This window comes from Paraflavitalea devenefica (assembly GCF_011759375.1).
In the GTDB taxonomy this organism is placed as follows: Bacteria; Bacteroidota; Bacteroidia; order Chitinophagales; family Chitinophagaceae; genus Paraflavitalea; species Paraflavitalea devenefica.
Genome location: NZ_JAARML010000001.1, coordinates 1384113 through 1845485, shown reverse-complemented (window position 1 = coordinate 1845485; position 461373 = coordinate 1384113). Strand labels below are relative to the sequence as shown.

384 protein-coding genes, 3 tRNA genes and 1 riboswitch (2 of these 388 running past the window's edge) are annotated in these 461373 nt (G+C 46.6%); of the genes, 164 read left to right on the top strand and 223 right to left on the bottom strand.

What is annotated here, in order from left to right:
• The 6 genes from HB364_RS07560 to rsfS all read right to left on the bottom strand — a co-directional run.
• Positions 1-817, bottom strand: the 5' portion of a protein-coding gene (locus HB364_RS07560) for a hypothetical protein (RefSeq protein WP_167287250.1). Its footprint begins 29 nt before the window's first position; only the first 817 of its 846 coding nucleotides appear in the window; its start codon is at positions 815-817; its stop codon lies off the left edge, out of view.
• A gap of 1 nt (position 818) precedes the next feature.
• Positions 819-1616, bottom strand: coding sequence for a UDP-2,3-diacylglucosamine diphosphatase (locus HB364_RS07555; RefSeq protein WP_167287249.1), 798 nt, complete (start codon positions 1614-1616; stop codon positions 819-821).
• Between the two features lie 23 nt (positions 1617-1639).
• Positions 1640-2077 (bottom strand): gamma-glutamylcyclotransferase family protein, encoded by a 438-nt coding sequence (locus HB364_RS07550; protein ID WP_167287248.1) that lies wholly within the window; start codon positions 2075-2077, stop codon positions 1640-1642.
• Positions 2078-2180: 103 nt separating this feature from the next.
• Entirely contained in the window at positions 2181-2816 is a 636-nt protein-coding gene (locus HB364_RS07545) for a LutC/YkgG family protein (protein WP_167287247.1), read from the bottom strand.
• 9 nt (positions 2817-2825) lie between these two features.
• Positions 2826-4898, bottom strand: coding sequence for an ATP-dependent zinc metalloprotease FtsH (gene ftsH / locus HB364_RS07540; protein WP_167287246.1), 2073 nt, complete (start codon positions 4896-4898; stop codon positions 2826-2828).
• Positions 4899-5030: 132 nt separating this feature from the next.
• Positions 5031-5420: a ribosome silencing factor gene (gene rsfS / locus HB364_RS07535; protein WP_246228353.1), complete on the bottom strand. Its 390-nt coding sequence runs from the start codon at positions 5418-5420 to the stop codon at positions 5031-5033.
• A 196-nt stretch (positions 5421-5616) separates the two neighbouring features.
• Here rsfS and HB364_RS07530 point away from each other — a divergent pair, with 196 nt between their 5' ends.
• Positions 5617-6363 carry a biotin--[acetyl-CoA-carboxylase] ligase gene (locus HB364_RS07530; RefSeq protein ID WP_246228351.1) on the top strand — a complete coding sequence of 249 codons (747 nt, stop codon included), beginning with the start codon at positions 5617-5619 and terminating at the stop codon, positions 6361-6363.
• Here HB364_RS07530 and HB364_RS07525 read toward each other — a convergent pair.
• The 12 genes from HB364_RS07525 to HB364_RS07470 form a co-directional block, all read right to left on the bottom strand.
• Positions 6360-7253 (bottom strand): DUF5777 family beta-barrel protein, encoded by an 894-nt coding sequence (locus tag HB364_RS07525; RefSeq protein ID WP_167287244.1) that lies wholly within the window; start codon positions 7251-7253, stop codon positions 6360-6362. The genes HB364_RS07530 and HB364_RS07525 overlap by 4 nt on opposite strands.
• A 24-nt stretch (positions 7254-7277) precedes the next feature.
• A complete protein-coding gene (locus HB364_RS07520; protein WP_167287243.1) occupies positions 7278-7838 on the bottom strand; it encodes a YceI family protein in 561 nt (186 codons plus the stop codon).
• Positions 7839-7874: 36 nt separating this feature from the next.
• On the bottom strand, positions 7875-8324 hold the full coding sequence (locus HB364_RS07515; protein WP_167287242.1) for an OB-fold protein: 450 nt from the start codon (positions 8322-8324) through the stop codon (positions 7875-7877).
• Between the two features lie 3 nt (positions 8325-8327).
• Entirely contained in the window at positions 8328-8678 is a 351-nt protein-coding gene (locus HB364_RS07510) for a c-type cytochrome (RefSeq protein WP_167287241.1), read from the bottom strand.
• Between the two features lie 243 nt (positions 8679-8921).
• Positions 8922-10643, bottom strand: coding sequence for a tetratricopeptide repeat protein (locus HB364_RS07505; protein ID WP_167287240.1), 1722 nt, complete (start codon positions 10641-10643; stop codon positions 8922-8924).
• Positions 10633-11544 carry an alpha/beta fold hydrolase gene (locus tag HB364_RS07500; RefSeq protein WP_167287239.1) on the bottom strand — a complete coding sequence of 304 codons (912 nt, stop codon included), beginning with the start codon at positions 11542-11544 and terminating at the stop codon, positions 10633-10635. The genes HB364_RS07505 and HB364_RS07500 overlap by 11 nt, the downstream gene beginning before the upstream one ends.
• 116 nt (positions 11545-11660) lie before the next feature.
• Positions 11661-12308 carry a response regulator gene (locus HB364_RS07495; RefSeq protein WP_167287238.1) on the bottom strand — a complete coding sequence of 216 codons (648 nt, stop codon included), beginning with the start codon at positions 12306-12308 and terminating at the stop codon, positions 11661-11663.
• 67 nt (positions 12309-12375) lie between these two features.
• Positions 12376-15468, bottom strand: coding sequence for a ligand-binding sensor domain-containing protein (locus tag HB364_RS07490; RefSeq protein ID WP_167287237.1), 3093 nt, complete (start codon positions 15466-15468; stop codon positions 12376-12378).
• A gap of 199 nt (positions 15469-15667) precedes the next feature.
• Positions 15668-16450 (bottom strand): hypothetical protein, encoded by a 783-nt coding sequence (locus HB364_RS07485; RefSeq protein WP_167287236.1) that lies wholly within the window; start codon positions 16448-16450, stop codon positions 15668-15670.
• Between the two features lie 206 nt (positions 16451-16656).
• Positions 16657-17454 (bottom strand): hypothetical protein, encoded by a 798-nt coding sequence (locus tag HB364_RS07480; RefSeq protein WP_167287235.1) that lies wholly within the window; start codon positions 17452-17454, stop codon positions 16657-16659.
• 199 nt (positions 17455-17653) lie between these two features.
• Entirely contained in the window at positions 17654-18118 is a 465-nt protein-coding gene (gene bcp / locus HB364_RS07475) for a thioredoxin-dependent thiol peroxidase (protein WP_167287234.1), read from the bottom strand.
• A gap of 13 nt (positions 18119-18131) precedes the next feature.
• Positions 18132-19835: a M23 family metallopeptidase gene (locus HB364_RS07470; RefSeq protein ID WP_167287233.1), complete on the bottom strand. Its 1704-nt coding sequence runs from the start codon at positions 19833-19835 to the stop codon at positions 18132-18134.
• Positions 19836-20244: 409 nt separating this feature from the next.
• On the opposite strand from HB364_RS07470, the gene HB364_RS07465 reads away from it, so the two are divergent.
• From HB364_RS07465 to HB364_RS07455, 3 genes are all read left to right on the top strand, one after another.
• A complete protein-coding gene (locus HB364_RS07465; RefSeq protein WP_167287232.1) occupies positions 20245-20460 on the top strand; it encodes a hypothetical protein in 216 nt (71 codons plus the stop codon).
• Between the two features lie 462 nt (positions 20461-20922).
• Entirely contained in the window at positions 20923-23745 is a 2823-nt protein-coding gene (gene carB, locus HB364_RS07460; RefSeq protein ID WP_167287231.1) for a carbamoyl-phosphate synthase large subunit, read from the top strand.
• A gap of 108 nt (positions 23746-23853) precedes the next feature.
• On the top strand, positions 23854-24324 hold the full coding sequence (locus tag HB364_RS07455) for a DinB family protein (protein WP_167287230.1): 471 nt from the start codon (positions 23854-23856) through the stop codon (positions 24322-24324).
• A 9-nt stretch (positions 24325-24333) separates the two neighbouring features.
• Here the strand turns inward: HB364_RS07455 and HB364_RS07450 are convergent, their stop codons facing one another.
• The 4 genes from HB364_RS07450 to HB364_RS07435 form a co-directional block, all read right to left on the bottom strand.
• On the bottom strand, positions 24334-24990 hold the full coding sequence (locus tag HB364_RS07450) for a response regulator transcription factor (protein WP_167287229.1): 657 nt from the start codon (positions 24988-24990) through the stop codon (positions 24334-24336).
• Positions 24991-25002: 12 nt separating this feature from the next.
• Complete coding sequence (locus tag HB364_RS07445) at positions 25003-25812, bottom strand: sensor histidine kinase (protein WP_167287228.1); 810 nt, start codon at positions 25810-25812, stop codon at positions 25003-25005.
• A 118-nt stretch (positions 25813-25930) separates the two neighbouring features.
• Entirely contained in the window at positions 25931-26572 is a 642-nt protein-coding gene (locus HB364_RS07440; RefSeq protein ID WP_167287227.1) for a hypothetical protein, read from the bottom strand.
• A gap of 84 nt (positions 26573-26656) precedes the next feature.
• Positions 26657-27163 (bottom strand): hypothetical protein, encoded by a 507-nt coding sequence (locus HB364_RS07435; protein WP_167287226.1) that lies wholly within the window; start codon positions 27161-27163, stop codon positions 26657-26659.
• Positions 27164-27770: 607 nt separating this feature from the next.
• On the opposite strand from HB364_RS07435, the gene HB364_RS07430 reads away from it, so the two are divergent.
• The 3 genes from HB364_RS07430 to HB364_RS07420 are packed head-to-tail and all read left to right on the top strand — an operon-like array spanning position 27771 to position 32390.
• Positions 27771-29855 carry a ComEC/Rec2 family competence protein gene (locus HB364_RS07430; protein ID WP_167287225.1) on the top strand — a complete coding sequence of 695 codons (2085 nt, stop codon included), beginning with the start codon at positions 27771-27773 and terminating at the stop codon, positions 29853-29855.
• Between the two features lie 32 nt (positions 29856-29887).
• On the top strand, positions 29888-31411 hold the full coding sequence (purH, locus tag HB364_RS07425; protein WP_167287224.1) for a bifunctional phosphoribosylaminoimidazolecarboxamide formyltransferase/IMP cyclohydrolase: 1524 nt from the start codon (positions 29888-29890) through the stop codon (positions 31409-31411).
• Between the two features lie 13 nt (positions 31412-31424).
• Entirely contained in the window at positions 31425-32390 is a 966-nt protein-coding gene (locus HB364_RS07420) for a DMT family transporter (protein ID WP_167287223.1), read from the top strand.
• On the opposite strand, the gene HB364_RS07415 is transcribed toward HB364_RS07420, so the two are convergent.
• From HB364_RS07415 to mutY, 8 genes are all read right to left on the bottom strand, one after another.
• A complete protein-coding gene (locus tag HB364_RS07415) occupies positions 32350-33669 on the bottom strand; it encodes a DUF7033 domain-containing protein (protein ID WP_167287222.1) in 1320 nt (439 codons plus the stop codon). The two genes, HB364_RS07420 and HB364_RS07415, sit on opposite strands and share 41 nt — an antisense overlap.
• A 69-nt stretch (positions 33670-33738) precedes the next feature.
• Positions 33739-35127 (bottom strand): LutB/LldF family L-lactate oxidation iron-sulfur protein, encoded by a 1389-nt coding sequence (locus tag HB364_RS07410; RefSeq protein WP_167287221.1) that lies wholly within the window; start codon positions 35125-35127, stop codon positions 33739-33741.
• Positions 35128-35155: 28 nt separating this feature from the next.
• Positions 35156-35755 (bottom strand): DUF3109 family protein, encoded by a 600-nt coding sequence (locus HB364_RS07405; RefSeq protein WP_167287220.1) that lies wholly within the window; start codon positions 35753-35755, stop codon positions 35156-35158.
• 119 nt (positions 35756-35874) lie between these two features.
• Positions 35875-37659: a tetratricopeptide repeat protein gene (locus HB364_RS07400; RefSeq protein ID WP_167287219.1), complete on the bottom strand. Its 1785-nt coding sequence runs from the start codon at positions 37657-37659 to the stop codon at positions 35875-35877.
• A 67-nt stretch (positions 37660-37726) separates the two neighbouring features.
• Positions 37727-38311 carry a gliding motility lipoprotein GldD gene (gene gldD / locus HB364_RS07395; protein WP_167287218.1) on the bottom strand — a complete coding sequence of 195 codons (585 nt, stop codon included), beginning with the start codon at positions 38309-38311 and terminating at the stop codon, positions 37727-37729.
• A 21-nt stretch (positions 38312-38332) separates the two neighbouring features.
• A complete protein-coding gene (gene gldE / locus HB364_RS07390; protein WP_167287217.1) occupies positions 38333-39676 on the bottom strand; it encodes a gliding motility-associated protein GldE in 1344 nt (447 codons plus the stop codon).
• A 216-nt stretch (positions 39677-39892) separates the two neighbouring features.
• The gene (locus HB364_RS07385) at positions 39893-40336 is read right to left on the bottom strand and encodes a single-stranded DNA-binding protein (protein WP_167287216.1); all 444 of its coding nucleotides are present in this window, start codon (positions 40334-40336) and stop codon (positions 39893-39895) included.
• A gap of 134 nt (positions 40337-40470) precedes the next feature.
• Positions 40471-41541, bottom strand: a complete 1071-nt coding sequence (mutY, locus tag HB364_RS07380) for an A/G-specific adenine glycosylase (RefSeq protein WP_167287215.1) — start codon at positions 41539-41541, stop codon at positions 40471-40473.
• 203 nt (positions 41542-41744) lie between these two features.
• Here mutY and HB364_RS07375 point away from each other — a divergent pair, with 203 nt between their 5' ends.
• The 3 genes from HB364_RS07375 to HB364_RS07365 all read left to right on the top strand — a co-directional run bounded on the left by HB364_RS07375 (position 41745) and on the right by HB364_RS07365 (position 44900).
• On the top strand, positions 41745-42065 hold the full coding sequence (locus tag HB364_RS07375; RefSeq protein ID WP_014221934.1) for an HU family DNA-binding protein: 321 nt from the start codon (positions 41745-41747) through the stop codon (positions 42063-42065).
• A 30-nt stretch (positions 42066-42095) separates the two neighbouring features.
• Positions 42096-42935, top strand: a complete 840-nt coding sequence (locus tag HB364_RS07370; protein WP_167287214.1) for a tetratricopeptide repeat protein — start codon at positions 42096-42098, stop codon at positions 42933-42935.
• Positions 42936-43343: 408 nt separating this feature from the next.
• The gene (locus HB364_RS07365) at positions 43344-44900 is read left to right on the top strand and encodes an Rne/Rng family ribonuclease (protein WP_167287213.1); all 1557 of its coding nucleotides are present in this window, start codon (positions 43344-43346) and stop codon (positions 44898-44900) included.
• Between the two features lie 628 nt (positions 44901-45528).
• Here HB364_RS07365 and HB364_RS07360 read toward each other — a convergent pair.
• Positions 45529-46221: a zinc metallopeptidase gene (locus tag HB364_RS07360; RefSeq protein WP_167287212.1), complete on the bottom strand. Its 693-nt coding sequence runs from the start codon at positions 46219-46221 to the stop codon at positions 45529-45531.
• Between the two features lie 621 nt (positions 46222-46842).
• Between HB364_RS07360 and radA the strand changes: the two genes are divergently transcribed.
• The 13 genes from radA to HB364_RS07295 all read left to right on the top strand — a co-directional run bounded on the left by radA (position 46843) and on the right by HB364_RS07295 (position 66674).
• A complete protein-coding gene (gene radA / locus HB364_RS07355) occupies positions 46843-48216 on the top strand; it encodes a DNA repair protein RadA (protein ID WP_167287211.1) in 1374 nt (457 codons plus the stop codon).
• Positions 48217-48258: 42 nt separating this feature from the next.
• The gene (locus HB364_RS33480) at positions 48259-48957 is read left to right on the top strand and encodes a ComF family protein (RefSeq protein ID WP_317170686.1); all 699 of its coding nucleotides are present in this window, start codon (positions 48259-48261) and stop codon (positions 48955-48957) included.
• 63 nt (positions 48958-49020) lie between these two features.
• Positions 49021-50415, top strand: a complete 1395-nt coding sequence (locus tag HB364_RS07345) for a choice-of-anchor Q domain-containing protein (RefSeq protein WP_167287210.1) — start codon at positions 49021-49023, stop codon at positions 50413-50415.
• 217 nt (positions 50416-50632) lie between these two features.
• The gene (locus HB364_RS07340; protein ID WP_167287209.1) at positions 50633-51148 is read left to right on the top strand and encodes a glutathione peroxidase; all 516 of its coding nucleotides are present in this window, start codon (positions 50633-50635) and stop codon (positions 51146-51148) included.
• Between the two features lie 707 nt (positions 51149-51855).
• Positions 51856-53067, top strand: coding sequence for a DNA polymerase III subunit (locus HB364_RS07335; protein ID WP_167287208.1), 1212 nt, complete (start codon positions 51856-51858; stop codon positions 53065-53067).
• A 355-nt stretch (positions 53068-53422) separates the two neighbouring features.
• Positions 53423-54805 (top strand): PSP1 domain-containing protein, encoded by a 1383-nt coding sequence (locus HB364_RS07330; protein ID WP_317170685.1) that lies wholly within the window; start codon positions 53423-53425, stop codon positions 54803-54805.
• Between the two features lie 348 nt (positions 54806-55153).
• On the top strand, positions 55154-59905 hold the full coding sequence (locus tag HB364_RS07325) for a PKD domain-containing protein (protein WP_167287206.1): 4752 nt from the start codon (positions 55154-55156) through the stop codon (positions 59903-59905).
• Positions 59906-60041: 136 nt separating this feature from the next.
• A complete protein-coding gene (locus tag HB364_RS07320) occupies positions 60042-60797 on the top strand; it encodes a Bax inhibitor-1/YccA family protein (protein WP_167287205.1) in 756 nt (251 codons plus the stop codon).
• Positions 60798-60979: 182 nt separating this feature from the next.
• The gene (locus HB364_RS07315) at positions 60980-63094 is read left to right on the top strand and encodes a tetratricopeptide repeat-containing sensor histidine kinase (RefSeq protein WP_167287204.1); all 2115 of its coding nucleotides are present in this window, start codon (positions 60980-60982) and stop codon (positions 63092-63094) included.
• 6 nt (positions 63095-63100) lie between these two features.
• Positions 63101-63853: a LytR/AlgR family response regulator transcription factor gene (locus tag HB364_RS07310; protein WP_167287203.1), complete on the top strand. Its 753-nt coding sequence runs from the start codon at positions 63101-63103 to the stop codon at positions 63851-63853.
• A 115-nt stretch (positions 63854-63968) separates the two neighbouring features.
• The gene (locus tag HB364_RS07305; RefSeq protein WP_167287202.1) at positions 63969-64739 is read left to right on the top strand and encodes a DeoR/GlpR family DNA-binding transcription regulator; all 771 of its coding nucleotides are present in this window, start codon (positions 63969-63971) and stop codon (positions 64737-64739) included.
• 27 nt (positions 64740-64766) lie between these two features.
• Entirely contained in the window at positions 64767-65717 is a 951-nt protein-coding gene (locus tag HB364_RS07300) for a GlxA family transcriptional regulator (protein ID WP_167287201.1), read from the top strand.
• A gap of 159 nt (positions 65718-65876) precedes the next feature.
• A complete protein-coding gene (locus tag HB364_RS07295; RefSeq protein ID WP_167287200.1) occupies positions 65877-66674 on the top strand; it encodes a DJ-1/PfpI family protein in 798 nt (265 codons plus the stop codon).
• Between the two features lie 2 nt (positions 66675-66676).
• Here HB364_RS07295 and HB364_RS07290 read toward each other — a convergent pair whose 3' ends face one another.
• The 11 genes from HB364_RS07290 to add all read right to left on the bottom strand — a co-directional run bounded on the left by HB364_RS07290 (position 66677) and on the right by add (position 77394).
• Positions 66677-67525 carry an ATP-binding cassette domain-containing protein gene (locus HB364_RS07290; protein WP_167287199.1) on the bottom strand — a complete coding sequence of 283 codons (849 nt, stop codon included), beginning with the start codon at positions 67523-67525 and terminating at the stop codon, positions 66677-66679.
• 6 nt (positions 67526-67531) lie between these two features.
• Positions 67532-68308 (bottom strand): ABC transporter permease, encoded by a 777-nt coding sequence (locus tag HB364_RS07285; RefSeq protein ID WP_167287198.1) that lies wholly within the window; start codon positions 68306-68308, stop codon positions 67532-67534.
• Between the two features lie 8 nt (positions 68309-68316).
• Positions 68317-70113, bottom strand: a complete 1797-nt coding sequence (locus HB364_RS07280; protein ID WP_167287197.1) for an OmpA family protein — start codon at positions 70111-70113, stop codon at positions 68317-68319.
• A gap of 20 nt (positions 70114-70133) precedes the next feature.
• Positions 70134-71243, bottom strand: coding sequence for a hypothetical protein (locus HB364_RS07275; RefSeq protein ID WP_167287196.1), 1110 nt, complete (start codon positions 71241-71243; stop codon positions 70134-70136).
• Positions 71244-71263: 20 nt separating this feature from the next.
• Positions 71264-71959, bottom strand: coding sequence for a hypothetical protein (locus HB364_RS07270; protein WP_167287195.1), 696 nt, complete (start codon positions 71957-71959; stop codon positions 71264-71266).
• 304 nt (positions 71960-72263) lie between these two features.
• Positions 72264-72758 (bottom strand): YeeE/YedE family protein, encoded by a 495-nt coding sequence (locus tag HB364_RS07265; RefSeq protein WP_167287194.1) that lies wholly within the window; start codon positions 72756-72758, stop codon positions 72264-72266.
• Positions 72759-72761: 3 nt separating this feature from the next.
• Positions 72762-73325: a YeeE/YedE family protein gene (locus tag HB364_RS07260; protein WP_167287767.1), complete on the bottom strand. Its 564-nt coding sequence runs from the start codon at positions 73323-73325 to the stop codon at positions 72762-72764.
• 24 nt (positions 73326-73349) lie between these two features.
• Entirely contained in the window at positions 73350-74762 is a 1413-nt protein-coding gene (locus tag HB364_RS07255) for an MBL fold metallo-hydrolase (protein WP_167287193.1), read from the bottom strand.
• Between the two features lie 72 nt (positions 74763-74834).
• Positions 74835-75629 (bottom strand): sulfite exporter TauE/SafE family protein, encoded by a 795-nt coding sequence (locus HB364_RS07250; RefSeq protein ID WP_167287192.1) that lies wholly within the window; start codon positions 75627-75629, stop codon positions 74835-74837.
• 70 nt (positions 75630-75699) lie between these two features.
• Positions 75700-76350, bottom strand: a complete 651-nt coding sequence (locus HB364_RS07245; protein WP_246228348.1) for a Crp/Fnr family transcriptional regulator — start codon at positions 76348-76350, stop codon at positions 75700-75702.
• Between the two features lie 30 nt (positions 76351-76380).
• Complete coding sequence (gene add / locus HB364_RS07240; protein WP_167287191.1) at positions 76381-77394, bottom strand: adenosine deaminase; 1014 nt, start codon at positions 77392-77394, stop codon at positions 76381-76383.
• 90 nt (positions 77395-77484) lie between these two features.
• Between add and HB364_RS07235 the strand changes: the two genes are divergently transcribed.
• Positions 77485-78141 (top strand): Crp/Fnr family transcriptional regulator, encoded by a 657-nt coding sequence (locus HB364_RS07235; protein ID WP_167287190.1) that lies wholly within the window; start codon positions 77485-77487, stop codon positions 78139-78141.
• A gap of 60 nt (positions 78142-78201) precedes the next feature.
• Here HB364_RS07235 and HB364_RS07230 read toward each other — a convergent pair whose 3' ends face one another.
• Entirely contained in the window at positions 78202-78930 is a 729-nt protein-coding gene (locus tag HB364_RS07230) for a uracil-DNA glycosylase family protein (RefSeq protein ID WP_246228346.1), read from the bottom strand.
• A 229-nt stretch (positions 78931-79159) separates the two neighbouring features.
• On the opposite strand from HB364_RS07230, the gene HB364_RS07225 reads away from it, so the two are divergent.
• Positions 79160-81223: a family 10 glycosylhydrolase gene (locus HB364_RS07225; RefSeq protein ID WP_167287189.1), complete on the top strand. Its 2064-nt coding sequence runs from the start codon at positions 79160-79162 to the stop codon at positions 81221-81223.
• Here HB364_RS07225 and HB364_RS07220 read toward each other — a convergent pair.
• Together HB364_RS07220 and HB364_RS07215 are read right to left on the bottom strand one after the other, a co-directional pair.
• Positions 81220-81936 (bottom strand): hypothetical protein, encoded by a 717-nt coding sequence (locus tag HB364_RS07220; RefSeq protein WP_167287188.1) that lies wholly within the window; start codon positions 81934-81936, stop codon positions 81220-81222. The two genes, HB364_RS07225 and HB364_RS07220, sit on opposite strands and share 4 nt — an antisense overlap.
• Positions 81937-82199: 263 nt before the next feature.
• Entirely contained in the window at positions 82200-84056 is a 1857-nt protein-coding gene (locus HB364_RS07215; RefSeq protein WP_167287187.1) for a serine hydrolase domain-containing protein, read from the bottom strand.
• Between the two features lie 246 nt (positions 84057-84302).
• On the opposite strand from HB364_RS07215, the gene HB364_RS07210 reads away from it, so the two are divergent.
• The 4 genes from HB364_RS07210 to HB364_RS07195 all read left to right on the top strand — a co-directional run bounded on the left by HB364_RS07210 (position 84303) and on the right by HB364_RS07195 (position 97250).
• Positions 84303-87323: a SusC/RagA family TonB-linked outer membrane protein gene (locus HB364_RS07210; protein ID WP_167287186.1), complete on the top strand. Its 3021-nt coding sequence runs from the start codon at positions 84303-84305 to the stop codon at positions 87321-87323.
• A gap of 12 nt (positions 87324-87335) precedes the next feature.
• Positions 87336-89027 carry a RagB/SusD family nutrient uptake outer membrane protein gene (locus tag HB364_RS07205; protein ID WP_167287185.1) on the top strand — a complete coding sequence of 564 codons (1692 nt, stop codon included), beginning with the start codon at positions 87336-87338 and terminating at the stop codon, positions 89025-89027.
• Between the two features lie 121 nt (positions 89028-89148).
• Positions 89149-93501 (top strand): gliding motility-associated C-terminal domain-containing protein, encoded by a 4353-nt coding sequence (locus HB364_RS07200; protein WP_167287184.1) that lies wholly within the window; start codon positions 89149-89151, stop codon positions 93499-93501.
• A 125-nt stretch (positions 93502-93626) separates the two neighbouring features.
• Complete coding sequence (locus tag HB364_RS07195) at positions 93627-97250, top strand: MBG domain-containing protein (RefSeq protein WP_167287183.1); 3624 nt, start codon at positions 93627-93629, stop codon at positions 97248-97250.
• Positions 97251-97338: 88 nt separating this feature from the next.
• On the opposite strand, the gene HB364_RS07190 is transcribed toward HB364_RS07195, so the two are convergent.
• The gene (locus HB364_RS07190; protein ID WP_167287182.1) at positions 97339-97896 is read right to left on the bottom strand and encodes a dihydrofolate reductase family protein; all 558 of its coding nucleotides are present in this window, start codon (positions 97894-97896) and stop codon (positions 97339-97341) included.
• A gap of 141 nt (positions 97897-98037) precedes the next feature.
• Positions 98038-98883 carry a hypothetical protein gene (locus HB364_RS07185; protein ID WP_167287181.1) on the bottom strand — a complete coding sequence of 282 codons (846 nt, stop codon included), beginning with the start codon at positions 98881-98883 and terminating at the stop codon, positions 98038-98040.
• 121 nt (positions 98884-99004) lie between these two features.
• Between HB364_RS07185 and HB364_RS07180 the strand changes: the two genes are divergently transcribed.
• Both HB364_RS07180 and HB364_RS07175 read left to right on the top strand, forming a co-directional pair.
• Complete coding sequence (locus HB364_RS07180) at positions 99005-99631, top strand: hypothetical protein (RefSeq protein WP_208419866.1); 627 nt, start codon at positions 99005-99007, stop codon at positions 99629-99631.
• A gap of 48 nt (positions 99632-99679) precedes the next feature.
• Positions 99680-100633, top strand: a complete 954-nt coding sequence (locus HB364_RS07175) for a PD40 domain-containing protein (protein WP_167287180.1) — start codon at positions 99680-99682, stop codon at positions 100631-100633.
• Here the strand turns inward: HB364_RS07175 and HB364_RS07170 are convergent.
• On the bottom strand, positions 100628-101308 hold the full coding sequence (locus HB364_RS07170) for a hypothetical protein (RefSeq protein ID WP_167287179.1): 681 nt from the start codon (positions 101306-101308) through the stop codon (positions 100628-100630). The two genes, HB364_RS07175 and HB364_RS07170, sit on opposite strands and share 6 nt — an antisense overlap.
• A 71-nt stretch (positions 101309-101379) precedes the next feature.
• Here HB364_RS07170 and HB364_RS07165 point away from each other — a divergent pair, with 71 nt between their 5' ends.
• On the top strand, positions 101380-102333 hold the full coding sequence (locus HB364_RS07165; protein ID WP_167287178.1) for a helix-turn-helix transcriptional regulator: 954 nt from the start codon (positions 101380-101382) through the stop codon (positions 102331-102333).
• Positions 102334-102335: 2 nt separating this feature from the next.
• Here HB364_RS07165 and HB364_RS07160 read toward each other — a convergent pair whose 3' ends face one another.
• The gene (locus tag HB364_RS07160) at positions 102336-103979 is read right to left on the bottom strand and encodes a S41 family peptidase (protein ID WP_167287177.1); all 1644 of its coding nucleotides are present in this window, start codon (positions 103977-103979) and stop codon (positions 102336-102338) included.
• A 167-nt stretch (positions 103980-104146) separates the two neighbouring features.
• Between HB364_RS07160 and HB364_RS07155 the strand changes: the two genes are divergently transcribed.
• Together HB364_RS07155 and HB364_RS07150 are read left to right on the top strand one after the other, a co-directional pair.
• Positions 104147-105223: a sensor histidine kinase gene (locus tag HB364_RS07155; RefSeq protein ID WP_167287176.1), complete on the top strand. Its 1077-nt coding sequence runs from the start codon at positions 104147-104149 to the stop codon at positions 105221-105223.
• Entirely contained in the window at positions 105220-105915 is a 696-nt protein-coding gene (locus HB364_RS07150; RefSeq protein ID WP_167287175.1) for a LytR/AlgR family response regulator transcription factor, read from the top strand. The genes HB364_RS07155 and HB364_RS07150 overlap by 4 nt, the downstream gene beginning before the upstream one ends.
• 18 nt (positions 105916-105933) lie before the next feature.
• Here HB364_RS07150 and HB364_RS07145 read toward each other — a convergent pair whose 3' ends face one another.
• Positions 105934-106482, bottom strand: a complete 549-nt coding sequence (locus HB364_RS07145; protein WP_167287174.1) for a hypothetical protein — start codon at positions 106480-106482, stop codon at positions 105934-105936.
• Positions 106483-106717: 235 nt separating this feature from the next.
• Here HB364_RS07145 and HB364_RS07140 point away from each other — a divergent pair, with 235 nt between their 5' ends.
• Positions 106718-107242, top strand: a complete 525-nt coding sequence (locus HB364_RS07140; RefSeq protein ID WP_167287173.1) for a hypothetical protein — start codon at positions 106718-106720, stop codon at positions 107240-107242.
• A 144-nt stretch (positions 107243-107386) separates the two neighbouring features.
• Here the strand turns inward: HB364_RS07140 and HB364_RS07135 are convergent, their stop codons facing one another.
• Together HB364_RS07135 and HB364_RS07130 are read right to left on the bottom strand one after the other, a co-directional pair.
• The gene (locus HB364_RS07135; protein ID WP_167287172.1) at positions 107387-108082 is read right to left on the bottom strand and encodes a hypothetical protein; all 696 of its coding nucleotides are present in this window, start codon (positions 108080-108082) and stop codon (positions 107387-107389) included.
• 337 nt (positions 108083-108419) lie between these two features.
• The gene (locus HB364_RS07130; RefSeq protein WP_167287171.1) at positions 108420-109172 is read right to left on the bottom strand and encodes a hypothetical protein; all 753 of its coding nucleotides are present in this window, start codon (positions 109170-109172) and stop codon (positions 108420-108422) included.
• Positions 109173-109624: 452 nt separating this feature from the next.
• On the opposite strand from HB364_RS07130, the gene HB364_RS07125 reads away from it, so the two are divergent.
• Together HB364_RS07125 and HB364_RS07120 are read left to right on the top strand one after the other, a co-directional pair.
• Complete coding sequence (locus HB364_RS07125) at positions 109625-110554, top strand: hypothetical protein (protein ID WP_167287170.1); 930 nt, start codon at positions 109625-109627, stop codon at positions 110552-110554.
• A 231-nt stretch (positions 110555-110785) separates the two neighbouring features.
• Positions 110786-111127, top strand: a complete 342-nt coding sequence (locus HB364_RS07120) for a hypothetical protein (protein WP_167287169.1) — start codon at positions 110786-110788, stop codon at positions 111125-111127.
• Between the two features lie 89 nt (positions 111128-111216).
• On the opposite strand, the gene HB364_RS07115 is transcribed toward HB364_RS07120, so the two are convergent.
• Positions 111217-111288: transfer RNA gene (locus HB364_RS07115), tRNA-Arg, on the bottom strand.
• 257 nt (positions 111289-111545) lie between these two features.
• On the opposite strand from HB364_RS07115, the gene HB364_RS07110 reads away from it, so the two are divergent.
• Positions 111546-112196 (top strand): tetratricopeptide repeat protein, encoded by a 651-nt coding sequence (locus HB364_RS07110; protein ID WP_167287168.1) that lies wholly within the window; start codon positions 111546-111548, stop codon positions 112194-112196.
• Positions 112197-112382: 186 nt separating this feature from the next.
• Here HB364_RS07110 and HB364_RS07105 read toward each other — a convergent pair whose 3' ends face one another.
• Both HB364_RS07105 and HB364_RS07100 read right to left on the bottom strand, forming a co-directional pair.
• Positions 112383-113183 carry a response regulator gene (locus tag HB364_RS07105; RefSeq protein ID WP_167287167.1) on the bottom strand — a complete coding sequence of 267 codons (801 nt, stop codon included), beginning with the start codon at positions 113181-113183 and terminating at the stop codon, positions 112383-112385.
• Positions 113184-113191: 8 nt separating this feature from the next.
• Positions 113192-114553 carry a sigma-54-dependent transcriptional regulator gene (locus tag HB364_RS07100; RefSeq protein WP_167287166.1) on the bottom strand — a complete coding sequence of 454 codons (1362 nt, stop codon included), beginning with the start codon at positions 114551-114553 and terminating at the stop codon, positions 113192-113194.
• Positions 114554-114758: 205 nt separating this feature from the next.
• Here HB364_RS07100 and HB364_RS07095 point away from each other — a divergent pair, with 205 nt between their 5' ends.
• Both HB364_RS07095 and HB364_RS07090 read left to right on the top strand, forming a co-directional pair.
• Positions 114759-116621: a RecB family exonuclease gene (locus tag HB364_RS07095; protein WP_167287165.1), complete on the top strand. Its 1863-nt coding sequence runs from the start codon at positions 114759-114761 to the stop codon at positions 116619-116621.
• A gap of 49 nt (positions 116622-116670) precedes the next feature.
• Positions 116671-118107, top strand: coding sequence for an Ig-like domain-containing domain (locus tag HB364_RS07090; protein WP_167287164.1), 1437 nt, complete (start codon positions 116671-116673; stop codon positions 118105-118107).
• A 6-nt stretch (positions 118108-118113) separates the two neighbouring features.
• Here the strand turns inward: HB364_RS07090 and HB364_RS07085 are convergent, their stop codons facing one another.
• The gene (locus HB364_RS07085) at positions 118114-119358 is read right to left on the bottom strand and encodes an outer membrane beta-barrel protein (RefSeq protein ID WP_167287163.1); all 1245 of its coding nucleotides are present in this window, start codon (positions 119356-119358) and stop codon (positions 118114-118116) included.
• A gap of 105 nt (positions 119359-119463) precedes the next feature.
• Here HB364_RS07085 and recR point away from each other — a divergent pair, with 105 nt between their 5' ends.
• The 3 genes from recR to metH all read left to right on the top strand — a co-directional run bounded on the left by recR (position 119464) and on the right by metH (position 124158).
• Positions 119464-120084 carry a recombination mediator RecR gene (gene recR / locus HB364_RS07080; protein ID WP_167287162.1) on the top strand — a complete coding sequence of 207 codons (621 nt, stop codon included), beginning with the start codon at positions 119464-119466 and terminating at the stop codon, positions 120082-120084.
• A 298-nt stretch (positions 120085-120382) separates the two neighbouring features.
• The gene (locus HB364_RS07075; RefSeq protein ID WP_167287161.1) at positions 120383-121393 is read left to right on the top strand and encodes a homocysteine S-methyltransferase family protein; all 1011 of its coding nucleotides are present in this window, start codon (positions 120383-120385) and stop codon (positions 121391-121393) included.
• A gap of 74 nt (positions 121394-121467) precedes the next feature.
• Positions 121468-124158, top strand: coding sequence for a methionine synthase (metH, locus tag HB364_RS07070; protein ID WP_167287160.1), 2691 nt, complete (start codon positions 121468-121470; stop codon positions 124156-124158).
• Positions 124159-124220: 62 nt separating this feature from the next.
• Here the strand turns inward: metH and HB364_RS07065 are convergent, their stop codons facing one another.
• Positions 124221-125126, bottom strand: coding sequence for a DUF5694 domain-containing protein (locus HB364_RS07065; RefSeq protein ID WP_167287159.1), 906 nt, complete (start codon positions 125124-125126; stop codon positions 124221-124223).
• Between the two features lie 195 nt (positions 125127-125321).
• On the opposite strand from HB364_RS07065, the gene HB364_RS07060 reads away from it, so the two are divergent.
• The gene (locus HB364_RS07060) at positions 125322-126356 is read left to right on the top strand and encodes a sensor histidine kinase (RefSeq protein WP_167287158.1); all 1035 of its coding nucleotides are present in this window, start codon (positions 125322-125324) and stop codon (positions 126354-126356) included.
• Positions 126343-127074: a LytR/AlgR family response regulator transcription factor gene (locus HB364_RS07055; RefSeq protein WP_167287157.1), complete on the top strand. Its 732-nt coding sequence runs from the start codon at positions 126343-126345 to the stop codon at positions 127072-127074. The genes HB364_RS07060 and HB364_RS07055 overlap by 14 nt, the downstream gene beginning before the upstream one ends.
• A 5-nt stretch (positions 127075-127079) precedes the next feature.
• On the opposite strand, the gene HB364_RS07050 is transcribed toward HB364_RS07055, so the two are convergent.
• Positions 127080-127838, bottom strand: coding sequence for an LOG family protein (locus tag HB364_RS07050; RefSeq protein ID WP_167287156.1), 759 nt, complete (start codon positions 127836-127838; stop codon positions 127080-127082).
• Between the two features lie 42 nt (positions 127839-127880).
• On the opposite strand from HB364_RS07050, the gene HB364_RS07045 reads away from it, so the two are divergent.
• From HB364_RS07045 to HB364_RS33640, 4 genes are all read left to right on the top strand, one after another.
• Entirely contained in the window at positions 127881-128648 is a 768-nt protein-coding gene (locus HB364_RS07045) for an exodeoxyribonuclease III (RefSeq protein WP_167287155.1), read from the top strand.
• Between the two features lie 10 nt (positions 128649-128658).
• The gene (locus tag HB364_RS07040; protein ID WP_167287154.1) at positions 128659-128964 is read left to right on the top strand and encodes a DUF4286 family protein; all 306 of its coding nucleotides are present in this window, start codon (positions 128659-128661) and stop codon (positions 128962-128964) included.
• Positions 128965-129255: 291 nt separating this feature from the next.
• Positions 129256-129525, top strand: a complete 270-nt coding sequence (locus HB364_RS07035) for an HU family DNA-binding protein (protein ID WP_167287153.1) — start codon at positions 129256-129258, stop codon at positions 129523-129525.
• A 140-nt stretch (positions 129526-129665) separates the two neighbouring features.
• The gene (locus HB364_RS33640; protein ID WP_167287152.1) at positions 129666-129776 is read left to right on the top strand and encodes a 30S ribosomal protein THX; all 111 of its coding nucleotides are present in this window, start codon (positions 129666-129668) and stop codon (positions 129774-129776) included.
• 124 nt (positions 129777-129900) lie between these two features.
• Here HB364_RS33640 and pdxH read toward each other — a convergent pair whose 3' ends face one another.
• The 14 genes from pdxH to rplM all read right to left on the bottom strand — a co-directional run bounded on the left by pdxH (position 129901) and on the right by rplM (position 147688).
• Positions 129901-130542 (bottom strand): pyridoxamine 5'-phosphate oxidase, encoded by a 642-nt coding sequence (pdxH, locus tag HB364_RS07025; protein WP_167287151.1) that lies wholly within the window; start codon positions 130540-130542, stop codon positions 129901-129903.
• Positions 130543-130655: 113 nt separating this feature from the next.
• Complete coding sequence (locus HB364_RS07020) at positions 130656-131687, bottom strand: coiled-coil domain-containing protein (RefSeq protein ID WP_167287150.1); 1032 nt, start codon at positions 131685-131687, stop codon at positions 130656-130658.
• Positions 131688-131885: 198 nt separating this feature from the next.
• Positions 131886-132599, bottom strand: a complete 714-nt coding sequence (gene pyrH, locus HB364_RS07015; RefSeq protein ID WP_167287149.1) for a UMP kinase — start codon at positions 132597-132599, stop codon at positions 131886-131888.
• Between the two features lie 281 nt (positions 132600-132880).
• Positions 132881-133828: a hypothetical protein gene (locus tag HB364_RS07010; protein ID WP_167287148.1), complete on the bottom strand. Its 948-nt coding sequence runs from the start codon at positions 133826-133828 to the stop codon at positions 132881-132883.
• Positions 133829-133929: 101 nt separating this feature from the next.
• Positions 133930-134832, bottom strand: coding sequence for a PorP/SprF family type IX secretion system membrane protein (locus tag HB364_RS07005; RefSeq protein WP_167287147.1), 903 nt, complete (start codon positions 134830-134832; stop codon positions 133930-133932).
• Between the two features lie 8 nt (positions 134833-134840).
• The gene (locus tag HB364_RS07000) at positions 134841-137477 is read right to left on the bottom strand and encodes a fibronectin type III domain-containing protein (RefSeq protein ID WP_167287146.1); all 2637 of its coding nucleotides are present in this window, start codon (positions 137475-137477) and stop codon (positions 134841-134843) included.
• A gap of 54 nt (positions 137478-137531) precedes the next feature.
• A complete protein-coding gene (locus HB364_RS06995) occupies positions 137532-139367 on the bottom strand; it encodes a RagB/SusD family nutrient uptake outer membrane protein (protein ID WP_167287145.1) in 1836 nt (611 codons plus the stop codon).
• A 13-nt stretch (positions 139368-139380) separates the two neighbouring features.
• Positions 139381-142782, bottom strand: a complete 3402-nt coding sequence (locus tag HB364_RS06990; RefSeq protein WP_167287144.1) for a SusC/RagA family TonB-linked outer membrane protein — start codon at positions 142780-142782, stop codon at positions 139381-139383.
• Between the two features lie 66 nt (positions 142783-142848).
• On the bottom strand, positions 142849-143826 hold the full coding sequence (locus HB364_RS06985; protein WP_167287143.1) for a FecR family protein: 978 nt from the start codon (positions 143824-143826) through the stop codon (positions 142849-142851).
• 36 nt (positions 143827-143862) lie between these two features.
• A complete protein-coding gene (locus HB364_RS06980) occupies positions 143863-144420 on the bottom strand; it encodes an RNA polymerase sigma factor (protein ID WP_167287142.1) in 558 nt (185 codons plus the stop codon).
• A 209-nt stretch (positions 144421-144629) separates the two neighbouring features.
• The gene (gene tsf, locus HB364_RS06975) at positions 144630-145472 is read right to left on the bottom strand and encodes a translation elongation factor Ts (RefSeq protein WP_167287141.1); all 843 of its coding nucleotides are present in this window, start codon (positions 145470-145472) and stop codon (positions 144630-144632) included.
• A 184-nt stretch (positions 145473-145656) separates the two neighbouring features.
• Positions 145657-146550 (bottom strand): 30S ribosomal protein S2, encoded by an 894-nt coding sequence (gene rpsB, locus HB364_RS06970; RefSeq protein ID WP_167287140.1) that lies wholly within the window; start codon positions 146548-146550, stop codon positions 145657-145659.
• Positions 146551-146664: 114 nt separating this feature from the next.
• Positions 146665-147054, bottom strand: coding sequence for a 30S ribosomal protein S9 (rpsI, locus tag HB364_RS06965; protein WP_167287139.1), 390 nt, complete (start codon positions 147052-147054; stop codon positions 146665-146667).
• A 13-nt stretch (positions 147055-147067) separates the two neighbouring features.
• Positions 147068-147688 carry a 50S ribosomal protein L13 gene (rplM, locus tag HB364_RS06960; RefSeq protein WP_449406428.1) on the bottom strand — a complete coding sequence of 207 codons (621 nt, stop codon included), beginning with the start codon at positions 147686-147688 and terminating at the stop codon, positions 147068-147070.
• A gap of 633 nt (positions 147689-148321) precedes the next feature.
• Here rplM and HB364_RS06955 point away from each other — a divergent pair.
• The 5 genes from HB364_RS06955 (at position 148322) to HB364_RS06935 (ending at position 151972) form a co-directional block, all read left to right on the top strand.
• Positions 148322-149191, top strand: coding sequence for a hypothetical protein (locus HB364_RS06955; RefSeq protein WP_167287138.1), 870 nt, complete (start codon positions 148322-148324; stop codon positions 149189-149191).
• A gap of 189 nt (positions 149192-149380) precedes the next feature.
• Positions 149381-149821, top strand: coding sequence for a DUF6932 family protein (locus HB364_RS06950; protein WP_167287137.1), 441 nt, complete (start codon positions 149381-149383; stop codon positions 149819-149821).
• Positions 149811-150278, top strand: a complete 468-nt coding sequence (locus HB364_RS06945; RefSeq protein WP_167287136.1) for a helix-turn-helix domain-containing protein — start codon at positions 149811-149813, stop codon at positions 150276-150278. The genes HB364_RS06950 and HB364_RS06945 overlap by 11 nt, the downstream gene beginning before the upstream one ends.
• A gap of 66 nt (positions 150279-150344) precedes the next feature.
• Complete coding sequence (locus HB364_RS06940) at positions 150345-150947, top strand: hydrolase (RefSeq protein ID WP_167287135.1); 603 nt, start codon at positions 150345-150347, stop codon at positions 150945-150947.
• 83 nt (positions 150948-151030) lie between these two features.
• Positions 151031-151972, top strand: coding sequence for a GyrI-like domain-containing protein (locus tag HB364_RS06935; RefSeq protein ID WP_167287134.1), 942 nt, complete (start codon positions 151031-151033; stop codon positions 151970-151972).
• Between the two features lie 123 nt (positions 151973-152095).
• Here the strand turns inward: HB364_RS06935 and HB364_RS06930 are convergent, their stop codons facing one another.
• Complete coding sequence (locus HB364_RS06930) at positions 152096-155443, bottom strand: VCBS repeat-containing protein (RefSeq protein ID WP_246228344.1); 3348 nt, start codon at positions 155441-155443, stop codon at positions 152096-152098.
• A 203-nt stretch (positions 155444-155646) separates the two neighbouring features.
• On the opposite strand from HB364_RS06930, the gene HB364_RS06925 reads away from it, so the two are divergent.
• On the top strand, positions 155647-155979 hold the full coding sequence (locus HB364_RS06925) for a PadR family transcriptional regulator (RefSeq protein ID WP_167287133.1): 333 nt from the start codon (positions 155647-155649) through the stop codon (positions 155977-155979).
• A complete protein-coding gene (locus HB364_RS06920) occupies positions 155979-156977 on the top strand; it encodes a permease prefix domain 2-containing transporter (protein WP_167285854.1) in 999 nt (332 codons plus the stop codon). The genes HB364_RS06925 and HB364_RS06920 overlap by 1 nt, the downstream gene beginning before the upstream one ends.
• A gap of 83 nt (positions 156978-157060) precedes the next feature.
• Here the strand turns inward: HB364_RS06920 and HB364_RS06915 are convergent, their stop codons facing one another.
• From HB364_RS06915 to HB364_RS06900, 4 genes are read right to left on the bottom strand one after another with little or no spacing between them, the layout of a single operon-like run.
• Positions 157061-158290, bottom strand: coding sequence for a DUF1015 domain-containing protein (locus HB364_RS06915; RefSeq protein WP_167287132.1), 1230 nt, complete (start codon positions 158288-158290; stop codon positions 157061-157063).
• A 17-nt stretch (positions 158291-158307) separates the two neighbouring features.
• Entirely contained in the window at positions 158308-159393 is a 1086-nt protein-coding gene (gene serC / locus HB364_RS06910; protein WP_317170684.1) for a 3-phosphoserine/phosphohydroxythreonine transaminase, read from the bottom strand.
• A 49-nt stretch (positions 159394-159442) separates the two neighbouring features.
• Positions 159443-160408, bottom strand: coding sequence for a zinc dependent phospholipase C family protein (locus tag HB364_RS06905; RefSeq protein ID WP_167287131.1), 966 nt, complete (start codon positions 160406-160408; stop codon positions 159443-159445).
• Positions 160409-160424: 16 nt separating this feature from the next.
• Positions 160425-161069, bottom strand: coding sequence for a DUF502 domain-containing protein (locus HB364_RS06900; RefSeq protein WP_167287130.1), 645 nt, complete (start codon positions 161067-161069; stop codon positions 160425-160427).
• Between the two features lie 249 nt (positions 161070-161318).
• On the opposite strand from HB364_RS06900, the gene HB364_RS06895 reads away from it, so the two are divergent.
• The 9 genes from HB364_RS06895 to HB364_RS06855 all read left to right on the top strand — a co-directional run bounded on the left by HB364_RS06895 (position 161319) and on the right by HB364_RS06855 (position 177346).
• On the top strand, positions 161319-161978 hold the full coding sequence (locus HB364_RS06895) for a TetR/AcrR family transcriptional regulator (RefSeq protein ID WP_167287129.1): 660 nt from the start codon (positions 161319-161321) through the stop codon (positions 161976-161978).
• Positions 161950-163368, top strand: a complete 1419-nt coding sequence (locus HB364_RS06890; protein ID WP_246228343.1) for a TolC family protein — start codon at positions 161950-161952, stop codon at positions 163366-163368. The genes HB364_RS06895 and HB364_RS06890 overlap by 29 nt, the downstream gene beginning before the upstream one ends.
• Positions 163369-163404: 36 nt before the next feature.
• Complete coding sequence (locus tag HB364_RS06885) at positions 163405-164568, top strand: efflux RND transporter periplasmic adaptor subunit (RefSeq protein WP_167287128.1); 1164 nt, start codon at positions 163405-163407, stop codon at positions 164566-164568.
• A 50-nt stretch (positions 164569-164618) separates the two neighbouring features.
• On the top strand, positions 164619-168203 hold the full coding sequence (locus HB364_RS06880) for an efflux RND transporter permease subunit (protein WP_167287127.1): 3585 nt from the start codon (positions 164619-164621) through the stop codon (positions 168201-168203).
• A gap of 158 nt (positions 168204-168361) precedes the next feature.
• On the top strand, positions 168362-169156 hold the full coding sequence (locus HB364_RS06875) for a TIGR00266 family protein (RefSeq protein ID WP_167287126.1): 795 nt from the start codon (positions 168362-168364) through the stop codon (positions 169154-169156).
• A gap of 277 nt (positions 169157-169433) precedes the next feature.
• On the top strand, positions 169434-170330 hold the full coding sequence (locus HB364_RS06870; RefSeq protein ID WP_167287125.1) for a hypothetical protein: 897 nt from the start codon (positions 169434-169436) through the stop codon (positions 170328-170330).
• 19 nt (positions 170331-170349) lie between these two features.
• Positions 170350-171798 carry a CHAT domain-containing protein gene (locus tag HB364_RS06865; RefSeq protein ID WP_167287124.1) on the top strand — a complete coding sequence of 483 codons (1449 nt, stop codon included), beginning with the start codon at positions 170350-170352 and terminating at the stop codon, positions 171796-171798.
• A 35-nt stretch (positions 171799-171833) separates the two neighbouring features.
• Positions 171834-175862 (top strand): FHIPEP family type III secretion protein, encoded by a 4029-nt coding sequence (locus tag HB364_RS06860; RefSeq protein WP_167287123.1) that lies wholly within the window; start codon positions 171834-171836, stop codon positions 175860-175862.
• 2 nt (positions 175863-175864) lie between these two features.
• Positions 175865-177346: an FHIPEP family type III secretion protein gene (locus HB364_RS06855; protein ID WP_167287122.1), complete on the top strand. Its 1482-nt coding sequence runs from the start codon at positions 175865-175867 to the stop codon at positions 177344-177346.
• Positions 177347-177357: 11 nt separating this feature from the next.
• Here HB364_RS06855 and dacB read toward each other — a convergent pair whose 3' ends face one another.
• Both dacB and HB364_RS06845 read right to left on the bottom strand, forming a co-directional pair.
• The gene (gene dacB, locus HB364_RS06850) at positions 177358-178722 is read right to left on the bottom strand and encodes a D-alanyl-D-alanine carboxypeptidase/D-alanyl-D-alanine endopeptidase (protein WP_167287121.1); all 1365 of its coding nucleotides are present in this window, start codon (positions 178720-178722) and stop codon (positions 177358-177360) included.
• 13 nt (positions 178723-178735) lie between these two features.
• Positions 178736-179872: an arginase family protein gene (locus tag HB364_RS06845; protein ID WP_167287120.1), complete on the bottom strand. Its 1137-nt coding sequence runs from the start codon at positions 179870-179872 to the stop codon at positions 178736-178738.
• Positions 179873-180024: 152 nt separating this feature from the next.
• Here HB364_RS06845 and pheS point away from each other — a divergent pair, with 152 nt between their 5' ends.
• The 6 genes from pheS to HB364_RS06815 all read left to right on the top strand — a co-directional run bounded on the left by pheS (position 180025) and on the right by HB364_RS06815 (position 188079).
• Positions 180025-181056, top strand: coding sequence for a phenylalanine--tRNA ligase subunit alpha (gene pheS, locus HB364_RS06840; RefSeq protein WP_167287119.1), 1032 nt, complete (start codon positions 180025-180027; stop codon positions 181054-181056).
• Between the two features lie 130 nt (positions 181057-181186).
• Positions 181187-182044 carry a 3-hydroxyacyl-CoA dehydrogenase NAD-binding domain-containing protein gene (locus HB364_RS06835; RefSeq protein WP_246228342.1) on the top strand — a complete coding sequence of 286 codons (858 nt, stop codon included), beginning with the start codon at positions 181187-181189 and terminating at the stop codon, positions 182042-182044.
• Positions 182045-182089: 45 nt separating this feature from the next.
• A complete protein-coding gene (locus HB364_RS06830) occupies positions 182090-183088 on the top strand; it encodes an SDR family NAD(P)-dependent oxidoreductase (protein ID WP_167287118.1) in 999 nt (332 codons plus the stop codon).
• 72 nt (positions 183089-183160) lie between these two features.
• Positions 183161-184243 carry a carboxypeptidase-like regulatory domain-containing protein gene (locus HB364_RS06825; protein WP_167287117.1) on the top strand — a complete coding sequence of 361 codons (1083 nt, stop codon included), beginning with the start codon at positions 183161-183163 and terminating at the stop codon, positions 184241-184243.
• Positions 184244-184478: 235 nt separating this feature from the next.
• On the top strand, positions 184479-187334 hold the full coding sequence (locus tag HB364_RS06820) for a sensor histidine kinase (RefSeq protein ID WP_246228341.1): 2856 nt from the start codon (positions 184479-184481) through the stop codon (positions 187332-187334).
• A gap of 1 nt (position 187335) precedes the next feature.
• Complete coding sequence (locus HB364_RS06815) at positions 187336-188079, top strand: LytR/AlgR family response regulator transcription factor (protein ID WP_167287115.1); 744 nt, start codon at positions 187336-187338, stop codon at positions 188077-188079.
• A gap of 16 nt (positions 188080-188095) precedes the next feature.
• On the opposite strand, the gene HB364_RS06810 is transcribed toward HB364_RS06815, so the two are convergent.
• Positions 188096-189043, bottom strand: a complete 948-nt coding sequence (locus HB364_RS06810; RefSeq protein ID WP_167287114.1) for a UDP-3-O-(3-hydroxymyristoyl)glucosamine N-acyltransferase — start codon at positions 189041-189043, stop codon at positions 188096-188098.
• A gap of 312 nt (positions 189044-189355) precedes the next feature.
• On the opposite strand from HB364_RS06810, the gene HB364_RS06805 reads away from it, so the two are divergent.
• From HB364_RS06805 to HB364_RS06785, 5 genes are all read left to right on the top strand, one after another.
• Positions 189356-189940 carry a pseudouridine synthase gene (locus tag HB364_RS06805; protein ID WP_167287113.1) on the top strand — a complete coding sequence of 195 codons (585 nt, stop codon included), beginning with the start codon at positions 189356-189358 and terminating at the stop codon, positions 189938-189940.
• A gap of 53 nt (positions 189941-189993) precedes the next feature.
• On the top strand, positions 189994-190869 hold the full coding sequence (locus HB364_RS06800; protein ID WP_167287112.1) for a YicC/YloC family endoribonuclease: 876 nt from the start codon (positions 189994-189996) through the stop codon (positions 190867-190869).
• 173 nt (positions 190870-191042) lie between these two features.
• Positions 191043-191534 carry a gliding motility lipoprotein GldH gene (locus HB364_RS06795; protein WP_167287111.1) on the top strand — a complete coding sequence of 164 codons (492 nt, stop codon included), beginning with the start codon at positions 191043-191045 and terminating at the stop codon, positions 191532-191534.
• 5 nt (positions 191535-191539) lie between these two features.
• A complete protein-coding gene (locus HB364_RS06790) occupies positions 191540-192505 on the top strand; it encodes a sensor histidine kinase (RefSeq protein WP_167287110.1) in 966 nt (321 codons plus the stop codon).
• A 9-nt stretch (positions 192506-192514) separates the two neighbouring features.
• The gene (locus HB364_RS06785; protein ID WP_167287109.1) at positions 192515-193216 is read left to right on the top strand and encodes a response regulator transcription factor; all 702 of its coding nucleotides are present in this window, start codon (positions 192515-192517) and stop codon (positions 193214-193216) included.
• Position 193217: 1 nt separating this feature from the next.
• Here the strand turns inward: HB364_RS06785 and HB364_RS06780 are convergent, their stop codons facing one another.
• Together HB364_RS06780 and HB364_RS06775 are read right to left on the bottom strand one after the other, a co-directional pair.
• Positions 193218-194963, bottom strand: a complete 1746-nt coding sequence (locus HB364_RS06780; RefSeq protein WP_167287108.1) for a BatD family protein — start codon at positions 194961-194963, stop codon at positions 193218-193220.
• Between the two features lie 144 nt (positions 194964-195107).
• Positions 195108-195809 carry an SDR family oxidoreductase gene (locus HB364_RS06775; RefSeq protein ID WP_167287107.1) on the bottom strand — a complete coding sequence of 234 codons (702 nt, stop codon included), beginning with the start codon at positions 195807-195809 and terminating at the stop codon, positions 195108-195110.
• 29 nt (positions 195810-195838) lie between these two features.
• Here HB364_RS06775 and HB364_RS06770 point away from each other — a divergent pair, with 29 nt between their 5' ends.
• The 3 genes from HB364_RS06770 to HB364_RS06760 all read left to right on the top strand — a co-directional run bounded on the left by HB364_RS06770 (position 195839) and on the right by HB364_RS06760 (position 201553).
• Entirely contained in the window at positions 195839-196534 is a 696-nt protein-coding gene (locus HB364_RS06770) for a YjjG family noncanonical pyrimidine nucleotidase (protein ID WP_167287106.1), read from the top strand.
• A 299-nt stretch (positions 196535-196833) separates the two neighbouring features.
• Complete coding sequence (locus tag HB364_RS06765) at positions 196834-200052, top strand: SusC/RagA family TonB-linked outer membrane protein (RefSeq protein ID WP_167287105.1); 3219 nt, start codon at positions 196834-196836, stop codon at positions 200050-200052.
• A 10-nt stretch (positions 200053-200062) separates the two neighbouring features.
• Positions 200063-201553, top strand: a complete 1491-nt coding sequence (locus HB364_RS06760) for a RagB/SusD family nutrient uptake outer membrane protein (RefSeq protein ID WP_167287104.1) — start codon at positions 200063-200065, stop codon at positions 201551-201553.
• A gap of 101 nt (positions 201554-201654) precedes the next feature.
• On the opposite strand, the gene HB364_RS06755 is transcribed toward HB364_RS06760, so the two are convergent.
• From HB364_RS06755 to HB364_RS06745, 3 genes are read right to left on the bottom strand one after another with little or no spacing between them, the layout of a single operon-like run.
• A complete protein-coding gene (locus HB364_RS06755; protein WP_167287103.1) occupies positions 201655-202311 on the bottom strand; it encodes a phosphatidylserine decarboxylase family protein in 657 nt (218 codons plus the stop codon).
• Positions 202312-202368: 57 nt separating this feature from the next.
• Positions 202369-203250 carry a phosphatidate cytidylyltransferase gene (locus HB364_RS06750; RefSeq protein ID WP_167287102.1) on the bottom strand — a complete coding sequence of 294 codons (882 nt, stop codon included), beginning with the start codon at positions 203248-203250 and terminating at the stop codon, positions 202369-202371.
• Between the two features lie 14 nt (positions 203251-203264).
• Positions 203265-204152 carry a type II CAAX endopeptidase family protein gene (locus HB364_RS06745; protein WP_167287101.1) on the bottom strand — a complete coding sequence of 296 codons (888 nt, stop codon included), beginning with the start codon at positions 204150-204152 and terminating at the stop codon, positions 203265-203267.
• A 118-nt stretch (positions 204153-204270) separates the two neighbouring features.
• On the opposite strand from HB364_RS06745, the gene dusB reads away from it, so the two are divergent.
• A complete protein-coding gene (gene dusB / locus HB364_RS06740; RefSeq protein WP_167287100.1) occupies positions 204271-205311 on the top strand; it encodes a tRNA dihydrouridine synthase DusB in 1041 nt (346 codons plus the stop codon).
• A gap of 75 nt (positions 205312-205386) precedes the next feature.
• Positions 205387-206349, top strand: a complete 963-nt coding sequence (locus HB364_RS06735; protein WP_167287099.1) for a M28 family peptidase — start codon at positions 205387-205389, stop codon at positions 206347-206349.
• A 35-nt stretch (positions 206350-206384) separates the two neighbouring features.
• On the opposite strand, the gene HB364_RS06730 is transcribed toward HB364_RS06735, so the two are convergent.
• The 4 genes from HB364_RS06730 to HB364_RS06715 form a co-directional block, all read right to left on the bottom strand.
• Positions 206385-206894: a hypothetical protein gene (locus HB364_RS06730; protein WP_167287098.1), complete on the bottom strand. Its 510-nt coding sequence runs from the start codon at positions 206892-206894 to the stop codon at positions 206385-206387.
• 21 nt (positions 206895-206915) lie between these two features.
• Entirely contained in the window at positions 206916-207506 is a 591-nt protein-coding gene (locus HB364_RS06725; protein WP_167287097.1) for a glutathione peroxidase, read from the bottom strand.
• A gap of 113 nt (positions 207507-207619) precedes the next feature.
• A complete protein-coding gene (locus HB364_RS06720) occupies positions 207620-209002 on the bottom strand; it encodes an aldehyde dehydrogenase (protein ID WP_167287096.1) in 1383 nt (460 codons plus the stop codon).
• Between the two features lie 99 nt (positions 209003-209101).
• Positions 209102-210988: a serine hydrolase gene (locus HB364_RS06715; RefSeq protein WP_167287095.1), complete on the bottom strand. Its 1887-nt coding sequence runs from the start codon at positions 210986-210988 to the stop codon at positions 209102-209104.
• Positions 210989-211413: 425 nt separating this feature from the next.
• Here HB364_RS06715 and HB364_RS06710 point away from each other — a divergent pair, with 425 nt between their 5' ends.
• Complete coding sequence (locus HB364_RS06710) at positions 211414-211740, top strand: hypothetical protein (RefSeq protein ID WP_167287094.1); 327 nt, start codon at positions 211414-211416, stop codon at positions 211738-211740.
• A 44-nt stretch (positions 211741-211784) separates the two neighbouring features.
• Here HB364_RS06710 and HB364_RS06705 read toward each other — a convergent pair whose 3' ends face one another.
• Both HB364_RS06705 and pdxR read right to left on the bottom strand, forming a co-directional pair.
• A complete protein-coding gene (locus HB364_RS06705) occupies positions 211785-213827 on the bottom strand; it encodes a DUF3857 domain-containing transglutaminase family protein (protein WP_167287093.1) in 2043 nt (680 codons plus the stop codon).
• A gap of 391 nt (positions 213828-214218) precedes the next feature.
• The gene (gene pdxR / locus HB364_RS06700) at positions 214219-215691 is read right to left on the bottom strand and encodes a MocR-like pyridoxine biosynthesis transcription factor PdxR (protein WP_167287092.1); all 1473 of its coding nucleotides are present in this window, start codon (positions 215689-215691) and stop codon (positions 214219-214221) included.
• Between the two features lie 82 nt (positions 215692-215773).
• On the opposite strand from pdxR, the gene HB364_RS06695 reads away from it, so the two are divergent.
• The gene (locus HB364_RS06695; RefSeq protein WP_167287091.1) at positions 215774-216208 is read left to right on the top strand and encodes a GNAT family N-acetyltransferase; all 435 of its coding nucleotides are present in this window, start codon (positions 215774-215776) and stop codon (positions 216206-216208) included.
• Between the two features lie 70 nt (positions 216209-216278).
• Here the strand turns inward: HB364_RS06695 and HB364_RS06690 are convergent, their stop codons facing one another.
• Both HB364_RS06690 and HB364_RS06685 read right to left on the bottom strand, forming a co-directional pair.
• Positions 216279-216587: a hypothetical protein gene (locus HB364_RS06690; RefSeq protein ID WP_167287090.1), complete on the bottom strand. Its 309-nt coding sequence runs from the start codon at positions 216585-216587 to the stop codon at positions 216279-216281.
• Between the two features lie 654 nt (positions 216588-217241).
• Positions 217242-218714, bottom strand: coding sequence for a hypothetical protein (locus HB364_RS06685; protein WP_167287089.1), 1473 nt, complete (start codon positions 218712-218714; stop codon positions 217242-217244).
• Positions 218715-218826: 112 nt separating this feature from the next.
• Here HB364_RS06685 and HB364_RS06680 point away from each other — a divergent pair, with 112 nt between their 5' ends.
• From HB364_RS06680 to HB364_RS06670, 3 genes are all read left to right on the top strand, one after another.
• Positions 218827-220074 (top strand): serine hydrolase, encoded by a 1248-nt coding sequence (locus HB364_RS06680; RefSeq protein WP_167287088.1) that lies wholly within the window; start codon positions 218827-218829, stop codon positions 220072-220074.
• A gap of 9 nt (positions 220075-220083) precedes the next feature.
• Positions 220084-222735 (top strand): glycoside hydrolase family 9 protein, encoded by a 2652-nt coding sequence (locus tag HB364_RS06675; RefSeq protein WP_167287087.1) that lies wholly within the window; start codon positions 220084-220086, stop codon positions 222733-222735.
• A gap of 153 nt (positions 222736-222888) precedes the next feature.
• Positions 222889-223986 carry a fatty acid desaturase family protein gene (locus HB364_RS06670; RefSeq protein WP_167287086.1) on the top strand — a complete coding sequence of 366 codons (1098 nt, stop codon included), beginning with the start codon at positions 222889-222891 and terminating at the stop codon, positions 223984-223986.
• A 57-nt stretch (positions 223987-224043) separates the two neighbouring features.
• On the opposite strand, the gene HB364_RS06665 is transcribed toward HB364_RS06670, so the two are convergent.
• Together HB364_RS06665 and HB364_RS06660 are read right to left on the bottom strand one after the other, a co-directional pair.
• Positions 224044-225165, bottom strand: a complete 1122-nt coding sequence (locus tag HB364_RS06665; protein WP_167287085.1) for a GNAT family N-acetyltransferase — start codon at positions 225163-225165, stop codon at positions 224044-224046.
• Between the two features lie 20 nt (positions 225166-225185).
• Positions 225186-225512, bottom strand: coding sequence for a hypothetical protein (locus tag HB364_RS06660; protein WP_167287084.1), 327 nt, complete (start codon positions 225510-225512; stop codon positions 225186-225188).
• A 59-nt stretch (positions 225513-225571) separates the two neighbouring features.
• On the opposite strand from HB364_RS06660, the gene HB364_RS06655 reads away from it, so the two are divergent.
• Both HB364_RS06655 and HB364_RS06650 read left to right on the top strand, forming a co-directional pair.
• A complete protein-coding gene (locus HB364_RS06655) occupies positions 225572-228274 on the top strand; it encodes a TonB-dependent receptor domain-containing protein (RefSeq protein WP_167287083.1) in 2703 nt (900 codons plus the stop codon).
• Positions 228275-228412: 138 nt separating this feature from the next.
• Positions 228413-231202 (top strand): outer membrane beta-barrel protein, encoded by a 2790-nt coding sequence (locus tag HB364_RS06650; protein WP_167287082.1) that lies wholly within the window; start codon positions 228413-228415, stop codon positions 231200-231202.
• Between the two features lie 71 nt (positions 231203-231273).
• Here HB364_RS06650 and HB364_RS06645 read toward each other — a convergent pair whose 3' ends face one another.
• Genes HB364_RS06645 through HB364_RS06630 form a run of 4 tightly spaced genes read right to left on the bottom strand, consistent with a single transcriptional unit; the run spans position 231274 to position 234342 of the window.
• A complete protein-coding gene (locus HB364_RS06645; RefSeq protein ID WP_167287081.1) occupies positions 231274-231729 on the bottom strand; it encodes a RidA family protein in 456 nt (151 codons plus the stop codon).
• Positions 231730-231741: 12 nt separating this feature from the next.
• A complete protein-coding gene (locus HB364_RS06640) occupies positions 231742-232521 on the bottom strand; it encodes a TIGR02757 family protein (RefSeq protein WP_167287080.1) in 780 nt (259 codons plus the stop codon).
• 32 nt (positions 232522-232553) lie between these two features.
• Positions 232554-233189 carry a LysE family translocator gene (locus HB364_RS06635; RefSeq protein WP_167287079.1) on the bottom strand — a complete coding sequence of 212 codons (636 nt, stop codon included), beginning with the start codon at positions 233187-233189 and terminating at the stop codon, positions 232554-232556.
• A gap of 10 nt (positions 233190-233199) precedes the next feature.
• Positions 233200-234342 carry a cystathionine gamma-synthase gene (locus tag HB364_RS06630; protein ID WP_167287078.1) on the bottom strand — a complete coding sequence of 381 codons (1143 nt, stop codon included), beginning with the start codon at positions 234340-234342 and terminating at the stop codon, positions 233200-233202.
• A gap of 364 nt (positions 234343-234706) precedes the next feature.
• On the opposite strand from HB364_RS06630, the gene HB364_RS06625 reads away from it, so the two are divergent.
• Entirely contained in the window at positions 234707-235138 is a 432-nt protein-coding gene (locus HB364_RS06625) for a hypothetical protein (protein ID WP_167287077.1), read from the top strand.
• A 32-nt stretch (positions 235139-235170) separates the two neighbouring features.
• On the opposite strand, the gene asnB is transcribed toward HB364_RS06625, so the two are convergent.
• The 4 genes from asnB to HB364_RS06605 form a co-directional block, all read right to left on the bottom strand.
• Positions 235171-237018 carry an asparagine synthase (glutamine-hydrolyzing) gene (gene asnB / locus HB364_RS06620; protein WP_167287076.1) on the bottom strand — a complete coding sequence of 616 codons (1848 nt, stop codon included), beginning with the start codon at positions 237016-237018 and terminating at the stop codon, positions 235171-235173.
• 106 nt (positions 237019-237124) lie between these two features.
• A complete protein-coding gene (locus HB364_RS06615; RefSeq protein WP_167287075.1) occupies positions 237125-237760 on the bottom strand; it encodes a DUF2911 domain-containing protein in 636 nt (211 codons plus the stop codon).
• Between the two features lie 26 nt (positions 237761-237786).
• Positions 237787-238359: a DUF2911 domain-containing protein gene (locus tag HB364_RS06610; protein WP_167287074.1), complete on the bottom strand. Its 573-nt coding sequence runs from the start codon at positions 238357-238359 to the stop codon at positions 237787-237789.
• 193 nt (positions 238360-238552) lie between these two features.
• Positions 238553-239149 (bottom strand): acyl carrier protein phosphodiesterase, encoded by a 597-nt coding sequence (locus HB364_RS06605; RefSeq protein ID WP_167287073.1) that lies wholly within the window; start codon positions 239147-239149, stop codon positions 238553-238555.
• 255 nt (positions 239150-239404) lie between these two features.
• Here HB364_RS06605 and HB364_RS06600 point away from each other — a divergent pair, with 255 nt between their 5' ends.
• Both HB364_RS06600 and HB364_RS06595 read left to right on the top strand, forming a co-directional pair.
• The gene (locus HB364_RS06600) at positions 239405-239857 is read left to right on the top strand and encodes a hypothetical protein (RefSeq protein WP_167287072.1); all 453 of its coding nucleotides are present in this window, start codon (positions 239405-239407) and stop codon (positions 239855-239857) included.
• A 109-nt stretch (positions 239858-239966) separates the two neighbouring features.
• Positions 239967-240941 carry a deoxyhypusine synthase family protein gene (locus HB364_RS06595; RefSeq protein ID WP_167287071.1) on the top strand — a complete coding sequence of 325 codons (975 nt, stop codon included), beginning with the start codon at positions 239967-239969 and terminating at the stop codon, positions 240939-240941.
• 98 nt (positions 240942-241039) lie between these two features.
• On the opposite strand, the gene rpiB is transcribed toward HB364_RS06595, so the two are convergent.
• The 11 genes from rpiB to HB364_RS06540 all read right to left on the bottom strand — a co-directional run bounded on the left by rpiB (position 241040) and on the right by HB364_RS06540 (position 250329).
• Positions 241040-241495 carry a ribose 5-phosphate isomerase B gene (gene rpiB / locus HB364_RS06590; protein WP_167287070.1) on the bottom strand — a complete coding sequence of 152 codons (456 nt, stop codon included), beginning with the start codon at positions 241493-241495 and terminating at the stop codon, positions 241040-241042.
• A gap of 15 nt (positions 241496-241510) precedes the next feature.
• Complete coding sequence (tatC, locus tag HB364_RS06585) at positions 241511-242365, bottom strand: twin-arginine translocase subunit TatC (RefSeq protein WP_167287069.1); 855 nt, start codon at positions 242363-242365, stop codon at positions 241511-241513.
• A gap of 119 nt (positions 242366-242484) precedes the next feature.
• A complete protein-coding gene (locus HB364_RS06580) occupies positions 242485-243762 on the bottom strand; it encodes a hemolysin family protein (protein ID WP_167287068.1) in 1278 nt (425 codons plus the stop codon).
• A 63-nt stretch (positions 243763-243825) separates the two neighbouring features.
• Positions 243826-244404, bottom strand: coding sequence for a guanylate kinase (gene gmk, locus HB364_RS06575; RefSeq protein ID WP_167287067.1), 579 nt, complete (start codon positions 244402-244404; stop codon positions 243826-243828).
• Between the two features lie 62 nt (positions 244405-244466).
• Positions 244467-245165 carry a LytR/AlgR family response regulator transcription factor gene (locus tag HB364_RS06570; RefSeq protein ID WP_167287066.1) on the bottom strand — a complete coding sequence of 233 codons (699 nt, stop codon included), beginning with the start codon at positions 245163-245165 and terminating at the stop codon, positions 244467-244469.
• Entirely contained in the window at positions 245162-246208 is a 1047-nt protein-coding gene (locus tag HB364_RS06565) for a sensor histidine kinase (protein ID WP_167287065.1), read from the bottom strand. The genes HB364_RS06570 and HB364_RS06565 overlap by 4 nt, the downstream gene beginning before the upstream one ends.
• A 3-nt stretch (positions 246209-246211) precedes the next feature.
• Positions 246212-246880, bottom strand: a complete 669-nt coding sequence (locus HB364_RS06560) for a hypothetical protein (RefSeq protein WP_167287064.1) — start codon at positions 246878-246880, stop codon at positions 246212-246214.
• A 19-nt stretch (positions 246881-246899) separates the two neighbouring features.
• Positions 246900-247526 carry a hypothetical protein gene (locus tag HB364_RS06555; RefSeq protein WP_167287063.1) on the bottom strand — a complete coding sequence of 209 codons (627 nt, stop codon included), beginning with the start codon at positions 247524-247526 and terminating at the stop codon, positions 246900-246902.
• A 229-nt stretch (positions 247527-247755) separates the two neighbouring features.
• Positions 247756-248442, bottom strand: coding sequence for a class I SAM-dependent methyltransferase (locus tag HB364_RS06550; protein WP_167287062.1), 687 nt, complete (start codon positions 248440-248442; stop codon positions 247756-247758).
• A 52-nt stretch (positions 248443-248494) separates the two neighbouring features.
• Entirely contained in the window at positions 248495-249394 is a 900-nt protein-coding gene (gene meaB / locus HB364_RS06545; protein ID WP_167287061.1) for a methylmalonyl Co-A mutase-associated GTPase MeaB, read from the bottom strand.
• A gap of 35 nt (positions 249395-249429) precedes the next feature.
• A complete protein-coding gene (locus tag HB364_RS06540; protein ID WP_167287060.1) occupies positions 249430-250329 on the bottom strand; it encodes a glycosyltransferase in 900 nt (299 codons plus the stop codon).
• A gap of 103 nt (positions 250330-250432) precedes the next feature.
• Between HB364_RS06540 and HB364_RS06535 the strand changes: the two genes are divergently transcribed.
• Entirely contained in the window at positions 250433-251323 is an 891-nt protein-coding gene (locus HB364_RS06535) for a glycosyltransferase family 2 protein (protein ID WP_167287059.1), read from the top strand.
• Here HB364_RS06535 and HB364_RS06530 read toward each other — a convergent pair.
• The gene (locus tag HB364_RS06530; protein WP_167287058.1) at positions 251298-252575 is read right to left on the bottom strand and encodes an O-antigen ligase family protein; all 1278 of its coding nucleotides are present in this window, start codon (positions 252573-252575) and stop codon (positions 251298-251300) included. The genes HB364_RS06535 and HB364_RS06530 overlap by 26 nt on opposite strands.
• 179 nt (positions 252576-252754) lie before the next feature.
• On the opposite strand from HB364_RS06530, the gene HB364_RS06525 reads away from it, so the two are divergent.
• From HB364_RS06525 to HB364_RS06485, 9 genes are all read left to right on the top strand, one after another.
• The gene (locus HB364_RS06525; protein WP_167287057.1) at positions 252755-253405 is read left to right on the top strand and encodes an LON peptidase substrate-binding domain-containing protein; all 651 of its coding nucleotides are present in this window, start codon (positions 252755-252757) and stop codon (positions 253403-253405) included.
• A 63-nt stretch (positions 253406-253468) separates the two neighbouring features.
• Positions 253469-254200, top strand: coding sequence for a type III pantothenate kinase (locus tag HB364_RS06520; RefSeq protein ID WP_167287056.1), 732 nt, complete (start codon positions 253469-253471; stop codon positions 254198-254200).
• Positions 254193-255494: a hypothetical protein gene (locus HB364_RS06515; RefSeq protein ID WP_167287055.1), complete on the top strand. Its 1302-nt coding sequence runs from the start codon at positions 254193-254195 to the stop codon at positions 255492-255494. Before HB364_RS06520 ends, HB364_RS06515 begins: the two co-directional genes overlap by 8 nt.
• A gap of 2 nt (positions 255495-255496) precedes the next feature.
• Positions 255497-256075, top strand: coding sequence for an LPS export ABC transporter periplasmic protein LptC (lptC, locus tag HB364_RS06510; RefSeq protein WP_167287054.1), 579 nt, complete (start codon positions 255497-255499; stop codon positions 256073-256075).
• Between the two features lie 267 nt (positions 256076-256342).
• Positions 256343-256861, top strand: a complete 519-nt coding sequence (locus tag HB364_RS06505) for an RNA polymerase sigma factor (protein WP_167287053.1) — start codon at positions 256343-256345, stop codon at positions 256859-256861.
• A complete protein-coding gene (locus HB364_RS06500; RefSeq protein WP_167287052.1) occupies positions 256854-257606 on the top strand; it encodes a hypothetical protein in 753 nt (250 codons plus the stop codon). Before HB364_RS06505 ends, HB364_RS06500 begins: the two co-directional genes overlap by 8 nt.
• 11 nt (positions 257607-257617) lie before the next feature.
• Positions 257618-258901 carry a DUF4097 family beta strand repeat-containing protein gene (locus HB364_RS06495; RefSeq protein ID WP_167287051.1) on the top strand — a complete coding sequence of 428 codons (1284 nt, stop codon included), beginning with the start codon at positions 257618-257620 and terminating at the stop codon, positions 258899-258901.
• A gap of 97 nt (positions 258902-258998) precedes the next feature.
• Positions 258999-259604 (top strand): DUF3471 domain-containing protein, encoded by a 606-nt coding sequence (locus HB364_RS06490; RefSeq protein WP_167287050.1) that lies wholly within the window; start codon positions 258999-259001, stop codon positions 259602-259604.
• 162 nt (positions 259605-259766) lie between these two features.
• Entirely contained in the window at positions 259767-262211 is a 2445-nt protein-coding gene (locus HB364_RS06485) for an outer membrane beta-barrel protein (protein WP_167287049.1), read from the top strand.
• Positions 262212-262333: 122 nt separating this feature from the next.
• Here HB364_RS06485 and HB364_RS06480 read toward each other — a convergent pair whose 3' ends face one another.
• Positions 262334-262894, bottom strand: coding sequence for a porin family protein (locus HB364_RS06480; RefSeq protein ID WP_167287048.1), 561 nt, complete (start codon positions 262892-262894; stop codon positions 262334-262336).
• 283 nt (positions 262895-263177) lie between these two features.
• On the bottom strand, positions 263178-264806 hold the full coding sequence (locus HB364_RS06475; RefSeq protein ID WP_167287047.1) for a hypothetical protein: 1629 nt from the start codon (positions 264804-264806) through the stop codon (positions 263178-263180).
• A gap of 210 nt (positions 264807-265016) precedes the next feature.
• On the opposite strand from HB364_RS06475, the gene HB364_RS06470 reads away from it, so the two are divergent.
• From HB364_RS06470 to HB364_RS06450, 5 genes are all read left to right on the top strand, one after another.
• On the top strand, positions 265017-265649 hold the full coding sequence (locus HB364_RS06470) for a TetR/AcrR family transcriptional regulator (protein WP_167287046.1): 633 nt from the start codon (positions 265017-265019) through the stop codon (positions 265647-265649).
• A gap of 20 nt (positions 265650-265669) precedes the next feature.
• Entirely contained in the window at positions 265670-266725 is a 1056-nt protein-coding gene (locus tag HB364_RS06465) for an HlyD family secretion protein (RefSeq protein WP_167287045.1), read from the top strand.
• 124 nt (positions 266726-266849) lie between these two features.
• Positions 266850-268436 (top strand): DHA2 family efflux MFS transporter permease subunit, encoded by a 1587-nt coding sequence (locus HB364_RS06460; RefSeq protein ID WP_167287044.1) that lies wholly within the window; start codon positions 266850-266852, stop codon positions 268434-268436.
• 45 nt (positions 268437-268481) lie between these two features.
• Positions 268482-269792 carry a TolC family protein gene (locus HB364_RS06455; RefSeq protein ID WP_167287043.1) on the top strand — a complete coding sequence of 437 codons (1311 nt, stop codon included), beginning with the start codon at positions 268482-268484 and terminating at the stop codon, positions 269790-269792.
• A gap of 776 nt (positions 269793-270568) precedes the next feature.
• A complete protein-coding gene (locus HB364_RS06450) occupies positions 270569-271390 on the top strand; it encodes an SDR family oxidoreductase (RefSeq protein WP_167287042.1) in 822 nt (273 codons plus the stop codon).
• Here the strand turns inward: HB364_RS06450 and lysS are convergent.
• Complete coding sequence (gene lysS, locus HB364_RS06445) at positions 271387-272907, bottom strand: lysine--tRNA ligase (protein WP_167287041.1); 1521 nt, start codon at positions 272905-272907, stop codon at positions 271387-271389. The two genes, HB364_RS06450 and lysS, sit on opposite strands and share 4 nt — an antisense overlap.
• Positions 272908-273065: 158 nt before the next feature.
• Here lysS and HB364_RS06440 point away from each other — a divergent pair, with 158 nt between their 5' ends.
• Together HB364_RS06440 and HB364_RS06435 are read left to right on the top strand one after the other, a co-directional pair.
• On the top strand, positions 273066-273599 hold the full coding sequence (locus HB364_RS06440) for a PH domain-containing protein (RefSeq protein WP_167287040.1): 534 nt from the start codon (positions 273066-273068) through the stop codon (positions 273597-273599).
• Positions 273574-275064 carry a PH domain-containing protein gene (locus tag HB364_RS06435; protein WP_167287039.1) on the top strand — a complete coding sequence of 497 codons (1491 nt, stop codon included), beginning with the start codon at positions 273574-273576 and terminating at the stop codon, positions 275062-275064. Before HB364_RS06440 ends, HB364_RS06435 begins: the two co-directional genes overlap by 26 nt.
• 3 nt (positions 275065-275067) lie before the next feature.
• On the opposite strand, the gene HB364_RS06430 is transcribed toward HB364_RS06435, so the two are convergent.
• From HB364_RS06430 to HB364_RS06420, 3 genes are all read right to left on the bottom strand, one after another.
• The gene (locus HB364_RS06430; RefSeq protein WP_167287038.1) at positions 275068-275949 is read right to left on the bottom strand and encodes a flavin reductase family protein; all 882 of its coding nucleotides are present in this window, start codon (positions 275947-275949) and stop codon (positions 275068-275070) included.
• 48 nt (positions 275950-275997) lie between these two features.
• A complete protein-coding gene (locus HB364_RS06425; RefSeq protein ID WP_167287037.1) occupies positions 275998-277014 on the bottom strand; it encodes a fumarylacetoacetate hydrolase family protein in 1017 nt (338 codons plus the stop codon).
• Between the two features lie 155 nt (positions 277015-277169).
• Positions 277170-277463 (bottom strand): hypothetical protein, encoded by a 294-nt coding sequence (locus HB364_RS06420; protein WP_167287036.1) that lies wholly within the window; start codon positions 277461-277463, stop codon positions 277170-277172.
• 301 nt (positions 277464-277764) lie between these two features.
• On the opposite strand from HB364_RS06420, the gene HB364_RS06415 reads away from it, so the two are divergent.
• Both HB364_RS06415 and HB364_RS06410 read left to right on the top strand, forming a co-directional pair.
• The gene (locus HB364_RS06415; protein WP_262889751.1) at positions 277765-278142 is read left to right on the top strand and encodes a helix-turn-helix domain-containing protein; all 378 of its coding nucleotides are present in this window, start codon (positions 277765-277767) and stop codon (positions 278140-278142) included.
• An 80-nt stretch (positions 278143-278222) separates the two neighbouring features.
• Entirely contained in the window at positions 278223-278660 is a 438-nt protein-coding gene (locus tag HB364_RS06410) for a nucleoside deaminase (protein ID WP_167287034.1), read from the top strand.
• 14 nt (positions 278661-278674) lie between these two features.
• On the opposite strand, the gene HB364_RS06405 is transcribed toward HB364_RS06410, so the two are convergent.
• Positions 278675-279400, bottom strand: a complete 726-nt coding sequence (locus HB364_RS06405) for a 3-keto-disaccharide hydrolase (RefSeq protein WP_246228340.1) — start codon at positions 279398-279400, stop codon at positions 278675-278677.
• Positions 279401-279609: 209 nt separating this feature from the next.
• Between HB364_RS06405 and HB364_RS06400 the strand changes: the two genes are divergently transcribed.
• Together HB364_RS06400 and HB364_RS06395 are read left to right on the top strand one after the other, a co-directional pair.
• Entirely contained in the window at positions 279610-280218 is a 609-nt protein-coding gene (locus tag HB364_RS06400; RefSeq protein WP_167287033.1) for a superoxide dismutase, read from the top strand.
• 87 nt (positions 280219-280305) lie between these two features.
• On the top strand, positions 280306-280923 hold the full coding sequence (locus HB364_RS06395; protein ID WP_167287032.1) for a hypothetical protein: 618 nt from the start codon (positions 280306-280308) through the stop codon (positions 280921-280923).
• A 60-nt stretch (positions 280924-280983) separates the two neighbouring features.
• On the opposite strand, the gene yidD is transcribed toward HB364_RS06395, so the two are convergent.
• From yidD to gldC, 17 genes are all read right to left on the bottom strand, one after another.
• Positions 280984-281217: a membrane protein insertion efficiency factor YidD gene (yidD, locus tag HB364_RS06390; RefSeq protein WP_167287031.1), complete on the bottom strand. Its 234-nt coding sequence runs from the start codon at positions 281215-281217 to the stop codon at positions 280984-280986.
• On the bottom strand, positions 281192-281611 hold the full coding sequence (rnpA, locus tag HB364_RS06385; RefSeq protein ID WP_167287030.1) for a ribonuclease P protein component: 420 nt from the start codon (positions 281609-281611) through the stop codon (positions 281192-281194). The genes yidD and rnpA overlap by 26 nt, the downstream gene beginning before the upstream one ends.
• A gap of 118 nt (positions 281612-281729) precedes the next feature.
• Positions 281730-281885, bottom strand: a complete 156-nt coding sequence (gene rpmH, locus HB364_RS06380; RefSeq protein ID WP_026309617.1) for a 50S ribosomal protein L34 — start codon at positions 281883-281885, stop codon at positions 281730-281732.
• Between the two features lie 205 nt (positions 281886-282090).
• Positions 282091-283014, bottom strand: a complete 924-nt coding sequence (locus tag HB364_RS06375; RefSeq protein WP_167287029.1) for a DUF6252 family protein — start codon at positions 283012-283014, stop codon at positions 282091-282093.
• Between the two features lie 112 nt (positions 283015-283126).
• On the bottom strand, positions 283127-283951 hold the full coding sequence (gene murI, locus HB364_RS06370) for a glutamate racemase (RefSeq protein ID WP_167287028.1): 825 nt from the start codon (positions 283949-283951) through the stop codon (positions 283127-283129).
• Positions 283952-284053: 102 nt separating this feature from the next.
• Entirely contained in the window at positions 284054-284614 is a 561-nt protein-coding gene (locus HB364_RS06365) for an OmpH family outer membrane protein (protein WP_167287027.1), read from the bottom strand.
• A 127-nt stretch (positions 284615-284741) separates the two neighbouring features.
• Entirely contained in the window at positions 284742-285254 is a 513-nt protein-coding gene (locus HB364_RS06360; RefSeq protein ID WP_167287026.1) for an OmpH family outer membrane protein, read from the bottom strand.
• A gap of 23 nt (positions 285255-285277) precedes the next feature.
• A complete protein-coding gene (locus HB364_RS06355; protein ID WP_167287025.1) occupies positions 285278-288007 on the bottom strand; it encodes a BamA/OMP85 family outer membrane protein in 2730 nt (909 codons plus the stop codon).
• Positions 288008-288117: 110 nt separating this feature from the next.
• Complete coding sequence (locus HB364_RS06350) at positions 288118-288879, bottom strand: isoprenyl transferase (protein WP_167287024.1); 762 nt, start codon at positions 288877-288879, stop codon at positions 288118-288120.
• A 148-nt stretch (positions 288880-289027) separates the two neighbouring features.
• Positions 289028-289888, bottom strand: coding sequence for a type IX secretion system protein PorG (gene porG, locus HB364_RS06345; protein ID WP_167287023.1), 861 nt, complete (start codon positions 289886-289888; stop codon positions 289028-289030).
• 70 nt (positions 289889-289958) lie between these two features.
• Positions 289959-290837, bottom strand: coding sequence for an NAD kinase (locus tag HB364_RS06340; RefSeq protein ID WP_167287022.1), 879 nt, complete (start codon positions 290835-290837; stop codon positions 289959-289961).
• Positions 290838-290930: 93 nt separating this feature from the next.
• A complete protein-coding gene (locus tag HB364_RS06335; protein ID WP_167287021.1) occupies positions 290931-292367 on the bottom strand; it encodes a POTRA domain-containing protein in 1437 nt (478 codons plus the stop codon).
• Between the two features lie 76 nt (positions 292368-292443).
• Positions 292444-293103 (bottom strand): CBS domain-containing protein, encoded by a 660-nt coding sequence (locus HB364_RS06330; protein ID WP_317170683.1) that lies wholly within the window; start codon positions 293101-293103, stop codon positions 292444-292446.
• A 170-nt stretch (positions 293104-293273) separates the two neighbouring features.
• Positions 293274-294050: an alpha/beta fold hydrolase gene (locus HB364_RS06325; RefSeq protein WP_167287020.1), complete on the bottom strand. Its 777-nt coding sequence runs from the start codon at positions 294048-294050 to the stop codon at positions 293274-293276.
• Positions 294051-294203: 153 nt separating this feature from the next.
• On the bottom strand, positions 294204-294743 hold the full coding sequence (locus HB364_RS06320) for a CvpA family protein (protein ID WP_167287019.1): 540 nt from the start codon (positions 294741-294743) through the stop codon (positions 294204-294206).
• The gene (locus HB364_RS06315; RefSeq protein ID WP_167287018.1) at positions 294743-295195 is read right to left on the bottom strand and encodes a GatB/YqeY domain-containing protein; all 453 of its coding nucleotides are present in this window, start codon (positions 295193-295195) and stop codon (positions 294743-294745) included. The genes HB364_RS06320 and HB364_RS06315 overlap by 1 nt, the downstream gene beginning before the upstream one ends.
• A 9-nt stretch (positions 295196-295204) precedes the next feature.
• Positions 295205-295552: a gliding motility protein GldC gene (gene gldC, locus HB364_RS06310; RefSeq protein WP_167287017.1), complete on the bottom strand. Its 348-nt coding sequence runs from the start codon at positions 295550-295552 to the stop codon at positions 295205-295207.
• A gap of 292 nt (positions 295553-295844) precedes the next feature.
• Here gldC and HB364_RS06305 point away from each other — a divergent pair, with 292 nt between their 5' ends.
• The 3 genes from HB364_RS06305 (at position 295845) to murA (ending at position 299287) form a co-directional block, all read left to right on the top strand.
• Positions 295845-297026, top strand: coding sequence for a choice-of-anchor E domain-containing protein (locus tag HB364_RS06305; protein ID WP_167287016.1), 1182 nt, complete (start codon positions 295845-295847; stop codon positions 297024-297026).
• Positions 297027-297120: 94 nt separating this feature from the next.
• Positions 297121-297873 (top strand): DUF4290 domain-containing protein, encoded by a 753-nt coding sequence (locus HB364_RS06300; RefSeq protein WP_246228339.1) that lies wholly within the window; start codon positions 297121-297123, stop codon positions 297871-297873.
• A 109-nt stretch (positions 297874-297982) separates the two neighbouring features.
• A complete protein-coding gene (gene murA, locus HB364_RS06295; RefSeq protein ID WP_167287015.1) occupies positions 297983-299287 on the top strand; it encodes a UDP-N-acetylglucosamine 1-carboxyvinyltransferase in 1305 nt (434 codons plus the stop codon).
• Between the two features lie 12 nt (positions 299288-299299).
• On the opposite strand, the gene HB364_RS06290 is transcribed toward murA, so the two are convergent.
• The 5 genes from HB364_RS06290 to HB364_RS06270 all read right to left on the bottom strand — a co-directional run bounded on the left by HB364_RS06290 (position 299300) and on the right by HB364_RS06270 (position 305354).
• Positions 299300-299518, bottom strand: a complete 219-nt coding sequence (locus HB364_RS06290) for a hypothetical protein (RefSeq protein ID WP_167287014.1) — start codon at positions 299516-299518, stop codon at positions 299300-299302.
• 317 nt (positions 299519-299835) lie between these two features.
• Positions 299836-300279 carry a hypothetical protein gene (locus HB364_RS06285; protein WP_167287013.1) on the bottom strand — a complete coding sequence of 148 codons (444 nt, stop codon included), beginning with the start codon at positions 300277-300279 and terminating at the stop codon, positions 299836-299838.
• A 566-nt stretch (positions 300280-300845) separates the two neighbouring features.
• Positions 300846-301328 carry a GIN domain-containing protein gene (locus tag HB364_RS06280; RefSeq protein WP_167287012.1) on the bottom strand — a complete coding sequence of 161 codons (483 nt, stop codon included), beginning with the start codon at positions 301326-301328 and terminating at the stop codon, positions 300846-300848.
• Between the two features lie 177 nt (positions 301329-301505).
• On the bottom strand, positions 301506-302255 hold the full coding sequence (locus tag HB364_RS06275; protein WP_167287011.1) for a LytR/AlgR family response regulator transcription factor: 750 nt from the start codon (positions 302253-302255) through the stop codon (positions 301506-301508).
• Between the two features lie 45 nt (positions 302256-302300).
• Positions 302301-305354: a sensor histidine kinase gene (locus HB364_RS06270; RefSeq protein ID WP_167287010.1), complete on the bottom strand. Its 3054-nt coding sequence runs from the start codon at positions 305352-305354 to the stop codon at positions 302301-302303.
• A 287-nt stretch (positions 305355-305641) separates the two neighbouring features.
• On the opposite strand from HB364_RS06270, the gene HB364_RS06265 reads away from it, so the two are divergent.
• Complete coding sequence (locus HB364_RS06265) at positions 305642-306928, top strand: histidine kinase (RefSeq protein WP_208419864.1); 1287 nt, start codon at positions 305642-305644, stop codon at positions 306926-306928.
• Between the two features lie 21 nt (positions 306929-306949).
• Here HB364_RS06265 and HB364_RS06260 read toward each other — a convergent pair whose 3' ends face one another.
• The 3 genes from HB364_RS06260 to HB364_RS06250 all read right to left on the bottom strand — a co-directional run bounded on the left by HB364_RS06260 (position 306950) and on the right by HB364_RS06250 (position 310155).
• Positions 306950-307819 (bottom strand): RDD family protein, encoded by an 870-nt coding sequence (locus tag HB364_RS06260; protein ID WP_167287009.1) that lies wholly within the window; start codon positions 307817-307819, stop codon positions 306950-306952.
• Between the two features lie 108 nt (positions 307820-307927).
• Entirely contained in the window at positions 307928-309742 is a 1815-nt protein-coding gene (typA, locus tag HB364_RS06255; RefSeq protein WP_208419863.1) for a translational GTPase TypA, read from the bottom strand.
• A 188-nt stretch (positions 309743-309930) separates the two neighbouring features.
• Positions 309931-310155, bottom strand: coding sequence for a DUF2905 domain-containing protein (locus HB364_RS06250; RefSeq protein WP_167287008.1), 225 nt, complete (start codon positions 310153-310155; stop codon positions 309931-309933).
• Between the two features lie 59 nt (positions 310156-310214).
• Between HB364_RS06250 and HB364_RS06245 the strand changes: the two genes are divergently transcribed.
• Both HB364_RS06245 and HB364_RS06240 read left to right on the top strand, forming a co-directional pair.
• Positions 310215-311219 (top strand): alpha/beta hydrolase, encoded by a 1005-nt coding sequence (locus HB364_RS06245; protein WP_167287007.1) that lies wholly within the window; start codon positions 310215-310217, stop codon positions 311217-311219.
• Positions 311220-311639: 420 nt separating this feature from the next.
• Positions 311640-312689 (top strand): 3-oxoacyl-ACP synthase III family protein, encoded by a 1050-nt coding sequence (locus tag HB364_RS06240; RefSeq protein WP_208419862.1) that lies wholly within the window; start codon positions 311640-311642, stop codon positions 312687-312689.
• Here HB364_RS06240 and HB364_RS06235 read toward each other — a convergent pair.
• Entirely contained in the window at positions 312675-313103 is a 429-nt protein-coding gene (locus HB364_RS06235; protein WP_167287005.1) for a ketosteroid isomerase, read from the bottom strand. The genes HB364_RS06240 and HB364_RS06235 overlap by 15 nt on opposite strands.
• A 186-nt stretch (positions 313104-313289) precedes the next feature.
• On the opposite strand from HB364_RS06235, the gene HB364_RS06230 reads away from it, so the two are divergent.
• Positions 313290-314186, top strand: coding sequence for a diacylglycerol/lipid kinase family protein (locus HB364_RS06230; protein ID WP_167287004.1), 897 nt, complete (start codon positions 313290-313292; stop codon positions 314184-314186).
• A gap of 5 nt (positions 314187-314191) precedes the next feature.
• Here the strand turns inward: HB364_RS06230 and HB364_RS06225 are convergent, their stop codons facing one another.
• The 6 genes from HB364_RS06225 to HB364_RS06200 all read right to left on the bottom strand — a co-directional run bounded on the left by HB364_RS06225 (position 314192) and on the right by HB364_RS06200 (position 320949).
• Positions 314192-316435 (bottom strand): patatin-like phospholipase family protein, encoded by a 2244-nt coding sequence (locus tag HB364_RS06225; RefSeq protein ID WP_167287003.1) that lies wholly within the window; start codon positions 316433-316435, stop codon positions 314192-314194.
• Between the two features lie 61 nt (positions 316436-316496).
• The gene (locus HB364_RS06220; RefSeq protein WP_167287002.1) at positions 316497-317621 is read right to left on the bottom strand and encodes a COX15/CtaA family protein; all 1125 of its coding nucleotides are present in this window, start codon (positions 317619-317621) and stop codon (positions 316497-316499) included.
• A gap of 30 nt (positions 317622-317651) precedes the next feature.
• Positions 317652-318059, bottom strand: a complete 408-nt coding sequence (locus tag HB364_RS06215) for a DsrE family protein (RefSeq protein WP_167287001.1) — start codon at positions 318057-318059, stop codon at positions 317652-317654.
• 22 nt (positions 318060-318081) lie between these two features.
• Positions 318082-319068, bottom strand: coding sequence for a c-type cytochrome (locus HB364_RS06210; protein WP_246228338.1), 987 nt, complete (start codon positions 319066-319068; stop codon positions 318082-318084).
• A 25-nt stretch (positions 319069-319093) separates the two neighbouring features.
• On the bottom strand, positions 319094-319792 hold the full coding sequence (locus HB364_RS06205; RefSeq protein ID WP_167287000.1) for a twin-arginine translocation signal domain-containing protein: 699 nt from the start codon (positions 319790-319792) through the stop codon (positions 319094-319096).
• Positions 319793-320145: 353 nt separating this feature from the next.
• Positions 320146-320949: a sulfite exporter TauE/SafE family protein gene (locus HB364_RS06200; RefSeq protein ID WP_167286999.1), complete on the bottom strand. Its 804-nt coding sequence runs from the start codon at positions 320947-320949 to the stop codon at positions 320146-320148.
• A 136-nt stretch (positions 320950-321085) separates the two neighbouring features.
• Here HB364_RS06200 and HB364_RS06195 point away from each other — a divergent pair, with 136 nt between their 5' ends.
• Positions 321086-321685, top strand: a complete 600-nt coding sequence (locus HB364_RS06195; protein ID WP_317170682.1) for a ribonuclease HII — start codon at positions 321086-321088, stop codon at positions 321683-321685.
• Positions 321686-321689: 4 nt separating this feature from the next.
• On the opposite strand, the gene HB364_RS06190 is transcribed toward HB364_RS06195, so the two are convergent.
• Together HB364_RS06190 and HB364_RS06185 are read right to left on the bottom strand one after the other, a co-directional pair.
• Positions 321690-322301 (bottom strand): GNAT family N-acetyltransferase, encoded by a 612-nt coding sequence (locus HB364_RS06190; protein WP_167286997.1) that lies wholly within the window; start codon positions 322299-322301, stop codon positions 321690-321692.
• A 35-nt stretch (positions 322302-322336) separates the two neighbouring features.
• Entirely contained in the window at positions 322337-322948 is a 612-nt protein-coding gene (locus HB364_RS06185; RefSeq protein ID WP_167286996.1) for an L-threonylcarbamoyladenylate synthase, read from the bottom strand.
• Between the two features lie 162 nt (positions 322949-323110).
• On the opposite strand from HB364_RS06185, the gene HB364_RS06180 reads away from it, so the two are divergent.
• Entirely contained in the window at positions 323111-324013 is a 903-nt protein-coding gene (locus HB364_RS06180; protein ID WP_167286995.1) for a cupin-like domain-containing protein, read from the top strand.
• Between the two features lie 688 nt (positions 324014-324701).
• Here the strand turns inward: HB364_RS06180 and HB364_RS06175 are convergent.
• The gene (locus HB364_RS06175) at positions 324702-325733 is read right to left on the bottom strand and encodes a 2-oxoacid:ferredoxin oxidoreductase subunit beta (protein ID WP_167286994.1); all 1032 of its coding nucleotides are present in this window, start codon (positions 325731-325733) and stop codon (positions 324702-324704) included.
• A gap of 115 nt (positions 325734-325848) precedes the next feature.
• Here HB364_RS06175 and HB364_RS06170 point away from each other — a divergent pair, with 115 nt between their 5' ends.
• Positions 325849-327999: a S9 family peptidase gene (locus HB364_RS06170; protein WP_167286993.1), complete on the top strand. Its 2151-nt coding sequence runs from the start codon at positions 325849-325851 to the stop codon at positions 327997-327999.
• Between the two features lie 11 nt (positions 328000-328010).
• On the opposite strand, the gene HB364_RS06165 is transcribed toward HB364_RS06170, so the two are convergent.
• The 3 genes from HB364_RS06165 to HB364_RS06155 all read right to left on the bottom strand — a co-directional run bounded on the left by HB364_RS06165 (position 328011) and on the right by HB364_RS06155 (position 330229).
• A complete protein-coding gene (locus HB364_RS06165) occupies positions 328011-329279 on the bottom strand; it encodes a M23 family metallopeptidase (RefSeq protein ID WP_246228337.1) in 1269 nt (422 codons plus the stop codon).
• A 193-nt stretch (positions 329280-329472) separates the two neighbouring features.
• A complete protein-coding gene (locus HB364_RS06160) occupies positions 329473-329844 on the bottom strand; it encodes a YccF domain-containing protein (RefSeq protein ID WP_167286992.1) in 372 nt (123 codons plus the stop codon).
• Between the two features lie 85 nt (positions 329845-329929).
• A complete protein-coding gene (locus tag HB364_RS06155) occupies positions 329930-330229 on the bottom strand; it encodes an RNA recognition motif domain-containing protein (RefSeq protein WP_167286991.1) in 300 nt (99 codons plus the stop codon).
• A gap of 273 nt (positions 330230-330502) precedes the next feature.
• On the opposite strand from HB364_RS06155, the gene HB364_RS06150 reads away from it, so the two are divergent.
• The 4 genes from HB364_RS06150 to pgl all read left to right on the top strand — a co-directional run bounded on the left by HB364_RS06150 (position 330503) and on the right by pgl (position 334822).
• Positions 330503-330913 (top strand): c-type cytochrome, encoded by a 411-nt coding sequence (locus HB364_RS06150; RefSeq protein ID WP_167286990.1) that lies wholly within the window; start codon positions 330503-330505, stop codon positions 330911-330913.
• A 163-nt stretch (positions 330914-331076) separates the two neighbouring features.
• A complete protein-coding gene (gndA, locus tag HB364_RS06145; protein WP_167286989.1) occupies positions 331077-332492 on the top strand; it encodes an NADP-dependent phosphogluconate dehydrogenase in 1416 nt (471 codons plus the stop codon).
• A 20-nt stretch (positions 332493-332512) separates the two neighbouring features.
• Positions 332513-334054 (top strand): glucose-6-phosphate dehydrogenase, encoded by a 1542-nt coding sequence (gene zwf, locus HB364_RS06140; protein ID WP_167286988.1) that lies wholly within the window; start codon positions 332513-332515, stop codon positions 334052-334054.
• A gap of 42 nt (positions 334055-334096) precedes the next feature.
• A complete protein-coding gene (pgl, locus tag HB364_RS06135) occupies positions 334097-334822 on the top strand; it encodes a 6-phosphogluconolactonase (RefSeq protein WP_167286987.1) in 726 nt (241 codons plus the stop codon).
• 60 nt (positions 334823-334882) lie between these two features.
• On the opposite strand, the gene HB364_RS06130 is transcribed toward pgl, so the two are convergent.
• Genes HB364_RS06130 through HB364_RS06115 form a run of 4 tightly spaced genes read right to left on the bottom strand, consistent with a single transcriptional unit; the run spans position 334883 to position 337981 of the window.
• Positions 334883-335293, bottom strand: coding sequence for a DUF2251 domain-containing protein (locus HB364_RS06130; protein WP_167286986.1), 411 nt, complete (start codon positions 335291-335293; stop codon positions 334883-334885).
• On the bottom strand, positions 335290-335700 hold the full coding sequence (locus HB364_RS06125) for a Dabb family protein (protein ID WP_167286985.1): 411 nt from the start codon (positions 335698-335700) through the stop codon (positions 335290-335292). Before HB364_RS06125 ends, HB364_RS06130 begins: the two co-directional genes overlap by 4 nt.
• A 1-nt stretch (position 335701) precedes the next feature.
• A complete protein-coding gene (locus tag HB364_RS06120; protein ID WP_167286984.1) occupies positions 335702-337495 on the bottom strand; it encodes an acyl-CoA dehydrogenase family protein in 1794 nt (597 codons plus the stop codon).
• A 45-nt stretch (positions 337496-337540) separates the two neighbouring features.
• A complete protein-coding gene (locus tag HB364_RS06115) occupies positions 337541-337981 on the bottom strand; it encodes a MarR family winged helix-turn-helix transcriptional regulator (protein ID WP_167286983.1) in 441 nt (146 codons plus the stop codon).
• 215 nt (positions 337982-338196) lie between these two features.
• Here HB364_RS06115 and HB364_RS06110 point away from each other — a divergent pair, with 215 nt between their 5' ends.
• The 4 genes from HB364_RS06110 (at position 338197) to HB364_RS06095 (ending at position 342624) form a co-directional block, all read left to right on the top strand.
• Positions 338197-339447 (top strand): T9SS type A sorting domain-containing protein, encoded by a 1251-nt coding sequence (locus tag HB364_RS06110; RefSeq protein WP_167286982.1) that lies wholly within the window; start codon positions 338197-338199, stop codon positions 339445-339447.
• A 65-nt stretch (positions 339448-339512) separates the two neighbouring features.
• On the top strand, positions 339513-340325 hold the full coding sequence (locus HB364_RS06105) for an alpha/beta fold hydrolase (protein ID WP_167286981.1): 813 nt from the start codon (positions 339513-339515) through the stop codon (positions 340323-340325).
• A 23-nt stretch (positions 340326-340348) separates the two neighbouring features.
• On the top strand, positions 340349-341497 hold the full coding sequence (locus HB364_RS06100; RefSeq protein ID WP_167286980.1) for a glycosyltransferase: 1149 nt from the start codon (positions 340349-340351) through the stop codon (positions 341495-341497).
• A gap of 29 nt (positions 341498-341526) precedes the next feature.
• The gene (locus HB364_RS06095; RefSeq protein ID WP_167286979.1) at positions 341527-342624 is read left to right on the top strand and encodes an ABC transporter permease; all 1098 of its coding nucleotides are present in this window, start codon (positions 341527-341529) and stop codon (positions 342622-342624) included.
• 72 nt (positions 342625-342696) lie between these two features.
• On the opposite strand, the gene HB364_RS06090 is transcribed toward HB364_RS06095, so the two are convergent.
• On the bottom strand, positions 342697-343107 hold the full coding sequence (locus HB364_RS06090) for a hypothetical protein (protein ID WP_167286978.1): 411 nt from the start codon (positions 343105-343107) through the stop codon (positions 342697-342699).
• A 91-nt stretch (positions 343108-343198) separates the two neighbouring features.
• Positions 343199-343666 (bottom strand): Lrp/AsnC ligand binding domain-containing protein, encoded by a 468-nt coding sequence (locus HB364_RS06085; RefSeq protein WP_167286977.1) that lies wholly within the window; start codon positions 343664-343666, stop codon positions 343199-343201.
• Between the two features lie 639 nt (positions 343667-344305).
• Between HB364_RS06085 and HB364_RS06080 the strand changes: the two genes are divergently transcribed.
• The 4 genes from HB364_RS06080 (at position 344306) to HB364_RS06065 (ending at position 346434) form a co-directional block, all read left to right on the top strand.
• On the top strand, positions 344306-345064 hold the full coding sequence (locus tag HB364_RS06080; RefSeq protein ID WP_167286976.1) for a hypothetical protein: 759 nt from the start codon (positions 344306-344308) through the stop codon (positions 345062-345064).
• 99 nt (positions 345065-345163) lie between these two features.
• Positions 345164-345877, top strand: a complete 714-nt coding sequence (gene trmB / locus HB364_RS06075; RefSeq protein WP_167286975.1) for a tRNA (guanosine(46)-N7)-methyltransferase TrmB — start codon at positions 345164-345166, stop codon at positions 345875-345877.
• On the top strand, positions 345849-346067 hold the full coding sequence (locus tag HB364_RS06070) for a DUF5522 domain-containing protein (RefSeq protein ID WP_167286974.1): 219 nt from the start codon (positions 345849-345851) through the stop codon (positions 346065-346067). Before trmB ends, HB364_RS06070 begins: the two co-directional genes overlap by 29 nt.
• Entirely contained in the window at positions 346033-346434 is a 402-nt protein-coding gene (locus tag HB364_RS06065; protein WP_167286973.1) for an MGMT family protein, read from the top strand. Before HB364_RS06070 ends, HB364_RS06065 begins: the two co-directional genes overlap by 35 nt.
• Before the next feature lie 11 nt (positions 346435-346445).
• Here the strand turns inward: HB364_RS06065 and HB364_RS06060 are convergent, their stop codons facing one another.
• From HB364_RS06060 to HB364_RS05990, 15 genes are all read right to left on the bottom strand, one after another.
• Positions 346446-346916, bottom strand: coding sequence for a hypothetical protein (locus HB364_RS06060; RefSeq protein WP_167286972.1), 471 nt, complete (start codon positions 346914-346916; stop codon positions 346446-346448).
• Between the two features lie 23 nt (positions 346917-346939).
• A complete protein-coding gene (locus HB364_RS06055; RefSeq protein WP_167286971.1) occupies positions 346940-347521 on the bottom strand; it encodes a DUF420 domain-containing protein in 582 nt (193 codons plus the stop codon).
• A gap of 8 nt (positions 347522-347529) precedes the next feature.
• On the bottom strand, positions 347530-348339 hold the full coding sequence (locus HB364_RS06050) for an SCO family protein (protein WP_167286970.1): 810 nt from the start codon (positions 348337-348339) through the stop codon (positions 347530-347532).
• A 139-nt stretch (positions 348340-348478) separates the two neighbouring features.
• Positions 348479-348934 (bottom strand): cytochrome C oxidase subunit IV family protein, encoded by a 456-nt coding sequence (locus tag HB364_RS06045; RefSeq protein ID WP_167286969.1) that lies wholly within the window; start codon positions 348932-348934, stop codon positions 348479-348481.
• Between the two features lie 39 nt (positions 348935-348973).
• Complete coding sequence (locus HB364_RS06040; RefSeq protein WP_167286968.1) at positions 348974-349648, bottom strand: cytochrome c oxidase subunit 3; 675 nt, start codon at positions 349646-349648, stop codon at positions 348974-348976.
• Between the two features lie 58 nt (positions 349649-349706).
• Complete coding sequence (locus HB364_RS06035; protein ID WP_167286967.1) at positions 349707-350273, bottom strand: cytochrome c oxidase subunit 3; 567 nt, start codon at positions 350271-350273, stop codon at positions 349707-349709.
• Positions 350274-350343: 70 nt separating this feature from the next.
• Positions 350344-351246: a heme o synthase gene (gene cyoE, locus HB364_RS06030; RefSeq protein ID WP_167286966.1), complete on the bottom strand. Its 903-nt coding sequence runs from the start codon at positions 351244-351246 to the stop codon at positions 350344-350346.
• Between the two features lie 55 nt (positions 351247-351301).
• Positions 351302-353122 carry a cytochrome c oxidase subunit I gene (locus tag HB364_RS06025; RefSeq protein WP_167286965.1) on the bottom strand — a complete coding sequence of 607 codons (1821 nt, stop codon included), beginning with the start codon at positions 353120-353122 and terminating at the stop codon, positions 351302-351304.
• 57 nt (positions 353123-353179) lie between these two features.
• Positions 353180-354316: a cytochrome c oxidase subunit II gene (locus tag HB364_RS06020; protein WP_167286964.1), complete on the bottom strand. Its 1137-nt coding sequence runs from the start codon at positions 354314-354316 to the stop codon at positions 353180-353182.
• Between the two features lie 72 nt (positions 354317-354388).
• Positions 354389-355624, bottom strand: coding sequence for a quinol:cytochrome C oxidoreductase (locus HB364_RS06015; RefSeq protein ID WP_167286963.1), 1236 nt, complete (start codon positions 355622-355624; stop codon positions 354389-354391).
• A 35-nt stretch (positions 355625-355659) separates the two neighbouring features.
• Positions 355660-356301: a c-type cytochrome gene (locus HB364_RS06010; protein WP_167286962.1), complete on the bottom strand. Its 642-nt coding sequence runs from the start codon at positions 356299-356301 to the stop codon at positions 355660-355662.
• 17 nt (positions 356302-356318) lie between these two features.
• Positions 356319-356912 (bottom strand): DUF3341 domain-containing protein, encoded by a 594-nt coding sequence (locus tag HB364_RS06005; RefSeq protein ID WP_167286961.1) that lies wholly within the window; start codon positions 356910-356912, stop codon positions 356319-356321.
• Between the two features lie 64 nt (positions 356913-356976).
• Positions 356977-358425 (bottom strand): NrfD/PsrC family molybdoenzyme membrane anchor subunit, encoded by a 1449-nt coding sequence (nrfD, locus tag HB364_RS06000; RefSeq protein WP_167286960.1) that lies wholly within the window; start codon positions 358423-358425, stop codon positions 356977-356979.
• Between the two features lie 91 nt (positions 358426-358516).
• Complete coding sequence (locus HB364_RS05995; RefSeq protein ID WP_167286959.1) at positions 358517-361699, bottom strand: TAT-variant-translocated molybdopterin oxidoreductase; 3183 nt, start codon at positions 361697-361699, stop codon at positions 358517-358519.
• Between the two features lie 159 nt (positions 361700-361858).
• Positions 361859-363121 carry a c-type cytochrome gene (locus HB364_RS05990; RefSeq protein ID WP_167286958.1) on the bottom strand — a complete coding sequence of 421 codons (1263 nt, stop codon included), beginning with the start codon at positions 363119-363121 and terminating at the stop codon, positions 361859-361861.
• A 609-nt stretch (positions 363122-363730) separates the two neighbouring features.
• Between HB364_RS05990 and HB364_RS05985 the strand changes: the two genes are divergently transcribed.
• From HB364_RS05985 to HB364_RS05960, 6 genes are all read left to right on the top strand, one after another.
• Positions 363731-364726 carry a phosphoribosylglycinamide formyltransferase gene (locus tag HB364_RS05985; protein ID WP_246228336.1) on the top strand — a complete coding sequence of 332 codons (996 nt, stop codon included), beginning with the start codon at positions 363731-363733 and terminating at the stop codon, positions 364724-364726.
• Positions 364727-364820: 94 nt separating this feature from the next.
• Entirely contained in the window at positions 364821-365555 is a 735-nt protein-coding gene (locus HB364_RS05980) for a carboxypeptidase-like regulatory domain-containing protein (protein ID WP_167286957.1), read from the top strand.
• 47 nt (positions 365556-365602) lie between these two features.
• The gene (locus HB364_RS05975) at positions 365603-366898 is read left to right on the top strand and encodes a serine hydrolase domain-containing protein (RefSeq protein ID WP_167286956.1); all 1296 of its coding nucleotides are present in this window, start codon (positions 365603-365605) and stop codon (positions 366896-366898) included.
• Between the two features lie 30 nt (positions 366899-366928).
• Positions 366929-368449: a serine hydrolase gene (locus HB364_RS05970; RefSeq protein WP_167286955.1), complete on the top strand. Its 1521-nt coding sequence runs from the start codon at positions 366929-366931 to the stop codon at positions 368447-368449.
• An 8-nt stretch (positions 368450-368457) separates the two neighbouring features.
• Positions 368458-369003: a hypothetical protein gene (locus HB364_RS05965; protein ID WP_167286954.1), complete on the top strand. Its 546-nt coding sequence runs from the start codon at positions 368458-368460 to the stop codon at positions 369001-369003.
• 343 nt (positions 369004-369346) lie between these two features.
• Positions 369347-371536 (top strand): penicillin acylase family protein, encoded by a 2190-nt coding sequence (locus tag HB364_RS05960; protein ID WP_167286953.1) that lies wholly within the window; start codon positions 369347-369349, stop codon positions 371534-371536.
• A gap of 13 nt (positions 371537-371549) precedes the next feature.
• Here the strand turns inward: HB364_RS05960 and HB364_RS05955 are convergent, their stop codons facing one another.
• Both HB364_RS05955 and HB364_RS05950 read right to left on the bottom strand, forming a co-directional pair.
• The gene (locus HB364_RS05955; protein WP_167286952.1) at positions 371550-372947 is read right to left on the bottom strand and encodes a S41 family peptidase; all 1398 of its coding nucleotides are present in this window, start codon (positions 372945-372947) and stop codon (positions 371550-371552) included.
• 66 nt (positions 372948-373013) lie between these two features.
• A complete protein-coding gene (locus HB364_RS05950) occupies positions 373014-373502 on the bottom strand; it encodes a GNAT family N-acetyltransferase (protein ID WP_167286951.1) in 489 nt (162 codons plus the stop codon).
• Positions 373503-373549: 47 nt separating this feature from the next.
• Between HB364_RS05950 and HB364_RS05945 the strand changes: the two genes are divergently transcribed.
• The 3 genes from HB364_RS05945 to HB364_RS05935 all read left to right on the top strand — a co-directional run bounded on the left by HB364_RS05945 (position 373550) and on the right by HB364_RS05935 (position 378681).
• Entirely contained in the window at positions 373550-374767 is a 1218-nt protein-coding gene (locus HB364_RS05945; RefSeq protein ID WP_167286950.1) for a dipeptidase, read from the top strand.
• A 9-nt stretch (positions 374768-374776) separates the two neighbouring features.
• Entirely contained in the window at positions 374777-376945 is a 2169-nt protein-coding gene (locus HB364_RS05940) for a penicillin acylase family protein (protein ID WP_167286949.1), read from the top strand.
• Between the two features lie 161 nt (positions 376946-377106).
• Entirely contained in the window at positions 377107-378681 is a 1575-nt protein-coding gene (locus HB364_RS05935) for an N-acyl-D-amino-acid deacylase family protein (RefSeq protein ID WP_167286948.1), read from the top strand.
• A 138-nt stretch (positions 378682-378819) separates the two neighbouring features.
• Here HB364_RS05935 and HB364_RS05930 read toward each other — a convergent pair whose 3' ends face one another.
• A complete protein-coding gene (locus HB364_RS05930; protein ID WP_167286947.1) occupies positions 378820-384672 on the bottom strand; it encodes a carboxypeptidase-like regulatory domain-containing protein in 5853 nt (1950 codons plus the stop codon).
• Between the two features lie 60 nt (positions 384673-384732).
• On the bottom strand, positions 384733-386748 hold the full coding sequence (locus HB364_RS05925; protein WP_167286946.1) for an alpha-ketoacid dehydrogenase subunit alpha/beta: 2016 nt from the start codon (positions 386746-386748) through the stop codon (positions 384733-384735).
• A 57-nt stretch (positions 386749-386805) separates the two neighbouring features.
• On the opposite strand from HB364_RS05925, the gene HB364_RS05920 reads away from it, so the two are divergent.
• Positions 386806-387567 (top strand): hypothetical protein, encoded by a 762-nt coding sequence (locus HB364_RS05920; RefSeq protein ID WP_167286945.1) that lies wholly within the window; start codon positions 386806-386808, stop codon positions 387565-387567.
• An 81-nt stretch (positions 387568-387648) separates the two neighbouring features.
• Here HB364_RS05920 and HB364_RS05915 read toward each other — a convergent pair whose 3' ends face one another.
• The 6 genes from HB364_RS05915 to HB364_RS05890 form a co-directional block, all read right to left on the bottom strand.
• On the bottom strand, positions 387649-389199 hold the full coding sequence (locus HB364_RS05915; protein ID WP_167286944.1) for a RagB/SusD family nutrient uptake outer membrane protein: 1551 nt from the start codon (positions 389197-389199) through the stop codon (positions 387649-387651).
• Between the two features lie 32 nt (positions 389200-389231).
• Positions 389232-392267, bottom strand: coding sequence for a SusC/RagA family TonB-linked outer membrane protein (locus HB364_RS05910; protein WP_167286943.1), 3036 nt, complete (start codon positions 392265-392267; stop codon positions 389232-389234).
• Between the two features lie 557 nt (positions 392268-392824).
• Positions 392825-393181 carry a phage holin family protein gene (locus HB364_RS05905; protein WP_167286942.1) on the bottom strand — a complete coding sequence of 119 codons (357 nt, stop codon included), beginning with the start codon at positions 393179-393181 and terminating at the stop codon, positions 392825-392827.
• Between the two features lie 76 nt (positions 393182-393257).
• A complete protein-coding gene (locus HB364_RS05900) occupies positions 393258-394544 on the bottom strand; it encodes a M16 family metallopeptidase (protein WP_167286941.1) in 1287 nt (428 codons plus the stop codon).
• Between the two features lie 13 nt (positions 394545-394557).
• Positions 394558-395841, bottom strand: coding sequence for a M16 family metallopeptidase (locus HB364_RS05895; protein WP_167286940.1), 1284 nt, complete (start codon positions 395839-395841; stop codon positions 394558-394560).
• 111 nt (positions 395842-395952) lie between these two features.
• Entirely contained in the window at positions 395953-397152 is a 1200-nt protein-coding gene (locus HB364_RS05890; protein ID WP_167286939.1) for an aspartyl protease family protein, read from the bottom strand.
• Between the two features lie 195 nt (positions 397153-397347).
• Here HB364_RS05890 and mqnC point away from each other — a divergent pair, with 195 nt between their 5' ends.
• The 4 genes from mqnC to HB364_RS05870 all read left to right on the top strand — a co-directional run bounded on the left by mqnC (position 397348) and on the right by HB364_RS05870 (position 404194).
• Positions 397348-398472, top strand: a complete 1125-nt coding sequence (mqnC, locus tag HB364_RS05885; protein ID WP_167286938.1) for a cyclic dehypoxanthinyl futalosine synthase — start codon at positions 397348-397350, stop codon at positions 398470-398472.
• 115 nt (positions 398473-398587) lie between these two features.
• Positions 398588-399727, top strand: a complete 1140-nt coding sequence (locus tag HB364_RS05880; RefSeq protein ID WP_167286937.1) for a hypothetical protein — start codon at positions 398588-398590, stop codon at positions 399725-399727.
• Between the two features lie 212 nt (positions 399728-399939).
• Positions 399940-403854, top strand: a complete 3915-nt coding sequence (locus HB364_RS05875; RefSeq protein WP_167286936.1) for a response regulator — start codon at positions 399940-399942, stop codon at positions 403852-403854.
• 58 nt (positions 403855-403912) lie between these two features.
• Entirely contained in the window at positions 403913-404194 is a 282-nt protein-coding gene (locus tag HB364_RS05870; protein WP_167286935.1) for a hypothetical protein, read from the top strand.
• Here the strand turns inward: HB364_RS05870 and HB364_RS05865 are convergent.
• The gene (locus HB364_RS05865) at positions 404184-404876 is read right to left on the bottom strand and encodes a response regulator transcription factor (RefSeq protein ID WP_167286934.1); all 693 of its coding nucleotides are present in this window, start codon (positions 404874-404876) and stop codon (positions 404184-404186) included. The two genes, HB364_RS05870 and HB364_RS05865, sit on opposite strands and share 11 nt — an antisense overlap.
• Positions 404873-406348, bottom strand: a complete 1476-nt coding sequence (locus tag HB364_RS05860; RefSeq protein WP_167286933.1) for a sensor histidine kinase — start codon at positions 406346-406348, stop codon at positions 404873-404875. The genes HB364_RS05865 and HB364_RS05860 overlap by 4 nt, the downstream gene beginning before the upstream one ends.
• A 129-nt stretch (positions 406349-406477) precedes the next feature.
• Here HB364_RS05860 and HB364_RS05855 point away from each other — a divergent pair, with 129 nt between their 5' ends.
• On the top strand, positions 406478-407290 hold the full coding sequence (locus HB364_RS05855; protein WP_167286932.1) for a GLPGLI family protein: 813 nt from the start codon (positions 406478-406480) through the stop codon (positions 407288-407290).
• Positions 407291-407321: 31 nt separating this feature from the next.
• On the opposite strand, the gene HB364_RS05850 is transcribed toward HB364_RS05855, so the two are convergent.
• The 6 genes from HB364_RS05850 to HB364_RS05825 all read right to left on the bottom strand — a co-directional run bounded on the left by HB364_RS05850 (position 407322) and on the right by HB364_RS05825 (position 413727).
• Entirely contained in the window at positions 407322-407558 is a 237-nt protein-coding gene (locus tag HB364_RS05850) for a Trm112 family protein (RefSeq protein ID WP_167286931.1), read from the bottom strand.
• Positions 407555-408208, bottom strand: coding sequence for a thiamine phosphate synthase (locus HB364_RS05845; RefSeq protein WP_167286930.1), 654 nt, complete (start codon positions 408206-408208; stop codon positions 407555-407557). The genes HB364_RS05850 and HB364_RS05845 overlap by 4 nt, the downstream gene beginning before the upstream one ends.
• 4 nt (positions 408209-408212) lie before the next feature.
• Positions 408213-409271 (bottom strand): AIR synthase family protein, encoded by a 1059-nt coding sequence (locus tag HB364_RS05840; protein ID WP_167286929.1) that lies wholly within the window; start codon positions 409269-409271, stop codon positions 408213-408215.
• Positions 409268-409975 carry a class I SAM-dependent methyltransferase gene (locus HB364_RS05835; RefSeq protein WP_167286928.1) on the bottom strand — a complete coding sequence of 236 codons (708 nt, stop codon included), beginning with the start codon at positions 409973-409975 and terminating at the stop codon, positions 409268-409270. The genes HB364_RS05840 and HB364_RS05835 overlap by 4 nt, the downstream gene beginning before the upstream one ends.
• A gap of 78 nt (positions 409976-410053) precedes the next feature.
• A riboswitch (TPP riboswitch) is annotated at positions 410054-410155 on the bottom strand.
• Positions 410156-410240: 85 nt separating this feature from the next.
• Positions 410241-413057, bottom strand: coding sequence for an outer membrane beta-barrel family protein (locus HB364_RS05830; RefSeq protein ID WP_167286927.1), 2817 nt, complete (start codon positions 413055-413057; stop codon positions 410241-410243).
• Between the two features lie 112 nt (positions 413058-413169).
• A complete protein-coding gene (locus HB364_RS05825) occupies positions 413170-413727 on the bottom strand; it encodes a hypothetical protein (RefSeq protein ID WP_167286926.1) in 558 nt (185 codons plus the stop codon).
• Positions 413728-413872: 145 nt separating this feature from the next.
• On the opposite strand from HB364_RS05825, the gene HB364_RS05820 reads away from it, so the two are divergent.
• A complete protein-coding gene (locus tag HB364_RS05820) occupies positions 413873-414043 on the top strand; it encodes a hypothetical protein (protein ID WP_167286925.1) in 171 nt (56 codons plus the stop codon).
• Positions 414044-414242: 199 nt separating this feature from the next.
• Here HB364_RS05820 and HB364_RS05815 read toward each other — a convergent pair whose 3' ends face one another.
• Both HB364_RS05815 and HB364_RS05810 read right to left on the bottom strand, forming a co-directional pair.
• Positions 414243-417206 carry a TonB-dependent receptor gene (locus HB364_RS05815; RefSeq protein WP_167286924.1) on the bottom strand — a complete coding sequence of 988 codons (2964 nt, stop codon included), beginning with the start codon at positions 417204-417206 and terminating at the stop codon, positions 414243-414245.
• A gap of 206 nt (positions 417207-417412) precedes the next feature.
• Positions 417413-421192, bottom strand: a complete 3780-nt coding sequence (locus HB364_RS05810; RefSeq protein WP_167286923.1) for a DEAD/DEAH box helicase — start codon at positions 421190-421192, stop codon at positions 417413-417415.
• A gap of 377 nt (positions 421193-421569) precedes the next feature.
• On the opposite strand from HB364_RS05810, the gene HB364_RS05805 reads away from it, so the two are divergent.
• From HB364_RS05805 to HB364_RS05790, 4 genes are all read left to right on the top strand, one after another.
• Positions 421570-423231, top strand: coding sequence for a M20/M25/M40 family metallo-hydrolase (locus HB364_RS05805; RefSeq protein WP_167286922.1), 1662 nt, complete (start codon positions 421570-421572; stop codon positions 423229-423231).
• A gap of 14 nt (positions 423232-423245) precedes the next feature.
• Complete coding sequence (locus HB364_RS05800; protein WP_167286921.1) at positions 423246-423680, top strand: IPExxxVDY family protein; 435 nt, start codon at positions 423246-423248, stop codon at positions 423678-423680.
• A gap of 16 nt (positions 423681-423696) precedes the next feature.
• On the top strand, positions 423697-423936 hold the full coding sequence (locus HB364_RS05795; protein WP_167286920.1) for a 4a-hydroxytetrahydrobiopterin dehydratase: 240 nt from the start codon (positions 423697-423699) through the stop codon (positions 423934-423936).
• Positions 423937-424202: 266 nt separating this feature from the next.
• Positions 424203-424898 carry a hypothetical protein gene (locus HB364_RS05790; protein WP_167286919.1) on the top strand — a complete coding sequence of 232 codons (696 nt, stop codon included), beginning with the start codon at positions 424203-424205 and terminating at the stop codon, positions 424896-424898.
• A gap of 90 nt (positions 424899-424988) precedes the next feature.
• Here HB364_RS05790 and rho read toward each other — a convergent pair whose 3' ends face one another.
• The 12 genes from rho to asnS form a co-directional block, all read right to left on the bottom strand.
• Positions 424989-426674 carry a transcription termination factor Rho gene (gene rho, locus HB364_RS05785; protein WP_167286918.1) on the bottom strand — a complete coding sequence of 562 codons (1686 nt, stop codon included), beginning with the start codon at positions 426672-426674 and terminating at the stop codon, positions 424989-424991.
• Between the two features lie 240 nt (positions 426675-426914).
• Complete coding sequence (locus HB364_RS05780; RefSeq protein ID WP_246228335.1) at positions 426915-427658, bottom strand: 2-phosphosulfolactate phosphatase; 744 nt, start codon at positions 427656-427658, stop codon at positions 426915-426917.
• 133 nt (positions 427659-427791) lie between these two features.
• Complete coding sequence (locus tag HB364_RS05775) at positions 427792-428265, bottom strand: SRPBCC family protein (protein ID WP_167286917.1); 474 nt, start codon at positions 428263-428265, stop codon at positions 427792-427794.
• A 56-nt stretch (positions 428266-428321) separates the two neighbouring features.
• Positions 428322-429407: a glycine cleavage system aminomethyltransferase GcvT gene (gene gcvT, locus HB364_RS05770; RefSeq protein ID WP_167286916.1), complete on the bottom strand. Its 1086-nt coding sequence runs from the start codon at positions 429405-429407 to the stop codon at positions 428322-428324.
• Between the two features lie 237 nt (positions 429408-429644).
• Positions 429645-431894 carry a PspC domain-containing protein gene (locus tag HB364_RS05765; protein ID WP_167286915.1) on the bottom strand — a complete coding sequence of 750 codons (2250 nt, stop codon included), beginning with the start codon at positions 431892-431894 and terminating at the stop codon, positions 429645-429647.
• Positions 431891-432313: a PadR family transcriptional regulator gene (locus HB364_RS05760; protein WP_167286914.1), complete on the bottom strand. Its 423-nt coding sequence runs from the start codon at positions 432311-432313 to the stop codon at positions 431891-431893. Before HB364_RS05760 ends, HB364_RS05765 begins: the two co-directional genes overlap by 4 nt.
• A gap of 518 nt (positions 432314-432831) precedes the next feature.
• On the bottom strand, positions 432832-434226 hold the full coding sequence (locus HB364_RS05755) for a COG3014 family protein (RefSeq protein ID WP_246228334.1): 1395 nt from the start codon (positions 434224-434226) through the stop codon (positions 432832-432834).
• Positions 434227-434290: 64 nt separating this feature from the next.
• Entirely contained in the window at positions 434291-434881 is a 591-nt protein-coding gene (locus HB364_RS05750; protein ID WP_167286913.1) for a penicillin-binding protein activator LpoB, read from the bottom strand.
• 54 nt (positions 434882-434935) lie between these two features.
• The gene (locus HB364_RS05745) at positions 434936-435367 is read right to left on the bottom strand and encodes a hypothetical protein (RefSeq protein WP_167286912.1); all 432 of its coding nucleotides are present in this window, start codon (positions 435365-435367) and stop codon (positions 434936-434938) included.
• 158 nt (positions 435368-435525) lie between these two features.
• Positions 435526-436470 (bottom strand): isopenicillin N synthase family dioxygenase, encoded by a 945-nt coding sequence (locus HB364_RS05740; RefSeq protein WP_167286911.1) that lies wholly within the window; start codon positions 436468-436470, stop codon positions 435526-435528.
• A gap of 172 nt (positions 436471-436642) precedes the next feature.
• Positions 436643-437200: a biopolymer transporter ExbD gene (locus tag HB364_RS05735; protein WP_167286910.1), complete on the bottom strand. Its 558-nt coding sequence runs from the start codon at positions 437198-437200 to the stop codon at positions 436643-436645.
• Positions 437201-437314: 114 nt separating this feature from the next.
• Positions 437315-438751 carry an asparagine--tRNA ligase gene (gene asnS / locus HB364_RS05730; RefSeq protein ID WP_167286909.1) on the bottom strand — a complete coding sequence of 479 codons (1437 nt, stop codon included), beginning with the start codon at positions 438749-438751 and terminating at the stop codon, positions 437315-437317.
• 57 nt (positions 438752-438808) lie between these two features.
• Here asnS and HB364_RS05725 point away from each other — a divergent pair, with 57 nt between their 5' ends.
• From HB364_RS05725 to HB364_RS05715, 3 genes are all read left to right on the top strand, one after another.
• A complete protein-coding gene (locus tag HB364_RS05725) occupies positions 438809-439789 on the top strand; it encodes a 2-hydroxyacid dehydrogenase (RefSeq protein WP_167286908.1) in 981 nt (326 codons plus the stop codon).
• Between the two features lie 134 nt (positions 439790-439923).
• Entirely contained in the window at positions 439924-442041 is a 2118-nt protein-coding gene (feoB, locus tag HB364_RS05720) for a ferrous iron transport protein B (RefSeq protein ID WP_167286907.1), read from the top strand.
• Positions 442042-442229: 188 nt separating this feature from the next.
• A complete protein-coding gene (locus HB364_RS05715) occupies positions 442230-442838 on the top strand; it encodes a hypothetical protein (protein WP_167286906.1) in 609 nt (202 codons plus the stop codon).
• 129 nt (positions 442839-442967) lie between these two features.
• On the opposite strand, the gene HB364_RS05710 is transcribed toward HB364_RS05715, so the two are convergent.
• From HB364_RS05710 to HB364_RS05700, 3 genes are all read right to left on the bottom strand, one after another.
• Positions 442968-444110, bottom strand: a complete 1143-nt coding sequence (locus HB364_RS05710) for a hypothetical protein (protein ID WP_167286905.1) — start codon at positions 444108-444110, stop codon at positions 442968-442970.
• 252 nt (positions 444111-444362) lie between these two features.
• The gene (locus HB364_RS05705; RefSeq protein WP_167286904.1) at positions 444363-444977 is read right to left on the bottom strand and encodes an HAD family hydrolase; all 615 of its coding nucleotides are present in this window, start codon (positions 444975-444977) and stop codon (positions 444363-444365) included.
• A gap of 30 nt (positions 444978-445007) precedes the next feature.
• Complete coding sequence (locus HB364_RS05700; RefSeq protein ID WP_167286903.1) at positions 445008-445499, bottom strand: GNAT family N-acetyltransferase; 492 nt, start codon at positions 445497-445499, stop codon at positions 445008-445010.
• Between the two features lie 494 nt (positions 445500-445993).
• On the opposite strand from HB364_RS05700, the gene HB364_RS05695 reads away from it, so the two are divergent.
• Positions 445994-447577, top strand: coding sequence for a hypothetical protein (locus HB364_RS05695; protein WP_167286902.1), 1584 nt, complete (start codon positions 445994-445996; stop codon positions 447575-447577).
• Here HB364_RS05695 and HB364_RS05690 read toward each other — a convergent pair.
• The 5 genes from HB364_RS05690 to HB364_RS05670 all read right to left on the bottom strand — a co-directional run bounded on the left by HB364_RS05690 (position 447574) and on the right by HB364_RS05670 (position 452046).
• Positions 447574-448716, bottom strand: a complete 1143-nt coding sequence (locus HB364_RS05690) for a methionine aminotransferase (RefSeq protein WP_167286901.1) — start codon at positions 448714-448716, stop codon at positions 447574-447576. The two genes, HB364_RS05695 and HB364_RS05690, sit on opposite strands and share 4 nt — an antisense overlap.
• A gap of 12 nt (positions 448717-448728) precedes the next feature.
• Positions 448729-449121: a RidA family protein gene (locus HB364_RS05685; RefSeq protein WP_167286900.1), complete on the bottom strand. Its 393-nt coding sequence runs from the start codon at positions 449119-449121 to the stop codon at positions 448729-448731.
• Positions 449122-449138: 17 nt separating this feature from the next.
• A complete protein-coding gene (locus HB364_RS05680; protein ID WP_167286899.1) occupies positions 449139-449855 on the bottom strand; it encodes a 3'-5' exonuclease in 717 nt (238 codons plus the stop codon).
• An 88-nt stretch (positions 449856-449943) separates the two neighbouring features.
• On the bottom strand, positions 449944-451056 hold the full coding sequence (locus HB364_RS05675) for a mannose-1-phosphate guanylyltransferase (RefSeq protein ID WP_246228333.1): 1113 nt from the start codon (positions 451054-451056) through the stop codon (positions 449944-449946).
• A gap of 9 nt (positions 451057-451065) precedes the next feature.
• A complete protein-coding gene (locus tag HB364_RS05670; protein WP_167286898.1) occupies positions 451066-452046 on the bottom strand; it encodes a KpsF/GutQ family sugar-phosphate isomerase in 981 nt (326 codons plus the stop codon).
• 471 nt (positions 452047-452517) lie between these two features.
• Between HB364_RS05670 and recQ the strand changes: the two genes are divergently transcribed.
• The 4 genes from recQ (at position 452518) to HB364_RS05650 (ending at position 456440) form a co-directional block, all read left to right on the top strand.
• The gene (recQ, locus tag HB364_RS05665; RefSeq protein WP_167286897.1) at positions 452518-454815 is read left to right on the top strand and encodes a DNA helicase RecQ; all 2298 of its coding nucleotides are present in this window, start codon (positions 452518-452520) and stop codon (positions 454813-454815) included.
• A gap of 175 nt (positions 454816-454990) precedes the next feature.
• Positions 454991-455063, top strand: a tRNA-Phe gene (locus HB364_RS05660).
• A 181-nt stretch (positions 455064-455244) separates the two neighbouring features.
• Positions 455245-456402: an acyltransferase family protein gene (locus tag HB364_RS05655; RefSeq protein ID WP_167286896.1), complete on the top strand. Its 1158-nt coding sequence runs from the start codon at positions 455245-455247 to the stop codon at positions 456400-456402.
• Positions 456376-456440: transfer RNA gene (locus HB364_RS05650), tRNA-Phe, on the top strand. Before HB364_RS05655 ends, HB364_RS05650 begins: the two co-directional genes overlap by 27 nt.
• Positions 456441-456480: 40 nt before the next feature.
• Here HB364_RS05650 and HB364_RS05645 read toward each other — a convergent pair.
• Complete coding sequence (locus HB364_RS05645) at positions 456481-457161, bottom strand: TylF/MycF/NovP-related O-methyltransferase (protein WP_167287748.1); 681 nt, start codon at positions 457159-457161, stop codon at positions 456481-456483.
• A gap of 285 nt (positions 457162-457446) precedes the next feature.
• On the opposite strand from HB364_RS05645, the gene HB364_RS05640 reads away from it, so the two are divergent.
• Positions 457447-458847: an aminopeptidase P family protein gene (locus tag HB364_RS05640; protein ID WP_167286895.1), complete on the top strand. Its 1401-nt coding sequence runs from the start codon at positions 457447-457449 to the stop codon at positions 458845-458847.
• 105 nt (positions 458848-458952) lie between these two features.
• Here HB364_RS05640 and HB364_RS05635 read toward each other — a convergent pair whose 3' ends face one another.
• Positions 458953-459729 carry a hypothetical protein gene (locus HB364_RS05635; RefSeq protein ID WP_167286894.1) on the bottom strand — a complete coding sequence of 259 codons (777 nt, stop codon included), beginning with the start codon at positions 459727-459729 and terminating at the stop codon, positions 458953-458955.
• Between the two features lie 514 nt (positions 459730-460243).
• On the opposite strand from HB364_RS05635, the gene HB364_RS05630 reads away from it, so the two are divergent.
• A protein-coding gene (locus HB364_RS05630) for a DUF3300 domain-containing protein (RefSeq protein WP_167286893.1) crosses the window boundary here: on the top strand, positions 460244-461373 show its start. It continues 1423 nt past the right edge of the window; only the first 1130 of its 2553 coding nucleotides appear in the window; its start codon is at positions 460244-460246; its stop codon lies beyond the right edge, outside the window.

Here is a 461373-nt window from a genome sequence, read left to right as displayed (position 1 = left end):
GATCGCGCAGCAGGTATAAGTTACCGGGAATGATCTTTATCTTCCGGGCTTGCTGCATAGTTGCCGGTATGCGGTATTGCTGCAGGTTCAACGTGCCGGGTTCATACCGGTATAACATACCAGCATCCCTTCCAAAAATAGTATTATTAATAACGGAGAAATCGGTCCAGCCGGTAAACCGGATGCGGTTCTTAAAGGCACCATAATAATCAAACAGGTATACACCTTTGGAGGAATCGTAGAGGTATAACTGTTTGTTCTGATCTACTATAAAAGACGGTGAAGGAACAGAGTCAAAGAGCAGGCGGAAGTCGGTAGACTGATCAATAATACGTCCATCTTCTCCTACCCTTTTCAGCTTGCTTTCCAGTTCATCAAATGCCCAGATATTGTTGTCATACGCCTGGCCGATGGATTTCACCTGGAACAATTGCAGCTTGCGCAAATCCAGTGTAGACCTGGTATTCAGGAACCTGTCAAGCGTTACTACCGTACCAAAATCCTTGAAGTACAGCAATACCTTTAAAGGGTTGGTAACATCTATAAAATGCACCTTCCCATATTGCCGTACGTTATTAAATACAGCAATGGAATCACCGGCAGGGCTCATCTTTTTCAATTGGCCTGCCTGACTAAGTACATATATATTGCCCAGATTGTCTACCGTGAAGTCTGTAAACTCACCGGCAATCTTTCGCTGGAGAATAAAAAAAGTATCGCCCTGGTTCGTGTCCCCACGAACCAGGGCGCTTTGCGCAACACCCGTAAGGTATCCGCCTCCCAACAGGCACAGTAATATGGTAATGCGTAAGAACATTTTATTTGGCAGCCTGGCCCCTGATGATCTTATTTTCCCCTTCGGGGTATCTTGACTGCATCGTTAACTGCGCTCCATCAAATACCGCATAGGTATAATAACGTATCCAGTCGCCCAGGTTGATATACCGGCTATCATTGTTTAGTGTAAAGTCAATAGGCAGGTGCCGGTGTCCGAAAATAAGGTATTTATAATGTTTCTTTTGCAATACCTCCTTGCAGTAAATAATGAGCCACTCCCCTTCTTCGCCAAAGAACTTTTCATCGGTTTGCCCGGTCATCGCTCTGCTGCGGCGGCTCAGGTAATTGGCCAGTCCCATTCCCATATAGGGCGGCAGGATACCAAACAGCCAACGGCATACCGGGTTCCTGAATACTTTCTTGATGAACTTATAACCATGGTCGCCGGGCCCGAGGCCATCACCATGCCCTACCAGGAATGATTGCCCGTTGAACTCAAATTCCTTCGGCTCAAAATAGACCGGGATGTTCAGTTCCTGCTGGAAATAATCGGTCATCCACATATCATGGTTACCCACAAAGAAATGCACCGGTATACCGGCATCCGTGATCTCGGCCAGCTTACCCAGCAGGCGTACATAGCCTTTGGGTACCACCATCCGGTATTCGTACCAGAAATCGAACATATCCCCTACGATAAAAACAACAGCAGCATCCTGCTTTATTTCTTCGAGAAAAGTTACAATACGTTTTTCCCGTATTAAGCTGGCAGCCGCATCCGGCGCACCAAGATGAAAATCGGAGAGAAAATATACTTTTTTACCAGCGGGTATATTCATTAGCTAAACCTGTAAGGTTGTAATTAAAAGAAGCCTGACGATCTTTTCTCATCACGGTACTGCAGTACACTGCCGGAGGCAATAAATGGCTTGCCCGCCACATCCTGGTTGTACCAATAGATCCAGGCAAGGGTATCTCTGTCATTCACCACTACGTTTACTGGTTCCCTTCTGTACAAAGACGTTTCACCGGCTTCGGGAAAGATACCTTCATAATCGTCCAGTTGACAAAAAGCCCAGTCAAACTCTTCTTTATTGTTCAACTGGTACAATTCACCGCTGATCCAGGCATCCTCATTCACGGGAACGGCTGCCGGGTATTCACCCATGTCAAACAGTTTGCCTTTTACTTTGGCAGGCCCGATCAGTGTAAAATAACGGCTTATATAAGCGTAGGCAGGATGGTGAAACCCGCTGAGCAGGGAGCCGTATACAAAGAGTTGATATATTTCAGTGGACATTTGTGTTTCAGTTATCTGTAAAGATACGGAAGACAGCTTCGACAAAGTTTATCCCGTTTCACGGGACTCAGGGACTCAGCCTGACACTACTTACTGATATTGATTACTGATCCACCAGGAATACGTACACTTCTTTGGGACCATGCACGCCTACCACCAGCGTTTTTTCAATATCGGCTGTGCGGCTGGGACCAGTAGCAAAAGTGATCAGGGAAGGAAGATTGGCGCCATACTTTTCTTTTGCCTGTTGCAGGCCATCTTTAAGTTCATACACCAACTGACTGGCATAAGCAATGCAGATATGTACAGGTGCATAAACGCTTACTGTACGACCGCTTTGTTGCCCGGCGCTCATGACAATAGAGCCTGTTCTGGCGATCAGCCATTCACAGGAAGTAATGGCGGCATCACAACTGGCTACATCAGGATGGGTAAACTGGTTAAAGCCGCTGGCTGCCAGGTCTGTTCTCAATACATCTTCCCGGCAATAGATCTTATCCCATTTATTGTGGGCAATTACCTGTTGCAACTGTGCAGCCAGCTCCTGCCGGTTGAGGCAGAAAACAAACTTACCCTGAAGTTTGGAGAACTGTTCGGCAAACTGTACTTCCAGTTCCTGTTGGGAGGGCTGGAATACAGAACTGTTGCCTTCACTTTGCGGAAAAGGAAGAGGCGTTGATTGTGTCAACGCCTTCCGTATTTTCTTAAGAATACTTTCTCTTGCAGGAGAAATGTTCATTAGTTATAATTATGAAGTAGCAGGATGATTGGTCACATTGCTGTCGTAGGGCGGCACGCCTTCACTGATCGTACCTCCTTCTGCTCCGTGACCCGGATTACCGTCCACATCCAGCAATTTCTTTTCACCATAAGGACGTTTGCCGATCAATGCTTCCACATCGCTCTGGAACAATACTTCTTTGTCCAGTAATGCTTCTGCCAGTTTCTCTACCTGTCCTTTCTTTTCTACCAGCAGTTCTTTGGTCTTTATGTAAGCATCTTCAATCAGCTTTCTCACTTCATCATCTATCAGACGTGAAGTTTCTTCTGAATAAGGCTTCGTGAAAGAGTTCTCTGCCGCGGGGTCGTAAAAGCTTACGTTACCTACTTTTTCATTCATACCGTATACGGTAATCATGGAATAAGCAATGCGGGTAACCTGTTGCAGATCATTCTGAGCACCGGTAGATATCTTGCCAAAGAAGATATCTTCGCTGGCGCGACCACCCAGTGTCATACAGATCTGGTCGGTCAACTGGTCTGTATTGTACAGGTATTGTTCTTTCGGTGTGTATTGTGCATAACCCAGCGCTGCTACTCCTCTCGGTACGATCGTCACTTTCAGCAGGGGATACGCATGTTCCAGGTACCATCCGCAAATAGCGTGGCCGGCTTCGTGGTAGGCAATGATCCTTTTCTCATCGGGAGAAATGATCTTGTTCTTCTTTTCCAGGCCACCGATCACCCTGTCTACCGCATCCTGGAAATCTTCCATTTCCACAGATTGTTTGCCTTTACGGGCAGCGATCAGGGCAGCTTCATTACAGATGTTGGCAATATCAGCGCCCGCGAATCCGGGGGTCTGTTCTGCCAGTTTATGAATATCTACTTTTTCAGATATTTTGATTGGCTTCAGGTGCACTTTAAAAATGTGCTCACGGCCTTTCAGATCGGGCTTGTCAATAGAGATCTGGCGGTCGAAACGGCCGGGACGTAACAGCGCAGAGTCCAATACATCCGGACGATTGGTGGCAGCCAGTACAATGATGCCGCTCTCGCCGCTAAAACCATCCATTTCCACCAGCAACTGGTTGAGGGTGCTCTCGCGCTCGTCATTGCTCATGATGGCATTTTTACCACGGGCGCGGCCAATGGCGTCAATTTCATCAATGAAAATGATACAGGGCGCTTTTTCACGGGCCTGCTTGAAGAGGTCTCTTACCCGGCTGGCGCCTACCCCTACAAAGAGCTCCACGAAATCGGAACCACTCATAGAGAAGAAAGGAACCTGCGCTTCACCGGCCATGGCTTTGGCCAGCAGGGTTTTACCGGTACCCGGAGGGCCTACCAGCAGGGCGCCCTTGGGTATTTTACCACCCAGCGCGGTATATTTCTTGGGATTCTTTAAGAAGTCTACGATCTCCATCACCTCTACCTTGGCTTCATCGAGGCCGGCCACATCGGAGAAAGTGATGTTCACCTTGGTGCCTTTATCGAACAAAGTAGCTCTTGACTTACCGATGTTGAAGATGCCGCCGGGGCCACTGCCGCCGCCTGCACCACCACCCATCTTGCGCATGAGCATTACCCAGATGAGGATAATTACTACCAGCGGGAGCAGGAACTGGATAATGGAAGTGAACCATTCTCCTTCCTGGGCGGGCTTATTGGGCACTTCTTTTACTTCCGGATGGGCTTTATACCATTCATTCAGCTCTTTCTTGAATTCTTCGGCCTTGATAACACGGAACTCAAAGTGGGGGCCTTTTTCAGATACACCCGGCCATTTTTTAGATAGCTGGTCTTTGTATTTCTGATAACCTCCCTTGGTGAGGGTGATCCGGATAAGGTTCTTATTAGTGATCGTGGTAAGCTTATCGATATCTCCTTTTTCCAGCATCTGGTAAAACTCCAGTTCATCAATTTCCTTGGCATCAGGGGCAAAAGAACCGAATAACTGAAAGGCTACCAGAACGGCAAAGATGATCGCCCATACCCAGTAGATATTGAATTTTGGGCCTTTACGCTGGCCATTGTCATCCCCCCGTGGGCGCAGGCGGGGAAAACCGCGTTCGTTCTGTCTTGACTCGTCCTGTGACATATTGTACTTACTTCAGCTTGTTTTTCTAATTAAGGATTATAGCAATGAAATTGTTCGAAAAAACCTGTTGAAATGGCAGATTTGGAACAGTTCCCGGTACACAATATCAAACATCCGGCCTTAAGAATCAAATTATTTATGTTCTTCGGCTTCGGCGTCGCTCCACATTTCCTCCAGTTTATAGAATTTGCGGGTTTCCGGCAGCATGACATGCACCACGACATTAACGTAATCCACCAGTACCCATTGCGCACCCTGGTGACCTTCATGGTGATACGGTGTTTCTTTGGTAGCATCCTGCACGTGTTGCTCCACAAAATCGGCAATGGCCTTTACCTGGGTAGTGCTGCCCGCTTCACAGACAATGAAAAAATCAGCAATAGCTTCGGGAATTTTCCGGAGATCAAGCGATGTGATATGACTACCTTTTTTCTCCTGGATAGCGTGGATGATAGCTTTGAAAATCTTTGAGTTTTTGGTTAACCTGGCTACACTATTTCGTTTACGACGGGTAGCTAACATTGACAATTGTTCCAATAATCAAAACGTTTTAAATGGTCAAATTGATATGCCCAACAGCGGATAGCGCTTGCTTATCAGGACCCTGTATATACCGTCCATTTCGCCTGCTATGCTCATCTCCCATATATAACAGCATAGATAGCTTAAACGTTCAACAGGAATATCTATTTTCGTACAATCCAAAAATAGTAATCTTTTGCCATATCCCGCTATCGGCCAACGGCTTATTATATTACCGACAATAGACAGCACCAACAACTATGCCATGGGGCAGGCCACTGCCGGTAAGGCTGAACACGGTACCGTGTATTTTGCCCTGGAACAGACGGCTGGCCGCGGTCAGCGCGGAAAAAGCTGGCTTACCACCCCGGGTGAAAACATCATGATAAGCGTGGTAATCCGGCCGCAACCCCTGAAAACCAGTCAGCAGTTCCTCCTTTCAGCAGCTATCGCCCTCGCTTGTTATGATTTCTTTAAAAATTATGCCGGGGAGGAAACCTGCATCAAATGGCCCAATGATATCTATTGGCGTGACAGAAAGGCAGGAGGGATATTGATTGAATCGAGGATCGGAAGTCAGCAGTCAGACTGGCTCTTCGCCATCGCCGGTATGGGCATCAACATTAATCAGACAGAGTTTGCGCCCGGGGCGCTCAGACCCGTTTCCCTCAAGCAGATCACCGGTAAAACATACAATATCAATACATTGGCCCAGGAACTGTGCGAATGCCTCGAAAACCGTTACCAGGCCATTCACAATCCCGCCCAGCTATTGACAGATTACCACCAGGCGCTGTACAAGCTGGACCAGTCTGTAAAGCTCAAAAAAGGTAATAGCGTTTTTGAAACCACCATCAAAGGGGTGACCCCCGATGGAAGGCTTATAACCCGGGATACCCTGGAGCGTTATTTCGAAGTAGGAGAAGTGGAATGGGTTATTTAATCTTTCTTCTTTTTAATGGTAAACACCCTCGACAGGTTGAACCCGAACCTGATCTCACCTTTCCAGAAATCATCCGTAGTGGTAGTCAGGAAAGCTTTTTCATTCATGCCGGAGGCATTGGTGAAATGCAACTGGAATACGTGACCGCCGGTCTCTATATCAAAGCCCATGGCCAGCGGATCTTTGGTACCCGGCTGCCGGCCAGACAGAACAGGCGTATAATCCACTACAAAGGCTGTCCGTTTGGATAGCTTTATCCTGCCGCCCAGGCCCAATGCCCAGGTATTATTCTCATCATCGGTGTCCGGCACCAGATTACGATGCAGGAAAATAGGGTTTACCTGTAAGCTCAATGCTTCACTGAACTTGCGGCCTATAATGATCTCCTGGTAAAAAGCAAGGCGGTGCTTGAAACCATACACCTCTTTGGGTTCGGGAAAATCCTGCGTCTTCAATGACATACCGGATATCAATACCACTGAGAAAGGAACACCGCCGGGGCCTTTGGATTGCCATACAGGACGGTATTTGATAAACCCGTCCAGTTCCTTGTTCAGGTTACTCCGGCCAACACCAATAGTAAGGCTTTTACCCAATCCATAATCAAAGCCAAAACGCATATTGGCCTGGTCAAGACCAAAGAGGTCTTTCAATCCGTTTTTCACCGTTCCAAAGCGGTGCAGGATGCGCACATCCAATACACCCTTACCAATAAATTCCATGGAATGGGAATGGATCACCCGGGATGACTTAAAAGCATTCTTTACATATTCTTTCTTCGCGGAATCAGGACCCACCTCTTTCAGTAAGTCCTGATCCTGGGCATGGATTGTTTTAGCAGAGAGCAATACAGCAAGCCCCATTAAACAACCACTTATTATTTTTTTCATAAACAGTATTGTTAAAAAGAGAAATCAATTTTTTAAAGGTTCCAGCGCACAGTCAACTGTTATGGTAACTGTATTAGAAATATTTTCCTTTACTACGGCTGGTATTTTGATATTATAATCCGATAGCAGGATATTAAAATCAGCATTCAGTTGCGGCTTGCCGCTCTTCACCGTGATCTTTCCCGGCACTTCTACTTCCTTACTTACGCCATGTATGGTAAGGGTTCCCTTTACTTTGGCATTATATGACCCATCCTGGGCATAATTCACCTCACTGTTATTTGTTACCTGCCCTTTAAAATCTGCCTTGGGATACTTATCACTTTCCACATAATTCTCATTGAAATGTTCCTGCATCAGGGCTTTGGCAAACTCAAACCCTTTCATCAGCACGGCAAACTGTACAGCCCCGCTTTTGGAGTCCACTACAGCAGTAATGCCTTTGTGCTTTGCGGTGATGGTTTCAATATTCCCTTTTGATACAAAAGATATCTTACCATTCTTGGTAAAAAATTTATCCTGTGCAGTAACCAGTACAGATAATAATACCCATACACTGGTCAGTCCAATAACCCGCTTTTTCATTCCTGTGCTATTTTGTAATATGTTGAAATTGACTTACTACTCTCCTCCTATCACACACCTGTTCAGTTCCACATCAGAGCCCAGCAGGCCGGTATCATCTTTTTTAAACCCGGTGATAGCGCCTTTAATAGTAACCTGGTTGCCACGTTTAAAACCGGCGCCGGTAGCAGCGTGCGCACTATCCAGCAGGCACCTCACAGAAGACGACAGCTCCATGGTATCACCCAACACTACCGTACAATCGCCATCCACATTATCCACGGCTTTCACCATCCCCTGTACAGCCAGTATTTTATTGCGGTACTTATTATAAGCCACTGAATCATTGGCCAAAAACTCATTCACCAATGCAGTGGCCTGCACCGTATAATCAGGCGCTACAGTAGCCAGGTCCTTATTGGTACGGTTGTATTCACGGTATACATAAATAGCTACCGCAGCAAGCACCAGCAGGATGCTGATAATAATTGCCTGTTTCTTTGACATGTATTAATTATTGGGTGTTCCTGAATCTACCCAGCACCTGATCTTCCTGATGTCTGCGGCAGGGAGGGGCGCGGCATTCCTCGGCATAAAGCCGCTGACAACAGCATTTTTTATCCGTGTGCCGGCATTTGAAATCTCGTTATAAGTGGTTAACTGCCCCGGGCCGTTGGTAGAGCCTACTCCATGACATCCCTGGCAATTGGCCTGGATGATGGGCAATACATCATTAACAAAACTGGCATTAACACCTGTACAATCACCTCCTGCGGGATTTAACAGTTCATCCTTATCATTGGTACAACCAATGAACACCGCCAGGCATACTGATAAGGTGAAAAAAACTTTTTTCATCATATTACAACTTATTTCCTGTGACTATTCTTACGGATAATTATCAGGGAGGGTTGCCTCCCATAAAAAATCCCTGTCCTGGAAAGGACAGGGAACCAAACCCTTAGAACTAATGATAACCCACAGGAGAAATTCCTTTCTGCAAGGATTCAGATACCTGATTCTCCCGGGTCTATGTATTATTACGTTGATTCCCCATTACAGGTTTCTTTAACGCTGAAAGAGTCCGGATAGCGCCCTGGCGGTTTAATATTTTCTGGAAGAAGTGATCGTTATATCGGCCCATTGCCAGGCCTTGTCAAACCGCTGTTTAACAGCCGCCGCTTCGTCCGGTTTATTTTGTCCTGTCAGGCTATTGAACAATCCCATCAAAGCCCAGCCATTCTCCGGCAGGTTAACCAGGTCTTCCCGGTACACCCTTTCAGCCTCCGCAAATTGCCTGGCCTGCAGCAACACATTGCCCAAAGTATGACGCACGGGGAAGAACCAATCCGGCGGCTCCTGGTAGTTGAGTTTATCTTCTATTACAATCGCCTTCTTCAATACGGCCACGGCCTTATCATATTGTTGTACATAACCCAATATTTCCCCTTCCAGCGTGAAAGCAGCGATCGTGATCAGGTCCAGTGCGCTGTTCGTTTCCCATATCAAATGAGGCCGCAGGGATTCATCTGCTGCATACGCCTGCAAAGTTTTCAGCTCCTGTTGCGCTGCTGCCAGGTTACCCTTTGCGGTCAATGCCATGCCACGTGCATAATGCCAGATGGCGCGCGGATATTTCAGGGATTCACCGGGAACAGGCAGCGCCAGTATATCATCCCATTTACCCAGGTGCACCAATACATAGTAAGGAATAATATAATAGTGTTGCACGGTACCAGACTGGGCAAGGTATTTTCTGTCGGCATTACGCGATACGCCCCAGGCAGCTTCTATCGCTTTCTTACTATTGCCTTCCAGGAAGGCGCAGGCAGCCAGGAAATGTATATTATGCGGGTACAACAACAAAGGGTAGGCGCCTTCCGCCTTGCATTGATTAATGTAACTGCTGTCTGACAGTCGTGCTTTTTCAGTAGCTATCACCCCATCATGGTAATTCCCTGTGCGGATATAAATATGCGCCGGCATATGTACCAGGTGGCCGGCGGCGGGCAGCATATTCAGCAACTTACGGGCCGCAGGGATGCCTCTGCTGGCCGTGCGCGAAGCTTCCACAGCATGGATATAAAGATGAAGCGCTCCTGCATGATTGGGAAATGCGGTCATTGTCTTTTCCAGTAACTGCTCAATAGCAGGTGTCCAGGGTTGTGGGGTACCGTCTTTCTGGTACAAATTCCAGGGATGCTCATTCATCAGCGCATCCGCATACAGCACAGCAATCTCTGCATCACCCGGGAACTGTTCATAGGCCTGCTTCATGGCGGCAGCATAAGCAGCATTATAAGGCGCCATATCTGTTACCGGTTCCGTTGGAAAACGTTTTACCAGCGCGGCAATCAATGCCTGCTCCCTGGCAGTGGTGTTTACACTATACTTCCTGGCGTTGGTCATCGCTTTATTAATATCCCCCAGGCTGGCAGGGTTCAGGGCTGCATTATAGTTAGGGCCCAATACCATGCCCATCCCCCACCAGGCCATCGCACAGTCGGCGTCCAGTTGGATGGCCTGCATAAAGGAACGTCCTGCTTCACCATGATTGAAGGCATAGAGCAAAGTAAGCCCCTGGTTAAAATATTGCTGCGCCAGCTTTGAGCGGGTAGTAATGCGATAATGCAGATTGCCCAGGCCCTTGATCAAAGGCGCTTTGCCTCCCTTCAGTTTCTCCGGATCAAAAGAGGGGGAGCAAAAAATTACACGGCTCCCCTTATCCCATCCCGGGGTGGGGGATGGCGCTGTATCAAATGCTACCAATATAATCACTACCGATAATACGCTGATGGCAATGCCAACGATAAAATTACTTTTCATAACGGTTTCTACTTTGATGGTTAAGTTGCCTGGCAAAGATTACCAGGTCTGCTGTAAATCTTGCCGGCGCTTCCCAGTGCACAGCATGGCCAATGCCTGTATACACCACTAATTGCGACCTGCTCAGTGCGTTGGCTAGTACATCCTGGTCCTGCCGGGGTGAGAACAGGTCCTTATCACCCCATACGATCAGGACCGGCTTGGTATACGCTTTCAGCAGCGGCACATAATTCACTTTGAACAGCGGGTCTGCTACCGATTTCCAAACACGGGCCGGCACCTTCAGGCTTTCCTGTATCATCGTTTGCAGAAAGGCAGGCGGGATGGGATTGCCCAGGGTGCTTTGCTGGAATTCGGCGGCAAACTTCTCCTCAATAGGATCATTCAGCGTATCCAGCACCTGACCAAAACCCTGTATCGTTTCATTGCTGTTGAAATCGGCAAACGTGCCTATCAATACAATACCCATTGTTTTGGAAGGATGATCAATAGCAAAACGTTGCGCAACTATGGAACCCATGGAATGTCCCACAACAAGAGCGGCTTTGATCTTTTTCGCTTCGAGGAAAGCGGCTACATCCGCTGCAAAATCCTTTGGATCATAACCGGCCAGCGGTTTCTCCGCGTCTCCATGCCCTCTTTGCGATAAAGCAAAGGCATGCAAAGTAGCCGGCAGGTGGGGCAATACCAGTTCATACGAATGCCAGGAATCCGTAAATCCGTGCAGGAAAATAACGGGGGTGCCCGATGGGTTGCCCTGCTCTACATATTGCAGGTTTACACCGGTAGATAATTGAATAGACTGAACAGCAGGTGTGGCAATATCATTTTGTGCAGGCTGTGCGAATAGGCCGGCCCCTGTCAGCAATAATCCTATGAAGGATAACACTTGTTTACTCATGGCTTATAAAATTGTGATTGAAACGATGCGGATTGAAGACACAAAATTGCTTCGTCCGCGTGAACTGTACAATCACCAAAATGAGTAGGATAACCAACCGGATATGGGGAGAAGGTTTAAACGATCCTTTGATTGATCGCTTTGGCCACTGCTTCGGTAAGAGAAGCTACATGCAGTTTCTCATAGATCTTTTTTACGTGGCTGCGTACCGTTTCATAGCTGATGCTTAACCGGTCGGCAATCATCTTATAACTGAGCCCTTCCACAATGCAGGCCAGTACTTCTTTTTCACGGGGCGTAAGGTGATAGTCCGGCGCTTCTTCCGGCTTAATATGCTGCGGGATCTGTTGCAGTTTTCCCAGCACCTTACGGGCAATGGAGGGCGACATGGGCGAACCGCCATACTGCAATTCCATGATCGCTTCCACCAGCTTCGTGTTCAGGTGATTCTTAAGAATATAACCTGAAGCACCGGCGCAGATAGAATCAAATACACGGTCATCATCTTCAAAAACCGTTTGCATCAATACCTGGATATGGGGAAACGCTTTCCGGATAGCTGTAACGGCCTCAATGCCCGTCATGCCGGGCATCTCTATATCCATCAGCACGATATCAGGCTTACAGTCCCGCACATCTTCCACACAGTCCAGGACATGCGAGAAAGAGCCTACTACTTCAAAGGAAGGCACTGTTTTCAACAACATGGTAATGCTTTCACGGATATTCTTATTATCGTCAAATATTGCGATGCGCAGGTTCATATAAATGTATTACTCAAATTTCGCACTTTTGCCGTTACCCCGCAATCCCCACATTCGGTGATGGAACCTATCCTGCAGGAAACCGCAAATGGACCTTAGTCCCTTCACCGGGTTTGCTGCTGATCGTCCATACCCCCTTCATCTCCGCAGCGCGCATCTCCATATTGCGCAAGCCATTGCCCGACAGCGACTGGGAAGCATAGATCTGCACCTTCTCCAGGTCAAAACCCGCGCCGTCATCCTTCACTTCCAGGTCTATATGGTGGTGTCGCAGGCTGATCTTTACCCACAGGTTCTTACATTGCGCATATTTTAATGCGTTATTTACCGCCTCTTTAAAGATCAGGTAAAAATTCTTACGACGGGTCATTTCCAGGTTCACCTGCTTAATGCCAGGATCTACTTCAAAATGAAAAGTGATCTCTTTGGAGGCCAGCAGGGGTCTGGCAAAAGATTCCATCCGCTGCAGGATGGTCTCCATATTATCATGCCGGGGATTAATGGCCCACACAATATCATTCATTTCCGAGATCATCTCGCCCGAAGTATCGCTGATCTTCTCCAGTGTTTGCTGCAGATCGCCCTGCCGCTCCTGCTCATGGTAGATCCTGGCCACCTGGCTATACACGGAAATACTACTCAGGGTAGACCCTACATTGTCATGCAGGTCCTGCGCTATCTTATTGCGGATGGCCTGTTGCTTCAACAACTGATCAATGCGGTAACGGTAAATGGCATAAATAATAAGACCGGTTACCAGGGCGCAAAGTCCATAAAACCACCAACGTTGCCAGAAGGGAGGCACAATCGTAATATGGATGGTAGCCACTTTTTCATGCCATAGGCCGGCATTATTGGTAGCCCTCACCTTCAGTACATAGTCCTTTGCTTCCAGGTTCGAGAACTCCTGCGCAACATTGGTACCGATATCTATCCAGGCCTTGTCCCTTCCCTCCAGGATATAGGAATAACGGATATAATGTCCGGCAGAAAAATAAGGCGCCGCAAAAGCTACTGTAAAATAGTTCTGGTCATATTGCAGTACGATCCTGTCTTTCAGCAACAGATCACTGAACGACTCGTTGAATATCTTAAAATCAGTGAAGAATACCTGTGGCAGGTCATGCGCCTCCTTCACAGCAGGCGGATTAAAAGCGATAAAATAATTGGTGCCTGCCACATACAAATTGCCCTTGCTGTCTTTAAAAATAGCGCCTTTCACTCCACCCACCTTCTCAATATCCGGCAATTCAAAGGAAGTATAAGACTTCCGCAGCGGGTCATACTTATGCAGGTTGCCATTGCTGATCATCCACACATTACCACGCGCATCCACGGCTATTCCTTCCAGCAGGTTATTGGACGTGGGAATATGGGTAAACTGCCGGTTGGTCCTGTTATAATAATTCAATCCGCCGCCATAAGTACTTACCCACAAATTGCCGGCAGCATCTTCCAGCATATCATACACATTATTATTGCTGATGCTGCCAGTCGTGGCCGGGTCATTATTAAAAAACTGCAGCGCCGCTTCGTCTTTCCTGGGCCGCGTACCCAGCCCCCTGGTAACGGAAGTAGTCCAGAACTGGCCATCCCGCGTTTTGTACACCTTCCGTATCAGGTTATTATTATCCCCCAGCTTAAGATGGTTGATCACATCCTTTACAGGATCATGCCGGCTTATCCATCGTTGTTCCACCAGGTCATAATAAGCAAGAAAATGCCCATAGGGGGCCGTCATCAATACGGGATGCCCATCTACTGTATCCCTGACAATAGACACAACCCTCGATTCTATGATCTTATTCATCACCCGGTCCTGCTCTGTATTGGGCAGCAGGCTTACCTGCAAAGTATTGGGGTTACACCGGAATAAGGAATAATCGGTTCCCAGGTACAACGTGCCGTCCACATCTTCAAAGAACCTGGTCACCCGCAGGCGGTTACCCTTATATAGTACCGGGTGAAAAGTAAGATCATGACTACCCGCCTGTCTCTTATAAATACCCTCACTGGTGCCAATCCATAACTGACCATCACGCTCATAAAAATCATAGATCGTAATATTGGTCGTATTAACCCCTTTAACAGGCGGCAGGAAAGTTTGCTCAAACTGCTGCAGCATGGGATGATGTATACAGATCCCATTATTGGTAGCCACCCATACTACGCCATTCTTATCGGTATACAGACTATTGATCCGGTTATCGGAAATAGTGCCTTCGCGGGCAGGGTCGTACTTATAATTATAAAAGCGACCGGTTTTCTTATCATAAATATGCAAACCGCCATACCGGCCGCCCATCCATATACGGCCACGGGCATCCGCAGTAAAGCAACTGATCTCATCATTCTTAAAAGAATACGGATCGTCTGTCTGCCGGAATACCTTTTCTTCCCCGGTTACAGTCGAACGGCAGTACAATACCTTATCCCAGGAGCCAAACCATAGCTGCTGTTCATTATCTGCAAACAGGGAAGTGATCACTGCATGCGGCAGCTTGGCATACAGGTCCTTATAGGCCGGTTCTGTTTCATATTGCAGGTTGCGTGGGTTCATCTTCAGCATGCCGCCGCCAACCCTGCCCACCCACAATATCCCGGCATGGTCCAGCTCCACATCCAGCGCCGTCATCGTACCATGCTTCACAGGCTCTATGAACTGTTCTCGCACACGGTCAAAACGCAGCAGGGCCACCCCGCTGGTGGCTATCCATAAATAGCCCTGCCGGTCGAGCTGCAGCTTATTCAGCATATTGACGGGAATAGAATTACTGTCTCCCGGCGAATGCCGGTATTGTTTGAACTGCAGCCGCCTGGATTGCCTGTAATCATACCGGCTCAGTCCGCCATCTGCGGTAGCGATCCACAATACGCCCTGTTCGTCCTCCAGGATATCATTGATAATATTGCCGGAAATAGTGGTGCTGTCGCCGGGCTTATGCTGGAATACCACGAAATTATGGCCGTCATAGCGGTTCAGCCCGTCATTGGTGCCAAACCACATAAAACCACGCTGATCACGGATAATACAATTCACCTTACTGTGAGAAAGGCCATTCTGTATGGTCAGCCTGTCAAAATACAGGGAGGATACCTGCGCCGGCACGGAAAACCAGCATAGTATAATAAAGAGCGGTAACAACAACTTTTGACACATAGACTGCATGAATTGAGCCAGCGGGCCAACACCTTAAAAGTACTGAAAGACGGTCAAACTGGTCGGCCCGGCATAAAAGCAAAATACCGCCGGATGCAGTTTACATGCCGGCGGCTCGATAAAAACCCCTACCTGAAAAGCCTTTATTTCGTTGGATTAGTTTACACACTGCGATTTACCCTGCCTGGTTTTCACCCTCCTACTTCTTCACGGGCTCATCATAAATGAAATCATCGAGGATCACCAGGTCGGCAGTACCCCCGTCGCTCACATCTTTACCGCCGGCTGCCAGTGTTCCCTGGTGGCCTACCCGTATAGATGTCACCTTTGCTTCTTTGAAATACACACCCAGGAAAGAAAAACTGCTTCCGCCACTGCGGGCAGGAGCGAAGAATTTACCCAGGCTCTTGTCCTCATTGAAAAATTCCATGAAAGTGGAGTTGGCCGCGTCTACATCCGAAAACACGATACCAAACCCTCTCACCGTGGCAGCAAGGGGCTGGCCCGGCACTTCAGGCTTTATAGGCCAGAGACCATTGCTGATATTGGCAAAGGTTTTATTGCCGCTGAAAGCAGCAAACTCCCCGCCGGTAGTATTATTCACCTCAATAAAATTGGTAGCGCTCACCCTGAACTCACCGGTCCCCGGCTCATACGTGAGGCCGCGCTGAAGGCTCGCAGGTACATTATTGCCCGGTGTATTGAAGAAATTATTGGACATGGACTTGCCTACCAGGCTATCCGGCACCGCATCCCAGTTTATTTCCCGGTAACCGCCTACAGCGCCGGGCGTAGTATTCAACGTACCTCCCAGCAGGGTGCGGAACTTATCCAGGTCGTCCTGGATATTGCCTGAGCCGCTCACCACTACCAGCTTCTCCTCGTCTTTATCTTTCTTACAGGCTGTCAGCAGCAGGCTGACTGCTACTACAGCAGCCAATAACCGGCTCCAATGGCCGGATGAATGTTTCTTGTGTTTCATGCTATACTTAACTTTTGCGGCTACAAATGTCCTTCCAATAACTTCCCTTAAAAATCCCCATACATGGGAAATGGTATCCCCACTTGTGGGGATATAAAAAATCCCCCCCGGCAAACGGGAGGGAGCACTCACTGGGAATTAATCACCCAAAACCTACGCTAAACTGTTTTATGTCAGGCTGAGCCTGTCGAAGCCTTTAATTTTAATTAATTCTGGGCCAGGGGTTCTGAATAGAAAAAGTCATCCATCACCACCAGGTCCTTTGTACCACCGGCGCTCACATCCTTGGTACCGGCAGCCAGTACGCCATTACCCATAATAATCCTTACGGCAGTCACCTTTTCATTCGGGAAAAATACCCCCAGGAAAGAATGGCCATTGGCATCGGTGCGGGCAGGCGCTTTGAACTTGCCCAGGCTTTTATTGCCGCTGTAAAACTCGAGGGAAGTACTGTTGGCATCATCCACATCAGAAAACACAACGCCAAATCCTTTTACAAAAGCATTGGTATTGGTGCCCGGCACTTTGAAAAAGACTTCATTGGTAGTGCCATTGGCATGGGCAAAAAGCCTTTTGCCACTGAATGCCTTGAACTCATTGGCATAGGATGCATCTATTTCCGAATAGCTGGTACTGTCTATGCGAAATACAATACCGGTATTGGCATATTCCAATCCTCTCTTACGGCCGGCAGGACCTGCAGCATCCTTATTATTAAAGAAATCAAAAGGAAAAGTATTGTTGTGATTATTGGCAGGAGGAACGCCTTCCCAATTGATCTCCCGGCGGCCGGAAGTTTTGCCCGGTGTGGTATTGAGCGAATCGCCCAGCAGACCCCTGAACTGCGCAAGGGCATCGGTGAGGTTGCCGGAAGCGCTTACTACTGTAGACTGGGGCGTGTTGGGTGGTGGCGGTGTGTTATAATCATCGTCATCATCCTTGCTGCAGCTCACTACCAGTGTAGCCGCCAATAATAGTGCGGGGAATAATTTAAACTGTTTCATTGCTTAATAAGATTTACGTGGTTTGATAATGTGATTGTTTTGGGCCCTGGTTCGTGTCCCTGGTTCGTGTCCTCACGAACCAGTCATTCACGAGCCAATGACGATGCAAAAATGCATTGTACACGAAGCCTGTACAATCGCCGAAGGTGGGAGTGCAGTAACTGAAAGTGGGGAGGGGCTAATACCTAAAAGCTAACAGCTATTTCTTCCAGGCAGCAATGATCTCTTCTGCATGTTGCTTATTCGTTGGGCGCAGGAATATCTTGCGGATGATGCCTTTCTCGTCTAATACGAAAGTAGTGCGCAGGATGCCCATATACTTACGGCCATACAATTGCTTTTCATCCCACACACCATACTTATCAATAATCTTGTGTCCGGGATCGGCCAGTAAGGTAAAAGGTAAATTATATTTGGCTTCAAACTTCTTGTGCTTCTTTTCCTCATCCGGACTAACACCCAACACTTCAAACCCTTCTTTTTTCAACAGTCCGTAATTATCGCGCAGGTTACAGGCCTGAACCGTACAGGTAGGGGTATCATCTTCGGGATAGAAATACAACACCACTTTCTTTCCTTTATAATCGGCCAATGAAACGGTATTACCATTCTGGTCTATGCCTTTAAATGCCGGCGCTTTATCGCCTTCCTGTAGTGTAACCATTATAAGTTGAGCGTTATCTTGTAAACTTAAAAATCTTTTCTGTCCTGTTGCCTGCTTCATCCTCCGCACTGATCACCAGCTCATGCTCACCGGCCAGGCATTTCTCATCAAACCGGTAAATGAAAGTACGTCCTTTATCATTTGTAAACCGCAGCCACTTGCCATCCAGCAGGGTACGTACATTTTTAAACCGCTTCATATTATCCGTAACCGTAAATACAATGCGGCTGGCCCTGCTCAGGTCGGCCCCATCGGTCAGGCCGGTAGCCACGATCTGGGGAGGCTCCTCATCGGTGATCAAACGGTACGACCCGAAATCACGGAAGCGGGCCGAGGCCCAGCCATTTTGCCATTCTACCTTTTGCACATCACTCCGGCTGCCACTGTACCACTGCATCACCGTATGCTGCCGTTCATTAACAGTCAACGGGCGGTTTGGTTGGATGCGTACAAGGAATGCTTCCTGCAGGGGAATGGCAGAACTACCGATGGTATGTACATCCGATACACCCTGCGGGTGGGTATTTGCCGACTGGCTATGCCGTATATGCACGGAATCGTACAAGCAACGCTCTCCGATATAGAACTCACAATGGGGCGTTTCAAAGCCATCCAGCATAAAAGGGTAAAACATTTTATCCGCATTCGTTACCGGCGCTACAGCCGCTCCGTTATACTGAACAGTATAGTGGAGGGTTGCGGTATTATTATACCCGTCCTTTATCACAATACGAACGGCATGAGCCGCTCCGTCGCTGATGTCAATAACACCATCTCCTTTTACCTTCTTATAAATGGAATTGATATACCCCGGCGGGTCCGACAAATGCTGCAACCAGGCGCCGCCTGCCGCCTTCGTACGGTAATCTATATGGGCATTCAGGTAGCGGGTATCATTATAGCTGATATCGTCCATCCGGAAGCCGGTGATCAGTTCCTCATCCACATACAGTGAGGCTTCATAAATACCATTCAGGTTGGAAGAGCCGGTATGGGTATCAAAGGCGGTAATGGCAAAACTTACTCTGGGAGAAGCTGCCGTAACCAGGGGTGGTGCAGTGGTATAGTTGCTGCCGGTTCCCTTTATGGGAATAATCCGGGGCGATTGCTCATACAGGCTCCTGGTCCTGTCATACACGGCCAGCCGTAAAATGCGCGGAGTCGTATTATCGGCCAGCGGAAATCCAAACAACATCGGATTTACATTCACATCATCGGCCGTACGCCTGACCTCAAAATGCAGGTGCGGCGCCTGGGAGCCGCCGGTATTGCCGCTATAGGCCAGGAAATCGCCTTTCTTTACCGGGAACTGACCAGGCACAGGTTCGAGCGTAACAGCCCACGATTCGCGGGCATACTGCTGCTGCTTTACCCAGTATTCCAGTTTTGAATTAAAATCATTGAGGTGCGCATAGAGCGTAGTAAACCCATTGGGATGATTAATATAGATGGCGCGGCCAAAACCACCGGGCTCAATCTTGATCCGGGCTATATACCCGTCGGCCGCCGCATACACAGGCTGGTTCTCGCGGGCCTTCGTTTTCAGGTCAAGCCCCATATGGTAATGGTTGGGACGTAGCTCACCAAAATTGCCGCTCAGGTCCATCGGGATCTCCAGCGGGTTGCGGAAATACCCCTGCGGGTAATCAGCAGGCTGAAAAAGCTGCGCCTGCAGGTGTTGGGCACAACCTAACAATACAAAAACCAATACACGCATCCGATCAAATCAATTTATGGGTTAGTAGTGTGCAAAACTACGGGAATCCGCCATCCTGCATCCACCTCCTGATTCTGGAATTCCTCCATCCACTGGAAATAGACTACCAATCACTCGTTTTGTTTACTGCAAATGAAAAAAAAGCGACTAATTACATGAACGATTTGGCTAATAAAATACCGGATTTGACAAGCCAATATTAAACTAATATTAAAAATCCGGCGGTTGGGTTACCCGGCACGGCAATGGGTATAAAGAGAAAGGACAGATGGATTCGCTATTAGTATGTTAAGTTTTAAAAATACCCACTTAGTTGTATGTTTTTTTATGAACTATGGAACAGCTTTTGGCGTATATAAATTGTCTAAGATTATATGAAATGAAAGAATAAATCTACAACCTGTGTTTTATGAGTATGATACGTAACAGGACGGTTTTACTACTGGCATTAACGGTAGGGTCCATAGTCGGGATGTTCAAAGGAACAGAAGCTAAGCAGAAATGGGTATTTCGTATCAAGAGCCGTTTTGAGGAAAAGCGCCATCTGGCAGAAGAGAAGAAATTCATTCGCCAGGGCGGTGTGCCGTTGGATGATATCGAGATCGCTGCTTTTCACAACAACTGAACACATCAATTTTTTTCTACCAGCAAATAATAGCCTCTGCCGGTGGGAGAGGCTTTTTTATTTCCCCTTCTTTACTGCTATCCTTATAGCAACCTTACAACGATCTTACAGCGACCTTACAGCGATGTTATAGCGACCTTATAGCGACTTTACTCCCACCTAACCCCTGCCTAACTCCCGATCAACTCCCACCCAACTCCCTATCAGGCCCCTATCAAACAGCCTATCACTGTCAGCCCTGGTTCGTGTCCCAGTCAAGCCTTGGTTTGTGTCCCAGTCAGCCTTGGTTCGTGTCCTCCGAACCAACCCTAACCCCCTCTAAATGACCCCCTTCCCGTCATCTTTGCCATGAGCCAAAAAATAATCCGCATTATTCCCCCCATCACCTTACTTTTGCGCAATTTATCCCGCCGGTAAGACCGGGAATTTTTTAAAAAAAGCAAAAAAACAGCGTAAAAGAAGATGCCCAAAGACACCTCGATCAAGTCAGTACTTATCATCGGTTCAGGACCCATTATCATCGGACAAGCTTGTGAATTTGACTACTCCGGCACCCAGGCTGCCCGCAGTCTGCGCGAAGAAGGGATCAAAGTGATCCTTATCAACAGTAACCCCGCCACCATCATGACCGATCCTATGATGGCCGATAAAGTGTACCTGCTGCCCTTAACAGTAGAGAGTATTGAACAGATCCTGGACGAAAACCAGATTGATGCCGTACTGCCTACAATGGGCGGACAAACGGCCCTCAACCTGGCCAAAGAAGCCGCAGAACTGGGCGTTTGGGAAAAATACCATGTCCGTATGATCGGCGTGGATATTGAAGCCATTGATACCGCAGAGGACCGCGAGAAATTCCGCCAGCTCATGGTAAAGATTAATGTGCCGGTAGCACCTTCCAGAGTGGCCAACTCTCTGCTGGAAGGAAAAGAATTTGCCCAGGCCATTGGCTTCCCCCTCGTAATCCGCCCTTCCTTTACCCTCGGTGGTACAGGCGGCGGCTTTGTACACGACAAATCTGAACTGGAAGCAGCTCTCGACAGAGGTCTTAAAGCCTCCCCCATCCACGAAGTATTGGTAGAAAAGGCCGTACTGGGATGGAAAGAATATGAGCTGGAGCTGCTGCGCGATAAAAACGACAACGTTGCCATCATTTGTACGGTAGAGAACGTGGACCCCATGGGCGTACATACAGGCGATTCCATTACCGTGGCGCCTGCCATGACCCTGAGCGATACCGCCTTCCAGGATATGCGCAACAAAGCCATCCTCATGATGCGCAGCCTTGGCAACTTTGCCGGCGGCTGTAACGTACAGTTTGCCCTGAATCCCGAAACAGAAGAACTCATCTCCGTAGAGATCAACCCGCGGGTAAGCCGATCTTCGGCCCTCGCCTCCAAAGCCACCGGATACCCCATCGCCAAAATAGCGGCCAAACTGGCCATCGGTTATAACCTCGATGAGCTGAAAAACCAGATCACCCAAACCACTTCCGCCTATTTTGAACCGGCGCTGGATTACGTGATCGTTAAAATGCCCCGCTGGAACTTCGACAAATTCAAAGGCGCCAATGATACCCTCGGCTTGCAAATGAAGAGCGTGGGTGAGGTAATGGCCATCGGAAGAAGCTTTACAGAAGCCATCCAGAAAGCCTGCCAAAGCCTGGAGAACAATGCCATCGGACTTGGCTACTACGGCCATAGCCGCATGCACGCCGAAGAGCTCATCGAATACATCAAAACCCCGAAATGGGACCGCATCTTCCGTATCAAGGACGCTCTCACACTGGGCGTATCTGTAGGCACCATCTCCAAAGCCACGGGCATTGACCGCTGGTTTGTGAATGAGGTCCAGAAGATCGTGAACCTGGAGAAGGAGATAGCCAAATACAAACTGGCTACTCTGCCCGAAGATGTGCTGAAACAGGCGAAATTCCTCGGCTTCAGCGATCAGCAGATCTCTACCATCATGCAGGACGGTAATGACGAAGCCGTCTATGAGAAAAGGAAGGCAGCCGGCATCACCCGCGTATACAAAATGGTAGATACCTGCAGTGCAGAATTTGAAGCGAAGACTCCCTACTTCTACTCCACTTTTGAATCCGGCAACAATAGCGAAAGCAAAGCCAGCAAAAAGAAAAAAGTCATCGTACTGGGCTCAGGCCCCAACCGCATCGGTCAGGGTATTGAATTCGATTATTGCTGTGTACATGGTCTGCTGGCCCTCAAAGAGTGCGGTTATGAAGCCATCATGCTGAACTGTAATCCTGAGACCGTTTCCACAGACTTCGATATGGCCGATAAATTATACTTCGAGCCGGTATTCTGGGAACACCTCTGGGAGATCATTGAACTGGAGAAACCGGAAGGGGTGATTGTTCAGTTGGGCGGACAAACAGCCTTGAAACTGGCCGAGCGCCTCCATGAAAAAGGCATCAAGATCATTGGAACTTCTTACGACAGCATGGACATCGCGGAAGACCGTGGCCGCTTCAGTGACCTGCTGAAAGAATTAAATATACCTTACCCCGACTATGGCACTGCTTTTACAGTAGATGAAGCTGTTGAAGTGGCCAATAAAGTAGGTTATCCCGTACTGGTTCGTCCCAGCTATGTACTGGGCGGACAAAGGATGCGTATCGTGATCAATGACGAGGAAGTAGAAAAAGCAGTAGTAAGTCTGCTGAAGCATATCCCCGGCAATAAGATCCTTATTGACCACTTCCTGGACCGTTGCCAGGAGGCGGAAATAGACGCCATCTGCGATGGGGAAACCGTTCATATCATGGGTCTTATGGAGCACATTGAGCCGGCAGGCATCCATAGCGGCGACAGTAACGCCGTATTGCCGCAGTTCAACCTCTCGCCCCTGATCGTGGAAACCATGGAAGAATACGCCAGGAAGATTGCCTTCAAACTCAATATCAAAGGGCTTATCAACATCCAGTTTGCCATCAAGGATGGTAAAGTGTATGTGATAGAGGCCAACCCGCGCGCTTCCCGTACCACGCCATTCATCGCCAAAGCTTACCAGATACCTTACCTCAACATTGCTACCAAAGTAATGCTGGGCGAGCAAAGGCTCCGCGACCTGAAAGTGGTGAAGCGCCTGAAAGGATATGCGATCAAGGAACCGGTATTCAGCTTTGAGAAATTCCCGGGCGTGAACAAGGAACTGGGCCCTGAAATGAAATCGACCGGCGAAGCGATCCGCTTTATCAAAGACCTGCGCGATCCTTACTTCCGCCAGTTGTACAAAGACAGGAGCATGTACCTGAGCAAATAATCCCGTTTAAAAGACAATAGTCTGACAATAAAAAATCCCGGTTCATGCAACCGGGATTTTTTATTGGTATGGTTTTTTAGCCGTGGTACCTTTATACAAACAATTGCCATGAACAAGGAAGTACAGTACATCATTACCACGCTGCAGGGATCCCTCGATGGCGATCCCTGGTATGGCCGCTCCCTCTATGCGATCCTGAAAGAAGTAGAGCCTGCCAGCGTCTTCATCAACCCTGATGAAAAAGGCCATGCACTGATTGAAATACTGTACCACATGATTGCCTGGGCAGAGGCGGTGCAAAGCACCCTGGAAGGAGATACCCAAAAACAAATAAGTTATTATGAAGCGCTCGACTGGCGGGAAATAGACCCTACCATCCATACCTGGAAAAACGGGGTCAATGAGTTAAAGGCAACTCACCGGCGTATCCTTGAACTGCTGCAATCTAAAAACGACGATTTCCTGGCATCACCGGTCAGTCAGCGTACCTATACCATCGGCTATATGCTGCACGGGCTGATACAGCACAATATTTACCACCAGGGGCAAATAGCCTACGTAAAAAAATTACTGGATTAATAGTGCGTCCTAAGCTTCTACCATGCCGTGGCGGATGGCATATAATACCAGCCCCACCCTTGTTTTTACTTTGAGCTTTTCAAAGAGGGAGTTACGGTAGTCATCTACCGTCCGTGGACTTACAAACATTTTAGCGGCAATATCCTTATAAGTAAGCTCTGAGCATACCCATTGCAGGAATTCCTTTTCTTTCTCTGTCAGGGAAATCGGCTCATCAGGCTGGTCAATATCCTTGTGCAGGCCGCTGATGATCTTGCCGGAGATATATTCTGAGAGGTAAAAATTCTTTTCCATCACCGAATCCAATGCCAGCTTCAGCTCTTCAGGCTCTGTATTCTTCATAATATAGCCTTTGGCGCCCAGCCGCAGCATGCGGATAATGGTACTTTCATCACTGGACATAGACAAAGCCAGTACCTTGATATGAGGGTGATTCTTGAATAACCATTTCACGGTTTCATATCCATCCATGCCGGGCATACTTACATCCAGCAGGAGAATATCCGGAATAATATGCTTGCTGATCTTGTCCTTTACATCTGAGCCATTGTCGGCCTCAAATAAAATAGTGTAATTCGCAAACGTGCTGATCAACCTGGCCAATGCCTTGCGCATCAGGGTATGATCATCAGCAACCGCTACCTGTATTTGTTTACCAACTGTCATTTCGGAGAGTGCTTAGCTTTCTTGTGGCAAAGATAATTGAATGGTCACCGTAGTTCCCTTCCCCGGAACACTTTTCATATCTAAATCAGCACCAATCAGTTTTGCCCTGTTGAAGATACTCTTTAATCCAACACCAGAGGAAGAAGAAACAGAATTTCTCTTGGCCTCCACGTCAAATCCGACGCCATTATCGGCCAGGGTAAGGACAAACCGGTTATCTTCCGAAAAAAGCAGGCTCACAGCAACTTTAGCAGCCTGGGAATGCTTCAGAATATTATTCAGCATTTCCTGGAACATCCGGAACAGGAACGTGGCTTTCTGGCCATCAAAATCATACTCCGAACCTGTTACCTCATACTCCACGTCCATCAGACCGCTCTTACGCACGTTCTCCATCTCAAACCGGATGGCCTCTACCAGGCCTATCTGGGCGATACGGTCACTATGCAGACTTTTGGTAAGATCAGAAAGGTCCAGGGCTGCTTTATTCAGTATTTGCCGGGAAGTAAGGATAGGTTCATACGCTTCATGGTCCTTATCAATGGGCAATATGGCCAGTGATAACTTCACTACCGATAAAACCTGCCCGATATTATCATGTAATTCCTGCCCGATCATCTTGAAAGTCGCTTCCTGGATCTCCAGTTGCGAGCGCAATACCTCCTGCTCATACAGATCCTTCATCCGGGCCAGTTCACTGGCATGCCGGTGCTGCCTGCGCTGGTACAAAAACAGGGTGGCTACGATAAAACCTACCAGTAAAAGGGCTATCACCCCTCCAATGATCACGATAGAATAAATCTCTTGTCCCTGGTCTTGCATAAAGAATAGTACATAATATGAATAGTAAAACAGCAGCCGGGCCGTAAATTATAAATAAATTTTGATCGGCCGCTGATCTAAATAACAGGAAGACCGGACTTTAGGGTAGTTATATACTTTATAAAGCAGGCTTATGGAACCTCAACCTGCATAAAAAGCCAATGGTGAACAACGAGTAGAGCAGTACGTTAAGAAAGCTTAAAATAAAAGTCAGGTTCTCCAGCAGCAATGGCGAAAGCCGGTATAAATAATTGGCCAGCCCCAACAGCGGAAAGCTGCAACAGTAAAAAAACAACAGGCCGCAGCATATCCAGAAAGCAGGTTCCCGGGCAAGGTTGATCGCCTGCTTCAACTGGAACAATTCAAAGAAATAATAGATACCAATAATAATGATCGCCAAACTGCCTATGGTATAAACAGTACTGCTAAAAGTATCTGTGCTTTGCGTGGAAATGATCAGGATACCCAGTATGGGGAACAGGACTGCAATACCCAGCAGTATTCTTTTTATTTTCCGGTTCTGAACGATCCGTTGCAGCACATACAAATAATAAGTAAAAGAATAAACAGAAAACAGGTTATACAGGTAAACATTTTGCTGTCCGGTGGAATGAAGGTACCTGCCATAGATGTCAGTAAACAAACAACCCAGTAAAAAAACCGGGAAAGTTTTAAGATAAAACGGGGTTCTGGGCGTAAAATAGACCGTAATACCGGCTATCAGGCTGATCAGAATAATTATAATGCTGATATATTGCATATCCCCTTAAAAATAGCCAGTATTTCTTAAAAAAGAAAACCTCCCGCCAGGCGGGAGGTCGAATTAAGTAAAAAGGGACTGCTGTTAAACGATAACCACACCCTTGTCGCCACGGTCAACGATGGTTACGCCAATACCACCCCATTCATCACCGGCGGGTTCTGCAGGCTTGATAGGACCGCCATTGGAACAGTTGGGAGGGCACATCTGGCCATAATTGTAAGCCAGGATGGAATTGCCCTTTCCGGTGTTGACGTAAATGTCTTTGTTGGCCACGCCTGCTGCGGTAGTATTTGCCTTAGTACCTACCAGCACCAGCGTTTGCCTGTCGGCATAAGCAGGATTCTCTGCAAAATCGGATGAATAAGCACCAAAATAGATCTTAACACCATCTGCGCCGTACATCTTTATCTTTTCAATGAATTGTTCCAGTTCTTCTACGCTATACCAAACACTCAACGAATCTTCCTTGCCAATGCGCTCTGAATTCTGCGCCCATCTTTCCTGTTTGTAATTGCGGATTAAGGTGTCTACGTAAGTAGTGTCTACGAATTTTCCAACCTTTACGGTTTTTTTTTCAATAGTTGTCATTGCTTGGGGGATTTAAACATGAATGATTTAATTACCGGTGTAAAATTAATCAGGGTAAACGTACATCTTCGGCTACAATAGAGTGTTAGCCATGTAATTACAAATTAGTATTATTCGTAAAGCGAAGTAACTCAAGGACTCGTGTGAAAAACATCGGAAAAAAACCGCTAAACAGCCGGCTTTAAAACCGTAAAACCATGGGGCGCCTACCCCGTAAAAAAACGGGGCATATCACCCCCGTCATTCAACTGAAAAAAATCCCGTCATTAATAAATAGCACTTTGTATGGGTAGGTTAGTTTTTTGTCTGAAATTAGATACTGGAGAGTTGCTATCATCCCGTTTTTCAAAATCCAATACTCCTGTGAAAGCCAGCCGACAGATTTCCTCAAGGCCTTTGTTCACGCAAATAACTTGAGGAAATTTTATTCTGATCCTTCCAAATTCACTAATAGCACCGCAACTACCTGATTTCCCATTGCCATTATGACCTTATCCTATTTTTTCATCTTTCAGGGTGGAAGTGGTGCTTTTTCTTCTCTAATTCAATACTGACGCGACTTGTAGCCCTTTTTGTTAACTGAGTTTTCCCCTCTTTTAGTATGTATTTGCCCGGATTATTTGCCTGGAAAGAGGCCCCTTTCCTACGCTTTATTATCCCCTTTATAGCAGGTATTATAGCCCAATCCTGCAGCAGCCTGCCTGTACAAAGCGCCTGGCTGATTGCCGGCTGTTGCAGCGCCTATATGGGGTTATTTTCACAGATTCCGCTTTCCCTGCAATTCAGGTACCGCTCCATCAATGGCATTGCACTCAACGGCCTGCTTTTTATAGCCGGGGTATTATTGGTACACTATAAGGACATAAGGCGCTCCCCGCAATGGTTTGACCTTATTTATACCAGCGGCGATGCACTCCTGGTGACCATAGAAGAACCGTTAACAGAGAAAGCAAAATCTTACAGAACAGTAGTGTCTGTTGAGGCAATCATAAAAGGAACACAGGTACAACCGGCAACAGGAAAGCTCCTGTTGCATTTTCAAAAAGACAGCGCCCCGCCCCAACTACATTATGGAGATCAGTTGTTATTTGCCAAAACACCCGAACACATTAACAATACGGCGAACCCAAATGCTTTCAATTATGCCCGGTATTGTGCCCTTAAAAGTATCTGGCACCAGGTATACCTCAGACAACAAGAATACACAGTTGCAGAAAAAAAACAGGTTAACCCCGTAAAAAAAGTACTGTTTTATACCCGTAAAAAAGTGCTGAATATCATCCGGGAAAACATTCCTGACAAAAAGCAAGCCGGATTAGCAGAAGCTTTGTTAATTGGTTATAAAGATGAGCTCGACAAACACCTGCTACAATCATATATCAACACCGGTGTGGTACATATCATTGCTATTTCAGGGTTACATCTTGGTTTAATTTACGGGTTACTGATCCTGGTGTGCACACCTTTGCGCGGACAATGGACACGGTGGGCCACACCCCTAATTATACTTGCAGGGTTATGGTTATTTACCCTCCTGGCCGGAGCCACCCCTTCCGTGTTGCGTTCAGCAGTCATGTTTACCTGTCTTATTATTGGCAATTCTTTAACACGCCCGGTTACTGTTTACAATTCACTGGCTGCATCAGCCTTCCTGCTGCTCTGCTATGACCCCTGGTTATGCCTGGATATAGGTTTCCAGTTGTCCTATGCTGCCGTGCTCAGCATCGCACTTTTTATGAAACCTGTTTACCAGTGCCTGTTCATACAAAACAAATACCTGCACTATTGCTGGAAATTAGCAGCCGTTACCCTCGCCGCACAAATACTCACCCTCCCCATCAGCATTTACCACTTTCATCAGGTCCCTAACCTTTTTCTCATCGCCAACCTCATAGCCGTTCCCTTATCAGGTATCATACTAATAGGCGAACTTGTATTATGCGCCCTGTCCTTCATCCCTGTTGCAGCAAAAACTACCGGTTGGTTATTGGATAAACTCATCCGATTGTTAAATGAGATTATTGAGCTCATAAACCAGGTTCCCTTCAATACTACCGGCGATATATCCATAAGCCTGGTGCAGTTGATACTGCTATACACTATCATCGGCTGCCTCGCCGCCTGGTTATTACAAAAAAAGAAAGCTGGCCTGCTGATGGGTTTAGGAGCTGTATGGTTATTCTGTATAGTGGGTCTACAATCCTGGTGGTCATCGGCCAGGCAACAAAAAATAATCGTATACAACATTCCAAAGCACCAGGCCATTGACTTCATTGATGGCCGGCATTACCTGTTTACAGGCGATTCATTACTCCTGGAAGACCCTTCCCTGCAAGACCGCTATCTAAAGCCCTGCCGCATCGCCCACCACACCAGGCCTGCCGATAGCATCCATCACCTGTTCCGTGCTGACTCCCTTTTCCGGTTGGGCAATACCTCCCTGCTCATCATTGATGAAACCTTCTCTCCCGGAAAATCAGCCGCCGGTATCCCTATAGACCTTATTGTACTCTCCCGCAATGCGAGGGTCACCATACAGGAATTGGCAACTCTTTTCAAGGGTAGCACAATCATCATTGATGGCACCAATTCACGCTGGAAAACAAGCAGTTGGCAGCAGGATTGCCATAAGTTGGGCATTGCCTGCCATGCGGTGGCCAACCAGGGCGCTTTTGTTTTCACCCTGCATTAAGTTACCTTTGCGCCTCATTTTACAGTTTTACTATGACAAAAAGGATCCAATCTGCACTCATTTCCGTTTTTTATAAAGATGGCCTGGAACCAGTGGTACAACAACTGCATCAACTGGGCATTACGATCTATTCTACCGGCGGCACCCAAAGCTTTATTGAAAAGCTCGGTATTCCGGTGGTTCCTGTAGAGAACCTGACCACCTACCCCTCTATCCTGGGCGGACGGGTTAAAACCCTTCATCCTTCCGTATTCGGCGGCATCCTCGGACGCAGGGATAATGAAACAGACCTGCAGGAAATGAAGCAGTACAAGATCCCGGAAATAGACCTGGTGATTGTAGACCTCTATCCTTTTGAGGAAACAGTAGCGAGCACCAGCGAAGAAAAACTGATCATTGAAAAAATAGACATTGGCGGGCCTTCCATGATCCGTGGCGCCGCCAAGAACTTCAGGGACCTGGTGGTCATTGCCGCCAAAACTGAATATGCACACCTGGAGCAATTATTGAAAGATCAGCAGGGTACTACCAACCTCGAACAGCGCAGGGCCTTTGCCGCCAAAGCATTCGAAATAGTAGCGCACTATGATGTGGCCATTGCCAAATACTTCAACCCCGGGAATGCCCTGTACTTCCTGGAATCCATTCCGCATCCCAAAACCATGCGCTATGGCGAAAACCCGCACCAGACAGGCGTGTTTTATGGCAACCTGGAACAACTGTTTAACCAGCTCAACGGAAAAGAGCTTTCCTATAATAACCTCGTAGATGTAGATGCAGCCGTACAGCTCATTGGTGAATTTGGGGGTGATGCCGCCAATCCCGTGTTTGCTATTATCAAGCACACCAATGTATGTGGTATCGCTTCCCGCTCCTCGGTAAAAGAAGCCTGGGATGCTGCCCTGGCCGGCGACCCGGAAAGCGCTTTTGGTGGCGTGCTCGTTTGCAATGGCACGATAGACAAAGCCACTGCTGAAGCCATCAATGAGATCTTCTTTGAAGTATTGATTGCACCTGCTTTTAATGAAGATGCTTTGACCATCCTGAAGTCGAAGAAGAATCGTATCTTATTACAACAGAAAGCCCCTTTCAAAAAAGCGGAAGAATACAAAGCCGTGCTCAATGGCGTATTGATACAGGGAGCTGATGAAGGCAACTACCTAGAATGGAAAGAAGTGGGTGGCCGTGATACCACAGCAGCAGAAAAAGATGACCTCAGCTTTGCCAACCTGGTATGTAAACACCTGAAGTCAAATGCCATTGCACTGGTAAAGAACAAACAACTCATCGGCAAAGGTTGCGGACAGACCAGCCGTATTGATTCATTACGCCAGGCTATTGAAAAAGCCGGCCAGTTTAAATTCGATCTGAATGGGGCAGTATTGGCCAGTGATGCCTTCTTCCCGTTCAATGATTGCGTACAAATGAGTCATGCAGCCGGTATTACCGCCTTTATCCAGCCCGGTGGCTCTGTGCGGGATAAGGATTCCATCGAATATTGCCAGCAAAACAAACTGGCGATGGTAATGACCGGCATGCGCCACTTTAAGCATTGATCGTACAACAACAATGGCCGCCCCAACTTATATAAAACCTTTCCTTCAGCAACGGGGCACTCGTTTCAAAGCCCTGTTTGCCCTGGGCATGGTATGCTTTTTCTGGGGCACCACCTGGATCGCTTCGCGGCAGGGAGTTAAATACATGCCTGCCCTGCAACTGGCAGGCATCCGTCAATCTATTGGCGGATTGCTCTATGTCATTTTCTTTCTGAGTAAAGGAATAGCCTGGCCGCGGGGAAAAGAATGGGGCCCCATCATTGTGCTGAGCCTGCTCAACTTTGCGTTAAGCAATGGTTTATCTACCTGGGGCGTGAAATATATTTCAGCAGGTCTGGGCGCTATCATTGCCGCCACCTTCCCTTTATGGATCGTTATCATCAACCTCTTTGTGGCCAAATCGAAAATACCGGTCAAAGCGGTCATAGGCTTATTGCTGGGCTTTGCAGGTGTATGTGTCATATTCTATGAGCACCTGGCCGACTTCCTCGAAGCAGAGTTCCGCTTTGGTATCCTGCTTTCACTGGCTGCTTCGTGGACATGGGCCTTTGGCACCCTGTATACCAAGCAACAGGCGGCTGCCTTCAACCCCTACTTCAGCCTCGGTCTGCAAATGCTTATATCCGGCATCCTCACCACCATCATTACTTACGCCTTTGGAGAGCCCATCCCCATCAGTGATATACCCTGGCAATCATGGACTGCCATCGCTTACCTCGCAACCTTTGGCTCCGTCATCTCTTTTATTGCTTATCTGTATGCATTGCAAAACCTGCCCACCGAGCAGGCATCTATCTACGCCTACATCAATCCGGTGGTAGCAGTGCTCCTGGGATCATTATTGTTCAATGAAAAGCTCACCCTGTTCATTGCAGCGGGCGGCACCATCACCCTGCTGGGTGTGCACCTCATCAACCAGGCTTTCAGGAAAAAAATAGCTAATCCGAGTAAGCATCCCAATACACCGTCTCGCGCATAAACAACTCAAACATCTCCCGCCAGCCGGCGAAGTTAGCATCGGTACCCAGTATGGAATTATGCCAGATGGAGATCATCATACCATTCACCTTTTGTACCTGCTCATGATACAATATCAGCTCTGCATAAGCTTGTTGCGGGGAATCTCTTTGCTCGTACAATGAATTGGCATCCATAAAGCAAAAAGGATAAATAAGCAGGGGAGTAGTAACTTCTTTTTCCAGGTCGTACCAGGCAAAGGAAGAGCATACAGAGGCCCTGAACCCATTGATACTGCCATATCCCATCGAATAATCCTTTTCGATACCCGCCTTCATCAGGCGATGGTAGGTATCAGGCAACGTAAAACGGATATAATGCTGGCGGCTGCGAATGATCTCCGTACCGGCCACTACTTCCAGCCATTCCTTTTCTTCCAACAACAGGTCGGTATCATCACCGCTCTGCCACGAGGGATGTATCCCCGTTTTATAAGTATTGGCATAATACTCGATCAGCTCGCGAAAGGGCTTTATATGGGTAGGCGTATTCTTGTCATAACCCACCTGCTTCTGGGCTACCAGAAAAAAATAATAGGGCCTGGAACGGCAATACAGGTGCAGGGCATCCAGCCACTCAAAGCAATCATACGGGTCCCTCTTCTTACCCCGCAGCACAGCCCACCTGTCTTTTACCTGCGACCATTGCCCTTTCAGCACAGACCTGGCAAAGCCTCCGGCCGTACGGACAAATCCTTTATGCAGATATGACCACGCAATATCAATATCATAAGAGAGGATACATTTGAAATTCTTCTTCCTGAACAGCAGGCCCGGAAACCTTTGTGTAAGGGTCTGCTTCAAATGCAGCAGCCAGTAATTCACCAGCGGCTGATCTAAAAACCCTTCCCGGAATGCCAGTGAGTTCGTATGTGCATACCGGCCATATTCGTCCTTTTCATGCGGCAGGTATTCTTCATAACGGCTCAGCAGGTAAAAAGAAGCCGCCAGGATATCAAATGGAAAATCGCCGGTAGTGGGGAAAAAAGCCCGGTGCCCCTGGACATTAAAGCAATGTATAGATTGGGGGGTGATGCCCTTTTCCCAAAGCAATCCAACAGGGTGGATCGTAAATACAGCGCCAGGAAAAACCTCAGACGAATAATTCAGCCTGGGGCCATCATTATGCTGAAAAACGTTGCTATCCGAAGTAATCAAAATAGGCGCATCGAACAATTCTTTGCTGAAAAAATCAACAACATATTGCAGTCGGGGAGTAATGGTATTACAATAAAGCAGCATCCGTCACACAAAATAGAAAAGTCAACTGATAAAGTTGACTATTGAGCAATAATATTGGTATTTTTTGACTTAGGAGGTGCCGCGTGGGGCATGACGTTCGCGCCACTGTTCATTAAACGTCTTACCGGCAAAATCCAGGTCGCCACGATGGGCTGTCCAGCCTTTAAACACCTTATTTACCATCCAGTTCTTCGTTTTCTGGTTACCGCGGTTCATCCATTTGCGGTTCAGGCTGGCTATTTTCCAGGCCTTCCAGGCCATCTTCTCTGTCCAGCCGGCCGCCCCTGCTTCTACTGCTTCATGCCGGTTTTCCAGCAACAACTCATGCAGGTTGATCTTAACCGCACAAACCTCGGTACAATTGCCACACAGGGACGAAGCATAACTGAGATGCTTCCACTCATCCAGCTCTTTTAAATGTGGGGTGATCACCGAACCAATAGGACCACTATAAGTGGTTCCATAAGCATGACCACCAATATTCTTATACACCGGGCAGGCGTTCAGGCAGGCTCCGCAACGGATGCAATACAGGCTCTCCCGCGTTTTTTCATTGGCCAGGATATTCGTGCGCCCGTTATCCAGCAAAATAACATACATCTCTTCGGGGCCGTCTGTTTCGCCGGGTTGCCGGGGTCCGGATACAATCGTATTATACACCGTAACCTGCTGCCCCGTGCCATACGTAGCCAGCAGGGGCCAGAACAATCCCAGGTCATTCATGGAAGGGATGACCTTCTCAATCCCAACGATCGCTATATGTGTTTTGGGAAAGGCACAACTCAGCCGGGCATTGCCCTCATTCTCAGTAACAGCAATGCCGCCTATATCTGCGATAATAAAATTGGCGCCGGTAATACCGATCTCAGCCTCTACATACTTTGTCCGTAACTTTTCCCGGGCCACCAGGGTCAACTGGCTGGGTGTAAGATTGGGAGCTGTATGCAGCTTATTATAAAAAAGCTTGGCCACATCTTCTTTGCTCTTGTGCATGGCCGGCGTAACAATGTGATAGGGAGGCTCGCCATCCAACTGTTGTATATACTCCCCCAGGTCGGTTTCCACACTTTCAATCCCCTTCTTTTCCAGGAAATCATTCAGGTGGATCTCTTCCGTCACCATGCTCTTGCTCTTCACGATCGTCTTACAATTCTTCTCTTCACAGATCTTGGCGATCTCGTCCAGCGCCTGTTGGGCAGTCTCGGCCCAGATCACCTTACCGCCCCGCTTCATCAGGTTCGACTCAAACTCTTCCAGGTATACATCCAGCATTTCAATGGCCCGCCACTTTACATTCTTGGCGCGCTCCCTGGCCAGGTGTACATTGGTGAACTGCTCTTTGCCCAGCGGCACTGTCGCATTATACTTGCTGATGTTGAAATTCACCTTCCGCCGGTGTTCCAGGTCTGCCGCTTTAACGGTGCTCTTGGCTATGAAAGTTGAAACAATATCGCTCATGCATCCTGTTGTGGAGTGAAATACAAGGTTAATCTTCCTGCTTTGAGGCAAGGTACTTTTGGGCTGCTGTATCCAGCGCCTGGTAAAAATCCTCACCGTACTTACGGATAATGGGCTCCTTTAAAAACTGGTAGGCAGGAACTTTTAGCTTTTTGCCCAATCCGCAGGCAGGCTTACATAAAACTTCCCGGGGTTCATAATTCATCCGGTCAAAATCGCCGTTGCGGCCATTCTTCTGTATAATGGGGAAAAAATGACAACTGATAGGCTTCTTCCAGCCAATAACACCCTCATTATAGGCTTGTTCAAAAGCGCATTTAATAATCCCTTTGGAATCACGGATGCCATACACACAGATCTCATTATCATTACCCAGTGTAGGCGTTACCCAGCCAAACTCCCGGTGGTATACATACTTCCCTTTCCGCTCTATTTCTGCAATAGATTCTTTGGTAAGGTATGGCTTCACCTTGTCGTACAGCTCCACCATCAGGTCCAGCTCTGCGTCTTCCAGCGGTGCGCCGGCATCTCCTTCTTCACAGCATCCGCCTTTACACTTCACGAGATCGCACACAAACTGCGCTTCCACTACATCATTACTGATTAATACATTATCAACTGCTATCAAGGGTATTATATTTTTACCTAGCAAATTTACGATTAATACCCGAAGTCGAAGGGCAGAAGTCGGAAAACAGGGTTTGCGACCTCTACGGCATCAGACATCCCGGCTGCAGACTTCCGGTCTCATACATTCTCCAGCGAAGTCTGCACCTTTTTCTTCCTGAACCATTTGTCATACAGGTTCCTGCCTTTGGCCAGCAGCAGGTGCTGGGAGGTGAGGTAATGGATTACCTTCTCTTCCAGCCAATGGTGCAATGGCAATAACAGCGCGATCAGCAATATCTTAATCGCCATTACCTTCCAGGGCTCTCCATGCGTCCAGTCATGGATCTTATGATCGGCCAGCAGGATAATAAACTCAAAAAAGAAAATGAAGGCAAAGAAGCCAAGTATCTTAATAGTCGTTTTGGATACCCGGAAAATGCCCGCCATCACCAACAAAATAAAAATAGCAGCAATCGCTATTACAATACCCATATACTGGATATTATGACTGCGCGTCAGCTCAGCTTCTTTTTGCCTCGCTTCTCTTTCCTTGCGGCGATTCTCATTATCAATCTCAAGAGATAACAGGTCCTTTTCTTTGGCCAGTTTTTGCAGGCTGTCCTTGTACTGGTAATACAAGGAAGAGTACAAATGGGCCTTTTTGAAATCACCTTTAAATTGATAAAGAGAGTCCAGGTTCTGCGCCGCAATTTGCAGGTAATCCAGGCTGCCAATATCAGTGCTTAATTGTTTAGCCTTCAACAAGTAGGCGATAGCATTGTCATAATCGCCCCGCTTACGGAAATAATAAGCATAGCTGCTATAAAACCAATATTTATTGGTCTTGGTAACACGGGCTTCAATGCCAGGCTCAGCCAGTTTGAAATAATAAAGGGCTGAATCCAGTTTGTTTACAAAAGTGTACATAGCCCCGTAACTCTGGTACAGGAAATAATCAAGCCCTGCCTTCCTGATAAACTCTTCCATCTCCTTATGCGACTTAAAGTAAGCCAATCCCTTTTCAAACTGATTATTTATGAGGTATAGATTCACCAGGTGCCCATAAGTATTCAGTTTGAACACATCAAATTTCAAGGTATCGGCCAGGGCAATGGAATTCTCATAAAACTTTTCCGCCAGGTCAAATTGTTTGGCGCTCCTGTATATCGTGCCAATACTATTATACGTTTCCAACAGATCGTACAACTTATTATTGGCCCGCTGCAGGTGTACTTTTTTAAACTCAAAATCTTTAGCCTTTTCATAATCATTAAGTGTGTGGTAGAAGCCAGATAGGTTGGAGTACACACTGCGCAATAAGGCATACCGTTTATCCTGCTCCGCTACATCCAGCGCCAACAGATAATTACGGAACGCCAGTAACTTCTCATTCTTAGCCATATAGGTAGTGCCCAGTGATAACCAGGACATCACCTTTACAGAATCATTCTTGCTATTGGCAGCCAGCGCTACTGCGAGATTACTGAAATTAAGCGCTTTGTCTACCTCGCCAATGGCCCGGTTCCCCCTGGAAAGATATACATAAGCCAGTGCAGCATAATCATCAAGGCCATTGTTTTTAGCCAGTTCAAGCGCCTTATTGGAAAAATCAAGCCCTTTCACCACAGCATCCTGTGAACCGGAAAATTCATAAAAGCGCCGGGCATTACTAAGATAGGCCCTCACCATCAACTCCCGGTTACGGCTCATTTCGGCAATTTCAAGCATTTGATTGCCATACCTATCGGCCAGGGCATTATCAAGGCCCATATAATACTGAGACAGATCAGCTAACAATTTAATTTTATCGGCATCATTAGCAGCCTTTCCGAGTTCTCTTTTTAAACTATCTTCCAGATGAGTTTGAGCAGTAAGCAGGTAGCTTACGCCAAGTGTACACAGCAGCAGGAACACCCTTTTCATGTGTATGGTTTTGGTTGATTCAGGTAACCGAAAAATAAAGTAAGTTGGCGGGAATGCCAAATCACCATTATTTCCATTGCAACGTATTGATCAGGTGCCGCATATCCTCCTGCAGAAAATCATATACAATCCCGAGGGAATCCTCATTGGGGGTGGTATCAAAATACAGGGCGCCACGCAGAAAATGCTTTACGGAGTCGGTCACAAAAAACTGCTTGGCAGTAGCGGCATTGCCGCCTACATTAAAAAATACGCCGCTGATTCCTTTGTCGGTCCTTATGGCAGAATCGGTTATTTCGGTAGCTTTTGAAGTATGCTTATACGTCATTTGAAAAGCATCATTCACCAGCTTATTCAGGTCATTCTTACCGATCTCCTTATAACTGATATATATCTTGCCATTGAACCGGGGGAAATCCACATTGATCCAGTAATCATTTTCCGGTCTACCTTCAAAAAAAGTAGTATCCTTGATTACCTTGGCATATACGGGATATTCAAAAGTGTAGGGATAACCGGGCTGGTCAAATAATTGATATTGATGGGGCGGAAAGTCTATCTTAAAAAACCCTCTCTTCTTAATGGTATATTCACTTTTACAGGCTGCCAGCAGGCAAACGATCAGCACACCCAAAAAAAATCTTGTCTTCATACTATATTTTAATCAGTGACCTTACACAGTGCCCGGCTTAATGGTCACCTTTACTTTCTTAATACGGTTACGGTCAATTTCAAGGATGGTAAATTCAAAATCGCCAATAACAATAACGTCTTCGGCCTTGGGGATCTCCCCGGAAAACTCCAGTATCAATCCCGCCAGGGAATCGCTGTCGCCTTTTACCTGTTCAAACGTATCTGCAGGCAGGTTCATAATACGGCAAACATCATGGATCATTGTGCGACCTTCAAAAATATACGTGGCGTCATCAATCTTCTTATTGCCGCTTTCTTCTTCATCAAATTCATCCCTGATCTCACCAATAATCTCTTCCAGGATATCTTCCAGGGTAATAATGCCGCTCGTGCCGCCAAACTCATCCACTACCACCGCAAAGTGGATCCGCTTGCCCTGAAACTCAGTCAGCAGGTCCTCTATATACTTTTGTTCATGTACAAAATAAGGCGGCCGCAACAGGGTTTGCCATTCAAAATCATCCGGTTCATTCAGGTGCGTGATCAGGTCTTTGGTATGGACAATCCCTTCAATAGTATCCAGGTTGCCTTTATATACCGGCAGGCGTGAATAATGCAGCTCTTCCACCACCTTCTTCAGCGCCTTAAAGCTAATGCCATGCTCCACGCCGCTTACATCCAGCCGGGTGCGCATGACCTGCTTTACCGTGATATTGGCAAACTTGTGAATACCTGCCAGTATGCGTTGTTCTTCTTCTTCATGGATGGTGGACCGTATCTCTTCTTCCAGTTGTTTCTGTACATAAGCGCGGGAAGCCCTGCCGCCAAATACCTTCTCTACCCGGTCTGACAAATGTACCAGCCAGCCGGCCATCCGTTTGAAAAGGTAATAGATCACTTCTACCAGGAAAGAGGATTCATAGGCCGAGCGGAGGTTATTCTGGTTGGCCCTTACCTTGGGCAATATTTCCCCGAATAAAACAAGCACCGCAGTGATCACCACCACCTTAATGGCATATACCAGGAACTGTACAAACCAGCCATCCTGTTTAAAAGTGAAAATGGGGTCTATCAGGAAGCTGGCCAGGATAATAATGGCAATATTGATCAGGGTATTGGCGATCACCAGGGATGCCTGTAATACCCTTGGCTCTTCCAGCAGGTTGGCAATGCGTTTCCAGCCGGAATCCTGCTTCGTTTTAAGCATATTCACATCCCGGTAGGTAAGGGAAAAAAAGGCCACCTTGGCCCCTGAAATAAAAAAAGAGATCAGTAACAGGAATAATACCACTGCAGACAATATGGTAGTGGCTTGTACGTTCACCGCCAATAATACGGGCTGCCATACATTGCCAGACAATAAACACGGGAAAGGATTATCCAAAGCAATTGGTTTTTGTTAACAATGATCGATCAACAAAGGTCGGCCACATTCCTGGGTGCCGAATCAGAAAGGCAGGTCAATGGGCCTGCCTGTAATAAACTGATTTTGTGCAAAAATATTATCATGGGCTGGAATGATCAAAATGGATTTGGGGGGTATCGCTGTTCTTAGCCCGCGTTTAATCAGCAAGATCAGCGTTAATCCATGAATCAGCGCTTAAAAAGGCAGGTCCTGTGAAGGTTCGCCCAGGGGAGGAACATCGGCATTAAATCCTTCTATATTCTCGCCATGTGTATTTGGATGTTGTCCATGGTGGCCGGCGCCATCCGTTCTCTTGTCCAGCATAATCAGGTTATCGCCCACCACCTCAGTAGCAAACTTCTTATTGCCTTCCTTATCTTCCCAGCTACGTGTGCGGAGGCGGCCTTCTATATACACTAAACTCCCTTTGTGCAGGTATTTCTGGGCCAGCTCTGCCAATCCCCTCCACAACACAACCGTATGCCATTCGGTCTGGGAAATCAGCTTGCCTGCCCTGTCCTTGAATGTTTCTGTGGTAGCCAATGGAAACTTAGCCACTGCAATATTACCTTCCAGGTACTGTACATCCGGGTCTCTTCCTAAATTGCCAATGAGCATAACCCTGTTAACGCCTCTCATAAATGGTAAGTTTATTGTTAGAAATCGTCTACCGGTTTTATTTACTCTTAAAGTTAATTTTTTTTGCAGATATTATTCCATTTTTTTAGCCCCCTAAGTGTTAATATGGGGGCATTCCGGCACAGTTAAAAAACTTAAAATAATTGTGCCAGCGACGACTTCTCCTCCAGGAAAGTATTGATCATGCGTGGGAAAGCATACTGTTTTAATTGTTTTTTATCAATCAATACATAATCCTTTAATGCAGCTACAGGCTTCTGCGTCGTAACAGTGATAAACTGTCCATGAATAAGCTGGTGGGTAAGCTGCTGATGATAAACTTTACTAATATGACTGACCGAATATGATTGCTTGCCTAATAACTTCTTTAAGAACGTCAGGTCCTGGAAAGTCTCCTGCACAGCAGCAGTGGCTTCATACAAAACAAACTCATGCAGGTCTTGCCAGATATCTTTATCTGCCCGTTGCCGGATATAGAACCGGTCTTCATACCGGATGATAAAATAATAGAACCAGCGCTCTTTCTTCGACAGGCTCTTTTCCTTAACTGGTAATTGCTTTACAAGATCGTGTTTAAACGCTTCACAATCGGTTTGTTGGGGGCAGACCGTGCACAAAGGGTTTTGCGGCTTGCAGATCACAGCGCCAAAATCCATGATCGCCTGGTTATAAATGCCTGGCATCTCCATATCCAATAAGGCCGTTGCCAGCTCCTGGTACAGCTTCTTTCCTGCTGTAGTATCAATAGGTGTGGAAATACCAAAATAACGGGCTATCACACGCTGTACATTACCATCTACAACAGCTTTGGGTTCATTAAAAGCAAAAGAGGCAATGGCAGCAGCCGTGTAGGGCCCAATACCTTTCAACTCTTTAATGGCATCATACGTAGAAGGAAATTTTCCTTTATACTCCTTCACTACTTTCTGTGCAGTAGCGATAAGATTTCTGCAACGTGTATAATAACCCAATCCTTCCCACAACTTAAATACTTTTTTCTCAGGTGCTTTGGCAAGATCTTCTATCGTAGGAAATGCAACGATAAATCTTTCATAATAGGCCAGTCCCTGTTCTACTCTTGTTTGCTGTAAAATGATCTCGCTCAGCCATATTTTGTAAGGATCCTTTTCTCCTTTCCAGGGCATAGAGCGGGTATTTTGGCTTTTATTCCAGTCTAGAAGCTTTTCAGTGAATATTGGTTTCATGGTAAATATTGAATATATAACATTCTGATAATGAGACAGGTTATATACAACCCGGCATGAAAATTGATACTCCTCAATATCAATTATTTAGACCTTTTCTTGCAAATGTGCGAATTAACATTTAATTTGAGTAATGAATTGATTTTGTGCCGTTTGCCGTTTAAAGTAAAAAAAATTTGAAAACCCGTTAAAAATTCAACGACATGAGAAAGGCAGACCTCGTTAACCAAATATCTGAAAAAACAGGTATTCCCAAGGTTGATGTTTTGGTTACGCTCGAGACCATGTTCAAGGAAGTGAAAGATACCTTATCCCAAGGAGAAAACATCTACATTCGTGGATTTGGCAGCTTTATTACGAAAAAGCGGGCTGCTAAAATCGGCCGCAACATTAAGAAAAACATTGCGGTACACATCCCTGAACATTACATTCCTGCATTCAAACCTGCTAAAGAATTTGTAGCAGAAGTTAAAAAATTGCAGTCCGTCAAAGAAGATCAACCAAACCCCGATGATGAAATGTAAATTTGCTGCTCAATAAATTTACACTGATACGTGAAAAAGCAGCAGATGATCCTGATAGGCAGCGGAGTTATACTCTTCTGTCTGGTATACTTCTTTGGCAGAACCATACCCCCGAAAAATAACACTTCACCTGCAGCAGCCCCGGCTGCAGGGCAATTGAACATTGAAACGATCCTGGCCGCTTCCCGCCAGAAGCTGACTCCATCACAGCAGGCCCATGTGAGCAAGCTGGAATCAGCCGTTGTGCGCGGTGACGTAAAAGAACAGCAGATCAAGGTATACAGGCAACTGGCAGACTTCTGGAAAGACTCTGCCCATTTGCTGCTTCCTTTTGCCTGGTATACCGGTCAGGCGGCTAAATTGGAAAATTCTCAAAAAAACCTCACCTTTGCTGCCCAATTCTATTTAGACGGGGTCCGCCGGCAGGAAGACCCCGCCCTGAAAAGATGGATGGCGCTTGAAGCCAAAGAGTTGTTTGAGAAGGCTTTACAATTGGATCCGGCCAATGATTCACTGAAGATCGGACTGGGAAGTTGCTACCTTTTTGGAGGGATCAGCGACAATCCGATGGAAGGAATTCAAAAAATCCGCGAAGTAGCCGACCGCGACCCGCATAATACCTATGCACAATTCATGCTGGGCATGGGCGCCTTGATGTCGGGACAACTGGATAAAGCCGTTGAACGTTTAACCCATGTGGTTGAACACGAACCGGCAAACCTGGAAGCCTTATTAATGCTGGCCGACGCCTGCGAACGTAAAGGAGACAAAACCAATGCCATTAAATGGTATACAGAAGGTAAAAAACTCCTGAAAGACCCAGGCTTCATCAAGGACATTGACGATCGTATTAACTTATTAAAGAAATAAACCTTTCCTGAGCTGCGCTGAATTAAATCCCCCGGGATTGATGAAGAACGGCATCGCTGCAGAAGCGCTGAAAGGAAAAACTGTATTAAAAATTATTATCTAACTAAACTCATTGGTATTTTATGCCTTGTGGTAAAAAAAGAAAGCGTCATAAAATTGCGACGCATAAACGTAAGAAGAGACTGAGAAAGAACCGTCATAAGAAGAAAAATCGTTAAGTTTTATCTTCTTGCAACGGGTCCCGCCAAAACGGGGCCCCTTTCCTTCTTTGGCTGAATTTATTATTTGTCATTTATTTACAGACGACCTGCTGCTTGCAATCCCTGAACGAATGGATATTTGACAACTAATTCCGCTTCAGCACCTTCCTTGTAGTGATGATTGGTAAGACGGTAAAAGATGTTACGCTTGAATAAGGAACTAATTATAAATGCTGCACCTCAGGGGGTAGAAATCGCCCTTTTAGAGGATAAAAAACTGGTAGAACTGCATCACGAAAAAGCGGATGCCAGTTTTGCTGTGGGCGACCTTTACCTGGGTAAAGTAAAGAAACTCATTCCCGGCCTTAATGCGGCATTTGTGGATGTAGGCTTTGAAAAAGACGCCTTTCTCCACTATACCGACCTTAGCCCCTACGCACGCTCCTTATTGAAATTCACCCAGCAGGCTATCAACGATCATAGCGGAAAAGAATTTGATTTCGGCGCCTTCCAGGTAGAACCCGAGATCATCAAAACCGGTAAGATCAATGAAGTACTGAGCGGCAAACCCAACATACTGGTGCAGATCCTCAAAGAACCCATCGCTGCCAAAGGCCCCCGCCTGAGCTGCGAAATATCTTTGCCGGGTCGCTTTGTCGTTATTACCCCTTTCAATGATATTGTGGCTGTTTCCCGTAAGATCCATTCTGCCGACGAACGCAAACGGCTGCAGAAGATCGTGGAAGCCATCAAGCCAAAGAACTTTGGCGTCATTGTACGTACGGCTGCCGAAGGGAAAAATACCGCCGAACTGCATGAGGACCTCTCCATGCTGGTGGAAACCTGGAAAGCCATTCAAAGCAACCTCAAGGGTGCAGTAGCGCCAGCCAAAATACTCAGTGAGCAAACCAAGACCACCAGCATCCTGCGCGACCTGCTCAATGAGGATTTCAACAAGATCGTCATCAATGACCGGAATATCTACAATGATACCCGGAGCTATATACAACGTATCGCCCCTGAAAAGGCCGATATCGTAGCTTTTTACCACAATGGCCTGCCCATCTTCGATCAGTTTGGCATTACCAAACAGGTTAAAGCTGCTTTTGGCAAAACCGTCAACCTGCCCAGCGGCGCTTACCTGATCATAGAACATACAGAGGCCCTGCACGTAATAGATGTGAACAGTGGTTACAAAAGTGTTGGCAATAACCAGGAATTAAATGCACTGGAAACCAACCTGGAAGCCGCTGCCGAAATATCACGCCAGCTCCGCCTGCGCGACCTGGGAGGCATCATCGTAGTAGACTTCATTGATATGAAGCTGCCCGACAACAAGCGGAAGCTGTTGGAGGCGATGGAGGAATTCATGAAGCCCGACAGGGCCAAGCATGCCGTACTACCCATCTCCAAATTCGGCATCATGCAGATCACCCGGCAACGGATGAAGCCGGAGATGAACATCAATACACAGGAAGTTTGCCCCACTTGCGCCGGTACCGGCAAAATATCTTCTACCCTGCTGCTGGAAGATGAGATTGAAAAGAACATGAGTTACCTCATTACCCACCAGCATAAAGACCTTACCCTCGTTGTACATCCCATCATGCACGCCTACCTCACCAAGGGTGGCTGGCTCTTCCGTTCAAAACAATGGAAGTGGCGGATGAAATACGGACAGAAGATCAAAGTCAGTGAAAACACCAACTACCACCTCACCGAGTTCCACTTCTTCGACAAGCATGAAGAAGAGATAAAACTCTAATCACAAACATATTTTTACAACGCCTTGGTTCGTGTCCCCCACGAACCAACTCAACTTCTCCTCCAATCTAATAAATCTCAAAATCCCGGTTCAGACAAAAAAAATCGGGTACCGTAGGGAGTACCCGATAGACTATAGAAAGGCGAACCAGAACTCTCGTGGGATCAGATAGTAAACGTAAAAATAAATACCCGCCACCATTACTCCTACCACAAACGAATAAGTGTGCAGTTTTGGGCGGTAAGTGTGCAGTTTTAGGCCATAACTGCGCAATCCGGTACACTGTTTTCAGGCTATAGACAAAAAAAACTCCGGCGTGAAGGCCGGAGCTTGCGTCACAGTTAGCATTGGTTATTGATAGCCGGGTCTCGTAGCAGTAAAAAACACCCCGGCGCAGTTAGATATGGTGACCAGAACGGGCTCACAGAAGCCCGGAGGCCGGAAAAGTTCTTTCTTATGGGATTTCTGCAGGTAGGCGCCTCATGGCTGTAAGGCGCAAGCACGATAGGAAGACAAAAAAGCTGTACAGGTTGCTGCACAGCTTTTGACCAAATTGCTAAATGTTTCAGAAAAAATTTTCAGCCCCCGCCGGAATACGCTCCGGTAGGGGAAACTCACTTTCGGAGGGTTATTCCCGGTCCCGGCTACCGCCCAGGAAAATAAGGACATACTGGACCAGGGTAGCAATAGAAGCCACCGCCGCGACCACATAAGTAAGGGCCGCCCATTTCAGCGCATCCTTGGCCTTGGGATATTCCCGCTGATTCGTAATATTAGTACGGTTCAGCCAGGCCAGGGCCCGGTTACTGGCGTCAAACTCAACGGGTAACGTGATGAGCGAGAACAGGGTCGTAAGTCCAAAAAGGATAATACCAGCCAGCAGCAGGGTAGGGAAAGCATTGATTAACAATACCCCCGCCAGCAAAATCCACTGCACAATACCGGAACTGAACTGGACTACCGGCACCAGTTTGCTGCGCATGGTAAGCCATTGATAAGCAGTAGCATGCTGTACCGCGTGGCCGCATTCATGGGCCGCTACAGCAGCCGCTGCAATGGAGCTGCCATTATACACATCGGGGCTGAGGTTCACCGTTTTAGTAGCGGGGTTATAGTGGTCGCTTAAAAAGCCATCAACCGACACGACTTTCACGTCATATATGCCGTTATCACGCAGCATTTTCTGCGCTACCTGGCTACCGGTTAAACCGGCCGACAAAGGTACCCGGCTATAGGCTGTAAACTTGCTCTTCAGCACCCCCGAAACCAGCATACTGATGCCTAAAAAGATCAGCGAAATAATCAGAATGGAAGGTGTCATTTTTCGTGTTATTTTATATTATATAACACTTATCCATCAAAACAGTTACCAGCCTTTTTGGGGTGTTTTTTTGTCCGGTACAGCGCAAAAAAAGGGGTCGTTTTGTCATCGCATAACTTGATAAAAGATAATAGCTGACATTTTATCACAAAGACTTACCCATAATTAATAATATGTTTTTAACTATATAATTATCAATAAGTTATAGGCATTTTTAGCACCGTTATCGCATACCTGAAAAGGGGGTTAAAATTTATTCACAACCCTAAAAAATAATTTTGTTATGTGGCGCTTATTTGTAATTTAGTGCAAGAATTTAATGGGTTAGTAAGTAAGGGGTCAACAGCAATGTTGGCCCTTTTACTTTTAAAAAAACAGGGGTTCTTAATCACCATTTTTGCTGCATTTTTTCAGCCTCCTTTTGTCAAAAAAATTATAGCTCCGCTGATCAGTCATCAACAATCTTTTCCGGCAACTTTTTTCACATAAACAGGCCCAAAAAATATCCTTATCAGGTCATGTTGTTAAAAACAGGTCTTTATTTTTTTAATCCCGCATGTTATAAGCCTTCCTCTTTCATTTCTTCTTACTTCAATACGCTTATACCACTAACTTTATCGCATGAGTAAAGTGAAAACAGCATTTTTTTGTACCAACTGTGGTTATGAAAGCGCCAAGTGGCTCGGTAAATGTCCTTCCTGTGGTACCTGGAATACTTTTGTGCAGGAAGTCATACACAAAGAGACTTCCCAAAAAGAGAACAACTGGAAAAACTTTAATGAAGACAGGAAAGATATTAAAACTATAGCACTGCATGCTGTCACAACACCCGAACAGAAACGCATCATAACACCGGATATAGAACTAAACAGGGTACTCGGCGGCGGTATAGTGCCCGGCAGTATCACTTTAATAGCCGGCGAACCCGGCATTGGTAAATCAACTTTATTCCTGCAGATCGGATTACTGTTGAAAGATATCACCATCCTGTACATCAGCGGAGAAGAAAGTGATCAGCAGATCAAAATGCGCGCAGATCGTTTGAAAATACAGAACGATCAGTTCTACCTGCTTACAGAAACTTCTACACAAACCATCTTCCAGGAAATAAAAAAACTAAGACCGCAACTGGTCATCGTTGATTCCATCCAGACCATTCAATCACCTTACATAGATTCATCGCCGGGTAGCATCTCACAGATCCGTGAATCGGCCGCCGAGTTCCAGCGGTTTGCCAAAGAAAGCAACATACCTGTATTCCTCATTGGCCACATTACCAAAGATGGCGCCATTGCTGGTCCCAAAATACTGGAACACATGGTGGATACAGTATTACAGTTTGAAGGCGACCGCCACTATGCTTACCGTATCCTGCGTACCATTAAAAACCGTTTTGGCGGAACAGCCGAACTGGGCATCTATGAAATGTCGGGCGAAGGCATGCGCGCTGTCAGCAATCCCAGTGAAATACTCATCACGCAAAAAGAAGACCGGCTCAGTGGTATCGCCATTGCCGCCTCTATCGAAGGCATGCGGCCTTTACTCATAGAAGTGCAGGCACTCGTAACACAATCTGTATACGGAACGCCACAACGTACTGTATCAGGCTTCGATCTGCGGCGCCTGCAACTGCTATTGGCGGTACTGGAAAAAAGAGGCGGCTTTCATTTTGGCGTAAAAGATGTATTCCTCAACATTGCCGGCGGCCTTAAAGTAGAAGACCCTTCCATTGACCTCGCAGTACTATGCTCCCTCCTAAGTTCTTATGAAGATGTACCCCTGCCCCACCTTACCTGCTTTGCCGGAGAAGTAGGACTAAGCGGAGAGATCAGGGCCGTGCACCGCATTGAACAACGTATTGCAGAAGCAGAAAAACTGGGCTTCGAAAAAATACTCGTATCACGCTATAACCAGAAAGGGCTCAACCTCAAAAAATTCAACATAGAAGTAATAAGTATGGGCAGGGTGGATGAAGTGTATCAATACCTGTTTTAAATACGGGCAATCTTTACACCAGCTTATACCGTATATATCCTGGTGAACTTAATCGAAGCCGCCCGCTCATTTGTACACATCTTCTTTCCCCATTGCTGCGCAGGATGTGGCGATGACATACTAAGCCATGAGCAACTGCTGTGCCTGTCGTGCATGGGCCGGTTGCCGCTCACCAACTTCCACCACTATGCCGATAATCCCATACAGCATATCTTCCGGGGAAGGCTGCCACTCATCCATGCTACCAGCTATGTCTACTTTACCAAAGACTCCCTGCTGCAACACCTCATGCACCAGTTCAAATACAATAACCGGCAACAGATTGGTAGTTGGTTCGGCAGGCGCATAGGTGAGGCGCTTACAGCATCACCGGGCTTTACCATGCCCGATGCGCTCATACCTGTACCACTCTTTGCTGCCCGGGAAAGAAAAAGAGGCTATAACCAGGCGCATATCTTATGTACCGGCATGGCGGAAAGCATGGGCATTCCAATTTGGAACAACATCGTTATCCGAGCTACCTCTACAGCAACACAAACACATAAGAACAGGATACAACGCTGGCAAAACATGGAAGGCAGGTTTCACCTGCAGGATGCGGCCGCTATCCGGGGCAGGCACCTCTTATTGGTGGATGATGTAATCACTACCGGCGCTACCCTCGAAGCCTGCGGGCAGGCATTACTGTCTGCCGGCAACGTTCAACTGAGCATCGCCACCATGGGATTTGCTTCCAGGTAACCATTAACAATTAATCATCCGGTTATACGTTAAACCATAAGAAGTATTACTTTAGCACTCTACATGAAGCAAGTACTGGTTTTAATATTGATCGCCGCCTTTGCCGCTACCGCCTGCCGAAAGGATTCTTTCATCACCGGCAATGCCAACCTGAGTACTTCGGCCGATACCCTGCATTTTGATACCGTTTTTACTACCGTTGGCTCCGTTACCCACTACTTCCGCATTTTTAACGACAACAACCAGAAATTAAGGCTCAGCAACGTGTCTGTAAGTGGTGGCGCAAGCTCTTTCTTCAAGATCAATGTAGATGGCACACCCGGCCCTGCAGTAAGCAACATTGAAATAGAGGCCAATGACAGCGTGTACGTCTTTGTATCGGTAAAAATAGATCCCAATGCCGAAGACCTGCCCTTTGTTATCCGGGACAGTATTCATATTCAATACAACAACCAGGAGAAATGGGTGCAACTGGAAGCCTGGGGACAAAATGCCCACTTCCTGCGCTCAAGGATTATTGCGGCGAATGAAACCTGGACTAACGATAAACCCTATGTTATATTGGGCGGCCTACAGGTAGATACCAATGCCACCCTTACCATTCAGCAAGGCTGCCGCATCTACCTGCATGCCGATGCGCCACTCATTGTAGATGGCACCTTGCGTGTAACCGGTGAAAAATACGACAGTACAAGGGTTATCTTCCGGGGCGACCGTCTCGATGATCCCTACCGTGATTATCCTGCCGCCTGGCCCGGCATCTATTTCCGGGGCGAAAGCAAAGACAACTACCTGCAATATGCCATCGTTAAAAATGCCTACCAGGGTATTGCAGTAAGCGGGCCTTCCGTTAATGGCAATCCAAAAATAACCCTGAGCGAATGCATCATTGATAACTGCTACGATGCTGGTATACTGGCCCTGCAGGCTGATATCAAAGCGCAGAATTGCCTCATCAGTAATTGCGGCAAGAACATGCTGCTGGCGATGGGAGGCAACTATGATTTTAATCACTGCACCTCAGTAGCGTATTCCAACTCATTGTTACAGCATAAAGAGCCCGTATTACAGGTAACAGACTTTGTGAAAGAAGGCAATACTGTATTAACGGCCCCGCTGAATGCCAGCTTTACCAATTGCATCTTCTGGGCCGATAACAGCATCGTGGAAGATGAAGTCATAAGCAGCAGGCAGGGAAGCAGTCCCTTCAACCTGAACTTTCAGAATTGTTTATGGAAGCTCAAGAACAATCCTGCCAATGCTACTATCGCCAACATTATTGCCAACACATCACCGGCTTTCGATAGTGTAGACACCCAAAAGAAATTCTACAACTTCCGGCTGAAAGAAGAATCTCCCGCTCTCAATAAAGGAACTGCTACATCGGTCACTATAGACCTCGACGGAAATCCCCGTCCCGTTGGCCTCCCCGACCTCGGATGTTATGAAAAACAATAATCTGTTAGGCTGAGCCATGTCACCCTGAGCTTGTCGAAGGGCTTTCCCTTACCGCCTTTCCACCTTCCCGTCCAAAGCTTTTCTCGTTGCCTTTATGCCTCAATGCCTTGTTACCTCATTAGTTAATGAGTCGTTATCTACCCTGCCATCCATAAATTTTTCAGCAGCAGCAACCAATTAAGCACCATCTTTGTATTATCATTTAAAACTTACATCTATGATACGCCTGCTCATTTGCTCCCTGTTACTCATTGCGGCTCCTACTATTTATGACTTTAAAGTACCTGCCCTCGAAGGTGGCGATGCTATCAACTTTGCCCAATACAAAGGCAAAAAAATACTCATCGTTAATACCGCTTCCAAATGTGGGTACACACCACAGTATACCGAACTGCAACAGCTATATGACAAATACAAGGACAAGCTGGTTATTGTAGGATTCCCTGCCAACAACTTTGGCGGTCAGGAACCTGGCACCAGTGCCGATATCCAGGAAGTTTGCCGTAAGAACTTTGGCGTAACATTCCCGATGGCAGAAAAAGTATCTGTGAAAGGGGAAGACATTCACCCCCTCTTCAAATACCTTACAGAAGAGGCTAAAAAGATGGGCGTGGAAGATCCGATCAAATGGAACTTTACCAAATTCCTGGTAGATGAAAAAGGTAAACTCGTAGCTGTATTCCCCAGCAAGGTAAAACCGCTGAGTGAGGACATTACCAAATACCTGAACTAAGATCACAACACCTACAAATAAAGCGGGAGGCGGGCATTTGTGTCCGCCTCCCGCTTTTTATGCCTGCATCATTAGTTGACGACTGCTCCGAAGGGGTCCTTTCTGACCGGTTGCCAGCTACGGGCTATTAAATTGACACATATCTGCTTTCTTGACTATTGTCAAGTGTTTGAAAATGAAAGAAATGCCCACCTTATCTCAACAAAATCGGCCCTATTTGGCCAAAAAACGTAGAAATGCATCCAGTCACCGAATAGATTTAGTGTTTTAGAGATAATTTAACAACTTTAAGAACTGAGAGCGATCCAATACCTGTTGAAAGACGCGTCCGATAACTATAAAGAACCCCAAAAATCCACTGCCTGCGAAAAGGACCAGGTCCGATAGCTGAGAAAACCATCCAATTCCTGCGAAGACCACGCCATCAAATCCTTTGAAGAGTCCCTGATCCAATCATCCATTGAAAGAGACCTTTCAGTAAAGAAAATATCCTGAGAAAACCACCCCTGAATCCCAATATCCATTGAACGAAATCTATCCTGGAGCGAAGACCCTCAAAGAAACGAAAGCTCAAGAACACGATACAATAGAAGAGTCCGGGATATCCTTGTATTAAAGACCTCGTTAGAATCGTTTCCACTTGGAAAGATTTTGAAACCGTTCGCCTCACCAGCGAACGGTTTCTTTTTTACGCCTATCTTCGCCGCATGTCTTTCAAGGATATCATTGGGCAGCAGGAGGCCAAAGAACACCTGGCGGGAATGGTACAGCAAAACCGCCTTAGCCATGCCTTACTTTTCCTGGGAAAAGAGGGAAATGGCGCCCTGCCCCTGGCCATCGCTTTCGCACAATACGTTGTTTGTGAAAGAGTAAATGGCAAAAAAGAGACTGCTGCCGCCGGTCCCTCTCTCTTCGGCGAAGAACCAGTAACCAGCAACCAACCACCACCACTCGCCGACGCCTGCGGCATCTGTGCTTCCTGCCAGAAAGCACAACAGCTCGTTCACCCCGATATCCATTTCTCTTATCCCGTTATCCCCCGTAAGGCAGGAGATAAACCAGTAAGTACGGATTACATTACCGAATGGCGCGAATTCATTACCGAAACACCCTACGGCAATGCTTATGACTGGCTGCAGTTCATAGGAGCCGAAAACAAACAGGGCAATATTACCGCCTATGAGTGCAATGAGATCATCCGTAAGCTGAACCTCAAAAGCTTTGAAAGCGGGTTTAAAATACTCATTCTCTGGATGCCCGAATACCTGGGCAATGAGGGTAATAAACTATTGAAACTCATTGAAGAACCGCCTGCCGATACCTTATTTATCCTGGTGGCGGAAAATGAATCCCAGATACTGGCTACCATCCTCTCCAGGACCCAGCTTGTTAAAATACCCGCTTTAACCACCGAAGCCATTACCGAAGCGCTCATTACCAAAGCCCAATGCACCCCGGAACAGGCAAGACCGGTAGCCTTTATCGCCGCCGGCAACTACCGGGAAGCCCTTCAGCTCATACGCCATGCCGAAGAAGACTGGCAATCTCACCTGCGCGACTGGCTCAACGCCATCCTCAAAAACGGCCCCATAGCCCAGGTGAAGTGGATTGATGAGATCAGTAAGCTCGGCCGGGAAAAGCAAAAACAGTTCCTGCTCTACTTTAACCACCTCCTGGAACAGGCCATCCGGTTACAGGCAATGGGAACAGATAAAGTATATCTCCCTGATAATGAACGGGATTTCGCCTTGCGGCTCAATAAGATCGCCGGTTTTGAGCAGCAGGAAGCCATCATTGAAGAACTGGACCGGGCAGCTTACTACATTGAGCGCAATGCCAATGCTAAAATGCTCTTCCATGCGCTCACCATCAAACTCTACCACATCATTGCCCACAAGCAGGTAGCACGGCTCATGTAATGTTTTACACTTAATAACCTATATTTGTAAATCGGCCTGAGTAGTAAGGTTTTGAAGGGAGTGGCTGTAGCGGGTGGATTTGTGTAACAGGAGCGTTTTACAGGGTTATCTTACTTCGCTATATTTTTTGTGTTGCATTTGCTTAACTGCTTCTTACCTGCTGGGTATTAATTACCTGTATAAAGCAGGAGACTTAATATTTACATACTGTTTTGCGTCAGACAGTATAGGCTTCTTTATAAGCACCTGCAACCAAAATACCTCCCTCCGGTGACTGTCAGTAGCCGTCAACAATTTTTTTCATTGTCAATTACTTCATAAAATGGGATGTAGTTCATGTGGAACCACAGGAAAAGTGGCTGGCTGTAAAAGCAATGGCGGTTGCAGTACGGGAAGTTGCAACAGGATGAATGCCTTCGATTGGCTCATGAATCTGCCCGTGAGCGATCAGGATTCAACATGCAAAGTAGTGGAAGTGAGTTTTAACCAGGGCAGTCGCAAAGACTTCTTCCGGAACGCTACCATCCAGAACTTCGAAAAAGGCGACCTCATTGCGGTAGAAGGCATCAGCGGTTTTGATATAGGAGAAATCTCCCTCACCGGCGAAGTGGTGCGCGTGCAGATGAAAAAACGGGGCATTAGCGAATACGACTCCGACCTCAAAAAAGTACTCCGCCGCGCCTCCGATAAAGACATAGAGATCTGGCGCCAGAACAAGGCCCGCGAAAAAGATGCCCTCATACAAAGCCGGGCAATTACCAAACAGCTCAACCTGGAGATGAAAATGAGTGAAGTGGAAATACAGGCCGATGGCCGTAAAGCCACCTTCTTCTACATTGCCGATGACCGGGTAGACTTCCGGGAGCTCATCAAGATCCTTGCCCGGGAATTCAAAGTAAAAGTGGAAATGCGCCAGATAGGCGCCCGCCAGGAAGCCGCCAAAGTGGGCGGTATCGGCAGTTGTGGCCGTGAACTGTGCTGCGCCACCTGGCTCACCGATTTTAAATCGGTCAATACCACGGCCGCCCGGTACCAGAACCTCTCTATCAACCAAAGTAAGCTCAGCGGCCAGTGTGGCAGGTTAAAATGCTGCCTCAACTATGAGCTCGATACTTACCTCGATGCCCTCCAGCATTTTCCCGACAATGCGGATATGATACAGGTGGGCAAGGGCAACGCTACGCTGATCAAAAAAGACATCTTCAAGAACCTGATGTGGTATGTATTGCCGGATAGCAACAAACAATACCCGGTAACCATTGAAAGGGTACGCAAAATAAAACAGCTCAATGCACAGGGCGTCATTCCCGATCAATTAGAGGCGGTAGAAGTTACCAGCAGCAAGCCAAGGGAAGTAGAACCCGAATTTGTAGACGTGGTAGGCCAGATCAGCCTGCGCAGCCTGGAAAGAGCAGAGAAGAAAAAGAAGCACCAGCATAAGGACAACCGCCAGCAGCAACAACCACGTCAACAACAACGTCCCCAGCAACAGGGAAATCAACAGCAGGGCAAACAACAAGGCGGCGGACAACAACAGGGCGGCAGCCAGCAGCAGAAACCACAACAGGGTACTCAGCAGCAGGGCGGTCAACAACAAAAGCCGCAGCAGGGTGGACAACAGCAAGGTGGCGGTGGACAGCACAACAAGCAACACCACCAGCAACGAAGGGACCAACGGCAGCAACCTCCTAAAAAAGACGATCGCCGTCCACCCAACCCGCCACAGAAAAAGAACTAACGCTATAGTCTTCAGTCGCCAGCCTCTGGCTGGTGACGGCTATTTCAAAGCCTCTGGCTTTGTCCCATTACTCTGCGAGGGCTTGCAGCCTCGCAGTTTTATTTTATTGCTTTTAGCAATTCCTACAACCAAACTCACCACTCACCCGGATACTTCAATAAATTAACCGGTCCCTCTTCCATGTAGCAGAAAACTTATATATCTTCGTCACCCTGAATTCACACTAACGGTTCTTGCCGCACGACTTTTACCCCTCATACCCATTCCCAATCCATTCATCCGTCTTATGAAGCCTCCTTTAAAATGCTGTCCTCCGCATGCCGGGGTCTGTGAAAACCGTTATGCTCCATGGGAAATAAAGCTACACCATACAACATTCGTAAAACACTCATGCGTATCACAGCATGCATAAGTCTTTTATTAATGGGGGCAACCGCCCTTTCCCAAACCACCGCCGACTTCACCATCAACAAAAAAGAAGGCTGTATACCCCTCAGTGGCGTCAACTTTACCGATGCCTCTACAGGCGGTACAGTTACCCGCCGCGATTGGAACCTCGGTAATGGCACCATCATCAACAACGGAGCGGCAACCGTAGGCACCAACTACCTCACAGACGGGACCTTTACCGTTATCCTTACTGTAACATTTGCCAATGGTGATATCCGCACCAAACAAGACATTATCACTGTACACCCCAAACCGGTAGCACAGTTTACCGCCATTGAAACAGAAGGTTGCTCACCACATGCCGTACAATTTACGCACCAGGCTACCACCAAAACCGGTACCATCACCAACTGGTTATGGGACTTTGGAGCAGGCGGAAGCAGCCAGCCCAACCCTTCCTTTACCTACAACGTAAATGGCAACTACAACGTTTCCCTCATCGTTACCAACAACTGGGGATGCGAAAGCGAAGCAGCGATCAAACAACAATACATCAAAGTATATTCAAAAGTCAATGCCTCCTTCACCATCCCCAGCAACAGCCCTTGCAATATTCCTTTTACAACCACCTTTGTAAATACCACCACCGGCGGAGGCAATATCACCTATGAATGGGATTTTGGCGATGGGCAAACTTCCACCGACCCCAATCCCACCCATACCTACACCGTTACCGGCGCTTATACCGTAACACTTACTGCCAGGAACGGTACCAACTGCGTAAGCACCTATACCAGGTCGGGTAACAATGGTGTACTGGCCGGTACACCCACGCCAACCATTACAGCACCCACCAATGTTTGCGCCAACACAGCAACGAATTTTACAGCAGGTGTTACACCGGCCGCTTTTCTATACACCGTCAAGTGGCTCTTTCCCGATAACGGCGCCATTCAATACGGACAAAACACCACCCATACCTTTGCCAATCCAGGCACCTATGAAATACAAGTAGTGGCTTTAAACTATGCAGGTTGTAATGACACAGCCCGGTACAGCATTACTGTAAGGCCCGGCCCTCAACCCAACTTCACAGTCGACAGGGCCATTGGTTGTGATACACCTTTCCTTGTTCAGTTTACCAATACCTCCCTGCCATTAACTGATCTTACCTACGACTGGAACTTTGGCGATGGCTCGCCGCATGCTTCCGTATCCAGCCCTGCATATACCTACCGGCGTCCCGGCTACTATACCGTTACCCTTACCGTTACCGATACACTTACCGGCTGTACGGCCGTCATGCAAAAAAGAGATACCATCCGCATCGTCAAACCCATCGTGGATTTCACCTACACACCTCCTGACGGTTGCAAACCCTTACCTGTAAGAACAACGGCGCGGCTCAGCAACATGGTGGATCCCGTTGTTAGCTATATATGGGATTTTGGTGATGGGCCGCCTGTTATTACTACCGTTGGCAATGCCATACATACCTACACAGCAGCTGGTAATTACAACATCCGGCTGAAGATCATCACCCAGCAGGGATGTACAGACAGCTCTATTCTCAAGCCTGTGAGCGTTGCCAATCTCTGCGATGACGATGGCTCCGGCGGAGGAGGGGGCGGCGGTGGTGGTGGCGCCGGCTTCACCCTGGGCAAAACCTGCCAGGATAAATACACCGTTGTTTTTACCGATACGGTAACCAACTCAAAGCCACTAAGCTGGGACTTTGGTGATGGATCGCCCCTGTACACAACACCACCCTTAAACCCGGTAACACATACCTTCCCCACCACTGACAAAAAATATGTCGTGACCATTACCCGGCTCGACACAATGACCAATGTCACCACTACGGCACAGGTACGCGCCATCATCATTGATGAAAAGGCCAACTTCACGCCTTCCATCACAGATATCTGCCGCAACAAGACAGTTGACTTCAGCACTATTGGCATCGACTCTTCCAACATCAACAAATACATCTACGATTTTGGCGATGGCACGCCCCGCTACACCATCAACAACAGGAACTACTTCCTCAACTATGGCAGGTACCTCAACGGCAATACTTCCCATACTTATACCGACACCGGAACATTCTATATAAAGCTCATCATTGAAGACAAGCTGGGCTGTCTCGATTCACTCCTGTATCCTGTTCCTGTCAGGGTAAAAGGACCATTGCCCGGCCTCATGGCAACCCCCCTCACTACCTGTGAAAGCAACTTCACTACCGTATTCACTGATACCTCAGTTCAGAATGGAACTACCCCTATTATTGAATGGACCTGGAACTTTGGCGATGGTACGCCCGCTTACACCACTACACAGGATACTGCCATACAACACATCTATTCCAATAACAGCTATTACCGCACCTGGCATGTAACCCTCAACATAAAAGATGCTGCCGGCTGCGAAGCCCAGACCATTGTCTACAACTACATCAAAAGTTACAGGCCCAAGGCTGCCTTCTTCAGCTATGATACCCTTAAATGTGGTAGTACTAATGTATTCCTGTACAATCAATCGGCCGCTTATAATGCCACCTATACCTGGTATTTCGGAGATGGTACGTCCACCAATACCCACAACGCCTCCCATACCTACAGCACCAATGGCGAATATGATATCAAGCTCGTGGTAAAAGATGAGAACGGTTGTGCCGATAGCACCACCACTTCCGCCTACATCAAACTGGTAAAACCCAAAGCAGATTTTATCACCGGCGACACCAGTAAATGTGCCCCCATTGCCATCAGCTTTTACGACAGTTCCACCTATGCCAAACAATATGTATGGGATTTCGGGGATGGCGGCACAGGTTCTACCGATAAAGACCCCGCACCTCATATCTATGCGGCGCCTGGTTTCTATTCCGTAAAGCTCATCATTACAGGTGTCAGTGGTTGCGTGGATTCTATTACCAAAGTCATCCGCGTGAAAGGACCAATTGGTCAATTAAGCGTAGGCCCTGTTATTGGCTGTGCGCCTTACACCTTATCCATGCGGGTTACCGGCAGCAACATCAGCTCCTATGCCTGGGATTACGGCGATGGCACGCCGGTACAGGCTTCGCAGGACGACATAGTAAACCACATCTATCCGCTGGCAGGTAAGTTCCTGCCCAATGTGGTTCTGACAAGCCCTGAAGGCTGCCCCTATACACTTAAAGCAACAGATTCCGTCATTGTTGATTCTGCACACGCCCGCTTTACAATAGACAGGCCATTGCGTTGCCTCACCGACAGGACCATTCAATTCACCAACCTCTCTGAAGCGGCCTTTGGAGCAGTATCCTGGAAATGGCTCTTTGGCGATAACCAAACCTCCACCGCTGAGCATCCTTCCCACACCTATGCCACCGATGGTGACTATGAAGTATCACTCATCGTACAAAGCCGCTATGGCTGTATAGATACCCTCACACAGCCCAAAGCTGTAAAGATCTTTGCCCAACCCGTTGTAAACATCGTAGGTCAAATGGAGAAATGCGCGCAAACAGCCATTGACTATACCGCTAACATCCGGTCGGAAGACAGCGTCATCAGCTATACCTGGAAGCTCAACAACAACATCATCAGCCACAATGATAGCGTAAGCCATTACTTTGCCAATGCAGGAAATTACGACCTGGCATTTACCGTTAATACCAGGTACGGATGCGAAGAAACAGCAGACACTACCATCACCATCCGTCCGCTGCCTGAGCCGGCAGCATCTCCAAAGGATACAACGGTTTGTATAGGAAGCCTGGTGCCCTTACAGGCGCACGACGGCACGCAGTATACCTGGTGGCCGCAAACCAACCTGCAAAATGCCGGCTCAGCCAATCCCGTGGCAACAGCCCTTGTCAATGCTCGCTACTACGTACAGGTCACCAATAACTTTGGCTGCGTACAACAGGATAGTATCATGATCCATATAGACAACAAAGTAAACCTGCAGCACAGCAATGATGCCATCATTTGCCGCGGCGAACGTACACGCCTCTCAGCCGGTGGCAACACACAACAATTTGCCTGGACGCCTGCCACCGGTCTCGATAACAGTTTAATCGCATCACCCTGGGCATCGCCACAGCAAACCACCACCTACCAGGTAGTTGGTTACAGCAACAATACCTGTCCCAATGATACCGGCAGGGTTATGGTAACAGTAGGCAGCATCCCCACTGTTGACCTCGGGCCCGACCTTACGGCAGATGCAGGCCAGCCTATAGACTTCAAACCTGTTACCAGCAGTGATGTCATCAGTTATCGCTGGCAGCCGGCCATCGGCCTCAGTTGCAACACCTGCAGCAGTCCCCGGCTCATTGCCGATAAAGATGCCAATTACAGGCTCACCGTAAGCACGCAATACAATTGTATAGCTACTGATGAGATCAGGATCACCGTTACCTGCGGTAAGGGGGCTGTGTACATTCCCAATGCCTTTACCCCGAATGGCGATAACAACAATGATCTCTTCTTCATCAAAGGATACGGCATACAAAAAATAAAAAGCCTGCGCATCTTCAATCGCTGGGGACAAATCGTGTTCAGCAGGGACAACTTTGCCCCCAATGATAAAAATGCCGCCTGGGATGGTAGGGTCAAAGGACAAATACCCGCCTCCGGCGCCTTTATATACATAGCAGAAGTCATTTGTAACGAAGGAAAAATACTTCCCCTCAAAGGCACCCTCCTATTATTGAAATAAACACATCTACAATTCACAAAACATTTGTTAAATCCTGGCAATCAACCACTCCGGATCGCATTAGGACCTTTCAAAACTTGCTTCTTCCCTTGTTTTAACTAATTTTGTATCTTGATCAAACAAAACAGAACAAACTATGGCCCTTTTTAAATCCGGTAATCCGGCATTAAGTGAAAAAATCTTCGATCGCACCATCAGCACGCCCCATACAGATGTAATGACCGTGCGCGGCACCCTCAACAAATTTGGCATCCTCTTCTTACTCGTGATGGCCACTGCTGGTCTCGCCTGGAAAATGGCTTATTCCGGCGTAAACATCGTTCCCTATATGTGGGCAGCCGTAATTGGTGCGCTGGTACTTGCTTTCATCACCATCTTTAGACCACAATGGGGCGCTTATACAGCTCCTATATATGCAATATTGGAAGGTTTTGCGTTAGGTTGTATCTCCGCTTATTACAACTTCGCATTTGCCAAAATTGCCCCCAACATCATTACGCAGGCGGTAGGCCTCACCTTCGGTGTGGTATTAGCCATGTATGGACTTTATCGTTTCCGCATCATTCGCGCCACAGAAAGATTTAAATCAATAGTAATAACAGCTACCGTTGGTATTGGTATATTCTACCTCATATCAATGGTATTGCGCCTGTTTGGTGTTAACATCCCTTTCATTCATGAAGGCAGCACCATCGGTATCATCTTCTCCCTCGTGGTAGTAGGTATCGCAGCGCTCAACCTTATCCTCGACTTCGACATGATCGAGCAGGGAGCACAACGCCAGGCCCCCAAATACATGGAATGGTACGGCGCATTTGGCTTACTCGTAACCATCGTTTGGTTATACCTCGAGATCCTGCGCCTGCTGGCCAAGCTCTCCGACAGAAGATAATAAAGCATACTGCTTATAAAAAAAGCGTCCCGCCATATGGCGGGACGCTTTTTTTATTGCTTGCTCACCCAACCCCGTCAACTGTCACCTTCCCCCGTTAACGGCTCATTCTGTACCCTCTTTTCCGCAATAAATAGTTAGCTTTAAAAAGCCGGCACATAAATGCGGGGTAGCGTATAACAATGACGAATACTTTTATACGGAATAGCTTACTTACTGCTTTACTCGTTCCATTGCTTGCCATACATGCCCCCGCACAGCAGATGGAAAGCAATAGCATAACCAGGCTGAAAGCAGAGCTGCCTTTTACCACCGGGACCGATAGGGTCGATTGCCTCACCAGGATCGCTTACCGGTACGCTTATTCTGCCACCGTAAAATCCGATTCAGGATTTGTGTATGCCAGGCAGGCTGTGGAAGAAGCAGAAAAGTTGGGATACGAATTGGGGTTATGCAAAGCTGCCAACCTGTATGCCCATGTATTATTACAACTATCAAGACCCAATGAAGGGATCACCTGGTACCGCCGCTCTACCCGGCTGGCGGTTGATCTCAACAATGATTCCTTGCTGGCAAAAGGTCTTCGCGGCATTGGTCAGGCCCTTTGGTACCAGTGTAACTTTCAACAGGCTATTGATACCATCACGCTGTCTATTCAACATTTTAAACAACTCGGCTGGAAAAAGGATATCTCAGATGCTACCATGACCATGAGCAATATATATGGCAACCAGGGTAACTATGAAAAGTCGTTTGAAGTAGCCCAGCAATCCCTTGCATTGAGCCAGGACCTTCACGATATAGGTAATATTGTATTATCACTCACAGAAATAGGTAAGTCATACAGGAATATTGGTGATCATACCAGTGCATTGGAATATTACAAAAAAGGCTATGCATACAATTCCTCGGGAATGCATTGGGCTTACAGATATCTTTCGCAATGCATGGGCGAGCTGTATTGCGATCTGCAGCAATTCGATTCTGCCTGGTACTTTTATCAACAAAGCTTTAACGGCAATCCGGGCAGCAAGTCGTCCAGATTACGCGTAGCAGAATACTACCTGCTCCGGAAGGAATACGATTCCGCCCAGGCACAGTTTGCTTACTTATACAATGTGCTAAAGCCGGGCGGCGAAAAACACCTTTACATGTATTCCATGCTGGGGTTGGGCAAAATATACTTCGCAAAAAAAGACTACACCAGGGCCAGACAATTTGCTTACGAAGCATGGACGCTGGCCCGGCAAAAAAATGCCAAATTAAACCTCCGCGATGCCTGCCAGCTACTTTATTCCATCCATGAGGAAATGAAACAACCCGGCCAGGCCTTCTACTATTACAAACAATACGTGCAGGTGAAAGAGGCCGTACTGAACGATCAGTTGAAAGGAAAACTCTATGAATTCCGGCGCATTGCAGAAGATGAAAAAAAAGTGGCGCAGATAAAACTGCTCGAACAGGAAAAACTCATCAGTGAACAAAAACTCAAAAGCAATCAACTATTAAGGAATATCCTCACAGGAGGCCTGGTATTACTGGCATTCCTCAGCCTGATGGTACTGGGGAACATATCCCTGAAACGTAAAAATGAAAAACTACGGAACGAAAAAATACAGAAAGACCTGGAGCACCGCGCCACAGAATTGGAAATGCAGGCCCTGCGCGCGCAGATGAACCCCCATTTCATCTTCAACTGCCTTAGTTCCATCAACCGCTTCATCCTGAAAAATGAACCCGATAAAGCATCAGATTACCTTACCCGCTTTTCCAGGCTCATCCGGCTCGTACTCATCAACTCCCAAAAACCATACATCGTACTGGAAGATGAAATAGAAATGTTGCGCCTCTACCTTGAAATGGAACAGCTTCGTTTCAAAAACACATTCGATTATAGCATCATCTATAACAATGATATTGAACCGTCCAACATCATGCTGCCTCCTTTATTGCTGCAGCCCTTTTGTGAAAATGCCATCTGGCACGGCTTAATGCATAAAGAAGGACATGGCCAACTGTCCGTTGCATTTAGTATGCGCAATAATATTCTAAATTGCACCATTACCGACAATGGCATAGGCCGCGCCCGCGCTGCTGAAATACAAACCAAATCAGCAGAAAAAATAAAATCATTGGGTATCAAACTAACGGCGGAGCGCCTCGCCTTGTTTAATGAAGACAGGTCTATACAAACTTATTATAATATTGAAGACATAAAAGATGAGCAATGCAACATTATCGGCACCAAAGTGACTATAGAGATCAGATACAAAGAATTGACCGAAACCGTTCGATAAAATAGCATGATCAGAGCCATCATTGTAGACGATGAACCCTACTGCTGTGAAGTACTCAGCACCTTGCTGGAAAAATACTGCCCGGAGGTAACCATAGAAGCCATTTGCTCTTCTGCCAAAGAAGCCATCACGGCCATCAGCACCCATTCTCCGCAATTGGTTTTCCTGGACATTGAAATGCCCCACATGAATGGCTTCCAGCTATTGGAGCGGCTTCCCCATATTGATTTTGATCTTATATTTACCACCAGTTACGACCAATATGCCATCAAGGCCATTAAATTCAGCGCCCTTGACTACCTCTTAAAGCCCATTGACCGGAGCGAACTGCAAATAGCAGTGAGAAAAGCGGTAGACCGCTTGCAACATCCCCTTCCCCAGCAGTTACAGATCCTGCTGCAAAAACTATATCAGCCACCCCCGCAAGTCAGCAGGGTAGCCCTGCCCACCATGGAAGGATTGCAATTGGTACCACTGGACACCATCATCAGTTGCGCTTCCAGCAGCAACTACACAATTATTTCATTAAAAGACAAACAGAAGATCATTGTTTCACGTACACTTAAAGAAATAGAAGAAATGCTGGAAGACTATCTGTTCATGCGGGTACACCATTCGTACCTCGTCAATTTAAACGAAATTCGTAAATACATTAAAGGCGAAGGAGGGAATCTTATCATGAGCGATGGATCGTCGGTAGACGTCTCCCGGAGTAAAAAAGAGCAGCTATTAAAAAAATTACAACCCGGGAAGAGCTGATCGTCACCTGGTAACCCGGATTACTCATTCCAGCCCGCAAATGGCTCAATCTGGCTGGTTTTTACAATAAAGGCCCTCTAGCTTCAGTTATAATAACACGCACAAATCAGGCAGTATGTTCAAAAAAGAAAGACAAGCGTACATTCTGAAACAGATCACCGAACACCAGAAGGTGGTCTCTGCCGATATTTCCCAGCAGATGAACGTGTCAGAAGATACCATACGCCGCGACTTGCAGGAGCTGGCCAACAAAGGCAAGCTCATAAAAGTACACGGCGGTGCTTTGTCCCTTGCCTATACCAAAGAAGATCCCCCGCTTCCTGAATATGAAAAAGCACCGCCTGAGCAGGAAAAATCACTGCCCGAGAAGATCATTGCTCAAAAAGCAGCCCGCCTCATTCGCAGCGGCATGTTTGTAATGACCAGTGGTGGCAGCACCACAGCTCAACTGGCGCGGATGCTGCCGGAAGACCTGAAAGCCACCTTTATCTCGGGAAGCATCCAGGCCATCGTGGAATTTACCCGCCATCCTTCCATAGAAGTCATCATCATTGGTGATAAAGTCTCCAAAAACGGTAAGCTCACCGTAGGCAGTGAGGCCATTGCAAAGATCAGGCAAATAAAAGCCGATGTATGCCTGGTCGAGGTGCAGGCCATTGACATTCAGAACGGCATCAGTGAAATTGACTGGGAAATAGCCCAGATCAAAAAAGCAATGATTGAAAGCTCACAGAAAGTCATTGGTTTATGCAAATCGGATAAAATAAATACGGTAAGACCCGTACAACTTTGTCCGGTGCATAACCTGCACAGCATCATCACCGAACTGGATGCCAGCCACGAACTGCTGTCCCCCTACCGGGCCGCCGGCATAGAGATCATATAAATATCTTCTATACCTTTAGGGCCTACTATGCAACAGGCCAATAAAGCTGCCGTACAGATCGTATTCATCATTCCTCCCAAAGTTCACCTGCTGGATATCACCGGCCCCGCTCATGTCTTTTATGAAGCCCTGAGCTATGGCGCCCCTGTTACCTTACATTTCAGCAACATCCATGCAGCCGAAAACGCCATAGAAAGCAGCAGCCAGCTATGGCTTTCCCGCCTTACAGACTTTAACGCCCTCCACTTAAATAAGGACGACATTATATTCGTGCCCGGTCTGGAATCATCCCTCCTGCTGGATGAGCACTTCCTCACCGTTTCCTCCAAACCTTTCCAGCTTTGGATGGAACAACAGCACCGCAACGGTATTACCGTCTGTTCTGTATGTACCGGCGCTTTCCTGCTGGCACAGGCCGGCATGCTCGACCACAAAGCCTGTACAACTCACTGGAAATACATAGACCGTTTGGCGCAACATTATCCGCAGGCGCAGGTACAGCAGAACCGGTTGTTTGTGCAGACTGGGGCCCTGTACACCAGTGCAGGTGTCGCCGCTGGTATAGACCTCTCCTTATATCTCCTGGAACAGCTCTTCGGTTCCCGCTTTGCCACACAGATCGCCAAAGAGGTAGTTGTATACGTCCGCAGGACCGAGTCTGATCCGCAGCTCAGCGTTTTCATGCAGTACCGCAATCACATGGAAGAACGTATTCATAAGGCGCAGGACATACTGTCTCAGTCGCTGGAAAAGAGGCTCAACATAGAACAACTGGCCACGCAGGTGCACATGAGTGGCCGTAACCTCACCCGGCTCTTCCGGAAAACAACCAACATCTCCATCAGTCAATACGTTGACCAGCTCCGTATCGAACGTGCCCGGCAATTACTAAAGGAAGGACATACCATGCAATCAACAGCCGGCCTCTGCGGCCTCAAAAGCACCAATCAACTCCGCCAGCTCCTGAAGAAAAAATAAGGTAAGGTGGGTCGCCCTGCAGCATAGCCATCTGTTTGGCGGGGCGGCTCGCCTTTCGCTCCGGCTTCAGACTCCCGACTTCCAAATGTCCCAATACTGCGCTATCCTGTCCCGGTTCATATAGCCTACCTGCAATACTTTTACAAAAAAGTAATAGCCATGAAAGACATTATCCTCCATGTTCTCATCTTCCTGGTGCTGCTGTTGGGAACAGCACAGCTACAGGCGCAGCAACCACAGAAAGCCTGGTACTGCCCACCCTGCAACAGCGCCTGTGACAGCCTCGTTTTTAAAACTGCCGGTAAATGTCCGCATTGCGGTATGTCGCTCCTACAGCAAACACCGGAAGAACACCATAAAATCATGAATGAAAAAAAACTAACCGTAGCCTTCTACCTGCAGAATGGCGTTGAAGTATTGGACTTTGCCGGTCCTATGGAAGTATTCTCCTACGCGCAGTTTAAAATATTCACCGTATCCAAAACCAAAGACCCCATCATCTCGCAGGGCATACTAAAAATAATCCCTGATTACAGCATTGAGGATGCACCACCCGCCGACATTATTGCTTTCTTCGGTGGTAATGCCGGCAATGCCTCCAATGACCCTAAAGTCATTGAGTGGTTAAAGCGCCAGCCCACACCCGACTATTATTTCTCCGTTTGTACCGGCGCTTTCATCTTAGGGAAAGCCGATATACTCAATAACCTTACGGTCACCACCTTTCACGAAAGCATTGCCAACCTGCAGAAAGCGGTACCTACCGCGAAAGTACTATCCAATGTACGCTTTGTTGACAATGGTAAAGTCATCACCACAGCAGGTATCTCCGCAGGTATTGATGGCGCCTTGCACCTCGTGGCCAAAATACGCGGCCAGGAAGCCGCCCGCAACGTAGCCACCTACATGGAATACGACAAATGGATACCAGAACAGGGACTCATCATTAAGAAATAAAATCACGACCTCAACATAATCTCCTTAATCATCTGCACGCATTCAAAATGCGGGGCAGCCAATCCATCATGCCAGGCCAGGCCCATCTGCTTCAGGTCAAAATGCTTTAATACGGTACCCGTATGTATTGCATTCCCCTGCTCATCCTGCGGATAACCGATAATATAAATAGAATCAGCCAGCTCCACCGCCAGCTCAATATCATGGGTACTGAAAATGATCGTATTCAGGTCATGACGCAGGCTGATCAATTCAAAGGCCTTTTTAACGCTCATAATATTACCAATATCCAGCCCGGAGAAAGGTTCATCCAGTACCATATAATAACCAGAGCTTAATAACTGCTCAAGGATCGCTGTACGCTGGCGCTGTCCGCCCGAGAGGAAATTGGGGTACTGGTCCTTATTCTTCTCCAGCCCCCACTCTCTCAGGTAATGCATAATCTCTTCTTCTTTTTCCGCTTTCGTCATACCACTCTTGCGTAGGGCAAACCACAATGCCTCGTACACCGTTTTATGACGGAACAGCGTATACTTCTGGTTCACGAAGCCTACATCGCCTTCCTGTACCAGCTTTGCCGGTTGCTTTCCGTTGCTGGCTGGTTTGGAATAGTCCGGGATCAACACCCGCCCGGAGGTGGGATTTTCCAGCCCTGTCAGGGCACGGAACAACGTTGATTTTCCCCGTCCCGATCTTCCCAGCACAGCAATCACCTGCCCCTGCGACTTTCCCTCACGTATCGTATCCCTTTCAAGCAGGTTCACATCCCGTAAAATCACCTTATCACCATAGGCCACACAAAGGTTCTCTACATGAAGGATCGTATCTTTCTGTTCATAAGGAATAGCCATAGCGTATTAGAAACTTGAATATTTAAAAAATGATTTCCTTGCCACCTGCAGCACCCGGTCCAGCAATAAGCCCACCAGCAGGATCACCAGCTGGAGTGCTACAATGCGGCCGTGATTCATAAACTTATCACTGTTCTTGATCAATACACCCAGTCCGCCCGCTGCTACCAGTATGGACTCCACCGTTACCAGCATCATCCAGGTAATAGACAGGTTTTGCCGCAATACATCAATCACATAATCTATACGTCCTTTGATCACCACCTCCCACAATACTTCCCAGCGGCTACACTTCAGCGAGCGGGCATGATCAATTTCCTCCTGCGGAATGTCCTTCAATACTGCCAGCAGCGAAGTGATAAAATAAAGGCTCATGAAAACGAACAATACACTGATCTGCATAGTCCGCGCATCTTTTACCAGGATAGCCAGGTAAAAAGTAATACCCGTCAGCGGCAGGTACCGCAGCTTGCTGAAAATAGTGGCGATAGGTTTTAAAGCCGGCAGTGGCGATAGATATACAATTACCAGGGATATGATAATGGACAGTAACGTAGCCTGCAGGCACAGTCCCAATGAGCTCACTACATGCACTACCAGCCCTTCATTGTATAGCGACTGAAATCCTTCCCAAACCTGGCCGGGTGTAGGGAACAAATGTTTGGTGCCTGCTGAAGCAATAAACCAATATCCCAACACCAGCACCAGCCAGATACCACCAATAAGCATTCCTTGCCTTTGATTAACGGTCTCAAAAGGCCTGAACCACTTCTTTATTTCCATGCATTATGTTATTTAAGAAGACTAATCACTACCCGCCTGTTCTGCGCTTTACCGGCAGCCGTGTTATTATCTGCTGTCGGTTCATCCTGGCCCTTGCCATCAATCTTCTGGAAACGGGTAGCAGGAATACCTTTTTGAATCAAATAATTCTTTACAGATTCCGCACGGGCGGTGCTCAATGCGTAGTTGCCTTCCTGTGTACCGGTATTGTCAGTGTGACCTACCAGCTCCAGTTTGGAATCTTCTGCCTGCACCAGCAGGTTATAGATCTGTTCCAGTACATCCTTTCCTTCCGGACGGATAGTAGCACGACCCGGATCAAAATTGATACGCCACTCACCGGAGGCCATTACACTCGTTGCCTTTTTAGAATAGTCAGTGGCATACGTAGCACCGGCATCAATATCCTTCACATCTTTCAGGAATGATAAATTCACCGCTTCTTCATAAGGTACAATACGCTTAACATTCTGGTTAAATCCTGCCGGGTTCAATGTCTTCAGGTAACGCGATACCTGGTCATACACTGCCTTATAACGGTTCGTGCCATCGGTAATACCATAATACTGGTTGGCATCGGCCAGGTTAAACACCCGGGAGCCACCCATATTATAAGAAATACCGTTCTTTTCCCCCTGCTGACCTTTGAACATCGCATACCAATACTCAGGCGTCTCCATATTAAAAGACTTTTGAGTAGTTTCAGAGGCCCTCTTTCTCCAGGTATCATATTGCTTCATCTGGTTAGAAGCCGCATAGGCCGACTTAAGAATATTACTAACCGCCTCTTTATTACGATCCGCCCATTGACGCAGGAAAATAATCGTAGTTGCCATCTGGTTATTGAACTCTTTCGTGGAAACAACATCTGTGAATCCGGTCAGTGCATCAAAAACCATCTTGTCGCCAGGCGTCCATGTAGCGCAACCATCCACCTTCTTATTAATACTCTTACCGGTCAGCTTACCCGCTTTCACTTCTTTCAGGGGAACAGTCCATCCTTGTGTTTGAGACTTGATCAGCTCTTTGGCAGATTCAATATAATCATCATTGGCAGAAGCCAGGAAATTCACCGCTTCAGCATCATACGTAGCAGGATCAGGGTTGATCTTAAGGCCATTGGCAGAAGCGTAGTTAACCGCAGTAACCCAGTCGCCATCGCCAATAACAGCCGATACCAGCGCCCCCTTCATAGACTGTGGGTTCATCTTCCAGCTTGGCGGCCCGATCAGCTTATCCTCACCATAACTTAAACCAACTGCACCTACCACCTGCAACTGATACTTACCAGCGCCATACTTATCATCCAGCGCCTGCTGAGCAGAGCTGAGATAGAAAGGAACGCCATCACCCATAATAATAATACCAGCGGTGCCTTCTTTGGGAGCAGCATTACCTTTATCGAATTCTTCTACAAACTTCATCTGCAGGTTACGCAACTCAGTCAGCCAGTCCTGGCGGATGATCTCCAGGTTCACACCATTCTTTTCCATAAGGGAGCCTTTGGTCGTTTTAGGTCCGCCATTGGCTACAATCAGCCCCGACTGCGCATTCCAGGCATATCCTGCCACACGTACCAGGGGCTTGGAGGCTACATCGCCGGATGCTTCCGCACCAGGTAAAGGCAATTCTGCAGAAGTAGTTACATTATTTACATCTTTATCAGATACATCCAGCTTCTCCACCGTTTTCGACTCATCCACCCGCAGGCCGGGGGAGAGATAATAAACAGCGCCACCAACACCACCGGCTAATGCCAGTACAATAAGTGACTTAGAGAATAAAGTAAGACTTGTCCATTTCATTGCTTTAGTATTTAAAGGTTTTAGTTGAAAATGTCTCCAAATCCTTTGCTTTCCTGCCTGTCTTCAGACGACAGCTTATAATTTGGATTAGCATATTTTTTTGATTCAGGTATCTCATAACTGTCTGTCCGGATCTGGTCGGCCAGCTTATCCAGCTTCGTGTACAGCTCATCGCTATCCATTGAATACTGGCTGGTAAGCGAATCCAGGTCCAGCAGGTTCTCCTGCGTAGTAGCCAGGTCAATGGCAATGGTATTCGTCACCACATCCAGGGCGTATTCCAGTTCCCAGCCTTTGGTAAACAGCATGGCCGATTTCGCCTGTTCAGTAGCACTGCGGGCAGCTTCGGCAAAAGCATACTCCTTCTTCAGCATATCAATACTCACTTCAAAGTCGGCTACCTTGATCTCCATCGCCGTATCTACCATATTCAGCTTCCGGTCCAGTTTACCGATTACGTGGGCCCGGCTGCCATACTTGCGCACAAGGCCCGTACTCTGGTTCAGCATATGGCTTACCCGCTGCGCTTCACTCAACGTTTTCATCATATTCGTTTGCAGGTCTACATACTCATCCGATTCTTTGGCAGCCTCTCCTTTCTTCTGCTCCATTTCCTGCATCCTTTGTTTGGTAGTAGCCGCCTTCGATTGCAGGGTCACTACCTTATCCTGGTAATCCTTGGCTTCCTTCTCGGCCTTGATAGACTCCGCTTCCATATTATTCTTAATCGCCTTGATCTTTGCCTTGGCTTCCTTAAACTGGATCCGGTTCTGCACCATCTTTTCCTTTTGCTCTTCCAGCTCGCCAAAGGGATCATGACGGATCAACGTCTTATGCATCGCCCGCGCCAGCTTCTTCATTGCTTTAACAATCACAGGCAGCATAATAAAGAAGGCGATCACCAGTACGGCTGCAGCAATGGCGCCCAGTACCTGGCCTATCCAGGTAAACACAATGGGCAAAATGAATTGATATAAACCCCAGGCGATAGTGCCTAATAATACAAGACCTATCACCCAGGCAATACCCTTTTCTCCTTTTCTCCAATTCTTTGGATGAAAAGTGATCTGGCTTTTTTCGAAGTGCTTAAGGATAGGCAGTTCAAGCACCTTGTTGGTTTCTGCTGACATTTTTATTTGATTGTAATTGGTTACTGTTTAATAAACCTGGATATACCTTCCCGGATCGCCTGCAGCTTTTCAATGCTCACCTTTCTTGCCGTATCGTTGGCTGCCAGCTTTTCCCGGATAGCTTTCTCCTGTGGCTGAAACCCTTCATCAATCTTCGACAGCAATGCTTTCTTCTGATTCACGGCCGCCTCTAACTGCTGTAATTCAGCACGCAATTGTGATATCCGCATAGCTCCCTGGTCAATCTCACCCTGCAACTGACCTTTATCAGCATTCTTCTTTTCTTCCAGGGAGCGCAGCTTCACCTGTCCCTGACTTACATACTGTCCGTGTACCTCGTTGATCTTACTGATATAGAACTCAGCATCCGTCATCAGCTTCTGCACCGTAACAGTCTTATCCATCGTCCTGGCCATCTGGAAAGCCAACTGGTAAGTATGCTCGCCCGACAGGCCGGTGCTGCTGATCGCTTTATAAAACTCATAGAAGTCATAACCGGGCATATTGATGGACTCTAATCCCGACTCATACACTGCTGTTACCTCATCCACTACCGTATCATTCACCGGCGGAGGTATAAAGCTGCCTTTATCATTTTTATCAGCAGCAGGAACAATAGTTTCACTGGCCGGGAAAGAAAAAGCTGGTTCAGCCTCTTCTTTTCCAGCTTTAGGGTCATCTGTTTTCACAAACAGATGCTTCCAACTTTTAAGCATGGAACAAAGGGTTTATGTAATAATTATGATAGCATCTTAAGCGAAGTATTCATACTGTACTAATAAAACATCAGTCGTAGTGTTACAGAAATATTACAGCCGTTACAAACGGAATATTTAAATATATTTTTGCAAATACATGCAACCGGTAAGCGTGTAGTGGCTGTTGCTGAAATATTACAGCTTAGCTAAAAAATATTTTTAGCACAAAAGAAAAGGCTGCCTGATAATTCAGACAGCCTTTCTATAATACTGTTTTTCAAATCGCTAATAGCTAATACCTAAAAGCTAACGCCTTATATTTTTAATGCGGCAGCTTATCCCTAAACCGCCCATATACCCAGGTGCCCGCAATAGCGCTTAGCAATACAACAACGATCACTGTAGCGCCCGTTCCGATCAGGGCAAACAAAGGTCCGGGACAGGCGCCCGTCATCGCCCAGCCGAAGCCAAACAGCAAGCCACCAATCACCTGCCCTTTATTGAACTTCTTGGGATGGAACTGTACCGGCTCTCCATAAATCGTTTTCACATTAAATCGCTTGATCAGGAATACGGAGATCATACCCACCACAACGGCAGAGCCAATAACACCATACATATGAAAACTCTGGAAGCGGAACATCTCCTGGATCCGGAACCAACTGATCACTTCCGCCTTTACAAAAACGATCCCAAACAATACACCCACCACCAGGTACTTTATATTATGGTACCACTTATGGGTGAGCTGTGATTCATTCACACAGATCGTATCCTGTGTGCGCATTTCAAAATCTGTATCAATGGTTGGCTGCATAAACTATAAGGATAAAATAACAGGTAAAATAAAATTCGCCATCAGTAATCCGCCCACCATAAAACAAATGGTAGCTACCAGCGATGGCCATTGTAAATTGCTCAATCCCGTAATGGCATGACCACTGGTGCATCCGCCCGCATACCGGGTGCCAAACCCTACAAGGAAACCGCCGCCCACCATCATCAACAGGCCACGTACAGTAAAAAGCTGTTGCCAGCTAAATACATCAACAGGCACAAGACCGTCATAATTGGTAATGCCATGCTGCGATAGCGTTGTAGCCAAAGCCTCATTTACCTCCACCGGTGCAGGGTTACGTAACAGCCAGGCAGCGATAATACCACCCAGCAATATCCCCCCTGCAAAAAACAGGTTCCACAATTCCTTCTTCCAGTTATAGGTAAAAAAGGGAATATTGGCCGGCAGGCACATCGCGCAGATATGCCGCAGGTTGGCAGAGATGCCAAAATGCTTGTTGCCCAGCAGCAGCAGGGCCGGCACCGTTAAACCGATCAGCGGCCCAGCCACATACCATGGCCAGGGCTGCCGGATAAAGTCAATAATATTAGTCATACAATCATTTACACATTAAAGGGTGGTGGAAATGGAAGAGCTGATACTAAACCGGCCGGAATCTTTAAGCTCCTTAAAACCTCCTTTCACATCAATCAGCTTATCAAAGCCCCGCGCACGCAGAATAGAATTAAAGATCATAGAGCGGTACCCGCCGGCACAATGTACATACCAAGTTTGGTGCTTATCCAGCTTTTGTACCTGCTCATTAATATAGTCCAGCGGCATATTCTCCGCTCCTGCAATATGCCCGGCCGCATACTCACTCTCTTTGCGTACATCGACTATAGACAGCGCGGGATCTTTTTCCATCCTGGCCGCCAGTTCTGTTGCAGGGATAGATTCAATCTGGTCCAGCTCCTTACCGGCTTCCTGCCAGGCATTGATACCGCCCTTCAAATAACCAATCGAATGATCATAACCCACCCTGGCCAACCGGGTCACCACTTCTTCTTCCCTTCCTTCCTCTGCAACAATAAGAATGGGTTGATAAATATCTGTTATCAGGGCGCCCACCCACGGAGCAAAACTGCCATCAATGCCAATATTCACCGAATTGGGAACAAACCCTTGCGCAAAAATCTCCGGCGCACGCGTATCCAGCAGAAGGGCGCCTGTTTCATTGGCGGCCGCTTCAAAAGCTTCCGCGCTGAGCGGCTGGGTGCCATGCTTCAATACCTGCTCAATATTCTCATAGCCTTCCTTGTTCATCTTTACATTCTGCGGGAAATAAGCCGGTGGTGGCAGCAGTCCTGCTGTTACTTCTGCTATGAATTCGTCCCTGGTCATAGCCGCCCGCAAAGCATAATTATATTGCTTTTGGTGGCCCAGCGTATCGGAAGTTTCCTTGGCCATATTCTTTCCACAGGCAGAACCGGCCCCATGCGCGGGATAAACAATCACATCATCGGGCAGTAGCATAATCTTATTACGCAGGGAATCAAACAGGGTCCCTGCCAGATCCTCCTGCGTCATATTGGCTGCTTTCTGCGCCAGGTCGGGCCTGCCCACATCGCCTATAAAAAGAGTATCGCCGGAGAACAAAGCAACGGCCTTCCCCGCTTCATCATGCAACAGGTAACAGGCGGATTCCATCGTATGGCCCGGCGTATGCAGTACCTGGATACTTACCTGACCAATCCTGAACACCTCATTATCCGAAGCAATATGTGCTGCAAAAGCCGGTGTGGCCAGTGGACCATATACGATCGTTGCGCCGGTGGCTTTGGCAAGGTCTACATGCCCCGATACAAAATCGGCATGAAAGTGCGTCTCAAAAATATACTTGATCGTAGCGCCATTGGCCGCCGCCTTTGTAATATAAGGCTGCACCTCCCGCAGCGGATCAATAACAGCCGCCTCATTGCCCGATTGGATATAATAAGCGCCCTGCGCTAAACATCCGGTATATATCTGTTCAATTTTCATACAGTCCTTTTTATTTTATAATGTTTCAGATACAAAATTGTTTATTTCCCGGCCGGGAAACCATGACTTTTATCATGCCTTAAAAAATAACTCCTTTATAATGATGTAAATACCCATCGCCAGCACAAACCAACCAGATCCCTTTTTCAAATGAACGGCGGAAACATGCTGCTGCAGACTATTGCCAATAAAAATGCCGGCTATAGCTATACCGGTTACCGGTAACACCAGTGGCCATTCAATACTATAATTCATTACATCGCCCACGAATCCCGCCAATGAATTAATGGCAATGATCAGCAAGGAACTGCCGATGGCTGTTTTAACAGGCAGCCGCAGCATCCACATCAAAGCGGGTACGATCAGGAACCCTCCGCCTGCACCCACCAGCCCGGTAACCAACCCCGTAATCATTCCTTGCACGCCTATACGCAGCGGATGTATACGGGCAGTATCATCCGCCATAGCTATCTCTTGGTCGCGGATCATTGATACGCCTGCCATCAGCATCAGTACGCTGAACAACAGCAGGGTGAAAGCAGCCTTGGTAACAGGAAAGCCGTACAGGGTAAAAAACACTTCCGGCAATGCAGGCATCAGCCATTTGCGGGTTACAAATACGGTCAGCAAAGAAGGGACGCCAAAATACAGCACAGCATGGTAACTTACCAATTGCTGCCTTATCTTACCGGCAGCGCCTACCAGGCTGGAAGAACCCACAATAAAAAGGGAATAAGCAGCCGCAATAACAGGGCTGATACCAAAAAGATACACCAGTACAGGCATTGTAAGAATAGATCCCCCGCCGCCTGTAAGTCCGAGGGAAACACCGATCAGCGCAGCCGCCATATATCCCATGACCATCATATACCTTTCATTTTACAAGGCAAAGATGGCAAGGGTTATACAACTGTACAGTGACAATTGTCACACAAGGCTATCCCAGCCATTCAATATAATTACGGTAAAGGACCAGGCGTTTCTGTTGTTCCATCTTCTTTAACAACCGGGATACAACCTCCCGGGAAGTATTGAGGTCATTGGCTATTGCCTGGTGAGTAATAGGAAGTTCGCGGCGCTGCAGCTTTTTATACTGGTTCTTGAGATAAAACTCCAGTCTTTCATCCATCCCTTTGAAAATCACATTATCAATCACGCCCAGCAGTTCCTCAAACCGGGTGCGGTAACTTTCAATCACAAAATAATACCAGCTTTTATAATCGTGCATCAGTTCATCCATCAAACCAATGGGCATCAACAATACGACGGTATCTTCTTCGGCAACGGCCATCACTTCACTGGTCTGCTGACGGGTAGCGCAGATCATCGAAAGCGCGCAGGCCTGGCCCGGCTCCAGGTAATACATAAAGAACTCACCACCATCAGCCCCTTCCCGGTACAGCTTGGCCCGGCCTTCTGCAATAAGCATCGTAGACCGGAAATATTGCCCTGTCTGCATCAGCTTTTCACCTGCAGGTAATGACTTAACCACACATTGTTCTGCCAGCAATTGCCTCAGTGCCGGCTCAAATTGCGGGAACCGCTGATCAAGATACTCCATAGCGCTCTTCATCCACCAAAGGTACATGCTAAAAGCTAACAGCTAATACCTAACAGCTTACTGATACCCCTTTATCAACTGCTCCCTAAGTAACCGCTTATTCTCCTCACTCGTAAAAGCATGATCAATCGCTTCCAGGTTACAACGAAGAAAATGCGCCTTCTCCCAGTGAAATACCTGTTCCAGCAACTTGTATTCAGATGTCAGGCTCACATCCGAGATCGTACGGGCATCCGTATTAATGCTCATGGATACGCCCGACTGGTAGATCTTATCTACGGTATGGTCCGTAATGCTGTCATAAATAGCTGTCTGTATATTACTGGTGGGACAAACCTCCAGATGAATATCATGCTTCAGGAGATACGCCATCAGTGAAGCATCCTCCATGCTGCGCACGCCATGGCCAATACGCGAAGGACGGAAATGTTCCAGCGTTTCCCAAACACTGGGAGCACCCTTTGCTTCACCTGCATGTGCCGTACAGGGAATACCTTTTTCGTGGGCATACTTAAAAGCGGAAACGTGGTTATCAACCGGGAAACCTGCTTCATCGGCGGCAATATCAAAACCAACCACATGTGTTCCTTTGAATTGTTCCGCCAGCATCACCGTTTCCATACTTTGCATCCTTGAATAATGGCGCAGGGTACAAAGAATAATTCCTACCTGTACACCGGTTTGCCGGATACCTTCTTCTACAGCATCATTCACAACCTGTACTACCTGCTGGGAGGTAAGTCCTTGCTGCAGGTGTTGCAGCGGGGCAAACCGTAACTCTGCATAAATCACATGGTCTTTCTGCAATTGCTGAATAACATCCAGCGTAACCAGTCTTAGCTGCTCTTCCGTTTGCATCAGGTCCACGGCCTTTACAGCGCGGGTAATATAATCTGCCAGGTCAGTACATTTCGATGGTGCTACAAAATCGCGTCTGTATTCCTCGTAAGTAATGGCAGGATTAATCTTTTGCACTACGGCAAAGCTGAGGGAGCAATCCATATGCTGGTGCAATTCTACCTTGGGCAAGGTGGTTACGTCTACCTGGCGCCCATCAGTACATCCAATCATAAAAAAGGGTATTAAAATCATCATGAATATTCGCCAGAGCCACATATACTACCGGATTTTCACGCAAAATAATGGTCAGTACAAAAAAAGATGGGACATTTGTCCCGGATCACCGATATGATACGCACCAACCAGGATTTATTGCAGTTTATTCAACAATTGCCCGGCATTCAGCAGCAGACCTTTCAGCCGGGTCAAAAACTGTTCAGGCAGGATCAGAAAGCCCATCACCTGTACTTCGTCAGGCAGGGCATAGCCAAATGCTACATCACGGAAGAGAACAGCAAAGACTACATCCTTGAATTCTTTGGCGAAGGGGAAGTCATCGGGGAACTGGAACTATTGACCAGTGCGCCCATCCTTAGTACGGTGGAAGCGGTTACAGAACTGGTAGCCTATAAAACAGACAGTAGTTTCTTCTGGCAATTACTGGAAACCAATACAGCATTCAATAAGATCATCTTAAAAGAGCTTGCTACGCGGGTGCGGCAACTGGCCATCAGGGTCTCTTACCAGCAGCTCTACCCGTTGGAATATACCCTGCTAAAGCTCCTTTCCCTCTTTTCCAATCACGAACTGCCCCTGTCAAAAAAGGACCTGGCCGATTACCTCGCCATTTCCGTCAGGAGTCTTAACCGTACGCTCAAACAGCTAAGGGAAAAGAACTTCGTCCATACCGGCAGCTTCAATCTCCACATCACAAAACCCGACCTCGATAAACTATTAAAAAGATTCGACGACGAGTAATTGTTGTCGCTCTGCGAGGCTTGCAGCCTCGCAGCTTTATTTCGTTGCGTTCCGCAACAGTTATAAGACATCCATTACTTCACTAAACGCCTCCAAATACTTATCAATATACACCTGCTTCGTCTTCGACTTATACTGCATCACAAACCGCGGATGCTCCAGCGCAACGATCTTCCCAAAAAATCCATGCTTATCATTCAGCTTGCGTAAGAACTGTTCATTCTTGCCCGTGCCAAAACAAAAGCACACATCCGTATACACGCCCAATGCTATTTGTGTACGCACATTCTCTACAATAAAATCATACACCGCATCCGTAAGCTCCTTACTGTCGTAATAATTATAATTGATCTCCTTTCTGTTAGATGCAACAGACGTAAAGCCCAGCGGGCTCATCGAATTAATATAAATCTTACCATAAAAAGCTTCTACCCCGCCAAAAGCCTTGATCACGTCATACACAAATACGGAAGAAGGCTCATGGGTCTCCTTCCCGGTGTAAGGAATGCCGCACTCATTTTTGAGGCGTTTCGTATCGGTAAAGGGAATGCCGGTAACGCCGCCGCCAAACCGGCCGGGATTAATACCCAGGATCAGATGACGCGTATTATAATCGTCATAAAACTTCTTATAGAATGTGGAAGAGATAGGAATAATATTTTCATCTTCCCGGAAGGGATTCATAATACGTATGCCCGCAGGCAGCTTCCCTGTAAAATGAACATGCTTATTAAAATCAATCACCCGGTCTGCAAATGTCATAGCTGCAGCATCTTTCTTCTTAGCCATCTGTTCGCTTTAGGGTAGCGAAAATAACATTGTTTTTTAGAACCCTCCTTGCGCTCTTGCAGGTTATTGAAGTTCCACCCTTCCCAAAGCATTTCCAAATACAACACACTCGACAAATCCTGCAAATATCTGCACATTTTTAGCGAATTTAAATGGCCTGTCTTTCTTTCAAATGTCCATACCTGTATCTTTAACCCTTCACTGCAAAAAAGTACTTCAATAGAGCAATATGCCCAGCAAACTACTATCCTTTACTACTGCCATTGTCATCATTTTTCTATTGCATTCCTGCGCCGCTTCCAAAAAATCACCGGTAACACAGGCATTCCCTGCGCCCTCCGCTGCGCCCAAAGCAGCCAAAGAATTCCGCGCAGCCTGGGTAGCTACCGTAGCCAACATCAACTGGCCCAGCAAACCCGGCCTCTCCACCGAACAACAGAAACAGGAAGCCATTGTCCTCCTCGACTTCCTGAAAGCAAATAACTTCAATGCCGTTGTCTTCCAGGTAAGGCCACAGGCCGATGCCTTATACCAAAGCGCTTTAGAACCCTGGTCCTATTACCTCACCGGTACACAGGGTAAAGCGCCCAGCCCGTTCTATGATCCGCTGGAGTTCTGGACAGAGGCCGCGCACGACCGCGGACTGGAACTGCACGTATGGCTCAATCCTTACCGCGCGCATCACACCGTAGGAGGTGAAGTATCTGACAGTTCCATCGTTAAAAAAAGACCTGAACTCGTAGTAAAACTGAAGCAGGGCAACTACTGGTGGTTCGATCCCGCCCTCAAAGGCACACAAGATCATTCAGCCGCAGTAGTGATGGATATCGTAAAACGGTATGATATAGATGGCGTGCACTTTGATGATTACTTCTATCCCTATCCCGATTATAACCTGGGCCAGGACTTTCCCGATAGTGTCAGCTATGCTGCTTACAAAGCCGGTGGCGGCAAACTGGAAAGAGGCGACTGGCGTCGTCATGCTGTCAATACATTCATTGAACGGCTCTACAAAGAAATCAAAGCAGAGAAGAAGCATGTGAAATTTGGCCTCAGTCCCTTTGGCATCTGGCGGCCCGGTTATCCCGAATACGTAGCAGGTTTTGATCAATACAGTGTACTATATGCCGACGCAAAGCTCTGGTTAAACGAAGGCTGGATAGACTACTTTGCGCCGCAACTATACTGGCCCATCAGCCGCCAGTCGCAAAGCTTTCCCATATTATTGGGTTGGTGGACTGGCGAAAACACCAAAGAGCGTCACCTGTGGCCAGGCATGAGTGTAGGTACTGATACCAGCATCAGGAACGTCAATGAGATCATTGGTCAGATCATGACCACCCGTGGCATGCTGCCCAAAAGTGCGGGTGCGATACATTGGAGCATATCGCAGCTCACCAAAAATCCCAACATGATCAACGGTATTCTCAATGGCCCTTATAAAAAACAGGCATTGATCCCTGCCAGTCCCTGGCTCGATAACAAAGCACCGGAAGCGCCTGCTGTAACGCTCGATCAGTTGGGCAATGCCTTGCAGGTAAGCTGGACGCATCCCGATGCAAAAGATGTATTCCACTATGTGGTATACCATAAATACAAAGACAAATCGGGCAACCCTTTCTGGAACTACAAGATCATGAACCGCAACGACCGGTCTGCCACCATTGAAATACCGCAGGGTGGTAATGTACCCACGCATATTGCTGTAACAGCGGTAGACCGTACCGGTAATGAAAGCACCCTGCAAGAAATAGAAAATACGGTAAAAATGGTTACGCCTGCTGCTGCCATTGTACCCCGTTCGGGCTGGAATGCGGCAGCACCTAAGCCCTTCAAGCAACACGTACCAGTAAAGCTCACCATCCATCATGAAGGCACCGCCTTCGATTCTACTAAGGATGCCGCTAAGCACATTAAGAACGTACAAACCTGGGGTATGGGCAAAGACAGGAACTGGGTAGATATTCCTTATCATTTTTTGATTGCGCCCGATGGCACCATCTATGAAGGAAGAAGTGTATACACCGTGGGGGAAACTGCTACCGAATACGATCCTGCCGGTCACCTGCTCATCTCCTGCCTGGGCAATTTCGAAACGCAGGAGGTGCCGCAAAAGCAACTGGAAGCGCTCACCAGGCTCATTGCTTATTGCTGCAAGAAATACAACATCCCATTCGAAACCATCGCCTCACATAAAGATCATTCCGCCAAAACCGATTGCCCCGGCAAGAACCTGTACCAGTATCTGCAAAATGGTTATATCAAAACAAAGGTGAAGGAACTGATGAATTAACTATTCTGTCCCTTCCCCACCTTCACCACTTTAAGCCCATAGTATTTTGGTGTGTCTGCTACTTCCTTTTCAAACGTGCAGCTCACCTTTAGCAATGCCATCCAGGGCTCTTTCTCTGGCAACTGCATGGAAAGATGGCAGTCAACATTCCCTTCCTCTTCGAAAGTATATAGCCTGGATTCAGTACTGTCAATCCGCAGCACATTTTCTTTCTCAGGACTGCCGGATAATAAAATGAATTCTACATAATAACCTGTGGCAAGCGAGCTATGCTTTTTCACATGCATATTACCCACCGGAAAAAGCAGGTATAAAACGCCTGCTTTCTCCCGTACGCTCACCAATCCCCAGGCCGTATCTGCTAATCGATAATCATCCTGGAAATCCAGACCTTCCAGGGAAGTATAATCCATCTGGCCATTTTTATTAATGGACTTCTTAAAGCGCCCGGCTATTCTTACAACCGTACGTCCCAGCTTTAAATATTGCAGGAACGGGTACAATTTGGCCATTACCCTTTTAGCAGCCTCGTTGGTGGGGCGGGTAAGCTCCACATTCTTTTGAAGCGTATTGTTTAGTTTGACCGGCTTGACAGTTCCCTTTTTTCGTCGGGGATACCCGCCTTCCCTGGTATTTACCCAGTCATACTTTTGAGGATCATAATCAAGAGGTGGAAGTTTCCGTCTTTTCTTCTTTTTTCTTTTTCGTGGCATAAATAGGATATTTATCCTACAAATTACGCAAAATACATATTCAATCAAATTAAATACGTACCGAGCTACAGAGAACTTACAGAGAATATTCAGAGAACCTTCAGAGAACATAAGGAGAATGCCATCTTGGGATCACCTAGGGATCATCCGGGGATTACCTACGGGTTACCCTACCCTCACGTACTGCAGACAGCCCCCGCCTATACTGGCAGAAACAGGTATTTTGCTAGAGGTCGCAGAGGAGTCGGGGAGGGGCTCACCGCTTACATCGCCCAGGTACGAAGCCCAATCCACCCATGCCGGAATAAAACAAAGGAAATATAGCAAAGCGAAAGCGCCGTGATCAACCAATAAGCATACAACCAGCGATTACCCATCTTTCCAAACCGCCTGATCACTAACACTAAATGCAGCAGGGAAAAAATACCAAACAACAAAGTACCTGCAAAAACAACCACACTACGCCCGCTCACATGCTGCAATTCACTCAGCAGGTAGCTCTCCGTTTGCACTTGTAGCAGGCTCACCACCGCCCATGCCAGTAAAGCCACCGCTACCATGGGCAATACCCGTACCGGTAACTGCCGCAGTTTCACCTTGCCGGCCACATAAGCAACCAAAGAAACAAGCCCGGCAACAACAGCTATCACTGCCAACAAAACAGCTACAATCGCCAGCCACCGCGTAACAGCCACCCGCCCAAAAGAAGCCTGCTCAAAATAAGCGCCATCCATCACCATCACACGCCTCCCGGCTTCATTCGTTGTAAAAATTACGGTGGCGCTATTGGCGCCTTCTTTAGTAAAAATAAACGGGGCGGTCTGGACCAGCTTTACCATTCCTGCAGGAAAGAACTTTACATACAGCGAATTATTCTCCAGGTACACCCTGGGTGTGCCCAATAACCTGTCGTTGAAGCTGGCAATCTCATTGCGGGGGCTCTCAAACTGATACTGCCCTATATAAGGAGTAATAGCTTTCAGGTCCATAGCAACGGTATCCGTTTTTTTACCCGGATACTGTTGCTCAAAATAATCCATGATCAATCTTTCAATGGCCCTGTTCGATTGATTGCCGTTGGAAGAACATACAAAACCAACACCCAACTCCTGGTTATAGGCACAAGTGGAGAAGCAGGTACCCATCCATCCCCCATGGCCCCGCCAGGGATACTTTTGATAAATAAATAGATTGGTATTCCCCAAACCATACCCACTCGTAAGTCCGGCGTTAGCAGCCAGCGAACTATGCATCGTTTCCATTTCCCGGATACTGTTAACAGTAAAAAGAGAATCGCCGTTCTTAAGAAAGAATTGAACAAACTTTACCATATCATCCGGACACGACCATAAGGCGCCTGCCGGTCCCATTAAACAAGTAACAGACGGAACCTTGTTAACCTTACCGCCATGCACCACATACTCCTTCACATCTTTGTCGGGAAACTTACTACGCAGGTTAAAATTGGAGGCTCGCATCCTCAGCGGTTCTAATACCTGGGCAATAATAAATTCATCATAAGAAGAACCGGTTATCTTCTCAATAATATAACCCAGCACCACATAGCCGGGATTGGAATAAGCCATTCTTTCACCCGGCGCCCACCGGCTTACCAAAGAAGGTTGTTGTAGCAGCATAGCTTCCTTACCTGCATACGCTATCGTATCCTGCGAACACATGCGGTTCAGCTTCATATCATCAAACCCTGCCGTATGCTCCAGCAGGTGTACAATCCTTACAGGATGTGTAGCCTCCCATGGATTCCGAAACGGTACTTCAGGAGCCACCTTCTTTAACTCATCCTGCAGGCTCAGTTTTCCCGCTTCCACCAGCTTAAGGATACCCAATGACACAAATAGCTTGGTAATAGAACCCATCCGGAAAAGTGTTTGCCCTGTTACCGGCCGCTTTGCTTCCACGTCAGCATATCCAAACCCACCCGAAAAAAGAACTGAATCCCTGGTCGTAATACCCACCATTAAACCGGGAATAGGCTGCCGCTGTACAAGGGCATGGATAGAATCTGTTAGTGCAGTAAGGGTAGCGGGCGTATTTTTTTGTTGGGCAAAAGAGGTACAGGCAACCAGTGCCAGGCAGGTAATAACTACGGCTTTTTTCATGGAGCGTTATTCAAATCTCAATATAGAGAAAAACGCATCATTCTATAAAACAAGGTTTTTAGCAAATATCTTATCAAGTTTAATATATGAGCTGACCAACGGACTCTTGCGCTCACGAAACCGGTTTCGTAACAAGATAAAAGATAATATTTAGTTATCACTAACTTAATGTATTCATAACCAAAACTAGTGGGGGATGGCCCCCAAAATCTAACAACTTTGCTACCTAATTTAAATTAGAGTCAAATGAAACTATTCTACCCACGGGTTACCAGGTGGGGTGTACTGCTATTGACGCATCTGCTTATGTATGCGACTGCATTTACCCAAACAACCCAAACAACTGCTAAAGGAACTGTAGTCAATGAATCAGCTGCTCCCATGCCCGGTGTCACGGTCGTGGTAGCCAGTGAAAAAACTCAGTTCAAACGATCTGCACAAACAGATGGTAAAGGATCATTCGAATTTAAAGGCCTCGATGCAAACGGTACTTACACATTTACCTTCTCGCATGTAGGCTATGCCGAAAAAGTAGTAAGCGGCAACAAGCCCGACGCCTCCGGCAACATTACACTGGAAGTGAAACTGGAACAATCATCCTCCAATACTGCGGAGGAAGTTGTGGTAGTAGGCTATGGCAAATCCACCAAACGTGATGTAACCGGCGCTGTAAAATCAGTAAAAAGCGCCGACTTCAATAAAGGTATCATCACCTCTCCGGAGCAACTGTTACAGGGTAAGGTTGCTGGTGTAACAGTAACAACCGCCAGCGGCGAACCAGGCGCTATGACAAACATCACCGTTCGCGGACCCGGTGGTGTCAGAACAGGAAGCACCCCCCTTTTCGTTGTAGATGGAATTGCCCTCGATAATTCCAGTACAGGCGGCGCCATCAACCCGCTCGCCTTCCTTAACCCGCAGGACATTGAGTCTATGGACGTACTCAAAGACGCTTCTGCTACTGCCATCTACGGTGCAAGAGGCGCTAACGGGGTCATCATTGTTACCACTAAAAAAGGCAAGGCGGGCGCAACCTCCTTAAATTATTCCTTTGGTGCCGGACTCAGCAAAATGGCCAGGGCCCTCCCCGTCTTTTCCGCTGAAGAATACAAAAAACAGGTGACTGCACTCGGTGGTGACCTCGATGATTTTGGCGGCAATACAGACTGGCAGAAAGAGATCACCCATACCGGCTTTACGCAGAATCATAATATCAGCCTCTCCGGCGGCTCCAACAAGTTTACCTACTTTGGCTCCTTCGGCATGCAATTACAGGAAGGTGTTTTAAAGAACAATGAGCTGAAACGCTATAACGGCCGCATGAACATGTCTCAGAAACTGCTCGAAGACAGGTTGGTCATTGATGTAAACCTCAGCGCCAGCAACACTGTTAATGCACGTCCCAATATCAGCACGCTCGTTGGCAGCGCACTTTCCACCAACCCTACCATACCAGCCTACGGACCAGATGGTAAACCTTATACCTTCGAAAGTGGCACCAATCCATTGCTTGTACTCCAACTGGAAAAAGATCTTACCACCATTAACCGTGTACTGGGTAATATCAGCGGAACACTCACTATCCTCAAAGGCTTTACCTACAAACTCAACTTCGGTATCGACAACTCTACCGGCACCCGCGATATTCAATTCAAACCCTACGCAGTGCCACTGCGTGATGGCAGGCTGGAAACATATAATACGTATAATCGCAACTACCTGGTCGAAAACTATCTTACCTATGCCACAGTGATCAACCGGCACAAACTCACTGCACTGGCAGGTCATTCGTATCAGAAAATATTTGTCCAGGGAAGAGGCACAAATATCAATAAATTCCCGATCAATGATATAGAGCCAATGTATAACCCCGGTCTCGGTCAGGAATTAACCCTTGTTGGTAACAGGCCATCCGGTTATGCTACCATCAACGAATTGCAATCATTCTTTGGAAGGGTAAATTACCAGTATAATGATAAATACCTCTTTACTGCTACACTTCGTGCTGATGGTTCTTCTAAATTTGGTAGCAACAACAGGTACGGTATCTTCCCCTCCTTCTCCGGTGCGTGGATACTATCAAAGGAAAAATTCCTGGAGAATAGCCCCTTTTATAACCTCAAGCTTCGCGCAGGGTGGGGACAAACAGGTAACCAGGAAATTCCTTCCAAAATTACCCAGGCATTATACAACTCCGACAATTCAGCCGGGGCCAGTTATCCATTATATCCTACCGGCGCTTATCCCATTGGAACTGTTTTTGTGCGTTTGGCTAACCCCGATATTCAATGGGAAGTTTCCAACCAAACAGACCTTGGGCTCGACTTTGAGCTCATGGGAGGCGCCCTCAGTGGTACTATCGATTACTTCAGGAAGGTGTCGAATAATATTCTCGTAGAAGTAAGGGCAGGCGACCCTATTCAACCAGCTCCTACCACCTGGACCAACGTCAAGGGTATGAACATCATCAATCAGGGTATTGAAGCCGACCTTAATTATCGTCATACCACATCCGGTGGCTTCTTCTATTCAATAGGAGGTAACATTACCTTTATTGATAATGAAGTAAAAAATTCTCCCTTCACGGTGATCAATACGGGTATCGCCAATACTGCCGGTCTTACTGAAGTTGCTATCAATGGATTTGTAAACGGTCAACCGATCGGCACCTTCTATCTGCAGGAATTTCTTGGTATCGATGCAAATGGCAAGAATATCTTCAGGGATGTAAATGGTGATGGTTCAGTTACTGCCGATAAGGACCGTGTTGCATTAGGCTCTGCATTACCCAAAATCATGTATAACGCTTATTTCAACCTCGGTTATAAAGGCTTTGATCTTGCGGCTAACTTCAATGGCGTTTCCGGCAATAAGATCTACGACCTCACAGCCAACGCTATCTTTAACAGGACCCAGCTTGCAAAGGGAGTTAACACCACTGCAGAGGCGCTCTCACAGCCAAAAGAAGTAAACAGCAACCAAACAGAGGTTTCTTCCCGTTACCTCAAAGATGGAAAATATATCCGGCTGAACAATTTGACCATCGGTTACAACTTTAATCCCAAAGCCTTAGGTCTGTCAAGATGGGTTTCAGCCATGCGCATATCCCTTACTGGTCAAAACCTGTTTGTTATTACGCCGTACAATGGATATGATCCGGATGTCAACGCCGACAGGGCAAGCAACGGCATCACATCTTATGGCATTGACTACCAGAGCTACCCCAGGGCCAGGTCTTTCCTCCTTGGTTTTAATGTAACCCTCTAAAACAAATTTGTTATGAACAAGAAAATTAATATACTCCCCATTATAATAACCTGCCTCTTTAGCATCACAGGATGCACTAAATTGAACGAGCAGATATTGGATGAATCATCTGTCGCCAACATGACACAAAAGCAGATTGCCGAAAGCCTTATAGCCCCCGTGTATGCAAAGCTCCCGGACATATTTCTGCACACCAATTACTTTGCCCTCCAGGAAATACCTACTGACGAGGCTATACTCCCTTATCGCGGAGGTACCGATTGGTATGATGGAGGTATTTATATTACCAGTCATAAACATGAATTCCTCACATCCGACAAAAATATCAATGCCACATGGATCTTACTATTTCAATCTATATCAAGATCGATCAGTGCCATTAATCAATTACCTGAAGTAAATGATCCTTCTGCCAAAACATTTATAGCAGAGGCCAGGGCCATGCGTGCTTATTATTCTATGCTTAGCCTTGATCTTTTTGGATTGATCTTTACCAAAGATGATGCCGGTCAGCTCTCAAAAATCTTGAGAGGCAGTGAAGCCATTGAATACATAAAGGGCGAATTCCTCGCCGCTGAAGCCGACCTGCCAACGATCAATGAAACACATGGCAGAATGTCTAAAGCCGCTGTATGGGGTATGCTCGCAAGGTTACACCTCAATGCCGCTGTTTACAAAGATATTTATTCCCCTAATTTCAACTTTGCCAGCGAAGACATGGACAAGGTAATTGAGTATTGTGATAAGATCATCGGCACCAACAATTACCAGTTTTCGCCCGAATATTTTGCTCTTTTTGATGACAACAACAATACCAACAAGGAAATTGTCTTTGCTGTTGATCAGCGTTCCGACCTCAATGGCCATAACCGTATGGCTTACTTCTCCCTTTCTGGTGATCAGTTCCCCTTACCCGATTACGTAGGCGCCAATGGAACCGACGGACCTGCCATTACTCCTGATTTTTACAGAAGCTGGGCCGATTTCTACGCTCCCAATGATCCCAAAATTGATCCCCGCTTTTACAAGGAAAACCTCTCCCGGTATTCTGACCCAGCCAATAACTGTGTACCCGCTGCCCAGTTTTATATCAACAGGGGCATTCTCAGAGGTCAACAGTATGGGCTCAAGAAAAAGGATGGTGTCTTCCTTAAATGTCCCAACGGAGATATGTTGGTGGATAGTCTCTTTCACGCCTCAAGGTCCAAACCTACCTTACCTGTTTACTTTACCGAAAAAGTAGATTTCACCCTCGAAGGCAGCAATTACCCCTCCGGCTATAGGGTATCTAAATACATGTTCAGCCGTAAGTCGGTAAGTGGTAGAAACTTTGGCGAAGCCAATATTGTTATCCTCCGCCTCGCAGATATCTACATGATGCGTGCAGAAGCGAAGCTTAGAAAAAGCAACGACGCAAATGCAGCATTGGCAGACGTCAATACCGTAAGAGCCTCCCGCACTGCCCGCCAGGCTCCTCCCGCATTAACTTCTATAGATCTTAATGCACTCTTCCGTGAAAGAGGATTTGAATTCTATTGGGAATGCCTGCGCAGAACAGATATGATCCGTTTTGGCAAATACGAAGGTACCTGGACCGAAAAAACCAATACCAACCCGAAGAAAAGGATCTTCCCCATTCCACAAGCAGCAATGGATGGCGCCAGTAGCCTGAAAGATTACCTGAAACAGAACGATAGCTATTAAGCACGCATAATCTTTGTTTTGCATATCAGGCTGCTTCCCTGCCGGGAAGCAGCCTTTTTTATCGCAGTGCGCAGCACCCTAACCGCTATACAACCACGTAAAAATTACATATATTTGGTACATGACCCGATTCGCCCCGCGGGTAATGGGTAAGTTTTTTGTGCTGAGCTTCCTGCTGAACTGTTTCCTGTTTCACGCCGGGGGCCAGACACTAAAAAGCCCACCTGTACCCCAACCTGCACAACCCGACTCTTTCATCAGGAATAAACAACCGGCCATACTGCCTGCAGGTTGGAACAATCCCATACAAGCCGGCAATACGCGCACAAATGCCGCTGCCTGTAACAACAGCACATTCAAACTACGCATACCAGCCGCCACAGGAGAAAAAATAACACTGGCAAAACTGCAAACATTTCCCGACAACAGTTACCTCGCTGCAGGCACCATCACCCTCAGCAACGGTACCAAAGAAGGGCTTTTGATCGTACTTTCCAACGACGGGGCTATCATTACTCAAAAAAGGATCAGGATCAATAACGGGCCTGTTACCATCACCGATGCAAAGATCGCGCTCTCGGGAGACTTCTATATTGCAGGCTTCTTCAGCGATGGCAGCAACACTACATTCCTGGCCCGGTTCAAACAAGACCTGTCCTCAGTATGGATAAAGATTGTAGCAGAAGCTGAACCACCGGTAAAGGTCACACTCGACCTGTTCGAGGAAACAACCGAAACCGTGGCGATGGCAGTACAGTTTTCCGGTGCTGTGAATCACAGGGCCTACAATCCATCAGGCGCCCAGCTATGGAACAAAAGACTAACACCTGCCTCATTAACAGAGCTGGTTGGTTTCAGTACGCTCAGTTATGGAAAATTAGGGCTCATTACCAACTGCCAGTACAATGGGAAAGCAGCCGTACAGGTATTTGAGATCAGCAACAGCAACGGTAACCTGCTGTCTACATACATACAGGGTAATGGCAATGAGGATACCAGGGCCCTTGCCACCACCTCATTCAACGTAAGATTAAACATATTAGGCGCCATCAAAAACACAGGCCCCGGCTACAGCGGCTTCAGGAACATCATCGCAGTGTCGGCTGTTAATGAAACTACTCAAAAATACCCGGTGCCATTTGCGTTGGATTTTACAGCTTCCGCAGCAATGGACAATGCCGGTGATGCATTGGGCTATTTTCTGCCAGCCTCAGAACAACTCATATTTATTAAGCACTTCTCTTACTATGCCATTACGCCGGAATTCACCCGGCAATACACAGTAACAGGTGCATCCTCCATCGCCGGCATCGCCCGCTCTTTTGATGGCGGTTTCCTCTTTGGCCTTAATACCGGCTTGTCAGACCAGCTCATCATGATCAAAACAGACAGTATAGGTACATTGCCCGATTGTGGATACCAGACAATAAGCGTCACCAACACGGAAGCCAACATGACGCCCAATACCATGGCAACAACGACTGAAAGCAACCTGACCAATGCGGAGAATAATACCGTGAGTACCGACATCCCGGCTTCTTATACAGTTTCCTTTGATTGTAAAAAATACTTTTGCCCGCAGGACCCGCTGGAAGACAGTTGTCTCAGCACCTACTATAAAACATTCCGGTCAAACAACTATATAGATTATATAAACTTCTATCACTTATTGCGCGACAATAAACAACTCATCGCTACCAGCAAATATGACCGCATCCTCGGAGGCATCAACCAGCTTACCTATGGCCTGAAATTACTGGACGAAAAAGGCGCCCTCTTAAAAGCGGTAAATGTCTACAATAGCATCAATTCACAGGCATTCCGGCCGTTCCAGGTAGATGACCGGCATGTCATGCTCGTATCCAACGCATCCTATAACAACATGGAGCGGTATAATATAACGCTCGTCAATGACGACCTGCAGCAGGTATGGAGCAAAACCTTCTTTGCCACCGGTTTTTACGCAGGAGGTATGGGAATAGGAGAAGTCCATAAAGATGCGGAAGGCAACTATTACATACTAAGTGCTTCATCCGGCTTCCTTTGGGAAAAACCCAAAGTATACATTTACAAACTGGATGCAGCAGGAAATGACCTGTGGACAAGATCTTATGAAATAAACGCTAGTGTATACCTCGGTACCATCAGCGCTACCTCCACCGCCTCCAGCCTCATCATCGTGGCAGAAGCAACCAATGGCGTATCACTCAGGCTGGATAAAGCGACCGGTCAACTGCTCAACAGCTATACCTTCGCCAAAAACAATGATGGTTCCCTGCACAAACGCACGCTTACCTATGATGCCGGGCATATCTTCTACGCAGGAGGGAACAATGTACTACTCGTCACTACCTTCGATACCGTCGGCAAACCCATAAAAATACTCACCTCTGCTGATGGCGGCTCTGTCATGCGGGCAGCCATTGTTAAAAATGGGCACCTGTATGTCAATTACAACTATTATGATATCAGCAGCAATCGGTATAAGGAAGTACTGTTGAAGCTCGATACAGCGCTTGACGTTCAGTTTATAAAAGAATATCAAATGGAGCGGAACCGCCTTAGCCGGGGCCTCGGCGTAAGTGATGGCGGTTACATCTATTCAGGAGGCAACTTTTCCTATGGAGGTGTCAATGGCAGTTACGCCGATCCCTACCTCATAAAATATGGCCAGGAGGGCGAAGTAGGGACCTGCATTGGTACCACCAGGGAACCCAGGCTTTCAACAATAGCACCCAACACAACAGCCATCACCTGTACGCCATTCAACAGTACATATCTCCCTTCCATGTATGGCATGTACCTTGTGCCGGATACCGCAGCGCTCAACCTCGGAGCCATCGTTTGCAATACCACGCCCGAATGCACCTTCCTGGATATAACAGATCCGGGTCCCATCTGTCAGCTCAATACAGACTATGCTATTCCGTTCAGCAGGAATACCAATTGCACCATAAAACCGCAATGGAAATTTGATACCAGCTTTGCTGCTGTACAAAAAATAACAGATACCTCTGTGGTGCTCCGGTTCAAAAAAACCGGCCTGGTATGGCTGAAAGGCGAACTCAATACAGGCTGTAAAATATTTAAAGACAGTATAGAGTTACACATACAAAACCTGTCCTTTTCATTAACGCTCGGCAATGACACTACCTTCTGTCCCGGCGATTCTATCCTGCTAAAAGCAGGCGCCGGTTATGCACAGTACACCTGGCAGGATGGCTCCTCCACACCTGAGTTTAAAGTAAAACAACCGGGCCGCTACTATGTGGAAGTAACCAATACCTGCGGCGACCGTTCAGCAGACACCATCTATATCAGCGAAGGAATTATTCCTGCCTTAACCCTCGGGCAGGATGTTAAAGTCTGTAAAAACGATACGCTTACCGTGGAAGCATCCCCCGGCTTTACCGGTTATAGTTGGGAATCCGGCGCAACGCTCATCGGGCAGGGACAGCAAATACAGGCATTACCGCTTCAAAACGCCGCTGTCATGGTAGAAGGCATAACCCAGGATGGTTGCTATGCCAGGGACACCTTACAGGTGCAACTGTTATTTCCACGTCCTGTAAGCCTTGGTGCAGATACCAGTTTCTGCGCCTCCGACTCCATAACACTGTCAGCAGGCAGCGGGTATCTTCAATACCAGTGGAATACCGGCAGCACAGCAGCAGCTATCACCATTAAAAAGCCCGGACAATATTACATCGCCGCCCAGGACCCCAATGGATGTTTTGCCCGCGATACATTTGCTGTACTTCAAACTTACCCCTTACCGGTAGTTATGCTTGGTGCAGATCAGGAGCTTTGTACAGGCAGCCCGAAACTGTTGAATGCAGGAAGTTTCAAATCCTATCAATGGCAGGACGGAAGCTCCAACTCCACATTCCTTGTTGCTGATATAGGGCTTTATCATGTAACTGTTACCAACCTTTATAACTGCATAGGCGCTGATACCATAAACATCACCGCACTGAACCCGCCGCCCACAGGTTTCCTGAAATCAGTTGACTCCATTTGTAAATATTCCAGGCTCACACTTGTTCCTGATAAAACCTATAGAAGTTATACCTGGTCAACGGGCGCCGGCAATTCATCCATCGTAATAGAGAAGCCCGGTGTATATACCCTTACCGTTACCGACAATAAAGGTTGTACAGGCAAAGACACTACCGTGATCATTCAGAAAGATTGTTTATACGGCGTCTTTATCCCCAATGCATTTAGCCCCAACGGCGATCAGCGCAATGATATATTCAGGGCGTTGGTATATGGACCTACCCTCCAATTCAGGTTACAGGTATTTAACCGTTACGGCGAACAGGTATTCCATACCACTAACCCGGATCAGGGATGGGATGGCACCTTTAAAGGGAAAGTCTGCGACAATGGTCCCTATATATGGCAATGCAGCTATCACATTGAAGGAAGTGAACCAGCCTACCGGAAAGGCCATGTCATGTTGGTTCACTAAAAAAGGCTGATCCCCGCCCTGCCTGCCCTCTTTCCCATCTATGGAACAATATAATCATATTGGGCTTCGTTAGCTGTTACAATGCCCCGGAAATGCGTTATATGGGGCCATTAATCCCCTTTCCCATGATAAAACTTGTACCCTTTTTCCCTTTAATGCAATTTTCTAAAAACAAGGGCAAATCGCTTGTTGCAGGCATTTCCCTGGTTACCATCTGTAGCATGGCGTATCCCAGGTATTTGGTAACACCAGTGCCTTCGAACACCCCTGCTTCCAAACAGGCAAAGGCCACTGATGGCAGCCCTCTTCAACATGATGTGGAAGTAGCGGAAGTTATAGTAGAAGTGGGTACCCTGAGCAGGTTATGGTCCGATCAGAACAACATTACAGCCGTTATAAAAAACAACGGCACCGAAGACCAGGTGGATGTAACTGTTGAACTGAATGTAACAGGCGCCAACAGTGAGACCCTTACGCAGGTTATTCCCTCACTTGCTGCAGGCGCCAGCACTACCATAAGCTTTACAGCATCTGTCGGGGCAGCCGGTTCACAAACCGTAGCGGTGAAAGTTCCGGATGATGATGACAATACCAACAATACAAAACAGGTTGCACAGGAGATAACCTGTAATACCTATGCCTACACAGGCACAGAACCTATCTATGATGGTTTTGGCTTTGGATCTGGCACCGGTATCATTACTGCCAGATACCAGGCGCCGGGCATTCCTTTACAATTTAAAGGTGTTACAGTACACCTGTCCAATAACAGCGCCAATATTGGCAAATCCATTTCAGGTGTCTTGCTGGATGACATTGGAAATATTATAGCTGAATCCGATGCTTTTTATGCTACTGCCAGTGATCTCAATACCAATATACAGCTTAACTTCTTTTTCCCTGTCCGTGTCAATCCCGGCGATATTGTCTATGCAGGGGTCCGGCAGGATGAGCCAGACCAGGCTCCCGTAGGTGCGGCGCTTCCCGTAATAACGCCTGCCAACCGCTACTTCACCTTTCCGGTAACAGGCGGTCCGGCCACCCACTATACCACGCTCGGCAGTTTAAAAATTGGCGTCATCACAGACGTTCCTGCCACCCTAAACCACTCTGCTTCCGGACAGATCATGGCAGGAACGCCGGTAACCTTTACTGCCACGCCAGGTTTTTCCCAATACACCTTTACAGTGAATGGAAGTACCGCTCAATCTTCCCCTGATAATTTGTTTACTTACTACCCTTCTAATAATGACAATGTACAGGTAGAAATAAGCTTCAATGGTTGTACCTCTGCACCCATCGGAGACTATCTCATGGATGTAAAGCAAATCGTTCCGGAGAACAACATCCTGTACGTTAATAAAAACAACCCTGTTCCCGGTGATGGCAGCAGTTGGGCCAATGCCCTGACAGAAGTAGCAGATGCGCTGCGGTGGGCCAAAACAAAAGAGACTTACTGGACTGCCGCCAATCCATTACAGATCTGGGTAGCAGGCGGCACCTATCAACCTTTATACAGCCCGGCAGATGATAACTTCGGGAATGAAGACGGAATGAACAATGCCTTCCTGATGGTGAAGAACGTGAAGCTCTATGGAGGCTTTGCAGGTACAGAAACACACCTGGGAGCAAGAGACCTGTCGCTTACAGCCAACAGAAGTATCTTAAGTGGTGATTACAACAACAATGATGTAATTACTGGTATCGATTTCGACCTGAACATCACCGGCAACCTCGAAAATGCCTGCCACATAGTGATCGCCTCCGGCGATGTGGGTGAGGCCGTGCTGGATGGCTTTACCGTTACAGGCGGTGGCGGCGATAGCGAAGTCCTGAATGATCTTGAAGTAAATGGTAACCCCATCACCAAACTGGGAGGCGGTGGATTACACAACTACCTGTCTTCTCCGGTATATTCCAACCTGATCATCAAAGGCAATAAGTCGCCGTTCTATGGAGGTGGCGTCTACAACGATCAGACATCATCACCTGTTTTCACCAACGTGCTCCTGGTTAATAATCTGTCGGAGTTCCAGGGTGGCGGTATGCTCAATGCCAACCTGTCAACACCGGTACTCACCAATGTAACCATCAGCAATAACAATGCGCTTGTTGAAGGCGGAGGCTACACCAACATCTCCTCCAACCCAATCATACGCAATAGCATTGTTTATGGAAACAGTACCGGCTATCTGGATATAAACAGTACCCCCGTCATCACCTACACCCTGGTGGAAGGTTTGCCGGAAGACCTCACCAATCACAATCCGGAAGGAAGCATTGATCCGCAGTTTACCAATCCATCAGCCGGCAACTATACATTACTTAGCACCAGTCCGTTTATCAATGTAGGCAACAATAGCTATTACCAGGCAGGAGGAACACCCGACCTGTCCGGCATTACCAAAGACCTCCTTGGCAAGCCACGCCTCACCGGCAGTGCGGTTGACCTGGGCGCTTTCGAATCACGCAACACGGACCAGACCATTACAGCATCAGATCTCTACCGCACCTATGGTGATGCAGACTTTGAGCTGACGGCTGTTGCCAGCTCAGGCTTACCGGTAAGCTATGCACTGCTTGATACCAATACGGTCAGGCTTTACCAGGATCCTTTAGACAATAACAAGTGGAAAATAAAGATCAAAAAAGCAGGCGCAGCAAGCATCATCATCAGCCAGCCCGGCGATGCTACCTATGATCCTGCACCAGACATGGACATCCTGCTCGTTATTAGTCGCAAAGAACTGGTGGCCATAGTCAGGGATACCATCAAAGAATATGGTGCAGACAATCCGGTATTTGCCATCAACTATACAGGATTTGCCGGTGATGATGATGTGCAGGACATTACCGCTCCAAACATCAACACCACAGCAACTAAAACAAGTGCGCCAGGTACTTACCCCATCCTGCTTAGTGGCGGTGATGCAGAGAACTATGATATTAAGCTGACAAACGGAACACTGACCATCGCCGGCGCCATCATAACCATTCATCAGCAACCAGCCGGTCAATCCGTGTGTTCAGGATCTACGGCTACGCTTACTACCGGTGCAACAGCTTCCATGTCGGCGCCGCTTACTTATCAATGGCAGCAAAGTACCGACAACACTACCTGGAACAATATAGCCGGCGCCGATGAAGCCCAGCTTATCACGGCACCGCTAACTGATCTGTATTACCGTTGTGTATTGACAACACCTGGCAGGGTAGTAAATACCGATGGGGTGAAACTACTGGTAAAGGCAACAGACAAGCCTGTTATTAACCTGCCGAATGTTGTTTGCCTCCTGGAAAGCAAAGTAGCACTCAGTGCATCCTTACCCGGCGGTATATTTTCCGGTCCCGGTGTAAGCGGCAACACCTGGCATATTGATACCTTAAGACCAGGCAACCAAAACATCCTATACGCTTATACCAACAACAATGGCTGTGTCACTACCGTAGGCAAAACAGTAAACCTATCACTGTGCGGAGAAAAAGACCTGGTAACGGAAGCAAAAGTGCAGCCTAACCCTACAAAGGGGCTCATCACAGTAAAAGCACTCCTAACGGAGAATGCAAGACAAAGTGTTGTCATTACCAATAGCTTCGGTCAGCAGGTATTGCAGAAAAAAATGCAATTATGGAAGGGGTGGAATCAGTTAACCTTCGACCTAACCGGGTTTAGTAATGGTATTTATTTCATCACCATTACCGGCAACGACAGAGCGCCGGCCACAGTGATCAGGATTGTAAAGCGATAAACATACTATAAAGAGCAAATCCCTGAAATAAAAAGAATGCAGCGGGTACTTATCCCCTGCATTCTTTTTTATGGAGCTTCAGTACCCTCTATCTCTTTACATCATACCTCACCAGCATTACTCCCGACCGGGAAGTTTCTACGCCTTGTAAAGTAAGCCCCACCCGGTTTTTAATGTTGGCAAAAAGAGGCTTGCCCGTTCCCAGGATTACCGGGTATACGGCCAGCAAATAGGTATCCACCAGTCCGGCGTTAATAAACTCCGTTATCAGGTTAGCGCCGCCATACAGCCAGATATTCTTTCCCGGCTCTTGTTTGATCGCCGACACCTTGCTTTCAAGATCAGTACTGATATAAGTGGCTTTATTATCCACTTTCGGATACCTTGAAAACACATACTTCTTTTTGCTGTGAACAGCTTCCCATATCTTCTTTTCGGGGAGGGGCGTATCTCCGGATGGCTGGTATTGCCCCCACAGATCATAACTCACCCGCCCATAAAAAATGGTATCTATATCTGCCAGGAATTCATCAAAAAAGGAGGCTGTCCCTGAATCCTCATCTACATGACACCAGTCTATCTCACCGTTAGGCCCTTCAATAAAACCATCCAGCGTTACCGCCAGGTTCAAAATAATCTTTCTCATACGTTTGAATAGTTGATTTAATACATTGGCCGGGGAGCATAATACCGTTAGTAACTGCTAACCAAATGTAAGAAGCCCGCCTCATATTAGTAAATCAATATGTAAGCAGGCCATATTCAACACATTGCAATAACCTGGCAGTTACTTAAATAAGGCTATCGTTTCCAGCGCCCATTTACCAGGTTTATAGGCCTGGTACTTCAGGTTCAGTATATCGAGGGCGGTACTGCGCTTGGGTATCTCAAAATCGGAAGTAAAAAAAGCTTTCTCCGTTTTGCTGTTCTTGTCAAACCCTTCTTCTAACAGGAACCGGACTATTTCATAGGAAAACTGATTGCCCCCTTCTGCTGTCAGGTAAGTCTGAAGCGGGGTGAGCCCCGTCGTTGGATTGGGCACATTCTTATAGGCAGGAAAATCATCCACAAACTCCCGCAGCGTGCTGAGGTCAAATTCAATAAACCGGGAGAAGAATAACTGGAGCAGGTTTTTACCCTCCACGATCGGCAGGTAAAGATCAAAGCCAAACTGCTTGGCCACCCGGTAATTGTCAATGCTGAAATCGTGGTGCAACATAAAATAGGGGTACCCTTCATGGTCCGGGTCAGTCAATCGTTCGTTGGGATCGAACCCACAGGCGCAGAGATGGCTAAACAGGCGGGAGTCCTGCACAAAAAAGAGCAAAGGAGCCTGGTACTTCCCCATCTTAAAATCCCGGTTAATCCCCCGGTCCAGCACCCTGTTCATACACTCCCTGAAAAACTGGGCTTTGGAGGGGTCCACTTCATTTCTGTAGCCAACGCCTGGCACATTGACAACTACGGTTGTTGTATGTGAGCCTATTAATCTGAGCAGATTAACGCCATTATGTACATGATTAATATTGTCGAATGAATTAAGGAGATTAATAATAAGTTGTCTCTCCGATTCGCGTATTTGTTGGGGATACAAAGCCTTTTCCAATTGTACGAATCTTTCGTTGTCATTCATAGGAAGGATTTATTCCTTAATAATACACAGAAAATATGACCTGCACAAGCTCATCGCCTATCACTAATATTTATTAAATTGAGTATTGACCAGCCATGTCAGTCACCAAACAACAAATCCAATGAAACGGATCCAGCTTGCCCGGAAAGCCATTACTTTCCTCATCCTGTTCGTCTTACACATTTCATTTTCCCAGGCACAACCTGTTTTTCCCAAAGCAGCCATGGTCAATGCCAAAATCACTGCAACCGGAGAGCTGGAGATCACAGCTTCCAAAACTTCTTCCCAACATGATTTTGATTTCTTAACCGGAAAATGGACCATGCACAACCAAAGGCTTAAATCGAGATTTACCAATTCTACTGAATGGGAAGAATTTGAGTCATCAGATGAGAACTATGGTTCCATACTGAATGGGGTAGGTAATATGGATATCTATAAAGCCACCTTTAATGGAAAACCTTTTGAGGGGTTGACACTACGGTTATTTAATCCGGCAACCAGGTTATGGAGCCTTTATTGGGTGCCCAGCAATACAGGAGTCATGGACCCGCCAGTAGTAGGATCCTTTGAAGAGAATATCGGCACCTTTTACTGTAAGGATGTGTACAATGGTAAGCCTGTATTGGTCATGTTCCGGTGGGACAAAACCGACAAGGACAATCCCGTATGGAGCCAAGCATTCTCACCCGATAATGGCGTTACCTGGGAATGGAACTGGACCAACGTATCACGCAGGATAAAGTAGCCAGCTTATTGTAGCACCCGACCACAAGTAATACTCAATACAAACACCATGTACCACCTCCGGCATATTTCAATAATTCAGCTATTTGCCTGCCTGCTATTGACGGGTATCCTTTCATCCTGTGGCAACAACAATGCACCTGGTGAAAAGCCAACAGCTATAGACATTCCTTATCCCCAACCATATCCCGATTCAACGGCCCTCGTCTTTTTGCCGGGCATCGTTTCAGCAGATTCACTTGACTTCAATGCGGCCTTCTCTCCGGATGGCAAGTCTTGTTACTTCTCAAGGTCCATGAATAAGCAATCCAAAATATATGTCACCCGTTATGATGGCACAAAGTGGACAACGCCAACATTGATATCACCTGTAGAAGGTAGCTATTCAGATGCTGATCCTGCTTTTGGTCCTGATAGCAATCTTTACTTTATATCCAACAGGCCTAAAGACCCATCAGACACCATCAAGGACTATGATATATGGTTCAGCACTCCCCTGGCCAATGGAAGCTGGTCGGAGCCTGTAAACCTGAATAGTGTAAATTCAGACAGCAATGAGTTCTATGTTTCATTTACTGAAAAGGGAAATCTGTACTTCGCTTCCTCCCGTAAGGGCGGTTTGGGTGAAGAAGACATTTACGTAAGTAAGTTAGTCAATGGACAATACACCACACCGGAGAACCCGGGAGCGGCCATCAATTCTTCAAAGTCTGAATACGACCCTTTTATTTCAGCTAAGGAAGACCTGCTCATTTTTACTTCTTCCAACCGGGATGACAGTTTCGGCGGAGCAGACCTATACTGTTCTAAACCCGGCGCCAATCAACAATGGCAGCAGGCCACCCACCTGGGAAAGAACATCAATACCAGTACCCGTGATTTCTGTCCTTATTACTCTCCGGACTCAAAGTATTTCTTCTTTAGTAGTGACCGCAATGTAAAGTGGATCAGTGCGGAATATGTAAAGCGGCAAATAGATAAATTCTGGCAACCCAATTTATAGTCGTTCGTCCTTTAGGGTAAGCAGCCAGATGCAGAGCGACCCAAAGGTGATGAAAACAAGGGGCAGGTACATTTCATCATACAAGTTCCCCTGCAGCCATTGTACACCGAAATAGTCGCTTGACAATCTCCACACAGACCTTAGTATATCCACGCCCATGACAAACTTGAACAGCCAGTTGATCTTTTGTTTTGCTGGTGAAAACATAAAAAAAAGGATGATATAGCTGCCCGTCGCTGCCAGAATCAGCGGAAAGTATAATGCGGACTGGATCAATTGAAATGTCTGGAGCTTGTCAGCAATACGGGGCAGGTCATTCGCATTGGCGGCCAGGGCCTTTGGAAGATGGAGCTGTGTATAAAACAGCTCAGTCGAACGCAGCAGGACCTCCAGCATGAAAAACACGAAATAGCAGATAAAGGCAAGGGTGGCCCAGAAACGGTTAGACACTGCCGCCAGGGAGCAAATCACGTATCGCACATACAATAGCCCGAACATGGCAGCCAGCATCAGGGAGGAACGCACCAGGTGCAGGGGATGATTTCCCTGCTGCAATTCCTCCGCAACCGATGCGGGAGCAGTGAATTGGCCGAATACATACGATTGAAATGACTGGATGGCGATATAGACCAGGGCAACAATGGCCGCACTTAAACGGATATGCTTAAAATTCATGGTAACAAGTTGATGCCTGAAAAATAATTATCATTTTTTTATGGGCAGCCTGCTTCCTGGAAATCCCAAAAATGGATAACTTTTCAGCCATCAGAGCCGCCGCCGCCTTGCATAAGCCAGCTACCATACAACACTACCGGGTCATTTCCAACAGGATTCACGAATACGTGGAAACGAATATGCATGCAGATATCTCCCTGCAGCGCCTGGCCGATCATGTCTTCGTTTCTTATTATCACCTTTCAGACATCTTTGAGCAAACGGAGCAGGAAACGATTGGCGGTTACATCAAAAGATTCCGCCTGGAAAAAGCCGCCTCCCTTTTATCGTATACAGACCTTTCCCTAACTGAAATTGCCGAAAGGATCGGTTATTCAGGTAAACACGCGCTTTCAAAAGCCTTTAGTCAGCAGTTCAATCACAGTCCGGGCTATTTCCGGAAAAGACCGCTATTCATAAAGGATTCCCCCAATGCCCTGCTCGACGGTATCCATTCAGAGCAAGCCTATCTCGATATACTGAAAAAGGATTTCCCGTTCAATTACCGGATCGAGACCTTACACAATCGCTATACCATTTGCAGGTCATTACGCATGGTGCCGGCATCTTATAAAGGCGGTTTTTGTTACGATACCTATCTCGATCAGGTGATGAGCGGCTTTGACAAGAAATGGAGCGGAAGCTTTGTGATCAAACCCTTCGATTCGCTCAATTTCACACCGGCCGACAGGTTCAACATGCACCATGGCCTGCTCGTAACAGGAGCCGTGATCAATTGTTTATCGCCTGCTGATTGTCAGGAATACATTATCAGTCCGGTAAAGGAAGGCGAGTACCTGGTATTTGACATTCCGGCCGGCAATATGGATGAGAACATCAAGAACTACACCACCCTGTTCCGGGAAAACATTATTGGCTATAAGAAATTGTTCAGGCCCGAAGACTTCTTTATCTTCCTGTTATTGAGCAATGAGGAACACAAGCTGGGAGAGTTCTATATGTACCTGAAACCATCCAGCGCATAGCCTTACTGGTATCTCCTGGCATACAGGATCGCTTGCTCCAATATATAATCTTTGCTTTGGGCCACCTTTGCGGGAGTGAGCCTTACCGGGACATCCAGCTTAACCCCCATGCCCTGGCGAAAACTCTCCTGCAAACCCTTTACGCCAACACCTGTATAACTTACTTCTATACCACCGGGTAATGTAAACCAGGTGATATTGCCTGTGGTACCGGCTGTTTGCCGGCCCATGGTAATTGTATTGGGCCTGAGTCTTAAAGCAGCGGTGATTGATTCAGAAAGGCTTTGCGTATGTTCATCTACCAGGACTATCAAGGGGCCATTATAGATCGAATCAGCCTTGCCGGCAGGTGTAAAATAATAGGAGCCCCTGATAAATGTACCTGGATAAAAATCCCACGCATTCAGCTCTTCGGTAAACTGCGTCTTTGCAGGAAAGAAGAATTTATTCAATCCTGTGGTAACCTTGAAATTGGGATAGTCGCGCATTTCCCAGATCACAGCCCTTGCCTGCCGGATATCCCGGAATAAATAGCCCAGGGTGTCAATACTACTGATACGGCAAAATCGCACGTACCAGACTCCTTGTTCCAGTTCCTCCCACAAGGGCTTTGCAGGGGCTTTGGGTATACGACGGTAGACTTCCCAACTGTGCAGTTCGACGGGCCTGGCAATCACCTGCTTCCCCCTTTTGAAGCTTACCTCTATGATAGAGTCACCAACTTTCAATAATTCCTGGGCAATATTGCGGTGCAGCGAAAGCGCATTGGTGCCGGTAGTCGTCTTTAATAGTTCCTTTTCTCTTTCTCGGGTGGGTTTTTCATTAATGGCAATTATTTCATCCCCAATACGGTATCCCCATCTTTTTGCAATACTATCGTCGCACGCACCAACCAGATATTTTCCTTCCACATAATCAATACGAAAAGGATAGAAATAGTAGATGCGGCCAGGCTCCTGTATAAAGGAATGGGAGTCGGGCAATTCATGGATAAGCTCCCGTATGGCATACCGGTATTGTGCTGAATCTTTTGCCTGCAAAAACCGGCTGATATAATTGCTCAATACCTTGTCCCAGGCAGGAATGCGCGTTTTGTGCGGGTAAAAATAGGCTATCGTATTCCAATAGCGGAACAGGGCAAGCAAACGCACCGGACGACCAGGATAGGAAGGTGTCTTGCAATCGTCTTCAGTATGAATAATATGATCATAATAATGGCCGCCGTAATAACGGGTGACATACCGGCTGGTATCCGGAAGGTGGTATTGGTATAAGCGGACCAGTTCGGTCTTCAGCCATTTTGAAACCCTGAACTGCTGTATGTCTTTTTCCGTGATGGTCCTTGCCAGCGAATCTGCCTCCCTGTTTACCCGTGTAGTGGATAACCCGGCGGACGGCAATGAACGGTACCAGGCTTCGAGCAATGTATCAACCGCTTTCCCGGTTTTGGCCTGTTCAACAAGTGGGATCATGCGTATCAATTCACTGTCCCAGTCGGGTTTGCCTTTAGCAGCAGCGGGATGGTAATATTTTAGAAAACCCCATACCTTGCCGAGTGTTGTTAATTGCGTAACCTGTATATTGGTTTGAGCCTGGCTGCTGTAGGTAATAAACCCAAACAATACCAGGTAAATGACCCTTTTCATGTGATTGATTTGAGCGCAAATTGCGGCTGATACAAACGTACAGGGTTACTTTTTAGCCCAATGCCCTGACCGGCGGGTTGAACACTGTCTTCTAAATTGAGCGGGCAAAACAGGGAATTGGGCGAAATAAATCATCAATTGTATGAACGGCTGTTTTAATTTGTGGCATGTTCGAAGCAACGAAAAAATGGAGCTATTACAAGAAGATAAAACTCGTGGAGCTGCTCTATCTTTTTATCCTGTTGGTCATCATTCCGTTGTCTATAGGATTGCAGATATTCGAACGGTTCTCTTTTACGCTGAGCCTTATCCTGGTCAATGTGCTACAGCTTCCTTCCATCGTGTTCTTTTATCGCTGGTTGCTTCCACGCACCTTGTTCAATAAACGCCCCTGGTGGTTCCTGGCATCCCTGCCTTTTTATCTTTTGCTGTATGAGCTCAATGCCCGGATCGCCTTCCTGCTAATGATCAACCTGCCCTTCATTCCCGAAAAATACCGTTCCAATCTGGCTTCTGTGGAGCCCTGGCACTGGACGGGAAGCCTGATACAAAATATGGGCTATACGCTACTGATCCTGCTTTCATCAATTGGATTGCTGTTTATCCGGGAGCTGTTCAAACGGCAGCATATCGTTGACCAGTTACAATCCGACAAACTGCGACTAGAACTCGACCAGCTAAAGTCGCAAATACAACCGCATTTCTTCTTCAATACATTGAATAACCTATATGCGCTCAGTTTGCAGGGTTCACCGAAAACTTCCGTTTCCATTGCCAATCTTTCCGGCATCATGCGGTATGTATTGTATGAAGCGAGGGAAGAAAAAGTATTACTGGCAAAAGAAATAGCGTTCCTGCACAGCTACCTGGAACTGGAGCGGATACGCCATAATGACGATACGGTGCTGCAGTTCTGCGTGCAGGGAAATCCGGGCGGCACACTGATCGAACCGCTGTTGTTTTTACCGCTGATTGAGAATTGTTTCAAACATTCACTCCATCATAAAATTCCAGGCAACCAGGTACAGTTGCTCATGACCATTGATGAAGAAGAGATCACCTTCCAAACTTCCAATCTCAAAGCACCGAAAACAGAAGTTGCGGCAAAAGAAAGCGGGATTGGTTTATACAATGTGCGCAAAAGACTGGAGTTATTATACCCTGAGCGACACCAATTACTGGTAACAGAGGAGGATTCACAATTTATCGTTACTTTAAGTGTTCAACTAAATCCACCCCGATGACCAGGTGCCTTATTATAGACGATGAACCACTGGCGCGCCAATTGATGGAATCACATATACGGCAAGTAAAAAGCCTGCAGGTGGTGGGCACTTGTGAAACCGCGATCGAGGCTTTCGAACTGTTGCACCGCGAACAGATAGACCTACTTTTCCTTGATATCCAGATGCCGGGTATTACAGGTCTCAATTTCCTGAAATCGCTCAAGAACCCGCCCAAAGTAATATTCACTACCGCCTATATGGAATATGCCGTGGAGGCATTTGAACTGGAGGCAGTGGATTACCTGTTAAAGCCCATCACCTTCGAACGGTTTATCAAAGCGGTCCAGAAGATCAGCGCCCAAAAAGAAATACCACCTGTCTCGCAAAGCCAGCCGCCGGACGAAGCTATCTTTATTAAAGTGCACAAGCGACTCCTGCGGATTGCCTATCCGGATATTTTTTATATTGAAGGCTTCGGAGATTATATAAAAGTAGTGACGGCGAATACTGTACATACATCGTATTCCTCGCTCAACAAAATCGGGGAACTGCTGCCGGAGCAGCAGTTCCTGCGTATCCACAAATCCTTTATCATTAATGTCCGGCATATACAATTCGTAGAAGGCAATCTGGTAAGGATACTCGACAAAGAATTGCCCATAGGGGTAACCTATAAGGATGCACTGTATAAAAAACTGGGGCAGGAATGAGTAAATGATGAAGAACAGTCAGGTCATTATATATTCACTCCAGGGATAGTTGATCTGGTCTTGGTTGTATTGTCGTCGGAACTTTCGTTCATTATAACGGTAGGCGTAAAGATGGTAAGGCAGTTTCTCTGCGGGTGTTTCTTTGTGTTGTTTATGCCTTTTTTCCTTTAACCGCTGTGTCTTACGGCGGAAGGGAGCCCTCAGTTGCACCACTTCAGGCTCAGGTAACTGTACTTCCTGTCCGGTATATAGTTTGACCAGGTAAGCCACTACATCTTCTTCTGTCCACTGGTATTTTAACCAGGTCATGGCCTCGCCGGTAAGTTTGCGGTACAGGCTGTGCTGTTTCCGGTCGGCAGGCAGAGTGGCATATACGGTGGAGGCGATGCGGGAAGCTTTGGACAGAAGGGCGGCATATTGCATCGTCTTTCGGAAAGCCGGGTCTTTCTTTACCCTTTTACCCGTGAGCGAGCTACGGGTACGGATATAATACCGGCCATACATCTTATAGATGCAGATGGGACCAATGGTGCCCGTAATGGGTGGTATGCCGGTGTATTTGGCCATATAGTATATAACATATACTGGTTAAAAGTAATAAATGTTGGCCGTCAGGACAATACCGTGAAATGGGTAAAATGGCAGGGGTATGCAAACCCTGTGTGATCCTTGTACCATCCTTGTAGGTTAAAGCGCACTTGGTACATGGCTGGTACAAGGATGACAGGAGGATTGAGTTAGGATGTCCCTTGCTAAAATAACTATACAGTTTTCCTGGGTTGTCTAAAATGGTTATACAGTAATGGACATTGATGGACCGCCTTTGGGTTGGGTTTGCTTCGGGAATGCTTCGGGGTTAAAGCGCACTTATAAGGGCGGGGAGCGAAGGTGGTACGAACATGGTACGAAGGAAACCCCTGTCAAACCCAAACAAAACCCTTATAAAGGCTGGCTTAATATTGTCCGTTCATCAATTGGAAGACATGGCAAAGTACAGTTTTTCTTACCTTACTGGTCTAAATCAACCCATATGGACTTCCAACTCGTCACTGGCAGGCCAGATACAACCGACCACCTGGTTTTTACAACCACTTTCACACACAATAATGTGTTTTATAAAGCAGCTCTTGCCGAAACCATTTCCTGGGATGGACAACTTACAGGAACTTACGATGTGTTGCTGCAGTCGGGCAGAGGTACGCAACGCCTTACACTCATTAAAGAAGGGGAGCATTGGAGAGCGGGAGAAGAAATTGAACAGATTGGGGTTATTCAACAAGAGTTAGTTGATCTGCTTGGTGCGGTCATCAATGAAGTCCGCAAGTAAAATGTTTGGTAGTCCCGACAGGAATCGAACTTAATGACGTATCTTATTCCAAATCAATTTATTAAAAAGCGATTTTCGAGGTGGCCGATTACCGGCAACAATTTAGCGAATATCAAGTATTGAAGTGAGAAAGATGCCAGCTCATTATTTTATCTTCAACTCTTCAATAAAAGCTTCACATCCTTCTATATCATTTACAATTTCCCAGGCCCGGCGGTGCTCAGGTGAGAAACGCGTACGGTAACGTGTATCCAGCCATTTGATAATATCCAACCGGCCCAGTTTTAATAAGACAAATTTTTCCAGGGCCATCACCTGCAACTGGCCCAGCGTAAAGGGGGACTCCAATACATACTTCTTTTTCAGCAAAGAACTATCATTAACAGCGCGCAAAAAAATGTGCATCAACTCATGAAAAACAACGATAGGAAAAACTGATACAGGATGAGGTTTTGGAGCAGAAGAAAGAAAGCTTTTTGTATAAATTATCAAAGGGGAGCCCATGGAGGGAAAATCACAGGCGGTTAGTGTTGCTTCCACATCCTGCCAGGGAAATGAGCGCCCTGTTTCTTTAAGAACTGTTTGAAGGTAAATAGATCCTTCTTTATCCCATATCGCCTGGAACTCGCCCAAGCGCCCTGACAGTTCATCCATATCCTCCTGCTTCACAGATTTGTTCAATGACGATCCGCATACCCTGTCAAAAGGGCCCGTTTTTACGTACACCAGGCTCACTTTTGGAACCTGTATAGGATCAGGTGGGGTCTTATAATCTGATTGGCCATTGACCAGGTGGACCAACCCTGTTGTTATAAACAGTGTAAACAGGAAAGATCTCATGCTATAGTTGTTAAGGTCAAGAAATTTTAATCGCCTACGTTACTAAGATACGCATATTATCTTATTCCTTATGAGCTTCTTCCTGCGTGTACTTCGGTTGTTGGTGCTTCCTGCTTTCATTCAAATCGAAATACATTGAGATCAACGGAAAACACCAACGATGTCGTAACTGTTCTATATTCTAGTGTCAATATAAAGAATTTGGAAATGGTACAATTTCCGTTTGGAGAAAAGGTCCTTGCTGCCTCAGAAAATATATTTTATCCTAAATAGTTTTTCTCAAAGGCATATATTTCAGCGGCTGTTATTCTATTTTTGTCCTGGGGTTTATGTAATGTTATTCCACTATAGCAACAAGTTTCGATTCAGTATTATTCTTTTTCTCTTTAATAAGTCCAATACCAGGTGCATAAAATTTAAAATCAATAGCTCCTTTTTCAAGATCGCTCCATTCTTTTGTTTTTAAACAACCCTCATAGGTATTTAATGGAACCAGAATAGTGAGTCCCATAGCAACAACTTTCGCCTTATCTTCGGCTATTCCTGCTGCAAACTCCTGTTGGTATGAAATCCCTGATTTGGGATTGGCAAGCATGATAATACCCGCTACTGCTCCGTTTATGCCAGCCTCCCAGGCACCTTCATGATCGCGGATAGTACCATCGGGATTGTAATTATCTACGTCTTCCCCCATGTACCAAACATTCCCGTCATTATCCTGGGCAAACCAGTCGCGGGTGTCTTCTTCCAGTACACCATCCAACCAAACCCTATCTCTGATTACAGCAACATTGATACCCATGACCACTTTTACGACATCAATGCGTTGAATTTCATTTCGCTCCAAACCATCCGGGGTTTCGCCTTCAAAAACATACGTCCTTCCTATTGTTTGATATGGGAAAAATTTATTGGTCAACATTGTGCTATTAGTAAAGCTTACCGAATTGAAATCTATTTCTCCAATTTTTTGATCACTTGCGAATTGCACTGACTGGAAAGCGCTTTCATTATCACTTATCCCTTTTTTACAAGATGCTATAATGACGAAACATGCCGCCATTATTGGGCAAAGTAGTTCTGTTTTCATGATTATTTATTTTACATGAATAAATACCACCAAAGATGTAGCATAAAAGAGATATACATACATATCCATTTGGTTGGGTAGAACGAAATGGTTAGAAGTAGACCTGCCTACCCGCAGGGGCCTACAAATTAGGACCCCGGATAGGCCCCTGAACCAGCCTTCCTTTTGTTTGAATTGATTTGAATTGATACAGAAAAGTATTGGAATTGAAGCCAGTAGGGGTTATAACGAAAAATGGCGTTCGGTTTGAACGCCATTAAAATTATATATGTAGTCCCCTTATAGGACAATTCTCGAACTATTTTCCGGCTGATCCGAAGTTGCTGGCCAGTTTAGCAGCCTGAGGTAATTTCAGCCTAAATTAGTACCTTAAAAAATATTTTCAATTAGGCATTCGCGCAAGGTTCTACCCGCAATGAAAACCTGCATTTGTATACCGAAAAACATGGTTTATGAACCGGTTAAAAATTTTGATTGCCTTTCTTCTGATTGCCAGCCACATTGTAACCGCACAGCATACAAATGTCAGCACTCCTCTGGCAAAAAATGATATGCAATGGATACAAAAAGTATTAGATAACTGGAATCTTGTATGCCGGAAAGAACTAAAGATCAAGGAAAACCCTTTGCCATGGATTATCTTTTATGACAGCACCGCGGCCTGGCATTTAAACCCAGATAAAAAGTTGCTTCCGCCATTTGAAAAAACAGCTTATCGCTTCATTTACGATCGCCAAAACTATGAGCTTATTAGAATTTCACATTCGATGAATGTCTGGGTTCCAGACAGAGCACCTGTTCCGATGGGTTCTTTACCCACCGTGGCCATGCCATATGCCAACAATCAAAAATGTTTCTTTATTGCACCGCTTCCCACCTTGTTTCACCTCCTTGCAACACCCGACTATGCAGTTTACTTAAATTTTTTATTTCTGGGAATCTATATTCACGAATTGACCCATACCCGCCAACTGCCATTTGTACTTTCAAAACTTTTGCAGATTCAGCATAATTATAAGCTACCCGAAAGCATAGATGATAATACGATTGAAAATACATTTGGGAAAAATGAGACTTATAAACAACTATTTTTTGCAGAAAAAGGTCATCTCTGGAATGCCGTATTCAATGAAAATACAGATAGTTGTATCGCACATATTGAACAGGCTTTCCGGATAGCAGATAGGCGAAAAAAAGAATTTTTATCAGGAGATAGTCTTGGATATGATAAGTTGGATGATATTTTCATTTCTCTTGAAGGCTCGGCAATGTGGGCACAGTATAGAATTATGCTAAAAACGCTCCAAAGGACATGGACGAGAAGGAGACACTTAGGTGGTTACTGGAGAAAGCACCGGCATGGTCGCAGGATGAAGGATTAGCCTTGTTTTTGCTGATAGAAAGATTTGATCCGAATTGGAAACGCCAGTTCTTTGAAAACGATTTACCTTCTGCTTTCCAATATTTACGTAATATCGTAGCCAATCAAAAGAGAAAGTAAGTACCATTGGACCTTCTGGTTAATATACAGTCTTGACGAAGGGCTTCTCCACTGTAGATGTTAAATTTACGTTTGACAGAAAATAACGATGCGTTGCGCCAGTTTATTTATTATGAAGAAGATAATGCCAATACTACTATTTGTTTTATTGTCTTGCGCCGATGAAACAAAAAAACTTAATGAGAGAAAGTCTACAATTGGTGACCTTGAAATAAATCGCTACCAAATCAGTTTAATTTCATCGCTTCATGACCATGTTGACGTCACGAAAGATGGCAGAACTGAACATATTATAAAAGTAAACACTGATAATATTGACACAATTTTCCTCGTGAAGGATACGCTTGTTATTAAAACCGTGAGACAGCCTGTTATTTATGAGAAAAAAGACAAAGTGTTCAATTACCTAATAAGGATTGATTCGATGCCTGCTGCATTTAATGACACAAACTAAAGCTCACAAATTAACACCTCCTATTTCCTTCAGCAAAACAAAGCCGCCTTGTAAATTCATAATTACAAGGCGGCTTTAAAATTGCTAAGTAGTCCCGACAGGAATCGAACCTGTATCAAAAGTTTAGGAAACTTCTATTCTATCCATTGAACTACGGGACCGGGAAGGAAAAACAGGCATACAGCCTTCTTTTTTCTGTTTCCGGGCGCCAAAAATAAGGAAACAATGCCAATGTGCAGGTGTATTGATGTGCAAATTTGAAAATGCTGCAAAAAGTTACCAGCCATACATAAATCCCCTGAAAACGAACTTCCTATCCATAAAATAGCCCACCTGTCCTGTTTTACGGTATTTGCACATTGATAAATTCGCACATCAACCCATTACGCTTATCTTTGCTACCCCTAAAAAAGTATGTATGAAGTTTTATACCTGGCTTATCCGTTACCGCCTGTATTTAGGACTGGGTTTGGTGGTATTGGGTATCGTGGCGAATATTTATAGCAGTTTCTGGCCTGCCTTTCCCCTTTATTTCATTGGCCTTATCCTGATTGTAGGCCATTTTTTCATTGGCCCCCTGCGACTTATCCAGGAATATATGGAAAATGGCGACCTGGAAGGCGCCGAAGGCGTTCTCAATTCGGTAAAGTTCCCCAACCTGCTCTATAAGCCCATCCGCTCTGCCTATTATACCTTTAAAGGCCAGTTGGCGATGATGAAACAGGATTTCGATGGCGCCGAAGTGAATATGAAGAAAGGCCTCGACCTGGGTACCCCCATGAAGGAAGTAAAAGGGGCCAACCTGCTGCAAATGGGCATGATCGCCCTGCAAAAAGGCAATTTCAAACAAGGCGAACAATATATACGCCAGGCCATCCGCGAAGGACTGCCCGATAAGGAAAATGAAGCTGCTGCCTATCTGCAGATGTGCAATATCATGATGAATAAACGGGAGTTCCGCGCTGCCAAAGAATTCTTCCGCAAAACCAAAGCACTCAAACCTACCAGCCCTGAAATTGTAAAACAGGTAAAGGAGATTGAGAAATACATCTCCCGCATCCCGGGATAGCATAATGTTATTCCTTCAGTTCAGTCGTAATATCGTAAAAAGCTATAGAGCTCTTATAGAGCTGCTTTAGAGCAGCTATAGAGCTCATATAGAGGGTTAATTCCGGAGATAATCCTGGGATAGTCCGGAGGCAGTAGTAGGGCAAGACAAGGTAAAGGCAGTAGACAGATACTTTACATGTTGATTTTACAGGGAGAAGTCTTTCTTTATCTGCTCGGCACAGGCCTTCATAATGCTTTCTACCAGGGCTACCTGCGCCGGCAATTGTTCTGTTTGTTCTTCTTGCTTCCCGTTGTGTTCTATCTGCCGTACGATGTCTTTCAGGGAACTGATACCCATGGAGTCAATGGTAGATTTCAGTTTGTGGGCCAGCCTGCCTACCTGCTCCCAGTTCTGCTCAGCAGATTCTTTTTGCAATTCCACTAATGTCTGGGGCATGGTATCCAGGAACAGTTGCAGCATACGTATCACAAAACTCTCATCACCACCAGCTATGCTATATACGAGGGAAAGATTGTATAGCTTCACAGGGTCGCCAGGTCCGGGAATCAGGGCTTCCTGCGATGAAGCATTGTCAGTAATGATCATGTTGGTCAGGTTGTTGGCAATGATGCGAAAAAGGTTAGGTTCATTGAAAGGCTTGGGCAGGTAATCGTTCATGCCTGCTGCCAGAAACCGCTCCCGGTCGCCCTTCAGGGCATTGGCGGTGAGCGCTACTATAGGAATGGTTGATTTGACAATGTCCGTCAGTTGCCTGATCTGCTTCGTAGCCTCCACGCCGTCCATTTCGGGCATGTGTATATCCATCAGCACCAAATCATAACTATGCTGTTGTACCAGTACCAGCGCCTCCCTGCCATTGATAGCGATGTCCACTTCAAAACCCCACGACTCCATCATGTGACGGGCCAGGTGTTGGTTGAGTTCCACATCCTCCGCCACCAGTATTTTCCGTTTCCCCAGGCTCCGGTAATCGGGTACGATCATACTGGCGGTTATTTGGTAGTTAATTCACCGGCCTGTATCATACGGTAGATGGTGGATTTGCCAATGTCCAGCTTCTTGGCTACCAGCAACACATCCTTATCGTATTTATCCAGGTAATGCTGTATGATATGGATATCGAAGTCTTTCAGGGTCCTTTCTTTACTCAGCAAGTCATTCACGGTAGCGGTTGTATTGATGGTGATATGTTCCGGCTGAATGATATCGCCATCGGCCATTACAGCCGCCAGTTCCATCACCGATTTCAGTTCCCGCACGTTACCGGGGAAAGTATATTGGAGTAGTTTCTGCTGCACTTCCGGCGAAATGGTTTTCTTCTCAATTCCATTATCCTTACAGAACAGGTCTAAAAAATACCTGGCCAGCAATATGATGTCATTACCACGTTCACGCAGGGCAGGCAGTTGAATGGGTAACCCGATAAGCCGGTAATAAAGGTCTTCCCGGAATGTTTTGTTTTGTACTTCTGTAAGCAGGTTCCGGTGTGTGGCCACAATGATGCGTGCATTTACCGGCACTACTTCATTGCCACCAATACGGGTAATTTCCCGTTCCTGCAGCACCCGCAGCAATTTTGCCTGGAGACTGATGTCCATTTCACCGATCTCATCCAGGAACAAGGTGCCCCCATTCGCTTCCTCGAACTTACCAAGGCGGCGGGTAACCGCGCCGGTGAAAGCCCCCTTCTCATGCCCGAAGAGTTCACTTTCGATCAGCTCTTTGGGAATAGCGGCTACATTGACCGCCACAAAGGGCTTTTTCTGCCGCTCAGAATTATAGTGAATGGCCTTGGCCACCATTTCCTTACCGGTACCCGTTTCGCCCGCAATAGATACGGTGATGTTGGTTTTACAGGCCTTTTCAATGAGGCCATACACTTTATCCATAGACTCACTCTTCCCGATCAGGTATTTGGAATAATCGTATTTCTTACCTACCTGCTCTTTCAGGTGTTCCACTTCCTGGCGCAGCCCTACAATCTCTTTCAGGTGCAGCAATGAATTCCATAGCCTGTCTTTCACTTCATCGTCTTTCACGATGTAATCAAAAGCGCCATTTTTCAGCAGGTTGATGGCAGTACCCACATCTTCCTGGCCGGAAATGATGATGACCTGTATATCGGGGTTGACTTCCCGGATCTTTTTCAGTACCGCACTGCCATCCATGTCGGGCATGGAATAGTCGAGCGTTACCACATTGGGGCGCTCATGCAATTGGTTAAAAAAAGCGGTGGAACTTTCAAAGCGTTTGACTTCATAATCGGGGTTTAGAGAGAGATAATGTTCGAGCATGGAGCCGTACCAAACATCATCTTCCAGGACGAAAATCCTGAGGGCATGTTGATTTTTCATTGCTAATGGACTAGATATTACTATATAAACGTATGAACCACAAAAAAGTATTCCCAAATTGAAGAATTTTTCCGCAAATGAGAAAAGTTAAAAATCCACAATAAGGAATTCCTGAAGACAGCCTAGGTAATTTATCTTAATTCCAGACCTCATTCAATCCTTCCAGTCAGCCATGGAGTAAACAGGCGGCTGCTTATCTTTGGTTATGTTCAGCAGCCAACCGCCCTTATCTGCCATGGAGCGTACAGCGTTGTTTATCAGGCTTATTGATGCCTTTCCCAAAGGCCATCCACTCAAGCGCTATCGTGGCGATGTGTACTTTGAGATCAGGAATTTCCGGGTCCTTTTCAGCATGATGAAACGGGAAGGCTGGACGTCGGACGTTGTGAATAAACAGATCAATGCATACCTGGCCAGCCTGGAACCAAACCAGGTAGCGGAAGCAGCAGCAAGCATGGACAAGTTGCAGGCAGCCGTTCATGAATTTGATAATTACCAGGTATTGCTGCAACAACTTGGCCGGCATGATGCGGGCGATGTACCGGACCCTGGCGCGGCCCTGCCACCGGAACATCCGCTGATAGCAAAGGTGGTCCTCCTGCTTGAGTACCTCGCGGCAGAACAGGAAATTCCCGGTAGCGGCGATGAGATGTTGTTTGAGTTATTGCATGCAGAATGGTTTGCTATTCCACCCGCTGAAATTGCTCAACTCGCTATAGCGGCAGCCGACCGGCCATTCAACGGTCAAAAAGTATCCCTGCGCAGGCTACTATATGAAAAGGTGCATACCCCGCCAAGGGACCTCTTTTCGCCTCCTGTTGCGGAGGGCTTTATAAAAGCTTCCGGAGCTATAGAACGATTAACCGGCATAGCACCCGGTACCACCTTACCCGCCCTGGTGGAAAGTATGCTTCGTGAAACCGGCATCAGCGATTTTGTTAGGCAGCATCCGGACAGCCAGGAGCTGCAGGAATTGGTTACCGGTTTTGTGCATTATGTGCAGGAAGAGGCAGCACGTAATCCGGCAATGGACCTGCCGCTGCTGGTGAAGCTGATCCTACTGATGCGTGCACCAGCATTTACCTGGCCTCCATTACAGGTACCCGTCAATGGCCAGGATAGCATTATCCCGCTAATCGCTGCGTTTTATATATCGCCTATCCCCTTTGGAGGGATAGCCGGGGCCCTACATATGGAAACCAGCGAGGTCAAAATGCCGGCCCCGGAAATCGGCAAACTGGAGGAAACAATAGTAAGCCGGTTATTGCAACGGTTTGTTATGAACGTTACAGCCCTTAATAATTTCCTCCGTTGTCCGCTGGAATTTTATTTCAGGAATATTATCCGCATTCCTGCCCCACGCAATGAGGCTGTTGAGTTTGGTTCAGCCGTACACTATGCATTGGAGCTGTTATTCCGTAAAATGCAATCCGCAGGAGAAGCTTTCCCCTCGCCGGAGGTTTTTATCAACGATTTTGAAACGTATATGCACCTGCACAGACAAAGCTTTACCCCGGAACAGTTTAACCGCCGTTTAGCATACGGACGTGAAGTGTTAAGTAATTATTATGATGAATACGTTCATTCCTGGACCAGGATCGTAGCGGTGGAAAGAAATATCCGGAACGTAATGGTGAATGGTGTACCGCTTAAGGGCAAGATAGATAAACTGGAATTTGACGGCCGGCTGGTGAATGTGGTGGATTATAAAACCGGTGATCCGGAAAAATCCAAAGTCCGGCTGATGCCTCCCGGAGAGGCCATACCATTGGGTGGCGATTACTGGCGGCAGGCGGTATTTTATAAGATACTGGTAGATAATTACCAGTCAAAAGAATGGAAGGTGGTCAGCACGGAGTTTGATTTTATAGAGCCAGATAAAAAGTATTATTACCACAAAGAAAAGTTAATGATCACGCCGGATGATGTTGCCATCGTGACCCAACAGCTCACCACGGCCTGGCAACGCATCCAGCACCGGGACTTTTATACCGGCTGCGGGAAGCCGGAATGCCATTGGTGTCATTTTGTTAAAACCTATGGCCTGGCCGTAAGGCTGCATGAATAATCCACCCAAACGAGCTATGTTTGCAGCTTATTGAAGTTGTATATATCCAATGAAGCAGGTTTTATCTTTTCTTTTTATTATAGTAGTAGTTACACAATTCCAGGTATTTACTGCAGGCTGCGCCAATATCGTAGCGCCCACCGGTGGAGATAAAGATTCCCTGCCGCCTGTATTGCTAAGGGTTAATCCTGCGGATTCCATCAGGCGTTTTACCGGCAAGAAGATCGTATTCGAATTTGATGAGTTTATTGCCCAGCCGGAAAATATACAGGAGAACCTGCTGGTATCACCGGTACCCAAAATAAATCCTATTATCTCCAGCAAGCTCAAGACCCTTACTGTTACGATTAAAGACACACTGGAAGAGAATACTACTTATTCTATCAATTTCGGCAATGCTATTAAAGATATTAATGAGGGGAATATACTGAAGGACTTTACGTATGTTTTTACTACCGGCGATACGATTGATTCATTAACAGTATCCGGAAAGGTAATTATAGCAGAAACCGGTAAAACGGATTCTACCCTGATAGCGGTGTTGCACAGGAATACAGATGATTCGGCCGTTATTAAGGAACGTCCCCGGTATGTTACCAAACTGAACAGGGACGGCAATTTTACTTTCCGCAACCTGCCTCCCGGTACCTTCGCCCTTTATGCTTTTAAGGATGAAGGCGGACAACGGAAGTATATGAACAAAAGTCAGCTATTTGCTTTTGCCGATACACTTGCCAATACACAAGGCAACAAGTTCTTTACCTTATACGCCTATACAGAGCGGGAAGAAGAGGAAGAAAAGGATAAAAAACCTGCCGCGCCCGCCGGTATTACCAGGCCATCAGCTACGAAAGGCGGGGGTGCAGTACAGGATAAGCGGTTGCGCATGGAGACCAATCTTTCCGGCCAGGAACTGGACCTGCTGGGTAACCTCGAGATCAATTTCCGGACGGCGCCGCTGCGCTCTTTTGATTCCTCCAAAGTAGTGTTTACAAACGAAAAGTATGAACCACTTACCGGTTACCGGTTTGTCAGGGACACCAGCAATAAAAAGATAACCCTTTATTATAAATGGGACCCCAATACAGCTTATAACCTTATTGTTGATAAAGAGTTTGCAGAAGATACCCTGGGCCATAAGCTGCTGAGAACAGACACACTTAATTTCCGCACCAAAAAAGAAAGCGACTATGGGCTGGTACGCCTTCGCTTCCTTAATCTTGATCTTTCCAAAAACCCGGTATTACAGTTTGCCCAGGGCGACCAGATCAAGTTCAGCCATGTATTTACTGACCGTAATTTCAATGCCAGGTTGTTTGTGCCCGGAGAATATGACCTGCGCATCCTGTATGACGCCAATAAAAACGGGGTCTGGGATCCCGGTGAGTTTTTTGGCAAGCATATACAACCGGAAAAGGTAATACCTGTGCCGCGCAAACTGACTGTGAAGGCCAACTGGGACAATGAAATTGATATTACTTTGTAAGGCAGTTTATTTGTTATTGAACCGGTAGCCTATTCTAAAGGTATAGACAGCAGGTTTACCGTTTACGTAGAGGAACCGCTCAAAGCTACCTGCAACTGTGGCCAATAAACCAAGCTCTATTTTATCATTGATCATGCCACCGATACGGGCTGTGAATTCCAGCCAGTTCTTTTCAAAATCAAGGTAGTCTTCTTTTACAGAAGGCGTATTCTCGTCGACATATTTCACATAGTCATTTTCCGGATAGGTCGAGAAGTTATATTGAACGCCTCCACTGAGATAAACTTTATAGGAAGTTTTCCTGAGAAAATTATAGAGTAATGCTATCGAAGGGGTGATATTGGTTTGCCGGATGGTGTACCTGGCATTAAAGGGTCCACTTCCATTGTTCAACACTCCCTTTCCTTCATATTTGAGCGAGGAATAAAAGAGTTCCATGCGCAGTATAAAATCCTGCAGGTTCCTGGAGGAGAATATATCCATGCCCACCCCTGCCGAATAACCAATATTGCCGCTATACTGTAAGTTATTGAGTTCGGAATTACCTCCCAACTTGATGTTGGAGTAAGCCAGGCCTGCCGCTACAAAGAACTGAGCGGCGCTTTTCTTCTTTTTGGCTAACTGCGTACCATTGATGTCATAAACGATCTTCACGAGATCGTTTTCCTGGTATTTTATTCTTTCCAGGTTTCTCAGCAACTTATTTTCCTGGATATGCCCCAAAGTATAGGGACGTAGCTGATTACGGAAAATGTATTTGTGCTGCAGGCTGGAAGCAGTATGGTCAAAATGTACCTGGTATTGTAATTCCTGGAAATCCCCATTGTCCGCATTTATATAATAGTGCGACTTGGCATCTACCAGCTCATAGAGGTTTAGTTTTGTGCCTTTTACCAATACCCGTAGAAATACAGTGTCTATCTGTTTATGATCATCTTCCATGTGTTCGATGACCTCACTCACCTCCACCGGACGCATATCTTTGGTAACGATGGCCCGTTCAAAAGAATCCTTACCATCTATTTTAAAAGCCTGCAGGTCTTCCACACTGTATTGTGCAATCTGATCCTGCGGGGTTTTCCGGAAATTGATCTTGCGTGGATTCTGGCGCCATTCCCGGTAATCAATCAGCCCACTGACCTGTTCTCCGGTTTTTAATACGAGGGAACCGGGTTGATAGTTAGTTTGTCCTTGTACGGTTGACAGACTGATCAGTAAGAAGGCAATGAGGAATAAACAACCAGTTTTCATCAAGGGGTTTGTTAGGGTCATATTTAAAAAAGGGGGAAAGTAGTAACTCAGGGACAGATAAACGTAAAAACAACATAGTTGTTGCGTTAAATGTATCTTTGCAGTATGCAATTCTCTTCTGCGCTACTGGAAAATGCCGTGAATGAATTTGCCAAACTTCCGGGTATTGGCAAGAAGACCGCTTTGAGGCTGGTACTGCATATATTAAAGCAGGAACCGGAAAAAGTGGAACTTTTCGGGGAGTCTATTACGAAGATGCGCCGGGAGATCCGGTTCTGTCAGCGTTGCTATAATGTGGCTGATGCCGACATCTGTTCCATCTGCGCTAATTCCATGCGGCGGCAGGAACTGGTATGTGTGGTGGAAAATATCCGCGATGTAATTGCGATTGAAAGCACCCAGCAATTCAGTGGTACTTACCATATCCTGGGCGGCATTATTTCCCCGCTGGATGGTATTGGCCCCGATCAGCTTCATATTGAAGCCCTTATACAACGGGTACAAAAAGAGAAGATTGAAGAGATCATTTTTGCCCTCAATCCCAATATACAGGGAGATACTACGATCTATTATATTCAGAAAAAACTACAATCGTTCCCTATCCGGATCACCACCATTGCCCGCGGTATCGCCTTCGGCGGTGAGCTGGAATATGCCGATGAAATGACCCTCGCCCGGTCTATCACCAACCGCCTCCCCGTTGAAAGCTATGTGGCCAACCGGTAACGTACTCACTTCCAGCCCTGTTTTGATATTAAAAGAACATCACTTAACTTTGCGTCCTGATCGCAGGCGGATTTGTTTATTGTTCGGCCTGTAATCCCGCTGAAACGGGATGGCCTCTCCAGGGAGGTTTCAATAACAGAACTAATAAACGCCAGGAAAACCTTCATGCTATTTTCCCAACGTTTATGATGTTCTGCCTCCGAACAGTATCACCCACTGCCTGACTATCTTATGCATTACCAATGCTGCCATTTATCACTGCCTGTATTTTGCCGGCAGTCAATAAAAATTTACGCATATGGACATCAGGAAAGAATTAGACAAACGCATTTTGATTATTGATGGCGCCATGGGCACTATGATCCAGCGGTATAAGCTGGAGGAAGCCGATTACCGGGGCGATCGTTTTAAAGACTGGCACCTGGACGTAAAAGGCAATAATGACCTGCTGTGCCTTACACAGCCCCATATTATAGAGGAAATTCATGGTCAGTACCTGGAAGCAGGGGCAGATATTATTGAAACGAATACTTTCTCCAGCACTACGATCGCCATGGCTGATTATGAGATGCAGTCACTGGCTTATGAGCTGAATGTGGCCGCCGCCCAGTGCGCCCGCCGTGCAGCCGATAAGTATACCCAAAAGGACCCCTCCAAACCCCGCTTTGTAGCAGGCGCTATTGGCCCGCTCAATAAAACGCTTAGCCTGTCACCGGACGTTAATAATCCCGGTTACAGGGCCCTGACGTTTGATGAAGCGATGACGGCCTATTATGAGCAGGTTTCCGGCCTGGTAGACGGCGGCATTGATATTATCCTTATTGAAACGATTTTCGACACCCTGAATGCCAAGGCGGCCATTTATGCTGCCAAGAAATACTTCCAGGATACCAATAAGCCGGAATTGCCGATCATGATCAGCGGCACGATTACGGATGCCTCCGGCCGTACGCTGAGCGGACAAACGCTGGAAGCGTTCTATACTTCCGTATTCCACGCCAAACCATTAAGCATTGGTTTGAATTGCGCTCTTGGAGCAGCGGAAATGCGGCCGCATATTGAAGAGCTGAGCCAGATCGCGGCCTGCTATACGTCTGCTTATCCCAATGCCGGTCTGCCCAATGCGATGGGAGAGTATGATGAGCTACCGGAAGAAACAGCTCATTTTATTGAAGAGTGGGCCGAACAGGGATTTGTAAATATCGTGGGCGGTTGCTGCGGCACCACTCCCGATCACATTAAGCATATCGCAGAACACGTAAAGCATATAACGCCGAGGAAGTTGCCTATTCTTGAAGAAGCGTTATAACGATTCAAATCTGGTGTTCCGGACAGGAATATCAGGTGTCAATAAACAACCGGTTTCGATTCCAAATAATCAGTATGTCCGAACAAATTGTTATAAAGCCTTACTTACGCCTGTCTGGTCTGGAGCCACTGGTAGTGCGCCCGGAAACAAACTTTGTGAATGTAGGTGAACGTACAAACGTTACAGGATCTAAGAAGTTTGCCCGCCTTATCAGGGAAAACAAGTATGAAGAAGCCCTCAGCGTAGCCCGCCAGCAGGTGGAAAGCGGGGCACAGGTACTGGACGTGAATATGGACGACGCCTTGCTGGATGGGGTGAAGGCCATGACCACTTTCCTTAACCTTGTACAGAGTGAGCCGGATATTGCGAAGATCCCTATTATGATCGACAGCTCTAAGTTCGAGATCATAGAAGCAGGACTGAAATGCGTACAGGGTAAATGCATTGTGAACTCTATCTCTATGAAAGAAGGGGTAGACAAGTTTATCCGGGAAGCGCGTATCTGCAAACTGTTTGGCGCCGCCGTGGTAGTGATGGCCTTTGATGAACAGGGACAGGCCGATACTTTCCAACGCCGGGTAGATATTTGTACGCAGGCCTATAAGATATTGACAGAAGAAGTAGGCTTCACGCCGCAGGATATTATTTTTGATCCTAACATTTTTGCCGTAGCCACCGGTATTGAAGAGCACAATAATTACGCTATTGATTTTATAGAAGCCACCCGCGTTATTAAACAAAGGATGCCATTGGCCAAGATAAGCGGGGGCGTGAGTAATATTTCCTTCTCCTTCCGGGGTAATGACCACGTGCGGGAAGCCATGCACAGCGTGTTCCTGTTCTATGCCATTAAGGCCGGCATGGATATGGGCATTGTGAATGCCGGGCAATTAGTGGTATATGATCAGATAGAACCACAGCTTCGTGATCTGTGTGAGGATGTGATCCTTAACCGCCGGCCGGATGCTACAGACCGCCTGATCACTTTTGCCGAAACAGTAAAGGCGAAAGGCAAAGTAGAGGTGAAGGATGAAGCATGGCGTAACGGAACGGTGCAGGAACGTTTAACGCATGCGCTGGTAAATGGTATTACCGATTATATAGAACAGGATACGGAAGAAGCCCGTAAGCAATATGCCCGTCCGCTGGAAGTGATTGAGGGGCCATTGATGGATGGTATGAATGTAGTGGGTGATCTCTTTGGTAGTGGTAAAATGTTCCTGCCACAGGTAGTAAAAAGTGCGCGGGTAATGAAGAAAAGCGTGGCTGTACTGACGCCTTTTATCGAAGAAGAGAAAAGGAACAATCCCCTTGCCCAGCAGGGAGGCGCCGCCCGCATCCTGTTGGCGACCGTGAAAGGCGATGTGCACGATATTGGTAAAAACATTGTGGGTGTGGTACTGGGTTGTAATGGCTATGATATTATTGACCTTGGCGTAATGGTACCGGCCGATAAGATCCTGGAAACCGCCCAGAAAGAGAAGGTTGATATTATTGGATTGAGCGGACTGATCACGCCGTCCCTGGATGAGATGGTGCATGTTGCCAAAGAGATGAAACGCCGTAATATGCAGCAGCCGCTGCTGATTGGTGGCGCTACTACTTCGCGCATGCATACGGCTGTAAAGATTGCCCCGGAATACGACCTGGGTGTTGTACACGTGCTGGATGCTTCCCGCAGCGTTACGGTAGCAGGTTCGCTCTTAAGCAACGAACAGAAGCCTGACTTCCTGGGTAAGATCCAAAAGGAATATACCAAGCTCAAAGAGGATTTCGGCAATAAGAAGTCAGCCAAGCAATACCTGCCTTTTGACCAGGCGCAGAAGAACAAGGTGAAGATAGACTGGGATAGCTTTACCCCGGTTAAGCCAACGTTTACAGGCACCAAAGTTTTTGAACAGTACGATCTGCAGGAAATAGCTGAATATATTGACTGGGGGCCCTTCTTTATAGCCTGGGAGCTGCATGGCAAGTTCCCCCAGATCCTGAAGGATGAAAAAGTAGGCAAGGAAGCGACCAAGCTGTATGAAGACGCCAAGAAGTTGCTTCAGCAGATCATTAAGGAGAAATGGCTTACTGCCCGGGGCGTTATCGGCTTCTGGCCCGCACAGGCTACTGCCGATGATACGGTAGAAATATACAGCGATAAAGGAACGGTGCAACTGGATTTCCTGCGCCAGCAGGTAAAGAAAGCGGCAGACCAGCCCAATATCAGTCTGGCCGACTTTATCAAGCCCACTAATGGTACAACTATACCTGCCGACTATATGGGCGCGTTTACGGTTACGATGCAGGGCATTGAACCACATGTAGAAGCCTTTGCCAAAAACATGGATGATTATAATAAGATCATGTTACAGGTACTGGCCGACAGGCTGGTGGAAGCTTTTGCAGAATTGCTGCATGCACGCGTGCGTAAGGAGTTCTGGGGTTATGCCAAAGATGAGCATTTCAGCAATGAAGAACTGATCAGTGAAAAGTATTTAGGTATCCGCCCGGCACCCGGCTATCCTGCCTGCCCCGATCATACAGAGAAGTATAAACTTTTTAACCTGCTGGGCGGCCAGGAAACTACGGGTATTACATTGACCGAATCACTGGCTATGTATCCCGCCTCTTCTGTGAGCGGCTGGTATTTTGCCCATCCGGATAGTAAGTATTTCGGTATCGGTAAGATTGAAAAAGACCAGTTTGAAGATTATGCCAAACGCAAAGGCATGGCGATAGACGAAGCAGAAAGGTGGTTGAGGCCGGTATTGGAGTAGTTATCAGCGATCAGTATTATAATAATAAAAGGGCCGGATTGATCAATCCGGCCCTTTTATTATTATTTTAATTTCCCTGCAGCCTGCATTTTCAATGCCAGCTCTTTCAGGGTGGTGAGCTCAAACTCCGGCGAGGATTCAAAGCAATGCTTCAGGATGGGCATGTGACCGTTCCCGAAAAGCACAACTATACGATCGGTAGGGGCAGGCTTTGTTGTAAGGATGTTGTTAAATATCCTAAGGTTGCGGGTATACCACCACATGGACAATCTGTCGGGCCCCTTGTAATCTGTAGTATTGAACCCACCTGACAGGTAATGTCCGTGGTAGCGGTGCAGGACAAGGGGATCGGCCATGACCAAAAAACTTTCCAGTAGGGTATTTTCCAGCTCTAAAGAGTCCCCCGCTTCATAGAAGCGCGTATATTTTTTATCAAACATTTTATCGCGGGTGGAATCCACCGGTACAACACCCTTCCACAAGCTGTCTATAAACGAGTATTTCCTATAGTTTTCATTGGTAAAACCAAGAGCATCTACCGCATATACTTTGGGATGGTTCAGTTCTTTTGCCAAACGGAAGGCGATCTGGTCCCTCTCATCCCTGCGCAGCGTATGTTTTCCTTCGAGGTAAGCATTGTAGAGCGAGTCGGTATAACGCTGGCTGCGTGATTCAATGTAGATGCGGGTAGGTTTAAAAGAAGCTATTACGGCTACCAGTTGCCTGATCTCCTGCTGCCGCCGGGGCGACAGCACATCAAGCATTTTTGAGGAGTCTGTTTTATGCCCATCCAGGCCAGGATAGCCAAAGTGGAAAGAGCCCACCAGCAAGGCTTTTGTGGGAGGGTTGGCAGGGTCAAGGAGTATTTTATCGGGATTTAACTGTTCCAGTTTTTTCCAGTTAACGGTTTGGGCAAAGGCTTTGGTGGTGCAAAGGATGATGATGAACAATACAGGAAGAAGTTTCATAGCAATAATTTTGAGCAAAGTAACTGACCCGCCTCCGCCCCTTCTTTTCTGATCTGCTAACCAACGGGTTCTGTCTGCAAGCACGGCATTCCCCTGCACCCGGTATTGGAAGATGAAAAGCCGGGATTGGCAGACGAAAGGCACGGGCAGGCTTATCGGGGAAGGATTTTAATGATAACTGCCATAGATTTGGCTATGCGTAAGCATTTACTCAGGATCACCCTCTTTTATTTTTTGTTTGAATTGCTCCGGGAAGTTGCCGGGAATATTTCTTTATGGGTACGCGGACAGCCCATATTCCCCTGGATACATAGTAAGCAGGGGGCCTTTTTAAATGTTGGCGGTTTTTTCATTTTCCTGCTCTATCCGCTGGCGGCTTATATCATTTTTGAAAGAGGTTTCCGGAAAAGCAAACGGCAGACGCTCTTATACTGGATAGTGAGCGTAGGAATAATTATCTCCATCCGTTACTCAATTGAAGAGCTATTATATCCCTGGCAGTTTGATTTTCGCAATTACTGGGCCGGCACCCCGCTGTTGTATTATTATATAGATAATATTTATTACGCCTTTTTGTATTCTGCCTTCGGTATTGTTTATTTTTTTGTACAAAATGAATACCAGCACCAGTTGAAACAAACGCAATTGATGCTGGAAAATAAACAGACGGAACTGTCTTTTTTACGATCGCAGGTGAACCCACATTTCCTGTTTAACAGCCTTAATAATATTTATTCGCTGGTCTATCACCAATCGGACCAATCGCTGACAGCGATAGCCAGGCTATCGGACCTGTTGCGTTATATGCTGTACGACACGAATGAAAAAGTACCCTTGCAAAAGGAGCTGGAGTATATTGAAAAGTATATGGAGCTGCAACAGATGCGTTTTGAAAGCGCTTTACCGGCCAATATGGAGATAACAGGCAATCCCGGGAAAGCCCATATTCCTCCCCTGCTGTTGATCCCGTTTGTAGAGAATGCTTTTAAACATGGCGATACAAGCAATGGTAACCAGATCCATATTAAACTACAGGCTAATGAAGCGCTAATACGCTTTTACATCAGCAACGCTGTAAGCCAACGGCAAAAAGATACAGGGGGCGGTATCGGACTGGAAAATGTGCAGCGACGGCTGGAGCTTTTGTATCCCGGCCGGTATACCCTGCAGGTACAAGAAACAAGCGAATTATTCGAAGTTGAACTGGAAATCAGGAATGACAACAAATAAAACGATATCATGTGTAGTGGTAGACGATGAACCACTGGCGCTAAAGCTGATGGCGGATTACGTGCAAAAAACGCCCTTTTTCGAATTAAAGGAGCAAACCACGAATCCCATGAAGGCCATTGAACTGGTGCAGCAGGGGACTGTGGACCTGCTGTTTCTTGATATCCAGATGCCGGAGCTGACGGGGCTTCAGTTGATGAAGATTATTGGACATAAGTGCAAGGTGATCCTTACTACTGCTTATCCGGATTATGCATTGGACGGTTATGAATTTGATGTTATTGATTATTTGCTGAAACCGGTAACTTTTGACCGCTTCCTGGTGGCGGCACATAAGGCCCGCGAACGACTCGCTGCAGAGCCTGTGATTGTGGTACAAACTCCAACGGTAACTGCCACTCCTGCCAGCTATATTTTTGTGAAAACAGAATACAAGATCCAGAAGATAGACCTGGCTGATATCCTTTATATGGAAGGGCTGCGGGATTATGTAGCTATTTATACAACTACAGGGAAGATACTCACGCTGCAAAGTATGAAGAGCTTCCAGGAGCAGTTACCGGACAGTCATTTTATGCGGGTGCATAAATCGTACCTGGTAGCGCTGGATAAGATCCAGTTTATTGAGCGCAACCGTATTGTTATTGCCGGCAATTATATTCCTGTTGGAGAAACGTACCAGGAACAGTTTCAGCAACGGCTGAATATTAAAGGATAATGTTATTACTTCTTCTCAAATAGCCACCACCAGCGGCTTCGCGGTTTTATTTTGTAATTTTTTTGTATGTAGGTATGAATGTGGTGCATGGCTTCATCCACACTATCGGTCAGTAATACCAGGCTGAGGTCTTCCCGGGCAATGGTGCCTTGCAGTACCATATACTCTAGGTAGTCCCATAAATCCTGGTGGTATTCTTTGCCGTATAATACGATGGGGAATTGGGTGATGGTCCTGGTTTGCACCAGGGTGAGGGTTTCAAAGAACTCATCCAGTGTACCAAAGCCGCCGGGCATGATGATGAAAGCATAAGAGTATTTTACCAGCACCACTTTGCGCACAAAGAAATGCTCAAAGGTGAGGGATTTATGCAGGTAAGGATTTGCTTTTTGCTCAAAAGGCAGGCGGATGTTACATCCAACGGAATTGCCATCGTGCTCAAAAGCCCCGCGGTTGGCGGCTTCCATGATGCCGGGCCCTCCGCCCGTCATGGTAGTGAAACCGGTTTGGGCGATGCGGGCGCCAAATTCCCTTGCTTTATGGTAGTAAGGATGGTCTTCTTTAAAGCGGGCCGAGCCGAATACGGTAATGCAAGGCCCCACAAAGTGAAGGGTACGAAAGGCCTTTATGAACTGTGTGAACACTTTCCAGGCGAAGAACAATTCATAGGTACGGGGCTTAGGCCCATCCAGGTAGACATGCTCTTTGGGCGGTATGATCGGCTTGCCAGGCTTAGTAGTGGTTTTAACTGATGAAGCTTCCATATCAATACTGTAAATTGCGACCAAATGTAAAAATAATTAATCATGCGTATCATTAGCTATAACGTAAATGGTATTCGTGCAGCCATGAATAAGGGGCTTATTGACTGGCTGAAAACAGATCCGGGCGATATTATCTGCCTCCAGGAAACGAAAGCACATAAGGATAATGTGGACTATAAACAGTTCACGAACCTTGATTATTACGATTACTGGTTCAGCGCCCAGAAGAAAGGATATAGCGGCGTGGCTGTTTTTACGAAGATCAAGCCTGACAATGTGGTATATGGCACGGGCCACCAGGTCAGTGATGAGGAAGGCCGCGTGATGCAACTGGATTTCGGGGATGTTCGCCTGATCAATGCCTATTTCCCATCGGGCACTACGGGCGATATGCGCCAGCAGTATAAGTATGAATGGCTGGATGAGTTTTTTATTTATTTGAGTACACTCCGGGAAAAGCATCCTAAACTGATCCTTTGCGGCGATTATAATATTGCCCATAAGGAGATAGATATTCACGACCCCAAAGGCAATAAGAATTCTTCGGGTTTTTTGCCGGAAGAGCGTACATGGATGGACAAGTTTATGGATAGCGGCTGGGTAGATACTTTCCGCGAATTCCATCCGGAACCTCACCGCTATAGCTGGTGGAGTCAACGTTTTCCCGCTGTACGCCTGCAAAATAAAGGCTGGCGCATAGATTATATTAATGCTACTGAGCCATTGCGCAAGCAATTAAAAGGCGCCGACATTTATCCCGATGTAAAGCACAGCGATCATTGTCCGGTATACCTGGAGTTAACCAAATAATGCATTCAACATGATTATTTATAATGTTACGACCCTTGTTCACTGGAGTATTCATGAATCCTGGGTACAGTGGATGCAAGAGGAGCATATGCCGGCCGTTGTTGCCACCGGCTGTTTTGAAAGGTATCAGTTGGTGCGGCTGCTGGAAACAGATGAGACGGAGGGGCCCACTTATGCAGCGCAGTATTTTTCCCATACCAAGGATGATTATCTACGCTACATTGACAATTATGCACCGGGCTTGCGGCAAGAAGGTTTGAATAAGTGGGGTGATAAATGTATCTCTTTCAGAAGTCTGATGGAGGTTGTGAACTAAGTGTGGAAAAGATTATTTTAATGGCCTCTAAGCAGGAAATTATTGTATATTCCTCGCAAACCCTTTGCTGTACAGCATTTCAGCCCACATAGCGTGAAACACAGGCGGGCAGTGTATTTCACAAGGAACGATAAAATATGATGGCCTCACCAAAACCGGTTACATTTCCTAAAATCCTTGCCCCGAGCGGGTTATAGCAATTTTAGCAAATGTTAATTTTAGCAGATAAAAATTTTGTTTCAATGAAAAAGCATCTATTTTTGTCGTGCTTAAATTTTAAAACATTACACTATGAACAAAGCTGAATTAATCGCAAAGCTTGCTGATGACGCTGGTGTTACCAAGACTCAAGCAAATGCCGCTTTGGATTCTTTTGTTGAAGCAGTTACCAAGACCCTGAAAGGTGGTGGAAAAGTAACCTTAGTAGGTTTCGGTACTTTCTCTGTTTCCAAGAGAGCTGCCCGTAATGGCCGCAACCCCCAAACTGGTGCTGTTATCAAGATCAAGGCTAAGAAAGTTGCCAGGTTTAAGGCAGGAAAAGAATTGCAAGCTAAATTATAATGCTGCATGCCACTGCATGGAAGCTCCGTTACAGTGCTCACTACAATATGAGCTAACCGTACCGGAGCTTTTTTTATGCGGTAAATGGACGAAGTATTATTTTTGCACTCTATTTTTTACTCAATTAAAAGCATTGTAACATGGGCAGAGGTGATAAAAAAACCAAGAAAGGGAAGACTTTTAAAGGTTCATTTGGCAAAAGCAGGCCTGCAAGAACAAAGAAAGCTGCTCCCAAGAAAGAAGGTAAATAGTTGATACGTTGATGGGTTAATAAGTTGGACCGGGCATCCGTTTTGACTTATCAACCTTTCAACCCCTCAACTTCGCTCTACCAGCCACAGGACAATCTATTACAGCCGGTTTACGGCTTCTCCATTACGGCGCCAGCCGCTCCATGGTCCAGCTTCCCTGTTGATTTAATGTATAATATAACCTGTCGTGCAGGCGGTTGGAACGGCCCTGCCAGAATTCTATGCGAACGGGCTTTACGCGATAGCCGCCCCAATGCGGGGGCCGCAGGATGGGCTTTGACCGGAATAGTTCCCTGAATTGCTGATCCTGCTGATCGAGCCATTCCCGGCTCTCAATTACCTGGCTTTGAGGAGATGCCCAGGCGCCGATACGACTACCTTCCGGACGGCTGTTATAGTATTGATCACTCTCTTCTTCGCTCACTCTTTCCACCCGGCCACTGATGCGCACCTGGCGCTCCAGCTCTTTCCAGAAGAATACGAGGGTTGCATGCGGGTTTTCTTCCATTTGCTGCCCTTTGGCGCTGGTATAGTTGGTAAAGAATACAAAACCATTGGCATCGTATTCTTTCAGGAGTACAATGCGCGCATCCGGAATACCGGTGGATGATGCTGTGGCCAGCGTCATAGCGTTTACTTCCTCTATTTCGGCCGCGACAGCTTCCTCCCACCATTGGGAGAACTGATCTATAGGATCTTTTTTTGCCTGTTGTTCTGTAAGCGCTTTGAGTTTGTAATCTTTCCGGATATCTGCAATAGATGACATGGCTATAATGTAAGATTAGTACCGCAAAATTAGGGTACTGACGGGAATAGTAGCCAGATGAAAAGAAGCTGATGAGCTGATTTTAATCAGCAAAATACTGACCCGAAAGATGATCAGGCCTTGTTATCGCTGTCCTTTTCATTGGAGAGGCGGGCGAGGAGCGTTTCTATTTCGGCAATGCGTTTTAGCTGGATATCCAGCTTTTTATTGTGCTCGGCTACCTGCTGCAGATCGGTATTCAACTCTTCGAGGAAGTTGACTTTTTTGAGCAGTTGCTGGCGCTGGAAGTTGGATTCGCGCAGCTTGTCTTCTGTATCGGCCAAGAGGCGGGCCAGGCGCTGGTGTTCTTCCAGCATGTTGACCTGCTTCATTTTGAGTTCATCGAACTCGCGGGTGATTTTGAAGTAGGCCTGCTGCAGCTCTTCATATTCAAAGTTCTTGTTCTGTGGTGAAGTGGCCGTTTCTATTTTATGCAGGCGATCCTGGAGGACACCAAATTCTTCGTAGGCTTTTTCCAGCCGGCCTTTTACTTCATTGCTCAATACCTGCTGCTGACGTACTTGTTTGAGTTCTGCTTCTTTATCCACCAATGCACGGCGGGCATCACGGAGCTGGCTGCCGAGCATTTCATTGAGTTGCTGCACTTCGGCATATTTCTGCTCTGATTCCTTGAGTATTTCCACCTGCTGGAGCAGCCGGCCAATGTGCTGGTTATGGGCAAAGAGGTTATCCTGCGCATATTGCAATTGCGACAGGTAGTTATTATCTGATCCTGGTGCCGCTTCTCCTTTCCCTTCCTTTTCCTGTTCATCGGGTATTTCTTTCTCCAGGCGGGTAATTTCCTCCTTCAATTCCTCTACTTCCAGTTCCAGTAATTCCTCTTTTTCCTTTGTTTCTTCCAGTTCACGGGTAAGTTGTTCGCGCAGGTCTACTTCTTCATAGAATTTCAGGCGCCATTCGTCCAATCCGCCAATGGGTTCTTCGGCCAGGACGGAAGGCTCCTGAGTAACGGAAGGGAGTATTTTTTTCTGGGTGAGGTAGAAATGAATGGCAAATCCCAAGGCGAGGGATACCAACATGAAAACAATGATCTCTGCAAGACCAATGGACAGTTTAGCGGCCAATAAGATGTGTACTAAGTTCATAGCAGTTCGGAAAAATTTCCTTTACGCACGGGTTTTCCCGGGATAAACCTCATCTTTCAAGGGACTTGAATAGTAAGGGGGCAAAGTAGTTGAAGAAAGCGTCAGAGGGTTTGGGGACGCTTTTTCACCCTGTTAAATTAGTGCGATAAAGTCACATATACAAGCCTGTGGGCTTTAATAATTTTGTTAAATTGGTTATCAGGATTTTACCAGTGTTCCCACTCTTTCGCCACAGACCACTTTACGCAGGTTTCCGGTAGTATTCATGTCAAAAACAATGATCGGCAGGTTGTTCTCCATGCAGAGGGTAAATGCTGTCATGTCCATTACACGCAGATTTTTGGAGATGCATTCCTGGAAGGTGATGGTCTCGTATTTTTTGGCTTTGGGATCTTTCTCGGGATCGGCGGTATAGATACCATCTACCCGGGTGCCTTTTAAGATAACATCTGCTTCTATTTCAATGGCCCTGAGGGAGCCAGCCGTATCGGTGGTAAAGTAAGGGTTGCCGGTGCCTGCCCCGAAGATGACCACACGGCCTTTCTCTACGTGACGGATGGCGCGGCGGCGGATGTAGGGCTCTGCGATCTGCTCCATTTTGATAGCGCTCTGGAGGCGGGTATAAACCCCTACTTTTTCCAGCATGGCCTGCATGGCCATACCATTGATTACGGTAGCCAGCATGCCCATATAATCGCCATGCGCGCGTTCTATACCAGTCTCTGCTTCATTCATACCCCGGTAGATGTTACCACCGCCAATTACGATGGCTACCTGTACGCCCAGGTCTACAATTTCCTTGATGTCGCGGGCATACTGATCAAGTATCACGGGATCCATGCCGAAGCTTTTATCCCCCATCAATGATTCACCACTCAGTTTTAACAGGATGCGCTTGTACTTGGGCAGCATGAATAATAGTATAAAATTAACAATGGAACCGCCAGCTTCTGGCAAATTGTTGTGCAAAGAAAAGGGATTTGAAGAATAGAAAAAAATGCGTCCCTGGAAAGGAACGCATTGGTCCTGGTTAGGACGATTGTTAATACAAACAAAACTAACTGCTGAAGAGAAAAAGGCATTAAGGCACAAAGGCAACAAGGCATAAAGGCATCGAGGCAACCAGTAAATACAATTATTTCAGCACTTTTGCCATTCTTTTAATGGGTTTGATTGATGTTATTAATCAGGTTTTAATACGTTACTCCCGGGAAGGCGGTCTTTGCATTGTTGAATTGAACCTCCCACTCTGCCGGCCAGCCAAAGGCAATCGTGGCCTGCGCTTTTAAACTGGTTCCTGCCGCACCGCTCCAAAAGTGTATGAACTCACCCCAGTTCAGGTCGCGGGTATAACGGCCATCTCCATTTTTGGGAAAGTGATCGGCCAGGAGTTTGAAGAATTTGCTGAGTACTGCACTACCGCCATGTTTATCATAGATGGGGAAGAACCAGTTCTTGAACCACTGCGTATTGGGCGCCGGGAAGTTGTCGGTGGTGGTCATCATCATGTTGAACCAGCGGGCAGCGTCCGCCTCCCGCTTTAATCCCTTGTACACATCATAGATGTAGATTTCCATCCACTTGCTGTCTTTCCACAAGGTAAAGGCCGGTGAACTCTTTGTACCATGCGTGGTGCTTTCCACAATATGACCTATTTCATGCGTAGCGAGGTCAAGGTCATTGCCCGTACCGGAGATCCAGGCATTGCCGGCATTGGAACCACAATCAATGACGTTCTTGTTGTCGTGCCCGGCATCGTAGTAGTAAGCCGGATGACCGCCGCCATATTTACCGGTATGGAAGATGGCATAGAGCCTTTTATCCGTACCATAGAGTTTGCCATAGGTGGCGTTGCTGTACAGCCATACGTCTTTCAGGAAGGTATAGGGCCAGGTGATGGTCCTTGATACGTCATTGTCATAATAAACGGCCAGTACAGTGTCATAATATACCCGGCTTACGAGTTGCTTATGCTCGAACCAGTGTTCCTGCCATGCTTTGATGGGTGCGTCTGGCGGGTCCACCACCGGTGGATTGGATGGCGGTGCAGGTGTATTGCCACCACCGCTTTTTTTACACGCTGCCGAAAGCAGCAGTGGCAATATCAGCAAGCACAGGATGAGGTTGTTGTTTATTTTCATGAGGATGTATTCTTTTGTTTTCCGCAGAGTCCCCCCGCAAAGCATGGCAAGCTCTTCGGGAGACTCTGCGGGGAATTTTATTTAATGACTGATTATGATGTTTATTTCTCTTTGCCGCCCAGTGAAAAGCTGAGGCCTATTTCAAAGTTGCCGTCAATGTATTCCCGGATGGCGGCGCCGGCAGAAGTGTAGATGGCATTAATGACCAGTTTGTCGGCTATTTTCAGGCCAGCCCCTGCCGTGATGTTTTTGGAGGTGTGGTAGATACCAAACACATTCACTTGCTTCAGCGTGATGTTGGCGCCGGCATCAATGATATTGTCAAAGCCCTGCATACCACGGAAGGCTGCTTTGGGCTCTACGGTAAAGTCTCCATCATTGAAAGCAAATTTATAACTGGCTGCCGCAAAGAAGGTGGGCCTGTTCACCAGGTCTTCATTTTCCTTCTTAAAGTAGGTAACCATGTTGGGGAAGGATGCCTGCACGGTGATGCGCTTATCGGTGTAGGCTACCCCGATGCCCCCATCAAACTGAAAGTCGTTACCATCGGTCAGCAATACATCGCCAGGATCGCCATTGAAGTTCTTGGTATCAATACGCCTGTTGACGGCGCCTGCCGAAATCCCCAGGTGTACCCTCCCGCCAGTGCTGGTTACGGGCAGGTAGTAGGCATAGGTGGCCATGGCCATGCTGGTATTGAGCATGCCGGCCCTGTCATTGTACAAGCTGATGCCCAGGTTGATCTTATCACCGCTGCTGTATTCACCGGTAGCATACAGACTGTACGGACTATTGGAAATACCGGCCCACTGGCGGCGGTAACCTACCCCTGCTTTTATTTTGTTATCGCCGCCCACCATGGCCGGATTGGCCAGGTATTGATTGAGGAAGTAGCTGGCGCCAAAAGGATCCTGTTGCGCAGCACTTTTATTGGCTACTGTTATACCAGCCAATAGCAGTGCTATTATGACAACTATTTTCCTGCAGTTATATAGACGTTTCATGTTGGTAGTTATTTACGGTTGCGAATGATGGTTAATACGCCTTGTGCGGCCGGTATACCGGGGCCTAATTTGATAATGTAGAGGTAAGCACCTTCGGGCAGTGGTTTGCCGTTATAGGTCCCTTCCCAGTCGTTCATGTAGTTCTTCTGTGTGAATACCACACGACCGGCCCTGTCCATTACCCGCACTTCATTGCCGGGGAAGGTGTTGATGTTCCAGATGACCCAGCGGTCATTTTTACCGTCACCATTGGGGGTGATCACGTTCACAGGATCGAGGTTGTAAGTGCCCTGCAACTGAATGGTGATGGTAGCCGTATCCTTGCAGCCGCGATCATTCACGCCCAACACGGTATAAGGCGTATTGATGGTGGGGCGAACGGTTAAGGTGGCTGTTTGCTGCCCATTGATGATACCATGCGTAATTTCCCAGGTGTAATTATCGGCACCGGAGGCCGTGAGGTGAGCCGTTTCAAGCCTTGGAATAACAGCGCCTTTATCGGAAGCAATGTTGACCACGAGCGGGTTCACCACGATGGTGAAGGTGCGGGTATAGGTATCATTACCGCCATTGAAGGTAGCGCCATTATCCTGCGCCCTTACGGTGATGGTAGCCGTACCACCTTTGGCCGCATTGTAGGAAAGCTGCGCTTTTCCATTTACCACCGGAGTTACAGACAGCTCATCAAATAAAGCGGGATCGGAGCTGGTCACCGCGAGGGTAACCAATTGCCAGGTTTCCACACCCGGTGTTATACCTGTAAGATCGAAGGTGAAGGTGGAATCGGTAGTACAGATATCCTTGTTGGTAATAGCATCCAGGGTGGGCGGTTTGTTTTGTCCCTGCGTGATCACGGAAACCACATTGCTGTAATAAGAGTTGCCAAAGGTATTGATGGCCCTTACGCGGTAGTAGTAACGGGAGGCAAGGTTGAGGTTGTTATCGGTATAGGTTTCTATGTCCACTCCTTCGCTGGCCAGTGGTGTAAAGTTGATGCCATTGACAGACCGCTCTATTTCAAAACCCGTTTCATTGTTCGACCTGTCGTCCCAGGTGAGGGATATGGATGTTTCGGACAGCGCGGCCCCCTGCAGGTTGCGCGGTGTAAGCGGCAGGTTGGGGTCATAGTCTGTAATGGTATCTACTATTTTACTCCAGATGGTTTTGGTGGAAGCATTCACAGCGCGTATGCGGAAGTAGTATTTGAAACCACCCAGCAGGTTGGGCACTTCATAGGTATTTGTATTGGCAGCGACGGTACCAGCCGCTTCAAAGTTGATGCTGTCTTCTGACTTCTCTATTTCAAAACCTGTTTCATTGGTGGAGTTGTCGGTCCACTTCAGGGTGGCTGTGGTGAAAGTAACGGCGGTCACGTCGAGGTCGGCGGGCACTTTGGGTGCATTGGGACTCATGCCCCATATTTCCAGTTCACTGATCTGCCCCATGATGCCACCATCCCCATTGTTCTGTGTAACCAGGAACCTGAAGTAGGTATAGGCGGTGGTATTGGCAAAAGCAAAGGTGTAACCGGTAGAACGTGCGGCAAAGGTGACGCCGGTGCGTGTATCGAGGTCGGTCCAGGGGCCGAGTGTATCATTGGTAGCCTGGAATTTCCAGGTTTTTGGATCGCGGCCGGAAGCATCATTGCCGGTAGTGATGGTGTATTTGGTAACTACCCAGGGATTCTGAGCCCGGTAGCGCGCCCAATAACCCTCTGCGGGCATAGCGCCGAAGATGAGGAATTTGGTGCCATAGCTGTTGTCAATGAGCTTGAGCGATCCTTCATTGGCTGTGGGGCCACCGTCGTTGTCTTTTGAAACAGCCAATACGCCGCCATCATCTGTTACATCGGAAAGGATGCCGCTTTGGTTGAGCGTTGAAATAACGATGGTGTTTGAGTAGGCAGAATTGCCATAGGTATTGATGGCCCTTACCCGAAACTGATAAGCCGTATTTACCAATAACCCCGTCGCCGCATAGCTGAGGCGGTTAGCGGGCAGGGCAGCCACTTTGGTGAAATCAATGCCATTGGAGGAGCGTTCTATTTCGAAGCCGCTTTCGTTGGGAGCATTATCCTGCCAGGTGAGCAGTATTTCAGCGCCTGAGGTGGCCAGTCCGGCCAAAGCAGTCGGAGCAGCAGGGGGTAATCCTTCCAGCAAGCGCCATTCTGATAGCTGAAAGTTGGTGCTTCCATTGAGCGTTGAGATGGTAAGCCGGTAGTATTTGTACACACCCTGTGTGGGAATATCAAATGTGCGGAGCTCATTGCGAGCGTTGAATACTTCGTTGGTGCGGGTATCCAATAGGGTCCAAACAGCGGCATCGTCCGATCCTTCCAGTTTCCAGTTCTTCGGGTCGCGGGTGGGCGCATCATTACCGGAAATCAGCACGTATTGTGCGGCCCTGGCGGATGTGTTGCATTGCCACTGCATGTACCAGGGCAGGGTGATACCCCCTACAAATATTTTTGAATTGGGGTCGTTGTCAATGAGTTTTAGCGAGCCTTCGCTGGCGCCCGGTCCACCGGGGTTATCCTGTGAAACGGTAAAGGTGCCGCCATAAGAAATGATATCCTGTGCAGATGCATGCATGGACAAGAGGAGCAATATTCCATAACACGCTATTTTGATTGTTCTGCTGTTCATGTTTGAAGGGTTTATTTCATTCAAGTTGTATTTTCCGTCTGTGTTATGGGATGCTTATTCCCAGCCGGTATTTTGTACCAGTTTCTTGTCTACATCTATTTCACCCTGTGGAATGGGGAAGAGGTAATGTTTCTTTTCAAATACCCTTGTTTCAAAAGGCACTATGTTGTAGAAGGCTGTTCCATCGGCATTGATGTTCAGGCCATAGATGGGCCCTTTGTCTGTCTGTTGTGCAATTTTCCAGCGGCGTGTATCGAAGTAGCGTACGTTCTCGAAGGCCAGTTCCACCCGGCGTTCCTTGCGTATGGCCTCACGCATGGCAGCTTGTCCGGAAGGTACGGGCAAGGCATCGGCCCCTACGCCATATTGCGGTATACCCGCTCTTTCCCTGATGAGGTTGAGGTAGTATAAAGCAAGGGTATTACCGGGATCGGATTCATTGAGCGCTTCTGCATAATCGAGGAATACGTTGGCCAGCCGCACAAGCACCAATGCGCGGTTGCCGTTGCCCCAGTTGCCCAGGGCTACGTTTTTCCGGCCGATGTACCCGGTGGGGCTATGGTCGCTGCCGGTATTTTTAACCCCCGAATTACCGGAGTATTGTACAGTGGTGATGATGTTGCCGGTATTGGTATTGAGCCATAAACTATTGTCGTAGGTAACGCCTACATAGAACCGCGGTTCACGGTTCACCCACATGTTGTAAGTTTGACGGGCCTGTACATCATAAGGTGATTTGAAGCTGCTGAAGCCTGTGGCTATGTACCCTGAGTTGGGATTGATGGTGCCATCTTCGTTGAAGGGGCTTTCGCCGTTGGCCATGAAGTAGGCATTGACCATGTTTTGTGTAACGCCGAACCCTCCGCCACCTTTGGCTTCATTGGCAAAGCCTGCATGGTAGGGCGTTCTGTCATATTGGATGGTCCCAATAGAAGCCGAGGGGCGGCCAAAGATCCACTCGTCATTCCAGTCGGTGAGCATTACATTACGGCAAGACAGGTAAGGGCTTACTTTGCCGGTGGCATCTTTATCGGTGAAGAGGCTGAAATAGGTGGGCACGTATTTATCAATGAATGATTTGGCGGCATCAGCAGCCAGTTTCCATTTGTTGGGATCATACTGCAAAGGCATGAGTGTTTTACCATCTTCATTTTTCAGGTTGGCATAATCAGGATTGCCATTGAATAAAGGGCTGGCAGCCAGCAGCAGGGTTTGCTGTTTGAAGAGGTGTGCGGTAGCCTGATCAATGCGGCCTTTGTTATCACCCAGGGCTTTTACCGGCAAGTCGGCAGCGGCTTTATCCAACTCTGCCACGATGTAGTTCACACATTCTTCAAAGGAGTTACGGGGCAGTTGCACTTCATTGAAGGAGGCATCGGGTGAAATAGGGTCTTCGCCGGTAAGCGGTACGGGGCCATAAATGCGGATAAGGTAGAAGTAGTAGATGGCGCGCAGCGCCCTGGCTTCGGCGCCATGTTGTTTTATAAGCTGAGGACCCAATTCTTCGCATTCCGCCACATGGTTCATGAAGTAGGAGGCATTGCGTATACCGCGGTAGTAGCGCTGCCAGAAGGAAGCCACAAAACCGGTGGTGGCATTCCAGGAGCCAAGGTTGATGTTGTTGCTGGCTACAAAATCCCAGGTGTATTTGGCTTCATCGGAAGCGGCGCTCCAGGGGCCTGCGCCACCACTGGTTACAAAGCGCTGGTTGCCCTCATCGGGAATGTAGCTGTATACGTTGGCCAGGAAGTCGAGCGTGGTATTCTGACTTTCAAAGATATCATCGGTAGTAAGGCGGTCATCGGGCACCTGGTCCAGGAAACCTTTTTTACAGGAAGCAATGGTAACCACACCAAAGAGTATTATGTACAGCAGATAGTTCTTTTTCATAATGCGCGTGATTTTAGAATGTGGCCTGTAAGCCGACAGAAATGGTGATAACATTGGGATATACCGTACCGTTGGAAGTATTGAGCTCTGGGTCCCACAGTTTGAATTTGCTAAAGGTGAGCAGGTTGACCCCTTGCGCAAAGAGCGTGGCAGTTTTGATGCCAATGGCCTGCAGTTTGCTCACATTGAGCCTGTAACCCAGCTCCACTGTTTTGAGGCGCAGGAAGGCGATGTCTTTTACCCACCAGGTACTGGGCTGAATGTTGTTGGCATTAACAGCATTGCCATAACCAAGGCGCGGATAGAAGGCATTGGGATTGGGGTTCTCTTCTGTCCAGCGATCGGTGGCAATGGCATAGAGGTTGCTCCTGTCGGCGCCGATGCTGTTGGAAAAGGGAACGATGCCATCACCGGAGATTAACCGGTCGGCCTGCAATACGCCCTGGAAGAAGGTGCTGAGGTATATTTTCCTATCCCACTCCAGGTTGAAGCCAAAGCCGTATACAGTGGAAGGCACATCACCACGGCCAATGCGGGTTTGATCATAAGAATCAATGATATTATCACCATTCAGGTCTTTGTATTTGATATCGCCCTTCCGTACAGGGCCGAAGGAGGATTTAGGGCTTTTGGCAATTTCCTCATCACTCTGGAATAAGCCTTCAGCGATGTAACCAAAGCGGCTGAGGTAATTGAGCCCACGGCGTTCCAGCCAGGGATATTTGGGGGTAGGATTATCGTTCTCTATTACTTTGTCTTTGTTGTAGGTAAGGTTGCCACGGAATGATACAGAAAGGTTGCCTACGTAAACAGGCGATGTTTCTATGGTCATATCTATGCCTTTGTTCTCAATGATACCGAGGTTGCCCCAGGGCCTGTTGGTAAGGCCGACAAAGTTGGCAAGGCTTCCGCGTTGCAGGAATACGCCTTCCCTGCGTTCTTTGAAGAGGTCAACAATAACAGATATCCTGCTGCCCAGCGTTTTGAATTCTATGCCGAGGTCCATTTTGTGGGCTTCGGACCAGGTGATCTCTGTACCATAATCGGTGATCTCGACACCGGCGCGTCCGGCGCGGTTGGTGCCATAGGTGTAACCGGTAGCACCGCCATTGACGAAGGTGAGGTAGCCGAAGCGGCGACCACCGCTGCCCGCGCCCACGAGGCCATCACTGAACCTGAGTTTCAGGAACTGGACGGTATTGCGGAGGGGCTTAAAGAATTTTTCAGCAGACACGATCCAGCCCACACCGAATGAAGGAAAGAAACCATAGCGGCTGTTGGGGGCAAAGTTTTCAGACCCGTTGTAACCGAAGTTAAATTCTGCAAAGTAGCGGTCGTCCCAGGAATAGGTAGCGCGGCCAGCAAGGCCACGGTAGCGTGTGGGGATGGAAGAAACAAGGTCGCCGGCAGTAGCGGTGGAAGCATCGCTTTGGTTGTAGAGGATCATACCACTTACATGGTGGTTGCCAAATTCACGGTCATAGTTGACGGCCGTTTCTGTATAGAAACGGCGGTTGCCAAAGGTGCCGTTGCTATAGGCCAGTGAGTTGTTGCCCTGCCACGTTTGATACAGGTTGAGCGAGCCATCGGGCTTGCGGGGGTTTACCTGATCTACATAGTAGGTGTCTTCCCGTTTGGTACGGCTGAGGGTTTGTGAGTTATAGGTATCGAAGGAATACATGGTAGTGACAGACAGGCCGGGCACCCAAAAGCCAAGCTCTTGTGTGAGGCGGCCATTGGTGTATAGCTGGTTGCCGTAGGTAGACTGGAAGCCACGCTTGGTGATGTCGGCATAAGGATTACGCTGATCGCCATTGGAGCTTTGGCCGGGCACAAAATCACCGGGGTACATGACCGGGAAGAGCACCGGTGTGATCTGCATAGCCTGCGCGAACGCATCTGATGAACTGATACCGGGATAGTTACCATTGGTGATGTATCCCTGTATACCCATCTCAAAGCGGGTGGTGCCGGTGAGCTGCAGGTTGAGGTTGCTGGTAAAGTTGTAGCGCCGGAAGCGGGTATCGGTGTTATAGGTTTCCAGGCCATCTGTTTTAAGGAACCCTTTTTCATCATAGTAAGCGAGCGACACATAATAGTTGGCCCTTTCGGAGCCGCCACGGGCGCTTACGTTGAGCCTCCTGTTGTGTGACCATTTATCGAAGAGGGCTTCCATCCAGTTTACGTTGGGATATACATAGGGGTCTTCGCCGGAAGCGGTTTTGTCTATGTATTCCTGGGAATATTTGGGTTGGATGTTGCTGGCGATCATGGCCTCATTGGTGAGCTTCATGTAGGTAATGCCATCGGTAAGCTCAGGAATGCGGGTGAAGGTCATGAACCCCTCATTGTAGTTTACGTTGAAGGAAGTTTTGCCGGCCTTACCACTTTTTGTTTTGATGAGGATAACGCCGTTAGCGCCCTGTACACCATATACTGCCGTGGCAGAGGCATCTTTTAAGGTGGTTACCGATTGGAGGTCTTCCGGGTCAAGGCTGTTGATGTCCCTGGGCACGCCATCTATGAGTATGAGGGGGCGGGCTTCATTGGAGGCATTGAAGGTGGCAATGCCGCGGATCCAGATATCGGCCCCATTCCTGCCTGGTTCGCCAGAACGCTGTACCCCCACTACCCCGGCTATACGCCCCGCGAGTGTGGTGCTGAGGTTGGCAACAGGTTGTTTTAGGTCTTCCACATCTACGGTAGACTGGGCGCCTACGAGGCTGATCTTTTTCTGCTTGCCAAAGCCTACTACGACTACTTCATTTAAACCGCCCTGGGTGGCCTGCAGGGCCACTTCCAGTACGATGCGTTCGCGGATGGGTACTACCTGGCGCTGGTAGCCTACGTAGGTAAATTCGATGGAATCGCCCTGGTTGGCCTGTATCCTGAAGAAGCCGTTGACATCTGTAACCGTCGATTTGTTAGCAGGCAAGGCTGTAACGGTCACACCAGCCAGCGGCTGGTTGAGCGCTTCGCTTTTTACTGTTCCTGTGATGAGTATTTCCGCCGGCGTTTTTTCCGGTGGCGGGGATGCGTTTTTCTTTACAGCCCGCAGCTTTACGATGATCTGTTCTTCCAACTGGAAATATTCGTATTTCACGGGCGGGAATACCTGCGACAATACTGTTTTGAGCGGGGTATTTTTTACGTTGAGCGTGATGAGGTCTGTTCTGCCCTCCAGTATTTTCTGATCGAAGTAGAAGCTGGTTTGGGCAGCCGATTCTATCTGGCGGATGGCTTCTGCCAGTTGGGCCTTGCTGAGTTGGAGCGTGATGCGCCGTTCGAGCAGGTCCTGGTCGCCGGCAGGGAAGGCTGCCGCCACACCGGCAAGAAAGATAGCCACAGCAAACATGATTGCCCGTTGAGGTATGGGCATGTGGAGGTTATGTACGAAGTGTACAAATCTCTTCATAGCAGTTAAGTTTTAAAAAAGAAAAAGTGATTGTCGAATTAAGCCGCCGGAGCCAGCGGCATCCAACTACCGGGCGGGGCGGGCTTTATAGGTTGTACTGTTGAGTTTAGTGATCCTGATGTCCAGGCCGCTTTGCAGCAAGACGATTATTTTTTCAAGGGACAGGTTGTTGATGGTGGCTGTTACTCTTTTTTGCTGTAAAGCAGGATCAATATCCACTCCTACTTCATACAGGTGTTCCATGGTAGCCAATACTTCGGTCAATGGGGCATCAAAGAATTTCACTACGCCGGTCCTCCATGCCAGTTGATTGCTGCTGGTGGTTACATTTATTGCAGTATCACCATTGCTCCATGCTCCTGTAAGGCCAGGTGTGAGGAAGGCATTTGCCTTGTTGTTGACAGCCCTGAACCCTACTTTACCGGTTGCCACTGCTACAGACACTCCCGTGTTGGTAATGCGTACATCGAAACTGGTGCCCAATACTTCCACGGCCATACTGCCGGTATGTACGATGAAGGGATGTTGCGGATCTTTGGTGATCTCGAAGTATGCTTCCCCTTTTTCGAGCCATACTTCCCGCTTATCGCCTTTCATGCTGTTAGCATACCTGACCCGGGAGCTACCATGCAGGAATATTTTGCTGCCATCGGCCAGTACGACACTGTCTCTTCCGAGGCGGGCTGTTTCCAGGGTACTGTAAGGGCTACGGTTGTTGCGTACGAATTGCCAAACCGCTATTCCTGCTACTAAGAGTATTACGGCTGCTACTGCTATGTTGCGGAAGCGATGTATTTTTCTGACGGGTGTTGCCGGTGTTTCACCGTCGATACGGTCCCAGAATCGTTGTTTTTCCAATTCGATATCGTATTCCATATCTCCTGGTACATTACCGGTAAACCAAATACGTTTCACTTCTTCATAGTACGTTCTGTTTTCCGCGCTGGCAGCAATCCATTGCTGAATTTTTTGTTGCAATAAGCGATTGTCCGGCTGTTCGAATGAAGCCAGTATTTCTTCCAGTTTTTCGTGCTGCTCGTGCATTGTATATATATAAGACAGGTAAGGAAAGGTCTACAATTAGTGGTTGTTAAAAAAAAGTTTCTCTTTTTTCAGGCGCTCTTTTATGATGCGGATAGCCATCGTAAGATGGGTGTATACCGTATTAAGGGAAATGTTAAGGTGTTGTGCAATGTCGGGCGGGCTCATGTCATTGAAACGGCTGAGTGTAAATACCCTTCTGCATTGCGGGGGAAGGGAGTCAATGGCATGGTGGATGTATTGTTCAAATTCTTTTTCCTCGGCCCTGTTTTCCGTGTGTACGCCGGCTTCGGGGACGGTTTGCAGTTCCTCCCTGTGCACAATGCGGCTTTCTTTTTTGAGCTTGTTGATGGCCAGGTTGGCGGAGGTGCGGAAGAGGTAGCTTTTGATGGAGGTTTGTATGTCTATGGCTTCGGACTTTTCCCAGAGTTTGAGAAAGGCTTCCTGTACGGTGTCGCGCGCCCCTTCGTGATCGTGGAGAATGTCCAGGGCTATGAGGTACATGGTATGGGAGTACCTGTCGAATAGCCAGGAAAACAACTCACGATCCCGGTTGCGGATACCAGCAACGATATCGGGCAAACAATATTCGCTCATTCAGCAGTAGTGTTGAATCAGTTAGTTAAACAGTGCGTCAAGGCATGAGCAGCATATAAATTTAATACTATTTATTTAAGAGAAAAACGATTTAGCAAAGGTTTTTTGATTTTTGAAAGAAGGGGGACAGTAAGGGTAATAAAAAAAAGGGACGCCTGAGCGTCCCCTTTTTCTATAGTATGTTGGTAATGAAACCTTCGTGCTGCGGATTAACCTAAAGCCACCCGTTTGAATTCGGTTACTTTGAGGCTACCGTCAATGCTCTTGAGGTAATCACCTACACTTTTACCACTGTCTTTTACAAAAGGCTGGCTGATGAGGGTGCTTTCTTTGAAGAATGCGTTCAGCTTACCTTCTGCGATCTTGTTGATCATTTCATCGGGCTTACCGGCCATTTTAGGATCGTTCTTGATCTGCTCGGTAACGATGGCCCTTTCCCTGTCTACAGTAGCAGCAGATACTGAGTCAGCATCAACGGCTACGGGGTTCATCGCTGCAATTTGCATGGCCACGTCTTTACCAGCTTCGGCAGTAGTTGCTTTGCTGAAACCTACGAGCACGCCGATACGGTTAGCGCCGTGGATGTAAGAAGCTACATAGTCAGCATCTACCCGCTCAAATTTGGTGATACCAATTTTCTCACCGATAGAAGCCAGTTTATCATTTACCAGGTCGGCAATTTTAGCACCGCCGATGGCAACCGTATTGAGTTCATCAATGCTTTTTACGTTGGCAGCCACAGCAGCATCTATGATGGTTTGTGCGAAGGCCACGAAGTCGGCATTTTTACTTACGAAGTCAGTTTCGCAGCTTACGCACAGCGCGATACCGGTTTTGTTATCGGCGGTTGTTTTCGCCAATACCACGCCTTCTTTCGCTTCACGGTCACCACGGAGGGCAGCTACTTTAGCGCCTTTTTTGCGCAGCCAGTCAATAGCAGCTTCAAAGTCGCCATTGTTTTCAGTTAAGGCTTTGCGACAATCCATCATACCGGCACCGGTCATCTGGCGCAACTTGTTAATATCAGCGGCTGTAATAGCAACAGTTGACATAAAATTTGAAGATTTGAATATTTAAAGATTTGAAAATGTGCTTGTGCAAATTGGCTCACAAAACTTCAGCAGCGATCACATTTTCAGTTACTAAATTATTAAGCTGTCAGTATCCAGAAGTCAGAATCCAGCATTCAGAATGGTAAAACTCGGAGTGCTGGATTCTATATTGAAGGCATTTGAATTATCTTCCACCGCCTCTGCGGCCACCGCCACCGGGAACGCGGCGTTTAGCCTGGTGACCAGCGCCACCACCTTGTCCGCCACGAGGAGCTCCACCTCTTCCGCCACGGGCAGCTTCGGCTTCTGCTTCAGCCTGCAGGCGTGCTGCTTTCTTTTCCTTTTCGTCGTCGGCTGATTCTTCTACTTCTTCGTCTTTAGCAGCCTGACGTTCGGCCAGCCCTTCAGCGATAGCAGCCGTGATGTATTGGGTAATGATAGCAATTGACTTGGTCGCATCATCGTTGGCAGGGATCGCAAAGTCAACCTTGTTGGGGTCGCAGTTGGTATCTACCATACCGAAGGTGAGGATGCCGAGGCGTTTTGCTTCGGCGAGCGCGATGTGCTCGTGACCGATGTCGATGATGAATAAAGCGGCAGGTACACGGCCCAGTTGAGCGATACCACCCAGTACTTTATCCATTTTATCGCGGTCGCGACCGAGGGTGAGCTTTTCTTTCTTGGTGAGGCTTTCAGCGCTACCGTCGCCCAGCATTTTGTCAATGCTTTGCATTTTCTTCACGCTCTTACGAACGGTGTTGAAGTTGGTAAGCATACCACCCAGCCAACGTTCTGTAACGTAAGGCATGTTGATCTTTTTAGCGCATTCGGTAACGATCTCTTTCGCTTGTTTTTTGGTACCTACGAACATGATCTTTTTACCGCTGCGGGCGATCTGCTTGAGCACGGCAGCAGTTTCCTGCAGGTGCTCGGTAGTTTTGTTGAGGTCAATGATGTGAATACCTTTCTTCTCGGCGAAGATGTAAGGCAACATCTTTGGGTTCCACTTCTTCCGCAGGTGACCAAAGTGTACACCGGCTTCCAGGAGTTGCTGTTGCAATGAAGTGTTGTTTTCCATTTTATTTTTTCAGCTTTTAGCTATTAGCTTTTAGCCTTTAGCAATTTGATGATAATTTTTCTTACAAGAGCGGGAGCTATCAGCCAAAGGCCAATAGCCGTCCGCCGGTGTGTATTAACGTTTAGAGAACTGGTAGCTTCTACGGGCTTTCTTGTGACCGAATTTCTTACGTTCAACAGAACGGGGATCACGTTTAAGAACGCCTGCAGCTTTGAGTATGGGACGTAATTCAGCATTGAGCTCTACCAGGGCGCGGGCGATGCCCAGCTTGGCGGCTTCTGCCTGTCCTTTCACACCACCACCGGCTGCATTGATCTTTACATCAAATTTGTCCAGGGACTGAACTGATTTTAAGGGCAGTTCTACCTGGTTTTGCAGGTAAACGAGTGAGAAGTATTCTTTGTAGTCTTTGTCGTTAACTGTGATCTTACCGGTTCCTTTTGTGAGGAAGATCCTTGTCACAGCTTCTTTACGACGGCCTACTGCGTTTTTTTGCTTTTCCATGTAATATTTACAATTAGAAAGTTAATGGTTGAGGTTTCTGTGCAGCGTGCTCGTGCTTGTCGCCGGCATACACAAATAATTTCTTGAACATTTTGCGACCGAGGCGGTTTTTAGGCAACATGCCTTTAACGGCGCGCTCAACCACTAATTCGGGCCTGCGTTTGAGCAGGTCTTTTGCTGCTTCAGCCTTTTGGCCACCGGGATAACCTGAGAAGGTCAGGTATTCCTTGTCCTCTAATTTGTTACCGGTAAATTTTACCTTGTCGGCATTGATAACGATAACATAGTCTCCGCAATCAACATGTGGCGTGTAATAGGCTTTGTTCTTTCCACGAAGAACAGCAGCTATTTTAGCGCACACGCGTCCCACGGTTTGATTGGTACCATCCACAACATACCAGTTGTGTTTAACGGTAGCCGCATTCGCATGCTTTGTAGTGAAATGTAATTTGCTCATTGTTTGTTCTTTTTTTAATGTTATCCGTTGTTGGTCCGTGCGGACACGAACCAAGGCACGGGCCACCGCCAACCCGGTGGAATGAAAATGGGGTGCAAAGGTAGGGAAGGGTAAGTCGATAAACAAAGAATAAGGAAGGTTATTTTTATCGCACCTGCGCAAGACATTGATTTTCAATAAAAATTTTGCATAATGATTTTGGAGGAGGGCTGGAAGGCCTGCTAATACAGGGGTTTGGATGGGTTTCGGGTTTGGAGTTCCGGGTTTTTGGTTGCTCCGCGGGGGCAGTGGATGGTTGTTGGCGGAGGGTCTGAAATGTGGAAGGAGGGATCAATCGCTGCGCGATTGGGCCAAAAAAACTTTTATTCAAACGGAGGCTTATATGACATTTTAGCAGTATCTTTCAACTATAAAAGAGTATCTTTTTCTTTATGCAGTTGACGGCCTATACATTTTCTCCTTCCTTTCCCGGAATCCTTCCGGCGGCCAGTTTACGCCTGCAAAGTCACTGCACTTTACGTTCGGTTTACTTTCCCTTTACTTTCGGTTTGCTTTCAGTTTAGTTACTGGTAGCTTGATCTATGCTTAATCCATGCCTGGTCCATACCTGATCTATGGAGTATCTATAGGTAAGGGCGGCCTGTCCTGCGTCTTATTCCAGCCTCGCCTCTATTTTCGTCTCCCCCATTTTCTGCCAATATGGCACCACGTTTTTTCTTTCTCATTTTCTTAAAACCAGCCTTTGCCGATTCCCGTACATGTGAGGGAATGGACAGGGGCGTCCCGATAAAATTATAAAACCAGCTTGCTATGGCCAGACAAAAAGGTATTATCCCGATCACGGGAACCATTGATGGACTTACTTTTTATGAGCACCCGGATGATGGTCCCCTGGTGAAGAAAAAGACCCGGGTGACCAGTGAGCGGGTGAAGAAAGACCCCGGGTTTAAACAAACCAGGTTGAATGCCGCTGAGTTTAAGACAGCCATACATAGTGGCGAGTTGTTGCGGCTGGCATTGCACAGTTTGTTGTTTCCCATAGCAGATGGAAAGCTGAGCGGCCGCATGAATAAAGAGTTTGTGAAGATGGTGCGCCTGGACAAGGTGCATGGTTTGGGGGAACGCGTGTGTTATGCGGAGAATTTTTCCCTATTGGAAGGTTTTGATTTTAATCGCTGGCTGCGGTTGCGGGAGGCCTTTGCGGTTGATTATAGCGTGCAGCATGATGTAATAAGTAAGGAAATACATATTGATATTCCGGGATTTAAGCCATCGGCGCAGGTGCATGCACCGGATTATGTGGAGTATTTCAAATTAGTGAGCGGTATAGCTGTGGTGGATTTTGCCGGCAAGCATCTCAAAAACCATTTTGCGTACGGTGAGCGGCTTCCTTTTACTAAAGCGACTGTTGATGCGATGCGGTTCAACTTCCCGGTGCTCTTACCTCCGGGACAAACACTGTTTGTGGCCTTGGGTGTTGTGTTTTATGCGCATGTAGACAAGATACCTAAGGAGGCTATCAGCCAACGGAAAATGTGGAAGGTAAAAGCCAGGGCTGATGGGGAAGGGATTACGAAGTTTACTGGGGCGCTTTCGCTGGTGAAGGTGGTGGCGGGGGAAGCTGTAGTTGGAGATGAGGGGCAGGATGAATGGGAGATGGATGGGTTGGGGATAGCGTGAGGGGGGGTTGGGAAAACGTCATCTTTTTAAATTATTGATCTTATCTGTACTTTTATAACACAACATTTTTGTTGTGTTATACTTTTTATTTATCTTTGGTCTTAACTAAACATTTCACTATGGTGGCCAAAACAAATCAAAGTTGTCACAGCATTGGATGTGCTGTGCGACTAAAAAAACTTATTTTTTATGAAAATAAGCTTCAACACAAATGGAAATCTCCACAAGACGATCGAGCTAACATTTGATGAACTTTACGAGCATTTTGGAACTAACCCATCCAGAAAGAAGCAAATTGATACTGCTATCCTGTTTTTAAAATTATTCAGTTCCTGCGGATGTACAACCGCTTATATCGGGGGAAGTTTTGCCAGTACCAAAGAACAGCCTGCAGACATTGACCTATGTGTTGATTTATGCAATGCAGATTATGAACAATTAGAACAAGAATTCCCTGATTTTTTTGACTTCAATAAGATCGGGGAAATACACAAACGTTTAAAGTGCCACATTCTGCATATTGATAAGGTAAGTACACGTTTATTAGAAATGCTTCAAATAGACCGGGATGAATACCCCAAGGGACTGATCAAACTGAACTTAAAAGATATTGACAGTTATGATCAATAACGAGAAACAATACAAGATCTCTAAAAAGAGACTTAACGAGATTGTCACCGAAATTGAAACGGTAAAAAATGCGTCTGACCAACACCCACTCCGCAACAAGCTTATCCTTGCCTCCTTATTAAATGTAAAACAAGAACTAGAGGAAGAAATCACCGATTACGAATCCCTGAAAAATACTTCTAAAAATACTTTACCGGAAAGAGTTATTTCAGAGTTACCAAGTATTCTTACTGAATACAAGATAATCTCAGGTATGACACAAAAAGAATTCTCTGAAAAACTTGGTCTAAAAGAACAGCAACTACAGCGTTATGAGGCCGACAATTTTAAAGGTGTGAGCTTTAAGAACCTCCTCAAATTTTTAGAAGCTATAGGTCTGGAAATAAGGATCAAAGAGACCCGGTTGAATAAAAGCCGCCAAAGAACTCCTGCGAAAAAGAAACAATCTTCCCGTTAGAAACTTTTAAGACAAAGGCATGATGGCTTTTTTGGAAAGCTGTCATGCCTTTGTTAATATTACAGTATGTCTATTCATACACTTGGCAGAAGTACGTTTGGCGATCCGGCGGATGCCGGCAAGCTGATGACGATTGAAGAAGCCCACCAATTGCTGGAGGAATGGGTGCCCAATGAACGGCTGCGGCTACACATGAAACAGGTGGCGGCTGTAATGAAAGCCTGGGCCCTGGAACGGGAAGGCGCCGACGCCACCACTGCCCTGAAATGGGAACTGGCCGGTCTGCTTCACGATGCCGACTGGGAAAAACATCCCGACGATCATTGCCGCGTTATTATTGAAGAACTGGAACGCCGTCATATAGATCCGGAAGTGATCCATTGTATCGCCTCCCATGGCCCCCGGTACTTTGGTGTGGAGCCAAATAATACGATGGATAAGATGATCTATGTGTTTGACGAGCTGTCGGGGTTCATTCATGCTGCGGCGCTGATCCGCCCTACGCGGTATGAAGGCATGGATGTGAAAAGCATCCTGAAGAAGTTGAAGACACCGTCGTTTGCTGCCCAGGTGAACCGGGATGATATTACAGATGCATTGTCGAGGATCGATACGCCACTGGAGGAGATTGTACAGTTTGTGATTGAGCATCAGAAGGAAGTGGTGTGACAGAGCCAGAGGCTCTGCAATAGCCTCACTCGCCAGAGGCGAGCGAGTGGGTGTGATAAGAAACGATTGTTTAAACAGATGATATGAAAAAGATCGTGGCGGGTATTTTAGTGGTGCTGCTTGTCCTTTTCCTGCTATCTTATTTTGTACTTCCTGCCCGGCCCAGGGCATTGGCCACTGTATACACACAGGCTACCACAACAAGTACCCAATTATTCCTGCTGGATGAAAATAAGTGGGCGGCCTGGTGGCCGGCAGACTCAGCCGGCAGTCCTTCCCCCCACTCCTTTGTATATGCAGGCGACACTTTCAGGATTGGTAAAAAGTTGTACCCGGTATTTTCAGTCACCATACAGCCTCCCGGTGGTGATCCGCTTACGACCTTACTCTCTATTATACCCCTTAACCGCGATTCTACTTCCGTAACCTGGGAATATGTGTCTCCTGGTAGCCTGAACCCACTAACCCGGATTAAACATTCCCGGCAAACAAAGCGACTGCAGGAAAACATGAAAGCCATCCTTTCGTCGCTGCAACGATTCCTGCACGATGATAAAAACATTTATGGTATTACGGTAGTTGAACAGGTTGTTAAGGACACTTTACTGGTAACAACGAAGGCCACCTTTCCCGATACACCGGCCGTCGCATCCGTGTATGACCTGATCCATTCCCTCCGTAGTTATGTTGCTGCTGAAGGAGCCACGGCTACGAACTACCCGATGATGCATACTCACCGCACTTACAACAAGACGGTAGAGGTAATGGTAGCCCTCCCTGTGAATAAGGTGCTTGCCAATCAAAACGGCATTTCTTTTAAACGAATGCCGCCGGGGAATATTCTTGTAACCCATGTAACCGGCGGGCCGGGAATGATCAGGCAAACCTTCCAGCAACTGGAATTGTATATGCGGGACCATCAGCGGGAATCGCCGGCCGTACCGTTTGAATTGATGGAAACGGACAGATTGCAGGAGCCGGATACGGCCAAATGGGTGACTGGGATTTATTATCCGGTGTTTTGAGGAAAAGCGAGTGGCGAGTGGTCAGTGGCGAGTGGGGCGCTTGCTTCGACGGGCCAAAGGCCCGGTAATAGGGCTGCGAGACTGCAAGTCTCGCAGAGCAGCGATGACAAAATAATGTAACGTTTATTGGTTGGGGAATTGGAGTACCAGTATGCTGTCGTTGTTCCTGGCCAGGATTAAAGCTGACTTGCCTGCTATTGTTATTTTTTGAATATGGCGTACCTGCCCTTTTACGGGTAATCCATTGATGCTTTCTGCTGTGAATGTTCCCTTTCCCTTGTTGACGAGGATGGTGCCGAGGTCTGCATCGTACCGTCCCATCTGGATGTTGTTGTCGTAATAGTTACCGCCCAGTAAGATATCGGGCAGGGAGTCATTGTTGGCGTTGATGATTGCCGCATCCCTGTATTGCGTTAGCTGCGCCTGCCAGGGCATAGCCTGCAAGGTGAAGTTGATGTTACCCTGGTTAATGAGGATGGCATTGGGAAAGTAGTTGGCTGTAAGCGTATCTGCTTTTTTCAGTTTCTCGGCTGTAAAGATGTCTTCCAATGAGGCTTTAGCAAAGTCGCCCGCATAGAGAAAGCGCTTTTTCAATACCGGTATTTGCCTTTGCAGTTCATCTTTGTTGGCAAAAGGAATTTCACGACCCTGCAGGAAGTAGGTCATCACCTGGTCTTTCCGGCCATTGTCGTCAAAGTCGGTATAATACATTTTTACCGGCTCCTTGTCGGACGCTTTGAGGCGACTATTAAGGCCGAGGTTACCAGCTACGAGATCAAGATCGCCATCCTGGTCTATATCATACGGCAGGATGAAGTTCCACCAGCCTTTCTTTTCCGTGATCCACTGCCGGCTTAATTTTCCTTTGTTGTTGATGAAAGCAGCAATGCCGTTCCATTCCATGGTAACAAGCAGGTCCTGGTCTCCATCCTTGTCTATATCCACCCATACGCCCTTTGTAACAAAACCTGGCTGCAAGAGACCGGGGGCGTATTGTGCAGTAACGTCTTTGAATTTGCCTGTTTTATCATTTTCCAAGAGGTACGAGCGTGGAATATGGCCATACTCATACGGAAATACCCGGCCACCGATGAAGAGGTCTATGTAACCATCGCCCGTAAAATCATAAGGCACCACGCAGGACGCTGTCATAAAGATGTCGCTGAAGGCATCTGTTATCTTAGCCAGGCGTCCTTTACCATTATTGAGGTAAGCCCTGGGAAGCAGGAAGGCATCCTGGCCATAGTATTCATTGCCGCCGGAAGCAATAACCAGATCATTGTGCTTATCGTTGTTGAGGTCTACCCAGCAGGCATCTACATCTTCATAGGTACTGTCATTATCCAGTGCCGGTTGTGCTGAGCGTTCAAATTTACCCGACGGCTTTTGCAGGAATACCGCATTCTTTTTCCCTTTTGAGCTGCCCATGAAGACATCATCGAGACCATCGCCATTCAAATCCCCTACCGCCAGGGCAGGCCCTTCGGTAGAAACCATGTGGGGGATTAATGCTTCCCGGTCAAATTCAACAAAGTGATTTTCCTGGTGGCGGTATAAGAGGTTTACCGACTGCGTGATATCTGTTGCCGGCAGCAGGCTGCTTTTGTATGCACCGGTAAGTATATTGTAGTTGAAGGTAGGTAAGCCTCCATCCCTGGGATATGTCAATGTAATGTGGTTGGTATCGGTCCAGTGTACGGCCTGGTACCGGTTATCGGGCCATATTAGAAACATGGAATCCACTTCGGTATTGTCTAACCCGATGTGCAATGGTATTTCCATGGAAGACTGAAAACCGCGGGCGCCAAATTTTTCATAGGTCCTGATGGCACCATTGGCAAAGACGATGAGTTTAGCGCCTATTGCCTGGGTGTTGTGCGCCGGCCCTTTTAATGCAACAGACAGGAAATGACTGTTGTTGTTATCATTGGCAGTATTGCGGTATAAGAAGGCTGGTTCGTCAATGTTATTGACAACGATGTCCAGGTCGCCATCGTTGTCAAAGTCGGCATATACAGCCCCATTAGAGTAAGTAGGCTGTGCATTTTTTATTTTATGGCCTTCGTCTTCAAAAGCCACGTTGCCGGTATTGCGGAAGAAGCGGTTGGGCAGTTTGATCTCCGGGAATTTGTTGATGACATCCATTTCTTTCTCCTTCATTTCCCCTGCGCGTATTTTGTTCTGTATCTCCACATTGGAGACGTAGTTGACATAGTCAATGTCATTGAGGCGGCGGGGAATGCCATTGGTAACAAAGAGGTCTTTAAATCCATCATTGTCGAAGTCCATCCACAGGGGCGCCCAGGACCAGTCGGTAGCATATACGCCCGCATATAATCCTACTTCGCTAAACTGTCCATTGCGTCTGTTGAGCTGCAGGGTATTGCGGGCATACTGATAGTTGTATCCATGTCTGAGCTTGGTTTGAAAGATATCATAAGCATCCTCTCCCAGTGATCTTTTGAGTATGTAAGGATCTGATGGCAGCATGTCGACAGAGATGATCTCCGGGTAGGCATCGTTGTTGATGTCTGCCACATCTACTCCCATGGAGAATTGGCTGGTATGCATGATGCTATTGGTCAACTCATCTTTGAAAGTGCCATTTTTCTGGTTGATGTAGAGGTAGTCATTTTCATGGAAGTCGTTGCCAATGTAGAGATCGGGCCAGCCATCGAGGTTGATATCCGATACCGCAATGCCCAATCCATAACCGATGATGGAGCTGTTGATGCCCGACTCCCGGGTAACGTTGGTGAAGCGCGTACCGTCATTGCGGTAGAAGCGATCGCCCGACAAGGACAGTGAATCATAGGTATTGGCATAGGTTCCGCGGGCAGCGAAGGTGCTGTTGTAGCGCAAGGAGTGATTGAGCAGGTACATGTCGAGATCTCCATCGAGGTCATAATCAAAGAAGGCCGCCTGTGTACTGAATCCGGAGAAATCCAGGCCATACGCCTGCGCCATTTCTTTGTAAATGGGTATGCCATTCTGCATGCGCTCACAAATGAGCAACTGGTTGCGGCTTTGCAGGGATTCATAGTTGCCCACCCGGCAGATGTAGATGTCCAGCAGGCCGTCATTGTTGATGTCTACCACAGAGACGCCTGTGCTCCAGGCTGTATCCTGTGGAATATGGGATTCACTGGTGATGTCTTTAAATGTCAGGTTGCCGGTATTGAGGTAGATCTTGTTGGGCTGCTGATTGGCGGCAAAGAAAAGATCAATAAGCCCGTCATTGTTGAAATCCCCTGTTCCTACTCCTGCCCCATTGTAGAAGTACATGTATTTAAGCATGTTGATGGTATTGGAGGGGGTGAGCTTGTTGGAAAAGTTGAGGCCGGTATGAGTATTGTCCAGCACTTCAAACAGGGGAGGTTGTGCCGGCTCACCGGAACGGCAGCCTGCCAGGAGCATAACGATGCAGGAAAAGCTGGCAATGAAAACAATGCGGTAATTGGTCTTCCCCATAGCAGCGGAATCGTTTAAACAAACATAGGATTAATTGTCTGAACCCCGATTTTTAGGATTTGGGAGATCAGGGGGAGAACGGGTAGCCTCCGGCTTGTCGCGGGACAAGCTCTAAAGGGACCACGCATCCTCTGCCACTATTTTAACTACAACTATTGTTTATATCAACCATAATAACTACATTTATAGTAAATACTAGTTTCATGAGTCAATATCACCTCGGCGAATTTGAAGAGATCGTACTGCTCACTGTAGCCATACTTAATGGAGAGGCTTATGGTGTAAGCATCATAGAGGAGATAGAAAGCCGTGTTGACCGCAACGTGAGTTTGGGCGCTATCCAAACGGTGTTGAAAAGATTGGAAGACAAAGAGTTGGTGCAATCAGCATTCGGTGAGGCCACCAAGGTAAGAGGTGGCAAAAGGAAGCGCTATTATACCATTACTGCCGAAGGTCAAAAGACCCTGCGGCAAACTAAGGAGCAGCGATTATCTCTATGGAACGCTATTCCGAAGATCGTATTAAAACAAGCCTAATGGATCGCAAGGAACACCATCAACCACCGCGTCTGGCCATGGCATTCTTTCGCTGGTTCTGCCAACCAGCGCTACGGGAAGAGATCGAGGGCGACCTGTTGGAGCAATACCATAAGCAGGTAACCCGATACGGGATCAAAAAAGCAGACCGGCATTTCACTAAAAGTGTGCTGTTATTATTCCGTCCCACCGTCATCGGGAACCTCCATCATTTAACACAACTATCAGCCATGAAAAAGTTTCATTGGTTATTATTGATCGCCGCCAACCTGCTGGTTGCAGTATGCATTTTTCTTCCGTTTATACCTGGCCCTTATGATGAACTGTCGGTTGGGTTATCAGGTATGGCGCAGGTTGCCGGCATTGTAGGGTTGCCATTGGTCCCTATTGGCCTCTTATGGCTCATCAACGGCAGAAATGCCTATTATTATGCCATCGCGGCTATTTGCCTTGGCATCCTCATCAGTTTGTTTTTTATGCTGAGTCTTTTACTCGGTGCGGGGCCTTCGGCTGCCATTGCGTTATTATTAGTGGTAATAGCTGCTTTATGGAAATGGGCGCCCATGATCAAAAAACTGAAGCAGGGAGAGAACAAACCATTTACTACAGCCCCTTTGTATTTATTAAGCATTCCCCTCATTGCCTTTACTGTACGCCTGCTTTTTATAACACCGGTCAGCAACTACAGCAGGGATCATGCCATTGAGCAGGCACAATCAGTGATCAATGCCATAGAAAGCTATCATACTCAAAAAGGCAGCTACCCTGAGTCCATCGAATACCTGTACGACCTCCCCGCACCTTCGGTAATGGGCATAGATGGATTCCGCTATGAAAAAAACGGCAATGGCTATAACCTGTCATTTATCCAATGGCAACATGTACTGGCTACCAAAGAAGTGGTGATGTACAATAAGAACGATGAACACAATGTAAAAGGACACTTCGCGAGTTACCCGGCCAAACAGCCGCACTGGAAATATTACTGGCTCGATTAATAAAGATGAGGCCGGAGTAAATAGAAAAAGGGGGGATCGTCTCAGAAGATGGTCCACCCTTTAAATATTGAGCAGTTATATTATTATCCTATCAGGTGCGTAAGCAAGCCATCCCGGAGTTTGGGCTCGAACCAGGTGCTTTTGGGCGGCATGACGTTGCCACTGTCGGCAATGTCAAAGAGTTGCTGGATGGTGACGGGATGCAGGCTGAAGGCAACGGCCATCTCGCCACTGTTGACCCTTTTTTCCAACTCGCCAAGACCACGGATACCACCTACAAAGTCTATGCGCTTATCGGTACGCTGGTCTTTAATACCCAGCCATTTGTCCAGTACATTGTTGGACAGGATGGATACATCTAATACACCAATAGGATCCGTGGTGTAGGTGCCTTCTTTGGAAGTTAGTTTATACCACTGTCCTTTGAAATACATGCCAAATTCATGGAGGTTTTCGGGCGCCAGGGGCGCTGCTATTTTTTCAACGGTGAAGTCGGCCGTTAATTTTTGCAATAGTTCTGCTTCCGTTAAATCATTGAGGTCTTTTACCACCCGGTTGTAATCCATGATATATAACTGGTTGGACGGAAAGAGGGTTGTGAGGAAGTAGTTGGCTTCGGGCGTCGCCTGTGCTCCGAGGGCTTTGCGCACTTTAGCGGCAGAGGCTGCGCGGTGGTGGCCATCGGCAATGTAGGTAGCAGGCACCACGGTAGCGAAGATGTCTGTAATAGACTTGATGATCACATCACTGTTCACTACCCATATAGTATGACTGATGTTGTCATCGGCTGTGAAGTTGTATACGGGATGATGATCAGCTTTCCAATCTTCAATGAGCTTGTCCAGCTCTGTTACATTTTTATAAGCGAGGAAGACATTACCGGTTTGCGCGCCGGAGGTTTTGATGTGGTTGATGCGGTCCTGCTCTTTTTCGGGACGGGTAAACTCATGCTTTTTGATGATGTCCTTTTCGTAGTCATCCACGGAGCTGGCAGCCACGAGACCTGTCTGGCTGCGGCCATTCATAACCAACTGGTAGATGTAGTAGCAGGGCTTATCTTCCCGGAATAAGAACCCACGCTGTATGAAAGCGGAGAGGTTTTCTTTGGCTTTGTCATATACAGCCTGTGTATGGATGTCTATGTCTTCCGGAAGGTCTATTTCAGATTTGGTGATGTGGAGAAAGGAATGCGGATTACCGGCCACTTCTTCACGCGCTTCCTTACTGTTCAGTACATCGTACGGACGGGAAGCTATCTGGCTGGCCAGTTCGGGTGTTGGACGTAATGCTTTGAATGGTTGTATAGATGCCATAAAGGTTGTTGTTGTGTTTATCCTTTTCGTTGGGCAAAGTGGTTCATGAGATCGGTGAGCGCCTGTACGCCTGCCAAAGGCATTGCATTGTATAAAGAAGCGCGGAAGCCTCCGACGGTACGATAGCCTTTCACCCCTACCATGCGATTTTCTTTACAAAGCGCCAGGAATTCTTTTTCAAGGTCTGTATTATCCATTACAAAGGTAACATTCATTTTACTGCGGTCTTCCACAGCGGCTGTTCCTTTGAAGATGGGGAGCTTTTCAATGGTGCTGTATAGCAATGCAGCTTTCTGGTTGTTGATCTTTTCTATTGCTGCCACACCACCCTGCTCTTTAAGCCAACGCAGCGTGAGCATACATACGTATACCGCAAATACCGGCGGTGTGTTGAGCATGGAACCGTTCTCGATGTGGTTGCGGTAGTCCATCATAACAGGCAATCTGCGCTCTACTTTACCCAATATGTTTTTGTTGACCACCACGAGGTTTACCCCGGCAGCGCCTACATTTTTCTGTGCGCCTGCATAGATGAGGTCGAATTTGTTGAAGTCGAGGGTGCGGCTAAGGATATCACTGCTCATATCGGCTACCAGCGGAACGCCTGCTTCATAGAAGGGGTCCATATCCTGCCACTGGGTACCATAGATGGTATTGTTGGAGGTGATGTGCAGGTATTTAGCTGTTTTGGGCACAATGAGGTTCTTGGGCAGGTAGGTATAGTTGGCTTCTTTTGAACTGCCAACGACTTCCACGTGTCCAAATAGACGAGCTTCTTTTATCGCTTTAGCGCCCCATATATCCGTATCGGTATAAGCGGCTATTTCATTATCATTCAGCAGGTTCATGGGCACCTGGAAGAATTGTGTGGAGGCTCCGCCATGGAGGAAGAGCACTTCATGATCAGCATCCAGTTGCATGAGTTCTTTTACCAGGCTGATGGCTTCATTCATGACGGCCTGGAAGGTTTCGGTACGGTGTCCCAATTCGAGGATGGACAAACCGGTATTGTTGAAGTTCAGTACTGCCTGTGCTGCCTGTTCAAATACTGTTTTGGGCAAAATGCTGGGGCCTGCATTGAAGTTGTAGATCGCTGGTGTCACGGCTCAAATGATTTCACTGATTAAAAAAGAAGGGCAAAGGTAGGGATTGTTAGTCACAGTTCCTGCCCGATGATGAGCCCTTTTTCCATTGCTGATTGAGCCATTCAAATTCTTCGAGATCGGCCTGGGTGAAGTTTTTGCCGGAGAGCTGTTTAAGATCAGGCTGGCCGGCATTTACCCAGGCCGTGTACCAACAAGAAGCTACCGCATAGATGGATTGACGCATGCGCCGCTCCACCATGTTGTTGAGCCGGCGATTGTACTGGCGGCAGTAAGCCTGTGCATATTGGCGGATGATGATCCCATTACGGTCTTCAAAAGCAAATTTCTGGTTGGCCGGAAATTCGCGGCTGAGGGCCTGCTCCATTGATAGTACAGTATCTGCTGCTGCCGCACTTTCCAGTATCCTGCTCCAGATGAAGCTGCCGGGGTCGCTCAGGTACCCGGCTTTGCCGATGAAGAAGTCCCATTCTTTTTCTGCCAGCAGTTCGGGTATCCTGGATTCCCAGAAGCCGTGAATACCCTGCTGGCCTGTATGCTGACCATTGTGGTTACTGCACACGTGCAGGGGAACATGTGCATCACTGATATAATGGCCTATGTCGGCAGATAGCTTTAGTATTTTAACGGGATCTTTTTGTTGAAAGGCCTGGGTAAGGCGCTGCAACATGGTTTGTATCCACCAGGGTACGATGCCGTATTTCATCAGGCTGTCTTCCGAATATTTTGCCACGGCCTTGTTCCATTGCCGGGGTAAAGAATCATAAGGATAACGACCATAATGATCTATGTCTATGTAATGCCGCGGCCCTTCTATGGCCATTGCATAACGCCGCTTGTCGGGATCAACTGCATGTTCGCTGAGGAAGTTGCTATGCGGCTTGTAGAGTACGAGCATTTCCGGTGGCAGCAGGAAAACCGCCAGGAAGTTGATCTTCCGGTGGGCGTAGAAGCCCCAGCAGAAGGAGGAGTGGAATGTTGATAGCAAAGCAATGGTCAGTATGGTTTTCTTCATAAGCGATATGCCTCTTCTATTTCTTTATTTCATGTTCGTGCTCGTCTTCGATGTGGGTTACGCCACCGGAGATGGCGAATTTCATGGCATCGGTAGAGGTGATATCGGTGAGCAGCCTTACGCGATCGCGCTTTACGAAGTATAAGCGGCCGGTTAAAGCAAATGACTGAGGTATGTATACAGCCACGTGTTCCTGCAGCCCGAACTCCTGCAGTTCCTGCTGGGTAATGAACCCGATCTGCCATACTTCAGGCGACTCTATACTTACCAATACGGCTTTGTCAAATTTACGTTTGTTGCCGGCAAAGGCTTCAAAGAAGTCTTTGATGGTGCTGTAGATGAGCTTGATGCCGGGCGTACGCTCCAATATTTTGTCAAAGAGATCAACCAGGCGGCTAACAATAAACGAAGAAGAGATGTAACCCACCATTATAACAATAAAGATGACGAGCACAAATCCCAATCCGGGAATCCTGCTTTCTCCGCCGGGGCCTGTCCCTATCCAATGCGGGAATATTTTTTGTATGAGGCTGGGTAATATTCCATCCACAAAGTTGAAGAGAACGGTTACCGCGTATATGGTGAGGGCGATAGGCGCCAGGATGATGAGTCCCTGTAAGAAATATTGAAAGATCTTTTTCAGTACCCGTTTTGTCTTCATGTTGAAACAATGATTTACGGCAAAATTACAGGTGCGGAGCCGCTTGTATGATATTATTTTTTTAGTTCTTTTTATTTTAATAATCACCCCTTTATATAGTGCCGAAATAATTATTTCGGCACTATTCCGGTCTGTTATTATGGTGGTCCATACAAACAATTGTATGCTTGTTTATTTGTTACCAAAGGCAAAAAAAAGGGATGGAAACTTTCGTAACGAAAAAAGTTTCCATAGTTTTGGCCCCGAATTATGGTACCTGAATTAAATACGAAGGAGCGGATCCGCCAGAAGGCTGATGAGTTGTTTATGAAGTATGGCATCCGGAGTGTAAGCATGGATGATATTGCCAATGCGCTGGGAATGAGTAAGAAGACGATTTACCAGTATTTTGTAGATAAGGACGAACTGGTAGACGCGGTTGTAGAGGCAGATATTACCAATATGCAAAGGGATTGTGCAGGTGTCATCGCCGACGCACATGACGCTGTGCAGGAGATCTTTCTTACGATTGACCGGGTGCTGGAGCAGTTCCGCAATATGAACCCCATGGTGATCTATGACCTGGAAAAGTTTCATTTCCGCGGATTCCAGAAGTTCATGGACCATAAGAATAAGTTTTTGCTGCAGGTTATCCGCAAGAATATGGAGCGGGGCCTTGCAGAAGGCTTATACCGTGAAGACCTGAATGTAGATGTTATCGCCAGGTTCCGCCTCGAATCTATGATGCTGTGCTTTAATATTGACCTGTATCCCCCTACCAGGTATATGCTGGCTGATGTTTCCAAAGAGATTATTGAGCATTATGTACACGGACTGGTTTCCCCTAAAGGCTATAAGCTGATTGTAAAATATAAAGAAGAACGTTTAAAAAAAGCAAAACATGAAACCTTATCAGGTAAGACGAAGTAATCCCACCCTGATGATGATCGTATGCTGCCTGGCGATGTATTCATCGCCGGCGCAGGACAGTACCCATCATGCATTATCCGCCAAAGAGAGTGTAACCTATGCTATGAAAAACAGTGCACAGGTAAAGAATATTCTACTGGCTATCCAGATCCAGCAGCAGAGCAATAAAGAGATTACATCGGCTGCCCTTCCCCAGATCAGCGGCAGTATTGATGTGAATTATTATCCCAAGGTGCCTGTTCAGAGCTTTCCCAATTTTATTGCAGCCGCTACGTATGGCGTATTGGAACAGGAAGGGGTAAAGGATGGTAATGGCAATTCCATCGTTTCGCCCAGTGATTTTGGGTTTATCCAGGCACAGTTTGGAACAAAGTATACAGGTTCTGTAGGTGTAAGCCTGTCGCAACTGTTGTTTGACGGACAGGTATTTGTTGGGTTGCAGGCAAGAAATGCCTCTATACAGTATGCGACCAAGGCCGCAGAAGTAACACAGGAGCAGATCAAAGCCAATGTGTATAAGGTGTATTACCAAGTGGTAGTAGGCCGGAAGCAAATGGGTACTATTGATGCGAATATAGAGCGTGTGGAGAAGCTGTTGCACGACACGAAAGCTTTGTATGATAATGGTTTTGCCGAGAAGCTGGATGTGGACAAGGTAGATGTTACGCTGGCCAACCTGCGCACGGAAAAGGTGAAGCTGGACAACCAGTTACAGAATGGACTACTGGGATTAAAGCTGCTGATGGGCATGCCGATGCGTCATACGCTGACGTTGACAGATACGGTATCCGAAGCGGAACTAAAAACAGATATCCTGGACACCGCCTATGCTTATACCGACCGCAAGGAGTATGAGCAGACCGAATGGCTGAGAAGGTTGAATGAATATAATATTAAACGTTATAAGCTGAGCAAGTTACCTACGGTAGCGTTATTGGGCAGCTTCAGTAAGAATGCGCAGCGTAATGAGTTCAATTTCTTTGATGCCAACCAGGAGTGGTTCACCACTGCCCTGATAGGCTTAAAGGTGTCGGTACCTATTTTCGAAGGACTGGCCAAGAACGCCCGCATCAGTAAGGCAAAGCTGGAGTTGCAGCAAACGGAGAATAGTATAGAGAACCTGAAGTTGTCTATTGATAACGAAGTTCAGACGGCCCACGCCAATCTAAACAGTGCTATTGTGACGATGGATTATCAGCGGAAGAATATGGAACTGGCGGAGAATGTGTATAACCAGACGAAGAAGAAGTATGAGCAGGGCTTAGGCTCCAACCTGGAAGTGACCACTGCGCAAGCTGAGCTACGGGTGGCACAGGTAAATTATTATAGTTCCCTGTATGATGCCATTATTGCCAAGATAGATTACCAGAAGGCAACCGGTAAACTTTAAACCATTACAACCACACTAATAGTAAAATAACGAATTATGAAAACGATGTATAGATTAAGCGCCTTAGCCATGGTCCTTTTGCTGGCAGCCTGCGGCGCCACGTCGGGCGACAAAGACCTGGCCAAGAAAAAAGAACAATTAAAGGGGCTGAAAGCGGAGCAGAAAGAACTGGCTACGAAGATTGATTCATTGGAAGCGCAGATCCAGCGGCTTGACACGACGGCTGTGAAAGAAGAAAAGACGAAGCTGGTAGCGCTCACCTCCCTGCAGCCTGGCAGTTTTACGCATTATATTGATTTGAAGGGAAGTATTAATACGGAAAACAGTGCTTTTGTTATGCCGAGAGGTCAGGGAGGCCTGGTAAGGGCCATTTATGTAAAGCAGGGCGATAATGTACGTAAAGGTCAATTACTGATGAAGCTGGATGATCCGCTCACGCAGAAACAGATCGAACAGGCAAAGATCAACCTGGCATTGGCGCAAACGACGTATGAGCGCCGTAAAAATCTGTGGGACCAAAAGATCGGTACAGAAATAGAACTGCTGACAGCAAAGAATAATGTTGAAAATATCCAGAAGCAAATAGACCTGCTGAAAGAGCAACAGGAGCTGAGCGATGTGTATGCCGAGATGAGTGGTGTGGCAGAGGTAGTGAATATTAAAGTAGGAGAAGTATTTGCGGCTGTCAGCGCGGCCACTATGGGCATTGTTATCGTAAACACGAATGATCTGAAGGTTGTAGCAGAGGTACCGGAGAATTACCTGGGCCGTGTGGGCGTGGGCAGTAATTTACTGATCACCCTGCCGGAGCTGGCCAATGATACGATCAGGACCCGCGTGAGTGTTGCAGGCAAGATCATCAATCCCAATTCACGCGCTTTTTATGTGGAAGCGAAGATCCCTGCCGGCAAAAGGCTGCGGCCCAACCAGCTTGCGATGGTACGTATACAGGATTATGCCGACCCCAAAGCCATCACTATTCCGATAGCCACTATTCAGAGTGATGAGAAAGGAAAGTTTGTAATGGTAGCCAGCAAGGAAAAGGACAAGCTGGTGGCAAGGAAGAAACCAGTGAATATTGGTGAGTCGTATGGCGACAGGCTGGAAATAAAGAGTGGTTTACAGGCAGGTGATCAACTGATCACAGACGGGTTCCAGGGATTGTATGACGGACAAGCTATCACTACAGAAGTAAAATAGACAGGCAGGCAAGACCGCCAAGACGATTCAACAATTCTTAAATCAATCTTATGAGTGTTCTGGAAAGTATAACGGGGAAGTTCAAAAATTTCGGACCGACGACCTGGAGTATTAAGAATAAGACCTCTATTTACCTGATGATGGTGATCGTGACGATGATAGGGGTATTCCAGTTTGTTACACTACCCAAAGAACAGTTCCCCGATATTGTCATTCCTACTATTTATGTTCAAACGATTTATGTAGGTAATTCCCCGAAGGATATTGAGAACCTGGTTACGCAGCCGATCGAAAAGCAGATCAAGGGGATCACAGGGGCCAAGATCAATAAGGTGACGAGTACTTCGGTACAGGATTATTCGGCCATTACGGTAGAGTTTGGCACGGATGTAAAAACAGATGTAGCGCTACAGAAGGTAAAGGATGCGGTAGATAAAGCGAAACCCGACCTGCCGACTGACCTTACGGAAGAGCCTTCCACAATGGAAGTAAGTTTTTCGGACCAGCCCATTATGTATGTGAATGTGAGTGGCAATTATGATGTGGTAAAGCTGAAAGAGTATGCAGATGAATTGCAAGACCGGCTGGAAGAGCTGTCACAGATCAACCGGGTAGACCTGGTAGGCGCACCGGAAAGGGAGTTCCAGATCAATGTGGACAATTACCGCATGCAAAACGCTGGTGTTACTTTCGATGATATCGCCAATGCTGTATCGCGGGAGAATATGGATATTTCCGGCGGTTTGCTGGATGTGGGCGAAACGAAACGTAACCTGCAACTGAAAGGGCAGTTTAAAACTAGTTTTGATATTGAGAAGGTGATTATCCGGAATACGAAGGGGGCTGCTATTTATTTGAAGGATATTGCGCAGATCAAGGATACGATCAAGGAAAAAGAGAGTTATGCGCGCTTAAATGGAAAGAATGTTATTACGCTGAATATTATAAAACGTGCGGGAGAGAACCTGATCGAAACCTCGGATGATATAAAGAAGGTAGTAGATGAATTAAAAGCTGATCTGTTTCCAAAAGACCTGGATGTAGTGATTACCGGCGATCTGAGTAAATCTACCCGCACTTCTTTTAATGAGCTGGTGAACACCATTGTGATCGGCTTCTTACTGGTATTGATCATCCTGATGTTCTTTATGGGTGTTACCAACGCGTTCTTTGTGGCCTTATCAGTACCACTGAGTATGTTTGTGGCCTTTATTTTCCTGCCGGCCGCCGACCTGATCGTCGGATCGCATGTAACGCTGAATTTCATTGTATTGTTTGCCCTCCTGTTCGGGCTGGGTATTATTGTGGACGATGCTATTGTGGTGATCGAGAATACGCACCGGATTTTTGTGCAGGCGCAGGGGAAGATCACGGCAGAGCGATCGGCTATGATGGCGGCAGGGGAAGTATTTATTCCCGTACTGGCGGGTACCCTGACGACCCTGGCGCCGTTTGTTCCTTTGCTGTTCTGGCCGGGCATTATTGGTAAGTTCATGATCTACCTGCCCACGATGCTGATATTTACGCTAACAGCTTCCCTGATCGTGGCCTTTATTATGAACCCGGTATTTGCGGTGGATTTTATGAACCATCCGGAAGATGGGCATAAACAATCAAAGGCGGCTATTTTCAGGAAGCCGATCTTATGGATCGCGCTGGGTGTAGGGATTGTACTGGACCTGATGCAGTTTACTTTCATGGGCAATTTCCTGATCTTCCTTGTGCTGCTGGTACTGCTGAACCATTTTGTATTGGATGGTCTTATTAAAGGTTTCCAAAACCGTGCGCTGCCCTGGATCATGGGTCATTATGAAACGTTGCTGAGATGGGCCCTGAAAGGATGGAGACCTGTATGGCTACTGCTGGCCACTTTCGGATTACTGATTTTCTCTTTTATGTTCTTTGGTGCACGTAATGTACCGGTGGTGTTCTTTCCTACCGGTGATCCGAACCAGATCTATGTATACCTGAAGTTGCCGGTAGGCACTGACGTGGATTATACAGATTCGGTAGCGAAAACACTGGAGACGCGTGTGTATAAGGTGCTGGGTATGGAAAATGGTAAGGCGAACCCGGTAGTAGAAAGTGTGATCACAAATATTGCTGTGGGCGCCAGCGACCCTATGAGCGGCGATCGCAGCACCCGGCCCGAGCTGGGGCGTATACAGGTATCTTTTGTAGAGTTTGAGAAACGGCATGGTAAATCAACAGCTCCCTACCTTGACGAGATACGGAAGGTAGTAAAGGGTATCCCAGGTGCGGAATTGTCCGTGAACCAGGAACAGGGCGGCCCTCCCACAGAACCTCCTATTAATATTGAAATAGTCAGCGAGAATTTTGACGACCTGATTAAAACAGGTGTAGCGCTGAAGAATTACCTGGACTCGATCCAGACACCCGGTGTGGAAGAACTAAAGATGGATATTGACCTTACGAATCCAGAAATCACTTTCACGGTAGACCGGGAACGGGCTATGATGGAGGGAGTTTCTTCTGGACAGATAGGCATGCAGTTGCGTACGGCGCTATTTGGAAGGGAAGTATCAAAGATCAAGGATGGCGAAGATGAGTATAAGATACAGTTACGTAATACCATGGTTCAACGTAAGAGCCTGGTGGACCTGATGAATATGAATATCACTTTCCAGGATATGAGTTCAGGCGGCCAGCTTAAGCATGTTCCGATCAGCTCACTGGTGAAGATAGATTATACCAGTACGCTGGGCAGTGTAAAACGGAAGAACCAGAAGCGGATGATCACGCTGACCTCTAATGTGTTATTAACGCAGGGATACACACCTACGGCTGTGAATGAAGAGCTGAAAGAGCATATTGCCAATTTTAAGAAGAAGCCGCAGAATGTTACGATCCGCCAAACAGGTGAAGGTGAGCAACAGGCAGAAACCGGCGCCTTCCTTGGAAAAGCATTGGTGATAGCGCTGTTCCTGATTTTGCTGATCCTGGTAATCCAGTTTAACTCTATCAGTAAGTCGGTGATCATTTTAACCGAGATTATTTTCAGTGTGATTGGGGTATTGCTGGGCTTCGGCATTACGCGCATGGAAGTATCGGTGGTAATGACAGGTATCGGGATTGTGGGGCTGGCCGGTATTGTGGTGAAGAACGGTATCCTGGTGATCGAGTTTGCCGATGAGTTAAGAGCGCGGGGTGTTAAGACCCGTGAAGCAGTGGTGCAGGCTGGTAAAACACGGATCATTCCTGTATTGCTGACGGCGGTGGCGGCCATCCTGGGATTGATACCACTGGCAGTAGGGTTCAATATTGATTTCGTGAAGATGTTCTCTGAGCTGAATCCTAATATTTTCTTTGGTGGTGATAATGCCGTGTTCTGGAAGCCGTTGTCCTGGACAATCATTTTTGGTCTTGCCTTTGCGTTCTTTATGACGCTGGTGATCGTACCGAGTATGTACCTGATCGCTGAAAGGCTGAGGCGTCCGATGCGCAGGATGTATGGCGGTAAGTGGATCTCTTTCCTGGGTATTCCCCCGCTTACCATCTTATTCATGCCGTTGATGCTGATCACGATGATCGTGCATCGCTTTGAAAAAGCACGCCGCAGGCGGAAGCTTGCCGGCAAACGCGTGAATGAAGCGTGGATAGGAAGCTGGTTCTAAACAAATGATTTTCTGCGTATAGAAGGAGGGTTCAGTCAATTGGCTGAACCCTTATTTTTTATCCGGGTTTTGTAATATTTCCTGGGTTTCGCTACTTATTATGTATTAAGAAAATGAGCGTATTCAAGTATTTTTGAAATTAAATAATTGACTTTTATATGAAAACAAATCATGAAATAGATTACCGTATTTATGGTGAAGAGATGCAGTATGTGGAGGTAGAGCTGGATCCGAATGAAACAGCGATCGCGGAAAGTGGCGCGTTTATGATGATGGATGATGGCATCCAGATGCAAACGCTTTTTGGCGATGGCTCGCAGCCACAGCAAGGGTTCCTGGGCAAGCTGATGTCGGCGGGTAAACGCGTCCTGACGGGTGAAAGTTTGTTTATGACGGCTTTTACGAATACCGGTCATGGGAAAAAACGGGTAAGTTTTGCCTCGCCCTATCCTGGTAAGATCATTCCACTTGACCTGTCGCGCCTGGAAGGTAAGATCGTAGCACAAAAGGACTCTTTCTTATGTGCTGCCAAGGGCGTATCTATAGGCATTGAGTTGCAACGGAAACTGGGCACCGGTTTATTTGGCGGGGAAGGTTTTATTATGCAAAAGCTGGAGGGCGACGGAATGGCTTTTGTGCATGCCGGCGGTCACGTATTTGAAAAGACTTTGCAGCCGGGCGAGTTTTTGCGGATAGACACCGGTTGTATTGTAGCTTATACAAGACATATTGATTATGACATCCAGTTTGTAGGGGGTATTAAGAATACCCTGTTTGGCGGTGAAGGTCTGTTCTTCGCCACGCTGCGCGGGCCCGGTAAGGTGTGGATCCAAACCCTGCCCATCAGCCGCCTGGCCGGCCGTATCCTGGCTTATGGTACTTATAAGCGCAAGGAAGAAGGCAGCATTTTAGGTGGATTGGGCAATATGCTGGATGGGGATGGCTGGAAGTAATTGACGCACAACCTGTCCGGAATATTATTATGATCCGTCCCGCTAATAGCGGGACGGATTTTTTTATTGCCGGAATGACCACTTTGTGGTATTGTATTTCAATTAAATGAGTTTAATTTTATATAATTGAACGGCCCATTAATCTAACTATCCTTCCCGGGCGGCTTTTACCATCAGCAGACCACCGGCCCGTATTTTATCCAGCCACTCTGTACTCTGAGATCAACTATTACATCTGTTCGTGTTAAACGCGCTCTTTAACTTTTAAACGACGATTATGGATTTTAAACTACCCATTACCACTTCTGCCTTTGAGCAATTGTACAGCAATGAACTGACCCATTACCAAACCCGGCAGCAGCATCTTGGCAAAGGCGCCGGTGTGCCTGCCGCGCCGGTTGCGTTGCCCAAACTTATTAAGAAGTACCAGGATAATGTGATCTCTGTGGAGGAGCCCAGCCGGGTAATCCCTATTACTGACGAACCCTTTATTTCAGCAGGCCACCAGTTGCCTTTTAGTTTTAAAGAGGATTTTCAACAATTCAGGTTTTACTGGCTTGAATTCCCTATCCGGCTGCATGCGGTAGACGGCTGGCGTTTTAGCAAGGTAGAGATCGTTCTTTCCTTTAATGATGGAGAAGGGGAAGGATTTAAACGGCCACGTATTTTTAAGATATTCCCTGAGACGAAGTTCCAGCAATATTTTAACCTGAACGCAGAAGCCAGCAGCGAGATTAATATAGGACTTGACGCCGATATGAGTTTTGCTGTGAAAGGTAATGTACCGGGCTATGGCGCCGCCGGTGTTGATGCCACCGGTGGCGGCAAAGTGAATACGGAAGTCAAGTTTTTTGTAGGCCCTTTTTCTTTTGAAGCGAAGAAGTGTATTATTAAACATGATGTTACTGGCGCCCCTGAAATACACTGGCAATTGAATAAGACGAATTACCTGAAAGAAAATAACCTGAAGATCGTAGTGATCCTACAGGTGCCCAAAGCTACCAAAGCGGTTACTGTAGAAACCGCCATGGTAGCTTATAAGAACAAAACTTTCGCTCCCCAGGAATGGCTTGACTATATCAAAAATGCCGGTGATCTATTCAAAAGCTGGTTTGATGATGACCTGCCCATTCCTTTTGAACAGCAGTATGATCTTTCGGCACAAATGGATTAGCCTATTATAACAGATTAAGATGATTACTATTAAGTTGACGATAGAAGGATTGAATGTGTCTGGCGCCTATGTGGGTGGTGGCGGGGAAGAGTATACTATTGAAATCCCTAACAAGAGTTACCGCCTGCATGTGATTGATCTTTATAAGGATACTTTACACCTGCTTACCCGCCTGGTACGCGAGGGAACTTTCCACCGCGAAGAGCATATTAATGATTTTAAGATACTGGGCGAAAACCTGTATAGTATTTTACTGGGGCACCAGGATAATGAACTGGGCAAGATCCTTGAAAAGCTGATTTATGAAGATAATAAGGAGGTAAACCTGCAACTGGCTTTTGAAGAAGACTCTGAGTTTATTGGCTGGCCCTGGGAATTGATCTATCACAAGCGGGATGAAAAGAATGGAGAGTTTTTGCTGGACAAGGGCAATGTGTTTTTTTACCGGTCGCTGAAAAAGCCTTTTGAGAAGAAGGTGAATGAGGTGGCTAATAAGGAGATCAAGATACTGTTTGTCGCTTTTGGCCCACATAGCAAGATAAGGCTTCGGGACCCGCGGGATGATGCTTCGGCTGAAGAGCTGGAAAAGAATAACCTGGCCTGCCTGCAGTATGCCAATATCCGTAAGTACCTGCTTGAACTGCGCGATACAAGTTATAAAGGTACGGGTATTAAGTTCCGGGTTGAATCGCTGACCGAGGAAGACCTGAATGAAAAGTTGTTGCAGGAAGGGTATGTAGAAGAAGAGATTAATTACCAGGTTACCCTCGACAAGGTTTCTGAGAAGCTGGTACAATTCAATCCCGATATTCTTCATATAGTAGCCCATGGTTATTGCTCTGAAAATGGCGGTGAGATTGCCTGTGTTACCGGCCGGGAGATCAGGTGGGAAAAGGAAAGTAATTTGTTTAAAGCGTATAAGGAAAGCCAGGTGAGAGAGCCCGGCAGGTTGCGCATGGTATTTTTCCAGACCTGCGAAAGTGCCTTACCGGGTAATTTTAAAAGAGGATCGGGGCTGGCATTGAATGCCTTTAAGGATGATATCCATTCTGTGGTGGCCATGCAATCGAAGATATCGCAGGAGCTGGCCTGTAATTTTTCGATCGCTTTTTACCAGAAGCTTTTTGATCAGCATAATAAGAGTAATAAGATTATCAGTGCTTTTAAAGCTGCACGACAAGAGATTGGCAAGCGGGCATTTTTTGGCATTCCGGTGTTATATACCCGTACAGGACAGGAATGGGATGCTTCTATTGTTACACCGGGCAATAGTACCATACAGGCTGGTAAGGTGAAATGTATCTGGTGCGGTGAAGAGAATGAAGAAGGCTATAACTTCTGTGGCGAATGCGGTAAGTCGATCCGTTGCAAGAGTTGTAAAAAGCAATTACCAGCAGAGTTCACATCGTTCCATGATAAAACGCACTGCCCATTCTGCGGCAAAGAGGATACTATTATTAGTCAGTGAATAGTTATTGCATTTAATTTTTAAAACCAGCTTACATGCACCAGTTTGAACAGAAGATACTTCCCCTTGACCGGATGTACTATGAATTGGGGCGGTATTGGTTCAACCAGCAAGATTATAAGACAGCCCGGGGGCATTTTGAACAGGCTATTACTGTGAATAAGCATGAAGGTGTTCCTTTGTATGAACTGCATTATGCTATGGGCCGTACTTTGCAGACCCTTGAAGAAGAGAAGGAGGCATTGGCGCATTATACTGAGTCGTTTGAAAAAGACCCGGAACATCCTGCGGATATTATTGTGAGGGCGCAACATACATTGTCAGAACAGTTGGCCACTCAGCATTATGCTTTCCTGGAAAGTGTTATCAGCCGCTTTAACGCGTTGAAGCCTTTACTTCCCGAGCATACGTTGCCTGAATTATTACTTTTTGAGGGTCGGTGTTATATGCTGTCCAAAAAAGAACTGCCGCGGGCTGAAGCGAATTTTAAAGCAGTAACAGAACATAACCCGCGGCACCTGTATGCGCTGGAAAATTTAGGAGAGCTTTACCGGCGCATGAATGATACGCAACGCGCCCTGGAGATCTTTAACCAGCTTTCGGATAACCACCCGGGCACAGAAAGGCAACATTCTATTAATTTACGTAAGGCGGTATTGTTCCTTGAAAAAGGGGATTATGAAGCTGCCCTGCAACATACAGAAGGATTAACCTTCGGTCACTCTTTTCTGAAAGGCCTGGTACACAAGACCCGCGGTAAATGTTTTATACAATTGAATAAACCAGCCCAGGCGATTGCTGAGGCAGAGCGACTGTTGTATGCCGACGAGCTGCAGGAAGACGGACTACTGATCAAGGCACAGGCGTTGTTGCTAAAGAATGAGCCAGATACGGCCCTGTTTGTTGTGAATAAAGGATTGACGGCGTATCCCCATCATGCCGCTTTCAAGTACCTCAAAGCGCGCATTCTGATCGAGTGCCTGTCGGACCTGTCCATTGGAGAAAAGTTGTTGGAAGAGTTGCCGGACAATTTTCTGGCGGCCCAAAAGCCGGAGGTAGTAAAAGCCACTGCTCCGACAGCGAATGAAAGTCTTTTTATTGCCTGTGTATTAAAAACGAAAACCAATCAATCGTCCCTTGCCACGGCCTGTGCGTTTGTGGTAAAGGCCATCAATGATGATATTAAAGGATGCAATACTTATCCTATTCTGTATGGCTACCTGGTGAAGGCAGATATTTTGCAGCGCATGGGTAAAGTACAGGAAGCGGCAGATGATTATGTGGAGGCGGGGAAGCGGCTGTACTGGCAAGGGAATTATGACCAGGCAGCTCCTGTTTTTGAAAAAGGGGTCTTATGCAATTCGCACCATACGAATGCCTATTGGTATGCGGCGGATAATTGCTTTATGTTATTAAAATCTCCAGGGTCGCGCCTGGAGCCGGAACAACAAAAAGCCTTACTGACAAAAGGCATTGCCTATTGGGAAGCCGGCATGCGGGAGAAGTTGCCGGACAGCTCTGAAGCCTGGGCCTATGTAACAAGGGCAAGGCTTGCTGAAGCAGAAGGTGATTTTGGAGAAGAAAGTTTTATTTCGGCAGCCCGTAAAGCCGTGTATTACGCGGAACAAAGTGTTTTGTCTGGCAATAAAGATTATTTTAACCTCTCTATACTTGGCCGCCACTTACGCGTGGCAGGCCTGCCTGCCAATGCTTTGCTTGTTTTAAACCAGGCAGAAGCCTTAAAACCAGATGATAATGCGACCCAGGAAGAAAAACTGGCCGCCTTGCTGGATTCGGGCATGATGGATGAATCTCTTGATTACCTGGATAAGCTGGAAACGCCCGATAATGTGTATGATAGCTGGCGGGGATACAGGTTCTATTATTTACGCCAATATGACCAGGCGCTGCCCTATTTTGATAGCCGCCTCAAATCAAGAGAAGATGATGTATGGACCCGGTATATGCGCATGCTTACTTACTGGCATTTGCAGTTACCTGATCAGGCCCAGGCCGATGCCCAATGGATCTTTGACAAGAAGGAAGAGGATATGATGCGCAAGGAATATCCGGCCGTCACCACAGCCCTGTGGATGTTGGGGCATTATGAAGAATGCATTGCCCGGAGCCTGCGATTATGGGAGGATGATGATTATAAACAGGAAGCAGCTTATCATCTTTTCCATGCCTATTTACTGAAAGGCGAATGGCAAAAAGCCGATCCTTATTTTACCCAATATGTTAATGCCCCTACGGGGTTTCATGATTTACGCGCCCTGGAGCAGGAACTTCGAACATTGTATACTGCTTTTGGAAAAGAAGAAGGAGAAACGAATGATGAACCTGACCGGTTTCTGCATAATGAATATGGTATATGGACAAAAGCCCTCCGTGAAAAGCTTCAGCAACGATCACAGCCCAATACAGTATGGGAGGAAATTGACCAGCTATTGAGGTATAACCGGCATTATGCTCCCGGAACGATGGGATGGCGGGCATTCATTGCCACACTTGCCCGGTTGTACGCTGCTGAACAGGATGCAATAGCCTCCCTGAAAGCCTACCTCCAACTGCTTCCACCGGACAGGTGTGAGGTATATACGGCGGAAAATATTAATAAGAGGATGGAGGAAATTATTATTGCTGAAGAAGATAGTACGTCTATTAAGCTATTGTACCAGCAAATGACCGCTGCTTCCAGCATCTTGCCTGAAGCAACAGCAACGCTGTTCCAGTTGTTGTTTGCCCAGTTACACAGAAAGACATTTAAACTGGACTTCAAGCCGGATGTTTATCATATTGTAACCCCTTTAATAGTAGAGATTGCGGCACATCTTGTACCCCCGGATGCCTCTAATGAATGGAGTTATATTAAAGAAGATATTCCCCGCATGCGCGAAGAGATCAAAGCTGCTTTTGGCATTTCTATACCAGGCGTACGTGTGCGCTCGAATGAAGATGCGCTGCCGCAGAATAGTTATATTATTATGCTGAATGAGATACCGCTGGTCTTGAATTATGTGAAGCCGGATTGTGCCTACTGCCCTATCCTTCCGCCCGAAACGCTTGCTTCACTTCAGCTCCCGGCCGAGGGATATAATAAGATACAGGACTCCAATACAGTGCTGGGTTATGATGACGCTTATTGGGTAGACCGGCAATATGAGACACTACTGAAAAACAGGGGAATAGCCGTATACGATTATTTCCGGTTTATACTGGATCACTTAAAGATGCTTGTGAGCAAGTATCTTACCGAGTTTACTACCCTACAGGATGTACAGGTCCTGCTGACTGGCTGGGGTGAAAAGCATCCGGATATCAAAGACCGTATTTCAGCGCTTTTTCCCCAGGAGAATATTACCCGTAGAATGAGTTTTAATAAGGTTATTAAGGCATTGTTATCTGAACAGGTGCCCCTGACAGATGCAAGGACTATTATTTTGTCGCTTAGTGCGGATGACCTGGAGCGTGAAGACCTGCTGCCAACCATCTGTTCTTTAAGGGTTGCCCTGAAGACAGACTTGCCGGCTAACAGGGTGGGGCTGCTTGAAAAGAAACTTCCTGAAGCGTTTGAAGCAACTATCCGGGAAAATATTGTTGAATCCGGCAGCCGGGGCACCCTGGCCATGTTGCCTGCCAGTATACAAAGCCTGTTGTCGGATTTCAGGGGTTTCATTGAAGCGGAAAAGGTGGATACGGTATTGGTAGCAGATGACAGGTGCCGGTATTATGCAAAAAAAGCTTTTAAGCTGGAGTTTCCGGATGTTTATTTCCTATCGGTGAACGAGAATATTGATGAAAGGACCAATAATATCCCGACCAATGTAAGCCAGAACGATACTATTACTGAAAACGATGTCAGCAGGTGTCCGCACTGCGCCACTGTAATTAATACGCTGTCGCAGCGCTTTTGCACACAATGTGGCATGCCTTTAAAGACTGAGCAGGTTCATTCACAAGCCAAGAAACCCATGAATGCACCTCAATATGATGTAGAAGGCCTTAGTCAAAATATTAATGCTCCATCGGGCGGGCAGAAACATTATACCCAAAGCTCCTGATTATGATCCTGATTCGTATATCGAAAGCATTATTTGATCTTGCCGGCCGGGAAGCAACAACACAGGAAGTGCTGAAAGCAGTGGGCAGGGTACAAGGTTATTTTCTGTTACCAGACTGGCGCCTACAGGCTACTATTGAGTCAGCACTATCACCGGATGTACCTGCCTGCTTTATTCACTCCAGAGAAGCCGATTACCCGGCGGACCTGCCTTCGCAGGTGTTTTATTATTGCCGGCAAAGCCCTATAGCGCAAGTATTTTCCCCGGCTGCCCTGACAGCCGAGTTAATGAAAAGTACCGCAGGGGAAGTGCAGCAATTTATTACTGTATTTATAGAACAGGTCCTTATTTATAACCGGCATTTGCTCATTAACGAAGACGCTGCAACAGTTGCCTGGAAAAGCCTTTATCCATCGGCTGTAGTACCGGATGATTTTACAGACGTATTACAGACAGTACTTAAACAAGGGATTGGGCTGACTGACCAGCAACGCCTTTGTGAGGTATTTAATGAGAGCCTAAGGTGTGAATGGCCGGCAGACGTACTGGCTGAAAACCTGATCAACCGGTTTTCGGCCAGCACTATTGCTATTCATTTTCCGGAAGACTGGTTCGATAAACTTAATCAGCATTTGACGGACAATGATAAGCATGTGTTTAAGTATATGAGAGAGGACCTGTTCTATGAACTGGGCATTTTGTATCCTGAAATAAGATTCGTGATGAACAATGGTTTGCCGGATGCTTATTTCCAGGTACAGTTGAATGATGTGTTGTTCCTGCCTGTGAAAGGCTTGCAACCAGTGTCGCCCTGGACGTTTATTACGCAGGCTACGGCCAGGTTGTTGCGTGATCATGCTTCTTTTTTTATTACCTGCTCCTCTGTTGGTTCCTGGCTGAATAAACTGGCGGCTGCTTTTCCCGACCTGGTGCGGGATGCCAGGGTAAAGCGATCAGCCGTATTTATTACCCGGGTACTGCGCCTGCTGGTAGCAGAAGAGATATCGATCCGTCACCTGCCGCAAATACTTCAATCTATATTGGAATTTGATTATGTGGTAGCTGACGGACAGGAGTACATTGTTTTTGATGTGCGCCTGACCACCCGGCATGAACCAGGGGCAAGCTGGCTGAACGACCCGGTTAATACCTGTAGTTTTGTGCGAACAAACCTGAAGCATTATATCAGCCACAAGCATACCCAAGGTCAAAGCGTTCTTCCTGTATACCTGCTCGATCCCGATATTGAAAGACAATTGCTGGCCGATATACTTCCTGCAACAGATGCAGCCCATATCAAACAAGCCATTTCAGCGCTCCTGACGAATGAACAAGCTTCGGCTGCTATATTAACCACGAATGAAGTGAGGCCCCGTTTACGCCAACTGATAGCCTCCACTTTACCCAAAACGCCTGTACTGGCCTACCAGGAGCTGGCGGCCTCTATGAATATTAAACCATTGGAACGTATTACATTGCCCTGACCTGGTATTTATTAATATTTATTCCTGATACCGGTGAGGAAGGCTTCCACGCTGCGCCTGACGGCTACGGCATTGCCATTGTGATTGTTGACGAGTACTGAGAAGATGAGCAGTTTGTTTTTACGGGTATAGAGGTAACCGCTTAATGCTACCACACCCGATAAGGTGCCTGTTTTTGCATAGAGGTAACCGCTGTCTTTTTTATAGAAGTTGCCCAATGTACCACGTCCCCCCGTAGGGAAGATGTTTTTCAGGCGGTCCATCCCAAATTGTTGCTGCATTTTGTTGAGTATGGCCACAAAATCCTGCGGAGAAAAGAGGTTGTACCTGCTGAGCCCGCTGCCATCTACCCAGCGGGGCGCCTGCGGCAGATCGGCCAGATCGTTTTTTAAAAGGGTATCAATGATAGAGCGGTCACTCATGATGCCCAGCTTTTGATTGCTTACCATGAGCAGTGCCTGCTCTGCATAAAAGTTATCGCTCCGGTGCATCATGGGCTTCAGCATGGAATCGGTAGGCTGTGAATGTATCGTTACCGGTTGCTGACTGCGGATCATGGGTTGCAGGTTGCGGGTTGATTTCCATGTTTTGTATACGACTTCCCTGTGCACGGTATCCGGCAGCAGCTCCAGGGCCGACTGAATGCCATGTGTTACAAAAGGGACTTCCTGCTCTTTCTTTTTTTCCGGCCCCTGTGTGACGTGAAAGATGTTTTCGCCCAGTTCACGTTCCACATAAAAGCTTTTCCGGGTTGTATCAAGGTTGAAGCGCACTTTCCAGTCTACTTCCGGCATGGAATAGATGTTGGGACTGGGTGCAAAGAGCGGGTCTTCGTTCTGCACGCCCTCCGGCGCTTCCTGCACCCAGCGCACGATGTTGCCAAAGACGGGCAATGCACTGCGTTCGGGCATGTAGTCTTCATTGTAATCACTCCAGCCCCAGCCTGAGCCAAGTGGTTTATCTTTCCAATCCTGATCGGTGATGTATATGTTTTTTGTTGTCTTTTGCAGGAAGTCTATGACCGGTTGTTTTTTGAATTCCGGATGTAATAAGGTAGGATCTGCAGCCGGCAGGAGGAAGACAGCGGTATCGTTTTCGAGGTAACGGACACCCGTAAGGCTATCCCCGAGGTATTTGAGGGCGGCAAAGCAGGTGACGATCTTGGTATTGGAAGCCGGTACAAAGTATTTGTCGCCCTGGTAGTTATACAGGTACTTATTATCCGTAAGATCAAAGATACTGACACCAATATGCGCCTTGCTTACTGCAGGGTCCTGCAGGATGGACTGGCGTGCCTGTTTGTTGATGTGTTTTTGCGGAGAGCAGGCCGCAAAAACCAGCATGGTGAAGAGTAGATACCCTGTATTTTTTTTCATAGTCCAATATACATTATTCTCTCTCCTGTGCGCGCAACCATCTTTCCGGTATTTCATTGCGGCCAGCCAGCAGGTAATCTTTATAGGAGCAGGGAATGAATTTTTTATCGGGCAATTGCATCCACCAGCGGCCCGTTTTTTTGCTTTGCAGGAAGACGGATTCTATTTCCGCAAATGCCATGTTGAATTCATTGAAAGAATCTTTTTCTTCCACTTTCGCTTCCCGCCTACCCCGGCTACGGCCATCTATGAGGTACCACAGCATGTGACTGATCTGCTTAGCCGTGAGCATGTCTTTGTCCCGGGAAGGGATGTACCCATATATGCCGATGGTGCTTGCGTGGGTACTCATTCCTGCATACCGCATGAGGATACAGGCCTCCTCACCGTTGAACCCGTTGGGGGTTACGGTATTGGCGGGCGCAAATGCATTGGCGATGGCGGCGATATCAAAACTGATTAACTGGCTGTTACGGATAACCGGCTCCATTTCCTCTATTTGTTCTTTGACCATCCCTACGCGGAAGCAATCAAAGCGGAGCTTGTCCATGGTTTCCAGCATGTGCGGATGTACATAGTAGCTTTGGAAACCGATGTGGTTGTAATGACGGATGAAGTTGGGCTCGCCGGTGAGCATTTCCATGAGGAAGTTCTGGTCCCGCTGCAGGGAGTCCATGGAAAGATCTATCAGGGCATCTACACATACGGCATCTATGATCCTTTTCTGATCGGCATACATGCCATATTGCGCGAGGGTAAGATCATGTGAGCCACCCAGTATGACTACCAGTTTACCGGCGCCGGTAAGTTCGGCCAGGACGGTTTTCAAGGCAGCATAGGTATCCTTGAGGGAGGCACCTTTTTTAATGTTCCCAATATCGGCTATGGAAATATCCTGGTGCCAGTAGAAAAGCTGGTAAAATTCGGCCCGTATCCAATCCGGTCCCAGTTGCTGGGTGGGTGGAATGCCCGCCCCCCTGGTATCCCCGCAGCCTACCAATACGATATCCACCCCCGTCAGATCGGGCATTTCTTCCTCATACACCTGGAGGGTTTTGCCCAACTGACCATCTTTATAGGACTCATCCCTGGAAAGTACAGCCCGGTTGACGGGCTCCAGGAAATCAGCGATATTAAAAATATCCGACATGGGCGCAAGATAATTGGAAAAAACAGAAGTCGGAGGCCGGAAGTCAGAAGCCGGAAAGAAAAGCATTTAGGGACCAATAGTCCCGGATTTTCTGGCCTGCGGACTTTCCGACTTCGGGGGCTTTTCGGACTTCCTTTATTATCTTTGCCGGTATGGAACAATTGTTAGAACAGATCGCGGCCTATAAGAAGGAAATTGAGCAATTGGCCAATGACGGGGCCGAAGCATTGGAAGCCTACCGGATCAAATTTCTCGGTACGAAGGGGATTGTAAAGAACCTTTTTACAGAGATGAAAAATGTGGCTACCGATAAGAAGAAAGAGTTCGGCCAGGTATTGAATGAGTTTAAGCAATTGGCAGAAAGTAAGTATGAAACCTGGAAACAGCAATTGGAGAGCAGCTCTTCCGCTACTGCTTCTTCTATTGATGTAACCCTTCCCGGCGATCCCCTGCCCTTGGGTACCCGCCACCCCATTAACCTGTTCCTGAACCAGGTGATCAGCATTTTCCAACGCCTTGGATTTTCTGTAGCCGAGGGGCCTGAAATTGAAGATGACTGGCATAATTTCACTGCCCTGAACCTGCCGGAGCACCACCCCGCGCGGGATATGCAGGATACTTTTTATATTCAGCAAAAGCCCGACTGGCTTTTACGTACGCATACGAGCAATACACAGATACGGGCGATGGAGCAGAATCCCCTGCCCATCCGGATTATCTGTCCCGGACGTGTATACCGGAATGAAACGGTAAGCGCCCGCAGCCATTGCTTTTTTCACCAGATCGAGGGATTGTATATTGACGAGAATGTATCTTTTGCCGACCTGAAACAGACCTTGTATTTCTTTGTACAGGAGATGTATGGCAAGGATATTAAGGTGCGTTTCCGCCCCAGCTATTTCCCGTTCACTGAGCCCAGCGCTGAAATGGATATACAATGCCAGATCTGCGGAGGTGAAGGTTGTGCCGTATGTAAACGTACCGGCTGGCTGGAGATCCTGGGTTGCGGCATGGTACATCCCAAGGTGCTGGAGAATTGCAAGATTGACTCCAATAAGTATACAGGATTTGCTTTCGGCATGGGCATTGAACGCCCGGCCCTGCTGAAGTATGGCATTAATGATATCCGTCTTTTCAGTGAAAATGATGTGCGGTTTTTGCGACAGTTCACGAGTGCGATATAGAACAGCATCTAGAATTCAACATCCAGCATTCAGAATTGCTGCCGCGTTTTGGAGTGACTGGTTTGTTGGTAACAACATTTGAAAAAGAGTCGCAGCGTATACTTCCAATCCAATATAAATCGTAACAATTTTGGACCAGATAATACAGACAGTTTGCGTTTGCGGTGCAGGTACTATGGGCAGTGGTATTGCACAGATAGCGGCGCAAAGTGGTTTTTATACGATCCTGTATGATGTGAACGATGAGATGGTCGGCAAAGCGGAGCAAGGTATGCAGGCAACCCTCCAACAACTGACAGAGAAGCATAAGATAACTACCCAGGATAAGGCTGATACCCTGAGCCGCCTGCGTTTTACACACGATATGAATGATTGCCTGGCAGATGTTGTTATTGAAGCGATCGTTGAAAAGCCTGGCATTAAGACAGCGCTCTTTAACCAGCTTGCTGAAGTGAACCACAGCGAAGTGATTTTTGCCACGAATACTTCTTCCCTTTCTGTTACTGATATTGCCCGGCAGGTAATGCGTCCTGAGCGTGTGGCCGGCATGCACTTTTTTAATCCCGCCCCGGTGATGAAGCTGGTAGAGGTGGTCACTACTCCCTATAGCAATAACCATACGATAGCCACGATTGTTGAACTGGCCAGGCAACTGGGCAAGACACCAGTACTGTGCAAGGATGCGCCGGGATTTATTGTGAACCATGTAGCCCGGCCTTATTACCTGGAAGCACTGAAGCTGGCAGAGCAAGGGATTGGTGATTTTGAGACGATTGACCTTTTGCTGGAAGCGACAGGTTTTAAGATGGGGCCTTTCCGGTTGATGGATCTTATTGGCAATGATGTGAATTATGCGGTTAGCTGTTCGGTATATGAACAACTGGGGAGTCCGGAACGTTTGCGGCCTTCCCCCTTACAAAAGGAGCGCGTAGATAAGCAGGAACTGGGCAGGAAAACGAAGAAAGGGTATTATAATTATAATAGCTGATCCGTTAAAAAAGAATACAGGCGTTTTTGAATCTAATTATCTGATTTGTCAAAGAAGGTATTTATAACAGGTGGTACAGGTTTCCTGGGCGCTTATATTATCCAGGAGCTGATCAAGCAGGGGTTTGCAGTACGGGCTATACGCCGTAGCGGCAAAGTTCCCTTTTTTATTCCTGCCGCTATTATGCAGTCGGTGGAATGGGTGGATGGTGATATCCTGGATGTTGTATCGCTGGATGAAGCGATGGAAGGGGTTGATACGGTTGTCCATTCAGCCGCGCGGGTCTCTTTTGATCCCAAAGAGAAGCGGGAGCTGTTTAATGTGAATGTTGACGGCACCGCCAATATGGTGAATATGGCGCTGGAGAAGCATGTACGGCGTTTTGTGCATATCAGTTCTGTGGCCGCCCTGGGCAGAACGGCCAACGGAGATACAGTGACTGAAAGTAAAAAATGGCAGCACAGTAAATTGAATACGCAGTATGCCATCAGTAAATACCATGCAGAACGGGAAGTATGGCGGGGTATGGGTGAAGGCCTGGACGTGGTAATACTTAACCCCAGTACTATTTTGGGTTATGGGGACTGGAATACTTCCAGTTGCGCCATTTTTAAGAATGCTTTTAAAGAGTTTCCCTGGTATACGAACGGCATGAATGGTTTTGTGGATGTGCAGGATGTGGCCCGGGCAGCGGTACTGCTGATGCAGGGGGCCATAAGCGCTGAACGCTTTATTGTAAGTGGTGATAACTGGTCGTTCAGGCAACTGTTCAATACGATAGCAGCGGGTTTTAATAAGAAACCGCCTTTCCGGGAGGCTACCCCTTTCCTGGGAGAGATGGCCTGGCGGCTGGAAAAGCTGAAGTCGGTGTTTTCCGGCAAGAAGCCGTTACTGACCCAGCAGAGTGCCCGTATAGCCCAAAGTAAAACTTATTTTGAGCATGGCAAGTTGCTGCAGGCATTGCCCGGTTTTTCCTTTACTCCATTAGCGCAAAGCATTGAAAAAGCATGTGAAAGCTATCTGCTCCACCCACAGCCATTATAACTGGCAAAGTAGTTGCAACAGTATACTTTCAAGGCGCTAAAAACGTTCATAAAACAGCCTCAATCCGCTCAGATGAAAAATATTATTGCAGCTCTTTTATTAACAATTCTTTATACAACTGCCTTTTCACAGCAAAAGGATTTCACGATCCTTGGAAAGGTGGTCGACTCTGCTTCCCGGCAGCCCCTGAACGGCGCTTCTGCCTATTGCCAGAATACTACCCACGGAACGATTACGAATAATGAAGGATTATTTTTTATGCGCTTACCCAACGGCGGGTACGATCTTATTGTATCTTATACTGGTTATAATAAAAGTGTTTTACGCATCAGCAGTAACCAGGCGATGGCGGATACAGTAGTTATTGAGCTGGTGAAGGAAGAAAAAACGATGACGGAGGTAGCGGTGGTGGCCAGTAATGAGGTACAGGACGGCCTGGCAAAGTATGGTTCGTTTTTTACAGATCATTTTATCGGTACTACCCCCAATGCTTCCCAATGTGTGCTCCGTAACCCGGAAGCATTGCGTTTTTTCTACACCAAAAAACGTAACCGGTTAAAGGTAACCGCCAGGGAAGATCTTATTATTACCAATTATGCCCTGGGGTATACGATCCGTTATCAACTGGACTCTTTCAGCTATGATTATAATACGAATATCAGTCAGTATACCGGGTATCCCTTTTTCCAGGAAATAGACAGTACGACGGAAGCCCAGGCGGCCTGGAAGAAGAACCGCGCCAAAACTTACCTGGGCTCCCGGCTGCATTTTATGCGGTCCTTGTATGATAGTGTGGCTATTGAGGAGGGTTTTATTGTGGAAAAAATGGATAATGATCCCAAGAGTGTGAAAGGAACGATTATTAATAACCTGTATGACGGGGAACAATATGTGGCCGACAGTAATGATGTAACGATTAACTGGCAGGGGCGCTATCGCGTGAGCTACAAGACGGTATTCCCGGAAAAGCGGTTCCTGCAGGAGTTTAAACTACCTGCCAACACCCGTATGCAGGTAACGCTGCTGGATATTGCCGATGGCTTTGTTATTGAGGAGAATGGTTATTTCTACGAGCAATATGATGTTATTAATACGGGGTACTGGGCCTGGAAAAAGCTGGCCGAATTACTTCCTTACAATTATGAATACGAGTAGTAAGTAAATACTCCTACATTAGTAAAATCTTAAGACTCTTTGATCTGACAGAAGATTTTTTTTACATATCTTCAGCTGGCCTTATCTGACAGAAATAATATCCCAACCTTACCCAATGCCGGCTGCTGGTATTACATGTTGCTCACCTTGTCTGACTTTTTTGCCTGTATTGATTCAGCTCTTTACAGGCAGTAAGCGATTTCCCACCTGGTACAGGTTCCTTTATTTTATTTTTTTGGGTGTTCTGCCACTGTCTACCTCAGCGCAGGAATATAATTACGTGCGTTATGATACGAAAGATGGCCTGGCCGGTTCTACCGTATATGATATTTGCCAGGACAGAGACGGATTTATCTGGTTTGCTACCGAAGCCGGCCTGAGCCGGTTTGATGGCACCCGTTTTAAGAATTTTACTACAGCGGATGGGCTGCCAGACGCGGAAGTAATAAAGCTTTATGCTGACCATGCCGGAAGAGTATGGATAGCGCCCTTTAAAAACACTGTTTGTTATTATTACCAGGGAAAGATCTATACGGCCGCTAATGATAGCCTGCTTAAGAAAATAAAGCTGAACACAGCTATAACAGGTATTGTTGGAGATAGAGATGACAATATACTCTTATGCAGGTTCGATGCCGGAGCCTACCTTCTGCAAACCCGCAAGGGACAGGAAAAATTCATGGACCTGACTGTTTTATATGGCAGGACATTTTTGCATGGGCACCCTAATTTCATAGGTCGTGAAGGACTTATTCTTGGTATGGGCGACTCGTCTTTTTTGCTGGTTGATGGCCACCTGCAACCTTTATGGTCTCGCCCTCCACCTCCTCAGGTACTTATAACGTTAGTGCGTCGTGATAGCGTTGTAAAGTATATAGACCACCCCATGGAACCTAACAATATATACGTGCAATATGATACAATTCAAAAACAGGTACAGACGCTTTTTATACCTTCCAACGAGGGCGTTTGGATGGTAGACACCCTTCACTTTGACCGCTTTGAAGAAGTTTTCCTGAAAGAGAAGCCGATTAACAGCGTGTTGATTGACTATGAGAAGAATATATGGTTTGGCACAGCGGGGGAAGGAGTTTATAAACTGGTGTCCCGTAATTTTAAAACATATTTTACAGGCAGCAAAAATGCTGAGGTATTTTCCCTGGCAAAAGATGATAACAGGATTTTAGTGGGCGCGGGTTATAACAAGATGTATTCCATAACAGGCGCCAGGGTTGATTCGGTCAGCTTCAGTCAGTCATTTTCCCGTGTTTTAAAGAAATTCACCGGCAACAGGCTGATGAGCATTAAAAAAGTAAGCAATGGCGACCTGATCTTAGGCTTTGACCTTTTCCTTTTTAAACGTAGTTCCCCAGGAAGAAGTATTGTTAATTATGTCTACCCCATCAAATCCATTGACGAAATAGACCCGGAAACATTACTGGTAGGTACCGGCAGGAATACGATCAGGGTACGGGAGAAAGACCTGAGCATTTTAGATACTATTTGGCCTCACCGCTCTACGGCTGTCAGTTATTATGATGGTAAATTTTATGTGGGTTCCGTGGGCGGATTATATATCGTATCGAAAGATAAAACTTCCCGTTACCTGGGCGATAGTATCCCTGCCCTGCGCTACCGTACTGCCTGTTTTGCCACCCCTGCCGATGGAAGTTTATGGATAGCCACTTATGGAGGTGGCATTATTGGCATGAAGGGTAACCAGATCATCGGCCATTTAACTACAGAACAGGGTCTTTCCAGCAATATATGCCGCAGCCTGTTTGCCGATAAGCACTTCCTTTGGGTGGGTACTGATAAAGGGATTAATAAGATTGATCTCAGCAAACCATCCTATCCCATTCATCATTATTCGATCGCCGACGGCCTCCCTTCCAATATTATTAATGCCATTTATGTTGACAGCAGTACGGTGTATGTGGGATCGCCGGCGGGGCTGACCTATTTTGATGAAAATAAGGTGTCGGACTACTCCCGGTGTGACCTGCGGATACTGGACGTATCTGTATCAGGTAAATCGCAGCCCCTGCAAAAAGCCTATACATTGGATTATTATGACAATAACCTCAAGATCGAATTTGCCGGCATCTCTTTTAAGTCGGGCGGGGATATATTGTACCATTACCGTTTAAAGGGATTGAAGGATACCTGGGATTCAACCCGGCAGAACCTGCTGGAATATCCCTCACTACCCTCGGGTAGTTATCAACTGGAATTGCTGGCCGTTAATAAGTTTGGGGTGATCAGTAATACTGTTGTTATTCCTTTTTTAATAGAAACACCCTTCTGGCAAACCTGGTGGTTTAAGGTATTGATCGTAGGGCTTGCCATTGGGATGACCGTGATGATACTGACCTGGCGGTTCAGGACCGTTCAGCAACGGGAGCAGGAACGGGCAACCCTGCGGCAACAGATCAATAGCCTGGAGCAACTGGCTCTGCGCAGCCAGATGAACCCTCATTTTATTTTCAACTGCCTGAACTCGATCCAGCATTTTATTATTAAAAATGACCTGGAAACTACCAATCAGTACCTGACCGAGTTTGCTCACCTTATACGTCAGACGATGGACAGCGCCGAAAAAGGCACTATTTCCATTGATCATGAAGTAAAGTACCTGACGCGCTATATTGAACTGGAGAAGATGCGGTTTGGGCATTCATTTGATTATTCCATCGTAACAGATGAACGGATTGATAAGGAGTTTATCCACATACCCAGCATGATCCTTCAGCCTTACGTAGAAAACAGTATCCGGCACGGTATCCGGCATAAAAAGGATGGGAAGGGCCTGATCGAGATAAAATTCGAGCAGCCCGGAGACCAGCTTTTATGTATTGTGGATGACAATGGCATCGGAAGGGAGAATGCCCGCAGGTTCAGGTCCCGGATGCATGTGGAATATCAATCGAAGGGCATGTCCCTAGCAGCCGAAAGGATCAACGCTTTAAACCGCCAGTACGCGGAATCTGTTACCATTGAAATAGTTGATAAAACTGATTCCCTGAATAATCCGGCCGGTACCCGGATCAAGATCTATTTTCCTAACAAATTGCTTACAAAACTCAGTTAATATGATCAGAACTGTTCTTATTGACGATGAACCCAATAATATTACTACGTTACAGGAATTGCTGTTAAGGTATTGTCCACTTATTGAGATAGCGGGTACGGCCGACAACGCCCAAACGGGTACGGAGGTGATTACTGAAACAGCGCCAGACCTGGTATTCCTGGATATTGAGATGCCTTATGGCAATGCTTTTGACCTGCTGAACGGGATACCCACTATTGATTTTGAGATTGTTTTTGTTACGGCGTTTGACAATTATGCGATTAACGCTATTAAATATTCGGCCCTGGATTATTTGCTGAAGCCTGTTAATATCAAGGAATTGCAGGCGGCTGTTCAAAAGGCAGCCAATAAGCTGGATACTAAAAATATCCATAAGCGTATTGACACCCTGTTTTACAACCTTTATACCCCTAAAAACGCTTTCCAGCGAATGGCCTTACCTACCCTGGATGGGTTGGTGTTTGTAAATACGGAGGATTGTATACGGATGGAGGCTAAGAATAATTATACTATTATTTATTTAAAGAATGCCCCCAGTGTTATTGTTTCCAAGACACTCAAGGAGTTTGAAGATATACTTAGCAAGGACCAGTTTTCCCGCATCCATCATTCGCATATGATTAACCATTATTATGTAAAGAAGTACCACCGGGGAAGGGGCGGCTATATTGAAATGGAAGATGGTACTACGATTGAGGTTTCGATCCGTAAAAGAGATGAATTCCTTGCCAAGTTCAGCTAACAAAAGATAAAGGGCCTTATTTCAGGCCCTTAATTTTTTCCCATATCTCCGGAATGCGTTTGATCCAGACGATCTCGCGTTTTTTGACGGACGCATCTTCTGCCGGGTAACCAAAGTATGTTTTCCCTCCTTCCAGGGAAGCCGGCACACCGCTCTGCGCCAATACCACAGCATTGGCGCCGATGGTAAGGGTTTTGGAAACGCCTACCTGGCCCCAAAGTATTACACCGTCTTCAATAGTTGAAGCTCCGGCAATACCTACCTGTGAAGCAAACAGGCAATTTTTACCTACCACTGTATCATGACCGATCTGGATGAGGTTGTCCATTTTGGTGCCCCTGCCAATTAAGGTATCGTGACTTACGCCGCGGTCAATGGTACAGTTGGCTCCAATTTCCACATCATCCTCAATCACAACCCGGCCACCGCTTTCCATACGCTTGTACCATACTTCACGGTCTTTTTTGGTATTGTAATAGAAGGCGTCGGAGCCAATAACGGTACCAGCCTGTATGATTACGTTATCTCCTATTATACAATGGTCCAGTATGGTAACATTGGGGAATATCCGGCAATTCCTGCCTATGGTTACATGATGGCCTATGAATACATTAGGGCCTATGTAGCAGCCTTCCCCAATAACGGCAGAATCACTGATCATTTTATTGGCCGGTTCAAAAGGGCGGAAGTGGCGGATGACGGTTTGATAAGCTTCGAAGGGTTGCTCTACTATGAGCAGGGCTTTCCCTTCGGGGAAGTTTGTTTCCTTATTGATGATGATAAAGGTGGCGGCAGAATGGATGCACTTGTCGTAGTATTTGGGATGATCAACAAATACCAGGTCGCCCGGTTCTACTTTATGTATTTCATTGATACCTGTTACGGGACTATTTACATTGCCTACCAGTTTTGCACCTATCAGGCGCGCTATTTCCTGTACTGCTATCGGAGCGGGAAATTTCATAGTTGTAATTTGCGCAAAGGTACTATTGTTCAAACACAGTATTGATGAAGGTTTACAAGGGAATCAAAATACCGGGTAAGCGATGTATGATGAGCTGATGTGAAAGAATATGTCGGTAAAGTCATTAACATCCCCAGGTTGGGGGACCCCGATTTCCACAGCTTCAAAAAAAATGTGAATAAAATTTATCATAAAATTTTTCCGTATAGAAAAAATTATTTTTAATATTGTGTAGGGAAATTTATTTCCCGGTACTTACTAACCCATCCACATAATAAATCTCCCGGTTCACCGGGAGATTTTTCTTTTACTATGCTCCTCTATTTTATCATTTATAAACCATTCCAGGTATTATCACAATTCACGCCGGAAGGCGGCAAGCGAACATTGAAGGATTACTTTCCTGTTCCATCTGATGTATATCCTGTAGGCAGGCTTGACTATGACAGTGAAGGATTGTTATTACTTACGAATGACAAGCAACTGAATTATCGCCTGCTGGACCCAAGGTTTGCCCATGAAAGGGAATACTGGGTACAGGTGGAAGGAACGATTGATGAGGCAGGCGCCAGGAAGCTGGAACCGGGCGTGATTATAACCGTTGATGGAAAACCTTACCGCACCAAACCTTGTAAGGCTATTGTTTTTGATAGGCCACCGGCTGTGCCGGAACGTAACCCTCCTATCCGTTATCGTAAAAATGTTCCCGATAGCTGGCTGAAACTGCTACTTACAGAGGGTAAGAACCGGCAGGTACGTAAGATGACCGCCCAGGCAGGGTTCCCTACCCTTCGTTTGATCCGTTACCGGATAGAGCGGCTTACGATTGAAGGGTTGCAGCCCGGTGACATGCGTGCGTTGAGCCGTTCTGAGATCTATAGTTCGCTATTCTCTTAAAAGCTCACTAACAACTATAAACTAATTCCTTACCTTGCCGTAAAATCCATAATATGCTAAAGTCTATGACCGGTTTTGGAAGAGCAGAGCAACCAGTGGGCGATAAAACGTTCCTGGTGGACATAAAATCATTGAACGGGAAGCAGTTTGAGTTGTCTTTGAAGATGCCAGCATTCTTAAAACCCTTTGAATTTGATATCCGGGCCTTGTTATCAAAGAAACTGGGGCGGGGAACGGTAGACTGTTCGATCAGCCTTAAGGAAAGTGGCGCAGCCAAACCGGTAAGTATCAATACTGACCTTGCCAAAGCATATTATAAACCTATTGCCGAGCTGTCGAAAGCGCTTGATCTTGATCCTGCACATATTTTAAGCACCCTTATTAAGTTACCAGAAGTGATCACCCCTACGGGAGAAACACTTACGCCCGATGAATGGCAGGCCTTTGAGAAGGTGATCGAGAGCGCGATCCAAAACCTGAACCTGCATCGCCAGGAAGAGGGCAGGGTTTTACAACAGGACCTGTTGTTGCGCATTACCAATATCCGCAAGCAACAGGAAGAGGTGATCTTATTAGAGCCTTTGCGCAAGCAAAAGATCAAGGATGGCCTGGTAAAGGTATTGGAAGAGCATGTAGGCAAGGAGAATTACGACCCCAACCGGCTGGAGCAGGAGCTTATTTATTATATTGAAAAGATTGACCTGACCGAAGAGCAGGTACGCCTGAAGAACCACTGCGATTATTTTGTATCTATTCTTGAAGAGCCGGACGAAAATAAAGGCAAGAAGTTATCTTTTATTCTCCAGGAGATAGGCCGGGAGATTAACACTACCGGCGCCAAAGCGTACGATTCCAGCATCCAGAAGTGTGTAGTACTTATGAAGGATGAAATGGAGAAAGCCAAGGAACAAGTACTTAATGTATTATAAGAGGCGAGTGGTGAGTAGCAAGTGGCGAGTAGTACGGATTAGTTAGCAAGTCGCAGCTAAGGCCCACTCGCTACTCGCCATTTACCACTTGCCGTTTTTACCCACTTACCCTTTACCCCTGGCCTTTCTTGCACCTTTTGGGCCGATGCTTATATTTGTAAAAATATTTTCCATTGAAAAGGAACCTTTATCTCCATATTCTGCCTCTCACCTTCCTTGTTTCCTGTTTCCTTGTTATCAGTTCCTGTACCACTATAGACGTTTTTGAAAAGAATGTAGCTATCCCCAAACAGGCCTGGAGCAGCCAGTTCAAGCCCGAGATCAGTTTTGAGATTAAAGACACTACCAGCCTGTATAATGTTTACCTGGTCATCCGGCATACGGACGCCTATCGCTATAAAAATATCTGGGTGAATATTGAAGCACAGCCTCCGGGCGGTTCCAAAAACAGTCAATCCCTGGAACTGCAACTGGCTACAGACAGTAAAGGCTGGCTGGGTACGGGCATGGACGATATTTTTGAGCACCGGATCCTTATTACTCCCGCCCAACGGCCCGAAGCCCTGAAAAAAGGTATTTATCATTTCCGCATTGCCAATATTATGCGCGAAGACCCGCTGGAGCATGTGATGAATGTGGGCATACGGATAGAAAAAGCGAAGTAGGACAGATGCAAGCCGCCTCCAAAAAAAGACTCTATTTCATTAGCGCCATTTACTGGTTCCTGCTATTGTATATTGTAGCTGCGCTGATCTGGTGGTTTATTGCCCTGGAAAACCAGAACCGGCAGATGACGAATTACAAACTGAATGAACTGATCCTGGACGATCCCAAATACCCCGAGAAATACGATCAGATCACTGCAGAGAAGAAGCGAAAGACAGCCCAATATATAGGGGAAGGTATTACTTTTCTTGCCCTGACCCTGATAAGTGCTTTGTTTGTATACAGGGCATTCCTCCGCCTCCAGCATCAGCAGCAGAATTTTATGATGACTGTAACCCATGAGTTAAAAACCCCTATTGCTGTTGCCAAGCTAAACCTGGAAACATTACAAAAACATGCGCTCGAAGAAAGTAAAAGGCAGAAGCTATTACAGATGACGGTGCAGGAAGTAAACCGCCTGAATGCGCTTGTCAATAATATACTGGTATCGGCTCAACTGGAAGGCCGCCGTTACCGGATGTCGTATGAAGAGCTTGATCTTTCTGAACTGGTGAAATCTTCTTTTAATGACTTTAAGAGCCGGTTTCCGGAAAGGCATTGGGCCTCTTCTATTATCCCCGAAATAGATATTACCGGCGATTCCCTCCTGCTCCAGATACTGGTGAATAACCTGCTGGAGAATGCTGTTAAATATTCCCCCAAAGAAGGGCTTATACAATGTAAGCTGCATGCAGCCAATAAACAGGTACTATTAGAGGTGATTGACCAGGGGCCGGGTATTCCGGATGATGAGAAGCGGAAGGTGTTTGAAAAGTTTTACCGGATCGGCAATGAGAATACCCGTACTGCAAAGGGAACCGGCCTGGGGCTATTCCTGTGTCATAAAATTGCAAAAGATCATAAAGCGACCATCCGGGTAATGGATAATTTGCCCACGGGCTGTAATTTTAGCGTTAGTTTTACCAAGTAAATACTATCCATGAGTACGAGGCCCTCTATTTTACTGGTTGAAGATGAAGAAAACCTCCATGAGGCATTGAAGCTGAACCTGGAGCTGGAAGGGTATGAGGTGACTTCCGCCTTTACCGGCAGTGAAGCCCTGCAGAAGGTACAGGATGAGTATTTTGACCTGCTGATACTGGATGTGATGTTACCCGAACTGGATGGTATTAGTGTTACAGAAACGATCCGCGTACAGAATAATGAGGTGCCAATCCTCATCCTCAGCGCCAAAAATGCCAGTTCCGACCGGGTACTGGGATTGAAGAAAGGCGCCGACGATTACCTCACGAAGCCTTTTAACCTGGAAGAGCTGTTGCTGCGTGTTCAGAAACTGATTGACAAGAATAAGAAGATGCTGGATAAGGACTCAGTAGGCGACACGTACAGTTTTGGCAACAATGTGGTGGATTTTAAAGCGCAGGAAGCAACTACAAAGGCCGGCGAACGGATACAGTTAAGCAAGAAGGAAGCCATGTTGCTTAAGCTGCTTATTGAAAATAAAAATGAGGTGGTGCCCCGGGAAAAGATCCTGCAAACGGTTTGGGGCTATAATGTTTATCCTACTACCCGCACTATTGATAATTTCATTCTTAATTTCCGGAAGTATTTTGAAGCGGATAGCCGCAATCCGCAGTTCTTTCATTCTGTAAGGGGGGTTGGGTATAAATACACGGAATAGCCTATACCTGCTGCAATTCCTGTAATAAAGCCCTTGATTCATAGAATATCCTTTTCATATCATCTACCTGCTGGTCGGGCGCATATAACGCCCATTCACATTCATTCAAGACAGTTATGAGCCGTTGAACGGTATCTGCCGGCACTCCTTTGGCAGCCAGGATGCCGGTCACGTTTTGCTTGTTGAGTGCCGAAGGAGGTACCTGGTATTTTTCGGCCACGATTTTCCAAAGCGCCTGTTGTATTTCCCGGCAGAATAACCGCTTATCGCTTTGTTGCAGCGCTTCACGCGCTATAGCCAGTGTTTCATCGGGATCTGTTACTTTCGGCGCAGGTGGTGGCGCGGCGGCATTTACAACTGCCAGCCTGGCCTGTTGCCTGGCTTTCTTCAATTGCCACGACTGGTAGAAGATCCACCCTGCGATGCCCAATACAATGGCGGCAAAGAAATATAAGTGTTTGGGAATGCCTGTTTGATTGTTGTGCAGGATGGCAGCGTTGCGCTCGTCCATTTCAGCCTTGCTCACAGCAGGCATGATGCGCATGGTTATTGGCTCACTTACTGCTGTTTTATACGCTTTCTGCTCCAGATCGTAATATGCGTATTCAATGGCCGGAATGGTGCAGGCGCCTGTATCAGGGGCGGCAAAGGAGTATTCAAATTGTTTGCTGCCGGTGAGTGGCCAGGCATATTTGTTTACCTCTTCCTTAACCGCAGGATCGGCTGTATCCACACCTTTGGGCCATTTTACAGCAGGGGCCATGAGCAGGGTAAGGTTGCCTGTACCGGAAATGGTTACCTGTATTTTTACGAGATCGCCCTGGCGGATCGGATTAGTGGGGGCGTGTACGGCGATATTGAATTTGCCTACTGCCCCTGTAAAGTGAGGTGGCTGATTGGCAACGGGCAATGATTTAACAGCAATGTTGACCGGTTCGGAGCGTACGGCCACCGGATAATCGGCATTTGTCCAGTCGCCGGTAGCGGCATCTTTTTTCCGGAAGTGGATCATGCCTTCCACCTCGGCAGGGTCGAGGGAGAAATCACCTTCCTGCAAAGGGATCAATTGCACTTTGCGGATGATGTTGACATAATAAGGTACGCCTTTGTATACTTCTATTTCCTGCCTGTTGTCGTAGGCATCTACCATTTCAATGACACTGAACCCATTTAATGATGGCCGTTTTACTACCTGCGCATTGGCACTCAGCCTTGAATAGGATTTATAGACGGCCATTACAGGCTCTCCCACGTAACAGGTTGTTTTGTTCACTTCGGTACGCAGGAAGAAGTTTTTGTGGATCTCTTCGGTAACATCTTCTCCCGGCTGCAGTTCGGAAGCAGACTCCATATCCACTTCTTCCCCGCTATTTCCACCTGCAGCCGATAAACCCGTACGTTGCACTAATACTTTTACCGGTGCGGAGCGCATTTGTTTACCATCAATGATGGCCATGGCACCCGGTATCGTAAAGCGTCCGCTGCGGCGGGGAGAAAGAATGATGATCTTTGTATAGGATTCCAGTAACTGCCTGGTTTGCGTTTGGATACTGGTTGTATTCTGGTAATCAAATGTTTCTTCGACGCGGAAATCGGTGAATTCCGGGACTTTGAAATCACGCACGTTGCGGGAACCTTCAATGATGTATTGTACCTGGAATGTCTGGGGGTATTGAACGACGGGTTCGTTGACCTGGGTATAAAATTTAACCTGCCCATTTGCCCACTGCAGGCTAAACAGGCTCACCCATAAAAGTAAAGTATGTAGTTTTCCTTTAATAGATTACATTTTTGCAGCCTATGGCTGTTTAACAAATATAAATTTTGCGGCCAAGCCTTCCCTGATTTGTTGACGTTAAATGTCAGTTAAAGGATGAGCGGTTGCACCTGCTTATAAATCACCCAGTTGCGGGCGTAGTATAATATCTTCCACACAGGCCTGAGGGGAAAGTTGTGCTGCTGCATATACCATGGTGGCGATGTCTTTTGCTTCCATAATACGTTTGGGATCTACACCACTGCCCGCCCACGAGTCGGTATAGGCAGCTCCGGGATAGATGGCGGTAACTTTGATGCCATGGGGTTTCATTTCCTCCCGCAGGTTGCGGGAAAAACCAGCCAATGCATATTTACTGATGCTGTAAGCCCCGCCATTGTTATAGGCGTGGAGCGAAGCAATGGAGCACATGTTGAAGATATGTCCGCTTTTTTGCTTGATCATTTGCGGAATGATCGTACGGGTAACATGATAGGCGCTGAACAGGTTTACATTGAGCATGTGTTCCAATGTTCCTTCCGGCTCATTGTGTACACTTCCCGGATCAAATAAGCCGGCATTGTTGATGAGCACATCCACGGATCCGCCAAAACCCAATACCCAATGGCCAAAGGCTTTTGCCTGTTCTTTGACAGAAAGATCGAAAGCATTGGCCCTGATCTGTATATCCGGATAAAACCGCATGAGGTCTTCTACTGTTTTGTACAGGTTGGTTTCACTGCGGGAGCAGATGAAGAGATTATGGCCCTGAGCAGCAAACTGTTCGGCCAATGCTTTTCCAAACCCTTTGGAAGCGCCGGTGATGACAACGTTCATAGGTACGAAGTTATAAGTATTTTTGCTCCATGAAGTACCAGCATCTCTTTTTTGATCTTGACCATACCCTGTGGGATTTTGAAGCCAACAGCCGTAAAACACTGGCCGATATTTATGAGGAGCTTGCCCTGCATACCAGAGGCATACATGACTTTGACCTTTTTCATAAGAATTACCTGGTACATAATGATAAGCTGTGGGCCCGCTACCGGAACGGTTATATTAAGGTAGATGAGCTACGCTGGAAACGGATGTGGCTGACATTGCTTGACTTTAAGATCGGCGATGAGAAACTAGCCCGGCAGATGGGCGACCGCTTTTTAGATTTACTGCCTTCCCGTAATTTACTGTTCCCGCATACAATAGAGATACTGGAATACCTTACTGGCAAGGGTTATAAGCTGCACCTGATTACGAATGGCTTTGAGCATACCCAGCATAGCAAACTTAAGCATAGCGGCATAGATAAGTATTTTATGGAAGTGATCACTTCCGAAGGCAGTAACAGCCTGAAACCGCACAAGGAGATCTTTGATTATGCTTTTCAAAAAGCACGGGCATTGCCACAAAACAGTATTATGCTTGGTGATAGTATTGAAGTGGATATCCAGGGGGCGATGAATGCCGGGATAGACCAGGTATTTGTAAACCATGTTAATGCGGAAGCTGAAGTGAAGCCAACCTACACGGTGTATTCACTACGGGAACTCGAAACGATTTTTTAACCAGTATTTCCTTCTTACCCAACCGAACTAATTACATTTTTACCGTATATTTAAGCAAGTGCTGCTGCCATGTATTCTTTTTGTTGCTAATATTATACATTTGCGCCTACTATTCAATGCAGTATCTTCTAAAAAATCTATAAAGAGGTATATACCATCTAATTATTACGCCTATTCCTACTCTATTTTAGAATTGCGATTTTATTCCATTCATCAAATTGTCGCTGAAGAAATCGCAATCATTCGATAGCATTGCCAACTATTCAGGAAACACGATTTAAAAACCAAAACTCAGTCACATGAGAAAAAAGTTAACCATGTTAACTGCTTTTTTGTGCATAACAGGTATGTTGTTAGCACAAAAAACTATTACCGGAACGGTAACAGATGACAAGGGAGCCCCCCTGCCCAATGTTTCGATACTTGTAAAGGATACAAGGATCGGCACTACTTCCAACGAAAACGGCACTTATTCCTTCTCAGTGCCAGCCACCGCCAAAGTACTTGTGTTTGCTTCGATTGGTATGATTTCAAAAGAAATCCAGATTGGCAACAAATCAACTATTAATGTATCACTGGCAGCCACTACTGCTGAGCTGGATGAGGTGATCGTGTTGGCGTATGGTAATGTAAAGAAATCCAGCTTTACGGGTTCGGCCGTTCAGGTATCTGCCAAGGAGATGGAAAAAAGAACACTTAGCAATCCGTTGAACGCCATAGTTGGCGCAGCTCCGGGCATTCAGACTACTTCAGCAAGTGGTTCCCCTGGCTCCAGCCCGGGTATCATCTTGCGCGGGTTTGGCTCTTATTCATTGGGAAGCGGCCCTTTGTATGTTGTTGATGGTGCCGTTTATGACGGAGGCTTTTCCAATTTCAACCCGGATGATATTGAAACGATGACGGTGTTGAAAGATGCGTCAACCACCGCATTATATGGTTCAAGAGGCGCCAATGGGGTAATTGTAATCACCACCAAGAAAGGTAAGAAAGGCAGACAATCACTTCAGTTTAAAGCACAGTTGGGCGTTACCGAACCTGCTATTCCAAAATATAACACTGTAGATGTGTATCAATATTATCCGCTGGCCTGGGAGTCTTACCGCAATGGCCTGGTTTATGGCCCTACAGGCGCTCCATTGGATAGTGCCAGCATGATTGCCACTGGTACACTGCCCAGGATCACGACCGGCTCCAATGCCGGCAATCAAAGGTTCAGGACTGGAAGTTTCCGTGATATTTACCAGGTACTTGGGAATTATAATCCATTTAATGTTGGTAACAGAGAGATTGTTGGCATTGATGGAAAACTGAATCCAAATGCTAAGCTGCTATACCCCGATGATATGGACTGGCTGGACCAGGCTACCCGCCAGGGCACACGCCAACAATATAGCGTGATGTATAGTTCCGGTAGCGATAAATCGGACATGACCGCCTCTTTGAGTTATTTGAAAGAAGGGGGCTGGGGCCTTCGCTCTGAGATGACCCGCTTTACAGGCCGTGTAAATGTCAATGTAACTCCTACCAAATGGTTTAAATCAGGAGTTAACCTGGCAGGTAACAGGTCTGATTTTAGTTATTCTGCTACCGGTGGTATTGTAAACCCTTTTTATTTTGCCCGCTATATTGCCCCTATTTACCCGATCCATCTGCGTGCACCCGGCACCGGAACACTGGTGCGGGATGCGCAAGGTAACCCACTGTTTGATTATGGCAATGAGTCTGGCTATGCCCGTCCTTATAACAGTGGCCGGCATTCTATTGCCGAACACCTTTGGAATAAGGACAATGATGTAAGGGATGTTATTTCTGCCCGCGGTTATGCAGATGTTATGTTTACTCCCTGGCTGAAGTTCACTACTAATATCACGCTGGATGTAACGAACACCAATGGTGAAAGCTATGAAAATCCGAAAGTAGGTGATGGATATCCTTCGGGCCGGTATAGCTTAACTACCGGCAAGGTAACCAGCCATACCTTCAACCAATTGTTGAATTTTAATAAAAGTTTCGGTTCCCATAACATTGATGCCATAGTAGGACATGAAAATTATAGTTATAAAAGCACCGGAACATCTGGTATGCGGATCGGTGAGAGTTTTTCAGACATCTATGTTTACCAAAACTTTGGAACCATTAATTCTTTAACCTCCTCGATAGTAGAGAACCGGACTGAAGCTTTCCTTTCCAGAGTTCAGTATGACTATGCAGATAAATACCTTGTTTCTGCCTCTCTGAGAAGGGATGGAAACTCCAGGTTTCCGACTAATTTAAGGTGGGAAAACTTCTGGTCTGTAGGCCTTGGCTGGAGAATTGACAAGGAGGAGTTCTTTAAGGTTCCCTTTGTAGACCTGTTAAAGATCCGTGCATCTTATGGTTATACCGGAAACTCAAATGGGTTAGCCAGCTATCCCTATCAAGTGGGTTACTCCATTGGCTACGATGACGATACCAGACCCGGGGTGGTCCTCACTTCCCTGGGCAGTCCGAATTTAACATGGGAAACCCAAAAGCCCCTGGATATTGGTCTTGATTTCTCTTTGTTCCAGCAAAGACTGTCTGGTACCATCGGCTACTTCTACAGAAAAAGCTCAGGCCTGATCTTTGATGTTCCGCAATCGCTCCAAAATGGAGGAACACCGAGTGGCGTTTATTCCGTGCAGCAAAATATCGGCTCTATGGATAATAAGGGCATTGAAGTACAAATTACCGGCGCGATTATTCGCAGTAAGGATTTTAACTGGAACATGACGGTTAATGCCACTTCTTATAAGAATAAGATGACAGAAATGCCCCCCACAACGCCCACATTAACCAGCTCTCCCTTTAAAAGAGAGGTTGGGCACTCTATTTATGACTTTTATACCAGGACCTATTATGGAGTGGATCCCGCAGACGGGCAGGCGCTTTATTTAGGAGCTATCACTTATAGCACTACCAATTCAAGATTGGTGGATAATGGAAAAGGCGGAAAAGACACCGTAACCATTGATCATAATAATGCCAGACAGACTTATATTGGAAAGTCTGCTATACCGGATGTGTATGGTAGTATTATCAATAATCTGTCCTATAAGAATTTTGACCTGAGTTTTACATTGACCTATCAATTGGGTGGCTATGTATATGACGGTGTGTATGGTTCATTAATGACCACATCCGTTGCGGGTGTTACCTATCACACAGATATCCTGAAGCGCTGGCAGAAACCCGGTGATATTACCAATGTTCCCCGGCTTGATGAAACAAGAAGGGACCAGTTCGGGGCGGCCTCTACGCGCTGGCTGACAGATGCCTCCTATTTGTCTATCAACAACGTAAACCTGTCGTACAGGTTACCCGCTTCTCTTATTTCAAAAATTGGCGCATCAAATGTAATGGTGTATGTAAGTGCCGAGAACCTGCACTTTTTCACCAAGCGAAAAGGTATGAATGTGAATGGCAGCTTTGCCGGCACAACCAGTGATTCTTATGACGCAGCAAGAGTATTCAACCTGGGACTTAGTGTAAACTTCTAAAAAATACGCAATGAAAGCATTTAAAAATAAATTATTGGCAGTAGTGCTAATAAGCACTGTCTTACTCGGCAGCAGTTGTAATAAAGATTACCTGGAATTAACTCCACCGGCTTCTCCCTTAAGACCCGAAGAGATATTTGCCACTACTAAGAATGCCATGGCTACTATTAATGGTATGCACCGCATGATGTACTCCCAGTGGTACAGCACCCAGGCACTGGGTGGCCATAGCGGTAACATGCTTTATATGGAAGTATTGGGCGAGGACTTTGTAATGACAGCCAATGCCAATGGCTGGTTTGTAAGTGAATACCGCTGGCTGGGGCAGCGTAATGATCAAAGCACCATCGTTCGTTTTAGTTATGGTTTTTACTATAGCATGATTGGCAATGCCAATATGATCATTGCCAATATAGACAACGCCGTAGGACCTGACGCAGACAAGAAGTTGATCAAAGGGCAAGCGTATGCCTACAGGGCCTGGAGCTATTTCCAGATGATCCAGTTGTTTGGCGAACGTTTTGTTGCCGGTGCCGCCAATGATGGCATGGGGCTGTCGCTTGTATTAGTACCCAGCACAACGGCATTACCGAGAAATACCGTTGCTGAAGTATACACCCAGATCAATAAAGACCTGGATGAAGCTATCACTTTGTTGACTGGCATTACCCGGCCAGCCAAATCACACCTGAATGTAAATGTGGCGAAAGGTATTAAGGCGCGGGTAGCGCTTACCCAACAGAACTGGGCATTGGCTGCTCAAACGGCGGCTGAAGCCCGTCAAGGTTTCTCCCTGATGGACAGTACCCAATACATGTCGGGGTTCTCCAACACCACCAACCCTGAGTGGATATGGGGTATTGACCACCGAGATGATCATCCTACCTATTTCTATTCATTCTATGCCTATTTGGGTAATTTCTCTTCTACCAACACCCGTGGTAATCCAAAAGCAATTTTCTCGAAGTTATATGCCAAGATAACTCCTACGGATCTCAGGAAAAAACTCTGGGACTCTACCGGTAAGGATGCCACTTTTCCGCTGGTTGATGGGGGGACACGGAAGCCCTATATGACCCGTAAATTCCTGTTGACAAGTCCTGGTAACAGTAATGGCGACCTTGTGTTCATGCGTGCTGCTGAAATGTACCTGATAGAGGCCGAGGCGCTTGCCAGGCAAGGAGGTAAAGAAACTGAGGCACGCCAGGCCCTGTTTACATTGGCCAATAAGCGGGATCCCGCCTATGTGTTGTCTACCAATAGCGGCGATGCTTTGATTGAGGAAATCATGACACAGAGAAGGATTGAACTTTGGGCGGAGGGATTCCGTTTCTATGACCTGAAAAGGTTAAACCTGCCACTGGACAGAACAGGAGGCAATCACGACAACTCACTGGCCCAACTGATGACAGAACCTGCAGGCACCAAGAACTGGATTTTCCTGATCCCCCGGGCTGAAATAGAAAATTCACAAAACATTGTTAAGCAGAATCCGCTGTAGTTAATAGTTTATTTCATTGGCACGCCAATGAAGTATTCATAAAAAAAGCAGAACACTCTTCCGGGTGTTCTGCTTTTTTATTGTAGAAAAGTATAAACTATTTAAAACGTTGCCAATATGGTGACGCCGCCTTGTACAGTTTGATTCAGTTGTACGTTGACTTTGGTGCCTACCGGCAATAATACATCTACACGGCTACCAAATTTGATGAATCCATATTCGGCGCTTTGCTCCACTTTCTGACCTACCGTGAGGTAGTTGATGATACGTTTGGCCAGGGCGCCGGCTATCTGTTTTACCAGTATTTCCCCTTTGGCATGGCGGATGACTACCGAATGCCGCTCATTTTCGGTAGAAGATTTGGGATGCCAGGCCACCAGGTATTTTCCTTTATGGTATTGGTTGTATACTACTTCACCTGCTACCGGATTACGGTTTTGGTGTACGTTGGCCGGGCTCATGAAGATGGACAACTGCAGTCTTTTATCTTTAAAGTATTCTTCATCAAATACTTCTTCAATGACCACTACTTTACCATCTGCCGGGCAGATGACCAGGTTATCACCCTTGGTGAGCTGACGGTTGGGTACCCGGAAGAAGGAAATGATGAACAACAGAAGTCCGAGTGTTACCACGAAGATGAGCCAGCTAAGCCAGGGCAGGTTATAGCTGATGAAATAAAAAGACAAGAGGTTTATTACAGCAAAGATGATGGCTGTAATGAGAATGCTTTTGTATCCTTCCTTGTGAATGGTCATTGAGGGTATTTAAGATTGCAAATGTAAGTAATTAGAAATTATGGGGTTTACTGAGGCCTATTTCATAAAGATCATTACATATAGCCAAACAAAGGGCGTGGCTATCAATAAGGAATCGAACCGGTCCAGGAAACCGCCATGCCCCGGCATCAGGGTGCCGCTGTCTTTCACATTGGCCATGCGTTTGAGTTTGCTTTCCAGCAGATCGCCGGCAGTACCCGCAATGGCAGCAATGGCAGCGATGGCCATCCAGTCAATTACCCGGAGAAATTCAGACAGATACCCCCAAAGGGCCATCACTCCTACACATAAGACGGCTCCTCCAATAGTGCCTTCCCATGTTTTTTTAGGGGAAATGCTGGAAAAGGGGGTTTTCCCAATGAGGGATCCTACTATATAGGCCATGGTATCATTGATCCAGATGGAAAAGATCAATATACAGGGAAGGGCATACCCGAAGAAATCAACGTAGGTGGATGCTCCTTTCTTTATCATTCCAAAACACCTGAGGTCCATCATCAGTCCCCAGCTCAATGATATATATAATAAACCGAGGGCAGAGAGCCATATATTTTTTAGCCGGATGTTGCCGGCAAATAGTAATTCGATAATGGGCAGCATGAATACGCAGATGAGCCCCAGCCACCAGCCAATAGCATGCAGGGAAAAATCGCCGATGTTAAAGGCGTTGTTGGTGAAATAAAGCATGATACACCAGCCTGCTATGCGCACACCGTACTTATGAAAGGGAGTGATGCCCAGGTAGTCGGGATCAATTTTGCCAATGAGTTGCTGGTATTCCTTCCAGCAGCCAAAATGAATGATGGTAAACAGGATGAAAAAACTCCAGTGGCTCCATAATAAGCCACCCAGCATGACCACCACAAAGATGGCGGCAGTAAGAGACCTTGTTTTTAGTGTAGCCAGGTTAAGTGCCATGAGCAGGGAAGTGATTATGCAATGAATTGGTTGGTAGGTGTAAGATCATCAGTACGGTACACTTTGGACCAGGTAATGGTTGACTGACGACGATAATACCACAGGATGGCCCACACCGCCACACCACTGATGATGGAAGCCAGTAAGGGAGTATCGGGATTGGTGTTGATGTATTTCGGGGCAAAGGATACTGCAATAACCTGCACGGCATTGTTTACAAAATGCGCCAATATACAGGTCCACAGGCTGCCACTATACCAATATAAAGCGCCCAGTACGATGCCCAGGAACATGCGGGGCATGAAACCCTGGAATTGCAGGTGCAAGGCAGAAAACAGGAAGGCGGTTACGATGATGCCAGCCCAGGCATTGCGGGTAATCTGTATGAGTATGCGCTGCAGGGCGCCGCGGAAGAAGAGCTCTTCACAAACAGCCGGGAATAAACCGATGACGATGACATTCATGATGACATCAACCGGTTTATTGGATTTAAAGAAAGCTTCAAGCTGTCCAGCCGCTTTGTCTTCCAGCTCCATCATGGAAGAAGGCAGTTGGATCTTCTGGTTCAGGTGGCCCAGCCAGAGTACAAAGGGAAAGGCTAGCAGGATGCAAAGCACCGCCAGGACATACATATTGGTATTTTCGGCCTTCTTAAAGCCCAGGAAGTAAGTGTATTTACCAGTGAAAGTGAACACCGCAAACAGGAATGTGGGTAATACGAACAGGATCAGGGAGGTGAAGGCCTGTGCCCATTTCATGCTGTTAATGACCTCAGGATCAGTCAGGTTTACCTTCGGCGGTTCGGTAGTAATCAAAGCGCCGGCCAGAAATAACAATAGGGGGAAAGCCAGCAGAACAGCCAGTTGCTTCCAGGGTGATTTTATGCGTAAATGACCGATCATAAACTGGTATAAACGAATATTAGTATGTAAATTTGCAGCCGCTCCGGGGCGGCCGCAAGATACGTGATACGAAGATAATTGATCCCGCATCATTATACGGTACCCTGGTATTTTTATTATGCCCGCTATTGGCCACATATCACTCCCGGATTTCCCCTTACTTCTTGCACCCATGGAAGATGTGAGTGACCCTCCTTTCCGCTATGTGTGCAAGCAAAATGGCGCTGACCTGATGTACAGCGAGTTTATTTCCAGTGAAGGCCTGATACGGGATGCTATTAAAAGCAGGCAAAAGCTGGATTTCTCCGAATTTGAACGCCCTTTTGGCATCCAGATCTTTGGCGGCGATGAAGAAGCGATGGCACTGAGCGCCCGCATTGTTGATACGGTACAGCCCGACCTGGTGGATATTAATTATGGCTGCCCGGTGAAGAAGGTGGTATGCAAAGGCGCCGGCGCCGGTGTACTGAAGGATATTGACCTGATGGTACGCTTAACCAGCGCAGTAGTAAAATCCACCACCTTACCCGTAACTGTCAAGACCCGCCTTGGCTGGGATGATGCCAGTAAGAATATTGAAGAAGTGGCGGAACGGTTGCAGGATGTAGGCATTAAGGCGCTTACGATTCATGGCCGCACCCGTGCCCAGTTGTATAAAGGAGAAGCCGACTGGTCGTTGATCGGTAAGATCAAGAATAACCCACGTATTCATATTCCCATTTTCGGGAACGGCGATATTGATTCGCCCCAAAAAGCATTGGCCTATAAGAACCGCTATGGCGTGGATGGCATTATGATTGGCCGCGCCGCTATTGGCTATCCCTGGATCTTCCGGGAGATTAAGCATTACCTGCAAACCGGAGAATTGCTGCCCCTTCCTGGTATTGAAGAGCGGGTAGAGATCTGCCGTACGCACCTGCGCAAGTCAATCGAGTGGAAAGGGGATATTGTTGGCATTTTTGAAATGCGCCGCCACTATACCAATTACCTCAAAGGACTGCCCCATATTAAGGAATACCGCACCCGGCTGGTAACTGTAAAAACGCAGGAAGAGGTGGAAGGGATCCTGGAAGAAGTTAAACAAGCATTTGCCGGCATGGTACCGGAGCGGCCCGTAGCCACTTTCTCTGCAGGACAACTAGAAGAATGTGCTTATTAGAAGCCAGCCCCTGAAGGCCCAGGTATTCCGCTATTGTTTGCGTTTCCCATCTTAACTTTATTGAAATTCGTCAATATGCTACTGCGTGGTCCCAAAACAGTTATTCTTTCGCTGGCGCTGCTACTGCTGGTGATTTCCTGTAAGAACAAAGCCAATAAAAATCCTGAAGCGGGCAAAAAGGCAATGGCGGCAGCCAATGTCCTGGACAGCACATCGCTTATTAATGACCTGGCTTATTTGTCGTCTGAAACATTGGGCGGACGTGAAACCGGTACTCCCGGTAATGCACTGGCTCGCGTATATATTACGAAACGGTTTGACTCCCTGCAATTACAGCCACCCGCCGGTGGCAGGCTCCAGGCTTTCCCGGCGAATAAACAGGATTCCGCTCCCAGGGGCCAGAATGTTATAGCTCTTATACGGGGTACTGCGCATCCCGATGAGTATTATGTGATCTCGGCCCATTATGACCATCTTGGCATGAAAGAAGGTAAGATCTTTTATGGAGCAGACGATAATGCTTCCGGCTCAGCCTGTTTGCTGGCGCTGGCCCGTTATTTTAAACAGCATCCCCCCAGGCATTCTTTCATTTTCGCTTCTTTTGATGCAGAGGAAAAGGGGTTGGTAGGTTCCCGGTATTTTGTGTCGAATCCGCCGGTAGACAGCAATAAGATTAAGCTGAATGTTAATATGGATATGGTGAGCCGTAATGATAAGAACGAGATTTATGCCAGCGGCACTTATCATTATCCCTTCCTGAAACAGTATGTGGACAGCATTAAATCGCTGACCCCTGTACAGGTATTGTTTGGCCACGACAACCCCTCAGAAGGCCATAATGACTGGACGAATCAATCGGACCATTATCCTTTCCATAAAGCACGTATTCCCTATCTGTATTTTGGCGTAGAGGACCACCCCGATTACCACAAGCCTACGGATACTTTTGACAAGGTGGACAAAGGTTTTTATTACCGGGTATGCAATATGATCAAAGAAACGATTGTGCTGCTGGATAAGCAGGAGAAGCTGAATTAAGCTACGAGCGGTGAGCCGTGAGCTACGAGCGGCATCTATTGCGTAAATGCCTGCAGCTTTGAAGTGTAGTCTTTCGCGCGTTTTTCTGCGAAGTAATCAGCGCCCAGCATGAGCAATGCCTGGATGGTTAAGGCAACGCCCAGGCCAAACCAGAAGGCTTTTTCGGGCCGGGAGCGGTATATGCCTATTAGTATTATGCCTGTAATGATGAGCACCATCTCGACCCACTTATAGATCGTAAAGCCCTTATTCACTTTTTGCATGCGGGGAAGCTCCTGCTCTTTTAATTCCTGCGGATTCATATCATACGCATAGACGTTCCGGACACGGTCGCCATCACTCCTTTTGTAGACGACGAAGCCTATGGTGAGCTCAATTAATCCTATCAATAATAAAGGAATAGCGGCCCCTTTATAGAAGTTGTTGCGCAATACAAAGAAAAAAACGAAAGCGAACGCGATGGCTAGGGCACCAATGATGATGAAGATGAGTCCCACCTGCTTCTCGGCCAGGAAGTATTTCTCTATATCCGCTTTGGTAAGCATAGCATTGGTGTTTTAATAGTATTATTTGGTAATGGCGCCCGTTATTATATTACTCATGGGCGATACGGAGGGATCAAAGTAATGGGTAAGTACTCCCTTTTCATTGACGAGGTATTTTGAAAAGTTCCAGGAAGGCGCCTGCTCATTCCATCCATTCTGGTCCTTATGGGTAAGCCATTCAAATACGGGGTTCTGCTCCGGCGATTTGATGACCACACTTTTCTGAGCTAATGGGAAGCTGACCCCGAAGTTGACTTTACAAAACTGTGCAATTTCTGTATCACTCCCTTTTTCCTGTTCATGGAAGTCATTGGCAGGAAAGCCAATGATAACGAGCCTATCCTTGTTTTGCTCATAGAGTTGCTGAAGATCGGTATACTGGTTGGTGTACCCGCAATCGCTGGCGGTATTGACAAGCAATATCTTTTTACCCTGCAGGGAAGACAGGGCCAGGGTATCGCCACTGTTTAAGGTCACAGTCAGATCATATACCGACCGTGGCGCTATTACTCCCAGTTGATTAATCATGGTCTTGTTATTTTTTCCAAACAGCTTTGTTACCCCCATCATGAGGGGGTACACTGCTTTTAATATTTTTTGTCTCATGGTCATGTCCGGTGTGTTTCTGCTAACGTACGCTACATATCCTCCAAAAGCCACCAATAGCAATACCAAGGTAATGATAGTTCTTTTAAACCACCGGTATTTGTGCTTTGGGGCCATACTCAGCGAATGATCCATTTAAACAATTTCAGCTTTCCTTTGAAAGGCGGGTATTTGATATCCGGATCGAACCAGGTGGGTGTTTTCATGACGGCCTTCCGGTGGCTGAATGCTTCAAAGCTGTTGCGGCCATGGTAGGCGCCTGTGCCACTGGCGCCACGTCCGCCAAAGGGAAGGTTATGATTGGTGAAGTGCCAACTGGAATTGTTGATACAAGCGCCACCGGCAGGCACCTGATCGAGCCAGGCTTGTTGTTTTTTATTCCCGGAAGAATAGATGTAAAAGGCCAATGGATTGGGATGCCGGTTGATGATGACCTTTGCTTCTTCCATAGTATTGAAAGGAATTACCGGTAAGATGGGGCCGAATATTTCCTCCTGCATGACGGGCGAATCCGGCGATACCTGTGCCAGCAAGGTAGGTTCTATATAGAGGCTGGCCTGATCATGCTGTCCGCCATATACTATCTGACCGCTGTTCAATAGATGTATAAGGCGATTGAAATGCCGCTGGTTGATGATCTTTCCGTAATTGTAGTTGCCGGCGGGGTTATCAGAAAAGAATTGCCGGATGGTTTGCTTCATAGCAGTTATGAATACATCGTGCACAGACCTGTGCACAAGCACATAGTCCGGCGCCACGCACATTTGTCCGGCATTGGAGAATTTGGTTACGGCGATGCGGCGGGCGGCCACTTTGATGTTGGCATCGCTTTCTACTACACAGGGGCTTTTGCCCCCCAACTCCAATGTTACGGGCGTGAGCTTTTCGGCAGCCATCTGGTAGATGCGCTTGCCGGTAGCCGTGCTGCCGGTATAAAAAACATGGTCAAATCGAAACGACTGCATGAGGGGTGGAACTACTTCCGCACCATCCCCTTCGATGTATAAGATGTATTCTTTAGGGAATGTTTCTTCGATGAGGGTTTTCATAACGGCCGATGTGGCAGGGGCCAGTTCGCTTGACTTCAGCACGATACAATTGCCGGCGGCTATAGCGCCTATTAATGGCGCCAGGAGCAGTTGTAGCGGATAGTTCCAGGGCGCCATGATCAATACGATACCCAATGGCTCGCGCATAATGTAACTGGAAGACGGCAGGTTAACAAGGTTGGTGCCTACCCGCTCCGGCTCCATCCAGGAATGTAATCCTCTGAGTGTGGCATTGAGTTCACTGAGCAGGAACCCCGTTTCTGTCACCCAACTCTCTTCCGGGCTTTTTTTAAGATCGGCATATAAGGCATTGTGCAATGCCGCTTCATGCTTACCCAATGCCCGCTTCAGGTGTTGCAATTGCTCCTTGCGAAACCTGTACGACCTGGTTACCCCACTATCATAGTAATGGCGCATAAGCAGCAGCGCATCGGTTAGCCTTTCGTTATTCATAGTTATATGCCCAATGAAATTACTTATTATTTGAACATAGCCCTATAAAAAAGGGGCCTCCCCTGCCGGAAGCCCCTTGTAAAATGAAAAGTACCCTGCTTAAAAGAGGTCGAATGAAGGCCATTTTTTGATGGCGCCATTAATATCCCACATCAGTTTATCCATTGCCCCGCCGATGTTGTTGCTGCGGGTATTGACTATGAAAGCCCAGCAATAGCCGCCGCTGGTACGTACCATGATGGATTGCTCGCCGGGCAGGCTGCCGCCATGCCAGTAGTTATCCCATTTGTTAACCGACCACCCTTTGGCATAACCGGTGCTTACTGCCGGCGCAGTGAACATGGTTGTTAGCGTGGGCTCCTTGAGGATGTCGGCTTTGGGCGTGAATTTGTCTACCCGCACCAGGAAGCGCACCAGGTCAACAGGTGTAGCTATCCAGCCACCGTGTGAATCCATCCTCTTTACGTTCATGTAGCTGGCATAGGGACTTTCACCACTATCATAATATTTTACTTCGTTTGCTTTACGTTGCTCCAGGGTATTACCGCCTATTTCCATAGTATTAATACCACAATTGGCCAGCACATTGTTCTTAACCCAGGTATCATAAGGCTGCCCGGTTTTCTTTTCGATGATCCTGCCCAATATGCAATAACCGAAGTTGCTATAGGCATAGCTGGTGCCGGGCTCCGTTTTAAGCGCCTGGTTATCCAGGGTCCAGGTGATGAGCTGTGCATGGTTCATGGTTGCGTTCTTGAACATAGGATCATTGCCATCATTTGTCCAGCCACCTCCCAGGTGTTCCAGCAAATGTTGTACAGTAATATCAGTGATCCATTTTTTGTAAGGCTGCGTGCCATAAGTAGTTCCTAACACAGCACCGCTGCCAAATACTTTGTCGCTTAATTTTAGTTTTCCCTGCTCTACCAGTTTCATGATGGCTGTAGCAGTAACCGGTTTACTGCAACTGGCGATACGCAGGCGATGACGGGGAGCCATTCCTTCATTTTTTTCTTTATCTGCATAGCCATAGGTTTTGGCCAGTACCAGCCGGTCGTCTTTGGCAATAGCGAATGAAGCGCCCGGCACGCTGTAATCCTGCATGAATTTTTTGACCAGCGCATCTACCTGGTTGAGCTCATCCATGTCAAAGCCGTTTTTACTTTCCCAGATGGCGGCATAATAACTCTGGTTATTGACGGTATACCCATTGACCCATACCGGACGATAGCCCATATAGAAGAAGCGGTCAAATTCATCCTGGTATTGTTGTGCCGTCATGTTATGGCGGGCGGCCCAGGCGCCGGAGCCTGATTTTTCGAAGATGGCCGCAAACCTGGCCTGTCCGTTTAAGGAATAACCACTTACTTTTTTAAGCCGGTAACCCTGTGCCGTCCATTTGTTGAACTCTGCCTGGTATTGATCGGAGGTAAGCCCGTGCCGCGCTACCCAGGCGGGAATAGTGGCCGGCTTTTCAAAGACGGCAGTATAATAATCGTTATTGTTTACAGTATACCCGCTGACATCGGTAAGATAGTAGCCCTGGCCTACCCATTTGTTTACTTCCTGCTGGTATTGTGTGGCATTGAGCCCATGCCGTGCCACCCAGCCGGGTGCATTGGGCGATTTCTCGAAGATGGCCGCATATTTTGAACCGCCGCCTGCTGCATATCCACTTACCTGCACAGGACGGTATCCCTGGTTTACCCATTTATCCACTTCCTGTTGGTATTGTGTTCCATTAAGCCCATGTCGTGCTACCCAGGCCGGGGAATTGGCTACTTTTTCAAAGATGGCCGCATAGTTATCCTGGCCATTGTTACCGTAACCACTCACTTCAGCAATACGGTATCCTTTAGCGATCCATTTATCTACTTCTGACTGATAAGCAGCCGAAGACAATCCATGCCGGGCTACCCAATCCTGTGGAAATGCCACCAGCGAAGCAATCGCCAGGGCGCCAGAGAGGCAAGCAATCTTTAACATACAAGCAAGTTTTAGGTGATGTAATTGTTACAGTAAGCGGACCCTTTATCCGCGAACGAATGCAAAGCTACTATGCGGGATGCCGGTTACAATACTCCAAAGCGGTAATTCTTAAACGCGTAGGTTTTAAAACAGGCTTAAAATAAAAAAAATTGGTGAAAGGCAGGCCTGCATCCAGGTCCCTTTGCTTTCACCAATAGCGTAAGTAGACCTAAATAGTCTTAAAAATAGTGCCAAAAATTAAAGGCATCAACGGGTGATAAAGCAGTACCAGCCGGCAATGTAGAAATAATGCTACAGATAAGAAGGTGGCAGAATAAGCCATGACAAGCAAACACATGATATTCAGGAATATTGCCCATAGCAGACTTGTGAAGATTGAAAGCGGGCCATTGATTTGCTTACAGAAACAATAAACTATTAACATGAAGTACAAGATCTTTTTTTTAGCCATAACACTATTGATCACCACCAGTACCCTGCCTGTAACAGCTACCGCCAGTGACTTCAGCAGGGAGAAGATCGCCCGTATGACAGCAGAAGAGAAGAAAGCAAGGCTGGAAGAAATCAAGGGCCGGGTGGAAGAGATCCGTGATATGGACAGATCCAATCTTACCAGGGCTGAACGCAAGGAGCTTCGCCGGGAGGTAAGAGACCTGAATAAAGAAGCAAGGGCTATTGGCCGTGGCGGGGTTTATATTTCACTAACAGGTATCCTGCTGATCATTCTCATATTGATCCTGGTGCTGTAAGCAGCCATGGTTATTTTCCGGCACAAAGATGTTGAGAGGAAAACTCAACGTCTTTGTGTCCACCATAAAATGAGTCCACTAATGAGCAAGACAGCAATGATGATGAAACCGGTATTCGTACCGGTTTTCTTTTGCTCCGGAGATGAGGCCAACGCTTCTGCTGCATCGCTCTTGCTGAGCACGTAGCTCACATTGTCTTCAAATGATTTGTATTCTTTGAAGAAAGCTGTCGCTTCACCAGGTAATACATGGTCTTTCAGGCTCTCATACTCATATTTCAGTTTCAATTTGCGGCCTCCGTATACTGCGTGGGCACGCATAGAAAAGGCCGCACATTTCATTTCTTCCATGAGGTCGGAGAAGCTCCAGTCTTCCGGCAGGTTAACGATGACTTCTTCATGGTACCTCGCCGGATAGTTGATGTAGAAGGGCATGGTGCGGTTGGCATCCTTCGGTTTTTTCAATAAGCTATTGATGACAAAGGGAGAGAAATAGCTTTTTTTGACGCTTCCATCCTGTTCCCAAAAATCTTTGATGGTATAATACTCCCGGGTAGTAAACCGCCCGGTCTGCTCATCATCTGTATAAGTAAGGCTGTCAATGCTGATCTTCTCAAAGTAGCCGGCATAAAAGGTTTGAAAGGTTTTGCGCATCTCAAAGAGGCTGCTGCTGTTGAAATCATCCCGTACATCATCGGCAAATGCGCCGGAATAAGTAGTTCTTACCACCAGTATTACTGCGCCGGTCATATCGGGTATAGTAAATTCTTCCTTGATATCTACCAATCCTTTGTTTTGTTGTGGCGTGATGGCCCTGAGCGACCGGGTGCTATCGCCAATGACGAGGCCATACTGATAATCGGGATAGGCAATATCGCGCAGCTTACCGCGCTGATAGGAGATGGTTGGATCAAACCAATAGGTACGGTCACGATGCTGCACGCATACGGTTACATGATCAAATACGGCAGGAGAAGGCAGCCAGTCGCCAATGGTCTTTCTATACGTGGCGCTGATAAGCACGGGCCTGGCATCAACCCCCAGGGCCCTGAGCATGGTGCAGAGCAGGTAACTTTTATCCTTGCAGTCGCCAAAACGCTGTGCAAAGACCTTATCGGGATGGTGGGGACGGTGTGAACGCTGCCCCATTTCAATGCCCAGGTAGCGTACATCATCCTGTACAAAACGAAGCGCGGCCAGGATGCGTTTATCTACGGCCGTATCAGCATTTTTTATTTCGTCTACTTTTTTCTGTAATGCCGGAGATAGTTTTCCGCCAAAAGGGAAGAGCGGCAGCGCCCAGTCGTTTACGTCTTTCCAATCTTTGTATTCACTCACCATGATCATGGAATAGGGATCATACCAGGAAGGCAGACGATCCTGCAGGTGCAGGGCCGGTATTTTTTCCAGCTTCCATTCATAGCTGTTTTCCTGTGCGGTGGAAGTGGTGGTATAGGTTATATCGGTGAGGCTGTTCTTTATCTGCAGGCTACGTTCTTTGGGTAGCAGGATGCGGTAATACAGGTTGTACATAGGCACGCTGAAGCTGGTGGTGAGCATATCAGCGTATTTGCCCTTAAATACAGGATTAAAGCCTTTAATGGTATAGCTGTATTCAATGATGTCGCCTTTGCGGGTATCTTCCAGGAAGAGTACAGAAGACAGTGAACCATTATACAGGTGCCTGTTCAGCTCACTCTCCTGCTGGATGGTCTTGATCTTTGATAGCTGTAATTTATTGATGATTTCACCACCACGGATAACGTTGATGGAATGGAAGATCAACTGGCTGTAGGAAGGGTCATAATCCACACTTACCTCCGAAGCATTTTGCACGCCCGATTCAGAGATGATCCTGATAGCCCGCTTGTAGTAGGTAGCTTGTTTGCCAACCGATACCTGTTTATCGAAAATGAGGTCTACATAACCACCTTCCGCCTCCTGGTCAAGCTGTGTATTGTTGTAGGCTGGTGTATGAATGATCACCCAGGCCGGCTCTTTTTCCATACGGGGTTTGGTGTTTTGCGCGAACGACAGGGTACCAGGAAAAAGGCTTACGATGAGCAAAGCCCGGAATAGCGATTTCATGTTGCAGGGGTTAAAATAGGGTTACAAATTAGAGGTTTTCCTGTAGTATTCAGAGTATCAGGATAAAATAACAATGTCATTGAATTAAGAAACGGATGTCAGGAGCTTGTCGAAGCCCCTTCAAGATGTGTTTGTTTCCCCTTGGACACCCTTCGACAAGTTCTCCGAAGGAGTCCTTTGGACAGGGATGACAGCTAATTCAACCTCATTGGGTAGTCTGATTCTAAGGTTTTTATAGGGTTAAGGTAGGGTTATCTTAAGCTAATCTTAGGGTTTAAACCTTAAGAAAACCCTAGGATGACCCTAAGATGACCCCAGGATGACCCTAGGATAGCAGGTAGAAGAGGCCAGGAAGATAGGACCTGGAAACTAATACACTACCCCAATAGCGTTATTTCCTGGTGGCCCTCACCAGGATGCTAACCGCTTCCTGCAGTTCTTTTTCATTAAGGGAGGCGAAGCCGATGCGCAGGGCATTGTAATTGGTTTTGCCTGTGATGTAGGAGGCACCGTCATTCATGAACAGGTTCATTTCTGCGGCCCGGGCAGCCACGACAGGCAGGGGATGTTTTGGATGGAATTGTGCCCAGATGGCCATGCCGCCTGCCGGTTTGCGGTAATTGATAACACCAGACAGGTGCTCATCGAGCAATGCGCAGAAGAGGTCGCGCCGCTGGTGGTAGACCTTGTTAGACTTTTTGATGTGCCGGCTTATGTCGCCATTCCTGAGCAGGGCGGCCATGGCGGCTTCCATTAGGTTATCGCCCCTGAGATCAATGAGCCTGCGCAGGTAGATGGCTTGTTTGATAAAGTTTTCCGGCGCTATCATGAATCCTATCCGCGCTGATGGCGTCATTACTTTGGTAACAGATCCAATGTAGATAACACAGCCTTCGTGCTGCGTACTAGCCAGTGGCAAGATGGGCGCCGAATCGTAATGAAAGCTAAAGTCGTAATCATCTTCTATCACTGCCAGTTTGTATTGTCGTACCAATTCCAGCAGTTGCATCCGGCGGTTGGCGCTGAGCGTGGCCGTGGTGGGATGGTGATGATGTGGTATAACATATACCATTCGTATTTTCTTTTTCTTACAGGCGGCGGCCAGGGCATCTATGTCCATCCCATATTCATCTACCGGTATTTTGATGAGCCTGGCGCCGGCCTGCTCAAAAACGAGGTTGGCCATGTAGTAGTTAGGCTCTCCCACCGCCACATAATCGCCCGGTTGTAGTAAGAGGTTTGCCGCCAGATAGATGGCCATCTGTGCACCGCGGGTGATCATGATGTTGTTGGTTTGTATACTTAATCCGCGCGTGGTGGTGAGGTGCGGCACCATGGCTTCGCGTAAAGCATATACACCGGCTGGATCTGGGCGCTCCATCACGGCCTGAACCGTTTTGTTGCTGATGAGACTTCTGTATTCCCGTAGCAGGAGGTCCATCGGCGCCAGCCGCATGTCGGGGAAACCATCATTGATCACTAACCGTTGTTTTATGATCCTGGTAGCCGGCGTTGGCAAAGAGAGCTGCCGGCTGAAGGGGAAACCGGTATTGCCTGCATACGGTGGTATGCTTACCCCTTGTGTGAATTTACGGGGCTTTACTTCGGGCAGGTGCTGCGCCACAAAAACGCCTTTGCGGGGAATGGTCTGTATCCAGTCCTGCGTGTAAAGCTCTTCATACGCCGCCACGATAGTCTTTCGATGCAGTTGCAGCAGCGCCGCCATTTCACGACTGCCGGGCAAGGCAGCGCCAGGCTTGATGATCCCTTCGCGGATGAGGGCTATCAGCCGGTTGGCCACCTGCAGGTATACCGGCATGGAAGTCTTTTTATCTATGCTGATGAGTGTTTGGAACGGCAGCATGCTGGACTACCCAGTTTGTTTAATCTGGACTATAAAGGTAGTCCAAAGAAGGTATAAGTTTGTGGAGTTAAAAAGTATAGCCATGGAAATACGCTTTGCACAAAGCGACCAGGAGATCCTGGATTGCTGGGAGGTAGTAAAAGAACTACGTCCCCACCTGCCCAACCCGGAAGCCTACCTGCAGCAGGTGAAAGAGATGATGCAGGATAGTTACCAGATGATCTATGTATGGATTAAGGAAGGCGATGTCCACAAGGCAGTGTCTTTTGCCGGCTACCGCAATTTGCAGATGCTGCATACCGGTAAGATGATCTATATTGATGATCTCGGCACCCTGCCCGGTTATCGAGGTCATGGGTATGCCAGTCAGTTGCTGGATTATGTGTACCAGCTTGCCAAAGATACCGGTAAAACGGGGGTACACCTCGATTCCGGCTATCACCGGCAAACAGCCCACCGCCTGTATTTACAGAAAGGATTTGTATTGAGCTCGCATCATTTTGCATGGAAGTTGTAGGAAAGCGGTCAGGATTTCTCTGGTTAAAGCAGGAAGATGAGAGCTTCCTGCTTTGCCGGTTTAGCCTTTCTCACCGGCCTTTTGAAAAGACTTTGAAACGGATATATTGTGACCGGTGCGCCCGGCTGGCTGTTTTTTTATGCGGACCGGTTTCAAAGAAATAACGCACACGCCCTAAAGCAGGATGATCATGCACCACCGGGCGTTTTTTCTTACGGTTATTTTTAATGATCAATAGCAATAATGGCAGGGTAAGGATGAGTAGCCACCACCACTGCGCATTTTCTGTATAACTATGTTTTATTACAATTGCATTTAATAAAACAAGCGGTAGTATCAGTACCCCGTTTATAGAATCCGGCTTTTGTTTACTTGCCATAATTCACTTTTTTCATTGTACATAGAAGGGTGCATACCAGCCTTGACACAACTACCGGTATTATAGCCGCTAATTCTTAGATATGCCTGCAAAAAGATTCGGCAGTCTAAGTCTTATAATGCACCAATAGTATCAGTCTACCATTTAAGTCATGGCCACTGAAATCTTTTAAGTTAAATTAAGTAGAAAAGCGTTGACCCCAGCCTGGATGGTTGTATGAAGGCCGGGGACTAATTATGAAAGTCTTTACAAGTTGGAAAATAATTAGACTTCTTCCCGAAATTAAAAAGCAGGCAAGCACAATGTGTTTGCGACTCCAGCAACAGTTGCCCGCAGTACATCGAATTAATATGTTTGCACGCGCCCGACATTATGATAAATATAAGAAAAATAATCCAGCGTAACAGCAACAGCGGCTGGCATACGCGAGCTTTTGTGTTAAAAAGATTATAAAATGCGGGCGTTTCGCATCTTTTCCCAATGAAACGTTTTCTTGCAACCAAGGGATCTCCCTCATAGTCAATTATCCTTTCTTAAGGAAGAGCTCTCCCCAGAATTGTAATTTCTTTTATCAGCAGGTTAGGTAGCTCCTTTAGCCTCATTCGTTTGGAAGTGAACTTCAGTAAAGTATGGATAGTATAGCAAATGATTCATTTATTCTATGATTTTCAACATCATGTCTACCCATGATTTACTAATATCCTTGCCCGAATAATAAGGTCTCAGCACATCGCCATAATACCATAGTAATGCATCACCAGGTATATACTCTTTTTCGCCAGGCATTATATTTCTACTAACAGTATAAGTTTTTTCAACTTTAAAGCTCGACAGGTTCACCTCGCTAAAATCTGCACCGCCAAAATCACTGTGCATTATATACAGCTTATTGCCAATAATCTCAGCTCCTACACCTTGACCTCTACTATACTGAGTCATAATTTCCCTTGGTAACACTATGTTACTTTCGTTTTCCAATTGCTTATTAAAGACAGACAAAACAATATCTTCAAAAAAATGTACCATTGCGCCTTTAGTAGGAAGATTCCAATAATAAACCTGGTTTATCAAAACGATCTTGTCACCAGAAGACAATAAACCGATAGGATAAATATCATCTGTATGCTTGCGAATCCCTTTTGAGAGTTTCCCGTTCTGTTGCTCTAGCAACTCTTTAAAATCTTTGTCTAATCCAATCTTGTTAGTGAATATTTTTTGAGCCTTCCAGTCAATCCCAAATACTTTCAAGACTTTACCCTGTTTTAGTTCCCTACAATGGAAAGAAAGATATAGCTTGTCCTGATCTTTTAAGTCTGCACATAAATAAGCATCAATATCCCCCCTATTTATAAAATTCGCGTTTGTAGTAATTTTTGAAACCGGTGCAGGATTTGCCTGTCGGAATTTTTCAGCTATTAGGGTTCCTTCATTCTCACTTATCACTACGACACAACCGTCCTGCATAGTGGTGCAAGTCAAAAAAGCCCCTCCTATTGATCCAGAATTAAGCTTTTGAACACTAACACTGAGGTCTTTATTCACAGAAATTAGTTCCAGGTTATTGGTAGCTCTAAGATTAGAGTATTTTGTATTAACCGACAAGAATCTATTGCCTTTGTAATCAGTATACCGAACAAGCAGATGACTTAGCGTTTCATCTGGGTTTGTATTTATTTTAACATCGATAAAATTCTCTGTAGCATTGGAAAAGATTTCTTTTTCTTCTATAATAGTGCCCTTTTCTGCCGATATGCTCACCGCATATATTTTTTTGATTACATGCTCATCAAATACATTCTTCCATTCAGGTGAATAAAAAGCTATAATTCTATCATCCATTTTGGATAATGCAATTACAAATCCTTTTACAGGAGCTTCCCACAGGATCTTACCCTCGGCATTGATTTTGACAACGCCACAATCTCCTTTAGAATAGCGTGTACATACGGCAATGCTTCTATCATTAAAACGCACTATAGCTTTACTAAATCCACCATCAGACTTTCTGTTATTGCTTACCGTACGCTCAACAACCCAGCTATCTTTTGAAAGTGAATTCTGAGTTTGAGAATAGGCAATGAAGCTTGAAATAAATATAATTGCAATCAATAAGAATTTCTTATTCATACTGTTTAGGGGTTAATTGCTTACAACGCCGGCAATATACGACGAAAATATAAACTCCATTTTTGCTTATTCAAAAGCTGCATTAAATGCGGGCGTTTCGTATCTTTTCCCAATGAAACGTTTTCTTGCAACCAAGGGCTGCTTATTGCTGTGTTTTTTTGCTGCCGCCCGGCAAAAAACCGATCCCTGGCTGGAGGAATTGCTTCGCAAGCAGGCTTCTCCCCTCCTGCTGCATGTACTGAATAAACCCGACAACTTCCAATACCAACTGATCTACACACAGATAGACCGCGATAAACATAACCGCCCGCAATTCAAGCATTATTTTCTGAACGTAGACAGAAACCGTTATTTCAATCCTGCCTCCATGGTAAAGATGCCGGTAGCTTTTGCAGCCCTGGAGAAATTAAATGAGCTGAAGAAAAAAGGCGTCAATAAGTATACAGCCATGCTTACCGACAGTAGTTATGAACGGCAAACCAGGGTATTGACCGATACCTCCGCCGCCAATGGCTTGCCTTCAATAGCCCAGTATATCCGCAAGATCTTTTTGGTAAGCGATAATGATGCCTATAACCGTCTATATGAATTTATAGGTCAGCAAACCCTGAATGAGAAGCTATGGCAAAAAGGCTATACAGATAGCCGCATTACCCGCCGCTTTGTAACGATGAATGAAGAGCAGAACCGCCATACCAATGCCATCCGCTTTATACAGGATGGCCGGCTGATTTATGAACAGCCTGCGGCTTATAACCCCACGCCTTTTGACTTCAGTAAGAAAATACTGACCGGTAAAGGACATTGGAACAGGAACGACAGCCTTATTAATGAGCCTATGGATTTTACCACCCACAATAATATACCGCTGGAAGACCTTCAACAGATAGCCCAGTCGGTACTGTTCCCCGAATCGGTAAAACCACAACAACGGTTCAGGTTAACGGAGGATGATTACCGGTTCCTGTACCGTTATATGTCTGAATTACCCCGGGAAAGCAAGCACCCTAAATATGACACGACGGAATTTTTTGAGAGCTATACGAAGTTCTTTTTCTTCAAAGCAGACCGGGGACGTATACCGCCCTCTATCAGGGCTTTTAATAAAACAGGTTGGTCGTACGGATTTCTGACTGACGTAACTTACATCGTGGATTTTGAGCATAAGGTGGAATTTATGCTGAGCGGTGTGATCTATGTAAACAGTGATGGTATCCTGAACGACAATAAGTATGAGTACGAGCAGGTGGGTTATCCCATTTTTAAGGAAACCGGCCAGCTTATTTACCAGTATGAGTTAACACGCCCGCGTAAGCACCAACCCAATCTCAGGAAGTTTCAGCTCAATTACCAGGATTAATAAAGTGACATGAAGAAGTATCGCCTTATCAATTACTGCTCCATTGCCTTGATGACAATAAGTTGTCTGTTCCTGTCTTTCTCCGGGCAGGCACAGAAAGCCGACCGCTGGATACGCATTAACCAACTGGGTTATCAGCCAGATGGTCCTAAAACAGCTATCTGGTGCAGTAAGCAGGATGAAATTGTTACCGCCTTTTATGTTACAGAAGTTTCCAGCGGGGCAACGGTGTTTAAGGGCAATGCGGGCCCCGCGTTGGGCGCTTATGGTCCGTTTGCACAAACCTACCGGTTGAATTTCTCACGCTTTACCAGGCCAGGCAAGTATACTATACGGGCGGGTGACGCTGTTTCTCCTGAGTTCACTATCGGAAAGGATGTGTATAAAGGAGCTGCCGATTTTTGCCTGCGCTATATGCGCCAGCAGCGAAGTGGCTTTAACCCTTTCCTGAAAGATTCCTGCCATACCCATGACGGCTATACGATGTATGGCCCGATGCCCGACAGCACCCATATTGATGTTTCCGGTGGCTGGCATGATGCCTCTGACTACCTGCAATACGCCACCACCTCGGCCAACGCTGCCTGGCATTTGCTGGCTGCTTACCGGGATTTTCCGGAAGTATTTGGTGATGAGCATACCGCCAATGGACTTGCCGGCAAGAATAACAGGGCTGATGTACTGGATGAAGCCAAATGGGGGCTGGACTGGTTGTTGAAAATGCATCCCCGCGAAGACTGGCTATTTAATCAACTGGGGGATGACCGCGACCATGCCGGTATGCGTATACCCAAAGAAGATAGTTTTTATGGCAAGGGCTATGAACGGCCGGTTTATTTTGCCACCGGTGAGCCGCAAGGTTTATTGAAGTACAAGAACCGGGCTACAGGCGTAGCCTCTACGGCTGGCAAATTTGCCAGCGCTTTTGCCCTGGGCTATGAAACGATGGAGGAGGATGCGGCCTATAAAAATAAGCTGCGTGAAAGGGCTTTATCGGCCTATCTCCTGGGCATTCAAAAACCGGGCGTATGCCAAACGGCCCCGGGCAGATCGCCCTATTTTTATGAAGAAGATAACTGGACGGATGATATGGAACTGGCGGCGGCCAGCATCGGCTTTATGCAGCGAGTAGAAAGCGGCGCACCCGATGCCGGTAAGCTACAGGAAGCCGTTCAATATGCCAAGATAGAAAAACTGACTCCCTGGCTGGGCGGTGATACAGCGCGGCATTATCAGTGGTACCCCTTTATTAATGCAGGCCATTATGAGCTGGCCAAACAACTGGAAGGCAAGCCAAGGAAAGAACTCACAGATTATTACAAACAAGGTATTGAGAAGGTATGGCAGAAGGCGAAAGGCAATGCTTTTTACCGGGGCATCCCGTTTATATGGTGCAGTAATAATCTTACCACTTCTTTTGCTATTCAATGTTACTGGTACCGGATGCTGACGGGTGATACGAAATACCTTGAGCTGGAGCAGGCCAATTTTGACTGGCTGTTTGGCTGTAATCCCTGGGGCACCAGTATGGTGTATGGACTACCATCCTGGGGCGACACACCCGCTGACCCTCATTCGGCCTTTACTCACCTGAAGCAATACCCCATTGATGGCGGTCTCGTTGACGGGCCTGTATATGGAAATATTTATAAGAACCTGATCGGGATCACCCTGCATGAGCCCGATGAGTATGCTCCCTTTCAGAGCAGCCTGGTGGTGTACCATGATGATTATGGCGACTACAGCACCAATGAGCCTACGATGGACGGTACCGCCTCGTTGATCTATTTACTGGCAGCCAAAGAGCAGCATCGTAAAGCTGTACCTAAAGAGGGCAATACCCAACCAGGTAAAAAAAAAGTAAAGCTGAGAGGTTACTCCGGTCTCAATAAAGAAATAGCAGCATCCACTGCTCCCTTGCGAAAGGCGGCACCTCCATCCACCGGGAAAGAGCGTGCAGTAAAGCCTTACCAGGCTATTACCCGGGGCGATACCAGTAAGCGACAACTGGCGCTTGTATTTACCGGCGATGAGTTTGGGGATGGCGGCAGTACGATCGCTGCTACCTTACAACAGGAGGGCATTAAGGCTTCTTTCTTTCTAACCGGTCGCTTTTACCGGGAGCCGGCTTTCGGTGCAGCCATCAGGCAACTGAAGAAGGACGGCCATTACCTGGGTGCGCATAGCGACCAGCATTTGCTGTATTGCGACTGGAAGGACCGTGACAGCCTGTTGGTAACCCGGCAGCAATTTGATACAGACCTGCGTAATAATTATGCCATTATGAAAGCATTTGGCATCAGTGCTGCGGCCGCAGGTTATTTCCTGCCGCCTTATGAATGGTATAATGATTCTATTGTATCCTGGACCAAACAGCAAGGGTTTCAACTCATTAGTTATACACCCGGCACTATCAGCCATGCCGATTACACAACCCCCGATCAGAAGAATTACCGCAGCAGTGATGCTATTCTCCGGTCCATTTATTCCTTTGGAGAAAAGTCGCCCAACGCCTTTAACGGCTTTATTCTCCTCCTGCATATTGGTACCGCCCCACAACGCACCGACAAGTTATATAACCGCCTCCCGGAGCTGATCCGGTACCTCAAAGGGGCTGGCTACGAAATGGTAAGGATAGACAAATTACTATCCTCAATATAGCATTTGACTTCCACGGGCCTGATTTTTGTCGCCATTTATTGAACAATTTCAATTTGTTGCAGTTATAGGATTTCGCCGGGCGTTTTTAACACGCCATGCACTTTTAACCCCAGCCAGCGCAGAAGTATAGACAGGATTTAAAAGTGTATGATCATGGAAAAGGTTACCAGGCCCCAATACATGAAAAGTGGCCATGAAACAATCTTCCACCAGTTGCGCCAGGATGTACACGCCCTTGTAGCTCAACTGGAACCAATGCGAAAAAGCGGCATCCTGCTGAAAGCATTGTTGTTCCCCGTTTTGTATATTCTTATCTACATTTCACTCCTTATATGGGGAAATAATGCAGAGGTCCTGTATGCAGGTTATTTCGGACTGGGCCTATTACTGGTAGTTATTTTTCTTAATATTATTCACGATGCCGTTCACGGCACTATTTTCAAGAGCAAGCAACTTAATGAGTGGTATGTATACCTGTTTGATGTGATGGGGGCCAACAGTTATACCTGGCGTATGCGGCATGTACGGTTCCATCATAATTATCCCAATGTAAGCGGCTGGGATACAGATGTCGAACAAAGCAAACTGGCCCGTATATTCCCCACTGATGAGCGCTTGCGGATACATAGGTATCAGCATATTTATCTTCCTTTGTTGTACCCGCTTTATCTTTTGAACTGGCTACTGATCAGGGACTTTAAAGATTTTTTCAATAAGAAGAGAACAGTATGGAAGCTGACAACGATACCTAAGGAAGAGTATATAAAGCTGTTCTTGTTTAAAGCCTTCTTTCTCTTTTACCTGATTGTATTACCCCACTGGGTATTGTCTATAAGCTGGATGAAGGTGATAGCTGGCTTTTGCGTGATGATGTTTACAGCCAGTATTTTTTCATTGATCGTATTGCTGAGCCCGCATGCCAATACGCATTCAGCGTTCCCATTGCCGGATGAAAATAATCAATTACCTCATAACTGGATGATGCATATGCTTACAACAACGAATGATGTACAATCGGATAATTGGTTCACCCGCTTTTGCATGGGTTGTTTTAATTTCCATGTTGTGCACCACCTGTTTCCCAATATAAATCATGTATACTACCCCGAAGTAACCAACCTGCTCAAGGAGTATGCTGCGCGGTATGATCTTCCTTATAAGTCATATCCGCTGGGTACTTCTTTATTGAACCATTACCGGCTGTTAAAACATAATGGTGCAACGGAAGATATTTTTGAAGAGACTATGTAAATAGAAAGCTATCCTGACTGTTGCATGAAAAATTCAGCCTGACTGTAATTACAGTAATTAAAATACCAGCTTATAGGTTCTGTGTACTTTATCCAACTTAGCGCCAGTGGCAGCATGGATAGCCAGCATTTTATCATTGAAGTCACCCACCCAGGCCAGCTCCACCCCTTTCACGGTGCCACGGGGCACTACTTCCAACTGGAGGGAACGGATGAGCGCCGATTCGATGCCATGGTTCTGGTACTTCTTTTTGCAACCCAGGATGATGATGCGGAGACGATCTATGGTCATTGTTTTTTTGTACCACAGGAATTTTAGCTTGCCCCAGAGGTTTAGTTTGCCGTTCACGTGTTTCAATACCTGGTTGATATCCGGCAGGCATACCACAAAGCCAATAGGTTCCTCATTGTAATAGGCGAACCACAGGATCCTTTCATCCATGATGGCTTTCATCTGGCGGAAGGATTCTTTAATAACGCCCATTTCTATAGGCGTGAAGTTATCGAATGTGCTCCAGCCATCATTATAGATCTCGCGGAAGTCTTCGGCAAATTTGACAAAATGCTTTTTATCAAAATGACGAAAGGAGTAACCGGGCTTTTTCATAACCCAGTCGGCTATTTTGGTAAAGCGTTCTGTGAATGGCACGGTGATGTCCAGGAAGTTGGTAAGCTGGTCGTAGGATTTTTCAAATCCATAGGACTCAAAAAAGTGCTGGTAGTAGGGAGGATTGTAGTTCATGCCCAGGCTGGGGGGCTTAAATCCCTCTATGAGCAATCCCCAGAATTTATCGTTCTCGCCAAAGTTGACAGGTCCTTCCATCGCTTCCATCCCATGTCCCTGCAGCCAGGCCTTGGCGGTACCAAGCAATAAGTGAGCAGCTTTTATATCATTGATACAGTCAAAAAAGCCGGCGCCACCGGTAGGTTGCGGATGCTTATAGGCTTTTTCATAGTTAATAAAAGCAGCGATGCGGCCAATGAGCTGGCCATTGTTATCATACAGCAGCCAGCGTGTGCATACGCCATGCTCAAAAAAAACATTCCTCAAAGGATCGAAAACAGCTTCCACATCATTATCCAGCGGACTTATCCAGTTGGGATCGTCCTTATACAACTTTTTGGGCAGGTCAATAAATTGACGGGCTGCACGGGGATTGTTAACCTCAATCACGTTCATTCGGCGAACTTAGGAATTATTCACCATTTTTCGTCATCAGGGATATCGTTTGAAGTCCGGTACCGGTTCCTGATATTGATTTTTTCCAGTTGCCGCTCAACTATGAGAGTAGCGATGAGTTCGCCGGCGTTGGTACCTGCCTCCTGTTGCAATAATTGTTTGAGGCGGAGCTCGCTTACATCAAGCCGGTACAGGATGTTTACCAGCCGGGTAAAGTCGGTTTGGATCAGGTAATTGATGACTGCTGCCAGTTCCCGCATCCAATCCTCATAACGGGCAACCGGTTGAATGTTAAATTCTGCCGACAACTGCTGTTGTACCAGGAATATGTTGTTCTGTTCTGCCAAAATGAGTATTTTTAAGTAAGGTCCTCAATTGCAATGGAACCAATCTTATCCGATAGAATATGCGTTCTATTGCTGGTCTTATTTTGTTTACCTTATGCCTATTTTCCCAACTCCAGGCACAGCGTACCCGTTATGCCAACCTCAAAGGTACTGTCATTGACTCAGCCAGCCGCCAGCCGGTAGAAGCGGCTACCGTTTCCATTTTCCTGGTTGCCGATTCCACCCTGATCAATTATGGTATTACCAATAAAAAGGGGGAATTCCTGATTAAAGAGATACCCCAGGCCAAGCCCTGCCGGGTAATGGTATCCTATAGCGGACTTAACACTCATATACAGGATTTTATCATTTCTCCGGAAACCAAGGAACTGATTATTAATACGGTCCAGTTACGAAAGGTTTTTTCCGAAATGGAGGAGATCATTGTTTCGGCCCAGCGGCCTCCTGTTATGATCAAGAAAGATACCCTGGAATTCAATGCCGGATCTTTTAAAACACCTGTGAACGGGGTGGTGGAAGACCTGCTGAAGCAGTTGCCAGGCGTAGAAGTAGATGCGGAGGGTAATATTACTATTAATGGTAAAAAAGTATCCAAGATCACGGTGGACGGCAAAGACTTTTTTGGCAGCGACTTCAAGATTACTTCCAAAAACCTGCCGAAGGATATTATTGATAAGGTACAGGTGGTAGACCATAAGACCCGGGAAGCCCAGTTTAATAAGATCACCACTGGCAATGAGGACAAGGCCATTAACCTCACGCTCAAAAAAGACAAGAAAAAAGGACTGTTTGGCAGGGTCAGCACCGGTTATGGATCGGACAAGCGGTATGAATCCGGCGCCAGCATTAATTTTTTCAATGGCCCCCTGCAATTAAATTTCATCGGGTTTGCCAATAATACCAACCGGCAGAGTTTTTCAGGTGGCGACTTTTCGATGGGTAAGCCTTCCAGCAGTTTTGGCGGTGGCGGCAGCGGCATTACAGAAACCAGGGCTGCAGGGCTGAATTTCAGCAACGAGTTCAGCAAAAAACTGCGTATTAATGGCAGTTATTTTTACAATAACAGCGCAATGACGAACACGATTAAAGCAAGAAGGCAGAATATCCTGCCCGATACCACTTTTTTCTATAACTCTTCTACCAACAGTGCCAATAATAATGAAAGCCACCGGGTGCATGTGAATATTGACTATAAGCCCGACAGTATGACGGATATTTATGTAAATACTTTTTTCAACACTTCGGCCAATAAGTCTACTACAGCCAATGACGCACTTTCAACCAGCATCAAGGGGGATCCCATTAATGCAGCCACGAATACATTTACCGGCCGGTCGGACGATAAGAATACCGGACTGGAAGTGTTTTTTGGGCATCGCCTGAATAAGCAGGGAAGGGGCTTTACATTGAGCATGAATTATAATTACAATGACCGCCTGGCATTGGACAAGAATGATGGAAGGACTGTATTTTATAAAACCGATGGCAGCAGTACAGCAGATACTTTGGACCAGCAGAGTAATACGACAGCTTCTAATAATATGCTCAGCCTTTCTACCTCCTGGACAGAACCGCTTGCCAAACAATTAAGCCTGATCTTCCAATATAATTATAGCAGTGGCAATGGCCATTCAGACAAGATCACAAACCGGTTCAATCCGCTTACGGGGCAATATGACGAGCGGGATACCCTATTCAGTAATGCTTTCAGAAACCGCAATCTTTCCCATACGCCCAATATTTCATTCTCGTACAACCAGAATAAACTCAATGCTACTATTGGCGCGGGCGTGCAATGGCTTGAGCAGGAAAATGTATCAGAACAAGCGAAGAATTCATTAGTACAACACTATACAAATCTTTTCCCTTCCGCCAATATTGGCTACCGGTTCAGCAAAACCGGCAATATCAACCTTAATTATAGCGGACGCAGCCAGCAGCCCTCCATTGACCAGTTGCAACCGGTACCCGACAACAGCAATACGCTGTATATCAGGTTAGGCAATCCTGATCTTAAGCCTTCATTTTTTCACAATATTAACCTTAACCTCCAGCAGTATAATAGCAAGGCTTACTGGAATGCCGGCATAGGTTTTAGTACTGTGAATAACCAGATTATTTATGAAACCTGGTTCGACAGTGTGCAGATAAGCAGGCCGGTAAATACAGATGGCAATTACAACGTATCGTATAATCTCAGCTTCAGCCGTAGCTGGAAGAAAAAGGGCTGGTCATTGCGCCTTACCCTGGGCAATAATGGCTATTATAACAGGAATATTTCTTTTACCAATAAGGTGGAAAATATCACCCAAACTTACAACCTGTCCCAACGCATTGGGCTTACTTATACATTCAAAGAGTTGCTTACCCTGATGCCTACTTTTATTATGCGGTATAGTGACAGCCGGTATTCCATAGAGCAAACACAGCAGGCAGAGAATATTACCAAGGCACTTACCATGAATGCATTTTTAAACTGGCCCAAGCGGCTTATTCTTGAAAATAATATCCAGTACAATTATAACAGCCGTACAGCGCCCGGTTTCCCCAAAGGCGTTACTATGTGGAATATGGCTGCCAATTACCAGTTGTTTAAGAACAGGCAGGGAATATTGCGCCTGGCCGTTTATGACCTGCTGAAACAAAATACCAGCATTTTCCGCAGTGTTACACCCACCTATATTGAAGACACACAGGTACAGGTATTACAGCAGTATTTCCTGGTAAGCTTTATTTATAACCTGAAACGGTTTGGTAAATAATAGTCTGGTACCAGACAGAACTACCTAAGTATCAATCCTTCTCCAACCTTTTAACAAAATTTTACGTCATCTTTTGAAATTACCATTAACGATATTACGAATGATTCGTAATATTACGGAAACTTCGTAGACTAACTTATGAGATCAATTTTACTGACGATCTGCTTTTTCACAGCAGTAACAAAGCTGGCAGCACAGGATAAAGGTGCTATTAAAGGCAAGCTGGTTGATTCTTCCGGCAAACAAGCCCTTTCATTGGCCACTATCACTGTTTTCCAGGCAAAAGATACTTCCATTATTACTTACCGGCTAAGTGATCCACAGGGGGAGTTCAGGGTACCTGGCCTTCCATTGAATATACCCTGCCGGACAGTTATTTCCTTTTCCGGCTACCGGGTGGTAAGAAAAGAATTTGAACTGACAGCCGCGCAGCCACAGTTGGACCTGGGAACTTTTAAGCTCATTCCCGATGCCCAGTCGCTGGAAGAAGTGCTCGTCACCGCGGAGCGACCGCCCGTAAGCGTAAAGAAGGATACCATTGAGTTCAATGCCACTGCTTTTAAGACTTTGCCCACAGCCCTGGTAGAAGACTTGTTGAAAAAACTGCCGGGGGTAGATGTAGATAAAGACGGGAATATTACGGTGAATGGGCGTACCGTGAACCGCATCCTGGTAGATGGCAAGGACTTTTTCGGCGGCGATCCCAAGGTAGCTACCCGCAACCTGCCCGCCAATATTATTGATAAGGTGCAGGTAGCGGATGATAAAGAACAACTGGACCAGGACCCTTTTATAAATAAAGCACAGCTCGGCCAGGTGATTAACCTGAAGCTGAAGAAAAGCATCAAACAAGGATGGTTTGGCAAAGCCTATGCAGGCGCCGGTACGGATGAGCGGTACGAAGCAGGAGGTATTATCAATATGTTCCGCGATACCCTGCAGGTAAGCATGCTGGGTTACACGAATAACATTAACAGGGCCGGATTTGGTATATCAGACATTATGCAGACCGGTGGATTTCAACGCACCGGCGTTAACAGTGTAGCTATTAATTCGGACGGTGGTTTCGCATTAAATGGTATTTCCTTTGGAGGTATGGGGCAGGGCATCACCCGGAGTACCGGCGCCGGCCTTAATCTTAATAATGAATTTGGCAAAAAGGTAACGCTCAACCTGCAATACTTCTATGGCCAGGTCAATAACCGGCTGGACCAGCTTAGCAATACACAGCAGTTTTTCCGCGACACGATCTTTACCACCCGTAATACCACCCGCCAGGAATCGGATGAATACAGTCACCGTATAGGAAGCAATCTCCGCTGGAAGATAGACTCTTTTTCTTCGCTGCGTTTTGCCCCACAGGTAAATATAAAAAAGAACTTATCGGACCGTACCCAGTTTTCCACCTCCGCCAACAATTATGAATCCCTGCTCAATGAAAGCAATAATAGCCAACGTGTAGAAGGCAATGATATTGGTTATTCCCATAGCCTGAATTACAGCCGCAACTTCCGGAAAAAGGATAGATTGCTGACCATTGGGCATGGGTTTACTATTTATAACGCCAGCAATAACCAGTTCAATGATATTACCGACAGTTTTTATAAGGCTCCGACATCCAAACGTACTGTGAATCAATTGCGCGACCAGGACGCTGATAATTTCCGCGCCAGCCTGTCTGTTAATTACAGCGAACCGCTTACAAAAACACTTCAGCTCCGGCTTTCCGGTAATACTGAGTATTTCAAAGATGAAGACGTATTGACTACTTATAATAAAGGCACTTCAGGCGAAGAATATGATGTGATCAATCCTGACCTGTCAAATGGGGTTAAACGAAAGGGCATGCGTGGCACAGCTACGAGCTCATTGAACTGGAAGATTAAAAAGCTGACGATTGGAACCGGCATTTCTTTCCAGACTTTGAATATTGATAATGAGTTTGCCAAAAACCCTACGATCAATCAACGTTTCAACTACCTGTTACCCACCCTGAATGCATCGTTTAAAGAGTGGTATTTCAACTATGATGTAAGTGTACGTGAACCACAGGCGACAGACCTGCAGCCAGTAGTGGATAATACGAATACTTTGTACCAGCAACTGGGCAATCCTTCACTGGTGCCTACCCAGTCCCATAACTTTAACCTGCGGTATAATAAATACAATACGAAGAGTAATATGAACTATTTCATTTACCTCAGTGGCAGCATTGACCGGGATGCTGTTATCAGAGAACGGACGGTAGATGATAAAGGCGTGCAGATGACCCGGCCTGTTAATGCCGATGGTATCTGGCGTTTTATGGCCAGTACGAATATCAGCAAACAGTTCAAGTTCAACAGCAGTTGGCAGCTTTCTTTAAGAGGCAGCTTCGCGGCTAATTACAACCGTAACCTGGTGATCGTTAACAGTAACCGTAGCGAAGTAAAAAACTGGCGCCTGATGCCCGGCCTCAATGGATCATTCAACCTGAAAGATAAACTGGAATTAAACCAGCGCTATAATATCACCTGGAACAAAAGCCTGTATGAGAGCAATGCTTTCACCGACCTGGAAGTGGTGACCCATAATTCCTCTTCGGAAGTGATCATTCGCCTGCCCAAACATTTTGTATGGGAAAGCTCTATTGATTACAGTTATAATCCTCAAACAGCGCCCGGTGTACGGAAAAGCAACCTGCGCTGGAATGCCGGCATTAATTACCTCTTTCTTAAAGATGATAAAGGACAGCTTAAGCTATCAGTATACGATCTGCTGAACCAGAATACCAGTGTGAGCCGTACAACCCGTGAAAATTATATCCAGGATAATCAAACTACTGTTCTGCAACGGTATTTCCTATTGACGTTTACGTATAATATCCGGAAGTTCGGAGCACCCAGAACCGACCAGAAGTTTGGCAAAAATGGATTGTTTATATTTTAAATAAAGGAGGTGAGCCGTCCCGACTAAAGTACGGGACGACCCACCCCCTTTATTTTTGTAGCTAAGCTCAGTTATTTTTTAGGCAAATGAGCAATGAGCTCTATTTCCAACCGGGCATCGTGCATATAAAGGCGGTTTACCTGCATCCAGGTGGCGGCCGGGAAATCGCCTTTATAAAATACCTTGCGCACGCTGTTGTAATTCTTCATGGCCTCCATATCGGTTGTAAAGAGGTTTTCTTTTACTACGTTCTGAAAGGTAGCCCCATAATGCTGTAAGGTTTTCTCCAGGGCTTCATATACGCGTTTTATTCCTTCGGGACTTACATCCCTCGCTACTGTACCGGAAATGTAGATGACATTATCTATTTTCACCGCCTGCGCATAACCGGCTGTTGTATCCTGGGTACCACGCCCCCAGTTGAATTTCTCTTTTGTAATGTTGTTCTGCTGGCCATTAACGTTTACAGCCATAGCCAATAAGGCCAGGCAACAAACGATTGCTGCCTTCAAAGTTGTTTTTTTCATATTGATGAGTTTTTAAAACTTCTCTACTACCCCCAGGCCAAATAAAGCAAAATCATATTTTGCCGGATCGTTCTTATCCAGCTTTCTCAAATAGCTGGTGAGTTCCAGTGCCGCCAGCCAGTCAACAGGGGCCCGCTCCAACAGCTTAAACCGTTTGGCTACACGAGCCACGTGAAGATCAATGGGGCATACCAGTTGCGAGGCGGATATGTTTTCCCATATACCAAAATCAACACCCCGGTTGTCTTTACGCACCATCCAGCGGAGGTACATGTTCAGCCGTTTGCAAGAGGAGTTCTTTTCGGGCGAAGCAATATGCTTGCGGGTACGGGCGGGTACATGTTCCAGGGAGAAAAAATAATGATAGAAACCGGTAAGGGCCTGTTCTATGGTTTCATCTCCTGCCGACATCCATTTTGTAAAGGCAGATTCGAGGGAGGGGTGGTTGGAATAATGGTATTGCAGGAAGCTGATGAAGTACAACAGGTCGGTAGTATTGAAGGTACGGTGTTTAAAACCTTCCAGCCGGCGCAGGTCTTTATCGGTATGGTTCAGTATAAAATCATGCGGTGCATGATCCATTAATTGCAACAGCTCTTTTGATTTTTTAATGATAATGGTACGATTGCCCCAGGCAAAGATGGCAGCAAATAACCCGGCAATTTCAATATCCTGTTGTTTGTTAAAGAGATGAGGGATGCAGATAGGGTCGGCCTTAATAAAATCGGGCTGATTGTACTCATTGGCTTTCCTGGTGAAAAAATCAGACAGGTCTTTGGGTTTGCCACTCATGCTGCAAATATCTGTTATTGCCTGTTGATTTGTTACTTTCCTTTATCCAGCGCCATTTTTGCTGCAAGGGCGGTCAATACACTGGCCATGAACCATTTTTGTATCCGTATCCATTGTGGCTTGCGGGCAAACCAAACAGCCACCCGGGCGGCAGAAAGTACGATGAGGAAGTTGACCGTAAAGCTGACCAGCATCTGGGTAATGCCCAGCGTGAGGCTTTGGGTGAGTATATTGCCGTAGGCCGGTTTGATGAACTGCGGAAAGAAAGACAGGTAAAAGACGGCTACTTTGGGATTAAGCACATTGGTCAGAAAGCCCATGCGGAATAATTTGGCCGGGCTATCTACCGGCAGGTCTTTCTTTGCTTCAAAAATGCCTTTGCTGCCCGGTTTTATAGCCTGCCAGGCCAGGTACAGCAGATAAATAACGCCCATGGTCTTTAACACTGTGTAGGCATAAGGAACAGCAAATAAGATGGCTGTAAGCCCAAAGGAAACCAATATGATATGGAATAAAAAGCCACAGATCACGCCTGCCAGGGAAATGAGTCCTGCGCTACGTCCCTGCGTTATAGAACGCGAAATAAGATAGATCATGTTGGGGCCAGGGCTTATTACCAGCGCAAACGCCGCCAGGGCAAAGATCAGCAGTTCATTCAATGGTATCATAGTATAAGTATTAGCTACCGATTGCCTGCTCCAGGTCCGCTATCAGGTCTTCAACATCCTCAATACCCACACTCAGGCGGATGAGCGAATCACTAAGGCCGTTTTTGATCCTTTCCTCCCTTGGGATGGAAGCATGTGTCATGGAAGCCGGATGATTGATGAGGGATTCCACTCCACCGAGGCTTTCTGCCAGGGAAAATACTTTAGTAGATGACAATACTTTCAGGGCAGTTTCCAGGCTATCATCTTTGAGTGTAAAGCTCATCATACCGCCAAAGCCGCGCATTTGCTTTTTAGCCACCGCATAGCCGGGCTGGTCTTCAAAACCACACCAGTATACTTTACCTACTTTGGGGTGTTTTCGCAGGTAATGGGCAATCTTTTCTCCATTTTCGCAATGGCGCTGCATACGCACATGCAGGGTTTTAATACCCCGCAATACCAGGAAGCAATCCATTGGCCCGGGTACGGCGCCGCAGCTTTTTTGTATAAAATACAGTTGCTCACGCAAAGCGGCATCATTCATAATGAGGGCGCCTTGTATCACATCGCTATGACCACCAAGGTATTTGGTGGAGGAATGCATAACAATATCAGCCCCAAAGTCGAGCGGGTTTTGCAGGTAGGGAGAAGCAAAGGTATTATCCACGCAAACAAGGATGTGCTGTTTTTTGGCGAGGGCTGTCACCGCTTCAATATCCGTGATGTTCATCAGCGGATTGGTAGGCGTCTCTGTCCAGATCAGTTTGGTATTGGGCGTGATGGCATTGGCAATAGCCGAAACATCGGTCATATCAACATAACGGAAACGGATACCGAACTTTTCAAAGACTTTGGTGAACAGGCGATAGGTGCCTCCGTACATATCATTACCGGCTATTACTTCATCACCCGGTGCTAATAATTTCAGTACTGCATCGGTAGCTGCAACACCGCTGCTAAAAGCCAGTCCATATTTACCATTTTCAATAACAGCCAGTGCTTCTTCCAAAGCCTTGCGGGTAGGGTTCTGAGAGCGGGCATATTCATATCCCTTGTTTTTGCCTGGTGCTTCCTGAACATAGGTGGAAGTCTGATAAATGGGGGTCATAATAGCTCCGGTGGAAGGATCAGGTTCTGCTCCGGCATGTATAAACTTAGTCGCTGGCTTCATAATTTATTAATATTGGTAAATTTACGAGTGCAAAGATGCGGAATTTATCAGTCATCAACGGTTCCTTTTATCCTCATGGTAGTCCCAAAACTTCTCCTGATATGCCACTCACAAATCCGGATTTCCAGTTTAACAGAAGCTTAACCTTAAACTAAAAATAAGCTGTAACATTTCTGAAATCCTTTACAGTGCTGCATTTGACAGTTCCCTACCCCCTACAAAAAAGCCCTTGATGTGCGAAATCCTTCGTATTGCTTATCATGAACCTTCCGTCCTTACCAATTGGCTTGCCTTCCGTATAAGCCTGATATACTTTTATGCCGTAAATATTCGTTACTCAGTTCACAATTAAAAATGTATAGCCATGAAACAAGTATTGATGATCATTTGCGCTGCTCTGTTAGGAGTTGCTGCTTACGCTTACGATCCAAATGAAAAGGTATTGAAATCATTCCGTGAAACATTTACCCACGCCGAAGAAGTAAAATGGGATGAAACAGAAAACTACTTCACCGTTAGCTTTGTAAGTGCAGGTATTCGTTCCAAAGTGAATTATGACAAGGAAGGAAATATGTTAAGTTCCATCCGTTACTATTCACCCCAGATGCTGCCTTTAAATATCTTTAATAAACTCAAAAGGGATAACCCGAAGAAAAACCTGTTTGGCGTAACAGAAGTTACCGCAGGCAATGATGTTACCTATTATGTGAAGATGGAAGATGGGAAACATTGGTTTACCCTGAAAGTAGACGAATCAGGTAATACACAAGTTTTTGAGAAATACAAGAAAGGTTAGCCGGGAGGCCGGTCGTGTTCAGCCACTATAGTCTATCGTAGTAAGGTTCCGGCCACCAGGTATCTCCAATCAAAGTTATCAGCCGCATGGGTTTCCTGCGGCTGAATTTTTTTATCCAATACAGCCCGGCTCAATACCCCTTTATTGACCAGTACCCTGCGTGCTTCCCGGATATATTCTTTTACGGGTTCATCCTGCATCCATAGTTGCTGGGGAGGTTCGAAGCCTACCTTGTCCTTTCGCCATACGATAGCCGGGGGCAATACGGGTTCCATACTTTTACGCAACACCCATTTGGTATACCCGTCGCGTATTTTATACCGGGCAGGCAGGGAAAAAATGAAGGTAGCCAATTCGTGATAAAGGAAAGGCAGCCTTACTTCCCGTCCATGCGCCATGGAATTACGGTCGGCATATTGCAGCAATTCTTCCAGCCCGTTCAGAAAAGTGTTATAATAAAGCACTCCATTGAGCGTTGGCACATGAGGTATTGCATAATGAGATATGCCAAAGGCATCCCTGAAATCAGGACTGAGATCTGCATGGCGACGTTGCTGCCGGCGACGCTGCCGCTCCAGCCAGGTTTCAGCAAAATGAGGCAGATGAGCTGCCAGCCTGTGCCGCCAGTTCCACTGGTCCTCCTGTCCTGCCGGTATCGCCTGTTGCAGTTCCTTCCGGAGCAATGGCTTGTTTTGCCGGTATAATTCCCGCCAGTACCAGGGATAATATTTTGAGTAACCACCCAGTAATTCATCGGCCCCCTGCCCATCCAATAATACAGTAACGCCCTGTTGCCTGGCCAGCTCAAACACTTTGTATTGAGCCACAATGCTGGCCGACTGAAAAGGTTCTTCCTGGTGATGGCAAATGCGCTCAAAGTCGTTGATCAGGTCGCGGGCAGTGGGTTGCACCTGGTGATTGGTTACGCCAAAGTAGCCTGCCATTAATGCTATCCGTTCTGATTCATCACGAACAAAGCCCGGAAAGGTAGCCGAGAAGGTTTGAAAGCTGGCCGGCTGCCCGCCGGCCTGTTGAATACAGGCCAGCACAGAAGAGCTGTCCAGTCCGCCACTGAGCGAGGTACCCACCGGTACATCACTGCGTAAGCGCCGGTTTACAGACAATGATAAAAGCGAGCCTAATTGCTCAGCCGCCTCCGCTTCAGGAAGAGCAGTGTCTGTTTTATCAAGATCAATATCCCAATAGCTGTGCTGTGTAAGGGTATGCTGTTGTGCATCCCAGATCAGAAAACAGCGGGCAGGCAGCTTGTAAATATCCTTATAGAAAGTTTCGCTCGAATCTTTGGGATTTTGAATATAACCGAGTGTGAGGTAATTGAACAGCATCCTTTCATTCATCTTCTTTTCAATGCCGGCAGCCCAAAGGGCTTTCATTTCACTGGCAAATACGAACTGTTCTTTATCTGTATAATAGTAAAAGGGCTTTTCGCCAAAGCGGTCGCGGGCAGCAAACAGTTGCTGCTCTTTTTCGTCCCAGAGGGCAAAGGCAAACATGCCGTCAAACTGCTGCAGGCATTCCGTACCCCATGCATCATAAGCTGCCAGGATCACTTCTGTATCAGACTGTGACCTGAAGCTGTATCCCTGTTGTTGCAGTATTACCCTTAACTCCCGGTAATTGTAAATTTCCCCGTTATAGACAATGGTATAACGGTCCCTGTAGTGCATGGGCTGGGCGGCTGATTCGCTAAGGTCAATGATGGATAGTCGGCGATGTCCCAGTATCACCTGTCCTCCCGGCGCCTGCCAACAGGCTGCTCCATCGGGGCCACGGTGCGCAATGGCATCAGTCATGTTGTTAGCACGCTGTACCGACACCAGCGCCGGATTGGCAGCTATTATACCGGCAATTCCACACATAGAAGCCCAAGATACAAGGTTCAGCGCACAAGTCAAGGAATGCTCCTGATCACAGGAAGTAATAGAAATCTTCAGGTTGCGCCAAAAGATCTAAAACCAATAGTCTTTACCAGGTAAATGGCAATTTTGCCTGCACACTGTCCCATTCCATAATGAGTTCTGCACCTTTGCCGGCCTTTTCAAACTCCATGGTAAATACTTCGAAGGGATAGTTGGTCTTATTAACAGGGATGGTAAACTTGTAGACGTCTTTGGTAGAATCTATTTTAAGCCCCCACGTGAACAGGTCGGTGTTCAATATGAGGGTCCATTTATCTTCAAAAGGAATGCAATACAGTACATACCGTCCTTTATCCACCTTTTGCTTTTCGACAATTATATCCTTAAAGAATTCAATTTCGGTGGCTTCATTGGCGCCCAGCCGCCAGGGACTACCATATTTCAATACATCGCCGAAAATAATGCGACCGCTTTTTTGGGGCCGGCTGTAGATAACCCGGGCTACCAAGGGCTCCTGCACGTTTTTGGCCATTTTCAGTTTGGGATAATCAACCGGGTAATAAGCCATATCCATCGGTGATTTATCAACACCGGCAGGTAAAGGGGTTTCGGTTGAAACGCCTTTGGAAGGAGTAATAGTCACGTGGTTACTGCCAGAGCCGGCTTTCTGCTCACATGACCATAACATACCGGATAAGCCAACCAGGATCAAAAAGCCTTTATATTTATTAAGTCTGTGCATATACATGAAAAATAACAGAATTATGCTCAATTGCTCTGAAAATTAAAAGGCACCAATGCCTTTACATTGTCCCACATAATAACCAGGTTGATGCCTGTTGAATCCTTTTCAAACTGCATGGTAAATGCCTCTGCCGGATCGGGCTGCTTTTCCACCGGAACATCTAATCTCAACACATCTTTCTTCACATCATATTGAAAAGCTCCCCAGATATCTGTTTCCTTGTTAAATATGATCGTCCATTTATCCTGCCAGGGAATCGCATACATGGTATAACGTCCCTTCTTCAGCTTATTATCACCAAACTTAACATCCCTATATAGTTCTATCTCAGTAGCCTCATTAGCCCCCAGCCGCCATAGCTGGCCATATTCTATCAGTTCTCCAAAAACCGGGCGGCCATTTTTGAGTGGCCGGCTGTAGATGACCCTGGCCATCAAAGGCTCATTCAGCTTGTTTTGGATCTTCAGTACCGGGTAGTTTACCGGATAATAAGCCATGTCCATAGGTGATTTATCGAGAGATGGCGATTTAAACTGGGCCAATGATACCGATACATAATATGTTAACAGAAAAAATAAAGTCACCACTTGCTTCATATCCTTCATTATTTAAAGCGGCAAAAATAACAGATTACAATGGAACTTAATGGTTTTTACAGGATGGACGGTGCCTACATCAATGCCGTTCAGGTATTGCCGGTTTTCCGGTTCATTTACATAAGGCATGTTCTTAAAATAGACTCTCTGGCTGGTATTAGCCCTCTGTTAATACGATTAAAAACAGATTAAACTATTTTTTGCTATTTAGGCTTTCAAAAGTAGTCCATGCAAAGGCTTTCAATGCAGGAAAAAAGCTTTCATAGCATCGTTGTAATTCATCATAGTTCTCTTCAAACAGTCTAAATGCCGTGTGGCCTTCAGTAAGGTAGGCCGACCGCCGTACTACTCCCTCAAAGCTATGCTCAATGCCCACGCGCTGGCGGTAGCCATATAACCAGTTATACTGTTTCATATAGGGATACATCTCCCTAAAGGGCGCCGGGAATAGGGACACGTATTGATCCAGCATGGTATATACTTCCTGTGAAAATTCAAATAGCCTGTTGCCGGTAAACTGCTGCCTGTCATTGGCCAGGAAATGATCGTACACTACATCTACAAAAGCGCCGCTATACAGCCGGTAACGGGAACGGAAAATTTCTTTGGCTGCTGCCGTAGTGGGATGCTCATCAGTAAAAGTATCAATGGCCCTGTGTAATACAATGCCGGCATGCACCCCCGCCGGATAATCAAATTGTTTCTTTCCTTTTACGAAATCGCTGAAGAGATTGCCAGCCAGTACAGCCGGGTCGTTAAAAGAAAGGTATGCATGCGCCAGGTAATTCACAAAATGTCGGTATTGAGGTATTATATTACAATTTACAGGATTTTAACATGCTTTCTGAAGCAGAACGTTTGTTAAAAGAGTTAAAATTTTGTGATGAATGGCAATAGCAGACAACAATTGAAAAGCGGGTTTTAAACACAAAGAATTTATCCGCTAAGCTGTAACATTTGAAAAAAGCCTGCGTCGTATATAGTGAAGGGCATTTGAAAGTGAAGCGTCAGAGACCCAATCAATAAAAAGTAAAAATAGTATACCATGAAAAAGATGATGTTAGTATGGGCGTTATTGTTAACTGTAGGAATTACTTCCTCTTTTGCCAACCCCACAGAAAATGTAAGCCAACAAGTAGTTAACGCCTTTAAAAAAGACTTTGCCAGTGCCCAGGATGTAAGCTGGGACAATGGTAAACAGTTTGCCAGGGCAACCTTCAGGATGAATGACCAGGTAATGTATGCTTATTATTCAAAAGAAGGAGAATTGGTAGCAGTAACCCGCAATATCATATCTGCCCAGTTGCCCATCAACCTGCTGGCCGATCTGAAGAAAACCTACGGCGAATATTGGATTACCGATCTGTTTGAAATGGCCGCCAACAACAGCACAAGTTATTATGTTACACTGCAAAATGGTGATAGAAGCGTAGTACTCAAGTCAAGTGGCTCCATTGGATGGGAAGTATTCAAGAAAGAAAAGAAAGCTACTTTATAACGGTTTTTTAAGTTGGTTTTAGTTGGAAAGAAAAAGGTGGGTCATCCGAAGATGGCTCACCTTTGTTTTTATTATGCTAACTTTGCCGCCACAAAAAATTCTGACTATCATGGCTAAAGGACCTGTTTCACAGTTTATCCAACATCACTACCGTCACTTTAATGCGGCTGCGCTGATAGATGCTGCCAAAGGATATGAAACACACCTGTTGGAAGGTGGTAAAATGATGGTTACCCTCGCCGGAGCCATGAGTACGGCTGAACTGGGTATTTCCCTGGCAGAAATGATACGTCAGGATAAAATACAGATCATTTCCTGCACCGGCGCCAACCTGGAAGAGGATGTGATGAACCTGGTGGCCCACAAAAGCTATAAGCGGGTACCCAATTACCGTGACCTGACTCCCCAGGATGAATGGGACCTGCTGGAAAATCATTATAACCGTGTTACCGATACCTGTATTCCCGAAGAAGAAGCATTCCGACGCTTACAAAAGCACCTGGTAAAAGTATGGAACGATGCAGAAGCCAAAGGCGAACGTTACTTTCCCCACGAATTTTTATACCAGGTAGTACTGAGCGGTGTGTTAAAAGAATATTATGAAATTGATCCCAAAGACAGTTGGATCGTAGCTGCGGCGGAAAAGAATATTCCCATCGTGGTTCCGGGTTGGGAGGATAGCACTACTGGTAACATCTTTGCCAGCTATGTGATCAAAGGACAACTGAAAGCCACTACCGTAAAAAATGGTATCGAATACATGGTATGGCTGGCCGACTGGTACAGGCAAAACAGCAGTGGTAAAGGCGTGGGCTTTTTCCAGATCGGCGGTGGTATTGCCGGTGATTTCCCTATCTGCGTAGTACCTATGATGTACCAGGACCTGGAGTGGCATGATGTACCTTTCTGGAGCTATTTCTGCCAGATCTCCGATTCCACTACTTCTTATGGTTCTTATTCCGGCGCCGTGCCCAATGAGAAGATCACCTGGGGTAAGCTGGACATCAATACGCCTAAATTCATCGTGGAAAGTGACGCCACCATTGTAGCGCCACTGATCTTCGCCTACCTCTTAGGCTGGTAATTTAAAAAACAACTTATAAAACAAAATGCCTCAAGCTGTAGCGACTACAACTTGAGGCATTTCTCATTATCAAATTTTCAAATTACCATATTTTCAAATTAACTACAGGCGATCTTATTCACCCGTGTCTGGTGGCGGCCACCTTCAAAAGGGGTATTGATAAAAATATCCACCATTTGTTTAGCATACTCCACAGCCACAAAACGGGCAGGAATACAGATAATATTCGCATCATTATGCTGGCGGATCAGTTGGGCAACATCTGTCTGAAAGGACAGACCGGCCCGGATGCCCTGGTGTTTATTGGCCGTAATACATACCCCGTTGGCGCTGCCGCACAGCAGGATGCCAAAAGCCGCTTCCCCTTTCTCCACCGCTTCTGCCACAGGATGCGCGTAATCAGGATAATCTACTGACTTGTTTTCATACACCCCCATATCACTTACCTGGTAGCCGTTTTCATTGAGCCATTTTACCAGGTCCACTTTATAATCATAACCGGCATGGTCGCTGCCGATAGCAATCGGTTTGGTGAGATCGAACGAAGAAGCCATACTTATTTTATTGAATTAGAAATTTCTCGCTTTTTCTTCCTCCCGCTTAAATACCCGCTTGGAAATCAGGATACTGAACTCATACAGGAATGCCAGCGGCAGGAAAACGATCATTTGACTCATCCAGTCGGGCGAAGGTGTAATAATAGCTGCAATGACCAGGATGGCCACATAGGCATATTTACGGTAGGTTTTCAGGAAGTTAGGAGTAATAAGGCCTATACGCGTTAATACGTAGGAGATCACGGGCAACTGGAAAGCCAGTGCCGACCCGATAATAATATCTACCAGGTTCTCCATATAATCAGCCAGCGTGGGCTTGGTCACCAGGATGTTATTAAGACCGATGGTATAATTGGCCAGGAAACTAAAGGTAAAGGGAGCCAGCAGGAAATAGCCGAAAGCCACCCCCAGGAAAAAGAAGATGGAAACAAAGACAATAGCACCCCGGGTGCTCTTCAACTCTTTGGGACTCAGGGCCGGCTTTATAAAGCGCCAGAATTCCCAGAAAATGTAAGGAAAGGCAATAACAAAACCACCCACAAAAGCAATGGTGATGCTGCTCATGAATTGGGAGCCGAAAGCAATAACCTGTAATTCTTTTACTTTGGGCGGCGGCAAACACAGTGTATCACCTGCACCTATCCATCGGCTAAATTTACACAAAGCCGTGTAAGTGAAGAAGTTATCCTGTAAAGGGCCGGCTATGATATTAGTGAAGACCCAATCTATATAAACAAATATTACAATGGCCCCTATGATAATCGCCAGCAGGGAGCGCATGATATGCCAGCGCAACTCCTCCAGGTGATCCACAAAGGTCATCTCCGGATTATCAGCCTTCCTCTTGTTAAATAACGATAACGCCATTGACTAATACAGATATAACTTGGTAAAAGCGGGGCAAATGTACGGGTTATTCACGTTGAGTGGGGCAAGAAAGCTTGTTAATATGTAGTGATTGGGATTCCTGCGAAACAAAATCGGCATCATCTCAGGAGCTTCAGGCGTACCATTTCAATTCGGGTGTCACTTACATTCATTACCTCAAACTCATAATCACCTATAATAATACGTTCCTTGAGCTTAGGGATCGTTTCATGCTGCTGAATGATAAAACCTGATAAGGTCTCCGAATCATTATCCGGGAACTCCAGGCCATATTTTTCCTTCAGGTAGTCCAGTTCCAGCCTGCCAGACAAGATAAACTCATCTTCCGATACCCGCTTATCTTCAAACTCTTCCACATCAAACTCATCTTTAATCTCCCCAAATATCTCTTCCAGCAAATCTTCCATGGTAACAATACCTGCCGTTCCGCCAAACTCATCCACTACCCAGGCAATACTTTTACGCTCCCTGCTGAACTTGCTGATCAGGTCGGTAGCGCTCATACTCTCCGGAATGGCCGGAATAGGTAACAACATATCTTTTATGGTGGCAGGCTGCTTAAAAAGGTCCAGTTGGTGTACATATCCCAGGATATGGTCTATATCCCCATCATACACTACCAGCTTACTAAGCCGGGTACTGACAAAAGTCTTCCGCACTTCTTCCACGCTGAGTTTAATATCCACGGCATCAATTTCTTTCCGGGGCACCAGGCACTCCCTTACCTTGATCCTGGGCAGCGAAAGGGCATTTTCAAACAATTCTGCTTTCAGGTCCTGGCTTTGGTTATGGTGTTCATTATTCTGGCTGAAGAACTGCTCCAGATCGGCACGGGAAAAAGCTGGCTTTTTCTTGTCGATCCGCATATCGAAAATAATATTGAGCACGAAGATGGAGATCTTTACAAACAGCACACTTATCCAGTTGAAGAACTGATCGGCCAGCCCCAGCAAACCCGTTCGGGCCGAAAAGGACAGCAAGCTATCAGCCTTTGCCTTGAAAATCGCTTTCGGGATACACTCCCCCAGGATAATGATCAGCAACCAGGAAAGAATAATTTCCAGCACCAGCCTGATGGGCACCAGGTAGGCCATTACATAGCTGTCGAACCTTTTCCAGGGAATGGCCATATTCCAGTAGGTGCTGCCCAACAGGACTGCCACTACCAGGAAAAAATTAAACCCAACGATATTAACGCCGATAAAACGGGAGGGATTGTCAAACAGGCTGCTCAACAATACACTGCTGGCAGAACCCTGTTTCTTTTTCAGTTCAATATTCAGGCGGTTAGCCGAAGTGAATGCCACTTCAACACCCGAAAACCAGGCAAGAAAGAAAAAAGCCAGTGCAATAAGTATTATAACTACTAAACTCATACTTGGGATACGAATTTATAAAAAGAACGATGGATTACATAACTTATTGGAGAAGATAGCCCATCATATTTCTAAAAAGTCCCTTACAATTCCCATAGCCTCTTCCCGGGCCTTATCCAGTTGGGCATTCACCACAATACGGTGAAAATGATGCTTGAAAGAAATCTCATAAGAAGCCTTATTGACCCGGGCCTGCAGGCTTTCGGCAGTTTCGGTGCCCCGGGACTCCAGGCGGCGCTTTAATTCGTCTACGGAGGGAGGTTCTATAAAAACAGATAACGTGGTATTGGGGTATTGTTGTTGCACGTGGATGGCCCCTTTTACGTCAATATCCAGTACCGGTACCTGGTTATTGGCCCATATACGGTCCAGTTCCGACTTCAGGGTACCGTAATACTTGCCCTCATACACCATTTCCCATTCTACAAACTGCTGGTCGCGGATCTTCTGCTGGAAATCCTCCACGCTCATAAAATAATAGTCCGCCCCGTCCTTTTCATTGCCCCGCGCCTCACGGGTAGCCGCAGACACGGAAAAGGCCAGTTGGGGGAAATGTTGTAATAAATGCCTGGTAATAGAGGTTTTACCTGCTCCGGAAGGGGCAGTAATAATGAGTATTTTATTACCGGGATTAAAGGACATAGCTAAAATAAAACTGCAAAGAAAGCCAAAAAAACCGGACTTTCCGACTTCCGGCCCAGACTTCAGATTTTCAGCCGCGCAAATACGGCTTCCCGGTAAGAAGCCCCTATCGGGATATCCTTTTCCCCGATCTTGACATAATTGCCTTCAATAAATACGATCTTATTACTGGCTATGATATAACTCTTATGCACCCGCATAAACTGCTCTGCCGGTAGTTCCTCCTGCAGGCTCTTCAGCGTATCATGTACCAGGTAATGACCCTGGGTGGTGACCACTTTCACATAATCATCCAGCGCTTCTATATACAGGATATCTGCCAGGTTTACCTTATACACTTTCTTATCCGCCTTAATAAAAATAGAAGTAGCAGCCAAGGCGCTCCCTGACTCTTTCCGTTCCAGCTTCTCCAGTGCTTTATTAACGGCCTTGAGGAAACGCTCAAAAGAAAAAGGCTTCACCAGGTAATCTATGGCATCCAGCTCAAAACCTTCTGCAGCAAACTCAGGATAGGCCGTAGTAAAGATGACCAGCGGGGGTCGGGAAAGGCTTTTTAAGAAGCTAATGCCCGATAAGCGCGGCAAATTGATATCCAGGAATACAATAGCCGCCTGCTGCCTTGCCAGCCATTGCTGCGCTTCCACAGCATCTGAGCAAACAGCCGCCAGCTCCAGCAGGGGATGTTCCCCGATATATTTTTTCAGCACATTTTGCGCCAGTGGTTCATCTTCCACCACCAGGCAGCGATAGAGTGTACTCATACCTTCAGTTCAAGGGTTACAATAAAATCATGGGCAGTTTCGCGGAACAGTAATGCATGCTTTCCGGGATACAGCAATTCCAACCTCCGCCGTACATTTTCAAGCCCCACACCTTTATGGTGGGAGTAAGCTTCATCTACCTGTCCACGGGTATTTTGTACTTCAAAGCGAATGATGTCCGGCAATACCTGCAACAACAGTCGTATGCTCACGGCTCCCGTATTGCCTTTGGCGCCATGCTTAAACGCGTTTTCCAGGAAAGTTACCAATAACAGCGGGGCTATGCGCTGCTGTTCTATCTCCCCTTCCACCTTCTTTTCCAATTGCAATTGCTCATTGGAACGTATACGCTGCAAAGCAATATAATCTTCCACGATCTGCCATTCCTTTTCCAGCGGCACAAAATCTTCCCCGGATTCATACAGGAAATACCGCATCAGGTGCGAAAGTTGCAAAATAGTCTGTGGTAGCCGCTCATCTTTATCCAGCGTCATGGAATAAATACCATTCAGCGTATTGAAAAAGAAATGCGGATTTACCTGCGCTTTCAAAGCCTTCAGCTCTACCTGTACCTTTTCTGTTTCCATCTGCAGCAGGCGCCGTTGCAGGTCATTCACCACAAACCAGGACCGCGACAACTTCAGCAGGGAAGTAATAGCCAGGTATACCACAAAAAAAAGGCTCACTTCCCATACCGTGAAATAGGAAATAAAAAAATAATCGGGCAGTATATACTTCGACCAATTTTGGAAGAATGAATAATTCAACCAACTGAACAATACCACTAACAGCACAACAGCCGGCACATACCAACCCCAGCGGCGGTAATTGGCCAGCCGGGGCAGCAGCCATCCCAGGTTAATATATGCAGCCGGAATAAGAGTACCATGGAACAGGCCCGAATAAATATAATCTATCTTTTCTGGACGTATGCCCGTTTTAAAAAGTTGCACAAATACCACGTAAGACAGCACCCAGAAAACCAGGTGCTGTAATAACCGGAACAGGGGATGATATAACCAACGGCCTTTATTCATCATCATGCATTATCCTTTTCTGGTTAAAATGGTTGATTTTTCTTTCAAATATAACCTTTCGTCATGGCCATACTTTTCCAGAAACTGCTTTAACTCAAAGGAAGAAGCAGTGATCAGGAATGAATCGAACAGGTTATCTTTTTCATGCTTTAGCCGGAGATTGCCCTTACTCACCTGTTCTTTTATGAAATCTCCGTTAAGGTATTTAATGACAACTTGGCTATCGCCTGCGAATTCGAGCTTCGCAATACTAAAGGTGCGCAGGTAGTTCTCCGAGAATTCGAATACTGTACCTTTCTCTTCCGGTTTTTGGGGATGTTTTCCCCCCAATGACATGATATCTACAAAAAGCTGGTCATTGATCTTACTAAGGGCGCCTATCATTAAATAGTCTATGTCCTTTTGCTTAATCGTAATGAGATAGGTTTTTGAGTTAAAAGCTATCTCTTCTTCCGTTTCTCCCAGTGGCAGTTTTCTGCTTCCGTCATCCTCTCTCAGAATATTGCTTTCAACGAGGGGTTGGATGCTCATCGCCGTTTTTCCGTCGTTCCATTCCCCGGATAATCGTTTATCCATAATCATGGTGCCAGGAGTCGCCAATGGTTGAAGGCTGGTAACACAGGCCGGTTGGGCCAGTATAAACGTTACACTAATAATCAGCATTAATATCTTTTGCATATAAAAAAGTTTAGGGTAGTTATTGTATCCTGCTATAAGTCTTATTCTCGTTGTAGGCTTCATCCACATCACTGTATTTGAGTACATATTGCTGCAATTCTTCTGTGGGTGCTGTGATCACATAATCGCCAGTATAACTTACCTCATGCCGGATGCGTATTTTCTTTTCGGTGATCAGCTTACGCAGGTAACTGTCGGAAAATTGACTGATGGTGATCGTCTTACCGTCTCTGCCAGGTTGTAACCGGAAGAAGCTGTGCATCGGCATAAAATTGTTTTTGTAGAACTCAGGATGCCCCCTCTGTGCCTTTGTTTCTGCAGGGTAATAATCCAGGTACACATGTTTTCCGATACGTGCCAGGAAAGCATAAAATTTAGCCATCTCTTCGCCGGTCTCCCGGCTGGTTACCGTAAGTACGTAGGCCTTACCGGCCAACTGCTGCAAGCCTTCCGGCAGGTTGGCAAAACTTTCGGGTGTACCCTGCTGGAAAGTAAGTACCTCATCTTCAGGACCTCCCCGCCAGGAACCTACCAATTTGGGATCAAACTCCAGGTCCTTTTCTGTAAAGAGCGGATGCACAGCAGAAAGGCATCCGCTCAGTGTGACAATGGCAACCAGTATGGCAGCCGTTAATACTTTTTTCATGAATTATAATTTATAGATCAAAACTACCCGCGCCGGCAGGTTGGGTAAAACCAATTCGGTAAACGTACAAATCAGAACGGTGAACAATAGAAGTGCTAACAAAAATGGCGGGGCAAGAAGGTCTGGCAGAAGCAGACCGTGCAGGATGAAAACAAGCTCCCTGCCGGTCATTATGCTTCAAAAAAGCTATTACTGATCAATAGCCGGCAGGGAGAGTATGCTTGAAGATCTATCTACTTAATCCAAAATGGGTATAGAAATAATCGGCAGGCTTAAGGTTTAACCATTCAGCCCGGTTCTTATTGAAATCTTCATAGGTAAAACGGGCTATCTGATCGGGCGTAAAAGACAACCCCCGCTCAGGTGTGCCATAAGTAACTATTCCCAATCCATGGTCACAATCCAGCACAAACGCATTCACGTCCTTTCTTACAGAACGCAGGTAAAGAATGGCTTTCCATACATCTCCATTCCAGGTGTCTGCAAAATTACGGGCTTCCCACTCAGCAAAAGAACTGGCTGCTGCCTTTGTTAAAGGATTACAGTCATGAATAACAATAACACCATTCGGCGTCAGGTAACTGAGTGTATTTTCAATATCCCGTAAAGCGTAAGCATATTCATGCATGCCATCTATTAAAGACAGCTCTATCTTTTTATCAGCAAAAACCCTGGCAGCGTCCTCCTCAAAAAAAGCATCACTGGTCTTTTCGAAATACTGATTAAAAATATTGTAGGGATTAAGAATTGTTTTGCCAATCTTCCGCAAAGTATCAAAACGAAAATCGGGGTCCACCGCTACTTTGAAATTACTGTTGATCCGGAAGAAAATATGACCGTTAAACACACCTATCTCCAGGTAATTTTTTAATTTTTTTTGATTTAATAAGGCTTGTAAAATTGTCTGCCTATCCATGTCAGGGTATATTTATTTTTTCGAAAACCAGGCTAAGCTATAATATTTTGACTTAAAACTGCTGAATAAACCTGTATAAATTAAAATCACCTTGCTTCACCAGCGCTTCAATACTTTCCTTCAGTATATGTTTATCTACATCTTTCATTCTTTTTCGCTGAATCAGTTCGTACGCTCTTTCGGCCAGCAGCCATATCTTTTTGTTATTATTGTGCCAGTCTGCTCCTTCCTGCACGATGATCTCCATCAACTCGGCTACACCCTCTTTAGAAGAAGCCACCGTTTTAATAACAGGTACAGGCTTTGCATCGGCTATCACATCAGATACCAGGAGCGATCGCAGGTTGCGTGCAAAAAGTTCAGCATCCGGCCTGTCGGCTTTATTCACCACAAAAATATCTGCAATCTCCATCAGGCCGGCTTTCATCGTTTGCACCTCATCACCTGCCTCAGGCACCAGCACCACCACCGTTATATCGGCCAGACCGGCTATTTCCACTTCACTTTGACCCACACCCACTGTTTCCACAATGATATAATCAAAAGCTGCCAGCTTCAGCAGATCAGTGATCTCAATTACTTTGGGATGCAAGCCACCCAGTGAGCCCCTCGTGGCCAGACTACGGATAAACACCTGCGGGTTTTGGTACCAGGCGCTCATACGTATCCGGTCGCCCAGCAGGGCGCCCATATTAAAAGGCGAGGAAGGGTCTACACACAGCACTGCTACCGTCTTTTGCCGCTTTACCAATTCTCCGATCAGGGCGTCAACAAGTGTGCTTTTACCCGCTCCGGGCGGACCTGTAATACCAATAACAGGAATGCCGGGAGCAGCAGGCAGCGACTCCAGCAGCAATTCGTATCCCGGCACTTCATTTTCAATGTAGGAAATACCGCGCGCCAGCGATTTAATATTCTTTTGCAGAATATCCTGCGCTATCTGTTTAAGCACACTGGTGCGGTTAGTAACAAAATCAGGCTTATTATTCAAATAATGCGGTAATTCTTATAAGTAAATAACTGTTTCCCCGTCTTCTTTTGGATAAAGTACAACAGCTTCTCTTTAAAAGACATATTGCTCTCACGCCGGTCATACTTAAACTCCCAATCCTGCTTTTCTATCCGGCTTTTCATCACAGAAGGATGAGGTCCTGTATAAGGCTCCAATATATCAATATTATTATAGTTAAATCCGTTCTTCCATCTTTCGGCAAACTTATTCAGCGCTTCATCATCCTTAATATAGCGCTTCACAAACTCAAGTTGCTTTTTAAGTTGCTGTTCCGGGTTCTTTACATAACTGTAATGGAAAATAGTAGCGTCCAGTTGTTTCACATGCAGCTTATTCCCTTTCTCCTCATGTTGGTTTCCGGGATGCTCAAACTTCCTGAATCCCTGTGAGTCACGGTACGACCGGATATGGGGATTATTCCGTATAATACGTATTTCCTTATTATGAAACCGCCGCGAGGGGCCATAGTGCTTATAGTCTCCAAAGAAATTGATAAAATGGAACAGGAAACCTTCCACTCTCTCGTCATCCTTATAATCAATCAGTGCCTGTCGTATGCCCGGCAGGTCTTTTTCATGCACCACCTCATCTGCCTGTATATGAAAAGCCCAGTCGCCGGTAGCATGAGCTAATCCAATATTGGCCTGCTGGGAAAAAATATATCCCTTCTCGCGGTCTTCCTCTTTCCATACACTATCTACGATCCTGATCTTGGGACTGTTCAGTCCTTCAATGGCCTCCCTTGTACCATCTACCGAATCTCCAACCACCATAATAAACTCATCACATATGGGTAATATGGATTGTATAGATTCAAGAAAAGGATAATCATAAATAAACCCATTCCGCACATAAGAAAAACCACTAATCTTCATTCGGTCAGTTTTGACCAAAATTATTCTGATTTGCATTATTTCCAAATAATTTCTCACATTTGCCACTCAGTTACAGCATCTCTTTGATAAATTGAACCTGCTCATGGAAAGTGGCATCAGCAAACATTTACGGACGACACCAGCAAATAAAAAATTCTCTATCCTGATTCCTACCTGGAACAACTTGCCCTACCTCAAATTATGTATTGAAAGCATACGCAAAAATTCAACCTATACACACCAGGTAATTGTGCACGTAAATGAAGGCGTAGATGGCAGCCTCGCCTGGATACAGGCCCAACCCGATATTGATTACACCCATTCAGAAAAGAACATCGGCATCTGTTATGCGCTGAACTATTGCAGAAGCATCGCCACTACAGACTACATCGTATACATGAATGACGATATGTATGCCTGCCCTGAATGGGATAAGATACTGGCCGATGAGATTACGGCCATAGGCCACCCTTACTTCTTCCTGTCTTCCACAGCCATTGAGCCCGTGGCCTCCAGCAACTGTGCTATTGAAAAAAACTATGGCGACAGTGTCGAATCATTCCGGGAAGAACAGCTTTTAAAAGAATTCAGGCAACTGCCCGGCAGCGACTGGCAAGGCTCTACCTGGCCACCCAATGTAGTGCATAAAGATATCTGGGACATGGCAGGCGGATATAGCATTGAGTTTTCTCCGGGCATGTACTCCGACCCGGACTTTTCCATGAAGCTATGGCAAATCGGTATCCGCTTATTCAAAGGCATCACCCAAAGCCGCGTTTATCACTTTGGCTCCAAGTCAACCAAAAAAATGGTGAAAAATAAAGGCTACTACATGTTCATTGCCAAATGGCGCATGACATCCAGCACCTTCACCAAAAAATACCTGCTCCGGGGTGAACCCTACCAGGGACTTTTAACACAGCCGGCCCTGCCAACTACCTTACGATGGAAAAACCTGCTTAAAAGGGTCACTGCTGCTTTTCAGAAATTGTAGCGGCAGGCTGACCGGCTGGCGGTAAGTGAAAATAAAACAACCATATAAAGAACCAGAAAAAGATCAGTTCCTGCTGCACAGTCAGCGTAGATTCGACAAAGGATTGCAGCATATAATGCAGTACCACCAGTAGCAGCAATAACTTTCTCTCCTTACAGGCTGCCCGCAGCGGATAAAACAGCAAGCCTATAAAAAGCAGCAAGCCTATAATACCCGCACTCAGCATAGATTCCAGGTATTGATTATGAACATTGTATCTTTCCTTCACACCAATCTGGAAACCTTTTTCCTGGTACTTCTCTATTAACTCCTCCTTTGATTGTACCAGCCCGTAACCTATCACAGGCTTTTCCCTGATCAGCTCCAGTGCCGAATCCCAAATAAGCAGCCGCGCAGCCAAACCATTCTGGTCATCTGCTGACCCTGAATACATTTTTAGCTCCATAGACCTCATCCTGAATTTTATATAGGCAACATTATTCATCATCCAGGCTGCCGATACCACCACCACCGCCGCCAGAACAAAGCCAACAAGAAGATTTTTAACCCTTGTAATACTTATACGCACTATGAAATACAGGAGTGTTATAACTGTGAGGAAGATCACCAGCTTAGAAGACAACAACAGGATCATGCCGAAAAAGAACAGGCACAAAAGAATGACCCCTGCAGCGGGTATCCTGAAAGGGCTGTTTACCTTATTAATAAAATTGAAATATAAAAGCCATATGATGCTTGCCAGGCAATAGTTGGATAGAAAAATGGCATTCAACCCTGCCTGGTAACTCAAATAATGGTACGAGAATACAAATTCATCATGGGTTACCTGGTATTCCAGGTAGGCGCTTACCAGGCATACCACACATACCACAATAATGGTTGCAACAAAGACATAACACAGGATCGCTATGTCGCGCCAGGTAAGCCTGGGAATAATCGTAAAAATAATAGGCAGGGATAAAAAAGCTCCATAGCTTTCAATTACCTTAATAAAAACAGCCTCGTGGCTATCCCACAACCAGGTAGCAGCCAACCAAAAAAAGAAGCCTACGGCAATCATCCAATAACGATGCTGCCATAATTTTTTAAAATGCTCCTTTATAGGCGCCTGGATTAATCCTGCAAATACAAAATAAAAAATAGCCCAGCTATTCCAGTTATTCTCCAGCGGGATCGTAATAACTGTAAGCAGCAATGAAATGAGTAGAAACAATTTCTTATCAAACCTAAAAGCGCCATGATCGGGGTTCATATTGTCCAAACTAAGCACCAATAGTAGCAAAAAAAATCAACACTGCACCGGCCGGCATATTTATATTAACATCCGTCAATCCTGGCTTAAAACCTTCACAAAGTGTTATAGTTACGCGACTACTGCATTCCCCCCGGTTTATTTTATATTTGTATTTCTGAGAAAAGTAGCATAAAAACATGACCAATTTCATTCCGATATTTCCATTGGGCATAGTGGTGTTTCCCGGCGAAAAAGTGCACCTGCACATCTTTGAACCGCGGTATAAACAACTGATCAGTGAATGCTTTGAAAGCAAAAAGCCTTTTGGCATACCTGCTGTGGTAAACAATCGCTTACAGGAAATGGGAACCCTCGTTCAGCTTACCGATATTGTACAGACCTACGAAAACGGGGAAATGGATGTAAAAACCCAAGGCTTGAAAGTGTTCCGGATACTCGAGGTCATCAATGCCGTTCCCGAAAAACTATACAGCGGCGCTATTGTCAACTATCCTGAAAATGAAGAAGAAGCCGCTAACCGCCAGCTTATGCAGAAAGTAATCAATGGCGTAAAGGAATTACATCGCCTGCTCAACATCAGCAAAGATTTCAAAAAGCCTGACGAGCAATTACAAGCTTATGACGTTGCCCACCATGCCGGCCTATCATTGGAAGAAGAATATGAAGTATTGGGACTACTGAAAGAACTGCAACGCCAGGAATACCTCAAACGACACCTGCAGAAAGTACTCCCTATGCTCATGGAAATGGAACAGCTCAAGGAAAAAGTGAAACTCAACGGCCATTTCCGTAATCTTTCCGCCTTTGACCTGGACATAGACATATAGCCGCCCTGTATTATTCTGGCTTCTGTATGCTGAATTCCGTATTCTTGCATTAAATCTCACTGCTTGTCCCAAACAACACTTTGCTTTGACTTTGGCAATACCCGGTTAAAATGTGCCGTATTTGACGGAAATTCCCTGAAAGAACTACTGGTATTGGAAAATGACCATGACGACACGATACAGCAACTCATCCAGCAATACCGGCCGGCAAAATCCATTCTTTCTTCCGTGGTCAACCACAATCCCGGGATAGAACCCTTACTGGCAGCCACTACCCGTTTCCATAAACTGAACCACACTTCCAAACTGCCCATTACCACGCCTGTAGGGAAACCTGAAGACATCGGGGCCGACCGCCTGGCCATGGTAGTAGCCGCGGTGTACCTCTTTCCCGGGAAAAATAACCTGGTTGTTGGCCTGGGCACCGCCATTACCTACAATTTTGTCAACAAATACCATGAATTTGTCGGAGGCAGCATCTCCCCCGGTATGGAAATGCGGTTTAAGTCCCTCCACCACTATACAGCCAAACTTCCTCTGGTCAAAAAAGACTGGAATCTGTCTCTCATTGGCTATGATACCCGGACCAACATTTTGAGTGGAGTTATCCTTGGAATGGCCAAAGAGATCGACGGAATAATAGAATTTTATGACGAAAAATACACCAACTTTAACGTCCTCTTAACCGGGGGCGATACACCCTTTTTTGTCTATCATCTGAAAAACAAGATATTTGCAGACCCTAATTTAATCTATAAAGGCCTTTATGCCATTAGTGAGCACAACAATGTATAAGAAAATCAATCTGTTAGGAATAGTCTGCTTATGTTGGCTCTCCTTTGCACAGGCACAAACCGAAAATTCACCTTACTCCCGTTATGGACTGGGAGATGTAGTACCCGGACAGAATATATTAAGCCGGGGAATGGGTGGCGTTTCTGCAGCCTATTATGACTTTAATACCGTAAATTTCATTAATCCAGCCTCTTATGGCCGTTTACAGGCCACCACGCTGGATCTGGGTGTAGAACTCACTAACCGCACCTTAAAGGCCAATAATCCCCCCCGTAAATTCTCCTCTTACAGCCCCAACATATCTTATGTTCAGTTGGCATTCCCCCTCAAAAAGAACGGCGGATGGGGTGTGAACCTTGGTCTGAGGCCCATTACCCGTATCAACTATAAGATCGGGCAGGCAGAACGCCTCTATCTCGGTGTGCCGGGCGACACATTCGATGTGAGCACCTTATATGAAGGCAATGGTGGTACTTATGAAGCCCATATCGGAACAGGTTTTGCCATCACCAAAGACCTTACCGTAGGGATAAACTTTGGCTATCTGTTTGGTACTAAGGACTATAGCACCCGTAAAGCCATTATTGACACCCTGGCTTATTACTATAAATCGAACCACGAGCGGAAAACCAGCTATGGCGGTGTTCTACTCAATGCCGGCATCCAGTATACAGCAAAGCTCAACAAAAAGAACTGGCTTCGCTTTGGCGCCTATGGCAACCTGCAGCATACCATCAAGGGTAAAAGGGACTATACGGCAGAAACCTTTGAGTACAACTCCAATAGCGGTGCGCCGGATACCATTGATGTGGCCTATCGCGAAACAGGCGTCCGGGGCGATATCATCTATCCTTCCTCATTCGGAGCTGGTGTTATCTTCGACCGCCTGGGTAAATTCCAGATTGGTGTGGATTATGCACAGCAGCGTTGGGGCGATTACAAGTTTTTCGGCGAGAAAGATGATGTACAGAATAACTGGCAAATGAAGATCGGCGGACAACTTACGCCTTCAGGGGGCAAAACCTACTGGAACTTTGTAAGCTACCGCACCGGATTTTCCTTTGGCAAAGACTATATCCAGGTAGACCAGGAACTGCCTATCTGGACCATTTCCATTGGCGCCGGCTTCCCTATGCGTAAGCCCGCCTATACCAACCAGTTTTCTGTAATCAATACCGTTTTTGAATTTGGCCGCCGCGGCGACAATAAAAGCCTCGTACGGGAAAGCTTTTTCCGGGTAGGTATTGGCCTTTCTTTAAGCGATATTTGGTTCCAGAAATACAAGTACGATTAATCATGCAAAGGCCTACAGCAACATATTTTCTTCGCACAGCAGCTCTTCTCCTGGGCTGCTTTTTTGTTATTACCGCCTGCGAGAACGACCAGGCGGAAGTAGACAACCTGTTCAGCAGAAAGGTCAGGCTGGAGGAAGCCAAAAACATAGAAAGCTACCTGAGTGAAAAAGGCATTGTAAAAGCTAAACTCACCGCGCCTTTCATGCTCCGGCGTCAGGTCGATTCGGCTTACATGGAATTCCCCAAATCCCTGCACGTGGATTTTTATGATTCCACTTCCCGTATTGAAAGCATTCTCGATGCCCGCTATGCCAAATACTTTGAATATGACCGTAAAATATTACTCAAAGACAGCGTAGTGGTCATCAATATCATTAATGGCGACACCCTCCGCACTTCAGAATTATGGTGGGACCAGAACAAGCAGGAGTTTTATACCACCGCCCCGGCGCACCTCAATCAACGTACGGGGTACCTGTTTGCCAGGCAGGGATTAAGGGCTGCCCAAAACCTCTCCAGGAAAGAGTTTTATCAGGCGTCCGGACAAACGCTTACGGACGACACCACTTTTTTGCCGTAATTCAATTTTTCCCCAAAAAGCTATAGAGCTCTTATAGAGCTTTTATAGAGCAGTTATAGAGGTCTTATAGAAACTGTCATCCGGGGATCATCCGGAGATCTTCCGGGGAACAACCTAAGGAGATGGTACCCCCGGCTATTTATTACCCGCCTTCGTACCTTGTACCGGGAAAAAATTATTTTCCCTCCCTTTCCAACCTTTTAGCAACTCCTTACTCTTATTATCAGAACGGCATTGGAAAAAATAGCACACATACTAACGGCAATCGTGAGAAAAGCAATCCAGGGCGATGAGGAAGCCCAAGGCCTGCTCTATGAGCAGTTCTCACAGAAAATGTTCAGTATTTGTGTACGGATGACCGGCAACCGGCCCGATGCGGAAGACATTTTACAGGAATCATTCATCACCGCATTCAACAGCTTGCACCAGCTCAGGGAACAACACCTGTTTGAACCCTGGCTCCGTAAGATCATCGTCAATGAATGCATCCGCCATGTAAAAAAAGGTATCCGCTGGCTGCCGGTAGAAGAAGAGCACCTAAACGACCCGCATGCCGAAGGGGAGAACTGGCTACAGGGAATCAGCTTTGAGCAAATTCACCAGGAGATCAAAAACCTGCCCGGAGGCTGCCGGGAAGTATTTAACCTGTATGTGATTGAGAACTATTCGCACCAGCAAATCGCCGACGCCCTGGAAATAACCTTATCTACTTCCAAAAGTCAGTATCACCGGGCCCGGCAACTATTAAAAGAAAGGTTATTAAAACAATTGGTACGTCATGGATGAATTTAAAAAATACCTCTTTGATCACCGTGATGAACTGGACACGGAAAAGCCGCCACGTCCGCAGGTGTGGAAACACATACAGCGGAAAACGCAGGTGGCTCCAAAGCCGGTGATCACATTGGTAGCTAAGTGGCTGGTGGCCGCCGCCATACTGGTAGCAGCTTCTATATTGATCTACCACCTTCAGCATCCGGAAAAAGTGGAGCCCAGGCTCTCAGCGGTTGATACCCCGAAAACAAGCAACAACCCGGAGTTGACTGGCCGGGTGAATTCATCTACTGGTACTGCCTCCGGGCAGGGGAGTAAGGGATCTGCCACAGAACTACCCGGCGACAAAACAACTAAAGAAAGGACCACTGTACCGGACACGCGCAAGCCAGCTAAAAAAGACCTGGCGCAAACTACCAAACCAGTATCTCCCCTAAAAGCGATAGAAGATAATTATGCCACCATTATCAACTATCAGCTCCGGAAACTGGAAAAAACGCCCATTTACACAGAGAGCCCCGGCTACTTCCATGTATTCAAAAAACAGTGGCTCGACCTGGAACGCGATGAGAAAAAAGTAAAGCAGGATGTGCGTTTATATGGTCTTACTGACAACGTCGTTTACCAGCTCATCCAGCTCTACCAGCAAAAACTATGGCTCCTGAAAGAGCTGCAATCAGAAATTACCAACATGAACTCCCGGGCCAAACAACACCCGGATATTCAAAGAACCAACCCCGCATATTTAAAATTGTAAAAGACACAAGCATGAATAACAAAAAAATATTTCCGTTCCTCCTGCTGGCCGGAACCCTTCTCACGGCAGGCAGCACAAACACCCAGGCACAACAAACCCTCACCAAAGAGATCAGCCAGGAAGTGCCTTCACAAAAAGGGTCCCTCATACGGCTGGTCAGCACAGCCCGTAAAGTAACCATCAAACCCTGGGACCAGGCAAAAGTGAAAGTCACGGTAGAATTGGTCTACGACACAGCCATTCCCCGGAAAAACCGTACGGATGCAGAATGGTTTGAAGACATGGGCATCAACATTAAGCCTTTCAGCAACCGCGTAGACATCCTCACCGGCGCCAGTGTGTCCGGCGTTTCATCTCTCCCCTTAAAAACAGTCACCGTTGCCGGTTACAGACAGCAAAATCCCATTAAGCGCAAAGGGGAAAAGGGAGATGTAATAGTGGAAGGCTACCGCAGCGGCACACCGAAGGAGATCATAGTAAAAGGTTTTGCAGCAAAACCAGCCATACGCGTAATGACCATCCTGGTGCCTGCCGGTTGCAAACTGGACCTGGAAAACAAGTATGGTGATGTAAGCATCGGCATGAACGTTGATGAAGCCAAGCTGGAGATCACCAACGGCGCCCTCGACGCCCAGGACATCAAAGACCTGAAGCTCGTTGGCAACTATTGCAATGCCAACCTCGGCAACATCGAGAAAGCAGAAGTAGAATTCACCAACGGCACCTTCCGCGCACAAAACATCAATGACCTGGACATGGATTCCAAATCCTCCACCATTGAATACGAGAAAGGAAGCTATCTTTATATACGCAGCCAGGCCGATCACTTTTCCATTGACGCCATTGACAAGGTAGACGGCCGTAAAGTATATGGCAGCATCAAAATAGATCAGCTCAACAACAGCTTCGACCTTGAGGGCAATAACGTAGACATCAAATTCCGCAACATAGGTCAGGACGTATCACTCATCAGGATCAATAACAAATACGGCGATGTGCGCCTGCCTGTTAAAAACCTGAAGAATTATTATGTTGATTTTATAGGCAACTACTCTACCGTATTTGCCTCCTTCCAGAAAGAAGTGGTGAAGGAAGAAGAAAAGAAAGAAGGTGAAGGGGACGCAGCCGTTAAAGAAGCTGGACAGGCGGTCACCGTAACGCGCTATAAGATCGGCACCACCTCTGCCGTAGGGGAAGTAGCTCCCCGCCACTTTACCAGCGCCAATGGCGATACCAAAGGAAAACATACCCGCATCGAGCTTACCTGCCATTCCTGTACCGTAGACTTCAAGTAATAGCCGTACAACAGTTCTTTTGCCATAACCGGAATATAGCCACAGGAGCGGCTAACCACCGCTCCCCTTTTTAGCCATCCTTTTTAATAGTATAGCCATGATCTTTACAAAGTATACTTTGTACCGGATATTGTTATGCCTTGCCTTTGGCGCCTTAACGATCGAAAACCAGGTACGCGCCGCCATTACAGACACCATGCCGAATGGTACACAAAACAGCCCGTATACTTTAGCCCCGGAATTTGACAGGCTCATTGCAGCCGAATCCCGGAATAATGAGCCCGGCGGAGAGATCCTGGTAGCTCAAAAAGGACAAATAATAGAGTTTCTTCGTGATTCAACCGGCAGCATTCATCAGCTCGCTTTGGGTAAAGCAGGTATTGCGAATTATTACTGGTTTAAAACCAGTCAGCCCATTCCTGCTCTCCTGCCAACCAGGGTACCCGATAGCCTGATGCAACAATATGCGGGCAGGTACGTCTTTTCTGCTGGAGATACCCTCACTATTATCAAAGAAGGTTCCGGCATCGTGGCCCAGCCAACCGGAAAGGAGAAGTTCCCCACCTATGCCGAAAAAGAGCACATATTCTTATCGATAAAAGAACGTGCAAGATTCGAATTCAGAAGAGACAGATCGGGTCTTATTAATAAGCTTATCTGGTACCAGGACAAAGAGAAAAAAGAAGCAAAAAGGCTTCGCTGAACATTTTCGTCAAGCAATTGGGCCACTTGATCAAGATTACCAAATAACCGTTACCCGTTTATTTAATTTAGTTATGCAAAACAATAATGGGTTCCTGGACCGGTATACAGCACCGGAGGGATTGCATTAAACAAATTACCTTATCAAATACAAAGTATAGCCATGAATTTTACAAAGTATCCTTTGTACAGGATCTGCCTGTGCCTTCTTTGTTGTGCTCTGGCCATCCCGGTCCTGGCACAACAAAAACAGGCCACCATCAAAGGGGTGGTACAGGATAGTGTACAAAACAAAAACCTGCCTTTTGCTACAGTTGGGTTGTACCATATCAGCAATCAGGAAAAGCCATTGCGCAACATCCTTACCGACAACAAAGGACGCTTTGAATTTACCAAAGTAGATACCGGCCGGTACATTCTTTTTGCTACCAACAGCGGCTTTGCAGAAAAATCATCTTTGCCCGTCAGTATTACCGGCGATGTGGCCATTATTGAAATACCGGCCCTGCAGCTAACACCTTCCCACAAAGACCTGGCGGCCGTTACGGTATCTGCCCGCCGTCCGCTCATTGAGCAAACGGAAGATAAGCTCATCTACAATACAGAGGCCGACCCCTCCAATACCGGGCAAATGGCTACTGATGTATTAAGAAAAACACCTTTCATAACGGTAGATGGGGAAGGCAATGTGCGGCTCAACGGCCAAACCAATTTCAAAGTATTGCTCAATGGCAAGGAAACAGCCATGTTTACCAAAAATGCCAAAGAAGCAATGCAATCATTCCCTGCCAACCTCATCAAAAGCATAGAGGTCATTACCAGCCCTTCGGCAAAATATGATGGGGAAGGCGTAGGGGGTATCATCAATATCATCACCAAAAAGAAAATAGTAGGCTACAATGGCAATATTGGCATCAATCAAAACACCCTGGGCAATACCAGCGTGAACGCCAACATGAGCTTTAAATACGGGAAATTCGGTCTCAGCGGTTATTATGGATTAAACCGGGCAGATGGAATAAAAGCCCGCAATGCCTCCGAGACAGAATCCTTCAATCCGGTGGCATTTTATAAGCGTATTTCTACCGGCCAGCGAAAGAACAATAACTTCTATAACTATGGGAATATTGAATTGAGCCTGGATATAGACAGCATGAACACCCTCAGCACCTACGGCTCCATCAATGGTGGGCGATCTGAGAATGTAAATCACCGCATCTTCAACCTTATTGCTCCCAATAAAATTGATACCACCACGACTATCTTTGATGATAACTTTTCATTCAGGTACCCTTCCTGGAACTGGGGCACCGACTTTATTCACAAATTCAGGCGCAATGCGGAACAGGAACTGACCCTCAAAATGTTTCATGATTACAGTGATGACAACAACCTGCTCCTAAGCGACCAGTATACCGCCGGCAGCCATCGTTCTGTCATCAATGACAATAAGGCCAGCAACCGCCAAAGCACCTGGCAGCTTGATTACATACACCCCTTCAAAAATAAAATGAAGCTGGAAACCGGCCTCAAGCTCATCACGCGCAATGCATCTGCGCTCTATCAAAGCCAGTACAGGTATTCGCCCAATGATAAGTTTATCATTGACAGCAGCAATTCCGACAACTTCCATTACCGCCAGTATGTATATGGAGCTTATGCCACCTGGCGCTTCAGCATTAAGAAATTGAGCTTCCGCATCGGTAGCCGTATAGAACGGACAGTCATAGATGGCAACTTTGTAAAATCAAATACAACTGTGGAGCAGGATTACCTCACCTTCATGCCTTCCTTCTTTGTATCACGCAAATTTGCTAATATCCATACCCTGTCCTTGTCTTATACCAAACGCCTTTCACGCCCTTATATCTGGGACCTCAATCCCTTCGTACAAAATACCGATTCCCTGAACCTCAACTTTGGCAATCCCCATCTTGACCCGGAAATATATCATTCCATTGAGCTCGGCTATACCGTGCTGAAAGGAAAAACAAACATCAATATCCGTCTTACCGAAAACTTCAGCAACAGCCAGATAGCCCGTTACTCTTATTTTAATGAAAATACAGGAGTTACTTCCTGGACAATGGACAATATCGGCACCTATTCTTCTACCGGCCTCAGCGGCAATATGGCCGTTTCCTTTACCAGTAAATGGAGGTTAAATACCAATTTGGGTGTACGGTACGATTTTGTAAAAAACAAGCTCAATCCCGCTCAGAAGAATAATGGCCTGGGTGGCTGGGGCAATATCAATACCAATGTGGATATCACTAAAAAAATTACCGCTTTTTTCAATGCCAATCTAAACAGGGCACCCGCCCAATTGCAGGGATTTTATGGACTGAATTACTGGTATGGTTTCGGCGGCAATATCAAATTACTGAAAGACAAACTCACTGCATCACTTAATCTTAATTACATTTTCCAAAAAGAAGTTGGATGGAAAAGTTCCCTCGGAGATAAAAACTTCCACACCAATTCCTGGAACTACAGGCCTGGAAGAATAGTCAACATAGGTCTTCGCTGGAACTTTGGCAAACTGTCGGAAAATGTATCCCGCAAACGTGGTGTAAACAATGATGATCTCAAAGCTAATAGCAACTAAAGCATTTAAGTATTGTTTTGTTTTTCTTATAGCCGTTTTGCCGGTATCTCAACCGGAAGGTTACAAGGCCGGGTGTCTACCCGGCCTTTTTGTAATGGATATTAATTTAAACGCTACTTAACTTAGTGTAACCGCACGTACATGCCCAATTGGCCACCACGGTTCATATTTGTTACATTGTTATTCTTCGAAATGTCTGTTAACCCTGCATGATAACGGCCATAGAAACCTAATTGTCTGGTAGCAGCTATACCCACACCCAGATTCAGGCCAAAGTCGGCTTTATTATAGTTTCCGTCTACCTCTGTGTCGTTACCATTACCTTTTGATTTGGCAGAAGTAAGGAAAGCTATCTGCGGGCCAGCTTCAAAATACAATTGCTTTACGGCATAATATTGTACCATAACAGGTACCTGGATGTAACTAAGCGCCAGGGTACGTTCGCCTTCACCGGTCATATATTTTTGCCCCTGACCGGAATAAAGTAATTCGGGTTGTATGCACCAGCGGGAATTAATAGTGTGGTGCAGGAACACACCAACGTGGCCGCTTATACGGTTATCACCATTGAAATTGGAAACGTCCGTAATATTCAACCCGCCTTTGATACCCGGCGTTAATTGCGCCTGTGTAAAGCTTACTACGCAACAGGCAAGCGCCGCCATTACTACAATCTTTTTCATAATGATTGATTTTACACAGGTAATAAATCAAAGGACATGCCATACCAATCAACATTAATATAGTGTTGTGGTTACCAGCTAAATAAACATATCGTATACTTTAAACGGGGAACTTTGTTTATACAATATTAATAGTGGGATCGGGCAAGAACATGCACAACCTTGCCGCTGAATGGGAATATTTGTTAAAATACAAAACCGGCCTGTTAAAAGCCGGTTCTGTAAGCTGAAATTTTGCCGCGCAGCTTTTGCAGCGCTGCAGTATCTATAATATCCTTATCAATTATTTACAGGTAGCATAATCATTCGCCATCTGTACATATCCTTTCTCATTGTTGAAATCATAGCCTGCTTTTTCCAGGTTGGTCAATACGGCAGGACAATCCTTAAAATACTCTTTCATCATCTCCGGCTTTTTCTTATTCCAGTCTTTTCCCTGGTTGGCCAGTTCTGCTTCACCCGGACGGGCAAACAATACAGCATTCGTCGGCTCATTGCCATAAGTATCTTTATACACTTTTATCTTCGCGCTGTTATAGATCACCTCCAACATATAATCGCGGGCCCTTAACAGGTCCATACTCAGGGCGCCTGCCTGCGCCATATTAGGCTTAAACTTGTGGCTCTCGAATACACGCTGATTAAAGCAAAGTGTTTTGACTTCTCCATACTTAAAGCTCTTACGGACCGTCTTTCCTTTCTCATTGGTATATTCAAAAAGTACTTTGTTGGAGCCATCCAGGTCAATTATAGTGCCATTCATTTGCTGGGCAATATGTTTGCCCTTCAGTGTATCGCCTTTCTCCAGCACCAGCCAGCCTTCGTTGCTTTTCTCTGTTCCGCCAAAAATGGCTTTTACATCTCCCGAAGTAGAGTCAGGCCTTATCTTGGGTGCGCTTAAACTGCTATAATAAGCAGCCGCTTCCACCTGGTATGGCTTACGATCAGTATACTCCAATCTGTTGCCCAGGAATTTAGTACCGTTCTCATACAGGAAGTCCAGCGATTGCTTCAGCTTCACCGTATCATACGCCAGGTAATACAGGAAAGCCAGGGTAGAATTACCCGCTACTTTAATATCCTTCGCATCATAACCTTTGGGAAATTCCTTATTAATAAAAGTAGTGATCTCAGTCTCATAAGGAACTATGAACTGTTTATAATCAGTCACGGCTTTCTTATTCAGGTCAGCTACCAGGCGGCTGTTTAAAGAATCAAAAAATACCAGCTCAGGATATTTTTTGGCGGCACGGTACACACTGGGCAGAGTAACAGTCCGGTTTTTGAAAGAGTTCATATAAGTATCTTCTGCACGGATGGCCATCCGTTTAATCACCTGGAACATTAAGCTGTAATTCTCTGCTGCTTTCTGGTTGGCCAGTTCCTCTGTAAAAGAGTTCTTAATAAGCTTGTTAACATCCTGCTGGATCTGCTCGGAAATATTCACCTCCTTGATCAAATAAGGTTCTTTCTTGCTGTTCATAACAGCCAGCTTCGCTTTACCGCTCAGGCTGTAAGTATTGGTGCCAAAACTGCCGGCATTGATAAGCGACGCAGAAAAACTGTTCACAATGATCACAATGGCCAGGTCTGGCTCCTTGCCCCATTGCGCTTCCACGCCCGCTCTTGACAATTCCTGGCCAATGCTCATCCGGAACGAATCAATATTGGCTTCCCCTTCCTTCCCCTTATTAAATGTGTTTTTCTTCGGTTTCACCGGGAACAGGGTGGTCAGTAATGACTCGTCTACATCAGCCACGTAGACAATACTTTTATGGTCACTGTATCGCTGGTCCTGTGCGTACCGGTAAATAGAAACAGGAAACTCCGGGTATTGAACCGTCTGGGAGTAAGAAAAGTGGGAAACAAAAAAACATACGCATAAAAAGAGCAGGGCGCGGCTCTGTTTCATAGAAATTAGATTTTAAATAATTAATTGTAAATAACACACAAAATTAGCCGTTTACGCGGCTTATGCAAGCCTCATGATAAAAATACCAGACTACCCAATTACCTCAGCAACCATCACCCGGATAACAAAATAATAACAAAGATTCTCAATTAAACGATTGTTTAATTTAAACGTTTGTTTAATTTTGTACCAGCATTAAAGCATTGCCAAATGAGTCCGGTGGAAAAAACAGATAAGCGGGAGCATATCCTGCTCATAGCAGAAGAGTTATTTGCAGAAAAAGGGTTTGACGGCACTTCGGTCCGGGATATCGCTCAGCTTGCCAGCGTAAACCTGGCCATGATCTCCTATTACTTTGGGTCGAAGGAGAACTTATTAAAAGAGCTGATAGAATACCGCTTCAGTACCTCCATCTCCGCATTGGAGGAAAGGACCAATGATCAATTGCAAAGCCCCTGGGAAAAGATAGAATGGATCATTGATTTTTATGTGGAGCGCATCATCAACAACAGCCGCTTTCACAACATCCTGTCCCAGGAATACAATACCGGCCGTTCAAAGGAGATCAAGGAATTGATCACCGACATCAAAATGCAGAACCTTGAGCGCATTAAGAAGATCATAGCAGAAGGGCAACGCAAACAGGCCTTTCGCAGGGTAGATGTAGAAATGACCATGGCCACGCTGATGGGTACCATTACCCAGGTGGTTAAAATCAAAAATGTGTATTGTGCCCTGTTAAAAATAGACAGCACAGATGATGACGAATACAGGAAAAAGGTCACAGTGAGGCTAAAAACGCATCTCAAGGATCTGTTCCGCGCCCATCTTGAGGCAAAATAATATTAATTGTTTTTATAGTTATGGAAAATCAACCGAATAACCAAACACCCAAAAAAAAGAAATCTCCCTTACGCTTCATTATTTTAGGAGTTATACTGATAGCCGGTGGCTATTATGGTTACACAAAGATCAGCTATTCAATGCGTCATGAAAGCACCGACAATGCACAGGTAGAAACGCAACTGGTTCCTGTATTGCCACGTGTGGCAGGTTATGTAAAAAGCATTGCCGTAAAAGACTACGACTCGGTAAAAGCCGGCCAATTGGTGGTGGAATTGGATGATGCCGAACTGCAGAGCCAGCTCCTTCAACTGGAAGCTGATTACCAGGCTGCACAAGCCGATCTCAGCAACGCCAAAGCTGCCCTCAACAATGCCCTCGTTTCACTCCGTGTAAACGAAGGAGACATTGACATCAACCAGGTAAAGCTCGAAAAAGCCCAGAAGGATTATAACCGCAACAAGAACCTCTTTGCAGAAGCGGCCGTTACACAAAAGCAATTGGATGATGCGAAATACGATTACGAAACGCTGGTAAAAGAGCTCGACAACAGCCATAATGACCTGGCCAGTGCAGAAAGCCGTATCAGTGTATTGCAGGCCGCTGTACAAAAAGCTGCTGCCAACATTGAAGTAAGGAAAGCGCAGATTGAGCAGCAGAAACTGAAAATATCTTATACTAAGATCTATGCTCCCCAGGCAGGAAAAATTGGTAAAAAAAACATATCAGAAGGTCAGTATGTACAGGCAGGCGCTCCGTTATTCACCATCGTGAATGACACCACCTACTGGATCGTGGCTAACTTCAAAGAGAACCAGATCACACGGCTGCATCCCGGCATGCCTGTAGATATTGAAGTAGATGCCTATCCCGATCTGAAATTAAAAGGATCAGTGGAAAGTCTCAGTGATGCTACCGGCGCCAGGTTTGCCTTACTGCCGCCAGATAATGCCAGTGGTAACTTCGTAAAAGTAACACAACGTATACCTGTTAAGATTGCCATCAGTGATCTTACCCAACACAAGGAAATATTGAGAGCAGGACTTAGTGTATTTGTAAGTGTTCCACTGAATTAATAAGCCATAACCCAGAACGGTCTTCGTCGTAAGAGGAAGAAACCCGCATTCCCACAGGGAATACCGGAACAGGATTCTTTATCTCACGATGCAGGTTTTGCCGGGTCACGATTAACATAAAACTATGTCCAGTCCAAAAGGATTTGCCAAATTTATAATAGTCCTCACTACCGTAACGGCCGCCGTTATGGAGCTGATAGATACCTCTATCGTGAACGTGGGGTTGAGTGAGATGGCCGGTAGCCTAGGCGTAAACATTGAAGATGTAAGCTGGGTGATCACGGCCTATGCCATCGCCAATGTGATCATCATACCTATGACCGGCTGGCTCGCTGAGTACTTTGGCCGCAAGAATTACTACATCGTATCCATGATCATCTTCACCATTGCCTCCTATATGTGTGCGCAATCAACCAACCTGGTGGAACTGATTGTATGGCGGTTTATACAAGGTATTGGCGGCGGGGCTTTATTATCTACTTCGCAGGCTATCCTGTTCGATTCATTCAAGCCGGAAGACCGGCCCATGGCCGCAGGTCTGTTTGGAATGGGATTGATATTAGGGCCTACGCTCGGCCCTACCGTAGGCGGCTATCTCATAGAACACTTCTCCTGGCCCTGGATGTTCCTGGTAAACCTGCCCGTAGGTGTCATTGCCACCATACTGGCCATGATCTTCATTGATAAAAAAGAGGGCGAAGGGAAGAAAAAAGACCAGCTATCTATTGACTACATGGGTATAGCATTACTAATGGTGGGCATTGGTTGTTTACAGTTTGTACTGGAGAGAGGGGAATCGGAAGATTGGTTTAGCAGCAATGCCATCCGTGTAAGCGCTGTATTGGCAGCAATAGGTGTAATCGGGTTTATAGTTTGGGAATTGAAGACATCAACACCGGTAGTGAACCTGCGCATACTGAAAAAACGGAGCTATGCATTCACGCTCGTTTTTACTTTTGTAGCCGGGCTTGGTCTTTTTACCTCTGTATTCGTTTATCCGGTATTGGCACAACGGGTATTGGGTTATTCAGCGTTGGAAACGGGCTTATCCCTCTTACCGCCTACACTGGCCGGTGTGATCATGATGCCCGTCATTGGCCGCATGATGAGCAAAGGTGTTTCGCCTATACCATTCATTGTTGTAGGCTTTATCCTATTCACCATTTATTGCTGGACAAGCGCCGGTGTAAGTCCGGACGTAGGCCGCTGGGCATTTTTTATTCCCCTGCTTATCCGGGCCTTTGGTATCTCTATGTCGCAATTGCCATTGATCAATCAGGCAGTAGCAGGACTTCCACCCAAAGACTATGCGGCCGGCATTTCCCTCAACAATATGATACGGCAGATAGGTGGCGCCTTTGGTATTGCCCTGGCCAACAACTTTATCAGCCAGCGCTACGCCCAGCACAGGAACAACATGGTGGCCAACACCTATGATGGCGCAGCAGCTTTTACAGAAAGAGTAAATGCTATAACCGGTAACATGATTGCCCAAACAGGCAGTGATATTACCACCGCTACAGCCAAAGCGCATAAAATAATAGACCTGGCAGTAGACAAGCAGGCTTATTACCTCGCTTACCTCGATACATTCAGGCTCATTGGTATTTTCTTCCTGCTGGTATTACCACTGGTAGTATTCCTGCGGGTGAAAAAGAAACCGGCCCAGGACCCTAAGGCCGCCAAAGAAGCGATGGAGGCAGCTCACTAAATTTTAACCGGCAACAACATGAAGATGTGCATAAATACAAGTAGTATGAAACAATTAGTAACCGGAGCCCTGTTGCTCCTGCTGTTGCAAACGGCGGGCGCGCAGGAATCACCGATAAAAGATGAACAACTAAAAGGATTGATACAGGCGGCAGTTACCAACTATCCCCGCATTAAAGAACTGGAGGAACAACTCAAAGCCGATGACGTAAGAGGGGAGATCATCAAAGCGGGTTATTTACCCACAGTAACCACCGATCTCAGTTACCAGTTCATGGCGCCTTCGCCCAAGGTAGAGTTTGAAACACCAGCGGGGAAAAGCTCCCTGGCCTTTCAACCCTATAATAATTACAATGCTGCCCTGACAGTAAAGCAACTGATCTATGATTTCGGTAAAACAAAACTGCAACTGGACCGGAATGAAGCGCAAAGGACATTGAACAGGGAAAGCGTTGATAACACCAGGAACGCCATCGCTTATCAGGTAGCACAGATCTACTACAACATACAATTCCTGCAAAAAAGCATCCAGGTACAACAGGATCAGATTAACTCGCTGAAAGAGAATGAGCGGCTCATACAGGCAAAGATCAGGAACGGGGATGCACTGGAATACGATCTGCTCACCACACAGGTACGTACTGCCAATGCCACCAACCGGCTGAATGACCTGCAAACCCAACTGGAAAAACAATACGTATTGATGCAGTGGCTTTCCGGGGTAGATACCAAAGGAAAAATTGCAGCCAGCGGCGCCGATACCTACCGCGAAGATGCCCTGAACCTGGTATTGGAGCCCGGTGACTGGAAAACCAATAACTCCGACGCCAAACTCATTGAAAAGCAAATAGCCGTATACGAATACGATAAAAAAGAAGCCTCCATCAGTTCAAGGCCCAACATCATGGGGTCGGCCAGTGGCGGGGTGCGCAATGGTATTCAACCAGATATTGATCAGTTCCGGCTGAATGGCACAGTGGGCGTCGGCATTGCAATCCCTATCCTGTCATCAGACCGCCCCAAGTTACGGCAAAAACTAACCCAGGTACAGATAGAAACTGCTAAAAGGTCCATGCAAACGCTGGAATCGAATATCAGGAAGGACCTGGCCACCGTGCAACAGGATTACAAGGGGCTGCAGGAAAAACTAAGTAATACCAATGTGTTGGTACAGCAGGCAGAGCGTGCCTATAAACTGGCCCAGGTACGCTTTAAAGAAGGGTTGATCACCAATGTGGAATTACTGGACGCACAAACCAATGTGGAAAATGCCAACCTGCAACAGGTACAGCTTCAATACCAGGCACAACTGGATAAGCTGGAAAGCCATAAAGTGGTAGGCTCAAAAATATTCTAAACTACGTTGATTAGTTTGGTCCTTACTGAGAGGGGACCATGTTTTAAAGGTGACGGCTGCGCTTCTGCGTGGCCGTTTTTGTTGATGGTAGGTACACAGTACTACAGTTAATAATTTTTTATTAAGCATTTTGATATTACAAAAACCATTTACGTGAAAAATACGTTCGTTTTGTATAGGTCTGCTTTGTCTTTTGCAGGCCTTGGTTTTGAGTGAGGACGGTCGCGCTCCCTGGAGCGTGGCCGTTTTTGTTAAACTGTTGCATCCACAATCCTCTGGTATACCCCAAAAATGAAACAGTCCTGAATTTCTTCAGGACTGCTCAAAAACTTTTGTACGAAACCTTACCAACAAAACTGGGTCATCAATAGGTACAAATTTTACTTCTTTCGTAGGATCTTGGACAACTTGGATTTGGATTTTAAGCGCGTTCATTGAATGATTCCCGGACGATCTTTCTTCGGTTTTTTGGATTTTAGGGCGTCTTTCCCGGAGGTCAGACTGGTTCTTTTCAAAGGATTTGGCTTGGATATTGGATTCGGTTTTTGGGATATTGGTGTCCGTGTATCAATCAATCAACAATACAAACATAGAGACTAACTCCTTAAGTTGCAATAGGATAATTGCTGCGTTCTAAAATTTCGTTAAATACCGGCAGTATCGTAAAATTACTGTCGACCATTTTAGTACAACCACTCTATATTTTAAAAGCTATGGTAAAGCCGCTATATTTATGGTTGTAATAAAAAGTCGTACATCTTTAAATCGCTTGTTATATGAAATTTGAAAACAAGACAGTGCTCATTACGGGCGGCAGCCGGGGTATAGGAAAAGCGATTGCTTTACGGCTTGCACGGGAAGGCGCCAATACAGTGATCGTTGGGAAGACAGCAGAACCCCATCCCAAACTGGAAGGGACCATTTATACAGCCGCTGAAGAAATAGCCAAGGCAGGCCCGGGAAAGGTACTTCCCCTGCAGGGAGACATTCGTTTCGAAGAAAGCATTCAACATATTGTAAAAAGCACCGTTGACACCTTCGGAGGCATTGATATCCTGATCAACAATGCCAGCGCCATCAATTTATCGCCTACCGAACAGACAGAGCCCAAGCGCTGGGACCTGATGCACGGCATCAATGTAAGGGGTACTTTTTTCATGAGCCAGGCTGCCATCCCCTACCTTAAAAAAGCCCATAACCCGCATATCCTGAACCTCTCCCCGCCCCTGAACATGGACCCCGCCTGGTTTGCCAAACACCTGGCCTACACCATGAGCAAATACGGAATGAGTATGGTAGTGCTGGGACTGGCAGAAGAAATGCGCACCCACCGCATTGGCGTGAATGCACTATGGCCTAAAACCACCATTGCTACAGCCGCCGTTCAAAACCTGCTGGGGGGTGATTTCTTGATGCAGCGCAGCCGCACCCCGGAAATCGTAGCCGATGCAGCCTTCCACATCCTCCAAAGGCCCTCTTATGAGTGTACCGGCAACTTCTTTATTGATGAAGAAATACTAAAAGAACAGGGCGTTACAGATTTTACATCCTATGCTGTAAATCCTGAGCAGAAACTGATGATGGACCTGTTCATTTAGCCATTCATAACCTCCGGACGCATTTGCGGGAATAACAATACATCCTGGATACTGGGCTGGTTGGTCATGAGCATGCACAGCCGGTCAATGCCAATACCGATACCGGCAGTGGGGGGCATGCCATATTCCAGGGCGCGCAGGAAGTCATGGTCAATATACATAGCTTCATCATCGCCCCGCTCCATCAGTTTTACCTGGTCTTCAAAACGTGCCCGCTGATCAATAGGGTCATTGAGCTCACTGTAGGCATTGGCAATCTCCTTACCATTGATCATCAGCTCAAAACGTTCCACCAGTCCCGGTTTGTCGCGGTGCTTTTTGGTAAGCGGGCTCATCTCTACCGGGTAATCTATAATAAAAGTGGGCTGGATATAATTGTCTTCGCACTTTTCACCAAAGATGGCATCAATAAGCTTTCCTTTGCCCATGCTGGCTTCGGGGTAAATACCCAGCGACTTACAGGCCTCCCTTAATTGCGCCTCCTCCATATTGCTTACATCCACACCTGTGTGTTCTTTGATGGCATCATAAATGCTCACCCGCTTAAAAGGAGCTTTGAAATCAATGGTTTTATCGCCCACTTTCACTGCTGTAGTTCCATGCAGGGCAATGGCCACCTTTTCCAGCAATTGCTCGGTGGTTTCCATCATCCAGTAATAATCTTTATAGGCAGTGTACCATTCCAGGATCGTGAATTCCGGGTTATGGGTACGGTCCATACCTTCATTACGGAAGTTGCGGCTGAACTCATACACCCAATCAAAGCCACCTACTATTAATCGCTTGAGATAGAGCTCATTGGCAATGCGCAGGTAAAAAGGCACATCCAGCGCATTGTGGTGTGTAATGAACGGCCGGGCGATAGCGCCGCCGGGAATGGATTGCAATACCGGTGTATCCACTTCCAGGGCCCCCTGGTCATTCAGGAAATCACGGATCGTATTGATCAGCTTGCTGCGCTTCAGGAACGTTTCTTTTACATCAGGATTCACGATCAGGTCGGCATAACGCTGGCGGTAGCGGAACTCAGGATCGGTAACCGCATCAAACGTTTCTCCTTCCTTGGTTTCCTTTACAATGGGCAGGGGCTTCAGCGATTTTGTGAGCATGGTAAGTTCCAGCACATGGATAGAAGTTTCTCCTGTTTTGGTCGTGAATACATATCCTTTCACGCCAATAATATCGCCTATATCGGCCAGGTGCTTCCATACTTTATCATAGAGGGACTTATCTTCTCCGGGAGCTATCTCATCACGCTTGATATACAACTGGATCCTGCCGGTGCTGTCCTGCAATACAGCAAAACTGGCCTTACCCATATCACGAACACCCATAATACGGCCGGCAAGGCATACGTGGGCAAAATCAGCCTTGTTCTCTTCACCTTTGTAGTGCTGCTTAATATAGGCAGCCGTATTATTAACGGGATATAAGGGGGCAGGGTAAGGTTCAATACCCATTTGTTGTAACTCCTTCAGTTTCTCTCTACGGATAATCTCCTGTTCTGATAAATGCATGTAATAAATTTGAAATTTTAGCTACCAATGCGGAAACCCACTGGTAAAACGGCTGCAAAAATAAGTATTTCAGTCAAGTTGCCGGTATTATTACCGGCCCGTTGCCAACGCTCCCGGCCCGTTGCCAACAATAGAACATTAAACGCTACTTTTAGCACATGGAATTTCTGAATGACCAGGTACATATTGAAAACCTGCCCCGGGTGGAAAATGTCACCCTAACGCCTATAGAACCCTCCTACCGGAAGGTTTTACATTGGGAATGGCTTATTATATGTAGCTTATTGGGGGTACTGGTAGCCATATTGCTGTATTTTATAAAACCGCTTCATCAGATAGTATGGGTTAGTGTGATGACAGGTGGCTGGATACTGGTAGCCGGAGCCTCCTATTGGTTACAGGAAAAATCATTCAGCACCAGGGCCTATGCTATCCGGGAAAAGGATGTGATCTACCGCAGCGGATGGATCATTCAAAGTACGCATACCTGTCCTTTTAACCGCATTCAGCACAGTGCGGTCACCATAGGTCCGCTGGAAAGAAAATTCGGGCTGGCCAGCCTGGTACTCTATACTGCAGGCTCCGATGAAGCCGACCTGCGCATTCGCGGTCTGCAGGAAGCCACCGCCTGGACCCTAAAAGAATGGATCACCAAAAAAGTAGCCGATGAACCAGTTACCGGAGGAGAATAGCTGGAGTATTCCGCAAAGACAGGCGAAGGCAGGTTTACTGATCCTTATATACAAGTCTGCCATTGCCCTGGTCAAGACATTTTGGCCGCTGCTGGCGATATTGCTATTCCGTGAAAACAAGAAAGGAGTTGACACCCTTGAGATAGCGCTCATTGCCCTTCCTGTGTTTACGCTTGTCATATCACTGATTAATTATTTTTACTTCCGTTTTCATATTGCCAGGGATGAGCTGATCATCAGGAAAGGATTTATCATTAAAAAAACAATCGCCATCCCTCTGTATAAAATACAGGCTGTACATATTGAGCAAAACCTGCTGCACCAGATTGCCAATGTAGTCAAAGTAAAAATTGATACCGCAGGATCAGAAAAAACAGAAGCTGTTATTGATGCCATTACTGTTCAAAAAGCCGAACAATTAAAAGAGTTCCTGCTGCAGGAAAAACGGCTCTCCGCGAATGAGGAGGTAGCTACCCCTCCGGCAAGGGATATTCCGGTAATGCGGCTGTCATTGAGCGATCTCGTAAAACTAGGCCTTTCCGCCAACCATATCCAGGCATTTTTCATAGTGCTGGCTTTTAGCATATCACTATTACAGAACCTCGAAGAAGTTTTTGGCGACCGCGTCATCAGGGCCGTGCGCGATTCCTCTTCAGCGGTAGGGGTATCCATTGCCTCTGTATCATTGGTAGCGGCCTTTGTATTGATCATTTCCGTGGTTGTTTCCATGATGCGGATCTTTCTGAACTATTTCGACTTCCAGCTCTCAGAAAGTGCCCAGGGATTTAAGATAAAGACAGGACTGATCAATACCCGGCAAAACCTGGTCCCCTTTTCAAAAATACAATACATATCCTGGGAAGCTAACTGGATACGTCGTAAGGTAGGCCTGTACAATATGGAATTTCATCAGGTCATGAGCGATGACCAGCGCAACAAAAAACAACGGGTAAAAGTACCGCTCACCCAATTTACTTATGTTGATAAGCTATTAACGCATTACCATGGTTTGGTGCAACCAACGGCACAGGCTGATTATAGGATACATACTTCCTACACCTTCCGCAGAACATTGTTATTCGGTATCCTGCCGGTAGCATTACTGTTAACGGTACTTTTACTGATCAACTGGAATCCCTGGTTATTCCTGCTTGTGGGGTGGATACCCGTTATTGCCTTACATGCATTCGTTTTCCGCAGGAACTTTCGCCTCTATGTGGCACCCGACGCATTGCAGGTGAATAGTGGTATCTGGGGGCGAAGAACACAGATTATCCGCTGGTATAAAACGCAGCAGGTGTTTTTGGAACAATCCATTTACCAGCGAAAGAAAGAGCTGGCTACGCTCTATCTCTCTACGGCCGGTGGTACCATTACCATTCCGTACATATCATTAAAACTGGCACAGCAGATCCAGGACTATGCCTTGTATGAAGTAGAACGCACAGAAAGGGCGTGGATGTGAGCATTAATTATTGGCCAGCAATACCTGCCAGGCGGCTGTTACATTTCCGGTATCCAATAACTCTTTTGCATATAGCTGTAACTCTTTTTCCATTTCTTCGGGGTTAACAGCATAATACTGGATAATATTCTTTAGCCTGTCATCATGGAAGGCAGGATCTACCACCGGTATATCATGTACATTGGCCAACTGGCCCAGGTTATTACCGGTGAGTATGCTGCTGCTGCGCACGGGTGCAGGTAGCGCATCTATTCCAATGCCCAATTTAATATTGGGCTTCTCCACCTGGAACAAATTGCTTTCATCCACCCGGCAATACCAGTCGCCACCAAGGCGGGCTATATGGTGCAGCTTCCGCTGATCTATAAAACCCTGATCATTCAGGATGGCATCATCAATATGCATTACTATTACTTCACAAATCACCAGGTTACCTGCCCCACCTTCAGTTCCTAATACTTTCACTTCACGTACCAGACACTCCATCTTCACCTTACTTTCCTTCACCATGGGAGGCTTTATGGTAGAAGCTGCCTCAGGAGTAAAACCAGCTTTTACAAATTCATTGACGTCTTTGGGGAACTCACAACTGGCCAGGCTCATTTGCTGCACCATGGCATAGTCTACGATATTAATAACTACTTCAGGCACTTCCAGTACATTCTGTAAAGTGTGCTTGGTACTATTATCCCTTACCCTGCGCGATGGGGAGAAAATAACAACGGGAGGCTGGGTAGAAAACAGGTTAAAGAAGCTGAAAGGGCTGAGGTTAACCTGTCCCTGTTTATCAATCGTACTGGCAAAACATACCGGGCGGGGCGCGATGGCATGCTGCAGGTAATTTTGCTTTTGTACAGTAGTAAGCGTAGCAAGATCAAGGGTCATAAAACAGCATTTTAGGCACAGTAATACAGCGAATCCAAACCCTGTATGTTAAGACCGGGGCATTTTCTTTCTTTCCAGTATAGAGAACGGATCATCTTCCTTAACAATCGTATTACTCAGTACGCCCAATCCATCTATTTCCATTTCTACAACGTCGCCTTCCTGCAGCCACCGTTCAGTAAAATTGGGGGCATTGAGCTTACCGGTACCATTAAGTTCAAGAAAGCAGCCGGTACCTACTGTTCCGCTGCCAATAACATCACCGGCAAAAAGGGTAACGCCGTAAGAAGCACGCTCAATGATCTCGGCAAAAGTCCAATCCATATCTCCCACATTACCATCGCTTACCTGTTCTCCATTTACACGGCATTGCATACGGAGGTTCCAGCTTTTACCCACATGGCCTTCTTTGGCGGGGATCTCATATTGCTCCAGTTCGTCCAGCGTTACCAGCCAGGGGCCTATCACAGTGGAGAAATCCTTTCCTTTTGCGGGGCCAAGGTTCAGTAACATTTCTTCCATTTGCAGGGTGCGGGCGCTCATATCATTCATGATCATAAGACCGCCGATATATTGATCTGCATGTTCTGCACGGATATTGCGGCCATGTTTGCAGATAACAATCGCAGTTTCCAGTTCGAAGTCCAGTTTCTGAAAATGATCAGGCATACAGGATACGTCGCCTGGTCCCTGGATAGCAAGGTGGTTGGTAAAATAAAAAATAGGGTATTGGTCAAACTCCGGGATCATAGGCACCTTACGGTTACGGCGTGCTGCTGCTACGTGTTGCCTGAAAGCATAACCATCCCGGCAGGAAGTAGGGAAAGGTACCGGGGCCAGCAGGGTGGTTGATTCCAGGGAAAAGCCTTTTTCACGGCTAATTCTTCCTTCCTGGATCATAATTTCACCTCCCTTGGCCATGGAATAAGCATCATCCCAATAATTCAGGAACATGCTCATATTATGAGGCAGGTCCGGATGTAATGTTTCCATGTCATACAAAAGCCCATCTACCAGTATAGCGAGGCGGTCATGGCCTTCCAGGAGATAAGAAACCAGTTTCATAGCAGCAAATTTAGAGGCTGCAAGATATGGAAAAAGCCATGTGATAATAATGAGTGAGGACGGCCACGCTAATAAATTGCCGGGCTTTCAGAAGAAATAAGGATGCTCTCCTGCTCTCTGCTCCTGTTCTGCTTTCCTCAATACTTAACAGGGCATCATTTTTTCTTCTTTCGTTTATTTTTTGAAGGTAGTTTTTGTTGGTGTATAAGATAAGCTGCTTCGGTCAGTAACTCTAATTGCTCATAGAGAAAGATTAAGTTACTCCGTTCCCGGCCTTTGGAATAGGTACTGTTGTCCGTGCCGAGGGCCGTTAATAACCAATCCCAGAGAAGCTCGCGCAGATCTTTTAAATGGTAACATTCAAAAAAGCAGGTAAATACAGCGGCCGGTTCCAGTTGCTGCTCTTTGCTGAGGCGGAGTAATTGATTGTGATTGCCGTTCGTTTGCATAGTCTATAATTAATAAATGAATAAACCAGACCCCAAAACATACCCCGAGCTCCATAGCCCGGACCGCTGCAATATTTTGCAGACGGCACGCATGTTTCATGCTCATCTTATTAAGGAAGATTATCTATGCAACAGCTTCGGAGTATTGTAGTAGCCGGGAGATGTCGTAGTTAGCTAACCCGGTAAATGTATTGTTTACTCTGCTGCACTTCAGTTTACAAATATTAAATATATTTATAAACACAAATGTATTCATGCCCTTCGAGACTACCAATTTTCTTAGCAAATTTTTTTAAAAAACATGGAGAATTTTTCAAACTATTTTGGCAAAAACCTTCAGTTTTTGCGTAAGGAAAAAAAGTTGCGGCAGCACCAAATGCTCGACTGCCTTGGGTTCTCACGCACGACATGGTCCAATTATGAGCAATGCAGAACAGCGCCATCGCTGGACGGGCTTATAAAAATAGCCAAGTTTTTTGGCGTAAGTTTAGATGAACTCATCGCACAGGACATTGAACAAAAGTTTAAAGGGAAGAAGCATAAGGCCTATGCGTATAATGAAACGGTCGTGATGGCAGAGGAGCCCAATATGGCCCTGGACTACATCAGAAGCCGGCTGGAAAGATTGGAGAATGAAATAGATATTATAAGAAGCTCACAGGAGAGCTCTCCCTTTTGAGGGCATGTATGCCAGGTAAAGGAATAGCTTTCCAAAATAGCGTTTGAGGATGGCGCCGGCAGGCTTTACCTTCGCAGGGTATGACAGATGAATTTTACATGCAACAGGCGCTTAAAGAAGCGCAGAAAGCTTACAGTGAAGGAGAGATACCTGTAGGGGCTGTTGTAGTATTAAATAATAAAATTATTGCGCGGGGGCATAACCAGGTAGAACGGTTAAATGACCCCACTGCGCATGCGGAGATCATAGCCCTTACATCGGCATTCAATTTCCTCGGGGCCAAATACATTCCGGAGGGTACATTATATGTTACAGTAGAACCATGCCTCATGTGTGCGGGCGCCTTATACTGGAGTAAGGTCAGTAAAATAGTATGGGGCGCTGATGATGAAAAGAACGGACATAAGCGAATTACGGGCAACAACTGGCCCTTTCACCCTAAAACAGAAGTTGTGAAAGGAATACTGAAAGAAGATTGCGCTGTACTGATGCGAAACTTCTTCCGGGATAAAAGATAGTAACTACGTTATTCTTATAACTTGCGCAGCTTAATATTTTTAAACCATATACCGCCGCCATGATCCTGCAGGGCGATATGTCCTTTCTTGATCATACCATACTGTTGGGCATCTTTCCATTTGCTTTTTGCTTTCAGTTCGTTCCATTCAGGTGTCCACAATTCAAAATCTACCACTTTCTTTCCATTGAGCCAGTGTTCCACATGGGCGCCATTAACAACAATTTTGGTTTGATTGTATTCACCGGCGGGTTTGGCAGCCAGGCTTGAAGGAGGATGCATGGCATAATCTGAGCCGCTCTTTTGCCAGTCTTCCAGTTTATCAGGGTAACCTTCATCATCTATAAGCTGGTATTCGGGACCGGTTTCATAAGAAGCGCCTTTGCCCTCTGCTGAACGGTAAATTACGCCGCTGTTAAAGCCTTTATTGATCTTCCAGTCGAAGACCAGTTCAAAATTATCATATTGGTCTGTAGTGATCAGGTCTGCCCGGTGTGCCACATTGCCTTCCTTACAGTGTAACTGGCCATTCATCACCTCCCATCCTTCGGAGGCCTGGTTGCGGTAGGGTCGCCAGCCATGAGTGGTTTTGCCATCAAATAACAGGACCCATCCGGCTTTCTTTTCAGCCGGGGTAAGCACATTATCTTTCGTTTGATAAGGCGCAAAGGCTGCAAGGCCTATACAGATAAAGCTCAGCATACAGCAGGCAATAATGATCTTTGCTTTGGACAGGTACATAAGCGAGGTTTGAATGAGTAAAAAACGGGACAGTAAGATACTATAAAAATCCAATGCCTGGTACCTGTGTGAGGGTTTAAGGCGCATTATAAAGCCATTAATTCCGGGTGCCGCGTTATTGGAATTGGTCAATCAACCAATGACCTGTAAATTTGTTATCCTTTCACGATTAACGGAAAGCCTATTAAACATTTTAAAACTTTATAGCTATGGCATTCACATTACCTGCGCTTCCTTATGCACACGAAGCTTTGGAACCGCATATTGACACGCAGACGATGCAAATTCACCACGGTAAGCACCACCAGGCTTATGTAGACAACCTGAATAAAGCTATTGCCGGCACTCCCAATGAAAATAAATCCCTGGAAGAGCTGGTGAAAGCAGCAGGCAGCATCAGCCCCGCTGTACGTAACAATGGCGGTGGTCACTGGAATCACACTTTCTTCTGGGAAACCCTGGCGCCTAATGCAGGTGGTGCTCCCTCCGGCAAATTGGCCGATGCGATCAATGCAACTTTTGGCTCCTTTGACGAATTCAAAGAAAAACTCAACACAGCAGGCGCTACACGTTTCGGCAGTGGCTGGGCATGGCTGCTGGTGAAAGACGGCAAACTGGAGATCTCTTCTACCCCCAACCAGGACAATCCCCTGATGGATGTAGCTGAAGTAAAAGGTACACCTATTCTTGGTGTAGACGTATGGGAACATGCTTACTACCTGAAATACCAGAACAGGCGCCCTGATTACCTGAAAGCTTTCTGGAATGTGGTAAACTGGACTAAGGTAGCTGAACGCTTTGCTGCAGCTTCCAAATAAGCAAGTCAAAAAATTTCCGTTACTTAGTAATCCCGGTATACCTACCGGGATTGTTTTTTATCCTACAAACCTTTCAATTGTTAACACATGAAATTATTTTCCATTCTTACGGTATGCCTGGCCATTGTATTTTTCACAGCCTGCTCCGGCGGCGGTAGCAAAGCTGGCAAAACACTGGTTGTAATGTCCAGCGGTAAAATGCAGATTGATAAAACCAAGCCTGAAACCATCGGCTTTGAACCAGGCAACCAACATAATGAAGAAATTTTAACCTATAGCGGTGATGCGAAAGTAACGGTGACCGTAAAAAGCCCAACAGGCGATAAAACCTATGAGCTGCCGGAAAATGGTATTTACTTGCTGAACCTGAAGAAAGATACCCTGATCGGTGGTATTGTAAACTTTGGTAATGCTGGCATGCCTACTTCCATCAGCACCGAGCAACTGGAACATATTATTGATAGTACCCAAAAACTAATGCTGGGTCAGAATGCAAGTGATGCCAATAAAACTTATTTCCTGGCTCCGGGTTCAGTAAAAAAAGTAAGTGCTAATGAAAGCGCCAGGATCTTAGGCCCCTACAATGCCATTCCTTACAAAGTGGAAGCAGATAAAGATGGCAATGCGCCGGAGTTCTATAAATTCTTTACCAATGCACAGAAACGTGAATCATTGGGAGATCTGATCAAAAGATTACACAAATAATAGCCAATATTGAATGGTAAGTGACAAGCCCGCTTGCTGCTTACCATTCTCCATTTACTTCTACGGAACAGGATCATACCCTTTTCCTCCCCAGGGATGGCAGCGGCTAATGCGTTTAACGGCGAGCCATAATCCTTTAAATGGCCCGTATTTCTTTAAAGCCTCAGCAGCATAGTGTGAACAGGTGGGTGTAAAACGGCATTTATTCGGGCCCAGAATAGGAGAAATAACCCACTGATACAATTTAATGAGTGCAAGGAAAGGAAGACTAAGTAGCTGAAGCAGGAATTTCATGGGCGATTTTTATAAGCCGGTTCAAAATTACGGCTATCTTTTCACTCACTACTTCATAAGCAGGCAGCTCTTTACCTGTATAAATAAGAAAAAAGGCAAAAGGCAATTGTTTGGATTCTATCAATTCCTGGAAAGATGCTTTTTGCAGGCGATAGGCTTCCCGTGTAAGTCTTTTGATACGGTTACGGTCTACAGCATGTTTAAAATTCCTGGTGCTGACCCCTACGCCAAACTGTAACAGGTTGCCGGAAAGCCTGGATATGCCCGCCTTTGGCAGGAGGTAATAAACACGGTAAGGGAATACAGTAAAGCTTTTACCCTCTTTGAATAGTTGGTCAATAAGCTTACGGCTTTTAAGACGTTCCGCTTTCCCTAATGTGTGTTTTCTCACCATACAAAAATAAAATAGCCCTGTATTTCAGCGATGCTTAATACAGGGCTATCAGCTAATATTATAAGATCCTTCAGCATGGTATGTTCAGGATATCCGGGAACATAGCTGTGAAGAAAGACTATTTCAGCTTTCTCTCATCGGAAACAGTGAGCTTCTTACGGCCTTTTGCACGGCGGCTTGCCAGTACTTTACGGCCATTAGCTGTTTGCATGCGCTTACGAAAACCATGAACGGTTTTACGACGGCGGCGATGAGGTTGGAATGTACGTTTCATAATATCTTACTCTTTTTTCACTTTTTTGAAATAGGGATCGGGAGAAGCGATCCGGGTTTCATTTTCAGGCCTGCGGGTCACCACACCTACAGGTTTGTGAAAGGACGGCAAAGGTAGTAAAAGGCAGGCAAATGTGGGAAGTAAATAACAAGAAATTTTAAACCTCCCCTCACCTACCCCATCCAATGGTCCTCACAGCTCTTTATTACTGATACTTCACTGAAAAATAACCACTTGTAAGGTTAGCTACCTTGGGCGGATTGCTGGGTATTATTTCAGACGCCTTAAAGTCAAAATTACCCCTGATACGCTTGGTGGTCGTATTGTGTTCCAGGATGGTCAGGGTTCCCGATTCCGAAGCCAATGCCAGGGAGGGGCTGGGATTGTATAACCCGATATAAGTGAGGCCCCAGAAATCCAACGTATAGGGGCTGCCGGCGGCTGTGATGTCAGCCGGCATCGTCAACCCTACCGATTTGGTAGCACCGGCAGTATTAGCCACGATGGTTATCTGGCTGGTGAGGGCCACATAAGTCGAGAAAATACTTTCGGCTTTCCAGTCTGCCCCATCTATTTTCACTGTAAAGGTGTCTGTGCTGCTGGCAGGGGGAAGAGTCGTTTCATAAGTCAGGTCTTCAAATATGCCTTCTGTTATCACCTTTTGACCGCCATCCTCCTCCCTGTACAGCTTAAACTGGAAAGTACCGGAAATGGTTTTCTTGGTCTCATCTATTTTGCTCACGGTTACAGTGCCTCCTGCCAGGGCAGGATCATCGCCCTGCACGGTAGCATAAGAGTTGGTATTAAATTCTGCACTGTCCGATAAAGCGCCTACTCCCTCTGCAACAACCGGGTTGACTGTATAGGTCTTTACCTCATCACCCAACAGGGTGATGGTAAAATATTTTTTATCCTTGCTCACACCTGTAATATTGATATAACCGTTCATGATACTGGCAGTGGCCACCTGGTCGGCTACCCACTGTACGCCATCTATTTTCATTTTCAATATCCCTTTTACTCCATTGGAAGAGCCACCAGTAAGGGTTTCTTCGCTTACCTCTTTCTGGCAGGAGATGATGGAAAATGCCATCAGCAGGCACATCAGTAAACGGGTGGATTGTTTCATGATACAGTGTTTTAGTTAGGTAACGGTGAGCAATATATACTATGCAAGTATACTGTTTTAAAGGCAAATACTGCCGGCATACCAGCGAAAATTTAAGGCTGGCGGGGATTCGTTACAAGGCAAGGTGTTTTGACTGGAGCGGTTGCCCGAAAAAGATGCTGGCGTGATTATCAAAATCTTCTGCCGAATCGGTAGTATAAAAAGTACGCTCTCCATTCCTGCTGCAACGCTGCTCTATTTCAGGATGACGCTGCAAATAGTTTACCAAACTATCGGCCACTATTTCGCCCTGCGACAGTACAGTGATGCCTGCCGGCAGGAATTGTTGTATTTTGTTCAGCAGCAACGGATAATGGGTACAGGCCAGCAGCAGCACATCAATGCCTTGTTCTTTGCCCAGTATGTTATTCAGGTGCTTTTTTACAAAATAATCAGCACCGGGACTGTTGTGTTCATTATTCTCTATCAGGGGCACCCATATAGGACAGGCTTCCTGGGAAACATGGATCCGTGGATAGAACTTCTCAATTTCTATGGTATAGGAGCCCGACTGTACGGTTCCGGAGGTAGCCAGGATGCCTATTTTATTGGTTTTGGTAAACTCCCCTATTTTCTCAGTAGTAGGACGTATAACACCCAAAACCCGGTTGTTGGGATTGAGCTTTTGCAGATCGTTTTGTTGTATAGTACGTAATGCTTTAGCCGAAGCGGTATTACAGGCCAGGATAACGAGTGGGCAGCCCTGCTCAAAAAACCATTCCACACATTGCAGGGTATAGCGGTATACTGTTTCGAAGGAGCGGTTTCCATAAGGAGCGCGGGCATTATCGCCCAGGTAGACATAATCATATTGCGGCAGCTTGCGGAGTATTTCTTTCATAACAGTAAGGCCGCCATAACCGGAGTCGAAAATGCCAATGGGCTGAGATGTAGCCATAGCCAAAAATAAGTGAATTAAAAGGCTTAAAAAGCGGGAGGGTCTAGCCTGGCATGTTTACACCCGGCTAAACCCTCCATAATATTGTGGAACGGTTATTTATTACTGCTTGGGAGTTGTTGGTTTAGCTGCAGGTTGATTACCACCAGCGGCAGTAGGCAGCTTAATATTGAGCTTTTTAGCTACCAGGGGTAAAATATCTTCGGCAGGAGGAGCTACAAGGAGCGCTTCTTTTTCGAAAACAAATGCATAGTTGTGCTCTTTGGCTACAGCCTGGATAGCTTCGTAGGCTTTTCTATTGATAGGCTGGATAAGCTCCTGCTGTTTTTGCTGCAGTTGTTGCTGGATGCGCTCTTCTTCACCACCCAGTTCCTGGCCCATTTTGGTGAGCTCTGTTCTCTTAACCACTTTAACCGCATCAGATAAGGTGGCAGAATCCTTATTGAACTTATCTATCGCTGCGTAGAAGGCATTTTGCTTGTCGGTAGCATTCTGTATCAGTGCATTCTTGAAATCAGTAAGCAGTGAGTCGGCTTTACGTGCTTCAGGCATGATGCTAACCACTTCCTGCGAGCTGATGTACCCGATCTTTGTCTGTGCGTTTACTTCACCAGCCACCATCAGGCCCAGGGCAAACAACATACCTGTAAAAAACTTTTTCATGCGTTTCGTTTTTGTTGTTAAGGCCACCCAAAGCCCTTGTTATTGCTGCTTCAGGTGTACGGTTTTATTTAAAATTTAAGTTGAAAAATGGATCTATGAAGTTGTTCCCTGGCTATGATTTTCACGTTTATTTAACACCTAATTCTTTCAATACATCCTCGCTCCTGTCCAATTTAGGGTCGGCAAAGATAACAGTAATTCCTTCACTTTTATCCAAAATAAAATCGAAGGCCCGGTTAACGGCTATTTTCTGGATCGCATTATAAACCTTGTCCTGTATGGGTTTTATCAGTTCCTGGCGCCTTTTGAACAGATCCCCTTCAAAACCAAACCGTTTGCGTTGAAGGTCACGCAATTCCTTTTCCCGGATAAAGAGCTCATCTTCTCTTTTTTTCTTCAGTTCTTCGCTCAGCATTACCTGCTCAGCATCAAAATCCTTATACATTTTATCCAGAGCAGCTTGCTTATCATCAATCTCTTTTTGCCATTGGATGCTGAACTGGTCCAGCTTTTTCTGGGCTTCTTTGTACTCCGGCATTTTATCCAGGATGTATTTGGTGTCAACGATTCCATACCGTTGTGCAAATGACGCACCTGTAAGCGCCAGCAGGAAGGAGCCAATGAGCAGTACCTTTTTCATAGTATTTTATTTTTAAGATAGGCTTATTCAGGTTCAAAACCAAGCATGAAGGTAAAGCGGGCAGCATCACGCAACTTGCCTTCCGGCTTCAAGCGGTCGAAGCCGACACCGTAGTCGAAGCCAAGCAATCCAAACATGGGTAGGAAGAAACGCATACCAACCCCGGCACTTCTGCGGAGGCGGAAAGGATTATAGTCTTTATAATCATACCATCCATTGGCAGCTTCAAACCAGGCCATACCATAGATAGTACTGTTTGGGTTCGTGGTAAATGGATAACGCAGTTCCAGCGTATACTTGTTGAACATGGTAAAGAACTGGCTGGCATTCTGCTGGTCAGGATTCACCTTGGGATCAGAGTTCTCATATACAGGATAACCACGGTGTGCAATGATATCATATCCTAAGATATAGTTTCCGTTGGCCAGACCAGCATCACCCACCTGGAAACGCTCAAAAGGTGAATAACCCAATTTACTGTTATACCGGCCCATGAAGCCATATTTGGCAGCGGCACGCAGTACGAACTGGCGGCTTCTGTCGGCGCCCATGGGTTTACCAATCGGAATGAACCATTCCGCCGTGAAACGCCATTTATGGAACTCGGGTAGCTTATAGCTATCCTCTGTATTAATATTTTTATTAAACAACGAATAGGGTGGCGTAAACTGCAAGCTCGCCAGGAAGTTGGAGCCACTGGTAGGGAACATGGGATTGGGACCCGCTGAGTTACGGTTGAGCGCTACTTTAAAGCTCAGGTTATTGGATGTTCCATTACGGAAATCCTGGGTGAACAGTGGATAGTTGGACAGCTTATATTGTGTAAAGCTTACTGAATATACCAGCGTGAAGAAGTCATCGGGCCATTTTAACTGCTTACCCAAAGAAACGGTAATACCTAAGTTCTTAAGCTTGTTGGTATCGCTGAAGAAATAACGGCCACTGTTATCAATACCACCGGTACGGAAGATACTGTTGTACAAGCTCACAGTAAGTGAGTTTCTCTTTTTACCACCCAGCCAGGGCTCTGTAAATGAAAAGTTGTATGACTGGAATGCACGGCCATTGGACTGAATACGCAAACTGAGCTTCTGGCCATCACCGGTAGGTAATGGGTCCCAGGCTTCTTTACGGAAGATATTACGGATCGAAAAGTTATTAAAGGATACACCAAGGGTACCAGTCAAACCAATACCACCACCCCAGCCGGCACTCAACTCAAGCTGGTCGGATGATTTTTCTTCCAGGGTATAGTGGATATCCACCGTACCATCTTCCTGGTTAGGAACAGGGTTGATGCCAATTTTCTCCTGGTTGAAAAAGCCCAACTGGGCAATTTCACGGTTGGAACGGATGAGGTCAGTACGGCTGAATTTATCACCGGGCAGTGTACGTATTTCACGACGGACAACGTGCTCCTTGGTTTTTTCATTACCGGAAATGGTAATATTCTTGATAGTGGCCTGCGGACCTTCCATCATACGGATCTCAAAATCTATGGTATCATTATATACCGCAGTTTCAACCGCATCAGCTTTAAAGAACAGGTACCCATCGTCCAGGTATAGGCTGCTGATATCACCACCTTCGGCAGAAGCTTGTTTACCCAGCTTACTGTTCAGGATATTCAGGTTATAGGTATCGCCCTTCTTGATGCCCATTAAGAAATTAAGGATGGAATCAGAATATTTGGTATTCCCTTTCCAGGAAATGTTACCAAAATAATAGCGGTGACCTTCGTCGACTTTAAGGCCAACCCGTAAGTTACCCTTCTTGTTGTAGGTCTGGGGTTTTGCTTCCACCGTAGCATCACGGAAACCGAGTGAGTTATAGTATTCCAGGATGCTCTCCATATCCGTTTCGAATTTCTTTTCATTGAATTTGGCCGAGCTGAAGAGCTTAAAACGGAAATAAGGATCCAGGAAATCTTTTGTTTTGGAAAGGGAGAGGAAACCTACGTCTTTCAGGTATTCTTTGAAGGTGGTGTGTTTTTCGCCGGCTATATCTGCTGAATCTTTAGAGGGGAAAAGGGTCAGCCTGCTCATTTCCTTGGTGCCCTTCATCTTTTTCTTCAGCCTCAATGAGCTGATACTATTATTCCCTTCGATATTAATATCGGATATACGGACCTTATGCCCTTTCGTTACATAAAAATTCAGGATAACGGAGTTGGGCAGGGCGGGATCGGGCACTTCTTCAATACGCACATTAGCGCTCTGAAAACCCTTATCGGTATAATAGATTTGGATCAGTTGTTCTGCGCTGATCTTGGTATTTTCTGTTACCACACGGCCTATAACAAGGTTAAGCTTATTGCGGAGGTCCTCATCTTCTGATTTACGGATTCCCCTGAAGAAGTATTTTGACAGGGCCGGACGTTCTGTTACCTGTATCTCCAGGTATAAATTGGTACCGTCAAGACGGGTAAAATAGATCTGAACGTTGGAGAAAAGGCGCTGGTTCCACAGGTTGGTGATGGCTTTACTGAACTGGTCGCCACCAGGTATCATTATCTTATCTCCCACGTTAATGCCCGCTATGGAAATAAGCAGTTGTTCATCATATCTTTTGGTGCCTGTAACCTTGATACCGGCAATGGTATATTCCTTGGGATTCCTTGACTGGCTTATTGCTTCCAACTCGGGATCAATAGTGGTAGGGATGGTATCGGTCTTTTCCTGGGCAAATACAGAACCTGCCGAGAAGGTCAGGAAAGCCAATAGAATAGCGGAAAAAGTAAACGTACGCTGCATTCCGGGTTGTTTAAGCTGGGGCAAATTAAAGGGATTTACTTAAGATTAACTTAAAAGTGTTTGTTAAAAGAAATGCGGACTGTATGATTTATTGAGGTTTCAGGATAAACTTATTGGCTAAGTGACTCCTGCCGGAGCTGATCGCCGGTCTTTCCAAAACGCCTTTCCCGGTGCTGGAAGTCAATAATGGCTTCATAAAGGTTTTCCTTGCGGAAATCGGGCCAGCGTACATTGGTGAAATAAAGTTCTGCATAAGCCAACTGGTAAAGTAAGAAATTGCTGATCCGGTACTCGCCACTGGTGCGAATCATCAGTTCCGGATCGGGAAAATTACTGGTGGTAAGGTATTTCTGTAAGGTATCCTGTGTAATAGCCTGGGGGTCTATCTGCCCTGCTTTCACGTCGGCAGCAATGTGTTTAACAGCCTGCACCAGCTCCCAGCGGCTGCTGTAGCTGAGGGCCATCACAAGGTTAAGGCCCGTATTACGGCTGGTGATCTCCAGCGATTCATTCAACTCCTTCTGGGCATAGTCGGGCAGCATATTCATGTCGCCAATAACATGCAGCTTGATATTGTTCTTATTGAGGGTCTCGGTTTCTTTCCGGATGGTATCTACCAGCAGTTCCATCAACCCGGTAACTTCATACTCCGGGCGATCCCAGTTTTCGGTCGAGAAGGCATACAGCGTAAGGTAGCCTATGCCCAGTTCGGCACAGCCTTCCACAATATTGCGCACACTTTCCACCCCATGGAAATGGCCATACAGGCGGTCCTGGCCTTTTTCCTGTGCCCAGCGCCCATTGCCATCCATGATAATGGCAATATGATGTGGCAACCGTTGCAAGTCAATTTGCTCCTTAAGGCTCTGCATTACCCGTTTTTTTGAAGGGCACGAAGTTACGAAAAGATTAGGTGGGAAGCTACTTTTGGAGGCTTTTAATCTCCCGGCCCTCCCCCGGCTGGCAACAAAAAACCGGCCTTTTGAGGCCGGTTTCCACTATTTTCCGGATGAATGCGGTTTAATTGGCGGTAGGGCAGCGGTAAGAGGTGAGGTTGAAAGAAAGGGTCACCTCAGCAAAAACATAATGATCTTTCTGATTGGCAAAACCACGCTGACGGCCTGGCTCACCGATACGTTCGGCACTGGTTTCATATGATCTGTCCTGCAGCAGGGCTGCCTGAGAATATGAACCGTCGGGCAGTAGGGGAAATTTATCGATGCCAACGTAAGTCGTGCTCACGTCATCTATATAATCAGCCGTAGTGAACCGGTAAGCTATTTCAAAGCCAATATTCATACGGTCATTAAGCGCATATTTGATACCTACTCCCAGCGGAATACAAATGGCCATGGTATTATAGGGTTTCCGGTTCAGCGAAGAATCTGCAAGTCCTTGTCCTTCAGTACCTAAAGGACGAAGGAATACCTTCTGGCCGTTGAGGTAGGCATAGGGATCATAGCTGAATACGCCTACACCAAGGGTAACATAGGGTGTAAAAGAATGATAAGGGTCACCGGGAACAAACTTGAAAAAGTTAAAGTCCCCCTGCACAGCCAGCTCAAAAATATTGGTGTTAAAGCTCAGGTTCCTGCGGCGCATGAACTCGTTATGGGTATTGTACTTGTCGGAATAACCAAGCTGGGCAAAATGGGCGCCCACCCTCAGGCCAATATAATTACCAAACTGTTTACGGAAAAAAGCGCCAACGGCTATTTTAGGACGATTGATCTTGGCCCTTGTATTCAGGTCGCCAAAATAGTGAGCAGCCCCGACCGAGAGGCCAAATTCACCCTCCTGCCGGATGGCTTCCCATTGTGCAGTAGCGGGTTGTACTGATATACAAAGCAGCAAGGCTATAACAACAACCAGTCTGTTCATATCTGCAATATAAGCATTAAAGTATTTGACTCTAACGTAGCCCGGGGGCTTTTTCTTTTAATACAAAATGTTAATTCCTTGTATCAAGACCCCACGAAAGCTTATTACGAAGGGTTTGTAAAAAGTTATTTTCATTTAATCGTACAAGGCTCAACGTAAAGGCCTCACGCTGAACTGCCAACTGCACTTTTTTATCTACGATCTCCTTCCGGGAATCGAGCGCACAGATAAAATGATCGGTCCTGCCTTCCACTTCAAATGAAATAATATTATCATCTCCTACCACAATAGGCCGCACATTGAGGTTATGAGGGGCTACAGGAGTTATTACGAAACTGGCCGATTCCGGGAATACTACCGGACCACTACAGCTTAAGGAATACCCCGTTGACCCCGTGGGGGTGGCTACAATAAGGCCATCGGCCCAATAAGTATTCAGGAATTCCCCATTCAGATAAGTATGGATCTTGATCATGGGCGAAGTGTCGGTCTTATGGATCGCAAACTCATTGAGCCCATAAGGCACTTCGCCAAATAACGGCTTATTGGCATCCAGGTGAATGAGTGACCGTTTGTCTATAACGATCGTCCTTTTTACCAGGGATTGTACAGCAGTAGTCAGCTCCGTACGGCCAATACTGGCCAGGAAGCCCAGGCGACCGAAGTTGATGCCCAATATGGGAATATTTTTATTCCTTACCAGGGTTACTGTGTCCAATAAGGTACCATCGCCACCCAGGCTGATCAGAAAATCAATGGCCGATGTAAGGTCATTGGAATCTCTGAAGATGGATATCCTATCAGGAAACCGGAAAGAAGACCGGATAGTTTCATAGAAGGGCTCATAAATAACGAGCTCCATATTTTCCTTGGCCAGTTCATCAAATAACTGTTGAACTTCTCCTTTCTGATCATAATCAATTACCCGGCTATAGATAGCTACTTTCATAATTAAATACAGGAATTCAGGATCCGGAATACAGCATTAAATACAGGATATGGACTACAGGATTATTGGATAAGGGGGTGTGATCAGCGGTGGTCAAAAATCGTTTTTAATGTGCAAAAATAGTCCGTTTTGACCTAATTGGTTGAAGCTATAATCAAAGCGGAGTATAAGGTCATAGAAAGTAACAACATCCACACCGAAGCCACCGGTATATAATGGCCGATTAGTGAGGGAGTTACCGGTAAAGTTTTTATTATATGCATACCCCATATCGCCAAAAGTACGGGCATAAATACGAAAGGGTATCCTGTCGTGTGAGCGTGACCTGAGGTGCGTATTGATATTAAAGCGGAATAGCTCACGCCGCAGGGTACTGCGGGCCATGAGCCCTGCTACGCCATCCACTACATATTTCTCCAGTCCCCGCAGGAACATATCGCCATAACCAAACATACGGTGATTGATATAAGGCTGATCAAACGGCACTCGCAATACGCCTGTTCCCTGCAGGGAATAAAACGTCTTTTTAGTCAGTTGCCAGCCCTTGGTCACCTTCGCGCTCAGTTGCCACATGTCCATGTTTTTATGGATACCGCGCTTCAACAGACTGGCCTCACCCATCCAGCCGGTCAGGGGGAAATGCACGTAGTCCACATTCACATACCTGATCGTATAAGACAGCTCGGGATAGGTAACGGCACTCTGGTTGACCTTGAAATATTTCGGATTGAGATCAAGTAACTGGCTGTCTACTTGTTGATGTACGATGGATAAACGTACCGCATGAAAAGTGCGCAGACCGGGCCGGTAGGTATACTCCAGTTTACCTTCCCAGCGCCTGATACCGTCGGTAAGCGAGTCAGTAAACATCTGCTGGTTATTGACGGTAGCATAGTTGATCTCTTTGTTAAAGGAGTATAAAAATCCTACGCTATAACCGTGGCGCAGTGTTTTATCTGCATAAGGCTGATCATACTGGGCCTGGATCTGCTTTGTATAGCCGGTAATTAACCAAAACCTGAGTTTATCATTCCGGCCGGTAAAATTGTATTGAGTGAACTTGAGGCCATAATTAAGCCGGTCAAATCCATAACCCTGGCGCGACCATTCAGAGAGATTGCGGTCTACCGGTTTTACATAAGGAATGGGAAACGTATACCAGCGTTCCTTTACCTGGATAATCACATCCACTTCATATCCGCGGAATGATTTGAGGGCTACCACTACTTCATTGAACAGACCGGTATTGAATAGCTGACGGCGGGAGATCTCAAACCCCTGCACCAGTTCAGGCAGATAGACGGAGTCGCCGGCTTTGAAAGGCAATTCCCGCTCTATAATGTATGATTTGGTGCGTTTATTCCCTTCGATATAGATAATACCTATCACAAAAGGGGTGGAAGGAGGCTGGGCAGCAGTGACAACGGGAACTACCGCCTGGGAGTCTGTTGCGACCGGCTGTGCTTTTAGGAATGTACTTCCCAGCAGCAGCACTGCTATTACAGCATAATATTTCTTTGGTATCCGCATGCAGGCCAGCCGTGGCAGGTGTCAGATTTAATGATGGATGAATACAGACGAAGATAGTAGAATCGGATTACCAGTATTAAATACTGAGGTAATTCATTAAATGATCATAATTACTGCGCAACTCGTTCTCGTACTGTTCTTCCCCAAAATAATACTTTATCTGGTACTCGTAACGCTGGAACGTGGCTATTATGTCGGAAATCTCGAACTTATTGATTTTGAGGGTCACAAGGAAGGAGCCGGTATTATTATCCCAATAAGTATTAAGCTGTGTGATCTGTGCATCGTTGGTTTCCACCAGTTTGCTGATCTCGGAGAAAGAGAAGTTGCGTTGTTCCATTTCCAGTACCATGATACCGCCGGGCTCACTGGCGCCGGTTACTTTACCAAGCTGTTTCAGCAGGTCTGTGGCAGTAATAACACCGGCAAAAACATTTTCCGGTTCTACTACGGGTATAACGGAAAGGTTGTGATCATTGACTACCTGAACAGCTTCCAGGAAGTGGGTATTGGCGCGGACCGCTGCTTTGGAAAAGTGGTTTTCGATGGATTGAAGGGTAAGGTTTTCATCCATATTCATGAGGTCATCTTCAGCAACAAGCCCCAGGTATTTATTATCGGCTACTACAGCCAGTTGCATTACATGGAACTCTGCCATCAGTTCAAGCGCCTGGTACACCGAATCACCGGGATTCAGTGTAGGTATTGTTGCAGATATTAGTTCTTTGTTTAGCACTGATCAGGGTTTTACCTGAATAATATTGTTGATGAAATGCCAGGCGCTCCAGGCCGGAAACAATGCAATTGCTGAAAAAGGCGATGCTTACTACCCTTCTTATGCGAACAGTCGTTATTGGTGGTTACCCGTTGAGAAAACAGTGGGTGTACTTACATAGACGATAAAAATCAGGCTACCGCTGCGGGCTCGTTTAATTTTGTCAAAAATTTATGGAGTATCCGGTTAAATTCGTCGGGGACCTCCATCATAGGCGCGTGTCCACATTTATCAATAAAGTGCAGCTCACTGTTTGGGATCAATTTTTGAAATTCACGTGCAACGAACGGTGGGGTTACCGCATCATTGTTTCCCCATATTAATAACGTGGGTTGCTTGATCTGATTGAGTTCCTCACCAAGATTATTCCGGATGGCGCTTTTGGCCAGGGCAATTACCTTGATGGCTTTAAGGCGGTTATTAACTGTTTCATACACCTCATCCACGATTTCCTTGGTAGCGGTTTTTGGGTCATAAAACGTTACTTCCGCTTTCTTTTTAATATATTCATAATCCCCTCTTTTGGGATAAGTATCTCCCATTCCATTCTCAAATAAGCCGGAACTGCCAGTAAGTATGAGTGATTTAATCCTTTCGGGATGCTTTAATACATATAATATGCCCACATGGCCGCCCAATGAATTACCCAGCAGGTGCACATTTTTATAGTCCCGGTATTCTATAAACCGGTGAACATACTTCTGCAAGCCGCCTACGGAAGTGTGGAGCAGGTCAAGATCAAGCAAAGGGAGCATGGGCACCACTACTTTGTAATGATGCCTAAAATAATCTATCAAACTATTGAAGTTGCCTAATGCGCCGAACAAACCGTGTAACAAAATCAACGGTTCACCCTCACCTTCTTCAATAAATTTGAACTTATCCACTTGTTTGATCTCGTAATTCATCTGTAAATCGGTTCAATTCAGTCAATTAATCGCTAAAATAAACGTTTTAGCCCAAATATCACATCCCTGGCTTTCAGCGGTGCAATTTTACTGTAAACTAATGATTTTTTTTGCGTGTTTACAGCTTGACCAATAGCCATCAGTATAACTATTTTATTGTACGGCCTGTTGCGCAATATGAGCAAAAAATGCTTCCAGCTCCGTGAACATATCTTTAAACCATGGAACAAGCCTGCCAAAAGTGTCTATAACCAGGGGGCCTAATGGCTGTACTTTTGAATAAGTGACCGATTGGGTAATAGTATTTTCATTTAAAAGCTTTAGCTGTGTAGCGAAAAACAACAATACGCTAAACGCAAGCGTGTACACAACTATATATAACAATATACCCCCCAGCCGGTTCACCCAACCCAGCAAAGTTACTTCCAATGATGCCTCAATGAGGTTAGCCCCCCATCGAATAAGCAGGATAACGCCTATGAATACAATAGCGAAAGAAAGAAAAGGCAGCCATTGTACGGATACATTGGTAGAATCTTTGAGGTAAGCGGCTACTACTGTCGACAATTTCATGGCGGCCGCAATGCCTACGATAATGGCAATGACTGAGAATACCGCCACGACAAGCCCCCGCCGCCATCCTTTGATGACAGCCATTAACAGTAGTATCCCGAAAAGTATATCAATGATCATTATTTTGCCAGCAATTCCTTTACAGCAGCACTGATCGCTTTGCCATCTGCCTTACCAGCCAGTTGTTTGGTGGCGGCACCCATCACTTTACCCATATCAGCCGGAGAAGTAGCACCCACCTCGGCAATGATCTTTGCCAGCAGGGACTTCAACTCTTCCGGACTTAGTTGTTTGGGCAGGAATTTTTCGATCACCGCTATTTCTTCCTGCTCCTTCTGCGCCAGGTCGGCCCAGTTTTGCTGTTGAAATATCTCCAGTGAATCACGGCGCTGTTTTACCAGCTTTTGAAGGAGCTTGATCTCATCTTCCTCTTTCAGTTCGCCGCCAGCGCCTTCGGATGTCTTAGCCAGCAAAATGGCCGCTTTAATAGCCCGGAGGCTGCGCAAAGCTACCTCGTCCTTGGCCAGCATAGCCGTTTTAAGTTCCGTGGTGATTTGTTGTTCTAATGCCATAACAATTGTTTAAGCCTTATTTTCCTTTAATTGTATCTCCTGGAATTTAGTGAAAAAGTTCCTGGCAAAGGTTTTAATATCATTTACCAATTCCTGCTGGTGGGTAGCCCGCTCAAAAGAATCGGCCATGGTCATAAGGGTCTGGTAATAAAAGTCGGCCATTTCATCTACCATCATCTCTTTTGTCCAGAGGTCCATGCGAAGGGCCGATTTATCAGCGCCATCCCAAAAAGCCAACATCATGGCTTTGGCGGTACGGGCAGTATCAGCAGTACTGGCAGAGGCGCTCCAGGTGATCTGTTCAGGGACATTTTTTTCATCCAGCCCAACGTCTATCGTAATAGTGGATTTCTTCATGTTTTTATTGAGTATCAATTTTTTGTGATAAGAAAGGCAAAAATACGCCGAATAATGCTTTTTCCCGAACAAAAGGCTGTACCCTCCCCTGAATCCGCTGTCAAAGATGCCCCAAAGGGTTATTTCCCTCTCATTGGTCGCTTGCACCTTTGTGCAGATAAATTTCGGAAAATACGGCGAAGGAATTTAGGGTATTATCACTTGAAGGATTTTTTTTATGTTATGTACTTTTGAAATACCCCCCAACCACCCTACTCCGCATTCATTAATCCGTTCATTAAAATCAGTACCTATGAAACACTATTACACGTTTCTGCAGGTGGCCGCATTCCTCGTGGCGACCTGTATCCCTCCCGAAATTATCGCACAATGCGATTGCGAAGACGGTACCCCGGCTACTCCAGTTTCTTATACCGTTAGAATGGACTCTTCCACGCTCGACAAAGTGATTATTTCCTTTCCCAAATTCGACCCCTCCATTGGTACATTGAGCTGTATTGTACTCAAAGACACCACCTCCGGGGTGTCTACCACCCATGTACGCAACCTGGCGCCACAGGATATTCGCTACAGGTTCCGCCTTACCGTATCTACCAGCATCACAGGCCCCGGCTTCGGTATTTCGGAAGCTTATGATCAGTATTATGGCCCGGACACCTTGCGAACGTATGGAACTCCCGGCGACAGTATTACCTACGGGCCGGATACAATGTTCAATAGCGTAACCCATACTACGGTAAACAACTCCAACCTGACACCCTATATGGGAACAGGTACCGTAGGCCTTGAATTTGAGATAGGGGGTGGTTTAACGTCTTTACAGGGAGGATTGAACTTTAATAACCAGATCAGGACCTACACCTGGGGTGTTTTTAACCTTACCTATTACTGGTGCCCCGCTTCCATATTGGCCCGGAATATCACCCATTTCACAGCCATTAAAAAAGACAATCAAGTCCTGTTGAACTGGGAGGTTAACAATGAAGAAGCGGCCAATACTTATGAAATATTGATCAGCTATGACGGACGCCACTTCGTCCGGCTCAGTCAGGCCGCCAACCCGTATATTACAGCAGGCGCTACTGCAAAATACCAATATCAGTACCTGCTTAACCAGGCTGTTGCAGGTAAACTCTACTTCCGGATCCGGCAAAAAGATGCCGCCGGCCACGTGTCGTACTCGCCCATCCGGGTCGTAAACCCCGACGAGCAAGGTCAGGCCAGCGTTGTGATCTACCCCAATCCTGTAAAACGTAATATATCCCTGCAATTTGATAAAGTATTAAACAGCCGGTTTGCCCTTGAAGTGATCAGTGCAGGCGGACAATTGCTGCAGCAGCAGGAGGTGAGGGCCTATAATACCAGTTTAATACAGTTTGAATTGACCAGGCCGGTGCCTCCGGGCATATATTACCTGCGTGCCCGTGACCTGGGCTCCCATCAGCAATACCTTCATAAGCTGCTGGTTCAATGAGGCTAACCTGTAAAAAAATCTTAAAATTCCGAATCAGAAAAGGTCCCTCAAAAGGCCTTTTCTTTTTATAAACTTACTTTGCTACTTTTGTAAGATGTTTAATACTTTAGGTGAAATGGAGTACAACACTACCAGAAACCATCTGATCTACCGGGAATATGGCCGCCATATTCAGAAGATGATAGAATACCTGCTGAGCCTGGAAGACCGGGAGGCCCGCCAGCGTAATGCCTATGCGGTGATTGAGCTCATGGGTTTCCTGAATCCCCACCTGAAAAATGTAGAGGATTTCCGTCATAAACTATGGGACCATTTGTTCCTCATCGCCGATTTCAAGCTGGATGTGGAATCACCTTATCCCATCCCCACGCGTGAAACGCTGAAGGCAAAGCCCAAACCGTTGCCCTATCCCAAACGTTATCCTAAGTTCAGCCACCTGGGTAAAAACCTGGAGCTGGTGATCAATAAAGCACTGAAGGAAGAGAATCCCGACAAACGTCAGGGTTTTGCCAATGCAGTAGCTTATTACATGAAGCTGGCTTATAATAACTGGCATAAGGAAACAGTGCACGATGATGCTATTCAAAGTGAACTGACAAACCTGACCGATGGCCAGTTGACCTTTACCAATACACCATACGTTCGCCAGCATCGTCCTAATGAAGGACGCGACCGTGATGGCGGCAGGGGTGGTTATGGCGATTACCGCAATAAACGCAACCAGAAGTTCCAGCAACAGGGACGTGGTGGCGGCGGAGGTGGCCGTAATGACAGAAATGACCGCAATGACAGGGACAGAGGTGGTGACCGTGGCGGCAATAACAAGTTCAGAAAACGGTATAAATAGTGTAGACCGATAAACTAATTTGTTTAAAAGTTGATCAGAAGGCTGGTCAACTTTTTTTATTTTGCACTCCTTTTAACTCAACCAATCACCTTTCAATCTCCACTAACCTATGCTTTCTTTTGAAGTCACTGGCGGCAAGAAATTACAGGGCGAAATCATTCCGCAAGGCGCAAAAAACGAAGCGCTCCAGATCATCAGTGCTGTGTTGCTGACACCGGAAAAAGTAACCATTACCAATATTCCCGATATCCTGGACGTGAACCTCCTGATAGAGTTATTGGGAGAAATGAATGTAAAAATTGAACGCCCGCAACGGGATACCTGTATTTTCCAGGCCGATAATGTAAATATTGACTACCTGCGCAGTGACGACTACCGCAAAAAGAGTGGCCGTCTGCGGGGATCTGTTATGCTGGCCGGCCCTTTACTGGCCAGGTTCCGCAAGGCTTTCATACCCAAACCGGGGGGCGATAAAATTGGCCGTCGCCGGCTGGACACCCATATCATAGGTTTTGAGAAACTGGGCGCCTCTTTCAATTATGAATCGGGCGATGGCTTTTTTCACCTGGAAGCCCCCAACCTCAAAGGCACTTACTTACTGCTGGATGAGCCCTCCGTAACCGGTACTGCCAATATTGTGATGGCGGCTGTAATGGCCAGTGGCACTACTACCATTTACAATGCTGCCTGTGAACCCTACCTGCAGCAATTGTGCAAGATGCTCACCCGCATGGGCGCTAAGATCAGTGGTATTGGCAGTAACCTGCTGGTCATTGAAGGAGTTGGTTATTTAGGCGGAACAGAACACCGCATGCTACCTGACATGATCGAGATTGGTTCTTTTATAGGATTAGCGGCCATGACCCAAAGCGATATTACCATCAAGAATGTAAGCCTGGACAACCTGGGCGTTATTCCCGATAAGTTTAAACAACTGGGCATACAAATGAATTTCATTGGAGATGATATTCATGTACCCGCCCAGGATATGTATGAAATACAAACATTCCTCGATGGTTCTGTACTTACTGTTTACGACCATCCCTGGCCGGGCTTTACGCCCGATCTGATCAGCATCGTACTGGTAGTGGCCACACAGGCAAAGGGTAGCGTATTGATCCACCAGAAAATGTTTGAAAGCCGCCTCTTTTTTGTAGATAAGCTGATAGATATGGGTGCCCGCATTATCCTCTGCGATCCGCACCGGGCAGCCGTTATTGGCCTTGGCCGTGAGCAAAACCTGCGGGGCATTACGATGAGCAGCCCTGATATCCGTGCCGGGGTATCCCTCCTAATTGCCGCATTAAGCGCGGATGGCCGCAGTACTATCCAGAACATTGAACAGATAGACCGCGGTTATCAAAATATTGATGAGCGCCTCCGCAAGCTGGGCGCAGACATAAAAAGAGTATAAGACGGAAAGCTGCTATACTATGCGGTTGGATTTCCACCAACGGTAACCTATATAACCAATGATGGCCAGGGGCGTAAAGGCCAGGTAGATAATGCCTGTGTTGAGGGCTTTGGCGGGCCGCTCACCCAATTGGGAGGCTGTTTTTGTACAGATGGAGCATTGTGCCGACACTTCTGTGGAGAAGATCAGTAAGAAGAGAAATACGGGTAATATCAGGCGGCACTTTTTCATTTGCTGTAACGGTTACAAAAATACGTTCAAAACAGGAAATGGCAAGCGTAAAAAAATCCGCCTCCGTCGAAGACAGAGAGCGGATTAACCTTCCAACGACCCTGAAAAAACACTTTTTTTAATGGCTATGCACCAGGTTTAATGGCTTGTAGTATTTGATTGTTTGATGGTGCAAACTTAGGAAGCCTGGCTACTGGTTACAACCCATACTGAGCAGTTGGTTGTTTTTTTGAGTAAATGCACATGTTTAAATAAAAAAGAGTCCCGCTATGCAGCGGGACCCTTCTGTAATTGAATTATTAATCTGATCTGCTTTATTATTTCTTTTCTTTCTTAAAAGTTTCCCATCCTGTAGAACCGATGGATTTCAGTACTACTGAATGATCACCGTTTTGCACGGTTACGTAGTAAGAAGTGCTATTGTCGGCTGCCATCTCAAAAAGATCGCTGATCCAGTAGTTGGCATAATTCTTCTTCAGATCGCTCAGCAGGTTGATTGGCAACTGGCCGGAAACGATGTTCCTGATTACTGCCAGCAGGTTACCATCTTCTGCATAATAAGCAAACATTACCTGGTCGTTCAGTTTGAAAGTGGCTTTGGAGATCTCTTTTGTTTTCTCCCAGCTAACATCCTGTGCTGAAGCAAAATCTTTCTTAAAAGAACTGATTACCTGTTCATTTACATTTTCAAGCTTGTGGGCAAAAGTGCTACTAAGACCTACAGTCAGTAACAATACCCAGGTTAAAATACTCTTTTTCATTTTTGAATGTTTTTTTGTTTTTATGGCTACTTGTTTGTTGCAGTGTTGCGCTATACTTGTTGCATCACACACATATAAGACGCACCCTTTTTGCAAATGTTACAACCTTTTTACTCTTTTATTTTCTTTAACAATTGTGTTCTTTTTGTGAAAGAGCTGAAGGTTAAGTACCAGATTGCGCCGCAAAGTTAGTAACGATTTTTTCCTGTGCAAGTGCCGTTTGAGTGAACGGTAGCATTCTTCGCATGAAATGCGTATTTGATCCTATAAAATGTTTATGAGCGGTAAAAGTGAGGCTGGCAGGGTGTTTCAGGCGACAACAACTTATTTACCTGATATTCAAGGTTATACTTTTTTACACCTTTTGACCTGTATCAAAAGCGTACAGTTGGTACACGGGAATCTACTTATACACTGACCGTAAATTCTGTCGTGTTAAAAAAAAGAAAAAATAATGCACTTGCTTTAATAAATAATTTGACATACCAATCAGGTAACATATACATAACATACCCACTTGCCCTTTCAGGGTAAGTGGGTATGTTATACAGATCTGTGCTGTAGGCCTATGCAGGCAGCTTCTTATTGTTGTACTCAATCTCGCATTCATCAGAATGCGTTATACTAACGGTACCTTCTACTGTAAGCGATACCTTGCAGGCACCATCCATAAAGACCTTTAATGCATCGGTTTTCAGCGTGTCTTCAGAGCGCAGATCCACATCGCCATACATGCCAATTGCTTTTAGCTGTTGAAAGGGGATACGTATCACCATCTTTTTACCATGGCTCTGCTGTTTTGAAGATACAATCAACCGCCCATTATGGTTTTTTATTACAACATCATCTACATCGGTCACATCGCCGTGTATCGTAATAAAAGAAGAGGGGTCGTTTACCAACACGATCTCTACATCTCCCTGAATGATTAACCGGTTGAATGGAGCAGCCACTTTAACCTGCCTGGAAACATTTTTCCCTTCGCCGGCCATTACATGGGCACCGAATGAAAGAGACAATAACACAAAGGAGAGGGCAAACTTTTTCATAATAAAGGTTTAATGGTTAAATGATGATGCAAGCTACCAACAATACCCTCTTAATAAAAGGGTTATTGATTAAACAGCGCCTTTGAGTGCGCAACTGACATAGAGAAGGATATAAAATGCTTACGCCTTACAGATCATGATCTGTAAGGCGTAAGCATTAAAATGATAACCGTTGGTTTAAAACTTAGAGAATAATTCCATGAACTCCTGTCTGCGGGAACGGGAAATACTGATGGTAGCGCCATCATCCATCACCACATATCCACCTTCACCCCGTACGAACTTCTTAATATGGTTGAGGTTGATAAGAAAAGAATTATGCACCCTGAAAAAGTCTGGTCCTGCCAATGCTTCATCAATATCTTTCAACACTTTTGATACCATGATCTTTTTATTGCCTACCAGTACGATATTGGTATAGTTGCTTTCTGCTTCACAATAAATAATATCCTGGGTTGATACAAAGATCATCCCGTCATTGGTGGTAAGCGCAATACGTGGTATGGTAGTCTTGCTTACACTCTTAACATTTTGCAACAACAGCTCTATCTGTTCACGGGTAGGGATGGTCTGTTTTTCTTCCAGCCTGCGGATGGTTTCTTTCAGGTCATCCGGATCAATGGGTTTTAACAGGTAGTTGAGGGCGCTGTAGCGGAATGCCTTGATGGCAAACTTATCGTAGGCGGTGGTGAACACCACATCAAAGGTCAGTTTATCAAATTGCTCCAGCATATCAAAGCCATTCATCCGCGGCATTTCTATATCAAGAAATACCACATCGGGCTTGTGCCGGTTGATAGCTTCCAGCCCCTGCTCTGCCGAATTGCACATGGCATCTATCGTCACTTGCGGGCAATAGGTTTTCAGCAACCATTCCAACATTTCAATACAGTTATTTTCATCATCTACAATTACACAGCGTATCATATTCGTTCAATTTTTTTGTTAAGCAACAGGGTTTGTTAGTTTGGTTTATACGGGTATTTTCAGGATCACCCTCGTACCGGCTGGCTCACGATCATCGGCCACGAGGTCAATGATCGTGATGCTGGCATTGGGAGATGTATGTTTGTTCAGAATAGATATCCTGTCTTCTGTGAGCTTCATACCGAGCGATTTCTTGGTAGTGGCTGACTTACTCTTGTATTCTTTGGCCTTCTCTCTTCCCACGCCATTATCCTGGATAATACACTGCAGCATATTATCGCCTGTCATACTAAGATGGATATCCAGATGCCCCGCTGTCTCTTTATGCAACAGGCCATGCCAGATGGCATTCTCCACATAAGGCTGTATGATCAATGGCGGCACTTCCATTATATCTGCATGCACCTCCTTATCAATGATAATATTGTAGGTGAATTTATTATTAAAGCGTAGGGATTCCATTTCTATATAGATCCTGAGCGCTTCCATTTCATTGGACAGCAATACGTTTTTGCTGTTGGAATTATCCAGGATGAGCCGGATGAGTTTCGAGAACCGGGTAAGATATAATGAAGCAGTGGTGTGATCGCTTTTAACAATATAGCGGTTGATGGAGTTAAGACAGTTGAAGATGAAGTGAGGATTCATTTGCGCACGCAATGCCTTCATCTCTATCTCCGCTATTTTCTGGTTATACTCGGCCTTGAGCTTTTCTTTCTCCCGTATTTGCTGTACGCGGTACCTGTAAATAGTATGTATAATAAGCGCCAGCAGCACTGCCATAGCCACAATAAACCACCAGCGTTGCCAAATAGGCGGCACGATATAGAGCGATACCTTATTATTGGATTCCGTCCAGTTAATGCGGTCTATACTGGCCTTTACGGAAAAAGTATAATTACCGGCAGGCAGGGAAGGATAGCGCGCCTCACGTATGTCGGTACCGGCATGCCATTCCTTATCATACCCCTCTAACTTGTACCGGTATTCAATATTCTTCGACCCGTTTAAGTTAATGGCCGTAAAATGGAGCGTAATATCATTTTTGCTATAGGGCAAGGCAAAATACCGGTTACCACCAAAATACTGCATGGTATCATTGGTATCCATGGAGAATACACTTACCTGCAACAGGGAGGGAGTGATCACTAATTTATCCGGAAAGAAATAATTGATCCCGCTTTCACTGCCCCAGAACATTTCTCCATTCGCGGCCTTGAAGGCAGTATTGGTCCTGAAACCGTTAATGCTTAACCCTGAGTTTTCCTCGTAATGGGTAAGCTGTTTGGTGATGGGGTTAAATTTTGCGAGCGACTTGGTATTGGAGATCCATATATTCCCATTATCGTCTTTCAGCATTGACTCACAGCGCTCATAACGCAAGCCGTTTTTCTGGTTATAGATCTGCAGCTTCCGGTTTTCCGGGATAATAGTAAACCCATGAGAGCTGGCTACATATACATTGCCTGCATTGTCTTGTGCAAAGCCATACACAAGATCGCTGGACATGCCTTCTTTAATAGTAAAATGCTCTATTTTATTCCGGCTCTTGTCATAACAATAAACGCCGGTGCCATGTGTGGCTATCCAGATGCGGTGGTCCTTGTCTTCAAACAAGCCGATCACCATTTTGCCATTGACTTCCTTTAATAAGGGGTGTGTTGCATAGGTACTAACCTTCATGGTGGCTGGGTCAATGGAATATAGCCCACTTCCCGATCCTACCCATACACTACCATCGGAGAGCAACTGCAGCTCATAAATATAAGGGCTGGCTACTGCCTTGCCCAGGGAGGTGTCGCGGTTGACCTTAATAAAGCGATCTGAACTTTTATCAAATATGCACAACCCATCTCCCGCGGCGCTTAACCACAGGCGCCCCGACCGGTCCTTACACAAAGCCCGTATTTCCAACGGACGTATCCCATCCGGCGATTGCAGGTAATAATGATAAAAGGCTGATTCGCTGGTTTCTTTATTCCACCGGATGAGCCGGTCATTGGCCCCCACCCAGAAGGTGCCATTACCTTCTTCCACAATGCGGGTAATGTAATTATCATACAGCTCGCCTTTCTTATCGCTGAATATACGGGTGTAAGCAGCCGGCTTGTTAAAAATATTGGCCATATTGGCCCCGGATGCCTGGGTACCCACTACCACTTCTCCTTTTTTCCCGGCAAAAGCGCGATAGGTATTATTGGCAGAAATAGAACCGGTATTCAGCGGATCATGTGTATACCGCGTAATATTCCCTTTCTTATCAATAATAATTAACCCGGCAAAATCTGTAGCCACCAGCAGGTCGCCATTAGCGGCCCGGCGCACCTCGGTAAGGTGGGTATTGATCGTTCTCTCTCCCAGTTTATTGATGAGCTCATAATCGGCTATTTTTTCCCCTGAATGGATATTTACAATACTTACCCATCCTGTATGGAGGCCAACGGCTATTGACGTATCACTGACAGGGCAGGCGCTTAACGGTTTGGCAAAGGTCTGCCGGAAAATGATTTTCCTTGTTTGATAGTCCAATATCGTTACCAGGGAGTCTATAATAAAGATGACCTTATCCTGCGCAAAAGGCTCTGCATCTATAAAATGGCCGGTACTGATCTCCGTTGGCATCCACGCCAGTTCTTTCCATTTGCCGGCCGTACTGTCAAAATAGTGCTGGCCTTTACTGGTATATACTACAACCCCATATTTGCTGGTCTCAAAAATGGTAGGGCAGTTGAACTTTGTTATAGAATCCCTGATAACTACCCGGTGAAAAGCCCTGTTCTCGTCTATCCAGGAGGCGCCGGAATAGGTACCCATCCAGGTACGGTTGCGGCTGTCACTAACAAGGTGCAATACCACATCAGAAGCCATCTCCGGGTGTTCTTCCTTTACAAAAGAAGTGACGGTATAGCCATCATATACATTGAGCCCGTTACTGGTGCCAATCCATAGAAAACCATTATTATCTATAGAAACGGACTGGGCATTATTACCCGACAGGCCATTGGAAGTATTGAGACGGGAAAAATTGATCAACTGGCCCCATACGGAAGCATGGACCAACAGTAAAAAAACAATGCCTGCTATAGTAAGCCTGGTCAATAAATGTCGATTAAATGTAATAAGACAGTGGTCGACGGAGTAAATCTAATAAACAAACTATGTATACCCAATTATGAGTGAGTATATAACTCACTTTCTGAGCCAATGGTAGTTAATTGCCTGCAATTGGTTATTGATTATGAGCCACTGACAGGCACTAGGTACTGGTTTAAATGAGTAGATCACAGGGAAAAAACGACCAGCTACTCAATACCCGCGGATAATCGGCAAATCTGTACTATTTTGCTGGTAACGGTTTAGGCAACTATTAAAATCCAGGCAAAGCTTTGACAACGTATTATCTGATAATAGCGATGCTGCTGGCCATCACTGGGGTACTTGTATGGCTATTGATGAAGCAGCGAAAATCCAATCAATCTGATGACCTGGAGATTGAACGGACGATCAATTATTTCGCCACTTCCCTATTTGGGAAAAACACCATTGATGAGATCCTCTGGGATGTTACCAAGAACTGCATTTCCCACCTCAATTTTGAAGATTGCGTTATTTACCTGGTTGACGAAGAACGGAAAGTACTGGTCCAAAAGGCCGCCTATGGCCCTAAGAATCCACGCGATTACGAGATCTATGAGCCCATTGAAATACCCCTGGGGAAAGGTATTGTAGGGAGTGTGGCCGTGAGCGGTATTCCTGAAATGATCGGCGACACCACTACCGACCCCCGGTATATTGTGGATGACGATGTGCGTTATTCCGAAATAACGGTGCCCATTATTTACCAGGGAAAAGTGCTGGGCATTATTGATGCGGAACATCACGAGAAGCACTTTTTCCAGCCCAAGCACCTTTTTATCCTCAATACAATTGCCTCCCTCTGCGCCAATAAGATTGTCCGCTCACAGGTGGAAGACGCCTACCGCACCACCACTATCCGGCTGCATGAAAACAACCGGAAGATCGCGGAGAACAGGCTGGCCGTATTGAGGCTGCAGATGAATCCGCATTTCGTATTTAACAGCCTAAACTCCATTGGCAATTTCATCCTGAAGAATGAGCCCATGAAGGCATCCGGCTACCTGACGAAGTTTTCCAAACTTATCCGGCTGATCTTTGACAGCGCCCAATCGGAATGGGTATCGCTGGATCAGGAAATCAAATCGCTGGAACTGTATATAGAGCTGGAGCAATTACGGTTCAACAATAAGTTTGATGTTATTATCAACGTAAGTGATGAAATTAACCGTGGTACCATTATGGTGCCGCCCTTACTGCTGCAGCCCTTTGTAGAAAATGCCATCTGGCATGGGTTGATGCCCAAGGAAAACGAGCGGGGTGAGCTGTACCTGCATTACTGGCTGAACCATGATAAGCTGTTTATGAGTATTGAAGACAATGGTATTGGCCGCGCCGCTTCGGCTCAATCGAGGACAGGCCGCATTGCCACTTTACAAAAACAGGGCATTAAGCTAACGGATGAACGCATTCATATTATTAATGAGATCCATGATGCCCGGATCCAGGCAGTGGTGAAAGACCTGATTGATGAACAGGGAGCACCTGCCGGTACCCGGGTTATTGTATCGCTGGATATCAAAAACTCCCACGCATAGGCTTCCTGGCAACCAGCCTATTTATTTACTGGTAGCCGCCGTGTCCTCCGGGTTTGAATCCTCAAACACTTTCTCCCAGGTATCAATGTATACCACGGATGTATAGGTTGTTTTATCATGCCAGTTGGCCCGGAAGAGAAAAGAGGCCCTGTCAAAAGGGATCAGGCGGGCCAATGTGCGCAACAGTACCCGGCCGGCTGTCAGATCGGGGCCATTGGAGGTTACACAGGAATTAGTGGCTATTTTACCCAGTGTTTGGCGAAATACGGCTTCCGATAAAAAGCAATACACCAGGTAAACCAGGAGGAAAAGTAGCTCCAGCATGTATTCATTCCTTACATATAGTACCTCACGCCAGAACAAAAATACCGGGACGATGAATAACATATCCAGCAGGTGATGTACAAACCGGTGCCCCATGGAAGTATAATTTACCAGTTCATATTCGGCCAGGTTAATGGCAAGCGGCTGGGTTTGCGGCTTCGCGCGCAAAAACAAGACCGCACAGGCGATATTAGCAAGCACCGATGTAATTTGTAATATCTTCTGCAGCAAAGTAAAACTCTGGAAATAGACATTGCCCGAGGTATAGGCATATATTGTATAAGGTATATAAAGGAAAAAAGTGACCAGGAACAAATAACGCAACAACTTATATACTTTGTCCTGGTACCGGCCGGTGGAGGCGAAGAATAAAGTGATCAATACCAGGTCCAGCAAAACGAACAGTATATACATTGTCGTTTGTATGGTGTTTAAGCCGTTACCATACCGGAAGCTATTACCCAGGTTGGTAAAATAAGTTTTGAAGTATTCAAAGCTTCTGACAATGTTATATACCTGCAGCACCGACAACAGGATAACAGCAGCGTATTTTTCTTTATTCTTCATAGGAATATGTATATAACCCCAAAATAGAAATTTCTTTTCCTATTTCAAAATGCATAAAAAAGCCGTCTTTTCAGACGGCTCCTGTATAATCAGTTAATATCAGTATTCTTAAACTGCTTCCGTCTTCATAGACTTCTGCACTTTGTTCCTTTCATTTTCGTCCAGGATCACTTTACGCATACGGATGAAGTTGGGCGTCACTTCAATACACTCATCGGTCTGAATGTACTCCATACATTCTTCCAGGGTCATGAGTGTTTTGGGAGCGATGCGGGTAGCATCATCACTGCCGCTGGCGCGGTGGTTGGTGAGCTTCTTGGCTTCCGTTACATTCACTACAAGGTCGCCGGGCTTGATGTTCTCAGCCACGATCTGACCAGTGTATACGTCTTCACCCGGATCAACGAAGAAGGTACCCCTGTCCTGCAGCTTATCAATAGAGTAAGCGGTTGTTTTTTCAGCGCTCTTGGAAATGAGCACCCCGTTATTGCGGCCGGGGATGGAGCCTTTCCAGGGCTTGTAATCTACAAAGCGGTGCGCCATTACAGCTTCACCGGTAGTAGCGGTAAGCATTTGGGTACGTAAACCGATCAAACCACGGGAAGGGATCTCAAATTCCAGGTGCTGCATTTCGCCCTTGGTTTCCATGATCTGCATCTCCCCTTTACGGCGTGTTACCAGGTCAATTACCTTGGAAGCAAATTCCTGGGGTACATCCACTACCAGGTTTTCGTATGGTTCAGACCTGACACCATCAATATCTTTTACGATTACCTGGGGCTGGCCCACGGTTAATTCATATCCTTCCCGGCGCATGGTTTCGATGAGGATACCCAGGTGCAGGATACCACGGCCATATACCAGGAAGCTATCACCACCACCTTCTGCTTCTTTTACGCGCAGGGCCAGGTTTTTCTCTGTTTCCTTCATGAGACGGTCGCGCAGGTGACGGCTGGTAACAAATTTACCATCGCGGCCATAGAACGGAGAGTTGTTGATGGAAAACAGCATGTTCATAGTAGGCTCATCCACGCTGATTACCGGTAATGCTTCGGGATTCTCTGCATCGGCAATGGTATCACCGATACCAAAATCTTCAATACCTACTACAGCGCAAAGGTCGCCGGCCACGACTTCAGTAACCCGCTTCTTGCCCATGCCTTCAAATACGTATAATTCTTTAACCCTTGACTTCTTAATAGTGCCATTGGTTTGCATCAAAGCGATGGGCTGGTTTTCTTTCAGAACGCCACGGCTTACTTTACCTACGGCAATACGGCCCAGGAAAGAAGAATAGTCGAGTGAAGTGATCTGCATCTGTACAGGTCCTTCATTTACTTTGGGTGGCGGCACATGCTTCAGGATACCATCCAGCAGCGGGTTGATGTTATCAATCTGTGTGAGGGAATCGTTGAACCAACCGTTCTTACCGGAACCATAGAAGGTAGGGAAATCCAGTTGTTCTTCGGTAGCATCGAGGTTGAAGAAGAGCTCAAATACCGCGTCGTGTACTTCATCGGGGCGGCAGTTGGGTTTATCTACTTTATTGATGATCACGATAGGCTTCAGGTTCAGTTGCAATGCCTTTTGCAGCACAAAGCGCGTCTGTGGCATCGGGCCTTCAAAAGCGTCTACCAGCAGGCAAACACCGTCGGCCATTTTCAATACCCGTTCTACCTCACCGCCAAAGTCGGCGTGGCCAGGGGTATCTATCACGTTGATCTTAACGCCCTTGTAGGTTACGGAGGCATTCTTACTGAAAATGGTAATACCTCTTTCACGCTCCAGGTCGTTGCTATCCATGATCAGCTCACCGGTTTCCTGGTTATCCCGGAACACTTTGGTGGCGTGTAAGATCTTGTCTACCAGGGTAGTCTTTCCGTGGTCTACGTGGGCGATAATCGCTATATTTCTTATTTCCATAATTAACTTGTTAATAAGTTGATCCACTGGCCAGCAAGCGATTAGCTACTATTCAGGTTTTCAACGGGCAAAAAGAGGCGCAAAAGTACGCTAATTCAGCGGGAGGGACAAGGAATCGGGGAAACTTATTATTTTGATAATCGTTTCTTTGTATGGCCGAATCCGGCAACCAAACATTGACAATTTAACTATAAGAATTTCCTTACTATAGCCACTATAACACTCACCAGGACGCTGAACAGGATCATGGTGGTGATGGGGAAATAGAACCGTACGTTTTCCTTCTCTACGCGAATATCGCCGGGCAGGCGTCCTATCCAATGTAATTTATCATGAAAAAAGTAGATAATGACCCCCAGTAATACCACCCCACAGCCAATGAGTATGATGTATTTACCTGTCTCGGAATTCATGGATTGATAATTTATGCAAGCCTGGCTTTTTGCGTTAATTTAACGTACAAATTTACCGCATGTTCAAGAAGAAATGGTGGATTATCGCCCTCCTGGTAATTGTTATTGTTTACCTGATGGGCCCCAAACCTGCAGACCCTGCTTATCGCCTGGATATGCCGGTGGTACCCGCCACCGCCGATTCCCTTCAGCAATATGTACGTACTCATGAAGCACAGCACCAGATAAAGCCGGATAATGAAGCCCGTATTATCTGGGCCAATGATTCAGTCCGGACCAAAACACCTTATTCGCTGGTGTACCTGCATGGCTTTTCTGCCTCGCAGGGCGAAGGCGATCCGGTACACAAGGATATTGCCCGGCAATTTGGTTGCAACTTGTATCTGTCCCGGCTGGCTGAACATGGTATTGATACTCCGGAAGCCCTGGTGAACCTGACCGCAGATAAATATTGGGAAAGCGCACAGGAAGCGCTGGCCATTGGGGAGCAATTGGGCGATAAGGTGATCCTGGTAGGTACTTCCACCGGCGGCACCCTCGCCCTGAAGCTGGCGGCCAGCTACCCGCAGCAGATATATGCGCTGGTTTTGTTATCGCCCAATATTGCCATTAATGATCCCAATGCCTGGCTGCTCAATAATCCCTGGGGATTGCAGATAGCCAGGCTGGTGACGGGATCGAATTATATGGAGTCGGAAGACAAACGCGCTATTTACAAGCAATACTGGAACAGCCCTTACCGGCTGGAAGCGGCTGTAAACCTGGAGGAATTGCTGGAAACCTCCATGAATAAAGTCACTTTTGAAAAGGTAAAACAACCCACCCTGCTGCTGTATTATTACCGTGACGAGGTGCACCAGGACAGTGTAGTGAAGGTATCCGCAGCGCTGAAGATGTTTGACGAACTGGGTACGGCCACGGACCAAAAGCGGGCGGCGGCCATGCCTAAAACCGGCAACCATGTAATGGGTTCCTGGATCAAGTCGCACGACGTTGCCGGCGTTGAAAGGGAAATTACCCGCTTTATGTTGGACGTTTTAAAGATTGACACGCTCAAAAACTAATCATTAACAGACTAATAATCTTTCTCTTACCTGGATTTCCCGCTCACCGGGAAACCAATATTTCTTATAGTTAAATCCTCTTCTGGTAGCGATTTCATAATAGCTTGTTCTGACCCTATTAACTACCGGTCAGGTAAGGGCAATCCTACTATCATCTACCTGCCATCCTGGGGTCATCCTAGGGTCATCCTAGGGTCATCCTAGGGTTTTCTTAGGGTTTTCCTAGGGTTAAAAGCTGAGGATGATCCTAAGATAACCCTAAGAAAACCTTAAGGTAACCTTACCATGGTAGTACCATGATCGATACAAGACCGTAGCCTAAAGCCAGCAAGGCTTCCCGTTAATTGGTTCCCTTTGCAATAGTTTCATTTCCGGTGCAATCTTCTTTTCCTTAACTTGTTCAGCTAAAATGTCTTGCCTATGATACGCTCCAGGATTGCCGGAATCGGCCTATATGTACCCGAACAGGTTGTTACGAACCAGGACCTTACCAAATACATGGAAACGAGTGATGAATGGATCCAGGAAAGGACCGGTATTAAAGAACGCCGCTATGCCCACCGTACACAGGAGACCACTACCACCATGGGCGTGGAAGCCGCCAAAATAGCCATAGAACGGGCGGGCATTACGCCACAGGATATAGATTTTATCGTGTTTGCCACCCTAAGCCCGGACTATTATTTCCCCGGTTGCGGCGTACTGGTGCAAAGGGCCATGAAGATGAAAGAGATCGGGGCGCTGGATGTAAGAAATCAATGCAGCGGTTTTATCTATGCTTTAAGTGTGGCCGACCAGTTTATAAAAGGCGGTATGTATAAGAATGTGCTGGTGATTGGCAGTGAGAAACACTCGTTTGGACTGGACTTCAGTACCCGTGGCCGGAATGTAAGCGTGATCTTTGGCGATGGCGCCGGAGCCGTGGTATTGCAACCTGCCAACAAGGAGAACCAGGGCATTTTAAGCACCCACTTGCACAGCGATGGAGAAAGCGCCGAAATACTGGCCATGTATAATCCCGGCACCCATGCCAATCACTGGGTAGACCAGCCACTGGCCGATTTCAATGAGGCGGAAATAGCCGATATGTTTATGAGCCATGCCATGATCGACAAGGCCCAGAATTTCCCTTTTATGGATGGTCCTTCCGTATTTAAAAAAGCGGTGGTTAAGTTTCCTGAAGTAATTATGGAAGCACTCACAGCCAATGGCTACCAGCCTTCGGACCTCCGGATGCTGATACCTCACCAGGCCAACCTGCGCATTGCCCAGTTTGTACAACAGAAGCTGGGATTGACAGACGACCAGGTGTACAATAATATACACCGGTATGGCAATACCACGGCAGCCTCTGTGCCGATCGCATTGTGTGAAGCCTGGCAGGAAGGAAAGGTCAAAGACGGCGACCTGGTATGCCTGGCTGCTTTTGGCAGTGGTTTTACCTGGGCCAGCGCTTTATTGAAATGGTAATGGCTCACGCTGTGTATCTAAAAGCGTTGCTTCCTTCTTTCGTATTTCCATACGCTTTATAAGCCCCTGCAGGATGAGGTAGGAATGATAAACGGTTTCATCCAGGATGATGTTTCCTTCCAGGTCATATACTACCTGGTGTACTTCTACCATAATATTACCATCTTCTCCATTGGTGAAGCTCACGGGGTCTACATGCGGATCAATCATATTCCATTGCCGCACCCAGTAATCATGTACGGCTTTGTGCCCGTACAGGTAACCGCCTTCCATGCCATTGGGCCAATCTACATCGACGTCCATGCAAACAAGGGCAGCCTCCACATCACGGGCATTGAAGGCATTATAAGCATGCATCAATATTTGCTGCGCAGCACTGTCTACATCGTTGGTTGTATGGGTATGTTCTGACATATTTTCCTTTTGCAGTGTGTTTAAAAATCTTATGCCACATACATGCGTAAAGATATAGCAGAATAACCTCCTCAGGTGAATCCTGCCTCCAGGCGCCTCTCATTTGCACTTAATTCAATGACATTCATAAAACAATCTTACTTTCTTCGCGTTCTTTTCCCATAATTATTGGAATTTTGCAGCCGCATGTCAAGAAAGATTATTTATCTCATTAACCCTATTTCCGGCACCAGGGGCAAAGGTTCACTGAAGCAGATGATTGCCCGGCATACAAAGGCAAAAGGTATCCCTTTTGAAATTATGGATACCGATATTGACGCGAAGTATGAGGCGGTCCGGAAAAAGGTCACTACCGAAGGCTTTACGGATATTGTGGTATGCGGGGGCGACGGTTCCGTAAACCAGGTGGTACATGCATTGGCCGATACGGATGTTCAGTTTGGCATTATACCTATGGGCTCGGGGAATGGGCTGGCTTTTGCCGCCGGCATTCCCAAATCGAGTGAAAAAGCGCTGAATATTGTTTTTACAGGCGAGGCCCGGCTCACGGATGCTTTTATGGTAAATGACCAGTTTGCCTGTATGTTGTGCGGATTGGGGTTTGATGCTCAGGTAGCGCACCAGTTTGCCAAACAACCCAAGCGCGGACTGGCCACTTACGCCTCCCTTACTACCCGCAATTTCTTTTCTGCAGTCTCCTACCCCTTCCAGATAGCCGCCAATAAATTAACATTTACCACGGAGGCTTTTTTCGTGAGCATTGCCAACAGTAACCAGTTTGGCAACAATTTCACGATTGCACCCAAAGCAGTATTGTCCGATGGCTTACTGGATGTGGTGATCGTAAAGAAGGTAGCCAAGCCTTTATTGCTCCTAACGGTGATGAGGCAGGTATTGGCCGGCAAACTACGGCATATTGAAAACTCCCTCCGCTCGCCCGTGATCTATTTTCAAACCGAAGAACTTATAATATCCAACATAGGCAACGCTCCCATGCATATTGACGGAGAGCCACGCGACACACCCACCCGGTTGCAGATTAAGGTATTGCCACAATATTTTAAGCTCATCCACGCATTGTAGATAATTTACTTGGCGGGAGGGTTGGTCCTTGGCTTCAGTAATTCCTTGAAGAATTGAAATGATTGCTGGTTATTGGTACTGAACAACGCTTCATTGATGTCCAGCTTTTCACTCCTGGTGAGGTGGAAGTTAAGTGCCGCCCGTGCATCTTCTTTTTTGGGCAGGTAGGTAAAGGATAATTTATAGAACTGTTGCCCGAATATTTCCTGCGAAAGACACAGGAGATCCGCTTGTGAATATTCCTGCATTTTATACCAGTTGTGTTGTAATAGCAACATGGGCTTGGTGGCTATCTCTGTAATGTTATCCGATTCATATGGCTCCCATCCGGCTATTTTCCTATCACGGATCTGCAGGAGCACCACACCACTGGTATTCTCCCGGATCCAATGCCGGAACACCTGCAAAAAGCGGATGGTGGTCTCCAATCCGTAATTATCGCGCAGGCCGGCATCCATAACGTCAATGACCGGATCGGTAGGCAGCCATACGTTGGGCAGCACATAGGGGAAGGTGGCATTCATGCGCAAGGCGGTGAGCAGGCGCAGGTTCATCGGGTTTTGGCCGGCAAACATGGATTGGTAGTCAACCGCATCCGGTTCTATTTCGGAGAGCTTGTTGGTATCGTATACCGGCTTCATCAAAAAGCTCATGGGCTGGGTGCTGATGAGCATCTTGCGGCTATCCTGGGTTATGACGGAACTGAACAGCATAAGCGGGGTGCGGGCGCTCGCCTCATCATCATACAAATGCCTGAGTTGTTTATTCAGCAAGCCATGGGTATTCTCATTGAGCTTTTGTTCAAAAGCATAGCCTCTGTCTTTCACATATTCGTAGCCATTAACGTTGAACTTTTGCGCAGGCGATGCCAGGTCCCTGGCCACAAAAGAAGTAAAGAGCGCATTGAGCAGGTCGCCGGAAATATCATCCACATATCGATCATCCTGCAACCGCAGTTGCTTCCCTTTCTCCCTTTCCCTGCTTAATTCGCGGAAATAAGCAGCCCCCAGCATGCCGCCCGAAGCACCAGTAATAAAAGCTGTTCTTCTCATCAGTTCTCCATCGCTCAGGCTGTCCAGGTATTGCAGTACGTTCATCGTAAAGGTGGCGCTGCGGTTGCCGCCTCCACTGGTATTGATGATGAACATCACCGGCTTTTTGTTTTCCTGCCTGGCCTTCCAACGCTCCAGTATCCGGATCATGTTCTCTTTGTCCTGCGTTGTTTTTTCAGGCGAGGACAAAGCCAGCAGGTTCTCCCGGGTATAGGCTGGACGATGCTCTTTATTGTCGTAGCTAAGCCCGTAAGCCTTATTGCTGGGATCAATGATGTTATAACGATACAGCAGATTGAGCACAAAGAAGAGTAGCACGAGCACCGGGATGCTCCAGCTTTGCATGAAATAAGAGAACGCCCCCGATACAGCTATGAGGATGGCAAAGAACAAGGTAATACCCGAAGCTGCCGGCAACTGAAATAAAGGATGATCGAGCCAAAAGCCCATCCCAATAAGAAAGATGAAGGCGACAAAGATAGACAGCACAGCCGCGAAGTGATGACGGCTGAAGATGGTTTCCACAAACTCCCGGCTATAGTGTGATACATCCCGTACCTTTTTTAAGGTGAACAGCGAGTTGAGGTACCACTCCACTTTTACCAGGCGGCTTTGCGTTAGCCTGTCATCCCCCTTCCTGAACTGCGCCTTGAATAACTGCGGATTACTGATGACCGGGGTAAGGCGACGGATGATGGTTTTATCGGCCCGGAAAAAATAGAAGAAGGAAATGGAGATGATGAGGATGAGCCCGCCAATAAAACCAGCCACCAGCAAGGCAATTTCACCGGTATTCATGAGCTCTTTGATACCTGCAAACCTGGTAGCTTTGCTGAAGTAGAATAACAGGAACAACAGCGGGATGATGCCATTATTGATGCAATATTTTAAAAAAGGATTGGATGTAGTGGCCAGGAAACGGAAATGACGGCTGAAGAGGATGAAGGTGGTAATATTCCAGCTCATGATGAAGATGCCAATGGATACCCCCACAAAAGCGGCGCTTAGGGCATTCACTTTCCCGAGGTATTCAGGCGCCAGGTAAAGGGAATCGGCCCCAAAGCTTTTCATGAAAGTGCCATTCACGGTACTGAACAGCACAAACCAGAAGATCAGCAGCACCTGGTACTTTTTAAAGTGCAACAGGAAAAGCTGGATGGGAAACGAGTGATATAATCCGCGTAAAAAGATTTTCATGCTGCAGGAATACTTTCGGTTCTCAATTTACTATCAAAAAAACGAAAAGATACCGGTTTGATTATGCAGCAGGGGCCAACCTTTTTGGAAGCAGGTAGAGCATGGCCACCAGGCTCAGCAGCAATAACATTCCCACTACCTGGTGCAATTGAGCCATCCATTCAAAAACGCCCCATTTTTGAGGCACAATACCGGGACTGGTGAGCAGGGAAACGATCCCCAATACCACCTGCAGCAATACCAGTATAAGTGGCAACAGGCGGGCCTTTTGCAGGGTATGGCTTACCGGGCGAAGCCGGAATGCCTTGATGGTATATCCAATAATAAGCACCAATAGTAAATAGGCCAGGCCGCGGTGTATAAAATGAATGGTGATCTTATTTTCGAAGAAGTTGAGCAAAAGAGGCGTTTCCCTGAACAGACCGGGCGGTATTAAATCTCCATTAATATCCGGCCAGGTAGGGGCAGCCATAGCTGCTTTGTGACCTGCCATTAAAGCACCGAAGATGAGTTGCAGGAATAATAACCCAATGAGCCACGAGGTCCAGTTGCGTAAGGAAGGCGCTACCATTTTCTGGTTTTCACGTACCCGCAATTGCAGGGCAAACCAGAAGGCGTAACAGATAAGCGCCAGTGCAAAGATAAAATGGAGGGCAAGGCGGGTGGGTTTCACGTATACAGCATCGCCGGTGAGGCCGCTGGCTACCATGATCCAGCCAATAGCACCCTGGAAGGCGCCAAAGATGAACAGGAACAACAAGGGTTGCTGCATTTCCCGCTTCAGGTATTTTTTGGATACCAGGTACACAAAGCCCACGACGAATACCACACCAATCAACCGGGCCCAGAAACGGTGAAACCATTCCCAGAAGAATATAAATTTAAAGTCGGATAAGGTAAACTCGGAATTGAGCAACAGGAACTGGGGGGTTTGTTTGTATTTATTGAACTCCTGTACCCATTGCTGTTCATTCAGTGGAGGCAGGGCGCCGGTTACTACATTCCATTCGGTAATGGACAAGCCGGAACCCGTTAAACGGGTAATACCACCCAGCACCACCTGTATGAGTAACATGAACACCCCAATCAGGATCCAGTTGGATACATAGCGCCGGGGCTTTGTATCCGGATTGGTTTTTATAGCTGCGGGTGAATCAGGCGCCGGGTATTGGGTATTTGTATCCATAGCGCCCGCAAAGGTACAGGATACTACCCATTACGGACTTACTTTAATATATCCCCAACCGTCCCTTTGCCGGGTTATGATTTCATATATGCCATCGGGTACGGTTTCCACACCAGCTATAAGCTGGTCCTTTCCCACTTTGTACCGCTGCATGGTAACATCACACACTTTAAAAGTAGCTTTTTTGGAGAGCTCCTGGATGGCCGGCGCTACTACCGATTTATTTTTTATCACAAGGTCCAGTGCGCCGCCATAGATGACGATTTCCAGTTTGGCATCCGGGTTTGCTTTGAGGATGCCGCTTACCTGGCGCACAACCGTATGATGCGCCATGGTATCCTTACTGGTAATGTCAAATACTACCCGGTAGTCGGGCGATTGGGCACTTACAACGGAGACCAGTATTAAAAACGCGGCTAAACAACTATACTTTTTCATACGCGGAGGTTTTTAGAGTGGTTTATTGTTTCGCTTTTGTTTTGGATTCACCGATGGGCTTAAAGGGGCCGTACTTATGTTGCTGTTCCGGGAATGTATCAGGGAAGGGACCAAAAGGATGGTCCACCGGTTTGGTACGGATATCGGGCCAGTCTCCGGGAAAAGCTTTTAAAGGCCTGGCCTGTGTATTAATGAAAGCAGCCACATCCCATGCCTCTTCATCACTAAGCACCGGTTTAAGATGAGAAGCTTCATCATAAGGCATATTGTCTCTCACATAACCAGCCAGCCTGGAAAGCCGGTAAATGCCTGCACCGGTATTATAACTATTCTTTCCCCATAGGGGAGGATACCGGTAACCCGGGCCAATGGAATCGGGCATGCCCTGTCCTTTCGTTCCATGACAGCGCTGGCAATACTGATCATAAACAAGCCTGCCCCTGGCGCTGTCAGCAGGCCGGTCAAGATAAGGCAGGCTGCTGATGCCAACGCCCAGTGGCTTTTTGTTGGCCGGCACTTTACTGCCCACCCATTTTATATAGGCTACCATGGCTTTCAGCTCATGGCTATTGCTATCCAACGGGCTGCCGTTGAGGCTGCGCTGTAAGCAATCATTGACTCTCTTTTCAACAGACTCAATTGTGCCGCTGCGGTCACGATAACGCGGGTAGGTAGCAGCTACTGCACTATAGTTATTACCCCAGGGCCTGGTACCTGCATCGAGGTGACAGTTCTGACAATTCATACCATTGGAAATGGGTCGCACAATTCCCTCTGGTCCCAGGTAATGGGCTGTTTTGGCGATCAATGAGCGGCCATAACGGATCAGATCCCCTTCTGCGGTAAATGGAATGGAGGCAGTGTCGGGTGCTTCCCAAGGCCATTCAGGCAATCCGGAAACCGGCTGCCTGTTTTTCTCCTGGCCCGGAGAACACGCTTCAATCATTATTGTCAATGCGATAACCACCACGCCTGCCACCAGGAATCCCGTGTGCATCTTGCGTGGCATAAAAACGGTTTAAAGCGGGTGGAGGTTATCTCACAAAACAATAGGAACAACCTTTCTCCTGCGCCCTGTTCACAGCCCATACACCGGAAGGCATTGGCGGAATATTAGGCAATAGTCCGGCCACCCATTCTTTCTTCACATCTGCCGGTTCCATATTCATTTTCCCGGCCACAATAGCACTGTATACCGTCATGGCGGCATCACATACACAAAACATCACCCCACTGTCCTGCAATTCATTAATGCCTATGGACACATTGCCAATTCCAGGTATTTTAAAATCGCCTGGTTTGGGTTTCCAGAACGGATTACGCATGGCAGGTTGTTTAGTAGCCGGATCTTCTGCTTTAAACATTTCGCCAAAGTTATATTTAGCCCATAGCTTGTCTTCCATAGCATAGGGAATAGCAGCATGGCGCAATACAACCACTACGCTGCAATCTTTTTCCACAGTGCCAGTGGCAGCATTGGTAAGCAAAAACACACGCGGCCAGGCAAAAGGGAAAATATCATGTGGCTCTGTTGCATCAAATACAATACGGTGTTTGCCTTTAATTTTATTGAACCATTCTTCCGCACCAGTTATTTCATCCGGTGTAAATCCGGGAGATGCCATCATGCTAAAGGGCGTAGCCAGTGTTGTTACTCCCAGTGCAGCAGCGCCGGTGGCCAGGGTGCCCAGGAAACCACGGCGGGATGATACGTTCAGATCATTGTTTTGCATAACAAGTTATTTTTAATGAACAAAACAAAATTCACTACACTCCAGGGGTTATACAATCCCTGAAAGTGCAACAGGACATCCCCGAAAGCGGGGATTCCGGCCAAATGGTTAATGTGTTAGAATAAATTGCCGACCGTTACTGCAAACGCAATAATGAACAATGGAAGGATATAGAGGCTGTGATGAACCTGATAGAGGATTTTGTAATGTTGGGTGACGTAAGGTTGAACGTCAGCTCACTACTCTATAAGAGAAAGATATCCAGGCGTGGTAAGATCTAATAGGTTTCGTTCAGCAAATCCTGATCTAATTTACTTAATAAATACCGGTTGAAGCGTTAATGATGCAAAAACTTATGCGAAGAAGATCTCGCGGATAATAACGAGCACAGCCACGATGAGCACAAACCAGCCAAAGCCTTTTTTAAGTGAGTTGGGAGATATCTTATCTGACAATTTCATACCAATAAAGATGCCTCCAACGGCAATAGCGGTGAAGCTGAGCAACAGTGCCCAGTTGATGGTATATTGTGCAAGGGTACTGAAAAAGCCAAACAAGGAACTGAAGGTCATAATGGTAAGTGAAGACCCGACGGCTGTTTTCATAGGCAGTTTACCAAATAGTACCAATGCCGGAATGATAAGGAACCCGCCACCGGCGCCCAACAGTCCGGTCACAGCCCCTACAGCGGCCCCCTGCGCAAAAAGCGGCAACATCTTCCTGGCCTGATCCTGTCCGGGCACTGGTATCATTGGGGGACGGACAGCAGCGCGGATCATGGAAACGGAGGTGACGAGCATGAGGAAAGCAAATGCCAGCATGAGAAAAGTGGACTTGGTAACAGTGATATCGCCGATGGAGAATAAGTAATCCGGCAGCAGCGGTACGAGGTAGTGGCGCGCAATGAATACAGATAACATGGAAGCGCCTCCAAAAACAAATACTACCGGCGTATCCACCAGCCCTTTTTTGTAGGCTTTGGCAGAACCAACAAGGCTGCAACTACCTACTACGAATAAGGAATACATGGTAGCTGATACAGGTTCTACTTTCAGCAGGTACACCAACACCGGTACGGTGATGATAGAACCGCCACCGCCTATCAGGCCCAATGAAAGACCAATTAATACAGCTATGAGGTATCCCAGTATTGCCATGCCCGTAAAAAAGTGCGGAAAGGTAAGGTTAGTTTATGAGGTGACGCATCACCTTTTCTGTGGAATGTGGGTAAAATGAGGCTTTATGATTAGCTGGGAATATATTCCTCCTGTATTTTTGGTCCAAAGTTTATCCGTGCTGAAATCTTTCCACCAGAATAAATTGATAGAAGCTGGCTGCGATGAAGCCGGCCGGGGTTGCCTGGCAGGTCCGGTATTCGCGGCTGCCGTTATCCTGCCGAAAGATTTCTATCATCCCCTGCTGAATGACTCCAAACAGGTTACAGAAGAACACCGGTATGAACTAAGGCCTGTGATAGAAAAGGAAGCGATGAGCTATGCAGTAGGTATCGTGGACCATGAAGTGATTGATGCCATTAATATTCTGAAAGCCTCCTTCAAGGCCATGCACCTGGCCATTGACCAGTTGACCACCAAGCCACAGTTGCTGCTGATTGATGGTAATCGCTTTACCACGTATGCAGGCATCCCGCATGAATGCATTATTCAGGGTGACGGTATTTATGCTTCCATAGCCGCCGCCAGTATATTGGCCAAGACCTACCGGGATGATTATATGAAGCAACTGCACCAGCAGTTTCCCCAATATAAATGGGATTCCAATAAGGGTTATGCCACCCTGCAGCACCGCACCGCTATAGAAGAGCATGGTCTGAGCCCCTACCACCGCAAGTCGTTCCAATGCCTGCCTTCCCAGCTTGAACTGGACCTGTAAGGTATTATATCATTTCCGGGAAGAAGCTGGCCCTCCTTTCCTCCCATTCATTTTTGATGATGCTGAAGTAGATAGTATCGCGGCGGCGGTTGGAATGCATTTGCATGTGGCTACGCAATACGCCTTCGGGTATCATCCCCACTTTCAGCAGGGCCGCTTTGGCGCGTTCATTGAGGTTATCGGTCTTGATCTCAACGCGCTCCATTTTCATAACGCCAAATGCATAGCTCAGCAAAGCAAACTTGGCCTGTTTGTTCACCCCCATACCAATGAAGGATTGACCCAGCCAACTGGAGCCTATTTCAAGACGTTTATCGTAGAAGGAAATATTGAGGTAACTGGTACTGCCGCATATTTCGCTTGTATCCTTATCAATGATGACGAAAGGCATACGCTTTCCATCTTCCCGCTCTTTCAGCAGTTCTGCTATCCAGGCGCGCATTTCCTGCGGATCACTCAGCTCTTTGGTAAAGTATTTCCAGATGTCTTTGGATTGTGCCAATGGCAGCAGGATATCATAATCCTCAGGCTGCAGCAGGCGGAGCCGCACACGGGGTGTTTCAAGTTCAAAAGAAGCAGGGAAATAACGTTGGTATTCACTTAATGAAGCGTTCATAATCAGGCTTATTCGGCCAGCGAATATACAGCCAATTATCCGGCCACCCATTCACCGGCGCCCTGTCTGATGATAACAGGCTCCTCACCGGTACAGTCAATGACGGTGGAAGGCACCATACCGCCAATACCGCCATCCACTACTATATCCACTTGTTTTTCAAAGTTGGCATACATCAATTCCGGGTCGGTATATTCTTCCACCATGTCACCGGGCAGGGTGGTACTTAAGATCGGATGCCCCAATTCCTTCACAATAGCCCGGGCAATGTTGTTATCAGGCACCCGGATACCGATGGTGTCCTTTTTGCTTTTCAGGATCTTAGGCACTTCTTTACTGGCAGGCAGGATGAAGGTATAAGGTCCCGGCAGGTAACTTTTCAGCATCCGGTAGAGGGGTGTGGAAATGCTTTTGGTGTATTGGCTGAGGTCACTAAGGTCATAGCAAATAAACGACAGTTGTGCTTTTTGAGGATTTACCTGCTTGATGCGGCAGATACGCTCGATGGCCTTCTGCTGGTAAATATCACAGCCCAGACCATAAATAGTATCAGTGGGATAGATAATAATCCCACCTTTGGACAAAGCGGATACAATGGTTTGAATGTTACGGGGCTGTGGATTATCAGGGTGAAGGTGTAGCAGCATGCCATAAATTTAGCGGTAAATGTTATAAAACTGCAAAAACTGGTCCCGGATGGTAAAAAAAAGCCACTATTAAAATTCCACAGTTGTCACATTATCAATATATTCGGGGAGGCGGAAAACCATAAATGGATTTAATATTAAATTTGCGCAAAATTTTTTTCCATGCGTTTACAACCTGTTGAGCGAGTAGAAAATATAAGCGGAGAGGAGTTTCAGCAGCATTATTACAAACCCATGAAGCCGGTGGTGATCAATAACCTGGCAAAGAACTGGCCGGCTTATTCCAGATGGAACTGGAATTACTTTAAAGATAAGGTGGGCGATAAACGCGTGGGCCTGTACAATAACGTAAAAAGCGATGCCTATACGCCTATCAATACGGCGGATGACTATAAAACCTTTGGCGAGTATATTGACATGATCAGCCAGGGGCCGGCCGGCTGGCGCATTTTCCTGTTCAATATTTTTGACCATGCGCCAGACCTTACCCAGGATTTTACCTGGCCCGAGCACCTGATGAAAGGCTTTGTAAAGAAGTATCCCATGCTGTTTACGGGAGGGGCTACGAGCATTACCCACATGCACTTCGACATCGATATGTCGCATATTTTACACACCCAGTTTGCAGGACGGAAGAAAGTGCTGTTATTTCCTTTTGAAGAACAGTACAAGTTATACCGCAAGCCTTTTGAAGTGTTGAGCCTGGCCGACTTTTCACATTATTACGAAAATGGCAATCCGGATTACCACCAATTCCCGGCCTTAAAGCTGGCCGAGGGCTATGAGGTGATACTGGATCATGGTGATACTTTGTTTATGCCCGCCGGTTACTGGCATCACATGGAGTACCTGGACAGTGGCTTTGCCATGAGTTTAAGGGCATTACAGTCTTCTTTTAGCGGCAAGTTACAGGGAGCCTGGAACCTGTTTGGTATGCGCAGCATTGATACCCTTATGAAGAAAACGGCGCCCAAATGGTGGTATGGTTATAAGAAGGAAAAGATATTCAAAGCAGCAGGGAAAGAACTGACCCTGCATGAAGTGGCCGACCAGGTTGCCCGATAAAACGCTTTTTAAGCGCCAGTGAGCTTTAACATAGCGTCAATAAATTGGTTTTAAAGTACAATTGATCTTTCTTAATAAATGGGTTTAAATACCCTGCTCATTAAAAATTCTTGAAGAAAATATTGATTTTTAAGAAAACAGTCTTTACTTTTACCCTGCTTATGTGCTGAAACACTATTCACACCTGTAAAGCACCTGAAATCTCCAATCTCCTCATTCCAACCATCCAATTTCCAGTACTATCGAAAAGAAAGCACAAATGTGATCTGTACAATATTGTGTTATTGTGTGTTTGCTACCCTTGTGAATGTTTTATTACCTCTGTTACGTTGTTTACGACCCTGTGAGTTTTGGCAATTCAATTATTGCTGTTAACGCCAAAACTAACTGCTTCTACTTCACCGTATAAGCAGAACACCTAAGTGAAGTGCTAAAAGTGCTCGTCTGAACAAGAAGAATATTTGCTTCCGGCATATTACCTGTTATGCCGAGCTGCTTTTAAGATTCCTTCACCACGTTAGACATAATCCAATTCAAGACCAGTAGGTATCCTTAAACTGATTTATATATACAAAATATATAGTTACCTTCTTTCTTTTTGTGGTTTCAGAGGTAAGCACAGGCCGGCGATTTCCATCGCTGGCTTTTTTGTTTTCAGTATTGTTTTGCCGGGAAGGTAAAGAAACGATCAGGCTATTGTCCAGGTCTCATGACCGCGTAAGAGTTTGTCAAGGTCTCCCTTGCCTTTTGATTGGATCACTTCCTGTATTTGCAGGTCCATTACGTCTTCATAGCAAGGGCGGTCAGTTTCATAAAAAACGCCAAACGGGCGGGGCAGGTGGCCTTCCACCCGGGGATCATCAAACATGCGAATGAGGATCTGGGCTTTATAAAAATCCCGGTCATCATGGACCCACAGGTCATCAGCACTGGCACCTTCACCCAGTTCCACCACTACCGGCCTGAAACCATCCAGTTTGATGCCCTTATTCTTCTGTGCACCAAAAATGAGCGGCTTACCCTGCTCCAGGAACAGGGTGTTATCGGGCTTGGTAGCTTTCTCTGTAAAGGCTTCAAAAGCACCATCATTGAAAATATTGCAGTTCTGGTAGATCTCCAGGAAGGAAGCCCCTTTGTGTTGATGGCTGCGGATGAGTGCTTCCTGCAGGTGTTTGGGATCGCGGTCCATGGTACGTGCAATAAAAGTAGCATCTGCCCCCATGGCCAATGCGAGGGGGTTGAACGGATGGTCTATACTGCCATAAGGAGTTGACTTGGTTATTTTCTGTTCTTCTGAAGTAGGAGAATATTGCCCTTTGGTAAGGCCATAGATCTGGTTATTGAACAGCATGATATTGACATCGAAGTTGCGGCGCAGCAGGTGGATGGTATGATTGCCGCCAATGCTGAGCCCGTCGCCATCACCGGTAACGATCCATACGCTCAGTTCCGGGCGGGCAGCTTTGAGTCCGCTGGCAACCGCTGTAGCCCGTCCATGGATAGAGTGCATCCCATACGTGTTCATGTAATAAGGGAACCGGCTGCTGCAGCCGATGCCGGATATAATCACAATGTTCTCTTTGGGAATGCCCAGTCCCGGCATGATCTTCTGCACCTGTGCCAGGATGGAATAATCACCACAGCCGGGACACCAACGAACTTCCTGGTCGGTGGCAAAATCCTTAGCTGTTAATACCGGAGCTGTTACTGGTTCACTCATACTATAAAATTACAAAAAAAGCGGTGAGTGGTGAGTTTTGAAACCCTGGCAAAATGCCCGATTTTCAACATTCAGAGATGATGAATTCGTACATTCATTGCTCCAAAATGTACACATGATGAAAATAGCCTTTACCGTTATCCTTATGCTGTTCATCCTGCTTACCCATGCCCGGCAAGGTAAAGAACCCGTGAAGGTGACTGATTTGTTAAAAATCAAGTCACTGGGTGGCGTTACCCTTACCCGCGATGGCAGCAAAGCCGCTTTTAGTATTACCAGCATTGAACCCGACGGCGATAGCAAAACGGATTATAAATACACGAATCAGCTCTGGATAACGCCTACCGATGGCTCTGCTGTCCCCAGGCAACTGACCACCAAAGAAAATGCCTCCCAGGCCGCCTGGAGCCCGGACGGCAAACAACTGGCTTTCGTACGCGCCGCCGATGGTAAGTCCCAACTATTTATCCTGTCACTGGATGGCGGCGAAGCGGTTCAACTGACGAAATTCAAGTATGGCGCCTCCTCACCTGCCTGGAGCCCCGATGGAAAGCAACTCTTATTTGCTGCCAGTGTGCCTTTTAAAGACCTGTTGAATGATACAGCACTGAATCCCGGTAAACAGGCGCCCAAATGGCCGGCCGAGAAGCCCGGCTTTGATAAGAATGAGCAATTACAGGCTTCTGCTGCCAAAGCTGATCCTGATGGCTCTCTCGAAGAAGTAAGGGCTTATCTCGACAACAATGCTGCCGACCGTAAAGCAAGGGTTTTCAATAAACTCAATTTCCTTGACGAGACAAATATCTCATCCGACATGAGCTTTACCCATTATTATGTGGTGAACGCTGTTCCCGGCGCTACGCCCGTACCCATTACGAAAGGGTTTTACCGCTTTAACAACGCATCCTTTACGCCTGACGGCAAACAGGTTCTACTGGCCGGTGATGTTGACTCCCTGCAACACCCCGACCGCTCACTGGAAAGCCAGCTCTTTATGGTGAACACCAACGGGACCAATTTCCGTATGCTGTTGGGTGAAGAAGGCAAGGTCTACTCCGGTCCCCGCATTTCTCCTTCCGGTAAATGGCTGGCCTTCCAATATGGCAGTACTTCTTTTGTAAGTGTGGCCACACTGGCCATCATGCCGGTGAATGGCACTGCCAAAGACGTTATTGATATTCCTTTTGACCGCAGCAAAGGAGCCCTCACCTGGAGCACTGATGAGAAATACGTGTATTTCACCGCACCCAGCAATGGAGGCTCGCCTCTGTACCGGGCCGATGTTAAAACCAAAAAGGTGGAGCAGTTGACAGATTACAACAGCGGCATCAGCAGCTTTGATATAGAGAACAATAAGCTGGTATTTGTAAAAACAGAGGCAGCCAATCCTTTTGCATTATACCTCGCAGATGCCACTGCCCAACAGGCTAAAAAGATCGGCCATTTTAATGACTGGGTGAACACCAAAAAGCTCTCTTTCCCCGAAAAGAAAACCTTTACAAACAGCAAGGGCATGGTAGTAGAGTACTGGATGATGAAGCCTGCGAATTATGAGCCCGGCAAAAAATACCCGGTGGTATTGGAGATCCATGGCGGTCCTTCTGCCATGTGGGGCCCGGGCGAATCCAGCATGTGGCATGAGTTTCAATACTTCTGTAGCAAGGGATATGGTGTGGTATACTGTAATCCGCGCGGCAGTGGTGGTTACGGCCTCGACTTCCTGCGCGGCAATATTAATGACTGGGGAGCAGGCCCTGCGAGTGACGTGCTTACTTCCCTGGACAAGGCAGTGGCGGAAGGATGGGCCGATACCTCGAAACTCGTTGTCACCGGCGGATCGTATGCGGGCTACCTCGTAGCCTGGATCATCTCCCATGATAAGCGCTTTAAAGCCGCCTGCTCACAACGCGGCGTGTATGACCTGGCTACTTTCTTTGGCGAAGGAAATGCCTGGCGGCTGGTGCCCAATTATTTTGGCGGATACCCCTGGCAGCCTGAAACCAAGGCCATCCTGGAAAGAGAATCACCGATCAATTATGTCCAAAACATTACTACCCCTTATATTATTTTCCATGGCGATAATGACCGGCGCACGGGCTTTGTACAAAGCGAAATGCTGTACCATAGCCTGAAAGCCCTGGGCAGACCGGTGGAATATGTGCGCCATCCCAATGCCACACATGAGATTACCCGCAGTGGCGATAACCGGCAGCGCATAGACCAGTTGCTGCGCACCTGGGAGTATTTTGAGCGGTGGATTAAATAGCTAACACCGGCTTACCGGATCTCCTCTATTTTAATGGTTTCCAGTTGCTGGCGCTGGGCCTGTTTGTATTGATCGAATACAGGCAAGGCCGACTGGGAGATGGGTTCGGCAGAAGGGAATTTCTGCCGCAGGGGATCTACCTGTTTGTTGTTCTTCCAGAAGCGGTAACATACATGGGGACCAGTGGCCAGGCCTGTACTGCCTACATAACCGATCACCTGCCCCTGCCGCACATGCTGTCCCCTTTTGACGGCCCTCCTGCTCATGTGCAGGTATTGGGTGGTATAGGTATTGTTGTGCCGGATCTTCACATAATTGCCATTGAAGCGGGAGAACTGTGATTCGATAACTACGCCATTGCCGGTAGCAATGATGGGGGTACCGGTATGGGCGGCATAATCAGTGCCCAGGTGTGCCTTCCAGCGCTTTTGTACCGGATGAAAGCGGCGCATGGTAAAGCGGGACGTAATATGACTGAATTTCAGCGGCGCCTTCAGGAAGAAGCGGCGGAGGGTCTTACCCTGCTCATCATAATATTCGCCGGGCTGTGTACTATCTGACTGAAAGTAAAAAGCATAAAAAGGTTCGTTGTCGTGGGAGAAAACGGCCGAACGAATAGTTCCCAGCTCTACTGGTTCATCTTTGATGTATTGTTGCTCATAGACTACTTTGAACCAATCGCCTTCATGAATAGAATAGAAATCTATAGACCAGGCGTAAATATCGGCCAGCTTCATGGCGAGGCCGGGATCGGCGCCGGCCTTTTTGAAGGTTTCATACAAAGAGCCTTCAATCTTGCCTGATGCGGTGAGTGTGCGGGTAGTAACGGCCCTTTTGCCGGTATAAATGCTGATGGAATCCCGCAGGTCATACACCACATAGTCAATAGCATTGGGTTGGTATACAAAATAAAGCGCCTTTTGGAGCGTGTCTTTGGTACAAAACACCGTGTATTGATTGCCCGCCCTTATATTGCGGATATCAAAAACCCCTTTTGATTTCACCGCCAGCAGGGCGATGGTGGGCTCATTTACCTGGTACAGTTCCAGTATATTGGCCAGGAACTCATTGCGCTCAATGGTTTTTTCTATAACGGTAAAGGAATCAACTGGTAAGCCAAACTTTCGTTGGGAAACGGGAGGAGGTGTGACGGCCGCTTTGGACAGAGAATCTGACGGCGTGTTGCCAGCGGGTGTTGGGGAATTCTGGCAACCTGTGAATACCACGGCCAGCATACCTATAAAAATAAAAAAACTCCAAAAAAGACGAGGTCTTTGCATCGGGTTGATTGTTCGCGGTTAAATAATGGCTGATTTCTGCTACTTTCAGTCGCCCTGCCGCGTCCGTATGCTTAAACTGCTTTAACAATCAACGAAGACAATAGCGAGGCTTTCTATGGGCAATAACGCAAGGTTAGGTTTTTTCTTATGTTTGACAAAAACCCTAAAGATTAAAATGTTGTGAAAGATGAGGTCACCCGATCACATTCCGGCTGAAAGGCATGAAAGAAAGCTCCATTAGTTTAAGGTGCTGACGGGCAAAGGGAATGCCGATGATGGTGATAAAAAGCAGGAGCGCAAACACCAGGTGAATGAAGGCGGTATACAAGCCTCCGCAAAGCAGCCAGATGATGTTACAGAAGAGGGAAAGGCAGCCGGTACCGCCCGGCTTGGGGACGATCTGTTTACCAAATGGCCATAGTACTACGCCGGCCAGTTTAAAGCATTGCAGCCCCCAGGGGATACCCACAACAGTGATGCAAAGCACAAAACCACCAATAACGTAACCGAGGGCAGCACAAAGACCGCCCAAAATAAGCCAGATGAGATTGCCTATCAGATTCATAGGCCTGAAATTACATAAAACCTGTAAGCATAAAAAAAGCCCTCCTTTTAGGGGAGGGCTCCAATTTATTGTACAGTCGCACCGATTAGTAACGGTTGTTGCTACGGGAGAAAGAACGACGGTCATTTCCACCACTGCGCTCTTCACGGGGACGAGCTTCAGTTACTTTGATAGCACGGCCTTCTACAATACCACCATCCAGCTCAGCAATTGCCTTGCGGGCAGCTTCATCATCAGGCATTTCTACAAAACCAAATCCACGGCTTTTGTTGGTGAATTTGTCGGTAATTACTTTCGCAGAAGATACTTCGCCGTAATCAGCAAAAAAATCCTGCAGGTCTTCATCGGTAACGTTGAAACTTAAATTTGAAACATAAATGTTCATAACAAAAAACTGATTAAAATTTATAATGATCTGAGAAAAAAGCAGCGTAAAGAAAGACTAACTAACTATTAGCAGAGCATGCGTAGCAGACTATATCGTTCACTTACTAAATGCTAAACCTCAAATTGACGGCGCAAAGATACGGCGTTTTAAGTTCAAAAAATCGGTTCTATAATAATCCTTTGTTAAGACAAGTCATCTTTTAATCTGTCGTCAAATGTCAGAGAATTGTAAATTTTTTCTATATTCATCCATTAAAAAATCTCCATTACTATGCTGTTTAACAAGAAGATGACTGTACTGTTTATGTTAGTGGCGCTCGTATTGGCAGGTATTGCTGCCAGCAAACCGCCCAAATCAACCCACAAGAACCTGAAGGTGTTGCCCAAAAACATCAGTCATGATGACCTGGACAAGATCATGGATGAATGGAAAGCGGCCTTGGGTGTACGCTGCAATTTTTGTCACGCCCCCCGCAAAGACGATCCCAGGAAAATGGATTTCGCCAGTGATGATAAGCCGGAAAAAGAGATAGCCCGGGATATGGTGCGGATGACAACCAAACTGAACAAAAAATATTTTCACTATAAACAAAGTGACAGCAGTTCTGTTGCACCTGTATCCTGTATGACCTGCCACCATGGCAAGGAGCATCCTGAAAATGGTGCGCCCGCCAAAAAATAACTTATTCAACGAATTGATAACAAAAGCCTGTTTTGTCTTATACAGACAGGCTTTTGTTGTTAATTAAGCAAAAACATGCACGTTAACATATAAAATAGCCAACAGTTCTTTTTTTTGTTACCGCCCCCACTACCTAATTTTGTTCCTCATTTATAATTATCACATGGCGGCACAACAGTTCGACTTCGGCATGATCGGCCTGGGAGTAATGGGCAGGAACCTGTTACTGAATATGGCGGATCACGGATTCAAGGTCATCGGATTTGATAAAGACAACCAGAAAACAACTGCTTTTGAGGCGGCAGCCACTCCGGGCACCACGGTAAAAGGTGTGGTAACACTGGAAGAAATGGTTAGCCAGTTATCTTCCCCACGACGCATTATGATGCTGGTACCTGCCGGCAAACCCGTAGATGATGTTATTGAAAGCCTGCTGCCCCTGGTACAGAAAGGCGATATTATTATTGATGGCGGTAACTCACACTATACAGATACTTTACGCCGCGTTACTTATTGCCAGGGAAAAGGCATCCATTTTATGGGTGTGGGTGTTTCCGGTGGTGAACAGGGCGCCCGCACAGGCCCCAGCATTATGCCCGGAGGCGACCAGGAAGCGTATCCGCATGTACAACCCATGCTGGAAGCCATATCGGCCAAAGTGAATGGCGAGCCCTGCGTGGCCCATTTGGGCAAAGGCGCTGCCGGCCATTATGTGAAGATGGTGCACAATGGTATTGAATATGCCATTATGCAACTGATCAGTGAGTGCTATGACCTGCTTCACCGTGGCGCGGGCCTGAGCAATGATGAGCTGCACAAGGTATTTGATACCTGGAATAAAGGCGACCTGCAATCATTCCTCGTAGAGATCACGGCTGATATTTTCCTGCAACCCGACGATAAAACCTCCCAACGACTGATTGATGTAATTCTTGATAAAGCAGGCGCCAAAGGGACCGGTAAATGGACTTCCCAGGATGCCATGGAAATTGGCGTACCTATTCCAACCATCGACATGTCGGTTACGATGCGCAACATTTCTTCTATTAAAGAAGAAAGGGTAAAAGCAGCAGCCCTGTATAAAACACAGGCCGGCAAGATCAGTACCCCCAAAGAAGCCTTTATTCAGCAGGTACATGATGCCTTATTCTTTGGTGTATTAATCAGTTATGCACAGGGACTTGCCCTGTTGCACAAAGCCTCCACCGAACTGGATATGCAGATCCCCATGCCGAAAGTGGTAAGTGTATGGCGCGGCGGATGTATTATCCGTTCCTCCCTGCTCGACTTGTTTACAAAGATCTATACACAAAACCCACAGCTCGAAAATTTGTTATTAGATGAGCAGATCGCCAAACTGCTGCAGGGAAAAGAACAAAACCTGCGCACAGTAGCGGCCACTGCCATACAAAACAATTATGCAGCCGCCAACCTGTTAACGGCATTGAGCTATTTTGATGCTTACCGCAGCAGCCAGTTGCCCATTAACCTTGTTCAGGCGCAACGTGATTATTTCGGCGCGCACACTTATCAACGCATTGACCAGCCAGGAACATTTCACACAATCTGGAATAAATAGTCCGGCGCAAACTAACATATATGCAAAATCACAAACGTCCACCAGCATCCCTGTTGTTCATTTTTGGTGGCAGCGGCGACCTGAATCACCGCAAATTATCCCCCGCCTTATACAACCTGTTTATTGATAACTGGATGCCCGATAAATTCAGCATCGTGGGTATTGGCAGAAGACCCTACACGAATGAAGACTATCGTAAACATTTGCTGGATGGCATTCAGCAGTTTTCCCGCCGCAAGGGTGAGCAGAATGGCAAGTGGACCACCTTTTCACAAAATGTATCTTACCTGCAAATGGACGCCTCCAATGAAGCGGATTACCAGAAGATTGCAGAGATCGTAAAAGAAAAGGAAAAGGAATTTGGCGAGCATCCCAATGTTATTTTCTATATGGCCGTTGCCCCGCAACTGGTGCCGGACATTGCCAGCAAGCTGGGCCCGCTCAATATATGTTCCGATACGAAGTGTACACGCATTGTAGTAGAGAAACCTTTTGGCCATGACCTTAAGAGCGCGCATGAGCTGAACCAGTTATTGAGTTCTATGTTCGATGAAAAACAGATCTACCGGATAGACCACTATCTCGGAAAAGAAACTGTACAGAACATATTGGCCCTGCGCTTTGCCAATGCCCTGTTTGAACCCATCTGGAACAGGAATTATATTGAGCATGTACAGATCACGGCAGCAGAAACCGTAGGCGTGGAAGGCCGTGGCGACTATTATGAAAGCTCCGGCGCACTGCGCGATATGGTGCAGAACCATATCCTGCAACTAATGTGTATGATTGCCATGGAAGCGCCTGTTTCTTTTGAAGCAGATGAGATCCGTAATAAGAAAGTAGATGTGCTGAATGCCATTCGCCGCATCACGAATGAAGATGTACATGCCCACGCTGTACGCGGACAGTATTCTGAAGGCTGGATGAAAGGCAAGAATGTACCGGGCTACCGCCAGGAAAAGAATGTGGCGCCCGGCTCTCCGGTAGATACTTTTGCAGCCGTTAAGTTCTATATTGACAACTGGCGCTGGCAGGATGTGCCTTTTTATGTGCGCACCGGCAAACGCATGCACCAGAAGTCAACCATTATCACCATACAATTCCGTCCGGCCCCTTACTATGCATTCCCCCCGGAAGCGGCAGAAACATGGCGCCCCAACAGACTTACGATCAGTATTCAACCGGAAATGGACATCCGCCTGCGCTTCCAGGCCAAGCGCCCGGGCCAGTCTATGACCCTGAATCCGGTGGATATGATCTTCAGCTATAAAGATGCGTATGATGAGGAAGAACCGGAAGCATACGAAACGCTGTTGCTGGACGTCATGGAAGGCAATGCTACTTTATTCATGCGTTCCGACCAGGTAGAAGCTGCCTGGAAGATCATCATGCCGATCCTTGAAACCTGGGAAGCCAGGCCGCCGGTAGATTTCCCCAACTATGCACCGGATAACTGGGGCCCTGAAGATGCAGAAGCATTGATTGCCCGCGATGGCCATAACTGGGTTAATCTGCCGATACAAAAGCAGGTAAATACGAAGTCGGAGGTTGGAACGAAGTAACCGGAAAAGTGATTATTTATTATTGATTATTCATTATTACCCATGCAGCTTCATCTTCATCAAGAACCTACGGCGTTAAGCCATGCGCTGGCAGAGTGGATCACCAGCCATATTGAAACCACCTTACAAACGCAGGACCGTTTTACCTGGGTGCTGACAGGAGGTAATTCTCCTAAATTACTATATGAACTGCTGGCTGCCACCCCTTACCGGGAAAGGATCGACTGGAGTAAACTGCATATTTTCTGGGGCGATGAGCGGGCTGTGCCATTTACAGATAGCCGTAATAATGCCCGGATGACCTTTGAGCAATTACTGAACCATGTACCCGTGGTAAAAGAGCAGGTGCATATCATGAAAACAGACGGTATAACGCCGGAAGCATCAGCCGCCGATTACGAACAGATACTGTATCAGTATTTTCCCGCCGAAGGCGCTACGTTCGACCTGGTACTGAATGGCATGGGTGATGATGGCCATACACTATCGCTCTTTCCTCATACCCCCGTTATTCACGAAACAAAGGCATGGGTAACAGCTTATTACCTGGCGCCTCAGGAGATGTACCGTATTACACTCACAGCACCTGTGGTGAACCGCGCCCGTAAGGTGGCCTTTCTTACATTTGGCAGTAATAAAGCACATGCCCTACAACAGGTGCTGAAAGGAGAACGCAATGTAGATCAGTATCCCTCGCAGATCATACAACCTGCCTCCGGTGAATTGCATTGGTTTGTAGATGAAGCCGCAACAGCGGGTTTGAAATAACTAATATATAAGACCTGACAGGTTTCTTTTTTCGTAACAAACGAAACCTGTCAGGTCTTCTTATTTAAAGATATCAGCGATCAGTGCATTCGTTAGCTTCCTGTCGCCTTTTGTCCAGATAGTATTGGGCGGCGGAAACTCATTAAGGTTGTACCCTCCCTGGTTTTCAAAATCAAAGACAGCATGGCAATGTGCATTAATGACCAGCGCACACTTGAGCCAATCCCTCGACCAGATTATTTTAAGGGCCCAGGGCTTTTCTGTTCCTGTCACTTCTTCCACATTATAAATATGCAAGGCATCCAGGATACGTTGGCCACCGGTGTCGGGCGCCAGTTCAAGCGCATAGAAGTATCCTGTATCCCCATCATCTTCAAAAACAACCGCAAAGTTGTTTTCGCTGGATGGACTTTCCACAAAGGTTTCTTCGCCCGGTGTGAAAGACTTTTCAATTAATAGGTAGCCCCTCATTTGGCATCTACTGAGTCATACACTACAACTTTATTCCACAAAGAAGAACACTCTTCTATAAACTTCAGGTGGATAGGATCGGTCTGGTAGCTCGCCTGATCGGCATCATTGTCGAACATCAGGCACCAGGAAACGGCATAGCTTCTGTCAATCACTTCCCGGTTGGTATCGGCCGGCTGACCGATGTGGAACCATTTGATGGTTTTTACAGTAGCCAATTTTTTCAGCCCTGCTACCAGCTTCGCCTTGTCTTCTTTACTATCGGGATTCTTTAACCAGAAATATACGTGGTGGATGAACTTATTTTCGGCCATGTCGGAAGTATTATTTTCCGCTAATGTAAACAATCCTCCGGCAACAGCAGCCTTACCAGTACTGGCAATAAATTCACGACGGGTAGTGCTCATATTACAATGAATATTTATTATCGCTAATGAGTTTTGCGGCAATCCTGCGACGGGCTTCTTTGGCATTGAACACATCCACCTTGGTAAAGCGTTTTATGCCCAGCAACATCATGCGTTGTTCATCACCTTCTGCAAAGGCATTGATGGCATCCTTGCCGTATTTATTGATCTTGTCCGCTGCATCATACAGGTAAGTGCGCATGATATCCAGTTCAAACTGGCAGGCAGCTTCTCCTTTACGTTCCACCAGCTTAATGGCCCTCAGCAAAGCACTTTCTGCATTGAAGGTTTCAATGGCCATATCAGCAATATTCATGAGTACTTCCTGTTCACTCTCCAGCTTCATCATCAGCTTTTGTACGGCGGCGCCTGCTGTCATAAGGATGGCCTTTTTAAAATTGGCAATCGCCTTCTTCTCTTTGGCAAAGGCTTCTTCTTCCCCGCTGCTAAAATCGGGAATGCTCATGAGCTCTTTCTGCACTGCCATCGCAGGGCCCATCAGGTCCAGGCGCCCCTTCATGGCACGTTTCAGCACCATATCCACGGTAAGCAGGCGGTTGATCTCGTTGGTGCCTTCATAGATGCGGTTGATGCGGCTGTCGCGGTACCCCTTTGAGATAATATACTCATCGCTGAATCCATTACCGCCATGCACCTGTACGCCTTCATCTACCACAAAGTCCAGCATCTCACTACCAAATACTTTCAGCATGGCGCACTCAATAGCATATTCTTCCGCAGCGCCCAGCAAGGACTCATTGAAGGGTTTGCCGGCACCAAGCAATTCCTGTTCTTTATCATCAATCCATTTGGAGGTACGATATAAAGCACTTTCCGCCACCCACATCTTAATAGCCATTTCGGCCAGCTTGTGCTTAATAGCGCCAAAGTTGGCAATAGGCGTTTTAAACTGCTCACGTGTGTTGGCATATTGAATAGAAGTAGTAGCAGCCCTTTTGGCGCCGCCCAATGCAGCAGCACAGAGCTTTAAACGGCCAATGTTGAGGATGTTAAAAGCGATAATGTGTCCTTTGCCGATCTCACCCAATACATTTTCAACAGGCACTTTACAGTCCTGGAAATACAACTGAACAGTAGAGGAACCTTTAATACCCATTTTGTGTTCTTCCTGTCCTTGTGTAAACCCTTCAAAGCTTCTTTCCACGATAAAGCCGGTAAACTTATCACCGTCAACCTTGGCAAATACAGTGTAGACATCGGCAAAGCCACCATTGGTGATCCAGCATTTCTGCCCGTTCAGCAGGTAATATTTGCCATCAGCGCTCAATTTGGCCGTAGTTTTGGCCCCCAGCGCGTCACTGCCACTATCCGGTTCCGTAAGGCCATAAGCGCCTTTCCACTCACCGGTGGCCAGCTTGGGAATATATTTTTGCTTCTGGGCTTCTGTACCAAAGTATAGGATCGGTAGGGTGCCGATACCGGTATGAGCAGCCACGGCAACAGAGAAAGAGAAACCACCTCCCAAACCCTCATTTACCAGGGTAGAGGTGATAAAATCCTTACCCAGACCGCCATAGGCTTCCGGGATTGAAGCGCCCAGTAAACCCTGCTCCCCTGCTTTGGCCACCAGCGAAGGCATCAGCCCTGGCTCCAGTTTATCAATGCGGTCAATGATGGGCAATATCTCCGCATCCAGAAAAGACACACACATGTCTTTTACCATCTGCTGCTCCTCATTAAAATCCTCGGGGATAAAGGTATCAAAAGCGGAACTTTCTTTGATCAGCCATTCGCCGCCCTTCAGGCTGGTGTTCTGTTGTGTTGCGCTGCTCATAAAAACGTTTTAATAGATGAATAGTCAATCGTTGTTAATGGATGGCTATTTTAAATTGTCATACACGATCTGTAACACTTCCTTACACACTTCAATCCGCTCCGGCGGCACGCCCTGCAAGGCTTCATTCAATGTTTCTTCTGCCAGTTCCATGCTTTGTTCCTGCAGCTTTTGCGCCTGCTTGGTAAGGAAGATCAGGTTCATACGGCGGTCTGCATCGGATGATACCCTTTTTACCAGTTGTAATTTTTCCAGGTTATCTACCAGCCGGGTTATGCTGGGCTTGTCGCGGAAAGTAGCATTGCATAATTCCTGCTGACTAATGCCATCCTGTTTCCACAGGTGATACAATACACTCCATTGCTCAATGGTCACATTCAGGCCGGCTGTATTAAACTTTTTCTGCAGCCGCCTCGCGATGGCTGTGGAGGCCTTACCTGTAATAAAGCTATAGAGTTCTCCTTTCCTGAATTGGTTGTTTGACATATAGTTGTTTATACAACTATCCAAACTTACGGAATTTCCCCATCTCCGGCAAGTTATTTAACAAATAAATCCTAGTGCTGGTTATTTAACATTCAAACCAATTGCATTAGCTTCGTTTTCCCACCCTCTTTGTTGATCGTACCCGTTTTGTACCGCTAATCCTACCTGTTTGTACCACTATGTGCATTTATACTGTCTGACCTAAACCGGTCTACATGAAACATCTTTATCTTTTTTTGCTGTGCGGCTGTAGCTGTACCATGAGTTTCTCACAAAATATGCGAATGGTAGCGATCGGCTCTTCCACTGCCGGGGGCACGGGCAGTTTTCCATTGGACAGTTCCTGGGTAGGCCGCTTCAGGCATTATTATGTAACGCAGCAAGGTATAGCCAGTGTGGTACATAACCTCGGCGTGGGCGGATACACCTGCTATCAGGGAATGCCTACCAGCTATTCGCCACCCTCAGGCAGCCCGGGACCTCAACCCGGCTACAATGTCACCATGGCCGTAAGCCTGCTGGCCGGCATGGCCATACCAGAGAACGGCGTTGTGATTGTCAACTATCCTACCAATGGTTACAATACATTTACTATTGCAGAGATCATGACCTGCCTGCAAACCATCTATGACTCGGCCACCAGGCTTGGCAACAAATGCTATATTGCCACTACCCAACCACGTGGCGATGCGGCCTTTAATACTTCGGCCGTTAAACGGAAGCTGGCCGATATTAAAGACTCTATCATTAACCGTTTTGGAGTTAGCAATACCATCAATTTTTATGACGGCATGTACAACCCGGCAGACAGTACGATCCTACCCGCTTATAAGTCGGCTGTTGATGATATTCACTTTAACAATACCGGCCACCGTATCTTATTTGAAAGGGTACAAGCCAAAAATGTATTTGGCATTGCCCTGCCCATTAAGCTACATCAATTCACAGCAGCTTTACAGGATAAAAAGGTAATGATAAAATGGACGGCGACACATGATGACCCGGATGGAGCATTTACGATACAGCGCAGTCATAACGGGCAAGGCTTTGAATCGCTGCAACAAATACCCGTCCAAAAACAGGCAGGTAATCATTCCTATACGTTTACAGACGAGACGCCGCTGCCGGGCACCAGTTATTACCGGCTTGCTATCCGGGAGCGGGAGCGCATGTATTACTCAAAAATGGCCACTGTCAAAAACACATTACCGGTATTGACAATAAAGAAACTGTACCCTGTCCCCGCCGGTAAAACACTTCAACTGGAGATGATGGCAGCAAGGACGCAGCCGGTTGCTATTGAGCTCATCAACAATACAGGAATTGTGTTGCAACGGCTCAAACGCACTATACCCAATGGAACGGGCATTGTAATGATACCTGTTACTCACCTGATAGCAGGCGCTTATTTTATACGTATAAGCGGCCAGGATGGCCAATCCCTTATACGACCATTCAGCAAATAACAACAGCATACTGCTTCCTGCTTACTGATAATAATGTTGTAGTTTTATCGCAGTCTGTATTATACATGCAAACTGCTTTTATTACTTACCAGTCTTCCCGGATTACTTACAGCTATGGCGGCAGCGGAGAAAAGCTGCTGCTGTGCCTGCATGGCTATGGTGAATCGGAAAAGAGTTTTCACTTCCTGGAAAAACATTTACCGCCTGGCTACCGGCTGCTGGCCATTGACCTTCCCTTTCATGGCGATACACAATGGAATGAAGGGCTCCATTTTTCAACGGATGACCTGCTGGCTATTATTAACAGTATTTGCGGGCAACATGGATATAATGGCCGGCTATCTATTGCCGGATTTAGCATGGGTGGAAGAGCAGCACTGGCCCTGCTGGAAAAGATACCGGCACAAACCGACAAAGTGATCTTAATGGCGCCCGACGGATTAAAGGTTAACTTTTGGTACCGTTTGGCCACCCGTACTATGATCGGTAACCGCCTGTTCCGTTTTACCATGCATCACCCACAATGGTTTATGGGTTTATTAAAGGCCGGTAATGCAATAGGGCTTATCAACCAGAGCATTTACAAGTTCACCCGTTATTATATTCATGACAAACAGGTACGGGAGGAATTGTACAACCGGTGGACCTGCATGCGTGCTGTGAGCCCTGAACTACCCATTATTAAAAAAGCTGTTACACAATACGGCATTCCCATACGTTTGCTCTATGGCCGGTACGACCGCATTATCCGCCATGAGCGGGGAGAAAAATTCCGCCATGGTATTGAATCTTTCTGTACGTTGCGGATAATTCCAACCGGTCACCAGGTGTTACAGGAAAAAAATGCAGCGGTGATCATTGAATTATTACAATCTTAACCCATTGATTCAATTTCCTGTACATGCCAGTATTCCTTTTCATATTCTTTTTACTGATGGTGGCTTATGCCATCCTGATTAATTTTTATCACCGGGCCTGGAACCAATTGCCCATTTTCCGGTTGCCCGGTACCCAACCCCGCACATTGATCTCCGTGATCATTGCTGCCCGCAATGAAGAAAGCAACCTGCCTGCCCTGTTACAGTCGCTGAATAACCAGCGCTATCCCAAATCACTATATGAAGTAATTATTGTAGATGATCATTCTACTGACAATTCCCTGTCTGTATTGCGTAACATAACTTCCCCGGAGCTGTCATTAAACGTGCTGAACCTGTCGGATTATATTGACAGCAGGGACCCAATTCGTTCTTACAAGAAAAAAGCTATTGAGGTGGGCATCCGCAACGCAAAGGGTAGCCTGATCGTTACAACCGATGCGGACTGCCAATTCGGAGAACAGTGGCTGGATAGTATTGCTGCCTTGTATGAATCAACGCAAGCCAAATTCATCGCAGCGCCTGTAAAAATAACGGGCCGCTCTTCCCTGCTGGATATTTTTCAGTCATTGGATTTTATCACTTTACAAGGCATCACCGGGGCGGCAGTATCCAAACGTTTTTATTCCATGTGCAATGGCGCTAACCTCGCCTATGAGAAAAAGGCATTTGAGGAAGTCAACGGCTTCGACAGCATTGACAATATCCCTTCCGGCGATGATATGCTGCTGATGCATAAGATCTATAAAAAATATCCCAACCAGGTATTTTACCTCAAAGCCAAAGAAGCCATTGTATCTACTGCGCCGGCAGCCACCTGGAAAGCTTTTTTTCATCAACGGATCCGTTGGGCCAGTAAAGCCGATAGCTATGATGACAAGCGCATTTTCTGGACGCTGCTACTGGTGTACCTGATCAATGTTTGTTTCCTGGTGGCCGCCATAGCAGCCTGCTGGCAGAACATCTGGCTCTTCTTTTGCCTGCTGTTGTTACTGGCCAAACTGCTCATTGAGTTTCCCTTTGTGCATGCCGTCACTATTTTCTTCGATCAAACTGCGCTGATGAAGTATTTTCCTTTTTTGCAGCCCCTTCATATTCTATATACTATTATAGCAGGATGGCTGGGCAAATTCGGAAAGTATGAATGGAAAGGAAGGATCATTAAAAAGTAAACGTACATTACCAATACTATATTTCACCAATGGCCACTGCCGCAACACGTTCTACCTGGCGACGATTAAAACGCAATAAAGGCGCTTTATTTGGTATCGTGATCATTATGCTCGCCTTACTGGTAGCATTGCTGGCGCATGTACTGGCTCCTGACGGAACACCCAATGCCAACAGGATGATCGTGGAAATCGGCGGGCAGAAGCCTGGGTTTAAGCAACAGTTTTTGTTACTGCCCAAAGACCGTGTTATAGAAAAAGTGTCTTTTTTCACACGCCTGATGAATGGCCGTGAGGACCAATACCAATATATTCCTATTAGCAGTTATACAACTACCCGGGACAGCCTGATCATTCAGCAGTTTATTGATGAAGGTATTACTGAGCGGGTGGCCTATCCGTTGCAGGCAACACGTTGGGAAGAAGGAGGCGCTAAGGGCGATTACAGGATTGTCAAGGAAACCTTTTACCTCGGCACCGACAAATATGGCCGCGATATCCTCAGCAGGCTATTGGTGGGGGTGCGCGTAAGTCTGAGCGTGGGTCTGATCACCGTATTAATATCCCTGAGCATTGGTGTATTACTGGGTTCACTGGCTGGTTATTTCAGGGGATGGGTGGATGATGCCATTATGTGGTTCATCAATGTTATCTGGAGCATCCCTACTTTATTACTGGTGTTTGCCATTACCCTGATGCTGGGCAAAGGATTCTGGCAGGTATTCATCGCTATTGGCCTCACGATGTGGGTCAATGTAGCGCGTATCATACGCGGGCAGGTATTGAGCGTGCGGGAAATGGAATATGTAGAGGCAGCGCGTGCACTGGGCTTTTCGCATCCGCGTATTATTGTACGCCATGTGCTGCCCAATGTGATGGGACCGGTCATGGTGGTGGCAGCTTCTAATTTTGCATCAGCCATTGTAATAGAAGCAGGGTTAAGTTTTTTGGGAGTAGGCGTTCAACCTCCGCAGCCAAGCTGGGGCTTAATGATCAAAGAGAACTATAACTTCATTATAACCCATAACCCGATGCTGGCGCTGGCGCCGGGGTTTGCCATTATGTTACTGGTACTGGCCTTTAATATGCTGGGCAATGGATTAAGGGATGCCTTGCAGGTAAAGGCATAAAAGCAACAACCAGTTACCGGTAGCCAGTAACTGGTTGAAACATGTATAGCGGACTGATTAATTACTTACAATCTATTTCCTGGAATAACGATAGCTGCCGGTCCATTTATTGGAGGCGCAGCTCTTGGACGTTATGGTGATCTTTACCACACTGAGGGTAGTTGAAGGGGTATTGGTAATGGTGAAATTACTAATAGCCGTTTTTACATCCGGCAGGGTTTGTGTAAAGAAAGGTGAACCACCGGCATCCGGGCTTGCGGTTACTTCAATGGTAACGCCTGCTGTGGGCAAACCGGCAGTGATATTTACCTGTAAAGGGAAATTAGGGCCGGGCGCGGCGGGTTCAGTAGTATTAATAGCGGGTGTGGTATTCACCTGCATAGCGGCTTCGGAACAACCGCCTCCACCACCTCCTCCTTTACCACAGGAAGAAAAAGTGGCCAGGGTTAATAATGTAAGGCTTAATAATACGATCTTTTTCATGTGCATTAGTTATTGATTGGAACCTGCGCTAAAGCTAATATTAAATCGCCTCATTTGAAAGATGAATTTTATTGTACAGGGGGGAAATTTATCAGGCCAGCACCTGTACATTGCGGTTAAAGCTTTCTTCCAGGGAAATAAAGGTTTCCGTACGTTCTATACCTTTGATTTTCTGTAGTTCATCGTGTAATACAAAACGCAATTGATTAATATCACGGCAGATGATCTCGGCAAACATGCTATAATTGCCAGTGGTATAGTTGAGGCGGGTGATCTCAGGTATTTTTTGCAGTTCTTTGGCTACGGAATCATAAAGTGAGCTCTTTTCGAGGTATATCCCAATAAAGGCAATGACATCATACCCCATCTGCTTGAGGTCAACGTTTAATTTTGTACCTTTCACTACTCCGGCTTCCTGTAGCTTTTTGATACGCACATGAATGGTGCCCCCGGATACAAACAGCTTCTTACCCAGGTCTGCATAAGATATCTCGGCATTATCCATCATCTCATGGATGATCTGCAGGTCGAGTTTATCAAGATTCAATTTAGCTCCCATTTTAGCAATCGTTTTTTGTAAAAAATCAAACAATTGTGCAAATATTTGTAGAATATCGAAACTTTCAAAATTTTTGTTGAATAATTCTCAATGAACAGGCATATTTCTTTAATATTGCACTGTAATCGTTCTTTAAATACAGACCTATACTGTGGAGTGATGGAACTTTGGCAGACATGCCCCCTTGTCTCGGGGGTGGGGGTCACAGGATAAACGTAGTGTAATGCCGTCCTTCGGGATGACTGGGGTTGACCACCACAGATTGCGCTACAGCTAACTGCCCCGTGGAGGTTCGAATCCTCCCTCTACAGCCAGAGCAAGCAACACATACACCCTGTCGGATTCTTCCGGGAGGGTTTCTTTTTTTATTCCCATTTTGGTAAAATAAGCCCGGCGCTTTATCTTTATTTCCTCTACGACGCTGTTCCTTCACCCGATGTGTCTCCTTTCAGTATCCTGTTATTCCAATACCTGATTAATTTTTTACGCAGTTTTCCTCTTCCTTAACTGCCTGGCATTCGTATGTCCATTTCTACACATATTATTCATAATTAAATAACTTATGAGTGTTTTTTAATTTAAAATAAGAAGTAATTTCGGTCATCATTTTACTATCAACCATTTAAACCTATTTATTGTATGCGAGTATCCAGCCTTCTCCGCTTCGTAGCCCTGTCCGCCGTGCTCTTTTCCGTGTCCTGCAAAAAAAGAGGACATTTTGAAGTTCCCTGTAAAATTGAAAAGATCATTTCCAGGTACCAGTATGATCTCAACAGTCCGGTAGAAGTGAACGTCTCTACGTTCACCAACAATGCCTGGGGCGATCCGGTAAGCATTATCCAGAGTGTGCCTACTACCGGCAGACCTCATTATTATTTTTATTATGACAACCATCGCCGTCTGACGACTTTTAAAGCCCAATATGCTTCGGATAATATTGAGTATTACACCAGGTATTTTTATGACAATAACCACTTCATTGTACGGGATACTACCTTGTATGCAGGCACAGATGTTAATAACCCCGCCTCTTTCTATCAAACATTTGTAAATGAATACTCCTATGATTCAAAGGGACGTATCTCCCAGGTAGCTTTCAAAGTAGTGGGAATACCCGGTTCGGAACATGTCACTACTTACAGTTATGATGCGCAGGGCAACCTGATCAGGCCTGGTGCTACCTACGACAACAAAACCAATTACCTCCGCACCAGCCTGGTATTGGCCTTTATGAACCGTGATTACAGTATGAACAATCGCGTAACAGCACTTAGCTATAACAGCAAAAACCTGCCCACTGCTTATCCTATATCAGGAGCCAATTCATCTCAGCCTTCTTTCTTTAATATACCTGTAACTGAAATCGAATATACCTGTGATAACAACGATATCGACTAATAATCGATAACCCCTGGGCACCTCTGCGGCCGGCATAACCCGTTGAAAGAATTACCCTTCTTTTCAGCGGGTTTTTTGATTTCGCTACTTTTGCGGCCTATGGGTCAAAAGAAACTGGTACGCTTTGCAGAGATGGCCACCTTCCCCAATGTGCTGCAATACCCGGAAAATATGCCGGGACGGTGGGCGGCGTTTTTTAAAAATGAGAATCCCATCGTGCTGGAGCTGGCCTGCGGCAAAGGGGAATATGCGGTAGGATTGGGCAGGCTGTTTCCGGATAAGAACTTCCTGGGCATAGACCTGAAAGGTAACCGCATCTGGGTAGGGGCTAAAAAGGCCCTGCAGGAACAGCTTGGTAACGTAGCCTTCCTGCGTACACAAATTGACCAGATCGCCAGCTATTTCGCACCTGGTGAGGTATCAGAGATATGGATCACCTTCCCTGACCCCCAATTGCGTACCGGCAAAGCCAAAAAGCGGCTTACCCACCCTAAATTCCTCCGGCTGTACCAACAAATACTGAAACCTGGCGGTTATATTAACCTGAAAACAGATAGCCCTAACCTGTACCGGTTTACCAAATGGGTGATTGACCTGCATGAGCTACCAGTAATGCAGGATAGTGACGATGTTTATGGCAGTGATAATGTTAGCGAAGTACTGAAGATCAAAACGCATTATGAAAGTCTGGACATTGCCCAAAGCAACCGGATCCATTACCTGCAATTCAGTTTGCCGGCCACACCGCTCCCTGATAAAAATGATGCTTTAAAAGAATTGCTGCGTGAAGAAGACTCTGACAGAAGGCGTTGATTATTATTATAATGAGCAGGGATACATGGTGTTTACAGCCCGGTATCACCTGGAGCGGGGACAATGTTGCGGCAATGGTTGTTTACATTGTCCCTATGATTATAGGAACGTTCCTGAACCACGCCGTACTGAACTACTCAATAAAAGAAAACAGGATGGCTACACGCAAGACAACGGTCAGGCCGGTTAAAAAAGAGAAACTGGCCAGTATTACACCCGCCGGGCGTAAAGACAATACTTTTTTCGAACTGGTATTTGAAGTAGCCCGGCAAATACCCAAGGGACGCGTTACTTCCTATGGCGCTATTGCAGCCTGCCTGGGCGCTAAATCTTCCTCACGTATGGTGGGCTGGGCCATGCATGGCGCTGATAAGGTGAAACCTAAAATACCTGCCCACCGCGTGGTGAACCGGAATGGCATGTTGAGCGGCAAGCATCATTTTGCCACCCCCACCCGCATGAAAGAGTTGTTGGAGAAAGAAGGTATTAAAGTGAAGAAAGATACCGTGGTAAATTTTAAGCAACTGTTCTGGGACCCTGCTAAAGAACTGATCTAAACCTGACAGGTTTAGCGTTGCCCTTCCAGTCGCGTCACTTCCTGGCTATTGAGGTTCAGCAAAACGATAATATTGTCTTTCCGGGGCATAAAAACGAGCAGGAGCAGAATATGAAAACCGGCCAATGCAATAAAGGCATAACCACCGGTAATCATAAAGCATATAACAGCCAGTAGTCCCGGCCCCTCTATCATGGCCCACCAAAGGATGCAGGCAGTACGGTACATACCCATCCTGGTTTCGCCCGGCGCCGTACTATTGCGGGCTTCCATTATCTTTCTTTTGAAGAGGTTAAAACCCACCAGTAATGCTGCTATGGATACCACCACGGCCACTACCTGTAAGGTCCTTTCCAGGGTAGGGTCTATTGATTGCCATTGTCCGAGCTGAACAAGGAGAATAAAGATGGCCGTAATCAGGAGAAAACCACCTGTTATTGCTAAGTGCAGTATTTTCAATGCCTTGAAAGCATCCTGTTGCATGCAATAAGTTTAGTCCAATATACTCAATAATACGGACTGATGAGCAGGTACACCAGCACACCGGTAACAGAAACATAAAACCATATGGGCCAGGTAATACGCGCCAGCTTTTTATGCCTGGGAAATTCAGCTATCATCGCACGATAGGCTGTAAACAATACAAAAGGCAGTATGATGGCGGCCAGGGGAATATGTGTTCCGAGAATGATATAGTAAAAGGTACGCAACCCAGTCACCTTGGCTTTTTCTGCTTCACTTACTACACCATCATGATCGAGGTCGCCAAACTTTGTATCACCGGCCAGCAGGTGATGACAGATGTAAGAAACAAGAAAGAGAACGGATAAGATCATGGCCGTAAACATGATCTTTTTGTGCAGCTCATATTTCCGCTGCTTTACTGTTATCAGCCCCACTGCCAGCAACAACGTTACTGCGGAATTGATGATCGCATTGGCTTTGGCAAAAACATGGATATCAAAGCCAGGGTCCACATCCAGTTTCACGCGGCCAAGCACCACCACAGCAGCAAATACCACGAAGGAAAAGATACCGATAAGCCACCAGGCCTTTTTGTCATTTTTTTCCAATACAGGAGCTAACATAAGTATAACTATTTCGTGTTTAATCGGGGTCTGCGCACCACCCATACGAATAGGGCCACGCCGGCTATCACCATCAGGAAAATGGGCCACAGCGAAAGCAATTCAGCCAGTACCGGAGAGGGCTTTCTCTTGTCTTTTTCCAGCATGAGCAGGGTGAGATCTTCCGCCAGTTTGGATAAAGCGGCTGAATCCAGTCCATTGTAATAACCGCGGATGATACCCTGCTTATCAATGAGCACAAACTTCTCCGTATGAATAAAAAGAGAGTCTACTGTGCCTCCATCCTGGGCGGGAAGCCTGATATCGTGCAGGATAAAATCATAGATCTGTTTCTTGGGGCCTGTAAGCATCCACCACACATCATGGTTCACCCCGAATTTATCAGCATACTTCTTAAGCACCGGTACCGAGTCTCTTTCGGGATCTACACTGAAAGACAGGAATTGCACAAAAGTAGTATCAATACGTTTCGTGATATCTTTCATCTTCAGGCTTTCCTGCAGGCCTTTCATATTACGGGTCAGGGAAGGACAGATAGAAGGACAGCGCGTAAAAAAGAAATCGGCAATAATAATACGTCCGCGCAGTTCATCCAGCGATACCTGGTTGCCCAGTTGATTGGTGAAGGTAGCATTGGGCAACTGGTACCAAACAGTATCCGTTACCTTTTTACCATTGATCACAGTATCAATAGTGTCTTCCGGATAAAACTTGCGAGGCATATTAACAGCATCCCGGCTAACCGACTTTACAATAAAATAACTGGCTACCGGCAGCAGGATGGCAATACACAAGGCTAACAATGCTTTCTGGCTCACGTTATTTATTTTGCTGCGCAAAGTTACCACAGGAAACGATGCAATACTGGTTTTGGGTAGGAAAAGCAGCCAATAAATAAAAAAACCATCCCGCCGCGGCGGGATGGTTTCAGCTATATAAATACCTTTTTACAGGTGTTTAGTGAACAGACTCAGGCTTGTGGCTTTCTTCCGCATGCTCGCCATGGCCGGCAGCTTTTTTCTCTACCGGAACAGTACTTTGCTCTTTGTGGTGGCGGTCATAGTCATTCCGGAGGTTCTTGTAGGAGTTGCCATCCCAAAGGAAGGCGGCAATGAACCAGATGAACAACAGCGCAGGTATGGCAATGGTCATGATCATATTCTTGATCTCATGACGCAGGTGCATGAACTCGGCAATGATATAGAACGCCTTGGCAGCAGTGAAAATGATGTACAGGATATTAAACATCAGTTTCAGGGAATGAAAGTGGGGCGCGATGAACATACCCACGATCAGCTCAATACAGGTGATCACCAATAAGATCCAGAATGTTCTCCAGATAGCTTTTGTATCGAAGCTGTGTTTTTCCTCATGTCCGTGCTCCGCAGTATGTGGTGTTTCAAACTTTTCCATAATAAATTGTATTGCTTGTTAGCGTTGATCAAATCTAAATTAGAACAGGTAGAAGCAAGTGAATACAAATACCCATACCAGGTCTACAAAGTGCCAGTATAAACCAGCTTTTTCAATCATCAGGTAATGGCCCCTGCGGTCAAATACCCCTCTGTAAGTCATGATAAACATGATGATGTTGATGATAACCCCGGAGAATACGTGGAAACCATGGAAACCGGTGATGGTGAAAAAGAAGTTGGTGAAGTTGGTAGAAGCTTCTGTACCGCCGAAATTATGGAAAGGATTCTTACCCCACCAGGCGCCCTGGTGATACAAGTGCGTCCATTCCCATGCCTGGCAGCCCAGGAAGGCAATACCGCCTATGATTGTCCAGAATAACCATTTTAATACACTCTTACGGTCATTGCTATGACCAGCGCCTACGGCCAGCACCATGGTTACAGAACTCATGATGAGGATGAAGGTCATTACACTCACAAATACCAGGGGCATATGCGTGTGGCCTGCGAAAGGGAAAGAAGAGAACACCTCATTCGGGTCGGGCCAGCCATTGCTGGAGAAGCGAACGGTGCCATATGCAATCAGGAATGCGCCAAAGGTAAAGGCATCACTCATCAAAAAATACCACATCATCAGCTTGCCATATTCCACATTGAAGGGACTTCTTCCGCCACCCCACCATTTTTGATTCGCTGGTACTGCTTGTGCCATGTGTTGTTATTAGTTTAAGTTCGAATTGTTTTTGTTCAATGTTCAATTACTATAACTCCTACCCCTTGATCAGGAAGAAAACGAACAGGTATACCCACAACAGGTCTACAAAATGCCAGTAAGTGCTTACCACTTCTACAGGCACTGCATTGTAGTTCCTGATCTTTGCGCTGAACGCCTTAAAGAACATAATGAGTAAAGCGATAGCTCCCCCCAATACGTGTACGGCATGCAGGCCGAAAATGATATAAAGGAACTGTCCAGCTCCCGACCCGCCTTCCAGCTTAATGCCGGAATGGTATAGCTGCTTAAAGCCGATCACCTGCATGGTGATGAACAATAAGCCCAATACAGCGGTCACCGTGATCAGGCTGCGGTATTGCTGCATGCTGCGCTCTTTAAACGCTTTCAGCGCTACCTGCATGGTGAAACTGCTGATGAGCATTACCGCCGTTGAATAATAAAAGATCTTTGGCACTACCACTGTGCTCCATCCGGGTTGCTCGCCTTTTACGATATAGGCACTGGTAAGCCCTGCAAACATCATAATGATGCTGCCGATGGCAATCCACAAGGTAAACTTGTGGGGATGGATTTTTTGTTGGCGCGAACTCACGATATTCATTCTAAATCAGTTCAATGTTACAATCAATTACACAAAATCACACGGTCTATGTCAATTGCTGACTTATTCTTTACAGTTTATCGGCCAGTAGTGCCAGCAGCACAATAGGCAGATAAATATAGCTGCTGAACATGACCCTCCTGGCTGCCTTCACTTCCATTTCGCGGTATAACCGTATGCTTTGCCAGGTCATGAAAATATTCGCAGCTACAATGATCCAGAAACTCATGATACCACTCATTCCAATCAGGTAAGGCAACATGCCTACCGGTATCAACACCAGGGAATAAATGATAGACTGGATGGCTGAGTACTTTCCGGGTCCTTCCACAGAAGGCATCAGCTTAAAACCTGCCTTGCTATAGTCGGTATGCGCAATCCAGGCGATGGCCCAGAAGTGCGGAAACTGCCAGAAGAACTGGATGCCAAACAATACCCAGCCTCCGATACTCAGTTCATCCTGCCCTGCAGCCCAGCCGATCAAACAGGGTAATGCCCCCGGTACGGCCCCCAGCAATACAGCGATGGCGCTCACCTTTTTCAGGGGTGTATACATGAAGGCGTAGATAAACCAGCTTACAGCAGCTACGATGGCTGATAACAGGTTAAAAAAATAACCCAGTATCAACAATCCGGCAACTACCGTAATGATGGCAAATGTCCATCCTTCTGTTACGCTCATCCTGCCCGATGCAACGGGCCGTTTGGCGGTACGTTTCATCATGGCGTCAGTATCCCTCTCCACTACCTGGTTCACTGCGTTGGCGCTGCCGGTGACCAGCATACCGCCTACAAAGAGCCAGATGATCATAGACCAGTCATAGACCACTACTTTCGGAGCCAGCAGGTAACTGATAACAGCAGAAAACACCACCATGAAGCTGAGGCTGAACTTAATCAGCAACATATAGTCCCGTACCTTGCCGGCTATTGTTAAAGAGCTATTGTGCTTCACGGTTTCCTGCTGCGTCATTAATATAAGTTTATACGTTGTGAGTGATTGTGGTAATACCACTTACACTTCAACATTAGTGCTTACTCTCATTGGGGCCGATAGGCTCCGTTTGCGGAATAAAGTCACGTCCATCCTTGCTGTAGTCATAAGCCCAGCGATGAACTTCAGGTATTTCACCAGGCCAGTTACCGTGTCCGGGCCTGATGGGTGCAGTCCATTCCAGGGTAGTAGCACCCCACGGGTTTTGTGTAGTTACCTTCCTGCCCTTGAAAATAGAGTAGAAGAAGTTGAACACAAACATTAACTGTACGGCAAATACGATCATAGCTACTGTAGAGATGAACTTATTGAGCTCAGAAAATTGCTTGAATGATTCCCAGATAGAATAATCCAGGTAGCGGCGTGGCATACCGGCCAACCCTTCATAGTGCATAGGCCAGAAGATGAGGTAGGCGCCTGCCAGTGTTACCCAGAAGTGGATGTACGCCATGGTATTGTTCATAAAACGGCCGTACATTTTGGGGAACCAGTGGTAGATACCGGCAAACATGCCGAAGAAAGCAGATACACCCATTACAATGTGGAAGTGGGCAATTACAAAGTAAGTATCATGCAGGTGGATATCGAGGGTAGAGTTACCCAGGAAGATACCTGTAAGACCACCGGAGATAAACAGGCTCACAAAGCCCAGTGCGAACATCATACCGGGTGTAAACCGTATGTTGGCCTTCCAGATCGTGGTAAGCCAGTTAAACACCTTGATCGCTGAAGGTACCGCGATAAGCAGGGTGAGCAATACGAATACAGAACCGAGGAATGGGTTAAGACCGGTAACAAACATGTGGTGCGCCCACACCAGGAAGGCCAGGATGGTAATCGCAAACATAGAACCCACCATCGCCATATAACCAAAGATGGGCTTACGGGAATTAACCGATAATATTTCAGAGGCCATACCCATGGCAGGTAACAGGATGATGTATACCTCAGGGTGACCCAGGAACCAGAATAAGTGTTGGTACAGGATAGCGCTACCGCCTTCATTGGGCAGGGCCTGTTTGATAGAACCGATATAGATATCAGACAGGTAGAAGCTGGTACCTGCGTGACGATCGAACAACAGCAGGATAAAGCCGGAGAACAATACAGGGAATGACAATACACCCAATACGGCTGTAAAGAACAGGGCCCAGATAGTCAATGGCAACCTGGTCATGCTCATACCCTTTGTACGCATGTTCAGTACAGTAGAAATATAGTTCAGACCACCGAGCAGGGAAGAAACTACGAACATTGCCATCGCCGTGATCCAGAGGTCCATACCGGTTTTGGAACCGGGTGAAGCATCGCCCAGCGCACTTAACGGAGGATAAGCAGTCCAGCCGCCGCTGAAAGGACCAGTCTGAATAAAGAGCGAAGAGATCATCACAATGCTACCACCGAAGAAGAACCAGTAGGACAGCATATTCATGAAAGGCGAAGCCATATCACGGGCACCGATCTGCAGGGGAATCAGGAAGTTGGCAAAAGTACCACTCAATCCACCGGTCAGTACGAAGAATACCAGTACGGTACCGTGCATGGTAACCAGCGCATAATAATTTTCGGGAGATATCTTTCCGCCCTTTGCCCAGCGGCCGAGCACGTCTTCCAGCCAGGGGAAAGTTTGGTCGGGATAGCCCAGTTGCAAACGGAACAATACAGACATCAGACCTCCGATGATAGCCCACACCATACCCGTTATCAGGAACTGTTTGGCGATCATCTTGTGATCCTGACTGAATACGTATTTGGTAATAAAGGTCTCTTTATGGTGGTGTACATGATGCTCATCGTGATGCACCTCATGCGTGGTGACTACCTCAGGATGCCCGTGCAATGCTTCGTTGCTCATGATAAATTATTTAATAGCGATGTTAATTCTTTTTCTTTTCTACACTAACCGTTTTGACTATGGATGCTTGGCTACGGTTTTAACCGTGTCTTTGGCACCTGTTGCAGTACTGTCTGCTGTTGGTGCAGGCGCAGCTTCAGGAGCCGGGAAAGCCAATGCATAAGCCGACTTTTGTTTCGCTCTCCACAGGATGAATTCCTCTGGTGTAACTACTTTAATGATCCCCTTCATAGAGAAGTGGCTGTTTCCGCACATCTGATCACAGGAGATCTCATATTCAAACTTCGGGTTCTTGGTGATCTGTTTCATTTCCTCCGTAGTGTATTGGGGGGTGAACCACATAGTAGTAGGGGTACCGGGTACAGCATCCATCTTCAGGCGGAAGTGAGATAAACCTACGTCGTGGATCACATCACGGGAATTAATGATCAGTTTCACCGGCTGGCCTTTTACCAGGTACATGGCGGTATTATCAACAATATCGTCAAAACCGGCAGGGTCAGCTTTCAGTTTGGCCTCACCGGCAGGCTGGTGATCCCTGCTATACTTAATGATGGTGGTATCTTTCCACAGCAGGCCTAACTGGTTACCTGCAGCTTCATCAATATTGCGGTAGTATTTCTTTCCGAAGGTATTATCCTTACCCGGATAGCGATAGATCCACGCAAATTGCTTACCGGTAATCTCCACCTGCATAGCATTCTCAGGTGCATCACCGGTCATGCGGAACCAGTAGAACAAACCAAAACCTACCAGTACGCAGAGTGTAATGGCCGGAACAGTAGTCCAGATCACTTCCAGCTTATTGTTGTGCGGATAATAGAATGCCTGCCTTTTTTCACTGTGCTGGTATTTATAGGCGAACCAGAACAACAATACCTGTGTAATCACAAATACAACACCACAAATGCCAATAGTGATGAACAACATGGTATCAATATTCTTTCCATGCTCTGAAGCTGAAGGGTAAGGCATCAGTGTTTTGTGGTACAACAGGTCGTTACACCACCAAACACCTACCAGTCCCAGCACCAGGAACACGACCATCAAAAACGCATTGATCCTGTTGTTTTGCTCGAAAGCTTTCTTCTCTCCTTTCAGCACAGATACATACTCACTGGCCTTGGCAATCTGAAAAGTGATCAGAAAGCCGAGGAGGAGAATCGCTAACAGAAATATTCCAGTAGTTGTCATGATCTATCAATAAATTTAATTCGACCTATCAAAGTTTAAATACTATTGAACAACACACGTGTTGATAAGCACTTACGTGTGGTGTATGATACTTTCTTTTATGAACGGATGGTTCCTGGCTATAAGCGGGTTCTTGCTCAGGGCATTGCCGGTAGCATTCATGATAATACCTACAAAGCCTGCAGCAATACCGAAATCAAGTAACAGCATACCTACGTTTACATGCTCGGGGTCAATGCTGGCAAATACCATCTGGTAGAAATCGAACCAGTGGCCAACGATAATCACCACTGCCATGAATACCATGGCGGTATAATTCCGCTTTGTTCCACGACGCATCAGTATTAATAACGGAGCTATGAAGTTGATGATAAAGCTGAACCAGAAGATGCCGCTATAAGGGCCTGCCTTGTGCCCCTGGGCGCCGATCCGTGATTTAAAGTATACGGTTTCCTCAGGAATGTTAGCATACCAGATCAGCATATACTGGGAGAACCACAGGTAGGTCCAGAATATGGAGAACGCAAACATGAACTTACCCAGGTCATGCAGGTGTTCCTGGTTGGTGTATTCCAGGTAGCCCTGGTTTTTCATGTAGATCACAAACAGGGCGATCAATGCCATGCCGGATACAAAGGTGCTGGCAAAGGTATACCAGCTATACATGGTAGAGTACCAGTGTGCATCGATGCTCATGAGCCAGAACCAGGGAATAGTAGACATTACAGTTAAACCAAACCAGGCAATGAACAAAGATGCCCAAACAGTGTTCTTGAAGATGTATTTACGGCCTGATTCAACATCAGGTAACGGATTATTATCCAGTTCGCGGGAAAGAGAGCGCATCTTTTTGCCCAGAACGATCCACAATACGATGGTCAGCACAGTCCAGGTAGTATAGAAAGGCACATTCAGGAATCCTTTTTTGTACTCAAGGATCTTATCGCCTTCCGGATGCAGCCAGTGGTAGATATGCGTACCTGGCACGAATATGATGAGCAGCAACACAATACCGGTGATCACGCCGATAGGTACTACTGCAGTTGAGATGGCTTCAGTAACTCTTCTGAACGACATTTGCCAGCCGCCCATAGCGAGGGTAGTAGCACAGATAAAGAACATAGCAGCATTTACTACCAGCAGGAAGAAAGCACTGTTCTGCAACAGGGCGCCCCAGAACAATTGCGGATGTTCTCCTCTTCCATAAGCGATAAATGCAATGATCAATGACAATACGCCTACTCCCATAAGAGCTGTTGACCAGGTCTTGTATCGCTTGGGTATTTCAAAAAATTCTCTTGAAGCCATTATCAACTATTTATAATTTCTGTATCTCGTGTCAGTTATTTTTTTACAGTAGTATCAGCAGCAGCGGCACCTTCTGAGCTGCCACCTTTTGCTTCAGTCTGCTTGTTCTTGATATATTGGATCACCATCCAGCGTTGTGTGGTGCTCAATTGAGAAGCATAACTTCCCATTTGCCCTTTACCATAGGTAACAGAATAGAACATCTGTCCCTCAGGCATATTCACATAGGCAGCACCACTGATCAGGTTGGCCGGAGCAGCGCCATAAGGGCCATCTGTTCCATCGCTCCTCTTATGCAATACGCCCTGGCCATCCAGTTTGGCGCCATGACATATACCACAGTTGATCAGGTATAAGCGTTCTGCTTCTTTCAATTGCACCTCGTCCAGCTTGGGCAAAGGATTAGCTACCTGTTTGGACAATATGTAGTTGGTAGTATCACCCTGCTTATCCTGTGCAATAGGGAAAGGCATTAATTCACCGCGCTTAATGGTGCCAGCCACAGGCATCGCATTGTAATTAATACCTTGTGCACGGAAGGTATCCAGGGATGTATAGGTTTCCACGGCACGGCTGTAAGCCATATCGGGCATATATACACGGCCTGGGTTCCTCTTATCACCGCAACTCCATACTACCAGTGCTACTAAAACAACTATGATTGATAATTTTTTCATCGTACTGAATATTCAGATTATGCTGTAACAGTTTCCGTTTTTTCTTCAAAAAGTTTTCTTTCCTTATCATAGCGACCCAGCCACCAGCCGGTTTCGGCATGCTGTACGTTAATTTCCTGCGCACCAGCACCCGACAGGAAAGCCTTTACCTCTTCAACATTGGTCTTATCGGTGCATTCGATCACCATTACAAATTTATCATCGGTGGCACGCAGGTCGAAATGGTGCTTTTTTACAAAAGGCGCCAGTTGGCAGAGGTAGCAAAAGGTCAATACCATCCCTACAGCAGCACACAATACGGTAAACTCAAAGCAGATAGGTACCCAGGCCGGCAATGCCAGGTGTGGCTTACCGCCTATGTCGAGCGGCCAGTCTGTGGTAAAGATCCAGGAGATGCTGCTCAGCGCAATGGTAGTACCGGTAATACCATACACAAATCCGGCAGTATGCAGGCTGGTGTCCCGGAGGCCCATAGCAGTATCCAATCCATGGATAGGCATGGGAGTATATACATCATGCAGCTTATAGCCGGCTTTGCGTACTTTTTTTACCGCATTAAACAGTACATCCTCCTCCTCAAAACAACCCACTACAAATTTTTTAACCGCCATATGAAGATTTTAAAATTTCTGGTTTCTGTATTCCTGATTTCTTCGGTTTTGAATAACTCAACTATTAATGATGCGCATGTTGGGTTTCGTGGTAATATTCCTCCACAGTCTTGGCTTCCACGTCCACCATTTTTGCCTTGTAACTTTCCCCTGATCTTTTCAGGATATGCTTGATCTCCGCAATCGCGATTACCGGGAAGAACTTCGAGAACAGGAAGTAGCAGGTGAAGAACAGCCCGAAAGTACCCAGGTAAAACCCTACTTCCCAGATGGTGGGACGGTAGTAGGTAGCCCAGCTACTGGGAATGTAATCCCGGTAAATAGAAGTTACGATGATCACAAAACGCTCGAACCACATACCGATATTCACGATTACCGACATGAAGAAGGTAACCACGATATTCCTTCTCATTTTGCGGAACCAGAAGATCTGTGGAGAGAGCACGTTACAACCCATCATCAGCCAGTAGCTCCAGCCATAGGGGCTGAACAGGTTCAGCCTGTTCTGGAAGAAAGCCCAGTTCTCATATTTATTAGCTCCATACCAGGAGATAAACAGCTCTGTTAAATAAGCAATACCCACGATAGAACCGGTTAACACAATTACCTTATTCATCACCTCAATGTGCTCTATCGTAATATAGTCTTCCAGCTTCAATACTTTACGGGTTACCAGCAACAGGGTTTGCACCATCGCAAAGCCGGAGAAGATCGCACCCGCTACGAAATAAGGCGGGAAGATCGTGGTATGCCATCCCGGAATTACAGAGGTAGCGAAGTCAAAAGATACGATCGTGTGTACCGACAATACCAGGGGGGTACTCAACCCGGCCAGTACCAGTGATAAACTCTCATGACGTTGCCAGTGTTTGGTAGAACCGGTCCAGCCGAATGACAGTACACCGTACATATGTTTTCTCCACTTCAGTTTGGCGCGGTCACGGATGGTAGCCAGGTCAGGAAGAAGACCGGAATACCAGAACAACAGCGACACGGTGAAGTAAGTAGAGATCGCGAATACGTCCCACAACAGGGGGGAGTTAAAGTTTACCCACAGCGGACCACGGGTGTTGGGATAAGGCATTACAAAGAAGGCCATCCACACACGACCCATGTGCCAGATCGGGAACTGGCCGGCGCACATTACCGCGAAGATGGTCATCGCTTCCGCAGCACGGTTTACACCGGTACGCCATCCCTGGCGGAAAAGTAACAGGATCGCAGAGATCAGTGTACCGGCGTGACCGATACCTACCCACCACACGAAGTTGGTGATATCCCAACCCCATCCGATGGTTTTATTAAGGTTCCACTGACCTACCCCATAAGTTACCTCGCGGTAGATAGAATAGGCACCAAACAATAACAAGATGACAGAGATGATAAAGCCGATCCACCAGGCGCGCGTAGGCGGCGCCTCAATAGGACGTACTATATCTTCCGTAACCTGGTGATAAGTCTTCGTGCCATCAACCAATGGGGGTCTTACTAACGATTCGTACTTTGATGCCATGTTTATTAGCTTTTAGCTATCAGCTTTTAGGCCTTAGCTGAAATTTTTTAGTTTTTACCTTTTCCTTATCAACGCTTCAGTACTGATTGCCTTAATGATGACCGGCAGCTTCTTTCTTTTCTGCACCATGTGCATCTGCAGCAGCCAGTTTCTCGCCAGTCAATACGCCAAGATTACTGATCTCATCGGTGTTACGCACTTTAGCCAGGTAGCTCACATTGGGCAGTACGTGGATCTGCTCCAGTGAATGGAACAGACGCAGCTTGTTTTCACTGCGCACCTTGCTTACAGCGCTGTTGGGATTGTTGGCATTGCCGAATACAATGGCGTCTGCCGCACAAGCCTGCTGACAAGCTGTTTTAACGTCTTCATCTTCCAACGGACGGCCGGCTTTCTTGGCCTTCAGCTTACCTTCCTGTAAACGCTGTACGCAGAAGGAGCATTTTTCAATCACACCACGGCTACGTACGGTTACATCAGGATTCAGCACCATCCTGGTGAGGTCATCATTCATCATCAGCACCACATCATCCAGCTTACCTTCTTCCACCAGGGGAACCTGGTTGTTGGCAAAGCTGTCGGCGCCTGTATAGTCAGCCCAGTTAAAGCGACGTACTTTGAACGGACAGTTATTGGAGCAATATCTTGTACCGATACAACGGTTATAAGTCATTTGGTTCAACCCTTCTGTGCTGTGGTTGGTAGCAGCTACCGGACAAACGTTTTCGCAAGGCGCATTGTCGCAGTGCTGGCAAAGCATGGGCTGGAATACGGTCTGGATGCTTTCCGGATCTTCGGGATTACCGCTGAAGTAACGGTCAATACGCAGCCAGTGCATATCATGGTAGCGCATCACTTCATGCTTACCTACTACCGGTATATTGTTTTCTGCGTTACAAGCCACCACGCAGGCGCCGCAACCATAACAACTGTTGAGGTCAATGCTCATACCCCATTTGATACCCGGACGTGGGTGGGTAGGATACAGCGTGCCTTCTTTTTCGTAGTCATCAATACCACCCCAGGGCTCCAGTTCCTTAGCCCTTTCGTTATAAATTACTTTAGGATCTTCCTTGAATTCTTTCAGGGTTACTTCCTTCAGTACTTCCTGGCGACCTTCATAGCTATTGTGCACTTGCACCATCGCTACTTTATAAATATCATTGGTCTTGGCAACCGTAACATTGGTAGCCACCCAATCAATGGTAGCGCCATTGTAGCTAAGCAAAGGATAAGCGTTTTTGCCCAATGCTGTACCATCCATAGCAACTACAGACCTGCCAATCTCCTTAGCCCTTCCGTAACCTACTGCGATGGCAATGGTATTGGATTGTACACCAGGTATTACAATGACAGGCAGCGATATTTCCTTATTGCCAACTTTAATGGTAATAACCGGTTTCTCCGGATTGACCTCATATTTATCAGCTTCCCAACGGTCGCTCAGGTTGATGCCATACGTCTTCGCCATTTGGGGAGAAATGATGGCGTAGTTGTCCCAGCTTACGCGGGTAATAGGATCGGGCATTTCCAGCAACCAGGGATTATTACCTTGTTTACCATCGCCCAGGGATACCTTCTGGTAGATAACCAGTTCCACATCGCCTGATTTCTTTAAAGCAGTGGCCGCAGCAACAGCCTGTGCCACACCGGCTCCATTGAAGGAAGGTGCTACACCGGTACCGGCAGCTTCTACTACACCATCCTGCAGGGCTTTTGTATAAGCATCATAGCTGCCCAGGCGGCTGGTCCAGTAGTTTTTGAAGAACACATCATAGGCGGCTGTAGCATTACCAGCCCATTTCAGGAGCGCGTCCTGGAATGGCCTTGTCTGGAACAAGGGATTGATGGTAGGCTGTATCATGCTGAATAAACCTGCTTTTGGTTCAGCATCGCCCCAGCTCTCCAGGAAGTGGGGAGCAGGTAAAATATATTTACACTCCTTCGTGGTTTCATCCTGCCTGTCGTTGAACGATACAGACAGTTTTACACGCTGAAGGGCTTTTTTGAAACGTTCGCCGTCGAAGTACTCATAAGCCGGGTTTACACCATATACCAGTAAAGCGCCTACGCGACCAGCTTCCATATCGGCTGTGAGGGTAGCCATTTCACTATCGAGGCCCTGATGGGTCAGGATGGGAGAAGCCCAGTTAATGGTAGAACCATAAGCACCGAGCGCTTCATTGATCGCATTGACAATGATCTGTATGCTGGGATTGTTACTGCTGCAAACTACCAGTGCCTTGCCCCTGTTGGCGGCCAGGTCTTTAGCAGCTTTCTCAATGCCTTCTTTCAGCTTACCGCTTACGCCGGCAGCACCCTGTCCGTTCACAGCGCTGAGCAATGCAGCAGCTACTACACCGGCCTCAGAAGGACGGTGGGTAAAGCGCTCATCGGCATTGGCGCCGGTCATGCTCATCATGCTCTCAAACTGGTAGTGCTTGCTTAAGGTGGGGTTCTTTTCATTCACCTTTCTGCCAGCCGTATAACCACGCTGGAATTCAACGGGGCTCAGCCAGGTACCGAGGAAGTCGGCGCCGATGCTTACAATTACATTGGCATTTTCAAACTGGTAAGAAGGGATGGCTTTCACACCATGGGTCGCTTCATTAGCCAGTATCAGGCCGCTATAGGAAGCGGCATCGTATTGAACATGGCGGCTTCCCGGATATTTGGCCAGGAATTCGCCAATAAGTTGTTTCGTAGTAGGAGAAGTAATGGTGCTGGTCAGCACTACTACAGGAGCGCCTCCGAGTACAGCCAGCGCATCGGTGATCATTTTATCAATGGACTCATAGCTGGCGGCAGAACCGTTGGCCATGGGATGCTTCAGGCGGGCTGTATCATACAGGTCAAGTACAGATGCCTGTACCCGCGCTGTGGTAGCGCCTTTGGTATAAGATGATAAGGTATTGCCTTCTATTTTGATGGGACGTCCGTCGCGTACTTTGGCGATCACGGGGATGGCTTCACCACCACTGATATAAGTGGTAGCGTAGTAATCAGCTACACCGGGAATGATGTCCTGTGGTCTGTTTACATAGGGGATTGCCTTACGCACAGGCGTTTCGCAACTGGCGGCAGCCATGGCAGCAGCAGTACTGAAACCAAGATATTTTAAGAAGTCTCTGCGGGAGGCCGGAGTATTGGCTAATCCGTTGCCTTCAGCTTGTTGAGACGGTAATGCTTCCGGGAATTCATCATTGGCCAACTGCTGATGGGCTTCACTGTTATTGAGCTCTGTAAAACTCTGCCAGTACTTTTTTTTAGCCATTTATATTAATTTGAAAATTAGGCAATTTGATAATTTGAAAATGGGTCGCTGGTTGTTTTTAAGTGCGGACTACATTCCAAACTTTGAATCTTATACTGTGCGTTTGAAAACCGGGTGGCGCAAAGGCGTTTTTAAATTTTCAATCAGCACATGGACGCATTAGTAGTGACATTTCTGGCACTCCAGACCACCGATATCAGCCACTGTTACACTGTCTCTTGTACCGGCTTTGATCTCGTTGTGATATTTCTCGTAAATGCTATAGAATTTGTTTCCTTCGCCTTTATCGTTATTGAAATCCACTTTGGTTTCACGGTGACAGTTTACACACCATCCCATGCTCAGCTCACTGGCCTGGTACACTTCATGCATGGCAGTGATCTCACCGTGACAGGTTTGACACTGTACCTTACCGGCGCGTACGTGCTGGGAGTGGTTAAAGTAAACGTGGTCGGGCAGGCTGTGGATCTTGATCCATTGGATAGGTTCTGTCTTCCCGGTGTACTGTTTTTTGACAGGATCATAACCGGCCGCTTTATAAATCTTTTTGATCTCTTCGGTACCATTCACTTCTGTGCCATCTTCGCGGTGGATCGGATCGCCGGTATATTCATTGATGGTGAGGTGGCAGTTCATACACACATTCACAGAAGGAATGGTGGCATGCTTACCTTCCCAGGCGCTGCCATGGCAATACAAACAGTTGATCTGGTTGGTGCCGGCGTGTACCTTATGCGAGTAAAAGATAGGTTGCTCAGGCTGATAAGCTTTCTGACGTCCCAGGCTTATCGCACCTTTTGCGAAAAAGAAACCAGCTACCACAAATAAGAACAGGGTGATCATGGTGATATAGGTCTTATTGCGATAGAAGGGGATGGGTTCACCAGAAGGGGTACCCTCTTTATCAGCGGCCAGCTTCCTCAGATTGCTGTTTACCTGCAGCATGATGAAAGCTACTACGGCCAGGATGAGGGTAAGTACGCCATACAGGATAGCATCATCATTGGGTCCCATCTTACCATCAGGCCCACCTGTTTCACCGGGGGCTTTCGCTACAGGAGCTTTATAGTCCCTGACGTATTTGAGGATGGCATCAATTTCAGGATCTGTAAGCTGTGGGAAAACGTTCATCGGCGTTTTATTCCACTTATTATACAGCTCCACGAAGTATTTATTACCTGATGCGATTACTTTGGAATTGTTCCGGATCCAGTCATGTAGTAGTTTTTTATCCTTTACACGATCTTCGATTCCTTTGAGTGCGGGTCCGGTCAGGTCTTTGTCCACTTTATGGCAGGTAGCACAATTATCCTGGAACAATTTAGCACCATCCTGGGCTGCCAATTTGCTTCCGAACGACAATACAACAATCAATAATGCACTGAGAAAAATTCCTTTGACAATTGGTCTATGGTCAATCATATCAGTTGAATATGATGAGATTATGTGGAAAAATTTCCTGAATTGGCTGCAAAAATAAGTCAGGATTTCAACAAAATATCAACATGTTTAAATTTTTTTTAACGCAGTCTGGGCGCGGGTTTCAGCCGATTTATTGTATCATAAATCATTCTGTCATGACATTTATGTCATGTTTTTGTCACCCACTTTTGGGAAGGTTAGAGAGGTAAGAGTTACACTTAAGCAGGAAAAATCGGGAAACATATTAAGGTTTTAAGGGTTACGAGTCTATTGCAATCACTCTAAACGTAAGATGTCCAGCCTTTTATTGCAGTAGTGGAGAAATATTCCGAACGTTTTTTGGGCGGGGAGTTGTAGTGGAATGCGCTGAGGGTTGTATGGGAATGCTTAGGGTATGGCCTAAGTATGCCCTGAACCTTGCACTGGTACACTATAGAACTATACATATTTAGAGCACTCCAGTGCGCTTTTCGGGGCATTCCCTGGCCATGTTCAACGCAGTCCCCTCCCATTCCCTGAGCAGTCCACTACCATTTTGAGCAGGCATCCCTCCAATTTATCTGCCTGTAACTGTTTTATCTGTGATCAAATTACTGCACTTTTGCGTGCATGTTCGAAAGGCTCCAACAGAAATGGAAGGTCAGCGGATGGCGGTTACTGCTTATCCTGGTGACTTTTGCGCTGGGTGGCAGCCTTTGCGGCTACCTGGGCCGCCAGCTATTGGGGCTGTTCAACATTGAATCAGCCGCCATACGCATACCTCTTTATATTATTCTCGTAACCATCCTGTGGCCATTCTGCGTCATCCTTATCAGTATTCCCCTGGGCCAGTTTATTTTTTTCCGGAACTACCTGAAGAAAATGGGCAGGCGAATGAGGGGGAAGAAGCCAGAATCCAGTATCCAGAAGCCAGAATCGTCCATACAAAATCCGAAATCTGAAACAAGTACAGTGATGCAGGAAGCAACCATTCATCAGTCCGTTACGCAGCCAGAACGCGAAACCCGAAACAACAAACCCGGAACCACGTCTATTGCCCTCTTTGCTTCCGGTGCAGGGTCCAATGCGCAGCAGATCATTGACTATTTCCGGGGCAGTACAACAGTGCGCATTGCACTCATCGTTTGCAATAAACCAGGCGCCGGCGTACTGGGCATTGCCCAAAAAGAGCATATTCCCGTGCTATTGATCGAAAAAGAAGCTTTTTTCCGGGGAAATGGTTACCTCGACGAGCTGAAAGCCGCCGGTATTGACTTTATTGTATTGGCAGGCTTCCTGTGGAAAGTGCCGTCTACCCTTACAGCGGCTTATCCCAACAGGATCGTGAATATCCATCCCGCCCTGCTGCCCCGTTACGGCGGCAAAGGCATGTATGGTATGCATGTGCATGAAGCCATCCTTGCAGCGGGTGAACAGGAAAGCGGTATTACCATCCATTACGTTGATAATGTATATGATAACGGCGATATTATTTTTCAGGCCACCTGCGCCATTGAACCGGGCGATACACCCGCCAGCCTGGCGCAAAAAGTGCATCAGCTTGAACATGCCCATTACCCCCGGATTATTGAACAGGTGATCGGGCATCTGCAAAATCAACGTTAAATTGGCCTTTGGCTCCGTCTATGTCGCAATCTTGCCGTAATATCACAACCTTAATTTTACCTATTTGTTCCGAACGGTACTGATTATATCATATATGTTGCTGCTGACAGCAGCCACCAGGACAGCCTTTGGCCAGGCCCCGGTCCGGATCAGCGGCCGGGTATTTGATATGTCACAATCCAACCCCATGCAGTCGGTAAGCGTGCAGACCAATTCCGGTGTAGGGACTGTTACTGATTCACTGGGCAGGTATACCATCGTTGTTCCCGAAACCGATTCCATCTGGTTTTCCTACCTCGGCAAGCCTACGCCCAAATATTCCGTCCAGAGCATTCGCAACATCCAGAACTTTGAAGTGGCGCTGCATGTGAACATTACGGAATTAAAACAGGTAATGGTAAAGCCCCGCAACTACAGGGCCGACTCTATCCAGAACAGGCTTGATTATGCCAAAGCATTCAATTTTGAAAAGCCGGGCGTCAGCACTTCACTCAATCCCAATGGAGGTGTTGGGCTTGATATTAATGAGTTCATTAACATGTTCCGCTTCCGGCGCAACCGTAGCATGATGGCCTTCCGGGAAAGGCTGGAACGGGAGGAAATAGACAAATACATTGATCACCGGTTTAGCCGTGCCCTGGTCATCAAGCTCACCAAACTAAAGGGTGCAGACCTGGATACCTTTATGGCCCGCTACCGCCCACCCTTATTCCTCGTACAAAATGCTACGGAATACGAATTCCAGTCGTACATCAAAAACTGCTACGAAAAATTCCACAAGCTGCAACTCATTATGGGGGAGTTGAAAAAGGAAGAAGAACAGGAATAGGCATTAGGCATTTATCCCTATCTTGAAGTTCTATTCAACTACCGCATATGAAAAAAATGGCATGGCTTATTGCCAGTTTCCTGATCACGGGCATTGTCCTGGCCCAAACCAAAATTACCCCGGTTGTCATTGCACCTACCCCCACCCCGTCAGCCACAGGTTTCTCCGCCGAACGGCTCCAACGCATTGATAAGGTATTACAGGAATATGTAGACAAAGGGCGTATGAATGGCGCTGTGGCGCTGATCATCCACAATGGCAAAATTGCCTATTATAAAAGTGTGGGATATGATAAGGACGTGAATACCCCGCTTAAAAAGGATGCTATTTTCCGCATTGCCTCCCAAACAAAAGCCATCACCAGCGTAGCTGTGATGATGCTGTATGAAGAAGGAAAGTTTATGCTGGACGATCCTATCTCCAACTATATCCCGGAGTTTAAGAAACCAACTGTCCTGGATAAATTCAATAAGGCCGACTCTACCTATACGACCGTTCCCGCCAAAAGGGAGATCACCATCCGCGACCTGCTCACCCATACATCGGGCATTGGGTATGCACAGATAGGTACACCGGAAGCCAATGCCATCTATGCCAAGGCGGGTGTAGTGGGCGGTATCGGCGTTAATAAAATAATACTGGCTGATAAGATGAAAATATTGGGCGGTCTGCCCCTGTTTCACCAGCCAGGTGAAAAATTTACCTATGGCCTTAATACAGATGTACTGGGTTACCTGGTGGAAGTGGTTTCCGGGATGAGCCTCGATGCCTTTTTTCATCAACGCATCTTTGAACCACTAGGCATGAAGGATACTTATTTCTACCTGCCCAAGGAAAAATACAACCGGCTGGCCATGTTGTACACAGAAGATACTGCTACCAGAAAGGTAGTACCGATGGCAGCGCGGATCGGTATCAACGGAGAGTTTTCCCGCGATTACCCCGCTACAGAAGGCACTTATTTTTCCGGTGGCGGCGGATTGAGCTCCACCATTTATGACTATGCCATCTTCCTGCAAATGTTGCTGAATGGCGGTGAATACAATGGCAAGCGCATCCTGAGCCGTAATTCCGTACGCATGATGACGATGAACCAGATAGGCGATATTGCCAGGGGGGCCAACAAATTCGGACTGGGCTTTGGCATTACCACGGAAAAAGGAAGTGCCGTGTTGCCCACCCAGGAAGGAACTTTTGAATGGGGCGGCATGTTTGCCACCACCTACTGGGTAGACCCCAAAGAAAAGCTGGTAGCCCTGCTGTACAGGAATGTATACCCCACCAGGTGGGGCAACCTCGCCAACCTGTACAAAGTACTCGTTTACCAGGCCATTAATGATTAACCTCTGCTTTTTCACGATAAAACCAACCTCATGAGAAATACCTGCTGTTTTCTGTTGCTATGCCTGCTTGGTATGGCAGTCCATGCACAGGACAACATTCCTTCTTTTATAAAGGACAGTCTGGATACGTATGTTGAAAGGGCCATGAAGGACTGGCAGATACCAGGTGTAGCTGTAGGTATTGTTAAAGACGGAAAAGTGGTGGTGATGAAAGGATATGGCGTACAGGAAGTGGGCACCAGCCATAAGGTGGATACCAATACCCTGTTCATGATCGGCTCCAATTCCAAGGCATTTACAGGAACAGCGCTGGCCATGCTGGAGGCAGACAAGAAATTATCGCTGGATGATCGTGTACAAAAATGGCTGCCCGATTTTAAGTTATATGATCCCTGGGTAGCTAAGGAGGTAAATATCAGGGACCTGCTTTGTCACCGTCTCGGCTTTGAAACTTTCCAGGGCGACTTTATGTATTTCGATTCTGACCTTACCTTAAAGGAGGTGCGGGAGAAGTTTGGCAAAGTAAAACCGCTGTACAGCTTCCGCAGTAAATGGGGCTATACCAATGCCGCTTTCATGACTGCCGGAGAGATCATTCCCAAAGTAACCGGTAAAACATGGGCCGAATTCCTGCAGGAAAGGATCTTCACGCCACTGGACATGAAAAATACCCTGGCCTTATCTAAAGACATCCTGAAAGCGTCCAATAAAGCGGCTGCTCATACTGTGGAAAGAGGCGAGCTGAAAAAGATCCGCTATGGCAATATTGATAATATGGCGCCGGCAGGCAGTATCAGTTCTTCTGTGAGCGATATGAGCCATTGGGTATTGATGCAACTGAATAATGGCAGGTACAATGATAAGCAGGTAGTGTCCACTGGCGCTATTGCCCAAACACGCCTGCCCCATTCTATTTTAGGTAATGGTGGCCATATGTACAATAAAGCACATTTTGCCTTGTATGGCCTGGGCTGGTTCCTGGAGGAATACAGCGGACGTAAGTTTGTAGGCCATACCGGTGGGGTGAATGGATTTGTTACCAGTGTGGCGCTGGTACCTGAAGAAAAACTGGGCATTATTGTATTGACCAATACCGATGCCAATAATTTCTACGAGGCCCTGCGCTATGAAATCATGGATGCCTATCTGGGATTGCCTTACCGCAACTACAGCAACGTGTACCTTGGCTTTAGCAAAAACCAGGAGAAGCAAGCTGCCGATTGGCTTCAGAAAAAACAAGATACCATTGCCACCCATCCTGCCACCACCTTACTCCTGAATGCTTATGCAGGCGACTATACCCATGAAGTATATGGTAAGATGAGTATTAAGCTGGAAAATGGCAAACTGTTAGCACGCTTTGAACATCATACAGGACGTTATGCTATCCTTGAACCATTGGGAGGCAACCGCTTTCTCGCTACCTTCAGCGAAGCTTTGTATGGTATTAAAGTATGGCCTTTTACTATTGACAAGGGTAAAGTGAAATCCGTGACGGTCACCATGGCCGACTTTGTGGAGTTTACACCCTATGAGTTTTATAAGAAATAACCAACTATATGGACCAACTTACACTGGGTATCGGTACCCGACTGCAGCATACCCACTTCGGGCCGGGCGTTATTGTAGGCGTGCGTTATGCCACCTACCTCATCTCTTTTATTAATCATGGATTAAAAGAGGTGGATAAGAATGATACCAACCTCGATGAGATCATCCCGGAAAATGTAACAGAAGAAATAGAAACCCATTCGGAGATAGAAAAATCATTACTGAAGATCCTGCGGTTATGGGGCGGCCTTTCTGAAACAGTTCCCCTGGGCGACCGCTGGCAAGGGGGTATGATGCTGTTGCAGCCGGCCGACAAAACACAAAAACCCAAAGAAGTTCCTATTGAAGCCTTCTTCCATAAGATCGTTATGCTGCGCGACAGGCTGCGGGTACTGGAGCAGCAGGTGAATGCCCATAAGCAACTGAGCGATGCAGACAAGGTAAATCTGCAACAATATATCACCCGTATCTACGGTTCACTGACCACCTTTAACGTGCTGTTTAAGAACAAAGAGCAATGGTTTGTGGGAGAAAAAGGAGCCAAAGAAGATTAAGCAGCGTAGTTTGATCAGCAGCTTTCCCTACTGCCGGTAATCGTTTACCCTTAATCCTATAAAACGCAACCCAAAATATTAGCCATACGCCATGACGCCATCCTATCTTTATGCTTTCATAGGATAAGGTTTAATGGTTAATGGTATTTGATTAGTGTGACCCCAACTTTCCAGTTGGGGTTTTTTATTGCTGCCCCAACAATATTTGCTGCTTTTTGCCTGTAAGCAGCCCGATTGCCTGCCTTTTTACTCCGTCAACAGGCGCACTACTGCACAAAACGCCGGTATTTCAAAGTACCGCATATCGTATCTTGTCTGCCCAAATCCCGTAAGAGATCATCACATGAAAAAGCTACTGTTTCTATGTTGCCTTCCCCTGCAATTGCTGGCACAATTCAGCAATGAAAACATCGCTATCTGGCAGCAACAGGCGCAGCGTATTACCATTATCCGCGATAACTGGGGCGTACCTCATATTTATGGTAAAAAGGATGCAGACTGTGCATTCGGCGTCATGTATGCGCAGTGTGAAGACAATTACCGCCAACTGGAAGAAACGTTTATCCCTGCGCTGGGCCGCGCAGCAGAACTGTATGGAGAGGGCCGTTTACAAAATGATGTATCTGTGGCCCTGTTTGAATGCGTAAAAAGGGCAAAGAATGACTATGCCAAAGCATCATCACTGGTAAAGGAGCTTTGCAACAGCGCCGCCGCAGGTATTAATTACTATTTATACAAACACCCTGACACCCTACGCCGGTTACTGCACTATTATGAGCCCTGGTTCTTTTTGTTGCCGGGAACGGACAACCCCTCCGGCCATGGTATTAGCAGTGCAGAAGTAAGAAGTTATAACAATACCATCCTTCCGCGCACAGAGGGAGAAGGGGAAGATAATGGTATAGAGGAACGGGAGAATGGCTCCAATACGATGGCAATAGCCCCTGCCAAATCGGCTAGTGGGTACAGCATGCTGTTGATCAATCCGCATGTGAATTTCTTTGGCAACGGACAACGCTATGAATGCCATCTGATCAGTGAGCAGGGGTTGAATGTTTCAGGCTTCGCCATCTTTGGTAATTTTTATATCTGGAGCGGCTTTAATGCTTACAGCGGATGGGCGCATACCAATTCCGGCGTAGACTTCACAGATGTTTACCTGGAGCGTTTTGATCATCCCACCGACGCCACGCAATACCGGTATGGCAATAGCTATCGCAGGGCCACTGTATGGTACGATACTGTTCATTACAAAACACCCACGGGCATGCAAAGCAAGGTAGTTCTGCTGCGCAAAACGCATCACGGTCCGGTAGTGGCAAAGCGGGACTCGTTGCTGGTAACCATTAAGAATGTAACAGGTGCCCAGTCAAGCTACATAGAACAGTGCTGGAAAATGTGCCGCTCAAAAAAGCTGAAACAATTCGTGGCCGCTATGAACAAGCGGGCATTGGGTTATCCCAATACGATGTACGCCGACAGATATGGTAACACGGCTTACTGGCATGGTAATGCAGTAGCCAAACGCTCTACCCAATTCAACTGGCGCTTTCCGGTAGACGGCAGTGATCCGGCTACTGAATGGAAGGGATTGCACCGCCTGAAAGATATTGCCCATGTTATCAACCCAGCTTCCGGATGGATACAGAACTGTAATTCCACGCCGTACCTGGCAGCAGGAGCAGTCAGTAGTCCCCAACAATCCGGTTACCCTGCCTATATGGCTTACGACAAACATATTTTCCGGGCAGTAGAAGCAGTACGGTTGTTATCGGCCCCTGAAAAGATCTCCTTTACTGATTTCGAAAAACTGGTGGTGAGCAATCACCTGCCCATGATGGCCGCGTGGCTGCCACAGATACTGCCCGCATATGATAGCCTGGCTGCTGTTTCACCGGCACTGAAAGAAAAGCTGAGCGCAGTAGCCGACACCTTGCGTCGCTGGAATTGCCGTTATGCATTGAACAGTAAGGCTACCAGCATTGCTGTAATGTGGTACCTGCAATATGATGGGTGGAACAGGAACCAGCCCCGGCAAACTGCAACAGATGATAATGCCACTGACCTGCAAGGCAATGAGTTGCCCATGCCGGGCACTGTAGCTGTTGACCTGCTGGGCAAGGCAACAGAGACATTGATCGCCAGGTTTGGTACTGCCTTTGTCAACTGGGGTGATATTAATCGCCTGCAAAGAGTAGAAGGATCGCCGGAGCGGTTTGATGACAATAAGCCCAGTTGGCCGGTGGCGGCAGTGCCCAGTCCATTGGGTTCCCTGTTTGCCTTTGGTAACGGACAAACCCGCGGGCAACAAAAGTTTTATGGCGCCCGTGGTAATACCTATACGTCTATTGTAGAATTTGGCCCACGCATCAGGGCCCGCTCCATTCTATATTTTGGCCAAAGCGCCAATCCGGCCTCGCCACATTATCTTGACCAGGCGCCTTTATATGTGGAAGGGAAGTTTAAGGATGCCTGGTTTTATAAAGAGGACATTGTGAAGCATGCCGAAAGGACCTATCACCCCGGTGAGTAAATAAACAGGGATGCTATTTCATTTTCGAACTTAGTAATTCAATAGCTTTTTCCAGTTGTGCATCCTTTTTCTTTATATAATCTTCTGCGGTGCGCTTTACTTCTATATCCGGCTTTACACCATATCCTACAAATTCCCTTCCGTCGGGGTAAGTATCCCGCTTGGTACAGATCCTGGCAGAGCCACCACCCGGCAAATAAAAGAATAATGGCTGTCCGGTACTACCATAAGTTCTTTCACCAATAGTAACAGCCCGTCCTTTAAGATCATCCAGCGCAATTAAAAAATCCTCTGCAGCAGAAGCCGTGCTGTTGCCGATCAGTACCACCAGGGGCACAGTGAGCTTGTTGCCGGCAACATCATTGTAGAAAGAAGAAGTATCGCCGCTATACCAGTATTTACCCCGGGAAATATCATACGATTTTTGCGTCCAGGCCTTATTGAAAGGATTTTGTTTCAACCTTTTTTCCAGTTCTTCATCCTTAATAAAACTCCCCCAGGCTTTGAATGCTGCAATGTGTTGCCGGGTACGCCAGGTAGAGCCATTTATATTTTTCTGACTGGTAAAGTATTTCAATATTTCTATTCCTGTACCTGTATTTCCCCCGCCATTATTGCGCAGGTCTATAATAACCGCTTTGGCTTCATATAGTTCCGGCAGGCGTTGCTTGAAATCATACACCACACTGTCAGTATCAAACGTGTTGAGCTGCAGATAAGCAATCCCCTGTGGCAGCTTTTCATAGCGGAAGCGCTTCCAGGGTGTATTGGGTAGCGGATAAGCCCAATTAATCCTTCTATTACGCTGGTGGGTAGTATGGTAAATGATTTTCCCGGCAGGCGTTTTTAGGGTAAAGCGGAATACAGTATTCGTATCAGCATCATTGAATAAAGAGCGCACAGCATCATTCCAGAGCTGGTGGGTAGCGGAGGCTGAGATACCGGGAATAATCTCCTTTTCAAGATAGGCGATCACCGGCATGTCATTCACTTTCATTACTTCAGATCCTAATGGAATAGTGAGCGAATCTGCTTTGGGAACATTGGTAACAATGACCTTCTCATCGAGCCAGGAGAAAGACAAAGGTCTGTACATTACTCCTTTCACCAGTTTAAAGCCAGGCACGTTCACATTGGTATGTCCGTCTTTTAATAAGGCACAAAACTGCTGCATTTTCCTGTAATAATCCCAGGTGTTTTTAGTAGCAAGTATCTTTGGTATGTAGGCCTGGTAGGCACTGTCCCAGTTAATATTGGCTTTGTCAAAATAAGCAAAGTTGTAAGCCGCTTCTTTCCAGAATAGCGATAATCCATAAAGCTTTTCTGTATCACTGATATTGGATACCGTGTCTATTTGCGCGGTGGTTCTGATTCCCAGCGACAGGAACAGGAGGAATAAAATTTTTCTCATATCCCAGAAGACATGCAAAGAATGGATTTGTTGCACTAAAAATCCCGGGGATGGTAATATTCTCTATTAGCCTACAGAAGAAACATCCAGCTTTTTCTCCATATATACCACCCCTGGTAATGGATTGTGGTAATAGGCATTGATCCGTTCAAAACCGAATTGTTCATACAGGCGGATAGCAGGCTGCAGCTTTTCCAGCGTATCCAGCCGCATAATCGTATAACTCTTTTCCCTGGCCATCTTCAGTAGTTCCAGCACCAGTTGTTTGCCAATGCCGTATTTACGAAAAGCCGGTTTTACATATAGCCGTTTCATTTCACAGGTAGCCTCTTCAGGCATGGGCGTAAGTGCAATGCAGCCTGCTACTTCCTGCTCCCAATAGGCCAGCAGCAATACACCTGCCGGCGGACCATATTTCTTGAGCGGATCTTTCAGCTCAGCCTCAAAACTTTGAAAGCAAAGATTTTCATCCAGCTCCTGTTCATAAGCACGAAATAAGGTGCGTATGATATCCAGTGCAGGACTTTCTTCTCCGATCGACACAATTTGCAGCATGTAATTGTAAAGTGTTGATTAAATTTAGTGCAGTTTATTATTATCACATGAAAAAATTACTACTGCTTGGTTTGATCATTGGGTATTGCGGTTATTTGCAGGCCCAATCCTGGAAAAAGCTACATTTTAAATCTATCCTTGTAGATACCCACAATGACGTACTAACTTCAACGATAGACGATAAGCTGTCTTTTGACCAGCAACTGAAAGGAAAAACACATTCCGACCTCAGCCGCTTTAAAGAAGGGGGCGTAGATGTGGAAATATTCTCTGTATGGAGCGATGGCTCTTACGGACCCGGCAAAGGATTTAAACGCGCCAACCAGCAGATTGATACGCTGTATGCAGTGATCCAACGTAACCCGGATAAAATAGCCTTGGTAACCACCCCTGCTGAACTCAGGAAAGTAGTAAAGCAGCAAAAACTGGCCGCCATGATCGGTGTGGAAGGCGGGCATATGATCGAAGACCGCCTCGATTACCTGGACAGCCTCTACCGGCGTGGGGTTCGTTATATGACCCTTACCTGGAATAATTCCACCTCCTGGGCCACCTCGGCCATGGATGAAACGCCTGGCTCCCGCCAGCAGTTTGGCGCTGACTCGGCCGCGCCCGATAATAAAGACAGGAAAAAAGGATTAACAGATCTCGGAAAACAGATCGTGCAACGCATGAATGAGCTGGGCATGATGGTAGACCTGAGCCACGTGGGCGAACAAACTTTCTGGGATGCCATTCATACCACCAGTAAGCCCGTACTGGTATCTCATAGCTGTGTATATAGCATTTGTCCTGTATTCCGTAACCTGAAAGATGACCAGATAAAAGCAGTTGCTAAAAACGGAGGTGTTATCCACCTCAACTTCTTCTCCGGTTTCCTGGATAGCGGATTTGTGGCCAGGAACCTCGCGTTCAATCAAAAACATAAAGCAGAGCGGGATTCCCTTCGCAAGACGGTAAGCGATCCCTATTTTGCCGACAACTACTTGTTCCAGAAATATGCTGATGAGGTAAAAAGCCTGCGCCCTCCCCTTTCCCTCCTGATTGACCATCTTGATTATATTGTCAGATTGGTAGGTGTAGATCATGTTGGCCTCGGTTCTGATTTCGATGGCATTAGTTCCGCGCCGCAACAACTGGATGACGTGACCAGCTTTCCGCTCATCACAGAAGAGTTGGTAAAGAGAGGGTATAGCAAAAAGTCCATCCGCAAAATACTGGGTGGAAATTTTATACGGGTATTCAAAGCCAATACCGTCAAATAGAAAACACGAATGAGAACGCTGCTATTTTTCCTGTTACTTTCCGGACAACTGGCTGCCCAAGATTTTTCCAAGGCAGCCATCAGCAGATGGGAGCAACAGGCAAAGAGGGTTACCATTATTCGCGATAATTGGGGTATTCCCCATATCTATGGCAAAACAGATGCTGATGCCGTATTCGGGTTGATGTATGCGCAATGCGAAGATGATTTTAAACGGGTGGAAAGTAATTACATTGATATCCTCGGGAGAACAGCCGAAGTGAGCGGCATTAATGGTATTTACAATGACCTGTATACCAAACTGGTCATTGATTCGGCAGGCGCTATTGCCGATTATGAAAAAAGCCCGGCCTGGCTTAAAAAATTACTATATGCTTATGCGGATGGCATTAACTATTACCTGTATAAAAATCCGCAGGTGAAACCGGCGCTCTTGCATCGCTTTGAACCCTGGTATCCACTGATGTGGACCGACGGTAGTATTGCTGCCATTAATACCGGTGGCTTAACAACCGGTGAGTTTAAAAGCTTTTATACCGGCGATCATGCAACCGTGGCCACCCTTGCCACTAATCCAGAAGAACTACCTACCGGCTCGAATGGCTTTGCCATTGCGCCAGCGAGGTCGGCCTCCGGCAATGCTTTATTGTATATCAATCCGCATGTTACTTTTTACTTCCGCCCCGAAGTGCACATGGTAAGTGAAGAAGGCCTGAACGCGTATGGCGCTGTAACCTGGGGGCAGTTCTTTGTATACCAGGGATTCAATGAACATTGCGGGTGGATGCATACGTCCGGCTATGCTGATGTGGCCGACCTGTATGCAGAACAGATCGTTAAACAGGGTAATGCTTTGTTTTATCGTTACGACGGCCAATTGCGACCGGTACAACAACAAACGTTCACACTGGCCTATAAGGATGGTAACACGATGAACAGTAAGAAGGTCACAACCTATGCTACCCATCACGGCCCCATCATGGCGAAACGCAACGGGCAATGGATCAGTGTACGGGCGGTGAACCGCCATATCAATGGATTGATACAGGCCTGGCAACGTACGAAGAGTACCAGCTTCGCCGCTTTTAAAAAGAACATGGAACTGCTGGCCAATGCTTCTAATAATACGGTGTATGCCGATGGCCAGGGCAATATTGCTTACTGGCATGGCAACTTTGTTCCCCGCCGGGATACCAGCTTTGACTGGTCGAAGCCGGTGGATGGAAGTATTAAGGCCACCGAATGGAAAGGCCTGCATGCCCTGGATGAAACGATCCATTTGTACAATCCGGCCAGCGGATGGATACAGAATTGTAATTCCACACCCTTCACGGCATCGGGCAGCAGCAGTCCGAAGAAAACCGATTACCCTTCCTATATGTCTACCGAACCGGAGAACTTCCGGGGTATTAATGCGGTGAGGGTATTGAGTAAGGAAAACGGTTTTACCCAGGACAAGCTGATTGCAGCGGGATATGATACTTACCTGGCCGCTTTTGAGGAGCTGGTACCCGCAGTTGTGAAAGCATTTACCACCCTTCCGGCATCAGACTCATTGCGTATTTTGCTGGCAGAACCAGTCGCCACGCTAAGCAAATGGGATTTGCGTTCTGCTGAAAATTCTATCGCCACTTCACTCGCTATTGAATGGGGACAAACATTACAAGGAACGATCAACCGGGTAGATGCACCCGGTTTTGTAGCCAAGGTATCGGTTTTTGCCAACAGCGCCACTCCTCAACAATTACTGGAGCCACTGGCTACCGCCGTGCGTAATCTCACCAGGCGTTATGGCACCTGGACTACGCCCTGGGGCACTATTAACCGCTACCAGCGCTTAACCGGACAATTGGAGGAAATCTATGATGATAACAAGCCCAGCCTTCCCTGTGGTCTGGCTGCTTCCACCTGGGGTTGTTTGCCTTCTTTTGTAAGCCGTGTAATGGAAGGCACCAGGAAACGCTATGGCTATAATGGCAACAGCTTTATCTGTGCGGTGGAATTTGGTAAAACCGTAAAAGCAAAATCCTTGCTGGCCGGGGGCAATAGCAGTGATCCCAACTCACCTCACTTTGGAGATCAGGCTGAAATGTACACCAAAGGGAAATTCAAGGAGGTGTTGTTTTATAAAGCCGATGTGCTGAAGCATGCGGAACGAACCTATCACCCCGGGGAATGACCTGCCATTCTTGTGTGATCCTTGTGTCAAACATGTGTGATCCATGTGTCAAAGGGGGTACTTCCCCAATGAAGCACACATGTTTGACACATGGATCACACATGGATTATGCATGGATTGGGGCATTTTCGCACTTTTCATGGTAAAAAAGTACAAGTCCAATGATAAAAAAGCTACTCCCCCTTATCTTTTTGATACCGGGCATCCTGGCAGCACAAAACAAAGCAGATATTCTTATCCTCAACGGAAAGGTGATTGACGGCACCGGTAATTCCTGGTACTATGGGGATATAGCTGTAAAGGAAGGAAAGATCATAGCTATTGGCAAGCTCACCAGTTATACTGCCCCCAAAGTGATTGACGCCAAAAAACTGATCGTGGCGCCGGGATTTATTGATGTACATGGCCATATTGAAAGCGGCATCTTTGATCAGCCTACTGCCGATAATTATATTTATGATGGGGTGACCACCGTGGTAACGGGTAATTGTGGCGGCTCTGCCGGTAATTTAAAGCGGTTCTTCTACCGCATTGATAGCTTACACCCTTCCATCAACGTAGCTTCTTTGATAGGTCATAATACGGTGCGGGAGCAGGTCATGAAGCGCGACAACCGCTTACCCACCCTAGCGGAACAACGTACAATGGACAGCCTGGTGGAGCAGGCTATGAAAGAAGGCGCCGTAGGATTATCTACCGGCCTTATTTATATTCCAGGCGCTTTTGCCAATACTGCCGAGGTGGTAAGCCTCGCCAAAGCCGCCGGCAGATACAATGGCATTTATGCTTCCCATATCCGCAATGAAGAGAACAACGCTGTAGAAGCGATCAATGAAGCCATACAGGTAGGCAAGGAAGCCAATGTGCCGGTACAGATCTCCCATTTTAAGATCGGCGGCAAAGGCAACTGGGGCAAAAGTCCTATTACCCTTGGCTTGGTTGAACAGGCCAGGAAAGAAGGCTGGGATGTGACCATTGATCAATACCCTTATACAGCCAGCAGCACCAACCTGGGTGTGCGTTTGCCCGAATGGGCATTGGCAGGTGGGCAGGATTCCATAAAAGCCAGGTTACGCAATCCTGCTATCAGGGCGCAGATCAAGAAAGAAATGCTGCAGCAGTTATATCGTTACAAATTCAAAAATTACAGCTATGCAGTAGTGGCCAATTATTCATCAGACAGCAGCTACAATGGGAAAAGCATTACAGCCATCAATAAGTTAATGGGGCGCAAATCAAAAGCCAGCTACGAGGCCGAAACCATTATGGACATGGTAGAGAAAGGCGGAGCGCAGATGGTATACCACAGCATGCATGAAGAAGATGTAAAGTATATCATGAAATATCCGTTCTGCATGGCAGGCGCCGATGCAGGGGTACCGGTACCTGGCAAAGGAATGCCGCATCCCCGCGGCTATGGCACCAATGCCCGGATACTGGGCCGTTATGTACGGGAGGCAAAAGTGATCTCTCTCGAAGAAGCCATCCGCCGCATGACATCACTAGCTGCACAAAAGTTCCAACTGAAAGACCGCGGCCTGCTGAAAGAAGGTATGGCGGCTGATATCGTGATCTTTGATGAAGCTACTGTCAGCGATAAAGCCACTTTTGAACAGCCACACCAATACTCCGTAGGCTTTCAATACATACTGGTCAATGGCAAACTGGTGGTGGAAGAAGGGAAACATACTAAAACGAGGAGTGGAGTGGCCCTGTACGGACCGGCCAGGAAATAAGGTTAACTGCTAATAGGCCCCAGGTATCTTGTCCTATGCTTGGCCTCCGGATGGTCTCTGGATTATCCCCGGAGAATACTTTCTATAAGTCCTCTATAGGTGCTCTTTAGGTCCTCTATAAGAGCTCTATAGCTTTTATTAATTTATGCTGATTTTCTTCATCCCCTCCCTGCCAAAGAATACCGAAAAATACATCATTTCGGCTTTGGCAGGATTGAGGTGGTAGCGGCCGGTATAGCGCGGCAATAAGAACACGCGGAAAGTATATTCACCTTTGGGCAGGCTGCTGCAAAACAGGCTTACTTTGTTTTTGAAATATTCACGGTGCACTTCATTATTACTCCAGGACTGGCTTTTGTCTTTATAGGAACAACCGGCCGGAATAGGAATTTCCACCATTACATAATCAGCATCTGCTTTTACCGTCACCTGCACTTTTAAAGTTACTGCTTCTCCGGCTTTCAGGATCGCTTTTTCCTGGCCATTCCGCTCAAAGGAAGATTGAACAATAAAATCACCGGCTACCTTTTGCGGGGCGGGATTCCAACTCTGCTGGTACGCTGTGAAATAAACCGGCATCCCGGCCTGTTTGGTAATGGTTAGCTTTTCTCCGCTGGTAAAAGTGTTGGAATAAGGGAATGTATTAACAACAGTCGACTGATTGCCGGCAATGGTAAAAGAGGCAGGCTGCACAGTGGCTTCATTGCTCAGCAGGTCGGGCAAAATGGTTTCCAGGATAAGGGCCGACTCATAGGTATTGCGCCATTTGCCATCCCTGCGTTTCTCGAGGAAATAATAACGGATCTTCTTCAGCAATTGTTCCTGGTTGCCGGCTCCCTTGAGCAGGTTGTACATGGCCAGGGTATTCTGGATGGAGTTATCAAAAAAATGATATCTTTCATCGCCCCAGTAAAGATTACCAAATAGGGTATTGTGCTGTTTGGTAATAAAAGTATCCAGCGCTATGGGTATGCCTACCTTTTGTTTTAACCTTAAGACATACAATTTTTCATAGAGGCTTCCATGATGTACATATTTATCCAGCGTGTCCAGGTATTTTTTGTAATCCACTTTGGAACCGAGCGCCTGTAATAAATGTACCGCGCATAGCTTTTCTGCAGGCCCGTACTGATCAAAATTGAATACGAGGTAATCAATAACGCCCTGCTTGTTGATATTAATGGGATACTTTTGCTGTTCGGCCATCAGCAAAGCTTCTGTTACATGCAGCGAGATCCAGAGCACAGGCGCGTTATTGTTCCACCAGCCCCAAAGGCCACCCTGCGATTTGCTTTGGTTGAGCCGGCTGATCAGTTCCCGGATATTTTTTTCTTCCTTGAAATCTTTTTTAAGGTATCCATATACTTTCTTTTTCAGCAACAATCCCTTTAGCTTGGAAGCCACCTGCTCATTGCACAGGTATTCATAATTACGCAGGGATTCTATCTCATCGAGCAATACCGGTAAAACGGAAGTTTCGGCATGAACGGTTATATTGCCCAGCGTCTTATCAGGTTCTATCGTGAACATGGTATCTTTTTCCAGGGCAGCAAAGAAGCCTTTGGTTTCCTGCACGCCCTGTTTAAACACCGGGATGCTTCTTTCTTCGCCATCAAAATAGCCATCTCCTTTTTGAATGGTGTATTTGAATTGGGCCGAATCCCGCTGCGGAACGATCACCACCTGGAAGCTGTCAATATGGGCATTGCGCAGGCCAATGGCCGATTCTTTCTGTACTGTGCCGTTTACACTGAATACCCTGTTCACCCTTATACTGTCCAGTCCATAATTCATGGTCTTACCGATCACCTGTATGGAGTCGCCGGCTACAGCAAACTGTGGCAAGGCAATAGCGCCGCTCAACGCCTTGAATGAACGGACACTGTTTTCAACAAAGCCGGTCCTTTTTTGACTACCCATAGCAATTACAAAACTGCGCCAGTTGGTAATATCATCCGGGTAAGTGACCATGAAAGATGTTTTCCCGTCTACACCGGTACGCAGGGTCGGTTGCCAGAAGGCTTCATCCCGGAAATTGGTACGCAAGGTATTACCCGGCGCCGGCGCTGCTTCTTCCTGTTCAGGGGAATTATTGGCGGTTGCATTCTTTTTGGTGGTAATCACGATCACCCCATTGGCGGCACGCGAGCCATAAATAGCGGTTGCCTCTGCAGATTTCAGTACGCTTATATTTTCCAGTAAGGCAGGGTCCATTTTAGTCCAGTCGCCGGAAAAAGGCAACCCATCCACCAGTACCAATGGCGGCGCACTATCTGCCTGAAGAGAACCCTGGCCACGGATCATAATACCGGGAGCTCTGCCTGCCACTGCATACATATCGTCTGTAGTAACAGAACTAACCGCACCTGTTATGTCCCTCTTCCTGGCAACACCATAGCCTACCACCACCACTTCCTGCAGCGCGTTTTCACTCTCTGACATCTTTATATCATAGCTGCTTTCTTCCGTTATTCTTTTTGATACAGCGTTAAACCCGACAAAGCCGGCCACAATGGTTCCATTTTCAGGAACATTCAACTGAAAATACCCCTGTGCATCTGTGGCAGTACCTACACTTGTGCCTTTTACGACTATAGAGACACCCGGCAAGGGTGTGCCGGTCCTTCGATCTGTAACATGGCCATAGATTGTTTTGGTAAACCGGGAAAGGTCAAGGTATTTGTTATTGAAAGTCTCTTTAATGCGGTCAAGGTCTTCGTTCTGGTAAGTGCTGCGCCAGCCCGATTCACGGTTGTTGATAACAGCCGACATGCGCATGCTGGTACTGTCTTTTGCACGGGGAATAATGATTCCCGGATCATAATAATTGATGCCATCTTTTTGAACGAGCACACTGTCCAGTATGAAATAAGCATCTTCCTTCAGCAGGAATAAGAGCCGGTACATACCGGGCTGAACATACCCCATATTCCGTGTACTGCCTTTATAGATGCGCGCAAAATCAGGATCATCATAACGGAACAGGAAAATGGATTTAATGAATACCAGGCGGTCCTGCACATCAACCGGTGAGCCGATCTGTAACCGGCCATTGCCCTGCTTATTGAGCGGTTGATTCCGGAACAGGTCTTCCGTAGCGTTGCGGTGATCCAGGAAATCCTGCCAAAGGCTGTCTACGTCAGCAGCAGTCAGTACAAAATCACTAAAGGCAGGGGTACGCGCCTCCCATGAAAGACGTTTGTTAAAAGTGTAATAGCCGTAAGGCAACTGTTTTTGTTTGATCAGTCCTTTGGTAATATTGAAAAGATAATGGCCTTCTGGTTGGAATGATTGGGTAAACCGCTCTTTAACCTGCAGGTTAGCGGTGGTGGGCGATACCGGTCCCGTCAGGAAAAAATTATTCCGGTAAAGCTGCCGGCCGGTAAGCAGGTTAAGCACGGTATGCCGGTTACCCTGCTCAACGATGGCCATCCTGTCGCTGAAATTATTCTCTACCAGGATCATGTATTTGCCCCACAGGTCCTTTTCAGCCGGGGAGAGCGTATCGGGCATTCTCTGCTGGCGGATGACCTTATTGGAAGTATCGGCATTAATAGCAATGAATGTTTTCATGCCTTCGGCAGCCCAGATACTGTCCAGGTGAATAAGCCGGTTATGGGTCCTGATCCGGAGGGCATGTTTGCCTGGCTTTACTGCAAAACTGTATTGCGACAGGTTTTGCGCCTGGCTGAAGAAATGGGGCACTTCATCAATGTACAGCAGGTGCACCGGCTGCAGTTCCCCTTTCAGCACTACAAAAGGAGCTATTTGCGTAATGCCATGGCTCACCGCTTCTGTATTGGTATAAATCGTGGCAGGATGGAGGAAGCGGTAATACTCTATGCTGTCCAGGCCCATTTCCCGGCTCCAGCGTTGCCAGTTTAACCGGATGCGGCCTTCCTCTTCTGCCGAAGATCCTAAATAGAACTGACTATACCTTTTACGGGGTTTATACATTTTACCCAAGTAAGGAATAGAGGGCAAAGAAACATGATTGAATTTACGGGTAAAAGCATAGGCAGTAACATCAGCATCCGGAACAGGCTTTCCTTCATTATCAGTTACAGCAATGTCTACCTTTACCTGCTGGCCCGGATATACTTCGGCAGGCTGGTTCACCCGTATGTTCAATAATTTGTCTTTGTAAGGAATGGCATAATTAGCCTCCTGGGGGTGATTCTCATAAATATATTGCAGGGATACGAAATAATTTTTCGGTGTACGCACACGATCAATAAACAACAAGCTATCGCCATAGCCACGATGAATAATTTTATTGCCGGCGAAAATCGTGTACCAGAAAGACAGGTGATGTGGATTGATCACCTGCACCATAACTGAATCACGCGTACGTAATGAGCGGCAACTGATAATCCCGGCCGCTTGTGATCTAAACTCTTTCCGGAGGCTGTCTGTTCTTACTTCATAATACCCGGCAAAGGGGTCAAGCCGGATGGAGGATGGGAGTTGCAAGGACTGTTGCCGTAAGGTGTCGTCTTTCCCATAAAAAACATAGAGTGTTGCCGGGGCAGATACCGGTTTGCCCGCTTCTGTCAGTGTAATATAAAGGCTGTCTTTTTGCTCGTCAAACTCTATGTGCCGGCGGTCATTGTAAAAATGTTGTTGCAGGGTTACCGTCTTCTCTTCGTTATTGCTGTTCAGGAAAGTACAGACTATCTGATATCCAAAAGAACCAGCAGGGAAAATGCTGTCGGGAATAAGGATCTTTGTTTCGCCAATACTTTCCAGTGTTTGCGTATGATTCCATAAGGTATCTGACAAAAACACCTTAGGAGCATAAAAACTATGCATCCCATAGGGCAAAGGCTTTACCAGCAATTCTACCCGCCCGTCCATAACGGCCATTTCGTTTTCATCGGTTGCTTTGCAATAAACAGCCACTTCATGGCCGCGGTTATGTTCTTTTTTATCACTACGGGCCGTAAAATTGATAGCCGCCAGTTCATACTCTTCATAATAGAATTTACCCCGCATCAATACCGAACGTTTCAGGGCATATTCATCCTCGTCCAGGTCTCCATCATATTCGTCCAGGTCATACCTACGACTGCTCTGCTCTTCGAGAGTAAGTAAATGGTCAGCATCAAGCGTAAGGTCCAGGCTGTCCTTTAATACAAAACTGTATTCATAGCCGCCGGGGCGGTAGGGTTGAATGGTCGTGAGGATACTGTCTGTGTCAAAATGGTTGTCTGTCAGCCGCAGCAGTAAGGGGCGGTTGACCGGTTTACCGGCTTTGGTAGCTACCCATGCTTTGAGCTTTACCGTATCGCCGGGCTTATACCTGGGTTTACTGAAGACCATAAAGCCGGTAAACTTCTTTTCATAAGCAGTAGAGCCGTGAAAATAATTCCGGTTACGATGGTAACGGAACCTGGGATTAAAGAGTTTGCGAACAGGTTGTACCACATAGCGAAGCGGAAATGAATAAGAGAGCTTGCGCCAGAAATTCACCGGTCGTTTGGTAAGTGGTAGAAAATGCAGGATTCCCTGGTGATTCACAGTAACGAGTGCTGCCCTTCTTTTTTTAGGTATGCGAAACACCTTGAATACATCGTCATACGGTACCTTCCTGTTGCCGGTAAATACCTGGGCATCCTTGATCAGTTGACCGTTTTTATTGTGCACCGCAATAAGCAGGTCGCGGTTATTATTGAGCAGTTTGATCTGCAGGTCGTCAATAGTCTGTAATGCTGCTGCCAGGCGGTTTCCTTTTGCCTGTACAAAAAGATAATTGCCGGGCTTTAGCGCAGGTGCTTTTTCTGTAGCAGTGACAAAAGAATCCACCCGTGTATGGAGATGTTTTTCCTGTAATTCATCCATGTCGGAGTGGTATAGCAGGCTGGTCTCTTTGGCATCAATGCGGTATATATAAGTATAAGCGCTACTCTGTCGGCTGCCAGACAGGTTATGTTGGGCCAGGGAAGCAAACGACCATAAGGAAAGCAATACGGGTAGCGCTATTCTTCTCATGCAGTTGGGGCATTTGAAGAAAGATGCGCGGGGTAAATAAATTGCATAAAGACGAAGTGATTAATAATTAATCAACTTCCTGATATACTCATCCAATCTTGCTTTGGCGAGGAAATTATTTTCCAATTCAATACTAAAAGGTACGGGCGTATCGAGGGAGGCGCAACGCATCACAGGAGCATCCAGTAAATCGAAACAATGTTCCCCGATCCAGGCAGCGAGTTCTCCCCCAATGCCTCCTGTCAGGGTATCTTCATGCAATATCAATACCTTACCGGTACGGGCAACGGCATTGCGGATGGCTGCATAATCCAATGGCAGCAAAGTGCGCAGGTCAAGAATATGGAAAGAAATGTAGGTGTGGGTATTGGCATATTCTGTAGCCCAATGCACGCCACTGCCATACGTAATGATGGAGATATCAACCCCCTCCTGTACTACCCTTGCCTTGCCAATTTCAATTTCATAATAGGCATCAGGTACAGGTCCGCTCACACTCCGGTACAGCGCCTTATGCTCAAAATACATAACCGGGTTGGGGTCGTTGATCGCAGCGATCAGCAGTCCTTTCGCATCTATGGGAGTAGAAGGATATACTACTTTCAGTCCGGGTATATGTGCAAACCAGGCTTCATTGCTTTGCGAATGAAATGGTCCGGCGCCTACGCCTCCACCCGCAGGCATGCGGATCACCACATCGGCAGGCTGTCCCCAACGGTAATGGATCTTGGCCAGGTTGTTCACGATCTGGTTAAAGCCAACAGTAACGAAATCGGCAAACTGCATTTCCATCATGCTCTTAAACCCTTCCAGGCTAAGGCCGAGGGCGCTGCCCACAATAGCGCTTTCGCAAAGTGGTGTATTGCGCACACGCTCTTTGCCGAACTCCTGTACAAAGCCTTCTGTTATTTTAAAAGCGCCACCATATTCCGCAATATCCTGTCCCATAAGAATAAGGTTGGCATGTTGCGTCATAGACTGGTGAAGGCCTGCTTTGATCGCATCAATAAAGCGGAGTTCGGAGGTGGGAAGTCCGGAGTCAGATAGCGGCTGCGAATGATCAATGACCTTTGTTGACTGGCGGCTGGCGGCTTCCGGCAGGGCATAAATATCATCCAGTTCCTGTTCTGTATCCGCCACTACAGGTGCAGTATTAAACCCTATGGAAAGTTCCGTTTCAATATACTCTTTAATATCCTGCCTGATGATAACCAGTTGTTCTTCATCCAGCACGGCTTCCGCCAGCAGGAATTCTTCAAACTTTTTGACAGGATCTTTCATTTCCCATACTTCGAATAAATAAGCGGGCACATATTTGGTGCCGCTGGCTTCTTCATGGCCGCGCATGCGGAAGGTAGCGCATTCTATAAGGTAAGGCTTTTGCTTTTCGAGGCAATAATCGCGTACCCCTTTAATCGTATCATATACCGACAGAATATTATTGCCATCAATCTTAATGCCTTCCATGCCATAACCTTTCGCACGCTCTACCAGGTTTTCGCAGCGGTACTGTTCCGAAACAGGGGTACTTAATCCATACCCGTTATTTTCTATAACGAAGATCACCGGCAGGTCCCATACGGCGGCGGTATTCAGCGCTTCGTGAAAATCGCCCTCACTGGTACCACCTTCCCCGGTAAAAGCCAGCGCCACTTTGTTTTCCCTGCGGAGCTTGTGGGCAAGGGCCACACCGTCGGCGATGGCCAGTTGAGGCCCCAGGTGCGAGATCATACCACAGATATGGTGTTCGCGGCTCCCGAAATGAAAGCTTCTTTCGCGGCCTTTGCTATAACCTTCCTGGCTACCCTGCCATTGCATGAACAATTTATGTAATGGCATATTCCGCCCGGTAAATACACCCAGGTTCCGGTGCAGGGGCATGATCCATTCATCCTGCTCCAGGGCCAGCGCCGCTCCTACAGCAATCGCTTCCTGTCCGATGCCACTAAACCATTTGGATATTTTTCCCTGCCGCAAAAGCACCAGCATCTTCTCTTCGATCATGCGGGGCAGCAACAGGCTTTTATAAAAATGGACCAACGTTTCGTTGGTCAGCTCTTTACGGTTAAATTGCATACTCCAAAGATATAGATCGTAACGAAGCCGGGGATGGATATATTTTAAATTTAAGCTATGAATTTCTTACAACGGATGGCCCGCAGTTTCATCACCATTTTACCCTCTGTATTGCCCGGTTGGTTGCTGGGCAACTATGCCTGGCGTATGATCTGCCAGGACATGACCTGTAAAGCGATCAGTATGGTACTATTGCTTACCGCGGCCATATTACTGCTTTGGTCGATCATAGTATTTGTAGTCTCATTACTGGAAACTGAGGAAAAAGAAGGGTATGATGTGTGGAAGCGATTCCGGATCAACCTGCTCTCCATTACCCCCAATATCCTTTTTCATGCAGCGATCTTTGGTGTTATGCTGTATGGCTGCCTGCTTTTAGTGACGTCGCATGTAGATACAGCTGCTACGAAGGAATCAGGGAGATTTTTTCTCCTGGTAATCCTCGCTGTTCCCATCTATGAGCTCACACGCCTGTTCGAGCGTAAAAAGTCGGTGGAAGACCGCCCGGAGGAAAGTAATGATGTACTGAAGAAAAAGAATGACTTACTGAAAAAATATACACCCCAGCCTGCATCGCCCGACTGGAAGGTATATGGCGGTATTTATTTGCAAACAGCCTTCACATTTGGGATATGGTATGGCGTGCTTTTCCTATTGTTGCCCTATAAGTCATTATTCGAAGGCCATATCAAAGAAACCTCCCTGCTGGTAATAGCTGTTATGGCAGTAGTGAGTTTCCTGCTGTTGAAATTATTTAAGCAAACGGAAAAACTGTTGCGGGCAAGGGGTATCATTAGCTGGGACTCTTCTTATTTCTAGCAGACAATACCCTTACAACTGAAAAAGGGGAGGCTTTACGCCTCCCCTGTGTTGTTGTGTTATATATAAAAGGGTCGGTAATCATTTCCAACCACTGGTAGCAGCGGCGGTTGCCGTTTCACCCCATTTCCCTTTTTCGCCGGCATATTCAGCTCCACCAAAAGTGTACACGGGATCAGGCGTAAGCAAGAGCTGCTGTTCGGGATTGGGAAACTCTGTAGGGGTGCCAGGCTGCAATAAATCATTCCTGCGCATAAATACCCAGGGGTTGATGACGCTTCCTGATACATCTATGCTAATGGCATATTCATAATGCAAGGTTTTTCTTACTGCCGCTTCTGTAACGGCAATGGCTGGCAGACCTCCTTTGGCAATCCTGTCGGCAGCCGGATCATTCAATTCGGCGGCAGCGCCGGCAATATCACCGGCCCACATTTTGGCTTCTGCTTTTAACAGCCGTATTTCCTCCGACAAAAAAATAGGATTGGGATAACCTGTAACCGTCAGGGTATTGGGGTAAGTACCTCCCTGCGACCAACGATTGTGTTTATAATTGGAAAAAAGGTTACGTCCCCTGTCTACCCTCAGGTAACCAAAGTTGGTGCTGTATTTAAAATACTGGGCAAACCGGGCATCATCTGTTTGAACAGGCCCGAGTGTAACAGACTCGTTCAAAGGATAGCTACTGGGATAAGTTCCTGTTTTATCAGCAAAATAGGCCACCTTAATATCAGCAGGAAGGTAGGCACCCCCACCCGCTTCTGTAAGGCCATAGTGCGCCATGTAGTTGTAATAGCCTCCGCTTACATATGGCACTACAATATCTTCTTTGATGCCTGCATTGGCATAGGCCAGTACTTTATTCCAGAAAGTAGCACCAAGTGCGATAGCCTCTGCTTTATCCCGCGGTACGGATGCCAGTAGCCGGGCAGCCAGGGAGTTGGCAAGCTGGATGAACTTAGTTTTGTCCAGGGCTACATTAATATAAAAATCAGATACCGTCATGGAGGAAGTTGCACTGGCGGCAGCAATGGCTTTATCAAAATAAGTCATGGCGCTTTCAATCATTTCCTTGTAGGAGTTGGAAAGCGCTTTGGAACCGGCAGTGCCGAGGTTCTCATTGGCAATGATCCCCCGGTCGTAAATAGCGCCCAGGTAACCCAGGGATATGCCTTTGATCAGGTAAGCAATAGCATAAATTTCACCGGTCCGGTCCCTTGCTTTATCATCAATCCCTTTCGCGCCTTTATCCAGCGCTTCAATGATCACGTTGGCGTTCAGGTTGGGTGTATAAAAGCTGGCATAGGGAGAGCTGAAATGTAAGTATCCTCCATAAGAGAGGCTATTATTCAAACGTTTGCGAGGTTCTATGGCAAAATCCCACCACTCCTGCACCCGGTTAGTAACCGTTGTCTGGTCGGCCAGGGCGCTTATTCCATAGCCAAAATTATAGGCCGAGTTGATATTCCATAATGCATTGGAGAAATTGCCCGAAGCCAGCTTGTAATAATAATCTGGTGTTTTTTCGATGCCTTCTTCCAGGGTATAAGTAGTAGGATCGTCAAACTGTAGTTTTTTGCAGGAAGAAAATACCCATATCAACAATACAGGTATAACAATATATTTTTTCATATCCTTCATTTTAGCTGTATTTCTTAAGCAGTTTAAAAATTCAGTATCAGCCTCGTTGAAAAAGTCCTGTAAACCGGGTAAGGGAAATATTCGTGGTTGCCTTCGGGATTACTGCCCTGGAAATCGGTCCAGGTGTACAGGTTCCTGCCGATAACAGACAGGGTAGCATCCTTAAAGATCTTGCTCTTTTTAGGGCCGGGAAGACGGTAGCTGAGCGAAAGCTCACGCAAGGCTACATAACTGTTGTTAGCCACCCAGAAACTGGTATAAGAATTCCCGTTATACAGGGTTTGCAAAAAAGTGAGGGGCAGGCCCGACGCAGCGTATTCCTGCCATATTTTGGACCGTGCGTCAAAAGAAAGATATTGTGTGGTCTGATCGTATTTCTGACCGCCCTGTTGCCAATCTACGGTTCCATATAAGGTGAGATTCTTGAAAAAAGTAAAGGTGCTGGTAAATCCCACCTGGAAGTCCGGCTGGGCATCGCCAATCAACGTAGATAAATTGGCCCCTCCTTTTTGTAACAACAATGGCTTTTCATCTTTGGTGCCAAGCTGGCTGGCCAACACCACAAATCCACGGCTGTTAACCGTAAAGTCACTTAATGCATAGGCGCTGCCGGCAGCATTGGTCACTTTACCCGTTGTTTTATCCACTATAAGTTCAGAAAGGCTGGTTAGCACTTTATTACCATACATGGCAAAGGGACTTACACCCACATCTTTCCAAAACAGTCCGTCTGTAAAAGGAGGAAGGCCGGCGCCCAGGCTCTTGATCTCACTTCTTACCCGGCCGAAAGTGAGGCCAAAATCCCAACTAAAATTCTTTGTTTCAACAGCATTGCCATTTATTTCCAGTTCGAGGGAATTGGATTTAGTAACGCCAAAATTCTTATAAACACCAGCAGCCTCATAAGGCGTAAATGCCGGCGGCCTTACCACATCGCCCGAGCTCCTTGCTATTGCATAATTGACCTGCACGTTTATTTTCTTATACAATACCGCGTCTATGCCAAATTCCCACTCATGTGTAATAGACCGCTGCAGTTCGGTACTTGCCAATTGATTCAAGGTAAACCCGCTGGCTGACACAGTAACCCGGCTGTTCTTTAAGTTATAAGCAGGCACACTGCCGGCTGCGCCGTAGTTCACACGGGCTTTGAGTTCGCTTACCGCATCACCCAGGTTAAAGTCCTGGGTAATACGGTAAGCCAAAGACACCCGAGGAAAGAAAGCGGTTTGTTCATCTACACCATACCGGGAACTTTGGTCAATACGGGCCAGGGCATCCAGGAATACCCTATCACGCCAGGAAGTTTGCAAATTCAGGTAATACCCATAATTCACGGTTTGGTTGATGAACATATCCGAGCCATAACCGGTTCGCGTATCTGTGCGGGTATTGCCAATGATATAAATATCAGAGCTACGGCTAAAATCATAACCGGAAACGCCAAATTCCTTTTCCTGCCATTCTTCATACACCATTTTTCCCGTAACCCCTAAAGTAACATCTTCACCAAACTTCGTATTGTAATTAACCTGCGCCTGGCCGTTGATCATCTGGTAATAGTTGTATCCCAATGATACACTGCCATTATTCAATGATTCATTGGTAGTAGTGGTTTCAAAGCCACGGGGATAGGTATCGGAGAAAGTGTAATTCTGTTTTCGCACAGAACCCAGCGCTTCGACCGACAAATTTTTCAATACTTTGTAACGCAGTTTACCCCCGGCGAGATAGTTATCCGTATTATTGGTGTATTCCCGTTTGCTCCATTCATACATGGGATTGCTGAGATTGGCGCCCTGGATATTCCAGCCATCGGGCCGCACATTATAGTTTCCGGCGGCATTTTTGGCGGCCAGGTTAATGAACGGTTCCCATTGGAGGCTGGCAGCAAAGAAAGTACCCTGCCCATTACCAGTCACCGCAACAGATGGCTTTACTTCATTAAAGTAGTTGATATAGGCTTCTGCTTCCAGCTTGGCAGTGGGCCTGAACTGCAGGCGTAATTGCAATGATTTTTTCTTGTTGGGATCAATTGGTTCGGCAACTCCGCCCGTATATTGATTCCTGAACGAGAGGAAAGCATTGTATTTATCGCCGGAAGTGGCGATAGACACATAGTTGCTGAAATACCTATTATCGCCCAGGAGCGCATCGGTATTATTGTAATAATTTTTATAAGGGCTGAGGTTGACAGAAAATCCGTTACTCTTATAATTGGCGATGCGAGTGGTAGTACTGCCGCTTGCATAAGCAAAACCATAAGGGTCACTATCGTTGGGCACATAATAGTGCATCGTGGCCAGTTCAGGCGTTCTTTGAATATTGTTCACGCCCACTTCATTATCCACGGTAATAGCCACTCCCTTTGTACCTCTTCCTTTTTTAGTGATCACTTGTATAACACCGCCTTCTGCACGGGTACCATATAAAGCGGAAGCAGCGGCGCCTTTAACCACTTCAATAGCTTCCACGTCCTGGGGATTAAGGTCCGACAGGCTGAAATTGGTAACAAATCCATCTATTACAATAAGTGGATTGATGTTGCCAAACATGGATTTGGCCCCACGCAGAAATACAGAAGCGCCATCATCGCCCTGGGTTTGGCTTATCTGGATGCCTGCTACTTTTCCCCGCAATGTTTGCGAAAGATCGAGTGCAGGCGCCGTATTTATTTTTTCAGCAGATATTTTGGTTAGGCTGAATGACAGCTTCTCCTTGCTGGTAGCCTGGGCTACACCAGTAACCACCACATCGGTCAGCGTTCTCACATCATCGGCAAGCGCCACAGTAATGGTAGTGGAGGTACCGGTCTTTACTTCCTGTGTTAGGTGCCCAATGGCAGAAACGATCAGCACAGCACCTGGTTCGATAGTAATGATGAATGATCCATCTGCACCAGCAGAAGTGCCTTTATTATGCCCTTTGATCTTAATGGTTGCTCCAAAAAGGGGCAGGCCCTGTTTATCGGTGACTGTACCTTTCAATTGTTTTGATTGTGCAAGCAGACTGTTAGCAGTAAAACTGAATAGCAGTAAAAGTAAAAGCAGTGTTCGCATGTGTACCAGTGTTTTGGTTGAGTAATAGAAATAGGATCCCCTTCCATGGAAAAATGGATGCAATACAAGGTAGAAGCCATAGCAATCCCCTTACAGGGAGCTATAGCTTCTGTGCACATGTAGAAAAACAAACCAATAAGCTTGTCAGGATAATGCCTGTACGGGCTAATCCATGGTTAAGGTGTATTTTTTCCGGTACTTTTGGGAGTTATACAGAAAATGATTGAGGGATGGTGCAAAAGCAATGCACCATGAGTAAAAAGTTGTTTTTCTCATGCCTTAGTTGGTTTTAGTTGGACAAATCAGCGCCTGATATACGGTTGGGCCGTAATTAAAAAGATTTCTTGTTTTTCAGTAAAGCATTGCAGTCGCTTTAATGCATATGAGCAAGCAGGTTGATGTGATGATGTTAAAAGTAAGTTAACACGATAAAAATATCAAATATTTGTTTGCGTTATATGAAGTACTTGCAGCCACCCTGTTTGCCTTGTAACTCAGACTGGATAAGCGATTCTCCTATTTATTAAACAGCCAATCATGATAAATTCCCGATCGCATCAATAGGACTGTTCCCGGTCGCGCCGGTTCTCTTTATACAATACAGAGGTAATGATGGAAAGCAGTAAACTGAATAATAAAGCCCACCAGAAACCATCTACCCTGAACCCTTTTACAAATTCGGCCGTGAGCAATATAATGGCAGCATTGATAACAAAAAGAAACAGGCCAAAGGTAAACAGGGTAATGGGCAGCGTGAGTAGTATGAGTATGGGCTTTACAATGGCATTGAGTATCGCCAATACAATCGCAAAGATGATAGCGGCCCAGAAAGAATCAATATGAACACCCCGGAGGATATAAGACAATCCAAAAGCAATGATCGAGGTAACGATGATGCGCATGATAAAATTCATAGCATATGTTTTTAAAGGCCTGTTGCGTGTATAGGCAATAGCTATGAAGTTAACACTTATTCAGCACATCCTTATCCTATATAACTACCAGCTCATAAAACTGATCGGGCTGCAGGTACTTATTGGCCAGCTCCTGTAACTCCTGTGTGGATACTGTTCTGATGATATGCAGGCTATTGTTAAAATAGCTTTCGTCGAGATTATTAAGCACTAAATTTTTCCAGCGGCCTATCACCTGGAAAGGGCCATCCAGGTCGCCGAGAATGGTGCCAATCATGAAGTTACGGGTCATCAGCAGTTCTTCATCGTCTACCGGCTCATCGCGCAGGAGCGCCATCTCATTATACACCTCGGTAACAGTAGCTTCACTCACATCCCTGCCTGCTTCCGTGCTGACCATCCAGGCGCTGTCGTTAATATGGTTCAGCAGGTAACTGTAAATGCCATAAGTATACCCTTTTTCCTCCCGGATATTGGCCATCAGCCTGGAACCAAAGAAGCCACCAAACAGGTTATTCAGCACCATTACCTTCTGGAAGTCGGGATGATGCCTGTTGGGGAAGGGACGCGCTATGCGTATGGCAGCCTGCACGCCTTGCGGATCATTGAGCACATGGCTCTTTTTCTGAGGGGCGGGCTGCACGGGATGATGCACGGCTGTTATTTCCTGCCGGTGTGAACGGAGCGACAAGGAGCCGAAATGCTTTTCCAGTTCAGTAATAAGATCGGCGGGTAGTTTACCGGCCGCGAAGATCACACAGCGGCCATTGCGGTAATGGTTATTGTAGAAGGCAACAATGTCTTCCCGGCGGATGGCATCGTAATCTTCTGCATTATTGTATTTGCCATAGGGATGCTGCTCACCAAAAAGGTAGGCATCAATCAGCCGGCCGGCCACAAACTCGCATTTCTGCAGGCTTACCTGTAAACGTTGCTTGGCATTTTGCTGGTAAATAGCCAGTTCCTCTGCAGGGAAAGTAGCGTCCGTGATCAGTTCGGCCACCACAGGCAGCAGTTCATTGGTATGTTTGTTCAGGCAGTGCAGCGTAAGCTCCGCCGTTTCATTATAGCAGGACCGGTTAAGGTAAGCGCCATGGTATTCAAAATGCTCATTGATATCAAAAGCTGAGCGTTTGGAGGTACCATTCTTTACCAAAAAATTGGTAGCCGCTGCCACCGCCTTTGAGCTTTCATACCAGTTACCGGCATAAAACACCCAGTTTACCATTAAGGTATCTTCACTGCCCATATCAACCGCATATACTTCTATGCCATTGGAGAGGGTGTGTTTTTGGCAGGCCGGTAAAGTGATCGTAAAATCAACCGGTTCTTTTATATCAGGAGCAACAGTTCTGTTAAGCATTGTCAGATCAGCACTAAATTGTTTGTAATCGTTTTTCTTTGTCACCCTGAGCTTGCTGAAGGGTGTTGCTGTAATAGCACAACGTATTGGAATTGTTCACATCAAAGATCTTCCGGCTGTATTGCAGGATATCTTCACGGGTTACGGCAAAATACTTTTCACGGTCTGTATTAAAGAGGGATGCATCGCCCAGCAATTCATAAAAGGCCAGGTTATTGGCACGGGTCATCACACTCATGTCTTCAAAAGCAATGGCCGACTCTGTTTTATTCTTGACCTTGGTAAGTTCCTTTTCACTGATGCCTTCATTCTTGAGCTTTTCCAGTTCTGCATCCACCGCCTTTTCAGCCTCTTCCATCTTAACCCCTTTTACCAGCTTGCCTTCAATAGCTACCAGGCCCTTATCTACAGAGCCAAAATGATAGCACTCTATATGGCTGAAAAGCTTTTTCTCCTTTACCAACGACTGGAACAACCTGGAAGAACCACCGCCACCGAGCACTTCGGTAATAAGATCGGCTACATAATAGCCATGGTCCATACGGCTGTCCATATGCCAGCATTTGTACAAAGCATCGAGGGGCACATCGGCTTTTACCTCCATACGGCGCGGAGCTGTCTGGGGCAGCTCATCCGGAATGGCGCGCACATATTTTTCACCGGCCGGAATATCGCCAAACCACTTCTCCACCAGCTTCTTTACTTCAGCCGTTTTTATATTGCCGCCCACTACCAGGATGGCATTGACCGGACGGTAATGTTTAAAGAAAAACTGCTTTACATCGTCCAGGGTAGCATTTTCAATATGCGACAATTCCTTGCCGATGGTCATCCAGCGGTAAGGATGGGTAGGATAGGCCATTTCACGGAGCTTGAACCACACATCGCCATAAGGCTTGTTGATATAATGCTCCTTAAACTCTTCCGATACTACTTTGCGCTGCACTTCCAGGCTCTTTTCATCGAATGCCAGGGAGAGCAGGCGGTCACTTTCCAGCCAGAGAGCCGTTTCCAGGTTCTCGGCAGGCAACGTCACATAATAATTGGTAACATCGTTGGTCGTATAGGCATTGTTCTCACCACCGGCCATCTGCAGGGGCGTTTCAAAATCCTCTATATTGACCGAGCCACCAAACATGAGGTGCTCAAACAAATGGGCAAAGCCTGTTTTAGCGGGATCTTCATCGCGGGCGCCAACGTCATACATTATATTAACAACAGCCATCGGGGTGGCCGGATCTTCATGTACCACTACGCGCAAGCCATTAGACAACGTAAACTTTTCAAACTGTATCATGGATTTTTCCTCTTTTGGGGAGAGGGGACAGCAAATTAACGACAAGTTGGGGGATAATGTTCAAAAACCACCGGAAAAGGAGCTAATCAATTCATTATGAGCTATCTTTTGTTACCTGCCGGTGAGGATATTTTTCACTTTCAGCGTCAGTACCACCGGACCGGATTCCCTGAGTACAAGTATCTTCAGCTTTTCGCCGGGCGTTTGCATCAGGTTTTTATAGGCCTGGATGTTTTTGCTGAAGTTATTCTGTACCGCCACAATGATATCATCGGGTTTAAAGCCGGCCGCTTCTGCAGGAGAACCAGCCATTACATCCACCACCATGATCTCCCCCTCTACCACATACATGCCCAAGCCGGTATAGGAATAATCAAAGGCATCCTTAAAGTGGGTGTTGGGCATCATATAGATCTCCGAACGCTCGTAATTGAGTGTGAGGTTAAACCTGCGGAGCAGGTCATTACCAATAAGGCCACCCAGGGCCGGGTATTGCGTAATACCGTATTCATCATCAAAAATATAGGTAGGTACATTCCTGAACTTATAGGGGCCAAAGCGCAGTTGTTTTACCACGCCCTGTTTCATGGCAGCCTTACCCCCCAACCCTTCGGCCTGGGTAGCATACCATTTACGTCGCTTGCCTATAAAGGCGCTGTCATTCACAAAATCAGTAGATAATAAAAGGCACATGCCTGCGCCGGTATCAAAGTAAAAACGGCCGCTGACAGTACGGGCATCCCGTATGGTGCTGCCGAAATTGGGTATAAAGCTGATCTGGGGCCGCAGCATAAACCCGCCCCGCGGGTATTTGATAGATCCTCTGGTAAACACATGGATCTTAGAGCTGTCGTAATCTATTTTCACAATGTAGCGGGAAAGAAAGCTGAAGCCGATGATACCATCAATTTTTTCACCATAGGCGCTGGTGAGGATATCATAATCATTAATATGAAAATTAAGGCTGTCTACCGATAGCCCGGGCAGGTGCAGGGTATGGTTATAAGCATACCGCACCACCATGGAGCCCGCTATACCCCGTATGGTACGATCGCTGGGAACCGTTTGAATCTTAATATGGGCAGCCGTGGTCGAATCGAGTGAAATACCGCCACTACCAGTATCCAGTACAAAATTGAGCGAATCCGGAAACTGGCTCACCTTGGCTTTCAGGGTAATAATGCCTCCTGTAAGCATCCGGAAAGAAAAACTGGTAATGCGCTGGGCGGGCGCAGGCACAAATAACTCCTGCGCAGGCAGCCAGGCAGGAACCGTTATAAGCAGGAACAGAGTAATGGTACGCAATCGCATGGGCTATTTTACAATTTTCTCCCGTAAGCATTGGATTTTGTCTGTGAGCTACCGGTTTCACCTGACGAACAACGCTTACCCGGATTACGGTTTAAGTTAATTGTTTTTACAAGAAAAGAAGTGACCGGTGAAATAAAAAATACTCATTATGGGCAAAACCTATCCTTTAGTACTTTTGTTCTTTACTATGTTGTTATGAAAACAGACGATCTCTACTCGAAAGCCCTGCAATTTGAATTCCTGAGCATTGAGGAAGGCATGCAATTATTTGAGGAAGCACCCCTGACAGAACTGATGTATGTAGCCAATGAATTGAGGAAGAAGCAGGTGCCTTACAATAAAGTGACCTGGCAGATAGACCGCAATGTAAATACCACCAATGTTTGCACTGCCAACTGTAAATTCTGCAATTTCTACCGGATACCCGGTCATGCGGAAGCATATATTACCGATATAGAGACCTACAAGAAGAAGATAGAGCAAACCATCCGTTGGGGCGGCGACCAGTTATTATTACAGGGAGGCCACCATCCCAAACTGGGATTACAGTTCTATGTAGACCTATTTCGCCAGTTGAAATCCCTGTATCCCACGCTCAAATTACACACTCTCGGGCCTCCCGAGGTAGCCCATATTACCAAACTGGAAAAATCAACCCACCGGGAAGTATTGACGGCCCTGAAAGAAGCAGGCATGGACAGCCTGCCCGGCGCCGGAGCAGAAATACTGGTGGACAGGGTGCGCCGGCTGATCTCGAAAGGGAAATGCGGCTCCCAGGAATGGCTCGATATAATGCATGAGGCGCATAAGCTGGATATTACCACGTCGGCCACCATGATGTTTGGCCATGTGGAAACGGTGCGGGAACGGTTTGAGCACCTGGTGAAGATCAGGGAAGTACAAAGCCGTAAGCCGGAAACCGCCAAAGGCTTCCTCGCCTTCATCCCCTGGACCTTCCAGGATGTGGATACCCTGCTTACCCGCATCCGTGGCGTACACAATCTTACTACAGCCGATGAATACATCCGCATGATCGCCATCAGCCGCATCATGCTGCCCAACGTAAAGAATATCCAGGCTTCCTGGCTTACGGTAGGTAAACAAACGGCCCAGATCTGCCTGCATGGCGGCGCCAATGATTTTGGCAGCATTATGCTGGAAGAAAATGTGGTGAGCGCCGCCGGGGCGCCGCACCGCTTTACCTATAAGAGTATCCAGCAGGCCATTCGCGAAGCCGGTTTTGAACCCCAGCTCCGCAATCAACAATATGAGTTCCGCCAGTTACCGGAGATGATCGAAGAGCAGGTAATAGATTATTAATAATAATTAATGTCAGGCTGAGCCTGTCGAAGCCCCCTTCGACAAGCTCAGGGTGACAAATTATTGATTATCTTCATATCCTGGTTAAGGCCAATGGTGGCGTAAAACTTTTACCATGACCACCCGCCTTATTTATGGGATTCTCCTGCTGTTCCTGTTTGCCTGCGGTTCGGGTAACAGGCTTTCCAACCGTTATACTTTTGAAGACAAGACAGTCTTTGAGCTGATTGAAAGGCTCAACAAGAATGCCCATGACAAGCAGGCGGCAGATATGCTGCCGGCAGCTTATGAAGCGGCACTGGAAAAACGGAAAGAGATCATTACTGCCAATAAGAACAGTGGCCACCTGGGCGATCGCTGGATGGAGATTGCCAAAGAACGCGAGGTACTGCTGCAAATGTACCAGGCCATCAAAGCCTCGCCTACAGCCAGCCAGGCCCTGCCCACTATCAAAGATCCCACCGCAGCCATTAACAGCGCCAAAGAAAAAGCCGCCAACGAATATTATAACCAGGGCCTGGAGTACCTGAATTACAATAACCGCCAGTATGCGCAGCAGGCTTACGACTATTTCAGCAAGGCCAACCAGGCAGTGCCCGGCTTTAAAGATGTGAGAAACCTGTTGCAGCAAGCGGAAGCTGCCAGTATGATCCGGGTGATGGTGAACCCGGTACAGTACGACCGTTATGGATTTAGCTACTGGGGCTTTACCAATGACTGGCTGCAGCAGCAAATGGTGCGCGACCTGAATACCGGCTCGTTCCGGCATGTGCGTTTTTTTACCGACTGGGAGGCCCGCGGACAAAATATACGCCCCGACCGGGTGGTAGTCCTCAACTTTACCCGCATTTTCATCGGGCCCGTCTCTTCCGATAACTACACCATCCAGCGTTCGGCGCAGGTACAAACAGGAAGTACCAAAAGCAACCCGCCCAAACCTGTATACACGACCGTATATGCCACCGTGTACGTTAGCCGGCGCATCCTGAAAAGCAATGCTTCGCTGGAATGCCGCATTTACGATTGGGCCACCGGGCGCAATATTCTCTTTGATAATTTCCCGGACAACTATGTATGGCGGCAGGAAAGAGCCACCTATAAAGGCGATCAGCGGGCTTTGACACAAGCCGACTGGGCCCTGATCAATAACCGGTTCGACGACCGGCCACCCACTCGCAACCAGATTGCCGACCAGCTGATCCGGAACTGTTATAACCTGCTGCTGAACCGTATTCAAAGCGGGGTCAGCTTCTGAGATAGTTTGTCAGGCTGAGTCCCGCAAAGCGGGATAAACGCTGTCGAAGCCGCCTTCAAAGCACCCTTCGACAAGCTCAGGATGGCAGCGACAGGTGATTTAAGTCAACTATTTCAGGGTAAATACTTATTATATTAAAAAAAAGCACCTGCATATTCAATAGAAAGCATTGTTTTGCAGTTATTTAATCCGTCGAATATCCTATTCAAACCATGAAGAATCCGTTCCGCAAATTGATTCGTATCATTATGGTGCTGTTGGCAACAGTGCTGTTGCTCAATTTTGCGGATTACTACCTCGCTGCAACTATCAACACCGGCAAGTTTATTTCTCTCATTATCGCCTTTCTATGCCTTGTATTCCTCATATTGGAACCTTTGTTCCGCAGCAATCAGCGGAATTATGAAGAACTGCAGGTGGCAAAAAATGAGCTGCAGAAAGAGAAAACCTATTTCTCTTCTATTCTCAACTCACAAACGAATTACGTTATCCGCATTGACAATGATGGCAACTTTGCGTATGCCAACCCCCGTTTCCTGGACACTTTCGGCTACAACGAAAAGTTCCTGATGGGAGAACCCTATTACAATACGATCTACCCCAAAGACCTGTACCGTTGCCAGCAGATGGCCGAGGAATGCTGGAAAAACCCCGGCAAAGTACACAAGTTGCTTATCCGTAAACCCATACAGGGTACCAAGATATTCCAGTGGACAGAATGGGAATTTATAGCGCTACAGAATGAGAAGGGGGTATTGGAAATACAGGGTATTGGCATCAATGTTACCGATAAGGTGATGGCCGAGCAACTGAAAGAAGAAGCCATCCGCACTTCTTCCTACGCCATGACCTACGCGCGGATGGGTAGCTGGAAGCTGGATTTCTTTTCGCAGGAAATGACCATCAGTAAGGAATTCACCAGCCTGCTGGAACAAGATGAGCAGGAAGAGATGACCATCTCGTTTGAACAGTTTATGCAGGAATATGTGTTGCCGGAAGATCATAACCAGATGATCCGTGAGCTCACCAATTCCATCCATAATAAGTATAACCACGACTACGAGACCAATTTCAGTTGCCAGATCATTACCCGCAAGGGAAATATCCGTCACCTTTATATCCGTGGCAAAATGGTGGATGCCACCAGCGGATTTGGCATAGCACAGGATATCACCACTCAGAAAGAAGCAGAGCAGGCATTACAACATAGCGAACAACAGTTCCGCTTGCTGGCAGAGCATTCGGAAGACATTATTACCGTTAACCAGCTTGATGGTATATTGCTGTACGTATCGCCTTCGGTGCAAAAGACACTGGGCTTTTCGCCGGAAGAAGTGCAGGGGCAATCGGTGATGGACTATGTTCATCCCGATGACGTGTATAAATTCCTGCAGCAGGAAGACAGTCCGTCGCTCTCCGACGTGGAAAATCTTACCCTGCGCTACAGGATGCGCACCAAAACAAATGATTACGTTTGGCTGGAAACCATCATTAAGCCGGTACGTGAAATGGGCGAGGTAACGCGGCTGATCTGTACTTCCCGGAATATTACAGAACGCAAGCGGTCGGAAGCGGAACGGGAGCAATTACTGGCAGAGGTAAAACAATCAGAAGAGCTGCTGCGTACCGTGATCAACTCTACACCTGACTGGATCTTCATTAAAGACCTTGGCCACCGCTTCCTGCTGGTGAACCAGGCTTTTGCAGATTCCATGCACCGGAGGCCGCAGGATTTTATTGGCAAGGACGAACTGGAAGTAGGATTCCCGGAAGAACTGGTAAAGGGCGATGCCGGCAATAATATCCGTGGATTCTGGAGCGATGACAATGAGGTAATAAAATCGGGCAAGGCAAAATTCATACAGGAAGAGCCCTCTTCCATCAATGGAAAAGCACAGGTAATGACAACGGTGAAAGTACCGCTGCGCGATTCCGATGGCGCCGTATGGGGCGTGCTGGGTTTTGCCCACAACATCACCGAACAGAAAAAAGCAGAAGACCGTTTACTGCATAAGGACCAGTTGCTGCAGGCCATGGCCGAAGCCACCCACCAGCTCATCAGTAACAACCACCTCGAAGAAGCTATTGGGGAAGCTATCCAATTGCTGGGCATCAAACTGCAGGTAAACCAGGTGAACGTGTATAAGAATGATTACGACGCCCGGGAAGATAAATGGTACTCCAACCAGTTACTGCATTGGGACAATGCCACCGGTGAACTGGTGCACAAAGATCCCGCCTACCAGCACATACGCATGCACGAGGAAAATACCATCACCAGGACCCTGATGAAAGAAGAGCTGTACTGCGGTTATGTAAAAAATATTGAAGAAGATGGAGACCGCGCCTATTTTGAGAAGATGCAGGTAAAGTCGGTAGCCATCATTCCCATTTTCACTTTACACCAGTTCTGGGGTATTGTAGGTTTCAGCGATATGGAAGAGCGCGATTGGACGATCACGGAGTTTTCTATTTTACAATCCTTCGCGGCCACCCTTGCAGCGGCCATTGAACGCAAGCAGATGGAACAGGAACTGGTACAGGCCAAGGACATTGCCGAATCGGCCAGCCTGGCCAAGAGCGAGTTCATGGCCAATATGAGCCATGAGCTGCGCACACCGATGAATGGTATTATTGGTTTTACCGACCTGGTGCTTACCACCGATCTGCAACGCACGCAAAGGGATTACCTGAACAACGTAAAAAAATCGGCCAATGGCCTGCTGGATATTATCAATGATATCCTTGATTTCTCCAAGCTGGAAGCAGGCAAATTAAAGATAGACCATACACCTTTCCGGCTGGATGAGCTGGTAGAAGAAACAGTAGATATCCTGATGGTGAAAGCTTTTGAGAAGAACCTGGAGCTGATATGCCATATTGATCCGGAACTACCTGTTCAGTTTGGCGGCGATCCGGTGCGCATCAGGCAGGTACTGGTCAACCTGCTGGGCAATGCCATTAAGTTCACCCCCCAGGGAGAGATCCTTATTTCAGTAGTAAAAGCCGGCGGCATTTATCAAAAGAACAACAAACCATTCCTGGATATAGAGCTTTCCGTACGTGATACAGGCATTGGCATATCGCCCAAAAAGCTCCGCAAGATCTTCGAGAGTTTTACACAGGCCGATTCCTCCACTACCCGCAAATACGGTGGCACGGGCCTTGGCCTCACCATTTCAAAGAGCCTTGCCGAACTGATGCAGGGCGCGCTTACGGTGAATAGTGAACCCGGAAGGGGCAGCACGTTTACCCTTCACCTTCCCCTCGAAGTGATGAAAGATCATGTAGAGATAGCGGCCGCGCACAAACCGCCCTTACGCAAAGTGCTGGTAGTAGATGATAATAGCACCAACCGCTGGCTGATGCAGGAGATATTCCGCTATTTCAGCATTCCCTGCGAGGTAGCCGGCAGCGGCCGGGAAGCGCTGATGATACTGGAACGCATACAAAAAACAGGAGAGCCGCTGGACCTCATTATTACCGATCACCACATGCCGGAAATGGATGGCATGCAACTGGTGAACGAGCTGCGGCAGCAACATACCGGCCTGGAACAACCTACCGTACTGATGTTATCATCGCTGGAAAAGAACCTGTTCCAACATGAAGCCGATAAACTGGGTATCCGGCAGATGCTTACCAAACCGGTAAAAATGTATGAGCTGTATGCTATGCTGAGCGCGATGTTCATGCCGGATAATGAATTAAACAAACCGGCCCTGTCTGTTGTCAACATTGAGCACATTACAGAAGCTGCTTCCATCCTGGTGGTAGAGGATGATCCCATTAATATGATGCTGATCACAGAGGTATTGCGGAAGATGGGCTTTGAAGTGATCCGCGCCAACAATGGTAAGGAAGCACTGGAAATATTGCCCCACTATGATCCGGTACTTATTTTTATGGATGTCAATATGCCGGAGATGGATGGCTACACCACTACCCGTTTTATCCGCCAGATGGGAGAACCTTACCGGCACCTTCCCATTATAGCCCTCACCGCCGATGCCATGCAGGGCGACCGCGAGAAATGCCTCGCTGCCGGCATGGATGATTATGTTTCCAAACCATTCCGTATTGAAGAGATCGTTGGCGTACTGAAGAACAGGACATTATTGGTGTAATTCCATACAACTATCGCTGGCAAATTATCGTCTTGACGGTAATTTAATAGCACGCTCCATGAACAAAACTGTTTCCCAACCTTCTTTACTAATATGTATCCTGATGGATATCATTGGTTATGCCACCTACGCCATCCCGGGCCTGGCTGAGCTGGGAGATATTGTATGGGCACCAGTTTCTGCCATCATCTTCTATCGCCTCTTTGGCGGATGGAAGGGTGCCTTTGGCGGACTGTTCAACTTCGCAGAAGAAATACTTCCTTTTACCGACTTCATTCCCAGCTTTACCATTATGTGGGTATGGCAGCGGCTGAGAAAGCCCAGCACTGTTATGCAATGATAAAACGGTAGCCAACTCCTTTGATGGTAATGATCTCGAGGGATTCATCATCCCTGAGGTAGCCACGCAACTTGGCAATATACACATCGAGGTTGCGGGAATTAAAAAAAGAGTCATTGCCCCAAAGCAGGGTAAGAATATCCTTGCGGTCAATGATTTTATCGCGGTTCTCGTATAAGAGTTTCAGCAATTCACTTTCCCGGAACGACAGCTTACGTTCTTCCTTGCCTACTATCAGCGTTTGACGGGTAAGATGAAACTGGAACTTACCCATTTTCACTTCATCCTGTGTGGCGCCGGCGGGCTTGCCATTATGCCGGTAACGCAGTGCATTGTCAATGCGCACGATCAGTTCTTCCATGCTAAACGGTTTGCGGATATAATCATTCCCGCCTGTAGAAAACCCTTTCACCAGGTCATCCGTCTGTGTTTTTGCCGTCAGGAAAATAATAGGCACTTTTTCATCTATGGCCCGTATCTCCCCTGCAATGGTGAAGCCGTCTTTATTGGGCAACATCACATCCAGCACACACACCTGAGGGTTGATGCGCTTAAAGGTTTGTAATACTTCTGCCCCGTCACTTTCCATCACCACCTCAAACCCCCGGCTTTCGAGGCTTTCCTTCACAATCTTCCCAAGGAAGGTCTCATCCTCTACATATAATATTTTGGTTTTGCTCATGGTGTTTTGGGGAGTTTGGTCGTGAAGCGGGTGCCAATACCAGGCTGGCTTTCCACACTAATAATGCCTTTATGACGGTCCATGATGTAGGCTACATAGCTAAGCCCCAGCCCATACCCTTTTACATTGTGGGTATCGCCGGTGGGTACACGGAAGAATTTATCGAAGATCTTTTTCTGGTATTCGGAAGATATGCCAATGCCGTTATCGGTAATACTCATTTCGATGAATTGGGGCAATGAGGTCAGGTCAATCTGTATGGCCAGATGGGTTTTGCTGTATTTAAGGGCATTATCGAGCAAATTGAAAATAACGCTGGTAATGTGCATACGGTCGGCAGTAATGGTAAAATTCTCTCCCTGCAATTGTATGTTCACAGCCGCTTTGTATTTTTCAAACTGCAGGCGCATGGAGGCCACCACTTCTTCCACCAGCTCTTTAAAATCGAATGTTTCTTCCTTTAGTTCGATCTGCTGTTTTTCAAACATAGAGAGTTTTAGCACCTTATCCACCAGCAGGGACAACCGTTGTAATTCGTTGGCCGAGATATCGAGGTATTCTTCTGTACGCTGCGGATCGTGCAGGGCATTGAAGTTGCGGAGGGCTTCAATAGCAACACTCACCGTAGCAATGGGCGTTTTGAGCTCATGGGTAATATTGCTGATGAAGTCATTTTTAAGGCGGGTAAGCTTTCGTTGCCGCCGCAGGTTGCGGTACATCAGCACAAAAGAAAAAATGGTAAGGCCTACCAGCAGCAACGATACCAGTATTTGCGGCGTTAACTTTTTAAGTACATAGGGGATGGTACCTTCCAACTCCAATGAAAAGGAATAGGCATAGGCAAATCCCAGGGTGATGATATTGTCTGTTCCAAAATCAGGCGGCATCCTTTCATCGAACGGTTCTGCCGGACCACGTACGACGGCAAAAGCAATGTCTATATTTTCCCGCTTCAATGCCTGGGCATAACGATCAGCCACTTCTTTCACCGTTAATGAATCCTTCGGATTTTCCAGCCCTTGTAGAAACTGCATCACACGTTGGTTGGGACGGGCCATTTTCATTATGCCCCCGGGAGGTCCTACAATGTGCAATGAGTCAATCCGTCCGTGTATACTATCATCGTCGCGAAAAGTCCTGAAAGTTTTATTGAGGGAAACAATTACAGAGCCCAGTCTTTGTTTCCGGGTCCCGGAATCGGAGCGCCTGAATGTTTGGTAAGCAGCGTTCATGCCCGGTTCATGGGCTGGCAGGCGGATCTTAAAATTGGTATCCAGCTGTAGTTTTTCTATCTGGTATTGCTGCGCTGTTTCGCTGAACAATACGTTGGTGCGTATGTGCAGGTTCTCCAGCTCATCCCTGTAATTCTTGCGCAACCAGTATCCCTGGAATACAACAATGGCCAGAATGGCCAGCAGCATGAGTACTACCGAGATGGATGATACAGAGATTTGTACTTTTCGTGCAGCCATTGTGTTACAAAAGTAGGTGATTGATTTTTTAAGGTTGCTGCGCTTTAACCTTAATTAACATTAAAGCAAGGTGCGTTAACCTGCCTGCCCAAAGGCCTGTTATAGCTTTGGTACAAAATCAACCAGGATATGAAAAAAATAGGAATAGTCGCAGTGGCCGCCTTATGCATGCAGGTAGCTGCCGCCCAGCAAACCGAAGGAAAGATCATTTATGAACGCACCTCGGAAATCCAGTTCAGAATGGCAGGCATGCCGGAAGAGATGCAACGCCAGATACCCCGCACCAGGACCGACAAGATAGAAGTATTGTTTGCCAACAATCAATCCCTGCGCAAGCAGTTGCCACCGGAAGAGGCCGATGACCAGACATTTGCTTCCGAAGATGGAGGAAGAAGGGTCCAGTTTCGTATGGTAGGACCCGGAGCGGATGATGTTACTTTCACCGATCTTGGCAAAGGCACCATTGTTGAGTCGCGGGAGCTGGGTACCAAAAAGTTCCTTGTGACCGACTCCGTCAATAAGCTGAACTGGAAACTCACCGGGGAAACCAGGACCATTTTAGGCTATTCCTGCCAGCAGGCCATTGCGCAACGCATTGGCACCAGGATGCAGCCCAGTGTGGTGAATGGACAGGTGAAGCGGGAGGTAGTGCCTGATACAGCCAATTTTACTGCCTGGTTCACGCCCGCCATACCGGTAGCTGCCGGCCCGGAGATACAGGGACAATTACCCGGACTGATCCTCGCCATAGACATCAATAATGGCCGGACGGTTTATAAAGCCCTTGAATTATCGCCCAAAATAGATGCAGCCGCTATTAAGGAACCTAAAGGCGGTAAAAAGATCACCCAGCAGGAATTCCGGGAAGAGCAGGATAAACTGATGCAGGATATGCAGCGCAATGGTGGCGGCCGGCCCATGATCAGGAGAATGGGCAATTAAAAGAAGATCCGAACGAGACCCGAAGCAGGGCTTAACCCGGTAATTCTTTGGGCCAGTGGTTGGTAATGCTTTTTTCGAGGCCAAATTCCCGGTATTCATCGGGTGAAAGGATGGGCAGCCCATAGATGATGGGATAATCGCGCCCACAATGCTGGCAATACAGCATGCCTTCTATAATGTTGCCTTCCGTATCTTTTAAAAAGGTTTTCAACGTAAGGTCCTGCTTGTCCAGCGGGCAGGCCAGCTTGTTTATGAGTGATGGTTTCATGGTGTTTTTTGTTGTATGTGATGAAGGGCCTGTTTGTAAGAATGTGTTTTTTGCTGCGGGTCTTCTGCATTCATAATACCGGATATGACCGCTACGCCATTCATGCCGGTCCCCTCAAAGAGGCTAAGGTTGTCGGGAGTGATGCCTCCTGCCAGGAAAATGGGCATGTTGGTTAAGGCGCGGGCCGCCTGTACCGTTTCTATTTTCACCAGTTCGCAACTGTTGGCTGTAGCGGAGGGGAACATGGAACAAAAGGAAATATAATCCAGCCGGTTGTCAACAGCCCATTGTACTTTTTGCAGGTCATTACCACAGGTAATACCGCCCCAAAAGGGGCGCTGTACCTGCTGCCTGATAGCATCTATACTGGCCGGTATCTCATCAAAGTGAACGCCGTCGAGGGAAGTGTCGTTCATTAATTGCCAGTCTTCATTCATCAGTACCGGGATATGATAAGGATGTGCGGCACGGCATATCTTTTCTATGAACGCAGTCTTCTGCTGTTCCGGGTGCCAATGATTCCACACCTGGATAATATCAATACCTCCGGCAATGGCCTGTTGTACTGCGGGCAATACCTTCTCCCATCCCTTTGCAGGATCAATAACGAGGTACAGCCCTCCCCGTATAGCTCTTGTATGATTGCGCATGATTTTATTGCCACCCGTCTTTTAGAGCCGTGAAAAATGCCGCCCAGTAGGGGTCAGCGCCGGGATGCAGCAGCTTTGTTTGCCGGCCATCCTGCCGGATGATGATCCCTTTTTCTTTTTCTGTTATGCTACCTGCCACGGTAGCCCTGATGCCTTTCTCCTGCAACCGTTGTACTACCTGGCGGGATGCATCGGGCCGTACAGTGATGATCATGGAACCGGCGCCTACACAAAAAAGCGGGTTAATATGAAAGAGATCACAAATGGCCTGCTGGGTTTCTCCTACCGGCAGTTGATTTACCTCTATCACGGCTCCGCACCCGGCGGCCGTAGCCAGTTCATACAAGGCGCCCAACAGACCGCCTTCTGTAACATCGTGCATGGCAGTAACCTGCTTGTCTGGTCCACTATCCACGGCTGCTAGCCCGGCCTGCAGGGAACTGGTTTTGTAAAACAGCCCACAGGCGGCCTGATAGTGTTCATGGCCGCATTTATTTTTTACGGTTTCCGGAAAACTAAGTGCCAGTATGGAGGTTGCCAGCAGGGCAGCTTCTTCGGTAATGATGATTACATCGCCCGGTTGCGCCTGACTGCTTAATAAAAAGGTATTGGCCGGCGCAATGGCAATCATGGTGCCACCACCCGCCATGGTTGATTGTTGTCCTTCGGCTTTACCGGTATGCCCGCCGGTAATGGCAACCTTAATATCGCTGCAAAACCGGTGTATGTGTTGCCAGTATTCTTCAAACTGCAGGCCGGTGGTTTGTTCCGGCAGGTTGAACACCAGTTGTGCATACATGGGCGCCACACCGGTAGTGGCCATATCATTGGCCATGAGGTGAACCGAAAGCCAGGCAGATTCCCGCAGGCCAAGGCGCAGTATTAAAGAAAGCGGATCGCTGGTTAAGGCCATGTCCATCCCATTGGGCAGGTTGATAACGGCCACATCCACCCCATACTGCGGGCCGGCTGTTACTTCCTGCCGGTCTGCGCCGCAAAACGGGTAGATGGTATTCCTGAAGAAAGCATCCTGTATTTTTCCGCTGCCGGTAAAACTGCTCATAACTGGTCGTTGAATTTTACGTGCAGGCCAAAGAAATCGCCATAAGGCAGGCTCCATTGCTGGGCAGGGAACCATTTGGGCAGGCCGGTACAGGTCCATTCTATGCTGTAATCCCTGCCTTCCAATGCCTGGTGGATAAGGCTGATCAGCTTTGCAGGCGTATAGAAGGTGGCAGTCACATAGAAAGGATTTTTGCCAAACAACTGCTGTACCCTTCTCCGCAATACTTTGGGCGAGTTGCGGTTCATCATGCCAAAAACAATTCCATAGCGGCCTACGCGGGCAGCTTCCCGGATCACCTGTACAGGATCGCGGTAGTATTCAAACGTAGTGATAAAAGCAAGTGCATCGAAAGTGTGGTCTTTGAAGGGCATATAATGAGAATCGGCCAGCACCAGGTCGCCCTGAAACAAATGCACGCCCTGGCCCAGCATAAAGGGAGAAATATCGCCTCCGGTAGCCTCAATGCCGATGGTATGCCACCAGCGGGTAAAGCGGGTAGTGCCGCATCCAAATTCCAGGAGGGTTTTTACCCGGCTGTCTTTTTTAATAAGTCCGCCCACCACTTTTTTCTGCCATACTTCGGCACGCTTGTAACGCCCCTCGTACCATTGCTCGTAAGTATCTGTATGTTCCCGGTTGAAAAACCATTCCTTCCGGCCCTGCCAGTTGGTGAGGTTATTGGTAAGTTGTTGTATTTCCATGTCGTAATATTTTAAAAAAACAAAAGCCACATTTCCCGCGCAGGAAATGTGGCTCACTTATATTTTAATAAAATATTCGCCGGGCCCATTTGCATTTCCTCCGCTGGCATTAACCAGATCAGGTTCCCGGGTATAATCTCAGTCCCGCAGTGTGGCTGCGGGACACCCCGATGCAATAAGTATTTCAAAAATATTACTGTTTGGCTAGATGGCAAAAAATAAGGCCCACCCATGGAGCGGAAGACTGCTCATTTTTTAGTGAGCGCTATCTCATGATCCGTATGGGGCCACCTCCTCCTCCAGCAGGACCCAGGCCCATTTTGCTGAGGCTGTAAGTGAAGCTGAGCATGAAATAACGTTGTAAGGTTTTAATGCGGCTGTCCTCAATATAGCTCTGGTTACTGCTGCGGCTCACGTTTACATTTTCATTGAGCAGGTCGAAAGCAGACAGTTTCAGTTCACCGCGGTTATACCGCAGGAATTGTTTGCTGATGGAAGCATTCCATAAGGGCACCCGCAGGTTAAAGCCATCCGTCAGCCTGTTGTTGATAGTATAGGTAAATTCAGTGCTAAAGTAAAAGCTCGCCGGCAACTGCCAGTTTACATCAGCGCCATAATTCTGGGAGAAGTATTCTGCATCCATATTTGTTTGCAGGGAATATTTGCTCTTGTTGTAATTGATCCCTGCATTGATCGAAACATCAAATTTATCGGTGGGGCTCATATCAAGACGTAATACAGGCCCCAGGGTAAGGGTTTTGATGGTATTGCCTACACTATTGACAAATTGCTTGTTCTTGTCATAGCCAAGGTTGGAGGCAATGTTGACGGTTCCCTTCAGGAAACGCACCGGCAGCCCCACGCTTACAGAACCTGAGATATTGTACACACCATCTACATTCACCGGGCGGGAACGTTTAACCCCCAACGCATTGATGGTATCATAATTAACGATCTTGTTGTTGGTATGCCGTATGTTGAAGAAAGCAAACAGGTTTTTGTTCTTAAAAGGATTTACCGACATGAAGTTGATGGTGGCCATATGGGTGTATTCCTGTTGCAGATCGGGATTACCATCCCTGATGTTGAGCGGGTTGCTGATATCGGGCACCGGCGACAACTGTGTCATGGATGGCTGATTGGTAGAAGCATTGTAGTTGATCTGCAGATTTTTGAATCGGGTGAAATTATACTGGAAGCGGGCCGTGGGCAGAATATTGTAAAAGGTTTGACTAATGAGGCTATCCTTGGTGCCGGCAATGATGGTGCCTTCCAGGTTGGCCTTTTGCCAGTTGGCCCCTACTGCAAAGTTCCATTTTTTGAACTGGCTGCGCCACCTGATCCCGGCATTGGTATAGCCGTAGGTATTCTCATAATTATTGGTAAGCTCCTCATTGACTTCATCATATTTTCCGTTTACTTTATTATAATCCCAGGTGGTCTTCTCCGAAGTACTTTTGCTGAGGCTATTGCTCACGCTGAATTCCAGCAGCGAGTTTTTAACCACAGGCTCTGTGTATACTGCCCTCACATTATAACTGCGAAGGTCGCTGGCATTGCTGTTGCGCTGATCAATGGAATCGGTGCTGAGCGGGCTGCCATCGGGATTGAAGAATTTATTGACCGATAGCTGCGTCCCTTCCCCGTCGCTGGCATTGAGGTTCGTTTGCAGGCTGAGGGAGAACGTTCTTCCCTTGGTACGGAACCTTTTGCGGAATAAGATATCATTCCGGAAGTTATAGCCATCGCTGGCAGACTGTGTATTAGTGAAACCCTGGTTGGTAAGCGAATTGTTCTGCCGGCGGGTTTCATATTCGCTGTAGTTGCTATTATCCGTTGACTGGTACCCGAACGAAGGTGATATTTTGATGGAGTGGAAGGAGTCCAGTTTTATATCGGCACTGAGGTTGAGCTTATGGCTGTTGTTGATATTGTTGGTGAGGCTGTTCGACACCCGGTCGAGCGTTGACCCATCGGGCAGGAAGTTCTGTTGCCTTACTTCTTTTTCTATCCTGGGGCTATAGCGGTTGTAAAAATAGTTGCTGGTAAAATCGGTATTGTTGCCAATGATATTGTTGTAGTTGATACCTCCGCCCCAGATGGTACGGATACTGTTGTTGTTATTGCCACCGGCAAATCCGGCGACGGAAGGATCAGTACTGGTGATGCTGATGGCATTGCCGCTGCGGGTCACATTGCCGCCACTACCGGAAAAGCTGAGCATGTCCATAAAAGAGAAGCCTTCGGCATTGGTATTATTGCCCAGGCCGATGACCGACAACTGGCGGGCTCCTTTGAAGGAGTTTACATTAAAGCGCCCTTCATAGCGGCCTTCCGTGCCACCACCTATGGAAGCTTTACCAAACAGGCCCTTCTTTTTATCTTTTTTTAGTTTGAGGTTGATGGTCTTTTCGCTGTTGCCATCATCGAAGCCCGTGAGCTGGGCGGCATCACTGGTCCTGTCGTATACCTGTACCTTATCTACTGCATCGGAAGGCAGGTTCCTGGTGGCTATTTTAGGATCGGTGCCAAAAAACTCCTTCCCGTCTACCATTACCCGTTTTACTTCCTGCCCTTGTGCTTTGATGGTGCCGTCTTTTTCTACCTGTATACCCGGCATTTTCTTCAGCAGTTGTTCCACATTGGCATTGGGGGGCGTTTTAAAAGAACCGGCATTGTACTGCACGGTATCGCCAATAAGCGTTACCGGTGGTGCTTCTGCCGTTACCACTACTTCATCGAGCACCTGCGCCGCATCGCGCATAACCACATTGCCCAGGTCTTTATCCCTGGCGGCCTCATTGATGGTAATGCTTTTACTGCTGCCGTGGTAGTTCACATGGGTGATGAGCAACCGGTATTCCCCGTCGGCCAGGCCGGTGATCTCAAAACGGCCCTTGCTGTCGGACATAGTAAAAGTCACCAGCGCGGAGTCTTTCTTTTTCAGCACCGTGATCGTAGCAGAAGCCACCGGCTGTTTGGCCAGGGTATCATACAGGAGTCCTTTGATGGACCCGTTTTTCTGGGCCTGCGTAACGAGGGTACAAAGACTAATGACAAGAAGCAGGTAGATCTTTTTCATACCGGTTTTATTTTCGAAGGTTTATTTGCCTACGAAAATATTAGTACTCCGTATGAAAGCAGGTTAACCAGCCTTGCATTAATGTTAATGAAGGTTAATAAATAAGCCCGGACTAATTAACGGCCAGATCATACTGGCGTTCCTGGTCGTACACAACGAGTATGACTTTCCAGCCATCGTTGTAATGCAGGGTAAGTTCTACTTTCAGTTGTTGCACAATGCCTGGTGCAGGCAATAATCCAAAACGTATGGTAGTAACCTTTTTTTCACCGTCAGGAGCCTCATATTTACCGTTGAGGATAAACGGCTTTTCGCCCTCTATTTTTATAATCGTGTTACAGATCTGGTTATAGAGGTCATGGAAGCTGGTTTTGGCCTGCTCAAAATCGGCAGACCGGAACAGTTCGCAGCTCCAGCTATACTGGTCCCGGGGCGTGGCGGTATACTGGGTAATGATGCAATTAACGGCGCCGGCTATTTCAATGCGGGACTTATAGTCTGTAGCCCGGGTATGTCCGGAAAGGCGGTCGCCCATGATATTTTTAAACCGGTTGGGATAGTCTTCAATGACCTTCTGAAGGGCGGCGGTGGTTTTGGTGCTGAAAACTCCCTGCGCGTAAAGGGGGGCGCTGCAGGCAGCTAGCCACAGGAGCAGGCAGATCTTTTTCATAGAACAGATTTAATGCCGAAAAATAGACAATCTGCCCGGCTCCCGGAATAGGAAATCTACTTTTTTGGGGGTTACACAATAAAAGAACAAACGCGGCGTTGAGTGTAGGTCAACCCTAAACTTTTGTTCTAAAATCCACTATTCCATGCAAAAAAACACTATGTATTATGACACGCACCGGGCGAAGATTTGTAAAGACATGTACCGCCCTTCTTCCAACATTTTACGGTTTTTTGGCAGCCTGCTGAGCATTTTAATGGTAGGCCGGTCGCCTATTACTAATTCCCCTACGAAGTACCGTTTACACCAACGCTAACATTATTATACTACAGGGTGGGCTAAAAGCTCCACCTTGCATAGCTAACTTTTTCAGTACTTACCTCTGAAACCACAACTTGTAAGTGCTGATCCCCCTGTGTACAACAGGGGGTTTTTGTTTTTGGATAAAATAACAAAGCCTCCTTATGGAGGCCTGCTATGCTTTGTGAAGGGCGGGGATTAGACCCGTTTAATTTTTAATTGCGCATCATACGCTGGATCTGACGCGGCATATTGGGACCACCTTCCCCACGTCCGCCCTGGTTGGGACCACCGGAGCGGTTAAGATTGTAGGTAAAAGTGAGCATGAAATAGCGTTTCAACACCAGGGAGCGGGAATCCTGTATATAGTTGTCCTGCACGGTACGGGTAATGCTCTGGTTCTGGTTCAGCAGGTCATTAACCGATACTTTGATCTCCCCATTCTTCTTTTTAAAGATCTGCATGGCCAGGCTGGTGTTCCATAAAGGAATGCTCTGGTTATAGCCTTCGCCCCGGCCGGTGGTAATGGTATAATCAAAGTCAGTAGAATACACCAGCGATTTCAGGAAGGTATAGCTCAGGTCTACAGAATACACCTGCGTATAATACTTCTGCTCCTGGAAGGTCACATTGCCGGAATAGCCCACGTTGTTATAGGTGAAGCTGCCATTCAGACCAAGATTGAGGCCCTTGATATCAAGGTTGATGCCGGCAGTTTGGGTAATGGCCAGTGTATTGGTAAAGTATTTATTCTTATTGAGCACACCCGCAGTACGGTTGTAAGAAGCATTGCTGTTAAAGTTCAGGTTACTGCCTTTCAGCTTTCCTTTGAGGGGGAGTCCCAGGGTTAAAAAGGAAGAAGTGCTGAAAGAGCCGTTGAGGTTAACCGGCGTGATGTACTGGGCGCCGGGAACGGTATCAATCTCTTTATACTTGTCGGGCAGGTTTTCTACCATGTTCACGATCTTGTTGCTGGTATTGTTGAAGTTCAGGTTGGCAGAAAAGAACCTGAAAGTAGCCACGTTGAAAGTGCTATAGTTAACATTCACAAAGTTGTTGTACTCCTGTTTCAGGAAGGGGTTACCATTGGTTACCTGCAACAGGTTGGAGAAGTCGGGTGCGTCCTGCAACTGGGTAACGGTAGGCTGGTTGGTTCTGCCCATATAAGAGATGCGCAGGTTCTTCGTCCGGGAGAACGTAAAGTTCAGGCGCGCAATGGGCTGAAAGTTTACAAAGCTTTGTTTGACGGTCGTGTCTTTTGATGTTAACGGCCGTATGGTATGGCTGTTGAGCTCAGAAAATTCCATAGCACCGCCCAACTGAAAGTTGTACTTGGTAGTTTGGACCCGGAAATTGGCCCCTGTCCGGTGTTTTATATTGTCATTCTCGAAATAGTTGGTCTGTGCCAGGTTAACATCCTCATACTTACCACTCGTGGGGTTCAGGTCAAAAGCCTTTCTATCGGATGTACTGTGGCTATTGGTATAAGCATAGTTCAATTCAATGAGCTTGTTGTGCCCGATGGGTTCGGTATAAGAAGAACTTACTACAGTGCTGGTAGATTTCGTTTTTAGGTTACTGATAAAATCCTGCCTGGTTTGCTGGATGGTATCCCCGCTCATGTCATAAGACAGGATGGGCGAAAGGACACGGCCATCTGTTTCACTGTTATTAATGCTATTGTTTAATCCCAGTGTTAAAGTGCGGCCGGGTTTGAGGAATTTTCTGCGGTATAGCAGGTTATTATTAACATTATAACTTTCGCGCTCACTATAGTTGGTAGTTTGAAAAGAATTGGAAAGATAGGTAAGTCCTGCTTTGGGTGAATACCGGTAAATAGAATCAAGTTGATTGGTAAATGTTTCCGAACGCTGTATCGTAGCGGTAGGTGTATACAGAAGGGAGTTCATGGAATCTATCGCCACTTCATACCGGATGTTAAAACGATGGTTCTGATTTTTGGTATCGGAGCCGCTGTACTCATTCTGGGTGAAAGAGGTATCTGTCACCTGCGCATCCGATAAGTTGGTCACCCGCCGGATGGTTTGCTCGGCATGGTTATTCGTATTGGAATAAAAATAACTTCCGGTGATATCCATCCTGGGCGTCCATTTATCGGTATAGTTGATACCGCCCGATAATGCTTTGGTAATACCGCCACTGGCACCGCTGCTGAGGGCGCCGAATCCACCACCACCACGGCCACCACCACCAAATCCACCTCCTCCAAAACCTCCGCCGCCAAAGCCGCCTCCGCCGAATCCACCACCACCGAAGCCGCCGCGGCCACCACCACCGCCACCACCTGAAATATCATTGAAGCTGAAGCTTTGTTTATTGATGTTATTGGCCTGGCCAAGAATAGAAATACGACGATCGCCATTGAAGCGGCTGAAGTTAAAGCTGCCGTCATAACGGAAATCCTTGTCTTCCTCACTATAACCACCGCCTACTACAGCCCGGCCGAAATAACCCTTGCGTCTATCTTTCTTCAACCGGATGTTAATGGTTTTGGAACGGCTGCCATCGTCAATGCGGGTAAACTTGGCCTGATCGCTCATGTCATCAAATACCTGCACAGATTCGATCATATCAGCGGTAATATTTTTAGTAGCCAGTTTGGGATCGCTGCCGAAAAACTCTTTGCCATCTACATATACTTTCTGTACATCTTCCCCCTGCGCTTTTACATTGCCTTCCTTATCTACCTGTACGCCCGGCACTTTCTTTAACAGGTCTTCGGCAGTAGCATTGGGTTTTGTTTTAAAGGCATTGGCCCTGAACTCGATGGTATCTTTCTTCACCTGTATAGGCGGCGCTTCCACTACCACCTCTTCAAGCATAGTGGTCTTTTTGTCCATGTATACAGTAGCAAGATCAATGGCTGGCGCATCAGGCTTAATAGTGATCCTTTTGAAAAAAGGCTGATAGCCCTGGTAGGAAATGCTGAGGCGGAAAGTACCCGTATCGAGGTTTTTGATCTCAAACTCCCCTTTGGCATTTGAAATGGTATAGGCTACCACGGAAGAATCCTTGATATCTAATATGGAAACAGTAGCTTCTGACAATATCTCCTTATAGGTAGAATCGGCGAGCTTACCTTTTACACTCCCCTTCTGTGCTAAGGCGGCAGTTCCCAATCCGGTCAGTAAAATCAAGAGGGTCAATATCTTGCTCATGCAGGCTGTATAAAAAAGTTCGAAATATAAAGGGTTAGACGCTGCGCACGTGTTAAACTTGTGTAGATAAGCTGGCATAAATTAGCCGGTACCTGTCCAAAATTGATATTTTGAATGAAAAAAGAGGTGACACCTTTCCTGTACGTCGTAAAGGAAAAGCGTCACCTCTGGTTAACTTTATATTGAAAATATAACCTATATCAGGATTAGCTGAACAGGTATTCCACATCTTCCCTGGTAAGGCTCTTCACGAAGCCTTCATCATCTGTAATGAGGTCTTTGGCCAGCAACCGCTTCCTGTCCTGTAACTGCAGGATCTTATCTTCAATAGTATCCTTACAGATCATGCGGTAGGCAAAGATGTTTTTCGTTTGACCAATCCGGTGTGTACGGTCAATGGCCTGTTGTTCCACAGCGGGGTTCCACCAGGGGTCAACGATGTACACATAATCGGCCGCGGTAAGGTTCAAGCCCACACCACCGGCTTTAAGCGAGATCAGGAATACCCGGCAGTTCTTATCATTCTGAAAACGCTGGATGGCTTTTTCCCGGTCAATAGCAGAAGTGCTGCCATCAAAGTATTCATAGTCCACCTCCAGCTCCTTCAGTTTTTCCCTAATCAATGCCAGCATACCGAGGAACTGAGAAAATACGAGCGCTTTGTGGTCGCTGATGTTCTCTGTGATCTCACGTCCCAGCTCTTCCAGCTTGATGGAATGGTTGGGGAACTTTTCTGTTTCATTGAGGATGGCCGGCGAATCGCAGATCTGGCGCAGTTTCATAAGCCCCTGTAAGATGGTGAGCTGTGAACGTTGAATGCCCTGCTGCTCGATAGTGCCAAGTATCTTATCCCTGAAATCATTGCGGTAAGCATCATAGATATTACGTTGCTCATCGTCCATTTCACAATAGAGGATGGTCTCTGTTTTATCGGGCAGGTCCTTCGCCACCTGTTCTTTAGTACGGCGCAGGATGAAAGGATAGAGCAACTTGCGCAAATGGTCTTTGCGGTCGGCTTCCCCGAACTTATCAATGGGTATAGCAAATTCCTGGCGGAAGAATTCTATGCTGCCCAGCATGCCCGGGTTGAGAAAGTTCATCTGTGCAAAGATGTCGAAGGTATTATTCTGCAGTGGAGTACCACTGAGGCATATACGGTGCTTTGCATTGAGCAGGCAGGCTGCCCGGGTAACCTTGCTGGCAGGGTTTTTAATGGCCTGCGATTCATCCAATATCACATAGTCGAACGGAATATCCACCAGCAGTTTGATATCACTGCGTAGGGTTCCGTAAGTCGTGATCATGACCTCTGCATGGGAAAACTGCTCTTTATTACGGGTGCGCTCGCCACCATGGTGAATATACCAGGTAAGCTCCGGCGTGAATTTCTTGATCTCATTTTCCCAGTTGAACATAAGGGTGGTAGGACATACTACCAGGGCTTTCAGTTTTCCGTGGTGCTTGCGGTAGTAATGCATGTAAGACAAAGCCTGTACGGTTTTACCCAAACCCATGTCATCGGCCAGGATACCGCCCCACCCGATCTCGGCCAGGTAGTTGAGCCAGTGAAAGCCATGCTCCTGGTAAGGGCGCAGGATATGCGCCAGGTGCTCCGGTACCGGTATTTCTTTGATCTTGTTAAAGCTCTTTAGCTGATCGTATTTCTCTTCGAGGCGTAATACCAGTTCTTCTTCACTGCGGCCGTCATACAGCTCATCAATAACGCTCATATGGTATTTGGAAAGGCGCAACTGGTTTTGCTTGCCTTCCCCTACCCTGAAGAGCAAGGAGTATTTCTTGATCCATTCCTCGGGCAGGATACCGAGAGTGCCATCATTGAGTTGTACAAACTGCTGGCGGTTGGCCAGGGCTTTCTTTACATCGGCCACGGTTACTTTCTGTTCGCCAAACAGGATGTCTACCCGCGCATCGAACCAGTCGGTATTGCTGCTGATGTGGATCTTTGTTTGCGGCTTGGCCGTATTGAAACGGAAGTTCTTCAGCGCCTCAAATCCATACACCGGCACTTTCATTTCCTTCATGGCATCTACAAAAAGGAAGAACCAGTTGTTCTTGAGCACATCATTGCCTTTAAGCGCCAGTTGCTGACCACCTTCCGGGCGGATGAAGTTGGAATGCAGCGCTTCCAGCTTTTGTATGAATTGCTGCTCCTTCTCCTTATCGCGGTGCACGATGAGCACTTTATCGCCATCGGGAATGATGAGCTCATCCTTACCACCGGGCTTTGTTTCAAAACCCTTGTAGGAGAACAGGGGCTGGAATACGAGGTAATCGCCTTTTTCCTGCAGGATGATGCGTTTTTCCGGATCGCCTTCTTTTATTTCACTGATGAGCGATGTATCAAACTCAACATGGTATTCTTTGGTCAGCGGCAGCACAAACTGGCGCAATTGCTCGGGCCACTGGTTTTTAGGAACAGAGAGTTTCCCCTTGCCATGAAAACGGGTAACCAGGTTCACTTCTTCCGCGGTATTCCAGAGGAAGAGATTGTCCTGGTAGAAGAAAAGCAGGCTGCTGTTGAGCGCATTTTCTGTAACCGGCACATGCTGGCCATTGAGCTTCACCCAGCATTCTATTTCATACTGGGTTTTACCGACCGCTATTTTAAAATAGGGCGTAATATGATCGGTAACCACACCAACGGTATGGAGGTTCTCGGTTTTGAACACCTTTTTACCATTGAGATAGAATACAAAGGGGCTGGCCGCAATATCTGAAAACAGTTTTTTGAGCTTTGGATGCAGGTATTCCACCATGAGGGCCTTGGTTTCCTCGGGCAGGTCATCTTCCTCATGGTGAATGATGTTTTCCCAAATGCCACTGAACGGAGAGTTGCGGTTGAGGTATTTGGTGATCTCCCCCTCCTGCATTTTCCGCAGCGGGGCGATCAGGTGTTTATCATTGTCATTGTAAACGTCTACATTGATGAATTTCGACAGGTCGACCTTTTCTACTTTCCCCACATAGGCCGAGATATCTTCATTGGATTCGCCGGTTACGGCATCAATAGAAAAGCCGGGGTATCCCTGCTGGTTAAAGTTGAACACGATCCCGAGACGCTGGGCAGGTACCTCTATTTTCACTGCCGCTTCTCCGACTTCAAGACGTTGTTGCTCGGGCATTTCTGCCTCCACAGGCAGCGGTTTGGAAACCGGTTTGGCAGATGCCGGTGGCGTAATCCGCTTGATGCTGGTATCCAGTACCCGCAGGAAGGGTTTACCCTCTTTATAGGTAAATTCAAATTTCCCTTCCAGGTTATCACTCAGGCTGTAGCCGTACGCTTCCAGCAGTTTATTTTTTTCCTTGTCCCAGTTGCGGATGGTATCAAAATAAAAGGGACCATAGGCATTGAGCAATTGGAGGAATACAATGACCTTGGGCAGGCAGAGTGGATGCTGGCGGTCTTCATATTCACAACTGGTATCGAAGTTGCGCTCTTCATTTTTACGGATGACCACTTTCCAGTCCTTGTCTTCGATATTGACGGTGGCCTTTACCACTTCGTCTTTAGCATATTCAATATCAGCCCTTTGCGTACGCAGGTGTTTTTCGGCAGTTGTATAGCTTTCCGGAGAACAAAGCAGGCGCAGCGTTTTAAGGTCAATGACTTTCATTTTGACCACGGTATGCCGTTGGTCATAATCCACCGCCTCGGCTTTCAGCATGTTCTTATCCAGCATTTCCTGCAACTGGATGAGCGCGGCCGCCTCATGACGACAGATATCGCCCAGGTTATAAGGGCAGGCGCAACGGACAGATAAGGTGCGGGGATCTTTGAACTTTTGGATATTGACTTTGTAGTAGGTGGAATAGCTATCGTCTTTCACCCGAAAAACAACAGAGTCCGTAAGCTCATCATAGTCCACCAATTCCACATACCCGATAGCATGTATTTTTTTACCGCGACGGATTACTTCATCTGTGCCATTGGTATACACATATTTTATGAGATGGGGTAGTGCCATGCTTTGCGTTGTTATTTACAGTTGCTCCTGTCGCCGTTGGCAGTTTATCAGTTTACAGTAGCGGTTTACTATCAGTGGCTTGCGCCAAACTGCCACTGCTCATTGTCAACTGCCCGTTCCCAAAAGGGCAATCTGCAAAAGTAAAGGAAAAAAGACGAGCTTATGAAGGACAAAAGCAATTATTAATGCCAAATTCATGATTATTCATGGGCGGGTAATCATTTGCGGCTGTTTATGACTGCGGATCAATGCAATAGGCCTCTTTCAAGATTTGTGAAAAGGGTAATTTCTTTATAAAAAACCTCTAACATTTATTGGTATGGCCTTTGCCAGCTATACCTTTGTGAGCGTCTATTCTCCCGATTAAAAAGCTATATATGACGAAGACCCGAACCTTGCGTTTGATTCTTGCCTTCTTGCTATTTAGTACCCACTCTTTTGCTCAAAAGTTAAAAAAAGCTGATAAAGCAGCCATTGCCAACCTGCAGGCACATATCAGTTTTCTGGCAGATGACAAACTGGAAGGGCGCCGGGCAGGCACAAACGGGGAAAAACTCGCCCGGGAATATATCAGCACTCAATTCCAGCAGGCAGGCCTTCAACCCAAAGGCGACAACAGTAGCTGGTTCCAGGCTTTTGAGATCAATGATGGCAAGCAAATTAACAGCAATACTTTTTTCTTTATCAATAACCATGAGCTGAAGCTGAATGACGAATTTTTCCCCCTGGCCGGCAGTCCCAACACCAGCCTGGAGGAAGCCGTTTCTATTGCTTTGCCCGAACAGGGTGTGCCCTGGTTCTTTGACCTGAAAGAAATACTGGAAGAGCAGAAAGACAACCCTCATTTTGACCTGATGCAGGCCATCAGAACAAAAGCAGCGAAGGTGGCCGATAAAGGCGCCAACGCCCTGATTATTTATAACAGTTCGGCTATTGCAGATGGTTTAAAGTTTGATGGGAAAGACCGTGCAGAAACCGCTCGTATTCCTGTTATTTATATCGCCAATAAGGTAAAGCAGACGCACCTGAAGGATGAATCGGCTACCTATGATATTAAGATCAAGGTGGCTATCGGCGATAAAAAACGCACCGGCCACAATGTAGCAGGATATATTGACAACGGGGCCACCACCACGGTGGTGCTGGGCGCCCATTATGACCACCTGGGCTATGGAGAAGATAATAACTCCATGCTGCGCACCGGTGAAAAGCTGATCCACAACGGCGCCGATGACAATGCCAGCGGCACGGCCGCCCTGATAGAGCTGGGCAAGCTGCTGAAGGTTTCCAAAAACAAAAGCAATAATTATTTACTAATCGCCTTTTCGGGGGAAGAGCTGGGCCTGAATGGCTCCAAATACTTTACGGAACATCCTACTGTTGACCTGCAACAGGTAAGTTATATGATCAATATGGATATGGTGGGCCGGCTGAATGATTCCAGTAAAACAGTAACGGTAGGCGGCTATGGCACTTCTCCTTTCTGGGGTGAAGCGCTTGGCAAACTGACCACGAAAAAACAACCTTTGACCCTGAAGTTTGACAGCAGCGGCACCGGCCCCAGCGACCATACTTCTTTTTACCGGAAAGATCTACCGGTGTTGTTCTTCTTCACCGGACTGCACAACGATTACCACCGCCCTTCCGACGATGCTGACAAGATCAATTATACCGGCGAGTGGCAGATCATTAAGCTGATTGAAGAAATTATACAGGCAGCCGGTCCCAAAGGGAAACTGGCTTTCACCAAAACCCGTGAAGTACAAACCAGCACTTCCACCCGCTTCAGCGTTACGATGGGCATTATGCCGGATTATACTTTCAGCGGCAGCGGTGTGCGGGTGGATGGCGTAAGCGACAACCGGCCAGCCAAGAAAGCGGGTATTAAAACCGGCGACGTTATTGTACAACTGGGTGATTTCTCCACGACTTCGATGGAAGGCTATATGCAGGCGCTTTCAAAGTTTAAAAAGGGAGACAAGGCAAGGGTGAAGTATAAAAGGGGTGAAGAAACCCTGGAAACAGAGGTGGAGTTTTAATAACCTAACTCACCATGAAACTGAAGCTCGACTTTGATGATCTGGCCGATGATTTTTTCGACAATACCCGCCTGATGGGTATTGTGGCGCCGGTAAAGAATTACCAGTTCTGCTGGCAGCTTAACCAGTTGCTGCGCTTCGATTTCCGCATTAATAATGATATTGAGATCCAGTTGTTCAAAAAACAACGGCATTATTACTTTTCCATTTTCGAGTACCGTGAACCCAACAGCTCCCTGGTACATTATTTATACAATAACCAGAATGACGGAGAGTACCTGCTGCCGGAATTCAGGCACCTGGATTTCCTGTGGCTCCTGAAAGGCGACCTGGTGGCCGATGATTTCCTGCACGACCTGATAGGGGCCATTAAAGGTATTGGCGCTGTACAACTGGTAACAGAACTTACGAATGAGAAGATCAAGAACAAGGGGCACCTGATATTTTAACTTAAACATTTGCTATATGTGGCAGGAAGAAAATAACTCGCTCTACCGGAAGTTTGAGTTCCGGAATTTTTCCGAAGCATTTGCCTTTATGACCCGGGTGGCCATAGAAGCGGAAAAGATGAACCACCATCCATTATGGACAAATGTCTATAACCGCGTGGATATCTGGCTTTCCACGCATGACGCAGGTGATGTGGTAACCGATAAAGACCGGAAGCTGTCTTCAAAGATTGATGCCCTGGTAGATAAGGGATAAAGACGATAAAGGTGAAAGCTAAGGCTGGATGTGTCTTTTTCTAAGAAAGAAAAGTGGTTATGAGCACCAGCATGATCATTATAATGAGCGCAATGCCATAAAAAATTAACAACCGTCGTTTCCTGGTTCTCCTGTACCTGATTTTAGCCATAACCGTTAGCAGCATTTTGGTGGGCAAAGAAAGGATTTGCAACAGCGATAAACTATCGCATAAGTATGTGGTTTTGCGGGAGAATTGGTACCTTGAAAGAACAGAATCTATGCGTATGAGGTATTTCCTATACACCTTTATAGCTGTTGCATTGATCGTTGTATCCTGTAAGGACAAGACGAAAAAAGAACCTCAGGCAGTTACGCCACCGGGGGAAGATTCCGTAACGGAAACGCTCGACACGCTGTTATCTGCAGAAGCGATCCAATCGTTCAGCACTTCCGGCTTTTCCGGTTATGCCAAAAAGAAGGCGGCGGGTTTTGACTGGAGCAAGTTCAGGATGGTAAGCTCCTGGCAGGAAGACTCCATGCTGGTAGCTGCTTTTACGCCGGATAAAGATTATTTTGCTTCTTATGGCCCCTTTCTCAAATATTCACCCGACAGCTCCCTATTTATTGACCTGGACAGTTATAATATTGATATCACGAAAGATAGCAAGGGGCGCCTGATTGGCCATGAAATAGGGCCCGATTGCGAGGTAAGCCTGGTAGATGTAGACGACAAAACAAAAACGCGCCTGGTATTCCTGGGGCCGGGCGGTTCCATAGAAGATGCTACGTGGCTGGACAATAATACCCTGGTGCTGATGGGTGTACAGGAAAATGAAAAAGGCGCTAAAACAGCCACACTATGGCGTTTCCATATACCTACCAAAACCTATTATCTCTACGAAATCCCGGATACTACGGTAGCTGGCCCGCTCATGGGTTACTGGAGAACAGAGCGGTTAAAGAATGTGGAGATTAAATAACACGAATCAGAACGAATTACCCGAAATAAAAAGACCCCGCACTCAGCGGGGTCTATTATTTTAAGGCTTCGAGAAGCTCTGACATTACAATTATCCATTCATGCTGGCCAGGAATTCCTGGTTGTCCTTGGTGCCACGCATACGGCGCAGCAGCTCATGCATGGCTTCTTCCGTATTCATATCTGTGAGATATACACGGAGCAGGTTCATACGCTGGAGCACCTCTTTTTCCAGCAGCAGGTCGTCACGGCGGGTAGAAGAAGCTACCAGGTCAATAGCCGGGAAGATCCTCCTGTTGGCCAGGCGACGGTCCAGTTGCAATTCCATATTACCGGTACCTTTAAATTCCTCAAAGATCACTTCATCCATTTTAGAGCCGGTATCAATAAGGGCCGTAGCCAGGATGGTCAGAGAACCGCCATTTTCAATTTTACGGGCAGCGCCAAAGAATTGTTTGGGCTTCTGCATGGCATTGGCTTCCACACCACCGGAAAGTACTTTACCGGAAGCAGGCGCCACCGTATTGTGGGCACGGGCCAGACGGGTGATGGAATCGAGCAGGATCACTACATCGTGACCGCACTCTACCAGGCGCTTGGCTTTCTGCAAAGCGATGGTAGATACTTTTACGTGCTTTTCAGCAGGCTCATCGAAGGTGGAAGCAATTACTTCTGCTTTCACACTACGTTCCATATCAGTAACTTCCTCAGGGCGCTCATCTACCAGGACTACCATGAGATAGCATTCCGGGTGGTTGGCGGCGATGGCGTTGGCCACTTCCTTCAGCAATACTGTTTTACCTGTTTTAGGTTGCGCCACGATCAATCCACGCTGTCCTTTACCAATGGGTGTGAACAGGTCCATGATACGGGTGCTGTAAGCATTGGGTGCTGTGAAGATGTTCAGCTTCTCATATGGGAATAAAGGCGTGAGGTAATCAAAAGGAACCCTGTCACGCACATCTTCCGGCGCTTTACCATTGATGGTTTCCACTTTCAATAAGGCAAAGTATTTTTCGCCTTCCTTGGGAGGACGTACAGCGCCATATACGGTATCACCGGTTTTTAAACCAAACAGTTTTATCTGTGAAGGTGACACATAAATATCGTCGGGAGAAGAAAGGTAGTTGTAATCGGAAGAGCGCAGGAAACCATAACCGTCGGGCATCATTTCCAATACGCCTTCTGCGAGGATAACACCGTCAAACTCAATGTTGAAGGCTGTTTCACGATGACGGGGGTATGCCTTGTGTTGCTGGTCCTGACCGCCGCCATTGCCATTGGATGGCTGATCTTCGGGGCCACCTTCATCTTCCTGGGTCATTACATTGCCGGATTGCTGTTGGGCCGGCTGCATTGACCTTTCATCATCATCCTCATCATCTTCTTCCTCTTGTATGACCGGGGGCAGGTCCAGCACCTGTTGATCGTCGTCGGTTTTTTTGCGGGCGGCTTTTTTAGCTACTACTACCTTCTCAGCGGCTTTTTTCTTCGGCGCTTCTTTTTTAACTTCTTTTTTATTCTTCTCTTCGCCTGTACTCATCACATCTGCTTCTTCTGTAGCATTGGCGGTAGTGGTTTTTATAATGCGTTTGCGCTTGCCTTTATCTTCAGTTGATGCACCTTTTTCATCACTGGCCAGGACGGCTTGTTTGTCGAGGATTTTGTAGATGAGACCCTGCTTGTCGAGCTTCTTGGAGTTAGGAATTTTTAACTGCTCCGCTATATCAAGCAGTTCGGGAACGAGCATGTCGTTCAGTTGGAGAATATCATACATAACAAAACTTGAGAGTTTAACACTTGATCAGAAGACCAATCTTTGTGTGTGTTGAAAAAAAATCTTTGAATTGAGTTTATATTGAGTTGGAATGCACAAAAACTGATGAGTTAGCAGAGAATCGGGTATGACTTATCAGTCCTATTCCGGCACAATAATACATCAAATTTACAAAAAGCAAAAATTTTTGGCCCGCCGGGTAAGGCTTTCCTGTAATAAGTGGTAAAAAACAGCCCCTTTTTAGCGGGTATGCACTACCAGCTTCCCGTCTTCATAAAAGGGCAAAATATTCGCTATATCTTCTGTTAAACAATAGCGTATATCCTTTTCCAGCCCAAACCCGGTAAGGCGGTGATAATGGGAAGCGTTTTTGTCCCGCATGAAGCCATAAAGGTCTTTCTTAGCCTTTATATACATAGTTTCGGCCATCTGTGAAGAGTCACAATTGATGGAAAAATGGTCTTTTACCCGGTTGATGACTGCACCGGCAAAGAGCGTATCTTCAATGTTTACACGGTCTTTCCACGCTGCACATCCCAATATTACCGGCAACTGCTGATCCATGATGTAATCACATACCGCAGACAAGTTGGGGAAGGAACCCGTCACAATCTGCCCCGCTCCCCGCTCCAATGCCATGTGTAATAATTTCGTGCCATTGGTAGTGGTCAGCACCAGCGTCTTTGCACGGATGAATGATTCCGGGTATTCAAAAGGTGAGTTGCCATATTCCAGGCCTTCAGCGATCTGTCCGTCACGCTCGCCAGCCGTAATGGAATCAATCCTTCTGCCCAGTTCAATACACCTGGCCACGCTATCTACCGGTATCACGCATTTGGCACCGTTATACAAAGCTGTAGCAATGGTGGAAGTGGCTCTTAATACATCAATGATCACCACTACAGCGTTATTGAGATCATACAAGTGCAACAAGGCGGGGGATAAGGAGGTGTACAGCGTAGGTTTGTTGTTCGTCATCGTCATGCCAGGGAAAACTATTTTAGGAAATCTGCTGCAATGTTAAGGAGCAGATACCAGCTAAAAAAACAAAATATGAAACCGGGAGTTCAGTATGCAAGGGTCGGCTGCCGTTAATTATTTGCAAAAATAAGCGGGGCTATTGCAATATGAATTTCCACTTGTCGCTTTCTGCATATTCCCGGATCACCTTGTTGCGCAATTCCAGCAATTGTTCCATGTACTTGCGCAGGTAAAAGGTGTTGATCATTTTTCCGATGGCACCATAAGGGGTTTCAAAGGAAAAGATATCAATGGCCAGCGTACCATTTTCAATAGGCTTGAAGTGATGCTCATGTTTCATGCTTTTGAAAGCGCCTTCCACCATTTCATCGGTAAAGGAAAAAGGCTGCTCCATGGCAGTCACTTTTACCTTCATGATCCGTATTTTATACAGGTGCTTTGCTTTCCAGGTCACTGTTTCATGCAGCCCGATCAATCCCATGGTAGTGCCCGCTACGGCCTGCTCGCCGGTATGTGTCATGGCCTTTTTGTGCAACTCAATACTGCGGCTAAGATTGAATACCCTTTCAACAGGGGCGGCTATAAAGGTGGTAAGGTGGATAGTGGGCATGGCCTGTCGGTTTCTGAGGAGCTATGTAAATAGCAAGAAACAAGCCAAGAAAACCACTATACAAACGGAAATTTCACCACTTTGGCCTGTAACAGCTTATCCCGCACTTTGATGTAGATGATGCTATCCAGTTGTGCAAAGGCGCTTTCCACATAACCCATGCCTACGGCCTTGCCCAGGCTGGGGGCCTGTGTGCCGGAGGTTACTTTCCCAATGGGCTTACCACCGGCATCCATGATCTCATAGTCGTGGCGGGGAATACCTTTGTCTATCATTTCAAAGCCAACCAGCTTGCGGCCCACACCGGCTTTCTTTTGCTGTTCCAGCTTGTCTTTTGCGGTGAAATCTTTGGTGAATTTGGTGATCCATCCCAGGCCCGCTTCCAGCGGAGAAGTGGTATCATCAATATCGTTGCCATATAAGCAGAAGCCCATTTCGAGGCGCAGGGTATCGCGGGCGCCCAGGCCAATGGGTTTCAGGCCCTGGGAACCGCCGGCCGCAAAGATGGCCTCCCATATTTTATCAGCAGCCCCGTCTTTGTCTTCAAAGTAGATCTCTACCCCACCGGCGCCGGTATAACCGGTAGCGCTCACCAGCACATTGTCTACGCCTGCAAATTTGCCCTTGGTGAAGGTGTAATATTTCAGGTTCAGAATATCCATATCAGTAAGCGGCTGCAGCATTTTAGTGGCATTGGGCCCCTGTATGGCCAGCAGGCAGGTTTTATCGCTTACGTTGTGCATTTCAACATTCCTGGTGTTGTGCCGGCTGATCCAGTTCCAGTCTTTTTCAATATTGGAAGCATTCACTACCAGCATGTATACTTTGTTCTCTTCTATGCAATATACCAGCAGGTCATCTACAATACCAGCCTTGTTATTAGGCAGGCAACTGTACTGCGCTTTACCGGCTGTAAGTTTGGAAGCATCATTGGAAGTTACCCGCTGAATAAGGTCCAGCGCATGTTCTCCTTTCAGGATAAACTCACCCATATGGCTTACATCAAAGATGCCGGCATTGGTGCGCACGGCAGCATGTTCGTCATTGATACCGCTGTAGGAGATCGGCATATTGTAGCCGGCAAACTCCGCCATTTTAGCGCCCAGCGCGATGTGTTTTTGCGTGAAAGGAGTATTCTTCATTTGATGATTTTGAGCCGCAAAAATAAAGGTTGCCGCCAAGGTCACCAATAAAAAGAAGACAGGCATGTAAAAAGGTTTACTATTGTGTTACCACGGTCCAGGACAGGGAGAATGAGTATTTCTTACACTATGCTACCCGCCATTCTCCATCAGCCAATAAAAAAGGGGCCGTAGTGTGACCGGCCCCGTTGTTCCAACTTCAACCAGGTCTCCGGATGGAGATCCCAGACCAAACTATTAAATGAGTTTCGTTAAGGTAGCTACCGGACCATTGAGTTCAGCCACCAGCTTTCTGGAAGAGCCTCCTCTTGATTCGTCTTGCCCTTCTGTATTGAAAACCGATACTTTTTGAATGCTGTCCCTGGTACTATCCACCGTTTTTTTCCTATCCCGGCGGTAACGGTATTCATTGGTAGTATCCTTTTCCTTTGTTTTGAGTTCGCCTTCCAGGTGTATTTCGTGATCCCCTTCTTTTACTTTCAGTTTGAACTTACCGCTCTTCAGCTCCAGTTGATCATACTTATCTACCCGTTGCAGACCATTGTCGGGCGTCATAATGTATTCCTTGTCGCTTTGCCAGCCATAGGAATTTTCCCAATGATCATCATAATCCCAGCCACGGCGGCGGCCATAGTTGATGCTGAACCATTCATAATCGTCCACATTCCGGTCGATCTGGATACGTTTTCCTACCGGCACTTCCACAATGACCAGCACCTGCTGGTTCCTGAATTTCTCATGGCGGCTGATGGCAAATCCTTTGGGCAATAAGAGCACACTGTCTTGCTGCTCAACGTTAAAACTGATCCGCTCTGCGAGGCTCTTAGCTATTTCCGGATTATTACCGCGGCTGAACCGTACACGGGAAACGTGGAAGTTATCATCTTTACTTTTTGCAATGTTCACCCTTACGGTGTTGAGCATAATGGTATCCTGGTTGATGGCATAAAAAGGCCATTCTTCCCAGGGAATACCGAACCAGTCGCCACCATAGAAGCGGGTATAATTACTAGTTACATCAATATGCATTTTACCATTGGCAGGTTGCGTAATGTTGACGGCGTCTTCTACCGGCGCTACTGTTTTAAAGTTGCGGGCCACCACGCCGCCCAGGATGAGCGCACAAACAAGTCCGATCACCCACAAGGTACCAAACACATAACCGAGGTAGTGATTGCGGGAACGTACACCCATGATCCTGCGGATCAGCCAGGTAATAAGGGCTATCAGCGGTACGCCCAGGAAGAGTATCAGGGTACCCCAGGCCAGCAGATTTTGCCAAAAGCCGTCCAGTATAAAGTCTTTTACAGGGAACATGGTAAATCCACCGAATATGATGCCTATGATAAGACCGAACAAGCTGATGACAATGATAGCTGCTATGATGAGGAAGAAGGCTTTAAACAGCACACCTATCACATGACCGATACCACTGCCTGCACTGCGGGCTGCAGGACCAGCCTCTGCCGAGAATGTTTTGGCACGGGTACCGGCTGTCTGGCCAAATTCTTTGGCCTTTTCACCCCACTGCTGGGCAGACTCTTTTACTTCTTTGCCCCATTTTTCGGCCTTGGCTTTAAACCCCTCCAGGTCTTCTTTCACAGTATCCCGGATAGAGTTGAGGTCTACTTTCTCTCCCCGCATTTCCAGCTTCTCGGCCGAAGTAACGGCTACCGGAACGGTGATCCATAAGATGATATAACCAAAGAATAAGGCGCTGCCCAATGATCCAGTGAAGACCTTAGGGCCCCACCAGAAATCCCAGTCATTGCTCCACCACATATCAAAAGGCCCGGAAATGAGCCCGATGATAAAGGGCAGGGCAAAGATGAGGCGGGGAACCCAGGGAGCTATATTGAGGTAAACTGCCAGGCCGCCACATACCCCGGAGATGACTTTATCATCAGCGCTGCGATACAGGCGCTTGGTAATGTTGGTTTCTATTGACTGAGAGGGGATGATGATCCATAAGAGGATGTATACCCAGAACAAAGGCACGATGAACAATACAAAGAGGATACGCATCACCACCGGGTCTATGCCGAAGTAGTTGGCCAGACCGCTGGCTACACCACCTACTATTTTATCATCCGCATTCCTGTACAGGCGACCGCGGCCGGGGCGGCTGCTACCGGTATAGCTGCCGGAAGTATGTTGCTGCTGGGAAGACTGCTGTTGTTTACCGCTGTTGCCGCCGCTATTGGGCTCCGTGCTGCCGGCTGCCTCTGCTTCAAAATCTTCCGGGCGGCCCATGCTGGCAATCACTGCATTCACGTCTTCGTCGGTGATACAGGTAGCGCCTTTTTTGATGCGTTCGGAAAACAACTCGGCAATGCGGCTCTCGATATCATTGATGATCTCATCACGTCCGTCCTCATTGGCAAAGTACCTTCGCAAACTATCAATATACTGCTTCAGGAGGTCAAAAGCGGTCTCCTCAATGGGGATCACCCTGCCCTGAAAATTTATGTTGATTACCTTTTTCATTGTTCTTCGAGTTTGTCGGTTGAAGTGTTAGTTGGTATGTTGGTAGATTCGGAACCAAAGGAAACATTGCCGGCTGTTGATACCAGCGATTCTTTTTTACTGGTAAGCTTGTTGACAGCGTTGGCCAGTTCATTCCAGGTGGCTTCCAGTTCTTTGTAAAACTCTTCGCCTTTGGGAGTAAGGGAAAAGTATTTGCGGGGTGGCCCGGAGTTGCTTTCTACCCATCGGTAAGTGAGCATGTCCGAATTTTTAAGCCGGGTCAATAGGGGGTAAAGGGTTCCTTCCAGTATCTGCAGGTTACAGCCCCGCATTTCATCCACAATGTCACTGGGGTAAGCTTCCCCCCGGCGGATGATGGAAAGAATACAGAACTCCAAAATTCCCTTCCGCATCTGGCTCTGTGTGTTCTCAATATTCATACTATTCTGCTGTTTTAAAAACTGGTAGCGGAGGCTTCATGGCTATACGGTCCCTTTTTGTTCTGATTGCTTTTCAAGCTGGCTATACAGGGTTTGGCTATACTCGTTTGAACCTCTCGCTACCAGTGTTATGTTACATTGACAATACAAATGTAGGGCAAATATTAGTACTATGCAACACACAGTACTTATTTTATCACAGTAATTTTTATAGGCTACTAATAAGTTTTGTCTGAAATGCAGTCTGGATAAGCATTTTAGGTGCCGGTACCTGGATAAATAAATTTTGAGTGATTGGATGAATGGCTCCAAAAGAAGGATGAGTGGGAAGAAAATGGTGCTGGCACCCATACCTGAGGGTCGGGTAACCCATAGGTGATCCCCGGCTGATCCCCAGGTGGTCCCAAGATGGCATTCTCCTTATGTTCTCTGTAGGTTCCCTGTAAATTCTCTGTAAGTTCTCTGTAGCTATTGACATATTGATTTATTTCAATATGACGCCTGCTGATTCTTCATTTTTACCGTAAGGTGCAAACGTTCTGCAACTGTAGTGTTCCATTTCCTTCCGCCACTATATTGATGGTTTTGGCGGTTTGTCCGGAGAAGGTCAGTTGCAGCACATTAACGCCCCGGTTGAGGGGCACGCGCATGTAGGAGATAGTATGGGGCAGACTCTGCCAGTTGCGGGTATCGGCCTTTTCGGAGGCGAAGTTGAAAACTTGTATGGCGAGGGCTATGGCCTCTTTGGTGTCTTTATTTTTATCGTCTTTTTTGGGCCTGGCGGCGGCTTCTGCCAGCTTTTTAACGGCCAGCCGGCTCAGGGCGGTTGACATTTCTTTCAAAAAGCGCTCTTTCAGGGTAGCAAAAGCAATGGTATTGATGTTTTCGGCAGGCTCAAACTGGTAGTCGGTATTGTTGAGGGCCACTGCAGCGCTCCTGTAAAAGACCGGCTGTTCCTGGTACCGGGGGAAGGCTACCCGCAGGGAACGCAGGTCATCCAGTTTCAGGTCGTCCCTGTTGGCATGGGTACTGGCAAAATCAAACGGGATATTAAACGCGCCGGAAGGATCACTAAATACAAAGTTGCCTAGCCCATCTTTGGTAAGGGCAAAAAAGAAATCCTGTTGCTGCTTTACCGGCGCCAGTCCATTTTCCCAGAAAAGCACCAACTCTCCGCCTTCTGACGGCGCTGAAGACCGGAACCTGGTATTGAGCAAATTTTCATAGCGCTGTACCTCATCAGTAAAACCATTGAGTTCGGCCGTACGCAGCAGGTCTCTTTTAAGCTGATCGGGGATGGCAACGCCATAATACTGGTTATTGTTCTTCAGAAAAATATCTACTGCATTGCGGTAAGAGATGAAAGCATTGTTGATGTCATGGCCCCGCTCATAAATAATGCCTTGCAACATGAGGGAAAAAACATCATCGGAATAGCGGTTTTCGCGTTTGCTCTTATCCTGCTGCTCATAACTCTGAAGGGAGATGCGGCGCGCCTCTACCATGGCTTCATCCGGCTTTCCGAGGTAGAGGTAGTTGAGAGCTTTGTAATAATGCACCATGAACTTTTCAAAGTCCTCGCCTTTATAAGTCTGCATCATAGGATTCAGCAAAGTACCCAGGGCCACATCGGCGGCGGAGGTACGTACATCTTCCATGAAAAGATCGGCCTGGTTGAAATAGTTGTTACTGCTGTCGTATTGCTTCAGCAGGTGGGTCATTTTGCCTTTTTCCAGGAGGTAGAGTAACTGGTTGCGTCTCGCTTTGAGCAGCTTATTGCTCTCCAAAGCCGCATCGGCCTGGCTGTAATTACCTTTCACCATTTGGGAATAGTAACTGCCAATGCGGGTATTGTAAGTAGCGCATGAAAATAAAAAGAGCATCAGCGACAGAACAGCCGATGCTCTTACCATATGTTTACATGATAATGCCATGCCGGTAGGATCTGCAGTTCACCTGTTTGAGTTCTGACAATGATCAGTTGGTCACGTATTTGGCAATCTTCTTGTCGCCAATCCACACTACTTCATTGCTTTGGATATTTGTCAGCTCCAGGTTTACCTGGTAGTATACTACTTTCTTACGTTTCTGGGAATCCACAATTGAGTTGATGGAGCCTTGCAGAATAAAGTCAGCGCCTTGCTCCATGCCGAATTTCTTCATGCTGGCAGTAGTAGCATTGGTTTGCTGATCGGCTTTTTCAGCGCGGAGCTCTTCGCGTTTCTTGCCACCCTGTACCAGTCTTACCCGGCCTGTTTTTATAAAGGACTGTTCTACATCTTTCACAAAAGTTTCCGCATCAATATGCTCATGGCTTTTGTTGGTGACAAAACCTACGATCACCACAGGCCGCTGGCCATTATGTCCTTCCTGGTAGTCGCCTACCCACTTTTCTTTCAGGATGTCATCAATCATTTTTTCAGCCGTTAGGCGGGAGTCCGTATTATTCCAGCGTCCGCTGAGGTCAATTTGTTCGCCCGGATCGATACGGGTCACTTTTCGAGAGCAGGATACAGTTATAGCGCTTACAGCTACGACGGCTGTAACAATCCATAAAATTCTTTTCATATAAAGCGAGTTATTTGTAAAATGGGTTAATGATAATATGAGAGATGTAAACTATTAACGGCACCACCATAAGCCTATGGTAGCAGCCAGGGGCAGCGTATTCCAGAGGTAGTTGTCCCAGTTATTACGGTTATTACGATATCCCCAGGGGCGGTTGTAATAATAGCCATTGCCATAAGAGGGATAGTAGTCGTTATAATATCCATTGTTGTACCAGCCGCTGTTGCGTGCCCGTTCCATGCGGAGTTCGTGGCGCCATGCCCTGCGGTTGGCCCTTTGTTCCCTTTTATCTTCCAGGTAATCTATCGCTTTGTAAGTGTCCTGTATTGTGGTGCCATGCCAGCTATTGATAGAGTCGGCCATTTTCATATAACGGGCCTGGCTCACCATATAACTGGGATTTTGCTGCGCCAAGGAATTGTCTTGTGCTGTGCTGGTAAGAGCGGATACCACAACAAGTGAAGCTGTAAGTAAAATACTTTTCATAGTTATAGCTTTTAGAGGTAACCAATTAACACTACAAAACTAATCAGCAATGCGTTAACCGGGCGTTAAATCGGTCCTTACTGATGCAAGGTAATGTTAAACATCAGTTTACACAAGCCATACGCATAAAAATACATGTTTATGTGAGGGTGAGGGTGTTATTTCTTCAACCCAATCTCCCGCAGGCGCTCATCGAGGTATTCGCCGGCGGTGGCATCGGGATAGGCTTTGGGGTGACTGGCATCTATACAGCTTTCCAGGCTGGCAAGGCTCATTTCCCCTTTGGGATGCAGGAAGAAAGGGATGGAGAAGCGGGAAGTATGCCACATTTCCCGGGGTGGATTTACTACCCGGTGTGTGGTGCTCTTGAGTTTGTTGTTGGTGAGCCTTTGCAGCATATCCCCCACATTCACTACGATCTGCTCCGGCAGAGAGGTAACACCTACCCATTCATTTTGCTTGGTGAGAATTTGCAATCCATCCGCAGAAGCGCCTACCAGCAGGGTAATGAGGTTGATATCCTCATGCTGTTCTGCCCGGATGGCCGACTTAGGCTCCTGGGTAATGGGCGGATAATGTATGGCACGTAAAATAGAGTTGCCATTATGGATATGCTTATCAAAATAATGTTCATCCATTCCCAGGTATAAGGCAATGGCCTGCAGGAGTGCTTTGCCCGATTTTTCAAAAGCGCGGTAGGCTTTCTCAAAGGTAACATTGAAAGCGGCCACATCTTTAACTTTCACATTGTCGGGGTACTCACTTTTTACAGGATCATTGTCTTCCACGATCTGTCCATACTGGAAGAATTCCTTCAGATCGGGTGCATCACTCCCCTTTGCATGTTCCTTGCCAAAGGAAGTATACCCGCGCTGACCTGCCAGTCCGGGTACTTCATATTGCCTTTTGGTATCGGACGGCAGGGCAAAGAACTGCTGTACATATTTATACAGATCGGCAATGAGGTCATCGGGTATACCGTGATTCTTTACAGCTACAAAGCCTACTTCTTCATAAGCTTTTCCTAACTGGTTCACGAAAGCTTGTTTCAGTTGCGGATCGCCGGAAGTAAAGTCGGCGAGGTTAACGACAGGTATAGCCATAACAAACGTTTTATTGTTAAATGCAGCCCGCTTTTTTAACGGGGATGTAAATTACAATTTACGAAATTCATTTGGCTATTGTGCACAACTATTTATGATTCCTTAACCGGCAGTATAGATCAACCGCCCTGATGGCAGCGGTTGCTGCTGAAACAGGCCCTACCCATTTCCATTATAATCCTGCCTTCCTTTCCCGGAGTATGGCTTTTTCTTCTTCGGTAATATTCATCAATGCGTAGATCTTCACATCATTGATCTTCACTTCGTCAAGAACGTCAACGACATTCTGATAAGTAGCTTCTCCGGTTGGCTTGATCATGAGGGTAAGATCTTTCCGGGGTACTTTGCCCGATCTGTCCATGGCCACCTGTTTGTCGCGGATCACCTGGCCCAAGCCGTCTTTAAAAGAATAATTAACGATGCCATAGGTGCCATTTTTCATGGCTACCGCCAGTGTTCCGTGGTAATAAAATACCTTATCATTGGCCAGTGGCAGCACCGTCAGTGCCGAGCTTTCGCCAACGTTCATGTCTTTTATCACTGGCTTGGTGTCATCGGGCATATTCAATTTCATGGCTGCCGGCTTTGATATGGTAAAAGTGAAAATAAAAAAGGTGATGAGCAGGAATCCAAGGTCTACCATGGGCGTGAGGTCCACGCGGGTAGACAGTTTTTTACTGCGCCGCACACCGGGTTTATCACCGGTGGTGGCGGTATTTATTTCAGCCATAAGTGTTTGTTTACAGTGAGACGCAGCAGCAAAAACTTTCCATAATAAAAAAAGCCGCCTGGCGGCAGCTCTTTCCTATATTCATTTGTGTTATCTGTGCAATCTATGGCCCTGTTAAAACTCCGCATTCTTTGGGGTACGCGGGAAGGCAATCACATCGCGGATATTGGTCATGCCGGTAACGAATAACACCATCCGCTCAAAGCCTAATCCAAAGCCGGCGTGTGGCACGGTACCAAAACGGCGGGTATCGAGGAACCACCACATTTCTTCGGCAGGGATGTTCATTTCTTTCATCCTTTCGGTGAGCTTATCCAGGCGCTCTTCCCGTTGTGAACCACCTACAATTTCACCAATGCCCGGAGCCAGGATATCCATCGCTGCTACCGTTTTGCCATCCTCATTCTCGCGCATGTAGAATGATTTGATGGCCTTGGGATAACCGGTAACGATAACCGGTTTCTTGAAATGTTTTTCCACCAGGTAGCGTTCATGCTCACTTTGCATATCCACACCCCATTTCACTTCATACTGGAATTTCTTCTTTTTGTAGGCCGGTGAATTGAGTAAGATATCAATGGCTTCTGTATAAGTGATGCGTTCAAAATTGTTGTTGAGTACAAACTCCAGCTTTTCTATGAGCCCCATTTCACTGCGCTTGTCCTGCGGCAGTTGCTTTTCTTCTTCGGCCAGCCGCTGTGCCAGGAACTCCAGGTCTTCCCGGTTGTTCTCCATCGCAAAGCGGATGAGGTATTTGATAAATTCCTCGGCCAGGTTCATGTTATCTTCCAGGTCATAGAAAGCCATCTCCGGTTCTATCATCCAAAACTCAGCCAAGTGACGGGCCGTATTGGAATTTTCGGCGCGGAAAGTAGGGCCGAACGTATAGATCTCACTAAAGGCCATTGCTGCCAGCTCGCCTTCCAGTTGTCCGCTCACGGTCAGGTTGGTGGCACGGCCAAAGAAGTCTTCCTTGAAGTTGATGGAACCGTCCTCATCCTTTGGCGGATTATCAGCCGGCAGGGTGGTTACCCGAAACATCTCACCGGCGCCTTCGGCATCACTGGCCGTGATGATGGGCGTATGCATGTACACAAATCCTTTTTCATGGAAGAATTGGTGAACAGCAAAAGCCAGCGAGTGGCGCACCCGGAATACAGCGCCAAAGGTATTGGTACGGAAACGCAGGTGGGCGATTTCCCGCAAGAACTCCAGGCTGTGCTTTTTGGGTTGCAACGGGTATTTCTCCGCGTCACTGTCGCCCAATATTTCAATGGACGTAGCTTTTACTTCTACTTTTTGCCCTTTACCCTGAGAGGGAACTACCTGGCCCGTTACCTTCAGGGAGGCGCTGGTAGTAATACGCTTGAGCGTAGCTTCGTCCAGCATACCCAGTTCAACAACGATCTGCAGGTTATTATTGGTGGAACCGTCATTCAGCGCTATAAATTGGTTGTTGCGGAAAGTGCGCACCCAACCCATTACTGTTACCTCGTGGCCTGTTGTCTCAGCAACCAGCAGTTCCTTGATCTTTACCCGTTTGTTGAACATAACCTAATTTTAGGACGGCAAAGATAACCACTGCTGCTATAAAATGCCGGTTCTTATATGAAAATAGCCTTCTTCTCCACCCAATCTTACGATCGTCACTATTTCAACCACTATAATACAGGACATGAGCTGGTATTTTTTGAAGCACCGCTGAATGAACAGACGGTGAACCTGGCCGCCGGCTTCGGGACTGTCTGCGCCTTTGTGAATGATATTTTGTCGGCCACAGTGATTGACCAACTGGCGGCGCAGGGCGTGCAACTGATCGCCATGCGGTGTGCCGGGTACAATAATGTTGACCTGGCAGCCGCCAGGGCGCATCACATTCCCGTAGTGCGGGTGCCTGCCTACTCTCCTTACGCAGTAGCCGAACACGCCGTGGCCCTGATCCTGGCCCTTAACCGCAAAACCCATAAAGCCTATAACCGGGTGCGGGAAGGTAATTTCTCCCTGGAGCGGTTAACGGGTTTTGACCTGCATGGAAAAACGGTGGGCGTAATTGGTACCGGCCAGATCGGGCAGGTATTTGCCGGCATTATGCAGGGTTTTGGCTGCCGGGTGCTGGCATTTGATGTAATTGCCAACAGGGATATGGAAGCCAGAGGTGTGGAATACCTGCCGCTGATCAAACTACTGCCCGAATGCGACATAATTTCCCTGCATTGCCCGCTCAATGAGCAAACCAAACATATTATCAATGCCCAGACTCTTGGCATGATGAAGCAGGGCGTCATGCTGATCAATACCAGCCGGGGCGGATTGATGGATACCCGGGCAGCCATTGATGCCCTGAAAAGCGGCCGGCTGGGTTACCTGGGCATTGACGTATACGAACAGGAGGAAAAGCTGTTTTTCCATAATCTGTCGGAAGAGATCATTCATGACGATATGATCATGCGGCTGATGAGCTTTCCCAATGTGCTGGTCACTGCCCACCAGGGTTTCTTTACCGATGAGGCCCTGACCCAGATTGCCCAAACGACGATGCAGAGTATCAGCGATTTTGAGCAGGGAAAGCCGCTAAAGAATAAGATCTGATAAACAAGATCTTAACAATCTCACAAATAAGGCATACCTGTGTCTTTTTTACTCAATTCGTAAGCCCCTCCCCATTCATTTCGGTAATTTCGCCGCCTTATATCCCGCCTGAGGTGGGCGGGCTATTTTTTATCATGAGGGAAACGATTCATATTGCATTGGTAGGCAACCCCAACAGTGGCAAAAGCTCACTGTTCAACGCCCTGACCGGGTTGAACCAGAAAGTAGGGAACTTTCCGGGGGTGACGGTAGATAAGAAGGTAGGCAGCTCGGCTATTTCAGCTACGATGACTGCCACCATTATTGACCTGCCCGGTACCTATAGCCTGTATCCCCGCCGGGAAGACGAATGGGTAGCTTACCGGGTGCTGATGCAACAGGACAAGGAGGTAGACCCGGAAATGGTGGTGCTGATAGCGGACGCCAGCAACCTGAAGCGCAACCTGTTATTCGCTTCCCAGATCATTGACCTTAAAATACCGGTGGTAATTGGCCTTACTATGATGGACCTGGCCAAGCAAAAGGGGATCAAGATTGATGTGGCCGAACTGGAGAGAGAACTGGGCGTGCCCATCATCCCCATCAACCCCCGCAAGAATAAAGGCATTCCCCAGCTTAAAAAGGCCATTGAACAAACAGCCCTGCACCTCTACAAAATGCCGGTGCGCGATTTCATCAATAATGAAGCACTGGCGCCCAATGCAGTAAAAGAAGTAAAGGAAACAGTAGCCAATCTGAGCGATTATAAAGCGATCCACTACCTTATTAACCATGAATCTTTCGCCCTGCACAATGGATTGCAGGAAAAGATCGAAGCTATTGAAGTAGCCAATAAGTTCAATCATACCAAAACGCAGGCAGAAGAGATCCTGCAGCGTTACCAGCGCATTGGGACCATCCTGAAGCAATCAGTATCAGAGCCCTCCCCGTTGCAGAAAACATTGTTTACCGAAAAGCTGGATGATGTACTGCTGCACCGTCGCTGGGGTTATTTGATTTTGTTGTCTGTATTATTCCTGTTATTCCAGAGTGTGTTCTGGCTGGCCGATTATCCCATGAGCTGGATTGAAACGGGGTTCAATGCATTTAACGATTACCTTACCGCAGTATTGCCGAAGGCTTCCTGGAGCGATCTGCTGATCAACGGATTGATCGCCGGGATTGGCGGCATTGTCGTGTTCATCCCGCAGATCATGATCCTTTTTGGCCTGATCACGATCCTGGAAGATACCGGCTATATGGCCCGCATCAGCTTTTTGACGGACAAACTGATGCGCAAAGCCGGACTGAACGGGAAAAGCGTGATGCCCATGATCAGTGGGTTTGCCTGTGCCGTGCCCGCCATTATGAGCGCCCGCAATATTGAGAACAAGAAGGAACGGTTACTCACCATTTTTGTTACGCCATTGATGAGCTGCAGCGCCCGCCTGCCAGTGTATGGCCTTCTCATTGGGCTGGTGATCCCCAAGCAACTTTTGTGGGGCTTTATCAGCTTACAGGGCCTGGTGATGATGTGCCTGTACCTGTTGGGGCTGGTCATGGCCCTGGTTACCGCCTATGTTGCCAAATGGTTCATTAAGGTCAAAGAGAAAAGTTATTTTATTCTTGAACTACCTGTTTATCGAAGCCCCCGCTGGAAAAATGTACTGGTTACCATGGTAAGCAAGGCCAGGATCTTTGTGGTGGACGCCGGTAAAGTGATCATTGTCATCAGCCTCATTTTATGGGTATTGAGCACGTACGGACCTGGCGAAAGAATGACAGCCGTCCATACTAAGTATGAACAGTTGATCAGTCAGGAAAAGGATGAAGATAAGTTGAAGGAGCTGAAAAGAGAGCAAGGAACGGCCCTGCTGGAAAACTCATACGCAGGCATCCTGGGCAAAAGCATTGAACCGGCCATCGCTCCGCTGGGATTCGACTGGAAGATTGGCATTGCCCTGATCACTTCTTTTGCCGCCAGGGAAGTATTTGTAGGCACCATGGCCACCCTGTATAGCGTGGAACAGGATGATAATGCTACACTCAACGAAAGGATGCACTCATCTGTGAAACCGGATGGCAGTAAAGTATATACCCTGGCATCGGGACTTTCCCTGATGGTTTTTTATGTTTTTGCGATGCAGTGCATGAGCACGCTGGCTGTAGTAAAACGGGAAACCCGGAGCTGGAAATGGCCAACGGTCCAATTGATCTACATGACCGGACTGGCTTATATCATGAGCCTGATCGTTTTTCAGTTATTTAAATAAAGGCAACAAGGCACAAAGGCATTAAGGCTACGAGCAAACAGCGTTTGACGGCTGTTTAGTAATTCTTTCTTACATATTAGCAATGAATTTAACGGATTGAGCGATGTCAATAATGAGTAGGCGCCGCTGTTTTAAGGCAACAAGATGCCCGGTTATCCGTTATTAGCATCACCCTAAATCCCGTCCCTATGAAAAAGATATATTCTATCTTTTTTGCAATCCTGTGTGTATTAACTTCTTACGGCCAAATACCAGCCGCCTGGTACCATTACACAGAAGAATTCTATTTCGTTAAAGAAGTGCCGGCTGCTGCCCTGCAGGGCAAGAATTTCCGGTATGAAATTGCGGTTAAAGCCGATCCGGCAGATACACTTTCCAAAGTACGTATCCATGGCATTGGTGTAGGTAAAGGTCATGAAGATTTCCTGAACAGCCCATTTACTGTTGAAACGAGAAATGAACAGGAGTGGACTATTTACACGGTAATTGGTACTGTGAACCCCGAAGCAAAAAAGCTTTGGTTCTACGCCTCTGTCAATGGTAATGGCAGCTTCTATTTTGATGACATTAGTTTTTATATAGAAGACGCACCCGGCAAGTGGCGTCAATTGAACTTATACAATGCTTCATTCGAAGAGAAGCAGAACGATATTTTCGCCGGCTATTATGTGAGTAGAAGAAGATCGCCCACTGTGCAAACGATGCTGAGCAGAGAAGTGGTAAAGACAGGAGAAAAATCATTGCTGGTAAAAACCAGGGGCGCCGCACCGGTAATGAGCTCGGCCATGCGCCAATAATATTGATCTCTAACGATTATTTTCAACACAACCCACAATTAACATGAAAGGAGCCCAACGAAGGAGCTCCTTTCTCTTTTCCACCCATTTAAACCCAGGTTGAGTAACCATCCATCCAAATGAAATTTATTAACTGGTAGCCTGTTCCAGGCGACGGCGTAAATCGGGATACATTCTTTTCATCAGTGTGTTCAATACCTCTTCTTTCGACGGACCAAAGTTGCTGTTCCTGTTGCGTACCAGTAACCAGTCATTGTTGTCCAGTGCACGGGAGTCGCCGGTATAGGTAGCATAGCTATCGTCCCAGCTAAGGTTATCGGATATTAAACCCTGGTCCACGCTCTTGTTATTTACCACATCACTTACCCGGTAATCAAGGGCGCCATTCACGGTAAAGGTGCGGCGCGTGATGTGCAGGGTAGCGTACACTGTTTTGTATACAGGCTTACCGGCAGTATCTTTTCCAATCTGGATATCGCGCGATACTGTGCGGGTATATTTATAGGGTACGGAACCATTAGCATCTACGTTCCTCCATCTTACATCCACGATCCAGTCGGGATTGATGTTCTCACGGTTTGCATCACGGTCGGTATAAAAACGGGCCGGTACAATATTGGCATTACGGCCACCCAGTTCACGCACCAGTGATTCCTGGTAATCTTCCGGGCGGTAGCGGATACCTGTATTGCCCCAGGTATTAAAGAAAAGGTTATCATCATCTATGCGGTTAACGACTACGTTCACCACACTTTGTTCATAAGATTGTTCTATCAATTGCTTTGTATCCTTGTAACCATTTACATAGTAATTGGCTTTTCGGAAAGCGTCATTGGCCTGCAGGCTTTGCGCACGATCGTTGGCCACCATCAGGTCCGCCCCTTTCCCGTAGTAGTAGGCAGCAGCTTCTTCACGGATGTCCTGTAACTGCTGTAAATAGTTATTGGGGTGTATCAGTTTCAGCAAAGCAGGTACCGACTGAGCGTGGGTGTACATTTCCTGTAGGGCATTGAGCTCATACAGCATTTTATCCCACCGCCTTTCATCACTACTGGTCCTGTACACGGCTACCGCCTGTTCGTGACGTTGTACAGATAAGGCATATAGCTCTTTCAGGTCATTCTGCGCTTTAATGTTGTTAGGGCGCTTAACCAGTTCATTCACGGCTGCATACAGGGGTTTGTCTTCCGTAAAAGAAGCCTGGAATTTCCGGGTGCCGCAGGCTGATAACAATACCACGGCGAGCGACATAGAGGTTATCAGGTGTTTCATAAATTAAATCTCCTTCCCTCTTCTGACTATAAAAGGGGACAAAAGATTGTTAGGGGATTCTTAAAATAGTTGCCTAAACAACCGGTGGGAGGAAGTAGCTGGTATTGCCCCTGAATAGGGATAGAACCTTTTATAGGAAATCAATGAGTTAGGATGAGATCCAGCGTATATAGAGCGTACACCCAGTGTAGAAGCAACCTACTTATATAAATACGCTGCATCTTGGCTGCATGGTGGGTCTGGGAGCTGTAATCAGACAGTTACTCCCAATACCTGCAGGTCTCTTTTGAACTGTTCAGGTGACTGGAAGTGTACAGTATGCAGGCCCAGTTCTTTGGCAGGATGGAGGTTGCGTACATTATCATCTGTGTACACCGCCCGGGCAGGGTCAATGTTAAACCGGCTGATGAGGGTTTGATAGATGGGCAGGAAAGGTTTCCGGGTCTTTTCATCGCCCGATACCACGATGCCTTCAAACCAATGCAGGAACTCGTATTTTTTTAAAGCTATGGGAAAGGTTTCTGCACTCCAGTTGGTGAGGGCATATAACCGGTAATTGGTTTTGTGTTTCAGGTGACGAAGGATCTCTACCGTTCCTTGGATAGGTCCACCCAGCATTTCTTCCCAGCGGCCATAATAAGCCCGGATATTGTCTTCGTGATGCGGGAATTGTTTTACCAGTATCTCCGTGCCTTCTGCCAATGTGCGACCGGCATCCTGCTCTTCATTCCAATCGCTGGTGGTAATGTTCTTAAAAAACCAGCGCATGTCTTCTTCATTGTCAAAAATGGTCCTGTATACGTATTCTGGATTCCAGTCTACCAATACACCTCCCAGATCAAAAACAATGGTATCTATACGGCTCATGCTTTGCTGATTGTGCCGCGAAATTAATACTTAAACCCCTACCATGTTGCTGCGTCTTTCCATCATAACAGTGGTTCTCCAAACACCATCCAACTGGGCAATACGTTCCCGATAGCCAATGTACCGGAAGCCGCACTGCTCATGCAGGTGTATACTGGCCCGGTTTTCTTCATGGATGACACTCAGCAGTGACCAGATGTTGTTTTTCTCGCTTTCCTCAATGAGCGCCATCAGTAACAAACGGCCAATGCCTTTGCGCTGGTGGGCTTCTGCCACATACACGCTCACTTCGGCCACCCCCTGGTAGCATTCACGCGAGGAAACAGGTGACAACGCTGCCCAGCCTGTAATTTCATCTCCTTCTTTGGCCATGATGCGTGAGTGAGGCAGGTACTTGGCATTGAAGACCGGCCATTCCGGTACCGAAGTTTCAAAGGTGGCCATACCAGAGGCAATACCCTGGCGGTAAATATCCAGCAGTATAGGAGCCTGTGCAGTTTGCATCGGTTCAATGGTGATCATAACCCGAATTTAGAAATCAGGCTACAATTTAAGGTGTGATGACGCAATAATTTGGTGTGATTTTATCGTTTAGGGGTAGGTAAGCTGTTATTTATCAGGTGGGTATACTGCAGAAAATACGGTATGAACAAGGATATTTGCTGATTTTAAATAAAAATTAACATGGAATTTATTTATCAGCTATATTCGCACCGCCTAAAAAGAAAAAAGGTCCACTGTAGAAACAGCTGACCTCTAACGATTGCTTGCCATATGAAAAAAGGTAATAAAATCTATCTCTTTTTGTTTGGGTGATGTATTTTTGCTTGTTCACCCTCGGCCTCTAACTCACTTGCCTGCGATACTCAAAAGCCTCATCTTGTTCTTGTCCATACAAAAATAAGATGAGGTTTCACTTAATTCAAAACATCTTATGAGGGATTTGATTACGCCAAAATGGGTGACGCCAGCGCAGAACCCTTGCTGGCACTGTGTTTCAGGAAAATTTCATAATGATGGCCAACAGATTAACAGATACCTTATTCCAATTAGTTCATTCTTTAGAGAAGTCGGAGAAGCGGCATTTTAAACTCTATATAAAAAGAAGTTCAGGTAATGAAGACCTGAAAATCATACAGTTATTTGATGCATTGGACAAGTTGAACGAATATGATGAGAAACTGTTATTGAAAAAACTCCCTTCTATTCAGAAACCGCAGCTTAATAATCTTAAGACGCATCTTTACAAACAGTTGTTAGCAAGCCTGCGGCTATTGAAAACCGCCGAGAATGTAGATCTCCAATTAACAGAGCAACTGGATTATGCCCGCATTTTATACACCAAGGGATTAAAGATCCAGGCATTGAAGATCCTGGAGCGTGTGAAGGAAATTGCCCGCACGAACCAGAAGTTCAATTTCCTGGCACAGGTAATATCACTGGAGAAAAAGATCGAGACACTGCACATCACGCGCAGCTCACAGGAGAAAACTGATCAACTGGTAGAAGAATCACTGGAGATCAGCGGACATATTGACCGCGTAACGCGCCTCTCGAACCTGGCCCTGAAACTGTACCGCTGGTATATCAGGAATGGACATGTGCGCAATGAAAAAGATGAAGCAGGTATCCGGGAGTTCTTTATCAATAACCTTCCTCCCAGTGATGAGATCACCGGCTTTTATGAAAAGCTATACCTGTATCAAAGTTATTGCTGGTATGCTTTCGTACGGCAGGATTTCTTAATGTATTACCGCTATAGCCAGAAATGGATTGACCTGTTTGATGCAGATCCGTTTATGATCACGGTAGAAACCGGTCACTACATCAAAGGCATGCACAACCTCCTGAATGCACATTTTGACCTGCGCAACTTTGAGAAGTTCGAGATCACCCTGCGCAAGTTTGAGGAATATGCAAAAACACCAGTGGCCAATATCCACGATAATTTCAGGACCCATACTTCTATTTACATCAACAGCGCCAAGCTGAACTGGAACCTGATGCGGGGTACTTTCCGGGATGGGCTGACCGAGGTTCCCCAGATCGAGAAAGACCTGGAAGAATATGCTTTGTATGTGGATGGGCACCGCATCATGGTGTTCACCTATAAGATAGCCACCCTGTATTTTGGCAGCGGCGATTACGATAAGTCCATTGACTACGTACAAAAAATCATCAACGGCAATACGGAAATGCGGAATGATCTGCAATGTTATGCCCGGCTGCTGCATCTGATGGCACACTATGAGCTGGGTAACTATGAACTGATGGAGTCGCTGACCAAATCAGTATACCGCTTTATGGCCAAAATGGAAAACCTGACGGTGGTAGAGGAAGAGATGTTCCGATTTTTACGCCACTCTTTCGGTGTATCTCCCCGTCAATTGAAGCCCGAACTGGAAAAATTCCTGGAAAAGATCAGGCACCTTGAAAAGGACCGGTATGAGACCCGGGCCTTCGCTTACCTGGACGTTATTTCCTGGGTAGAGAGTAAGGTATCGGGCAAACCGATGAGCGAGATCATTTATAACAAATACCTCAAACGCCGCAGGCGCAGGTATGCGGAAATAGAAGAACTCAGGAAACAAACGGCTTAGATCTTCCGTAACCGTTCTACCGCCTGCTCCAGCGTAGATTCTTTTTTAGCGAAACAAAAACGGATGACCTTGTTGTCCTCCCCCGACTGGTAGAAAGCAGATACCGGTATGGTGGCAATACCATATTCTTTGGTGATGCGGATAGCAAAGTCTTTATCGCCCTCTTCACTGATACGGTCATATTTATAGCACTGGAAATAGCTGCCATAACTGGGTAAAGACGTAAAACGGGTATCTGCCATGAGCCGGCTGAAGTAATCCCGCTTTTGTTGCATTTCCGGTGATAACTGCAGGTACGATTCCCGGTTTTTCAGGAAGCCGGCCAGCGCCACCTGCGAAGGTGTATGGCAACTGAAGCAGTTGAACTGGTGCACTTTCCTGAACTCTTTGGTAAAGGCTGCAGGCGCTACACAGTAGCCCAGTTTCCAACCCGTGCAATGGTACACTTTCCCAAAAGAAAAGCATACAAAACTGCAGCTGAGCAGATCGGGGTAACGCAGCATGCTTTGGTGCGGCAACTGATCAAAAATGAGATGCTCATATACCTCATCAGAAAGAATGAGGATATTGGTATCCTTCACCACAGCACGTAGTTGTTGTATATCATCTTCCCGCAATACAGCCCCGGTAGGATTGTGCGGCGTATTCAGCATGATCATGCGGGTGCGGGGCGTTATTTTGCTGCGCACCTCATTCCAGTCAATCCGGTAGTCCGGAAATTGCAGGTCTATTAATACCGGTATGGCGCCGTTCACCTGGATGTTGGGGATATAACTATCATAAGCCGGTTCAAAAACGATCACTTCATCGCCGGGCTGTAAAACGGTGGTCAGTGCTGTATAAATAGCATAGGTGCCGCCGGGCGTAATGGTTATTTCGGTATCAGGATTGACTGTCGTATTGTACAGAAAGTTTATTTTGACTGCGAGGGACTCGCGTAGCGGCATCCAGCCGGGCATAGGCGCATATTGGTTGAAACCATCCTGCATGGCTTTGTTTACCGCCACTATCAATGCCTCCGGCATGGGATAATCAGGAAATCCCTGTCCAAGATTCACCGCTTTGTGTTCCGTAGCCAGGGCACTCATAACCGTAAAGATGGTAGTGCCAACCTCGGGTAGCTTAGATTGGATATGCATACAACAATATAACTATCCGCCGATAATAGCGGTGGCTTCAATTTCAATAAGATAATCGGGTTCTATCAGTCCCTTTACTTCTATCATGGAGGTGCAGGGCTTTATGGTGCTGAAGTATTCCCCGTGAGCTTTTCCATATTCCTCCCAGCGGCTGATGTCGGTTACAAACATCCGGGTGCGCACTACATCTTTCAGGGAAGCGCCGGCCTGTTGTAATACTTTCTCAATTTTGCCAATGATGAAGTGGGTTTGCTGGTAAGCGTCTCCTTTGCCAACAAGTTGGCCGTTTTCATCTGCTGCTACGGTTCCTGTTACTTCAATGGTATTGCCGACCTTAACAGCCCGGCTATACCCGACAATGTCCTCCCATTTGGCCCCGGAAGAGATGTTGATGCGATTAGACATGGTATAATGCTTTTGAATTATTTAATCTCAATCAGCTCCGGCTTTATAAGGCTTTCGCCATTGAACCGGAGATAGACCTGGGCTGCAGTCACTACGTCTTTCTGGCAATAGGTAGCAATTCGCTCCAGGTTATTTTCTTTCCAGTATACCTCCCCTACCATTTTGCCATCCATATCGTCTTTAGGTGTAGGAATACCGAGGGTATGAGCGAGCAGGTTGAGCGAGGTATAGTTTTTATAATCACCAAATTTCCATAATTCCATGGTATCGAGATGGGCTATTTCCCAGGGTTTTTTGCCGCTGATGTGCAACAGGGGCGGAATACTTAATCCGTTAATGATAAGGCGGCGGCAGAGATAGGGAAAGTCGAACTCTTTGCCATTATGGGCGCAGAGGTATTTATGATTGTCTGTAGCCCATCGCCGCAACATATCGGTAAACTGCTGCAACAATTCCTTTTCATTATGGCCAGTGAAAGATTTTAGTACCAGTTTTTTTGATTCCCCGTTACCGTGTATGATACCGCAACTGATGCAAACAATCTTGCCGAATTCAGCATAAATAGCTGCGCGGTTGTAGATGGTTTCAAAGGTTTCTTCTTCCTTATTGCGTATAAGGTACGCTGCTTTGAGGCCCCACAATTCTTTCCACTCCTCCGGCACTTCTTCCCAGGTAGCGTATTGAGAAACGGTTTCGATGTCGAGAAACAGAATGTTATTTAAGGCTGCAAGCATAATGGTAATGTGCAAATGAAGGGTAAAAGGTAAAGAAACTTATTGATCTTTGCCTCCCCAAATGTGCACATCAGGTGGTGCCCCCTTATTACAGGAATTTATCGCCTTTGTTCCTTTTTACTTCGGCCACGTATTCTTTAATTTCCTGCTCTTTGTCTTTCTTACAGATGAGGAGCACGTCTTTGGTATCCACCACAATGAAGCCTTCCAGTCCCTGCAACAGTACCAGCCTGTCGTCTTTGGCATGCACCATATTATTATGGGCATCAAATACCATTACCTGGTCGCCGGCTACGGCATTGCCGAGATAATCTTTCTCCAGGTTTTCATAGGCGCTATTCCAGGTTCCGAGATCACTCCAGCCGAATGAGGAAGGGATGAGGTATACATTGTCTGCCTTTTCCATGATACCAAAGTCAATGGAAATATTGGTACAAAGCGGATATATATTATTAAGTGCGGCTATTTCCTGGGTGGTATTAAACTTATCTTTTTCTGCAGCAAAGACATCATACATTTCCGGCAGGTACTTTTCGAAGGCAGATATGATATTCTTGACCTGCCATACGAAGATGCCGGCATTCCAGAGGAATTCCCCGCTGGCCAGGAAAGTCTTGGCCAGTTCGAGATTGGGCTTTTCGGTAAAAGTTTTCACTTTATACACATTATCCGTTACGGCATGCTGCTCGTATTGGATATAGCCATACCCTGTATTGGGATAAGTAGGTTTGATGCCGAGTGTAATAAAGGCATTGTGTTTATTGACAAAACTCAATGCTTCCAGGCATACTTTATTGAAAGCAACCGGGTCCAGGATGAGGTGGTCTGATGGCGCTACAATGAGGGAAGCCTGCGGGTCAAGCTGCTGAAGCTTGAAGGATATATAGGCAATACAGGGAGCTGTATTTTTCCGGGAAGGCTCGCCCAGGATGTTCTGCAGGGGTAACTCCGGCAATTGGTGCTTTACAATGTTGATGTATTCATTGGACGTAACAACATAGATGTTCTCTTTGGGAATGAAAGCAGCAAAGCGGTCGTAGGTAGCTTGAATGAGCGTTTTGCCGGTATTCAGAATGTCCAGGAATTGCTTGGGATAGTTGGTCCGGCTCATCGGCCAGAAACGGCTGCCGATACCTCCTGCCATAATTGCCACATAGTGATGTTTACCGCTGCCCATTGCAGGAATTTGTGATTTTGTCATAGTTCAAGTCTAAATGAGTCCTTCTCTTACGAGATCGTGCAAATGTATTATGCCAAGATAGGTGGAGCCTGTGGTTACCACCAATTGTGTGATATCATATTGACGCAAGAGGTCCAGTGCTTCCACGGCCAATGCATCTGCCTCTATGGTTTTCGGGTTCTTCGTCATAATGTCTGTCGCCTTTATATTATCCAGCTCCAGGGTAATGCTTTTCTCCAGCATACGGCGCAGGTCACCGTCCGTAATAACGCCAAGCAGTTCATCATTCGTATCAACAACGGCAGTAGCGCCTAATCTTTTTTTAGATATCTCTACGATCACCTGCTTCAACGTTGCTGTAGATAATACTTTGGGGCATTCATTGTTTACATACAGATCGGATACATGCAGGTATAGTTTCTTGCCCAGTGTGCCCCCCGGATGAAAGCGGGCAAAGTCATCGGAGCCGAAACCTTTGAGCTCCATCAATACTACTGCCAGCGCATCACCCATCACCAGTTGTGCCGTGGTACTGGAGGTAGGCGCCAGGTTATTGGGGCATGCCTCCTGGGAAACAGTGGTATTTAGTATGATATCGGCCTGTCTGGCCAGGTAAGCATCTATATTCCCTACCATGGCGATGAGGGTATTGCCAAAGTTCCTGACAAGAGGTACCAGCACTTTGATCTCCGGACTTTCGCCACTCTTGCTGATGATAAGCACGACGTCATTTTGCTGAATCATCCCTAGATCGCCATGGATCGCATCGGCAGCATGTAAAAAAATGGCCGGCGTTCCAGTGGAATTGAGGGTGGCCACGATCTTTTGAGCAATGATGGCGCTTTTGCCAATGCCGCTTATAACAAGGCGGCCCCTGGTTTCAAGGATGGCCCGGACGGCTTTTTCAAAATCATCATTGATCATCGGCCGGAGGGAGGCTATGGCTTCGGCTTCCCGGGTGATGGTCCTGATCGCAACTGATTTAATATCAATGGTAGATGCTACAGACATAATTAATAAATGACAAACCTACTTGAAAATTGTTTCCTCACAAAACCACTGGTTTATGATATCACCAGGCTTTAACAAACGTATCCGGACTTAAGCCGGTAAACAGTTAAAATCAACCGCTTGTAAAACAGTTAAATTTCAGTAACTTAAGTGATTTACATGGTAATAGCCGGAAAATCAGCACGTATATATTATATCATATTTGTTAAACCCTGCGTTATTGATTGGCAAACGGCTAAAATGAGTTAAATTCGCAACCCTTTGAAAGAAACCCGGTTCCATTAAAGCAGGAACGGCATCTAACCAATACTAACCACCGATCTGACGACCTGGCCAAACATGAGTTTCTACTATGACATCCGCTTATAACGGGTGTGTGTCCAAAGCAGCTATTACGCTGTTATTAAACTTTATAACCTTATCTCTTATGGACAATTATGTCACTTATTGTGTGAAGGAAACTATTTGAGCATGGGAACAACAACCAAGAAAACGGCAACGAAGACAGAGAAAAGATCTAAAAACGGCGCTGTTAGTAAAAAAGCCGGGACCACCAAGTCCAATGGCAGCATTACCAGTTCTTATCTGCAGGAAGCATTGCAGGAACATTTTGGCTTCAACGGTTTTAAAGGCAACCAGGAAGCTATCATTAAAAGTTTATTGGGTGGCAAGGATACATTTGTGATCAAACCCACCGGCGGCGGTAAAAGCTTATGCTACCAGTTGCCCGCTATGATCAGTGAAGGGGTGGCCATTATTGTAAGCCCGCTGATCGCCCTCATGAAAAACCAGGTAGACCTGGTACGCAGCTATAGCAGCAAGGACGATGTAGCACACTTTCTCAACTCCACATTAAGCAAAAAAGAAATTAGGGAAGTACAGGATGACCTGACAAGCGGACGCACAAAGATGTTGTACGTGGCACCTGAAACCCTGACCAAACAGGAGAACCTGGAGTTTTTTGCTGATCTGAAGATATCTTTTTTCGCTGTTGATGAAGCCCACTGTATTTCTGAATGGGGGCACGATTTCCGCCCGGAATACCGGCGCCTGCGGGAGATGATGACCCAGATTAATCCGGACATACCGGTCATTGCGCTCACCGCTACCGCTACCCCAAAAGTACAGAGCGATATTATCAAGAACTTAGACCTGCGCGATCCTGCCATTTATATTTCTTCTTTTAACCGTCCGAACCTTTATTACGAGATCCAACCCAAGATCAAGAAGGATCAGACAATCAAGAATATTGTACGTTTTATTGTACAGATGAAGGGTAAAAGCGGTATTGTTTATACGCTGAACCGTAAAACAACAGAAGAGCTGGCCGATATGCTGATGGCCAATGGCATTAAAGCAGTGGCCTATCACGCGGGACTGGACAGCAAGCTGCGTGCGGAGCGCCAGGACCTGTTCCTGAATGAAGAAGTGCAGGTGATTGTAGCTACCATTGCGTTTGGTATGGGTATTGACAAACCGGATATCCGTTTTGTGATCCATTATAATATTCCCAAGAGCATTGAAAATTATTACCAGGAAACCGGTCGCGCCGGACGTGATGGCCTGGAAGGCAAGTGTATCCTGTATTATTCCCACAAGGATGTAGCCAAGCTGGAACACCTGATGCGGGATAAACCTTTGAGTGAACGCGAGGTGGGCGCCCAGTTGATCAATGAAACCGTAGCTTATGCCGAAAGCGGGGTATGCCGCCGGAAGGTGCTGATGAGTTATTTTGGAGAAGAGTATACGGATAAGAATTGCGGGGAGTGCGATAACTGCCTGCATCCCAAAGAAGAGGTAGAGGCCAAAGACAATGCTGTGAAGGTATTGAAGACCGTAAAAGCGCTGGATGAGCGTTTTGCTACTGATTATACCGTTAATATTATTATAGGCCGACTTACACCCAATATCAGCATGTTCCGCCATGAGGGTATTGCAGAATTTGGTATTGGCAAGGATGAGCCGGATCATTACTGGAGTACCTTGATCCGTCAGTTATTGCTGGCAGGTCTGCTGAGCAAGGAAATTGAGGATTATGGTGTACTGAAAATTACCAAAGCAGGTGAAGCATTTGCAAAGAAGCCGAAATCATTCAAGATCGTCCTGAATAACCTCTATGAAGAGGCGAATGCAGATGATGATGAAGGGGCCGAAAGCCCGTCGGGCACTGCCGCTACTGATGAGAAGCTGTTTGAGATGCTGAAAGAACTGCGCCAGAAAGAAGCCAAGAAAAAAGCATTACCGCCTTTTGTGATCTTCCTGGAAACTTCTTTGCAGGACATGGCCACTTTGTATCCTACCAACATGCAGGAGCTGGAAAAATGTTCCGGCGTGAGTAAGGGCAAGGCATTGCGCTATGGCAAACCTTTTATAGAGATGATTGCCAAGTATGTGGAGGATAACAATATTGAGCGGCCGGATGATTTTGTGATGAAGAGCGTGGTGAATAAGAGCGGCAATAAGGTATATATCATACAGCAAACCGATAAGAAGATCCCGCTGGAGACCATTGCCCGCAATAAAAGCTGGCGCATGGATGAGATGTTGGAAGAAATGGAGACCATTGCAGCGAGTGGCACGAAACTGAACCTGGATTATGCCATTGATGAAATGCTGGATGACCATGAGCAAGACGAAATCCTGGAATACTTTAAAGGCTGCGAAACATCCTCTTTACAGGTTGCGGCAGAAGAATTGAGCGATGGCAATTACAACTGGGAGCAGTTGAAGATCATGCGTATCAAGTTCCTGGCGCAGTACGGTATGTAACCGACACATTGAAATTGAGGGAGTTATTGTGTAATAAGGTCTATGAACAGCTATCCATAAATAAGTACAACAAAATCAATAATTAATTTTTTGATTTACACGGATTTGCTATTTTTGCAACCCCTAATCAAGCACAAGGATTTTTGGTCCTTATGTAAGAGGCCGGGAAACAGGAGGTGCGGTAGCTCAGTCGGTAGAGCAAAGGACTGAAAATCCTTGTGTCGGCGGTTCGATCCCGCCCCACACCACGAAGAAAATGAAGCGATTATGACGAAAGTTATAGTCGCTTTTTTCATAAAGGTTCAAACAAAAAAACAGGAACTCAAGGGGTTAAGATTTTCTTCACATCCATTTCTAAAAATTTCCAATGTATTTCAGCTTACTAAATCCTAATACAAGCCTCTCACAGTACCCCCTAAAACAGCCTGAATGAAATATATAAAACAATTAGACAGCCTGAGAGCAATTGCGGTTCTTTTGGTAATCGTCAGTCATTGGTTACCTGCATCAAATATTATTAATCGTTTCACGCCCAATGGAGCAATAGGTGTCACCATCTTCTTCGTCTTAAGCGGTTTCTTGATATCGAAAATATTATTTGATAATAAAAACCATGTTAATTATGGCATTTCAAAAGGAACAATACTAAAAAACTTTTATGTACGAAGATCACTTCGAATTTTTCCCATTTATTATTTAACGATTTTTATTCTGCTGGCTTTTAATACAGCAACGGACACACATATTAAATCGGCTTTTATATTTTATGCCACCTATGCTTCTAATTTTTATTTTTTACATACGGATGCCTGGGATGGGATGCTTTCTCATTTATGGTCATTAGCTGTTGAAGAACAGTTTTACCTTTTGTGGCCCTGGATCATTTTATTTATAAATAAAAAGTATCTCCCGCATGTAATAGGCGGTTTCATCTTAACTGGTTTGATCAGTAGTTTTCTATTGAGGGGAATACGCCTGGGTTACGTGCTACCCTTTACTTGTTTTGATGCTTTCGGTCTTGGTGCATTATTAGCATGGCAGGTTAGTTATGGCTTGGTATCCTTAAAAAGATTTTACCAAATTTTATCACTTTGCGCTGGAGTTTCGACTATACTTTTCCTTTGGCATTTAGCGTCGAACAAAACAATATATTTTCCCGAAAGAACTATTATTTCAATTATTTCTTTATGGCTTATCACTTATATTGTTATTAATGCTGACAGCAATAAACCTTTATTCAAATTTGTCTGGGATAATAGGATTTTAATTTTTCTGGGCAAAATAAGCTACGGACTTTATTTATACCACAACCTGATACCAACCCTCAATTCAAAAGTTATTAATGTATATATCAATCCTTTGTTGCCCGACATCTTATTTAAAAGATATTGGGGTGAACTATTTTTAGCTGAAAATACAATCTTACTGATCTTTATTTCCTGGCTCTCTTTCGTCTTTATTGAAAAAAAGTTCCTATTTCTAAAAAAATATTTCGAGTATAAGGAAACTAAAAATACGGCAGAGGCCAACTCAACAATCTCACTAAGCCTTGTATCTCAAAGCGCTCCGGATAGCACAAAGGACTGAAAATCCTTGTGTCGGCGGTTCGATCCCGCCCCACACCACGAAGAAAAAAGACTATGTTTTCACATAGCCTTTTTTTATTTATTTCATGATCACCGCAGAACCGCCAGAATCGGGTAATGGCAGGTAGTTGATGTGCTGTTCCTTACAAAAAGTTTCCACGGCTTTCCTGGCTCCTTTGTAGCTTTCATTATTAAAGTCATGCACAAAAATATACCCGCCCTGCACCAGTTTTGGATAGAAGAAATTCAACCCGGCGTATAAAGGATCATAGAGATCGGCATCGAGACTTACAAAAACAAATTTATCCTCTATCCCTTTGGCGGATTCAGGGAAAAACCCCTTAAAAGGTTTGCATTGAGCGGGGTAGGGCATTTGTTTTAATACAACTTCCACAGAAGTATCGGAGAAGTTCTGATCGCCGCCGGAAAAATTGTATTGCTTTTCTTTTGCCACATCAGCCTTATTGAATCCTTCAAAAGTATCAAAGAGGTAAAGTGTTCTGCCAGGAAAGTACTGGTTGATATACCTGGCAAATTTCCCCTTGTACACTCCCAACTCAGCCACGTTCCCTTCAAGTTTTTTGTTGTTTATTTCAAAGCTGATTAATTCAAGGGAAGCAAGCCTGACATAGTCCAAGTAATTTTTATCCAATTCCCTTTCCCTTTGTAAATAGTCGAGAGAACTTCCAATAAACAACTTTCTTTTTTGTAAGCTATGACCCAATAAAAAATTAATTCCCTTAGCCAGTGTCTTTATCATACAATACTTTTCAGTAATACAGGATAGTCGGGTGTGTTTTATCAGTACAAAGTACTGAATTAAATTTGCCTGATGAAAAATCGGGAGCAAAGGACTGAAAATCCTTGTGTCGACGGTTCGATCCTGCCCCACACCACGAAAATAACCTAGCTCCCATAAAGCTTACACAGGTTAAGCTCTCTTAGAAAAAGCCCCGCCAACTCCCACAGGCCTTTTTACACAGATGCATCAATGAGAGGATAATATGTGTTGTATCTAATTCGGGATTTCTCAATAAATTGCCGGATGCATTTTACATTATTCGATACCGCAGTATACAAAAGCAGGCGACAGGCGTTGCTGCAAAATATGGGATCTGGCCTTATTGTGTTGATGGGTAATGAAGAGAGCAGCATGAATTATAAGGACAACTGGTACCCATTCAGACAGGACAGCACATTTCTATATTATTTCGGGCTGGATGTGGCCGGACTGGCGGCTGTATTGGATGCAGAAAGCGGGGAGATCGTAATTTTCGGCAATGAGCTAAGTATTGATGATATCGTATGGACAGGCCCGCTGCCTTCGGTGAAGGAAATGGCAGCTACGGTAGGCGTTTCCACTACCGCTCCTTACGCTGATATAGCCACCTGGATACGCAAGGCACTTTTTGCCGGGCGCACCGTGCATATTTTACCACCTTACCGCCCGGAAAACCGGATCAAACTGGCCGAATGGATGCAGATCCCTGTGCAGGATGTGGACAGCCGGGTATCCCTGAAGCTGGTCAAGGCAGTGATACGCCAACGGGTTATTAAAGAAGCGGTAGAAGTGGCCGAGATAGAGAAGGCCGTTTCTATCAGCGCCGATATGCACCTGGCAGGCATACAATATGCCCGGCCGGGAATGAAAGAGTATGAGGTAGCCGCGAAAGTGCAGGAGGTAGCTTTTGCTGCGGGTGGAAGGCTCTCCTATCCTATCATCTGCACGGTAAATGGAGAAACCCTGCACAATCATTATTACGGCAATACGATCCGGGAAGGGCAAATGTTGTTATTGGATGCAGGCGCAGAAAATGACCTGCATTATGCCGGCGACCTCACCCGCACTTTTCCTGTAGGCAAGCGATTTACGACGCAGCAAAAAGAGATATACAATACAGTATTGAATGCCCTGGATCATGCCATCAGCTTACTGAAGCCGGGCATTCGTTTTCGTGATGTACATGCAGGCGCCTGCGAGAAACTGGTAGAAGGGCTCACGGCTATCGGCATTATGAAAGGCAATGCAGCAGAAGCCGTAGCAGCCGGGGCACATACCTTGTTTTTCCAGTGCGGGCTGGGTCATATGATGGGTATGGACGTGCATGATATGGAAGACCTGGGCGAGCAGTATGTTGGTTACTCCGACGACCTACAAAAGAGCAAAGAATTTGGCTGGAAGTCGCTGAGGCTGGGACGTGCAGTGGAGCCAGGGTACGTGCTCACTATTGAGCCCGGAGTCTATATTATTCCTTCCCTCATAGACCAATGGATGGCAGAAAAGAAACATACCAACTTCATTAATTATACGGTGCTCGAAAGCTACCGTAATTTCAGTGGCATCCGGGTAGAAGATAATTTCCTGGTAACGGCCGATGGCAATCGCAAGCTGGGGAAATTCCTGCCAAAGTCGGCAGAAGAAATTGAAGCACTCAGGAATTGCTGATGCTTTCCTGTTAGGTATTACCTACTTTAAATCATAGGCTATCATAATGAAAAGCCTCTTCTGCATACTGCGGAAGAGGCTTTTTGCTGGAGTAAGGTTCAATGATTATTGGTATTCGTATTTCAGTTGTGTTTCACCATCATTAGAAGTAAGCGGGTAGCCGCTTGCATCATACGTGTATTGCTGGGTAATGGTGTAGTCATAATCTGTACCAGGGAAATCAAACGCAGAAGTAATCAACTCATTCTTTGAACTGAACAAGAGTGAAAAACCAGCCTGGTCCAGTACATATTTAGAAATTTGCGGGAAAGGTGATTTTTTGGTGCCGAATACAAAGGTGGCTTTGTAGGAGTAGGGGCTGCCGGCTGCAGATTCTACTTTCGACAGCATCCCATTGGCATAGGCAAGGTCCATATTCATTTCTTCATCGTCCTGTTTCATGTAGAGTTTGATCTTTGACACCTGACCATTGGCTACAGTATAAGTCAGTTCATCGTCTTCAATAAGTTCATCAGGTTCACTACCGTGCTTTTGCCAGCTCTTAAAAGTACCGGATACAGGAACCCCATTGGCATAGGTATAAGTGTAAATATTTTTGAACTCATCTTCTACTGATTCTACCTTGGTCAGATTGCCTGCAGCATCATAAGTAAAAGTTGTATGTTCTTCCCCATCAGTGCTGGCAAAACCTGTCAGTTTTTTGGCATTGTCATAAGTAAAATTGTAGACCCTGGTGACGCCGTTTTCTGTTTCGGTCATTTTCTTAATCAGCTTGGTAGCCGGATTGTTTCCACCCCCGTTATTGTTGTCGTCTTTGTCTTTTTTGCAGGAAGTGAATACGAGTGCAGACAGCATGCCTGCGAGTAAGAATAGCTTTTTCATGTTATACTTTTTTATTTTAAGATTAAACTTCTGAGGGTATAAATTGATGGCTAACTACCATGATACCCGTGAAGCAAATGGAGCGCAAAGATGAAAGGATAGCATAATAAGCAAATGCGTAAGAGGAATGAATTGAGGGAAATAGAGGATGAATTGGGGAAAAAATATTTTTAATAGAGGTTATATATTACCGCTATTTATCCTATATTTGACCAGCTTTTCTTTTATCACTAGTCACGGTTCTAAGGCTTTGGTTGGTTAGCATTACTGGTTTAATGGTTATATGGGATGAAAAGGGCCCTGACGAGGGCCTTTTTCTATTTTTAGCAGATGAGCTTTAACAGGCTCTATACCTATACATGTCCGGAATTCTGCTCTTAACACTCTGTTTTGATAATGTTTTGTAAACGTTGTCATTTTTTGTAAACCCTTAATAGCTTTCATCGTCTAACGGGTGTAACTTGATATTGATAACAAAACCCACCGGGGATTTATTCAAGCAAATTGCCTCTTTATGAAAGCATTCTATACCTTCTTATGCGTGCTGGGCGGTACTTTCCTGTCCGGCTTTTCTGTCTCAGCGCAGGACGCATGGCCTAAAACCGTGACTACGGCGCAGGGTACGGTGATCAAATTGCATCAGTGGCAACCGGAGTCTTTTTCTGGTAATACCCTACAAGCCAAAGCTGCTATTTCTGTATTGGAGAGCGGTAAAACAGACCCTGTTTTTGGTATGACCTGGATCAAAGCCACTACCAGCAGCAATGGGAGCCGGGTAGAGGTGCAGCAGGCACATATAGAAAGTATTAAGCTACCGGGCGAAGAGAGCAACGACAAGCTGGATGAATACGCTGAAGCCCTGGAACAATATATCGGGCAGGGAGGTATTGGTTTTGCGCAGAGCGACTTACAATCATCCCTGAACCTGAATACCCAACAAACCCAACTTTCTCAACAGATCAGCAATACGCCTCCCAAAGTATTGTACAGCAATACCCCCTCTATATTGGTATTAATTGATGGCGCCCCAAAATTACAGCGCAACAGTGAATGGGGGGTAAATGCGGTGGTAAATACGCCTTTTACCATTGTTAAAAATAACGATGGCAAGTTTTACCTCTATGGTGGTAAACATTGGTATACGGCAACTTCCGCTACAGGCCCTTATAGCTTAACTACACATGTTACATCTAATATGGAGCGCATTGCCCAGCAGGTAAATGACGCCAGCAAGGATGACGGTACACAGAAAGAAACCGATGAAAACAAGATGTACAAAATAGTAGTAAGCACGGAACCTGCCGAGCTGATCCAATCCAGTGGAGAAGCAAATTTTGCACCGGTAGCAGGAACAGAGCTACTCTATGTGTCCAATTCTGAGGATGATATTTTCATGGATACACAATCACAGCAGTATTATGTGCTGATCTCAGGTCGCTGGTATAAATCCAAAACCCTGAGTGGCCAATGGCAATTTGTAGCTTCGGATAAACTGCCGCAAGACTTTGCCCGTATCCAGGAGGGTTCACCCAAAGACAATGTATTGGCCAGTGTGGCAGGTACTGAAGCGTCACAGGAAGCCCTGCAGGAAGCTGAGATTCCCCAGACAGCCAAGGTAGACAGGCAACAGGCCAAAGCCGATGT

What these genes read in the sequence shown, in the direction of transcription:
- HB364_RS06085 (WP_167286977.1), bottom strand. Translation starts at nt 343,666, where the DNA reads ATGGGAGCTAAATTGAATCTTGATAAACTCGACCTGCAGATCATCCAT.
- HB364_RS05835 (WP_167286928.1), bottom strand. Translation starts at nt 409,975, where the DNA reads ATGGAAATACAACAACTTACCAATAACCTCACCAACTGGCAGGGCCGG.
- dusB (WP_167287100.1), top strand. Translation starts at nt 204,271, where the DNA reads ATGCCCGCTATTGGCCACATATCACTCCCGGATTTCCCCTTACTTCTT.
- HB364_RS06285 (WP_167287013.1), bottom strand. Translation starts at nt 300,279, where the DNA reads ATGAAAAAGAGTATTTTAACCTGGGTATTGTTACTGACTGTAGGTCTT.
- asnB (WP_167287076.1), bottom strand. Translation starts at nt 237,018, where the DNA reads ATGTGTGGAATTGCCGGTATAATAGCTGCCAATCCGGCGCTGGTGTCG.
- HB364_RS05695 (WP_167286902.1), top strand. Translation starts at nt 445,994, where the DNA reads ATGGCCAACAGATTAACAGATACCTTATTCCAATTAGTTCATTCTTTA.
- HB364_RS06875 (WP_167287126.1), top strand. Translation starts at nt 168,362, where the DNA reads ATGAAAACAAATCATGAAATAGATTACCGTATTTATGGTGAAGAGATG.
- HB364_RS06695 (WP_167287091.1), top strand. Translation starts at nt 215,774, where the DNA reads ATGGAAATACGCTTTGCACAAAGCGACCAGGAGATCCTGGATTGCTGG.
- gcvT (WP_167286916.1), bottom strand. Translation starts at nt 429,407, where the DNA reads ATGAAGAATACTCCTTTCACGCAAAAACACATCGCGCTGGGCGCTAAA.
- HB364_RS07200 (WP_167287184.1), top strand. Translation starts at nt 89,149, where the DNA reads ATGACCCGATTCGCCCCGCGGGTAATGGGTAAGTTTTTTGTGCTGAGC.
- pyrH (WP_167287149.1), bottom strand. Translation starts at nt 132,599, where the DNA reads ATGCTGCCCAAGTACAAGCGCATCCTGTTAAAACTGAGTGGTGAATCA.
- HB364_RS05685 (WP_167286900.1), bottom strand. Translation starts at nt 449,121, where the DNA reads ATGTCTAATCGCATCAACATCTCTTCCGGGGCCAAATGGGAGGACATT.
- HB364_RS05670 (WP_167286898.1), bottom strand. Translation starts at nt 452,046, where the DNA reads ATGTCTGTAGCATCTACCATTGATATTAAATCAGTTGCGATCAGGACC.
- HB364_RS07105 (WP_167287167.1), bottom strand. Translation starts at nt 113,183, where the DNA reads ATGATCGTACCCGATTACCGGAGCCTGGGGAAACGGAAAATACTGGTG.
- HB364_RS06860 (WP_167287123.1), top strand. Translation starts at nt 171,834, where the DNA reads ATGCACCAGTTTGAACAGAAGATACTTCCCCTTGACCGGATGTACTAT.
- HB364_RS06725 (WP_167287097.1), bottom strand. Translation starts at nt 207,506, where the DNA reads ATGACCATGAGACAAAAAATATTAAAAGCAGTGTACCCCCTCATGATG.
- tsf (WP_167287141.1), bottom strand. Translation starts at nt 145,472, where the DNA reads ATGTCAACTGTTGCTATTACAGCCGCTGATATTAACAAGTTGCGCCAG.
- HB364_RS06275 (WP_167287011.1), bottom strand. Translation starts at nt 302,255, where the DNA reads ATGATACGCTGTGTAATTGTAGATGATGAAAATAACTGTATTGAAATG.
- HB364_RS06805 (WP_167287113.1), top strand. Translation starts at nt 189,356, where the DNA reads ATGCTCCTCTATTTTATCATTTATAAACCATTCCAGGTATTATCACAA.
- HB364_RS05800 (WP_167286921.1), top strand. Translation starts at nt 423,246, where the DNA reads ATGAAACTGAAGCTCGACTTTGATGATCTGGCCGATGATTTTTTCGAC.
- HB364_RS05965 (WP_167286954.1), top strand. Translation starts at nt 368,458, where the DNA reads ATGGACCAACTTACACTGGGTATCGGTACCCGACTGCAGCATACCCAC.
- HB364_RS05750 (WP_167286913.1), bottom strand. Translation starts at nt 434,881, where the DNA reads ATGAAAAGAATTTTATGGATTGTTACAGCCGTCGTAGCTGTAAGCGCT.
- HB364_RS06705 (WP_167287093.1), bottom strand. Translation starts at nt 213,827, where the DNA reads ATGAAATCGCTATTCCGGGCTTTGCTCATCGTAAGCCTTTTTCCTGGT.
- HB364_RS06645 (WP_167287081.1), bottom strand. Translation starts at nt 231,729, where the DNA reads ATGAAAAAAACAACTTTGAAGGCAGCAATCGTTTGTTGCCTGGCCTTA.
- mutY (WP_167287215.1), bottom strand. Translation starts at nt 41,541, where the DNA reads ATGAAACCAATATTCACTGAAAAGCTTCTAGACTGGAATAAAAGCCAA.
- HB364_RS06950 (WP_167287137.1), top strand. Translation starts at nt 149,381, where the DNA reads ATGAAAATAAGCTTCAACACAAATGGAAATCTCCACAAGACGATCGAG.
- HB364_RS07110 (WP_167287168.1), top strand. Translation starts at nt 111,546, where the DNA reads ATGAAGTTTTATACCTGGCTTATCCGTTACCGCCTGTATTTAGGACTG.
- HB364_RS06880 (WP_167287127.1), top strand. Translation starts at nt 164,619, where the DNA reads ATGAGTGTTCTGGAAAGTATAACGGGGAAGTTCAAAAATTTCGGACCG.
- HB364_RS06680 (WP_167287088.1), top strand. Translation starts at nt 218,827, where the DNA reads ATGAAACGTTTTCTTGCAACCAAGGGCTGCTTATTGCTGTGTTTTTTT.
- HB364_RS05815 (WP_167286924.1), bottom strand. Translation starts at nt 417,206, where the DNA reads ATGAGCAAGATATTGACCCTCTTGATTTTACTGACCGGATTGGGAACT.
- HB364_RS06945 (WP_167287136.1), top strand. Translation starts at nt 149,811, where the DNA reads ATGATCAATAACGAGAAACAATACAAGATCTCTAAAAAGAGACTTAAC.
- HB364_RS05865 (WP_167286934.1), bottom strand. Translation starts at nt 404,876, where the DNA reads ATGAGCAAAACCAAAATATTATATGTAGAGGATGAGACCTTCCTTGGG.
- HB364_RS06915 (WP_167287132.1), bottom strand. Translation starts at nt 158,290, where the DNA reads ATGGCATCTATACAACCATTCAAAGCATTACGTCCAACACCCGAACTG.
- HB364_RS06010 (WP_167286962.1), bottom strand. Translation starts at nt 356,301, where the DNA reads ATGAAAAAATTATCAATCATAGTTGTTTTAGTAGCACTGGTAGTATGG.
- HB364_RS06925 (WP_167287133.1), top strand. Translation starts at nt 155,647, where the DNA reads ATGAGTCAATATCACCTCGGCGAATTTGAAGAGATCGTACTGCTCACT.
- HB364_RS07010 (WP_167287148.1), bottom strand. Translation starts at nt 133,828, where the DNA reads ATGAAAATAAACAACAACCTCATCCTGTGCTTGCTGATATTGCCACTG.
- HB364_RS05940 (WP_167286949.1), top strand. Translation starts at nt 374,777, where the DNA reads ATGAGAACGCTGCTATTTTTCCTGTTACTTTCCGGACAACTGGCTGCC.
- HB364_RS06935 (WP_167287134.1), top strand. Translation starts at nt 151,031, where the DNA reads ATGAAAAAGATCGTGGCGGGTATTTTAGTGGTGCTGCTTGTCCTTTTC.
- HB364_RS06160 (WP_167286992.1), bottom strand. Translation starts at nt 329,844, where the DNA reads ATGAATCTGATAGGCAATCTCATCTGGCTTATTTTGGGCGGTCTTTGT.
- HB364_RS07340 (WP_167287209.1), top strand. Translation starts at nt 50,633, where the DNA reads ATGATACGCCTGCTCATTTGCTCCCTGTTACTCATTGCGGCTCCTACT.
- HB364_RS06335 (WP_167287021.1), bottom strand. Translation starts at nt 292,367, where the DNA reads ATGCGGATACCAAAGAAATATTATGCTGTAATAGCAGTGCTGCTGCTG.
- HB364_RS05645 (WP_167287748.1), bottom strand. Translation starts at nt 457,161, where the DNA reads ATGATAAAGACACTGGCTAAGGGAATTAATTTTTTATTGGGTCATAGC.
- HB364_RS05655 (WP_167286896.1), top strand. Translation starts at nt 455,245, where the DNA reads ATGAAATATATAAAACAATTAGACAGCCTGAGAGCAATTGCGGTTCTT.
- HB364_RS06115 (WP_167286983.1), bottom strand. Translation starts at nt 337,981, where the DNA reads ATGTCAAACAACCAATTCAGGAAAGGAGAACTCTATAGCTTTATTACA.
- HB364_RS05675 (WP_246228333.1), bottom strand. Translation starts at nt 451,056, where the DNA reads ATGACAAAATCACAAATTCCTGCAATGGGCAGCGGTAAACATCACTAT.
- HB364_RS06570 (WP_167287066.1), bottom strand. Translation starts at nt 245,165, where the DNA reads ATGAGTACACTCTATCGCTGCCTGGTGGTGGAAGATGAACCACTGGCG.
- HB364_RS07130 (WP_167287171.1), bottom strand. Translation starts at nt 109,172, where the DNA reads ATGAAAACAGAACTACTTTGCCCAATAATGGCGGCATGTTTCGTCATT.
- HB364_RS07335 (WP_167287208.1), top strand. Translation starts at nt 51,856, where the DNA reads ATGTCTTTCAAGGATATCATTGGGCAGCAGGAGGCCAAAGAACACCTG.
- HB364_RS06495 (WP_167287051.1), top strand. Translation starts at nt 257,618, where the DNA reads ATGAATAACAAAAAAATATTTCCGTTCCTCCTGCTGGCCGGAACCCTT.
- HB364_RS06125 (WP_167286985.1), bottom strand. Translation starts at nt 335,700, where the DNA reads ATGAGCACTACCCGTCGTGAATTTATTGCCAGTACTGGTAAGGCTGCT.
- HB364_RS05895 (WP_167286940.1), bottom strand. Translation starts at nt 395,841, where the DNA reads ATGATACAGTTTGAAAAGTTTACGTTGTCTAATGGCTTGCGCGTAGTG.
- radA (WP_167287211.1), top strand. Translation starts at nt 46,843, where the DNA reads ATGAGTAAAGTGAAAACAGCATTTTTTTGTACCAACTGTGGTTATGAA.
- nrfD (WP_167286960.1), bottom strand. Translation starts at nt 358,425, where the DNA reads ATGGCATCAAAGTACGAATCGTTAGTAAGACCCCCATTGGTTGATGGC.
- HB364_RS07520 (WP_167287243.1), bottom strand. Translation starts at nt 7,838, where the DNA reads ATGAAAAAGCGGGTTATTGGACTGACCAGTGTATGGGTATTATTATCT.
- HB364_RS07135 (WP_167287172.1), bottom strand. Translation starts at nt 108,082, where the DNA reads ATGAGATCTTTCCTGTTTACACTGTTTATAACAACAGGGTTGGTCCAC.
- HB364_RS06220 (WP_167287002.1), bottom strand. Translation starts at nt 317,621, where the DNA reads ATGGATACAAATACCCAATACCCGGCGCCTGATTCACCCGCAGCTATA.
- HB364_RS06090 (WP_167286978.1), bottom strand. Translation starts at nt 343,107, where the DNA reads ATGAAAAAGATCGTATTATTAAGCCTTACATTATTAACCCTGGCCACT.
- HB364_RS06815 (WP_167287115.1), top strand. Translation starts at nt 187,336, where the DNA reads ATGATCAGAACTGTTCTTATTGACGATGAACCCAATAATATTACTACG.
- HB364_RS06365 (WP_167287027.1), bottom strand. Translation starts at nt 284,614, where the DNA reads ATGAAAAAGTTTTTTACAGGTATGTTGTTTGCCCTGGGCCTGATGGTG.
- HB364_RS07100 (WP_167287166.1), bottom strand. Translation starts at nt 114,553, where the DNA reads ATGAAAAATCAACATGCCCTCAGGATTTTCGTCCTGGAAGATGATGTT.
- HB364_RS05975 (WP_167286956.1), top strand. Translation starts at nt 365,603, where the DNA reads ATGAAAAAAATGGCATGGCTTATTGCCAGTTTCCTGATCACGGGCATT.
- HB364_RS05925 (WP_167286946.1), bottom strand. Translation starts at nt 386,748, where the DNA reads ATGCAATTTAACCGTAAAGAGCTGACCAACGAAACGTTGGTCCATTTT.
- HB364_RS06015 (WP_167286963.1), bottom strand. Translation starts at nt 355,624, where the DNA reads ATGGCTTCAAGAGAATTTTTTGAAATACCCAAGCGATACAAGACCTGG.
- HB364_RS06250 (WP_167287008.1), bottom strand. Translation starts at nt 310,155, where the DNA reads ATGAATTCCGAGACAGGTAAATACATCATACTCATTGGCTGTGGGGTG.
- HB364_RS06350 (WP_167287024.1), bottom strand. Translation starts at nt 288,879, where the DNA reads ATGCAGAGCCTTAAGGAGCAAATTGACTTGCAACGGTTGCCACATCAT.
- HB364_RS05745 (WP_167286912.1), bottom strand. Translation starts at nt 435,367, where the DNA reads ATGAAAAGTATTTTACTTACAGCTTCACTTGTTGTGGTATCCGCTCTT.
- HB364_RS07250 (WP_167287192.1), bottom strand. Translation starts at nt 75,629, where the DNA reads ATGATGGTCATGGGATATATGGCGGCTGCGCTGATCGGTGTTTCCCTC.
- HB364_RS05680 (WP_167286899.1), bottom strand. Translation starts at nt 449,855, where the DNA reads ATGCTTGCAGCCTTAAATAACATTCTGTTTCTCGACATCGAAACCGTT.
- HB364_RS06525 (WP_167287057.1), top strand. Translation starts at nt 252,755, where the DNA reads ATGACCAATTTCATTCCGATATTTCCATTGGGCATAGTGGTGTTTCCC.
- HB364_RS06490 (WP_167287050.1), top strand. Translation starts at nt 258,999, where the DNA reads ATGATCTTTACAAAGTATACTTTGTACCGGATATTGTTATGCCTTGCC.
- HB364_RS06395 (WP_167287032.1), top strand. Translation starts at nt 280,306, where the DNA reads ATGAAATTATTTTCCATTCTTACGGTATGCCTGGCCATTGTATTTTTC.
- HB364_RS07020 (WP_167287150.1), bottom strand. Translation starts at nt 131,687, where the DNA reads ATGAACTTAGTACACATCTTATTGGCCGCTAAACTGTCCATTGGTCTT.
- HB364_RS06825 (WP_167287117.1), top strand. Translation starts at nt 183,161, where the DNA reads ATGAAAAATATTATTGCAGCTCTTTTATTAACAATTCTTTATACAACT.
- HB364_RS07505 (WP_167287240.1), bottom strand. Translation starts at nt 10,643, where the DNA reads ATGAAAAGTAATTTTATCGTTGGCATTGCCATCAGCGTATTATCGGTA.
- HB364_RS05915 (WP_167286944.1), bottom strand. Translation starts at nt 389,199, where the DNA reads ATGAAAAAATATATTGTTATACCTGTATTGTTGATATGGGTATTTTCT.
- HB364_RS06155 (WP_167286991.1), bottom strand. Translation starts at nt 330,229, where the DNA reads ATGAACATTTATGTTTCAAATTTAAGTTTCAACGTTACCGATGAAGAC.
- HB364_RS07345 (WP_167287210.1), top strand. Translation starts at nt 49,021, where the DNA reads ATGAAGCAAGTACTGGTTTTAATATTGATCGCCGCCTTTGCCGCTACC.
- HB364_RS06005 (WP_167286961.1), bottom strand. Translation starts at nt 356,912, where the DNA reads ATGGCGGTTAAAAAATTTGTAGTGGGTTGTTTTGAGGAGGAGGATGTA.
- carB (WP_167287231.1), top strand. Translation starts at nt 20,923, where the DNA reads ATGCCCAAAGACACCTCGATCAAGTCAGTACTTATCATCGGTTCAGGA.
- HB364_RS05710 (WP_167286905.1), bottom strand. Translation starts at nt 444,110, where the DNA reads ATGAAACACCTGATAACCTCTATGTCGCTCGCCGTGGTATTGTTATCA.
- HB364_RS06500 (WP_167287052.1), top strand. Translation starts at nt 256,854, where the DNA reads ATGGATGAATTTAAAAAATACCTCTTTGATCACCGTGATGAACTGGAC.
- HB364_RS06715 (WP_167287095.1), bottom strand. Translation starts at nt 210,988, where the DNA reads ATGTTAAAGATTGCTTGCCTCTCTGGCGCCCTGGCGATTGCTTCGCTG.
- HB364_RS05765 (WP_167286915.1), bottom strand. Translation starts at nt 431,894, where the DNA reads ATGAAAAAGGTAATCAACATAAATTTTCAGGGCAGGGTGATCCCCATT.
- HB364_RS05700 (WP_167286903.1), bottom strand. Translation starts at nt 445,499, where the DNA reads ATGATCACCATTGAACCGATGCAAACTGCACAGGCTCCTATACTGCTG.
- HB364_RS06735 (WP_167287099.1), top strand. Translation starts at nt 205,387, where the DNA reads ATGCTACTGCGTGGTCCCAAAACAGTTATTCTTTCGCTGGCGCTGCTA.
- HB364_RS06420 (WP_167287036.1), bottom strand. Translation starts at nt 277,463, where the DNA reads ATGCAAACGAACGGCAATCACAATCAATTACTCCGCCTCAGCAAAGAG.
- HB364_RS06955 (WP_167287138.1), top strand. Translation starts at nt 148,322, where the DNA reads ATGGCCAGACAAAAAGGTATTATCCCGATCACGGGAACCATTGATGGA.
- pdxH (WP_167287151.1), bottom strand. Translation starts at nt 130,542, where the DNA reads ATGTCATCTATTGCAGATATCCGGAAAGATTACAAACTCAAAGCGCTT.
- HB364_RS07170 (WP_167287179.1), bottom strand. Translation starts at nt 101,308, where the DNA reads ATGAATTTTAAGCATATCCGTTTAAGTGCGGCCATTGTTGCCCTGGTC.
- rho (WP_167286918.1), bottom strand. Translation starts at nt 426,674, where the DNA reads ATGTATGATATTCTCCAACTGAACGACATGCTCGTTCCCGAACTGCTT.
- HB364_RS06065 (WP_167286973.1), top strand. Translation starts at nt 346,033, where the DNA reads ATGGCTACACGCAAGACAACGGTCAGGCCGGTTAAAAAAGAGAAACTG.
- HB364_RS06465 (WP_167287045.1), top strand. Translation starts at nt 265,670, where the DNA reads ATGGAAAATCAACCGAATAACCAAACACCCAAAAAAAAGAAATCTCCC.
- HB364_RS07190 (WP_167287182.1), bottom strand. Translation starts at nt 97,896, where the DNA reads ATGAGAAAGATTATTTTGAACCTGGCGGTAACGCTGGATGGTTTTATT.
- HB364_RS06995 (WP_167287145.1), bottom strand. Translation starts at nt 139,367, where the DNA reads ATGAAAAAGAACTATCTGCTGTACATAATACTCTTTGGTGTGGTTACC.
- HB364_RS07120 (WP_167287169.1), top strand. Translation starts at nt 110,786, where the DNA reads ATGAAGAAGATAATGCCAATACTACTATTTGTTTTATTGTCTTGCGCC.
- HB364_RS06650 (WP_167287082.1), top strand. Translation starts at nt 228,413, where the DNA reads ATGAGATCAATTTTACTGACGATCTGCTTTTTCACAGCAGTAACAAAG.
- HB364_RS07485 (WP_167287236.1), bottom strand. Translation starts at nt 16,450, where the DNA reads ATGAAACACAAGAAACATTCATCCGGCCATTGGAGCCGGTTATTGGCT.
- HB364_RS07320 (WP_167287205.1), top strand. Translation starts at nt 60,042, where the DNA reads ATGGCCCTTTTTAAATCCGGTAATCCGGCATTAAGTGAAAAAATCTTC.
- purH (WP_167287224.1), top strand. Translation starts at nt 29,888, where the DNA reads ATGACAAAAAGGATCCAATCTGCACTCATTTCCGTTTTTTATAAAGAT.
- HB364_RS06690 (WP_167287090.1), bottom strand. Translation starts at nt 216,587, where the DNA reads ATGGCAAGTAAACAAAAGCCGGATTCTATAAACGGGGTACTGATACTA.
- HB364_RS07315 (WP_167287204.1), top strand. Translation starts at nt 60,980, where the DNA reads ATGACGAATACTTTTATACGGAATAGCTTACTTACTGCTTTACTCGTT.
- HB364_RS07140 (WP_167287173.1), top strand. Translation starts at nt 106,718, where the DNA reads ATGGACATTGATGGACCGCCTTTGGGTTGGGTTTGCTTCGGGAATGCT.
- HB364_RS07295 (WP_167287200.1), top strand. Translation starts at nt 65,877, where the DNA reads ATGAAAGACATTATCCTCCATGTTCTCATCTTCCTGGTGCTGCTGTTG.
- HB364_RS07175 (WP_167287180.1), top strand. Translation starts at nt 99,680, where the DNA reads ATGTACCACCTCCGGCATATTTCAATAATTCAGCTATTTGCCTGCCTG.
- HB364_RS06110 (WP_167286982.1), top strand. Translation starts at nt 338,197, where the DNA reads ATGAAACATCTTTATCTTTTTTTGCTGTGCGGCTGTAGCTGTACCATG.
- HB364_RS06130 (WP_167286986.1), bottom strand. Translation starts at nt 335,293, where the DNA reads ATGAGGGGCTACCTATTAATTGAAAAGTCTTTCACACCGGGCGAAGAA.
- pgl (WP_167286987.1), top strand. Translation starts at nt 334,097, where the DNA reads ATGCAGCTTCATCTTCATCAAGAACCTACGGCGTTAAGCCATGCGCTG.
- HB364_RS06440 (WP_167287040.1), top strand. Translation starts at nt 273,066, where the DNA reads ATGGAATTTCTGAATGACCAGGTACATATTGAAAACCTGCCCCGGGTG.
- HB364_RS06480 (WP_167287048.1), bottom strand. Translation starts at nt 262,894, where the DNA reads ATGAAAAAGATTGTAGTAATGGCGGCGCTTGCCTGTTGCGTAGTAAGC.
- HB364_RS06040 (WP_167286968.1), bottom strand. Translation starts at nt 349,648, where the DNA reads ATGGCACAAGCAGTACCAGCGAATCAAAAATGGTGGGGTGGCGGAAGA.
- HB364_RS06095 (WP_167286979.1), top strand. Translation starts at nt 341,527, where the DNA reads ATGGCCACTGCCGCAACACGTTCTACCTGGCGACGATTAAAACGCAAT.
- HB364_RS06415 (WP_262889751.1), top strand. Translation starts at nt 277,765, where the DNA reads ATGGAGAATTTTTCAAACTATTTTGGCAAAAACCTTCAGTTTTTGCGT.
- HB364_RS06665 (WP_167287085.1), bottom strand. Translation starts at nt 225,165, where the DNA reads ATGAACGTGATTGAGGTTAACAATCCCCGTGCAGCCCGTCAATTTATT.
- HB364_RS33640 (WP_167287152.1), top strand. Translation starts at nt 129,666, where the DNA reads ATGGGCAGAGGTGATAAAAAAACCAAGAAAGGGAAGACTTTTAAAGGT.
- HB364_RS06200 (WP_167286999.1), bottom strand. Translation starts at nt 320,949, where the DNA reads ATGGCAATACTGGGATACCTCATAGCTGTATTAATTGGTCTTTCATTG.
- HB364_RS05705 (WP_167286904.1), bottom strand. Translation starts at nt 444,977, where the DNA reads ATGAGCCGTATAGATACCATTGTTTTTGATCTGGGAGGTGTATTGGTA.
- HB364_RS05790 (WP_167286919.1), top strand. Translation starts at nt 424,203, where the DNA reads ATGAGGTATTTCCTATACACCTTTATAGCTGTTGCATTGATCGTTGTA.
- HB364_RS06630 (WP_167287078.1), bottom strand. Translation starts at nt 234,342, where the DNA reads ATGAAGCCAGCGACTAAGTTTATACATGCCGGAGCAGAACCTGATCCT.
- HB364_RS07455 (WP_167287230.1), top strand. Translation starts at nt 23,854, where the DNA reads ATGAACAAGGAAGTACAGTACATCATTACCACGCTGCAGGGATCCCTC.
- HB364_RS07065 (WP_167287159.1), bottom strand. Translation starts at nt 125,126, where the DNA reads ATGAAACTTCTTCCTGTATTGTTCATCATCATCCTTTGCACCACCAAA.
- HB364_RS07185 (WP_167287181.1), bottom strand. Translation starts at nt 98,883, where the DNA reads ATGAATGACAACGAAAGATTCGTACAATTGGAAAAGGCTTTGTATCCC.
- HB364_RS06640 (WP_167287080.1), bottom strand. Translation starts at nt 232,521, where the DNA reads ATGAGTGGCAAACCCAAAGACCTGTCTGATTTTTTCACCAGGAAAGCC.
- HB364_RS06540 (WP_167287060.1), bottom strand. Translation starts at nt 250,329, where the DNA reads ATGAAGATTAGTGGTTTTTCTTATGTGCGGAATGGGTTTATTTATGAT.
- HB364_RS05930 (WP_167286947.1), bottom strand. Translation starts at nt 384,672, where the DNA reads ATGAGAAGAATAGCGCTACCCGTATTGCTTTCCTTATGGTCGTTTGCT.
- HB364_RS05635 (WP_167286894.1), bottom strand. Translation starts at nt 459,729, where the DNA reads ATGAAAAAGCTATTCTTACTCGCAGGCATGCTGTCTGCACTCGTATTC.
- murI (WP_167287028.1), bottom strand. Translation starts at nt 283,951, where the DNA reads ATGGCTACATCTCAGCCCATTGGCATTTTCGACTCCGGTTATGGCGGC.
- HB364_RS07045 (WP_167287155.1), top strand. Translation starts at nt 127,881, where the DNA reads ATGCGTATCATTAGCTATAACGTAAATGGTATTCGTGCAGCCATGAAT.
- HB364_RS05995 (WP_167286959.1), bottom strand. Translation starts at nt 361,699, where the DNA reads ATGGCTAAAAAAAAGTACTGGCAGAGTTTTACAGAGCTCAATAACAGT.
- HB364_RS07435 (WP_167287226.1), bottom strand. Translation starts at nt 27,163, where the DNA reads ATGACAACTATTGAAAAAAAAACCGTAAAGGTTGGAAAATTCGTAGAC.
- yidD (WP_167287031.1), bottom strand. Translation starts at nt 281,217, where the DNA reads ATGAAATTCCTGCTTCAGCTACTTAGTCTTCCTTTCCTTGCACTCATT.
- HB364_RS06885 (WP_167287128.1), top strand. Translation starts at nt 163,405, where the DNA reads ATGAAAACGATGTATAGATTAAGCGCCTTAGCCATGGTCCTTTTGCTG.
- HB364_RS05780 (WP_246228335.1), bottom strand. Translation starts at nt 427,658, where the DNA reads ATGACGATGACGAACAACAAACCTACGCTGTACACCTCCTTATCCCCC.
- HB364_RS05840 (WP_167286929.1), bottom strand. Translation starts at nt 409,271, where the DNA reads ATGAGCAGTTTTACCGGCAGCGGAAAAATACAGGATGCTTTCTTCAGG.
- HB364_RS05740 (WP_167286911.1), bottom strand. Translation starts at nt 436,470, where the DNA reads ATGGCTATACCTGTCGTTAACCTCGCCGACTTTACTTCCGGCGATCCG.
- HB364_RS06655 (WP_167287083.1), top strand. Translation starts at nt 225,572, where the DNA reads ATGCGTTCTATTGCTGGTCTTATTTTGTTTACCTTATGCCTATTTTCC.
- HB364_RS07480 (WP_167287235.1), bottom strand. Translation starts at nt 17,454, where the DNA reads ATGAAACAGTTTAAATTATTCCCCGCACTATTATTGGCGGCTACACTG.
- HB364_RS07450 (WP_167287229.1), bottom strand. Translation starts at nt 24,990, where the DNA reads ATGACAGTTGGTAAACAAATACAGGTAGCGGTTGCTGATGATCATACC.
- HB364_RS05775 (WP_167286917.1), bottom strand. Translation starts at nt 428,265, where the DNA reads ATGCCCACTATCCACCTTACCACCTTTATAGCCGCCCCTGTTGAAAGG.
- HB364_RS07230 (WP_246228346.1), bottom strand. Translation starts at nt 78,930, where the DNA reads ATGGCTAAGAAGAAAGATGCTGCAGCTATGACATTTGCAGACCGGGTG.
- trmB (WP_167286975.1), top strand. Translation starts at nt 345,164, where the DNA reads ATGGGTCAAAAGAAACTGGTACGCTTTGCAGAGATGGCCACCTTCCCC.
- HB364_RS05920 (WP_167286945.1), top strand. Translation starts at nt 386,806, where the DNA reads ATGAATTTCTTACAACGGATGGCCCGCAGTTTCATCACCATTTTACCC.
- HB364_RS05640 (WP_167286895.1), top strand. Translation starts at nt 457,447, where the DNA reads ATGCATTTTACATTATTCGATACCGCAGTATACAAAAGCAGGCGACAG.
- porG (WP_167287023.1), bottom strand. Translation starts at nt 289,888, where the DNA reads ATGAACAGACTGGTTGTTGTTATAGCCTTGCTGCTTTGTATATCAGTA.
- HB364_RS05825 (WP_167286926.1), bottom strand. Translation starts at nt 413,727, where the DNA reads ATGAAAAAGATCTGCCTGCTCCTGTGGCTAGCTGCCTGCAGCGCCCCC.
- HB364_RS07055 (WP_167287157.1), top strand. Translation starts at nt 126,343, where the DNA reads ATGACAACAAATAAAACGATATCATGTGTAGTGGTAGACGATGAACCA.
- HB364_RS05910 (WP_167286943.1), bottom strand. Translation starts at nt 392,267, where the DNA reads ATGCGAACACTGCTTTTACTTTTACTGCTATTCAGTTTTACTGCTAAC.
- HB364_RS07510 (WP_167287241.1), bottom strand. Translation starts at nt 8,678, where the DNA reads ATGATGAAAAAAGTTTTTTTCACCTTATCAGTATGCCTGGCGGTGTTC.
- HB364_RS06455 (WP_167287043.1), top strand. Translation starts at nt 268,482, where the DNA reads ATGAAACAATTAGTAACCGGAGCCCTGTTGCTCCTGCTGTTGCAAACG.
- metH (WP_167287160.1), top strand. Translation starts at nt 121,468, where the DNA reads ATGTCCGAACAAATTGTTATAAAGCCTTACTTACGCCTGTCTGGTCTG.
- HB364_RS06865 (WP_167287124.1), top strand. Translation starts at nt 170,350, where the DNA reads ATGATTACTATTAAGTTGACGATAGAAGGATTGAATGTGTCTGGCGCC.
- HB364_RS06785 (WP_167287109.1), top strand. Translation starts at nt 192,515, where the DNA reads ATGAGTACGAGGCCCTCTATTTTACTGGTTGAAGATGAAGAAAACCTC.
- HB364_RS06405 (WP_246228340.1), bottom strand. Translation starts at nt 279,400, where the DNA reads ATGTACCTGTCCAAAGCAAAGATCATTATTGCCTGCTGTATGCTGAGC.
- HB364_RS06170 (WP_167286993.1), top strand. Translation starts at nt 325,849, where the DNA reads ATGATGAAAATAGCCTTTACCGTTATCCTTATGCTGTTCATCCTGCTT.
- HB364_RS07150 (WP_167287175.1), top strand. Translation starts at nt 105,220, where the DNA reads ATGACCAGGTGCCTTATTATAGACGATGAACCACTGGCGCGCCAATTG.
- HB364_RS07060 (WP_167287158.1), top strand. Translation starts at nt 125,322, where the DNA reads ATGCGTAAGCATTTACTCAGGATCACCCTCTTTTATTTTTTGTTTGAA.
- HB364_RS06870 (WP_167287125.1), top strand. Translation starts at nt 169,434, where the DNA reads ATGGATTTTAAACTACCCATTACCACTTCTGCCTTTGAGCAATTGTAC.
- HB364_RS06775 (WP_167287107.1), bottom strand. Translation starts at nt 195,809, where the DNA reads ATGAACGTTGTCATCACCGGCGCTTCCAAAGGGTTTGGAAAAGCATTG.
- lysS (WP_167287041.1), bottom strand. Translation starts at nt 272,907, where the DNA reads ATGCATTTATCAGAACAGGAGATTATCCGTAGAGAGAAACTGAAGGAG.
- HB364_RS05890 (WP_167286939.1), bottom strand. Translation starts at nt 397,152, where the DNA reads ATGCGATTGCGTACCATTACTCTGTTCCTGCTTATAACGGTTCCTGCC.
- HB364_RS06060 (WP_167286972.1), bottom strand. Translation starts at nt 346,916, where the DNA reads ATGCAACAGGATGCTTTCAAGGCATTGAAAATACTGCACTTAGCAATA.
- HB364_RS06245 (WP_167287007.1), top strand. Translation starts at nt 310,215, where the DNA reads ATGTTCAAGAAGAAATGGTGGATTATCGCCCTCCTGGTAATTGTTATT.
- HB364_RS06375 (WP_167287029.1), bottom strand. Translation starts at nt 283,014, where the DNA reads ATGAAACAATCCACCCGTTTACTGATGTGCCTGCTGATGGCATTTTCC.
- gldC (WP_167287017.1), bottom strand. Translation starts at nt 295,552, where the DNA reads ATGAAGAAATCCACTATTACGATAGACGTTGGGCTGGATGAAAAAAAT.
- HB364_RS07400 (WP_167287219.1), bottom strand. Translation starts at nt 37,659, where the DNA reads ATGAAAAGGGTGTTCCTGCTGCTGTGTACACTTGGCGTAAGCTACCTG.
- HB364_RS05860 (WP_167286933.1), bottom strand. Translation starts at nt 406,348, where the DNA reads ATGGCTGCACGAAAAGTACAAATCTCTGTATCATCCATCTCGGTAGTA.
- recR (WP_167287162.1), top strand. Translation starts at nt 119,464, where the DNA reads ATGCAATTCTCTTCTGCGCTACTGGAAAATGCCGTGAATGAATTTGCC.
- HB364_RS06625 (WP_167287077.1), top strand. Translation starts at nt 234,707, where the DNA reads ATGAAACAAGTATTGATGATCATTTGCGCTGCTCTGTTAGGAGTTGCT.
- HB364_RS06595 (WP_167287071.1), top strand. Translation starts at nt 239,967, where the DNA reads ATGGCTAAAGGACCTGTTTCACAGTTTATCCAACATCACTACCGTCAC.
- dacB (WP_167287121.1), bottom strand. Translation starts at nt 178,722, where the DNA reads ATGAAAAAAAATACAGGGTATCTACTCTTCACCATGCTGGTTTTTGCG.
- HB364_RS05830 (WP_167286927.1), bottom strand. Translation starts at nt 413,057, where the DNA reads ATGAAAAAGATCTACCTGCTTCTTGTCATTAGTCTTTGTACCCTCGTT.
- HB364_RS06755 (WP_167287103.1), bottom strand. Translation starts at nt 202,311, where the DNA reads ATGACCATTCACAAGGAAGGATACAAAAGCATTCTCATTACAGCCATC.
- HB364_RS06020 (WP_167286964.1), bottom strand. Translation starts at nt 354,316, where the DNA reads ATGACAACTACTGGAATATTTCTGTTAGCGATTCTCCTCCTCGGCTTT.
- HB364_RS06105 (WP_167286981.1), top strand. Translation starts at nt 339,513, where the DNA reads ATGCAAACTGCTTTTATTACTTACCAGTCTTCCCGGATTACTTACAGC.
- HB364_RS06980 (WP_167287142.1), bottom strand. Translation starts at nt 144,420, where the DNA reads ATGAGCGAATATTGTTTGCCCGATATCGTTGCTGGTATCCGCAACCGG.
- HB364_RS07160 (WP_167287177.1), bottom strand. Translation starts at nt 103,979, where the DNA reads ATGAAAAGGGTCATTTACCTGGTATTGTTTGGGTTTATTACCTACAGC.
- HB364_RS07245 (WP_246228348.1), bottom strand. Translation starts at nt 76,350, where the DNA reads ATGTACCTTTGGTGGATGAAGAGCGCTATGGAGTATCTTGATCAGCGG.
- HB364_RS06305 (WP_167287016.1), top strand. Translation starts at nt 295,845, where the DNA reads ATGAAACACTATTACACGTTTCTGCAGGTGGCCGCATTCCTCGTGGCG.
- HB364_RS06230 (WP_167287004.1), top strand. Translation starts at nt 313,290, where the DNA reads ATGTCAAGAAAGATTATTTATCTCATTAACCCTATTTCCGGCACCAGG.
- HB364_RS06055 (WP_167286971.1), bottom strand. Translation starts at nt 347,521, where the DNA reads ATGTTAGCTCCTGTATTGGAAAAAAATGACAAAAAGGCCTGGTGGCTT.
- HB364_RS06900 (WP_167287130.1), bottom strand. Translation starts at nt 161,069, where the DNA reads ATGAAGACAAAACGGGTACTGAAAAAGATCTTTCAATATTTCTTACAG.
- HB364_RS06580 (WP_167287068.1), bottom strand. Translation starts at nt 243,762, where the DNA reads ATGAGTTTAGTAGTTATAATACTTATTGCACTGGCTTTTTTCTTTCTT.
- HB364_RS05805 (WP_167286922.1), top strand. Translation starts at nt 421,570, where the DNA reads ATGACGAAGACCCGAACCTTGCGTTTGATTCTTGCCTTCTTGCTATTT.
- HB364_RS07550 (WP_167287248.1), bottom strand. Translation starts at nt 2,077, where the DNA reads ATGTCCACTGAAATATATCAACTCTTTGTATACGGCTCCCTGCTCAGC.
- tatC (WP_167287069.1), bottom strand. Translation starts at nt 242,365, where the DNA reads ATGGCGTTATCGTTATTTAACAAGAGGAAGGCTGATAATCCGGAGATG.
- HB364_RS06745 (WP_167287101.1), bottom strand. Translation starts at nt 204,152, where the DNA reads ATGATCGGTCATTTACGCATAAAATCACCCTGGAAGCAACTGGCTGTT.
- HB364_RS05855 (WP_167286932.1), top strand. Translation starts at nt 406,478, where the DNA reads ATGAAAAAAATAGGAATAGTCGCAGTGGCCGCCTTATGCATGCAGGTA.
- bcp (WP_167287234.1), bottom strand. Translation starts at nt 18,118, where the DNA reads ATGGTTACACTACAGGAAGGCGATAAAGCGCCGGCATTTAAAGGCATA.
- ftsH (WP_167287246.1), bottom strand. Translation starts at nt 4,898, where the DNA reads ATGTCACAGGACGAGTCAAGACAGAACGAACGCGGTTTTCCCCGCCTG.
- HB364_RS05755 (WP_246228334.1), bottom strand. Translation starts at nt 434,226, where the DNA reads ATGGTAAGAGCATCGGCTGTTCTGTCGCTGATGCTCTTTTTATTTTCA.
- HB364_RS06450 (WP_167287042.1), top strand. Translation starts at nt 270,569, where the DNA reads ATGAAATTTGAAAACAAGACAGTGCTCATTACGGGCGGCAGCCGGGGT.
- HB364_RS06100 (WP_167286980.1), top strand. Translation starts at nt 340,349, where the DNA reads ATGCCAGTATTCCTTTTCATATTCTTTTTACTGATGGTGGCTTATGCC.
- HB364_RS07305 (WP_167287202.1), top strand. Translation starts at nt 63,969, where the DNA reads ATGTTCAAAAAAGAAAGACAAGCGTACATTCTGAAACAGATCACCGAA.
- HB364_RS06920 (WP_167285854.1), top strand. Translation starts at nt 155,979, where the DNA reads ATGGATCGCAAGGAACACCATCAACCACCGCGTCTGGCCATGGCATTC.
- HB364_RS06485 (WP_167287049.1), top strand. Translation starts at nt 259,767, where the DNA reads ATGAATTTTACAAAGTATCCTTTGTACAGGATCTGCCTGTGCCTTCTT.
- HB364_RS05715 (WP_167286906.1), top strand. Translation starts at nt 442,230, where the DNA reads ATGAAAAAGATATATTCTATCTTTTTTGCAATCCTGTGTGTATTAACT.
- HB364_RS06770 (WP_167287106.1), top strand. Translation starts at nt 195,839, where the DNA reads ATGAAGTACCAGCATCTCTTTTTTGATCTTGACCATACCCTGTGGGAT.
- HB364_RS05985 (WP_246228336.1), top strand. Translation starts at nt 363,731, where the DNA reads ATGTTCGAAAGGCTCCAACAGAAATGGAAGGTCAGCGGATGGCGGTTA.
- HB364_RS05880 (WP_167286937.1), top strand. Translation starts at nt 398,588, where the DNA reads ATGACCACCCGCCTTATTTATGGGATTCTCCTGCTGTTCCTGTTTGCC.
- HB364_RS06750 (WP_167287102.1), bottom strand. Translation starts at nt 203,250, where the DNA reads ATGGCACTTAACCTGGCTACACTAAAAACAAGGTCTCTTACTGCCGCC.
- HB364_RS07165 (WP_167287178.1), top strand. Translation starts at nt 101,380, where the DNA reads ATGGATAACTTTTCAGCCATCAGAGCCGCCGCCGCCTTGCATAAGCCA.
- feoB (WP_167286907.1), top strand. Translation starts at nt 439,924, where the DNA reads ATGAGGGAAACGATTCATATTGCATTGGTAGGCAACCCCAACAGTGGC.
- HB364_RS06460 (WP_167287044.1), top strand. Translation starts at nt 266,850, where the DNA reads ATGTCCAGTCCAAAAGGATTTGCCAAATTTATAATAGTCCTCACTACC.
- HB364_RS06080 (WP_167286976.1), top strand. Translation starts at nt 344,306, where the DNA reads ATGCGAGTATCCAGCCTTCTCCGCTTCGTAGCCCTGTCCGCCGTGCTC.
- typA (WP_208419863.1), bottom strand. Translation starts at nt 309,742, where the DNA reads ATGGAAATAAGAAATATAGCGATTATCGCCCACGTAGACCACGGAAAG.
- HB364_RS07040 (WP_167287154.1), top strand. Translation starts at nt 128,659, where the DNA reads ATGATTATTTATAATGTTACGACCCTTGTTCACTGGAGTATTCATGAA.
- HB364_RS06175 (WP_167286994.1), bottom strand. Translation starts at nt 325,733, where the DNA reads ATGAGTGAACCAGTAACAGCTCCGGTATTAACAGCTAAGGATTTTGCC.
- HB364_RS06410 (WP_167287034.1), top strand. Translation starts at nt 278,223, where the DNA reads ATGACAGATGAATTTTACATGCAACAGGCGCTTAAAGAAGCGCAGAAA.
- HB364_RS06845 (WP_167287120.1), bottom strand. Translation starts at nt 179,872, where the DNA reads ATGTCGGATATTTTTAATATCGCTGATTTCCTGGAGCCCGTCAACCGG.
- gldD (WP_167287218.1), bottom strand. Translation starts at nt 38,311, where the DNA reads ATGAAGACAAGATTTTTTTTGGGTGTGCTGATCGTTTGCCTGCTGGCA.
- add (WP_167287191.1), bottom strand. Translation starts at nt 77,394, where the DNA reads ATGATTGGATGTACTGATGGGCGCCAGGTAGACGTAACCACCTTGCCC.
- HB364_RS06635 (WP_167287079.1), bottom strand. Translation starts at nt 233,189, where the DNA reads ATGATACCATTGAATGAACTGCTGATCTTTGCCCTGGCGGCGTTTGCG.
- HB364_RS06720 (WP_167287096.1), bottom strand. Translation starts at nt 209,002, where the DNA reads ATGAATAACGAAAGGCTAACCGATGCGCTGCTGCTTATGCGCCATTAC.
- HB364_RS07415 (WP_167287222.1), bottom strand. Translation starts at nt 33,669, where the DNA reads ATGCTGCTTTATTGTAATACCATTACTCCCCGACTGCAATATGTTGTT.
- cyoE (WP_167286966.1), bottom strand. Translation starts at nt 351,246, where the DNA reads ATGACGCAGCAGGAAACCGTGAAGCACAATAGCTCTTTAACAATAGCC.
- HB364_RS07285 (WP_167287198.1), bottom strand. Translation starts at nt 68,308, where the DNA reads ATGGAAATAAAGAAGTGGTTCAGGCCTTTTGAGACCGTTAATCAAAGG.
- HB364_RS07145 (WP_167287174.1), bottom strand. Translation starts at nt 106,482, where the DNA reads ATGGCCAAATACACCGGCATACCACCCATTACGGGCACCATTGGTCCC.
- HB364_RS06225 (WP_167287003.1), bottom strand. Translation starts at nt 316,435, where the DNA reads ATGAAAATCTTTTTACGCGGATTATATCACTCGTTTCCCATCCAGCTT.
- HB364_RS06940 (WP_167287135.1), top strand. Translation starts at nt 150,345, where the DNA reads ATGTCTATTCATACACTTGGCAGAAGTACGTTTGGCGATCCGGCGGAT.
- HB364_RS07465 (WP_167287232.1), top strand. Translation starts at nt 20,245, where the DNA reads ATGAGTATGATACGTAACAGGACGGTTTTACTACTGGCATTAACGGTA.
- HB364_RS06235 (WP_167287005.1), bottom strand. Translation starts at nt 313,103, where the DNA reads ATGTCAGAACATACCCATACAACCAACGATGTAGACAGTGCTGCGCAG.
- HB364_RS06165 (WP_246228337.1), bottom strand. Translation starts at nt 329,279, where the DNA reads ATGCAAAGACCTCGTCTTTTTTGGAGTTTTTTTATTTTTATAGGTATG.
- HB364_RS06475 (WP_167287047.1), bottom strand. Translation starts at nt 264,806, where the DNA reads ATGAAACAGAGCCGCGCCCTGCTCTTTTTATGCGTATGTTTTTTTGTT.
- HB364_RS05900 (WP_167286941.1), bottom strand. Translation starts at nt 394,544, where the DNA reads ATGCTTAACAGAACTGTTGCTCCTGATATAAAAGAACCGGTTGATTTT.
- HB364_RS07125 (WP_167287170.1), top strand. Translation starts at nt 109,625, where the DNA reads ATGAACCGGTTAAAAATTTTGATTGCCTTTCTTCTGATTGCCAGCCAC.
- HB364_RS06790 (WP_167287110.1), top strand. Translation starts at nt 191,540, where the DNA reads ATGCAAGCCGCCTCCAAAAAAAGACTCTATTTCATTAGCGCCATTTAC.
- HB364_RS07555 (WP_167287249.1), bottom strand. Translation starts at nt 1,616, where the DNA reads ATGAATATACCCGCTGGTAAAAAAGTATATTTTCTCTCCGATTTTCAT.
- HB364_RS06180 (WP_167286995.1), top strand. Translation starts at nt 323,111, where the DNA reads ATGCGTTTACAACCTGTTGAGCGAGTAGAAAATATAAGCGGAGAGGAG.
- HB364_RS06600 (WP_167287072.1), top strand. Translation starts at nt 239,405, where the DNA reads ATGAAAAAGATGATGTTAGTATGGGCGTTATTGTTAACTGTAGGAATT.
- HB364_RS06205 (WP_167287000.1), bottom strand. Translation starts at nt 319,792, where the DNA reads ATGCAAAACAATGATCTGAACGTATCATCCCGCCGTGGTTTCCTGGGC.
- HB364_RS06765 (WP_167287105.1), top strand. Translation starts at nt 196,834, where the DNA reads ATGAGAAAAAAGTTAACCATGTTAACTGCTTTTTTGTGCATAACAGGT.
- rpsI (WP_167287139.1), bottom strand. Translation starts at nt 147,054, where the DNA reads ATGGAAAAGCAAAAAAACGCAGTAGGCCGTCGTAAAGAAGCTGTGACA.
- rpmH (WP_026309617.1), bottom strand. Translation starts at nt 281,885, where the DNA reads ATGAAACGTACATTCCAACCTCATCGCCGCCGTCGTAAAACCGTTCAT.
- HB364_RS06325 (WP_167287020.1), bottom strand. Translation starts at nt 294,050, where the DNA reads ATGAATTACGAGATCAAACAAGTGGATAAGTTCAAATTTATTGAAGAA.
- HB364_RS07225 (WP_167287189.1), top strand. Translation starts at nt 79,160, where the DNA reads ATGCCCAGCAAACTACTATCCTTTACTACTGCCATTGTCATCATTTTT.
- HB364_RS07495 (WP_167287238.1), bottom strand. Translation starts at nt 12,308, where the DNA reads ATGAACCTGCGCATCGCAATATTTGACGATAATAAGAATATCCGTGAA.
- HB364_RS06210 (WP_246228338.1), bottom strand. Translation starts at nt 319,068, where the DNA reads ATGCCACGCAAGATGCACACGGGATTCCTGGTGGCAGGCGTGGTGGTT.
- HB364_RS06280 (WP_167287012.1), bottom strand. Translation starts at nt 301,328, where the DNA reads ATGAAAAAGTTTGCCCTCTCCTTTGTGTTATTGTCTCTTTCATTCGGT.
- HB364_RS07095 (WP_167287165.1), top strand. Translation starts at nt 114,759, where the DNA reads ATGTTCAGCAGCCAACCGCCCTTATCTGCCATGGAGCGTACAGCGTTG.
- mqnC (WP_167286938.1), top strand. Translation starts at nt 397,348, where the DNA reads ATGAAAACAGACGATCTCTACTCGAAAGCCCTGCAATTTGAATTCCTG.
- HB364_RS07085 (WP_167287163.1), bottom strand. Translation starts at nt 119,358, where the DNA reads ATGAAAACTGGTTGTTTATTCCTCATTGCCTTCTTACTGATCAGTCTG.
- HB364_RS05820 (WP_167286925.1), top strand. Translation starts at nt 413,873, where the DNA reads ATGCAAAAAAACACTATGTATTATGACACGCACCGGGCGAAGATTTGT.
- HB364_RS07205 (WP_167287185.1), top strand. Translation starts at nt 87,336, where the DNA reads ATGAACAAGAAAATTAATATACTCCCCATTATAATAACCTGCCTCTTT.
- HB364_RS06425 (WP_167287037.1), bottom strand. Translation starts at nt 277,014, where the DNA reads ATGAAACTGGTTTCTTATCTCCTGGAAGGCCATGACCGCCTCGCTATA.
- HB364_RS07265 (WP_167287194.1), bottom strand. Translation starts at nt 72,758, where the DNA reads ATGCAGCCAACCATTGATACAGATTTTGAAATGCGCACACAGGATACG.
- HB364_RS07310 (WP_167287203.1), top strand. Translation starts at nt 63,101, where the DNA reads ATGATCAGAGCCATCATTGTAGACGATGAACCCTACTGCTGTGAAGTA.
- HB364_RS07220 (WP_167287188.1), bottom strand. Translation starts at nt 81,936, where the DNA reads ATGCCACGAAAAAGAAAAAAGAAGAAAAGACGGAAACTTCCACCTCTT.
- HB364_RS06315 (WP_167287018.1), bottom strand. Translation starts at nt 295,195, where the DNA reads ATGGCATTAGAACAACAAATCACCACGGAACTTAAAACGGCTATGCTG.
- HB364_RS06470 (WP_167287046.1), top strand. Translation starts at nt 265,017, where the DNA reads ATGAGTCCGGTGGAAAAAACAGATAAGCGGGAGCATATCCTGCTCATA.
- rpiB (WP_167287070.1), bottom strand. Translation starts at nt 241,495, where the DNA reads ATGGCTTCTTCGTTCGATCTCACCAAACCGATTGCTATCGGCAGCGAC.
- HB364_RS07270 (WP_167287195.1), bottom strand. Translation starts at nt 71,959, where the DNA reads ATGCTTAAAAGTTGGAAGCATCTGTTTGTGAAAACAGATGACCCTAAA.
- HB364_RS06290 (WP_167287014.1), bottom strand. Translation starts at nt 299,518, where the DNA reads ATGAAAAAGTGCCGCCTGATATTACCCGTATTTCTCTTCTTACTGATC.
- gndA (WP_167286989.1), top strand. Translation starts at nt 331,077, where the DNA reads ATGGCGGCACAACAGTTCGACTTCGGCATGATCGGCCTGGGAGTAATG.
- HB364_RS06185 (WP_167286996.1), bottom strand. Translation starts at nt 322,948, where the DNA reads ATGCTGCTACACCTTCACCCTGATAATCCACAGCCCCGTAACATTCAA.
- HB364_RS05725 (WP_167286908.1), top strand. Translation starts at nt 438,809, where the DNA reads ATGAAAATAGCCTTCTTCTCCACCCAATCTTACGATCGTCACTATTTC.
- HB364_RS06320 (WP_167287019.1), bottom strand. Translation starts at nt 294,743, where the DNA reads ATGATCATTGATATACTTTTCGGGATACTACTGTTAATGGCTGTCATC.
- HB364_RS06190 (WP_167286997.1), bottom strand. Translation starts at nt 322,301, where the DNA reads ATGAACGCTTCATTAAGTGAATACCAACGTTATTTCCCTGCTTCTTTT.
- HB364_RS06905 (WP_167287131.1), bottom strand. Translation starts at nt 160,408, where the DNA reads ATGAAGAAAACCATACTGACCATTGCTTTGCTATCAACATTCCACTCC.
- HB364_RS06855 (WP_167287122.1), top strand. Translation starts at nt 175,865, where the DNA reads ATGATCCTGATTCGTATATCGAAAGCATTATTTGATCTTGCCGGCCGG.
- HB364_RS06340 (WP_167287022.1), bottom strand. Translation starts at nt 290,837, where the DNA reads ATGAAAGTAGCTATCTATAGCCGGGTAATTGATTATGATCAGAAAGGA.
- HB364_RS07300 (WP_167287201.1), top strand. Translation starts at nt 64,767, where the DNA reads ATGCAACAGGCCAATAAAGCTGCCGTACAGATCGTATTCATCATTCCT.
- HB364_RS05955 (WP_167286952.1), bottom strand. Translation starts at nt 372,947, where the DNA reads ATGAGAAAAATTTTATTCCTCCTGTTCCTGTCGCTGGGAATCAGAACC.
- HB364_RS06355 (WP_167287025.1), bottom strand. Translation starts at nt 288,007, where the DNA reads ATGCAGCGTACGTTTACTTTTTCCGCTATTCTATTGGCTTTCCTGACC.
- HB364_RS05935 (WP_167286948.1), top strand. Translation starts at nt 377,107, where the DNA reads ATGATAAAAAAGCTACTCCCCCTTATCTTTTTGATACCGGGCATCCTG.
- rpsB (WP_167287140.1), bottom strand. Translation starts at nt 146,550, where the DNA reads ATGGAAAACAACACTTCATTGCAACAGCAACTCCTGGAAGCCGGTGTA.
- HB364_RS07325 (WP_167287206.1), top strand. Translation starts at nt 55,154, where the DNA reads ATGGGAAATAAAGCTACACCATACAACATTCGTAAAACACTCATGCGT.
- HB364_RS07215 (WP_167287187.1), bottom strand. Translation starts at nt 84,056, where the DNA reads ATGAAAAAAGCCGTAGTTATTACCTGCCTGGCACTGGTTGCCTGTACC.
- HB364_RS07280 (WP_167287197.1), bottom strand. Translation starts at nt 70,113, where the DNA reads ATGAAATGGACAAGTCTTACTTTATTCTCTAAGTCACTTATTGTACTG.
- HB364_RS06895 (WP_167287129.1), top strand. Translation starts at nt 161,319, where the DNA reads ATGGTACCTGAATTAAATACGAAGGAGCGGATCCGCCAGAAGGCTGAT.
- HB364_RS06515 (WP_167287055.1), top strand. Translation starts at nt 254,193, where the DNA reads ATGTATAAGAAAATCAATCTGTTAGGAATAGTCTGCTTATGTTGGCTC.
- HB364_RS07375 (WP_014221934.1), top strand. Translation starts at nt 41,745, where the DNA reads ATGAGAAAGGCAGACCTCGTTAACCAAATATCTGAAAAAACAGGTATT.
- HB364_RS05870 (WP_167286935.1), top strand. Translation starts at nt 403,913, where the DNA reads ATGAACAAAACTGTTTCCCAACCTTCTTTACTAATATGTATCCTGATG.
- HB364_RS06360 (WP_167287026.1), bottom strand. Translation starts at nt 285,254, where the DNA reads ATGAAAAAGGTACTGCTCATTGGCTCCTTCCTGCTGGCGCTTACAGGT.
- HB364_RS05795 (WP_167286920.1), top strand. Translation starts at nt 423,697, where the DNA reads ATGTGGCAGGAAGAAAATAACTCGCTCTACCGGAAGTTTGAGTTCCGG.
- HB364_RS06985 (WP_167287143.1), bottom strand. Translation starts at nt 143,826, where the DNA reads ATGCACGAGCAGCACGAAAAACTGGAAGAAATACTGGCTTCATTCGAA.
- HB364_RS06800 (WP_167287112.1), top strand. Translation starts at nt 189,994, where the DNA reads ATGCTAAAGTCTATGACCGGTTTTGGAAGAGCAGAGCAACCAGTGGGC.
- HB364_RS06150 (WP_167286990.1), top strand. Translation starts at nt 330,503, where the DNA reads ATGCTGTTTAACAAGAAGATGACTGTACTGTTTATGTTAGTGGCGCTC.
- HB364_RS07385 (WP_167287216.1), bottom strand. Translation starts at nt 40,336, where the DNA reads ATGAGAGGCGTTAACAGGGTTATGCTCATTGGCAATTTAGGAAGAGAC.
- HB364_RS06810 (WP_167287114.1), bottom strand. Translation starts at nt 189,043, where the DNA reads ATGAAATTTCCCGCTCCGATAGCAGTACAGGAAATAGCGCGCCTGATA.
- HB364_RS06565 (WP_167287065.1), bottom strand. Translation starts at nt 246,208, where the DNA reads ATGATGATGAATAAAGGCCGTTGGTTATATCATCCCCTGTTCCGGTTA.
- HB364_RS07235 (WP_167287190.1), top strand. Translation starts at nt 77,485, where the DNA reads ATGGGACATTTGTCCCGGATCACCGATATGATACGCACCAACCAGGAT.
- HB364_RS05945 (WP_167286950.1), top strand. Translation starts at nt 373,550, where the DNA reads ATGAAAAAATTACTACTGCTTGGTTTGATCATTGGGTATTGCGGTTAT.
- HB364_RS06430 (WP_167287038.1), bottom strand. Translation starts at nt 275,949, where the DNA reads ATGACCCTTGATCTTGCTACGCTTACTACTGTACAAAAGCAAAATTAC.
- HB364_RS07545 (WP_167287247.1), bottom strand. Translation starts at nt 2,816, where the DNA reads ATGAACATTTCTCCTGCAAGAGAAAGTATTCTTAAGAAAATACGGAAG.
- rnpA (WP_167287030.1), bottom strand. Translation starts at nt 281,611, where the DNA reads ATGGTGAGAAAACACACATTAGGGAAAGCGGAACGTCTTAAAAGCCGT.
- HB364_RS07440 (WP_167287227.1), bottom strand. Translation starts at nt 26,572, where the DNA reads ATGCAATATATCAGCATTATAATTATTCTGATCAGCCTGATAGCCGGT.
- HB364_RS07000 (WP_167287146.1), bottom strand. Translation starts at nt 137,477, where the DNA reads ATGAACAGCAGAACAATCAAAATAGCGTGTTATGGAATATTGCTCCTC.
- HB364_RS06025 (WP_167286965.1), bottom strand. Translation starts at nt 353,122, where the DNA reads ATGAGCAACGAAGCATTGCACGGGCATCCTGAGGTAGTCACCACGCAT.
- HB364_RS06760 (WP_167287104.1), top strand. Translation starts at nt 200,063, where the DNA reads ATGAAAGCATTTAAAAATAAATTATTGGCAGTAGTGCTAATAAGCACT.
- pdxR (WP_167287092.1), bottom strand. Translation starts at nt 215,691, where the DNA reads ATGCTGCCGTTCCAAACACTCATCAGCATAGATAAAAAGACTTCCATG.
- HB364_RS06240 (WP_208419862.1), top strand. Translation starts at nt 311,640, where the DNA reads ATGATACGCTCCAGGATTGCCGGAATCGGCCTATATGTACCCGAACAG.
- HB364_RS05970 (WP_167286955.1), top strand. Translation starts at nt 366,929, where the DNA reads ATGAGAAATACCTGCTGTTTTCTGTTGCTATGCCTGCTTGGTATGGCA.
- HB364_RS06400 (WP_167287033.1), top strand. Translation starts at nt 279,610, where the DNA reads ATGGCATTCACATTACCTGCGCTTCCTTATGCACACGAAGCTTTGGAA.
- HB364_RS07470 (WP_167287233.1), bottom strand. Translation starts at nt 19,835, where the DNA reads ATGCGTGTATTGGTTTTTGTATTGTTAGGTTGTGCCCAACACCTGCAG.
- HB364_RS06530 (WP_167287058.1), bottom strand. Translation starts at nt 252,575, where the DNA reads ATGAACCCCGATCATGGCGCTTTTAGGTTTGATAAGAAATTGTTTCTA.
- HB364_RS07410 (WP_167287221.1), bottom strand. Translation starts at nt 35,127, where the DNA reads ATGAGCGATATTGTTTCAACTTTCATAGCCAAGAGCACCGTTAAAGCG.
- recQ (WP_167286897.1), top strand. Translation starts at nt 452,518, where the DNA reads ATGGGAACAACAACCAAGAAAACGGCAACGAAGACAGAGAAAAGATCT.
- HB364_RS06120 (WP_167286984.1), bottom strand. Translation starts at nt 337,495, where the DNA reads ATGAGCAGCGCAACACAACAGAACACCAGCCTGAAGGGCGGCGAATGG.
- zwf (WP_167286988.1), top strand. Translation starts at nt 332,513, where the DNA reads ATGCAAAATCACAAACGTCCACCAGCATCCCTGTTGTTCATTTTTGGT.
- HB364_RS06670 (WP_167287086.1), top strand. Translation starts at nt 222,889, where the DNA reads ATGGAAAAGGTTACCAGGCCCCAATACATGAAAAGTGGCCATGAAACA.
- HB364_RS05875 (WP_167286936.1), top strand. Translation starts at nt 399,940, where the DNA reads ATGAAGAATCCGTTCCGCAAATTGATTCGTATCATTATGGTGCTGTTG.
- HB364_RS06990 (WP_167287144.1), bottom strand. Translation starts at nt 142,782, where the DNA reads ATGAAGAGATTTGTACACTTCGTACATAACCTCCACATGCCCATACCT.
- HB364_RS06685 (WP_167287089.1), bottom strand. Translation starts at nt 218,714, where the DNA reads ATGAATAAGAAATTCTTATTGATTGCAATTATATTTATTTCAAGCTTC.
- HB364_RS06035 (WP_167286967.1), bottom strand. Translation starts at nt 350,273, where the DNA reads ATGAATATCGTGAGTTCGCGCCAACAAAAAATCCATCCCCACAAGTTT.
- HB364_RS07050 (WP_167287156.1), bottom strand. Translation starts at nt 127,838, where the DNA reads ATGGAAGCTTCATCAGTTAAAACCACTACTAAGCCTGGCAAGCCGATC.
- pheS (WP_167287119.1), top strand. Translation starts at nt 180,025, where the DNA reads ATGGAACAATTGTTAGAACAGATCGCGGCCTATAAGAAGGAAATTGAG.
- HB364_RS06730 (WP_167287098.1), bottom strand. Translation starts at nt 206,894, where the DNA reads ATGCTTACCAAAGCGGATATAGAGAAATACTTCCTGGCCGAGAAGCAG.
- HB364_RS07290 (WP_167287199.1), bottom strand. Translation starts at nt 67,525, where the DNA reads ATGGCTATTCCTTATGAACAGAAAGATACGATCCTTCATGTAGAGAAC.
- HB364_RS06555 (WP_167287063.1), bottom strand. Translation starts at nt 247,526, where the DNA reads ATGAAAAAAGTATTAACGGCTGCCATACTGGTTGCCATTGTCACACTG.
- HB364_RS07035 (WP_167287153.1), top strand. Translation starts at nt 129,256, where the DNA reads ATGAACAAAGCTGAATTAATCGCAAAGCTTGCTGATGACGCTGGTGTT.
- gmk (WP_167287067.1), bottom strand. Translation starts at nt 244,404, where the DNA reads ATGTCCTTTAATCCCGGTAATAAAATACTCATTATTACTGCCCCTTCC.
- HB364_RS06550 (WP_167287062.1), bottom strand. Translation starts at nt 248,442, where the DNA reads ATGGATAGGCAGACAATTTTACAAGCCTTATTAAATCAAAAAAAATTA.
- HB364_RS06215 (WP_167287001.1), bottom strand. Translation starts at nt 318,059, where the DNA reads ATGAAAAAGTATAGTTGTTTAGCCGCGTTTTTAATACTGGTCTCCGTT.
- HB364_RS05990 (WP_167286958.1), bottom strand. Translation starts at nt 363,121, where the DNA reads ATGATTGACCATAGACCAATTGTCAAAGGAATTTTTCTCAGTGCATTA.
- HB364_RS05760 (WP_167286914.1), bottom strand. Translation starts at nt 432,313, where the DNA reads ATGAATATTGAGAACACACAGAGCCAGATGCGGAAGGGAATTTTGGAG.
- HB364_RS05980 (WP_167286957.1), top strand. Translation starts at nt 364,821, where the DNA reads ATGTTGCTGCTGACAGCAGCCACCAGGACAGCCTTTGGCCAGGCCCCG.
- HB364_RS06710 (WP_167287094.1), top strand. Translation starts at nt 211,414, where the DNA reads ATGAAGTACAAGATCTTTTTTTTAGCCATAACACTATTGATCACCACC.
- HB364_RS05735 (WP_167286910.1), bottom strand. Translation starts at nt 437,200, where the DNA reads ATGGCTGAAATAAATACCGCCACCACCGGTGATAAACCCGGTGTGCGG.
- HB364_RS07500 (WP_167287239.1), bottom strand. Translation starts at nt 11,544, where the DNA reads ATGAGTAAACAAGTGTTATCCTTCATAGGATTATTGCTGACAGGGGCC.
- HB364_RS07360 (WP_167287212.1), bottom strand. Translation starts at nt 46,221, where the DNA reads ATGACACCTTCCATTCTGATTATTTCGCTGATCTTTTTAGGCATCAGT.
- HB364_RS05850 (WP_167286931.1), bottom strand. Translation starts at nt 407,558, where the DNA reads ATGAAACCATCACTCATAAACAAGCTGGCCTGCCCGCTGGACAAGCAG.
- rsfS (WP_246228353.1), bottom strand. Translation starts at nt 5,420, where the DNA reads ATGTTAGCTACCCGTCGTAAACGAAATAGTGTAGCCAGGTTAACCAAA.
- HB364_RS07420 (WP_167287223.1), top strand. Translation starts at nt 31,425, where the DNA reads ATGGCCGCCCCAACTTATATAAAACCTTTCCTTCAGCAACGGGGCACT.
- HB364_RS07005 (WP_167287147.1), bottom strand. Translation starts at nt 134,832, where the DNA reads ATGAAACGTCTATATAACTGCAGGAAAATAGTTGTCATAATAGCACTG.
- HB364_RS06675 (WP_167287087.1), top strand. Translation starts at nt 220,084, where the DNA reads ATGAAGAAGTATCGCCTTATCAATTACTGCTCCATTGCCTTGATGACA.
- HB364_RS05905 (WP_167286942.1), bottom strand. Translation starts at nt 393,181, where the DNA reads ATGAATTTTATCATGCGCATCATCGTTACCTCGATCATTGCTTTTGGA.
- HB364_RS06890 (WP_246228343.1), top strand. Translation starts at nt 161,950, where the DNA reads ATGAAACCTTATCAGGTAAGACGAAGTAATCCCACCCTGATGATGATC.
- HB364_RS07445 (WP_167287228.1), bottom strand. Translation starts at nt 25,812, where the DNA reads ATGCAAGACCAGGGACAAGAGATTTATTCTATCGTGATCATTGGAGGG.
- HB364_RS07525 (WP_167287244.1), bottom strand. Translation starts at nt 7,253, where the DNA reads ATGAAAAAAATAATAAGTGGTTGTTTAATGGGGCTTGCTGTATTGCTC.
- HB364_RS05845 (WP_167286930.1), bottom strand. Translation starts at nt 408,208, where the DNA reads ATGCGCAATCATACAAGAGCTATACGGGGAGGGCTGTACCTCGTTATT.
- HB364_RS06615 (WP_167287075.1), bottom strand. Translation starts at nt 237,760, where the DNA reads ATGCACAGACTTAATAAATATAAAGGCTTTTTGATCCTGGTTGGCTTA.
- HB364_RS07180 (WP_208419866.1), top strand. Translation starts at nt 99,005, where the DNA reads ATGAAACGGATCCAGCTTGCCCGGAAAGCCATTACTTTCCTCATCCTG.
- asnS (WP_167286909.1), bottom strand. Translation starts at nt 438,751, where the DNA reads ATGTTCAACAAACGGGTAAAGATCAAGGAACTGCTGGTTGCTGAGACA.
- HB364_RS06435 (WP_167287039.1), top strand. Translation starts at nt 273,574, where the DNA reads ATGAACCAGTTACCGGAGGAGAATAGCTGGAGTATTCCGCAAAGACAG.
- HB364_RS07075 (WP_167287161.1), top strand. Translation starts at nt 120,383, where the DNA reads ATGGACATCAGGAAAGAATTAGACAAACGCATTTTGATTATTGATGGC.
- lptC (WP_167287054.1), top strand. Translation starts at nt 255,497, where the DNA reads ATGCAAAGGCCTACAGCAACATATTTTCTTCGCACAGCAGCTCTTCTC.
- HB364_RS05950 (WP_167286951.1), bottom strand. Translation starts at nt 373,502, where the DNA reads ATGCTGCAAATTGTGTCGATCGGAGAAGAAAGTCCTGCACTGGATATC.
- HB364_RS07195 (WP_167287183.1), top strand. Translation starts at nt 93,627, where the DNA reads ATGATAAAACTTGTACCCTTTTTCCCTTTAATGCAATTTTCTAAAAAC.
- HB364_RS05690 (WP_167286901.1), bottom strand. Translation starts at nt 448,716, where the DNA reads ATGCATATCCAATCTAAGCTACCCGAGGTTGGCACTACCATCTTTACG.
- HB364_RS06300 (WP_246228339.1), top strand. Translation starts at nt 297,121, where the DNA reads ATGTTTAATACTTTAGGTGAAATGGAGTACAACACTACCAGAAACCAT.
- HB364_RS07155 (WP_167287176.1), top strand. Translation starts at nt 104,147, where the DNA reads ATGTTCGAAGCAACGAAAAAATGGAGCTATTACAAGAAGATAAAACTC.
- HB364_RS06930 (WP_246228344.1), bottom strand. Translation starts at nt 155,443, where the DNA reads ATGGGGAAGACCAATTACCGCATTGTTTTCATTGCCAGCTTTTCCTGC.
- murA (WP_167287015.1), top strand. Translation starts at nt 297,983, where the DNA reads ATGCTTTCTTTTGAAGTCACTGGCGGCAAGAAATTACAGGGCGAAATC.
- HB364_RS06260 (WP_167287009.1), bottom strand. Translation starts at nt 307,819, where the DNA reads ATGAAGAATAAAGAAAAATACGCTGCTGTTATCCTGTTGTCGGTGCTG.
- HB364_RS07255 (WP_167287193.1), bottom strand. Translation starts at nt 74,762, where the DNA reads ATGAAAATTGAACAGATATATACCGGATGTTTAGCGCAGGGCGCTTAT.
- HB364_RS07090 (WP_167287164.1), top strand. Translation starts at nt 116,671, where the DNA reads ATGAAGCAGGTTTTATCTTTTCTTTTTATTATAGTAGTAGTTACACAA.
- HB364_RS07490 (WP_167287237.1), bottom strand. Translation starts at nt 15,468, where the DNA reads ATGTGTCAAAAGTTGTTGTTACCGCTCTTTATTATACTATGCTGGTTT.
- HB364_RS06535 (WP_167287059.1), top strand. Translation starts at nt 250,433, where the DNA reads ATGGAAAGTGGCATCAGCAAACATTTACGGACGACACCAGCAAATAAA.
- HB364_RS05810 (WP_167286923.1), bottom strand. Translation starts at nt 421,192, where the DNA reads ATGGCACTACCCCATCTCATAAAATATGTGTATACCAATGGCACAGAT.
- HB364_RS06610 (WP_167287074.1), bottom strand. Translation starts at nt 238,359, where the DNA reads ATGAAGCAAGTGGTGACTTTATTTTTTCTGTTAACATATTATGTATCG.
- HB364_RS07210 (WP_167287186.1), top strand. Translation starts at nt 84,303, where the DNA reads ATGAAACTATTCTACCCACGGGTTACCAGGTGGGGTGTACTGCTATTG.
- HB364_RS07275 (WP_167287196.1), bottom strand. Translation starts at nt 71,243, where the DNA reads ATGTCAGCAGAAACCAACAAGGTGCTTGAACTGCCTATCCTTAAGCAC.
- HB364_RS07515 (WP_167287242.1), bottom strand. Translation starts at nt 8,324, where the DNA reads ATGTCAAAGAAACAGGCAATTATTATCAGCATCCTGCTGGTGCTTGCT.
- HB364_RS06045 (WP_167286969.1), bottom strand. Translation starts at nt 348,934, where the DNA reads ATGGAAAAGTTTGAAACACCACATACTGCGGAGCACGGACATGAGGAA.
- HB364_RS06560 (WP_167287064.1), bottom strand. Translation starts at nt 246,880, where the DNA reads ATGCAAAAGATATTAATGCTGATTATTAGTGTAACGTTTATACTGGCC.
- HB364_RS05960 (WP_167286953.1), top strand. Translation starts at nt 369,347, where the DNA reads ATGAAAAAGCTACTGTTTCTATGTTGCCTTCCCCTGCAATTGCTGGCA.